Origin of the sequence: Micromonospora sp. R77, assembly GCF_022747945.1 — a bacterium.
Classification (GTDB): Bacteria; Actinomycetota; Actinomycetes; order Mycobacteriales; family Micromonosporaceae; genus Micromonospora.
Genome location: NZ_JALDST010000001.1, coordinates 6,671,698 through 7,068,500 on the forward strand (window position 1 = coordinate 6,671,698; position 396,803 = coordinate 7,068,500).

The 396,803-nt window shown below is 73.8% G+C and carries 317 protein-coding genes, 1 tRNA gene, 3 rRNA genes and 15 pseudogenes (1 of these 336 running past the window's edge); 134 read left to right on the forward strand and 202 right to left on the reverse strand.

Features of this window, described 5'->3' with window-relative positions; all coding sequences use genetic code 11:
- The 8 genes and pseudogenes from MRQ36_RS30950 to alr all read right to left on the reverse strand — a co-directional run.
- Nucleotides 1-7,745, reverse strand: the 5' portion of a protein-coding gene (locus tag MRQ36_RS30950; protein ID WP_308194949.1) for a non-ribosomal peptide synthetase. Its footprint begins 2,407 nt before the window's first position; the window shows 7,745 of its 10,152 coding nt (coding positions 1-7,745); its start codon is at nt 7,743-7,745; the stop codon falls past the left edge of the window.
- A gap of 115 nt (nt 7,746-7,860) precedes the next feature.
- Nucleotides 7,861-8,682: pseudogene (locus tag MRQ36_RS34825) on the reverse strand (condensation domain-containing protein); the annotation flags it as partial.
- Nucleotides 8,683-8,708: 26 nt separating this feature from the next.
- A pseudogene (locus MRQ36_RS34830) lies at nt 8,709-9,623 on the reverse strand (AMP-binding protein); the annotation flags it as partial.
- The gene (locus MRQ36_RS30965) at nt 9,506-11,533 is read right to left on the reverse strand and encodes a condensation domain-containing protein (protein WP_242800261.1); all 2,028 of its coding nucleotides are present in this window, start codon (nt 11,531-11,533) and stop codon (nt 9,506-9,508) included. The gene MRQ36_RS30965 and the pseudogene MRQ36_RS34830, both read right to left, overlap by 118 nt.
- Before the next feature lie 44 nt (nt 11,534-11,577).
- Nucleotides 11,578-14,802: an amino acid adenylation domain-containing protein gene (locus MRQ36_RS30970; protein ID WP_242800262.1), complete on the reverse strand. Its 3,225-nt coding sequence runs from the start codon at nt 14,800-14,802 to the stop codon at nt 11,578-11,580.
- Nucleotides 14,802-15,875: an acyltransferase domain-containing protein gene (locus MRQ36_RS30975; RefSeq protein ID WP_242800263.1), complete on the reverse strand. Its 1,074-nt coding sequence runs from the start codon at nt 15,873-15,875 to the stop codon at nt 14,802-14,804. Before MRQ36_RS30975 ends, MRQ36_RS30970 begins: the two co-directional genes overlap by 1 nt.
- A gap of 196 nt (nt 15,876-16,071) precedes the next feature.
- Nucleotides 16,072-16,839 carry a tryptophan 2,3-dioxygenase family protein gene (locus MRQ36_RS30980; protein WP_242800264.1) on the reverse strand — a complete coding sequence of 256 codons (768 nt, stop codon included), beginning with the start codon at nt 16,837-16,839 and terminating at the stop codon, nt 16,072-16,074.
- Nucleotides 16,836-17,950: pseudogene (alr, locus tag MRQ36_RS30985) on the reverse strand (alanine racemase). Before alr ends, MRQ36_RS30980 begins: the two are co-directional and overlap by 4 nt.
- A gap of 315 nt (nt 17,951-18,265) precedes the next feature.
- On the opposite strand from alr, the gene MRQ36_RS30990 reads away from it, so the two are divergent.
- From MRQ36_RS30990 to MRQ36_RS31005, 4 genes are read left to right on the forward strand one after another with little or no spacing between them, the layout of a single operon-like run.
- A complete protein-coding gene (locus MRQ36_RS30990) occupies nt 18,266-18,514 on the forward strand; it encodes an acyl carrier protein (RefSeq protein ID WP_242800265.1) in 249 nt (82 codons plus the stop codon).
- Nucleotides 18,511-19,158 (forward strand): ferritin-like domain-containing protein, encoded by a 648-nt coding sequence (locus MRQ36_RS30995; RefSeq protein WP_242800266.1) that lies wholly within the window; start codon nt 18,511-18,513, stop codon nt 19,156-19,158. Before MRQ36_RS30990 ends, MRQ36_RS30995 begins: the two co-directional genes overlap by 4 nt.
- Nucleotides 19,155-19,577, forward strand: coding sequence for a hypothetical protein (locus MRQ36_RS31000; RefSeq protein ID WP_242800267.1), 423 nt, complete (start codon nt 19,155-19,157; stop codon nt 19,575-19,577). The genes MRQ36_RS30995 and MRQ36_RS31000 overlap by 4 nt, the downstream gene beginning before the upstream one ends.
- Nucleotides 19,529-20,767, forward strand: a complete 1,239-nt coding sequence (locus tag MRQ36_RS31005; protein WP_242800268.1) for an AMP-binding protein — start codon at nt 19,529-19,531, stop codon at nt 20,765-20,767. The genes MRQ36_RS31000 and MRQ36_RS31005 overlap by 49 nt, the downstream gene beginning before the upstream one ends.
- Nucleotides 20,768-20,810: 43 nt before the next feature.
- Here MRQ36_RS31005 and MRQ36_RS31010 read toward each other — a convergent pair whose 3' ends face one another.
- The 3 genes from MRQ36_RS31010 to MRQ36_RS33700 are packed head-to-tail and all read right to left on the reverse strand — an operon-like array spanning nt 20,811 to nt 23,661.
- The gene (locus MRQ36_RS31010) at nt 20,811-21,995 is read right to left on the reverse strand and encodes an acyl-CoA dehydrogenase family protein (protein ID WP_242800269.1); all 1,185 of its coding nucleotides are present in this window, start codon (nt 21,993-21,995) and stop codon (nt 20,811-20,813) included.
- The gene (locus MRQ36_RS31015) at nt 21,992-22,891 is read right to left on the reverse strand and encodes a branched-chain amino acid transaminase (protein WP_242800270.1); all 900 of its coding nucleotides are present in this window, start codon (nt 22,889-22,891) and stop codon (nt 21,992-21,994) included. Before MRQ36_RS31015 ends, MRQ36_RS31010 begins: the two co-directional genes overlap by 4 nt.
- On the reverse strand, nt 22,891-23,661 hold the full coding sequence (locus MRQ36_RS33700) for a response regulator transcription factor (protein ID WP_278187639.1): 771 nt from the start codon (nt 23,659-23,661) through the stop codon (nt 22,891-22,893). The genes MRQ36_RS31015 and MRQ36_RS33700 overlap by 1 nt, the downstream gene beginning before the upstream one ends.
- A gap of 639 nt (nt 23,662-24,300) precedes the next feature.
- On the opposite strand from MRQ36_RS33700, the gene MRQ36_RS31025 reads away from it, so the two are divergent.
- The gene (locus MRQ36_RS31025; RefSeq protein ID WP_242800271.1) at nt 24,301-25,254 is read left to right on the forward strand and encodes an alpha/beta fold hydrolase; all 954 of its coding nucleotides are present in this window, start codon (nt 24,301-24,303) and stop codon (nt 25,252-25,254) included.
- A gap of 429 nt (nt 25,255-25,683) precedes the next feature.
- On the opposite strand, the gene MRQ36_RS31030 is transcribed toward MRQ36_RS31025, so the two are convergent.
- Nucleotides 25,684-26,673, reverse strand: a complete 990-nt coding sequence (locus MRQ36_RS31030; protein ID WP_242800272.1) for a beta-ketoacyl-ACP synthase 3 — start codon at nt 26,671-26,673, stop codon at nt 25,684-25,686.
- 326 nt (nt 26,674-26,999) lie between these two features.
- On the opposite strand from MRQ36_RS31030, the gene kynU (MRQ36_RS31035) reads away from it, so the two are divergent.
- Complete coding sequence (kynU, locus tag MRQ36_RS31035) at nt 27,000-28,265, forward strand: kynureninase (RefSeq protein ID WP_242800273.1); 1,266 nt, start codon at nt 27,000-27,002, stop codon at nt 28,263-28,265.
- 26 nt (nt 28,266-28,291) lie between these two features.
- Here kynU (MRQ36_RS31035) and MRQ36_RS31040 read toward each other — a convergent pair whose 3' ends face one another.
- Nucleotides 28,292-28,660: a DUF1304 domain-containing protein gene (locus tag MRQ36_RS31040; protein WP_242800274.1), complete on the reverse strand. Its 369-nt coding sequence runs from the start codon at nt 28,658-28,660 to the stop codon at nt 28,292-28,294.
- A 168-nt stretch (nt 28,661-28,828) separates the two neighbouring features.
- Nucleotides 28,829-29,167: a rhodanese-like domain-containing protein gene (locus MRQ36_RS31045; protein WP_242800275.1), complete on the reverse strand. Its 339-nt coding sequence runs from the start codon at nt 29,165-29,167 to the stop codon at nt 28,829-28,831.
- 34 nt (nt 29,168-29,201) lie between these two features.
- Between MRQ36_RS31045 and MRQ36_RS31050 the strand changes: the two genes are divergently transcribed.
- The 3 genes from MRQ36_RS31050 (at nt 29,202) to MRQ36_RS31060 (ending at nt 31,808) form a co-directional block, all read left to right on the forward strand.
- Nucleotides 29,202-29,849, forward strand: a complete 648-nt coding sequence (locus tag MRQ36_RS31050; RefSeq protein WP_242800276.1) for a TetR family transcriptional regulator — start codon at nt 29,202-29,204, stop codon at nt 29,847-29,849.
- A gap of 50 nt (nt 29,850-29,899) precedes the next feature.
- Nucleotides 29,900-30,493 (forward strand): TetR/AcrR family transcriptional regulator, encoded by a 594-nt coding sequence (locus MRQ36_RS31055; RefSeq protein ID WP_242800277.1) that lies wholly within the window; start codon nt 29,900-29,902, stop codon nt 30,491-30,493.
- 109 nt (nt 30,494-30,602) lie between these two features.
- Nucleotides 30,603-31,808: an SRPBCC family protein gene (locus MRQ36_RS31060; protein WP_242800278.1), complete on the forward strand. Its 1,206-nt coding sequence runs from the start codon at nt 30,603-30,605 to the stop codon at nt 31,806-31,808.
- Nucleotides 31,809-31,851: 43 nt separating this feature from the next.
- Here MRQ36_RS31060 and MRQ36_RS31065 read toward each other — a convergent pair whose 3' ends face one another.
- Together MRQ36_RS31065 and MRQ36_RS31070 are read right to left on the reverse strand one after the other, a co-directional pair.
- Entirely contained in the window at nt 31,852-32,139 is a 288-nt protein-coding gene (locus tag MRQ36_RS31065) for a DUF2277 domain-containing protein (RefSeq protein WP_242800279.1), read from the reverse strand.
- A gap of 80 nt (nt 32,140-32,219) precedes the next feature.
- Nucleotides 32,220-33,119 carry a LysR family transcriptional regulator gene (locus MRQ36_RS31070; protein ID WP_242800280.1) on the reverse strand — a complete coding sequence of 300 codons (900 nt, stop codon included), beginning with the start codon at nt 33,117-33,119 and terminating at the stop codon, nt 32,220-32,222.
- Nucleotides 33,120-33,229: 110 nt separating this feature from the next.
- Between MRQ36_RS31070 and MRQ36_RS31075 the strand changes: the two genes are divergently transcribed.
- The 5 genes from MRQ36_RS31075 to MRQ36_RS31095 all read left to right on the forward strand — a co-directional run bounded on the left by MRQ36_RS31075 (nt 33,230) and on the right by MRQ36_RS31095 (nt 36,680).
- Nucleotides 33,230-34,279: a trans-acting enoyl reductase family protein gene (locus MRQ36_RS31075; protein WP_242800281.1), complete on the forward strand. Its 1,050-nt coding sequence runs from the start codon at nt 33,230-33,232 to the stop codon at nt 34,277-34,279.
- Nucleotides 34,276-34,731, forward strand: a complete 456-nt coding sequence (locus MRQ36_RS31080) for an SRPBCC family protein (protein WP_242800282.1) — start codon at nt 34,276-34,278, stop codon at nt 34,729-34,731. Before MRQ36_RS31075 ends, MRQ36_RS31080 begins: the two co-directional genes overlap by 4 nt.
- Nucleotides 34,732-34,896: 165 nt before the next feature.
- A complete protein-coding gene (locus tag MRQ36_RS31085) occupies nt 34,897-35,211 on the forward strand; it encodes a hypothetical protein (protein ID WP_242800283.1) in 315 nt (104 codons plus the stop codon).
- On the forward strand, nt 35,208-36,065 hold the full coding sequence (locus MRQ36_RS31090) for an SDR family oxidoreductase (protein WP_242800284.1): 858 nt from the start codon (nt 35,208-35,210) through the stop codon (nt 36,063-36,065). Before MRQ36_RS31085 ends, MRQ36_RS31090 begins: the two co-directional genes overlap by 4 nt.
- 36 nt (nt 36,066-36,101) lie before the next feature.
- A complete protein-coding gene (locus tag MRQ36_RS31095) occupies nt 36,102-36,680 on the forward strand; it encodes a TetR/AcrR family transcriptional regulator (protein WP_242800285.1) in 579 nt (192 codons plus the stop codon).
- Nucleotides 36,681-36,774: 94 nt separating this feature from the next.
- Here the strand turns inward: MRQ36_RS31095 and MRQ36_RS31100 are convergent, their stop codons facing one another.
- From MRQ36_RS31100 to MRQ36_RS31115, 4 genes are all read right to left on the reverse strand, one after another.
- Nucleotides 36,775-37,710 (reverse strand): TerC family protein, encoded by a 936-nt coding sequence (locus tag MRQ36_RS31100; RefSeq protein WP_242800286.1) that lies wholly within the window; start codon nt 37,708-37,710, stop codon nt 36,775-36,777.
- A 219-nt stretch (nt 37,711-37,929) separates the two neighbouring features.
- Nucleotides 37,930-38,889 carry a hypothetical protein gene (locus MRQ36_RS31105; RefSeq protein WP_242800287.1) on the reverse strand — a complete coding sequence of 320 codons (960 nt, stop codon included), beginning with the start codon at nt 38,887-38,889 and terminating at the stop codon, nt 37,930-37,932.
- A 733-nt stretch (nt 38,890-39,622) separates the two neighbouring features.
- Nucleotides 39,623-40,888, reverse strand: a complete 1,266-nt coding sequence (locus MRQ36_RS31110; protein ID WP_242800288.1) for a hypothetical protein — start codon at nt 40,886-40,888, stop codon at nt 39,623-39,625.
- 252 nt (nt 40,889-41,140) lie between these two features.
- Nucleotides 41,141-41,743, reverse strand: a complete 603-nt coding sequence (locus MRQ36_RS31115) for a TetR/AcrR family transcriptional regulator (protein WP_242800289.1) — start codon at nt 41,741-41,743, stop codon at nt 41,141-41,143.
- Nucleotides 41,744-41,831: 88 nt separating this feature from the next.
- On the opposite strand from MRQ36_RS31115, the gene MRQ36_RS31120 reads away from it, so the two are divergent.
- Nucleotides 41,832-42,617 carry an acetoacetate decarboxylase family protein gene (locus tag MRQ36_RS31120; RefSeq protein WP_242800290.1) on the forward strand — a complete coding sequence of 262 codons (786 nt, stop codon included), beginning with the start codon at nt 41,832-41,834 and terminating at the stop codon, nt 42,615-42,617.
- 79 nt (nt 42,618-42,696) lie between these two features.
- Entirely contained in the window at nt 42,697-43,524 is an 828-nt protein-coding gene (locus MRQ36_RS31125) for an alpha/beta fold hydrolase (protein WP_242800291.1), read from the forward strand.
- On the opposite strand, the gene MRQ36_RS31130 is transcribed toward MRQ36_RS31125, so the two are convergent.
- Together MRQ36_RS31130 and MRQ36_RS31135 are read right to left on the reverse strand one after the other, a co-directional pair.
- Entirely contained in the window at nt 43,484-44,305 is an 822-nt protein-coding gene (locus MRQ36_RS31130) for an SDR family oxidoreductase (protein ID WP_242800292.1), read from the reverse strand. The genes MRQ36_RS31125 and MRQ36_RS31130 overlap by 41 nt on opposite strands.
- A 96-nt stretch (nt 44,306-44,401) precedes the next feature.
- Nucleotides 44,402-45,682, reverse strand: coding sequence for a LysR family transcriptional regulator (locus tag MRQ36_RS31135; RefSeq protein WP_242800293.1), 1,281 nt, complete (start codon nt 45,680-45,682; stop codon nt 44,402-44,404).
- Between the two features lie 196 nt (nt 45,683-45,878).
- Between MRQ36_RS31135 and MRQ36_RS31140 the strand changes: the two genes are divergently transcribed.
- From MRQ36_RS31140 to MRQ36_RS31205, 14 genes are all read left to right on the forward strand, one after another.
- Nucleotides 45,879-47,054: a sensor histidine kinase gene (locus MRQ36_RS31140; protein WP_242800294.1), complete on the forward strand. Its 1,176-nt coding sequence runs from the start codon at nt 45,879-45,881 to the stop codon at nt 47,052-47,054.
- The gene (locus tag MRQ36_RS31145; RefSeq protein ID WP_242800295.1) at nt 47,051-47,680 is read left to right on the forward strand and encodes a response regulator transcription factor; all 630 of its coding nucleotides are present in this window, start codon (nt 47,051-47,053) and stop codon (nt 47,678-47,680) included. Before MRQ36_RS31140 ends, MRQ36_RS31145 begins: the two co-directional genes overlap by 4 nt.
- Before the next feature lie 333 nt (nt 47,681-48,013).
- Nucleotides 48,014-49,336 (forward strand): aspartate aminotransferase family protein, encoded by a 1,323-nt coding sequence (locus MRQ36_RS31150; RefSeq protein ID WP_242801495.1) that lies wholly within the window; start codon nt 48,014-48,016, stop codon nt 49,334-49,336.
- Nucleotides 49,330-50,376: an NAD-dependent epimerase/dehydratase family protein gene (locus tag MRQ36_RS31155; protein WP_374250987.1), complete on the forward strand. Its 1,047-nt coding sequence runs from the start codon at nt 49,330-49,332 to the stop codon at nt 50,374-50,376. Before MRQ36_RS31150 ends, MRQ36_RS31155 begins: the two co-directional genes overlap by 7 nt.
- 13 nt (nt 50,377-50,389) lie before the next feature.
- Complete coding sequence (locus tag MRQ36_RS31160; protein WP_242800296.1) at nt 50,390-51,328, forward strand: UbiA prenyltransferase family protein; 939 nt, start codon at nt 50,390-50,392, stop codon at nt 51,326-51,328.
- 31 nt (nt 51,329-51,359) lie between these two features.
- On the forward strand, nt 51,360-52,391 hold the full coding sequence (locus tag MRQ36_RS31165) for a glycosyltransferase family 2 protein (RefSeq protein ID WP_242800297.1): 1,032 nt from the start codon (nt 51,360-51,362) through the stop codon (nt 52,389-52,391).
- Entirely contained in the window at nt 52,388-53,521 is a 1,134-nt protein-coding gene (locus MRQ36_RS31170; protein WP_242800298.1) for an endonuclease/exonuclease/phosphatase family protein, read from the forward strand. The genes MRQ36_RS31165 and MRQ36_RS31170 overlap by 4 nt, the downstream gene beginning before the upstream one ends.
- Complete coding sequence (locus MRQ36_RS31175; protein WP_242800299.1) at nt 53,518-54,540, forward strand: glycosyltransferase family 2 protein; 1,023 nt, start codon at nt 53,518-53,520, stop codon at nt 54,538-54,540. The genes MRQ36_RS31170 and MRQ36_RS31175 overlap by 4 nt, the downstream gene beginning before the upstream one ends.
- A 4-nt stretch (nt 54,541-54,544) precedes the next feature.
- The gene (locus MRQ36_RS31180) at nt 54,545-55,564 is read left to right on the forward strand and encodes a glycosyltransferase family 2 protein (RefSeq protein ID WP_242800300.1); all 1,020 of its coding nucleotides are present in this window, start codon (nt 54,545-54,547) and stop codon (nt 55,562-55,564) included.
- A complete protein-coding gene (locus MRQ36_RS34220) occupies nt 55,561-56,667 on the forward strand; it encodes an endonuclease/exonuclease/phosphatase family protein (RefSeq protein ID WP_242800301.1) in 1,107 nt (368 codons plus the stop codon). Before MRQ36_RS31180 ends, MRQ36_RS34220 begins: the two co-directional genes overlap by 4 nt.
- Before the next feature lie 142 nt (nt 56,668-56,809).
- Nucleotides 56,810-56,983 carry a hypothetical protein gene (locus MRQ36_RS31190; RefSeq protein WP_242800302.1) on the forward strand — a complete coding sequence of 58 codons (174 nt, stop codon included), beginning with the start codon at nt 56,810-56,812 and terminating at the stop codon, nt 56,981-56,983.
- Nucleotides 56,984-57,055: 72 nt separating this feature from the next.
- Nucleotides 57,056-57,724 (forward strand): hypothetical protein, encoded by a 669-nt coding sequence (locus MRQ36_RS31195; RefSeq protein WP_242800303.1) that lies wholly within the window; start codon nt 57,056-57,058, stop codon nt 57,722-57,724.
- Nucleotides 57,721-58,743, forward strand: a complete 1,023-nt coding sequence (locus MRQ36_RS31200) for a class I SAM-dependent methyltransferase (protein ID WP_242800304.1) — start codon at nt 57,721-57,723, stop codon at nt 58,741-58,743. The genes MRQ36_RS31195 and MRQ36_RS31200 overlap by 4 nt, the downstream gene beginning before the upstream one ends.
- Nucleotides 58,744-58,876: 133 nt before the next feature.
- Complete coding sequence (locus MRQ36_RS31205) at nt 58,877-59,320, forward strand: ATP-binding protein (protein ID WP_242800305.1); 444 nt, start codon at nt 58,877-58,879, stop codon at nt 59,318-59,320.
- Between the two features lie 90 nt (nt 59,321-59,410).
- On the opposite strand, the gene MRQ36_RS31210 is transcribed toward MRQ36_RS31205, so the two are convergent.
- The 6 genes from MRQ36_RS31210 to MRQ36_RS31235 form a co-directional block, all read right to left on the reverse strand.
- Entirely contained in the window at nt 59,411-60,709 is a 1,299-nt protein-coding gene (locus tag MRQ36_RS31210) for an MFS transporter (protein ID WP_242800306.1), read from the reverse strand.
- An 81-nt stretch (nt 60,710-60,790) separates the two neighbouring features.
- On the reverse strand, nt 60,791-61,006 hold the full coding sequence (locus MRQ36_RS31215) for a phosphopantetheine-binding protein (RefSeq protein ID WP_242800307.1): 216 nt from the start codon (nt 61,004-61,006) through the stop codon (nt 60,791-60,793).
- A 78-nt stretch (nt 61,007-61,084) separates the two neighbouring features.
- The gene (locus MRQ36_RS31220; RefSeq protein ID WP_242800308.1) at nt 61,085-61,963 is read right to left on the reverse strand and encodes an aminoglycoside phosphotransferase family protein; all 879 of its coding nucleotides are present in this window, start codon (nt 61,961-61,963) and stop codon (nt 61,085-61,087) included.
- 111 nt (nt 61,964-62,074) lie between these two features.
- Complete coding sequence (locus MRQ36_RS31225; protein ID WP_242800309.1) at nt 62,075-63,001, reverse strand: hypothetical protein; 927 nt, start codon at nt 62,999-63,001, stop codon at nt 62,075-62,077.
- 109 nt (nt 63,002-63,110) lie between these two features.
- Nucleotides 63,111-64,769, reverse strand: a complete 1,659-nt coding sequence (locus MRQ36_RS31230) for a class I adenylate-forming enzyme family protein (protein ID WP_242800310.1) — start codon at nt 64,767-64,769, stop codon at nt 63,111-63,113.
- A complete protein-coding gene (locus MRQ36_RS31235) occupies nt 64,760-65,446 on the reverse strand; it encodes an HAD family hydrolase (protein WP_242800311.1) in 687 nt (228 codons plus the stop codon). Before MRQ36_RS31235 ends, MRQ36_RS31230 begins: the two co-directional genes overlap by 10 nt.
- 289 nt (nt 65,447-65,735) lie before the next feature.
- Between MRQ36_RS31235 and MRQ36_RS31240 the strand changes: the two genes are divergently transcribed.
- The gene (locus tag MRQ36_RS31240; RefSeq protein ID WP_242800312.1) at nt 65,736-68,885 is read left to right on the forward strand and encodes an amino acid adenylation domain-containing protein; all 3,150 of its coding nucleotides are present in this window, start codon (nt 65,736-65,738) and stop codon (nt 68,883-68,885) included.
- A gap of 48 nt (nt 68,886-68,933) precedes the next feature.
- Here MRQ36_RS31240 and MRQ36_RS31245 read toward each other — a convergent pair whose 3' ends face one another.
- Genes MRQ36_RS31245 through MRQ36_RS31255 form a run of 3 tightly spaced genes read right to left on the reverse strand, consistent with a single transcriptional unit; the run spans nt 68,934 to nt 72,543 of the window.
- On the reverse strand, nt 68,934-69,308 hold the full coding sequence (locus tag MRQ36_RS31245; protein ID WP_242800313.1) for a nuclear transport factor 2 family protein: 375 nt from the start codon (nt 69,306-69,308) through the stop codon (nt 68,934-68,936).
- A gap of 56 nt (nt 69,309-69,364) precedes the next feature.
- Entirely contained in the window at nt 69,365-70,603 is a 1,239-nt protein-coding gene (locus MRQ36_RS31250) for a cytochrome P450 (RefSeq protein ID WP_242800314.1), read from the reverse strand.
- Entirely contained in the window at nt 70,600-72,543 is a 1,944-nt protein-coding gene (locus tag MRQ36_RS31255) for an amino acid adenylation domain-containing protein (protein WP_242800315.1), read from the reverse strand. The genes MRQ36_RS31250 and MRQ36_RS31255 overlap by 4 nt, the downstream gene beginning before the upstream one ends.
- Nucleotides 72,544-73,112: 569 nt before the next feature.
- Between MRQ36_RS31255 and MRQ36_RS31260 the strand changes: the two genes are divergently transcribed.
- The 4 genes from MRQ36_RS31260 (at nt 73,113) to MRQ36_RS31275 (ending at nt 78,734) form a co-directional block, all read left to right on the forward strand.
- Nucleotides 73,113-74,450, forward strand: coding sequence for a condensation domain-containing protein (locus tag MRQ36_RS31260; protein WP_242800316.1), 1,338 nt, complete (start codon nt 73,113-73,115; stop codon nt 74,448-74,450).
- Nucleotides 74,451-74,554: 104 nt separating this feature from the next.
- A complete protein-coding gene (locus MRQ36_RS31265; RefSeq protein ID WP_242800317.1) occupies nt 74,555-76,153 on the forward strand; it encodes a condensation domain-containing protein in 1,599 nt (532 codons plus the stop codon).
- Entirely contained in the window at nt 76,150-77,706 is a 1,557-nt protein-coding gene (locus MRQ36_RS31270; protein WP_242800318.1) for an amino acid adenylation domain-containing protein, read from the forward strand. Before MRQ36_RS31265 ends, MRQ36_RS31270 begins: the two co-directional genes overlap by 4 nt.
- Nucleotides 77,703-78,734 carry a MupA/Atu3671 family FMN-dependent luciferase-like monooxygenase gene (locus MRQ36_RS31275; RefSeq protein ID WP_242800319.1) on the forward strand — a complete coding sequence of 344 codons (1,032 nt, stop codon included), beginning with the start codon at nt 77,703-77,705 and terminating at the stop codon, nt 78,732-78,734. The genes MRQ36_RS31270 and MRQ36_RS31275 overlap by 4 nt, the downstream gene beginning before the upstream one ends.
- Nucleotides 78,735-78,749: 15 nt before the next feature.
- Here the strand turns inward: MRQ36_RS31275 and MRQ36_RS31280 are convergent, their stop codons facing one another.
- From MRQ36_RS31280 to MRQ36_RS31315, 8 genes are all read right to left on the reverse strand, one after another.
- Complete coding sequence (locus tag MRQ36_RS31280; protein ID WP_242800320.1) at nt 78,750-80,024, reverse strand: condensation domain-containing protein; 1,275 nt, start codon at nt 80,022-80,024, stop codon at nt 78,750-78,752.
- Nucleotides 80,021-81,805 (reverse strand): hypothetical protein, encoded by a 1,785-nt coding sequence (locus MRQ36_RS31285; protein ID WP_242800321.1) that lies wholly within the window; start codon nt 81,803-81,805, stop codon nt 80,021-80,023. Before MRQ36_RS31285 ends, MRQ36_RS31280 begins: the two co-directional genes overlap by 4 nt.
- Complete coding sequence (locus tag MRQ36_RS31290) at nt 81,802-82,917, reverse strand: Gfo/Idh/MocA family protein (RefSeq protein WP_242800322.1); 1,116 nt, start codon at nt 82,915-82,917, stop codon at nt 81,802-81,804. The genes MRQ36_RS31285 and MRQ36_RS31290 overlap by 4 nt, the downstream gene beginning before the upstream one ends.
- A complete protein-coding gene (locus MRQ36_RS31295; protein ID WP_242800323.1) occupies nt 82,910-83,902 on the reverse strand; it encodes an Ldh family oxidoreductase in 993 nt (330 codons plus the stop codon). Before MRQ36_RS31295 ends, MRQ36_RS31290 begins: the two co-directional genes overlap by 8 nt.
- Before the next feature lie 5 nt (nt 83,903-83,907).
- Nucleotides 83,908-85,239, reverse strand: a complete 1,332-nt coding sequence (locus MRQ36_RS31300; protein WP_242800324.1) for a DegT/DnrJ/EryC1/StrS aminotransferase family protein — start codon at nt 85,237-85,239, stop codon at nt 83,908-83,910.
- 188 nt (nt 85,240-85,427) lie between these two features.
- Entirely contained in the window at nt 85,428-85,742 is a 315-nt protein-coding gene (locus tag MRQ36_RS31305; RefSeq protein ID WP_242800325.1) for a hypothetical protein, read from the reverse strand.
- 94 nt (nt 85,743-85,836) lie between these two features.
- Nucleotides 85,837-87,831, reverse strand: a complete 1,995-nt coding sequence (locus MRQ36_RS31310) for a carbamoyltransferase C-terminal domain-containing protein (RefSeq protein WP_242800326.1) — start codon at nt 87,829-87,831, stop codon at nt 85,837-85,839.
- 9 nt (nt 87,832-87,840) lie between these two features.
- Nucleotides 87,841-88,995: a glycosyltransferase family 2 protein gene (locus MRQ36_RS31315; protein WP_242800327.1), complete on the reverse strand. Its 1,155-nt coding sequence runs from the start codon at nt 88,993-88,995 to the stop codon at nt 87,841-87,843.
- 515 nt (nt 88,996-89,510) lie between these two features.
- On the opposite strand from MRQ36_RS31315, the gene MRQ36_RS31320 reads away from it, so the two are divergent.
- Together MRQ36_RS31320 and MRQ36_RS34835 are read left to right on the forward strand one after the other, a co-directional pair.
- A complete protein-coding gene (locus MRQ36_RS31320; RefSeq protein ID WP_242800328.1) occupies nt 89,511-91,238 on the forward strand; it encodes a carbamoyltransferase C-terminal domain-containing protein in 1,728 nt (575 codons plus the stop codon).
- A 127-nt stretch (nt 91,239-91,365) separates the two neighbouring features.
- Nucleotides 91,366-92,307: an HAD family hydrolase gene (locus tag MRQ36_RS34835; RefSeq protein ID WP_374251220.1), complete on the forward strand. Its 942-nt coding sequence runs from the start codon at nt 91,366-91,368 to the stop codon at nt 92,305-92,307.
- Here MRQ36_RS34835 and MRQ36_RS31330 read toward each other — a convergent pair.
- Nucleotides 92,233-92,793 carry a hypothetical protein gene (locus MRQ36_RS31330; RefSeq protein ID WP_242800330.1) on the reverse strand — a complete coding sequence of 187 codons (561 nt, stop codon included), beginning with the start codon at nt 92,791-92,793 and terminating at the stop codon, nt 92,233-92,235. The genes MRQ36_RS34835 and MRQ36_RS31330 overlap by 75 nt on opposite strands.
- Nucleotides 92,794-93,100: 307 nt before the next feature.
- On the opposite strand from MRQ36_RS31330, the gene MRQ36_RS31335 reads away from it, so the two are divergent.
- Nucleotides 93,101-94,330 carry a CdaR family transcriptional regulator gene (locus tag MRQ36_RS31335; protein ID WP_242800331.1) on the forward strand — a complete coding sequence of 410 codons (1,230 nt, stop codon included), beginning with the start codon at nt 93,101-93,103 and terminating at the stop codon, nt 94,328-94,330.
- 4 nt (nt 94,331-94,334) lie between these two features.
- On the opposite strand, the gene MRQ36_RS31340 is transcribed toward MRQ36_RS31335, so the two are convergent.
- Nucleotides 94,335-94,565, reverse strand: coding sequence for a potassium transporter TrkA (locus tag MRQ36_RS31340; protein WP_242800332.1), 231 nt, complete (start codon nt 94,563-94,565; stop codon nt 94,335-94,337).
- A gap of 67 nt (nt 94,566-94,632) precedes the next feature.
- Complete coding sequence (locus MRQ36_RS31345; protein ID WP_242800333.1) at nt 94,633-94,839, reverse strand: hypothetical protein; 207 nt, start codon at nt 94,837-94,839, stop codon at nt 94,633-94,635.
- A 455-nt stretch (nt 94,840-95,294) separates the two neighbouring features.
- Here MRQ36_RS31345 and MRQ36_RS31350 point away from each other — a divergent pair, with 455 nt between their 5' ends.
- Nucleotides 95,295-95,954, forward strand: coding sequence for a cell shape-determining protein MreB (locus MRQ36_RS31350; RefSeq protein ID WP_242800334.1), 660 nt, complete (start codon nt 95,295-95,297; stop codon nt 95,952-95,954).
- 187 nt (nt 95,955-96,141) lie between these two features.
- Nucleotides 96,142-96,456, forward strand: a complete 315-nt coding sequence (locus tag MRQ36_RS31355; protein ID WP_242800335.1) for a TraR/DksA family transcriptional regulator — start codon at nt 96,142-96,144, stop codon at nt 96,454-96,456.
- 51 nt (nt 96,457-96,507) lie between these two features.
- Here MRQ36_RS31355 and MRQ36_RS31360 read toward each other — a convergent pair whose 3' ends face one another.
- The 13 genes and pseudogenes from MRQ36_RS31360 to MRQ36_RS31415 form a co-directional block, all read right to left on the reverse strand.
- Nucleotides 96,508-97,440, reverse strand: a complete 933-nt coding sequence (locus MRQ36_RS31360; protein ID WP_242800336.1) for a LysR family transcriptional regulator — start codon at nt 97,438-97,440, stop codon at nt 96,508-96,510.
- Between the two features lie 42 nt (nt 97,441-97,482).
- On the reverse strand, nt 97,483-98,502 hold the full coding sequence (locus MRQ36_RS31365; RefSeq protein ID WP_242800337.1) for a putative sulfate exporter family transporter: 1,020 nt from the start codon (nt 98,500-98,502) through the stop codon (nt 97,483-97,485).
- A gap of 158 nt (nt 98,503-98,660) precedes the next feature.
- On the reverse strand, nt 98,661-100,055 hold the full coding sequence (locus MRQ36_RS31370) for a hypothetical protein (protein WP_374251002.1): 1,395 nt from the start codon (nt 100,053-100,055) through the stop codon (nt 98,661-98,663).
- A gap of 472 nt (nt 100,056-100,527) precedes the next feature.
- On the reverse strand, nt 100,528-101,370 hold the full coding sequence (locus tag MRQ36_RS31375; RefSeq protein WP_242801500.1) for a VWA domain-containing protein: 843 nt from the start codon (nt 101,368-101,370) through the stop codon (nt 100,528-100,530).
- Nucleotides 101,364-102,062 carry a DUF5682 family protein gene (locus tag MRQ36_RS34840; RefSeq protein ID WP_374251222.1) on the reverse strand — a complete coding sequence of 233 codons (699 nt, stop codon included), beginning with the start codon at nt 102,060-102,062 and terminating at the stop codon, nt 101,364-101,366. Before MRQ36_RS34840 ends, MRQ36_RS31375 begins: the two co-directional genes overlap by 7 nt.
- A 38-nt stretch (nt 102,063-102,100) precedes the next feature.
- A pseudogene (locus MRQ36_RS34845) lies at nt 102,101-102,463 on the reverse strand (DUF5682 family protein); the annotation flags it as partial.
- Between the two features lie 133 nt (nt 102,464-102,596).
- Nucleotides 102,597-103,256, reverse strand: a pseudogene (locus tag MRQ36_RS33710) (DUF5682 family protein); the annotation flags it as partial.
- Between the two features lie 149 nt (nt 103,257-103,405).
- Nucleotides 103,406-104,189, reverse strand: a pseudogene (locus MRQ36_RS34850) (DUF5682 family protein); the annotation flags it as partial.
- The gene (locus tag MRQ36_RS31395) at nt 104,150-105,337 is read right to left on the reverse strand and encodes an AAA family ATPase (RefSeq protein ID WP_242800339.1); all 1,188 of its coding nucleotides are present in this window, start codon (nt 105,335-105,337) and stop codon (nt 104,150-104,152) included. The pseudogene MRQ36_RS34850 and the gene MRQ36_RS31395, both read right to left, overlap by 40 nt.
- Before the next feature lie 2,065 nt (nt 105,338-107,402).
- Nucleotides 107,403-110,408: a hypothetical protein gene (locus MRQ36_RS31400; RefSeq protein ID WP_242800340.1), complete on the reverse strand. Its 3,006-nt coding sequence runs from the start codon at nt 110,406-110,408 to the stop codon at nt 107,403-107,405.
- Nucleotides 110,409-110,413: 5 nt separating this feature from the next.
- A complete protein-coding gene (locus tag MRQ36_RS31405) occupies nt 110,414-111,271 on the reverse strand; it encodes a DUF4132 domain-containing protein (RefSeq protein ID WP_242800341.1) in 858 nt (285 codons plus the stop codon).
- 284 nt (nt 111,272-111,555) lie between these two features.
- Nucleotides 111,556-112,638 (reverse strand): esterase family protein, encoded by a 1,083-nt coding sequence (locus tag MRQ36_RS31410; protein ID WP_242800342.1) that lies wholly within the window; start codon nt 112,636-112,638, stop codon nt 111,556-111,558.
- Nucleotides 112,628-113,617 (reverse strand): hypothetical protein, encoded by a 990-nt coding sequence (locus MRQ36_RS31415; RefSeq protein ID WP_242800343.1) that lies wholly within the window; start codon nt 113,615-113,617, stop codon nt 112,628-112,630. The genes MRQ36_RS31410 and MRQ36_RS31415 overlap by 11 nt, the downstream gene beginning before the upstream one ends.
- Before the next feature lie 157 nt (nt 113,618-113,774).
- On the opposite strand from MRQ36_RS31415, the gene MRQ36_RS31420 reads away from it, so the two are divergent.
- Together MRQ36_RS31420 and rox are read left to right on the forward strand one after the other, a co-directional pair.
- Nucleotides 113,775-114,107 (forward strand): hypothetical protein, encoded by a 333-nt coding sequence (locus MRQ36_RS31420; RefSeq protein WP_242800344.1) that lies wholly within the window; start codon nt 113,775-113,777, stop codon nt 114,105-114,107.
- A 276-nt stretch (nt 114,108-114,383) separates the two neighbouring features.
- Nucleotides 114,384-115,799, forward strand: coding sequence for a rifampin monooxygenase (gene rox, locus MRQ36_RS31425; RefSeq protein WP_374251224.1), 1,416 nt, complete (start codon nt 114,384-114,386; stop codon nt 115,797-115,799).
- 121 nt (nt 115,800-115,920) lie between these two features.
- On the opposite strand, the gene MRQ36_RS31430 is transcribed toward rox, so the two are convergent.
- On the reverse strand, nt 115,921-118,521 hold the full coding sequence (locus tag MRQ36_RS31430; protein ID WP_242800345.1) for a cellulase family glycosylhydrolase: 2,601 nt from the start codon (nt 118,519-118,521) through the stop codon (nt 115,921-115,923).
- Between the two features lie 309 nt (nt 118,522-118,830).
- Between MRQ36_RS31430 and MRQ36_RS31435 the strand changes: the two genes are divergently transcribed.
- Nucleotides 118,831-120,351 carry a hypothetical protein gene (locus tag MRQ36_RS31435; protein WP_242800346.1) on the forward strand — a complete coding sequence of 507 codons (1,521 nt, stop codon included), beginning with the start codon at nt 118,831-118,833 and terminating at the stop codon, nt 120,349-120,351.
- Here MRQ36_RS31435 and MRQ36_RS31440 read toward each other — a convergent pair.
- Both MRQ36_RS31440 and MRQ36_RS31445 read right to left on the reverse strand, forming a co-directional pair.
- Complete coding sequence (locus MRQ36_RS31440) at nt 120,323-120,802, reverse strand: DUF6069 family protein (RefSeq protein WP_242800347.1); 480 nt, start codon at nt 120,800-120,802, stop codon at nt 120,323-120,325. The two genes, MRQ36_RS31435 and MRQ36_RS31440, sit on opposite strands and share 29 nt — an antisense overlap.
- Nucleotides 120,803-120,914: 112 nt before the next feature.
- Complete coding sequence (locus tag MRQ36_RS31445; RefSeq protein WP_242800348.1) at nt 120,915-121,913, reverse strand: RNA polymerase subunit sigma-70; 999 nt, start codon at nt 121,911-121,913, stop codon at nt 120,915-120,917.
- A gap of 198 nt (nt 121,914-122,111) precedes the next feature.
- Between MRQ36_RS31445 and MRQ36_RS31450 the strand changes: the two genes are divergently transcribed.
- The gene (locus MRQ36_RS31450; RefSeq protein ID WP_242800349.1) at nt 122,112-122,516 is read left to right on the forward strand and encodes an MmcQ/YjbR family DNA-binding protein; all 405 of its coding nucleotides are present in this window, start codon (nt 122,112-122,114) and stop codon (nt 122,514-122,516) included.
- 28 nt (nt 122,517-122,544) lie between these two features.
- On the opposite strand, the gene MRQ36_RS31455 is transcribed toward MRQ36_RS31450, so the two are convergent.
- Nucleotides 122,545-123,024, reverse strand: a complete 480-nt coding sequence (locus MRQ36_RS31455) for a cupin domain-containing protein (RefSeq protein WP_242800350.1) — start codon at nt 123,022-123,024, stop codon at nt 122,545-122,547.
- 31 nt (nt 123,025-123,055) lie between these two features.
- Nucleotides 123,056-123,634 carry a dihydrofolate reductase family protein gene (locus MRQ36_RS31460; RefSeq protein WP_242800351.1) on the reverse strand — a complete coding sequence of 193 codons (579 nt, stop codon included), beginning with the start codon at nt 123,632-123,634 and terminating at the stop codon, nt 123,056-123,058.
- Between the two features lie 161 nt (nt 123,635-123,795).
- On the opposite strand from MRQ36_RS31460, the gene MRQ36_RS31465 reads away from it, so the two are divergent.
- A complete protein-coding gene (locus MRQ36_RS31465) occupies nt 123,796-125,730 on the forward strand; it encodes a LuxR C-terminal-related transcriptional regulator (protein WP_242800352.1) in 1,935 nt (644 codons plus the stop codon).
- On the forward strand, nt 125,652-126,569 hold the full coding sequence (locus MRQ36_RS31470; RefSeq protein WP_242800353.1) for a hypothetical protein: 918 nt from the start codon (nt 125,652-125,654) through the stop codon (nt 126,567-126,569). Before MRQ36_RS31465 ends, MRQ36_RS31470 begins: the two co-directional genes overlap by 79 nt.
- 54 nt (nt 126,570-126,623) lie before the next feature.
- Here MRQ36_RS31470 and MRQ36_RS31475 read toward each other — a convergent pair whose 3' ends face one another.
- Complete coding sequence (locus MRQ36_RS31475; RefSeq protein WP_242800354.1) at nt 126,624-127,064, reverse strand: OsmC family protein; 441 nt, start codon at nt 127,062-127,064, stop codon at nt 126,624-126,626.
- 90 nt (nt 127,065-127,154) lie between these two features.
- On the opposite strand from MRQ36_RS31475, the gene MRQ36_RS31480 reads away from it, so the two are divergent.
- Nucleotides 127,155-127,694 carry a GNAT family N-acetyltransferase gene (locus tag MRQ36_RS31480; RefSeq protein ID WP_242800355.1) on the forward strand — a complete coding sequence of 180 codons (540 nt, stop codon included), beginning with the start codon at nt 127,155-127,157 and terminating at the stop codon, nt 127,692-127,694.
- 55 nt (nt 127,695-127,749) lie between these two features.
- On the opposite strand, the gene MRQ36_RS31485 is transcribed toward MRQ36_RS31480, so the two are convergent.
- From MRQ36_RS31485 to MRQ36_RS31495, 3 genes are read right to left on the reverse strand one after another with little or no spacing between them, the layout of a single operon-like run.
- The gene (locus MRQ36_RS31485; protein WP_242800356.1) at nt 127,750-128,955 is read right to left on the reverse strand and encodes an MFS transporter; all 1,206 of its coding nucleotides are present in this window, start codon (nt 128,953-128,955) and stop codon (nt 127,750-127,752) included.
- A 29-nt stretch (nt 128,956-128,984) separates the two neighbouring features.
- Nucleotides 128,985-129,806, reverse strand: a complete 822-nt coding sequence (locus MRQ36_RS31490) for an alpha/beta fold hydrolase (RefSeq protein WP_242800357.1) — start codon at nt 129,804-129,806, stop codon at nt 128,985-128,987.
- Nucleotides 129,803-132,967, reverse strand: a complete 3,165-nt coding sequence (locus MRQ36_RS31495) for an amino acid adenylation domain-containing protein (protein WP_242800358.1) — start codon at nt 132,965-132,967, stop codon at nt 129,803-129,805. Before MRQ36_RS31495 ends, MRQ36_RS31490 begins: the two co-directional genes overlap by 4 nt.
- Before the next feature lie 101 nt (nt 132,968-133,068).
- Between MRQ36_RS31495 and MRQ36_RS31500 the strand changes: the two genes are divergently transcribed.
- Nucleotides 133,069-134,088 carry a methyltransferase gene (locus MRQ36_RS31500; protein ID WP_242800359.1) on the forward strand — a complete coding sequence of 340 codons (1,020 nt, stop codon included), beginning with the start codon at nt 133,069-133,071 and terminating at the stop codon, nt 134,086-134,088.
- On the opposite strand, the gene MRQ36_RS34230 is transcribed toward MRQ36_RS31500, so the two are convergent.
- Nucleotides 134,060-135,322, reverse strand: a complete 1,263-nt coding sequence (locus MRQ36_RS34230) for a cytochrome P450 (protein ID WP_242800360.1) — start codon at nt 135,320-135,322, stop codon at nt 134,060-134,062. The two genes, MRQ36_RS31500 and MRQ36_RS34230, sit on opposite strands and share 29 nt — an antisense overlap.
- A gap of 362 nt (nt 135,323-135,684) precedes the next feature.
- Between MRQ36_RS34230 and MRQ36_RS31510 the strand changes: the two genes are divergently transcribed.
- Nucleotides 135,685-136,566 carry a phenylalanine 4-monooxygenase gene (locus MRQ36_RS31510; RefSeq protein WP_242800361.1) on the forward strand — a complete coding sequence of 294 codons (882 nt, stop codon included), beginning with the start codon at nt 135,685-135,687 and terminating at the stop codon, nt 136,564-136,566.
- Nucleotides 136,567-136,639: 73 nt separating this feature from the next.
- Here MRQ36_RS31510 and MRQ36_RS31515 read toward each other — a convergent pair whose 3' ends face one another.
- Genes MRQ36_RS31515 through MRQ36_RS31550 form a run of 8 tightly spaced genes read right to left on the reverse strand, consistent with a single transcriptional unit; the run spans nt 136,640 to nt 147,192 of the window.
- Complete coding sequence (locus MRQ36_RS31515) at nt 136,640-137,602, reverse strand: amidohydrolase family protein (RefSeq protein ID WP_242800362.1); 963 nt, start codon at nt 137,600-137,602, stop codon at nt 136,640-136,642.
- Nucleotides 137,599-137,850: a hypothetical protein gene (locus MRQ36_RS31520; RefSeq protein WP_242800363.1), complete on the reverse strand. Its 252-nt coding sequence runs from the start codon at nt 137,848-137,850 to the stop codon at nt 137,599-137,601. Before MRQ36_RS31520 ends, MRQ36_RS31515 begins: the two co-directional genes overlap by 4 nt.
- Nucleotides 137,783-138,790, reverse strand: coding sequence for an amidohydrolase family protein (locus tag MRQ36_RS31525; RefSeq protein ID WP_242800365.1), 1,008 nt, complete (start codon nt 138,788-138,790; stop codon nt 137,783-137,785). The genes MRQ36_RS31520 and MRQ36_RS31525 overlap by 68 nt, the downstream gene beginning before the upstream one ends.
- A complete protein-coding gene (locus MRQ36_RS31530) occupies nt 138,787-140,229 on the reverse strand; it encodes an AMP-binding protein (protein WP_242800367.1) in 1,443 nt (480 codons plus the stop codon). Before MRQ36_RS31530 ends, MRQ36_RS31525 begins: the two co-directional genes overlap by 4 nt.
- On the reverse strand, nt 140,226-141,923 hold the full coding sequence (locus tag MRQ36_RS31535; protein WP_242800369.1) for an aspartate aminotransferase family protein: 1,698 nt from the start codon (nt 141,921-141,923) through the stop codon (nt 140,226-140,228). Before MRQ36_RS31535 ends, MRQ36_RS31530 begins: the two co-directional genes overlap by 4 nt.
- Nucleotides 141,924-141,942: 19 nt before the next feature.
- Nucleotides 141,943-142,581 carry a GNAT family N-acetyltransferase gene (locus tag MRQ36_RS31540; RefSeq protein ID WP_242800371.1) on the reverse strand — a complete coding sequence of 213 codons (639 nt, stop codon included), beginning with the start codon at nt 142,579-142,581 and terminating at the stop codon, nt 141,943-141,945.
- On the reverse strand, nt 142,581-143,531 hold the full coding sequence (locus tag MRQ36_RS31545) for a fatty acid desaturase (RefSeq protein WP_242800373.1): 951 nt from the start codon (nt 143,529-143,531) through the stop codon (nt 142,581-142,583). The genes MRQ36_RS31540 and MRQ36_RS31545 overlap by 1 nt, the downstream gene beginning before the upstream one ends.
- The gene (locus tag MRQ36_RS31550; RefSeq protein WP_242800375.1) at nt 143,515-147,192 is read right to left on the reverse strand and encodes an amino acid adenylation domain-containing protein; all 3,678 of its coding nucleotides are present in this window, start codon (nt 147,190-147,192) and stop codon (nt 143,515-143,517) included. The genes MRQ36_RS31545 and MRQ36_RS31550 overlap by 17 nt, the downstream gene beginning before the upstream one ends.
- A gap of 246 nt (nt 147,193-147,438) precedes the next feature.
- On the opposite strand from MRQ36_RS31550, the gene MRQ36_RS31555 reads away from it, so the two are divergent.
- Nucleotides 147,439-148,509 (forward strand): hypothetical protein, encoded by a 1,071-nt coding sequence (locus MRQ36_RS31555; protein WP_242800377.1) that lies wholly within the window; start codon nt 147,439-147,441, stop codon nt 148,507-148,509.
- 20 nt (nt 148,510-148,529) lie between these two features.
- On the opposite strand, the gene MRQ36_RS31560 is transcribed toward MRQ36_RS31555, so the two are convergent.
- The 10 genes and pseudogenes from MRQ36_RS31560 to MRQ36_RS31600 form a co-directional block, all read right to left on the reverse strand.
- The gene (locus MRQ36_RS31560) at nt 148,530-148,889 is read right to left on the reverse strand and encodes an ROK family protein (protein ID WP_242800379.1); all 360 of its coding nucleotides are present in this window, start codon (nt 148,887-148,889) and stop codon (nt 148,530-148,532) included.
- 85 nt (nt 148,890-148,974) lie between these two features.
- On the reverse strand, nt 148,975-149,454 hold the full coding sequence (locus MRQ36_RS31565) for an ROK family protein (protein WP_242800381.1): 480 nt from the start codon (nt 149,452-149,454) through the stop codon (nt 148,975-148,977).
- Nucleotides 149,455-149,494: 40 nt separating this feature from the next.
- A complete protein-coding gene (locus MRQ36_RS31570) occupies nt 149,495-150,952 on the reverse strand; it encodes an argininosuccinate lyase (protein ID WP_242800383.1) in 1,458 nt (485 codons plus the stop codon).
- A 56-nt stretch (nt 150,953-151,008) separates the two neighbouring features.
- Nucleotides 151,009-151,962, reverse strand: coding sequence for an amidohydrolase family protein (locus MRQ36_RS31575; RefSeq protein WP_242800385.1), 954 nt, complete (start codon nt 151,960-151,962; stop codon nt 151,009-151,011).
- A complete protein-coding gene (locus tag MRQ36_RS31580; protein ID WP_308194993.1) occupies nt 151,959-152,531 on the reverse strand; it encodes a creatininase family protein in 573 nt (190 codons plus the stop codon). The genes MRQ36_RS31575 and MRQ36_RS31580 overlap by 4 nt, the downstream gene beginning before the upstream one ends.
- 211 nt (nt 152,532-152,742) lie before the next feature.
- Nucleotides 152,743-152,883: pseudogene (locus MRQ36_RS34235) on the reverse strand (creatininase family protein); the annotation flags it as partial.
- Nucleotides 152,871-154,664 (reverse strand): iron ABC transporter permease, encoded by a 1,794-nt coding sequence (locus tag MRQ36_RS31585; RefSeq protein WP_242800387.1) that lies wholly within the window; start codon nt 154,662-154,664, stop codon nt 152,871-152,873. The gene MRQ36_RS31585 and the pseudogene MRQ36_RS34235, both read right to left, overlap by 13 nt.
- Complete coding sequence (locus MRQ36_RS31590) at nt 154,661-155,734, reverse strand: ABC transporter ATP-binding protein (RefSeq protein ID WP_242800389.1); 1,074 nt, start codon at nt 155,732-155,734, stop codon at nt 154,661-154,663. Before MRQ36_RS31590 ends, MRQ36_RS31585 begins: the two co-directional genes overlap by 4 nt.
- A gap of 92 nt (nt 155,735-155,826) precedes the next feature.
- Nucleotides 155,827-156,873, reverse strand: coding sequence for an extracellular solute-binding protein (locus tag MRQ36_RS31595; protein WP_242800391.1), 1,047 nt, complete (start codon nt 156,871-156,873; stop codon nt 155,827-155,829).
- Nucleotides 156,874-156,921: 48 nt separating this feature from the next.
- A complete protein-coding gene (locus MRQ36_RS31600) occupies nt 156,922-158,085 on the reverse strand; it encodes an ROK family protein (RefSeq protein ID WP_242800393.1) in 1,164 nt (387 codons plus the stop codon).
- A 399-nt stretch (nt 158,086-158,484) separates the two neighbouring features.
- Between MRQ36_RS31600 and MRQ36_RS31605 the strand changes: the two genes are divergently transcribed.
- The 12 genes and pseudogenes from MRQ36_RS31605 to MRQ36_RS31655 all read left to right on the forward strand — a co-directional run bounded on the left by MRQ36_RS31605 (nt 158,485) and on the right by MRQ36_RS31655 (nt 171,898).
- The gene (locus tag MRQ36_RS31605; RefSeq protein WP_242800395.1) at nt 158,485-161,172 is read left to right on the forward strand and encodes a sugar-binding protein; all 2,688 of its coding nucleotides are present in this window, start codon (nt 158,485-158,487) and stop codon (nt 161,170-161,172) included.
- A gap of 118 nt (nt 161,173-161,290) precedes the next feature.
- Nucleotides 161,291-161,413 carry a hypothetical protein gene (locus tag MRQ36_RS33725; protein ID WP_278187644.1) on the forward strand — a complete coding sequence of 41 codons (123 nt, stop codon included), beginning with the start codon at nt 161,291-161,293 and terminating at the stop codon, nt 161,411-161,413.
- A gap of 27 nt (nt 161,414-161,440) precedes the next feature.
- A complete protein-coding gene (locus MRQ36_RS31610; RefSeq protein ID WP_242800397.1) occupies nt 161,441-161,704 on the forward strand; it encodes a hypothetical protein in 264 nt (87 codons plus the stop codon).
- A 378-nt stretch (nt 161,705-162,082) separates the two neighbouring features.
- Entirely contained in the window at nt 162,083-163,129 is a 1,047-nt protein-coding gene (locus MRQ36_RS31615) for a LacI family DNA-binding transcriptional regulator (protein WP_242800399.1), read from the forward strand.
- 39 nt (nt 163,130-163,168) lie between these two features.
- Nucleotides 163,169-164,764 (forward strand): FAD-dependent oxidoreductase, encoded by a 1,596-nt coding sequence (locus MRQ36_RS31620; protein ID WP_242800402.1) that lies wholly within the window; start codon nt 163,169-163,171, stop codon nt 164,762-164,764.
- A gap of 22 nt (nt 164,765-164,786) precedes the next feature.
- Nucleotides 164,787-166,067 (forward strand): ABC transporter substrate-binding protein, encoded by a 1,281-nt coding sequence (locus MRQ36_RS31625; protein WP_242800404.1) that lies wholly within the window; start codon nt 164,787-164,789, stop codon nt 166,065-166,067.
- Nucleotides 166,068-166,078: 11 nt separating this feature from the next.
- A complete protein-coding gene (locus MRQ36_RS31630; RefSeq protein WP_242800406.1) occupies nt 166,079-167,026 on the forward strand; it encodes a carbohydrate ABC transporter permease in 948 nt (315 codons plus the stop codon).
- Nucleotides 167,016-167,858, forward strand: coding sequence for a carbohydrate ABC transporter permease (locus MRQ36_RS31635; RefSeq protein WP_242800408.1), 843 nt, complete (start codon nt 167,016-167,018; stop codon nt 167,856-167,858). Before MRQ36_RS31630 ends, MRQ36_RS31635 begins: the two co-directional genes overlap by 11 nt.
- 121 nt (nt 167,859-167,979) lie before the next feature.
- Nucleotides 167,980-168,770: pseudogene (locus MRQ36_RS31640) on the forward strand (ROK family protein).
- Nucleotides 168,767-169,465, forward strand: coding sequence for an N-acetylmannosamine-6-phosphate 2-epimerase (locus MRQ36_RS31645; RefSeq protein ID WP_242800410.1), 699 nt, complete (start codon nt 168,767-168,769; stop codon nt 169,463-169,465). The pseudogene MRQ36_RS31640 and the gene MRQ36_RS31645 overlap by 4 nt, the downstream one beginning before the upstream one ends.
- 88 nt (nt 169,466-169,553) lie before the next feature.
- Nucleotides 169,554-169,682 (forward strand) — tRNA-OTHER (locus MRQ36_RS31650).
- Between the two features lie 56 nt (nt 169,683-169,738).
- The gene (locus MRQ36_RS31655; protein ID WP_242800412.1) at nt 169,739-171,898 is read left to right on the forward strand and encodes a hypothetical protein; all 2,160 of its coding nucleotides are present in this window, start codon (nt 169,739-169,741) and stop codon (nt 171,896-171,898) included.
- Nucleotides 171,899-172,059: 161 nt separating this feature from the next.
- Here MRQ36_RS31655 and MRQ36_RS31660 read toward each other — a convergent pair whose 3' ends face one another.
- Nucleotides 172,060-174,279: a molybdopterin oxidoreductase family protein gene (locus MRQ36_RS31660; protein WP_242800414.1), complete on the reverse strand. Its 2,220-nt coding sequence runs from the start codon at nt 174,277-174,279 to the stop codon at nt 172,060-172,062.
- 138 nt (nt 174,280-174,417) lie between these two features.
- On the reverse strand, nt 174,418-175,431 hold the full coding sequence (locus MRQ36_RS31665) for a GGDEF domain-containing protein (protein WP_242800416.1): 1,014 nt from the start codon (nt 175,429-175,431) through the stop codon (nt 174,418-174,420).
- 390 nt (nt 175,432-175,821) lie between these two features.
- Between MRQ36_RS31665 and MRQ36_RS31670 the strand changes: the two genes are divergently transcribed.
- The 3 genes from MRQ36_RS31670 to MRQ36_RS31680 all read left to right on the forward strand — a co-directional run bounded on the left by MRQ36_RS31670 (nt 175,822) and on the right by MRQ36_RS31680 (nt 179,198).
- On the forward strand, nt 175,822-177,006 hold the full coding sequence (locus MRQ36_RS31670) for an RNA ligase RtcB family protein (RefSeq protein WP_242800419.1): 1,185 nt from the start codon (nt 175,822-175,824) through the stop codon (nt 177,004-177,006).
- Nucleotides 177,003-177,632, forward strand: coding sequence for a peptide chain release factor H (gene prfH, locus MRQ36_RS31675; protein WP_242800421.1), 630 nt, complete (start codon nt 177,003-177,005; stop codon nt 177,630-177,632). Before MRQ36_RS31670 ends, prfH begins: the two co-directional genes overlap by 4 nt.
- 153 nt (nt 177,633-177,785) lie before the next feature.
- On the forward strand, nt 177,786-179,198 hold the full coding sequence (locus tag MRQ36_RS31680) for an acyl-CoA synthetase (RefSeq protein ID WP_242800423.1): 1,413 nt from the start codon (nt 177,786-177,788) through the stop codon (nt 179,196-179,198).
- Nucleotides 179,199-179,226: 28 nt separating this feature from the next.
- Here the strand turns inward: MRQ36_RS31680 and MRQ36_RS31685 are convergent, their stop codons facing one another.
- From MRQ36_RS31685 to MRQ36_RS31700, 4 genes are all read right to left on the reverse strand, one after another.
- Entirely contained in the window at nt 179,227-181,014 is a 1,788-nt protein-coding gene (locus MRQ36_RS31685; RefSeq protein ID WP_242800425.1) for an extracellular solute-binding protein, read from the reverse strand.
- Nucleotides 181,015-181,314: 300 nt separating this feature from the next.
- Entirely contained in the window at nt 181,315-182,286 is a 972-nt protein-coding gene (locus MRQ36_RS31690) for a serine/threonine-protein kinase (RefSeq protein ID WP_242800428.1), read from the reverse strand.
- Between the two features lie 117 nt (nt 182,287-182,403).
- Nucleotides 182,404-183,288 carry a peptidylprolyl isomerase gene (locus MRQ36_RS31695; RefSeq protein ID WP_242800430.1) on the reverse strand — a complete coding sequence of 295 codons (885 nt, stop codon included), beginning with the start codon at nt 183,286-183,288 and terminating at the stop codon, nt 182,404-182,406.
- 113 nt (nt 183,289-183,401) lie between these two features.
- Entirely contained in the window at nt 183,402-184,019 is a 618-nt protein-coding gene (locus tag MRQ36_RS31700) for a class I SAM-dependent methyltransferase (RefSeq protein WP_242800432.1), read from the reverse strand.
- A 115-nt stretch (nt 184,020-184,134) separates the two neighbouring features.
- Here MRQ36_RS31700 and MRQ36_RS31705 point away from each other — a divergent pair, with 115 nt between their 5' ends.
- A complete protein-coding gene (locus MRQ36_RS31705; RefSeq protein WP_242800434.1) occupies nt 184,135-185,532 on the forward strand; it encodes an FAD-binding oxidoreductase in 1,398 nt (465 codons plus the stop codon).
- Here the strand turns inward: MRQ36_RS31705 and MRQ36_RS31710 are convergent.
- The 4 genes from MRQ36_RS31710 to MRQ36_RS31725 form a co-directional block, all read right to left on the reverse strand.
- Nucleotides 185,529-186,581, reverse strand: a complete 1,053-nt coding sequence (locus MRQ36_RS31710) for a histidinol-phosphate transaminase (RefSeq protein ID WP_242800436.1) — start codon at nt 186,579-186,581, stop codon at nt 185,529-185,531. The genes MRQ36_RS31705 and MRQ36_RS31710 overlap by 4 nt on opposite strands.
- Nucleotides 186,578-187,864, reverse strand: coding sequence for an ATP-grasp domain-containing protein (locus tag MRQ36_RS31715; protein WP_242800438.1), 1,287 nt, complete (start codon nt 187,862-187,864; stop codon nt 186,578-186,580). The genes MRQ36_RS31710 and MRQ36_RS31715 overlap by 4 nt, the downstream gene beginning before the upstream one ends.
- Complete coding sequence (locus tag MRQ36_RS31720) at nt 187,861-188,754, reverse strand: TauD/TfdA family dioxygenase (RefSeq protein WP_242800440.1); 894 nt, start codon at nt 188,752-188,754, stop codon at nt 187,861-187,863. Before MRQ36_RS31720 ends, MRQ36_RS31715 begins: the two co-directional genes overlap by 4 nt.
- A gap of 256 nt (nt 188,755-189,010) precedes the next feature.
- Complete coding sequence (locus MRQ36_RS31725; protein WP_242801506.1) at nt 189,011-189,880, reverse strand: LysR family transcriptional regulator; 870 nt, start codon at nt 189,878-189,880, stop codon at nt 189,011-189,013.
- Nucleotides 189,881-190,052: 172 nt separating this feature from the next.
- On the opposite strand from MRQ36_RS31725, the gene MRQ36_RS31730 reads away from it, so the two are divergent.
- From MRQ36_RS31730 to MRQ36_RS31745, 4 genes are read left to right on the forward strand one after another with little or no spacing between them, the layout of a single operon-like run.
- Nucleotides 190,053-191,303, forward strand: coding sequence for an ATP-grasp domain-containing protein (locus MRQ36_RS31730; protein WP_242800442.1), 1,251 nt, complete (start codon nt 190,053-190,055; stop codon nt 191,301-191,303).
- Nucleotides 191,300-192,547 (forward strand): MFS transporter, encoded by a 1,248-nt coding sequence (locus MRQ36_RS31735; protein ID WP_242800444.1) that lies wholly within the window; start codon nt 191,300-191,302, stop codon nt 192,545-192,547. Before MRQ36_RS31730 ends, MRQ36_RS31735 begins: the two co-directional genes overlap by 4 nt.
- Nucleotides 192,544-193,707 carry an aminotransferase class V-fold PLP-dependent enzyme gene (locus MRQ36_RS31740; protein WP_242800446.1) on the forward strand — a complete coding sequence of 388 codons (1,164 nt, stop codon included), beginning with the start codon at nt 192,544-192,546 and terminating at the stop codon, nt 193,705-193,707. The genes MRQ36_RS31735 and MRQ36_RS31740 overlap by 4 nt, the downstream gene beginning before the upstream one ends.
- Nucleotides 193,708-193,735: 28 nt before the next feature.
- Nucleotides 193,736-194,014 carry a helix-turn-helix transcriptional regulator gene (locus MRQ36_RS31745; RefSeq protein WP_242800448.1) on the forward strand — a complete coding sequence of 93 codons (279 nt, stop codon included), beginning with the start codon at nt 193,736-193,738 and terminating at the stop codon, nt 194,012-194,014.
- A 13-nt stretch (nt 194,015-194,027) separates the two neighbouring features.
- Here the strand turns inward: MRQ36_RS31745 and MRQ36_RS31750 are convergent, their stop codons facing one another.
- From MRQ36_RS31750 to MRQ36_RS31780, 7 genes are read right to left on the reverse strand one after another with little or no spacing between them, the layout of a single operon-like run.
- Nucleotides 194,028-194,213: a ferredoxin gene (locus MRQ36_RS31750; RefSeq protein ID WP_242800450.1), complete on the reverse strand. Its 186-nt coding sequence runs from the start codon at nt 194,211-194,213 to the stop codon at nt 194,028-194,030.
- 41 nt (nt 194,214-194,254) lie between these two features.
- Entirely contained in the window at nt 194,255-195,484 is a 1,230-nt protein-coding gene (locus tag MRQ36_RS31755) for a cytochrome P450 (protein WP_242800452.1), read from the reverse strand.
- The gene (locus tag MRQ36_RS31760) at nt 195,481-201,558 is read right to left on the reverse strand and encodes a non-ribosomal peptide synthetase (protein ID WP_242800455.1); all 6,078 of its coding nucleotides are present in this window, start codon (nt 201,556-201,558) and stop codon (nt 195,481-195,483) included. Before MRQ36_RS31760 ends, MRQ36_RS31755 begins: the two co-directional genes overlap by 4 nt.
- Before the next feature lie 11 nt (nt 201,559-201,569).
- Complete coding sequence (locus MRQ36_RS31765) at nt 201,570-201,992, reverse strand: nuclear transport factor 2 family protein (protein WP_242800457.1); 423 nt, start codon at nt 201,990-201,992, stop codon at nt 201,570-201,572.
- Nucleotides 201,985-204,162, reverse strand: coding sequence for an aminotransferase class III-fold pyridoxal phosphate-dependent enzyme (locus tag MRQ36_RS31770; RefSeq protein WP_242800459.1), 2,178 nt, complete (start codon nt 204,160-204,162; stop codon nt 201,985-201,987). Before MRQ36_RS31770 ends, MRQ36_RS31765 begins: the two co-directional genes overlap by 8 nt.
- Nucleotides 204,163-204,197: 35 nt before the next feature.
- Entirely contained in the window at nt 204,198-205,205 is a 1,008-nt protein-coding gene (locus MRQ36_RS31775; protein ID WP_242800461.1) for a proline dehydrogenase family protein, read from the reverse strand.
- The gene (locus tag MRQ36_RS31780) at nt 205,202-206,302 is read right to left on the reverse strand and encodes a fatty acid desaturase family protein (protein WP_242800463.1); all 1,101 of its coding nucleotides are present in this window, start codon (nt 206,300-206,302) and stop codon (nt 205,202-205,204) included. Before MRQ36_RS31780 ends, MRQ36_RS31775 begins: the two co-directional genes overlap by 4 nt.
- Nucleotides 206,303-206,845: 543 nt before the next feature.
- Between MRQ36_RS31780 and MRQ36_RS31785 the strand changes: the two genes are divergently transcribed.
- Nucleotides 206,846-207,679 (forward strand): PIG-L family deacetylase, encoded by an 834-nt coding sequence (locus MRQ36_RS31785; protein ID WP_242800465.1) that lies wholly within the window; start codon nt 206,846-206,848, stop codon nt 207,677-207,679.
- Nucleotides 207,680-207,795: 116 nt separating this feature from the next.
- A complete protein-coding gene (locus tag MRQ36_RS31790) occupies nt 207,796-209,256 on the forward strand; it encodes an SDR family oxidoreductase (protein ID WP_242800468.1) in 1,461 nt (486 codons plus the stop codon).
- A 132-nt stretch (nt 209,257-209,388) separates the two neighbouring features.
- Here MRQ36_RS31790 and MRQ36_RS31795 read toward each other — a convergent pair whose 3' ends face one another.
- Nucleotides 209,389-209,604, reverse strand: coding sequence for a hypothetical protein (locus MRQ36_RS31795; protein WP_242800470.1), 216 nt, complete (start codon nt 209,602-209,604; stop codon nt 209,389-209,391).
- A gap of 201 nt (nt 209,605-209,805) precedes the next feature.
- On the opposite strand from MRQ36_RS31795, the gene MRQ36_RS31800 reads away from it, so the two are divergent.
- From MRQ36_RS31800 to MRQ36_RS31820, 5 genes are all read left to right on the forward strand, one after another.
- On the forward strand, nt 209,806-210,735 hold the full coding sequence (locus MRQ36_RS31800) for a hypothetical protein (RefSeq protein WP_242800472.1): 930 nt from the start codon (nt 209,806-209,808) through the stop codon (nt 210,733-210,735).
- Nucleotides 210,732-211,187, forward strand: a complete 456-nt coding sequence (locus tag MRQ36_RS31805; protein WP_242800474.1) for an ABA4-like family protein — start codon at nt 210,732-210,734, stop codon at nt 211,185-211,187. Before MRQ36_RS31800 ends, MRQ36_RS31805 begins: the two co-directional genes overlap by 4 nt.
- 5 nt (nt 211,188-211,192) lie before the next feature.
- Complete coding sequence (locus MRQ36_RS31810) at nt 211,193-212,551, forward strand: sensor histidine kinase (protein WP_242800476.1); 1,359 nt, start codon at nt 211,193-211,195, stop codon at nt 212,549-212,551.
- Complete coding sequence (locus MRQ36_RS31815) at nt 212,457-213,083, forward strand: response regulator transcription factor (protein WP_242800478.1); 627 nt, start codon at nt 212,457-212,459, stop codon at nt 213,081-213,083. The genes MRQ36_RS31810 and MRQ36_RS31815 overlap by 95 nt, the downstream gene beginning before the upstream one ends.
- Before the next feature lie 292 nt (nt 213,084-213,375).
- Nucleotides 213,376-214,875: a SulP family inorganic anion transporter gene (locus MRQ36_RS31820; RefSeq protein WP_242800480.1), complete on the forward strand. Its 1,500-nt coding sequence runs from the start codon at nt 213,376-213,378 to the stop codon at nt 214,873-214,875.
- 39 nt (nt 214,876-214,914) lie between these two features.
- On the opposite strand, the gene MRQ36_RS31825 is transcribed toward MRQ36_RS31820, so the two are convergent.
- The 8 genes and pseudogenes from MRQ36_RS31825 to MRQ36_RS31860 form a co-directional block, all read right to left on the reverse strand.
- Complete coding sequence (locus MRQ36_RS31825) at nt 214,915-216,018, reverse strand: glycoside hydrolase family 26 protein (protein WP_242801510.1); 1,104 nt, start codon at nt 216,016-216,018, stop codon at nt 214,915-214,917.
- A 17-nt stretch (nt 216,019-216,035) separates the two neighbouring features.
- A complete protein-coding gene (locus MRQ36_RS31830; protein ID WP_242800482.1) occupies nt 216,036-217,973 on the reverse strand; it encodes a glycosyltransferase family 2 protein in 1,938 nt (645 codons plus the stop codon).
- 67 nt (nt 217,974-218,040) lie between these two features.
- Entirely contained in the window at nt 218,041-219,564 is a 1,524-nt protein-coding gene (locus MRQ36_RS31835; protein ID WP_242800484.1) for a glycosyltransferase family 39 protein, read from the reverse strand.
- A 257-nt stretch (nt 219,565-219,821) separates the two neighbouring features.
- Entirely contained in the window at nt 219,822-220,430 is a 609-nt protein-coding gene (locus MRQ36_RS31840; RefSeq protein WP_242800486.1) for a response regulator transcription factor, read from the reverse strand.
- A 1,507-nt stretch (nt 220,431-221,937) separates the two neighbouring features.
- Nucleotides 221,938-222,693 carry a YwiC-like family protein gene (locus tag MRQ36_RS31845; protein WP_242800488.1) on the reverse strand — a complete coding sequence of 252 codons (756 nt, stop codon included), beginning with the start codon at nt 222,691-222,693 and terminating at the stop codon, nt 221,938-221,940.
- A gap of 4 nt (nt 222,694-222,697) precedes the next feature.
- The gene (locus tag MRQ36_RS31850; protein ID WP_242800490.1) at nt 222,698-223,342 is read right to left on the reverse strand and encodes a multicopper oxidase domain-containing protein; all 645 of its coding nucleotides are present in this window, start codon (nt 223,340-223,342) and stop codon (nt 222,698-222,700) included.
- Nucleotides 223,279-223,746, reverse strand: coding sequence for a hypothetical protein (locus MRQ36_RS31855; protein ID WP_242800492.1), 468 nt, complete (start codon nt 223,744-223,746; stop codon nt 223,279-223,281). The genes MRQ36_RS31850 and MRQ36_RS31855 overlap by 64 nt, the downstream gene beginning before the upstream one ends.
- A pseudogene (locus MRQ36_RS31860) lies at nt 223,743-224,488 on the reverse strand (helix-turn-helix transcriptional regulator). Before MRQ36_RS31860 ends, MRQ36_RS31855 begins: the two are co-directional and overlap by 4 nt.
- 201 nt (nt 224,489-224,689) lie before the next feature.
- Between MRQ36_RS31860 and MRQ36_RS34240 the strand changes: the two are divergent.
- Together MRQ36_RS34240 and MRQ36_RS31870 are read left to right on the forward strand one after the other, a co-directional pair.
- Nucleotides 224,690-225,076: a DUF2249 domain-containing protein gene (locus MRQ36_RS34240; protein ID WP_242800494.1), complete on the forward strand. Its 387-nt coding sequence runs from the start codon at nt 224,690-224,692 to the stop codon at nt 225,074-225,076.
- A 103-nt stretch (nt 225,077-225,179) separates the two neighbouring features.
- The gene (locus MRQ36_RS31870; RefSeq protein WP_242800496.1) at nt 225,180-225,620 is read left to right on the forward strand and encodes a hemerythrin domain-containing protein; all 441 of its coding nucleotides are present in this window, start codon (nt 225,180-225,182) and stop codon (nt 225,618-225,620) included.
- Between the two features lie 46 nt (nt 225,621-225,666).
- Here the strand turns inward: MRQ36_RS31870 and heR are convergent, their stop codons facing one another.
- Nucleotides 225,667-226,431, reverse strand: a complete 765-nt coding sequence (gene heR, locus MRQ36_RS31875) for a heliorhodopsin HeR (RefSeq protein ID WP_242800498.1) — start codon at nt 226,429-226,431, stop codon at nt 225,667-225,669.
- A gap of 127 nt (nt 226,432-226,558) precedes the next feature.
- A complete protein-coding gene (locus MRQ36_RS31880; RefSeq protein WP_242800500.1) occupies nt 226,559-228,046 on the reverse strand; it encodes an NADP-dependent isocitrate dehydrogenase in 1,488 nt (495 codons plus the stop codon).
- A 325-nt stretch (nt 228,047-228,371) separates the two neighbouring features.
- Between MRQ36_RS31880 and MRQ36_RS31885 the strand changes: the two genes are divergently transcribed.
- The 6 genes from MRQ36_RS31885 (at nt 228,372) to MRQ36_RS31910 (ending at nt 237,078) form a co-directional block, all read left to right on the forward strand.
- Nucleotides 228,372-232,037: a nitrate reductase subunit alpha gene (locus MRQ36_RS31885; RefSeq protein WP_242800502.1), complete on the forward strand. Its 3,666-nt coding sequence runs from the start codon at nt 228,372-228,374 to the stop codon at nt 232,035-232,037.
- The gene (narH, locus tag MRQ36_RS31890; protein WP_242800504.1) at nt 232,037-233,734 is read left to right on the forward strand and encodes a nitrate reductase subunit beta; all 1,698 of its coding nucleotides are present in this window, start codon (nt 232,037-232,039) and stop codon (nt 233,732-233,734) included. The genes MRQ36_RS31885 and narH overlap by 1 nt, the downstream gene beginning before the upstream one ends.
- Nucleotides 233,731-234,351, forward strand: a complete 621-nt coding sequence (narJ, locus tag MRQ36_RS31895; RefSeq protein WP_242800506.1) for a nitrate reductase molybdenum cofactor assembly chaperone — start codon at nt 233,731-233,733, stop codon at nt 234,349-234,351. The genes narH and narJ overlap by 4 nt, the downstream gene beginning before the upstream one ends.
- 55 nt (nt 234,352-234,406) lie before the next feature.
- Nucleotides 234,407-235,168, forward strand: coding sequence for a respiratory nitrate reductase subunit gamma (gene narI, locus MRQ36_RS31900; RefSeq protein ID WP_242800508.1), 762 nt, complete (start codon nt 234,407-234,409; stop codon nt 235,166-235,168).
- A 168-nt stretch (nt 235,169-235,336) separates the two neighbouring features.
- Complete coding sequence (locus MRQ36_RS31905) at nt 235,337-235,663, forward strand: hypothetical protein (protein ID WP_242800511.1); 327 nt, start codon at nt 235,337-235,339, stop codon at nt 235,661-235,663.
- A gap of 155 nt (nt 235,664-235,818) precedes the next feature.
- Nucleotides 235,819-237,078 (forward strand): nitrate/nitrite transporter, encoded by a 1,260-nt coding sequence (locus tag MRQ36_RS31910; protein ID WP_242800513.1) that lies wholly within the window; start codon nt 235,819-235,821, stop codon nt 237,076-237,078.
- Between the two features lie 215 nt (nt 237,079-237,293).
- Here MRQ36_RS31910 and rrf read toward each other — a convergent pair.
- The 3 genes from rrf to MRQ36_RS31925 all read right to left on the reverse strand — a co-directional run bounded on the left by rrf (nt 237,294) and on the right by MRQ36_RS31925 (nt 242,505).
- Nucleotides 237,294-237,410, reverse strand: a 5S ribosomal RNA gene (rrf, locus tag MRQ36_RS31915).
- Between the two features lie 84 nt (nt 237,411-237,494).
- A 23S ribosomal RNA gene (locus tag MRQ36_RS31920) occupies nt 237,495-240,605 on the reverse strand.
- A 385-nt stretch (nt 240,606-240,990) separates the two neighbouring features.
- Nucleotides 240,991-242,505 (reverse strand): 16S ribosomal RNA (locus MRQ36_RS31925).
- Together the 16S, 23S and 5S rRNA genes form the textbook arrangement of a ribosomal RNA operon.
- A gap of 725 nt (nt 242,506-243,230) precedes the next feature.
- Here MRQ36_RS31925 and MRQ36_RS31930 point away from each other — a divergent pair.
- From MRQ36_RS31930 to MRQ36_RS31965, 8 genes are all read left to right on the forward strand, one after another.
- Entirely contained in the window at nt 243,231-244,115 is an 885-nt protein-coding gene (locus tag MRQ36_RS31930; RefSeq protein WP_242800515.1) for a hypothetical protein, read from the forward strand.
- A 98-nt stretch (nt 244,116-244,213) separates the two neighbouring features.
- Nucleotides 244,214-245,146 (forward strand): STM4015 family protein, encoded by a 933-nt coding sequence (locus MRQ36_RS31935; RefSeq protein WP_242800517.1) that lies wholly within the window; start codon nt 244,214-244,216, stop codon nt 245,144-245,146.
- A gap of 303 nt (nt 245,147-245,449) precedes the next feature.
- Nucleotides 245,450-246,262 (forward strand): STM4014 family protein, encoded by an 813-nt coding sequence (locus MRQ36_RS31940; RefSeq protein ID WP_242800519.1) that lies wholly within the window; start codon nt 245,450-245,452, stop codon nt 246,260-246,262.
- Complete coding sequence (locus tag MRQ36_RS31945; RefSeq protein WP_242800521.1) at nt 246,250-247,053, forward strand: STM4013/SEN3800 family hydrolase; 804 nt, start codon at nt 246,250-246,252, stop codon at nt 247,051-247,053. The genes MRQ36_RS31940 and MRQ36_RS31945 overlap by 13 nt, the downstream gene beginning before the upstream one ends.
- Nucleotides 247,047-248,372 (forward strand): STM4012 family radical SAM protein, encoded by a 1,326-nt coding sequence (locus MRQ36_RS31950; protein WP_242800523.1) that lies wholly within the window; start codon nt 247,047-247,049, stop codon nt 248,370-248,372. Before MRQ36_RS31945 ends, MRQ36_RS31950 begins: the two co-directional genes overlap by 7 nt.
- Nucleotides 248,369-249,247 carry an STM4011 family radical SAM protein gene (locus MRQ36_RS31955; protein WP_242800525.1) on the forward strand — a complete coding sequence of 293 codons (879 nt, stop codon included), beginning with the start codon at nt 248,369-248,371 and terminating at the stop codon, nt 249,245-249,247. The genes MRQ36_RS31950 and MRQ36_RS31955 overlap by 4 nt, the downstream gene beginning before the upstream one ends.
- 68 nt (nt 249,248-249,315) lie before the next feature.
- The gene (locus MRQ36_RS31960; RefSeq protein WP_242800527.1) at nt 249,316-249,765 is read left to right on the forward strand and encodes a CBS domain-containing protein; all 450 of its coding nucleotides are present in this window, start codon (nt 249,316-249,318) and stop codon (nt 249,763-249,765) included.
- Complete coding sequence (locus tag MRQ36_RS31965; RefSeq protein WP_242800529.1) at nt 249,762-251,060, forward strand: SLC13 family permease; 1,299 nt, start codon at nt 249,762-249,764, stop codon at nt 251,058-251,060. The genes MRQ36_RS31960 and MRQ36_RS31965 overlap by 4 nt, the downstream gene beginning before the upstream one ends.
- Here the strand turns inward: MRQ36_RS31965 and MRQ36_RS31970 are convergent.
- Nucleotides 251,042-252,355 (reverse strand): sodium:proton antiporter, encoded by a 1,314-nt coding sequence (locus tag MRQ36_RS31970; RefSeq protein ID WP_242800531.1) that lies wholly within the window; start codon nt 252,353-252,355, stop codon nt 251,042-251,044. The two genes, MRQ36_RS31965 and MRQ36_RS31970, sit on opposite strands and share 19 nt — an antisense overlap.
- Before the next feature lie 224 nt (nt 252,356-252,579).
- On the opposite strand from MRQ36_RS31970, the gene MRQ36_RS31975 reads away from it, so the two are divergent.
- Complete coding sequence (locus MRQ36_RS31975; RefSeq protein ID WP_242800533.1) at nt 252,580-253,518, forward strand: S9 family peptidase; 939 nt, start codon at nt 252,580-252,582, stop codon at nt 253,516-253,518.
- Here MRQ36_RS31975 and MRQ36_RS31980 read toward each other — a convergent pair.
- The 28 genes and pseudogenes from MRQ36_RS31980 to MRQ36_RS32115 all read right to left on the reverse strand — a co-directional run bounded on the left by MRQ36_RS31980 (nt 253,491) and on the right by MRQ36_RS32115 (nt 300,021).
- Complete coding sequence (locus tag MRQ36_RS31980) at nt 253,491-254,567, reverse strand: PIN domain-containing protein (RefSeq protein WP_242800535.1); 1,077 nt, start codon at nt 254,565-254,567, stop codon at nt 253,491-253,493. The genes MRQ36_RS31975 and MRQ36_RS31980 overlap by 28 nt on opposite strands.
- Nucleotides 254,568-254,572: 5 nt before the next feature.
- On the reverse strand, nt 254,573-256,360 hold the full coding sequence (gene acpA, locus MRQ36_RS31985; RefSeq protein ID WP_242800537.1) for an acid phosphatase: 1,788 nt from the start codon (nt 256,358-256,360) through the stop codon (nt 254,573-254,575).
- Between the two features lie 87 nt (nt 256,361-256,447).
- Nucleotides 256,448-257,134 carry a DedA family protein gene (locus MRQ36_RS31990; RefSeq protein ID WP_242800539.1) on the reverse strand — a complete coding sequence of 229 codons (687 nt, stop codon included), beginning with the start codon at nt 257,132-257,134 and terminating at the stop codon, nt 256,448-256,450.
- 203 nt (nt 257,135-257,337) lie between these two features.
- Complete coding sequence (locus MRQ36_RS31995; protein ID WP_242800541.1) at nt 257,338-258,771, reverse strand: MFS transporter; 1,434 nt, start codon at nt 258,769-258,771, stop codon at nt 257,338-257,340.
- 82 nt (nt 258,772-258,853) lie between these two features.
- Complete coding sequence (locus MRQ36_RS32000) at nt 258,854-259,141, reverse strand: hypothetical protein (protein WP_242800544.1); 288 nt, start codon at nt 259,139-259,141, stop codon at nt 258,854-258,856.
- A gap of 105 nt (nt 259,142-259,246) precedes the next feature.
- Nucleotides 259,247-259,723, reverse strand: a complete 477-nt coding sequence (locus MRQ36_RS32005) for a 4'-phosphopantetheinyl transferase superfamily protein (RefSeq protein ID WP_242800546.1) — start codon at nt 259,721-259,723, stop codon at nt 259,247-259,249.
- A 430-nt stretch (nt 259,724-260,153) separates the two neighbouring features.
- Entirely contained in the window at nt 260,154-261,308 is a 1,155-nt protein-coding gene (locus MRQ36_RS32010; RefSeq protein WP_242800548.1) for an acyl-CoA dehydrogenase family protein, read from the reverse strand.
- Nucleotides 261,305-261,535 (reverse strand): hypothetical protein, encoded by a 231-nt coding sequence (locus MRQ36_RS32015; RefSeq protein WP_242800550.1) that lies wholly within the window; start codon nt 261,533-261,535, stop codon nt 261,305-261,307. The genes MRQ36_RS32010 and MRQ36_RS32015 overlap by 4 nt, the downstream gene beginning before the upstream one ends.
- A gap of 418 nt (nt 261,536-261,953) precedes the next feature.
- Nucleotides 261,954-262,910, reverse strand: a complete 957-nt coding sequence (locus tag MRQ36_RS32020) for a hypothetical protein (RefSeq protein ID WP_242800552.1) — start codon at nt 262,908-262,910, stop codon at nt 261,954-261,956.
- 2 nt (nt 262,911-262,912) lie between these two features.
- Complete coding sequence (locus tag MRQ36_RS32025) at nt 262,913-263,179, reverse strand: acyl carrier protein (protein WP_242800554.1); 267 nt, start codon at nt 263,177-263,179, stop codon at nt 262,913-262,915.
- Between the two features lie 44 nt (nt 263,180-263,223).
- Entirely contained in the window at nt 263,224-264,492 is a 1,269-nt protein-coding gene (locus MRQ36_RS32030) for an alanine racemase (RefSeq protein ID WP_242800556.1), read from the reverse strand.
- A complete protein-coding gene (locus MRQ36_RS32035; RefSeq protein WP_242800558.1) occupies nt 264,485-265,861 on the reverse strand; it encodes an ATP-grasp domain-containing protein in 1,377 nt (458 codons plus the stop codon). The genes MRQ36_RS32030 and MRQ36_RS32035 overlap by 8 nt, the downstream gene beginning before the upstream one ends.
- 41 nt (nt 265,862-265,902) lie before the next feature.
- Nucleotides 265,903-266,832 (reverse strand): 3-oxoacyl-[acyl-carrier-protein] synthase III C-terminal domain-containing protein, encoded by a 930-nt coding sequence (locus MRQ36_RS32040; protein WP_242800560.1) that lies wholly within the window; start codon nt 266,830-266,832, stop codon nt 265,903-265,905.
- Nucleotides 266,829-267,296 (reverse strand): alpha-hydroxy-acid oxidizing protein, encoded by a 468-nt coding sequence (locus tag MRQ36_RS34245; protein ID WP_242801512.1) that lies wholly within the window; start codon nt 267,294-267,296, stop codon nt 266,829-266,831. Before MRQ36_RS34245 ends, MRQ36_RS32040 begins: the two co-directional genes overlap by 4 nt.
- Nucleotides 267,215-267,925, reverse strand: a pseudogene (locus MRQ36_RS34250) (glutamate synthase-related protein); the annotation flags it as partial. The gene MRQ36_RS34245 and the pseudogene MRQ36_RS34250, both read right to left, overlap by 82 nt.
- 185 nt (nt 267,926-268,110) lie before the next feature.
- Nucleotides 268,111-269,127: an asparagine synthetase A gene (locus tag MRQ36_RS32055; RefSeq protein ID WP_242800562.1), complete on the reverse strand. Its 1,017-nt coding sequence runs from the start codon at nt 269,125-269,127 to the stop codon at nt 268,111-268,113.
- 14 nt (nt 269,128-269,141) lie between these two features.
- Nucleotides 269,142-270,395 (reverse strand): methylaspartate mutase, encoded by a 1,254-nt coding sequence (locus MRQ36_RS32060; protein ID WP_242800564.1) that lies wholly within the window; start codon nt 270,393-270,395, stop codon nt 269,142-269,144.
- Nucleotides 270,392-270,808: a cobalamin B12-binding domain-containing protein gene (locus tag MRQ36_RS32065; RefSeq protein WP_242800566.1), complete on the reverse strand. Its 417-nt coding sequence runs from the start codon at nt 270,806-270,808 to the stop codon at nt 270,392-270,394. The genes MRQ36_RS32060 and MRQ36_RS32065 overlap by 4 nt, the downstream gene beginning before the upstream one ends.
- Nucleotides 270,809-271,058: 250 nt before the next feature.
- A complete protein-coding gene (locus MRQ36_RS32070) occupies nt 271,059-271,265 on the reverse strand; it encodes an MbtH family protein (RefSeq protein ID WP_242800568.1) in 207 nt (68 codons plus the stop codon).
- Between the two features lie 36 nt (nt 271,266-271,301).
- Nucleotides 271,302-281,624: a non-ribosomal peptide synthetase gene (locus tag MRQ36_RS32075; RefSeq protein ID WP_242800570.1), complete on the reverse strand. Its 10,323-nt coding sequence runs from the start codon at nt 281,622-281,624 to the stop codon at nt 271,302-271,304.
- 140 nt (nt 281,625-281,764) lie between these two features.
- Nucleotides 281,765-286,630: a condensation domain-containing protein gene (locus tag MRQ36_RS32080; protein WP_242800572.1), complete on the reverse strand. Its 4,866-nt coding sequence runs from the start codon at nt 286,628-286,630 to the stop codon at nt 281,765-281,767.
- Between the two features lie 127 nt (nt 286,631-286,757).
- Nucleotides 286,758-288,563 carry a non-ribosomal peptide synthetase gene (locus MRQ36_RS32085; RefSeq protein ID WP_242800574.1) on the reverse strand — a complete coding sequence of 602 codons (1,806 nt, stop codon included), beginning with the start codon at nt 288,561-288,563 and terminating at the stop codon, nt 286,758-286,760.
- Between the two features lie 7 nt (nt 288,564-288,570).
- Nucleotides 288,571-289,605 (reverse strand): TauD/TfdA family dioxygenase, encoded by a 1,035-nt coding sequence (locus tag MRQ36_RS32090; protein ID WP_242800576.1) that lies wholly within the window; start codon nt 289,603-289,605, stop codon nt 288,571-288,573.
- Nucleotides 289,606-289,633: 28 nt separating this feature from the next.
- On the reverse strand, nt 289,634-290,437 hold the full coding sequence (locus MRQ36_RS32095; protein WP_242800578.1) for a thioesterase II family protein: 804 nt from the start codon (nt 290,435-290,437) through the stop codon (nt 289,634-289,636).
- A gap of 171 nt (nt 290,438-290,608) precedes the next feature.
- Complete coding sequence (locus MRQ36_RS32100) at nt 290,609-297,049, reverse strand: non-ribosomal peptide synthetase (protein WP_242800580.1); 6,441 nt, start codon at nt 297,047-297,049, stop codon at nt 290,609-290,611.
- A gap of 136 nt (nt 297,050-297,185) precedes the next feature.
- A complete protein-coding gene (locus MRQ36_RS32105; RefSeq protein ID WP_242800582.1) occupies nt 297,186-297,440 on the reverse strand; it encodes an acyl carrier protein in 255 nt (84 codons plus the stop codon).
- An 87-nt stretch (nt 297,441-297,527) separates the two neighbouring features.
- Nucleotides 297,528-298,565, reverse strand: coding sequence for a beta-ketoacyl-ACP synthase III (locus MRQ36_RS32110; protein ID WP_242800584.1), 1,038 nt, complete (start codon nt 298,563-298,565; stop codon nt 297,528-297,530).
- Between the two features lie 145 nt (nt 298,566-298,710).
- Nucleotides 298,711-300,021, reverse strand: coding sequence for a helix-turn-helix domain-containing protein (locus MRQ36_RS32115; protein WP_242800586.1), 1,311 nt, complete (start codon nt 300,019-300,021; stop codon nt 298,711-298,713).
- Between the two features lie 340 nt (nt 300,022-300,361).
- Here MRQ36_RS32115 and MRQ36_RS32120 point away from each other — a divergent pair, with 340 nt between their 5' ends.
- Nucleotides 300,362-300,538 carry a hypothetical protein gene (locus tag MRQ36_RS32120; protein WP_242800588.1) on the forward strand — a complete coding sequence of 59 codons (177 nt, stop codon included), beginning with the start codon at nt 300,362-300,364 and terminating at the stop codon, nt 300,536-300,538.
- Between the two features lie 10 nt (nt 300,539-300,548).
- Here the strand turns inward: MRQ36_RS32120 and MRQ36_RS32125 are convergent, their stop codons facing one another.
- On the reverse strand, nt 300,549-303,572 hold the full coding sequence (locus MRQ36_RS32125; RefSeq protein WP_242800590.1) for a BTAD domain-containing putative transcriptional regulator: 3,024 nt from the start codon (nt 303,570-303,572) through the stop codon (nt 300,549-300,551).
- A gap of 320 nt (nt 303,573-303,892) precedes the next feature.
- Here MRQ36_RS32125 and MRQ36_RS32130 point away from each other — a divergent pair, with 320 nt between their 5' ends.
- Both MRQ36_RS32130 and MRQ36_RS32135 read left to right on the forward strand, forming a co-directional pair.
- Entirely contained in the window at nt 303,893-304,279 is a 387-nt protein-coding gene (locus MRQ36_RS32130) for a nuclear transport factor 2 family protein (protein ID WP_242800592.1), read from the forward strand.
- Between the two features lie 240 nt (nt 304,280-304,519).
- On the forward strand, nt 304,520-306,616 hold the full coding sequence (locus MRQ36_RS32135; protein ID WP_242800594.1) for a cellulose binding domain-containing protein: 2,097 nt from the start codon (nt 304,520-304,522) through the stop codon (nt 306,614-306,616).
- A gap of 40 nt (nt 306,617-306,656) precedes the next feature.
- Here MRQ36_RS32135 and MRQ36_RS32140 read toward each other — a convergent pair whose 3' ends face one another.
- On the reverse strand, nt 306,657-307,730 hold the full coding sequence (locus MRQ36_RS32140; RefSeq protein WP_242800596.1) for a DUF4037 domain-containing protein: 1,074 nt from the start codon (nt 307,728-307,730) through the stop codon (nt 306,657-306,659).
- 84 nt (nt 307,731-307,814) lie between these two features.
- Here MRQ36_RS32140 and MRQ36_RS32145 point away from each other — a divergent pair, with 84 nt between their 5' ends.
- Both MRQ36_RS32145 and MRQ36_RS32150 read left to right on the forward strand, forming a co-directional pair.
- Nucleotides 307,815-308,036, forward strand: coding sequence for a hypothetical protein (locus tag MRQ36_RS32145; RefSeq protein WP_242800598.1), 222 nt, complete (start codon nt 307,815-307,817; stop codon nt 308,034-308,036).
- A gap of 53 nt (nt 308,037-308,089) precedes the next feature.
- On the forward strand, nt 308,090-309,010 hold the full coding sequence (locus tag MRQ36_RS32150; protein WP_308194956.1) for a 5'-3' exonuclease: 921 nt from the start codon (nt 308,090-308,092) through the stop codon (nt 309,008-309,010).
- 108 nt (nt 309,011-309,118) lie between these two features.
- Here the strand turns inward: MRQ36_RS32150 and MRQ36_RS32155 are convergent, their stop codons facing one another.
- Both MRQ36_RS32155 and MRQ36_RS32160 read right to left on the reverse strand, forming a co-directional pair.
- Nucleotides 309,119-310,003, reverse strand: coding sequence for an MHYT domain-containing protein (locus MRQ36_RS32155; protein ID WP_242800600.1), 885 nt, complete (start codon nt 310,001-310,003; stop codon nt 309,119-309,121).
- Between the two features lie 165 nt (nt 310,004-310,168).
- Complete coding sequence (locus MRQ36_RS32160; RefSeq protein WP_242800602.1) at nt 310,169-312,967, reverse strand: RNA helicase; 2,799 nt, start codon at nt 312,965-312,967, stop codon at nt 310,169-310,171.
- Between the two features lie 85 nt (nt 312,968-313,052).
- Between MRQ36_RS32160 and MRQ36_RS32165 the strand changes: the two genes are divergently transcribed.
- The 3 genes from MRQ36_RS32165 to MRQ36_RS32175 all read left to right on the forward strand — a co-directional run bounded on the left by MRQ36_RS32165 (nt 313,053) and on the right by MRQ36_RS32175 (nt 315,747).
- A complete protein-coding gene (locus MRQ36_RS32165) occupies nt 313,053-313,817 on the forward strand; it encodes an HAD family hydrolase (RefSeq protein ID WP_242800604.1) in 765 nt (254 codons plus the stop codon).
- A gap of 79 nt (nt 313,818-313,896) precedes the next feature.
- Nucleotides 313,897-314,613, forward strand: coding sequence for a TetR/AcrR family transcriptional regulator (locus MRQ36_RS32170; RefSeq protein WP_242800606.1), 717 nt, complete (start codon nt 313,897-313,899; stop codon nt 314,611-314,613).
- Between the two features lie 150 nt (nt 314,614-314,763).
- Nucleotides 314,764-315,747 (forward strand): DMT family transporter, encoded by a 984-nt coding sequence (locus MRQ36_RS32175; RefSeq protein ID WP_242800608.1) that lies wholly within the window; start codon nt 314,764-314,766, stop codon nt 315,745-315,747.
- Here MRQ36_RS32175 and MRQ36_RS32180 read toward each other — a convergent pair.
- Nucleotides 315,710-316,630 carry a diacylglycerol kinase family protein gene (locus tag MRQ36_RS32180; RefSeq protein WP_374251039.1) on the reverse strand — a complete coding sequence of 307 codons (921 nt, stop codon included), beginning with the start codon at nt 316,628-316,630 and terminating at the stop codon, nt 315,710-315,712. The two genes, MRQ36_RS32175 and MRQ36_RS32180, sit on opposite strands and share 38 nt — an antisense overlap.
- Before the next feature lie 138 nt (nt 316,631-316,768).
- Here MRQ36_RS32180 and kynU (MRQ36_RS32185) point away from each other — a divergent pair, with 138 nt between their 5' ends.
- Complete coding sequence (gene kynU, locus MRQ36_RS32185; protein ID WP_242800609.1) at nt 316,769-318,031, forward strand: kynureninase; 1,263 nt, start codon at nt 316,769-316,771, stop codon at nt 318,029-318,031.
- Between the two features lie 55 nt (nt 318,032-318,086).
- Here kynU (MRQ36_RS32185) and MRQ36_RS32190 read toward each other — a convergent pair whose 3' ends face one another.
- The 5 genes from MRQ36_RS32190 to MRQ36_RS32210 form a co-directional block, all read right to left on the reverse strand.
- Nucleotides 318,087-318,731 carry a fasciclin domain-containing protein gene (locus MRQ36_RS32190; RefSeq protein WP_242800611.1) on the reverse strand — a complete coding sequence of 215 codons (645 nt, stop codon included), beginning with the start codon at nt 318,729-318,731 and terminating at the stop codon, nt 318,087-318,089.
- A gap of 145 nt (nt 318,732-318,876) precedes the next feature.
- Nucleotides 318,877-319,920: a zinc-dependent alcohol dehydrogenase family protein gene (locus MRQ36_RS32195; protein WP_242800613.1), complete on the reverse strand. Its 1,044-nt coding sequence runs from the start codon at nt 319,918-319,920 to the stop codon at nt 318,877-318,879.
- A gap of 169 nt (nt 319,921-320,089) precedes the next feature.
- The gene (locus MRQ36_RS32200) at nt 320,090-320,779 is read right to left on the reverse strand and encodes a cupredoxin domain-containing protein (protein ID WP_242800615.1); all 690 of its coding nucleotides are present in this window, start codon (nt 320,777-320,779) and stop codon (nt 320,090-320,092) included.
- 74 nt (nt 320,780-320,853) lie between these two features.
- Entirely contained in the window at nt 320,854-321,267 is a 414-nt protein-coding gene (locus MRQ36_RS32205) for a hypothetical protein (protein ID WP_242800618.1), read from the reverse strand.
- Between the two features lie 603 nt (nt 321,268-321,870).
- Complete coding sequence (locus MRQ36_RS32210; RefSeq protein ID WP_242800620.1) at nt 321,871-323,100, reverse strand: S1 family peptidase; 1,230 nt, start codon at nt 323,098-323,100, stop codon at nt 321,871-321,873.
- A gap of 243 nt (nt 323,101-323,343) precedes the next feature.
- On the opposite strand from MRQ36_RS32210, the gene MRQ36_RS32215 reads away from it, so the two are divergent.
- From MRQ36_RS32215 to MRQ36_RS32225, 3 genes are read left to right on the forward strand one after another with little or no spacing between them, the layout of a single operon-like run.
- On the forward strand, nt 323,344-323,913 hold the full coding sequence (locus MRQ36_RS32215; RefSeq protein WP_242800622.1) for a hypothetical protein: 570 nt from the start codon (nt 323,344-323,346) through the stop codon (nt 323,911-323,913).
- The gene (locus tag MRQ36_RS32220; RefSeq protein WP_242800624.1) at nt 323,910-325,136 is read left to right on the forward strand and encodes a sensor histidine kinase; all 1,227 of its coding nucleotides are present in this window, start codon (nt 323,910-323,912) and stop codon (nt 325,134-325,136) included. Before MRQ36_RS32215 ends, MRQ36_RS32220 begins: the two co-directional genes overlap by 4 nt.
- On the forward strand, nt 325,133-325,801 hold the full coding sequence (locus tag MRQ36_RS32225) for a response regulator transcription factor (RefSeq protein WP_242800626.1): 669 nt from the start codon (nt 325,133-325,135) through the stop codon (nt 325,799-325,801). Before MRQ36_RS32220 ends, MRQ36_RS32225 begins: the two co-directional genes overlap by 4 nt.
- Nucleotides 325,802-325,878: 77 nt before the next feature.
- Here MRQ36_RS32225 and tatC read toward each other — a convergent pair whose 3' ends face one another.
- From tatC to MRQ36_RS32250, 5 genes are all read right to left on the reverse strand, one after another.
- Nucleotides 325,879-326,832: a twin-arginine translocase subunit TatC gene (tatC, locus tag MRQ36_RS32230; RefSeq protein WP_242800628.1), complete on the reverse strand. Its 954-nt coding sequence runs from the start codon at nt 326,830-326,832 to the stop codon at nt 325,879-325,881.
- An 18-nt stretch (nt 326,833-326,850) separates the two neighbouring features.
- Nucleotides 326,851-327,180 carry a Sec-independent protein translocase subunit TatA gene (gene tatA / locus MRQ36_RS32235; RefSeq protein WP_242800630.1) on the reverse strand — a complete coding sequence of 110 codons (330 nt, stop codon included), beginning with the start codon at nt 327,178-327,180 and terminating at the stop codon, nt 326,851-326,853.
- A 216-nt stretch (nt 327,181-327,396) separates the two neighbouring features.
- The gene (locus MRQ36_RS32240) at nt 327,397-327,645 is read right to left on the reverse strand and encodes a hypothetical protein (protein WP_242800632.1); all 249 of its coding nucleotides are present in this window, start codon (nt 327,643-327,645) and stop codon (nt 327,397-327,399) included.
- A gap of 10 nt (nt 327,646-327,655) precedes the next feature.
- Nucleotides 327,656-328,663, reverse strand: a complete 1,008-nt coding sequence (locus tag MRQ36_RS32245; RefSeq protein ID WP_242800634.1) for a YafY family protein — start codon at nt 328,661-328,663, stop codon at nt 327,656-327,658.
- The gene (locus MRQ36_RS32250) at nt 328,660-329,658 is read right to left on the reverse strand and encodes a YafY family protein (protein ID WP_242800636.1); all 999 of its coding nucleotides are present in this window, start codon (nt 329,656-329,658) and stop codon (nt 328,660-328,662) included. The genes MRQ36_RS32245 and MRQ36_RS32250 overlap by 4 nt, the downstream gene beginning before the upstream one ends.
- Nucleotides 329,659-329,806: 148 nt before the next feature.
- Here MRQ36_RS32250 and MRQ36_RS32255 point away from each other — a divergent pair, with 148 nt between their 5' ends.
- Nucleotides 329,807-330,808, forward strand: coding sequence for a cation diffusion facilitator family transporter (locus MRQ36_RS32255; protein WP_242800639.1), 1,002 nt, complete (start codon nt 329,807-329,809; stop codon nt 330,806-330,808).
- Between the two features lie 43 nt (nt 330,809-330,851).
- Nucleotides 330,852-331,937, forward strand: coding sequence for a DUF3866 family protein (locus MRQ36_RS32260; protein ID WP_242800641.1), 1,086 nt, complete (start codon nt 330,852-330,854; stop codon nt 331,935-331,937).
- A gap of 75 nt (nt 331,938-332,012) precedes the next feature.
- On the opposite strand, the pseudogene MRQ36_RS32265 reads toward MRQ36_RS32260, so the two are convergent.
- The 6 genes and pseudogenes from MRQ36_RS32265 to pafA all read right to left on the reverse strand — a co-directional run bounded on the left by MRQ36_RS32265 (nt 332,013) and on the right by pafA (nt 337,705).
- Nucleotides 332,013-332,915, reverse strand: a pseudogene (locus MRQ36_RS32265) (IS982 family transposase).
- Between the two features lie 170 nt (nt 332,916-333,085).
- Nucleotides 333,086-333,835, reverse strand: coding sequence for a DinB family protein (locus tag MRQ36_RS32270; protein WP_242800645.1), 750 nt, complete (start codon nt 333,833-333,835; stop codon nt 333,086-333,088).
- A gap of 287 nt (nt 333,836-334,122) precedes the next feature.
- Nucleotides 334,123-335,232, reverse strand: a complete 1,110-nt coding sequence (locus MRQ36_RS32275; RefSeq protein ID WP_242800647.1) for a winged helix DNA-binding domain-containing protein — start codon at nt 335,230-335,232, stop codon at nt 334,123-334,125.
- Between the two features lie 92 nt (nt 335,233-335,324).
- Nucleotides 335,325-335,873, reverse strand: coding sequence for a carboxymuconolactone decarboxylase family protein (locus tag MRQ36_RS32280; RefSeq protein ID WP_242800649.1), 549 nt, complete (start codon nt 335,871-335,873; stop codon nt 335,325-335,327).
- A gap of 200 nt (nt 335,874-336,073) precedes the next feature.
- On the reverse strand, nt 336,074-336,286 hold the full coding sequence (locus tag MRQ36_RS32285) for a hypothetical protein (protein ID WP_242800651.1): 213 nt from the start codon (nt 336,284-336,286) through the stop codon (nt 336,074-336,076).
- Nucleotides 336,287-336,346: 60 nt separating this feature from the next.
- A complete protein-coding gene (pafA, locus tag MRQ36_RS32290; protein ID WP_242800653.1) occupies nt 336,347-337,705 on the reverse strand; it encodes a Pup--protein ligase in 1,359 nt (452 codons plus the stop codon).
- A 122-nt stretch (nt 337,706-337,827) separates the two neighbouring features.
- Between pafA and rfbB the strand changes: the two genes are divergently transcribed.
- A complete protein-coding gene (rfbB, locus tag MRQ36_RS32295) occupies nt 337,828-338,805 on the forward strand; it encodes a dTDP-glucose 4,6-dehydratase (protein ID WP_242800655.1) in 978 nt (325 codons plus the stop codon).
- 17 nt (nt 338,806-338,822) lie between these two features.
- Here the strand turns inward: rfbB and prcA are convergent, their stop codons facing one another.
- The 6 genes from prcA to arc all read right to left on the reverse strand — a co-directional run bounded on the left by prcA (nt 338,823) and on the right by arc (nt 344,950).
- Nucleotides 338,823-339,662 (reverse strand): proteasome subunit alpha, encoded by an 840-nt coding sequence (prcA, locus tag MRQ36_RS32300; protein ID WP_242800657.1) that lies wholly within the window; start codon nt 339,660-339,662, stop codon nt 338,823-338,825.
- A gap of 58 nt (nt 339,663-339,720) precedes the next feature.
- On the reverse strand, nt 339,721-340,560 hold the full coding sequence (gene prcB / locus MRQ36_RS32305) for a proteasome subunit beta (protein WP_242800659.1): 840 nt from the start codon (nt 340,558-340,560) through the stop codon (nt 339,721-339,723).
- The gene (locus MRQ36_RS32310) at nt 340,479-341,147 is read right to left on the reverse strand and encodes an endonuclease VII domain-containing protein (RefSeq protein ID WP_242800661.1); all 669 of its coding nucleotides are present in this window, start codon (nt 341,145-341,147) and stop codon (nt 340,479-340,481) included. Before MRQ36_RS32310 ends, prcB begins: the two co-directional genes overlap by 82 nt.
- A gap of 5 nt (nt 341,148-341,152) precedes the next feature.
- Entirely contained in the window at nt 341,153-341,365 is a 213-nt protein-coding gene (locus MRQ36_RS32315) for a ubiquitin-like protein Pup (protein ID WP_089014758.1), read from the reverse strand.
- 108 nt (nt 341,366-341,473) lie between these two features.
- A complete protein-coding gene (gene dop / locus MRQ36_RS32320; RefSeq protein WP_374251048.1) occupies nt 341,474-342,991 on the reverse strand; it encodes a depupylase/deamidase Dop in 1,518 nt (505 codons plus the stop codon).
- 177 nt (nt 342,992-343,168) lie between these two features.
- Nucleotides 343,169-344,950 (reverse strand): proteasome ATPase, encoded by a 1,782-nt coding sequence (gene arc, locus MRQ36_RS32325; RefSeq protein ID WP_242800663.1) that lies wholly within the window; start codon nt 344,948-344,950, stop codon nt 343,169-343,171.
- A 178-nt stretch (nt 344,951-345,128) separates the two neighbouring features.
- Here arc and MRQ36_RS32330 point away from each other — a divergent pair, with 178 nt between their 5' ends.
- The gene (locus MRQ36_RS32330) at nt 345,129-345,422 is read left to right on the forward strand and encodes a ferredoxin (RefSeq protein ID WP_242800665.1); all 294 of its coding nucleotides are present in this window, start codon (nt 345,129-345,131) and stop codon (nt 345,420-345,422) included.
- Nucleotides 345,423-345,479: 57 nt separating this feature from the next.
- On the opposite strand, the gene MRQ36_RS32335 is transcribed toward MRQ36_RS32330, so the two are convergent.
- From MRQ36_RS32335 to MRQ36_RS32345, 3 genes are read right to left on the reverse strand one after another with little or no spacing between them, the layout of a single operon-like run.
- Entirely contained in the window at nt 345,480-346,052 is a 573-nt protein-coding gene (locus tag MRQ36_RS32335; protein WP_242800667.1) for a hypothetical protein, read from the reverse strand.
- Nucleotides 346,053-346,071: 19 nt separating this feature from the next.
- Nucleotides 346,072-347,127, reverse strand: a complete 1,056-nt coding sequence (locus MRQ36_RS32340; protein WP_242800669.1) for a tRNA (adenine-N1)-methyltransferase — start codon at nt 347,125-347,127, stop codon at nt 346,072-346,074.
- On the reverse strand, nt 347,124-348,215 hold the full coding sequence (locus MRQ36_RS32345; RefSeq protein ID WP_374251227.1) for a site-2 protease family protein: 1,092 nt from the start codon (nt 348,213-348,215) through the stop codon (nt 347,124-347,126). The genes MRQ36_RS32340 and MRQ36_RS32345 overlap by 4 nt, the downstream gene beginning before the upstream one ends.
- A gap of 144 nt (nt 348,216-348,359) precedes the next feature.
- Here MRQ36_RS32345 and MRQ36_RS32350 point away from each other — a divergent pair, with 144 nt between their 5' ends.
- The 5 genes from MRQ36_RS32350 (at nt 348,360) to MRQ36_RS32370 (ending at nt 354,918) form a co-directional block, all read left to right on the forward strand.
- On the forward strand, nt 348,360-349,271 hold the full coding sequence (locus tag MRQ36_RS32350; protein WP_242800671.1) for a PD-(D/E)XK nuclease family protein: 912 nt from the start codon (nt 348,360-348,362) through the stop codon (nt 349,269-349,271).
- A gap of 76 nt (nt 349,272-349,347) precedes the next feature.
- Complete coding sequence (locus tag MRQ36_RS32355) at nt 349,348-350,541, forward strand: sensor histidine kinase (RefSeq protein WP_242800673.1); 1,194 nt, start codon at nt 349,348-349,350, stop codon at nt 350,539-350,541.
- Nucleotides 350,542-350,611: 70 nt separating this feature from the next.
- On the forward strand, nt 350,612-351,298 hold the full coding sequence (locus tag MRQ36_RS32360) for a response regulator transcription factor (RefSeq protein ID WP_242800675.1): 687 nt from the start codon (nt 350,612-350,614) through the stop codon (nt 351,296-351,298).
- Nucleotides 351,299-351,601: 303 nt separating this feature from the next.
- Nucleotides 351,602-352,369 carry an ABC transporter ATP-binding protein gene (locus tag MRQ36_RS32365; RefSeq protein WP_242800677.1) on the forward strand — a complete coding sequence of 256 codons (768 nt, stop codon included), beginning with the start codon at nt 351,602-351,604 and terminating at the stop codon, nt 352,367-352,369.
- Nucleotides 352,369-354,918, forward strand: coding sequence for an ABC transporter permease (locus MRQ36_RS32370; protein WP_242800679.1), 2,550 nt, complete (start codon nt 352,369-352,371; stop codon nt 354,916-354,918). Before MRQ36_RS32365 ends, MRQ36_RS32370 begins: the two co-directional genes overlap by 1 nt.
- A 33-nt stretch (nt 354,919-354,951) precedes the next feature.
- Here the strand turns inward: MRQ36_RS32370 and MRQ36_RS32375 are convergent, their stop codons facing one another.
- Complete coding sequence (locus MRQ36_RS32375; protein WP_242800681.1) at nt 354,952-355,605, reverse strand: HAD family phosphatase; 654 nt, start codon at nt 355,603-355,605, stop codon at nt 354,952-354,954.
- Nucleotides 355,606-355,729: 124 nt separating this feature from the next.
- Nucleotides 355,730-356,482: a neutral zinc metallopeptidase gene (locus tag MRQ36_RS32380; RefSeq protein WP_242800683.1), complete on the reverse strand. Its 753-nt coding sequence runs from the start codon at nt 356,480-356,482 to the stop codon at nt 355,730-355,732.
- Nucleotides 356,483-356,628: 146 nt separating this feature from the next.
- Between MRQ36_RS32380 and MRQ36_RS32385 the strand changes: the two genes are divergently transcribed.
- Entirely contained in the window at nt 356,629-357,051 is a 423-nt protein-coding gene (locus tag MRQ36_RS32385; RefSeq protein WP_242800685.1) for a hypothetical protein, read from the forward strand.
- A gap of 9 nt (nt 357,052-357,060) precedes the next feature.
- On the opposite strand, the gene MRQ36_RS32390 is transcribed toward MRQ36_RS32385, so the two are convergent.
- A complete protein-coding gene (locus MRQ36_RS32390) occupies nt 357,061-357,273 on the reverse strand; it encodes a hypothetical protein (protein WP_242800687.1) in 213 nt (70 codons plus the stop codon).
- A 46-nt stretch (nt 357,274-357,319) separates the two neighbouring features.
- The gene (locus MRQ36_RS32395) at nt 357,320-357,694 is read right to left on the reverse strand and encodes a hypothetical protein (protein ID WP_242800689.1); all 375 of its coding nucleotides are present in this window, start codon (nt 357,692-357,694) and stop codon (nt 357,320-357,322) included.
- 130 nt (nt 357,695-357,824) lie between these two features.
- Between MRQ36_RS32395 and MRQ36_RS32400 the strand changes: the two genes are divergently transcribed.
- Nucleotides 357,825-358,556: a hypothetical protein gene (locus MRQ36_RS32400; RefSeq protein WP_242800691.1), complete on the forward strand. Its 732-nt coding sequence runs from the start codon at nt 357,825-357,827 to the stop codon at nt 358,554-358,556.
- A 72-nt stretch (nt 358,557-358,628) separates the two neighbouring features.
- Here the strand turns inward: MRQ36_RS32400 and metH are convergent, their stop codons facing one another.
- Nucleotides 358,629-362,144, reverse strand: a complete 3,516-nt coding sequence (gene metH, locus MRQ36_RS32405; RefSeq protein WP_242800693.1) for a methionine synthase — start codon at nt 362,142-362,144, stop codon at nt 358,629-358,631.
- Nucleotides 362,145-362,404: 260 nt separating this feature from the next.
- On the opposite strand from metH, the gene MRQ36_RS32410 reads away from it, so the two are divergent.
- Entirely contained in the window at nt 362,405-363,274 is an 870-nt protein-coding gene (locus MRQ36_RS32410) for a PAC2 family protein (RefSeq protein WP_242800695.1), read from the forward strand.
- Nucleotides 363,275-363,345: 71 nt separating this feature from the next.
- Here the strand turns inward: MRQ36_RS32410 and MRQ36_RS32415 are convergent, their stop codons facing one another.
- Nucleotides 363,346-363,981, reverse strand: coding sequence for an FMN-dependent NADH-azoreductase (locus MRQ36_RS32415; RefSeq protein ID WP_242800697.1), 636 nt, complete (start codon nt 363,979-363,981; stop codon nt 363,346-363,348).
- Between the two features lie 93 nt (nt 363,982-364,074).
- On the opposite strand from MRQ36_RS32415, the gene MRQ36_RS32420 reads away from it, so the two are divergent.
- Together MRQ36_RS32420 and MRQ36_RS32425 are read left to right on the forward strand one after the other, a co-directional pair.
- Nucleotides 364,075-364,455 carry a helix-turn-helix domain-containing protein gene (locus MRQ36_RS32420; protein ID WP_242800699.1) on the forward strand — a complete coding sequence of 127 codons (381 nt, stop codon included), beginning with the start codon at nt 364,075-364,077 and terminating at the stop codon, nt 364,453-364,455.
- A 98-nt stretch (nt 364,456-364,553) separates the two neighbouring features.
- A complete protein-coding gene (locus MRQ36_RS32425) occupies nt 364,554-365,345 on the forward strand; it encodes a GntR family transcriptional regulator (protein WP_242800701.1) in 792 nt (263 codons plus the stop codon).
- Between the two features lie 30 nt (nt 365,346-365,375).
- On the opposite strand, the gene mshC is transcribed toward MRQ36_RS32425, so the two are convergent.
- From mshC to MRQ36_RS32445, 4 genes are all read right to left on the reverse strand, one after another.
- Entirely contained in the window at nt 365,376-366,614 is a 1,239-nt protein-coding gene (gene mshC / locus MRQ36_RS32430; protein ID WP_242800703.1) for a cysteine--1-D-myo-inosityl 2-amino-2-deoxy-alpha-D-glucopyranoside ligase, read from the reverse strand.
- A 66-nt stretch (nt 366,615-366,680) separates the two neighbouring features.
- Nucleotides 366,681-367,499 (reverse strand): SCO1664 family protein, encoded by an 819-nt coding sequence (locus tag MRQ36_RS32435; RefSeq protein WP_242800705.1) that lies wholly within the window; start codon nt 367,497-367,499, stop codon nt 366,681-366,683.
- Nucleotides 367,496-368,086: a DUF3090 domain-containing protein gene (locus MRQ36_RS32440; RefSeq protein ID WP_242800707.1), complete on the reverse strand. Its 591-nt coding sequence runs from the start codon at nt 368,084-368,086 to the stop codon at nt 367,496-367,498. The genes MRQ36_RS32435 and MRQ36_RS32440 overlap by 4 nt, the downstream gene beginning before the upstream one ends.
- 109 nt (nt 368,087-368,195) lie before the next feature.
- Nucleotides 368,196-368,909, reverse strand: a complete 714-nt coding sequence (locus MRQ36_RS32445) for a histidine phosphatase family protein (protein WP_242800709.1) — start codon at nt 368,907-368,909, stop codon at nt 368,196-368,198.
- A gap of 603 nt (nt 368,910-369,512) precedes the next feature.
- Between MRQ36_RS32445 and MRQ36_RS32450 the strand changes: the two genes are divergently transcribed.
- Entirely contained in the window at nt 369,513-370,100 is a 588-nt protein-coding gene (locus MRQ36_RS32450) for a hypothetical protein (RefSeq protein ID WP_242800711.1), read from the forward strand.
- 124 nt (nt 370,101-370,224) lie between these two features.
- Here the strand turns inward: MRQ36_RS32450 and MRQ36_RS32455 are convergent, their stop codons facing one another.
- A complete protein-coding gene (locus tag MRQ36_RS32455) occupies nt 370,225-371,061 on the reverse strand; it encodes an undecaprenyl-diphosphate phosphatase (protein ID WP_242800713.1) in 837 nt (278 codons plus the stop codon).
- Complete coding sequence (locus tag MRQ36_RS32460; RefSeq protein WP_242800715.1) at nt 371,058-372,110, reverse strand: LLM class F420-dependent oxidoreductase; 1,053 nt, start codon at nt 372,108-372,110, stop codon at nt 371,058-371,060. Before MRQ36_RS32460 ends, MRQ36_RS32455 begins: the two co-directional genes overlap by 4 nt.
- 158 nt (nt 372,111-372,268) lie before the next feature.
- Here MRQ36_RS32460 and MRQ36_RS32465 point away from each other — a divergent pair, with 158 nt between their 5' ends.
- Both MRQ36_RS32465 and MRQ36_RS32470 read left to right on the forward strand, forming a co-directional pair.
- Nucleotides 372,269-373,240, forward strand: coding sequence for an aldo/keto reductase (locus tag MRQ36_RS32465; protein ID WP_242800717.1), 972 nt, complete (start codon nt 372,269-372,271; stop codon nt 373,238-373,240).
- A 138-nt stretch (nt 373,241-373,378) separates the two neighbouring features.
- Nucleotides 373,379-373,570, forward strand: coding sequence for a DUF5703 family protein (locus tag MRQ36_RS32470; RefSeq protein ID WP_212836622.1), 192 nt, complete (start codon nt 373,379-373,381; stop codon nt 373,568-373,570).
- An 82-nt stretch (nt 373,571-373,652) separates the two neighbouring features.
- Here the strand turns inward: MRQ36_RS32470 and MRQ36_RS32475 are convergent, their stop codons facing one another.
- A complete protein-coding gene (locus tag MRQ36_RS32475; RefSeq protein ID WP_242800719.1) occupies nt 373,653-374,309 on the reverse strand; it encodes a hypothetical protein in 657 nt (218 codons plus the stop codon).
- A 60-nt stretch (nt 374,310-374,369) separates the two neighbouring features.
- Nucleotides 374,370-375,698 carry a M20/M25/M40 family metallo-hydrolase gene (locus MRQ36_RS32480; RefSeq protein WP_242800721.1) on the reverse strand — a complete coding sequence of 443 codons (1,329 nt, stop codon included), beginning with the start codon at nt 375,696-375,698 and terminating at the stop codon, nt 374,370-374,372.
- A 184-nt stretch (nt 375,699-375,882) separates the two neighbouring features.
- Between MRQ36_RS32480 and MRQ36_RS32485 the strand changes: the two genes are divergently transcribed.
- From MRQ36_RS32485 to MRQ36_RS32495, 3 genes are all read left to right on the forward strand, one after another.
- Nucleotides 375,883-376,500 carry a hemerythrin domain-containing protein gene (locus MRQ36_RS32485; RefSeq protein WP_242800723.1) on the forward strand — a complete coding sequence of 206 codons (618 nt, stop codon included), beginning with the start codon at nt 375,883-375,885 and terminating at the stop codon, nt 376,498-376,500.
- Between the two features lie 107 nt (nt 376,501-376,607).
- On the forward strand, nt 376,608-377,603 hold the full coding sequence (locus MRQ36_RS32490) for a LysR family transcriptional regulator (protein ID WP_242800725.1): 996 nt from the start codon (nt 376,608-376,610) through the stop codon (nt 377,601-377,603).
- A 19-nt stretch (nt 377,604-377,622) separates the two neighbouring features.
- The gene (locus MRQ36_RS32495) at nt 377,623-377,859 is read left to right on the forward strand and encodes a hypothetical protein (RefSeq protein ID WP_242800728.1); all 237 of its coding nucleotides are present in this window, start codon (nt 377,623-377,625) and stop codon (nt 377,857-377,859) included.
- Between the two features lie 51 nt (nt 377,860-377,910).
- Here MRQ36_RS32495 and MRQ36_RS32500 read toward each other — a convergent pair whose 3' ends face one another.
- From MRQ36_RS32500 to MRQ36_RS32510, 3 genes are read right to left on the reverse strand one after another with little or no spacing between them, the layout of a single operon-like run.
- A complete protein-coding gene (locus MRQ36_RS32500; RefSeq protein WP_242800730.1) occupies nt 377,911-378,261 on the reverse strand; it encodes a DUF3140 domain-containing protein in 351 nt (116 codons plus the stop codon).
- Nucleotides 378,261-378,428: a hypothetical protein gene (locus MRQ36_RS32505; RefSeq protein WP_242800732.1), complete on the reverse strand. Its 168-nt coding sequence runs from the start codon at nt 378,426-378,428 to the stop codon at nt 378,261-378,263. The genes MRQ36_RS32500 and MRQ36_RS32505 overlap by 1 nt, the downstream gene beginning before the upstream one ends.
- Before the next feature lie 13 nt (nt 378,429-378,441).
- Nucleotides 378,442-380,997 (reverse strand): ATP-dependent Clp protease ATP-binding subunit, encoded by a 2,556-nt coding sequence (locus tag MRQ36_RS32510; protein WP_242800734.1) that lies wholly within the window; start codon nt 380,995-380,997, stop codon nt 378,442-378,444.
- Between the two features lie 121 nt (nt 380,998-381,118).
- Here MRQ36_RS32510 and MRQ36_RS32515 point away from each other — a divergent pair, with 121 nt between their 5' ends.
- The 6 genes and pseudogenes from MRQ36_RS32515 to MRQ36_RS32535 all read left to right on the forward strand — a co-directional run bounded on the left by MRQ36_RS32515 (nt 381,119) and on the right by MRQ36_RS32535 (nt 386,190).
- Nucleotides 381,119-381,517, forward strand: a complete 399-nt coding sequence (locus tag MRQ36_RS32515; RefSeq protein ID WP_242800736.1) for a hypothetical protein — start codon at nt 381,119-381,121, stop codon at nt 381,515-381,517.
- A 223-nt stretch (nt 381,518-381,740) separates the two neighbouring features.
- The gene (locus MRQ36_RS32520; RefSeq protein ID WP_007076395.1) at nt 381,741-382,001 is read left to right on the forward strand and encodes a hypothetical protein; all 261 of its coding nucleotides are present in this window, start codon (nt 381,741-381,743) and stop codon (nt 381,999-382,001) included.
- Between the two features lie 9 nt (nt 382,002-382,010).
- On the forward strand, nt 382,011-382,409 hold the full coding sequence (locus MRQ36_RS34855; RefSeq protein ID WP_374251061.1) for a hypothetical protein: 399 nt from the start codon (nt 382,011-382,013) through the stop codon (nt 382,407-382,409).
- A gap of 68 nt (nt 382,410-382,477) precedes the next feature.
- Complete coding sequence (locus MRQ36_RS34860) at nt 382,478-382,753, forward strand: hypothetical protein (protein WP_374251062.1); 276 nt, start codon at nt 382,478-382,480, stop codon at nt 382,751-382,753.
- 165 nt (nt 382,754-382,918) lie between these two features.
- Nucleotides 382,919-385,531, forward strand: a pseudogene (locus MRQ36_RS32530) (FtsK/SpoIIIE domain-containing protein); the annotation flags it as partial.
- Nucleotides 385,528-386,190 (forward strand): annotated as a pseudogene (locus tag MRQ36_RS32535) (hypothetical protein). The pseudogenes MRQ36_RS32530 and MRQ36_RS32535, both read left to right, overlap by 4 nt.
- Nucleotides 386,191-386,233: 43 nt before the next feature.
- Here the strand turns inward: MRQ36_RS32535 and MRQ36_RS32540 are convergent.
- The 3 genes and pseudogenes from MRQ36_RS32540 to MRQ36_RS32550 all read right to left on the reverse strand — a co-directional run.
- Nucleotides 386,234-387,481, reverse strand: a pseudogene (locus MRQ36_RS32540) (cupin domain-containing protein); the annotation flags it as partial.
- Nucleotides 387,482-387,499: 18 nt separating this feature from the next.
- A pseudogene (locus tag MRQ36_RS32545) lies at nt 387,500-387,790 on the reverse strand (hypothetical protein).
- Between the two features lie 140 nt (nt 387,791-387,930).
- Nucleotides 387,931-389,403 carry an endo-1,4-beta-xylanase gene (locus tag MRQ36_RS32550; protein WP_242800738.1) on the reverse strand — a complete coding sequence of 491 codons (1,473 nt, stop codon included), beginning with the start codon at nt 389,401-389,403 and terminating at the stop codon, nt 387,931-387,933.
- A 132-nt stretch (nt 389,404-389,535) separates the two neighbouring features.
- Between MRQ36_RS32550 and MRQ36_RS32555 the strand changes: the two genes are divergently transcribed.
- On the forward strand, nt 389,536-390,366 hold the full coding sequence (locus MRQ36_RS32555; RefSeq protein ID WP_242800740.1) for a DUF72 domain-containing protein: 831 nt from the start codon (nt 389,536-389,538) through the stop codon (nt 390,364-390,366).
- Here MRQ36_RS32555 and MRQ36_RS32560 read toward each other — a convergent pair.
- The 9 genes from MRQ36_RS32560 to MRQ36_RS32600 form a co-directional block, all read right to left on the reverse strand.
- Entirely contained in the window at nt 390,323-390,751 is a 429-nt protein-coding gene (locus tag MRQ36_RS32560) for a DUF2267 domain-containing protein (RefSeq protein ID WP_242800742.1), read from the reverse strand. The two genes, MRQ36_RS32555 and MRQ36_RS32560, sit on opposite strands and share 44 nt — an antisense overlap.
- 295 nt (nt 390,752-391,046) lie before the next feature.
- Nucleotides 391,047-391,919: a DUF72 domain-containing protein gene (locus MRQ36_RS32565; protein ID WP_242800744.1), complete on the reverse strand. Its 873-nt coding sequence runs from the start codon at nt 391,917-391,919 to the stop codon at nt 391,047-391,049.
- A gap of 45 nt (nt 391,920-391,964) precedes the next feature.
- Entirely contained in the window at nt 391,965-392,363 is a 399-nt protein-coding gene (locus MRQ36_RS32570) for a TraR/DksA C4-type zinc finger protein (protein WP_242800746.1), read from the reverse strand.
- A gap of 262 nt (nt 392,364-392,625) precedes the next feature.
- On the reverse strand, nt 392,626-393,255 hold the full coding sequence (locus MRQ36_RS32575) for a uridine kinase (RefSeq protein ID WP_242800748.1): 630 nt from the start codon (nt 393,253-393,255) through the stop codon (nt 392,626-392,628).
- A 68-nt stretch (nt 393,256-393,323) separates the two neighbouring features.
- On the reverse strand, nt 393,324-393,932 hold the full coding sequence (locus MRQ36_RS32580; protein WP_242800750.1) for a winged helix-turn-helix domain-containing protein: 609 nt from the start codon (nt 393,930-393,932) through the stop codon (nt 393,324-393,326).
- Nucleotides 393,933-394,224: 292 nt separating this feature from the next.
- The gene (locus tag MRQ36_RS32585; RefSeq protein WP_242800752.1) at nt 394,225-394,809 is read right to left on the reverse strand and encodes a winged helix-turn-helix domain-containing protein; all 585 of its coding nucleotides are present in this window, start codon (nt 394,807-394,809) and stop codon (nt 394,225-394,227) included.
- Nucleotides 394,810-394,864: 55 nt separating this feature from the next.
- Nucleotides 394,865-395,344 carry a rhodanese-like domain-containing protein gene (locus MRQ36_RS32590; RefSeq protein WP_242800754.1) on the reverse strand — a complete coding sequence of 160 codons (480 nt, stop codon included), beginning with the start codon at nt 395,342-395,344 and terminating at the stop codon, nt 394,865-394,867.
- A gap of 44 nt (nt 395,345-395,388) precedes the next feature.
- On the reverse strand, nt 395,389-395,841 hold the full coding sequence (locus MRQ36_RS32595; RefSeq protein WP_242800756.1) for a cysteine dioxygenase family protein: 453 nt from the start codon (nt 395,839-395,841) through the stop codon (nt 395,389-395,391).
- A gap of 119 nt (nt 395,842-395,960) precedes the next feature.
- A complete protein-coding gene (locus MRQ36_RS32600) occupies nt 395,961-396,338 on the reverse strand; it encodes a signal peptidase I (RefSeq protein WP_242800758.1) in 378 nt (125 codons plus the stop codon).
- A gap of 58 nt (nt 396,339-396,396) precedes the next feature.
- Between MRQ36_RS32600 and MRQ36_RS32605 the strand changes: the two genes are divergently transcribed.
- Nucleotides 396,397-396,789, forward strand: a complete 393-nt coding sequence (locus tag MRQ36_RS32605; protein ID WP_242800760.1) for an ankyrin repeat domain-containing protein — start codon at nt 396,397-396,399, stop codon at nt 396,787-396,789.
- The last annotated feature ends 14 nt before the right edge of the window (nt 396,790-396,803 follow it).

Genomic DNA, 396,803 nt, shown 5'->3' on the forward strand with positions numbered 1-396,803 from the left:
AGCACCATCTCGAAGACGGAGACGTCGAAGCTGAACGGGGCGAACTGGAGCACCCGGCTGCCGGGGTGCAGGCCGGCCAGGTCGCGGGTGAGCCAGAGGTTCGTCACCGACCGGTGGGTGACCGCGACACCCTTCGGGGTGCCGGTGGAGCCGGAGGTGTAGATGACGTACGCCAGATCGTCGGGGCCGCTGCGGCGCGGCAGATCGTCGTCGGGCAGCTCGCCCAGGTCCGGGGCGTCCACCGGGACGACCGTGGCGTCGGTGCCGGCGGCCCGGTCGGCGAGCGCGGTCGGGGTGAGCAGCAGGCGGGCCCCCGAGTCGGAGATCATGAAGGCCACCCGGTCGGCGGGCAGGCCCGGGTCGACCGGCAGGTAGGCGCCGCCGGCCTTGAGCACGGCGAGGACCGCGACGACCATCTCCACGGACCGTTCGGCGAGCACCCCGACCAGGTGGTCCGCGCCGACGCCGGCGGCGACGAGCCGGTGGGCCAGACGGTTGGCCCGGGCGTTCAGCTGGGCGTACGTGACGGTCTCGTCGCCGAAGAGCACCGCCGGCCGGTCCGGCCCGGCGGCGACCTGGCGGGCGAACAGTTCCGGCCAGGTGGCGTCGGGCAGTTCCCGGGTCGGGCCGTGCGCCCACTCCGCCAGCTGTGCGGCCTCCTCGGCGGGCAGGTCCGACAGCGCGGTGACCGGGCGGTCCGGGTCGTCGGCGAACTCGGTGAGCAGCATGGTCAGGTGGGCCAGCATCCGGTCCACGGTGGCCGGGCTGAACAGGTCGGCGTCGTACTCGGCGAGCAGCCGCCAGCCGCCGTCGTCGGCGGGGACCACCGTGACGGTGAGGTCGGTCTTGGCGGTGCCCGGGTCGAACGGCAGCGGCTCGGCGCGTACCCCGGCGAACTCCCGGTCCGCGGCGTCGACCCGCTCGACCAGGGCGAACCCGGCCTGGGCGACGGGGGTGCGGGACAGGTCCCGGGTCAGGCCCAGCCGCTCGACCAGCACGTCGAACGGCACGTCGGCGTGGGCGTACGCGCCGAGGCAGGTCTCGCGGACCCGGCCGATCAGCTCCCCGATGCCGGGGTCACCGGTCAGGTCGGCGCGCAGCACGAGGGTGTTGGCGAGGAACCCGACGAGCCCGTCGAGTTCCGGCCGGTCCCGCCCGGCGACGGGGACGGCGATCCCGAAGTCGGTCTGGCCGGCATAGCGGGCGAGCATCAGCTGGTAGCCGGCGAGCGCCACCATGAACCCCGTGGCGTCGTGCCGCCGCGCCACCTCGGTCAGCCGGTCCACCACCGGGGCCGGCAGCGTGGCCTGCCGCTGGCCGCCCCGGTGGCCGCGGGTGGCCGGCCGGGTCCGGTCGGTGGGCAGCTCCAGCACGGGCAGCCCGGCCAGGCGTTCGGTCCACCAGGTCAGCTCCTCGTCGTGGTCGCCGCGGGCCAGCCGGTCGTGCTGCCAGGCCGCCACGTCGGCGTACCCGAGCGCCGGCGGCGGCAGGTCGGGGTCGGTGCCGGCGACCCTCGCCCGGTACGCGGCGACCAGGTCCCGGACGACGACCTGGGTGGAGGCCTGGTCGCCGACGGCGTGGTGCACGGCGAGCAGCAGGTGGTGCTCGTCGTCGGCGACCCGGGCCAGGGTGGCCCGGACCAGCGGCGCCGTGGCGAGGTCGAAGCCGGCGGTGAGCCGGTCCCGGGTGAGGGCGGCCAGGGCTGCCGGGTCGGGGACGTCGACGCGCTCCAGCGGCACGGTCAGGTCGGGGTGGATCCGTTGGACGGGTTCCCCGTCGAGCACGTCGAGGCTGGTGCGCAGCGCCTCGTGCCGGGCCACCACGTCGGCGAACGCCGCCTCCAGCGCCGCCGGGTCGAGCGGACCGGTCAGCCGGACCGCGCTGCCGATGACGTACGCGGCGGCGCTGGCCGGGTCGAGCTGGTGCAGCAGCCAGAGCCGGCGCTGCGCCGGGGCGGCCGGCAGCGGTCCGGTGCGGGCCACGGTCGGGATCGGGGCGTCGGCGGTGCCGCGCAGTCCGCGCAGCCGGTCGGCGAGACCGGCCACGGTGGGGTGGTCGAAGAGGTCGCGGACGCCGGTGTCGACGCCGAGCGCGGCCCGGGTGCGGCTCATCGCCCGGGTGGCCAGCAGGGAGTGCCCGCCGAGGTCGAAGAAGTTGTCGTGCACGCCGACGGTGTCGACGTCGAGGACCTGCCGCCAGAGGTCGGCGAGGGTGGCCTCCAGCTCGTCGCGGGGGGCGACGTGGCCGGTGTCGTCGGTGCCGCGTCGGGGTCGGGGCAGGGCCCGCACGTCGAGCTTGCCGTTGGCGGTGCGGGGCAGCGCGTCGAGCCGGGTGAGGGTGGCCGGCACGAGGTATTCCGGCAGCAGCCGGCGGGCGTGGGCGCGCAGGTCGGCGGGGCTGGGGTCGGTGCCGGGGCGGGGCACCAGGTAGCCGGCGAGTTCGGTGTCGTCGGCGCGGCCGGGCCGGGCCACCACCACCGCGTCGGCGACGTCCGGGTGTTCGCGCAGCACCGCCTCCACCTCGCCCGGTTCGACCCGGAAGCCGCGGATCTTCACCTGGGCGTCGGTGCGGCCGAGGAAGTCCAGGGTGCCGTCGGGCAGCCAGCGGGCCAGGTCCCCGGTCCGGTAGAGCGGTCCGTCGGCGTACGGGCCGGTGACGAAGCGGTCGGCGGTCAGCTCGGGTCGGCCGGCATAGCCGAGGGAGACCCCGGGGCCGCCGATGGTCACCTCGCCGGGGGCGCCCAGCGGCACCGGTCGCCGGTCCGCGTCGAGCAGCACGATCCGCAGGTCGGGCAGGGGCCGGCCGATCCGGTTGCGGCCGGGCTCGGCGAGTTCCGCGGCCCGGACCCGGTGGAACGTGGCGTGCACGGTGGTCTCCGTGGTGCCGTACATGTTGACCAGCTCGGGTCGGGCGTCGCCGTAGCGGTCGAGCCAGCCGGCCAGGGCGCGCACGTCGAGCGCCTCTCCCGCGAAGATCACGTAACGCAGCGCGTCGAGGCGGTCGGGTGCGCCGGCATCGGCGGCGGCGAGTTGGCGGAACGCCGTCGGGGTCTGGCTGAGCACGGTGACCCGGTGCCGGGCCAGCAGCGCCCGCAGTTCGGCCGGTTCCCGGCCGGCCAGGTAGGGCACGACGACCACCCGGGCGCCGGTCAGCCAGGCGCCCCACAGCTCGAAGACCGACACGTCGAAGGCGACCGAGTGGAACAGGCTCCACACGTCGTCGGGGCCGAACCGGAAGCGGGTCGCCGCGCCGGTGACGAGGCGGACCACGTTGCGGTGGGTCACCATGACGCCCTTGGGGCGGCCGGTGGAGCCGGAGGTGTAGATCAGGTAGGCCACGTCGTCCGGTTCGGCGGTCGCGTCGGGCAACGGGTCCGCCGGGTCGCCGGCCGGGGGCAGCACCGGGCCGGTGAAGCCGGGCAGCGGCCGGTCGGCCACCAGCGCCCGTACCGCCGCGTCGGCGAGGACGTAGGCCATCCGGTCGGTCGGCCAGCCGGGGTCGAGCGGCACGTAGGCCGCTCCGGCCGCGAGCACGCCGAGCACCGCGACCGGCAGGTCGAGGGTCCGGTCGAGGTGGATGCCCACCCGGTCGCCCCGGGTCACCCCGGCGGCGCGCAGCCGAGCGGCCAGGCCGTTGGCCCGGGCCAGCAGGTCGGCGTACGTGAGGTGCGCGTCGCCGCACTCCACGGCCACCGCGTCGGGGGTACGTCCCGCCTGGTCCCGGAACCGGGCGACGAGCCCGGGGTGGTCCGGTTGCGGGGTCTGCCGGACCCACTCGTCCAGCAGCAGCCGCTCCTCGTCGGCGGTGAGCGGGGCGAGGTCGCCGATCCGACGGTCCGGGTCACCGGCCAGCTCGCCCAGGAGCAGCCGGAACTGGGCGGCCATCCGGTCCACGGTGGCCGGGTCGAACAGTTCGGTGTCGTACTCGATGCGCAGCCGCAGGTCGCCGCGGTCCGGGTCGGGCACCAGCATGATCGACAGGTCGAACTGGGTGGTGCCGACGCGCAGGTCGACCGGGGTGACGTCGACCGGACCCATGGACCGGGTCGCGGCCGGGGTGTTCTGCACCGCGAAGAGGACGGTGAACAGCGGGGTCTGGGCGCGGTCGCGGACCGGGCGCAGCTCGTCGACGAGCCGGTCGAACGGCACGTCGGCGTGGGCGTACGCGTCGAGGCAGGTGGCGCGCACCCGGTCCAGCAGCTCCCCGACGGTCGGTTCGCCGGTCAGGTCGGCGCGCAGCACCAGGTTGTTGACGAAGAACCCGACCAGCGGCTCCAGTTCGGTGCGCGGCCGGCCGGCGACCGGCGAGCCGACCGCGAAGTCCCGCTGGCCGCTGTAGCGGGCCAGCATCAGCTGGCAGGCGGCGAGCCCGACCATGAACACGGTGGCGGACCGGCGGCGGCCGGCCTCGGTGACCCGGGTGACCAGCTCGGCGGGGACGGTGTCCCAGCGCAGGTCGCCGCGCCAGGCGCGGACCGCCGGGCGGGGCCGGTCGGTGGGCAGTTCCAGGGCGGGCAGGTCGACCAGCCGGTCCCGCCAGTGCGCGAGCTGCGCCGCCGCGTGCGGGCCGGCGCTCCACTGCCGCTGCCAGGCGGCGTAGTCGCCGTACTGCACCGGCAGGGCGGGCAGCGCGGCACCGTCGGCGGTGTACGCGGCGACCAGGTCCCGGGCCAGCGCCTGCACCGACCAGCGGTCACAGACGGCGTGGTGCACGGCCAGGTGCAGGACGTGCCGGTCGGCGGCGAGGCGGATCAGGGTGGCCCGCAGCAGCGGCGCGGTCCGCAGGTCGATCGGGTTGCCGGAGAGCGCGGCCAGGGTGTCGTCGAGCTCGGCCGGGTCGGTCAGCTCCACCCGCGCCAGCGGCACGTCCACGGTGGGGGCGACCACCTGCACCGGCTCCCCGTCGACCTCGTGGAACGAGGTGCGCAGCGTCTCGTGCCGGGCGGCGACGGCGTGCAGGGCGGCGTGCAGGGCGTCCGGGTCCAGCGGCCCGTCCAGCCGGACCGCACTGTCCACCGTGTACGCGTCCGCCCCGTCCGGGGTGAGCTGGGCGAGGAACCACAGTCGACGCTGCCCGGAGGAGGCCGGCAGCACGTACCGGCCGGCCAGCTCGCCGCCGACCTGCGGCATCCGGAACTGCGCCGCGATCGGCGGCAGCGCCACAGTCGGGTCGACACCGGCCGGCGCACCGGTGGCCGGGTCGGCGGGGCGGGCGTCGGTGCCGGAGGGTCGGGGCAGGGCGGCGGCGAGGCCGGCGACGGTGGGGTCGGCGAAGACGGCCCGCACGGGCAGGTCGACGTCGAGGGCGTCGCGGATCCGGGCGACCACCCGGGTGGCGAGCAGGGAGTGCCCGCCGAGGGCGAAGAAGTCGTCGTCCCGGCCCACCCGGTCCAGCCCGAGCACGGCGGCGAAGATCCCGGCCAGGGTCTCCTCGACGTCCCCGCGCGGGGCGTCGTACGCGCCGACGTCCGGCCGCAGCCCGTCCGGCGCGGGCAGCTTCGCCCGGTCCACCTTGTTGCGGTTGGCGGTCAGCGGCAGCGCGTCGAGCAGCGTCAACGCCGACGGCACCATGTAGTCGGGCAGCCGCTCCCGGCAGGCGGCGTGCAGGGCCGCGACGAGCGCGGGCCGGTCGGTGTCGGGGCGATGCAGGTCGGCGTAGCCGACGAGCCGCTGGTCGCCGGGGGTGTCCTCGCGGACCACCACCACCGCGTCGCGGACCTGGTCGTGGGCGCGCAGGATCGACTCGATCTCGCCCAGCTCGATCCGGTGGCCGCGCAGCTTCACCTGGAAGTCGATCCGGCCGAGGAACTCCAGCCGACCGTCGGCGCGCCAGCGCACCAGGTCACCGGTGCGGTACACCCGGGAGCCGGGCGCCTCGGGGTGGGCCACGAAGCGTTGCGCGGTCAGCTCGTCGCGCCGCCAGTAGCCGGCCGCGACGCCGGCGCCGCCGATCCACAGCTCCCCCGGTACGCCCACCGGCACCCGCCGGCCCGCGTCGTCGACCACCAGCAGCTCGGTGTTCGCCACCGGCCCGCCCAGCGGCAGTGGGTCCTCACCACCGGTCACCCGGTGGGCCGTCGACCAGACGGTGGTCTCGGTCGGCCCGTACAGGTGCCAGACGCGGGCGCCGGCGTCGTGCAGCCAGTGCGCCAGGTCGGCGGGGACCTTCTCCGCGCCGGCCAGGGCGGTGAACCCGGCCGGGGGTCGCCAGCCGGCCTGCTGGAGCAGCCGCCAGGTGGTCGGCGTGCCCTGGAGGTAGCTGACCGCGCTGCGGCGCAGCCGGTCGGCGAGCCGCTCGCCGTCCACGACGCCTGCGTGCGGGATCATCTCGATCCGCGCGCCGACCAGCAGCGGCAGGTACATGTCCAGGACCGGCATGTCGCAGGAGACGGTGTTGGCCGCGCCGACCACGTCGGCGGCGTCCATCCCGGGCCTCTCGGCCATGCTGAGCAGGAAGTTCACCACCGGCCGGTGCGGCAGCGCGACACCCTTGGGGCGGCCGGTGGAGCCAGAGGTGTAGATCAGGTACGCCAGGTCGTCCGGCTCCGGCCCGTCCGGCACCGGGTCGGTGGGGTGGGCGTCGAGCGCCGGTCGGTCGGCGTCCAGCCGCACCACGGTCACCGTCGCCTGCAGGTCGGGCAGCAGGTCGACCAGGCCGGCCTGGGTGAGCACCACGGATGCGCCGGAGTCGGCGAGGATGAACGCCACCCGTTCGGCGGGGAAGTCGACGTCCACCGGCACGTACGCGGCCCCGGCGCGGAGCGCGCCGAGGAGGGCGACCAGCACGTCGCAGCCGCGCTCGGCGAAGAGCGCCACCCGGTCGCCCCGGGTCACCCCGAGCGCCCGCAGGTGGTGGGCGAGTTGGTGGGCGCGGGCGTCCAGCTCGGCGTAGGTCAGCGTGGTGTTCTCGTCGGCGACCGCGACCCGGTCGGCGAACTCGGCGAACCGGGCGGTGACGTACCGGTCGAGGCTGGTCGACGGCACGGGCGGCCGGACGCCGGTGCCCCAGGCGGTGAGCCGGGCCCGTTCCCGGGCCGGCAGGGCGGGCAGCTCGGCCAGCCGCCGGTCCGGGCCGGCGGCGAGGGCGTCGAGGACCAGCCGGTAGTGGTCGAGCAGCCGGTCCACGGTGGCCGCGTCGAACAGGTCGGTGTTGTGCTCGGCGACCACCCGCTGGGCGGTGGTGTCCGGGCCGGCGGGGAAGACGGTGAAGGTGAGGTCGTACTTGGCGGCGGTCTCCGGGGCGCGCAGCGCGGTGGCGGTGACCGTGCCGAGGCGCAGCGACGGCGCGGGCAGCGGGGCGGCGATGAACATCACCTGGAACAGCGGCGAGTGCGCGAGGTCGCGCTCGGGGCGCAGCCGCTGCACCAGCCGCTCGAACGGCACGTCGGCGTTGGCGTAGGCGTCCAGGCAGGTGTCGCGGACCCGGTCGAGCAGCTCGCCGACGGTGGGGTCGCCGGTGAGGTCGGTGCGCAGCACCAGGTTGTTGGTGAAGTAGCCGACCAGCGGCTCCAGCTCGGGGCGGTACCGGCCGGAGATCGGCGAGCCGACCGGCACGTCGAGGGTGCGCGCGTAGCGGGACAGGGTGAGCGCGTAGCCGGCCAGCAGCGCCATGAACAGGGTGCCGCCCCGCCCGGCGGCCAGCGCGGTCAGGCCGGCGACCAGCTCGGCGGGGAGTTCGGCGGTGCGGGTGGCGCCCCGGTAGGTCTGCACCGCCGGGCGGGGCCGGTCGGTGGGCAGGTCCAGCACCGGCAGGTCGGCGAGCGCCGGGGGCGCCAGTGGTCGAGCTGCCGCTGCTCGGTTGGCCGCCGGCCCAGCGCTGCTGGGCGACGGCGTAGTCGCCGTACTGCACTGGCAGGTCGGGCAGCTCCGGCCGCGTCCTGGCCGCCAGCGCGGTGTACGCGGCCGACAGCTCCCCGGTCAGCGCCTCCACGGCGAGCCGGTCGCCGACGGCGTGGTGCAGGGTGACCAGCAGGGCCGCGTCGTCGTCGCCGAGGCTGGCCAGGACGATCCGCAGCAGCGGCGGGACGGCCAGGTCGAACGGCCGGCGGGCGGCGTCGTCGAGCAGCTCGGCCAGGGCGGCGTCCCGGTCGGCGGCCCCGGTCAGGTCCACCTCGGACAGCGGGCTGGGCACCTCGGGGTGGATCACCTGCACGGGTTCGCCGTCCACGGCGGCGAAGCCGGTACGCAGCGTCTCGTGCCGGCGGACCACCAGGTCGACGGCGGCACGCAGCGCGTCGTGGTCGAGCCGGCCGTGCAGCCGCAGCCCGCCGTACAGGTGGTAGGCGGCGGCGGTGTCCGGCTCGAACTGGGCGAGGAACCAGACACGGCGCTGCTGGAACGAGGCGGGCAGCCGGACCAGCCCGTCGGCGTCCGGTCGACGCTCGACGGGGGTGAGGTCCCCGGCGGCGGGCGGTGCGCCGAGACCGAGGACGGCGGCGAGCCGGGCCACGGTGGGCTGCGCGAAGACCGCCCGGACCGGCACCTCGACGCCCAGCTCGGCGGCGATCCGGCCGACCAGGGCGGTGGCGAGCAGGGAGTGCCCGCCGAGGGCGAAGAAGTCGTCGTCCCGGCCGACCCGGTCCAGCCGGAGCAGGTCGGCGAAGATGCCGGCGAGGCGTTCCTCCGCGTCGCCCCGCGGCGGGTCGTACGCGCCGGCCCGGCGGGCCGGGTCGGGGGCGGGCAGGCCTGCCGGTCGACCTTGCCGTTAGCGGTGAGCGGCAGGGCGGGCAGCGCCACGAACACCGCCGGCACCAGATACCCGGGGAGCCGCTCGACGCAGGCGTCCCGCAGCGCGTCGGCGGCGGCGCCCCCGACGTGGTACGCCACCAGCCGCTGGTCGCCGGGGACGTCCTCGCGGACCACCACCACCGCGTCGTCGACGCCGTCGTGGGCCCGCAGCACCGACTCGATCTCGCCCAGCTCGATCCGGTGCCCGCGCAGCTTCACCCAGTCGCGCCGGCCGAGGAACTCCAGCCGGCCGTCGGCGCGCCAGCGCACCAGGTCACCGGTGCGGTACACCCGCGCGTCCGGGCGCTCCGGATGCGGCACGAAGCGCTGCGCGGTCAGCTCGTCGCGCCGCCAGTAGCCGGCCGCCACCCCCGCGCCGCCGATCCACAGCTCCCCCGGCACGCCGACCGGCACCCGCCGGCCCGCGTCGTCGACCACCAGCAGCTCGGTGTTCGCCACCGGCCCGCCCAACGGCACCGGGTCCTCGTCCCCCGTCACCCGGTACGCCGTCGACCAGACCGTCGTCTCCGTCGGCCCGTACAGGTTCCACACCGGCGCGCCGGTGGCGGCCAGGGCCTGGGCCAGGTCGGCGGGGAACGCCTCCCCGCCGCACCACACCGCCACGTCGGGGTCGGGACGCCAGCCGGCGGCGAGCAGCAGCCGCCAGGTGGTCGGGGTGGCCTGCACCACGGTCGCGCCCACCTCGGCCAGGTGGGCGGCGAGCCGGGACCCGTCGGCGGCGACCGGCCGGGGCACCACGTCCACCCGGCCGCCCACGGTCAACGGCCCGAACAGCTCCAGGGCGGCGATGTCGAAGGAGAGGGTGGTGACGGCGGCCAGCACGGTGTCCGGGCCGAGGCCGGGCCGCTCGACGAGGGTGGCGAGCAGGTTGCCCAGGGCGCGGTGCGGCACCGCGATCGCGCTCTTCGGCACGCCGGTCGACCCGGAGGTGTGCACGTACGCCAGGCCGGGGACCGCCGGCCACTCCGGCTGCCTTCGGGTAGGTCACCGTCGACGCGCAGCACCGGCAGCCCCCGGGCAGGGCGTCGACGGTGCCGGCGTCGGCGAGCACCAGCGCGGCCTCGCCGTCGGCGAGCACGAACGCACGGCCTGGCCGGCAGCGCCACGTCCACCGGCAGGTACGCCGCGCCGCAGCCGAGCACGCCGAGCAGGGCGGCGGGCAGGTCGACGTCGCGGTCCACGGCGACGCCGACGAGCTGCCCGGGGCGTACCCCGGCGGTGTGCAGGGCGGTGGCGATCCGCTGGGCCCGGGCGACCAGGTCGGCGTACCCCAGTCGGCCGGAACGCCCGGTGACCGCGACCCGGCCGGGGTGGGCGGCGGCGCGCGCGGCGACCAGGGCCGGCAGGGTGTCGGCCGGCACCTCCCGGGTGGGGCCGCTCCCCCACTCCACCAGCCGCGCCCGGTCGGCGTCGGTGAGCAGCGGCAGGTCGGACAGCGCCCGGTCGGGGTCGGCGACCGCCGCGTCGAGCACCAGCCGCAGGTGGGTCAGGAGCCGCCGGGCGGTGGCCGGGTCGAACAGGGCGGTGTTGTGCTCGACGGTGACGGTGAGCCCGCCGTCGGCGCGGGGCACGCAGGTGACGAAGAGGTCGAACTTGGCGGTGCCCGGGTCGATGCGGAACAGCTCGGCGGTGATGCCGGTGGCGGTCAGCGCGGGCAGCGGCACGTTGCCGAAGACGAACATCACCTGGAACAGCGGGCTGCGGGCCAGGTCCCGGTCGGGGCGCAGCCGCTCCACCACCCGCTCGAACGGCACGTCGGCGTGGGCGTACGCGTCGAGGCAGGTGCCGCGGACCCGGTCGAGCAGGTCGGCGAAGCGGGGGTCGCCGTCGGCGTCGACGCGCAGCACCAGGTTGTTGACGAAGAAGCCGACCAGGTGTTCCAGCTCCGGGGCGCGTCGCCCGGCGACCGGCGTGCCGATGGCCAGGTCGGCCTGGCGGGTGTGCCGGGCCAGCACGGCGGCGAAACCGGTCAGCACCGTCATGAAGAGGGTGGCCTGGTGCGCGCGGCCGAGCCGGTCCAGCCCGGCGACCAGCTCGGCGGGGAGCACGGTGTCGACGGTGCCGCCGGCGAAGGTCTGGGTGGCCGGTCGGGGCCGGTCGGTGGGCAGCTCCAGCGGCGGCAGCCCGGCCAGCCGCTGCTCCCAGTACCGCAGCTGACCGGCCTCCTCGTCGCCGCCGACCCACTCCCGCTGCCAGGCGGCGAAGTCGCCGTACTGCACGGGCAGCTCGGGCAGCTCCGGTTCCGTCCCGGCCACCGCGGCGTCGTAGCAGGCCAGCAGCTCCCGGACGAAGACCGCGCCGGACCACTGGTCGTAGACGGCGTGGTGGAAGGCGACGACCAGGACGTGGTCGCCTTCGCCGAGGCGGTACAGCACCACCCGGAACAGCGGCGGCCGGGTCAGGTCGAACGGCTGTCGCAGCAGCTCCCGCAGCTCGTCGGCGAGGGCGGCGTGCACCGTCGGGGTGTCCGCGCCGGCGGGCACCCGGCCGGCGGCGTCGACCTGCTCCACCGGCACGGCCAGGTCGGTGGCGACGGCCTGCACCGGCTCGCCGTCGACCAGGACCAGGCCGGTGCGCAGCGTCTCGTGCCGGGCCACCATGGCCGCGACCGCGGTGGTCAGCGCGGCCACGTCCAGCTCACCGGTGATCCGCAGGGCGCCGTGCTCGGTGTACGACGCGGCGCTGCCCGGTTCGAGCAGGTCGAGGAACCAGAGCCGGCGCTGCCCGTACGACGTGGGCAGCAGGTACGCCTCCCGGGTGGAGACCGGGTTGTCATCGACACTCACGCGGACACTCCTCGCTGTGGTGACACGGACGGTGCGGGGCCGGGTCAGACCCGCTGGGCCCGGCGCGGCTGGCGGGCGATCACCGGCACGGCGGCGGCCGGGCGCCGGGTCAGCTCGTCGATCGCGGTGGCCAGCCGCTCCAGCACGGGGTGGTCGAAGATCGCCCGGACCGGCACCTCGACGCCGAGCACGCCACGCAGCCGGAACGCCACCCGGGTGGCGAGCAGGGAGTGCCCGCCGAGGGCGAAGAAGTCGTCGTGCACGCCGGCCTTCTCCACCCCGAGCATCTCCCGCCACGCGGCGGCGACCGCCTCCTCGGTGGGGGTGCGCGGGGCGACGTACTCCCGGTCCAGGTCGGGGCGGGCGCCGTCGAAGTCGGGCAGCGCGGCCCGGTCGGTCTTGCCGTTCGGGGTGAGCGGGAACCGGTCCAGGGTGACCAGGTGGGCGGGGACCATGTATTCGGGCAGCACCGCGCGCAGGGCGGCGGTCACGTCGGCGTCGGCCACCGTCGCCCCGTCGGCCGGGACGAGGTACGCCACCAGCCGGGTGTCCCCGGCGATCGTGCGGGGCAGCACCACCGCGTCGGCGATGTCCGGCCGGTCGCGCAGCGCGGCCTCGATCTCGCCGGGCTCGACCCGGAAGCCGCGGATCTTGACCTGGTGGTCGGCGCGGCCGAGGAACTCCAGTTCCCCGTCGTCGGTCCACCGGGCCAGGTCGCCGGAGCGGTACATCCGCTGGTCGCCCTCGCCGGCGTAGAGGTCGGGCACGAACCGCGCGGCGGTCAGCTCGGGCAGGTTCCGGTAGCCGAGGGTGACGCCGGCGCCGGCCACCCAGATCTCCCCGCGCACCCCGGGCGGCACCGGCATGCCGCGCTCGTCGAGCAGATAGATCCGCAGGTCGGGCAGGGGACGTCCGATGTTGCTGCGGACCGGGCCGGTGAGGTCGGCACGGGTGATCCGCCGGTAGGTGGAGTGCACCGTGGTCTCGGTGATGCCGTACATGTTGACCAGGTGGGGCTGCTCGTCGCCGTACCGGTCGACCCAGGGCGCGAGCGCCGGGATGTCCAGGTACTCGCCGGCGAAGATCACGTACCGCAGCGGTAGCCGGGGCGCGTCGTCGGCCAGCGCCGGGGCCATGAACTGGCGGAACGCCGACGGGGTCTGGCTGAACACGGTGACCCGCTCGGCGTCGAGCAGGCGCAGCAGGGCCTCCGGGTCGCGGATGGTGTCGTGCGGGACGACCACCAGCCGGGCGCCGGTGCCGAACGCGCCCCACATCTCGAACACCGACACGTCGAAGGCGTACGAGTGGACCATGCTCCACGCGTCGTCGGCGGTGAACTCCATCCGGGTGCCCGCCCCGGCGACCAGCCGGGCCACGTTGGCGTGGCTGACCAGCACCCCCTTGGGGTGACCGGTGGAGCCGGAGGTGTAGATCAGGTAGGCGACGTCGTCCGGGGCGGGGCCGTCGTCCGGTGGGGTGGCCGGCCGGGCGGCGATCGCCTCGGCGTCGGTGTCGAGGTTCACCACGGTGCCGGCGAAGTCCGGGACGGAGTCGGCCACCGCGTCGTGGGTGACCAGGGCGGCGACGTCGGCGTCGGCGAGGATCCAGCGCATCCGCTCGACCGGGTGTCCCAGGTCCAACGGCACGTACGCGGCCCCGGCGGTGAGCACGCCGAGCACCCCGATGACGGTGTCCAGGGAGCGTTGCAGGCAGAGCCCGACCCGGTCGCCGGGGCGCACCCCGGACCCGCGCAGGTGGTGGGCGAGCCGGTTGGCCCGCGCGGCCAGGTCGGCGTAGCTGAGCCGGGCACCCTCGCAGACCACCGCGACGGCGTCCGGGGTGGCGGCGGCGGAGCGGGCGAACAGCTCCGGCAGGGCGGCCACCGGTTGCGGCTCGGTACGGTTCCAGTCCAGCAGGACCTGCCGCCACTGGTCGGTGGGCATGATGTCCACGTCGCCCAGCCGCAGCTCGGGGTAGCGCGTCAGGTTGGTCAGGGTGGTGGAGAACTGGTCGACCAGCCGGCGGACGGCGGCCTCGGTGAACCGGGTCTGGTCGTAGACCATCCGGGGCACCGGCATCGCCTCACCCGGCATGACGATCATGGTGATCGGGAAGTGCGGGCGACCGTCGTAGGTGGACTCCAGCAGCTCCACCTCGTGCAGGGCCATGTCCGGCACCGGCACGTTCTCGAAGGCCAGGTCGACCTCGAACAGCGGCCGGTTGCCGGGCAGGTCGGCCAGGGCGCGCAGGTCGGTCAGGGAGATGTCGGCGTGGTCGCGGGCCCGGGCCATGTCGTTCTGCAGCTCGCGCAGCCACCCGATCAGGTCGGCGTCGTCGCGGACCCGACCGCGGACCGGCATGGTGGCCAGCATCGGCCCCATGATGCGTTCGCTGCCGGTGAGCGTCGGCGGGCGCTGGGTGCCGGTGGAGCCGACCAGGACGTCCGCCCGGCCCAGGTGGCGGCTCAGCACGATCATCCAGGCGCCCTGCATCAGGGTGTTCAGGGTCAGCCCGTGTTCCCGGCCGAACGCGGTCAGCGGCGGCAGCAGTTCCAGCAGTTCCGGGGTGGGCAGCACCGCGTGGGTGGGCTCGCCGTCGGGCAGCGGCCCGACCGGGGCGGGGCCCAGTTCCAGGGTGTCCGGGGCGGAGTAGCCGGCCAGGTGCTCGCGCCAGAACGCCTCGGTGGTGGTCCGGTCCTGCCGGGCCCACCAGGACAGGTACGACCGGTACGGCCGGGCCGGCGGCAGGTCCGCCGCCGTCCCGGTGGCGAACGCGTTGTACAGGGCGGTCAGCTCGGCGAAGGCCAGCCCGAACGACCAGCCGTCCATCAGCAGGTGGGAGAAGCTCCAGAAGAACTCCCACTCGTCGTCGGCGAAGCGGATCAGCCTGGCCCGCATCAGTGGCGCGTCGGCGTAGTCGAAGCCGGTCATCCGGTCGTCGTGGGCGAACCGGGCGTACCGCTCGGCCTGCCCGGCCGGGTCGGCGTCCCGCCAGTCCAGCACCTCGATCGGGAACTCCACGTCCCGGTGCACCACCTGGAGGGCCTTGTCGACGCCCTCCCAGTGGAAGCTGGTGCGCAGCACCGCGTGCCGGTCCACGATGGCCTGCCACGCCGCCCGGTACGCGGCCACGTCCAGCGCCCCGCGCATCCGCATGGTGACCTGTTCCAGATAGATGCCACTGCCGGGCGAGTACAGGTTGTGGAAGAGCAGCCCTTCCTGGATGGGGGACAGCTCGTAGACGTCCTCGATGCCCTCGTGCTCCATCAGCGTCTCCTCCCGGGCCGGGGCACGCCGGCTTCCGTCTGGTCGGGCAGGTGGGGTGAGTCCCGGCGGGCGGCCAGCAGCGCCCGGACCGCGCGGACGGGATCGGGGTGGGACGGCGGCCGACCCTCCGCGTCGGTGGGCAGCACGGCCCGCGCCGGCAGGTCGGGGTTGCTCTGGCGGAGCAGGCCGGTGAGCGTGCCGCCGGGGCCCACCTCCACCAGCCGGTCCCCGGCGCGGAGTTGGCCGGCGGCGTCGGCGAAGCGCACCGGGTGCAGCGGCTGGCGCAGCCAGTGCTCCCGGTCGACGGCCTCGTCGGCGCTGACCGGACGACCGCTGACGCTGCTCAGCCAGCGGATCCGTGGGGTTCGGGGCGCCACCCCGACCAGCGCCCCCGCCACCGGAGCGAGCCGGGACGGCACGTCGTCGGGATGCCCGGCGACCGGCGTCGGCGGCCGGTGGCAGGTGACGTAGAGCTGGGCGAGGTCGCGTTCCCAGCGCCGCAGCTCCGGCTCGGGGCCGGCCACGACACAGGACTCCGGGGTGTCGACCGCGACCAGCCGCACCCCGGGGGGCAGCTGCCGGGTCACCTCGGCGGGCGGCAGCCCGACGCTCATCGTGGCGGTCGGCGGCAGGTCGGCGGCGAGCCGGCCGTACCCGACCGCCAGCCGCAGCGCGTCCGCCGGGTCGAGGACCCCGGCCGCGCAGGCAGCGGTGACCTCGCCGACGCCGTACCCGAGGACCGTGTCGGGGGCCAGTCCCGCGTCGGTGAGCAGCCGGGTCAGGGCGTGCTCCAGGACGAACAGCGCCGGGTCGGCGGCGTCGGGTGGCACCGGGCCGCCGGGCGGCCCGAACAGCACCGCGTGCACCCGGCCGGCCAGCGCACCGTCCAGGGCGGCGAGCGTCGTGTCGATCCCGGCCCGGACCACCGGTGCGGCGTACGCGCCACGGCCCATGCCGGTGGCGGCGGCGGCCCGTCCGGGGAAGAGGAACACCAGTCGGTCGGGCCGGTAGGACGACGGGGCGGCGGTGGGTGCCCCGCCCACCGTGGTGGTGGTCGGCGACGTCTCGGTCATCGGGTCCCCTCTCCGCCGTACGCGGCGCCGGTCGCTCCGGCGGACGGCGTCGGTCGCCGGGACGCCGCCCGTCGATCACGTTGCCGCCCGGTTCCCCGCCGGGCCGCCCTCGGACGGAGACTCCGCCCGGGCACGGTCCGGCGGGGTCGGCCGGCGGTGCCCGAACGGCTACCCGGCCGACCGGTCGGCCCGCCGGTCACAGCTGGCTCCGCCACTGCCACAGCTCCGGGAAGAACCGCTCGTCCCGCCGGGACCGCAGGTACGCCACCCCGGCGGAGCCACCCGTGCCCGCCTTGTGCCCGATCAGCCGCTCGACCGCCACCGCGTGCCGGGCCCGCCACATCGCCCACGCCTCGTCGTGGTCGAGCAGCGTCTCGGCGACCGCCAGCAGCGCGCTGTCCGGCCGGCCGCTGCGCAGCAGCCGTACCGGATCGGTCACGCCGTGCCGGTGCAGCAGCAGCCGGAAGGTCTCGGCGAGGCTCGGTTCCCGCAGCCGCCGGTCGAGCCGGGCCGCGGCGGCGCTGCCCGGCGGCGCGACCACCGCGTGGCCCCGGCCGCGCAGGCCGGAGAGGTACTCGATCTCCCGGTAGCGCACCGACTGGAAGCCGCTGGCGGTGCCGAGGTGCGGGCGGAGGCCGGCGAACCCGGCCGGGCTGATCGTGGTCAGGGTGTCCAGCTGGGTGACGAGCAGCCGGTCCACCGCCACCACCCGGCGCAACCGGTGCAGGGCGTCGGGCAGGGCGTCGGTGTGCAGCGCGGTCCGGGCGGCCACCAGCTCGTGCACGATGAGCTCGAACCACACCTCGAACGCCTGGTGCACGAGGACGAAGAACCGTCCGTCGGGGTGGTCCGGCACCTGTTCGGTGGCCGCCAGCAACGCGTCGAGGTGCAGGAAGGTGGCATAGTCGGCGGGCGCCGGCGTGACCACCGCCGACTCCGCGCGCGGGTCCTGGTGGATGGTCATCGCAGGTCGCCTCCTCGGTAGACCCGGCGCACCCGGGGACCGACCCGGGTGAGCAGTTCGTTGGGGATGGTGCCGGCGGCCGCCGCCCACTCGGCCAGGGTCGGCTCGCCCGAGGTGCCCGGCCCGAACAGGACGACCGGGTCACCGGCCAGAACCGGGGCGTCGGGCACGTCCAGCACGAACTGGTCCATGCAGACCCGCCCGCTGATCCGCCGTCGGCGCCCGGCGAGCAGCACCTCGGCGCGGTTGCCGGCGGCCCGGGGCACCCCGTCGGCGTATCCGGCGGCGACCAGGGCCAGGGTGGTCGGGCCGGGGGTGACGTACTCGTGGCCGTAGGAGACCGGGGTGCCCCCGGGGACCTGGCGGGCCAGCACGACGGGCGCCCGCAGGGTCATCGCCGGTACCAGGGTCACCGGCGGTGGCACCGGCAACGGGTTGATGCCGTAGATCGCGATGCCGGGCCGGATCAGGTCGTACGTGGCGGCCGGCACGGCCAGCGCGCCGGCCGAGTTCGCCAGGTGCCGCAGCCGGGGGACGACGCCGTGCGCCGCCGCCACCTCCAGCGCCTCGTCGAAGAGCGCCAGCTGCCGGGCGGTGGACGGGTGGCCCGGCTGGTCGGCGTTGGCCAGGTGGCTCCACACCCCCACCACGTCCAACTCCTCCCCCGCCGTCTTCCCGGCGGCGAGCACCAGGGTCGCCCGCGCCGGGGTGCGGCTGGCCTGCGCGCAGCCGGTGTCCACCTTGAGGTGCACCCGGGCCGGCCGGCCGACCCGCGGGCCGCGGCGAGCAGGTCGTCGAGGGTGCCGGGGTCGGAGACGGAGAGGTCGACGCCGGCCCGCACGGCCGCGTCCAGCTCCTCGCCGGGGCGGGGCAGCCAGCACAGCACGGGGGCGGTGATGCCGGCAGCGCGCAGCGCCATCGCCTCCGGCAGGTACGCCACCCCGAGCCAGGTGGCCCCCGCGTCGAGGGCGGCCCGGGCGACGGGGACCAGGCCGTGGCCGTACCCGTCGGCCTTGACCACCGCCATCACCTCGACCCGGCGCAGCCGGCGCAGGACGGAGACGTTGTGCGCGACGGCCGCCAGATCGATCTCCGCTTCGCACCCGACCATGCGGCGAGTCTGTCGACCGGTCCGGGACGACGCAGTGCCTGATCGGGCCGTCCGAGGTGGGGGCCCGCGTGACCGGCGACGCAGGGCGGCGGGTCGGCCCGCGGTGGTCGGCACACCGGAGGTGCCGGCACGATCCGGTACCCCGACCGGGCCCGGTCGGGTACTCCGACCGCGACGGTCGACCGGTGGCGGCGAAGAGGGTCCCTCTTCCGGGGGTCCGGGCTCGCGGCGGCGGGCCTAGCGTCCGGGATGCGGCCCGCCGTCCGAGGTGGGCCGGCCGACGGATCCGCTCGTGGCAACCGGTGGGAGCGTGTGATGGACGAACAACAGGCGATGGAGCTGGTCACCCGGCTGGTGGCCCGGGGCCGTGGGGTGGACCCCCGCGCGCTGGAACCGGGCACCAATCTGGTGGACGACCTGGGATTCGATTCCCTGGACGCCTCCGAACTGCTCGCCGCCCTGCACAGCGAGACCGGCACCCAGCTGCCGCTGTCCGACCTGTCCGAGCTGCGCACGATCGGTGACATCGGTCGCGCGCTGAGCACCGAGGAGGTCGCCCGGTGATCGGCGTCAGCGGCCGGCACATCGACCCCGAGGACCCGGTCTGGATCCTCAACCAGTACCGGGCGGCGGAGGTGCACGGCGCGGGGGCCATCATGCGGATGGCCCGGTTGGCCGACACCGCCCAGCTGCGCAGCGATCTCTCCCGGCACCTGCGGGACGAGGCGGTGCACGCCTGGCTGTGGACCCGGGCCATCGAGGACTTCGGCGGCGAGGTGGCGGAGGTGGCGCAGCCGTACCAGGCGCGGCTGTCGGCGCACTTCGGCATCCCGAAGTCGCTCACCGACATGCTGGCGCTGACCCTGGTGTCGGAGAAGCGCGGCCTGGCCGAGTACGAGCTGCACGTCGACCAGACGGACCTGCCGCACGCGGTGCGCCGCCCGTTGCGGGCGATCATCCGCGACGAGGCCTGGCACGTGTCCTACATCGAGGACGCGCTGCGGGAGCGGGCCCGGGCGGACCGGCGGGTGGACGACGTCATCGCGCGCGCCGAGCGGGCGGACGTGCTGGCCGTGGCCGAACTGGAGACCGAGGCGGCGGGCAGCGACCGGCGGAGGCGCCGGCTCGGTGCCGGCGCGGCCCGCACCGGCCGGTGTCCGCGGCCGGCTGACCCTGCACAGCCCCGACGACGATTGGCGACCCCGTGACCCAGCTCGATCTTCCCCACCCTGCCGCCGTCACCTGCTCCGAGCACTACGCCACCGCGCCGGGCCTGTCGTCGAGGAGATCGTCCGGCCGTGGCCGGGTCGTCGGCGGTCACCTCGTGGCCGGCGACGGCACCCGCGACACGGCCGGCTACGACGTGCTGGCCCGGCGGATCGCCACCGGCGCGCACCGGTTGCGGGCCGTCGGCCTGCGCCCCGGTGACCCGGTGGCGGTGACCCTGGCCAACGACCTGCCGACGGTGACCGCCGCGCTGGCGGTCTGGCCGCCGGCGGCACCCTCGTCTCGCTGCCGCCGCCCCCGCGTCGGGGCCGGGAGGAGCACGCGCAGCGCTTCGGCCCGGTGCTCGACGCGATGGACTGCCGGTTGCACCTCACCGAGACGGTCGACACGCCGGCCCTGACCGGCCGGGCGCGGGCGGTGCCGATCGCCGCGCTGCAGGGCGAGGAGCGGGTCCCCGACCCGGAGCCGGCCGTGCCGCGCACCGCCCTGGTGCAGTTCACCTCGGGCAGCCTCGGCTCCCCCAAGGGCGTGGCGGTACGCGGCGACATCTTCGCCGGGCACCTCAAGATGATCAGTCGGTGCTTCGACCTGGATCCGTCCCGCGACACCGTGGCGACCTGGCTGCCGCTCTACCACGACCTCGGGTTCGTCTGCTTCTTCGGCTCGGCGCTCTATGCCCGGACCACCCAGACGCACGCCGATCCGAGGTCGTTCGTGCTGGACCCGTCCCGCTGGCTGACCATGCTGGCGCAGGAACGGGCCACGGTCAGCGGCGCACCGAACTTCGGCTTCCGGCTGGCCGCCCGGGTGCCGTACCCCGAAGGGCTGGACCTGTCGGCGATGCGCGCCTGCCTCAACGCCGCCGAGCGGGTGATCTGGCCGGACCTGCTCGACTTCCACCGGGTGGCCGGGCCGCTCGGCTTCCGGTGGGAGGCGCTCATGCCGGCGTACGGGTTGGCCGAGGGCACCGTGGGGGTGTCCTGCACCCCGCTCGACCGGGGCCCGGTGCTCGGGCCGGACGGGCACGTCTCCCTCGGCCCACCGCTGCCCGGCAACCGGTACGCCGTCGCGTCCGGCGAGACGCCGGGAAGCCTGGTGCTCGACTCCGACTGGCTCTTCGAGGGCTACTGGACCGCCGACGGCTTCCGGCCGCGCGGGCCGGGCGCGTTCGACACCGACGACGCGGCCTTCGTCCACGACGGAGAGTTGTACGTGATTGGCCGGCGGGCCGACGTGGCGTCCGTCTCCGGGCACAACGTCTTCGCCGAGGACGTCGAGGCGGTGGCCCTGAGCACCGCCGGGCCGGCCCTGCTGGGCTGCGCGGCGTTCAAGCACCGCGGCGACGCCGGCGAACGGTTCGGGCTGGTGCTGGAGGTGTCGCCGCGGGCCCGCGCGCTCGCGCCGGAGCTGGCCCGGGCGGCGCGGCGGGCGGTGACCGAGGCGCTCGGCACCCGACCGGATCCGGTCCTGGTGGTGCAGCAGGGGGCGATTCCCCGGACCACCTCGGGCAAGCCTCGCCGGCCGGTGCTGCGCGACGCGGTCCTCGGCGGTGAGCTGCCACCGCGCCGCGTCCTCACCGCGCTGGCCTGAAGGCGCGGGGTGGGGCACGCCGGCGCGGGCCCCACCCCGGATCTCACGGGTGGGGCAGGTCCGCGTCGAGCAGCCGGTCCAGTTCGGCGTCGTACCGGGGGTCGGCCCGGGTCAGCCGACCGGCGACCAGCTCGGTCAGCACCTCGTCGGCGCCGCCGCCGATCCGCGCCAGGCGCACGTCCCGCCACCAGCCCTCGAGCGGGAAGTTCGTGGTGTAGCCCCGCGCGCCGAAGACCTGGAGGCAGTCGTCGGTGACCTGCTCCACGGTGTCGCAGACGACCAGCTTCAGCGCGGCGACCTCGTGCGCGAAGCCCTCCCCCGCGGTGGCCCGGGCGACGGTGTCGCGCAGCGCCGACGCGGCCACCCCGAGACGTGCGTGGGCGAGCGCCAGCCGGTGCCGGACGGCCTGCTTGTCCAGCAGCGGGCCGTCGCCGATCACCCGCCGCCGGGCGTACGCGGCGGCCAGGCCGAGCGCCTGCCGGCCGGCGGTGAGCAGCTGGGCGCAGATGGACAGTCGCTCGAACTGGAGCAGCCGGCTGGCGTAGGCCAGGCCCATGCCGGGTGCGCCGAGCAGCGCCTCGGGGCCGAGCAGGGTGTCCATGCCGACCTCGCCGACGTCGCAGGAGCGCAGGCCGGCGGTGCCGAAGAAGCCCTCGACCCGGACGCCGGGGGCGTCCAGCGGGACGAGGAAGAGGGCCAGGTCGCGGGGGCCGCTGCCGGCCACCCGGGCCACCGCGAGCAGGTGGGTGGCGCCGCCCAGGTTGGACACGTACCGCTTGCGGCCGACCAGCCGCCAGCCGCGCGGGTGCGGGGTGGCGGTGCTGCGCAGACCCGCCAGGTCGGATCCGCCCTGCGGTTCGGTGGCCCCGAAGCAGCCGACGGCCCGCCCGTCGAGCGCGTCGTCGAGCAGCGCCCGCTGCGCGGCATCGGCGGCGAGCCACTGCAGCGCGCCGATGAAGACCTCGCTGTGCCCCATCGCGGCCAGGGCGAGGCCGCTGTCGAACTCGCTGAGTTCCTCCGCCATGGCGACCAGCCGGGGCAGGCCGCCGGCGGCGCCGGGGGCCCACCGGTCGCGGAAGACCCCGTGGTCGGCCAGGGTGGTGAGCACGTCGCGGGGCAGGTGCCCGTCGGTCGTCCAGCCACGCCGCCGGTCCGGGTCGATGCCGGCGATCGCCGCCCGCACCCGGGCCCGGTGGTCCGGTTCGACCACAGCCGCCAGGGGGGTCATCCCACCAGCTCCCGCCAGGCGGCGTGCGCCGTGTTCCGACCGCTGGTGAGATCGGCGTACGCGGTGGCGAGCTGCTGGGTCAGCGGGCCGACCTTGCCGCCCCCGACGGGCCGGCGGTCCACGCCGAGCACAGGAACGATGCCGGCCGCGGTGCCGGTGAGGAAGCACTCGTCGGCGTGGTAGAGGTCGGTGCGGACCAGCACGTCGGCGCGGGCCGGCAGGCCGGCCTCCCGGGCCAGGGTGAGCACGGTGTCGCGGACCACCCCCTCCAGGGCGCCCGAGGCCAGGTGCGGGGTACGCAGCTCGCCGTCGCGGACGACGAAGAGGTTGTGCGCCCAGCCGTCGGTGACCTGTCCCTCGGTGTTGAGCATGATCGCCTCGTCGTAGCCGCTGGTGAGCGCCTCCATCTGGGCGAGGTAGGAGTTGAGGTACTGGCCGGTGGCCTTGGCCGCGGGCGGCAGCACCTGGGAGGGCATCCGCTGGAAGCTGGCGACCTTGGCCTGCACCCCGTCCTGCTTGGCGCCGCCGGCGAGCGGCCCGTCGGCGGAGGCCAGCACCGCCACCTGGTACGGGGCGGTGAGCGGGCTCTCCCCCGCGCCGAGGAACACGATCGGTCGCAGGTACGCCTCGGTCAGCCCGTTGGCGCGCACCACGGCCCGGCACGCCTCCGCGAGATCCTCCACGGTGTAGGGCAGTTTCACCAGGTAGGTGGCCGCGGAGCGGGCCAGCCGCCGCAGGTGGTCGGTGAGCCGGAAGATCGCCGGCCCCTGCGGGGTGCCGTGGCAGCGGACGCCCTCGAAGAAACCGATCCCGTAGTGCAGGCCGTGGGCGCTGACGTGCACCCGCGCGTCGTCCCAGTCGACCAGCGACCCGTCCAGCCACACTGTGCCGGTCATCATGCTCTCCCTCCCTTGCCCCACTGCTGGTGCTCCGGCACGGACGTGATGCGACGACGCAGGTTGACCACGGCGGGATCGGGTGGGGCCGTCCGCTCCTCGGTCAGCAGGCCGTGGTTGAGGGCGACCGTCACCGCCACCGTCCGGTTGGGACAGTTCAGCTTGGCCAGGACGTTGCCGACGTGCCGCTTCGCGCCGTGCTCGGAGATGCCGAGCCGCCGGGCGATCTGCTTGTTGCTGAGCCCTTCGGCCAGCAGCTTAAGGGCCTGCCGCTCCCGGGGCGTGAGCATGAACGGCGGGTCCGAGCGGGGCTTGCCAGCGGTGCGCAGCTCGTCGAGAATGCGCCGCGCGAGCGAGCCCGGGATGGGCATCTCGCCGTGGCGCAGCTTGTGCAGGCTGTCCGCCAGGATCGTCCGGGTCAGCCCGGGTTCGAGCAGGAACCCGTCCACCGAGAGGGCGGCGACCTCCGGCAACAGCGCGTCCTCCGCCTGACGCAGCAGGAACAGCGACGACGTGCCGCCGCGGGCCGCGGCGGCGAGCAGCGCGTCGGCGCCGCCCGGCGGACCGTCCGCCGAGATGATCAGGATCTGGTACGCCCCGCTCTCCAGCAGCCGCGCGGTGACGTGTGGATCGTCTCCGGGCTGGACGGCGGTGACCATCGGCAGGTCGCCGAGCATCTGGCTGAGCCCGCATCGGGTCAGCTCGTTGTCGATCGCCACCAGGACCGCCAGTCCGGCGGACTGTGGTGGCGCCTCGCTCACCTCGTGCATGCTTCTCCTCCCCCGGCCCCGTGGGGCCTCTCGCGCACCGGGGCGTGCGGCGGCCCCGGCCGGTTACGGCCGTGGCAGCTCGACGCCCTCCGAGAGCGGACATGATCGTCCGGGTCGACCGGACGGCCCACTGGAGATATCCGTCCGGGTCGATCATTTCTGCGAATGTTAACGGTCCTGAGCCGTCCGCACCACAAAAGGAGAATGACTAAGACGAGTTGGGCGATCGACCACCGGATGCGGGTGGCGTCTTGCACGACGCCCTTTGCCCGGTAACCTCGCCGTTGAACCACGCGTCGTGTCAGCGAATTCGACCACAGGGCAGGCCGTAATGACCGTTGTGCGTATAGGCGGCGCATTAGCGTCCGTCATCGTGGGCATCGCCGTGGGATGGTCGGTGCTGTACGGGACAGCCCGCTTCACCGCCCGCCCGGCCGTCTTCCTCGCCGCCGGCCTGCTCGGCTACGCGGTCGTGACGGTGTGCGCCGGCTGGCTGCTGACCCGGCACCTGCGCCCCGAGCCGGCCGCCGGGCGAGGTGGTCGAGGTGGTAGCCGTCGCGGCCGCCTGGTGCTCGTGCCCGCCGCGTGGGCGGCGCTCAACCGGCACGCCGCGGGTCACCCCCGCCGGCCGGCACCCAGTTGTTTTCCGCCACGGCGTCCGGCTCGCTGCGGGTGCCGGGCCGGGGCGGCACCCCGGGGGATCCGGTGGTCTTCCTGCACGGCGGGCCCGGGGTGGCGGACATGGACCACGACGCGCCGATCCTGGGCCGGCTGGCCGCCACCGGCCGCGACGTCTGGCTCTACGACCAGGTCGGGGCCGGCCGCTCCAGCCGCCTGGCCGACCCCACCGGCTACTCGCTGGAGCGCGACGTGGCCGACCTGGAGCAGGTCCGGTTGCGGATCGGTACGCCCCGGATGGCGCTGGTCGGTCACTCCTATGGCGCCACCGTGGCCGCCACCTATCTGGCCCGGCATCCCGAGCACGTCTCGCGGGTGGTCTTCTCCTCACCGGGACGCCTGGTGCCCGAGGTGGGCGACGTGAGCGGGACCGGCATGGTGGGGCGGCTGGACCGGCGCCACCAGCTCGGCGTGGTGGGCACCGCGTTGCGACCCCGGGCGATGCTGACCTACAGCCTGATCAAGGCCAACCCGCGGGCGGCCCACGCGCTGTCCGGCGACGACGAGATGGACAGCCGGTTCGCCACGATGTACCGGCAGTCCGCACCCGGCCTGGTGTGCCCCGGCAACCCCGTACCGGCCGCGCCGGAACGGCCCGGCTTCTATGCCAACCAGGTGCCGCTGAACAGCACCCGCCCGGCCGCCGACATCCGTTCCGCGCTGGCCCGCCTGCGGGTGCCGGCGCTGATCGTCAAGGGCGGCTGCGACTACCTGCCCTGGTCGATCGCGGCCGACTACCGGCGCAGCGTCCCGGGCAGTGGCCTGGTCTACTTCGACGACTGCGGTCACCAGACCTACGCCGAGCGCCCGGAACGGTTCCTGGCGGTGGTCGGCGCGTTCCTGACCGACGCGGCCCCGCCGTGGCCGACCTGGTCGGGGCTGACGCCGCCGCCGACCTACCGGGGAGCCGTCTGACGGGGCGCCGCACGATCTCCCGTGCGGCAGGTCGAACCCGTCCGACCTGCCGTCTTTTCTAACGTTGCAAATTGTGCGACAATGGGTCGCCGGCATCTGCTCGCCGACCACCCACGTGCAGCTTTGCCCACCACAGTCTGGAACCATTCCATTCGACCGGGAGGGCGAGCTCCCGTTCTTTACCAACTGTTAATCAACGCTCTGTCATAAGGGCTGGCCGGACGAGCGGGAGCCGATGCAACCGGTGCCGAATATTGACGATGCAACTATTCGACCGGCTGTCGGCCCCACCTTTCCGCGTGCCCGGTGAACCGCCGGTGCCGGTGTCGGCCGGGTGCCGGCTCGCACCGGGGTCGGTCGATGGCGGTGTCGGCCGACGTCGGTCGGTGCCGCTGTCGTCCGGCCGGCGGCTGCGGCCCGCGCCGCCGCTCAGGGCAGCCGGACCACCTGGCCGGCGTAGAGCAGACCCGCACCGAACCCGAGCAGCAGCGCCGGGCCACCGCCGGCCTCCGGGGCCCGGCTCACCAGCCGGTCCAACGCCAACGGCACCGACGCGGCCGCGGTGTTGCCCAACTCCGTCACGTCCCGCGCGACCAGCACGTCCGGGGGCAGCCCGAGCGCCTGCACCAGGGCGTCGGTGATCCGCTCGTTGGCCTGGTGCGGGACGAAGGCGACCAGGTCGGCGACGTCCACCCGGGCCGCCGCCAGCGCGGCGAGTGCCACCTCGCGCATCCGGGTCACCGCCCAGCGGAACACCGTCGGCCCCTGCATCCGCAGGTAGGGATAGCCCGCGTCGGGATCGTCGCGCAACCGCCCCCAGCCGTGGGGCTGCGCGATGGCGTCGCCGTGGTCGCTGTCGGAGCCCCAGACCACCGGAGCGATGCCGGGGATGTCCGAGGGTGACACCACCACCGCCCCGGCGCCGTCACCGAAGAGGAACGCCGACGTACGGTCGTGCCGGTCGACGATGTCGCTCATCCGCTCCACCCCCACCACCAGCACGTGCTCGGCGGAGCCGGCGGCCACCAGGTCCCGGGCCAGGCCGAGCGCGTAACAGAAACCGGCACAGCCGGCGTTGACGTCGAACCCGGCCGCCTGCTGGGCGCCGCCGCCGAGCAGGTGGGCGATCCGGGTGGCCAACGCCGGTGCCTGCCGCAGGTGGCTCATCGTGGTGGCGATGACGCAGTCGACCCGCTCCACCGGGATGCCCGCCGCCGCGAGGGCCTTGGTGCCCGCGGCGTGCCCCATCACCGCCAGGCTCTCCTGCGGCCCGGCGAAGCGGCGGCGGCGGATGCCCGACCGGCGGACGATCCACTCGTCGGTCGAGTCGATCCCGGCGCAGACCTCCTCGTTGTCGACGATCCGTTCGGGGAGGTAACCACCGGTCCCCGCGATCGAGGCGTGTCGCACCGGACGCATCGGCACCTCCATGGCCCTCCTCCCGGCCGTCGACGCGGAGCCCGGTCGACGCCCGCCCGCCAGCCTGACGCCGGCCCCGGTCGGCCGCGATCTCCCGCCGGTGCGGCCCGACCGAGCCGGCGACCCGCCGGTCGGCCCGACCGGGCACCTCCGCCGCGCGTCCGCCCGGTCCGGCGGCGTCGGGCGTCGCGCGCCGCGCACACTGCCCACCGCCGGGTCGGGCCGCCGGCCGCGACCACGGGCCAGGCGGTGCCCGGTCGGGGAACGACCGGTCACCGGCGCCGCGCCCGCCGCTCGGGTAGACCGGAACCCGAAGGAGGCGGCCGATGAGTGACGACCACCCGCGGTACGTGGCGAAGGAGCTGGACGCCGACGATCCGCTGGCGCACCTGCGGGACCGCTTCGTGATCGCCGACGACGATCTCATCTACCTGGACGGCAACTCGCTGGGGCGGCTGCCGGCGGCCACCCCCGCACATCTCGACCGGCTCGTCCGGCGCGGCTGGGGCGAGCAGCTGGTCCGGTCCTGGCCGACCTGGATCGACTGGGGCCGCCGTCTCGGCGACCGGCTCGCCCGGCACGCGCTGGGCGCCCGCCCCGGCGAGGTGGTGGTCTCCGACTCCACCTCGGTGAACCTCTACAAGCTGGCCGCCGCCGCGCTGGACGCCGCCCCGGCGGGCCGCCGCACGATCCTCGTCGACGCCGAGGACTTCCCCACCGACCGGTACGTCGTGCAGGGCCTGGCCGCCGCACGCGGGTTGACCGTCCGGGCCCTGCCGTCGGACCTCGACGACGGACTCCACCTCGACCAGTTGCGCGACGCCCTCGATCACACCGTGGCGCTGGTGCTCCTGTCGGCGGTCTCCTACCGTTCGGGGGCGTTGCTGGACATGGGCGCGGTCAACGCCGCGGCCCGGGAGTGCGGCGCGGTGGTGCTGTGGGACCTGTCGCACGCGGCCGGGGCGGTGCCGGTGGAGCTGACCGGCACCGGCAGCGAACTGGCCGTCGGCTGCACCTACAAGTACCTCAACGCCGGTCCCGGTGCGCCCGCGTTCCTCTATGTCCGGCAGGAGATGCAGGGCCGGCTCCGCCAGCCCATCCAGGGCTGGTTCGGCCAGCGCGACCAGTTCCTCATGTCGGCGGCGTACGACCCCGCGCCGGGGCTCGACCGGTTCCTGGTGGGCACCCCGCCGATCCTGTCGCTCGCCGCGCTCGACCCGGCCCTGGACGTGCTCGCCGAGGCCGGCGTGGACCGGGTCCGGCGCAAGGGGGTACGCCTGGGCGAGCTGCTCGTCGAGTTGGCCGACGCCTGGCTGACCCCGTACGGATTCCGGCTCGCCTGCCCCCGCGACCCACGGCGGCGCGGCAGCCACGTCACCCTGCACCACCCGGAGGCGCTGCGCATCTCGCGCGCGCTCGCCACGGAGGGCCGGGTGGTCGGCGACTACCGCACCCCGGACCGGCTCCGGCTCGGCCCGGCGCCGCTGTACACCCGGTTCGTCGACGTGTGGGACGCCATGGACCGGCTGCGCGACATCGCGGCCCGCCGCGCGTGGGAACGGATGCCCGGCGAACCCTCGCGGGTCACCTGACACCCGCGACGCGGTGGCTCCGCTCGTCAGATCAGGGTCGCCACCAGCGCCACCAGCGGCGGGACACCCTGGACCAGCGCCGCGCGGGCCATCCGGCGGTCGGTCGCGATCAGCACCAGCGCCGCGCCCACCATGCTGCCGCAGGTGAGCACCACCAGCGCCCGCCCGCCGTCGGAACGGACGCCCAGCAGGAGCCCGGCGAAGAGCCCCACCGCCAGGAAGAGGTTGTAGAAGCCCTGGTTGAAGGCCCACCGGCGGACCCGCTCGACGTCCTCGGCGGCGACCCGGAAGCGCCGGTGCACCGCGGGCCGGGAGAAGAGCACGCTCTCCATGACGAAGAACAACACGTGCAGGATACCGGCGAGGACGGCGGCGGCCTGGGCGACCCGGATCACGGGCGGCTCCCTTCGCGCAGAGCGTTCGGCCGGTCGTCCCGTACGCGGTCGGCCGGTACCAGGGTTTCCGGGCGATCCTATCGACGCGCCGACGACCGGCGGGCGTCGCGCCGACCCGGGCCGGCGGCGTGGGGGGAGGTCGCGGGCGGGACCTCCCCACACGCCGGCTCAGCGGGTGAGCGCGCCGGACTCGGTGGGCAGGCCGGCGGCCACCCAGTCCTCGATCCCCTCGACGTACTTGCGGACGTCGGTGTAGCCGAGGGCAGTGAGCCGGTCGGCGACCCGGCCACTGTTCGGGCAGGCCGGGTTGGAGCAGTAGGTGACGATGGGTGCGGTGCGGTCCGGCAGCAGCTCACCGGCCCGCTCGGCCACCTCGGCCTCGACCAGCGGGACGGCGCCGGGCAGGTGCTGCCGGGCGTAGTACTCGCCGCCGAGCGCGTCGACGACGGTGACGGTCCCGGCGGCGATGGCGGTCCGCAACTCGTCGCGGCCGATGCGAGCGGTCATGACAACCTCCAGATAAGTGGACTACAGTCCGGATATGCCCGTGAACGATAGCGGACCGCAGTCCGCTTATGCCACTCCCCCGGTCGAACTCGTCCAGTTGCGTACGACACCCCCGCGCGAGCGGGCGGACGCCGCCCGCAACCGGGCCGCCGTGCTGGACGCCGCGGCGGCCCTCTTCCGCGAGCACGGCGTCGAGGCCGTCTCGATGGAGGCGGTGGCCGCCGCGGCCGGGGTGGGCAAGGGCACCCTGTTCCGGCGCTTCGGGGACAGGTCGGGGCTGGCCACGGCCCTGCTGGACAGCCAGGAACGGGCGCTGCAGGAGGCGATCCTGTTCGGGCCCGCGCCGCTCGGACCGGGCCCGGCCCGGGGGCCGTCGCCGTCGGCACGGGACCGGCTGACCGCCTTCGTCGAGGCGTACCTGGACTACCTCCTCGACCACCTGGACCTGGTCCGGGTCTCGGAGACCGCCGCGCCCGGCGCCCGCTACCGGATCGGGGCGTACCGGTTCTGGCACCGGCACGTGAGCCTGCTCCTCGCGGGTCGCGCCGATCCGGCGGCGGACGCGCACGCCCTGCTCGCCACGCTCGCGGCCGAGCACGTGCGGGCGGTCCTCGACGACATCGGGGCGGACCGGCTGCGGTCGGCGACGCTGCGGCTGGCCAATGCGCTGACCACCGGGTAGCCGGGCGGCGGCCCGTCGGGCAGCGCGGCGGCCTGCGTTACCGTGACCGGATGACCACTCGAGCGACCCAGGCGCGCGGGCTGGAGACGCGGCAGCGGGTGCTCGAGGCAGCGCTGGCGGAGTTCGCCCGGCACGGCGTGGACGGCGCGCGGATCAACCGGATCGCGGCGCAGGCGCGGGCGAGCAAGGAACGGATCTACGCCTGGTTCGGTGACAAGGACGCTCTGTTCGACACCGTGATGCAGGTGGGGCTCGAGGAACTGTCCCGGGTCGTGCCGATCACCACCGACCTGGTGGACTACACGGTCCGCCTGCACGACACCTTCGCCACCCGACCGGACCTGCAACGCATCGCGGCGTGGGCGTGGCTGCACGACCGGGAGCGGACCGAGGGGGTGTCGGCACAACGGGTGGCCGGCTACCGCCGCAAGGTCGAGGTGGTCCGGGAGGCCCAACGGGCCGGACTGGCCGACCCGGACTGGCCGCCGCACCATCTGCTGGCGGCGCTGATCGCCCTGGCCACGTCCTGGCTGACGGCCCCCGTCGAGCTGCGCCAGGTGGCCGGCGACCGACCGGACGCGGACGAGATCACCCGGGATCAGGTACGCCGCGCGGCGCAGCGGTTGGTCCGCCCCGCCTGCTGACCCTCACGACACCGGCACTCCAAACCGAACCAGCAGGTTTGATATCGATGTGGCCGGGTGCTATACCTGAACCGAACCGTGTGGTTCGATTAAGGGGAGGGCACTGCACATGCCTGCTGTGTTGATGGTCCTGTCGGCGGCCGACCACTGGACGCTGCGCGACGGCACCCGGCATCCCACCGGCTACTGGGCCGAGGAGGTCGCCGAACCGCACCGGCTCTTCCGTGCGGCCGGTTGGCGGGTCACCGTGGCCACCCCGGGCGGGGTGCCCCCGACGGTCGACCGGCTCAGTCTCCGGTTCCCGGCCGGAGCTCCCTGGCGGCTCCGCCGCTACCGCCGCTACCTCGCCGCCCACGCCGAGGAGTTCGGCAACCCCCGGGACCTGTCCGAGCTGGACCCCACCGACTACGACGCGGTCTTCTACCCCGGCGGGCACGGCCCGATGGAGGACCTCGCCGTCGACCCCGTCTCCGGTGCCCTGCTGACGCGGGCGCTGCACGCCGGCACCCCGCTGGCCCTGCTGTGTCACGCCCCGGCGGCGACCCTGGCCGCGACCGACGCCGACGGGAGCTGGCCGTTCGCCGGCTATACCATGACCGGCCTGTCGAACCGGGAGGAACTGCTCAACCGGTTCGCCCGCAAGGCGCCCTGGCTGCTGGAGGACCGGCTGGTAGCGCGGGGCGCACGCTACGTCCGGGGCCGGGTCCCGCTGCGCCCCTTCGTGACCGTGGACCGCACCCTCTACACCGGGCAGAACCCCGCCTCGTCCGGGCGCCTCACGCGCCGGCTGATCGCCGACCGGAGCGCCGCCCCGGCCCTCGCCGTCCGGGTGAGCCGCACGGTCCCGGCCTCGCCCGAGCGGGTCTACGCCCTGCTCAGCGACATCACCCGGATGGGCGAGTGGAGCCCGGAGACGTACGCGGCGCGGTGGCGGGAGCCGGGCCGGCGGTTCACCGGCAGCAACCGCATCGGTCGGTTCTACCGGTGGCGGATGACGGCGACGGTCACCGAGGCGGTCCCGGGCCGCGTCTTCGCGTTCACCACCGCCTGGCCGTCCTCGTCGTCCTGGCGCTACGCGCTCGAACCGGTCGACGGCGGCACCCGGATCACCGAGTCGATGACCCGGACCGCGCCGCAGCTGCCCCTGGTCCGCGCGATCCAACGGGTGGTGGGCGTGCGGGACCGCGCCGCGCACCTGCGCGCCGGCATGGCCACCACCCTCGAACGGCTGGACGCGGCGCTGCGGCGGGCGGACGTCGACCGGTCCGGGACCGCACCGGCGGACTCCGACGGGGGCCGCCGGACGACGTCGTGAACCGGGCGGCCTGACCCACCGCGCCGGCGGCCCGAGGCCGGCGTCAGCCAGCGGTCGCGGGGCGCGGGCCGTACCGTTCGGCCGCGCGGGCCCTGGCCTTCGCGGCCTCCACCTCGCGGTCCCGGGCGGGTGCCTTCGTCACCAGGCTGTCCAGCAGGGTCCGGGTGGCCGCGGTGACGGCGCGGACCGCCTCGTCGAACGCCTCCTCGTTGGCCGTGGAGGGCCGGGTCGTGCCGCTGACCTTGCGCACGTACTGGACGGCGGCGGCCTCGATCTCGTCGTCGGTGGCCGGCGGCTCGAAGTTGTGGAGTACGCGGATGTTCCTGCACATGCCTCCACCATGCCAGGCCGGTCCGACAGCGCAAGGAGGCCGGCGGTGTCGGGCGGGAACGGCCGGCCGCGCCGGCGGGCTCAGACCACCGCCCGAGCGGCGCGCCGCAGGGCCGCGTCCACCACGGCGGGCAGGTCGGGTCGCCAGGCCAGCGCCAGCGTCGCCGCCGGCGCGTCACGCAGCGGGACGAAGGCGACGCCCGGCGCGGTCGCGGTGCGGGCGAGCAGGGCCGGCACCGGACAGCAGCCGCTGCCCGCGGCGACCGCCCGCAGCAGCGCGCCGACGTCGACGGCCGGCTCCCCCGCGCCGATCCTCGGCTCGGGCAGCAGCCGCCACGTGCGCAGGAAGAGCGGGTCGACGCCGTCCGGCAGCGGCACCTGGGGCTCCCCGGCCAACTCGGCCACGGCCAGGTCCGGCCGCCGGGCGAGCGGATGGTCGGCCGGCAGGGCGACCAGCCGCGGCCAGCGTCGGACGGGCTCCAGGTGCAGGCCGGCGGTGGCGGCCGGGGTGTAGGGCGGCCAGAGGTAGCCGGCCTGGGCCCGGCCCTCCCGGACGGCGGACACGTGCTCGAGGAAGGACACCCCGGTGAGGCTGACCCGCAGCGCGGGCAGTTCCCGGCCGAGCGCCGTCACGGCACCCGCCTTCAGCTCGTCGACCCCGGCGGCGAGCGTGGTGATCACCAGTCGGTGCAGATCGTCGGGGTGCGCCGCCCGCCGCGTCTCGCGGACCGCCTCCTCGGCCAGGGTCAGCAGGGTGCGGGCGTGCCGGAGGAACTCCTTCCCGGCGGGGGTGAGCGCCACCTGCCGGCGACGCCGGGAGAACAGCTCCGCACCGATCTCGGTCTCCAGGGCGCGGATGCGGGCGGACAGCGACGGCTGGGCCAGGCCGAGTTCCTCCGCCGCCACGGTGAAGTTCATCCGCTCGGCCGCGGCGACGAACGCGGTCACCCGGTCCAGGTCCACCACCGTGACTGTAGCCACCCCGACCGCCGCCGTCACCCCCGCCGCGACGTGCGCGGATAGGGCGCACCTATCGGTGGGTAGGTGCCATCTCTTGGACACCCGGGCGGTGCCGGGTGGAAGGTCGCGGGGTGAACTCCCTCGTCATCTACGGTGCCACCGGCTACGTCGGTCGGCTCGTCGCACAGCTCGCCGTCCGGCGCGGGCTCCGCCCCGTGCTGGCCGGTCGGGACCTCCGCCGGTTGGCCGCTCTGCGGATCGACGCTCCGGTGCGCGCCGCCTCGCTGGCCGACCCGGCCGCGTTGGACCGCCTCCTCGTCGACGCGAGCGTGCTGCTGAACGCGGCCGGACCGTTCGCCGAGACCCAACGCCCGCTGCTGGACGCCTGCCTCCGTACCGGCACCCACTATCTGGACCTCTCCGGTGAGGCGGCCGAGTTCCTCGACGTGCGGGGGCGGGACGACGAACTGGTCCGGGCCGGCGTCATGGCGATGCCCGGCGTCGGGTTCGGGGTCGTACCGACCGACGCGGTGGCCGTGCACCTCGCCGGCCGGCTGCCCTTGGCGCGGCGCCTGGAGCTGTCGTTCGTCACCTCGGGGCAGGTGTCCCGGGGCACGCTCGGCACTCTCCTGGCCGGCCTCGGCGAGCCCGGGGTGCAGCGCCGGGACGGCCGGCTGGTGCCCGTCCGGGCCGGCGCGGCGCAGCGCGGGATCCCCGCCGACGGCCGGACGGTACGGGTCGTCACGAACCCGTGGCGGGCCGACGTGGTCTCCGCCGGGCAGTCCACCGGCATTCCCGACGTGTCGACGTTCTTCGCCGTGCCGGCCCCGCTGCGGCTGGCGCTGCGGGTCGCCCCCGCCGCACCGTGGCTGCTCACCTCGCCGGCCGGTCGGCGGCTGCGGGCTGCCCTGCTGCGCCGGATACCGGAGGGACCGACCCCCGCCCAGCTCGACGCCGGCCGGAGCCTGGTGCACGGGCTCGCCACCGACGACGCCGGCACGGTGGTCGAGGCGGTGCTGACCGGGCCGGACCCGTACCGGTACAGCGCGTACACCGCGGTCGAACTGCTCGCGCGGACCGCGGCCGGGACGGTGCGCCCCGGCTACCGTACGCCGGCCCAGGTGCACGGACCGGACGTGGCGCTGACCACGCCGGGCACGGTCCTGCGGGACCTGCGGTGACCGCGCCGGGGTGGCCGCGCGGCCTCGAACCGGAGCGGACGCCCGTGCACGTCCGCAACGAGGCGTGGGTGCCGCTCCCGCCCGAGGCGGTCTGGGCGCGCCTGGTCGACGCGGTCGCCTGGCCATCCTGGTACGCCAACGCGCACCGGGTCGTCGTGGTCGACGCGGCGGCACTCGGTCCCGGCGTCCGCTTCCGGTGGACGACGCTGCACGTGCGGGTCTCCTGTGTGGTGGACCGGTGGGAGCCGGGGCGGCTGCTCGGCTGGACGGGCCGGGCCCTCGGTTCGTCGGGGCACCACCGGTGGGTGCTCACCCCGCTGGACGGCGGCACCCGGGTGGTCACGGAGGAGACCCAGGCCGGACCCGTGCCCCGGCTGGCCGGCCGGTGGCTGACCCGGTCGCTGCTGCGGTGGCACCAACGCTGGCTCGACGGCATCGCGCCGTCGCGCTGATCGCCGACCGTCGACCCCCGAGCGGGAGATTCACCGACGTCGCGGGCTTTCCGCTACGGCACCGTAGCGTTACGGTACAGGCATGGCATCTTCCCCACGACCGGCCGTGCAGCAGCGGGTCCGGCCGCCCAAGGCCCCGCACCGGGTCGTCAACCGCGTCATGCGGTGGCTGCTCGCCACGCCCTCCCGGGCGCACCCGGTCGGTCGGCACCTGCTGCTGCACGTGACCGGCGGCGCACCGGCCGCGAGCTGGTCTTCCCGGTCGCCTACCGGGACAACGGCGACGGGCGGCTGCTGGTGCTGACGAACTCGCCCTGGCGGGTCGACCTGCGCGACCGGCCGGACGTCACGGTGACCCTGGCGGGCCGGCGCCGGCCCGCCCAGGCGCAGCTCGTGGAGGAACCGGAACGCGTCGCCGAGGCGGCCCGCCGGGACGCCCTCGCGCTGGTGCACCGCACCGTCACGGAAACCGTCCGATGACCGCCCCGGTGCTGGTGACCGGCGCGACCGGGAACGTCGGCGGGGCGGTCGCCCGGTCCCTGGCCGCAACCGGCGTGGCCGTCCGGGTCGCCGGCCCGGACCCGGCCGCCATGAGGCTCCGGTTCCCGGACGTCCCCGGCGTACGGCTGGATTTCGCCGACCCCGGCACGTTCGAGTCGGCCCTGGCGGGCGCCGGTGGGTTGTTCCTGCTCCGACCGCCGCAGATCGCCCGGGTCGGGCCCACCCTGAACGCGCTCGTCGACGCCGCTGCCCGGCACGGGGTCGGGCACGTGGTCTTCTCCTCCGTCACCGGCGCGGACACCAACGTCGTGGTGCCGCACCACCGGGTGGAGACCCACCTGCGCGCCTCCGGCCTGCCGTACACGATCCTGCGCCCGGGTTTCTTCGCCCAGAACCTGGCCGACGCCTACCGGCGGGACATCCGCGAGGAGAACCGGATCTATCTGCCCGCCGGCTCCGGACGGGCCGCCTTCGTCGACACCCGCGACCTGGGGGACGTGGCGGCGACCGTCTTCGCCGACCCCGCCGCGCACGCCGGTGCCGGCTACCCCCTGACCGGCGCCGAGGCGCTCGACTTCGACGAGGTGGCGGCGGTGCTCACCGAGGAACTCGGCCGGCCGATCCGCTACCACCCGGCCACCGTCGGCGGCTATCTGCGCCACCTGCGCCGGCGCGATGCTCCCCTGGTCCAGGCCCTGGTGCAGACGGTGCTGCACACCGGCCTGCGGCGCGGGCAGGCGGAACGGGTGGATCCCACCCTGCCGCGCCTGCTCGGACGGGCCCCCCGCACCCTGCGGCAGTATGTGCACGAGCACCGGGAGCTGTGGCGGTAGGCGTCACCCCCGGGCCGGGACGGAGCGGGGTGACGGATGGACCGGACGACGGATCCGCGGGTGCGCCGCTCCCGCGCCCTGGTCATCACGACGACGCTCGCCCTGCTCGCCGAGCGGGGCGTGGCCGGCACCACGATCGAGGCCGTCGCGGAACGGTCCGGGGTGGCCAAGACGACGATCTACCGGCACTGGGAGGGGCAGGGGGCGCTGGTTCTCGACGCGTTCGACAGCGTGCGGCGACCCCCCGTCGACCCCGACACCGGAACGCTCCGGGGTGACCTGCTCGACCTGGTCACCGGCCTCGCCGCGGCGTTGTCCGAGGGGCCGGCGGCGGGACTGATGTTCGCGCTGATCGACGCCGCCGAGCGCGACCCGCAGCTCGCCGCCCTGCACCGCCGCGAGGCCGACGCCCGGCACGCCGTCATCCTGCGCGCCGTCGAGCGCGGTATCGGCCGGGGTGAGCTGCCCGCCGACACCGACCCCGCCGAGGTGCTCGACGAGCTGGCCGGCCCGCTCTTCTACCGCCGCGCGGTCTCCGGCGCGGCGGTGGACCGGGGCTTCGCCGAGCGGATCGTGGCCCGGGTGCTCGCCGCCCACGCGGTCCGGGCCGGGTAGCCGGTGGGTGGCGGGGTGGGCACAGCGGTTCGTCCGGTGGCGACGCCCGTCCCGCCGGACCGACCGCGTACGCAGCCGGTCCGGCGGGGACCGGTCAGGACTCGACCGGCGGCGCGGTCCGACGGGTGGCGACCAGGCTCCAGCCGATGGAGACGGCGAGGGTGACGACGATGACGCCCAGGGTGAGCGGGATCGGCAGCTTCCCGACCGGCGTCTCGGAGAGGATGAGCTTGACTCCGGCGAAGGCGAGCAGGAACGCCAGGCCGTAGTGCAGGTGCACGAAGCGCCGCAGCAGTCCGGCCAGGCAGAAATAGAGGCTGCGCAGACCGAGTACGGCGAAGGCGTTCGCGGTCCAGACGACGAACGTGCTGGTGGTGATCGCGAGGATCGCGGCGACCGAGTCGATGGCGAAGATCAGATCGGTGGCCTCCACGGCGATCAGGACGACGAAGAGCAGGGTGGCGACGCGCCGGCCGTCGACCCGGGTGAAGAACCGGTCGCCGTGGTAGCGGGCGTCGGTGGGCACGATCCGGCGGACGAGCCGGACGACGAGGTTGCGGTCGGGGTGCATCTCGGCGTCGTGCCGGAAGGCCATCTTCCAGCCGGTCCAGATGAGGAAGACGCCGAACACGTAGGCGGTCCAGAAGAACGTCTCCAGCAGTCCCGCGCCGACGAAGATGAACACCAGCCGGAACAGCAGGGCGCCGATGACACCCCAGAACAGGACCTTGTGCTGGACGGCGGCCGGGACCGCGAAGTAGGTGAACACCAGGGCGAAGACGAAGACGTTGTCGATCGACAGCGCCTTCTCGATGAGGTATCCGGCGTAGTAGGCGCCGGCCGCGTCCTCGCCCTGCCACAGCCAGAGCACGACGCCGAAGGCGAGGCCGGCGGCGATCCACACCGCCGACCAGAGCGCGGCCTCGCGGAAGCCGATGACGTGGTTGTCGCGGTGCAGGAACAGGTCGACCGCCAGCATGACGGCGATCACCACCGTCAGCGCCACCCAGGCCCACCAGGGTACGGACATGACCGGATCACTCCCTCCGACCGGGCCGACGGCAGATGTCGGCGTACGGGCCGAAGGTCTCCCCGAGCCGCCGCGAACGGCGGCCCGCGCGGCCGGGACCCGGTGGGTCCGTACTGACGGCGGCGCGTCCGGTGGCGGGTACTCCCCCTCGAACTACGAAAGATTATTCGTGATACAGACTTCCCTTGTCAAGGGCCGTCGACAGCGGATCGTCCCCGCTCAGCGCAGGCCCCGCCAGGCCGCCAGGTAGCCGCCGCCGGTACCGAACGACGGCCCTGGACCGTCCCAGAAGCCGACCTTGTCGACCTGGGCGGCCACCGCCGCGATCCCGCCGGCGGCAGCGACCCCACGGACGGTGCCGGCGCCGCCGTCGGTGAAGACCACCCAGCTGAGCCGCCGCCGCAGGTCCGGCGAGAGCACCAGCACCCACGCGTCCCCACCGGCGTACGGGGCGAGCCGCCGGCCACCGAGGGTGACCTGCGACCGACCGGCGATCTGGTACGCCGACACCCCGCCGGCGTAGATCCGGCCGGCCTCGTCGGCGGTGACGGCGAGCGGCTTGATCGTGTTGCCGCGGTCACCCTTGCTGTCGATCCGGCTGATCACCACCTGTCCGGCCAGCTGCCGACCCGAAGCGGGATCGAACCGGGCCAGGTAGGTGGAGTGGGCGCTGCCGGTGTTGCTGGCCCGGGTGAACTCGTCGGTCGCCTCGTTCGGCGCCGGCCGGGTCGGGTCGGCCGCCGATCGGGCGAAGATGCTGTTGCCCCCGGCCGTCTCCCCCGCGAGGTACAGCCGCCCGTCCCGGCCCAGCGCGACCCGGTCGGCCCGGCTGTCCGCGCAGAGGTCACCCAGCCGGTCCGCCGGCTGGTCGTACGCGCGCCAGCGCAGCTCGCCCCGTCGGTCGTAGGCGTGGACGTAGGCGATCTGCACCGGGCTGCACCGGCCGCCGCCGGTCTGCCGGAAACCGCTGACGAACACCAGACCGCTGCGGTCGTCCACCGCCACGTCGCTGACCGTCCGGCCGGCCGGGCGGATCCGGGCCAGGGTGGCGCCGGTCAGGTCGTACACCGTGACGGTGGAACCGGTGACGGCCGCGACGGTCCCTGCGGCGCCGACCGCGACGCGGCTCGCCGCGCCGCCGCGCCGCCAGCGGGGACGTTGCGCGGCCGGGTCGAGCACGACGACGCCCCGGTCGGTGGCGACGGCGATCTCCCGCCGCCCCGGCGCACCTCCAGGTCGTCCACGGTGCCGGCGATCCGACTGGTCCGCAGCAGGCGCCGGCCCGTGCCGTCGAACACCAGGACCGCGCCCGCCCCTCCCCCACCGATCGTGGTGACCGGCCCGCCCGGCGCGCCGGTGATCCGGCCCCCGACGACGATCTCGCAGCGCGGCGTCACGTCCACCGCGGTCGCCGACCCACCGGCGGCGCCGAGGTACGCGCCGGCGGTCGGATCCAGTCGACCGGCGGAGCGCGGTGCGGGCGCCGGCTGCGGACAGGTGGGCGGGGCCGCGCCGAAACCCGTCGTCGCGCGGGACGGCGCCGGCGCGGGTCCGGGCGCGTCCGGCCGGCCGGCCGGGGTCGCCGGTGGTGGGTGCCGTGGCGAGAGTGTCGGCCCGGGGCGCGGTGCCGTGCGTGCCGCACCCGGCCAGGACGAGTGCCGCAGTGGCGGCGGCCACCGTCGGCCGGTGGAGACGAGCAAGCGGGCGCACGGCAGGTCCTCCAGGTGGTCGCTGCACCAGCCACCCGTCGCGGCCGGAGCGGCGGCGCCCAGACTAGCAACGCCCGGCGGGCCGACCGTCGAGCTCCCTAGACCGTCCACAGGGGATCGCGCCACCGTTCGTCACCGCCGCCGCGGGGTACGCCACGGTGGGTGCCGGCCGGTCGGCCAACACCCACCCCGTGACCGGTCGGTCAGGCGGTCATCACCAGGTAGTTCTCCAGCACCCCGATGCTCGGGCCGCCGAGCACCTGGGACACCGAGAACGTCGCCGAGCCGTAGGCCGGGACGGAGATGACGCACTCCTTGGTCTTCGCCGGCGTGCCCGCCGGCATGTCCACACTGGTCCAGGCCGCGGCCGCGCCGTTGACGCTGCACCGGTGCGCGAAGCGCACGTTGCCCCCCGTGTCGCCCTGGCGCAGCACGTAACGCACGGTGTGCGCCACGCCGGTGTTGTTGGTGATCCGCCCGGTGTTGGTCTCCACCACCCCCCAGTTGGCCAGGTTGCCGGTGGTGCCGTCGCTGTTGCGCGGGTCGAGCTCGAACGGGTTGATCTCGGTGAGGGCGAAGCTGCTCGACGACAGCGGCATCCAGACCGAGAGCATGTCGTTGCCGATGGCGGCCGGCTTGCGGGACGGGGTGGCGTTGGTGGTCCACCGGTCGCGGGTGACCCCGCCGTAGCTGACCGGGAAGTTCTGGTTCAACGGAGTCGTGGCGTCGATGGTGTAGTTGATGTTCTGCGCGACCACCTCGTTGGCGTGCCGGTTGACGTCGTACGGCACCGTCACCCGCCCGTCGTAGACCTTGCGGTCGTTGTGCAGGCCGTCGCCGTTGTCGGCGCCCCGGTACGGCAGTGCGGCGGCGGCCGACGCCGTCGGCAGGGCGCTGAAGACGCCCACCTTGACGAAGACCGCGCCGCCGACGCAGGAACTCACCACCCGGGTGGTGTTCAGGTCGATCGCGCCGGTGAAGAAGGCGTTCGCCGGGGCGGTCGCGGTGAACAGCCACGCGCTGGTGTTGCGCGGCAGCGACTTCGCGGTCTCCGCGCCGTTGCCGTTGAGCATGGTCGCCAGCGGCGCGGCGGCGCCGACGCCGGCACCCGGGTAGGTGCCGTACCCCTTGCGGTCGACCTTGAAGGTGAGGTCGCAGCCGGAGGTGTTCTGCAACAGGATGCCGTAGACGAAGGGGGTCCCGCTGTAGTTGCCGTGCTCGAAGAAGACCCGGTGGGCGCCGGGGTCGAGCGAACCCCGGTAGATCAGGTCCCGGTCGGCGTCCTCGCCGTAGAGCAGGCGTTCCGGGGCGTTGAGGAAGGTCAGGGTGCGGACGCCCTCGACGGCGGTGTACCCGACCGCCGCCGGCGCGGGTGCCGCCATCGCCGGCGCGGCGGTGCCGGCCAGCCCCGCGGCCAGCACGCCGGCCGCGGCGAGCAGCCCGACGCACACGCGATTGCGCAGAAACATGGAGGTCCTCTCGGATCGTGCGTCCGGACGCGATGCGGTGCGTACCCGGACGCGGTCGGTCGTCCCGGCCGCGCCCCGAGGCGGAGGCGGGTGTCGGGCGACGCTCAGTCACCCCCAGCCTCGCGCGCGCCGGGAGGGGCCGCCAGAGCCGTTCTCGGCACGCCCCGCCGGTCGCGTCACGATCGCTTTACGGTGCCGACCCGGCGGTGCGTCCGCCGCCCCGGACCCGCCCGGCGCCGATAGCCGGACCGGTCACGGGGCCGTCCCGGGGCTGCGGTGCCGGGGAGCGCCGGCACCGCCGTCGCGCAGGACGAGGTCGAGCAGGCTCTCGACGAGCTGCGCGTCGAGCGGGCCGCCACTGATCACCCGGCGGTAGACGATCGTGCCGGCCCAGACGTCCTGGACCAGGTCGGTGTCCACGTCGGAGGGGAGGTCGCCCCGATCGGCGGCGCGGTGCAGGGCGGCGGCGACGAACTCCCGCTTGCGGCGCAGGAAGCGTCCGCGCAGGTGCTCCAGGAGGGTGGGATCGGTGGCGCAGTCGGAGGCGAGCGCGGGCAGCGCGAGGTCGAAGGCGTGGCCGGTGTAGTTGTCCATCGTCATCTGCACCGCCCGGCGCAGTTCCTGGCGGGTGTCGCCCACGTCGGCGATCTCCTCGGCCTCGAAGACCGCGGCCAGCGCGTCGACCGCCAGCTCCTCCTTGCCGCTCCACCAGCGGTAGATGGTCGCCTTGCCCACCTTCGCCCGGGCGGCCACCGCCTCCACGGTGAGCCCGCGGTAGCCGATCTCCGACAGCACGTCCCTGGTGGCGGCGAGGATGGCCGTGGCGGCGCGCGGACCGCGCGGTGTGGCAGACATAACTGAAACGATACGTCTCGTTGCGCTCGGGCCGCCAGTCCCGTTAGCGTCGGAGCGAGACGATACGTATCGTTCCGAAGGAGGACGTATGCCCAAGGGATACAGCCTGCCGCTGTCCCCCCGTGGTACCGCCGGCCTGGTCGAGCCGCCCCCGTGGCACTACGCCGGCGACCTGCTCGCCGTCGAGTTCTGGACCGACCCGACCGAGGCTGCCGCGACCCTGCCGCCGGCGCTGACCATCGACCCGGAAACCGCCGGACGCGGCCTCGCCCTCTTCATCGACTGGCAGTACGCGGGGCGGCACGTCGACCAGTTGCAGCCCGCGCGCAGCCAGTACCGGGAGTTCATGGTCCTGCTCGACGCCCGGCACGGGCAGCGGGCCGTGGCCTGGTGCCCGTACATCTATGTGGACAACGACGCCGCGCTGGCCCGGGGATGGATCCAGGGGTTCCCCAAGAAGATGGCCGACGTGCACCAGACGCGGGTCTTCGCCGCGCCCGGGCCCGCGGCGCCGCGCCTCTCCCCCGGTGGCCGGTTCGCCGCCGACGCCAGCGTGGCCGGACATCACCTGGCCCGCGCCGAGGTGACCCTGCGGACGCCGGTGACCGAACCGGAGCGCCTCCTGGCGCGTCCGACGGTCAACCGGCGCTACTTCCCGCAGCTCGCGGCGGGCCGGCACGACGTCCCGGCCGTCGACGAGCTGGTGCTGGCCGTCTTCGACGACCTGCACCTCGTGGACGCCTGGGCCGGCGAGGGGCAGCTGGACTTCTTCACCGTGCCGCACGAGGAACTGGCCGCCCTCGCCCCGGTCCGGACCGGCCTGGGCCTGCGCGCCTCGCTGAGCTACACGGTCAACGACCTGATTACGCTGTGATCGGTGACGGCCCGGCGGACGGGGAGGGGCGGACGACCCGTCCGCGTCCGCCGGCGCACGTCACCGATGGGAGGAGAGCATGACCGACGTCGGATGGCGGCCGTTCGCGACTCCGCTGCACTATCTCGGGCTGCCCGGCAGCGTCGCGCCGCCGATCTGGCGGGAGGGGCGCATCCGGGCCGAGCTGGCCGCCCTGCGGTCGCGCCGTCCCGCGCCGCCGGTGCCACCGGAGCCGGGCGCCCCGGTGCTGGTCGTGCCCGGCTTCGCCGCCGGGGACGACCGGGTGGCGTTGCTGCGCGACTGGCTGCGCGAGGGGGGCTGGGACGTCCGACCGACCGGGATCACCGACGGTCGCCGCTGCTCCAGCCGGGACCTCGCGATCGTCGAGGAGACGCTGGTGCGCGTACACGCCGAGACCGGACGGCCGGTCACCCTGGTCGGGCACAGCCGGGGCGGCCTGTTCGCCAAGGTCCTCGCCGTGCGACACCCGGACCGGGTACGGGCCCTGGTGACCCTCGGGGCCCCGCTGACCGACCCGTTCGGGATACACCTGGCCGTCCGCCTGTTGACCCTGTGGATGGCGACGATGACGCGGCTCGGCCACCGGGACTGGGTCCGCAACTGCCCCTTCGGCGACTGCTGCCGCCAGGTCCACGACGACCTCCTGGCCCCGACGCCCGCCCAGGTGCCGTTCACCTCGATCGCCAGTCGCAGCGACGGCATCGTGTCCTGGCAGGCCTCCCAGGACCCCGACGCCCACTGCGTCACCGTGGACAGCTCCCACGGTGGACTGGTCGCCCACCCGGGGGTCTGGGCCGCGATCGCCGCCGCGCTGACGCACCCGCCACGCCGGTCCGGACCGGGAGTCAGCGGGGAACGAGGAAACCGCCCATCACCCGCCCCATGATCCTGGTGCGCAGCTGGCGGGGCAACGGGGCCAGCGACCAGTTCAGGGTCTTGGACAGGGCACCGGGACTGACGGTCATCCGCCGCCCGAGGGCGTTCAGGGTCGCCCGGGCCACCTCGATCGGTTCGGCGGCGGTGGTGAAGCGCATCCCGGCCCGGTCACCGAAGCCCGAACTGACCGGCCCGGGGGTGCTCGTGACCACGTCGACCCCGCTGTCGCGCAGCTCGACGTGCAGCGCCTCGCCGAACGCCTGCACGTACGCCTTGGTGGCCGCGTAGTGCGCCGCCTGCGGTGTGCCCTGCCGCCCCACCACGGAAGCCAGCAGCACGATTCCGCCGGAACCCCGGCGCGTCATCCGGACCGCCGCCGCGTGGGTCAGCGCCAGCACGGCCCGGCAGTTCACGTCGAGCATCGACTGCTCTCCCGCCAGGTCCGCGTCCACGAACCGTCCGCTGGTCCCGAAGCCGGCCGCCGCGACCAGCAGACCGAGGTCCACCTCCGCGCCGGCCTGCTCGACCGCGTGCACCCCCTCCGGGGTCGCCAGGTCCGCGGCGACCGTCCGGGTCTGCACGACGTAGCGCTGCCGGAGATCGGCGGTGACCGCGGCGAGCTCCTCGTCGCGGCGCCCGACGGCGAGCACGTGGACGCCGGCCGAGGCGATGACGGCGGCCATCGCCCGGCCGATGCCGGACGAAGCCCCGGTGACCAGCGCCCACGGTCCGTAGCGGTCCCGGAAGGTCGACGGGTGGCGCACGGCCGGCTCCACTGTCCGCAATTCCATGGACACCACTCTATCGATCTCGACATCCTGTGGATGTCGACATCGTGCTCGGCCACCGCCGCTTCGACGAACCGATCGAGGGGGTGGGAAGTCGGTTCACGCTCCGGCGACGGGTCGGTCGAGGCGGCGGCGGATGTCCGACGTGGCGTGCCGGCTGAGCCAGGCGGTCAGGGCGGGCTCACGCTCCCGCCACAGCCGCAGGTTCAGGTCGAGCATCAGCCCGCCCAGCCACCCGGCGTCGGCGTCGGTCAGCACCCGGGCGTTCCACATCAGGACCAGTCGGCCGAGGGGTGCGTCCGACGGACGCACCACCACGTAGTCGTCGCCGGGCGTCAGCCCACCGACCACCCAACTGACCGCCTGGCCCACGCCCACCAGCGCCCGGATCGTCGCGGGGTCGCCGCAGACGTGCCGGGTCTGCGGCACGAAGCCGTACCGGCGGCAGAGCCCCAGCTCGTGGTCGCGGACCACCGGGTCCGGGTCCACCACCCACTCCTCGCCGGCCAGGTCGGCCATCCGCAACCCGGCCCGCCGGGCCGCCCAGTGCCCGGCGCCCGCGGCCACCGCGTACGGGGCGACGAGCAGCGAGCGCATCCGGACCGGCCCCCGCCCCCGGGGCGTCGCCGGCCCCGTGGACCAGCCGTAGAAGAGGTCCAGTTCGTCGGCGTGCACCCGCCGCACGGCCGTCGGCAGCGGCACCTGCTCCCACTGCCACGCGGCGGCGGGTACCGCCGCCCGCAGCCGGGTGATCACCTGCTGCGGGGAGATCAGCCCGAAGGCCAGTCTCAGCCGCTCGGGCAGGTGCGGCCGCGGACGCGGTGGCGACGTGCCGGGCCGCCGGATCGCGGCCGCCCGGGCCAGGGCGGCGTCGACCTGGTCGGCGCCGGCGAGCAGGACGTGCCCGGCGGGGGTCACCGTGGCGACGCGGGCGCGAGGCACCAGCAGGGCGACGCCGACCACCCGGTGGAGCCGGGCGAGCCGGCGGTACACCGCGGGCCGGGCCAGCCGCAGCTCCCGGGCGGCGGCGGTGACGCCGCCGTGCTCGTGGACCGCGCGCAGCACCGCCAGGTCCGACCAGGTCACCCGGTCGGGGGTGGCCGGCGGGAGCGCCGGGTCGCCGGCCACGGCCCGGGCCCGGCGTACGGCGGCACGCCAGCCGGCCTCGGCCCGGGCGGCGGCGTCCGCCACGATCCGCCCGGCGTCGGTGGGCTCGCAGCGGCGCGGGGTGCGGACGAGCAGCGGCGTACCGAGCTGGCGTTCCAGGCGCGCGATCCGCCGGGACAGGGCCGGCCGGGTCCGGTCGAGCGCCGCTGCCGCCGCCGTGACCGAGCCGTGCCGCACCGCCGCCCGCACCGCGCGCAGATCCTGCCACTCCATGAAACCGAGTTAACACCTTCGATGTACGCGACGACCGCGCGAACCGGGTACGCCGTCTGCGGGCCCCGAGGGGCGTGGCGTCAAGTGGCGGAACCGGTCTCTCGCCTCACCACCCGGTCGGTCCGGTCCGCCGAATGGCTCCAGCCGCCCGTCTCAGTGATGACCATCGCTGGAAGCGACTGCCAGAATGATCAGCGTGTCATTGCTCGGTCACTCTGCGGCCACCACCGATGCCACGGGAGAGGGCCGGGCCAACCGGTTCATGGTGGTCCTGCTGGGCCTGCACCGGCTGACCTGCCTGGCGCCGGCGGTCGTCGCCTGCGCCTACGGCGCGTACCGGAACACCTGGGCCAACCTCGGGCTGCTCGCGACGGTGATCGCCTGGAACCTGGCGTTGTTCCGGGCCACCCGGCGGCGAGGGTGGTTCCCGGCGGCGCTGGTGCACGTCGACGTCCTGCTGGCCGGGCTGGTCCTGGTCGTGGTGACGGCGAACCTGACGACCGACGGCACCACCCCGAACTGGGGCAACCTGGTGATGCAGGCCAGCGGGTCACTGGTGGGAGCGGCACTGACCCGGCCGTGGTCGGTGGCGGTCGGGCTGCTCGCGCTGGCCCTCGCCCAGTCGGCCGTGATCATCGGCCACGGCCCCGGGACCGGCCTGCCGGCACCGGCGCTGGTGCACGCCGTCAACGGCGTGGCCTGCTTCGCCCTCGTCGCCGCCTTCGCCGTGCGCTACCTGCGCCGGGTCGGGCGCAACCTCGACCGGACCAACGCGCACCGGCTGGCCGCCGAGGCCGAGGCCGCCGCCGACCATGCCCGCTACGTCACCCGGCTCGCCCACCACCGGGCGCTGCACGACACGGTCCTCACCACCCTGACGGTGATCGCCCGTGGCGCCGTGGATCCCGGGCAGCCGGACCTGCGCCGCCGGTGCGCCCGGGACGCCGAGGTGATCCGCGGACTGCTCGCCGACGGGTGCGACCCGGCGTTCGGCACCGTCGGCGAGGCGCTGCGGGAGGTGGTCGGCGAGGTGTCCCTGCTGGGGCTGCGGATCCGTTACCAGGGAACGACCGTCCCGCCGGGCGTACCGCCGCAGGTGGTGCAGGCGCTGCGGGCGGCGGCCCGGGAGGCGCTGAACAACGTCGTGAAGCACGCCGGGGTCGAGGACGCCTGGCTCACCGTCACGAGCGAGGGCCGGGGGCTGCGGGTGACGATCGTGGACCGTGGCCGCGGTTTCGACCTGGGAGCGGTACCACCGGGTTTCGGCTTCCGGCACTCCATCGTCGACCGGGTGACCGAGGTGGGTGGGCGGGCCCGGGTCTCCAGCGAGCCGGGAGCCGGCACCTGTGTAGAGCTGACGTGGGCCGGGTGATCCGGGTCGCGGCGGTCGACGACGACCGGATGCTCCTGGAGGGCCTGGCTGCGTGGCTGTCCGGCGTCGGCGACGTCCGACTGGTACGGGCGGCGTCCACCGTGGAGCGGCTGCTGCGAGACCTGACCGAGCCGGTCGACGTGGTGCTGCTGGACCTGGTGCTGCGCGACGGCAGCGACGCGGCGGAGAACGTCCGGCGGCTGGCGGCGCAGGGGCGTCGGGTGCTGGTGGTCAGCGTCTGGGCCCACCCGGACCAGGTGGTGGCCACCTTCGCCGCCGGGTGCAGCGGTTACATGACCAAGGACCACGACCTGCCGGCGCTGGCCGCCGCGATCCGTGAGGTGGCGGCCGGCCGGCCGGTCTTCTCCTCCGAGCTGGCGTTCGCCTGCCTGGGGGACACCCGGGCGACGCGTCCCCGGTTGTCCCCACGGGAGCGTGGCGTGCTGCTCGCGTACGCCTCCGGGATGACGCTCAACGCCACCGCGCGGCACCTCGGCATCAAGCCGGAGACCGCCCGCACCTACCTCGACCGGGTCAAGGCCAAGTACCACGATCTCGGCCGACCCAGCCGCACGAAGCTCGACCTCGCCGAGCGGGTCCGCGAGGACCGGCTGCAGGCCGGCTGAGCCGTCACCGCACCGTCCCGGCGCAGGTCCACCCTGCCCCGGGGTCGTGCTGTCCCCCGGACGGGGGGCAGGCGGGCGGCCCGATCGTCCCCCGAACATCCGGCGTGACGCCATCGACACGCATCGTTAGCTTGAGATCGCGCAGCGTCGTTGTCACGTCCCTCCCCCACGGACGGCCGACTTCTCCTCGACGCTGCCGCTCCCCCACCGGTCGTCTCCAGGAAGGGCCAGGGCATGCCGCAACTGATCGGTATCGACGAGGCGGAACAGCTCACCACCAGACAGGTGCACCAGCTGTACCGCGACCACGTCAGTCGGAGTCAGGTCTCGCTGATGACGACCTTCGGGTTCGGCCGCGAACTGGTGGACCGCGCCGAGGGCGTCTGGATCCAGCTGCGCGACGGGCGCCGGGTGCTGGACTTCTCCGGCGGCGTCGGCGTGCTCAACCACGGGCACAACCACCCGCGGATCCTGGCCGCGCGGCGGCGGTACGCCGAGGCGCACCGGATGGAGGTGCACAAGGCGTTCTTCTCGCCGTACCTGGCGGCACTGAGCCACAACGTGGCCGCGCTGCTGCCCGGGGACCTGTCCGTGTCGTACTTCCCGAACTCGGGGGCCGAGGCGAACGAGGGGGCGGTGAAGATGGCGTACAAGTACCACGGCGGGCGGCGGAACACGGTGCTGCGCGCCGACATCAGCTTCCACGGCAAGACCCTCGGCGCGGGCAGCCTCACCGGCTCGTCGGAGAACGCGTTCCGCTTTCCCGGCCTGCCCGGCATCGTGGTGTACCCGTACGGCGACCTCGCCGCCGTACGGGCGGCCGTGGACGCCGCGCGGACCGGGGACGGCGACTGCGACGTGTACGCCATCCTGGTCGAGCCGTTCAGCGCCTCGACGATGCGGCGGTGGAGCGAGGACGACCTGCTGGCCCTGCAACGGCTCTGCCGCGAGCGGGACATCGTGCTGATCTTCGACGAGGTCTACACCGGTTGGGGCAAGACCGGCAGCCTGTTCTACTTCACCCGGCACGAGGGCCTGCTGCCGGACATCCTCACCTACTCCAAGTCGCTCGGCGGCGGCAAGGCGTCCATCGCCGGCTACACCGCCCGCGAACCGGTCTTCCGGCGCGCGTACGACCGGCTGACCGACGTCATCCTGCACAGCACCACCTACTACGGCTTCGGCGAGGAGACCGCCACCGCGCTGGAGGCCGTCGCGGTGGTGGTCGACGACGACTACCCGGCCCGGGCCCGTGCCCTGGCGGCGGTGCTGCAGCCCGGCCTGGACCGGCTGGCCAAGACGTACCCCGAGGTGATCGCCCGGGTCGACGGGGCCGGCGCGCTCTGGGGGGTGTTCCTCGGCGGCGGGCCGGGCCTGCTCGACCTGGCCGGCAAGCTGATGCCCGGCTTCACCCACGACCCGCAGTTCCGCACCAAGCTCATCACCCTGTCGGTGATCGCCCACCTGTTCCGCGAGCACGGCATCATGACCTACTACAGCCCCAACGGGGACAACCCGCTGATGGTCGCCCCGAGCCTGGTGGCCACCGCCGACGACGTCGATCACTTCCTGACCGCGCTGGACGCCACCCTGTCGCGGGGCCTGCCCCGGCTGCTGGCGGCCTTCGCCCGGGAGCGGGTGACGTCCCGGTGGTGACCAGCGGCCACGTCGTGGTGACCGGCGCCAGCGGCATGCTCGGCTCGCACCTGGTGCGCCGGCTGCTCGCCGAGGGACACCGGGTGCACGGCGTCGACCTGCTGCCCGCCGCGCAGGTCCACCCGTGCCTGGTGCACAGTCAGGGCGACGTCCGCGACGCCGCGCTGCTGGCCCGGGTGCTCGCCGACGCCTCCGCCGTGGTGCACTGCGCGGCGGCGCTGCCCAGCTATCCGGCCGAGATGATCCGGTCGATCATCGTGGACGGCACCCACGCGGTCCTCGGCGCGGCCCGCCGGGTGCAGGTGCCCCGGGTCGTGCACATCTCCTCCACCGCCGTGTACGGCCTGCCCCGGCTCGTGCCGACCCCCGAGGACCATCCCCGTGAGCCGGTCGACGCGTACACCCGCGCGAAGGTCGAGGCGGAGCTGCTGGTGGAGCGGTTCCGCGCGGACGGCATGTGCGTACCGGTGCTGCGCCCCAAGACCTTCCTCGGGCCGGGCCGGATGGGCCTGTTCGCGATGCTCTTCGAGTGGGCCGAGGAGGGCCGCAACTTCCCGGTGCTCGGGCGCGGTGACGTCCGGGTGCAGATGTTCGCCGTGGAGGACCTGGTCGACGCGGTGCTGACCGTGCTCGCCGCCCCGGACGACGTGGCCGGGGACACCTACAACCTGGGCGCGGCCGAGTTCGGCACGCTCCGCGAGGACTTCCAGGCGGTGCTCGACGCCGCCGGGCACGGCCGGCGGGTGGTCGGCCTGCCCGCCGGGCCGGCGCTCGCGGCCCTGCGCGCGCTGGAACGCAGCGGACTCTCCCCGGTGTACGGACGGCTGCTGCACAAGCTGCGGGCCGACTCGTACGTCAGCATCGACAAGGCACGGGAGCGGCTGGGCTTCACGCCCCGGCTCGCCAACCGGGACGCCATCCTCGGCACCTACGCGTGGTGGCGGGCGAACCGGGACGCCGGCGCGTCGACCGGGGCCGGGCGGACCAGCCGGGAACCCTGGCGGCAGGGTGCCCTCTCCCTCGCGAAGATCTTCTTCTAGGGCGGGCGGACCGATGCCCCTCCTCGACTCCGCCCCCGCCGCCGTCGCGGCCGTGTCACCGCCGCCGGCCCGCCGGGCCCGCCTGGTGGTGGACCTGGTCCGCCTGCTGCGCCCCACCCACTGGATCAAGAGCCTGCTGGTCGTCCCGCTGCCGCTGCTCGACCCGCTCTCCTGGCACCCGGCCGGACTGGCCCGGCTGGGCTGGTCCGTCGTCGCCTTCGTGCTCGCCGCGTCGGCCGTGTACGTCGGCAACGACGTGGCCGACCGGCACCGGGACGGCCACCACCCGGTGAAGCGGCACCGTCCGGTGGCCTCCGGCCGGGTGCCGGTGCCGCTGGCGTACGCCTGCTGTCTGGTGCTGCTGCTCCTGCTCGGCCTGCTGCTGGCCGCCGGTCTGGTCGGGCCGACCTGGCCGGTGCTGGCGTACCTGGCGCTGAACGTCTGGTACAGCCGGGGCCTCAAGCACGTCCCGCTGGTCGAGGCCGGTGTGGTCGCCACCGGGTTCGTGCTCCGCGCGGTGCAGGGTCACCTGGCCGTCGGGGCCGACGTGTCCGCGTGGCTGCTGATCACCGTCTTCGCCGGCTGTCTGGTGCTGATCGTCGGCAAGCGCCGCCAGGAGCTGCTGGACGGCGGGGTCGCCCACCGGCCGGCGCTGCGCGGCTGGTCGGTCGAGCTGGCCGGGCACCTGCTCCAGCTCACCGGCGTGCTGGCGGTCACCGCCGGACTGGTCTGGGTGCGTACGGAGGCCCCGTTCGACCCGTACGGGGAGGCGGCGATGCTGCTGTCCACCCCGTTCGTTCTCTACCTGATGTCCCGCTACCTCCAGCTGGCCCTGGTCCGGCGGGCCGCCGGCGATCCCGTCCGGCTGCTGCTGCGCGACCGCGCGGTGGTCGTCGCCGCCGTGCTGTGGGCGACCGCCCTCGGCGCCCTGTACGCCGCCACCCTGTCCTGACGCCGCACCGGCGCCCGCCCGAAGGAGAGCAATGCCCGCGCACACCCCGACGGTCTCCGTCGTCGTGCCCAACTACAACCACGCGAACTCGCTGCCGTTGACCCTGCCGGCGCTGCTCGCCCAGACCCATCCCGCCACCGAGATCGTCTTCGTGGACGACCGGAGCACCGACGACTCGGTGGCCGTGGCCGAGGCGCTCGGCGTACCGGTGGTGTCCACCCCCCGCAACGGCGGCCCGGCGCTGGCCCGCAACGTCGGCGCCGCCCGGGCCCGCGGCGAGATCCTGCTCTTCGTCGACTCCGACGTGGAACTGCCCCCGGACACGGTGGAGCGGGCGGTACGGCTGCTGGCCGACGACCCGGCGGCCGGCGCGGTCTGCGGCACCCTCGACGAAGTGCCGCTGGTCCGCGACAGCCTGGTGCAGGAGTGCCGGTGCCTGCAGGCGCACTGGTGGCGGATCAGTTCGCTCGGCGACGTCAGCTTCCTGTTCACCGCGATCTGCGCCATGCCGGCCCGGGTGTTCGCCGAGATCGGCCCGTTCCACGAGGGACTGCGGCAGACCGAGGAGGTCGAGTACGGCGAGCGGCTCGCCGGCCGGTACCCGATCCGGCTCACCGACGCCATCCACGGTCGGCACCGGGACGACGACCGGCTCTGGCCGATGCTGCGCAAGGTGTTCCACCGCAGTCGACTGCGGATGCCGCTCTACGCGCACCGCCGTCGCGCCGCGCAGGGCTTCGAGACCGCGGCCCGGATGTGGGCCGCCGTCGCGGCGCTGCTCGGCACGGTGGCGCTGCCGCTGCCGCTGCTGGTCGGGCCGGCGGGAGCGCTGGCGTCGCTGGCGGCGGTCGCGGCGTTCCTCGCCTGTGACGTCGGCATGTACCGGTTCGTGGCGCGGCGGCGCGGCCCGGGACTGCTGGTCGCGTTCGTCGGGGTGCAGTGGCTGATCAACCTGGCGATCGCCGCCGGGGCGGGTGCCGGGGCGGTGCAGTGGCTCTGCTCCCGCTCCTTCCGCGACCTCTACGCCGGCGGCCCGCGCCCGGCCGACCGGGTGCCGGCATGACCGTGCTCGCCGACCCGACCGACCCGCGGGCGACGCCGGCCGGTGCGCCGCGCCGGTGGTGCCGGGCCACCCGGCTGGTGTACGCGGCGGCGCTGGGCTGGCTGCTCCTCACCGCCGCGCACCGGGCGTTGACCGGGCGCTGGTGGTTCTGGCTGCTGCCGGACCTGGTACCGCCGGCCGCGTACCTGCTGGTGCCGGTGGCGCTGGCGGCGGCCGTGGCGGCGGCGCGGACGCTGCGCCGGCCGCTGCCCGGTCGGCCGGCGGTGACGGTGCTGGCCGCGGCGGCCACCGCGCTCGTGCTCGGCCTGCCCGACGCCGGCCTCAACCGGTACGCCTTCGCGTCCCGTCCCGCCCCGCCGCCGGGGGCGCTCACGGTGGTCGCCTGGAACACCGGCTACTGGGACCAGGACGACGATCCGGAGGCGTTCCTGCGGTTCCTGGTCGCCCTGCGGGCCGACGTCTACCTGCTGCAGGAGCACCTCTACTGGGACGCCGCCGCCGGGCTGGCCGGCGCCCGGCCCGTCCCCGACCCGGACCGGCTGCGCCGCGCGTTCCCCGGCTGGACCGTGGTGGCCCGGGGTGAGCTGCTCACCCTGTCCCGCTTCCCGGTGGTCGGGCAGCCGGCGATCGGTCCCGACGTCGCGGCCGGCCCGGACACCGACTTCGGGCGGGTCTTCACCACCGCCAAGGTGCTCCGCACCGACCTGCGGGTGGGTGCCCGGGTGCTGTCGGCGTACAACGTGCACCTGCCGGTGCAGGTGAACCTGGCGCCGGCGCGTTTCCTGGCGTTCGTGCGGGAGCGCGACGCGGCCCGCCGGGCGCAGCTGGCCGGGCTGGGCGCGGACGTCGCCGCCAACCCGAACCCGGTGCTGGTGGCCGGGGACTTCAACACCACGCCCGCCATGGGCGACCTGCGCGGGCTGCGCGACCGGCTGCGCGACGCGGCGGACGCCGGATCGGACGGGTACCCGACGAGCTGGCCGGCCGGTCGGCTGCCCGCGGCCTGGCGGCTGGACTGGACGCTGACCTCGCCCGCCGTGCGGGCGCACCGGTACGCGCTGGGCGATCCGCACGGGCTCTCCGACCACCGCACCCAGACCACGCTGATCTCACTGCCGGAGGCGTCATGAGCCAGCTACCGACCGTCTCGGTGGTGATCCCGGTGTACAACGCCGCGAAGACACTGCGCCGCTGTCTGGAATCGGTGGCGGCGCAGACCCACCCGCCGGTGGAGGTGCTGGTCGTCGACGACGGCAGCACCGACGGGTCGCGGGCGGTGGCGGCCTCGGCCGGGGTACGGGTGCTGGCCCAGCCGGTCAACGGCGGGGTGTCCGCCGCCCGCAACGCCGGGGTGGCGGCCAGCACCGGCGAGGTGGTCTTCTTCGTCGACTCCGACGTCGCGCTGGCGCCGGACGCGATCGGCAACGCCCTGGCGGTGCTGGCCGACGATCCGCGGTGCGGCTGCGTCTACGGCGTCTACGCCCCGACGCCGCTGATCGACGACGGCCCCGTCGAGCGGTACCGGGTGCTGCACCTGCACTCCGCGCTGACCCGGGCCGTCGGACCGGTCGACACCGCCGTGTTCGCGCTCGCCGCCGTCCCCCGGGCGGTGCTGCGGGAACTCGGCCCGTTCGACGAGAACCTGCGCAGCGCCGAGGACGACGAGTACAGCGAGCGGCTGCTGACCGGCTACCGGATCCGGCTCACCGACACCGTCGTCGGCTGGCACGACGAGGCGGACCGGCTGCTGCCCCTGCTCGGTGAGCAGTACCGTCGGGCCCAGCTGCTGCCCTGGTCGCTGCGCAACCGCTACCGCCGCCGGGGCCTGGCGCTGAACCCCACCGTCGGGGTACTCGCCGCCGGGCTGACCGTGCTCACCCTGCCGGCCGCGTTCCTCGGCCCGTACGGGCCGGCGGTGCCGGCGGCCTGCCTGGCCCTCTTCACCGCCGCCGACCCACCACTGGTGGCGTTGCTGCGCCGGTCCGGCGGGACCGGGTTCTGCGTCCAGGCCCTCGGCGTGCACCTGCTGGTCAACGTCGCGCTGATCACCGGTGCCGTGGTGGGGCTGGTCCGGGCCACGTTGGACCCGTCGTTCGGGCCGTCGTCGCGTACCGCCGCCCGTCCCCTCGACTCGACGAAAGGAAGGTGAGGTGGTGGCCGTCTCCGCCCCCCTCGTCTCGGTCATCGTGCCCAACTACAACTACGCCCGTACCCTGCGACTCTGTCTGGCGGCCCTGGCCCGGCAGACCCACCGGCCGGTCGAGGTGATCGTGGTCGACGACCACAGCACCGACGACTCGGTGGCGGTCGCGCGGTCCTTCCCCGGCGTGCGGCTGCTGCGTACGCCGGTCAACAGCGGACCCTCGGTGGCGCGCAACGTCGGCGCGGAGGCCGCCACCGGCGAGGTCCTGATGTTCGTCGACTCGGACGTGGCGCTGGCGCCGGACGCGGTCGCCACCGCGGTCGCGATCCTGCGCGCCGAGCCGGGCGTCGGCGCGGTCTGCGGGAACTACGACACGGTCCCGCTGATCGACGGCACCTTCACCAAGGACTACCGCAACCTGTACCGGCACTGGTACTTCCACGTCGCCGAGGGGAGCATCACCGGTTTCCTGTCCACCGCGATCCTGGCCGTGCCGGCCCGGATCTGGGCCGAGGTGGGCCCGTTCAACCCGCGACTGACCCAGAGCGAGGGCGCCGACGTCAGCGAACGCCTCACCGCCCGGTACGAGGTACGGATGACCAGCCGGGTGATCGGCCGGCACGACGACGACGCGACGCTGCGGATCGCGCTGGGCAAGGTGTTCACCCGCACGCGGGTGCACATCCCGTTCTTCCTGCACCGGCGCCGGGTGGTGGGGGTGGTCACCTCCACCGAGTCGGGCACCGGGCTGGCGTCCTGGCTGGCCGCCGCCACCGTGCCGCTGCCCCTGCTGGCCGGTCCGGGGTGGGCCGCCGTACCGCTGCTGCTGCTGGCGCTGTGGCTGCTGCGCGACGCCCGGATGTACCGCTACGTGCGCGCGGCGCGCGGCCTGCGCTACACGGTCGCCTTCGCCGCCCTGCACCTGGTGGTGAGCCTCACCATCGGGGTGGGGGTGGCGGTGGGCCTCGTCCAGTGGCTGCTCTCGCGCCGGTTCCGCCGCCTCTACGAGGAGCCGGCGGTGGCCGCGTGACCGCCGTGCAGGCCCCCGTCGACCCGGCCCCGGTGCACAGCCGGCCGGGCCCGGCCGGCCGCCGGGTACGGGTCCGCGTCGGGCGGACGGTGACCGCGCTCGCCGGGGCGTGGCTGGCGTTCGTGGTGGCGCACCGGCTGCTCAGTGGCCGCTGGTGGCTGTGGCTGGCGCCGGAGCTGGTCCCGCCGGTCGCGTTCGTCGGCGTGCCGGTCCTGCTGCTGGTGCTGGGCCTGCTCGCCCGCGGGTTCCGCGCCCGGGTGGCGCTGCTCGCGGTGGCCGGGCTGCTGCTCGGCGGGGACCTGGCGGGGCTCAACCCGGCGGTGCTGACCACCCCGCCGCCCGCCCCACCGGACGCGCTGCACCTCGTCTCGTGGAACACCACGGTGTGGAACGCCACCGACGACCCGGACGTCTTCTACCGCTCGCTGACCGGCCGGCACGCCGACATCTACCTGCTCCAGGAGTACAAGCCGGACGACGACCCGGCGCGACGCGACGCCGACCTGGCCCGGCTGCGCCGCGAGTTCCCCGGCTACCAGGTGGTGCTGCGCGGCGAACTGGTCACCGTGACCCGGTTCCCGGTGGTCGGGGTGGTCGCGTTGCCGGCCGATCCACCGGCCGGTTCCGACTGGCGCACCGACTACTGGGAGGTGAAGTCGCTCCGTACCGACCTGCTCGTGCGGGGCCGGACCGTGTCGGTCTACAACACGCACATCCTGGTGCCGCTGGACCTGAGCAGTCCGCTGCGCGAGCTGTTCTACCGGCGTCGGCACGAGTTCTTCCAGCGCCGGGAGACGCAGTACCGGGCGCTCGCCGCGGACCTCGACCGCAACCCGAACCCGGTGCTGGTCGCCGGTGACCTCAACACCAGCCCCGCCATGGCCGACCTGCGCCGGCTCACCGACCGGCTCACCGACGCCGGGCGGGCCAGCGGGTCGGCGTACCCGACGTCGTGGACGATCGCCGGGCGGCGCTGGTGGCGGCTGGACTGGACGTTCGTCTCCCCCGACTGGACGGTGCACCGCTACCGGCTGCGGGACGCCGGGGACATGTCCGACCACCGGATGCAGGACGTCCGGCTCTCGCTCGGTGGTGCCCGGTGAACCGGGCCCGGGTCCTCGGGGCGGTGCGGGTGGTCGGCTACGCCGCGGTGCTGGCCTTCCTCGGCTGGCAGGTGTGGCGGGTGCGGCACGGCATGGCTGACAGCCTGCGGGCCGTCGGCTGGGCGCCGCCCTCGCCGCCGGGGTGCTCGCGGCGGTCGGCGGGGTGCCCGGCTTCGTCGGCTGGCGGGTGCTGCTGGCCGGGCTGGGCACCCGGCTGTCGCTGCGCGACGCCACCCGGGTCTACTTCCTCGCCGGCCTGACCCGCTACCTGCCCGGCGGGGTGTGGCCCACGGTGGCGCACGCCGCCATGGCCTGACCGCTGCGCCAGCCGCCGGCCCGGCTCGCCGCCGCGTTCCTGGCCAGCCAGGGCCTCGCCGCCGTCTCGGGTGTGCTGGTCGGCGTCCTGGCGCTGCCCTGGCTGGTCGCGCGGAGTCCCTGGTGGTGGCTGCTGCTGCCGGCCGGCCTGGCCGCCGCGGCGCCGGTGCTCGCCCCGGGCCTGCTCGCCCGGCTGCTCGGGGCCGCGGCCCGGCTACTGCGCCGCGGCGACGCCGGACCGTTGCTGCCCGGCCGTCCGACGCTGCTGAGGGCGACCGGGCTGATGGTGCTCGGCTGGCTGATCAGCGGGCTGCACGTCACCGTGCTCGCCGTCGCCCTCGGGGCCGATACCGGTGCGGCGCTGCCGCTGGGCGTCGGCGGCTTCGCCCTCTCCGTGGTCGCCGGCCTCTGCGCCGTGGTGCTGCCGACCGGGTTGGGCGTCCGCGAGGTGGCGCTCGCGCTCACCGTGGCCGCCCTGGTCGGCGGCCCCGACCTGGTGACCCTCGTCGCGTTGAGCCGGGTGCTGCTCACCGTCGGCGACATCGGCTCCACCGCCGTCGTGCTCGCCCTGCTCGCGGCCACCGGCCGCCGCCCGACCGGCCCTGGAGAACCGCCCGATCCCGCCGACCCGCCCGATCCCGCCGACCCGCTGTCCCGGCCGACTCCCGCCGGCCCGGCCGGTGCCGCCGGCCCGCTACCCCGCCCGACTTCCACCGACCACCTCGAAGGAGCGCCCTCATGACCGCCACCGACCTGCCCTCCGACCGGCTGCCGGCCCCGCCCCGGGTCACCGGCGGCGGGCTGCGCGGCGCGACCCGCCGGCTGCGCAGCGCGTTGAGCACCGCCTCCGGCGTCGAGGTGCTCTCCACCCTGCCGTTCCTCGCCGGACCCCTGGCCCGCCTCGAGCGCCGACCGCTGCTGCACGGACTGGTGCTGTCCGCGTTCGGGCTGCGCCGGCCGCTCTTCGTGGACTTCCCGGTCCGGCCCGAGCCGCGCTTCGGCTACGGCCGCCCCGACCACCCCGCCCTCACCGCCCTGCTCGACCGGCGACGGGAGGCGTACGTCGACACCCTGCGGCGGTTCCTCACGCACGCCGACCGGCTCGCCGCCGTACCGCTGCGCGGGGACCTCGACTCCGGCTCGCCGTACTGGGTCAACGGCTGGCTGCCGCCGCTGGACGCGCTGGCCCTCTACGGCTTCCTGGCCGAACGGAACCCGAGGCGCTACGTCGAGATCGGCTCGGGCAACTCGACCAAGTTCGCCCGCCGGGCGGTACGGGACCACGGCCTGCGGACCCGGATCACCTCGATCGACCCGGCACCCCGGGCGAGCGTCGACGTGCTCTGCGACGAGGTGGTCCGCAGCCCGCTGGAGCGTACCGACCTGAGCGTCTTCGACACCCTCGAAGCGGGCGACGTGCTCTTCTTCGACGGCTCGCACCGCAGCTTCATGGGCTCCGACGTGACGGTCTTCTTCTTCGAGGTGCTGCCGCGGCTGCGTCCCGGGGTGCTGGTGCAGGTGCACGACATCATGCTGCCCCGCGACTATCCGCCGCAGTGGCGGCACCGGCACTACAACGAGCAGTACCTGCTGGCCGCGTTCCTGCTCGCCGCGCCGGAGCGCTGGCGGATCGAACTGCCGAACGCGTTCGTGGCCGGCGACCCGGAACTGCGGGAGGTGGCGGCCCCGCTGTGGCACCGGCTCGGGCTGACCGAACAGTTCCTGCCCGCGTCGTTCTGGCTGCGCGTCGGCGCCGACTGAACGGACCGACCGGCTGGTCGACACGCCGGGCACACCCTTGCGGTACGGCAAGTTTTGCCTGCTCCGGACGAGGGTAGGGGTCGCGTCAGTCAGGACGACTGACATCGAACGACGGGGCCGAGCTGTGGACGAGATGACCGCGTACCTGGATCTTCCGGTCGGATCCGGTGCTCTCGCTGCCGCCCGCCGGGTGGTCGAGTCGACCCTGGTGGGGTGGGGGTTCGCGGACCGCCAGGACGTGGGTGACGCGGTGCTGGTCACCAACGAGCTGGTGGCCAACGCCGTGCGGCACGGCGGCGGCTGCCTGAGCCTGCACCTGCACAGCCGCAGCGACGAGGTCACCATCTGCGCGGTGGACGGCTCGGCCGTCGTACCGCGTCACCGTGACCCCGACGGTGACGGCGGCCGGGGCCTGAGGATCATCGAGGCCGTCTGCCGGGCGTGGGGGGTCGAGGACCTGGGCGAGGGCGGCAAACGGGTCTGGGTTCGTCTCGCCCGGTCGGAGGTCCGGCGGGGCGGCTCCGTCGCAGCCGTACCGGGACGGGGACGGGCCCTGCAGGCCCAGGAAGCCGGCTGACGGGGGCGACGAGGACGGGGGGCGGGTCGCTGTCGGCGGGCGGTCCGGGCTGCCGGGCTCGACAGCCCGGACCGCGGGCCGACGACCCGGTCAGTCGCCGCGAACGGTGCCACCGCTCGCGGTCGCGCCCGCCGTGGCAGGCTCGGTGGCGACCTGGTGCTCGGGCCATCCGAAGAGTTCCCCGTCGGGGCCCTGCCGCAGCTGACGGATCTTCGGCACCATCAGGATCATGACCACTCCCAGCACGATGACGCCGAGCGCGATCTCCAGGGTGGTGGAGCGGCCGATATGGTCGGACAGCGGCCCGACCAGGGCGTAGCCCAAGGGTGCGATGGTGAAGGAGACGAGCCAGTCGTAGGAACTGACCCGGGAGAGCACCTCCTCCGGGATGAGTCGCTGCACCACCGTCGTCCAGACGTTGTTGACGAAGGCGACACCCGCGGCACCCATCAGCGCGGCCACGATCGTGAGGACCACCGGGGCCGGTCCGATCAGCGAGGCGATACCCAGGCCGGTGAGCAGCAACGCGAGGTGTCCGACGACCAGCGGCCGGCGCGGCCGCAGGCGCAGCGCCACCGCTCCACCGAGCAGCGCACCCACCGCCATGGCGGCAGCGACCGCGCCCCAGCTCGACGCCCCTCCCGCTTCCTTCGCGACGATGATCGGGCCGAGGACCCAGAACGCGACCGAGCCGAGGTTCCACACCGCGTGGCCGCACAGCGCCACCCAGTACCAGGTTCTCGAGGCCATCTGCCGCCAACCGATCACCAGGTCGGTGAGGAAGGTGTTGCGTTCGGTGCGGACGATCGGCGGCAGGGAGAGGCGGCTCAACGCCAGGGCACTGATGCCGTAGCTGAGCGCGTCGACCAGGTACACCCAGCCGACGGAGGTGGTGGCGATGGCGAGACCGGTCAACGCCGGCCCGAGGATCTCGGCGCCACTGCGGGACATGTCCATGAGCGCGTTGGCCTGCTGCAGCCGAGGCTTGCTGATCGTCTGCGGGACCAGGCCGGTGAACGCCGGCTTCGAGACCGCCGACGCGGCGCCGGCACACACCGACGCCACCATCAGGATCGCCACGCTGCCGCGGCCGGTGAGCAGGATCAGGCCGAGGCCGGCCTGGACGGCCAGCATGAACAGATCGCTGCCGACCATGAGCAGCCGGCGCGACATCCGGTCCGCCAGCGCGCCGCCGAAGATCAACAGCAGCACCCGGACGATGGTGGAGATGGCGAGGATCGCACCGAGATCGGTGGCCGAGCCGCCAACGGACAGCACGGCGAAGACGAGCGCGACGCCGATCGTCGCGTCGCCGACCGCCGAACTTGTGACGCCGATCCACATCAGCCGGAACGGACGCTCGACCAGAGCGCCGAAGGATTCCTTCATTCTCGAGTCGTTTCCCTCGTCTCGTCGGACCCGGCGGCCCGTCCTCGTCGGAATGAGCCGGCCGGTCGAAGGCCTCGCGCGCTATGCCGGCAGCAGGGGCCGCACGGTGGCGATGATCCGTTCGATGCTCCCGAAGTTCGCCGAATCCAACAGGTCGTCCGGGATGGCGACACCCAACTGGTCCTCGAGGGTGACGATCAGGCTCACCATCTCGATGGACGTCATGCCCTGCTCCTGAAGGTCCGCCTTGTCGTCGAACGGTTCCTTCGCCATGACATCGGTGATCGCGGCGATCACCGCGGATCGGACGTCCCGTTCTTCCACGATGTTCCTCTCTCCAGATCGGATCTCACACGAGGACCGGCGGCCCGCCGGTCACAGGGATTCGAACATCGACCTGGCGATGTCCCACGAGATCTCCGCCAGGTCGGCGTATCCGTTCTCCTGGAACCACAGCGCATCGTCCACGCTGCGTACCAGGCACCACTTGTACGTGGTGGCGAGGTCGAGGACTGCCACCTCGGCGAACCGTTCCATCCGTCGCTCGACGGTGGCGTTCGTCGCGTCACCGCCACGGATCTCGCTCCAGCGGTTGCGCAGCAGCGGCACCACCTCGTACGCCGGATCGCCGCTCTGCGGCTTCGGGTCGATGGCGGCCCAGCCGTCCTCGCCACGGCCGAGGATGTTGGCGTAGTGGAAGTCGCCGTGCAGCAGCGACGGCTCGGCGGGCGGGACCGAGAGTTCCTTGCACAGCTGCACGGCGGACGTCAGCAGCGCCTCGTCGCACGGTCTGCCGAGTCGCTCCCAGTCCTCGAGGAACTCCCCGCTCCAGCGGGCGGCGGTGTCACTGGTGCTCCGCAGGCCGGCGACGGCCGGGACCCGCAGGTCCTTCAGGATCGCGGCGGCGATGTCGAGCGCCTGCTCGATCGGTACGTCGTGCAGGGTCCGCTGCTCGTCCAGCCGCTCCAGCAGCATGGCGCCGGACGCCTCGTCCGAGCGCAGCACGGAGACCGCACCGCGGCCGGCCCAGGTCTGCAGCGCCAACGACTCCGCGCGGGTCTCGTCGTCGATCCAGCCCACCTTGAGCGCGCCACGCCCGCCGTTCGCCGTCCGCACCCGCAGGACGACGGCGCACATCCCGTAGAGCGGCGGCCCGTCCTGGTGGAGCTCCCACTTCTCGAGCAGCCCGGCGACCGTCGCTGGGAGCTGGTCGATCCACGTCCGGCCGGGCTCTCCTTCCCGCTCGACGATCATCTTGCGAAAGTCTTCGGAGACCTGTAGCAACTCGCTTCTCCCGACTGGACGGTGCCTGTTCGATGTGCTGGTACACGGTACGTCTCTTCACGGGCGCCGCGGCCCGTCCGCTCACGCCGGACCGGTGCCGGCCACCTCGAGCAACAGGAGGGAGCAGGAGTGGGGACTGGTCGCGACCACGAGCACGATGTCGCCGACCGCCGTCTCCGGTTCCTCGAGCAGCAGGCCCACGGTGTGCAGGGCGTCGGCGGAGAAGCAGTGCCCCACGTCCTTCGCCGCCGGCCGGTACAGCGCGGTCTGCCGGCCGCCCACCGCGGCCCGGAACATCTGGGCGACGTTCAGCCCCACATTGCTCGTGACCACCTTGGCGCACTGCTCCCGGTGCAGACCGGCCGCGTCGAAGACCTGGTCACTGAGCGCCCGCAGCGCGGTCACGTGGTGACGGGCGCGCATCAGGGGTGGCGCTCCGGCCGGCGGTGAGACAGGCAGCGCCGCCATGGCGCGCAGCCGTACGGCGGGGCCGGTGCTGTCCCACGACACCAGACAGGACGCGGCACCGTCACTCATCACGGTCCGCGCGTCCTGGTTCAGTCGAGTTCCCCGGGTGACCTGGTCGGCGGTGACGACCAGGACGCCGGCACGGCGGTCATCGGCCCGGAGGCGGGCCTCCGCAGCGGAGACAGCCAGGTAGAGGTTGTCGCACTCACGCCCGCCCACCACCCACCCGTCGACGTCGTCGAGACCGGAGCCGGCGAGGAGCGTCCGCAGCGCCTTCGACGGGTTCCTGGCGGTGAACGTGTCCGACGTGTAGACGGCGGCGGTGACCGGGAGCCGCTCCCCCGCGTACCCGAGGGTCTGTTTCACGCAGCGCGCCGCCATGGCGAGGAGGTCCTCCTCGGCCTGCCGGTAGTGGCGCAGGTCGGCCCGCTGCAGGGCCTCGGCCTCGGCGCGGACGTCGGGGTCCGACGTGTCGCCGATCGCCTGCCGGTCGCCGAGGGCGACGGCGAAGCCGGACAGGTACGGCAGTTGCTCAGGCATCAGGGCGTTTCCCAGGATCGTGCGCCGAGGGCGGTTGCGGGCGACATGTCGGATGGGGCGGGGACGGCGGGAGGCGCCGTCGTCCACCTCGGCCGGTGGCAGGTGGCGGTCACACGGGCGCGGTCTCGGCTTGTCGTTCCCGGGCGACGTCCAGCAGGTCCGCGAACGACGGCGCGGAGAGCACGTCGAACGTGTCGAGCAGGACGCCGAACTTCCACTCCAGATCCACGCACAACAGGATGATGTTGAGTGACGACGCGCCGGAGTCGTCGACCGAATCGGTGAGCGAGAGATCCGCGCCGAGCGACGCGCGGACCGTCGCCAGGAAGGCGTCCTCGGTGACCGGGGCCACCGGCTGCGGTGAGTCCGTGACCAGCCTCGCGACGTCGGAGCGGGACACCTTGCCCGTGCCGTTGAGCGGAATCCGCTCGGTGAAGCCGACCCGGCAGGGACGATCGGCGCCCCGGAAGCGACGGGCCACCTCGTCCCGGATCCGCCCGGTGTCGGTGCCGGCCGTCGGAACGATCAGAGCGGCGACCGCGGAGCCGAGAACGGGATGCGCGACCGCGGCCGTCGCCGCCTCCCCGACCCCGGGGATCTCCCGCAGGGCCGCCTCGATGTCCGGTAGCGACACCTTCTCGCCGCCGACATTGACCACTTCCGAGCTGCGGCACCGGAACCACAACCGCCCCTGGTCGTCGTACTCGCCGATGTCGCCCATCGGCACCCAGACGCCGGCGGAGCGCCGCGGCGCCTGGCCCGGCAGGGCGATCAGGCGACGGGTACGGCCACCGGCCGGCCGCAGGTGGATCTCACCAGGCCGGCCCGGCTGCTCGATCACCGAGCCGTCCTCGTCGACGAGACGGACCTCGCTGCCGAAGCACGCCGGCCCCAGTTCGCCCGCCCAGCCCGTCGACTCGTAGTCGTCCACGCGGCAGATCAGGGCGGCCCGCCCGGACTCGGTGCTGGAGTAGTCGGCGTGGATCTGGGCCTTCGGGAAGATCGCGCGGAGCTTGGCGATCTCCGGCACGCCGATCGCCGCCGACCCCAGGCCGATGCGGGTGACGGACGCCGCCGCCTCGGGCGTGCCCGATCCGTCGAGCAGCCTGACCATGGAGGGGACGAGCTTGAGATAGGTGGGCCGGTACTCCTCGACCGCGTTCCAGAAGCTCTCGCCCGTGACACCGTTGAGGGTCACCACCTGCCGCCCGTCCAGCAACGGCGCCGTCAGGTTGCCCAGGGCGTCGCCGGTGTAAAGCGGGGAGAGGTTGACCATGACCTGGTCGGACCAGCGCTCCGGCAGGTCACGGAAGAGGTCGGACAGCGGGATCGCCACCGCCTTCGGCATTCCCTCGGTGCCCGAGGTGAGCACGATGGCGGCGTCACGGTGCTCGTCCGGCCCGACGTACGGGTCGGGGGTACGGTCCACGGAACGCCGCCAGGCCCACCCGGAACCACCCAGGGCACCGACGAGCCCGAGCCCCTCGGAGACGACCGAGTGGGCCGATCGATCCGCCGGCAGCAGGACCGGCACCGCGTCGACCAGCCACACGGCGAGGAGGGCCACCGCCGCGTCGGCGGCCTCGGGCCGGGCGAAGGCGAGCCCCACCCGGGCCCCCGGCGACAGGGTGTCGGAGAGATCGGCGGCGAGGGCCTCGGCCCGCTGCCACCACTCGCCGTAGGACAACGCGCACCCGCCCGCCACCCGGTGGGCGATCCGGGAGGGGCGCTCCAGCGCACGCCGCTGGAGCGCTTGCGTCAGCTGCATCTGCCCACCTTCTCGGGAAGCGGAGTTGACGATGATCCGGCACCGGCTGCGCGGTCGAGGACCGCCCCCCACGGGTCCGGCTCGGTGAGCACGTCGACGGTGTCCCAGCCGAGCTGTCCGGCGGCCGTCAGATCGATCTCGACGCTGTCACCGACCATGACGATCCTGTCCCAGACGCCGGTCGCCGCCCGCCGGAAGAAGGCCGGGTCGGGCTTCTTACCGACGCCCTCACTGGACAGGTGCAGCTCGTCGAAGGGCTCGAACAGGTCGAGGTCCCGCAGGAGGTGCGTCATCTGCTCGCGGGTGAGAATGCAGTTCGACAGCAGGCGCAGCGTGTGCCCCTCGGCACGCAGGCGGGCCAGCAGCCCGGCCACCCCGGGCGCGGCGGTGTACCGGCCGTCGGCGTTCCCGGCCGCCGTCCACAGCGCGGCGAGAGCCTCCGACAGCGACGGTGCATCGGCTCCCCGGCACAGCGTGCGTCGCAGCACGTCCTCCGTGGCGAGGTTCATCGCGCCGTCTCCCAGACAGCTCGTGATCATGGGATAGATCGCGCGTTGGGCGCGGGCCACCGGGATCCCCAGGTGCCGGGCGAACAGACCGGCCCAGTGCTCTGCGCGGGGGGCGTCGGGCGCCGAGACCACCACGGTGTCGAAACAGTCGAAGACGACCAGCGCCATCAGGCCGCTCCCGACATCACGAACACGGCGACCGATCCGTCGCGCGACCAGCACCAGCGGCCAGGAAAATGGCGTGCGTCACTATGGACATCCGAACGTCGCCGTTGACCGGTATCCACACGCACATATCCAATTCCCCCGTCGTTCCGGGCCATCTTGCCGAACCGGGCAGAAGAGGTCAAGCTCCGGTCGACATTGACGACAGCGACCGGCCGGCGCAATTGCCGGCCGCCCCGTTGACCTGTCGCTCAGGACCATGACGTGGACAGCGCTGTGAGAGGCTGCCCGCATGCGCATCGATCCCTACTCGACCCAGGACGAGCGATGGACGTCCGGCAGCTCCGGTGGGCCGGTCGGCACGGAGGAGGACGGCGCCGGGCGGGGCGACCCGTACGTCCACGGTGACCGGTTGGAAGTCGTCGTGGCCCACCACGCCCGCCGCCGCCCGGACGCGGTGGCGGTGCAGCAGGACGGCCGCTCGACGACCTACGGGGAGCTGGTCCGGCTGGCCGAGCGGATCGCCGCCGGGCTGCGGGGGGACGGCGTCGGCGAGGGCGACCACGTGCCGGTCCTGATGGAGCGCAGCCCGGAGTTCGTGGCCGTCCTGCTCGGCGTGCTGCGGGCCGGGGCCAGCTACATCGCGCTCGACCCCGGTTGGCCGGCGGAACGCAGGCGGAGCGTCATCGCGCGCAGCCGGGCCCGGGCGGTGGTCGACGGGACGCAGCTGGCCCGCTGGCGGGACACCGCCCACGACCCGCTCCCTGCGCCCGAGGCCGACGGCCGCGCCCCGGCCTGCGTCTTCTACACCTCCGGCTCGACCGGTCAACCCAAGGGCGCGCTCTCCCCGCACCGCGGCACGATCCGCACGCTGGTGAACCACCCCTCGATCCCGCTGGACCAGGACAGCGTGTTCCTCCAGGCGGCGCCCCTGCCCTGGGACGGCCTGTCGCTGGAGTTGTGGGCCCCGCTGCTCAACGGCGGGCGGTGCGTCCTGCTCTCCCGTGAGCGGTCGGTGCTCGACGTCGACGCCTGGGAGTCGGCCCTCGACCTCGGCGTCAACAGCATGTGGCTCACCAGTTCGCTGTTCAACCTGTTCGCCGACGAGCGCCCCGCCCTGTTCCGGCGGCTGCGGCTGCTGCTGGTCGGCGGCGAGCGGGTGTCGCCGGCCCACGTCCGCCGGGTCCTCGCGGCAGCACCCGGGCTGCACGTCGTCAACGGGTACGGCCCGGCCGAGAACACCATCTTCACCACCACCCACGTGATCCGGCCCGAGGACGTGGCCGAGGGTGCCGACGAGGTACCGATCGGCCGGCCCGTACCGCGCACCTCGGTGCTCCTGCTCGACGAGGACGGCGCCGAGGTGTCGCCCGGCACCACCGGCGAACTCGCGGTCGGCGGGGACGGGCTCGCGCTCGGCTACCTGGACGACCCGCAGGAGACGGCCCGACGGTTCTTCGAACGGCACGGCCGGTCGTGGTACCGCACCGGCGACCTCGCCGTCGTCGACGACGAGGGGAACCTGCGCTTCCGCGGCCGGGCCGACCGTCAGATCAAGGTCCGTGGCGTACGGATCGAGCCCGGCGAGGTCGAGTCGGTCCTCGAACGCCATCCGGCCGTCGCCTCGGCACACGTCCTGCGGGTGCCCGGCGACGGCGCCCGGGACGCGCGGCTGGGCTGCCTCTACACGTCCTCGGACGGCCACCCGATCGACGCGGCCGAGCTGACCCGCTTCCTGCGGGAACAGCTGATCCAGGCGATGCGGCCGGCGCTCGTGACGCACGTGGCGCGGCTGCCGCTGAACGCCAACGGCAAGGTCGACCACGCCGCCGCGGTGCAGCTGCTCGACCCCGGGCCGGCGGCCCGCCCGCCCGCCCCGGAAGGCCCCCGGTCCCCGCTGGCCCGGCTGCTCGGCCAGGAGCTGGGCCGGCCGGACCTGACCGACGAGGACGACCTCCTGGCGGCGGGGATGACCTCCCTGGACGCCATCCGGCTCGCCGCCCGGATCGGCGCGGAGACCGGCCGCCGGGTCACCCTGGCCGACGTCTACCGGTCCCGCACCCTCGGCCGGCTGGCCGGGGCGACGGCGACGGCGACGGCGACGGCAACGGCAACGGCAACGGCGGAGCCCACGCCACCCACCGGGGCGATCGAGGCGTCCACCCATCCGGACCTCAGCCCGCTGAACCACGCCCAGCAACGGTTCTGGCTGGCCGAACTCACCAGCCCCGGCCTCGCCGACAACACGCTCGTGCTCGCGTACGAGCTGGTCGGGCCGCTGCGGGCGGGGCCGCTGCGGGACGCGCTGCGCGACGTGCAGCGCGGCAACCCCGTGCTGCGGACCGTCTACCCCGAGGTGGACGACCTGCCCGTGCAGCGGGTGCTCGGCGAGCGCGAGGTGGAGCTGGTCCTCGAGGAGTCGACCGTCGAGGCGGACGGCACCGACCCGCAGGTGCTCGCGGAGCGCGTCACCGCGGACTGGTGGGACGACCCGTTCGAGCTGGACAGCCGGCCGCCCGTCCGGGCCCGGCTGTGCCGCCTGGCCGACGACCGCCACCTGCTGTGCCTGCACATCCACCACATCGCGTTCGACGGCTGGTCGGAGCTGTCCTTCGTCCGGCAGCTGGCGCGGCACTACCGGACCCGGGCCAGCGGCGGCGGAGCGGTCGACGAGCCCGTCCGCGACCATCGGGATCAGGTCCGCTGGGAACAGCTGAACCTGCCGCGGTGGCGCGCGGAGCTGCTCCCCTTCTGGCGCGAGCAGCTGCGGGACCTGCCGGAGCCGTTCCTGGCCGCGCCGCCGGCCGGGATCGCCGAGGCGGGCCGCCGGGATCTCGTCCACCCGGTGGACGCGGCGACGGTGGCCCGGCTCGGTGCGGTCGCCGGGCGTCTCGGCGTACCCCTGGCCGGCACCCTGACCGCCGCGGTGGCCCGCGCCCTGGCGTCGGTCTTCGACGTCGACGACCTCTGTCTCGGCACGGTGTCGAGCGGCCGGACCGAGGCCGGTCTCGACGACCTCATCGGCTACCTGGTCAACCCGCTCGCGCTGCCCCTGCGGGACGTCCGACGCGCGGCACCCGGCGAGCTGCTCACCCGGGTCGGGGGCCAGCTCGTCGCCGCCCTCGACCACGGCCACCTGCCCTTCGACGAGCTGGTCCGCGTCCTCGGCGCCCGGCGCGGCCGGCATCCCTGGTTCCAGGCGTGGTCGGTGCTGCAGACGCCGCCACCGCAGGCGCGGCTCGACGCCGCCGTCACCCTCACGCCGATCCGGGTACGCCCCCCGCGCACGTCCATCGAGCTGATGGTCGAGGCGTTCCCCCAACCCGACGAGGGCTGGACGGTGGTGCAGCTCGGCCGGGTCGACGGCGTCACCGACGCGCAGGCGGCAGCCGTGTTCGACGAGTTCGGACGGTTCTGCGCCGCGCTGACCGGGGCGTCCTGACGCCGCCACCGCCGGCCGGCCCGACCGGCCGGCGGTGGCCCGGACGGTTCAGACCAGCGGCGCGAAGAAGAAGGTGTCCCGGCGGGCGAAGGAGTCGTCGTCGGCGAACCGGAAGAAGTCCGCGAAGCGGAGCTCGACCTGGCGGCCGTCGCGCAGCTCGCCCCGGAAGTCGCCGTGCACGGCCACGCCCTCGGCCGCGCTGATCAGCACCGCGATCGCGTGGTGGCCGCTGGCGATCACGCGGTCCTGACGGTAGAAGCGCTCGATGGTGTCCTTGCCGACCAGCGGCGGATATCCCGGGCGGTGGTACTCCGCGTCGGTGGCGAAGAGGTCGACCAGGTCCGCCACCGCTCGCCGGTCCACCAGCTCGTAGTAGCGGCGTACCCGGCTCTCCCGCGAACCGGCCCCCGTGCTGCCTTCCATGTCCGCTCCTCCCTGTTGTCGCGACCGGCCGGCGCCGTGGCCTGCCGGCGCCGCCGTCAGCCGGCGGCCCGGTGGCCGCCGCGCACCTCGACCGGCATGCGGGTCGTGCCGAGGATGAAGTTGGACCGCAACCGGGTGGACGGCGCGGTGGGCGCCAGCCGGATCCGGTGGCGGGCCACGTGGCCGAAGACCGCGTCCAGTTCCGTACGGCCGAGCACCGCCCCGATGCAGCGGTGGACGCCGTGTCCGAAGGTCAGGTGCCGGTTCGGCGTCCGGTCGGTGTCGAAGGTGTCCGGTGCGGCGAACTGCGCCGCGTCCCGGTTGGCCGACACGTTCCAGAGCGTCACCACGTCGCCCGGCTCGATGACCTGATCGCGGACCCGTACCTGGCGGGTGGCGATGCGCTGCACGTACGCGTTGGTGGACGCCCAGCGCAGCACCTCGTCGATGAGCGGCTCGGTAACCTCCCGCCGGTCGAGGAGCCGGTCGTACTGGTCCGGGTGCGCCATCAGCGCCTCCATCCCCACACAGGCGCTGTAGGAGGAGGTCTCGTTGCCGCCGACGGCCACGTTCATGCAGTTGTAGAGCACGTCCTCGTCCGGTAGCGGACGGCCGTTGATCCGTGCGCGCAGCAGGATGCTGACCATGTCCTCGCCGTCACCGCCCCGCCGGTCGTCCACGAGGTCCTCGAAGAAGTCGAAGATCTGGCCCTGGATCGAGGCCAGGTGGGTGCGCTCGTCACCACCCCGGGCGCCGAGCAGCGGATCCCGGAAACCGATCATCCGGCGGGTGAGTCGCACCAGCCGGAGGGCGTCGTCGTGCCCGACGTCCAGCATCGCCATCAGCGCGCCGGCGGGCAGTTCCATGGCGATGTCCTCGGCGAAGTCGCCGCCGCCGTCGTCGATCATCCGGTCGAAGGCCGCCACGAGCAGGGTGTCGATCTGCGCCCTGACCCGCTCCACCACGGGCGGCGCGAACAGGGCGTGCATCTGCTGGCGGAGCAGCCGGTGCCGGGGCGGGTCGCTGGCCACCAGCATCCGGCCGGTGGCGGTGTCCACCTCGTTGCGGAAGGAGCCGCCCAGCATCGCCCCGCCCGCCGAGCTGAAGGCGGCATGGTCGGCATAGGCCGCGGCGACCTCGTCGTAGCGGGTCAGCGCCCAGAACCCGCCGTTGTCGAGCGGGTTCCAGTGCAGGTCGTCCTGGTCCCGCAGCCGGGCGAGGAGCTGATGGTGCTCACCGCGGACGAAGCGGTCGACGTCGGTGAGGTCCACCTCCGTGGTGGTCCGACCGGTCATGCCGAGACCTGCCGCTGCGAGTCCAGCAGGCGGGCCAGGTCGCGCAGCCGGCTGTTGCTGAGCAGGTCACCGAAGTCGAGATCGACGCCCAGGTCCCGCCGGATCCGCCGCTGCGCCCGGAACGCCAGCAGCGAGTGCCCGCCGAGCTCGAAGAAGTCGTCGTCGGCGCTGATCCGCTCCGCGCCCAGCAGCGCGCCCCAGACCTGGGCGACGTACCGCTCCGAGTCGGTCGCCGGCGGCACGTGGTTCTCCTCCCGCTTGCGGTGCTCGTCCAACATGGTGGCGAGCTGCTCCCGGTCGCGCTTGCCGTGGTCGGTGGCGGGCAGGTGGTCGACCAGGAGGATCACCCGGGGCACCATGTGGTCGGGCAGCGACTCGGCCAGGTGTGCGCGCAACTGGGCGGGCGCCACGGTCTCCAGCGCGACGACGAACGCGGCGAGATGCCGCTCGTCGCCCTCGCCGCCGGCCAGCACGGCGGCCTCGGCCACCTGCGGGTGCCGGGCGATGGCGCGCTCCACCTCGCCCGTCTCGACCCGGTAGCCGCGGATCTTCACCTGGTCGTCCGCCCGGCCGCGGAACTCCAGCAGGCCGTCCGGTCGGCGGACGGCCAGGTCGCCGGTGGCGTACAGCCGGGCGCCGGGCGGCCCGTCCGGATCGGGCCGGAACCGGTCCACGGTCAGGTCGGGGCTGCCCAGGTAGCCGCGGGCCACGCCGACCCCGCCGATGTGCAGCTCACCCACCTCGCCGACCGGCGCCTCGGTCAGGTCGGGACGGCGGACGGTCACCCGGCAGCCGGCCAGCGCCGAGCCGATCGGCACCCCGTCCCGGACGGCGTCCTCGTCGGCGATCTCGTACCCGGTGCAGGCGGTGGTGGCCTCGGTCGGGCCGTACAGGTTGACGAAGACGCCGTCGAACTCACCGGCCAGCACGTCGAGGCAGGTCTGCCGGGACAGCACGTCACCGCCGGTGTAGAGCAGCCGGAGCGAGCCGAAGGTGTCCCGGTCCTCCCGGACCAGATGGTTGAGCCCCATCGTCGGCACCAGCGCCGCGCTGATCCGGCGTCGCCGCAGCTCCCGGCGGACGTCCGTGCCGAGCATGTCGCTGAGCATGGGCAGCACCACCAGTTCCGCGCCGGCGGCGAGGGTGGCCCACAGCTCGAAATGGAAGGCGTCGAAGGCCAACGGTGACAGGTGCGCCGTCCGGTCCTCGGCGGTGAGGCCCGCGAAGACCGGGTTCTCGGCGAACGCGACCAGCCCGGCGTGCTCCAGCACGACCGCCTTCGGGATGCCGGAGGAGCCCGAGGTGAACAGCAGGCAGGCGGCGCTGTCGGGCGCCGGGCCCGCCGGCACCGGACCGGGGTCACCGGCCGCGTCCGCGCTGTGCCACTCGACGACCCGGGTCTTCTCCGCGACGTCGGTGAACCGGTCGGCCCGACCGGGTCCGGTGAGGATCACGGTGGCACCGGACTCACGGATCATCAGGGCCTGGCGCGCGGCCGGCAGGTGCTCGTCGATCGCCACGTAGGCCCCGCCGGCACGGAGGACGCCGAGGATGCCGACCACCACGTCGACGCCGCGGCCGAGGCAGAGCGCCACCCGGTCCTCGGCGGCCAACCCGACCTCACCGAGCCGGCCGGCGAGGTGCGCCGACCGCCGGTCGAGTTCGGCGTACGTGACGATGTCGTCACCCTGCGACACGGCGGGCCGGTCGGCGTGACGGCGGACCGTCTCGTCGAACATGGCGACGAGGGTCCGGCCGGTCGCTCCGCTGGGCTTCAGCTGCCCACCTTCGGCAGCCACCCAGTCGAGGCACTCCGCCCGCGATCCGTGCTGACCGAGGCCGCGCCAGCCGTTCGGCGGCGTGCCATCGGCCGGCCAGATGCCCAATTGACCGGCGTCATTCACCACCGCCTGGTACCGGGGGGAGTCCTGGTTGCTCATTCGTGGCCTTTCCCTTGGCAGCCTCGAAACCGTGGCCGGTCGGACGTAGTCGGGCGCGGTCGCGGTCGAGCCGAACCCACGGGAATGGACGGGGCGCACATACCAGGAGAGGTCGTCATCCTTGGCGAGCCGTGCGGAGGAGGCCCTCGTCCTGAGCGGCCCGCCTACCTGGCGCTGAGGATCCCGACGGTACGCGCCAACCGTGAATCGTCCCCGTGATCTCGGCTTTCGTGATCGAGGGGCGGCGCCCCGCCACCGTCTCCGGTGGCGCCGCGAGGCGGCGCATCCCACTCTCACCACGTCAGTCCGGTTTTGCGATAGACAGTACTCAGAGATCGACAAGTACGTCAACAGTGGTCGTTACGTGCCCCGGGGACCACAAGAGACCGTACCGGCGAGTCAACGCGCGCCGGTCTAACCTGGGTACCCTGTTGCGCACGGCCAACAGAAGAGGAGCTCTACTGTGGAAATGACCACCTGGCCGCCGGGGTACGCGATGTATTTCCGCCAGCATCCTACTCCGCTCGGGCGGGCCGCCTCTGCCGTCACCGCACCGTGGAGCGACGACTGTGCCGGCTGAGCTGAACGGTGCCGTCCGGTCCGCGTTGACCTTCGGCCAGCTGTCCGTGCTCCGGGCCCTCGAGCAGTTGCCCCGCGACAGCTGGTGGGAGACCTACCTGGTCTGGTCGACGGAGCTGCCGGCCGAGGTCACCCTGTCGGCCGTCACCGACGCCGCCCGGCACGTACAGCGGCGGCACGAGTCACTCCGTACGCTCTTCGTCGACGACGGGGACGGCCTGGTCGCGCTCACCCTGCCGGAGGGGGATCCCCCGGTCGAGGCGATCGAGCTGCCCGGCGCGACCGCGGACGAGGCCGCCGCGGCGGCGCAGCATGCCTGCCGCCCCGGTTTCGTCTGGGACCGGCAGTTCGGGTGGCGCACCTACCTGGTCACCGACGCGGGACGGGCCACCCACCTGGCGGTCGTGGTCGATCACATCGTCGCGGACGGTTACGGTCTGCAACGGGTGGTGGAGGAGATCCGTGCCCTCCTGGGCTGCGGTGACGAGACCGGCGCCCAGTGGCTGGCGGACGAGCCGAGCCAGCCGCGTGAGCTGGCACAGGCCCAGCACTCGGACGCGTGGCGGCCCCGGCGGACCGGTGCCCACCGCTACTGGGACCGGCTCCTGACGGAGCTGCCGCCCACCGTCTTCCCCTGGCCGCCCGCCCCCCAGGACACCGGACGGATCGAGGCCACCCTGGTCTCGCCGCGTGCCCGGGCCGCGCTCGGGCTGGCCGCGCACCGGCTCAAGGTGTCCACCCAGTCCGTGGTGCTCGCCCTCACCGGGATCGCCGTGGCCGCCACCCAGGGCCAGGACGACGTGGTGCTGACCCTGCAGGCGAGCAACCGGTTCGACCGGCGCTGGCGGCACATCGTCTCGTCGATGAACCAGGCGGCGCCCCTGGCCATCTCCACCGCCACGACGGCCGACACCTTCGACGACTTCGCGCCGCAGGTCCAGTGGGCCAGCCTCAACGCCTACCGGCACGGCAGCTACCACTTCGACGAGATGGTGCAGAAGGTCCGCCAGGCCCGCGGGGTGGACCTGGAGTTCGACTTCTACTTCAACTTCATGGCGCACGAGGTCATGCCGACCGACGAGCCGCTCCGCGCCGACTTCCCGGATCCCGTGGTACGCGTCGACCGGGCGTTGCGGCAGGCCGGGCAGCGCATCGACCTGAAGATCCAGCCCGGCGACGAGATGCCCTTCACCCTGCGGGTCGACCCCACGCTGATCCCCGCGCACCGGCTCGAACACCTCATGTACTGGTTCGACGACGAGCTGATGCGGCTCGCCGGCGGCGGGGCGTTCCGGGTGAAGGACAGCCGGGAGCGCGCGGCGGGATGACCGGCCCGCCCGGGGAGGCAGGCTTCCCGGGCCGGAGGCGACCGGTGCGGTCCGGTCCGTGCCACGGACGGTCGACGACGAGCAGGATGGGGAAGAGCTTTCTCATGGCGCAACTTGGCAACGACAGCAGCGACCTGGTCGAGCTGCTGGCACGAACCTGGCGGGACGTCCTCAGGCGCGACGACATCGACGAGGGCGCCAACTTCTTCGAGCTGGGCGGTGACAGCCTCCAACTGGTCCGGGTCGTCACCATGGCCAGGGCGGCCGGGGTCCGGATACCGCCGGCGGTGTTCCGTCGTCACCCCACCATCCGCGAGCTCGCCCGGGCGCTGGCCGAGGGGACGCCGGCCGGCCCGGCACGCCCCGTGCCCGTGTCGGGGCCGATCCCCCTCCTGCCCAGCCAGGTCCGCTTCTTCGACTGGCGTATCGAGGACCCGGACGCGTACTCGACGACGCTGGTGGCCCGGGTGTCCGCCAGCGTGGACCCGGTCCTGCTCGGGCGCGCCCTGTACGCCCTCGCCGAGCGGCACGAGGCGCTGCGGACCGTCTTTCCCACCGGCCCGCAGGGGCGGCACGTGGTGCTGCAGGACGCGTCGGCCGCCACCCGCTACAAGATGGTCAGTGCCCACGGCCTCGCCGAGGACGCCGTCGACAAGCTGGTGGCGGACGTCGTGGACGGTCTCCGCGCCGCGATCGACATCTCCGCGGGGCCGCTCTGGCACGCCACGCACCTGGACCACGGTGAGCTCGGTGGGACGCTCTGCCTCGTCGTGCACCACCTGGTGGCCGACGCCCCGTCGCTCGGCGTCCTCGTCGAGGACCTCCAGGAGCTGTACGGGACCCTCCAGGTCGGCGGTGCCGGCCCGACGCCCGGGGAACCGGTCGTGGCGAACCACGCCCGGAAGTTCCGGGAGCTGGCCGCCGGCCGGGTGGACGAGGAGACGGTCGCCTACTGGGCCGGCCGGCCCTGGCACCGGTTCGGGCGACTGCCGAGGAGCACGACGGCGACGGCGGCGGACCTGAGCCGCGCCGTGACGCTGCACCGGACACTGCCCGGTCCGGTCACCGACAGCCTGGTGCGGTCCCTGGCCGCCACCGGGACGAGCACCGAGGAGGCCCTGGTCTCGGCGCTGGCGACCACGCTGCGGGAGGTCACCGGCAGCGACGTGGTCGCGCTGACGGTCACCCGTAACGGCCGGGAGCCGGTGGGCGACGACTACGACCTGAGCCGCGAGGTGGGCTATCTGGTGCTGTCCGCCCCCTGCCTGCTCGAGTTCCCCGACTCCCCCGCTCAGCCGGCCCCGCTGGCCGAACAGATCCAGCGGCAACGCGACCTGGCCCGGGAGTGGAACGCGCTGCGTCACCTCGGCGACGACCGCGCCCGCTGGGCGGACCTGCCCGCCCCCGAGGTGCACCTGGTCTATCTCGGCGTCCGGGCGGACCGGTGGCAGCCGCCGTTCGAGGCACTCTGGTCCCGGCAGAACGAGCCCCGGGTCGGCGAGCTGCCGCACCCGGTCAGCGTCTACGCCGAGATCGTCGACGGCGAACTGTGCCTGAGTTGGATCTATGGCACCGACCTGCTGGCGGAGCAGACGGTGCGGGAGCTGGCCGACGGCACCCAGCGGCGGTTGACCGGGCAGGGCGCGGACGCGCCGAGCGGCCCGGCGCGTACCGACCGGGACGCCCGGACGGTGTCCTCGTGACCGACGGCGGGCTGACGCTGTACGACCTGTTCGCCCGCACCGCGCTCCGTCACCCCGACGCGATCGCGCTGGAGGTCGACGGGGCCGCCCACTCCTACCGGGACCTCGCCCGGCTGGTCGACCGCTGCGCCGGCCGACTCACGGCGACCCTGGACCGGGTGCCGTCGCGCATCGGACTGCTGGCCAGCCGCAGCGTCGAGGCGTACGTCGGCTATCTGGCGGTCCTGCGCCTCGGGGCGGCGGTCGTGCCGCTCAACCCGTTGTACCCGCCGGCCCGCAACGCCGCGATCGCCACCGGCGCCGGGCTGGACCTGGTGCTCACCGACGGCGTGGTCGCCGAGGAGACCGGACAGGCACTCGGCGCGGTGACCGTCCGCCAGATCGGGGCGGACGACAACTGCGCCACCGCGCCCGGCGCGGCCGGTACCGGACCGGACGACGTGGCCTACGTGCTGTTCACCTCCGGCTCCACCGGCCGACCCAAGGGCGTGCCGATCCGGCACCGCAACGTCGTGCCGTTCGTGCTGCACAACGTCACGCGCTACGACGTCGGGCCGGGCGCCCGGCTGTCGCAGACCTTCGAACTGACCTTCGACCTGTCGGTGTTCGACCTCTTCGTGACCTGGGCGGGCGGCGGCACGCTGGTGGTGCCGGACAAGCTCGAGCTGCTCGCGCCCGTCGACTACGTCAACGACCGGCAGCTCACCCACTGGTTCTCCGTGCCGTCGGTCGTCTCGTACGCGGCCGAGCTGGACTCGCTGCCGCCGGGGAGCATGCCCGGACTGCGGTTCAGCCTGTTCTGCGGTGAGCAGCTCACCCGGGCGCAGTGCGCGATGTGGGCGGGCGCGGCGGTGAACAGCACGGTGGAGAACCTGTACGGACCCACCGAGCTGACCATCGCCTGCGCCGCGTACCGGGTGCCGCAGGCCGCCGGCCAGCCGCGCACCTCCAACGGCACGGTGCCGATCGGCGAGCCGTACCCGTACCTGGAGTCGGTCCTCGTCGCCGACGGGCTGGTCCACGAGACCGAGGGCGAGCTGTGTGTGCGCGGCCCCCAGCGGTTCGCCGGTTACCTGTGCCCCGACGACAACCGGGACCGTTTCCTTCTCGTCGTGGACGGACGGACGCGGCCCGTGGCGGCCGGTGCGGCCGAGGTGCCCTCGGACGCCTGGTACCGCACGGGTGACCTGGTCCGCTACGAGGACGGGCGGGCCGTCCACCTCGGCCGGCTCGACGACCAGGTCAAGGTTCGCGGACATCGGGTCGAGCTGGGCGAGATCGTGGCGGCCGTCCGGAACCATCCGGGGGTACGGGACTGCGTCGTGGTGGCGAGGCCGGATCCGCTGCTCGGCACCGAACTGGTCGCCGCCCACACCGGGGAACCAATCGACGAGGCGGAACTCTGCGCCGTGGTGCGCCGGACGCTGCCGCCGTACATGACGCCGGCGCGCTTCGTCCACCTGGAGCGTTTTCCGCTCAATGCGAACGGCAAGATCGAACGGGCCGCGGTCCTGGCGATGGTGGACCGCGACCGGGACAGGAGCACAGGATGAAGTTCAGCCTCTTCTACTTCGCTGACGCGGTGCCGGACCGCCCGGGCGGTCTGTACGACCTCCTGCTCACCGGGGCCCGGTTCGCCGACGAGCACGACTTCGAGGCGGTCTGGACGCCGGAGCGGCACTTCCACCCGTTCGGCGGCCCGTACCCCAATCCCTCCGTCACCAGCGCGGCGGTCGCCGCGGTGACGTCCCGGGTCGGGGTCCGCGCCGGCAGCGTGGTCGCGCCGCTGCACGATCCGCTGCGGATCGCGGAGGAGTGGTCCGTGGTGGACAACCTGTCCCACGGGCGGGCGGGACTGGCGTTCGCCTCGGGCTGGAACCCGGTCGACTTCGCCTTCCGCCCGGACGCCTACCCCGACCGGGCCGCGGTGCTGCTCGACACGCTGGCGAAGGTGCGGGAGCTGTGGTCCAGGAAGCCGGTGACGGTGCGGGACGGCAAGGGCGAGTCGCAGGAGGTCGTCCTGCACCCGCGCCCGGTTCAGCACGACCTTCCGGTCTGGATCACCAGCGCCGGCAACGTCCGGACCTTCGAGTCCGCCGGGCGGCTCGGTGCCGGGGTGCTGACCCACCTGGTCAGTCAGGACGCCGATCAGCTGGCGGTGAAGATCGCGGCCTACCGGCAGGCAGCCGAGAGCGCCGCCGGCCGCGGCAGCGTCGTGGTCATGCTGCACACGCTGATCGGGACCGACCGGGACCAGGTGCGCGAGGTGGTCCGGCAGCCGATGCTCGAATATCTCCGCAGCTCACTGGACCTGGTCTCGCGCACCGCCCAGGCCGATCCCCGGCTGGCTCCGGAAGAGGTGGAGCAGACCGTCACCGAGCTGCTGGACGACGCGTTCGAACGCTACTTCGCCGACGGCGGCCTGTTCGGGACGGTGGAGGACGGGCGGCGTCGGGTGGCGCAACTGCGCGCAATCGGCGTGGACGAGGTGGCCTGCCTGATCGACTTCGGCCTGCCGGACCAGGTCGTCCTCGACGGTCTGGTCCACCTCGACGCGCTGCGGCGGGCCTGCGCGCAGTAGCGTCACCGCGCCCGCTCACTCCGTCGCCAGGTGCTCCACCCGCGTGACCATCCGGTCGGCCAGGCGCCGGGCGAACCCGTCCGGCACCTGGTCGGGTCGGTGGTGCACGGTGAGGTGCGGTCCGTCCGTGCCGTGCTCCCACACCTCGACGAAGAGTTCCGTCGGCAGCGCCAGCGGGGCGGGCCGGAACGCCGTGCTGCGCGTCCCGGTCAGGTCCAGGGGCGCCGGGGCCATGTTCTGCAGGGCGAAGACCGTCTGGAACAGCGGTGGTCGTTCGTCCCGGGGTGGGTTCGCGAGCCGGACGATCTCGTTCAGCGGGATCTCGCGGGCGGCGAAGGAACGGCGCACCGTCTCCGACACGCGCCGCAGGTCGCCCTCGTCGGTGTCCCCGGTGGCCAACCGCACCCGGAGGCAGAGCACGTCGATCAGACAACCCACCGCGCGGTCCAGGACGTCGTCGCCGCGCAGGGCGACCGGCGTGCCGACACCGAAGTCGTGCTGGCCGCAGAGGTCCGCCAGGGTCCGGACGTACGCGGTGAGGAGCACGACGTACGGGGTGACGAGGTGCTGACGCGCGTACCGGCGCACCCCGGCCAGGGCCCGGGGGGAGAGTCGGACGTCGAGCAGTCGCGGGGCTTCGCCGGTGGACGTGGGGCCGTCGCCGTAGCTCAGCTGCGGCACTCCGGCCATGTCGGTCCGCCACCACTGCCGGTGCCGGTCCAGGCGTACCGGATCGGCGGGCAGGTCCCGCTCCGCCGCCACCTCGGCCAGGGTCGGCGCGGGTTCGTCGGGCGGCTCCCGGCCGGCGACGAAGGCGTTGTAGGCGGCGCTCAACTCGACCGTCAGGATCGCCTCCGACCAGCCGTCGAGCGCGATGTGGTGTCCGGCCAGACCGAGCAGGTGCACGTCGTCCCCGCCGACCGGTACGTGCACCAGTCGCCAGACCCGTCCCGCCTCCAGGTCGAACGGCTCGCCCAGCGCCCGCCGGAGCAGGTCCTCGGCCTCCGCCGGAGACGTCGCCGGCAGCCGGGTCACCCCGGGCGGGGCGAGGTCGAGCGGTTCCGCCGTCGGTGGGTCGTCCAGCCGGTACGCGGCGCGCAGCGACTCGTGACGCCGGTGCACGTGCCCGACCGCGCGCTCCAGGGCGGACCGGTCGACGGGCCCTTCGACGCGCCACCCGATCATGCAGTGTTCGCCCGGGTCGTCCGGGTCGAGCAGCTGCTGCCCCAGCAGGTCCGTCTGCACCGGGCTCAGCGGCACCGGCCCGGTCCCGGACGGACGACCCGTCACCGTCGTTCCTCCCGCGGTCGGTCCCCCGGCGTCCGCCCGCCGTCGCCGGACAGTTGCCGCAGCCGCAGGTGGCTCAGGAAGCAGGCGAGCACCCAGGTCTTCGGGGGAACGGAGAAGCTGAGACGCAGGAGCGTCGAGTCGGCCGCCAACGACGCGACCGTCATCGCCTCCTCCGGGATGGTGCGTACGCCGCTGAAGAAGTTGAGCACGGCGAACACGTCGAAGGCACAGCGCAGGTCCAGGGCCCGGGCGAGCGGGGAACGCAGCAGCGGCGTGCAGTCGGCCATGACGAAGAACCCGCCCTCCGGTTCCCGCGGCACGGTGAACCACCGGCGCAGGCCCTCCCGGCGGAACTCGTCGGCGGCCTCCCGCAGCTCGTCGGCCGGCGCTCCGGGCAGGTCGAGCAGGTCCGCCAGCACCTCGTCGGTCAGCTGCGTGACCCGCTTGGCGACGACGCCGCCGTCGTCGCCACCGCGCAGCACGGCGAGCGCCAGTTCGCACCGGTCCGCATAGCTGTCCGGGGCGTCCGCCGAGTTGTGCGTGAGGTACTGGTCGACGTCCTCGGCGAGCAGCATGTCCCGCAGCGCCAGCTGGTAGAAGGTGGGCATCCAGCCGGCGGAGTTCTCGACCAGGCGGCCGAGCTGGTATCCGTCGCCGGTGTCGGTCACCAGCAGCCCGACGCGGCAGTTCGCCAGCCCGAACGGCTTGCTCAGGCCCAGCAGCTGGTAGGAGGGCACCCCGGTGCGGAAGAACGAGCCGAGCTCCCGCAACGGCGCCCGTACCGAGTGGTAGGCCAGGTCCTCCACGGGCGCCACACCGCGGTCGCCCAGCACCGCGGCCAGCTCCGTGACCTGCTGCTGCGCGTACCGGTCACCGCCCTGGGCCGGGTTGACGTGCAGCCAGGCCGCCACCCGAGGCACGGTGGGCAGCCGGCCGATCGCCGACACCGCCGTCCACGTCAGGCCCAACTCGGCGAGGTGGGGCTCCAGCACGGCGACGAACTCCTCGTCGCAGCGCCGGGGCAGCCCGGGCCAGCTGCGGACCCGGGCGACCGCGCGGGCGGCCGACTCGGTCCAGGCCCGGTCCGGGGGGATGCCGAGGTGCCGCACGGCGTCGGTCAGGAACGACACGACCCGGTGCTCCACGGTCCGGGCCCAGTCGGCCCGCAGCTCGTCGTGGATGGCGTCGACGGCGGTCGCCACCGACGGGGCCGAGCAGCGGTATCCCTCGTCGGGGCGCAGCAGCCGGGTCTGGCCGCCGGCGCGCTCGGCGTGCGGCAGGAAGAACCCGTAGAACGGGTGCGCGCCGAGCACGACGTCGTTGGTGCGGCGGACGAGGTGTCGGCAGAGCAGGTCGTACAGGTGCACGGTGCCGGCGCCGGCAACCACCTCTACCTTCTGCTCGGCGGTCAGCACGCCGGACCGGCACAGGAAGGTGTGGACCGCGTCCCGCAGGTCGTCGCGGGCGAACCCGCCGTGATAGCTGCGCAGGTTCTCCGGGTCGCCGACCTGGGCCAGCATGCTGGTCATGAACGACGCCGGCGGATGCCAGCAGGGGTTGCCGGTGTCCAGGTTGTCGTCGGCCGGGAGCAGCTGCTGCGCCTCCCGCCCGGGGTCCCACACGCCGGTCGCGCCGAACACCGTGAACATCTGGTCGCACAGGAACTGGAACCGGTCGGCGTCGCCGCGCGGCGCCGCGGCGAGCCGCCGGAACTCCGCCAGCAGGGTACGGAAGCGGGTCACGTCGGCGGCCGACGGCGCACCCAGGATCGTCGTGGTCACCGGGTCGCTCCCTCGGGCAGGTACCGGGTCGCCGGCGTCACCGTCCGGGCGCCGGCCGTGGTCAGGTGCAGGGTCAGCTCCAGCACGTGCACCGACAGCGGTGTGCCCAGCCGTGGCGCTGCCGTGTCGTCGAGGCAGGCCGCCAGCTCGGCGACCCCCGCGGCGAAGTCGATGTAGTGGGTGTCGTCGTAGGGCGGCGGCGGGAAGTCGTACCCGAGTCGCTCCGCCGGTCCCAGGTAGCCGATCCGGCCCGGGTCGCCGAGCGGCTCCTCACGCCGGTAGGTGATCTCGGAGTCCACCCGCATCACGTCCGCCACGTCGAGGACACCGCCGTCGCCGACGATCCGCAGCGCGTAGTCGCGGGGGGCGAGGCCACCGCAGTTGAGCCGGGTGATCACGCCGCTGTCGTGGGTCAGGCTCCACAGTGCCAGGTTCGCGCCGAACCGCGGCCCGATGGAACTCGGGTACGGCGTCGGCGGCGTCAGGGTGGTCGTCACGCCGGTCATCTCCGTCACCCCGCCGAACAGGGAGATCAGCCAGGTGAGCTGGTAGCCGGCGTGCTCCAGGATCGGACCGGCGGCGAACTCGTCCCGCGCCGGCCACGGCTGCCCGGACGGGCTGATCCACCGCTCGTACTCCATCTTGTGCACGGGGCCGTCCTCCAGGTTCGCGTACACGACGAGCGGCCGACCGACGACGCCGTCGCGCAGCGCGTCGCGGACCGCGCCGTGGCAGGGACCCAGTGCGGTGCTCGGCGCCGACGACAGCAGCAGGCCGTTGGCCCGGGCCGTCTCCTGCAGCTCCAGCGCCTCGGCCAGCGTCTGCCCGAGCGGCTTCTCGCTGAAGACGTGCCGGCCGCGACGCAGCGCCTCCCGGGTCACCGGGTAGTGGCTCTCGATGGACGTGAGGTTGACGACGATCGCGTCCTGGTCCAGCGCCTCGGCCAGGCTCGACAGCCGCGGGACGCCGTGGAACCGGCAGAACGTCTCGGCCCGCTCCGGGTCCACGTCGTAGGCACCGAGGACCGTGAGGTGGGGATAGCGCCGCAGGCATGCCACGTAGAAGTCCGCGGCGTAGCCGCATCCGACCAGGACCACTGCTCTGTCAGTCACCGCGTCGTGCCTCCTGCCGAGCTTGGTCGATCTCCCGCAGTACCGCCGCCGGCACCGGCACCCCGTCCTCACGGGCGCGCCGTCGGGCGTCGTCGTGGTCCGCCCCCGGCACCCGGACGCCGGTGCCGCTGTCCCGCACCAGGCTCAGCGCCGCCGCGAGGTCGGTCGGGAACTGCGCCGACGACGGTCGGACCACCATCAGCAGCGAGCCGGCGAGGCGACCGTCGCGGTCGTGGCCACCGGCGAGGGCGCCGAGCGCGGCGACCATCAGGCCGAGCGCGTACCCCTTGTGCTCCGCCGCCGGGGTGATCGCCCCGCCCGCGTAGAACGCGGCGGGGCTGCACGAGGGCCGGCCCTCCGCGTCGACGACCGTGGGGCCGCCGAGGTCGCTGCCGGTCACCCGGGCGAGGCGTACCTGTCCCATGGTGGTGGCGGCGGTGGAGAGGTCGACGACGAGCGGGGCTCCACCGGTGGGCGCCGCGAACGCGATCGGGTTGGTGCCCAGCATCCGTTGCCGGCCGTTGAACGCCGCCACCAGCGCGTCGCCGGGGTCACCGAGCGAGCCGGTCACCAGGAGGGCCGCCATGCCCTGCCGGGCGGCCCGCTCGACGTACGCGCCGAGCCGTCCGGTGCTGGGCAGGTTGCGGATCAGCGCCAGGGCGGCGCCGTCGCGGCGGGCCTGCACCACCGCCCGGTCCACCAGCCTCGGCAGGAACCAGTGCGGCAGCGCGCCCCGGCCGTCCACCCGCAGCTGACCGTCGACCGGCTCGACGAGCGCCTCGGCCGTCGGGTCCAGCCGGCCGCCCCGGACGTCGCGCAGCAGGGAGGGCAGCTGCAGCACGCCGTGGCTGGCGTGGCCGGTCGCCTCGGCGTCGACGAGGTGGTCGGCCACGGCCTCCGCGACCTCGCCCCGCACCCCGACCTCCGCCAGGGTGTCCAGGCACAACGCGCGCAGGTCCCGGACGCTGATCCGGATCCTCTCCACCGGCCCTAACCGTTCCCGCGCTCGTCCACCACCACCGCGTCGTCGCCGGGGTCGTCGGCCAGCAGCGCCCGGTGGTTCTCGGCCACCTTGGCGAACAGGTCGGCGTAGCGGCTGATCCGGGCCTCGTCGAGGTGCTTGAACGGCGGGACGCCGAAGGCGCGCATGCCCTCCGTCACCGGCAGGCTGCCCCGCGGCTGGCGGACGTCGCGGTCGCTGTGCTGGATCCGGGTCGGGCGGCCGGTGCCGTAGACGTCCGCCTCGTTGAGCAGCGGGTGCAGGTGCAGCGGTTCCCGGATGATGTTCCGGGTGAAGGAGGGGTAGCCCTCGGCGCGGACCGCCCGCATGAAGCCGTGCGCGGACAGGCCGGACAGGGCGGTCGGGTCGTAGATGCCGTGCGGCTGGTACCACGCCCCCATGGTCCGGTCGTCGCCGGCGGGCGGGCGGTGGGCGATGATGCCGGGAACGCCCGCCAACCGGTCCCAGAAGTACGTCATGGCGGCGTCCACCTCGGCCATCCGCTCGTCGAGGTGGCGCAGCTGCTGCCGGGCCAGAGCGGCGCTGACCGGGTGCATGCGCGAGGTCACCCCGCCCAGCGGCAGACCCTTGAAGCGCAGCAGCTCCGGGTCCTTGACGTAGTCCTCGTGGAACCGGAAGTTCTGCCCCCAGGCCATGACCCGGTCGTACATCGCCCGGTTGTCGGTGACGACGATGCCGCCCTCACCGACGGCGATGGGCTTGCCGGAGAAGGAGAAGGCGGCGATGTCACCCAGGACGCCGGTACGCCGCCCCCGGTAGAGCGAGCCGTGCGCGTGCGACGCGTCCTCGATGATCGTGACGCCGTGCCGGTCACCGATCTCGCGGAACCGCGTCATGTCCGCCGGGTAGCCGAGCATGTGGACGACGACGATCGCCCTGGTCCGGTCGGTGATCCGGCGTTCCACGTCGTCCGGGTCGAGGTTCATCGTGGTCGGCTGCACGTCACCGAAGACGACCGTCGCGCCCAGGTTGAAGGCGGGCAGCACGGTCGCCCAGTACGTCGAACTCGGCGCGATGACCTCGTCACCGGGGCGCACGCCGGCGGCGTACAGCGCGGCCAGGACGGCGGCCGTGCCGTTGACCTGGGCGACGGCGTACTCCGCGCCGCAGTACTCGGCGAACTCGGCCTCCAGGGCCGCGACGTTGCCGGAGCCCTCGAAGTTGTGCCGCCGGAGCACGTCGAGGACGGCGGCCTCGTCGTCGGGGCCGATGACGGGCCACCGGAACAACGAGTCGTCCGGGTCGTGCCGGATGGCGGGACTGCCGCCGAACAGGGCGAGGGTACGGGAGGGGGCGGCCATCTGGTCTCCTCGGAGAAGGGAACGACGGTGGGCGGATGCGCGGGTCCGGCGTCCGTGCGGTCGCGGCGTACGGGTGTCGGGCACCCGGGAGCACCGGCGTCAGGGGCGGGACGGGTCGATCGTGCCGGTGCTGCCCGGCGGGTGGCGGTTGACGGACCGGGGGTCGGGCGCGGGACACCCGCCGGTGTTCATGGGTCGGTGCTCCCCCGGGTGAGCGGGTTCGACGCGCGGTGGTCGTCCGCGGCTCGGCGGCCGAGCTGCCCGGTCTGCTCGCGCCGCAGGTCGTTCACCGCGGCCAGCGCGAAGCGGCCGAGTTGGCCGCGGCCCGGGTGGCGCAGCGCGCGCTCCAGCTCGGCCGCGTCGGCGTGCTCACCGCTGCCCGCGCTGGCCAGGCAGGCGTCCGCCTCCCGGGCCGCGTCGCCGGCATCGGCGGCGGCGCTGCGCCAGTACGCCGCCAGTCGGGCTCCCGCGTCGTGGTCGGGGTGCTCGTCGGTGTGCCGCAAGACGTTCACTCCTCAGGACTGAGTGCCACGGTGGACAGGTGGGCGGTGTACGTCCGGCCGCCCACGCAACCTCGATCGTCTCGGTCCGGACCCGTCAGGGCGCCAGGTCGACGAGCCGGCACTCCCACAGGTGCAGCAACTCGTCGACGAGCCGAGTGTTCTCGCCCTCGGTGCCGGACACGCCGAGGTCGGCGAGGGATCGGCGGCCGGGGCCGCCGTCGACCAGCAGGTCCCACAGCATCGGGGACACCTCGACGGCGCGGGCGCCGGCGTAGTGGAAGGTCACCACGGTCCGCATCGCGGGGTGGTGCCCCGGACGGAAGACCCGGCGCAGCTCCGCGCTGGGATGCAGGGACGGGACGCTGTGCAGGATCGCCTCGGCGAGATCGGCCCGGCGTCGCACGACGTACCCCGGCAGCACGAGGGCGTCGAGGGCCGTGGTGGCCAGGCAACGGATCGCGTCGTCGGCGGTCTGCACGATCGGCTCGGCGAAGTTGTTGAAGGAGGTGTTGAGGACGACCGGGACCCCGGTGCGCTCGTGGAAGCCCCGGATCAGCCGCCAGAACGTGGGGTTGTGCTGGCTGTCCACGGTCTGCACCCGGGCGCTGCCGTCCACGTGCACGACAGCCGGGAGCCGGTCCCGCCACTCCTTGCGCACCTGGACGACGTAGGACATGAAGTCGAGCGGTGCCCGGGTGTGACCGATCTCGAACACCTCCTCGAGGTGTTCGCGGAGCACGGCCGGCGCGAACGGCCGGAACTCCTCCCGCTTCTTCACCACCGCGTTCACCCGGTCCCGGTTCTCAGCGAGCCGCGGGTCGGCGAGGATGCTGCGGTGTCCCAGGGCGCGCGGACCGAACTCGGACCGGCCCCACGCCCAGCCGATCACCCGGCCGTCGTCGATGAGCTCGGCGGCCACCTCCGCCTCGCTGCCGGACTCGACCGGCTCCCATTCGACGAACGGCTCCCACCGGCGTACCGAGGCGGAGACGGTGTCCCGGGAGCCCACGTCCGGGCCGAGGAAGACGTGCCGGAGCCGCTTGCTGTCGAAGACCCCGGCGGCGGACTGCAGCGACTGGGCGGCGCCGAGTGCCGCGCCGGCGTCGTGGGACGCGGGGTGGACGAAGACCTCGTCGAAGGTGCCGGAGGCGAGCAGTCGGCCGTTGGCGGAGGAGTTGTGCGCCACCCCGCCGGACAGGCAGACCCGCCGCTCCCCCGTCTCGTCCCGCCAGTGCCGCAGCAGGTGCATCACCACCCGCTCCAGGGTCTGCTGCAGCGCGGCGGCCAGGTTCGCGTCCTCGGCGCGGGTCGGCTCGCCCCGGCGACGAGGCCGGTAACCGCGGCGCAGGAAGTGTTCCAGCAGGGCGTCGCCGGCGACCTGGAACTCCCCGTCCGGCAGCAGCTGCACGTGACGGTCGAAGTCGGCCCGGTACACGTCGGGATCGCCGTAGGGGGCCAGGCCCATGACCTTGTACTCGTCGAACCGGCGGAACCCGAGCAGCGGCAGCGTAGCGAGGTAGAAGTGGCCGAGCGAGCGGGAGACCTCGTACGTCTTCAGCAGGTCCAGCTTCCCGCCGGCGCTGCCCTGGAACACCGAGATGCTCTCCGACTCGCCGTTGCCGTCCATCACCACGGCGAGCCCGCTGTCGAAGCCGGAATCGGCGAAGGTGCCGAAGGCGTGCGAGACGTGGTGCGGCACGAAGGTGATCGCCTCCTGGGGGAGGTCGATCCCGAGGCTCTCCTGCAGCCGTGCCGTGACCAGCTCGCGGGCGGACCGGATCTGCTCGTCCGGGTGCTCGAGGTACTGGTAGCCCAGTTCGAGGTCGGTGTATTCCTCACCGAAGAAGAACGCGACGCTGTCGATGTCCGCGGCGCGGAGGCCACCGAGGTCGAGGCAGGCCCGCGCGGCGTGGTGCGGGAACTTGTTGGTGTGCTTGATCCGGTTGAGGCGCTCCTCCTCCACCGCAGCGACGACCTTGCCGTCGACGACGAGCGCCGCCGCCGCGTCGTGGTAGAACCAGTCCGGCAGGGCCGGCAGGAACTCGCCGCCGAGGTCGGAGAAGCTTCCGGTGATGCCCAGTGTGATCACGCTTGTCTCCTACTCGTGGGGGTCGGCATCGCCGGGGGCGGTGAGGGGCGGCGGTGCCGCGGGGAGCGGCGGATCGGTCGTACGCCGGCTGAAGCCCTCCGCGTCGACGTAGGTGAACCGTCGCAGTGCCAGGCCGGGGCGGCCACGCCGGAGCGCCCCCACGACCACGCCCAGAGTGAAGGTGGCGTCGAGGCAGCGGGCGGCCAGCCGCTGCGGCAGTTCGGCCGCGGGCACCGAGCCGGTCGTGCTGGCTCCGTACATCGAGCCGCCCCGCCGGCTGAGCCTGGCCGCCGCGTAGCCGAGCGTGCCGACGGCCAGCGCGGCCCGCGTGCGCCTGCCGCTCACCGCGAAGGCGGCGCCGAGCAGTACCGCGCCGGCCAGCTGGGTGGGCTGGTGCGCCCGCGCCCGGTGCGGGTGCAGGTCGACCAGGGCCGCGTCGGCGGCACCGTAGTGGAACAGGCTGCGGGCGATCGCGCGCAGTCCCCGGATGTGGGCCCGCCGGTGGTACACCACGGCGGTCGGGTTGGTGGCGATGTCGAATCCCGCCTCCGTCAGCCGGACGCCGAAGTCGACGTCCTCGCCGCCGACGGGTGCCGGCCGCATGGTGCGGAAGCCGCCGACCTTCTCGAACGCTTCCCGCCGCACGACCAGGTTGGACGTGGTTCCCCACAGCACCCGGTCGTAGCGCTCGGGCCAGTCGTAGCACTGGTTGTACATGCGGGAGTGGCGCACGACCGTCCAGGGATGGACATCGCCCCGGTCGGCCATCCGGGTCGGGCCGATGGCGGCACCGACCTGCGCCGGCGCGGCCGTCATGAAGTCGAGGTGGGCACGGATCGTCTCGGCCGTGAGCAGGCAGTCCGAGTCGACGAACAGCAGCAGGCCCCCGGCGGCCTCGCCGCCACCGATGTTCCGCTTGCTCGCGGCGTCCTGCGGCCCGCGCAGGTAGCGGCAGCCCCGCACCGAATCGCAGACCTCTTCGAGGGCGGTCGCCTCGTGCCCCTGAGAACTGTCGACCACGAGAAGCTCGACGGTACCCGAGGAGAACTCGTCGCGCGCCCCCTGGACCAGTTCCTGAACCAGCCTTCCCCGCCCCGAGTGAGTGGGGACGATGACGGAGAGCCGTGGGCTGATTATTGCCGAATTGGCGTCGTCGCCGTCCATCGCACGTGGTCCCTCCTGGAGCGTTCCTCAGATGGCGGAACAGTGATGACGGGTTTCGGGCAGGACTTACGGGGACGCACATCGACCCAGCCAGTTCCCAGAAGCGCCGAATTGCCATCCACCCGGTCGATGACATGCGCGCGAGAGCCCCCCGTTGCCGTGGGACCGTATCAAGATCAGTCAATCGTCGCAAGCGGTGCCCGCCCCCTGGCAGGCGAATCCCCAGGTCTTCCGGCAGACCGGGTGCCGGATCGACCACGCGTCATGGCGGTCGATCGGAGCGTGGGGTACGGTCGGCTGCGTACGGCCCACCAGCAGCACCACAAGGCGCTGCGGGCAACGCGTTGCCTGTCACCGACCGATGCGGACACTCCATCACGGACCGTTAGGTGGGCGGCACGGCGGCGCTCGGCGGCACCGTCCTCCACCACGACAGCACGGGGGGTGGCACGGCGCCACACCCGGTGGTAAATATTGGCGCCACACGTGGAGTGTGCTTCGAAGAGGGACGCAGAATGACCACGTACATCCTTGGTACAGGTCTGTCACACGACGGGTCGTCCTGCCTGATGAAGGACGGCGTCATCGTAGCCGGCATCGAGAAAGAACGGCTCACCAGGCAGAAGCACGACGGCTTCAACGACGACCTGACATTGCAATACTGCCTCGACTCGGCCGGTATTTCCTGGTCAGACGTGGACCTGGTGGTCGAGAACAACACCGTCAATCCCTATGACCAGTCCGACGAAGAGCGTCGCGGCGACCGCATCATTCCCGCCAGCGTGCCCCGGGTCAACATCTCGCACCACCTGGCGCACGCCTACAGCGTGGCGGGGATGAGCCCGCTGCCCCGGATGGCCGTCGTCGTGCTGGACGGTCGCGGCAGCTCGCTGGACAACTGCATCGACGCGCCGGACAGTGTGCTGCCGCCCGAGATCGCCGCGGTCGCCCCGGCCGAGCGCAGCGGGTTCTGGGAGAAGGAGAGCCTGTACCTGTTCGACGGCAAGCTGGTCGAGCCGGTGTTCAAGGACTTCTCGCCGCTGCGCAGCACCGTCGCGCCGGTCCGCCACCCGATGATGCCGCGGTCGCTGGCGCACGGCATCGGCGCCGTCTACGGTGCCGTCTCGCGGTACGTCTTCGGCAAGAGCTTCACCGAGGGCAAGCTGATGGGGCTGGCCCCCTACGGCCGCCCGGGACACTTCGACTTCCCCATCTTCGACCTGGCCGAGGGGCGGGTGTTCGCCCGCTACGACTGGTACTCCCGGTTCCCCGCCGAGCTGGCCGGGGACGGGCTGAACCTGCGGGAGAACTTCCAGTACTACGCCGACCTGGCCCACCACGTGCAGAGCGAGGCCGAGCGGGCGATCCTGCACCTGTTCGGCGAGTACCACCGCATGTCGGGCGAGCCGGCGGCCGGCTACGCCGGTGGTGTCGCGCTCAACGCCGTCTGCAACGGCAAGATCGTGGCGAAGACGCCGTTCGAGGAGCTGTACATCCAGCCGGCGGCGGGCGACAACGGCATCGCGCTGGGGTGCGCGTACTACGGCTGGTTGCAGACCCTCGGCCAGCCGCCGGTGCGGCACGACGGGTCCACGGCCTTCGCCCGCCCGTTCACCGAGCAGGAGGTACGGGCGGCGCTCGCCGAGTTCGCGGACCGGTGTGTGGTCGAGGGGCCCTTCCCGGTGGAGGAGCGCAGCCGGCGGGCCGCGGCGATGATCGCCGACGGTGAGGTGCTCGGGTGGTTCCAGGGCCCGTCCGAGTTCGGGCCCCGGGCACTCGGCCACCGCAGCATCCTCGCCGATCCGCGCCGCGAGCACCTGCGCGACCACATCAACGCGAACGTCAAGTTCCGCGAGGACTTCCGCCCGTTCGCCCCCGCCACCCTGGCGGCGGAGGCCGACAAGTACTTCGAGGGCGTGACGGACAGCCCGTACATGATCTCTGTCTCCCAGGTGCCCGAGCACCTGCGCAAGGCGCTGCCCGCCGTGACGCACCGCGACGGCTCCGCGCGGTTGCAGACCGTCACGCCGACCAGCAACCCGGCGTTCTGGGCCCTGCTGACCCACCTGAAGTCCCTGACCGGCCTGCCGATCTGCCTGAACACGTCGCTGAACCGGCGTGGGATGCCGATCGTCGAGACGCCCGCCCAGGCGCTCTCGCTGCTCTGCGAGACCGCGCTCGACGCGATGGTCCTGGAGGGATTCATCGTCCGACGGGTCGGCGCGCCCGGGACGCCCAGCTGATGACGGTCGGGCCGGTGGCGGCGGGCCCGGGCGCCGGCCCGCCATGAGTGGGACCGGGACCCGATTCGCGCTCCTCGACCTGGACGGCACGCTGCTGCGTCCCGGCTGCCCGCTGCAGCGGCTGCACATGTCGGCCATGGCCGAGGCGATCGCCACCGTGACCGGCCGGCGTCGGCAGTTCGAATACCACGACCACGACCTGCGGTACGCCGGGCGGAGTCTGGCCGGCTTCACCGACGCCGGCACCATCCGGCTCGCCCTGTCGGTGGACGGGGTGCCGGACAGCGAACTGCCACGACACCTGCCGGCAGTGGTGGCGGAGATGACGGATCGGCTGCTGCACGTCCGGGCCGACGCCGGGTCGTCCGCCGGGCCGAATCTCCTGCCGGGGGTGCGGTCGATGCTGGAGCGCCTGCACGGGGCGGGCTGGCGGCTCGGCATGAGCACGGGGAACGCCGCGACGGTCGCCCGCTGGAAGATGCGTCGCGTCGGCCTGGACGACATGCTGCACCACGGCGGCTTCGGGGACAGCGCCGTCGACCGGCGTGACGTGGCCGTGCGCGGCGTCGCGGCGGTCGCGGGCGGCGCCGATCGCCGGCACGGCGTCCTGGTCGGGGACACCGTCGGAGACGTGCTCGCCGCCCGGCGGCGGGGCTCCGTGCCTGGCGGTCGCCACCGGGAACGCCACCGCCGCGCAGCTCGCCACCGCGGGCGCGGACGAGGTGGTCGCGGGGCTGGACGATCCGGGCCTGCCGGCGATCATGTCGCGGTTGGCCACCGCCGGTCCGGCCGCACCGGTACGACCCGGCCGGGCACCGCAGGCCCGCTAGCATCCGACGCCGCGCCCTCGCCCAGCACACGCCGCGCCGGGGCCGGCCGCGCTCCGCAATGTCGACAATGCTCCTTGACACCGCCAACTTCTCAGCGGTGCGCGCCTGCGGTACGCCGAGACCGCTGTCGCGCAACCGGGTGGTCCGCACGTGCGGCGGGTTCGTCAGCCAGTCCGGCCGGGCCGCCAGGGGCGGGCGGAGGTCGCCGACGCTGCGGACCGGCACCGACCGGTTGGTGACCCGGTCCTGCACGGTGCCCACCACCTGCGTCGGGGCGAGCGGGTCGGCGCGGAACGTCTCAGGACGCGCCGGACGCCCCAGATCAGCATCGTCAGCGGCGCCTCGGGCGGGATGATCTCGATGCTGCCGAGCCGGGCCAGCAGACTGTTCGCCACGACGGTGGCACTGCGCGGATAGAGCAGCAGCTCCAGCGACGACAGCTGGGGATAGATGCCGAGGCCGGTCGCCGGCGGGTCCCCGGTCGCCAACTGGTCGCCCGCGTCGATCTCCACGGCGAGGCTGATCTCCTCCACCGGTGCGCCGGAGAGCCGGAGCGCCTCCGTCCGGGAGCCGCCGGCTTCCGCGCCTGCCGACCGGGCCCGCAGCCGCCGGGTCATCTCGTCCGGGTTGTACTGGAACACCACGACGCTGGCCAGGGGGTTCGCCGGCGCCATGCCGACCAGGGCGCCCCGTGCCGTACGCGGTGACCGGGTCAGCCCCGTCATCCGTCCTCACCCCGCATCAGCGCCACCGCCCCTGCTCTCGACCCTGCGGCTGCCCGGCCGGTGGCCCGTCGCTCGGGTGACGGGCCACCGATCCGTTCCACGCCAGTCTCGGCGAGGGTGCGGGGCGGTGGGTCCGCGTCGGCAGACCCGAAAGCTGACGCGACAAAGTGCCCGGAGCCGGCCGGGTCGCCCGTTCCGGTCTGTTGAGGGGACGCGATTCCGCGCCGAGCCGGGCACCGCCCGCGACGTTCTACGCTGGCAGGACACGTCAGTGGTCCGGCGCTGACCTCGACACCTGTGGGCAGTGATGAGTGACGACGCCGGCGCGGGCGGGCCGGACACGGGCCGCGCCGAGAACGAGTGGCTGCTCGACGTGGCGCGCGGGGCCAGCGCCGACGCCGGCGGGGCACCGGTCCACCTGCTCGGCGAATACCTGCGGCTGCTGGCCGACGCGGCGGTGACCGGACGACGCCCGGCGCGCAGCGAACTCGACGCGGTGGAGGTCCTCGGCCGGCGGGCCGCCGAGCAGGGGGTGTCCGCGGGGCGAGCGGTCCGGCTCTACCTCTCCGCGGCCCGCCGGCTGTGGCAGCAGTTGCCGCAGCTGGTCCGCTCCACCGACAGCGAAGTGGTACGCGCGGCCGCCGACGCGGTGCTGCACGTCGTCGACACGGCCGTGGCGACGCTCGCGGAGGGGTACGCGGCGGCGCGTCGGGAGCTCGTCCGCCGCGAGGAGGGGCTGCGCCGGGAACTGGTCGACGACCTGCTGCGCGGTGACTCGGACCTGGGTGGACTGGTGGAACGCGCGGAGCCGTTCGGTCTCGACCTGACCCGGGTGCACCAGGTGGCGCTCGCGGCGCCCGGCCGCCGACTGCCGGACACCGCCGCGGCGATCAGCGCGCTGGAACGCGTCATCTTCGACCGGCTCGGCGACCGGGACGTCCTGGTGGCCACCAAGGAGGGTCTGCTGGTGGTGATCGCGCCGGCGGACGTGGTGCCGCCCGCCGGCGCTGCGGGCGCCGCCGCCCCGGCGGGCAGCCTGGGCCAACTGGTGCACGCCGAGCTGGACCGGTTGGCGCGGGGCCGGCCCTGGCAGGTGGCGGTCGGCCGTCCCCATCCCGGCCTGTACGGCATCGCCCGTTCCTACGAGGAGGCACGCGAGGCACTGACCACGGCGCGGCGGCTGCGCACCGACACCCCGGTCATCGACGCTCACCACCTGCTGATCTACCGGGTGCTGCTGCGGGACCAGGCCGCCATGGTCGATCTCGTGCAGGCGGTGCTGACGCCGCTGCGCGGCGCGCGGGGCGGCGCCGAGCCGTTGCTGGCCACGCTGGAGGCGTACTTCGCGTGCGGCGAGGTCGCCACCGAGGCGGCCCGCCGCCTGCACGTGTCGGTCCGGACGGTCACCTACCGGCTGGACCGGGTACGCGCCCTGAGCGGCTACGACCCCGCAGATCCGCAGGACCGGTTCACCCTGCACGCCGCCGTGCTCGGCGCGCGGGCACTGGACTGGCCACGGCAGCCGCCACCCCTGTGACCGGTCAGGCGGCCCTGGCGACCAGCTCCGGGAAGCCGAGCAGGGCGGCCAGGGCGGTCGCCTCGACGCGGGTCAGGGTGAGGCTGACCATCCGGTCCGGATCGTCCGCGTCGTCGAGGACGACGTCCCGGCGGCCACCCGCCTGATACTCCACGATGCCGATCCGGCGCCCCTGGGCGGTGGTGAAGACGTGTCGGGTGCCGATTCCGGGCAGGGTCGTACGTTCGATGTCCAACGGTGCGAGCTCCAAGCGAGGCGGCTGCCTATCCGTAGCGGGTCGGACCCGGCAGCGCGGTGGGCGGTCAGGCGCGGAAGGCGGGCACGCGGGGCGGCGCCCGATCGGCCGACCACGCGGGAACGCAGCTGCCCACCTCGCCGGTCAGCCGGACCACGATGCACATCCCCACATCGCTGCCGGCCCGGACCGTGGCCGCGACCACCGCCAGCACGATCAGCGTCGACAGGGCGGGGTGCCGCTGGACGCCGGACGAGTGCCACGGGTGACGCATGCGGGTCACCATAGCCGTCCGCCCGACGGCGGCCCGGCGCCGCGACCCGGAGCCGGCCCACCGGGGACACCCACTCGTCGCGCCCGTCCGAGCCGCCGCTTCCTGTCCGGCCGCCGGCAATCAGGAGCCCGGTTGTTGTCCGGCGGGACGCCATGTCAGCGGGCGACCCACGGATCAAGCTGGAAGGGCGACCCTTACCCGGACAGTGCAGAGGCGGTGACGATGCGTACGTCGGCAGTTTCGCCGTCCCGGCGCACCGATCACCCGCCGTCGCCTCGGCCGGCTTCGGTACGCGGTCCGATGAGCCCGCCCGGCGCAGGCCGCCGGTGACCGCACCGCTCGCGGTCACCGGGCCCGGCACCCGGATCTGACGGCTCGCCCCTCTCGCAGTTCCCGCCCTCCCCGCCGCCGGCGGTGGTGGCGCATCTTCGTGTCCGTTGTCGGAAGAGGTCGACATGCCCGTTCCCGTCCCACCCGCCCCCGCCCCGGCGCGCACCGGCCTGCGCGTCGGCCGCTCCCACTCCACCCGTCCCCCGGCCGGCCTCGGCCCGGAGGTCATCGCCGTGGACGTCGGCAGCGCGCAGCTGCGGCTCTGGCTCGGGCCGGGCGGCGTGCTGAGTGTCCCGGTCAACGACGGGCTGCGTACCCCGGTGGTGCAGCGGGGCCGCGTCGTCGACGGTCCCGCCTGCGTCACGCAGTTGCGGCGGCTGATCAGCGACCGGCGCGCCCGGCTGCCCGTGGGGGCCCTGGCCGTGGCCTGCCGTCCGGTGCTCGCCGGCCGCGCCGACCAGGAGACGCTGCGGCAGGTGCTCACCGCCGTGCTCGCCCCGTCGCGGCTGCTGTTCGTCGACTCCGTACGCGCGAGTGCCATCGGGGCGGGCGCCTCGGCCGGCACCCTGCTCCTCGCCGACCTCGGCGCGCAGCTCAGCGAGGTGGCCCTGCTGGCGGACGGGCGACTGCTCGCCGCCCGGCGCGCCGAGGTCGGCACCCGCGACCTGCACCGGACGGTGACCACCGAGATGCTCGCCGAGAGCGTCGTCCGGCTGGTCCGGGACCTGCGGCAGGAACCCGCGCTGCGGCCCCGGTCGCCGCCGCCCTGGGTCGCGGTCTGGTAGTCGTCGGGGACGGCGCGACCCGGCCCGACCTGACCGCCCGGCTGGTCGCCGCGCTGGGTGCGACGGTGCACCGCGCCGCGTCACCGCACACCGCGTCGCTGACCGGGGCCAGCCTGGCCGCCAAGGCGGCCGTCCGGCACCGCAGCGGCACCCCCCTGACAACTGTCGACGAAGGAACGGAACGGTCATGACCCACACCCTGCACCAGCCCGACGAGACGCTGCGTGAGCTGCTCGAGAACCAGCTCCGGGAGCACACCGACAAGCTCACCGAGCTGACCGGGCACGCCCGCCGACGCGACCGTGGCGGACACGACCCGGACACCCTGGGCCGGCTGATCGACACCGCCCGGCAGACCGTCGCCGACACCACCACGGCGCTGCGCCGGATGGCCGACGGCAGCTACGGCCGCTGTGAACGCTGCGACGGCGAGATCCCGGCCGCCCGCCTGGAGATCCTGCCCGCGGCCCGCTACTGCGTGCCCTGTCAGCAACGACGCTGACGCGGTCGCGGCGGCAGCCGGCCCGGGGCGACCTCGGGCCGGCTGGCCGGGTCAGCCCGGCGGGCGCCCGGCGGCAGCGGCAGCGGCGACCGCCATCAGTTCCGCCGCGAGGACGGTCGGGGTACGGCCGAGCCAGAGGGCGTGCAGCGGGCGGGTCAGGGCGAGGCCCTCGACCCGGAGTTCCACCAGTTCTCCGGCGGCGATGGCGGGCGCTGCGGCGCGGGCGCTGATCACCCCGATGCCCCCACCGGCGCGGACCGTGGCGAGGATCGTGGCGGTCGAACCGAGGCTGATGGCGTGGGGCAGCGACGGCGCGAAGCCGAGGGCACGCGCGATCGCGTTCAGGAACGTGTCCCGGGTGCCGGACCCCGGCTCGCGCAGCAGCAGCGGCTGGTCGGCGAGGTCGGTGGGGCGCAGCGCGCGCCAAGCGTGCGCGGCGAGCGGATAGCCGGCGGCGACGACCAGGGCGAGCCGGTCGTCCCCCACCACCCGGGCGGTCAGGTCGGCGGGGATGTCGGGCGACTCGACGAACCCGAGGTCCGCCGCGCCGGAGCGAACCGCCCCGACAACGCCGTGGCTGTTCGTGACGTCGGCCGAGATGTCCAGGTCGGGATGGGCGCGGCGCAGGCTCAGCAGCCAGGCCGGCAGCAGGTACTCGGCCACGGTGAGGCTGGCCGAGATGCGCAGCCGGGCCTGCCGGTCGGCGCGCAGCGCCAGCACTCCGTCGGCGAGGGTCTGCGCGGCGTCGATGACGGTGCGCGACCAGGCGACGACGGTCTCGCCGGCGGGGGTGAGCAGGCTGCCGCGACGCGACCGCACCAGCAGCGGCACGCCCAGCCGGCGCTCCAGCTTCGCCAGCCGGGCGCTGGCGGTGGGCTGGGTGATCCCGTGCGCCTGCGCCGCGCGGCCCACGCTGCCCGTCTCGGCGACGGACAACAGCAGGTCGAGCGCCGGCAGATCGCTGATCCAGGGCGGCAGTGGCATCGGGCGCAGTCTGTCACAGGCGGGTCGGCGGACCGCCCGCCGTCACCGGGTCAGCAGGTGTTGCAGACCCAGGCTGGTCGTGCCGACCACCACCCAGAGGACCAGGCCGAGCAGCAGCGGCCGGGCGCCGGCGCGGCGGAGGGCGGGCACGTCGGTGCCGAGGCCGACGGCGGCGAGGGCGACCGCGACGAGCAGCAGCGCCACCTGCTGCAGCGCGGCCTGGGCGGTGGCGGGGATCAGTCCACCGGTGTTCAGGGCGGCCACGACGAGGAAGGCCACCAGGAACCAGGGCACGAGGGAGGCCGCGAGCCGGGCCCGCGACGTCGCCGGCAGGTCCGCGCGGCGACGGGTCAAGGCGGTGAGGACGAGGACGACCGGGATGATCATCAGGGTACGGGCGAGCTTGACGACGACGGCGTACCCGACGGTGTCCTGGTCGTAGGCGCCCGCGGCGGCCACCACCGAACTGGTGTCGTTGACGGCGGTCCCGGCGAAGAGCCCGAACTCCTGCGGGCTCAACCCCAGGGCGTGCCCGAGCGGCGGGAAGGCCAGCACGGCCGCCACGTTGAACAGGAAGATCGTCGAGATCGCGTACGCCACGTCGTGGCTCCTGGCCCGGATCGCCGGTGTGGTGGCCGCGATGGCGGAGACGCCGCAGATGGCGGTGCCGACCCCGATCAGCGTGCGCAGGTCCCGGGTAACGCCGAGCCGCCGCCCCACCCACCAGGCCGCCAGCAGGCAGACGCCGAGCGTGCCCAGCATCACCGGCAGCGAGTCCGCGCCCACCGACAGCACCTCGCCGAGCGAGAGCCGGGCGCCCAGCAGCACGACGGACACCTGCAGCAGCACTCCCCTGGCCAGACCCAACCCCGGCTCCAGTGCCGCGGACCGGCGCCGGGCCAGCGGGCTGAGCAGCAGGCCGGCGACGACGGCGAAGACGGGCGCGCCGACCACCGGCACCAGCGTGCCGGCCACCGTCGCGGCCAGCCCCAGCGCCACCGCCGCGCCGAGCCCGGTGGCCCGGGCGGGGGCGCGGCGGGGCACCTCGGGAAGAACGATCACCGTTCCAGGCTTCGCGCCCGCGGCGCCGCCCGGTAGGGGACATTCCCGGATCCCGGTCATAGTCGACGTCTATGACCGGGGTCCGTCGCCGGCCGGGTCCCGTCGCCCCGCACACCGGCCGGGTCAGCCGACGGGCGGGGCGGTCCAGGACGAGCGGATCAGCTCCCGTTCGGCGGCGACCAGGTGCGCGGTCGCCGCCAGCCACGCCCAGGCGTACCGGTCCGGGTCGGGATCGGCGCGCCGGCGAACACGTCCCGGCCGTGCCGGTCGGACTCGGCGGCGAGCCCGGCGGCCAGCGCGGCGGCCGTGGTGAAGCCGGCACGGCGGAGCGGACCGGCCAGCCCGGCGCCCTCGCCGCGGGCCGCCTCGGCGACGGCCCGACGGCCACCGGCGACGGCCAGCTCGACCAGCCGGCGGACCCGCCACAGCGGGGACTCCGCGACCGCGTCCGGGCCGACGGCGAGGACCGGCGCCATGGTCTCCGCCGGGTCGCGCGGCGGGAGGTGACCGCCCTGCAGCTCGTCGTAGCCGAGGTCCGCCCGACCGTGCCAGGAGTCCGGCAGCCGCAGCGTCGTCGCGGCGCCGGGCACCGGGCCGACCGCGAGCGGGTGCAGGGTGCTGGCCCGGTCCGGATCCAGCCGGCCCACCACCCGCACCCGCAGGCCGGTCCGGGAGGCGAGTCGCCGCAGGTTGGCCACGTGGGCCAGCATCGGGTGGGGGTCGACCGGCGCCAGCCGGATCAGCGGGCCGCCCGCCAGCGGCGACCGGTCCGGGCCGGCACCGGGGGCCAGCTCGACGGCCAGCACCTGGTCACCGACGGCACCGACCACCATCAGGTCACCGCCGACCAGCGCGGTCCCGGCGCGGTCCGGGTCCGCCGGATCGTGGGCGGCGAGTTGAGCCGTCACCACCTCGGCGAGCGGGCGGCTGAACAGACCGGCCAGCGGCCCGGTGGACCAGTCGGTGCCGGTGAGCGGGGTGGCGCGTACCCCCTTGCCGGCGCCGAGCCGACCCTCCGGGGAGACGGTGCTGCCGGTGATCCGCAGGCCGCCGCGCGCCAGTACCGCGTGGTTGACCGCGACCGGGCCCATCTCGGTGACCGCCCGGGCGCAGTCCCGGGCCCGCTCCGGGCCGCCCGGTCGCACGTCGCCGAAGGAGAGCCGGCGCCCGTCGGCGGCGACCAGGTGGGTGACCACCCCCGCGTACCCGGTCGCGCTGATCACCGGTTCCCGGCAGATGCCGTGCACCTCCAGCGTGCCGTCCGGTTGGTAGGCCCGGCGCAGCACGCCGACCAGCGCCGGGTCGGGATCACCGGCGGCCAGCCGACCGGTCACGTACAGCAGGTCGTGCAGCACCTCGACCAGCTCGGCCAGCCGGTGGCCGGCCTGGCGGCCCCGATGGGCACGCAGGCCGCGTACCGTGCGCAGCGCGGCGCTCTCGGCGCGGGGCAGACCGGCCAACCGGGCGTGGTGGGCAGCCCGCAGCAGTTCGGCCTGGGCACCGCGCCGGCGGCCGGCACGCCGGCGGCGAGCACCGCCGTGGCGGCCTGCCACAGGACGCGGGCGGCGGCCGCTGCGCCTTCGTCGGCGCCGCGCTCCCGGCCGGTGCCGTCGGCGGCGGCCGTCTCCGCGGTACGCCCCTTCCGGGCGGCCTGGCCGGCGCGCTCCGGCGTCGGCCGGGTGCTGGCCGCCGGGGCGGGATGGGTGGTCGGGTCGGCCACCGGGCAGGCGACCAGGACCGCGGTCCGGTGCAGACAGCGGGGCTGCAGCAGGCAGCTGCACTGCACCTGGTGCGGGTCGGTGACCGCGCCGGCCGGTCCGGGGGTCAGGGTGACCGTCGCCTCGGGCCCGCAGTCCACGCGGACGCCACCGTCGACCCGGCCGACCGGTACGCGGGCCAGCCGTTCGACGGTGGCGTCCAGCCGCGGGTGCAGCCGGGGCGGCAGGGCCGCCACGGCGGCGGCGGCGATCTCCGGCAGCACCGGCGGCAACCGGTCGGTGTCCGCGGTGACGGTGGTGTGGTCGGTCAACGTGATCCTCCGCGGACACGGTCGCCCACCCAGCGGGCGAGTTCGAGCGGGCTGAGCGCGGCCACCGGCATCCCGGCCGCGACGAGCTGCTCGGCGACCGGCACCGAGTAGCAGGGCACTCCCCTGTCGTTCAGCGCGGCGCAGCCGAGCAGGTGCACGCCGGAGGCGACCAGCGTGCGGACCTCGCCGAGCAGGCCGGCCAGCGGATACCCCTCCTCGAAGTCGCTGACCACCGCGACGATGGTGCGGCTCGGCACGGTCACCAGCGAGCGGGCGTGGGCCAGCCCGGCGGCGATGTGCGTACCGCCGCCGACCCGCACCTCCAGCAGCAGCGACAGCGGGTCGTCGACCCGGTCGGTCAGGTCGACCACCGCGGTGGAGAAGGCGAGGAAGTGGGTGGCGAGGGTGGGCACGCCGGCCAGGACCGCGGCGGTCAACGCCGACCACACCACCGACGCCTCCATCGAGCCGGACACGTCGACCACCAGCACCAGCCGCCAGTCGGCCTCGGTGCGGGTCCGGGTGCTGAAGACCGGGCGTTCCGGCACCACCACCGTCCGGCCGTCGTCGAGGCGCCGGGTGTGCGCCAGGTTCGCCCGGAGCGTACGGGCGAGGTCGATCCGACCACCGGGACGGCGGGACGGACGCGGGTTGGCCAGCCCGGTCAGCGCCGGCCGCAGCTGGGTGGCCAACTGCCTGGTCAGCTCCTCGACCAGCCGCCGCACCAGCGGCCGCAGCTTCGTCAGCTGCGCCTCGGGCAGGCCACCGGCCAGCGACAGCATCGAGGTCAGCAGCTCCATCGAGGGGCGTACCGCGGCCGGGTCGAGTTCGCTCAGCACGTCGCTGCGGCCGTTCTCGACCGCCCGGGCGATGACCTCCTCGCGGACGCTGGTGCCGAAGAGCGCCTCGAGTTCGTCGGCCCATTCGCGGGCGGTCGGGAAGGAGGCCTCCTGGCCGCCGCCACCGGCCGCCTGACCGAGGTCGGTGGCGCCCTCGCCCCGGCCCGCCCCGTACAGCTCGTCCAGGGCGCGGGCGTAGCGGCGGGCGTCGGCGGGCAGCTGGTCGGGTTGCCGGCCGAGCAGCAGTCGCCACCGGTCGGTGGGCGTGAGCCGGCCGGTCGCGGTGTCCGGTCCGGGTGCGGCGCCGGCCGGGGCGTCGGCGGAGTCGGCCGGCGGGTCGGGCACGGGATGCCCCGGGTGACCAGGGCGGACCGGCCGGCCGCGTCGGCGGCGGCCCAGCGGGCCAGCAGGTCCGGCGGGGCGGACAGGGCCAGATCCAGCCGGTCGCCGAGCCGGTCGGTGACCGTGTGCAGCATCCGGTCCCGGGCCGCCGGGGTGAGCACGTCGAACCCGCCCCGCAGCGCCGGCAGCCGGTCCAGGAAGTCGGCGTCGGTGAGCCGTTCGATCCGCTCCAGCAGCGGGTCCAGCGCGGCCGGGGCGGACTGCGGCAGCGGGTGCGCCGCGGTGAGCAGACCACCGAGGAGCCGGTGCAGCTGCCGCCGGGTGTCCGGCCCGACGCCGCGTCGACCCAGCCGGCCACCCGGGTGCCCAGGGTCGCCAGGTCGGTCAGGTCGAGCAGGACCTGGGCGGCCAGGGCGGCACCCTGCAGCAGCGGCGAGCCGACCCGGGTCAGGTGGTCGAGCGCCTCGTCCAGGCGCAGGCCGATCCGGTCCTCCCCGGCGCGTACCGCGAGGTCGACCAGCGCGGCGGCGTCGGCCGGGGCGTCGCTGCCGGCCAGGCCGGGCAGGCCGCGGACCGCCGCGTCCAGCAGGACGACGGCCAGCTCGGCCGCCCGGGCCCGGCTGTCCACGGTGGTGCCGGGCAGGTGTTCCCGGCGCAGCGCCGCCAACAGGTCGAGTGCGGCCAGCAGTTCGGGCAGGGTGCCGGTGCCGGGCAGCACCGAGGTGGCCCGCCCGAGCCGGTCGTCGACCAACTCGGGCAGGTCGCACCGGGCGGCGTCCCGCAGACCGGCGAGCAGCTGCCCGGCGGTGGGGCCGCCGTCGGCCTCCCCGGCGGAACCGCTCCCGCAGCGTGCCGGCCGCCGCCAGCGCCGCGGTCACCCCGCGTACGCCCACCAGGTCCAGCCGGGCCGCCACGGACGGGGTCCAGGCCAGCTGCCAACGGGTGGTCAGGGCGGCGCCGTCACCGGTGCCGGAGACCGCGATCGGCTCCCCGTAGCCGACGCCGCAGACCTGGAGGCGTTGCAGCAGGACCTCCCGCCGGCCGTCCAGTTCGGTGCGCAGCGGGTCCAGCCGGACCTCGCGGGACTTCGGGCTGTCCGGGTGGGGCAGCCGCAGTGCGGCGAGTTCCGCCTCGACGGCGGGGCCGAGTCCGGACCGTGGTGTGCCGGGGGCGGTACGACCGCGTTCGGCACCGACCAGCACGCCCTCCAACGCGGCGGCCAGCGCCCGGCCACGGCCGAACAGTTCACCCTGGCCGAGCACGCTGGTCACCGCTTCGAGCACCTCGCCCCGGCCGGGGGCGGGCAGGTTCCGCAGCCGGGCCAGGTCGTCCGCCAGCCGTACCGTCTCGGCGGCCTCACCGGTGCCCGCGGTGTGCCCCGCCGCACGGAGCGCGCGGCACAGGTCGGTGACCGCTCGGGCGGCGGCGGCCCGGATCCGCTCCGGGTCGCCGGCGGCGGTGAAGACGGACTGCTGCCAGCGGGGATCGCGGATCCCGGCCGGATAGCCGGACCGGGAGTCGAGCAGGTCGAACGCGTACGGCACCAGCGAGGTGACCGCCGTGCCGGCGACGGTGGCGGTCGCCGCGGACCGGACCGCGCCGGTCGGGGCGGCGACGTCGACGGGCCGGGCCGGGCGTCGTCGGCCCCGGTGGACGGGGCGGCGAGCAGGGCCGGGGCGTGGAAGGCACCGACGACGGCGGCGACCCGCCGGCCGTCGGCTCCCGCCTCGGTCAGCACCTGCCGCATGTGCCGCTCGCGGGCCAGGTCGCGGGCCGGCACCCCGTCACCTGCGGCGCTGTCGGTACGCATCGCCCAGCCCACGCCCAGGGCGGCCCGGCGGACCGCCTCGGGCGGGCAGCCCGGGGCACGTACCTCGACCACCCGGTCCCACAGGTCGTCGCCGTCCCGGCCGGTGCCGCTGGCGCTGAGCGCGCCCGCGTAGGACCGGCGCGGGCCCGGCACCGGCCCACCGGGGTCCGGGTCGGCGGCCGGTTCGGGGTCCGTGCTCCCGGCGGTCCAGCCCGGGTCGGCCAGCGGCAAGGTCGCAGCAGCGCACCTCGACGCCGCGCTGCCGGGCCCAGCGGATCGCGGCCAGCTCCGGGGAGAAGTCGGCGAACGGGTAGAAACCCATCGGCCCGTCCGTGCCGTGGCTACCGACCAGGGCCAGCGGGGCCCGGGCGGCCGGGTCGGACAGGTACGGCAGCCAGTGCTGGAAGTCGGCCGGCAGTTCGACGCAGACCACCTCGGCCCCGGCGGCGTCCAGCAGCGCCGGCACCACCGCCGCGAGGGCCGGGCTGTGGTGCCGCACCCCGATCAGGTACGGCCGGACCGACCCGGCGAGCGCGTCGACCACGGCCCGCGGGTCGGCGGACGGGCCGGCCGTCACCGGGGCACCGGTCGGCGGGGCGGCACCGGTCGGCGGGCTGGTGAGAGTGGTCACCGCAGGTTCTCCCGCAGGTCCCAGAGCCGGCGCCACATCGCCGAGCCGTTCTCGGCGCGGCGGCGCACCGGGCCGTCCCAGTAGCCGAGCAGCCGCGCGTGGTCGTTCTGGTCGTCCTTGCGGACCACCCCGAGCAGGTGCCCGGGCACCAGGTCGAGCGGGTCCCCGTCGGGCAGGTACGCGGCGGCCAGCCCGAGCGACACGGCCACCTGCACCGCCTCGGCGGTCGACATCACCGTGCCGGGCCGCTCCACGTCCCAGCCTTCGCCGGACCGGCCCGCCCGCAGGTCACGGAACACGGTGACCAGGGCGTCGAGCACCGCGTCGTCCACGGTGTACGCCGCACCGGCGCGCTGCACGGCGGCGGTGGCCTGCCGGCGCACCAGGTCGGTCTCGGTGTCGGCGTCGGAGATCGGGTGGACGGTCTCGAAGTTGAAGCGGCGCTTGAGGGCCGAGGACATCTCCGACACGCCCCGGTCCCGGAGGTTGGCGGTGGCGATCACGGTGAACCCGGGCATCGCGCGGATCAGGCCGTCCTCGCTACCGGCCAGCTCCGGTACGTTCATCCGCCGGTCGGACAGCAGGGACACCAGCGCGTCCTGCACCTCGGGCAGGCAGCGGGTGACCTCCTCGATCCGGACCACCCGGCCGGTCCGCATCGCGGTCAGCACCGGCGAGTCGACCAGGGCCTGCGGGGTGGGGCCCTGGGCGAGCAGCAGGGCATAGTTCCAGCCGTACCGGAAGGCGTCCTCGGTGGTGCCGGCGGTGCCCTGCACGGTCAGCGCGCTGGTGCCGCAGACCGCCGCGGCCAGCAGTTCGGAGAGCATGGACTTGGCCGTGCCGGGCTCGCCGACCAGGAGCAGGCCGCGCTCACCGGCCAGGGTGACCACGCATCGCTCGACGAGGCTCCGCTCGCCGACGAACTTCGCCGGGATGGTCATGCTGGCCGGCAGTTCGCTGCCGTCCGGGCCGGTACGCCGGTCGGCGGGCAGCGACAACGCCGCGCCGTCGCTGCCCTGGACGAAGGTGACCACGGCGCGCGGGGTCAGCGCCCAGCCCGGCGGCCGGGCCCCGTCGTCGTACGCGGCCAGGAAGGCCAGTTCGTCGGCGTAACGCTGTTCGGCGGAGAGGACCTGGGCGGTCTCCGACGCCACGGCGGGGGGAACGTGTTCCGTCACGGTCACGCGGTGTTCCTCGATCTCTCGCTGGATGGGGTTGTTCGGGGGCAGGGTCGTTCAACGCGGTCAGGGTCAGCGGCGGGTGGCCAGGGTGTCGAAGTGTGGCCGGTCCCCGGCCCGGAGGCGCTGCCAGGCCCGCCGGTACAGGTCGGCGGCCGGTTCGAACGGCACGGTCACGTCGAGGCCGGCCGTGCCGTCGGGGGCGAGGTCGAACAGGTCGACCTTCCAGGCCTCGATCGGCGCCTGTCCGCCGCCGCGTTCCAGCCACGGTCCGGGCAGGAACAGCGACCGGCCGGACCGGGACCGGCTGGCCTGCACGACCAGGTCGGTGTCGGCCAGTTCGGCGCGGGCCGCCTTGAGCCGGGCCGGCCGCCAGCCGGTCCAGGTGGCGGTGTTGCGTTCGGTCGGGTCCGGCATGGCCAGCAGCATGAGGTACACCGCCGCCGCGTCGGCGCCCACGCCGTGTGCCGCGGCGGCCTCGGCGACCAGGTCGGGCACCGACCGGGTCGGGTCCTGCGGCCACCACGTCCCGTCCGCCGCCCGCGCGCCGCCGGCCGGTTCGCCGGGGTCGTCCAGCAGCGCCGCGAAGCGCGGGTCGCGGACCAGCCGCAACGCCACCTCCGTCGGGTACGGCTTGGCCGCGTCCGCCCGCAGCGCCGGCAGGTACGGGTCCGTCGCGTCCGCGTCGAGCAGGTCCGGCCGCAACGCGGGCGACGGTTGGCTGTCGTACGTGCCGAGCACGATCGCGCCGTACCGTTCCCAGCCGGGCCCGGTCTCCGACGGGCTGCCGGCCAGCTGACGGAAGTCGGGCAGCGACACGTACCGGTCGAGGTCGAGCAGCAGGTCGGGGTTGGCCAGCCGGTCCCGGAGCACGGCCAGCGCGGCCGGCAGCGCGGCCCGGCAGGGGTCGCCGGCCGGCGTGTGGTGGGCGACCCAGGCGGCCAGGGTGACCGTGGAGCGCAGCACCTCACCGGTGAAGCCGGCGGTCCGGGCGTCGACCGGCCGGGCCCGGTCGCCGCTGATCCGGAAGACCAGGTCGGTGCTCAGCTCGGCCGAGCGGGCCGGGTCGAGCAGCGCCGGCAACGCCTTCGCCGGCCCCCAGCCGGTACGGACCACCCGCACCGCCTCGGCGAGCAGCTGTTCGGGAACCGCCACCCGGCGGCCCAGGGCGGCGGTCCAGACGGCCGCGGCGGCGGTGACGTCCGGGCCGTCGGTCCACAGCCGGGCCGGGTCCTGCGGCAGCAGCGCCGACAGCACGGCCCGCCGGAGCTTCGGGCCGGCGTCGGTCAGCATCGCGAAGGCCAGCCTGACCTCGCCGGCCTGCTTCACCCCGAGCGCCTTGCGCAGGTCGGCGGGCACGGTGGTCGCGGTGTCCGCGTACGGCAGGCCGGCCAGCACCAGCTTCGCAGCGGTGGCGGTGAGGCCGGTCAGCTCGGCGAACCGTTCGGCCGCCTCGGGCCGCCACGGCAGCGGGCCGCGGGTGGCCCACTCGGTGCGGAAGCCGGCCAGCCAGCCGTCCGGACGTCCGTCGCCGGCCGGCGTCGAGGACTTCACCGTGTACGGCTCGGGCACGGCGAAGCCGCCGGTCGGGTCGTGGTGCAGCGCGTCGAGGAGGTAGCCGGTGGTGGTGCCGGCGCAGGCGAGGACGGCGATGAACGCCCCGTCGGGCAGCGGCAGGATGCCCGGCCCTGGGTGCCGACGGGTGCCGTCGGGGTTGGTCAGGTCGTCGTGCCGCAGGTGCAGGGTGCAGCGGTGCCACCGGGCCGATCCGGCCGGCCCGGTCAGGTCGAGCCGGTCCAGCTCGGTCAGCAGGGCGCGCAGCGTCTCCCGCTGCTCGTCCGGCGTGACGGCCGTGACGGCCCGGTACGCAATCGCCGGGACGTCGCCCAGCAGCGGCCACCACTCCACCGCGTGCGGCAGCGACGGCCCGTCGAGGTGCAGCCGTACCGCGGGACCGGTGGGGGTGGCCCGCTGGGTCGCGAACGCCTGGAACTGGGCGAAGGCACGGGCCGGGGCGCCGGTGCTGCAGTAGCTCGGGCCACGCAGTCCGTCCAGCGCCCGGTGCAGCTGCTCATCGGTGGGTCCGGCCACGGTGACCGTCGGCGTCGCCGCCGGGGCGGACAACGACCTGCTGACCTGCTCGGTCACCGCGTCCAGGTCGGTCTGCACCCGGGCGGCCAGCCGCAGCGCCCCGACCACCCCGGCCAGCACGGCGTCGTGGCTGATCGCCGGCACCATCGACCGGACCAGCTCGACCAGCGCGTCGGGAGCGTCCTCGGCGACGCGGGAGGTCCCGGGGCGGCGAGCGCCGGTCGGAGACGCCGGCCCGGCGACCGAGAGGCCCGTTCCGCCCTGCGCGGCCGGCCGGGAACCGGCCGCCGTCCGTTGCCGCCCGCGCCGCCACCTCGGCGAGGGCGGCGCGGCGCTCGTCAACGGCGACCTTGAGCAGCGCGGCCGTGACCTCCCGGTCCATCCGGCGCAGGGCGGCGGAACCGGCCGGGTCCCGGGGCTGCAGGTAGCCGAGGAAGCGGAGTCCGGGCAGCGGGATCGCGTCGCGGGTGTAACTGCGGCTGGACGGCGGTCCGGCGGCGGCCGACGCCACCCCGTCCGGGTCGAGCAGCACGAGACCCTTGAGGACCGCCCGTGGCCGGTCGTCGCCGGGCAGCACCAGCGCCGCGACCGGTTCCTGCCCCGGTGCCACGGTGACGGTACGACCGGCCAGGTCCTGGCCGCGTACCGAGCCGTCGGGGAGGGTGAACACCCGCCAGCCGAGCAGGCCGTCCACCGGCACGGCGGCCGGGGCGGCCCGGTCGGACAGGGCCGGCCGCAGCCAGCTGGCCGATTCCTGGAGCCGGCTGCCCGGCACCGGGAGGTCGGCCAGGAACCGGGGCAGGCTGCGCCGTCCGTGGGTGTCGTGGACCGGGTCGTACTCGCGCCAGCCGTGCTCGCCGTCGTCGTCGCCGTGCCGGTAGACCCAGTGGGAGGTGCCGTCGGTGATGACCGGCAGCTCGGGCGGGAGGACGGTGTCGCCGACGTGCAGCACGCCGCCGCCGGTGGTCCGTCCGCCGCCGGGCAACGACAGGGTGAGCTGGTTCGCCCGCGGCCGGCTGCGGTCGCTGCGGCCGTGCACGGGCTGCGGGTCGTCGGGCGACCGGTGCCAGTAACCGCACAGGTTGTAACCGCGCGCCTTGGAGTGCCAGCACACCAGCAGTTGGCCGTCGACGTAGTGGTAGCCGGGCTCGCCCCACGCGTCGCCGGCCGGGATGCGCAGGTCGTGGCGGAGCACGATGCCCTCGGCGCCGAGCACCCGCACCGTGGTCGGCCCGCCCAGGATCACGTACGGCCAGGATTCCTGCCGGGTCACCTCGACCCGGTGGTCGCCGCCGGTGACCTCCTGCCAGGCCAGCTCCCAGTCCGGCCAGCCCAGCTCCTCGATGAGCCCGCCGCGCAGGCTGCGGGTGGCCCGCTCGACGAGATCGACGCCGAGGGCCTCGCCGAGGCCACTGCCCATCTGGTCGCCGCCTCCCCGCAGGTCGTCGGAGACCAGGTGCAGCGCCTCGGCCGGGAGCCGGCCCAGCCAGTCCACCGACTCCGCCAGGTACGGCAGTCCGGCGGCGAACCGCTCGCGGATCCGGGCCCGCAGCCAGTCGGTCAGCAGTGGCCGGATGCCCGGCGTGGCGGCCATCCGGCGCAGGGCGTGCTGCTGGCCGTCGAGCTGGTCGAGGCCCCGGCGCAGGGCGTCGGTGAACCGGTCGTCGCCGGCCAGGGCGCGCAGCTCGCGTTCGCCCTGGGCCTCCACCCAGCGGGCCAGGTCCAGGGTGCCGCGCTCGGCCGGCGGGGTGACCGGCAACTGGAGGGCGAGCAGCTGGTCGAGCAGGTCGAGGTCGCCGTGGTGGTCGAGCGTCTCGCCGCTGTCGGCCAGTTCGGCGCGCAGCCGGTCGGCCATCCGCTCGACGAGTGGATGCAGCTGCGGCACCCGACCGGGCCGGTGGCCGGAGTTGGCCCGGCTCACGAAGCGACGCAGCCAGCCGGTGGAGCCGTCCTGCGGGCGGGCGGTCTCCGGCACGTCCGGGTCGGACAGGCCGGCGAGCGCGCCGGTCCCGGTCAACAGGGTCAGCCAGCCGACCAGGTTGTCCCGGTCGGTGGGCATCAGGTCGAGCAGGCTGCCGCGAACCGCCGGATCGCGGTCGGCCAGCGCGGTCAGTGCCGGCAGGTGCGCCTTCCACCAGCCGGCCGGTGCGTCGGCGGCCACCGGCAGCCGGAGCAGCTCCGTCAGGTAGGGCGCAAGGTGGTCGGTCCCGCCCGCCACCTTGGTGGCGGCCCGGGCCAGCCGGTTCACCGCGGTGGCGGACTGGGTGGACGGCACCACGCCGGCGGCTGCGGCCCGCAGCGCCAGCCGGCAGAACCGGTCCAACGCCTCGTCGGCCGGCAACTGGGCGGACAGTTCCTTGGCGTAGCCGGCCAGCGCGGTCGCCGACACCACCTTGGCCGACGCGAACTCGACGTAGACCTCGTCCAGCCGGTCCAGGTCGATCGGCAGGCCGTGCTGCGCCTCCGCCTTGCGCGCCTTGTTGAACAGCTGCGTGGCGTAGGTGTCCTGCCCGGCGGCCAGGAACACCCGCGCCGCCTGCTCGAAGAAGGTCGGCAGGAAGTGCGGCAGCGTACGGGCGAGCCGGTCGGCGATGCTCTGGTACCCGTCCAGGGCGGCCTTCGGCCGCGACCGCACCTGCTTGGCCAGCTTCTGCAACTCGGCCACCAGCGCCAACGCGTGCCGGCCGTCCGCCGGGTGGTGCACCAGCACCCATTCGGGGAAGGCCAGCGGGCGGCGCGGGCCGAGCCCGACGACGGCCGGCTCGGCAGCCGGTGCCAGGCCGAGGAACCCGACGGCGGCGTCCTCGCCCTCGCCGAGGGCGGCGTCGACCAGGCGGACCACGGGCCGGTCGTCGAGGGCCGGGTGCCGGTAGGTGCGGGCGGTCAGCGGCACCGCCCGGTCGCCGGCCCCGGCGGTGTCGGCGGGCAGCACCGCACCGGCGGCCAGCAGGCTCTCGGCCGAGTCAACGGCCGATGTGCTCGTCATCCCGGTCATGCCTTGTTCCCCGTTCCGGTCGCGGCGCCGGACAGGGCCGTCGCCATCCGCATTCCTTCCGACCACGCCACCGGTCCGACCTGGACCAGTCGCAGCGTGGGTCCGTCCACGACGGACCAGGAGAGAGCGCCCAGGGTCGCCTCGGAGTCCCAGTAGCCCTCGTCGAACCAGATGGCCGCCTCGATCGTGCGGCCGTCCTCCCAGACCCGGCAGGTGACCCGGGAGCCGGAGACCCGGAAGCCGAGCGTGGCGGCCCGGGCGGCCAACCGGCTGGGCACGGCGGTGCCCCGGAAGTCGGTGACCGTGGTCTCCCGGTCCCTCAGGTCGGCGGGCCGGCCCCAGGTGCCCCGGTGCAGCTGCTCGACCCGCTGGGTGATCTCCAGCTGCTCGGCGAACTCGCGCAGGTCGGCCAGGTGCGGCAGGCGGACCGGGTGGGGCAGTGTGGCGCTGGCCGGGGAGAGCCGGACGGTTTCTCCGTCGAGGTTGACCACGCGCAGGTCACCGGTCTCGGTGACGTCCCGCAGGAAGCCCGGCTCGGCCGGGTCGTCCCCGCACACCACGAGGTCGCGCAGCGCGTCCTGCCAGGCCGGGTCCGGCCAGACCCGGGTCAGCAGCCCGGTCGGCACCGGCAGCGAGGAGACGACCCAGGTGTTGACCCGGTTGAGGCATTCCTGGGCGTGCCGGTCCAGCCACTGGGCGAGCTGGCGCAGCCGGTCGACCTCGGGTGCGTCCCGGAGCACCTTTGGCAGGGTCTTGAGGGGCCGTCCGGTGGCCCGGGGGCCGGCGGACCGGGCGGCCACCTTCCCGTCCACGAGACTGATCTCGTACGACTCCCCCACCGCTAGCCAACCCATCAGGAATACCCTCCGCAGTGGGAATCACCCAGATTTCATGACGAATCGTCCATGATCGACGACGCACGGCACGCTAACAGTAGTGACCGACACGACAGGGACCCGTCGGCCGGGGCGACCGAGCGGACAGCCGGGGCGACGGCCGGCGCAGCCGCGATTCCTGCAGCTCCGGCCGGTTCGAGATGGCCCTGACCAGCCACGCGCGCGGCGACGGGACACCAAGGGTGACTTAGGTCACGTCAACGCCCTCGTCCACTGTGGATGGCACCGACGCCGGCGCGGCGCTAGCGCGGTGGCAACGGATGCACCGGCACGGCGACAGCCCGGGCACCGGTCGTCGTGGGCGCCGCCAACCAGCTCGACAGCCAGTCGAACGCCGAGGGCTCCAACGCCCGCCACGTCTGCATGTTGTGCCCGCCGACCGGCAGGAAGGCCGTGGTGAGGCTGATCGGCGCGTGGGCCAGGGCCGCCAGCGCCGTCTCGTCCCGCATCGCGTGCAGATCCGTCCGCGCGCAGGACAGATAGAGGGCCACCGCCGGCAGCGACAGGTGGCGCAGCCGCCAGAGATCGTCGTTGGTGGTGGTCTCGCTGCCGTCCCCGACGCGGATGCCGGGATCGGCGTACCCGGAGAGGCTGGCGCCCGCGGCGTAGGTGCCGGGATGGCGCAGCAACAGGTTCGCGGCGCAGTAGCCGCCGGCCGAGTAGCCGATCACACCCCAGCCCGCGCGGTCGCCCCGGACGCGCAGCTGCGCACGGGCCGCGGCCGGCACGTCCACGGTCAGGAACGACTCCATCCGGGGGCCGCCGGCCAGGTTCGTGCACTCCGTGTCCACCGCCGGATCGGTGGTCTGCGGAGGGAACAGCACAACGGTGGGCGCCATCCGCCCGGCGCTGATCTCCCCGTCCAGGAATCCGGCCACCCCCAGGCCTCTGATCCAGCTGCCCGGCGAGCCGGGGAAGCCGTCGAACGCCTCGACGACGGGGAAGCGCAGGTCGGGGGCGGCATCGTAGGCGGCGGGAAGGTAGGCGAGCACCGGGAGGGACACCCCGCTGGCCGCCCCGGTGACCCTGATGGTGACGAAGCGTCCCGGGGCCCGGTCCTGCGCCGACCGTGGATCGGCGGGCACGGCCTGGCGCCCCTGCGACGAGCCGAGCAGATCCGACCACGACGGGTACGTCTCGGCCTGACGGTTCGCCGCGACCAGGACCGTCGAGGCCAGCGTCAGCAGGCACAGCGCCGTCGTCGCCACCCGCACCGCCGTACGCCCCCGACGACGGCCACGGTCCCACAATGCGGCGGCCAGCACCGGCGCCAGCACGGTCAGGCCGGCGAGCGCGCCCAGGAGCGGGAGACTGTCAGGACCCATGTCGTACCCCGACCACGGGACGCGGCCGACGGGTCGGGTGGGTGTGACCGGCCGAGTGGTGCCGCCCGGGCCGAGGAACGGCCGACGGCGTGAGCACCGGCGCGGGTGCCGCGAGCGGGGCGGGAAGCTGCCCCTGCACCCACCGCAGGGCCGCCACGAGCCCGGTCTGCGATCGGTCGGGCCCCGCCGCGGCGCCCCGGGCGGGGAGACCGACCTGTACCGCCAGCACACCGGCGGGGAACGGAGCGGCCGGCGGCGGGGCACCCGGCGGTACGACCACGGGCTCGCTCGTACCGGCGGCGACCGCCAACACCGGGAAGCGACCGACGTCGCGGGCGACGACGTCTCGCGCGACGTGTCGCATGCCGGCGGACGCGACGAGCCCCCACCGGTGCCCGGTGACCCGGAGGTCCCGCTCCAGGTCCAGCGGCAACCCCAGCGCCAGGGTGGCCGGATCCATGCCCTGCGGCACACGTACCGCCACCACGACCGCCGCCGGAGCGGTCTGCCGGGCGGCGGCGAGCACCTGCGCATCGCTCCACCCGTCCGCCGACGACAGCACCAGGACTGCGGGATACCGCCAGGCGGGTCGCCGCAGGTAGTCCACCGGCGTCACCACCGCCGCGCCGGCTCCTGGCCACGCCGCCAGGGACCGCGCCGGCCACGGCACCAGCACGGCCTGGTCCGAGCCCCGCGCCAACCGCCTGATCGTCGCGTCCAACCGGCCCGGCGTCGTCTTCCAGCGTTGCGTTGCGGGGTCGTGCTGCGCCAACGCCGCCCAGGTCGGATAGAACCCCTCCACCCGGTTCACGACCAGCGCACCCGCCGTGACGAGCAGCAGTTCGGCCAGCACCACCACGCCCGCGCGAACCGCCACCCCGGGCCGCGGCCGGCGCCGCCACACCCACACCCCGCCGGCCACGGCACCGACCGCCAGGACGCCGGCGGCGACGAGGAGGCGAAGGTCGGTCACGTTCATCCTGTGCCTCCGTCTCGATCGCCGGTACGGTCACCGGTAGGTCTGCATTTCGTACTCTCCGCTCCGACGCTGGACGTTGTCTGAGAATCCGCAGAGACCGCAGGGAAAGCAGCGGGCCGGGTCACCCGGCACCCGGTCACCGGCCTACCCTCGCGGCGTGGCGAGGGCACGCAGACGGAGAATTCGCGTCGACGGCGTCGACTACCGCTGGACGGTCCGCCGGATCGACGCCGGCCACGTCCTCTGCCGGATCTGGGGCGTCCGGCCCGGGCGGAGCTGCCCGTTGGAGGTCCGGGTGGCCTTCGACGACCCGTGGCTCAACTACGGGCCGATCATCACCGCACCGCCGGAACAGGTGGCCGACAGGTTCGCCCTGGCACCGGTCACGCCGCAGCTGGTGGCCGAGCTGATCCGGGCGGCGCTCACCTCGGATCGCGGTCGTGACCACCTGGTCGAAAAGGATTCGACGGGGGTGACGCCGGACTTGTAGCTTGCGGTGGATCGTGACATTGCCCGAGGAGGTGGGACCCATGAACGCGGTATCGATGTGGGTGCTCCCCCTTGCCGTCACGGTCGGGCGACTGACGTAGGTGTCGCCGGGAGCGTCCGACCGACGAGGCACTCCCGAAGGGCAACACCTGTGCACTCTCTGCGTCCCACCGCCGGGTCATCGGCCGACGCCGTCCGGCCCGACTCCACCATCGGCGATGTCCCCGGACTCCCGTCGCCGGCACCCGGCGGGGATCCCGCGCCCCTCGTCTTCGACGTGATCATCGCCGGGTGCGGGCCGACCGGCGCCATGCTGGCCGCCGAACTGCGGCTGCACGACGTACGGGTACTCGTCCTGGAGAGGGAGACCGAGCTCCCGTCGTACGTCCGCATCGTCGGTCTGCACATCCGCAGCATCGAGCTGATGGCGATGCGCGGGCTGCTGGAGCGGATCCGCGCCCGCGGCAGGGAGCGTCCGGCCGGCGGCTTCTTCGCCGCCGTCAACAAACCCGCGCCCCGGGGCCTGGACTCCGCGCACGCCTATCTGCTGGGCATCCCGCAGCCGGTCATCGTCCAACTGCTCGAAGAGCATGCGCTCGACCTGGGCGCGCAGGTCCGGCACGGTGCTGCGGTGACCGGTCTCGCCCAGGACGGGGACGGGGTGACCGTCGAGCTGGCCGACGGGGAGAAGCTGCGTACGCGCTATCTGGTCGGCTGTGACGGCGGGCGCAGCACGGTGCGCAAACTGCTCGGCGTCGGATTTCCCGGCGAGCCCTCGCGGAACGAGACGCTGATGGGCGAGATGGAGGTGGGGGTGCCGCCGGAGGAGGTCGCCGCCCGGGTGGCCGAGATCCGGGAGAGCGAGCCGCGGTTCGTCCTCGGGCCCGCAGGCGTCGGGGTCCATCGGGTCGTGGTGCCCGTCGAGGGGGTCGGCGATCGCACCCGGCCGCCCACGCTCGAGGACTTCAGGCAACGGTTGCGCACGATCGCCGGCACCGATTTCGGCGTGCACTCCCCGCGCTGGTTGTCCCGCTTCGGTGATGCCACCCGGCTGGCCGACCGCTACCGGGTCGGGCGGGTGCTGCTGGCCGGCGATGCGGCACACATCCATCCGCCCATCGGCGGGCAGGGCCTCAACCTGGGCATCCAGGACGCGGTCAACCTCGGCTGGAAACTGGCCGCACAGATCCGCGGTTGGGCGCCGGCCACCCTGCTGGACACCTACCAGGCCGAACGTCGCCCGGTCGCCGAGGACGTGCTGGACAACACCCGCGCCCAGCTGGAACTGCTGTCCCCCGGACCGGGCCCGCAGGCGGTACGCCGGCTGCTCACCGAGCTGATGGACCTGGACGAGGTGAACCGCCGTCTGGTCGAGAAGATCACGGCGATCGGCGTCCGCTACGACTTCGGCGCCGGCCCCGACCTGGTCGGCCGCCGCCTGCGCGACGTCGACGTGCGGCAGGGCCGCCTCTACGACCTGCTGCATCGCGGCCGTGGCCTGCTGCTGGACCGCACCGGACGGCTGACCGTCGGCGGCTGGTCGGAACGGGTCGACCACCTCCCGGATCCCACTGCGGCACTGGACGTTCCGGGTGTCCTGCTCCGCCCCGACGGCCACGTCGCCTGGGTCGGCGACGACCAGCAGGACCTGGACGCCCACCTGGCCCGCTGGTTCGGCCGGCCCGCCCACTGATCTCTCCCCCGGGCGGGGCAGGGAGCCGGTCCGCCCGCATCCCGGCCGGGCAGCGCCCGCCGGCGGGGTCGGGCGCCGGGTCGGACACCGCGTTGGCGGCTGCCGACCCGGCGCCCGCACCTCACGAGGCGTACGCGCTGATGGAGTCGAGCTGGAGGGTTGCCGCGCCGGCCGCGCCGCCCGGGTAGAGCGACAGCTGCGTGACCGCGCCCAGGTCGAGCGGGCCGGGGGTGGCCCACGGCGGCGGGGCGAAGGTGTCGAACGGCAGCTCGACGACCCGCGCTCCGGTGCCGCTGAACGTCAGCGTCCGCTCCCAGAAGAACCCGTTGGCGACGAACTGGACGGTCAGTTGCTGCCCGTCGCCGCCCGGCCGGACCCACATCCGCAGCCCGGTGGTGCCCCGCCAGTCCTGCGGGGTCGGCAGGTTGTGGATGACGCCCGCGTATCCGCTGGTACCGGGCGTCCAGCCGAGCAGCATGCTGTGCCCGCTGCCCTCACCGGCCGGGGCGAGGGTCGCCGTTATCGGGTCGCCACCGGTGTTGCGGGGGTAGGCGGCGGCCAGCGCCGCGTCCGACGGGTAGGTGTCGAAGTCGTCGACGACCACGCCGGGCAGGTCGGCGCGGGTGGTGAACGACGCGTCCGCCGTGGTGGCGCCGTACCCGTTGGTGGCGGTGATCCGCACGTGCAGGGTGCTCCCGGCGGGCCAGGCCGTGGTGGGGGTGAAACCGGGGGTACGCAGACCGGAGACCGCGACCAGCGGCGCGCTGAGGTCGGCGTGCACGGAGACGGTCAGCGAGTAGTACGCGGCCCCCGGCGCGGCGGACCAGTCGAGCGCCGCCAGCCGGCTCACCCCGGTGGCGTCGGGCGCCGGTTCGGTCAGCCCGAACGGTCCCGGCGCGCCGGTCGTCACCGCGTCCGACCGGCTGGACAGCGCGACCGAGGTGACCGCGAACCGGGCGTCCCGCCGCCACACCACCCGTACCCCGTCCACCTGGCGCAGTCCGGCGACGGAGAGCGTGTAGCGGTGGTCGCCGACCCGGTCGATCCGGGGCCGCACGGGACGCCAGCCGGTCGTGCCGTCGGCGGACACCTCGACCACCGCACCGGGCCGACCGGTGGAGGCGAGGGTGATCGTGGCGGCGGTGAGGCCCTTGCGCCGATAGCGCAGCTCCCCCGTCACGCCCCGGGCGGGCGCGATCAGGACGCCCTCACCGGCCGGTGCGCGGCGCAGCGAGTCGCTGTGACCGGCGCTGACGAACCAGTCCTCCAGCGGGTCGACCACCCGGTCGCTGGTCGGGTCGGTGGTCACCGGCGCGGAGACGGCTACCGCGGCCCCGGTGGCGTCGACGGCCACCACCCGGTAGGAGACGGTGCCGGCGGGGGTGGTCAGGTCGAACCAGGGAGCGTCGGCGGCGGTCAACGGCTCGGCGCCGCTGACGGTGGCCCAGCTGCCGCCCGGGGCCCGCCGCTGCACGAGGTAGCCGGCCGCACCCGCCGTACCCCGCCAGCGCAGGGTGTTGATGCCGTACTCGGCGTCGATGGCGGTCAGCAGCGGTCGGTCACCGGTCACCGCCGGCGCGGGCCGGCCGGACATCCGGAAGGCGTTGCGGGTCAGGGCCGCCACCGCCTGCCGCATCGCCGGCGTGTCACCCGGATAGTGGACGGTGAAGCCGTCACCGTGCGGCACGAAGCCGTGGTGGTCGTGGTGCGGGAAGAGCGACCAGAACAGCGCGCCGGTGACGTTCGGGTCGGCCGCCACCTGGTCCAGCAGGTCGTCGGTGGCCTGGCCGGAGCCGTACTCGCCGGCGATGAAGACCTTGCCCGCCGCCGTGGCCGCCGCGGCGTCCGCCGCGATGCCCGCGGCGGTGGGCGGGTAGTAGTGCGAGTCGCTGATGTCGACGTACGGGGAGGCCAGGACGGCGGGGTCGACCCCGTGCTGGTTGCCGGCCGCGACGAGCTGCCGAGGGGCGAGACCCTTGACGTAGCCGGCGGTGTCGTCGACCCAGTCGCCGGTCATCCCGTTGAGTTCGTTGCCCAGCTCCCACGCCATGATCGTCGGGTCGTCCGTGTAGGCCGTCCCGGTGTAGCGGTTCACGTGGGTGAGCAGCGTCCGGACGTACTGCTTGAAGGCCGCGCGGGCGGTGGGGTCGGTGTAGAACAGGGCGCCGTCGTTGTCGGTGCTCAGGCCGAGCCAGCGCAGGAAGTCGTACCGGCCGCCGTGGTAGTACTGCCAGTTGTCGGTGAGCGGGATGATCAGCCGGAGTCCCTGCCGGCGGGCCTCGGCGATCGCGTAGTCGATGCGGTCGAAGGCCGCCGGGTCGAACCGGCCGAGGTCGGGCTCCAGCGACCGGGGGTCGCCGGTGGACACGCCGAGGGTGTGGGCACGCACCACCGTGGCGCCCATCCGCTTCGCCGTGGTCAGCCCGTCCCGGATCCGGAAGTACGTGGGGTGGTCCACGGCCGGCGGGTCGGTCGGGTCGACGCCGCCGACGTTCTCGTCCAGGCCCAGCCAGTACGCGTTGGGTCCGGCGAACCGGAACTGTCGCCCGGCGAGGCTCAGCCGGGTGCCGTCGCGGACCACGAACGCCGCCTCGCCGCGTGCGGACGGCGTGCCGGCCGGCTGCTGCCGGTCGGCGGCGCCTGCCGGTACGGCGGACGGGACGGTTGTCGCCAGTACCGCGAGGACCGCGAGGAGCGCGGTCCGGCGGATGCGCAGTGTCATTGTCAACCTCCGCAGCTGTGCCGCCGGGGCCGGCGGCGCCGGAACGGCGACGCATCGATGCCCGGCCGCCGTCCCGGATCACTGAACCGGTTAAGAAACCGGCCGTCAAGCGCGGGAAACGGCGCGTTATTCGAACGTTATCGATCCGGAAACGGGCCGCTGGTTCGGCCGGCGCAGCGCCGGCCGCGGCGACACGCAAACTGAATCGGTTAACATCCCTGGCCGACAACCGGCCCGCCTGCCCGCGCTGTCCGGCCCGCCGCTGCGGGGCCTCCCGGGGCCGACGAGGACGCCCGTAGGATCTGCGGGGTGGACGAGTTGCCTGCCGCTCACGGCTTGTCGACCGAGTGGGCGCGGCTGTCCGTCAGCTACTGCCAGTACGACGTGTTCGCGGTGCCGGGCGCGTCCGGCATGGATGTCTACACCCTCGGCGACGACCTGCTGCACATCCGTGGCCCCAGCCAGCTCACCGGCCTCTGCGGCATCCACACCGGCCCGATCGAGGCACGCGTCCGCGTCCTGCCCGGGCCGCCGGCGCAGGTCGACGCCGACTGGGACGCGATCAGTGAGGCGACCCTCTGGTGTCCCGGCGGACGGCTGTCGGTGTCCGGCCTGATGGGCGGCAGCGCGCCGGCGCTCACCGACGTCGCCGTCCCGCGCGGGCTGATCCGGGTGCGGGTGCACGCCCGCGACCGTCTGCACGAGACCGTACGCACCGACGACGACCCGCCCGAGCAGCACGAGCTGCACGTCTGGGCGGTGTCCGAGGAGATGCCGTGGCGCACCGTGCTGGCCGACCCCGGAGCCCGCGGCTGGCAGCCGAAACCGGCGAAGGCCGCCGAGTGGGCGATGCTGTCACTGGTGCCGCGCCCGTCCCACGGTTCGCGGCTGCTGTCCGACCCCTCCGAGGACGAGGCCGACCTGTCCCGGGTGACGGTGGTCCGGCACCGGCCGGCGCCGGTCGAGGTGTCGGTGGGCGTGCTGCCCGCCGGCGACCTCGCGGTCCGGCTCGAACGGATCGACGCCGGGACCGTCCGCTGGTCGTGGGCCGCCGCCGACGAGCCGATCTTCCCGGAACCGCCGGCCACGCTGCCGGACGACCAGCCGAGCACCGTCCGGCTGACCGTCGGGGCGGACGGCTGCACGCTGCGGCACGAGGGCGTGCTGGGCCGGCACGCCTTCGCCCTCGGCGTGCTCTGGGACCAACTGCTCGACGCGCCGGGGTCGTATCCGTGGCTGGAGACGGTGCGCCGGCAGGCCGCGGAGGCGACCGCGCTGGCCGAGCAGGTCCGCCGCCGGCAGGCCGAGCACGAGGCCGAGCAGTGGGGAGGTGCCCCGCCGTCGGACCGGGTCCGCGGGCTCCTCGGCCAGGCACGGTCCCTGGCCCGGACGGACCGCCCGTTGCTCGACCGGATCGAGGCGCTGCCCGCCGCCCGCCAGCGCGGGACCGCCTGCTGGGCGGCCCGCCGCGCGATGCGGGTGGCCGGCCTGGAGCGGATCGGGTGGATCGCGGACGCGCTCACCGACGCCGAGGCCGGCCGACCCCTGTCCCCTTCCTTCACCGAGCAGGGCGGCACCGCCGCGTACCAGCGGCTCCGGTCCGATCCCGAGGTGCCGCACACCACCGTCCCGCTCCGCAGGGACCGGCCGGCGTCCGGCGCATCCACCGTCACCCGGATTCACCAGCAGAGCGCCGCACTCCCCGCCCTGCTCGCCCTGGCGGACGACGATCCGCTCGCCGCCGCGATCGACGCCGTTTACCACGCGGCGATCGCCTACGGCGACGACCGCGACAGCTTCCTCACCGACGCCCGGGCCGCCCTGCGCTGAGCGCCCGGGTGCGCAGGCTGCGTGCCAGGATCGGGATCATCACCGCCGCGGGGACGAGGTGCAGCCCGAGCAGGGCGGTGACGGTGGCGGTGTCCGCCCCGGTCAGCAGGGGCGGGACCAACGAGATCGCGGTCAACGCCACCGCCGTCCACACGAACCGGTCGGCGGGGCGAGCGCTCCACCGAAGGAGCGCGCCGGCGATGACGACGCCCACGACCGCGAAGAAGCCGGTCACCACCGCGAACCCGGGCAACGGGATCGGTTCGCCACCATCGGGGATCTCGAAGGCGACGCCGGCGGCCCGGGCCACCGCCGCGGCGAGGGTGGTGGCCGCCATCGCCACGAGCGTGGCGCCGAGGCCGATGCCGACGAGCCCACGGAGTCCGTGGCTGCGGCTGGTCCGGCCCGGCGCCGGGCCGGCGACCACCCCGGTGTCGTTCCTGCTGTCCATGTCGGTCCTCCGTCGTTCGTCGCCGGTGGTACGAGGTGCCGGGTGGCGACGCCGGACGCGTCGCGCCACCGCGCCGCGTACCCCGCGGGCGGCGTGGGCGTACGCACCGGGCCTACCGCGTGCCGTCCGCCGGCAGGCGCTCCGGCAGCCCGAGTCGCGCGAACTGGTCGTCGTGGAAGATGACGATCTCGCTGATCGCCCCGCCGGTGACGCGCAGGACGTCGATCGTCAGCGGCAGGTACGCGCCGTCGCGCTCCCGCCAGTGATAGAAGGCGACAGCGGGTTGCCGGTTCACGGCGGTGGGGACGGCCCGCAGACCCGTCAGGCTCTCGAAACCGTCGTCGACCCAGTTCTTCACCACTGCGTCGCGGCCGACGTGCAGGCCCGGCGTGGGCGGCATCGAGAAGCGGACATCGTCCCGCAGCAACGCGGCGAGCCCTGCGACGTCCGTGGCCACGCTGGCGTCGGTGAAGCGGCGTACCAGCTCGCGGGTGCCGGCGTCCCCCTCGCCGCCGGTCCAGTCCTGCCGCTCGGCGGGCAGGTGCTCCCGCATGCCGGCGCGCGCCCGCTGCAGCGCGCTGTTCACCGAGTTGACGGAGTCGCCGAGCAGCTCCGCGACGTCCTTCGCCGGCCAGCCGAGCACGTCCCGCAGGATCAGCACCGCCCGCGGGCGCGGCGCGAGGTGCTGGACCGCGACCAGGTACGCCAGCTCGATCGTCTCCCGCGCGACGGCGACGGTTTCCGGCGCGTCGGCGTCGCCCGCGGGCAGCTCGTCGAGCAGCCGGTCCGGGTAGGGCTGCAACCACCGCACCTCGCCGCCGGTCGCCGGCTCCGGGCGGCACCTGGCGAGCAGGTCCAGGCAGGCGTTCGTGGCGATCCGGTACAGCCAGGCCCGGAACGTCGACCGCCCCGCGCAGGTCTCCCGCCGCCGCCAGGCCCGCAGGAACGTCTCCTGCACGGTGTCCTCGGCGTCCTCGAACGACCCGAGCATCCGGTAGCAGTGCACGTGCAGCTCCCGTCGGTGCTGCTGCGCCAGCCCCGAGAACGCCGGTTCGTCGAGCCGGTCCGGACTGCTCACGCCCCGCTCCTTTCGCCGCGTGTCCGCACTCATCCGGTCATCCTTGTCTCTCGTGGTGTCCCGTCACCCGGTATGACGGGTGCGGGCACGAGAACTCATCACCCGGGCAGCAGGGGATCGTCGCCCTGGGCCGGGTGACGCGTTGCGGGCCGGCGATCGGATCGCCCTCGGGGTCACCGGAACAGCGCGGCGGGGACGACACCGCCGTCCACCGTGTGCTTACCTTCTGACATGCCGCACCCCATCATGTTCGACGAGGCGGACCCGCTCCTGGGCCGGCTGCGGGCGCTCGCCCTGGCCTTCCCCGACGCGGCCGAGAAGATCTCGCACGGGCGTCCCACCTTCTTCACCACCAAGGTCTTCGCCTACTACGGCGGATCCTTGAAGGTCGACGGGGTCTACCGGCCGCACGACCACTCGGTGCTCGTGCTGGTCGACCCCGACGAGCGTACGGCGCTGCTGGCGGAGGAGCGCTGCTATGTGCCGGCCTACCTCGGTGTCGCCGGGTGGGTCGGCGTGGACCTGACCGGTGACACCGACTGGGACGAGATCGAGGAGCTGCTCGACGCCAGCTACCGCCGTACGGCCGGGCCACGCAGGGTTGCCCGGCTCGACTCCCGGGACGCCGGAGGATGACACCGGCCGGGCACGGCGTGTCGTCCGCTCAACACCAGTAGGTGTCGTGGCGGAGGAAGAACGCGGTCCGTTCCTCCTCGCTCAGCGCCGCCAGGTCGCGCAGACCCTCGAAGTACCCCTCCCGAGGAGCGCCCGGCGCGAAGTGCAGCAGCATCGACGCCGGCCGGCCGGACTCGTTGCGGAACGCGTGCACCCCGCCCTCGGGCACGTGGACGAAGTCACCCGGTCCGGTGTCGATCCAGCTCTGGCCGTCGTAGATCCGGATCGTGCCACGCAGGACGTAGAACGACTCGGAGATGCTGCGGTGGAAGTGCGGCCCCGGACCGCTGGGCGCCGGGCCCATGTCCCAGCGGTAGAGGCCGAACTGACCGTTCGTGGTGGCGCCGGTGGCCAGGTAGTGCGCCCCGCCGCCGTCGGCGTGGCGCAGGTCGGGCGCGGTGTCGGCCCTGCGGCAGGTCGCGCTGGTCTCCCCCGTGGCTCCGAGGTGACGCGGCGGCGGGTACGTCATCTGCTGCGCTCCTTCATCGCGACTCGACCGGCTACCGTCCCGCCGGCTGGTAGCGCAGGATGACGACGCCGGAGCTGAGCACAGTCTGCCCGGCCAGGCGCAGGTCCGCCGCGCCGTCGGGCCGGAACAGCAGGTCACCGTCTTCCACCCGCCCCTGGCCCACCAGGATCGGGTGCACCCAGAACCGCAGCTCGTCGACCAGGTCGTGCGCGAGCAGGGTGCGGGCGAGCCGGCCGAAGCCGTACATGAGGATGTCCTTGCCGGGCCGGCGCTTGAGCTCCGTGACCTCCTTGACCACGTCCCCGGCGACGATGGTGGAGTTCTGCCAGTCGGCCCGCTCCAGCGTCGTCGAGACGACGTACTTCGGCAGGCTGTTCATCCGGTCGGCGAAGCCGGCCTCATCGCGGGGCATGCTCGGCCACGCCTGGGCGAACCCCTCGTAGGTCTCCCGCCCGAGCAGCAGGGCGTCGCTGTCGAACAACTGCTCCAGGGCGTACCGCTGCCCCTCCTCGGTCGTGTGGGAGAGCATCCACAGGTGCGGGTTCGCGATGACCCCGTCGAGGGAGACGTAGGTCGAGGCGACCACCCTGCGGTTCGCGCTGTCGTTCATGCTGGTCCTCCCGCTCGTGCCGGCCGGGCCTGGTTGCCGGCCTGCTGTCTGCACGGACACCAGCCTGCGCGCCGGAGGGGGCGACGGACATCCGTGGCGACACGGATCGGGGTACGGAAAGCCGGCACGTACCTCGGGTGCGGGTCCGGGACAATGGTGGCGTGCCCGGTACGACCACCGAACGACCGTCCAGGCGCGAGGCCGAGGTCCTCGCCCTGCTGCGGCTGCGCCTGTCGAACGCGGAGATCGCCGAGCGGCTGTTCATCTCGGTACGCACCGTGGAGAGCCACGTGTCGTCGTTGCTGCGCAAGTTCGGGGTCGCCGACCGGTTCGACCTCACCGCCGCCGAACTGCCGTCCGACGCCCCCGCCCCGGCCCGGTTGGCCGGACTGCCCGACCCACGCACGGCCTTCGTGGGACGCGAACGCGAACGCGACCGGGTGCTCGCCGCACTGCGCCAGCACCGGCTGGTGACCCTGCTGGGTCCCGGCGGGGTCGGCAAGACCAGGCTGGCGGTCGCGGTGGGCACCGCAGCGGCGCCGGCGTTCCCGCACGGCGGGGCATTCATCGACCTCGTACCGGTCCGGGAAGACTTCGTGGCCCAGGCCGTGGCGACCGTGCTCGGGGTCACCGAACAGGTCCAGCAGCCGCTGCTGGCCGCGATCACGGATCGCCTCGGCCGGGGCCGCCGCCTGCTGGTGCTGGACAACTGCGAGCACCTGCTCGACCCGGTGGCCAGTCTCGTGGAGCGGATCCTGTCGGCCTGTCCGGAGGTGACCGTGCTGGTGACCAGCCGCGAGCGGCTCGCCGTACCGGGGGAACAGGTCGTGCCGGTGGCGCCGCTGCCGCTCGGGACGGACGCGGTCACCCTGTTCCTCGACCGGGCCCGGGCGGCCGAGGTCGGCTTCGACCCGGATCCGGCGGTCGTCGTCGAACTCTGCACCCGCCTCGACGGGATGCCGTTGGCGATCGAATTGGCCGCCGCCCGCAGCGCGTCACTGGGCCCCGCGGGCCTGCTGGCCGCACTGGACGACGTGCTGCGCCTGCTGGCAGGTGGGCGCGGGCCCGACCGGCGGCACCGGTCCCTGCGGGCGGTGATCGGCTGGAGCCACGACCTGCTGGACGACGAGGAGCGCCGGCTGTTCCGACGCCTGGCGGTCTTCTCCGGCAGCTTCGACCTGGCCGCCGCGGTGGCGGTCGGTCAGGTCGGGCCGGAGACGGTGGCGGTCGGTCAGGTCGGGCCCGGCGCGGTCGCCGACCTGCTCGGCCGGCTGACGGACAAGAGCCTCCTCGTCCAGCAGCACGGAGTGACCAGCCGCTGGCGCCTGCTGGACACCGTCCGGGCATTCGCCACCGAGCAGTTCGTCGCGGCCGGGGAGGAACCGCTGCTGCGCGAGCGGCACCTCCGCTGGGCCGCCGGGACGGCGGCGGACCTGTGGCGGCGCCGGGCCGAGGACGGCCGGGACGACTTCCCCGCCGTCGCCGACGACCTGCGGGCGGCGTTGACGTACTGCCCGCCGGGGCCGAACCCGCTCGCTCATCAGCTGGCCCGCGCGCTCGGGCACCTCGCGTACGCGCACCGGTTCCTGCTCGAGGCCGCCGACCATTTCGCCCGCGCCGCCGCGCATGCCCCCACCCCGGGCACCGCCGTGCCGGACCTGCGCCACGCAGCCGACTGCCTCGTCATCGCCACCAACCGCAGCCCGCAGCCATTCCGGCACCTGCTGGCCGCCGCGGACCGGGCCGGCGCGGCCGGTGACGGTGACGCCCGGGCGATCACGCTGGCCCGGGCCGTGGAGCTGGCCAACCGGTTCCCCTCGGAGCCGGCCGCCGAGATACCTCAGCAGCGGCTGCGGGACCTGCTCGACCAGGCCACCTCCGCCGGGTCGGTCAACCGGCCCACGGTGGCCGCCGCCCTGACGCTCGGGAACGCATGGGCTGGCGGCGGTAAGTGGCGCGAGCCGGATCCCCGGCTCGCCGCCGACGCGCTCGCGGCCGCCCGGCCGCCGGCGACCCGGTGCTGGTCAGCGCAAGCCTGGAGGCGGTCGGCACGGCGGCGGAGAAGGCGGGCCGGCTACGCGAGGCGCACCGGGTGAGCGGCGAACGCATCGCCCTGCTGCCGGCGCTGTCCCGCGACGACCCGCGCGCCGCGGTGGAGATCGTCGACGCGGTGCACATGGCGGCGTCCTGCGCGATCGCCGCCGGCGACCTGCCGGCGGCCCGGGTCGCCGCCGACCGCGTGCGCCACGACGACCTGATCAGCAACCATCCGTACGCCTCGGCGAGCAAGCTCGTCCCGGTCCTCGCCCTGACCGGGCGGCTCACCGAGGCCGTCGGGCACGCCGGGACCATGTGGGCCGGGTGGCAGCGGGCCGGTGCGTCGCCCGCGCCCTGGCTGTCGCTGGCCGCCCTGACCGCCGCGCTCGCGCACGGCCTGCTCGGCGACGACGACGGCTTCCACCGGTGGCGGGACCGCGCGCTGGAGGTGACCGGTCGACCCGGCACCGAACAGGTGCCGCACCTTCTTCCGGTCCGCACCTTCGTGGACGCGCGGGTCGCCCTGCACACGCTGCGGCTGGACGGTGCTGCGGCGCTGGTGCAGCGCGCGTTCGACGACCACCCACACCACCGGTATGCGCCGTACGCCCGCGCCGCCGCGGCCGAACTCGCCGTCGTCGCCGGCCTGCCGGACGCCGCCGACCGGCTTGCCGCAGCGGGGCCGACCGGTGCCGAGAACGACTGGGCCGCGGCCTGCCTCAGCCGGGCCGCCGGGCGGCTGTACGGCGACGAGGACGCATTGGTCGCCTCCGTGCGGGCCTGGGAACGCATCGACGCGCGGTTCGAGCACGCCTGCACCCTGCTGTTGCTCCCGGAGCGGACGGCCGAGGGGCGGGCGACCCTGGCCGAGCTGACCGGGCCGCCGGCTGCGGGCTAGCTACGCCGACGGCCCTGGCCCCTCCCGGACGGCGGACCGCCAGCCGCCTGGTCATCAACCGGGGGAGCCGGTCGCCGTCACGATCGAGACGGGAGTGCCGAGTTCGACGGTACGGGAGACGGTGCAGAGCCGGTCGTGCGACTGCTGCAACGACCGGGGCAGCGCCTCCCGCGCCCGGTCGCCGTCCGCCCCCGCCGGGAAGGTCACGGTGAACTCGACCCGGATGTTCTGCATCCGGTTCCCGCCGGCCTCGTCCCGGATCTTGTCGCCGGTGACCTCGACGGCGAACCCGGTCGGCTCGGCACGGCGACTGGTGATGTGGTCCACGTCGATCGCCGTACATCCGCCGATGGCCGCCAGCAGTAGTTCCACCGGCGTGAAACTGTCGTCCCCACCCGCACCCATCGACATCGACCCGCCGCGCCCGTTCCGCACGACGTACTGCCCCACGCTGGTGCGCTCGATCTCGACCGAGCGGACGGTGTCCTCACTCATGACAGCCAACCTACTCAGGCGGGACGGGACGCTCCCGGGCGGGCGGGAATCCGGTCGATGATCGCCGTACCGGCTGTTAGCGTCACGGCGGTGTTCACCACCGACCGGGTCCGGCTGCGCCCGCCCACCCCCGACGACGCGTCCCACCTGTTCCGCCTGCACGGTGACCCCGAGCTGCACCTGATCACCGGCGGCGACCCGTTCGTGCCCCGCCACGTCGACCAGGTGCGGGCCCGGCTGGAGAAACAGGTAGCCGAGCCGCCGGACGGCGGGACCGCGGTGTCGCTGCTGGCCGAGTCCGTGGCCGACGGCACGTTCCTGGGCAGCAGCGTGCTGTGGGGCATCAACGCGTTCAACCGGTACGCCCACCTCGGCGTCACGCTGCTTCCCGAGGCCCGCGGCCAGGGTTACGGGACCGAGGTGGTCCGGCTGCTCTGCCGGTACGGCTTCCGCAACCGCAACCTGCGCCGGCTGGAGCTGGAGACGCTGGCCAGCAACACCGCCATGCGGCGGACCGCGCAGAAGTGCGGCTTCGTTCACGAGGGCACCCAGCGGGAGCGCGAGTACGACGGCGACGGCTTCGCCGACCTGGTGATCTACGGCCTGCTGCGGCGGGACTGGACACCGTGACCGGCGGTCCCCGGGGGCGGACGCCCGCCCCCGGGGACAGTGGGACCATCGCGGCTCAGTCGGCCAACACGGCCGCCTCGGGCACCTTCTCGTCGCTCGGCTGCCGCTCGGCCGCCGGCAGCAGCAACTCCAGCAGGAGGATCAGCACCGAGGCGACGGTCAGCGCACCACCGATCAGGAACCCGGCGCGCGCGTCGAACGGCCCCAGCAGCACACCACCGACCAGGGCACCGAGGGCCACCCCGATGTTGAACGCGGCGGAGTTCGCCGCGAACCCGATCTCGGTGCGACCCGGTGCCACCCGCAGGATCTGCGCCTGCGTCGCCATGAAGACCGGCGCGGCGGAGCCGCCCAGCACGGCCAGCAGGATCACGACCGCGACCTGGTTACGGGCCAGCAGGCCGAGGCCGAGCAGCGCGACCGCCTGCACGCCGACGGTCAGGAACAACGATCCCCGGGGCATCCGGTCCAGCAGTGACCCGACCCCCACCACGCCCGCCGTGCCCGCCGCGCCGAAGACGAAGAGCATCACCCCGACGGTGTGCTCGGCGAATCCGGAGAGGTCGGTGAGGAAGTCGGTGATGTAGGTGAAGCCGGCGAACATGCCGGTGACCGAGAGGGCGGTGGTGGCGATGACGATGGCGAACCGGCGACCGTCCGGGTGGGAGCCGAAGGCGCCGTGGCTCTCCTCCGGCCGGGTGGTCGGCAGGAGCGTCGCCACGACCACGAGGGACACCAGGGCGAGCACGCTGAGCACGAAGAACGGCACCTGCCAGCGGCTGTGCTGGCCGAGCCAGGTGCCGGCGGGAACGCCCAGCACCGTGGCCAGCGACCCGCAGACCGACATCACCGCGATGACCCGGCCCCGGCGCTCCGGGGAGAACAGCCCCACCGCCGTCGGGCCGAGGACCGCCCAGAACAGCGCCTGGGCGATCGCGGTGGTGACCCGGGCGCCGAAGAGGATTGGATAGGAGCGGACCAGCACCGAGGCGAGCGTGCTGACCACCAGCACGGCGAGCAGTCCACTCAGGACGTGCCGGCGCGGCATGCGCCGGGTCGCGTACGCCAGGGGCAGGGAGAGCAGCGCGACGGTGAGGCCGTAACCGGTGACGAGGAAACCCGCGGACGGCAGGGACACGTCGAGGTCCGCCGAGATGAGACTGAGCAGACCGATCGGCAAGTTCTCGGTGGTGTTGAAGACGAATGCCGACAGGGCCAGGGCAGCCAGGACGGTGACCCGGCTCCAGAGCGTTGACCGCATGCGGAGGGAGCTCCTCTCGTGGAATCGATTCACGCGCTCGTCACCTGTCGTCCGCCGTCCAGCACCCGTCGGACCAGCGCACCCATCGCGGTCAGAGCGTCACCACGCCAGATCGTATAGTGATCACCGGTGATCGCGTAGTCGTGCAGGCCGGCGGCGAGTTCCCGCCAGCGGCCGACGTCCGTCGATGACTCCGTCGCCCGGATCAGCGTCACCGGCCCCGGATAGCCGCCGACCGGCCGCCAGGAGCCGAGGAGGCGCAGGTGGGCGGCGAAGGGCCGGTAGCGGTCGTGCAGGAATTCGGCGTCGCACTCGGCCGGCAGCACTCCGGCCCGGACGACGGCGGCGAAGACGTCGTCGGGTCCGGCGTCCTCGGGTGCCCGGGCGAGGGCCGCCCGGATCGGCCCGCGGGGCAGGCCGCCCAGCTCGGCGAGGTCCCGCACCAGCAGCCGCGCCGCCGTCCCCGGCGGCGGCACGGCGAGCGGGCCGGGTGCCGGCGGGTCGACCAGGATCAGCCCACCGACGGGCACCCCGGCGTCGGCCAGCCGCCTCGCCAGGTCGTACGCGACGACGGCCCCCATCGACCAGCCCAGCAGCGCCACCGGGCGGCCCGCCCGGTGGTGGTGCAGCGCGGCCAGGTACCGCGCCGAGTGGGCCGGCACCGAGTCGAGCGGTTCCTCGTCGTTGTGGAAGCCCGGCGCCTCCAAGGCGTAGACGGGCTGCTCGGGGTCCAGCAGCGGCACCAGGGCCCGATAGCCGTACGGCGATCCGGAGATCGGCGGCGCGCAGAACAGCGGCACCCGGCTGCCGTCCGGCCGCAACGGCAGTACCGGGTCGAAGCTGTCGATCACGACCGGCCCCCGTCCGTGGACGCGGCGAGGCCGTCGATGTGCGCGGCGATCGCCCGGACGGTCGATGTCCCGTAGAGCTGACGCAGGTTGAGCTTGACGCCGAACTCGCGGGTGACGCGGCTGATGACGCGCATCGCCTGGAGCGACGAACCACCGAGTTCGAACAGGTTGCCGTCCGCGCCCACCTCGCTCCGGCCCAGCACGTCGGCGAAGATCCGGACCAGGGTCACCTCGGTCGGGGTGGCCGCGGCGACGGTCCCCGCGTCGGCGTCGGCGTCGTCGGCCGGGTCCGGCAGGGCGGCCCGGTCCACCTTGGCCGAGGCGGTCATCGGCAGCTCGTCGAGGAACACCCAGGCGGTGGGGATCATCGGCGGCGGCAGGATCCCGGCGAGGAACTCCCGCAACCCGGCGGGGGTGGGCCGCGCCGTCCCCTCGGGCACGAGGTAGCCGACCAGCCGCTGACCGACGTGCGGGTCGGCGCGGACGGCCACCACGGCCAGCCGGATCCCGGGATGGGTGAGCAGGGCCGACTCGATCTCGCCCGGTTCGATCCGGATGCCGTGCAGCTTCACCTGCTGATCGGTGCGGCCGAGGTACTCCAGCTCCCCGTCGGCGTTCCACCGGACGAGGTCTCCGCTGCGGTAGATCCGGCCGCCGGGCCGGAACGGGTCGGCGGCGAACCGTTCCGCCGTGAGCTCCGGCCGGTCGAGGTAGCCGCGGGCCAGGCCGGCGCCACCGATGAGCAGTTCCCCGGGTACGCCACGCGGCACGAGCCGGTCGGCCGGGTTGACCACGTACAGTCGGCGGCCCGGATGCGGCCGCCCGATCGGCGGTGGTGTCCGTGACGGCTGCGACCCGCAGTCGTGATCGGTGCAGGCGACGGCGACCTCGGTCGGACCGTAGACGTTGAGCAGCCGGCGGCCGGGGCGGATCCAGGCGTTCGCCAGCTCCGCCGACAGGGCCTCACCGATGCTGACGACCCGACTCAGCGCGGGGTAGGGGTCGGTCTCCAACAGACCCAGCACGGTCGGGGTCAGCGCGACGCAGGTGACGTTCTCGCGCCGGATCAGCGCCGCCACCTCCGTCGGCGACTCGGCCTGCTCCGGTGCCACCAGCACGAGGGTGGCCCCGGCGAGCAGGCTGGCGAAGATCTCCCCCAGGGAGACGTCGAAGGTGAGTGCCGCGAACTGCAGGACCCGGTCACCGGGGCGCAGGCCGAGCAGGTCGATGTAGTGCGCGGCGTACAGGCCCATCGCACCGTGCTCGACCTGGACGCCCTTGGGGCCACCGGTGGACCCGGAGGTGTAGATCAGGTAGGCGAGCGAGTCGGGACCGACCGGGTCGGCCTCCGCAGTCTCCCCGCCGGCATCCTCGTCGGCCGGCTCGTCGAGCAGCAGCACCGCCCCACCGGCCGGCTCGGGCAGCCGGTCGGCGAACGCCCGGCGGGTGATCACGACTCGGGCGCCGGCGTCCCGGACGAGACGCGCCGTCCGCTCGGCGGGGTTGCGCGGGTCGAGCGGGGCGATCGCCCCGCCCGCCGCCAGCACCCCCAGCATGGCGGGCAGGACGTCGAGGTCACGGTCCAGGACGAGCGCCACCACGTCCTGCCGGCGTACGCCCCGGGCGCGCAACCGGCGGGCCAGCCGCTCGGCCTGCGCCCACAGCTCGCCGTAGCTCAGCTGCCGGTCCCGGCAGATCGCCGCGACGGCGTCCGGGGCGGCCGCGGCGGTCGCCGCGATACCGGCGTGCAGCGGCCGGGTCGGGACGACGGCCGGGCCGCCGTCGCCCAACCGGAGCAGCGCCTGCTGCTCGGCCCCGGTCAGCAGCGACAGTCGTGACAGCGGGGTGGACAGTTCACCGGGCAGCGCCCGCAGAACCCGCTCCACGTGGTCGGCCAGGGCCTCGGCCCGCCACTGGTCGAACAGGTCGGTCGCGTACTCGACGTGCATCCCCAGCGTGTCCCCGGCGAGGGTGAAGTCCACCGACAGGTCGAACTGGGCGCGGCCGGAGGGGGGCACGAGTCGCGCGGCGTCGACGCCCGGCAGGTCGAGACCGTCCCCGGTGGTGCCGTCGCCGAGCAGTTGGGTGGCGACCTGGAAGAGCGGGTTGCGGGACGGGTCGCGCAGCGGGCGCACCCGCTCGACGACCTTCTCGAACGGCACCTCCTCGTGGTCGTACAGGGAGAAGCTGGCGTCGGTGACCCGGGTCAGCAGTTCGCCGAGGGTGGGGTCGCCGGTGAGGTCCAGGCGCAGCACCACCATGTTCACGAAGAGGCCGACCACGTCCTCCAGCTCCGGGTCGGCCCGACCGAGCATGGGTACGCCGAGCGGGACGTCCTCCCGCCGGGAGTGGGCGTGCAGCACCGCGGCCAGCCCGGTGGTCAGCACCATGAACAGCGAGGCGTTGGCCTCGCCGGCCACCTTCCGCAGCCCGGCGAGCAGCTCGCCGTCGAGCCGGCGGACCACCGTACCGCCGCGCTGGCTGGGCACCGGCGGCCGGGGCCGGTCGGCCGGCAGGTCCAGGGTGGGCAGTCCACGCAGCGTCTCCTCCCAGTGGCGGAGCCCCTGCGCCAGGGCGTCGTCGGTCAGCCGCTCGGCGTGCGCGCGCACGTAGCCGGCGAAGTCCGAGCGCGGCGCGGGCAGCCGTGGCACCTCACCCGCGACGAGGGCACGGTAGGCCGCGGAGAGGTCCCGCTGGATGATCCCGGTCGACCAGCCGTCGGTGACCACGTGATGGAAGCCGAGCACCAGGATGTGGTCGGCCTCGTCGACCCGGATCAGCCGGAACCGGTACAGCGGGCCGACGTGCAGGTCGAAGAGCGCGGTGACCTCCGTGTGCAGCGCGGCGGCGATCGCCTCGTCGCGGTCACCGGAGGCGACGGCGGGCAGGTCGACCACGTCGAGGTCGGCCTCCTCCGGGGGTGGGCCGATCACCTGGTACGGCACGCCGTCGCTGACGGCGAAGCGGGTCCGCAGCCCGTCGTGCCGGGCCAGCAGCACGGTCAACGCGCCGCGCAGTGCGCGGGCGTCCACCGGGCCGCGGAGCCGGTAGATCAGTGGACTGTTGTAGGTGGACTCACCCGGACTGAGCTGGTCGATGATCCACAGTTGCCGCTGCGCGGGGGTGAGCGGCAGCCGTACCTCGTGGCGGGGCGTCGTCATGGCGGTCCTCCGTCGGTATGTTGAGAAGCGCCGATGTCGCGGGGTGCTCGGGCGCTGTCGGACCCCCGGCGTCGGGGCGTCGTGATCGGGAAGGCGGGGCAATGGTGCGGGAACCAGTCGCGGAGATCGCTGGGCTGTTCGACGTGTACCAGAGCGGGGTGGTCTTCCACTGCCTCTGCGCGGTCACCCGGCTCGGCGTGCCCGACCGGCTCGGCGAGGATCCCCGGCCGGTGAGCGAGGTCGCGGCGGCGGTGGACGCCGACGTCGACGCGCTCCGGCGGGTGCTGCGGCTGCTGGCCGGGCACCAGCTGGTCGAGTTCGACCCCGGCACCGACCGGGTGAGCCTCACCGGACGCGGGATGCTGCTGCGCCGGGACCATCCGCTGTCGCTCGCCGCGACCTTCGCCACGCTGGGCGTCTCCGATGTGGCGCACCGGACGGCGGACGCGCTGCGTACCGGGCGGGCGGCCGCTCCGGTGGCGCTCGGGACGGACTTCTGGTCCTTCCTCGCCGCCCGACCGGACCGGCAGGCGGTCTTCAGCCGGGCGATGGCCGAGCAGGCGCGGCTGCTCTCCCTGCCCTGCGTCGACCTCGTCGACTGGCCCGCCGAGGGGGTGGTCGTGGATCTCGGCGGCGGTACGGGCGCGCTGCTGGCCGCGGTGCTGGACACCGCGCCCGGGCTGCGCGGCGTGCTGGTGGACCAGCCGCAGGTGCTCGACCGGTCCCGTGCCGCCGTCGCCGAGCGGGGCCTCGCCGACCGGTGCGAGGTCCGGGCCGGCGACCTGTTCGACCCGGCTCCCGTCGGTGACGTGTACGTGCTGTCGCGGGTGCTGCACGACTGGGACGACGAGGCCGTGGTGCGGATCCTGTCCGCCGCGGCGGCCGACGCCCCGGCCGGCGCGCGCCTGGTCGTCTTCGAGGACGTGCTGCCCGAGGACGGGTCGGCCTCGGCGGCGCAGGCCTGGGCGGACATCGCGATGATGCTGTTGTACGAGGGTGCCCGCGAACGCACCGCCGAGCAGTACCGCACGCTGCTGGACCGTGCCGGCTGGCAGTTGACCGAGACGGTGCCGGGACCGCCGGGGATGCACGTCATCGACGCGGTCCGGCGGCCGGGCTGACGGCGTCGACCACCGGGTCGAGGACCACGTCCAGCCGTTGCAGGCCGTTGAGGAAGTTGGACGCCAGCCGGTCCGGCTCCGCCACCTCGTGGAACTGCGCGACCTGACCGAGCAGGGCCGCCAGCACGCAGCGCAGCTCCAGCCGGGCCAGCGCGGCGCCCACGCAGTAGTGCGGCCCACCGCCGAACCCGAGGTGCTGGTTGGGCCGCCGGTCGACGAGGAACCGGTCCGGCTCCGGGAAGACCTCCTCGTCCCGGTTGCAGGACGGCAGCCAGACGACGACCCGGTCACCCTCGGCGATGTGCGCGTCGCCGAGCCTGGTCGGCCTGGTCGCGGTACGCATGGCGTGCCCCGGCGGCGAGGTGTAGCGGAGGATCTCCTCGACCGCGCTGTCCAGCAGTGCCGGGTCCGCGCGCAGCCGTCGCCACTGCTCGGGGTGACGCGCGAAGGCGAGCACGGCACCGGAGATGGCGTGCGGGGTGGTCTCCAGGCCACCGTTGAGCAGGCCGACGCAGTTGAGCACGACCTCGTCGTCGGTCAGTGGACGACCGCCGTGCACGGAGTTCGCCAGTGTGGACACGACGTCGTCGCCCGGGTCGGCGCGTCGCTGCTCCAGCAGCTCGAAGAAGTAGTCGAAGACGCCGGCGTGGGCGGCGGCCCGCTCCGCCGCCGCGGCAGGTGAGGTGTCGGCGTCGTCGAAGCCGGCGGCGGTCAGCGCGGCCAGCTCGTCCCGGTCCTGCGCCGGCACGCCCATCATGGTGAACAGCACCCAGGACGGCACGAGGAGCGCCAGCTCCGCGACGATGTCGACCGGCCCGTCCCGGGCCACCAGGTCCCGCAGCCGGCGCTCGACGGTGTCGCGCAGGCCCGGGGCCAGGCCGGCGAGCTGCCGGCCGGCGAACCACCGGGCGTGGGCGGGGCGCAGCCGCTGGTGGTCCACCCCGTCCGAGACGACCAGCATCCGACCGCTGGCGGCCGCCACCGCCGCGGGGCGCGCGCCCAGGCGCATCCCGCGGGTCGAGGTGAAGGTCTCCGGCTCCCGCAGCACCTCCCGGCCCGGGCGGTACGCGGTGACCGACCAGAAGCCCTCACCCTCCGGGTCGGTCCAGGCGACCGGGTGCCTCCGGCGGGCCTCCCGGGTGACCTCCAGGAACCGGTCCCCGGTGAAGAAGTGCGGGTCCGCCAGGTTCACCTCCGACCCGCCCGCGGTGAACAGTGGAGTGCGATCGGTCACAATTCCCTCCGAGTTTCCGCCATTCAGGTAATGCAATTATCGCCGTTCCCCCGCGATGCCGGGAACGGCTTTTTCTCGCATTCTTCCACCCACAGCCACTAGCAATTCCACAGAGACCTCCTACAATTGATTCATCGGGCACCTGACAATCCGATAGGCGACGGGTGAGCGGCAGTCACGCGCAACGTCGCCCGTGGCACGGCAACGCCACGCCGACCGTCGCGACACGACGACGACCGCCGCACCGGCGCATCCGGCAGCAGCCCCGGCCCGGTCCGCCGGCCACGAGCCGGCCGAGGGCGCGACACGCGGGACCGGCCCGGCCCGGACGCACGATCGACAAGTGGGAGAGGGAAGCCACCATGTTCGAAGAAGCCACCGTCTACTCGCCCGTGATCCGGCAGGAGAACGGGACGGTCTCGGTGATATTCGCCCGTGAACACCCCGGCTCCGAGGACGCCGACTACCAGCGTCACCGCGCCCGGATCGCGGAACTGGCCCTGACGTACCGGACCGGCGACCCGGTGCCGGAGGTGGACTACACCGCCGAGGAGGTCGCCCTCTGGCGGCAGGTCGTCGCCGACCTGCAGGAGAAGCACCGCCGGTACGCCGCACCGGAGTTCCTCGACGGGTCGCGGCGGCTCGACCTGCCGACGGACCGGCTGCCGCAACTGCGGGAGGTCTCCGGCCGGCTGCGCACACTGACCGGGTTCCACTTCACGCCGGCGGCCGGCATCGTGGGGCTGCGCGAGTTCTACGGCTCGCTGGCCGAGGGGCGGTTCCAGGCCACCCAGTACATCCGGCACTGCTCGATGCCGTACTTCTCGCCGGAGCCGGACATGATGCACGAGGTCGTCGGGCACGGGAACGCCCTGGCCAACGACCGCCTGGCCACGCTGTACCGCCGGGTCGGTCGGACCGCGTGCCGCGCGGGCAGCCGGGCGGCGCTCGAGGTGCTGTCGCAGGTCTTCTGGTTCACCCTGGAGTACGGCCTGGTGCTGGTGGACGGCGAGCCCAAGGCGTACGGCGCCAGCCTGCTCTCCTCGGTCGGCGAGCTGGAGCAGTTCCGCAGCTCGGCGGAGATTCGACCGCTGGACGTGGCCGCGATCGTCGAGCAGAGCTACACGGTGCAGAACTTCCAGCCGGTGCTCTTCTGCGCCGAGTCGTTCGGTCACCTGGAGGCGTTCTACGACGAGTTCCTGCCCGCCGTGGAGGCCGGCGAGCCGGCGCTGACCGGCTCCTGAGCAACGGGCGCGGCCCCGCCGGCCGGCCGGTGTGCGACACCGGGCCGGTCGGCCGGGCCGGTCGCCCGCCGCGTCACCCATGCCGTCGCTCCGCAGGCGGCCGGTCGGCGCGGTCGACGCTGGCCGGGGAGAGCACCCGCAGCAGATTCTCCCGCAGGACGAGGTCGCGGTCCCGGCGGGAGACCCCGGCGAACACCTCGTCGCCGTCGCGTACCTCGCCGACCAGCCGCTGGAGGCCACCGCTGAGCTGGTTGAGCGGCCAGTCCGTACCAAAAATGATCTTGTGGTTGACGCCGAGCCGGAACAGCCGGTTCAGGTGGGCCGGCCAGCCCCCCGCCACCGGGGAGCCGGCGAACCCACCGGTGTCGACGAAGACGTTGGGCCGGTACGCCGCCAGGTACGCGCTGACCTCGACGTCGGTGACGCCACCGTGCCCCAGCACGAAGGGCACCTCCGGGAAGTCCCGGGCGGCCCGGTCCACCAGGATGGCCTCGCTGGTGGTGAAGGTCAGCGACTGCGCGGTCGGCCCGGTGTGCACGAAGACCGGCAGCGAGCGGCTCCGACACACCTCGTAGTAGGGGTAGAGCGATCGGTCCGAGGGCGAGTAGCCGCACGGTGGATAGAGCTTCAGCCCGTCGAACGCGTACCGGTCCACGAGGTCGGCGAACTCGCTCGCGCCCGCCTCGCCCCGGCGCGGGTCGGCACCCAGGTAGACCCAGAACCGGCCCGGATGGCGCAGCCGGATCTCGTGGTGCCGGCGGGCCATCGCGGCGAGGTCGGGCTGACCCGGCATGACGAACCCGAAGTCGGGCACCATCAGCACCGAACGCGCCACCCCGGCGGCGTCCATCTCGGCCACCAGCCGGTCGGCGTCGTGGTCGCGGTGCTGGGCACGGTAGCTCTCGTGCAGCCGGTCCAGCGGAGGGCCGGCCGCCACCACGTCCAACCGGCGGCGCATGCCGCAGGCGACGTCGCCGAGGAAGGCGTCGGGGATGAAGTCCGTCGAGGCGACGTGGCAGTGACCGTCGTAGATCACCGCTTCAGCACGTGCTCGACCGTCTGCCGGATCGTCGCCGAGCGACCCCCGGTGAATCCCATCAGGTCGAACCGGCGGCCGGTGCGGTCCTCCAGGAACGACAGGTAGGCCACCATGCCCATCGAGTCCAGCAGGCCGGTGGCGAGCAGCGGGGTGTCCGCGGTCACCGCGACCCCGGTCTCACCGTCGCTCCAGTTCTCGATCCACTCGATCAGCTCCTGGTGCAGTTTCTCGGTGTCGACTTCCATCGGAACCTCCCGTGGCGGTGGCGGTGGGCGCCTCACCGAACAGGCGAAGGGCGTTGCCGCTCATGATCAGTTGACGGTCCCGGCGCGAGACGCCGGCGAGGACCGCGCCCCCGGTGAACTCCTCGACCACCGTGGAGAGCGAGGCGGACATCCGGAACGCGGGCCAGCACGTGCCGAAGAGGATCTTGTGATTGACCCCCCGACGGAACAGCCGGTTGAGGTGCGCCGCCCACCCGTCGGCGCTGAGCATCGACGGGAACTGGCTGATGTCCAGGTGGACGTTCGGCCGGTGCGCGCACAGGTACACCGCCTCGTCGACGTGCGTCACGCCGCCGTGGCCGAGGACGAAGTTGACCGCCGGGAAGTCCCGGGCCGCGTCGTCGACCAGCAGGGGCAGCCCGCGGGTGAAATCGAGCGGGCCCCAGCCCGGCCCGGTGTGAGTGAGCACCGGCAGGCCCCGGGCGGCGCACACCTCGAAGTACGGATAGAGCCGCCGGTCGCTCGGGGAGTAGCCGGTGAGCGGATAGAGCTTGAGGCCGGCGAAGCCGTACTCGGTCACGCAGCGCTCGAAGAGCGCCACCCCCTCGGTGCCGGCCCGGGGGTCGACCCCCCACCACACCCGGAAGCGGCCGGGATGCCGGGAGCAGACCCGGTGGTGCAGCCGGGCCAGCTCCTCCGGGGCGACCGCGTGCGGGCTCGCCCACGAGTAGTCGGCGGCCACCAGCACCGCCTGGTCGATCCCCGCCCCGTCGAGCTCGCCGACCAGCCGGTCCCCGTCATGGTCCTGGTAACCGGCCAGCAACTGGTCCAGCAGCGCGCCGTAGCGGCCGGTGACACCGTAGGCGGCGAGTCGGGCCGCGGCGTTGGCCGCCTGCGCCTCGAGGAAGTCACGCGGGGTGGCCCGGTCGCTGGCCAGCGTGACATGGCTGTCGACGATCATGCGATCGCCACGGCCGCGCCGCGCCGCTCGGCGTAGTGGGCGGCAGCGGCCGTCCGGCTCAGCTTCAGGTTCGCGGTGAGGAAGGCCGGATCGCTGCGCAGCGGCCTCGCGCTGAACAGCACCGAGGTGAGGCGGAACTGGTCGTCCACCCGCTCGTTGACCTTGCCGATCCCCTCGACGATCCCGCTGCGCTGGGTGTCGCCGTCGTCCGTCGGCGTGACGATCGCGGCGAGACCGTGCGAGTTCGGGGTGGGCACCACGATGAGGTCCGCAACGCCGGGGACGTCGACGAAGTGCGCCTCCACCTCGCCCGGATGCAGCTTGCGGCCACTGGCCAGGGCGATGACGTCCTTCTTGCGACCGCGCAGGGTCAGGTAGCCGTCGGCGTCCAGGCGGCCGTAGTCGCCCGTGACGATGGTGCCGTCCGGCCGGAACGTCTCCTCCGCCGTCTCGCGGGGCACCCCGAAGTAGCCGAGGCTGAGCGGTGCCGGCCGGTGGATCAGCAGTTCCCCGTCCGGCAGCAGGGTCACCGCGTCGGGGTCGATCAGCTTGCCGACGGTGCCCGGGCGGTTCTCCGCCAGGGTGTTCCAGCCGATCATCCCGCTCTCGGTCATCCCGTACGCCTCCAGCAGCGGCACGCCCTGGGCGGCGTAGGCGTCGAGCGTCTCCCGCCGGATCGGTGCCATGCCGGTGATCGCGAAGCGCAGTCGACCGCCGAGGAACTCGCCCAGTGGCGTTCCCCCGCCGGAGGTGGCGGCGAGTTGCCGTGCGGCGTCGTAGAAGATCGGTGGTCCGATCAGGAACGTGGGGTGCTCGGCCCGGAGCGCGGCGAAGACCCGCTGGTAGGGCGCGAGCACCAGGTCGGCGCCCGTCCACAGGCAGCAGTAGACCGACAGGCGCTGCTGGTAGTTGGCCAGGGGCAGGAAGATCAGGTGCCGGTCCCGCGGGGAGATGTGGAAACTGTCGATGAACCGGCCGATGACGTACTCGGTCCCCTTGCGGCTGATCCGCAGGCCCTTCAGGGCGCCGCTGGTGCCCGAGGAGTAGACGAGGCTGTGCAGGTCGGGGTCCACCTCCGGGGCCGGCCGGGCGGGGTCACCGGGGTGCGTCGTGTCCTCCAGCACCAGCAGCGCGAGCCCGTGCCGCCGGGTGAACGCCGGTACGTCCTCGATCGGGAAGTCGTCCGGGAACGCCTGGATCACCGCACCGACGAGCAGCGCGCCGAGGTCCCAGCTCACCCAGTCGATGCTGTTGGCCGCGCGCAGCCCCACCACGTCACCCGGCCGGACGCCGGCGGCCCGCAACTGCTCCGCCCGCCGTCCGGCGTGCTCCGCCAGCTCGGCGTGGCTGATCTCCCGGCGGTCGCCGGCGGCGTCGATCTCGACGACCACCGCCCCGGTGTTCTGCCGGTAGCGCTCGATCAGGCTGGTCAGCTTCACGATCGTCCCCTCGCGTCGATGGCGCCGGCCGGCTGGCGCAGGCGCGCCAGCAGGAGGTCCAGGCGGTCGTCCAGGACCCGGCCGAGGTGGCCGCCCAGCATCGGCTCGTACGGGCCGGTGCCGGCGTCCCACTCGAGCCGGACGGTGAGCGTGCTCCCCCCGGCCCCGTCGGACCGCCAGCGGACCGACCGCTCCAACCGGTGCCACAGCCAGTCGGGCTCGGCGCGGAGCACGACACCGTCCGGTCCCACCTCCACCTGTTCGGTCCAGCGGGCCGGCCGGAACCCGACCATCCCCGCGAAGTCGGGCTCGACGGTGGCCCCGGCGGTCGCCTCCGGATCGGCGGCGAACGGGTCGAGCAGGTGCGGCCGGGCCCGCAGCAGCGTGGCGAGTTCGTCCGGGCTCAGCGCGACGCCCACGGTCCGCTTCATCGGGGAGAGCCGGACCGGCACCGGCCCGGCCGCGCCGTCCAGGGTGTCCAGCACCTCGTCGAGCACGGTCAGCCCGGCGAGCAGGTCGTCGGTGGAGATCACCATGGGCGGCTGCACCCGCAGCACCCGGTTGTTGTAGAGCGAGTACGTCGAGGTGACCCGGCGGTGCAGCAACTCACCGAGCACCATCCCGCCCAGTGACTCGTCGTGGAACTCCAGGCCGTGCATCATGCCGAGGCCGCGGTGGGCGGAGAGCAGCCGCGGATGGCGGGCCACCAGCGCGGCCAGCCGTTCCTCGATCAGTGCGCCCTTGGCGACCACGGACTCGACGAAGCCGTCCGCGGTGGCGATCTCCAGCACCTCCAGGCCCACCCGGCAGGCCAGCGGGTTGCCGCCGAGGCTGGAGCCGAACGTGGACGGTTGGTCGCGCAACGACTCCCAGACCCGGGCGGTGCCCAGCACGGCGGAGATCGGCACGATGCCGCCGCCGAACGCCTTCCCGATGCACATCAGGTCCGGGCTCACGCCGAAGAGTCGGTGCGCGAAGAGGGCACCGCACCGGCCGAAGGCGGTCTGCATCTCGTCGAGGATGAGCAGCGCGCCGCGCTCGTCGCAGAGCCGCCGCACCTCGGCGAGGTAGCCCTCGGGCGGCGGCACCACCCCGGCCTCCGCCTGCACCGGCTCCAGCAGCACCGCCGCCGTGTCGGCGCCGACCGCCCGGTCGAGGGCGTCCAGGTCACCGAACGGCACCTGCTGGAAGCCGGGCATGAACGGGCGGAACACCGCGGCGTGCTCCGGGCGACCGGACGCGCTGAGGGTGGCGAACGTCTTGCCGTGGAAGCAGTCGACGGCGGTGACGAAGCCGGGGCGTCCGGTCGCCGCCCGGGCCAGCTTCAGCGCGTTGTCGATGCTCTCGCCCCCGCCGTTGGCCAGGTAGGCGTACGGCAGTCGCCCCTCGGTGAGCTCGGCGAGGCGGGCGGTCAGCCGGATCTGCCCCTCCTCGAACATGATCTTCGTGCTGTTGAGCCGACCGCTGGCCAGCTGCTCCTCGACGGCCCGGACCAGACGCGGGTGCGAGTAGCCGAACGACTGGTTCCCGTACTGGTCGAACAGGGCCAGCAGCCGCCCGCCCTCCTCGTCGGCGACGAAGCTCTCCGTACCCTCGCCCTGGACGCCGCAGCCCATGACGAACGACATCGTGGCGTAGGTCGGATGGTTGTGCGCCGCCTTGGCCTCGGCGAGTCGCTGTCGGTGTGATCGCACGGTCCCCCTCTGGGCGGTGTCAGGCCGCGGCGGTGGCCGCGTAGCCGTCGTAGTCGGCGAAGAAGTACTGCAGGACGCGGTTGTCCCGGTTCTCGGGCGCACGGCACCGCCGGGCGGCGGCCTCGACGTCGAGGACCCCCACGACGCTCAGTGGCGCGTTGTGGAACCGTTCGTCCGGGTACGGCTCCCCCACCGCGACGAACCCGACCTGCAGGTAGAACGGGCGCAGCCCACCGGTGTCGTCGGCGAAGAAGTCACCGAGCACGTGGGTGGCGCGGTGCCGGGCGACGCTGTGCACCAGCGCCGCCCGCATCAGGGCCATGCCGACCGACTGCTGCCGGATCCGCGGCAGCGTCATCAGGTGGCCGAACTCCACCAGCCGGTTGCCGGGCCTGCGCAGGAAGGCGAGGTCCACGACGTCGTCGCACGGCAGGCCGATCTCGCCGTCGGGCACCACCTTGATGGTGCCGACCGCTTCCGTCCCGTCCTCGGCGAGCAGGTACGTGGCGTGCCCGTCGAACCGGTCGAAGGTGGCCGCCGTGTCCGCCACGTCCACCAGCCGGGACTGGTCCTGCACATACACCGCCTCCCGCAGCCGTCGCACCGCGTCCCGGTCCGCCGGGGAGGTCGCCACCCGGAAGCACGTCACCTCGGCCATCAGCCCCGCACCAGCTTTCGGAAGAAGTCCAGGTATCCGGAGTGGAAGTGCTTCAGCCGGGGCCGCACCTCGGCGTGCAGCGCCGGCAGTCGTTCGATCGGCAGGTTGGGCATGAGGTGGTGCTCGACGTGGAAGTTGTTGCCGTTGGTGAACCACGTCATCAGGCGGTTCGACCGGATGGTGCGGGTGTTGGCGAAGGCGTCCCGGCTGAGGGTCTCGCAGCGGAAGTGCTCCGGCAGCTCGATGAGCGCGTGCACCGGCCCGGCGACCAGCAGCAGCGGGAGCAGCCACAGCCACAGCACGACCGGCTCGCGCAGCACGACGGAGAGCACCGTCAACGCCAGCAGCGCCCCCAGGATGACGTGGTAGTCGCGGCGGATGCCCCGGGAGGTGTGCGCCGACTCGCCGGGGTAGTCCCGGCGCGCCACGGCGCGGGCGGCGCCGACCAGGAACTGCGGGTAGAAGTGGAGCATCGTGAACCGGACCACCCAGTCCAGCCCGACCCGCCAGCGGGACCGCGCGCCGTCCGCGCCGTACTGGTTGCCGTAGTCGAAGAACTCCCGGTTCTGCGGGGTCCCCAGGTCCCGGTGGTGCCGCAGGTGGGTCGCCCGGTAGGCGGCGAACGAGATCAGCATGGGGACGCCGAGCACGATGCCGGCGGTCCGGTTGGCCCGCCGGTTGCGGAACCCGAGACTGTGCAGCGTCTGGTGCTGCAACTCGGCGGCGTGGGCGAACATGCAGCCCAGCAGGACCACCCCGGCCACCCGGCTCCAGGGCGCCGGATGCAGGGCGAGCGCCGCTCCGCCGGCGGTCAGCGCCGCCCAGAGCGCCAGCTTCGCGGCGAAGGTGCGGTTGCTGATCCTGGTACGCAGGTGCCCGAACTCGCCCCGCACCGCAGTCCGGCCGCCGGGGCCGGGACGTCGGGGCTGTCGGTCATCGATGGTTTTCATCTGCTCGCCACTCTCTGCCGCTGACCGCTCCCACCCTCGGGGCGTCCGCGGCGGTCGCGGTCAGGTCGTCCAGAACGGATTGCAGGATCGCCCCGAGGCGGGCCACCGGCTCCGGGTCGAAGACGTCGGCCGAGGCGGAGCCGAGCTCCGGCCCGGTCACGACGACGGTGTCGTCGTCGTACGCCGGTTCGCCCAGGTCCTTCTCCGGCACCAGCACCACCCTCCCGGCCGGTGCGCCGGCGGCCGAGAGCGCGGCGGCGAGCCGGCGGGCGAGACCGGCCCCGTCGCCCACCCCGACCAGGTGGTACGGGCCGGGCAGACCGCTCGCGCGGATCCGCTCGACGTGCGCGCCGACCTCGTCGTCGGTCACCGGCAGCGGCGTGGCCAGGCCGTAGAGCGGGCGGTCCGGCAGGTGCGGCGCGAGGCGCAGGTGGATCCAGGGATCGGTGCCGGGCGCCGCGACACAGAACAGCGGCTCCGCACCACCGGCCGGGCGCAGCGGCACCAGCGGACCCCGGCCCCAGTCCGCCCCGACCACGGCGGCGATCTCGTCGGCCACCGCCGTGACGGTCAGGTTCGCGAACAGCGCCCGGACGTCGAGTTTCACCCCGAACCGGCGGCGCAGCCGGCCGACGAGCCGGGTCGCCGACAGCGAGTGGCCGCCCAGTTCGAAGAAGCTGTCCTGCGGGGCCACCGTGGGGATCTGGAGCACCTCACCGAAGGCGAGCGCGACCGCCTCCTGCACCGGACCGGACGGTGACCGGCGGGTCGGCATGCTCTCGCCGCGCAGGTCCGGCAGGGCCCGCCGGTCCAGCTTGCCGCTGCGGGTCAGCGGCAGGTCGTCGAGGACGCCCAGCAGCTGGGGTACGAGGTGGGACGGCAGCTGCGTGCCCAGCGCCCGGCGCAGCTCACGCGGGTCCACCCGGGCACCGGGGGCGGGCACCACGTAGCCGAGCAGCCGGCGGTCGCCGGTCGGGTCCTCGTGGACGGTGGCGGCCGCCCGGGCCACCCCGGGCAACCGGACCAGGGCCGCCTCCACCTCACCGAGTTCGATCCGGAACCCGTTGACCTTCGTCTGGCCGTCGTCACGGCCGACGAAGAGCAGCTGGCCGTCGGCGTTCCACCGCACCAGGTCCCCGCTGCGGTACATCCGGGCACCGGGCCCGGCGAAGGGATCGGGCAGGAACCGCCGGCCGGTCAGCTCCGGCTGGTTCAGGTAGCCCAGCGCGACGCCGGCACCGCCGATGTACAACTCCCCCACCGCGCCGGTCGGGACCGGCCGCAACCGCTCGTCGAGCACGTGGACGTGCAGGTTCCGCAGCGGCGTACCGATCGGTGGGGCGGTGGCGTCCGCCGGGGTGAGCGGCGGACTCATCGCGGTGGAGATGGTGCCCTCGGTCGGGCCGTACCCGTTGATCAGCCGGCAGACCGGGGCGAAGCGCTCCACCACGGTGGGCGCCGCCGCCTCCCCGACGATGGAGACCGTCGCGCCGGGGGGCAGCTCCGCCGGGCTCAGCTGCGCGAGGACCGACGGCACCAGCACCAGGTCGTTCACCCGGCGTTCGTGCAGCAGCTCGGCGAGGCCGGGGCCCGGGACGAGTTGGTCCTGGGGTACGCCCACCAGCGTGCCGCCCAGGAAGATCGACTGGGTCATCTCCCCGACGAAGGCGTCGAAGCTCGGTGAGGCGAACTGGAGGGTCCGGCGGCCCGGCCCCGGCCCGAGCCGGTCGACCATCGCCTGGGTCACGTTCACCACGCCGCGGTGGGCCACCATCACCGCCTTCGGGGTGCCGGTGGAACCCGACGTGTAGATCAGGTAGGCGGGCGACGCGGGGACGAGCGGCGCGCGTCGGTCGGCGTCGGTGAGCCGCCCCGGCGACACCGCGGCCAGCGCCGCCCCGGTCTCCGGGTCGTCCAGCACCAGCCGCTCGGCGGTTCCCGCCGGGACGTCCGCGGTCTCCGTCCGCAGCAGCAGCACGACCGGTGCCGCGTCGGCCACCATCAACGCGATCCGCGCCGCGGGCGCCGTGGTGTCCAGCGAGAGGAAGGCCGCACCGGTCTTGAGCACCGCGAGCGCCGAGACGATGAGGTCCGGGCAGCGGGGCAGGGCGAGACCGACCGTCCGCCCCGGCCCGGCGCCCCGGGCGACCAGCAGCCGGGCCAACCGGTTCGCGCGTTCCTCCAGCGCCCGGTACGTCCATACGGAGTCCCCGTAGTCCAGCGCGGGCGCGTCCGGGGTCCGGTCTGCCCACTCCTCCACCATCTGGTGCACGCCGATGTCGGGGATGTCGCGGCTCGGACCGGTGCCGAGCGTCCGCAGGTGGCGCAGTTCCGCCTCGTCCACCAGCGGCAGGTCCACCAGCGGGGTCCCCGGGTCCGCGTTCGCGGCCCCGTCGAGGAAGAAGATCAGCCGCCGCAGGTGGGCCTCGAGTTCGCCGGTCGAGTAACCGCCCGCGTCGACGTCGAGGATCAGCTCGACGGCACCGCCGGGACGGTGGAAAAAGATGGCGGAGAAATCCTCGATGTCGGGTGTCGACAGCGTCCGGAGTTCGGCCCGCAGGCCGGCGAAGTCCAGTGCCGTCTCCGAGCCCATCACGTTCACGATCGGCCCCCACAGGGCCCGTCCCGTACCGGTCAGGCCCAGGTCGGCGATCATGCCGGTGGTGGGGTAACGGCTGTGCAGCAGGGCTTCGCGCAGGTCCAGGGCCACCGAGGCGAGGAACTCCCCGAGCGTCGCCCCCGCGGTGGGGCGCAGCCGCAGCGGCATCCCGTTCGTGGTCATGCCGGGCGCGGCCTGCTCGGCGCGACTGAGCCGGGCGGTGACCGGCATCCCGACCACCACGTCGTCGGCACCGGTCAGCCGGGCCACGTACGCGGTCACCAGCCCGACGGCCAGGTCGGACCAGCCGACGCCGAGGCGGGCCGCGGCGGTCCGCAGCCGGGCCAGCAGGTCGGCGGAGAGGTCCGCGCGCCGCCGCAGGACCCGGCCGGAGCGGGCGTACCGGCGGCCGGCGAGCCGGACCGGCTCCGGCAGGTCCCGCAGGCGGTCGGCCCAGAAGAGCCGGTCCTGTTCGTGCCGGGGGCCGGCGCGGTAGGCGGCGTCCGCGTCGACGAGGACCCGGTAGGGCGGGAACGGCCGGCCCACCTCGGCCGGCGCGGTGGCGGGCGACGAGGCGAAGGCGGTGTAGAGCTCGGCGGTACGGCGGTGCAGCCGGGCCAGGCTCCAGCCGTCGACCACCAGGTGGTGGACCCGGCGGTAGAGCACGTGGTGCCGGGGCCCGAGGCGCAGCAGCGCGGTCGTGCACAACGCGGGGCCGAAGACGTCGACCGGGGCGTCGGTGTCCGCCGCCATCCAGTCCGCCGCGGCCCGCTGCGGATCCGCCTCCGCGCTGACGTCCACGAAGCGCAGCGGGGTGCTGGCCGCCGGGTCCACGTACTGCACGGGCCCGTCCGGGGTGGCCCGGAAGCGCAGTCGCAACGCCTCCGCCTCCTGCTCGACCTGACGGTGCGCGGCGGCCAGGGCGGTGCGGTCCAGCGGGCCGAACAGGTCGATGCGGTCGCTGATAATGCTCGACGCGTGGCCGGAGCTGAGCGCGTCGGCCAACCACACCCCCGACTGGGCGGGCAGCAGCGGCCACCGGCCCGGCTCGATCGTGGACACGTTGTGGCCTCCCCGTGGCGTGCGGTCCGGTCCGACAGACTGACCAAGCAATTAGCACGCAGGGAAGGGCGCCCACCAACGAGCATTTACCCGCGCTATTGACGTACCTGCAAATGCGCCCCTGGATTTGCCCCTCGTCGACGCCGCGAAGTGTGATTGTGCGAGTTAATAAGTTGTTGTTAAGTTCCACAAGCGCCGATGTCTGGCTATGCTTCGCGGCGGTGGCATCTGACGGGGAGGGGTGCCGTGCCCGATGAGTGCGTGCCGGAAAGTTTCGTCAAGGAGTTCCGTCTCCTGGAGCCGTATCTGGACGAGCGTCAGCGTCGGCTGGTGCTGGCCGCCCGGGCCGTCTCGCTCGGTCAGGGTGGTGCCCGCCGGATCGCCCGGGCGGTCGGCGTGCACCCGCACACCGTCGTCAAGGGCATCGAGGAGCTCGAGGGCCCGGAACAGGTCCACGGCAACCTGCGCCGGCCGGGCGGCGGGCGCAAGAAGATCACCGAGAGCAACCCGGACGTGCTGCCGGCCCTGCTCGACCTCCTGGAACCTGGTCGCGCCACCGCACCGCACCTGCAGTGGACGACCTCGTCCACCCGCGCGCTCGCCGCTGCCCTGAAGCGACGCGGCCACCGCATCTCCGCCTGGTCGGTGTCGAACCTGTTGCGGCAGAGCGGCTTCCGCCTCTTTCCCGGCTCCCGTCCGGCCACCCACCACCGACGGCTCGACCGGCGGGAGCAGTACGGGCGGGTGAACGACCAGGTGGGACGGTGGCTGGCGGCCGGGCAGCCGGTGGTCACGGTCAGCGTCCGGCCGGACGACCCGGCCGCCCGGCCCGCCGACCCGGTCCCGGTCGACCCGGGCCGGCACCGCCGGTCCGACCCGGCGCGTGGTCACGGGGCGGCCGACCCGGTCGCCGACGAGCCGGACCGCACCGCCGAGGACGCCCGGTTGACGCTGGCCGCAGGCACGATCCGCACCTGGTGGGACCGGCAGTCGACATGGTGCAGTCAGCTCCTGGTGGTGGTCGACAGCACGGTGTGGACGGCGGGGAGCCGCTCCGTGCGCCGCGCCATGACCCGGCTCGCGGACGAGACCGGCGCGCTCATCTCCGTCTGCTATCTGCCGCCGTTGACCATGCGCTGGACGCGGATCCACGAGTTCGTCCGCTCCAGCATGGTCATGCAGCGGCCCGGCCGGGCGCCCGACAACCACCAGGTCGAGCTCGGCGTCCTCGCCGACGCCGGTACCGGGGGCCAGCACGCCGCCCCGGTCCTGGACGGACCGCCGGCGTGGAACTACACGGTCGGCTCGGCCGCGTGAGCCGACCGTGACCGCGCCGGTCAGTGGGCCGTCGGGACCGCCTCGCGGGCGAGGATGACCGCTCCGAGCAGCGCGGCGTCATCGGCGAACCGGGACAGCACCACCTCGGGCGGGTAGGGCAGGACCGCCGCCATCCGCTCCCCCAGCAGGCCGCGGATCAGCGCGTTGCCGGCCACCCCACCGACCAGCACCACCCGCTGCGGGTCCAGCAGCAGGCAGCAGGTGACCAGGTGCCGGGCCAGTTCGTCCGCCCGGGCGGTCAGCGCGTCGCGGGCCGGCCCGGGCCGTTCGGCCGCGGCGGCCAGGCCGGGGCACCGCCCGGCACCGAGCGAGTCGGCGAGCCGGTCCAGCGCCCGGCCGGAGAAGTCCAGCTCCAGCATCCTGCCCGGCCACGGCCGCCGGCCACGGCGTACCCGATCTCGCCGGCCGCCCCGTGGTGACCGGCGAGCACCGACCCACGGACCGTCACCGCCGCGGCCACGCCGGTGCCCAGGCCACCACCAGGCCGGGGTCGGCGTCGCGGAGCGCGCCGAGCCGCAGCTCGGCCAGGGCGGCGGCGTTCAGGTCGTTGTCGACCGCGACCACCGGCACCGCCATCCGGTCCCGGACGGCGTCGGCGAGGCGCAACCCGTCCCAGCCCGGCACGTTCGGGGCCAGGTCGATGCCGTCGGCGCGGACCACGCCGGGCGAGGCGATCCCGGCCGCGCCGACCGGCGCGCCGATCTCCCCCACCAGCTTCGCGGCCAGGTCCAGGGCGCGCTCCAGGGCCTGCGGCGCACCCCGTTCGGCGTACGTCGGCACCCGCTCGCGGGCCAGCAGCCGGCCCTGTCCGTCGGCCACCCCGACCGCCATCTTGGTGCCCCCGAAGTCGATGCCGAGCAGCACACCCGCGTCGCCGGAGGGCACCGCGGACCGGGCGGCCCGACCGGCCAGTCGCACGCTCACCGGACCACCTCGACGCCGCCGGACGTCACGTTCCACCCGCTCATCGGGCCGCCCCCTGCGCGGCGACCGCGTCCAGGGCCTCGTCGGCGGCGGTCAACCGGGCGCGGACGGCGGCCAGTCGAGCGGCGACGGTGTCGAACGTGCCGCGCAGCACCGCGACCTGCGCGCGCACCGCGTCGGCACCGGGACCGTCGACCTGGGCCCGGTCGAGCACCAGCTCGGGGCGGACGGCGGCGGCGATCAGGTCGGCGACGGCCGCGTCGTCGAGCCCATCGGCGATCCCCTCTGCCGCCTCCCGGACGCGCTGCGCGGTCCAGCTGCCCGGCGCGCCACCGCGGACCAGCCGGCCGACCACCGAGTGGGCGGCCCGGAACGGCACCCCGTGCCGGGTCAGCGCGTCGGCCGCGGCGGTGGTGGTGGCGCCGGAGGCGACGATCTCCTCGGCCGACGGCGGCTCCAGCGGCTCGATCTCGGCGAGGAAGCCGCCGAGCAGGGCGAAGAACCGGTCGGTGCGGTCGTTGCTGTCCCAGAGCCGTACCTGCACGTCGGTGGTGGCGTTGTTGGAGTCCTCCCACCAGGCGGCGCCGACGTTGTTGAGCACCGAGACGGCATCCGCGGCGGTCGCGCCGGCCATCGACACCAGGTGCTCCAGCACCACCGGGTTGCGCTTCTGCGGCATGATGCTGCTGCCCTGGGTGAAGTCGCCCGGTGTGGTCACCCAGCGCCAGCTCAGCCAGTCCATCAGGGTGCGGGCCAGCCGGGCGCCGGTCGCCAGGGCCTGGGCGTTGAGGGTGCCCACCCGGACCAGGTGGTCGGCGCCGGCCACCGCCTCGTACGAGTTGGTGACCAGGCCGTCGAAGCCGAGCAGCTCGGCCACCCGGGCGGGGGCGATGTCCAGGTCGGTGCCGGCGAACGCGCAGGAGCCCAGCGGCGACGTGTTGAGCTGGTCGATCAGCTCGGCGTAGGCGACGGCCTCGCCGGCGAGCGCCTCGGCGTAGCCGGCGAGGGCGTGCCCGATGGTGGTGGGCTGCGCGGGCCGGCGGTGGGTGTAGCCGGTGATCACCACGTCGGCGTACCGGTGTGCGGAGTCCAGGGTGGTCGCACCGGCGGCGAGCACCCGGTCGAGGACCCCGAGGAGCTGGTCGCGCAGCAGCATCCGGAACACCCCGGCGTCGAGGTCGTTGCGGCTGCGGGCCATCTGCACGTCCAGCTCGGAGGTGGGGATGCCGCACGCCTGCGCCAGCCGCTTCTCCATCAGGTAGTAGGTGTCCTCGACCGTGCCGTCGAACTCGGGCGCACCGCCGGTGTCGGCGCGTAGTTCGGCCAGCCCGCGCAGCAGCCGGGCGCCCCGCTCGGCGGGGACCAGCCCCTGCTCGGTCAGCATCACCACGTGGGCCTGGCTGGCGCGCACCATGGCCGGGAAGAGGCGCCCGACGTGGTGGTCGTAGGTCGGCTTCAGGTGGTGCCGCTGGTAGGTGGTCAGCGCGGGTGTGCTCATGACGGTCTCTACTTCCTTCCGTACCGGGCCTGGCGTGGCGCCCGGAGGTCAGCCGGTCAGTCGTGCAGGCCGAGCAGGCGCTCGGCGTTCCCGGCGAAGATCGCGCGCAGGTGCTCGTCGGGCAGTCCCAGCTCGCGACAGATCCGCAGCTGGTCGTCCAGGTAGCGGGTGACGTAGCCGCGCGGGAACCACGAGGAGTCGCTGCCGAACACGATCCGGTGCGGACCGATGGTCTCGTAGCAGCGGCGGAACAGCTCCTCCAGCGTCAGCTTGTAGGGCATCCAGCGCACCCACTGGTTGGACCCGGAGGTGTCGACGTGGATGTTCGGGCAGCCCCAGGCGGCGAAGAGCAGGTCCTGCACGTGCTGGACGCCGAAGTGCGGCACCACCACGGCCAGCTCGGGGAAGCGGCGGGCCATCCGGGCCAGCTCGTCCGGGCCGCCGTACCGGCCGTGGGAGAGGCCGCCAGCGCTGCCGTAGTGACCGATGTGGATCAGCACGGGCACGCCGAGACGCTGCGCGGTGCCCCAGAGCGGGTCGAGGTCCTCGTCGTCCAGCGGACCGCGCAGCAGCGGGGCGAAGAGCTTCAGCCCGCGCAGACCCCGCTCGACCACCGCGCGTTCCAGCTCGGCGGCGGCGTCCGGGCCGTACGGGTCGTGGTGGGCGAAGCCGAGCAGCAGGTCGGGGTGGCGGTCCACCACGTCGGCAACCGCGTCGTTGCCGCCGCCGGTGACGAAGACGGCCCGGCGTACGCCGACCGACCGCAGCTCTGCGGCCCACCGGTCCGCCTCGTCCTGCCAGCGCGGGGCGGGCGGCTCCGGGTCGGGGAAGCCCCACGCCTGCCGCCACTGCCGGGCGTACGGGGCGGAGGCGGCGGCCCGGACGGCCCGCTCGTGCTCGCCGCCGGGGTGCATGCCGGCGGCGTGCTCGCAGCCCCGGACGGTCTCGTCCGCGCCGATCCGGAAGTGCAGGTGGAAGTCGACGACGTCCAGTCCACGGTCGACGGTCACGGCGCCTCCTCGGGCTCGGGTCCGCCCGCCGGAGCGTCGGTGGGCAGCGGGGCGTCGGTGGGCGGGGCGGACAGCGGGGCGGCGACCCAGGCGGCGACGACCTCCCGCAGCCGGGTTCCGGCGAGCTCGCGGACCTGCCGCCCGATCCGCTCGTCGGCGAGCGAGATGTGCCCCGACCAGCCCTGCCACGGATCGGGCCGGGACTCCACCAGCACGTACGGGTGGGTCACCGGCAGCTTCGGCCGGGGCGGCAGGTCGTCGACCGCGCCGAGGCGGACCGCGTCGGGAGCGAACCCGAGCACCCCGGAGGTCTCGTACGCGCCGCCGTGTCCGCGCGCCGGCAGCGGCCCGTACAGCTCGGTGGTCTCGGCCGGGGTGACCAGCTGGAACCAGTTGACCAGCAGCAGGCTCGCGGTGCGCCGCCCGGAGACCCACTCCATCGCGGCCCGGACCGTCGACATGTTGGCGTCGTGTCCGTTGACGATCAGCAGTCGGGGGAACCCGGCCGCGACGATCCCCTCGATCACGTCGGCGAGGTAGCCGACCGCGATCTCCGGCCGGACGGCCACCGTGCCGGGCCACGGTCGGGTCTGGCGGGGCAGGCCGCGTACGGCACGGCGGGGAAGAGCACCCCGCGCGGACCCGCCGCCGCTCCCCGCGCGCCACCCGGCGTCGCGGCGTCGCCGGCGGTCGCGGCGTCGCCGGACGGGGCGCGGCGGTGACCGCGCTCTCGGCGGCGAAGCCCTCGGCGAGGATCAGGTCGGTGCCGAGCGGCAGGTGCGGGCCGTGCCACTCGACCGCGCCGACCGGCAGCACCGCGAAGTCCGCCGCCGCGGCGACGGCCGCCAGCTCGCCGCCGGGGATCCGGGCGGCGGGGACCAGCCCGCCGCCCGTCGGCCAGGCCGCGCTCACGCCGTCCACCGGGCCGCCTCCCGGGACGACCGCCGGCCGCCTTCGAGCTGGCCGGAGACCACCATCACCACGAAGATCAGGACCACTTGGAGCATGCCGTACGCGGCGGCGGTGCCGACCTCGAACGAGTACATCCGGTTGTTGATCTCGACGGAGATCGGGGCGGTCTGCGAGGTGTAGATGAGCACCGAGGCGACGAACTCGCCGACACCGTGCACGAAGGCGAGCAGCGCGCCGGCCAGCACACCGGGCAGCATCAGCCGCAGGGTGACGGTGCGGAACGCCCGCCACCAGGACGCGCCCAGGTTGCGCGCGGCCTCCTCCAGCGACGGGTCGATCTGCGCCAGGGTGGCCGAGCTGGACCGGAACACCAGCGGCAGGAACCGCACGAAGTACGCCAGCGGCAGGATCCAGAAGGTGCCGATCAGCACCTGTCCGAAGCTGAACGCGTTGCCGGTGCTGAACGCCGAGATGAGGTTGATCGCCACCACCGTGCCGGGCAGCGCCCAGGCCAGCATCACCGCCACGTCCAGCAGGCCCCGGCCGCGGAAGTCCAGCCGGCGCACCGCGTACGCGATGAGCACACCGACCACGACGCAGCCGACCGTCGCGATCAGGCTCATCTGCAGCGAGTTGAGGATCGGCTGGAACGCCGACGGCTCCGAGAAGATCGTGACGAAGTTCTGCGTGGTGTACGCCGACGGAACGACCTCGGTGGTCCAGGAGCCGTCCTGCGAGAAGGCGACCAGGGCGATGGTCGCCACCGGCGCGAGCAGCACCACGGTGGCCACGATCGAGGCGGCCAGGGCCAGCCACTTGCCCAGCGGATTGGTGATCTCGCGGCGGTGCGCGGCGACGCCCTTGGACTGGGAGCGGTAGCTGCGCCGACCCTCGTACCAGCGCATGCCGAGCAGGAACAGCACCGAGACCACCCCGAGCACGGAGGCGTACGTGGAGGCCATCGGCAGGTCGCCGTTGGTGCGGTTGATGTAGATCTGCATGGTCATCGTCTGGTCCACCCCGAACAGCAGCGGGGCGGTGTACGACGCCAGCGAGGTCATGAACACCAGCAGCGAGGCGGAGACCAGCGCCGGGGTGAGCATCGGCAGCAGCACGGTGCGCCACACCCGTACCCTCCCGGCGCCCAGGTTGTAGGCCGCCTCCTCCACCGACGGGTCCATCCCGGCCAGCGCGGCCGACGCGGACAGGTAGAAGTACGGGTACATGGTGAAGGTGTGCACCACCAGCACCCCGGCGATGCCGCTGAACGGCAGCACCGGGTTCTCGGCGCCGAACAGCTGCTGCAGGCCGCGCGGCAGGATGCCGGTCTCGCTGTAGAGCAACTGGAACGAGATCGCCCCGATCAGCGGCGGCAGCGCCGCCGGCACCAGGATGATCGCCTCGATCAGCTTGCGGCCGGGGAACGAGAAGCGCTTGAGCAGGAAGGCCATCGCCACGCCGACGACGCCGCAGAGCAGCACGCTGGCCGCGGAGATGATCAGCGAGGTGACCAGCGAGGACCGGGCGACCCCACCGCTGGTGACGAAGCTGCCGTAGTTCTCCACCCCGTTCACGCCGACGCTCTCGGCGAAGGTGGCGAACATCGGCTGCACCACGTACCCGAAGAGGATCAGCGCGAGCGGCAGGACCAGGACGTACGGGAACCAGCGTGAGCCGGTGCCGCCGGCGAACCGGTCGGCGAGCCGGCGGCGGGGGCCGCGCGGCGGCGTCGGCTCCTGGGTGACCGGGGCGACGGTGGCCGGGCTGGGGGTGGCGGGGATGGTGCTCACGGGCGCACCACCCACATCCGCTCCCGGTTCAGCCGCAGGCCGACCTGGTCGCCGACGGTGATCCCGGCCGGCACGTCGATCGCGGCGACCTGCACCGGCTCGCCGGCCACGTCGACCACGAGGTTGGTGGCCATGCCGGTGAACTCCACCTCGGTGACCCGGCCGGAGAGCGCACCCGCCTCGGTCGCCGTGGTCAGTCCGATGTGTTCGGGCCGGACGGAGACCAGCGCGGTGTCGCCCTGGCGCAGGCCGTGGTCGGCCGGGGCGGGCGCGGTGACCTCGCCGCCGCCGGGCACGCCCACCGTCACGCTCCGCCCGTCGGCCGTGACGACCGGCAGGCCGAGCACGTTGCTGCGGCCGATGAAGCGGGCCACGAAGCTGGTCGCCGGCCGGTGGTAGATCTCCTGCGGGGCGCCGATCTGCTGCACCCGGCCGGACTGCATGACCGCGATCCGGTCCGACATGGCCATCGCCTCGGCCTGGTCGTGGGTGACGTAGAGGGAGGTGGTGCCCGCCTCGCGCTGGATCCGGCGGATCTCCACCCGGGTCTCCTCGCGCAGTTTGGCGTCGAGGTTCGACAGCGGCTCGTCGAGCAGCAGGGTGCGGGGTCGGATCACCAGTGCCCGGGCCAGGGCGACGCGCTGCTGCTGGCCGCCGGAGAGCTCGTCGATGCGCCGCTCACCGTAGCCGGCGAGGTGCACCTGGCCGAGCGCCTCCTCGATCCGCCGCCGCGACTCGGCCCGCCCGACCTTGCGGATCTTCAGACCGTACGCGACGTTCTGCGCGACGCTCAGGTGCGGGAAGAGCGCGTAGTTCTGGAACACCATGCCGGTGTCGCGCTTGTTCGGCGGCCGGCGGGTGACGTCCTCCGCACCGAACCGGATCCGGCCGGAGGTGGGGAAGTAGAACCCGGCCACCATGCGCAGGGTGGTGGTCTTGCCGCAGCCACTGGGACCGAGCAGCGTGAAGAACTCGCCGGCGGCGATGGTGATGTCGACGTCGTCCACGGCCGCGGTGTCGCCGCCGCGCGCGAAGCGCTTGCTCACCGACTCCAAGCTGACATCGATCATGAGGTCCTCTCCTTCGTGCGGTACCGGACCTGGACGGTCGTGGGGTGGGGACGTCGGGGGCGAGACGGGCCCGCCCCCGGACGCCCGGGCGGTCAGCCCTTGTTCTTGATCTGGCTGTTCCAGTGGTTGATCCACTCGGTCTCGTTCTTGCCGATCACGTCCCAGTTGACGTCCAGCGGCTTGAGGTCGAGCTGGGCCAGCCACTCCGGCTTCTCGGCGATGTCCACGGCCGGGATCTGGTAGTAGTCCTTGGCCAGGTCGGCGCGGAGCTTGTCGTCGAAGAGGAACTCCATGAACTTCTGCGCGCCGGTGGTGCTGCCACCCTTGACCGCGGCGATGCCGTCGACCAGCACCGGGGCGCCGGAGGCGGGCATCACGTAGCCGAACGGCATCTTCGACTGGTTGGCCTGCAGCAGGATGTCCTGCAGGTTCCAGGCGCTGAGCACGCCCTGCTGGCGGGAGAGCTTCAGGTAGAGGTCGGCCGGGTTGGCCGCGTACGCGCCGGTGTTGGCGTCGAGCTTCTTGAGCCAGTCGTAGCCGGGCTGCGGGTTGCTGCCGTCCGGGGACTGCCGCACGATCATCGACGCGTAGATCGACCGCATGGTGCCGGACGCCGCCACGTCCCGGATGACGACCTTGTCCTTCCACTCCGGCTTCAGCAGGTCGTCCCAGTCCTTCGGGGCCTGCTCCGGGGTGAGCGCCTTGTTGTTGTACATGATGACCTCGGGGAGCAGGATCTCCCCGAACCAGCGGCCCTCGGCGTCCTTGTAGCGGGCGTCCATCTTGCCGGCGAACGCCGGCTGCCAGGAGGCCAGCAGGTCCTCCGACGCGCCCGCGGAGAGCCCCTGCTGGGTGCCGCCCCACCAGACGTCGGCCTGCGGGTTGGCCTTCTCCGCCCGGACCCGCTCCAGGATCTCCTGCGCGCCCAGGTTGAGGATCTCGACCTTGCCCTTGTACTCCGGGTACTTGGCGGTGAACTGGTCGACGACGTAGGTGGAGACCTTCTTGTCGCGGGCCGTGTAGATGGTCAGCTTCTCGGCGCTCGCGCCGCCGGCCGCGTCGTCACCGCCGCCGCCGCAGGCGGTGCCGGCGGCGAGCACGGTGGCGAGCGCACCGGCGAGGAGAAGTCGACGTCTCATGGGGTACCTCCGAGGGGTGTGGGGGGAACTGCGGTGCGAGGGATGTGGTCAGGGGATGGGCGGCAGGACGGGCATGCCGGCGGCGGCCGCGGAGAGGGCGTAGCTGACCGCCCCGTGCAGCACCGCCCGGTCGCCGAGCACCGCCCGGCGTACCTCGGTGGCGCTCGGCGCGGCGGCGGTGACCAGCGCCTGGAGCCGGCCCACGGCGGCGTCGTCGAGGTGGGCGGCGGCGCCGCTGAGCAGCACCCGCCCGGGGTCGACGACGCAGACGCAGGAGACGATCAGCCGCGACCAGGCGGCGAGCACGTCGTCCAGGTAGGCGGCGGCCCGGTCGTCCTCGGCGGCCAGCGCCACCAGGTCGGCCACGGGTGCGGCCGGCCGCCGACCGGGGGCCAGGGCCACCATCCGTTCGGCGATGGCGTTCTCCGACCAGCGGGCCTCGAACGGCCCGATGCCGTCGTGGCCGCGGTCGCTCGGGTCCAGCGGCAGGAAACCGACCTCACCGGCGGCCCCGCCGGCGCCCCGGCGGACCCGCCCATCCAGCACCAGGCCGGCGCCGATGCCGTCGGCCACGTGCAGCAGCAGCAGGTCCGCGACGTCGCTGCCCGCTCCGGCGGCGTGCTCGCCGGCCGCCATCAGGTTCACGTCGTTGTCCACCACCACCGGCACCCCCAGCCGCTGCTGCACCGACTCCCCCACCGGCCGGCCCTCGACCAGGCCGACCGAGGGGGCCAGGCGCACCGCGCCGCCGGTGGAGACGCCGGGCGCGGCGATGGCCACCCCGCGCAGCGCCGGCAGCCCGTCCCCGGCGAGTTCGGGCACCGAGCGGCAGATGGTGTCGACGATGTCGCCGGTGAGCCGGACCGCGCGGTGGGCGACGACGGCGCCGTCGCTGTCGGCGATCTCGCAGCTGATCCGGGACGGTTCCAGCGAGACGGCGGCCACCAGTTCGGCCCGGGGATTGAACTCCAGCATCGCCCGCGGCCGGCCGGTACGGGAGGTGCCGGGGCCACGCTCGATGAGGTAGCCCTCGGCGATCAGCTCGCGCACGAGCGGGGTGAGCGTGGCGGGGCTCAGGCCGGTGAGCTCGGTCAGCTCGGCGCGGGAGAGCACCCGCACCTGGCGGGCGGTGGAGATCACGGACAACCGCTTGATCTCCTTCGACCGCTCCCGGCTTACGGGGCTCGTTGGTGGCGTCACCACGTCAGTCACCTTTCCTTCCTACGGCGAACGAAGTATCTAGTCAAGTAACAAAACCGTCTCGACGCCCGGCGATCCCCACCGTCAACAGGCGAAATGCGCACTCCCGAGCGCTGGATGGCGGACCTCGCGCCCCCCGACAGGGTCGCCGTGGCGACAACTTATTTTCTTTCGCAAACAAAGAAAGGTCTTCCAAAGCATTGACGGGTCGCGGGGCCGGTCCCTAGCGTCACCGGGCGAAGGCCTTCCAGTGTGTACGGACGTCCGTGCCGCTGCGCACCCGGTGACGCCGGTACTCCCCTGGACCCGGCGTCCCCGCTCCTCACCGTCCGATCGCGACCCCACGTCGACGCCCCCGCGTCCGACGTCGCCGGCCGCCGCCCGGACCTCGCGCCATGCGAAAGGATCTGCATGCGTCTCAAGGCGTTCCTGCTACCCACCGCTCTCGCCCTCGCCCTGACCGGGACACCGGCCACGGCACTCGCCGCCCCCACCGACGCCCGGTCGACCGACGCCGTCGACCTGGACGTCCTCTTCGTCAGCGCGCACCCCGACGACGAGGCCGGGAGCCTCGCCACGCTCGGCCAGTGGAAGCAGCGGTACGGCACCAAGGCCGGCGTCGTCACCATCACCCGCGGCGAGGGCGGCGGCAACGCCGTCGGCCTGGAGGAGGGACCGCCGCTCGGCATCATCCGGGAGCGCGAGGAGCGCACCGCGATCGGTCGCGCCGGGGTGGAGAACCTGTACAACCTCGACCACGTCGACTTCTGGTACACCGCGTCCGCGCCCCTGTCCGAGCAGATCTGGGGACACGACGAGACCCTGGCCCAGATCGTCCGGGTGATCCGGCAGACCAGGCCCGAGATCGTCATGACGATGAACCCGTCGCCCACCCCCGGCAACCACGGCAACCACCAGCAGGCCGCGCGGTTCGCCGCCGAGGCGTTCCACGCCGCCGCCGACCCGAAGGCCTTCCCCGAGCAGCTCAGCAAGGAGGGCCTCAGCCCGTTCCGGGCGGCGAAGTTCCTGCGTACCGGCGGCACCGGCAGCTCGTCGGCCGGACCGCAGTGCGCCTCCAGCTTCGTGCCGGCCGTCCCCACCGACCAGGTGTTCGGCGTCTGGGAGGGCACCCCCGCCGCCGACGGCCGGACCTGGGCCGAGATCGAGGTCGAGGCCCGCCGGGAGTACGTCACCCAGGGCTGGGCGAACACCGCCGCCGCCCCCACCGACCCGGCGAAGATCCGCTGCGACTTCTACACCCTGGTCGACAGCCGCGTCCCGTACGACCCGGCGGACACCTCCCCGGAGGCGATCCTGCGCGGCTCCGCGCTGCCCCCGGCGGCCGGTGGGCTGCCGCGCGGCACCGAGCTCTACCTGACCGCCGACCGCTTCGACCTCGCCCCCGGGCAGAGCGTCGAGGTCACCGCCCACGTGCGGGCACCCCGCGACCGGGCACTCACCGCACCCCGGGTCTCCCTGCGCCTGCCCCAGGGCTGGACCGCGACCGGCTCCGGAGCGCTGCGCGGCGCCGTACCGGCCGGCAAGGAGCGCACCGTGACCTTCACGGTGACCGTTCCCGCCGGCACCGAGACCAACGTCCAGCACCTGCTCGGCGCGTCCCTGACCACCGGCCAGGGCGCGGGTCGCACGGACCGCGCGGTCCGGGTGGTCGCCGACGTGCGCGGCACCCTGGAGCCGCTGCCCGAGGTCGGGCTGTTCCGCAGCTGGGCCGGGGACAGCGGCTACCCGCAGCTGGACACCCTGATCGATCCGGTGCTGACCATCGGCTCCGGCAAGAGCCGGAGCGTCCGGATCGACCTGCGCAACAACGGCGCGACCGCGCAGCACGGCACGGTCACCCTCGGCCTGCCCGCCGGCTTCACCGCCGACGCCGCGAGCAAGAGCTACGCGGACCTGGCGCCGGGTGCGACCGGCGCGGTGACCTTCACCGTCACCAACAGCGACGCCACGCTGCCGACCGCCAACGAGGGCGGGGACTACGGGCTCACGATCACCACCACCAGCGCCGCCGGCAGCACCGTGGAGACCGGGGCGCTGGAGATCGTGCCGACCAGTGAGGTGCCGCGCGCCGGGCAGGACCACGCCGTCGACGGGGTCGCCGCCCCCGGCGAGTACCCCGGCGAGGAACTGGACCTCTCCCGCATCTGGGAGGGACAGGCCACCACCGCTCAGGACGCCTCGGCCACCGGGCGGATCGCCTGGACCGACGACGCGCTCGTCGTCTTCGTGCAGGTCACCGATGACGTCCTGGGCAAGAAGGTGGTGCCGCAGGACTGCAAGCGGCAGCGCCGCACCGACAGCGTGGAGATCATCGTCGACCCCAAGGGGAACTCGTCGGACACCTCCACCGTGTTCAAGGCGGGCATCTTCCCGGTCACCGACGACCCCGCCAACGGCGACCCCCCGTGCTGGCAGCGCGACGCCGACAACCGGCAGGGACCGGGCGCCACGACCGCACCGGGGATGACCGTGGTCAGCAAGGTCACCGCGCCGTACACCGGCTACACCATCGAGGCGCGGATCCCGTTCGCGGTGCTGCCCGACGCGATCGACCCGGCCCGGATGGGCTTCAACGTGCTGGTGTACGACTCGGACACCCAGGACCTCAGCTCCCAGTCCCGGCTGGGCTGGTCCACCTTCACCGGAGTCCGGGCCGACCCGTACCGGTACGGCCTGGTGACCCTGCCCGGCCTCACGCCGGCCGCCCGGCAGCCCAGCGCCCCGGTGTTCCCGGACACCGCCGCGCGCAGCGTGCACAGCCCGCAGACCATCGCGCAGTCGGCGGTGGACGGGGTGGCTCCGGCCGCCGTGGCCCGGCTCCCCGAGCGGGCGCTGCGGATCACCGGCCAGCGGCAGGTCGCCGGCGGGGTGTCGGTGACCGTACGGGCCGACCGCGCCGGCACGGCGTACCTGCACACCTTCGACGGCGACCGGTCGCTGGGTGAACGCACGGTGCAGTTGCGCGCCGGCCAGCAGGTGACCGTCGTGGTGCCGGTGACCGGCGGCACGCCCACCTCCGTCCTGGCCGCCTTCGAGGCCGGGGACGGCGCACTCGCCCGCCAGGTCCCGCTGACCTGACCGGCACCGGACCGGCCCCTGACATCCGAGCGGTGTCAGGGGCCGGTCCCGTCGGCCGACCCGGCGGCCACCGGCATCGGCCGGTCGGCACCGCCGCCCACGCGGGTAGGGTCGCCCGGTGAACGCGTACGAGATCGCGGCCGCACTGCCCACCGTCGACCGGCTGCGGCAGCGCGGCAGGGCCCTGGCCGTGCTGGACCGCATCGTCGACGGTCCGGAGCCCTGCTACGGCTACACCTAAAGGTGGGGCGCCGCCGAGGCGGCGCTGATGAGCAACGGCAGCGGCGACGAGTGGGCCGCCGTGTGCACCGCCGACGGCGCGTTCATCCGGGTCTTCGACCACGAGTCGGCGATGTCGCCGTACCGCGATCCCGACGGCGAGCTGTGGCCGGGCCTGCTCGACGGCCTCCCCGTGGTCCTGCGTCCCTGGGTGCGGAAACCCGCGTTCTGCGACGAGACCGGCCAGTTCGTCGCCACCGCCGTGCTGTGGCGGCTGACCGGCGACGACCGCTGGTACGCCGGAGTCGGCTGACCCCGGCCCGGATCGCGGCATCGCCGCGCGGCCCCGACGTGGTAGCTGCCCGTCGCGCCGGAACCGGATGAGTAGCTCTCGGTAGTGAGGCAGGTGCGATCCACCGCCGAGGCCAGCGGGCGGCGGCGAACTAATACGTATTAGCGGAGATCGTTCCCCACTGTCGCGCGCCGCCACGGCTGCTGTCAAGAGCCGGCCGCGCATCCCGCTCCGGTCGACCCGCCGCGCCGGGCCCCGATCGAGCTAATACGCATTACTCCAGGGAGTCCGCGTCCGAGAAAGCTTCGTCCGAGGTCTTGACAGCAGACCGGTCCAGCGGCCAGGCTCCATCCCGACGCCGAGCGCTAATACGCATTAGCCGCCCCGGAAGGACCCGACATGACCCCTCCCCCCAAACGAGTTACCCAGCGTGACATCGCGCGGATGGCCGGTGTCAGCCAGGCGACGGTGTCGCTGGTGCTCAACAACCGCACCGACGCCGACGTCCGGATCGCCCCGGAGACCCGGGACCGGGTGCTGCGGGTCATCGCCGAGACCGGGTACGCCGCCGACCCGGCCGCCCGCCGCCTCGCCTCGCGGTTCAACCGGATCATCGGCGTCTTCACGTACGAGCCCGCCTTCCCCAGCGGCAGCCGGGACTTCTTCCACCCCTTCCTGCTCGGCATCGAGGAGTACGCCGAGCGGGTCGGCTGCGACCTGCTGCTGTTCACCAGCGCACCGGTGGTCGACGGGCGGCGGCGCATCTTCCACCAGGACAACCGGCTGCGGCTGGCCGACGGGTGCATCCTGCTCGGCCGGGAGATCGACGGCGCGGAGCTGGACCGGCTCAACCGCGACGGGTTCCCCTACGTCGCCGTCGGACGCCGCGACGATGCCGGCGGTCCGGTGCCCTACGTCGGTGCCGACTACGCCGCGGCGGTGGCCCGGCTCGTCGAGCGCGCGTTGCGCAGCGGCCACCGGCGGCTGACGTACGTGAGCATGGGCATGACCGCCGAATCCTCGCGGGACCGGCGTCGTGGCTTCGACCTCGCGGCGGCCGGCGCGCAGAGCGCCCGCAAGGTCACCGCCGCGGCCGGGGCAGCCGACGCCACCATCGACGACCTGCTCGCCGACGGCAGCACGGTCGCCTTCGTGGAGGACTTCGCCACCGCGGTCGCGCTGGAGTCGGTCGCCCGCCGGCGCGGCCTCACCGTGCCCGGTGACCTGTCGATCGTCACCCTCGGGGACCCCACGTCCCCGGTCCCCACCGACATCGCCTTCACCGGGTTCCACATCCCGCGCGAGGAGATGGGCCGGCAGGCCGTCGAGGTCTTGACCGGCGTCATCGACGGCAGCGCGGCCGGACTCCAGCAGCGGCTGCTGCCCTGCGAACTCGTCGAGGGCGCCACCCTCGGGACCTGCGAACCGGCGGTCGACCGGCACTGACCGGCCGGCCGCGCAACTGGAAGGAAGCAAGTGGTACTCATGCGTACGGACGTCCTCGTCGTCGGGGGCGGACTGGGCGGAGTCGCCGCGGCGCTCGCCGCGGCCCGGGCCGGCCGGTCCGTCATCCTCACCGAGGAGTTCGACTGGCTCGGCGGGCAGCTCACCAGCCAGGCGGTCCCCCCGGACGAGCACTCCTGGATCGAACAGTTCGGCGCCACCGCGAGCTACCGGGAGCTGCGCGCCGGCATCCGCGACTACTACCGCCGCCACTACCCGCTGACCGAGCGGTCCCGGGCCTGGACCGACCTCAACCCGGGCGCCGGTTGGGTGAGCCGGCTCTGTCACGAGCCCAGGGTGGCCGTCGCCGTCCTCGAGCAGATGCTCGCGCCGTACCGGGGATCGGGGCGGCTGACGGTGCTGCAGCCGTACCGACCGGTCGCGGCGGAGACCGACGGGGACCGGGTCACCGGGGTCACCCTCGCCCACCGGGACCGGGACGACCGGATCGAGGTGGTGGCACCGTACGTCCTAGACGCCACCGAGACCGGTGAGCTGCTGCCGCTGACCGGCACCGAGTACGTCACCGGGTTCGAGTCGCAGGCCGAGACCGGCGAGCCGAGCGCGCCGGCGCAGGCGCAGCCGATGAACATGCAGGCGGTCTCGGTCTGCTTCGCCCTGGACCACGTCGACGGCGACCACACCATCGACCGCCCCGCCGGATACGACTTCTGGCGCGACTACAAGCCCGACTTCTGGGGTGACCGGCTGCTGTCCTGGCGGTCGCCGCACCCGCGCACGCTGGAGACGGTCGAGCGCAGCTTCACGCCGAACCCCGACGACGACCCGCTCGGCGTCAACGCCGACCAACGGCTCGACCCGGGTGACGGGAACCTGTGGACGTTCCGGCGGATCGCCGCCCGGCGCAACTTCGTCGACGGGGCGTACGGCAGCGACATCACGCTGGTCAACTGGCCGATGATCGACTACTTCGAGGGCCCGGTCATCGACGTGCCCAACGCCTCCTGGCACCTGGCCAAGGCCCGTGAGCTGTCGTACTCGGTGCTGTACTGGCTGCAGACGGAGGCGCCCCGCCCCGACGGCGGCACCGGCTTTCCCGGGCTGCGGCTGCGCGGCGACGTGACCGGCAGCCGGGACGGCCTGGCACAGGCGCCCTACATCCGGGAATCCCGCCGCATCCGCGCCGAGTACACCGTGGTGGAGCAGGACCTCTCCCTCGCGGTACGGGGCGAGCACGGCGCGGTGAGCTATCCCGACTCCGTCGGCGTGGGGATGTACCGGATCGACCTGCACCCGTCGACCGGCGGCGACAACTACATCGACGTGGGCTCCTGCCCGTTCGAGATCCCGCTCGGTGCGCTGATCCCGCAGCGGATGGAGAACCTGCTGCCGGCCGGCAAGAACATCGGCACCACGCACGTCACCAACGGCAGCTACCGGCTGCACCCCGTCGAGTGGAACGTCGGCGAGGTCGCCGGCCTGTTGGCCGACTTCTGCCTGGCGCGGGGCGAGTCCCCGCGCGCGGTCCGCGGCACCCCCCGGCTGCTGGCCGAATTCACCGAGCGCATCTCGTCCGTCGGCGTGGAACGCCGCTGGCCGCAGATCGCCGGCTACTGAAACCCCCGGTGAGGAGAAGATAGTGAAGTCACGAAAGGGTCTGGCTGTCGTCGCCGCGGCGCTGTCCGGCGTCCTCGCCCTGTCCGCCTGTGGTGGCGGCGAGGCGAAGGAGCAGGGCCCGGCCAGTCTGCGGATGACCGTCTGGTCGGCCAACGAGGCACACCTGAAACTGTTCAACGAGATCGCCGACGAATACCGCAAGAGCCACCCGGACGTCGCCGAGATCAAGTTCGATCCGCTGCCGTTCGAGAACTACACCACCACTCTCACCACGCAGATCGCCGGCGGGAACGCGCCCGACCTCGCGTGGATCTTCGAGAACTCGGCCCCCGACTTCGTCGCCTCGCGCGCGCTGCTGCCGCTGGACGACACGCTCGGCAAGGCCGACGGCTACCGGTACGACGACCTCTCCCCCGCCACCCTCAAGCTCTGGCAGAACGACGGCAAGCTGTACGCGTACCCCTTCTCCACCTCGCCGTTCGGGGTCTTCGTCAACACGGACCTGGTCAGGAAGGCCGGGCAGAAGACCCCGGCGGAGCTGATCGCAGCCGGGCAGTGGACCTGGGAGAACGCCCTGGCCACCGCCGGGGCGACCGCGGCCAGGTCGGGCAAGGCCGGCCTGGTGATCCGCGACTTCGACTACAAGGGTTGGGACAACCTGTCCACCTTCTGGACCGGTTGGGGTGCGCGGGCGTGGAGCGAGGACGGCCGGACCTGCGGCTTCGCCAGCCCCGAGATGGTCGACGCGATGACCACCCTGCACCAGGGCATCTTCACCGGTAAGGCACTGCCCGGCCCGGGCACGAGCGCCGACTTCTTCGCCGGTGACGCCGCCATGACCGTCACCCAGATCTCCCGCGCCTCGCTGCTGAAGGACGACGGCTTCGGCTGGGACCTGGTCCCCCTGCCGGCCGGCCCCAAGGGCCCGTACGCGGTGGTCGGCCAGGCCGGCATCGGGGTGATGAAGAAGAGCGCGCACGCCGAGCAGGCGGCCGACTTCCTGGCCTTCTTCACCAACCCCACCAACTCGGCGAAGCTCGCCCAGTTCTTCCCGCCGCCCCGGCGGTCGCAGTTGACCGCCGAGACCCTGGCCAAGACGAACCCGAAGCTCAAGCCGGAGCAGTTGCAGAAGGTCGTCATCGACGGCATCACCAACGGTGTGGTCAAGCCCAGCCACGCCGGCCAGGCCGAGCTGAGCCAGCAGGTGCGCGCCGGTCTCGACCCGCTGTGGCAGCCGAACGCGGACGTCAAGGCGGTGCTCGACGGCGTCTGCGCCAAGATCCAGCCACTGCTGGCGAAGTAGGGCCGACGATCATGACCCAGACGGACACCAGGGTGGGCCCGGCCGCTGCCGGGCCCGCCCCGGGCCGGGCCCGGCCGTTCTGGACCAGCCGCCGCCGGGACCAGCTCACCGGTTACCTGTTCATCGCCCCGCAACTACTCGGCAGCCTGGTCTTCGTGATCCTGCCGCTGGTCCTGGTGGTCTGGTACAGCCTGCACGAGTGGAACGTGCTCGCCGGGACCTTCGACTTCGTCGGTGCCGACAACTACGCGGCGCTCGCCGACGATCCGAACCTCGGCGGGGTGCTGCGGGCCACCGGGCTGTTCTCCGTCGGCCTGGTGGTGCTCAACCTCGGCCTGGCGCTGCTGCTGGCCGTCCTGCTCAATCAGAAGCTGCGCGGCACGATCCTGTTCCGTACCCTCTTCTTCTCGCCCGTGGTGGTCTCCCTGGTGGCCTGGACCATCGTCTGGGGCTTCCTGCTGCAGAAGAACGGCGGGGTCAACGGCCTGCTCGACACGGTCGGCGTGACCGGGCCGAACTGGCTGCGCGGCGAGGGCACGGCGATGCTGTCGGTGGTCGTCGTCCAGGTGTTCAAGAACGTCGGCCTGAACATGGTGCTGTTCCTGGCCGCCCTCCAGGGCGTGCCGGCGGACCTGTACGAGGCCGCGGAGGTGGACGGGGCAAGCCGGCTGCGCCAGTTCTGGCGGATCACCGTGCCGTTGATCAGCCCGACGATCCTGCTCACCTCGATCATCACGGTGGTCGGTTCGCTGCAGGTCTTCGCGCAGATCGCGGTGCTGACCCAGGGCGGTCCCGGCACCTCGACCACGGTCCTCGTCTACTACCTCTACCAGCAGGCCTTCCAGTTCCATCACTTCGGCTACGGCGCCACGCTGTCGATCCTGCTCTTCGGCATCGTGCTCGTGCTCACCGTGCTGCAGTGGCAGATGCGCAAGAGGTGGGTCTTCCATGAATCGTGACCTGTCCCGCCGCACCAAGTTGGTGCTCTACGGGGTGCTGCTGGTCCTGGCGGTCCCGTTCGTCTTCCCGACCTGGTGGATGGTCACCTCGTCGCTGCGACCGGTGGCGGACATCTTCGCCTTCCCGCCCCGGCTACTGCCGACCGACCCGCGGCTCGACGCCTACCGGCGGGTCTTCGAGTTGCAGCCCTTCGGACAGCAGTACCTCAACAGTCTCTACATCGCACTGCTGGTCACGGTCGGTACGCTCGCCGTGGCGGCGCTCGCCGGGTACGCGTTCGCGCGGATCCGGTTCCGGGGCCAGAACGTGCTCTTCCTCGTCGTCCTCGCGGGCCTGCTCATTCCCAGCGAGGTGACGATCGTGCCGCTGTTCCAGATGTTCTTCAGGCTGGGACTGATCGACACCCACTGGCCGCTGATCCTGGTGCCGGTCTTCGGGGCGCCGAGCGTGCTGGCGACGTTCATCATGCGGCAGTTCTTCATCAGCCTCCCCGGCGAGTTGGAGGAGGCGGCCCGGGTCGACGGGTTGGGGCGCTTCGCCACCTTCTGGCGGATCGCGCTGCCGCTGTCCCGGCCCGCGCTCGGGGCGGTGGCCATCTTCACCTTCCTGCACAGCTGGAACCTCTATCTGGAACCGATCGTGTTCCTCTCCTCGCCGGAGAAGTTCACCCTGCCGCAGGCGCTCACCCAGTTCGTCGACGCGTACGGCGGTCCCATGTGGGACGTCCAGCTCGCGGCGGCGTCGATGACCGCGCTGCCGGTCCTGGTGGTCTTCGTCATCGCCCAGAAACAGTTCGTCGAGGGCCTCGCGCACACCGGCCTGAAGGGATGACGGGACCGGTGGTCGGGGTCGACATCGGCGGCACCAAGACGGCCGCCGCGCTGGTCGACCCCGACGGGCGGGTGCGGACCCGGCGCGAGGTCCCCACCCCGCCCGGTCCGGGCCCGCGGCGGTGCTGGACGCCGCCGCGGGCCTGGCCGCGGAGCTGCTCGGCGACGCCGGCCCGGGGCCGGTCGGGGTCGGCACCGCTGGCACGGTCGACCCGGCCACCGGGACCATCCGGTACGCGACCGACAGCCTGCCCGGATGGGCCGGCACCCCGGTCGCCGACGCGTTGACCGCGCGGCTGGGCCGTCCCGTGCGGGTCACCAACGACGTGCACGCCGCGGCGCTCGGCGAGAGCTGGGCCGGCGCCGGGCAGGGCCGGGCCCACCTGCTGCTGGTGGCCGTCGGCACCGGGCTGGGCGGGGCGGTCGTCCGCGACGGCCGCGTCGAGGCCGGCGCCGGGGCGCGGCGGGCCAGCTCGGGCACCTGCCGGCCCCCGGCACCGAGCGACTGCGGTGCGGGTGCGGCCGGTACGGGCACCTGGAGGCGATCGCCTCCGGCACCGGGCTGGCCGCCGCGTACGCCGACGTGACCGGCACCCGGGTCACCGGGCGGACCGTGGCGGACCGCGCGGCGGCCGGTGACCCGACCGCCCGGCAGGTGATCGACCGGGCCGGCGCGGTCCTCGGCGCGGCCCTGGCCGGGCTGGTCGCCGTGCTCGACCCGGAGGCCGTCCTGGTCGCCGGCGGGGCGGCCGGCGTGCTGCTGGCCGCCGCCTCGGCCGCCTATCACGCAGAGCTGCCCGGCGGCTGGGCCGGGGTGCCGCTGCGGCCCGCCGCGCTCGGCGCAAACGCCGTGCTGGTCGGCGCCGCCCGCTTCGCCACGACGACGATCGACGACGGAGGAACCGGAGAATGAACGTCCTCGACGAGCTGGCCGGCGGCCTGGTGGTGTCCTGCCAGCCGCTGCCCGACGAACCCGACGACCCGATGCGTGACACCTACGTCCAGGCCCGGGTCGCGGCCGCGGTGGTCCGTGGCGGCGCGGTGGCGGTGCGGGTCAACGGCCCGGACGACGTGCGGGCCGTACGCGCCGCCGTCGACGTACCGGTGATCGGGCTCCACAAGTACGGCACCGGGGACGTCTTCATCACCCCCACCGCCGGGCACGCGCTGGATGTGGCAGCGGCCGGGGCGCAGGTCGTCGCGGTCGACGCCACCGACCGGCCCCGCCCGGACGGGCGTACGTTCGCCGACACCGTCCGGGCGATCCGCGAGCAGACCGACGCGCTGGTCCTCGCCGACGTCTCCACCACCGCCGAGGGCGTCGCCGCCGTCGAGGCCGGCGCCGACGCCGTCGCCACCACGCTGTCCGGCTACACCCCGGCCAGCCCACCGACCGACGGGCCCGACCTCGGGCTCGTCGCGCGCCTCGCCGCACTCCTGCCCGTGCCGGTGCTGGCGGAAGGCCGGTACCGGAGCACGGAACAGATCGGCCGGGCCTTCACGGCCGGCGCCCACGCGGTGGTGATGGGCAACGCCGTCACCTCACCACTGTGGATCACCCGCCGGCTCGTCCCGGCCACCCCCCGCGCGGCGCGCACCCGGCAGTGAAGGCGGCACCGGGACGCCACTCACCCGGTTCACCGTCGCTGGAAACCGGATGGCCGACGCGGCCCGGTCGGTGCGATGATCGACATCCGGGTCGCTAGCTCAACTGGCTAGAGCATTCGACTGAGTAGCGCGTCCGCTCTCCACCCCGGTGGTCATGGGGGCGCTTCCTTCTCCTAGTTGGATCGAAAGGTTCGGGGTTCGAGTCCCCGGCGACCCACCGCGCCGCGGCTGCAGGCCGGCACCGGCCGCAGTCGAGGTGGATCGGAGGACCACGTGCTCGAGAAGCTGATCATCCAGAGGACCCTGCGCGTGCCGGCGGGCACCGGCGCGGCCGGGGACGGCACCCGGGTGGCCCGGCAACTGGATGCGGCGCTGCTCGATGTCGGGTTCTCCGCGTCGCGGGCCCTGCTGGAGCACATCGGCACGCTGGCCCCCGCGCCGGCGATGGACCTCGCCGCCACGGTCGTCTCGGCGGTACGCGAACTGGTCGGCGACCACGTCCGGCACAATGCCTATTTCATCGGATTCCCGGACCAGGTGCCGGACACCGTCGAGTTCTGGGCCGACCGGCTCCGGGCGGCCGTACTCAGCGGTGGCGGCACGACGACCGACGCGCAGCTGCGGGACGCCGTCGCGTCGGGTGGGGTGAACCTGCTCGACCTGCCGGGCTACGGGACCTACCAGCACAGCTGGGCCGACCTGCTGGCCGCGCACGACGCCCTGATCACCACGGCCGGTGACCGGGTGACCCTGCTGCACCTCGGCGACACCCCCGAGGTGGAGGCGGCGCGCCTCTATCTGGCCCTGGCCGGCAGCGCCACCCCGCTCGGTGAGGCGGACCTGGCGGTCCTCAGCGAGCTCGCCGTCGCCTGTCTGGACGACACGCAGCCGACCGGCATCCCGGTACGGGAGAACCGCGCGGTGCTCAACGGCATCCGGCTGGTCCTCGGGCGGCCGCTCGTCGCCGTGGACACGACGACCGACGTCCTGCGCGTCGCCTGCCAGGCCTCCGGTGGGGACGTCTCACTCCTGACACCCACGAGGTTCCGGGCCTTCCGGCGCCCGGAGCGGCGGGTGCTGCTGGCCGCGCTGGACGACGTCGTCGGCGGGAACCGCGGCAAGCTCGGCGACGTCGCGCGTTACGCGGAGCGGTGGAAGCGACTCGGGGAGCGGCTGCACCCGCACGAGTACGGTCAGTGGCCGCACGCCCGGGAGGTGTTCGCGGTCGCGCGCGGCGAGCGCCGGGTACCCACCCTCGCCGGACGCGCCGAGGCGGCGATCCGCGCCGGTGCCGTCGGCCCGGCCGCGTCGGTGCTGTCGGCCGCGCCGGGCCTGCTCCTGCGCTCCGCGGACCGGCTTCTGCGCACGGCGTCGGCGCCGGAGCGAGCCGCTGTGGTCGACGCGGTCGCCGCGGCCCTGGGCTCGGCGTCGGGCCGGGTGCTTCTCTCCCTGCGGGAGCATGTCGACAACCGGCTGGCACCCGCGTCCGCGCGGATGTACGTCGGCCGTTCGCGGCGCGCGTGGGTCGGCCCGGACCGGCGCCCGCCCCTGCCCGCCGAGCTGGTGGCCGAACTGTCGTCGCTGCTCGACGCCGAGATCGGCGCGCGGCTGCCGGAGCCGCAGCGACCGTTGGTGGTGGACCCGGCGGTGCTCGACGTCGCGCTGCCGCTGTCCGGCAAGGCGGCCGAAGGTGGATTCGCGGTGCTGCCGAGGGGCTCGCGGGCGTCGGTGTCCGGTGAGGTGCTGCGCTTCTTCACGTACTGGCGTCAGCGCGACCGTCGCACCGACTACGACCTGTCGGTGCTGCTGCTCGACGACGAGTTCCACAGTGCGGGCCAGGTGTCCTGGACGAACTACCGCCACGACGGCGTGGTGCACTCGGGCGACATCACCGACGCGAGACACGGTGCGACCGAGTTCATCGACGTGCCCTTGACGGTACGCGGGCACTACGTCGTACCACAGGTGTACATCTATGCGGGCGAGTCGTTCGACGACGTCGCCGAGTCGATGTTCGGCTACCAGACCCGGACGCCGGAGCAGCGCGGTGCGCCGTTCGACGCGCGGACCGTGCGGGCGCGTTCGCACCTGCGAGGCCAGGGCCGGGTGGCGCTGCCGATGGTGTTCGCCAAGGGCGAGCAAGGCTGGCAGGCCGTGTGGCTGCACCTCTACCTGCGGGGCAGGCCGTCGTTCAACCGGGTGGAGGACAACCGGTCCACCACTGCCGACCGGGTGCGGGCACTGGTGCAGCGGCGCTACCTCACCATGTCCTACCTGGTCGACCGGTGGCGCGCCCGGGCCGACGTGGTGATGTGGGACGGCCGCCTGCCGGACGAGCCGGTCACGTTCATCGGCATCGACGCGCCCGAGGGTCTGCCGGAAGGATCAGTCACGTATACATTGGACCGGCTCAGCGAGCTGATCCCTGAGTAGTCGGCGAGAGCCGAGGCCATGTGGGCGCTTCCTGCTATTCCGTTCGATTCGGTACCTCCGCGGACGCGGAGGATCTGGTGTTCAGCGCCCGCGCTCTCCTCGGCCCTCGCCGGTGAGCCATCGGGCTCGTGCGGCCACCTCCTGACGACGGGCCCGCCGGTTCAGGCGGGTTCCACGCGGACCGGGATGCCGTTGAGCACGGTGTTGCCGGAGAGCGGGTCGACCGCCGTGGAGTCGGCGAGCACGTTGCTGTTGACGCCGGGATGTGCCCGGGCCACGGACTGCCGGGTGCCCGGCACGTCGTGGCCCCACCCGTGCGGCAGGCTGACCACGCCGGGCATGGTGTCGGCGGTCGGTTCGACGGCCACCACGAGTGACCCGACCCGCGAGGAGACCCGCGCGGCGTCCCCGGTGGACAGCCCGAGCTTCGCCGCGTCCTCGGGGTGGATCTGCAGGGTGCAGCGGTCCCGCCCCTTCACCAACGCCGGCACGTTGTGCATCCAGCTGTTGTTCGAACGCAGGTGCCGGCGGCCGACGAGGACGAAGCCCTCCGGCGGCGCGTCCCGGGCGTCGCGGAGCCGGGCCACGTCGGCGGCGATCGGCGGCGGGCAGAGCTCGACGGTGCCGCTCGGCGTCCGCAGCACCTCCGGCAGGCGGGACCGCAGCGGCCCGAGGTCGATGCCGTGGGGGTGGTCGAGGAGCCGGGTCAGGCAGAGGCCGTCCGGTCGCCGCCCGAACAGGTCGCCGTACGGGCCGCGGCGCAGCCGCGCGTCGAGGAGGCGTTCGGCGGGCCGCTCCCCCACGACCAGCGCCCGCAGCTCGGCCGCCGGCCGGTCCAGCTCCTCCGCCGCCTCGGCGAGCACCTGGCCGAGCAGCTGCTCGTGCAGGCCCTGCGGGTCGGCGTCGGTGCCCTGCCCGGCGGCGATCAGGGTGAGCCGGGCGAGGATGTCGCACTCGTCGAGGCTGTCGGGCTCCAGGGGAAGCGCGGGCGGCGAATAGCTGGCCACGTTCCGCACCGCCAGGGTGAGGAACGCGAAGTCGTAATGTCCGGCCCGGGCCGGGTCGGGCGGCGGGAGCACCACGTCGGCGTGCCGGGTGGTCTCGTTCAGGTAGGGGTCGACGCTGACCATGAAGTCGAGCGAGGCGAGCGCCCGGTCCAGCCGTTCGCTGTTCGCGGTGGAGAGCACCGGGTTGCCGGCGACCGTGACCAGCGCCCGGACCTGACCCGGTCCCGGCGTGGTGATCTCGTCGGCCAGCGTGGCGACCGGCAGCTCACCCTTCACCTCCGGCAGGCCCCGCACCCGGCTGGTCCAGCGTCCGGTGCGGAACCCCTTGCCCGGACCGGCGGCGCGGGTGCGCTGGTGGGCGGCGAGCGGGAACATCGCCCCGCCCGGCCGGTCCAGATTGCCGGTCAGCACGTTGACCACGTCGACCAGCCAGCTCGTCAGGGTGCCGAAGGCGACCGTGCTGGTGCCGAGGCGCCCGTACACGGCGGCGGTGGGGGCGGCGACCAGCTCGCGGGCGAGACGGCGGATGCGCGGCGCGGGCACCGCGCACCGGTCGGCGACCCGCTCCGGGGCGAACGCCGAGGCCAGCTCCCGCACCTCGTCGACGCCGGTGACGTGCGCCGCCAGCGGGCCGAGCCGCACCAGGTCCTCGGCGAAGAGGGTGTGCACGACGGCGAAGAGCAGCAGCGCGTCGGTGCCGGGCCGGATCGGCAGGTGCTCGTCCGCGGCGGCGGCGGTCCGGGTGCGCCGGGGGTCGACCACCAGGAACCGGCCGCCGCGCGCCTGCAACGCCCGGAGCCGGCCGGGGAAGTCGGGGGCGGTGCAGAGGCTGCCGTTGGACTCCCAGGGGTTCGCGCCGAGCAGCACCAGCAGGTCGGTGCGGTCCAGGTCGGGCACCGGGATGGCGTTCGGGTCGCCGTAGAGGTAGCCCGAGGAGACGTGCTTGGGCATCTGGTCGACGGTGCTGGCGGAGAAGACGTTGCGGGTGCCGAGCGCCCGGACCAGCGGGCCCACGTAGAGGCCGCCGGCCATCGTGTGCACGTTCGGGTTGCCCAGGTAGACGGCGACCGCGTCCCGACCGCCGGCACGGGCGGCGCCCAGTCCCGCCTCGACGGCGGCGAAGGCTTCGGCCCAGCCGACCTCGCGCAGCGTGCCGTCGACCCGCAGCAGCGGCCGGCGCAGCCGGTCCGGATCGTCGAGCAGCTGCGGGAACGCCGCACCCTTCGGGCAGACGAAGCCGTGGCTGAACACGTGCTCCCGGTCGCCGCGGGCGTGGGTCACCCGGTCGTCGGTGATGGTCAGGGTCAGGCCGCAGGTGGCCTCGCAGAGCGGACAGGTGCGGTACGCGGTGCGCGTCGCGGACGTCTCCGGCATCGATGGCCCCTTCCCGTCGGGAAACCGACTGGTCGGTATGGTGGCACGTCGACGCCGCACTGTCACCCCCGCACCGGATCGGCACCGCGCGCACGGACGGCGGTCGCACCGCCCGGCCGCCGCGTCGTCGGCGTACCGTCAGAAGGGGTCCGGGCGGCCGGTCGTGACGGCGTGCCCGACGCACGACGAGGCTCCGCCGGCGCGACGGCGCTCCTGCTTGACCCGGTAGAGGCGCTGGTCCGCGACCCGCAGCAGCGCCTCCAGGGTGACCCCGTCGTGCGGGGCGGTGGCCCAGCCGATGCTCACCCCGGTCAGCTCCCGGACCGTTTCGTCGATGCGGAGCGCGATGCTCCGCGCGGTGGGTTCCGGGGCGTCCACCAGCACGACCACGAACTCGTCGCCGCCGATCCGCGCGACGGCGTCGTCGGCGCGCAGCACCTCCCGCACCGCCGCCACCGTCCGTTGCAGCAACGCGTCGCCGGCCGCGTGGCCGAGGCGGTCGTTGACCAGCTTGAAGTCGTCCAGGTCCAGGCAGAGCAGGGAGAGCTCGGGCGGGCGGCAACCCCGGAACAACGGTCCGGCGAAGTCCGCGAGGCCGCGCCGGTTCAGGGCCCCGGTCAACGGGTCCAGCGACGCGAGGGAGCGCAACTGCGTACGCTGCCGCGCCACGATCCGCGCCTGGGCGGCGCAGACGGAGGTGAGCAGGAGAATGCCGCCGACGTAGAGGAAGACGTGACCGGGTCGCGGCGGCTGCCCGGCGGCGGCGACGGCGAGGTAGGAACCGAGGATGAGCGCCTCGAACGCGATCATCAGCCGCAGCGGCGGCGTGTAGCTGGCGACGAACACGGCCGTGCTCACGAACCCTAGGCTGGCCGGCGAGGCGGCGCCGCCGTCCCAGTACGCGCCCAACGCCACCACGACGAGCGTGACCAGCAGGATCGAGAACGAGACGCGGTATCCGACGGCCTTCGTGGTGACCGTCCGCGCCGCCCACAGCCCCAGGATGCCGGCCGCCATCCCGCAGCCGAAGGCGGTGAGCATGAGGCTCCGGTGCGGTTCGCCGAGCGTGACGAGGCAGTAGACGATGGCGAGCGCGTGGGAGACGACGTGCAGCGCCGCGCTGAGCGCCATCCGCCGCCGACGCTCACTCATCCCATGACCCACCGCCACGACGGCTCCCTGACGACAGCTTCAGGCGACGGAGAGACGCCGGTGGTCCGACGGCAGTCGGCTCGGTGCCCGAGACCGTCCTGACCAGGCGTCTTCACATCCCGCCATTCAAGGTGTGGGTTAGCTCACAGTCAAGACCTGCGCCGCCACAACTGTCCGACCAGGACAGAATTCCACCGAAGGTGCCGGCAAAACTCACGTACGGTGACTGAGTCGTGCGGATGCGGCCCGAAAACGGCTTGCCGCGGGCGGTGGGCCCGGCGAGAGTGGGGTCATGACGCTCTGACGGACACCAGCCCGATCTCCGAAGGCTCCCGGCGCCGACCCGCGCCGTCGCGCCGTCCGTCCCCGCTGCCCGATGAGAGAGCGTCCTTGTCTGCACGTCACTTCCGGCCGGAGTCCCTGCCGCAGTCCGACCCGGCCACCGTCACCGTCTTCGCCTCCCCCACGAGCTGGATCGAGTCCGACGCCGTCGACCAGTGCCACCGGGTGGCCGCCCTCGACGGCATGATCCACGTCGCCGGCATGCCGGACCTGCACCCCGGCAAGGGGGCACCGATCGGAGCCGCCATGGCGTCGACCGTGCTGTACCCGTTCCTGGTGGGCTCCGACATCGGGTGCGGCATCGCCGTGTTCCCGATCAACCTCAGGCCGGCCGTACCGGAGCGGCTCGCCGCGCGGTTCCCCGATCTCGACCGCGCGCTGGACCCCGAGCGGGACGCCGACGACCCGGCCTGGTCCGTCGTGGACGGCGAGGTTCCCGCCGGTCACCTCGACGGCCTGGGTACGGTCGGCCGCGGAAACCACTTCGCCGAGCTGGCGCGGATCGGGACGGTTCTCGACCCGGACCACGCGGACCGTCTCGGGCTCACCGCCGATCACCTCGTGCTCATCGTCCACAGCGGTTCCCGGGGACTGGGGGAACGGATCCTGCGGGAGCACACCGAGCGCCACGGCGCCGGCGCCGCCCCCGATCCCACGGCCTACCTGGCCAGGCACGACGCCGCCGTACGCTGGGGATCGCTCAACCGGCGGCTGATGGCCGCCCGGATCGCCCACGCGCTGGGCGCCGAACCGACCGCGCCGATCGTCGACCAGTGCCACAACCTGGTCGAGGTCCGCGACGGGGTCTACCTGCACCGCAAGGGCGCGGCACCGGGTGACGGCCGCGACGTGCTGGTCGCCGGCACACGGGGTACCCCCTCGTACCTGGTCGCCGGCCACGCCGGTCCGGGCGCCAACCACTCGGTCGCGCACGGCGCGGGGCGGAAGATGTCCCGCGCGGACGCACTGCGCCGGGGCCGGGCCAAGCACACCGTCGAGGAGCTGCGTCGTACGCCGGTGGGGTCGGTGGTGGTGTGCGGTGACCGGCAACTGCTCTTCGAGGAGGCCCCGACGGCCTACAAGCGCATCGAGCAGGTGATCGCCGACCTCGTCGACCACGGCCTGGCCACCCCCGTGGCCACCACGGTCCCCCTGGTCACCTACAAGACGGCCGACCCGGGGCCGGCGCCTCGACGGGACCGCCGGGAGCGACGTGGACGAGGCCGGTCATGATCGTCCACCTGCTCGTGTCGGCAGGGCGTGGCCCGCGCGAGTGCGCCTGGGCGCTGGCCCGGATCCTGCCCCGTCTGGAGGCCGACGCCGCCCGGCAGCAGCTGACCACCCAGCGGGTGGAGACCGTTCCCGGCGACCGGCCCGGCACCCACCGATCGGTCCTGCTCCGGATCTCCGGAGCAGGATCCGGGGCGTTCGCCGAGTCGTGGAGCGGGACATTGTGCTGGCAGGCCCCGAGCCCCTACCGGACCGGAGCCGGCCGGAAGAACTGGTACGTCACCGCCCGGCCGTGCCAGGTCGACACCCTGCGGACCACGTTCCGGGAGACGGATGTGGACATCGTCGCCTGCCGCACCGGGGGGCCCGGCGGTCAACACCGGAACAAGGCCAGCACGGCGGTACGGGCGACCCACCGGCCCTCGGGAACCGTCGTCGTGGTCGACACGGAACGGCAGTTCGGCCTCAATCGCCGGATCGCCCTCGACCTGCTGCGACAGCGTCTCGACGAGGGCGACGAGGTGGCCGGGCGGGCGGTGACGGCCGCCCGCCGGCGCCTGCACGACGAGCTCGTACGCGGCGACCCGGTCCGGGTGTTCACGCCGGCGCCGCGAAGCAGCACACGCTGACCGGACGCGCCGGACCGGTTCGGGGAAGCACACCCGCGCGTCGTCGACGCTCGCTTGTAGGCTCGGCGGTCCGGGTCCACTGCGGTCAGTCGCATCCAGGCCGTCGTCGTCGGGCGGGCAGGACGTGGGACCTCACGACGAGGGAGCGAAGAGATGCTGTTGCCGGCCCTGTCCGGGACGTTCGGGGATGACGCGGACGCGATCCGGGTCGGGGACCAGCGCTCCTCCCGGGAGGCGGTGTGGTCCGCCGCCACCGCCCTCGCCGACCGGATCGCCGGCAGTGACGCGGTGGCCGTCTGGGCGACCGCGAGCATGGAGACCGTGGTCGCCGTCGTGGCCGGCCTGCTCGCGGGCGTTCCGGTGGTGCCGGTGGCCCCGGACTCCGGTGCGGGCGAACGCGACCACCTGCTGCGCGACTCCGCCGCCGCGCTGCTGCTCGCGCCCGGCGAGGCGGTGGGCAGCGGAACGCTGGCGGACGTACCGACGCCGGTCGCCGCGGTCGACCTGGCTGCGCGGGCGGGCCGCGGGCGACCCGAGCCGGCACCGGAGAACACCGCGCTGATCCTCTACACCTCCGGCACCACCGGTGCGCCGAAGGGAGCGCCGATCTCCCGCCGGGCGATCGCCGCCGACCTCGACGCGCTCGCGGACGCCTGGTCGTGGACGCCGGAGGATGTGCTGGTGCACGGCCTTCCGCTGTTCCACGTGCACGGTCTGGTGCTGGGGGTGCTGGGCGCGCTCCGGGTCGGTTCCCGGCTGGTCCACACCGGTCGGCCCCGGCCGGAGGCGTACGCCGCCGCGGGCGGCAGCCTCTACTTCGGCGTACCGACCGTCTGGTCGAGGGTCTGCGCCGACCCGGCCTCGGCCCGGGCCCTCGCCCCGGCGCGGCTGCTGGTGTCGGGCAGCGCACCACTGCCGTTGCCCGTCTTCGGTCGGCTCACCGAACTCACCGGCCAGGCGCCCATCGAGCGGTACGGGATGACGGAGACGCTGATCACGGTCAGTGGCCGGGCCGACGGTGAGCGTCGCCCGGGTTTCGTCGGCACCCCGCTGGCCGGGGTGGAGACCAGGCTGGTCGGCGAGGACGGCACCGAGCTGGACCGGGACGGCGAGTCCCCCGGCGAGCTCCAGGTGCGGGGGCCGATGGTGTTCGGCGGCTACCTGAACCGGCCGGCGGCGGACGCGGAGTCGTTCACCCCGGACGGATGGTTCCGTACCGGCGACATCGCCACCGTCGACGCCGACGGGTGGCACCGGATCATGGGCCGCGCGTCGATCGACATGATCAAGAGTGGCGGGTACCGGATCGGCGCCGGTGAGGTCGAGAACGCGCTGCTCGCCCACCCCGGGGTCCGGGAGGCCGCGGTGATCGGCGTACCCCACCCCGACCTGGGACAGCAGGTCGTCGCGTACGTGGTCGCGGACGCCGCGACCGAGGCGCAGCTGATCGAGTTCGCGGCCGGTCGGATCGCCGCGCACAAGCGCCCCCGACGGGTGCACCTGGTCGAGGAGCTGCCCCGCAACGCGATGGGCAAGGTGCAGAAGAAGCTGCTGGCCGGCGGGTGAGCAGTGCCGCCCCGTACGGCGGCGTGGCTCAGAAGCTGCTGACCAGCTTCACGAACGCCTCGTCGACCATCGCGGGATCGGTGGCGTCGAACGCCTTCCCCGACGACGCCTTGGCGATCCGGTCCAGGGTGGCGAAGTCCGAGTCCCGGTCGAAGGCGATGCAGAACACCTTCACCGGCCGCTGCGGGTCCAGGGTCACCTCGGCGAGCAACCTGGCCAGGTCGTTGTCCCGGCTGTACTCGTTCCGGCCGTCGGTCAGCACCACGACGGCGTTGATCCGCTGCGGGTCGTACCGGTCGAGCAGCTCCCGGTGGGCGGCCCGGACCGTCGCGTAGAGCGCGGTGCTCCCCTCGACGTGCAGGCCGGCGATCTTGCTGGTGATCCGCTTCTGGTCGAACTCGCCGAGCCGGACCTCCTCGCGGTAGGGGCTCTTCGGCCGCTGCGGGGTCTCCGACGAGAACGACCAGAGCCCGACCCGGTCCTCCGCGTTGAGCAGCGCGAGCCCCTTGCCCGCCGCCGCGGCGGCGACCTGGAAGCGGGTACGGTTGCCGACCGCCGCCTGCATCGAACCCGAGGTGTCGAGGGCGATCAGGATGTTGGCCTTCTTGCGCAGCGTGCGCCAGCCGTCGAGCATCGCCTCGACGACCTGCGGGTCCGGTGGCTCGAAGTAGCTCAGCCCACCGCTGGGCTCGGCGCCGACGCTGGCGAGGAGCTCCGGCGAGGCCCGGCGCTCGTGGTCGCGGAAGCCGAGGCGGGCGAAGCTCTTTTGCTGGGCGTCCGCGGTGAGGAAGGCCAGGAAGTCGGCCGCTGCCGCCCGCTGCCGCTCGTCGGCGGAGGGCAGCACCACATACGGGTGGTCGAGGTTGAACGTCCCCTCCTTGGGGTGGACGGCGACCAGCGGGACGTGCGGGCGGCGACCCCGCTCCTGGCCGTCCCCGCGCGGGCTCAGTCCGCCGGTGTTGTAGAGGTCGACGAGCTCCTCCTGCAGGACGATGGCGCTCATGTCGTCCGGCTTGCCGCCACCGCCGGCCAGGTCGGCCTCGGCGAGGTTGCGCAGCAGGTCCACCGAGTCGTCGCTGTAGTGCGACACGTTGGCCTCGATCCGGCGGACGAACCGGGTGACCGCGGGGTCGGCCAGGTCGGCCCGGGTCAGGTCGCTGGAGCGCTGCACCGCGGCGTAGTAGGTGGCGATGGTCGCCGCCAGGCCGGAGGTGGACATGTTCGGGTTGTCCTTGCCGAAGGTGAACCGGCCCCACTCCGGCTTGCCGAAGCTCGCCCACCCGTCCCGTCCGGAGAGGCCCAGGATCTCTCCCCAGCCCAGCGGTCCACGCCGGCGCAGCAGCTCGGCCCGGGGTTGCGGCATCGCGATCACCAGCGGACTGTTGGCGATCGACGGGTAGCGGTCCGGGGTCTGTGGCGCCCGGCCGGCGGCCTGGTCGAGCAGGCGGAGCTGACCGGTCCACAGGCTCGACGTCGGCAACCAGACCTGCGGCTGCGGCAACCCGGTGCGGCTCCAGCCGGTGGCCAGCGCCTCGGTGGCCTTGCCCGAGGTCAACGCGCTGACGTGCACCCGGGCGCAGCTGCCCGCGACGGAGCGGCCGCTGCGGTCGTACCGCTCGGCCAGCTCGACCAGCAGGGCGGCCTTCTCCGTCGAGGAGTTGACCTCGAGGTCGATGGTGCACCCCGCACGGGTCCGGCCGGCGTCCGCGTCGCGCTGCCGGACGAACCCGAACGCCCCGGCGATGACCAGCAGCCCGGCGGAGACGGCAGCGGTGTACGGCAACCACTGCCGGGTACGCGGCGAGCGTCGGGTCATCGGGGCGTCCTCCTCGGCGGTCGACTGACGGCAGTCAACCTATCGGTCGGGCGCCACTCGGCGACGCCGGGCGCACCGCGCGCTCAGGCGCGTTCGGACGGCCCGCCGACGGCGGTGGCGACCAGCAGCCGGACCAGGTAGACGACCACGAAGGTGACGGCGCCGGTGGCGGCGGCCGGTCCCGCCGCGCTGGAGGCCACGTAGCCGGCGGCGGCCCCGACGGAGCCGAGGAAGAGCGCGACCGAGATGCCCCCGGCGTCGAGGGTCTCGTCGCGCAGGCGCCGCGCCCAGCCGTCCGGCTCACCGGTCGGCTCCGCAGGCGGCCCCTGCGTCGCCGGCGCCAGGCGATACCTGGGCCGGCAGCGCAGCGGTCCGGCTCGGTGCGGCGAGGGTCAGCGCCGGTGCGGCAGGCCGGGGCAGCGGGTGGTTCGGTGTGGGCGCGCCGGCGGTCTCGTCACCGACCGCGAGCACGGTGTCGGGGCGCAGCGGGCCGGTGACCCGGTCGTCCTGCCGGAGCAGCCGTACCAGCACCTGCTCGGCCTCCGGCCGGTCCGCCGGCTCCTTGGCCAGGCACTGCCGGATCAGGGCGTCCAGACCCGGGGGAAGCGCGGGCAGGTCGGGCGGTTCGTGGAGCACCCGGTGCATCACCGCGAAGAGCGAGTCGTTGCCGAACGGCGGCCGGCCGCCGGCGGCGAAGGCGATCGTGGCGGCCCACGCGAACACGTCGCAGGGTGGACCGACGCCGTCGTTGCGGAACCGCTCGGGCGCCATGTACGCGGTGGTCCCCATGACCTGGCTGGACGCGGTCTCGGTGATGCCCAGGGCGCGAGCGATGCCGAAGTCGATCACCCGCGGCCCGTCCTGGCCCAGCACCACGTTGTCCGGCTTCAGGTCGCAGTGCACCACGTCGGAGCGGTGGATCGCGGCGAGCGCGGTGGCGGTGCCGACCGCGAGCCGGTGCAGCGCGTTGCCGACGACCGGGCCGTGCTCGCGGACGTGCCGGTGCAGGGTGGGCCCCGGGATGAACTCGCTGACCACGTAGGGCCGCTCCCCGTCCACCTCGGCGAAGAGCACCTGGGCGGTGCAGAACGGCGCGACCCGGCGGGCCGCGGCGATCTCCTTCATGAACTGCGAGCGCGCCCGGGGATCGCTCAGGTCGATGTTGATCATCTTGACGGCGACCCGGTCGCCCGTGTCGTCCTCGCCGAGATAGACGACCCCCTGCCCACCCGCACCCAGCCGGCCGAGCAGCCGGTACGGGCCGGCCGTCACCGGATCGTGCGTCCACAGTGGTGCCAAACCTGGCACAGGCACGCCGGCCTGTCCTGACATGCCGACTCCATCAGGTCGTGTCCCGGCCACCCGGCGGGCCGGACACCGGCCATCGTGTCATGCTCCCGCCGCCGCATCGAGGACCAGGCGAGCACTCCCCGACGCAGCCGGTCGGCGGATCCGCACCCCGGCGTCCGGCCGGCGGACCGCACCCGGCGGGACGGCGACCCGCCCCGCCGGGTGGGGCTCCAGCGGCCCGGTGGCCCGGCAGATCTCCACCGGCAGAGCCGGCACGCCGTCGACCGGGGCCGGGTCGTCCGGCGTGGCGGCGATCCCGCCGGCCGCGATCCGGTCCAGGGTGGCCAGCCCGGCCTCGTCGATCGTGCCGAACACGGTGTAGTTGGGGCGCAGTGCCGAGTCCGACTGGACCAGGAAGAACTGGCTGCCGTTGGTGTCCGGGCCGGCGTTCGCCATCGCCAGGGTGCCGCGGGCGTAGAGCCGGCGCACCCCGGTCGGGTCGGTGGGCGCGGGCGGCAGGTCGGTGGGGAGTTCGTCGGCGTACCGGTAGCCCGGACCGCCCTCGCCGGTTCCGGACGGGTCGCCGCACTGCAGCACCTTCAACGTGGGGTACGCGGTGAGCCGGTGGCACGGCGTCCGGTCGTAGAACCTGTGCCGGGCCAGGTGCAGGAAGCTCTGCACCGTGCACGGGGCCTGTTCCCGGTCGAGGGTCAGCCCGATCGGGCCCTGGCTCGTCCGCAGCGTGACCCGGACGGTGCCGTGGTCGGGCGTCCGCCGGGAGTCCGGCGGCAGCGGCACCGGCCGGGCCGCGGGCTCGTCCGGCGTCGGCGTGTACGCGCACGGCCCCGGGTGGGCTCCGGCGCGGCAGCCGGCGCGGCGGTCGCGGCAGCCACCGACGGCGACCAGCGCGGCGGAGACCACCGCCACGCCCGCGAGGCGGTACGCCAGCGGCGCGACGGCGTGCGGTCGGGTTTCGCTCGACACGTGGGTCCTCCCTGGACTTGTGGTACCAGAAAGACCGGAGTCTATGGACCCGGTGCCGCGATGTCGATGACCGTCACCGGGCGGACCGGCGGGGCGTACCGCCGCCGGAGCCGTCAGGCGGGTCTGCGGGCGGCGAGACGCTCGATCACCCCCCGGGCGAAGCGCTCCTGCCGCTCGACGCGCAACCCCACCGCCTCCACCTGGTGCAGGGGACGCCGGCGGAAATGCTCCCCCGCCGTCGGCACGCTGACCAGCTCGATGAGGCGCTGGAGCGCGCGTACCGGGCGGGTGGCGCCGACGACGTGGTCGACCAGGAGCAGCAGGCCGCCGGGGCGCAGCACCCGGGCCATCTCTGCGACGGCCCGTCGCTCGTCCGGGATCGCGCAGAGCGAGAGGGTGCACACGACGGTGTCGAAGGTGCCGTCGGGGAAGTCCAGCCGGTGTGCAGTGCCCAGCCGCAGGTCGACCTCCCGGCCCAGGTCGGCGGCCCGCCGCCGGGCGATCGCCAGCATGTTCGGGCTCAGCTCCACGCCGGTGAGCCGGACGTCGCGGGGATAGTGGGGCAGGTTCCGTCCGGTGCCGATGGCGACCTCCAGGGTGTCGCCGTGCGCTTGCTCGCCCACCCACTGCCGGCTGTCCCGGAGGAACCGCCGCTCGAGGACGCTCATCTGCCGGTCGTAGCCGGCGGCGTGCCGGTCCCACACCCGGCGCTGCTTCTCGTCGGCGCTCATGACAGCGAAGATATGCCAGCCGCACCACCGCTGACCGGCCGATCCGTGGGCGTCGGGCGGCCGGGGCGGCGCGCGGCGGGGTCGCGAACCGTCCCGGTCGTACTAGAGTGACCCGATGGCAGCGAAGATCGTGGATGTTCTCCGGGCCGAGCTCGGCGACGCCGCCGTGCTGACCGACCCGGCGGGCACCCGGCCGTACGCCCGGGACATGATGCCCCTGGCCCCCTCGGGCACACCGGTGGCGGTCGTGTTCCCGCGCACCGTCGCCCAGGTGCAGACCTGTGTCCGGCGGTGCGCCGAGGCGGGGGTGCCGATCGTGCCCCGGGGGGCGGGCAGCGGGCTGACCGGCGCCGCGAACGCCGTCGACGGGTGCGTCGTGCTGGTCACCACGAAACTCGACGAGATCGTCGAGGTCGACCCGGACAACCGGCTGGCCGTGGTGCAGGCGGGCGTGGTCAACAAGGACCTGCGGACCGCCGCCGCCGCGCACGGGCTGTTCTATCCCCCCGACCCGTCGAGCTTCGAGTGGTGCACGATCGGCGGCAACCTGGCCACCAACGCGGGCGGGCTGTGCTGCGTGAAGTACGGGGTGACCGCCGACCACGTGCTCGGCGTGCAGGTCGTGCTCGCCGACGGTGAGCTGCTGCGCACCGGCCGCCGCACCGTGAAGGGGGTGGCCGGCTACGACCTCACCCGGCTCTTCGTCGGCAGCGAGGGCACCCTCGGCATCATCACCGAGGCGACGGTGACGCTGCGCCCGCTGCCGCAGGCGCCCGGCACGCTGGTCGCCGCCTTCGACTCCACCCAGGCGGCCGGCGAGGCGGTCATCGGCGTGGTCAAGGCCGGCGTGGTCCCGTCCCTGATGGAGATCATGGACGCCATCTCGATCCGGGCCGTGGAGGCGTACCTGCGGTGCGCGGTCGGCACCCCCGGCTGCCAGGCGTTGCTGCTCTGCCAGTCCGACTCCGGCGGCGCCCCCGCCGAGCGGGAACTGGCGGCCATCGCACGGATCTGCGCGGACGCCGGTGCCACGGCCACCCAGACGACCGTCGACCCGGCCGAGGGCAACCTGCTCCTGCAGGCCCGCCGGGTGTCGCTGACGGCCCTCGAACAGCAGGGGCACTGTCTCACCGAGGACGTGGCCGTGCCGCGTACCCGGATCGCCGACCTGATCAGCGGCTGCGCCCGGATCGGCGCGGAGGTCGCGCTGCCGGTGGCGGTCGTCGGACACGCCGCCGACGGCAACATGCACCCCACCATCCTGTTCGACCCGTCGGTGCCCGGCGAGTCCGACCGGGCCCGACACGCGTTCGACCGGATCCTGGAACTCGGCCTGGCGCTCGGCGGCACCATCACCGGAGAGCACGGCGTGGGGCGGATCAAGCGCGAATGGCTGGCGCGCGAGGTCGGCCCGGTCGGCGTACGGGTGCACCACCGGGTCAAGCAGGCCTTCGACCCGGACGGGCTGTTCAACCCCGGTGCGATGCTGCTGCCGAGGCCGTCGGCGGACTAGGGTGCGAAGCCCTCGGTGGCCCGCAGGAAGGCGTCGTTCTCCGCCGGCGCGCCGATGGTGACCCGGGCGCCGTCGCCCGGGAACACCCGCAGGAGCACGTTGCGCGCCGCGCAGTGCTCGCCGAACGCCACCGCCCGGGCCCCCAACGGCAGCCACAGGAAGTTCGCCTGGGACGGCACGGGTGAGTGGCCCCGGCGCAGCAGGGCCGCCGCAACCCGGTCCCGCTCCCCCACCGTCGCCCGGCACCGGCGGCGCAGCTCGTCCTCGACGTCCAACGCCGCCAGCGCCGCCGCCTCGGCCAGCCGACTGACCGCGAAGGGTACGCCGACCGCGCGGACCGCCGCCGCCACCTCGGGCGCCGCCACGCAGTAGCCGATCCGCACCCCGGCCAGCCGGTACGCCTTGGAGAACGTCCGCAGCACCGCCACGTTGTCCCGGGTCGCCGCGAGGTCCAGCCCGTCCGGCACGTCCGGGTCGGTGACGAATTCCCGGTACGCCTCGTCGAGGACGACCAGGACGTCGCCCGGCACCTCGGCCAGGAACTCCCGCAGCGCGGCCCGGGTGACGGTGGTGCCGGTCGGGTTGTTCGGGTTGCAGACGAAGACGGCGCGGGTCGCCGGGGTGATCGCCCGGAGCATGGCGGGCAGGTCGTGGCGCTGCCCGCCGTCCAGCGGGACCGCGACCGGCACGGCCCCGACGATCCGGGCCATCACCGGGTACGCCTCGAACGACCGCCACGGGTGGACCACCTCGGCACCCGGACCGCAGACCACCTGGAGCAGCTGCTGGCACAGGCTCACCGAGCCGCACCCGACCGCGACGCGCGCCGGGTCCACGTCCAGCCCCCGGGACAGCCGTCCGACCAGCTCCCCGGAGGTCCAGTCCGGGTACCGGTGCAGCGTGGCGGCTGCCCTGGTCACCGCGGCGACGACCGGGTCGGGTGGCGCGGCCGGGGACTCGTTGCTGTTGAGCAGGACCGCGCCGGGCGGCTGCCGCGGGATGACGTACGGCGGCAGCGCGGCCAGCTCGGCGCGGACGGCGACGCTCACCGCGACCCCACCGGTCGGGCCGGGTCGGCGAGCCGGTACACCCGGTCGGAGAGCGCGACGACCCGCCGGTGGTCGGCGAGCACCTCGGCCAGGCTGTCGCCGGCGAAGTGGACGCGCAGGGTGCTGGTGATCAGGTCGACGGTGGGCCGGATCGGGTCCCCCGGACCGAGCCGGGGGGTGACCAGGCGGACCGTCGGCAGCGCCGCGATCGTCGCCACGACGTCCTCGTCGACGGCCTCCACCCGGCCGGACACGCTGGTCGCGGCATTGTGCACCAGGGCCGCGCGAAGCGGGCGGTAGACGGTGCCGCCGTACCGCCGGACGAAGTCGTCGGGCCGGGCGTAGGCGAGCGCGGTGAGGTCGGCCTGGTTGGCGCCGAGGCACAGGTCGTGGAAGCCCGGGTCCATGTTGCCGTTGAGCCGGGCGCCGATCTCCACCAGGGCGGGCCCCTGCGCGGTCAGCATCACCTCGGCGTGCGCGGCACCGTGCCGGATGTCCAGCGCGGCGAGCACCCGGTCCACGTACGCGATCAACTCCGGCACCGGCGCCTCGTCCGGGTCCACCAGGATGTCCTTGTCGTAGAGCCGCCGGCCGCCGCGCAGCGGCTTGTCGTAGCGCCAGACCCCGCAGACGTGTCGGGCCCCGTCCCGCAGCACCACGTCCACGACGTACTCGGTGCCGTCGAGATAGGACTGCATCAGCACCTCGGTGTTGGGCTCCGCGAAGAGGTCGGTGGTGCCGAGGATCCGGTCGGCGGCGGCCCGGACCTCCGCGGCGGTCCGGCAGACGGTGACGCCGTCGCTCGACGCCGACCGCAGCGGTTTCACCACGTACGGGAAGCAGCCGTCGGCGGTGGCCGACGCGGCGAGCGCGGGGCCGTCGGTGGCCTTCCACTGCCGGGCGCAGTGCAGGCCGGCCGCCCGCACGGTCTCGATCATCCGGAACTTGTCGCGGCGGGCGGCGGAGTGCCGGGTGCCGTTGCCGGGCAGCCGGAGCCGCTCGGCGAGCTCGTCGGCGAGCGGCACGCCGGTCTCCTGCCCGGCCACCACCCCGGCGACGCCGCGCTCGGCGAGCCGCGCGACGGTGCGCCGGGTCCCGTCGTGCACCAGGGTCCCGACGTACGGGCGCAGGTCGGGAACGGGCACGCAGGCCAGCCACGCCGGGGTGCTGCGGACGTGCAGGACGGCCGCGCCGGCCCGGTCGAACGCCGGGGGCAGGAACCGTCCCGCGGAATATCCGTCCACGACGGCGAAGAGCCCGGTGCCGGGCGACGGAACGCTCACGAGGCGGGTCCGCCGGAGCGGGCGGCACCGGCGGCAGGGACACGCCGGGGTCCGTCGGCGCCGACGGCGATGCTGACCCGGTGCACGGTGCGCGGCACCCCCGGCGCCACCTCGGTGGCGACGTGGTAGGTCGTCGCGGTCCGCCAGATCAGCAGGTCGGCGGGGGTCCACCGGTGGACGTACACGTGCTCGGGGTCCTGCACGAGCGCGTCGACGAGGTCGAAGAAGGCGGCGTTCTGGTTGGCGTCCAACCCGACGACGCAGTCCATGTACTCGCGGGAGGCGTACAGGTAGCGGCGACCGGTGTCCGGATCGACCTGCACCACCGGGTGTTCCACCGCCGGGTACTGCGCCGCGACGAGGGCCTTCATCTCGGCGATGGAGAGCCCGACGTGCTCCGGACCGATGCGCTGCTGCCGGGTGAGGGTGTGCCGGCCGATCCGGCCCTCGAGCAGGTCCTTCCACTCGTCGGGCAGCCGGTCGTAGACGTCGAAGGCGCTGGCGAAGTGGGTGTGCCCGCTGGTCGCGGGGACCCGCACGCCGTGCAGCATGGTGTACGGGGCGGGCTGCTGGGTGAACGACGAGTCCTGGTGCCAGAAGTTGCCGACCCGGGGGATGCCGACCGGCCGGTTCCGTCGGGTCTCGTTGGAGGAGACGAGGATCTGCGGGAAGTCCGGGTGCCGGAACTCGGCCAGCACGAAGGGCACCGGCTCGCCGAGCCGCGAGGCCAGCGCGAGCTGCTGCTCCGGGGTGAGGTCGAGGCCCCGGACGACGACCAGGTCGTGCCGGTGCAGGGCGACGACGAGTTCGTCGAACACGGCGTCGTCCCGGAGGTCCGGAAATGCCACGTCGGTGAATTCGACACCGATGAACGGCGTCAACTGTCTCATCTGCATTGCTGGCTCCGATGGTCGACGGGCGGCTTCACGGGCCCGATGTGACGCGGCAGCGCGACTGCGGTTCGACGACAACGGACATTGTCTGCGACGAATGCGGAACTGCTGTCCGGCGGTGGCCCGTCATGCCGGCCGGTGGTCCGACGAAGGAAGCTTTGCCCACACCCGGTGGACCTGTCAACGGCGCGTCCGATCCACGTCGGAGCGACCTCGGGTGGTACCGCGAACGAGGCCGGGGCCGCCGGCCCGGTCAGCGCAGCGGCAGGTTCATGGCCCGGATGTCGGCGACGATGTCGGCGACCACGGGCCGGTCGATCGGCCTGCGCCAGGCCAGCGCCGCGGTGCAGTACAGGTCCCCCGTCAACGGCACGATCACCACGCCCATGCGCGCGTAGTGCTGCTCGGTGCTGACCGAGAACAACGCGACGCCCGCGCCGGCGGCCACCAGTTCCAGGGTCTCCTCCACCGAGCCGGAGTCCACCGTGCCGAGCGGGACCACCCCGATGGCGCGGGGATGCCGGAAGGCGCTCCACGCCGGGTCGGGCGAGCGCGGGACCACCCAGTGCCGGTCGCCGAGTTCGTCCGGGCGCACCTCGTCCCGCCCGGCGAGCGGGTCGGCCACCGGCAGGGCCACCGCACGCCGGTCCGTGGTCACCACCACCTGGTCCACGTCGTCGCTGGTCAGCGGGGGCCAGACGATGGCGAGGTCGCTCCGGCCCGAAGCGAGCCCGCAGCTGGGGTCGTCGAAGTCGAACCGGCGCAGCTGCACCGGGCGGCCCAGGCGCTGCTGCGCCATCCGGACGATCTGCCCGGTCACCGACGAGGCGGCCTCGCCCATGAAGCCGAGGTGGAGCACGTCGGGTTCCGCGGGCGTCAGCGCCTCCGCCAGGTCGTCGGCGGCGCGTACGAGCCGTTCGGCCAGGCCCAGCACCCGCTGCCCCTGCTCGGTCAGGGAGACGCCGCCCAGTTCGCGGGCGAAGAGTTTCGTCCCGGCGTGCGTCTCCAGCCGGGCGACGGCTCCGCTCACGGTCGGCTGGCTCACGTCCAGCAGCCGCGCCGCCTCCCCGAAGGAACCCGCCCGCGCGACCGCCACGAAGGCGCGTACGGACTGCAACGTCATGACCACGGTGCGACGATAGCCGAAGGTTGACCCCATAGCGAGTTGCTATGAGCAGCCGACGTGCGGGCTGTGGAATATTCACGGCGGCGGTCTCACTTCGAACCGTGCACAAGGTAAGCCTGTCCGGCCGCGTTTCGGAACGCCGCCGGCAGCAAGTTGAGGGGATTCCTCGATGACACGTCCCACGGGTGTGCTGGTGGATGCCTACAGCACCGGCAATTACCTTCCTGCGGCATTTCAGCGTCGTGGTGTCGACGTCATTCACCTGCAGAGCACCCCGGAGCTCATGCCCAGCATGCTGCCCCCCGCCCGGGACAGTTACCGCGACTTCCTCGTCTTCGACAACGAGACGACGGCGGTGAAGGAACTGGAGAAGGTCGCGCCGCTGTTCGTGCTCGCGGGCCAGGAGCCGGGCGTGCCGCTCGCCGACCGCCTCAGCGAACTGCTCGGCCTGCGCAGCAACGGATCGGCGCTGTCGACCGCCCGCCGCGACAAGCACGAGATGATCGAGGTGGTCCGGGCCGCCGGGCTGGCCGCCGCCGCCCAGACGCTCACCGACGACGTGGAGACGGCCCTCGCCTGGGCGAACGCCGGCGGTCACTGGCCGTGCGTGGCCAAGCCCCTCTCCTCCGCCTCCACCGACGGCGTCTTCGTCTGCCGCGACGAGGCCGACCTGCGCCGGGCGTTCCCCGCGATCATCGGGTCGAAGGACATCTTCGACATCACCAACCAGCAGGTGCTGGTGCAGAGCTACCTCGAAGGCACCGAATACATCGTCGACACGGTGAGCGCGGACGGCCACGCGTACGTCTGCGGGGTCTGGCGCTACGACAAGCAGCTGCTGCCCAACGGCAAGCCCATCTACAACCGGGACGTGCTGATGGACGCCGACGACCCGGTGTGCGGGCCGCTGATCGCCTACACCAAGCAGGTGCTCGACGCGCTGGGCGTCCGGAACGGGCCGGCGCACTCCGAGGTGATCGTGGGCCCGAACGGGCCGACGGTCGTGGAGGTCGGCGCCCGGCTCAACGGCAACATGCACCCCGGCTTCCACGACATCTGCCTCGGCACCAACCAGGCGGACCTGATCGCGCTGGCCTACACCGACACCGACCGCTTCCTGGCCGAGTACGGCGACCGGGTCTACCAGCGGCGTCAGCCTGCCCTGGTGTTCAACACGCCCACCGAGCGCTCCGGCCGGATCGTCGCGATCGACGAGGACGCGGTACGCCGGATCCGGGAGCTGCCGTCGGTGGTGGAGCTGACCGTCAAGCGCGCGCCGGGGCAGGTCATCGTCCCCACGAAGGACCTGCTGACCAGCCCGCTGCGCGTCTTCATGACCGCGACCGACGAGGCGTCCCTCGAACGTGACTACCGTGCTGTCGACGACATCCGGGAGTCCGTGTACGTACTCGACGCATGAGGCCGACGCTCCGGGAGAACCTGGCGACGCTCCGGCCCATCCGCGGTCTGCTGGTCTCCATCGCGGTGGCCCGCAGCTCGGTGATGCTGTTCCCGTTCTACGGCGCCTACCTGGCGGTGACCCGCGAAGGGCTGCGCCCGGCGGCCATCGGCCTGGTGATCGGTGCCTTCGGTGTCGGCGCCCTGCTGGCCGACGTGACCGTCAGCCAGTTGACCCGACGGATGCCGGAGCGCCGGGTCGCCGTGCTCGGCATGCTCGGCGTCGCGCTCTGCGTCCTCGTGGTGGCCGTGGTGCCGGGCCTGTGGCCGTTGGTCGCGGCGACGGCCGCCTGGGGTTTCTGCTACGAGCTGATCAACCCGGTGTCGTACACGATGGTGGCGAACACCATGCCGGACAGCCAGCGGCGGTTCGCCTTCGCCGCGGTGCGGCTGGCGGTCAACGTGGGCATGGGCATCGGACCGGTGATCGCGGGCCTGCTGTTCAAGGTGTCGCCGGGCCTGCTCGTCTGGGGCACCGCGGTCGGCTACCTGGTGGCGGCCGGGGTGCTGGCCCGGTCCCGGCTCACCGACGACCGGCGGGAGGCGACCGCCCCGGCGGCCGCCGACCCCGCCGGGGACGGGCCGGCCGCCGACCGGAGCGGCAGCGAGCTGCGCTTCTGGTCGTTCTTCGCGTCGATCATGCCGATCCATCTCGCCTATGCGCTGCCGCCCACCGTGGTCAGCGCGTACGTCATCCAGAAGCTGCACGGCCCGCCGGTGTGGGTGAGCGCGATCTTCGCGACGAATGCGTTGATGGTCATCACCTGCGAGATCAGCCTCAACCACCTGATGAACCACTGGCGGCGCCGCACCACCCTGCTGACCGGGTACGCGTGCGCCATCATCGGCTTCGGCCTGATGGGACTCGGCGCGAACCCGTGGCTGCTGTTGCTGGGCACCGCCTGGTGGACCCTCGGCGAGATGATCGTCTTCCCGGCCATGATGGACCACGTCAGTGCCGTCTCGCCGCCGGCGCTCAAGGCCCGCAACATCGGCTTCTACGCCGCCGGCGTGAACATCGGGGTGCTGGTCGCGCCGATGATGTTCCTCCCGCTGATCGCGGTCGTCGACGCCCGGGTCGCCTGGGCCGTGGTGGCCGGCGTCGTCGGACTCGGCATGATAGCGGTAGCCGCACTGAGCACCGTCCGGTACTTGTGGACCAGTGACGGTGCGGCGCCCGCCGCCGTCGCGGAGGTGAGTCGATGAGAGCCGTCCCGTCGCCGGCACGCGCGGAAGCCGTGCACTTCAACTACGCCGGAGCCGGTGTGCCGTCACCCGAGGTCCTCGACCGGATGCGGCACTACCTGGAACTCGAGACGTCGCTCGGCCCGTACGAGGCCGAGGCGGCACACGGCGAGGCCGTGGTGGCGGCGACCCGCGCCGCTCTCGCCGGCCTGCTCGGCGCCGAACCGTCCGGCGTCGCGCTCTTCGACAACGCGACCCGCGCCTGGACGACCCTGGTGGGGAACCTCCCGCTGCGCGCCGGCGACGAGGTCTGGGTCTCCGCGTACGACTACGTCGGCAACCTGTTCCACCTCGCCGAGCTGCGCCGACGGCTCGGCCTGCGGATCGTGGTCATGCCGTGCACGCCCCGCGGCGACGTCGACCTCGACTGGATCGCGGCGCACCTCACCGACGACGTGGCCCTCGTGTCGGTGTCCCACCTGCCGTCCTGCTGCGGCGTGGTGGTGGACGTGGCGGCGATCGGCGCGCTGCTGCGGGGTTCGCGCGCGCTGTTCGTGGTGGACGGCTGCCAGGCCGTCGGCAACGTCGAGGTGGACGTCACCGCCATCGGCGCCGACATCTACACCGGCGCCGGCCGCAAGTTCCTCCGCGGGCCCCGCGGCACCGGCTTCGCCCACGTCTCGGACCGCTACCTGGCCCTCGCCGCACCGGCCGTGCTGGACGTGCACGCCATGACCGTCTCACCGGCGCTCGACGCGAAGCCCCTCGTCGAGGACGCGACGAGCCTCGAACTCGCCGAGCGGAACATCGCGGTCTGGGCGGGGCTGGGGGTGGCCGTGGCGGAGGACCAGGCCCGCGACGCAACTGAGCGACGACAGACCGCCGAGCTCTTCGCCGACCTGGAACGCCAGGTCTGTGCCCTGCCCGGCCTCCGCCGGCTCGGCGAGGCCAGCCGGCGCTCGGGGACCGTCTCGGTCTGCAGCGACCGGCGGCCGGTCACCGAGCTCTATGCCCGACTGCGGGAGCGGGGCATCCGGACCTGGGTGGGCCACGGCGCGCACACGCCGCTGTTCGCTCCCGGACAGGGGGCCGACGAGTTCCTCCGGATCTCCATGGGCCGGGGCACCACCACGGCCGAGGTGGACCTACTGGTCCACGCCCTCACCGACCTGACCGAATGACGTGGCACATGAATCCCGGGGGACTTCCATGGTGCTGACCGAATACGCAGGGACCGCCGGAGCCGTCTTCCGCGACGCGGTGACCCGGACCCACCTGTTGACCGAGCGGGAGCTGGACGTGTTCTGCTCCCTGGGATGTGGGATGGCGAACGCGGAGATCGCCCGCCACCTCTCCATCACCGAACGCACCGTCAAGCATCACGTCACCGAGATCATGACGAAGTTGGGCGTGGACTCCCGGCTCAAGGTCGGCATCGTCGCCTGCATCGCGATGCTCAGCGCCGAACCGGCGGACGAGCGGAAGTAGGCCGCCGCGCCCGTCAGTCGTCCGTCAGCCCGATGGCCTCCACCGGGCACACGGCGCGCGCCTCCCGGGCCAGCGGCACCAGCTCGGGCGGGACGTCCTCGTCGATCGCGGTGGCGATGCCGTCCTCCGGGTCCTGGTCGAAGACCTCGGGGGCCGTCAACACACAGAGACCCGCGCCGACACACGCTCCGCTGTCCACCGTCACTCGCACCTTGCCCGACCTCCCTGGTCCCACGCCGGTCACCACGTCACCGGCAGCTCGTGGACGCCGTACACGGCCATGTCCGACTTGAACCGGACGTACGCCAGCGGGACCGCCAGCCGCAGCCCGGGGATCCGGCGGGCGACACCGGCATAGACCGACTCGAGTTCGACCCGGGCCAGCGCCTGCCCGATGCACTGGTGGTTGCCGTACCCGAAGGCGAGATGGTGGCGGGCCGGCGCGGTGACGGCGAGGTCGTCGCCCTGGGGGAAGTGCGCGCGGTCCCGGTTGGCCACGTCGATGGCGGCGATGACGCCCTCCCCCGCGCGGACCCGGTGGCCGTTCACGTCGACGTCCGCGACGGCGATCCGTCGGATCCCGCGCTGCACGACCGTCAGGTAGCGCAGCAGCTCGTCCGTCACGGCCGCCGCGGTCGACGGCCGCGGGTCCCGACGCAGGTGGGCGAACTGCTCAGGATGCCGGATCAGGGCCAGGACGCCGAGGGACATCATGTTCGCGGCGGTGTCGTGGCCCGCGGTCAGCACCAGCAACGCCATCGCCGCGAGCACCTCGGGGGTCATGGAACCGGTCCGTACGTGCCGCACGGTCAGCCGGCTGAGGAAGTCGTCCCGCGGCTGCCGGTCCCGCTCGTGGACGAGCGCCAAGAGATAGTCGAAGAGCTCCCGGCGGGCCGCGGTAGCCTCGGCCAGGGGCAGCCCCACCAGGCCCATCGTGGCGGTCCGGGTGCGGAAGAACTCCGCGTCCCGGTGCGGCACCCCGAGCAACTCGCAGATCACCCGCAGCGCGGTCGGCAGCGCCACCGTCGCCACGAAGTCCGCCGGGCGACCCGCCGCGAGCAGGTCGTCGAGATACCCGTCGACCGCGCGGGCGATCTGCGGCCGACGCGACTCACTGCGTCGGACGGTGAACTCCGGCATCAACATCCGCCGGGTGGCGGCGTGCTCGGCACCGTCCATCACCAGCAGGGTCGGGCCGACGTTGACCTCGGCGGCAGCCACCTGGCTGGACAGCGGGAAGCCGGGCCGGGCCTTGTCGGCGCTGAACCCCGGGTCGGAGAGCACCACCCGTACGTCGTCGTAGCGGGTGAAGAGCCACGGCCGGCTGCCGTCCCAGATGGTGACCCGCTGCGGCCCACCGTCGCCCAGCCGGCGGGCGGCCGGTGGCGGATCGAAGGGGCAGCCGCCCCGGCGCATCGGGTAGGTCTGCTCGTCCCGTGGCGCGCCCACCGCGGCGCTGGACTGGGTCATGGTGTTCCTCCCGGCTGGAGATGCCCGCTCCGGTGCAGGTACGACCAGCAGCGTTCGATGAGCTGCGGCCCGAAGGACGGCAGCGTGACGCCCCGGCGGTCCAGGTCCCGGACGGTGGCGGCGGTGTCGAGCCGGACCGCCCCGGGGTCGTCGGTGTCGGCGAGGTGGTGCAGGTACGGCAGCGCCGGCAGTTCGGTGCCGTCGGCCGCCGCCGCGCGTACCCGGTCCACCCAGACCCGCAGCGGCACCGGCTGCGACGTGGTGCCGGACATCCGGTCGTGGACGGCCATGAACGCGCCGATGTCGACGACGTCGGGGTGCTGGAGGTGCTGTACCGGCATCGGTGCGTCGTCCAGCACGCCGCTCACCACCGCGCGCGCGACCACGTCGACCGGCAGCAGTCGGGCCCGGGCCGCCGCACCGGTCGGATGGCAGCCCAACCGGGCGGCGGTGAGCAGCAGCCGGCAGAACATGTCGTCGACGTTCGTGGCACCGTGCGCGGTGTCACCGAAGACCCGACCCAGCCGGTACACCACGACGTCGGCACCCCGGGTGGCGGCACCGGCGACCAGCCGCTCGGCCACCCACTTGCTCGCGGCGTACCCGCGTCCGGGCGAGTGCCGTTCGTCGGCGACGGAGGTCCGTTCGTCGACGTGCCGTCCGTCGCCGTCGGCGAAGACGGCGGTCGTCGACAGGTGGTGCAGGCGCTTCGCGCGCCCGGTGCCGAGCAGCCGGACGAGTTCCGCGGTGCCGCGCACGTTGGCCGGCACCAGCGCCGAGTACGGCGACAGGTGGTGCACCCGGGCCCCGGCGTGCACGATCGCGTCGACCTCGGTGAGCGCCGCCCACCCGGCCGAGGTGACGCCCAGGCCGGGTGCCGCCAGGTCCCCGACGTCCACGGTGATCCGGGAGTCCGTGGCGTCGAGCGGCACCAGGTACCGGTCGGCCACCTCCTGCAACCGTCGCCTGCCGTCGGCGGCGGATGCCGCCCGGACCAGGCACCGCACCTCGCCGCGGGTGTGCGCGAGTAGGTCCGCGAGGACGAACACCCCGACCAGACCGGTGGCGCCGGTGAGCAGCACCGTGCGGGGTGGGGCGGCCGGACCGCGCCGGAAGGTCAGCGGTTCCGCCAGCGGCTCCGCCGTGACCGTCCGGCCGCCCGCCGCGCCGGTCCCGGCCGGTGGGTGCGCGACCCGGCGCAGCAGCGCGCCGACGGTCGGCTCGGCGAGGAAGTCGCGGATGTCGACGGCCACGCCGGTGACCTGCTCGACCCGGGACAGCAGCCGGATCAGGCGCAGCGAGTGTCCACCGGCGGCGAAGAAGTCGTCGCCGAGCGACCGTACCCCGGTGTGCAGCACCTCGCCCCAGACCGCGAGCACCGCACGCCCGGCGCGGGAGGTCACCGGCACCGGCGACGCCGGGGCCCCGTCGTCGGACCGGTGGTCGGCGGCGCGGCGGGCCAGTTCCCGGCGGTCGGTCTTGCCGTTGCCGTTCGTGGGGATCATCGGCACCGTCCGGAACGCCGCCGGCACCATGTAGCGGGGCAGCCGCCGGGTCAGGAAGGCGCGCAGCCGGTCGGGTGGGGCCGACCCGACGACGAACGCCACCAGCTCGGCGTCGTCGCCCGCACCGGAGAGCACCACGGCGGCCTCGGTGACGTCGGGATGCGTGGCGAGCGTCGCCTCGATCTCGCCGGGCTCGATCCGGAAGCCGCGCAGCTTCACCTGGTCGTCGAGGCGACCGAGGAAGTCGAGGCTGCCGTCGGGCAGCCGGCGCACCCGGTCGCCCGTGCGGTACCACCGCCGACCGCCGAGCGCGGGCAGCGCCCGGAACCGCGCCGCCGTCTCCACGGGGTCGTTCCAGTAGCCGACCGCCAGACCGGCGCCGCCGAGCCACAGCTCGCCGGGCACCCCGACGGCGGCGGGCTGACCGAACCGGTCGAGTACGACGGCCGACGTGCCGGGCAGCGGCCGGCCGATCGGCACCCGGGCGCGGTCGTCGTCCGCCACCGCCTCGTGGGTGGTGGCCAGGATCGCCGCCTCCGTCGGGCCGTACCCGTTGATCACGGTGGCGGTGGCACGGAAGTGGCGGGTGTCGGCGACGTCGGCCGGTTCGCCGGCCACCAGCAGGATCCGGACCGTGGGCAGCTCGGGCCGCGCCAACGCGCGCAGGAACGAGGGTACGCAGACCAGGACGGTGACGCCGTTGCGCGCCACGAACCGGGTGAACGCGGCCCGGTCGGTGCGGTGCCCGTCGGCGCAGTAGACCAGGGTGGCGCCGCAGAGCAGCGGCATGAACTGCTCGTACACGGCGACGTCGAAGCCGGGCGAGGTGGTCTGCAGCCACACGTCGTCGGGCCGGAACGGATGCCGTCGCAGGCTGCCCAGCAGGGTGTTGACCACCGCCGCGTGGGCGACGACCACCCCGCGCGGGCAACCGGTGCTGCCCGAGGTGTAGATGACGTACGCGGCCCGGGTGGCGTCGTCCGCGTGCGCGTCGACGGGGTCGACGGCCGGGCCGGCGAACTCCTGCAGCTGGTGGATGTCGGCGACCGGGAACGGGAGCGCCGCGGCGCCGAACAGTCGCTCGCTCAGGCCCTTGCCGGACACCAGCAGGGACACCTGCGCGTCGCCTGTCATCCCCAGCAGCCGGTCGGCCGGGTGCGCCGGGTCCAGCGGCACGTACGCGGCACCGGCCTTCAGCACGCCGAGCAGCGCGACCAGCAGCTCCGGTGACCGGTCCAGGCAGACCGCGACGTGCGCCCCGGGCAGCTGGCCGGCGGCGCGCAGTCCGGCGGCCACCCGGTCGCTGCGCTCGTCGAGCTCCCGGTAGGTCAGCGTCTCCTCGTCGCCCACCACCGCGATCCGGTCCGGCCACCTGGCGGCCCCGGCCCGCACCAGCGCGTGCAACGGACGGGCCGGTACCGCGACCTCGTCCTCCCCGGCCAGCAGTTCGTCCTCGACCGGCGCAGCCTCCTCGACCGGTGGCGCATCCCCGGCCGGTCCGGCGAGCGGGGCCTGCCGGAGCAGCCCGTCCGGGTGGGCGGTCAGCCACCGCAGCACGGTCGACAGCTGGTCGCCGAGCGCGCGGACGGTGTCGGCGCGGAAGAGGTCGGTGCTGAACTCGATCTCGACGGCGATCCGGTCACCGACCTCCCGGAAGGCGAAGGACAGGTCGAACTTGGCCGACCGGCGGGGCGGTGCCGGGACCTCGGTGACCGTGGCGCCGCCCAGCCGCAGGGTGCCGCTGGAGCGCTGCTGGTAGTTGACGACGGTCTGGAACAGCGGCGTGCCGGTGAGCCCGATCTCCCGCGCCACCGGGTGGACCGGTACGCCGTCGTGGCCGTACAGCTCCAGGCAGACCTCGCGGACGTGGCCCAGCAGGTCGGTGACCGTCGCGCCCGGCGCGGGAGCGATGCGGGCGAGGGCCAGGTCGACGAAGTAGCCGATCAGGTGTTCGGTGCCGGGGGTGCCGCGGCCGGCGAGGGGCACCCCGATGGCCAGGTCGTCCCGCTCGGCGTGCCGGGAGAGCACCAGGTGGACGGCGGCGAGCGCCAGCATGAACCGGCTCACCCCGTGCCGGCGGGCGGCACCCGCGACGGCGGCGGTCAGCTCCGCGTCGAGGTGGCGGCGGACCACGTCGCCGTGCCCGCTCGGCACCGCCGGCCTGGGCAGGTCGACGGGGAGTTCGTACGGCCCGGGATAGCCGGCGAACCGGCGGCGCAGCGCCCGGACGACGGCCTGGTGGCGCTCCGCCTGCCGACCGCGCGCGGCGCGGACGTGATCGGCGAACTGGAACTCCAACGCCGGCAGCGGGGCGTCCGGGTCGGCGTAGCGGGCCGCCAGCTCGTCGAAGAAGATCCCGGACGACCAGTCGTCGGCGACCACGTGGTGCAGGTTGACGTCCACCAGCCAGGCATCGTCGGCGAGCCGGAGCAGCTCGATCCGGACGAGTGGCTCCCCCGGCCCGACCCGGCGGCGGGCCGCGGCGTCGATCCGGGCCCGTGCCGTACGCCGGGCCTCCTCGAACGGCAGGTGCTGCAGGTCGGTCGTGATGACCGCCGGCCGGTGGTCGTCGCCGGTGACCTGCCACCACCCGTCGGCGTCGTGCTCCATCACGGTGCGCAGGGCCCGCTGCCGGTCGGCCAGCGTCGTCACGGCCCGCCGCAGGCCGGGCTCGTCGAGCACGCCGTGGACGGCGAAGGTGCGCCCGATGTTGTAGCGCCCCGCAGCGGCCACCCGGTCGTCGAACCAGACGCCCTCCTGACTCGGCGACAACCGCGCCCGGTGGCCCCCGCCGACCGCGACGCCGACCGGTCGCGGGCCGGTCGTCCCCGCCAGCCGCCGTGCCAGCTCCGCCAGGGTGCCGGCCGCGAGGAACTCGGCGAGGGACAGCGACACCCCCAACTCGCGGCGGATCGCGCCGATGATCTCCAGCGCCGCGAGCGAGTCACCGCCGAGCCCGAGGAAGCTGTCGTCGGCCCGGCGCACCGGCCGGCCCAGGGCCCGCTCCCAGATCGCGCCCAGCCGGCGCAGCGCCGAGGGCAGCTGCGCGGAGCCGGCGAGCGGGTCGGATCCGGTGGCGGCGAGTCGCCGCCGGTCGGTCTTGCCGTTGGCGGTACGGGGCAGCGCCTCGACGACGCTCACCGAAGAGGGGACCATGTGCGCGGGCAGCGCCGCCGCGAGCCCGGCTCGGACGCCGGCCTCGGTGACCCGGGCGCCCGCCGCCGGCACGACGAACGCGGTGAGTCGACCGGTCCGGCCGAGCACCACGGCCGCGTCCCGGATCTCCGGCCGGTCGCTGAGGGCGTGCTCGACCTCGCCCAGCTCCACCCGGTAGCCCCGGATCTTGACCTGGTCGTCCGCGCGGCCGAGGTATTCGAGGTTGCCGTCGGCGAGCAGCCGGACCCGGTCGCCGGTGCGGTAGACCCGCTGCCCGGGACATGTCGGGTGCGGCACGAAGCGGGCCGCGGTCTCGGCCGGACGGCCGAGGTAGCCGCGGGCCAGCCCGGGGCCCTGCACGCAGAGCTCCCCCACCTGTCCGGGCGGCACCGGGGCGAGCCGGTCGTCGACCACCAGCGGCGGCCCGCCGTGCAGCGGGGTGCCGATCGGCACCGAGGGCCACCCGGGGTCGTACCGGGTCATCGGGTGCCAGGTGGCGTAGACCGTCGCCTCGGTGGGGCCGTAGCCGTTGACGACCGTGCAGCCGGGAACCGTGTCGAGGATCGTCCGGACCGCCGGCACCGCCGCGCGGTCCCCGCCGGACACGAGCAGCCGGAGCCCGCGCAGGGCGTCGGCGTGCCGGTCCACGACCGACGGCAGCAGCGGCGCGGGCAGCCGGAGGACGGTGACCCGGTGCCGGGCCAGCAGGTCACCGAGCCGGTCCGGGTCCGCGCCGTGGCCGGGGGGCGGCAGGACGAGCGTGGCCCCGTTGAGCAGGGCTCCCCACATCTCGAACACGGACGGGTCCACGGTCAGCGGCGCGAGTTGGAGCAGGACGTCCCGCCGCCGGAGGCCGATCCGCTCGTGCCGCGCCAGCGCGACCACCGAGGCGTGCTCGACCAGCACCGCCTTGGGGCGGCCGGTGCTGCCGGAGGTGTACATGGCGTACGCGAGGGCGGTGCCGCCCGGGTCGGGGAGCCCGGCGGCACGGTCGACGCCGGGCGATCCGCCGTCGACGGCCCGGACGACGACTCCGGGCGGTACGAGCGACCGGATCCGCGCCTCGTCCCGTGCGCGCAGCAGGACGAGCCGTGCCCCGCTGTCGGCCAGCATCGTGGCCAGTCGCGCGTCCGGCAGCCCCGGATCGAGCGGCAGGTACGCCCCGCCGGCGCGCAGGACGCCGAGCAGGGCGGCGACGACGTCGGGGCCCACGGTCGCACAGACCGCGACCAGTTCCTCGGGGGCGATCCGGCCGGCCAGGTCACGGGCGACCCTGTGGGCGGTCGCGGCGAGCTCCCGGTAGGTGAGGCTCCCCTCGCCGTGGCGCAGCGCGACACTCTCCGGCGACGCGCGCAGGACCTGGTCGAACGCGGCCGGGATGCTCAGGGTCGTGCCGGTGTCCCCGGTCGGCATGGCACCCACCCCTAGACGGGGACGCCCTGGCGGGGAGCGGCCCGCAGGGCCTCGACCACGCTGGCGGTGTCGTAGAGGTCCAGGTATCGCACGATGCGACCGTCGTGGACGGTGAAGACGTTCATCCACTGCGCCTCGTAGCGGGCGCCGTTGGCGAGCACCTCGGTGCGGCTGACGCCGAGCACGACCACCTCGTCACCGGCGGCGATGAAGCGGTGGGGGACGCACTCGTGCACCCGGATCAGGCCCCGGACGATCTCGAAGAACCGGTCGAAGCCCGCGGTCCCCCGGTAGACGCCGGCCCACGGCAGGGCGGGCGGCCCGTGGTAGATCCACTCGAAGTCGGGGTCCAGCAGTTCCCTGATGGCGTCCAGGTCGCCCTGGTCGAACAGCGTGAAGAACCGACGGACGACGGTCTCCGGAAGGTCACTCATCGCGGGCTCCCAGCGGTAGGTGTTCGACCGCGCGCCGGGTGCGGCCGCGCCGGCCGGCCAGTCGGTCCCGCAGCAGGAGCAGGCCGACCTGCCAGAGCATCGTGTACGGGCTGGTGCGGGAGAGCTCGACCGCGCGGTCGGCGAAGTACCGGGCCTCGGCCGGGCTCGCGGTCAACGGCAGGAGGAACAGGTCGTAGACGACGAACACCCGGGCGTGGAGGATCCACCACATCATCGTGACCGTGGTCAGCGCGTCACCGTCGCTGCGCAGGAACCGGCGCAGCAGGCGGGGTGGCAGCACCTCGAAGCGTCCCATCAGGCCGGTGACGAAGCGGCGGCCGACGCTGCCCGACCGGTGGCGCATGGCGGCCACCCCGGCGGCCACGGTGGCCGCCGACGCCGCGGTCCGTGCCGGCAGGTCGAGCCGGTCGACCTGCGCGACGGCGTGCAGCGCGAGGTGCGCCGCGAAGCGGTGGAGGTGGCGGGTCCGCAGGTCGTCCACCAGCTCCGGTGCCGTCCGCCGGGCCTGCTGGTGGACCGCCTCGCTGACCAGGGTGGCGCCGGTCGGGAAGCAGCCGTAGCTCAACGCCTTGGACAGTGCCACGAGGTCCACCTGCGGCAACCGGCCCTGGAAGGCGAAGCGCGGGCCGCTGCGGTGGAACGAGGTCAGCACCTCGTCCACCCCGACGAGGAAGCCACGGGCGGCCCGTTCCCGGGCGACGACGGCGAGCAGTTCGTCGGGGATCGGCCCGTACGCGTCGGAGCTGCCGTGCACGATCTCGATCCAGACCAGACCCACCTCGCCGGTCGCCAGTTCCGCCCGCAGTTCGGTGACGGCGTCCGGGCCGAAGGGGTCGAGGTAGCGCACGTCGGGGTAGAGCGGCCCGAACGGCGCCCGGGTGCCCTCCGCCGCCGTGGCCAGCAGCGACACCAGGGTCTTGCCACCGTAGTTGTGCCGGAAGACGACGATCCGGGGGTTGCGGGGCCGGGCCAGCACGGCGAGGGTGACGGCGTTCTCCACGGCCGAGGCGCCGCTGACGGCGGGGAAGCACCGGGCCAGCCCGGTCTCGGCGGCCAGCACCTCCTCCAGCCGTGCCGGGTAGTCGACCTCGTCGTCGTGTCGCTCCAGCACGTCGGTGACCAGGTCGTCCGGGTTGTGGCCGTGCACGCCCAGGCCCGCGCCGCAGAGCCCGTCCAGCACCTCGACGCGGCGACCGGAGCCGAGCTGCACGGTCAGCCGCGAACCGGCGGCGCGGACGACGTGCAGCGCGCCGTGGGTGCGACGGTGCAGCTCGACCGTTGCCGGGTTGAGGTGTGCGGCGTAGGCGTCCAGCGTCCGCTCCCGATCCCGGGCGATGTCGTCGGCCGCCCGGCGGACCGGGGACCCGTCCGGCCATCTGCGGTGCAGGACGGCGCGGACCTTGCGCATCGCCAGTGAGTTGCCGCCGTAGGTGTTGGAGTGCACGAACGCGGTACGACCCGACCACGGCGCGAACAGGTCGGGTCGGCCGACGAACGCCCCGAACGGCACCTCGTGGTCCGTCACCGACCCACCGACGAGCACCAGGTCCGGCCGGACCGCCTCGGCCAGCGGCGAGCGTGGACGGGTGAAGTCGAAGGTGCCGAGGTCGAGGGCGATCGGGATGCCCCGCCGCCGGCACTCGTCGGCGAGGCGGCCGGCGTGGACCGGGTCGAGGGTGTCGTCGCGGAGGATGACCCCGCAGTGCTCACCCTCGGCGAGGAGGCGCGCCAGTTCCGGCGCCGTGGCGACGACCGGGACGCCGGGCACGAGGGCCCGGTCCGGTCCGGCACCGAGCGGGTCGAGCCGACGGCCGAGCGCCGGGTCCGGGTCCAGGACGGCGACCCGCCCGCCGTGTCGGTCCACCTGGTCGAGCGCCCGGTGCCGGAACAGCTTGACGGCACCGTGCAGCGCTTCGAGGAGCGAGTTGGCGAAGAACGCCCGGTGCCGCCGGGTCGGGTCGCCGTGGGTGAGCTCACCGACGGCCGCGCTGAGCAGGTGACCCACCTGGGCCGCCTCGGTGCTGACGAACCACGACGGCATGACGAAGATCGGGTATTTCTCGCGGACCAGGTCCGTGAGGATCTGCCGGGTCTCCGGGCCGATCTCCGCGGCCCGAGCGGTGGTGCCCTGGTGCAGCGGGGCAGACACGCGCCCCCTCCCCTCGTCGATGCCGCCGTCGCTGGTCAGCGGTAGTCGCGGGCGAACTCGATCCGCCCCGGGTCGGCCAGGTCGGCCAGGGCGGTGAGCACGTTCGGCGGGTACTCCGCGAGGCGGTGCAGGAAGTGCAGCCACCAGTTCTCGCCGTACACGGCGGCGACCCGGACGGGGATGCCCTGGTCACGCAGGCCGCGCAGCAGGTCGGGGCGGACGCCGTGCAGCATCTCGACCTCCTCGACCCGCTTGAGCAGCCCGCTGCGGCCGGCGAGGTCGTGGATGACGGGGTCCTGCGACGCGCAGGTGACCCGGCCCTGCAGGTCGAGCAGTCGTTCGAGCAGCGTGACGTACCGCTCGTCCAGCTCCGGTCCGCGGGGCAGCGCGACCTCCGGGGACTCCCGGTACACGCCCTTGACCAGGCGGATCTTCGCCCCGACACCGGCCAGCGACTCGATGTCCTCGGCGGTCCGGTGCAGGTGCGCCTGCAGGGTCAGGCCGACGTTGTCGTAGTTCGCGGCGAGACGCCGGAACACGTCGAGGATCCCGTCCACGAAGCCGGAGTTCTCCATGCTGATGATGATGTCGATGCCCTTGCCGGCGGCCGCCTCCAGCAGGACGGCGGTGTTGTCGTACGCCAGCTGACGCGACTGGAGCGACCCCATGCTGGACAGGTCGAAGCCGAGTTGCAGCGGCCGGCGCAGCACCCGGTCGGACTCGGTGATGAGCGCCTGGTACTCGGCGACGATGGCCGCGATCTCCGCGACGTCGCGAACCTCCTCGCCGACCACCTCCACGCCGATGCCGTAGCCGGCGTCGGCCAGGATCGGCAGCCGTTCCAGCAGACCGGCGCGGTCCCGCGCGACGATGTACCGGCTGGCGGCCGGCCAGAGCGTGTCGCGCAGCAGGGCGCTCTCCGCGAACGCGGTGCGGTACGGCAGGCCGGCTGCCAGCCCCTTCAGGGCGGCGGTGGCCGAACGTCGCTCGCGGTCGTCGACCTGCGGTTCGCGTCCCTCGGTGTACGTCTGCCTGTCGGTCATCGACCCGCCCCCACCAGTTCGTGCTGCTCGTCGGCCAGGTGTTTCATCGCCAGCACCTCGGCGAAGGTGGTCGAGGCGCTCGCCGGGTCGCCGCCCTCGCGCCGCCACTTGCGGTACTTCGAGGCGTAGCTGATCAGGGTCTCCTTGCCCCGGTCACCGGGCTTGCGGGTGAGGATCCCGGCCCACATGCTGTCCCAGCCCGCGTAGGCCTCGTCCCGGAGCAGGACCCGGTGCGCCTTCTTCATGTTCCAGAACGGCACGCCGGTGTTGAGGTGGTGCACCAGGTGGTAGTGGTCGTGGTGCCGCCCGAACAGGAAGTTCTCGATGGCCCAGCCCTTGCGGTTGCGGGTCATCAGGACCTGCTTGTCCTCGCTCTCGGGCAGCGGGTAGTGCTCGGCGAGCTCGGTCAGCCAGCCGATGGCGATGGCGGTCGTGAACAGCGGCACGAACCAGAAGGCCAGCAGGTACGGTGCCCAGCCGAACGCCAGCGCCACCCCGACGATGACCACCCACTGGGCGAGGATGGCGAAGCGCTCCGTCCGCAGCGAGACCGGCATGGAGACCTTCGCCTGCGGCGCCTTGCAGAAGACCCGGTCGTCGATGATGTATTTGATGTACCGCACCGTGCGGAAGCCGAGGGCGCTGAGCAGGATGTTCTTGCCGAAGAACACCAGATCGGATTCCTTGTGGTCGTAGAGACCGCAGTCCACGTGGAAGGAATAGTCGGGATCCTTCTCCGGGTCCCCCAGGTAACGGTGATGGTAGCCGACGTGGGTGTTCCGGTAGGGGTTGAACAGGTGCAGGATGAGATAGCCCGAGAAGACGGTGCCGAGCAACAGGTTCAGTTTCTGGTTACGCGCCAGGATCTTGTGCGAGGAGTCGTGCAGCAGATTGGCGAAGGCCCGCTGGGTGGAGCCGATCAGGATTGCCGAGATCGGATAGAACCACCACGAGACACCGAGGCAGAGATAGACGGAGAAGGCGATCACCGCGTAGTCCAGCAGGACGCCGAGCGGCCCGTGGAAGTTGTCCAGCTTGCACAGTTGCCGCAGCTCCCTGCGGACGTCCGGAGCAATGTTCGAGAAATCGAAGCTCACGTGACCGGACAGGCCGGACGGACGGGAGGAATCGACCTGCATTACCAACCCTCGATTCGTTTGTGCACGACAAAGGAAGCCGTTCGGGACCTTCACGTCATCCGAACCGGCCGCGCTCAGGTGGGAATTCCATCGGCGACAAGTCCACGGGCGCCGGTCATGCACGACGGCATCCCGTGGAATTTCCATTGCGCTTCACCAGCATGACCGGCGGATTAGGGGCCCGGTACTGTACTAAAGTGCAACTACCAAGAGAAATGAGTCGAGCACAGGCGGTCACCAGCGGTTGAGCTGGACCTTCCGCCGCTAAATGTGACCCACATCACTACGCTAGGCCCGTATCCATTGGGCGGCTGGGGCGGACCGGTGGCCCGGAAGGAGCGGACTTGACCGGATTCGGCACCAGCGCCGCGTACTGCGACGACGGACTGGTCCCCGGCGGGGCGGTCGCCCCGCCGATCGTGCGGTGGTGCAGGCAGCACGTACGGCGGCACGGCCGTCCGGGAGAACCACGCTGTCGTCCGGACCTCGTAGGGTGTCGGCATGGCTGAGCGACCCCTGACCCTGATGGCGGTACACGCCCACCCCGACGACGAGGCGACGAGCACCGGCGGGGTGCTGGCCCGTTATGCGGCGGAGGGATTCACCACCGTGCTGGTGACCTGCACCGACGGGCGCTGCGGCGACGGCCCCGGCGGGGTCAAGCCCGGCGACCCGGGGCACGATCCGGCCGCCGTGGTGGCGATGCGCCAGGACGAGCTGGAGGCCAGCTGCGCGGCGCTGAAGGTCACCCACCTGGAGACCCTGGGCTACGCCGACTCCGGGATGATGGGCTGGGCGACCAACGAGCTGCCCGGCGCGTTCTGGACCACGCCGGTCGACGAGGCGGCGGACCGGCTGGCGGAGCTGATGCACCGGTACCGTCCGGACGTCGTCGTCACCTACGACGAGAACGGCTTCTACGGCCACCCCGACCACATCCAGGCCCACCGGATCACCATGGCCGCCGTGGCGCGCACCGAGATCCCGGCGAAGGTCTACTGGACCACCGTGCCACGGACGGCGTTCGCGGAGTTCGGCCGGGTCATGCAGGAACTGGGCGTCGAGTGGGCCGACCCGGACGACCCGTCGACGCAGGAGGGGCCGCCGCTCGGCCTGCCCGACGAGGAGATCACCACCTGGGTGGACACCAGCGCCTACGGCGGGCAGAAGTTCGACGCGCTCGCCACCCACGCCAGTCAGACCGAGAACATCTTCTTCCTCCAACTGGGGCGGGAGCGGTTCACCGAGCTGATGGGGATGGAGACCTTCGTCCGGGTCCGCGACACCAGCGGCGCGCCGCTTCCGGAGGACGACCTCTTCGCCGGGCTGCGCTGAGTCCGACGGCACGCGGAGGCGGGATGCGTCGAGGGCCGTCCGGTGCGTACAGTTCCTGGTCGGAATCGGGGTAGCCGGGCAGCTCCGGCGCGGGAAACGGGACGAGACAGCGACGCATGACGGCGGACAACACCACTGACACCGGACAGCACGGCATCGCCCCCGACCGGCTGGAGACCTGTCTGCGCGTCTTCGAGGCACTGGAGGAACTGCCGCCCGACCACCCGGACGTGGTGCGGGTGCAGCGGGCCACCGCCCGGCTCTACAAGGTGATCAAGCAGCGCCGCCGGGAGGAACGGCGGGAGGCCATCGCGGCGGCCGACCGCGCGGTGACCGAGGCCACCGCCACCGGCGCCCCCGGTCGGATCGACGACGAGACCCAGGGCATCCCGCTCGCCTCCCCCACCCCGGGTGCCACCGCCGGCTTCCTGCACAACCCGCGCGGCTGCTATGTCTGCAAGCAGCGCTACCACGAGGTGGACGCCTTCTACCACCAGCTCTGCCCGTCCTGCGCCGCGCTCAACCGGGAGCGCCGCGACGCCCGTACCGACCTGACCGGGCGGCGGGCGCTGCTCACCGGTGGCCGGGCGAAGATCGGCATGTACATCGCGCTGCGGCTGCTGCGCGACGGCGCGCACACCACGGTGACCACGCGGTTCCCGCACGACGCGGTGCGGCGGTTCGCGGCGATGCCGGACAGCGGGGACTGGCTGCACCGCCTGCGGATCGTCGGGATCGACCTGCGCGACCCGGCCCAGGTGGTCGCCCTCGCCGACTCGGTCAGCGCCCAGGGGCCCCTCGACATCCTGATCAACAACGCGGCACAGACCGTCCGTCGCAGCCCCGGGGCGTACGCGCAGCTCGTCGCCGCGGAGGCGGCGGCCCTGCCGGACGGTCCGCTGCCGGAGCTGGTGATGTTCGCCAAGCCGGCCGACGCGGGCCAGCCCGCGGGCAGCCTGACCGCCTCGCCGCTGGCGGCCGCGATCCCGCCGCACGCGCTCACCGCGCTGGCGCTGACCAGCGGCTCCGCCTCCCCGGAGCGGATCGCCGCGGCCACCGCCATCGACGCCGGCGGTCTGGTGCCCGACCTCGACCCGGTCAACAGCTGGGTGCAGCGGGTGCACGAGGTGGAGCCGCTGGAGCTGCTCGAGGTGCAGCTGTGCAACGTGACCGCGCCGTTCGTGCTGGTCAGCCGACTGCGGCCGGCGATGGCCGCGGCAACCGCCCGCCGGAAGTACGTGGTGAACGTCTCGGCCATGGAGGGCCAGTTCGGCCGCGGCTACAAGGGTCCCGGGCACCCGCACACCAACATGGCCAAGGCCGCCCTGAACATGCTGACCCGCACCAGCGCCCAGGAGATGCTGACCGACGGCATCCTGATGACCAGCGTCGACACCGGTTGGATCACCGACGAGCGCCCGCACCCGACGAAGATGCGACTGGCCGACGCCGGCTTCCACGCCCCGCTGGACCTGGTCGACGGCGCGGCCCGGGTGTACGACCCGATCGTCCGCGGCGAGCAGGGTGAGGACCTGTACGGCTGCTTCCTGAAGGACTACGCCCCCTGCGCCTGGTGACGCAGATCACCAGGCAGGCCGCGCCGGTGATCCGGCAGGGCAGCTGCCCCGACGACGAGCGGTATGCCCCAGAGGAATGACTCTGCCTCTGCGGCACACCGCTCGTCGGGGCGTCCAGCGCCCGCCGTGGTGTCAGCTCGGCAGTTCACGCCAGGACGGGTGGTTGCCCCGCCAGGCGCTGGCGAGAATGGCCGCCGAGGCCCGGCTGGGGCACTCCTGCACCCGGGAGCGGCCGGACTCGCCGCCGATCTGCGCCTCGACCGACCAACACCGACCGTCGGTGCGGATGTACACGTCCCGACGCCCACGCCGGGTCGAGTCGCCGTTCCACCAGTGCTGCTCAACCATCAAGTGCTGCTCAACCATCACTTGCCGACGGTATATCAATCCGCTGCCGAGGGGTACGGGCCGGTAGGTGGGACCGGCCCACCGGGTCGGGTCAATCCACTCGCCTCCTCCCCCGGGAGGAGACCGCGCTCCGACCCTCGGCCGCAACCGGGGCCCGCGGTCGGACGCCGACCGGACGGCGGTTCACCAGCATCTACAGGCATGACAACCGCCTCGCACCGGACCGTACGCCGGCACCGCCCGCTGATGGTCCTCGTCCCGGCGACGGCGCTGCTCGCCGTCGTCGCCGCAGTCGGCGTCCTCGTCGATCCGCGGGTCCTCACCGGCGTGCCGATCTGGCTCAAACCGTTCAAGTTCTCCGTGTCCTTCGCGCTCTACGGCGCCACCCTGGCCTGGATGCTCTCGCTGCTGCCGGGGCGCAGCCGGATCGCGGAGTGGGCGGCCACGGTCGTCGTCGCGACGTCGCTGATCGAGATGGTGGTGATCGTCGGTCAGGTGCTGCGCGGCACGACGAGTCACTACAACGAGACGACCCCGTTGAACGCCGCGCTGTGGCAGGTGATGGGCGCGTCGATCATGGTGCTCTTCGTCGCGCACGGCATCATCGGGATCGTGCTGCTGCGCCGACCGCCCGCCGACCGGGTCGCCGCGTACGCGGTCGGGCTGGGGCTCGGCCTGTCCCTGCTGGGCATGCTGGCGGCGGTGCCCATGGTGCTGCCCGGTCAGGCGCCGGGGGTGGCGGGGATCGCCGGGGCGCACAGTGTCGGCGTACCGGACGGTGGGCCCGGGCTGCCGCTGGTCGGCTGGAGCACCACCGGCGGGGACCTGCGGATCGGGCACTTCGTGGGGCTGCACGCCCTGCAGGCGCTGCCGATCGCGGCGATCCTGCTGCGCCGGTTCCTGCCGGCACGGTGGGACGAGTCCACCCGGGTGCGGCTGCTGGTCGTCGCGGGCGGGGCATACGGCGTACTCACCCTGCTGTTGACCTGGCAGGCACTGCGCGGACAGCCGCTGCTGCGTCCGGACGCGGTCACGCTGACCGCCGCGGCCGTCCTGGTGGCCGCGACCGCGACCGCCACCGGCCTGGTCCTGGCGCGCCGCCGCCGTCCCGACGTGGCGCTGGTCGCATGACCGGCACGCTGTTCACGCTGACGTTCGCGGTGGCCGCGCCGTTCTGGGCGCTGATGATCCTGCTGCCGCACTGGTCCGGGACCGCCCGGATCATCTCCTCACCGCTGATCGTGCTCCCGGTCCTGGTGATCTACGCGGTGCTCGTCCTGCCGGCGATCGCCGACGTGCTGCCGGCCGTGGCGTCGCCCAGCCTGGGCGGCATCCGGGACCTGCTCGGCACGGCCGACGGCGCGGCGGCGGCGTGGGCGCACATGATCGCGTTCGACCTGTTCGTCGGCCGGTGGGCGTGGCTGGACAGCCGGGACCGGGGGGTGCCGGCGCTGGTGATGGCTCCGGTGCTGGTGCTGACCATCCTCCTCGGCCCGCTCGGCCTGGCCGGCTACCTCGCCGTCCGGACCGGGTGGCCGGGGTCGGCGGCCGCTGCTGGACCCGAGCCGCAGCGCCTAGGCTGAGCGCCGTGGGCTGGCTGGGGCGACTGTTCGACGCGCGCGACACGTTCGCCCGGCTGCTGCTGCTCGACCTCAGCGGCCTCGGCTACCTGGTCTTCGGCACCCAGGCCGGACGGTCGCCGACGGCCACGCAGTGGCTCCTCGCGGCGGTCGCGTTCACCGTCGCGCTGGCGCTGCACCGCCGGCCGCTGCTGAACCTGGTGGCGCAGACCGCGCTCCTGGCACTGGCGATCGGGGTCCTCGACGACACGACGATCAACCAGGTGGGCGCCAGCTGGGCGCTGCTCGAGGTCACCATGTGGGCGGACCGGCGGCGGACCGTCTGGCTGGCCGCCGGGCTGCTGGCCGCGGTCGACCTGACCGACTCGATCGGCGACCCGTTCCGCCGGTTCCTCTCCGGCGTCTTCGGGCTGGTCGTGGCGGTCGGTGTGCCGCTGCTGCTCGGACTGGTCATCCGGACCACCCGGGAGCTCGGCCGGCAGGCCGCACAGCGGGCGGTGGAGGAGCAGCGGCGGCGCGAGTCGGAGCACCGCGCCGCGCGCGCCGACGAACGCAGCGCCATCGCCCGTGAACTGCACGACGTGGTCGCCCACCACGTGGCGTCGATGGTGCTGCGGGTCGGCGTGGCCCGGCACGTGCTCACGGACCTGGACCCGAGGGTGGAGGAGGTGTTCGACGACGTGCACGGCACGGGGAGCGCCGCCCTGGCCGACCTGCGCCGGCTGGTCGCGGTGCTGCGCGATCCCGAGGGGGTACGCGGTGACGCGGCGCTGACCGCGATCGAGCCGTCGGCGCTGCCGGCGGCGCTGGACACGGCGGTCGACCGGGCCCGCCAGGCCGGTGTCACGGTGGAGGCCGACATCGACCCGGCGGTCGGCTCGCTCGACGCGGTCCGGGGTCTGGCGGTGCTGCGCCTGACCCAGGAGGCGCTGACCAACGTGGCCCGGCATGCCGGCCCGTCCGCGCGGGCCCGCCTCGCGGTGTCCGTGGTGGACGGGGCCGTCCACTGGGAGGTCGCCGACGACGGGCGGGGACGGCTGCCGGCGGCGGTGCCGTCGGGTGGCGGCCACGGCATCATCGGCATGCGCGAACGCGTCGAGGTCCTCGGCGGCCGGTTGGAGGTGGGGCCGTCCGGGACGGGCTGGCGGGTCCGCACGGTCCTCGCCGCCCCGATGTCGGCGTCGGCCTCCGCGCCGCCGGGCCCGGCCCGCTCCCCGCCGGTCCACCCGCGCCCCGCGACCCGTCGGCCGGTACGCCCGCGCCGGAGCCGGCATGATCCGCGTCCTGCTGGTCGACGACCAGCACCTGATCCGCGCGGGGCTGCGCATGCTCTGCGACGCGCAGCCCGACATCGAGGTCGTCGGTGAGGCCGACAACGGCCGCGACGCCATCTCCCTGGCCGCGCGGCTCGTTCCCGACGTCGTCGTCATGGACCTGCGCATGCCCGGCGTCGACGGGATCACCGCGACGAGCCGCATCCTCGCCGACCGTCCCGCCACCCGGGTGCTGGTGCTGACCACGTTCGGCGACGACGACCACCTCTATCCGGCCCTGACCGCCGGCGCCTGTGGCTTCCTGCTCAAGGACGCGCCCCCCGGCGACCTGCTGGACGGCGTCCGCCGGGCCGCCGGCGGCGACAGCCCGTTCAGCCCGGAGGTGCTGCGCCGCCTGGTCCGGCGCGCGGTGCACGCCCGTACCGAGGCGCCGCGGCCGGTCCAGGGGCTGACCGGGCGGGAGCAGGACGTGCTGAACCTGGTCGCCGAGGGACTGTCCAACCTGGAGATCGCCGAACGGCTGCACATCGGCGTCACCACGGTCAAGACCCACATCACCAGCCTGATGGCCAAGACCAACAGCCCCAACCGGGTACGACTGGCCCTGTTCGCCCGCGGCACCTGAGCCGGGAAGCCGCTCCGCGAGCGGGGCAGCCGCCGGCGCGTCGTGACCGGTGGGCCGGCGCTGCGAGGGTAACCCCGGGGCGGTGGAGTGCCGGTGGCGATCACCACGTTCCGTCCTGCCCTCCCCGGACGGAAGGTAGGGTCGCCGAGGCGCCGGTGGCGATGCGTGGGCGACGGCGCCCCGCTGGGCCGGAACCGACCCGGTCGTCGGCCCGAACCGTGCGCAGCTGTCCGGGCCCGATCCCGACCGCGAACCCGTGCGCCCGACCGGCGCTCCGAGTGGAAATGGCTGTATGTCTCCCGTGCTGTCCGCGGTCGTCAGGCCGCGCCTGTCCCGCCCGTCCTGGCTGTCGCCGACGGTGTTCCGTACCGAGGTCCTCGCCGGCCTGGTGGTGGCCCTCGCGTTGATCCCCGAGGCGATCTCCTTCTCGATCCTGGCCGGGGTCGACCCTCGGGTCGGGCTGTTCGCCTCCTTCACGATGGCCGTCACCATCGCGATCTGCGGCGGCCGGCCGGCGATGATCTCCGCCGCGACGGGCGCGATCGCCCTCGTGGTCGCGCCCCTGGCGAAGGAACACGGCCTGGACCACCTGATCGCGGCGGTGATCCTCGGCGGCGCGATCCAGGTCCTGCTGGCCGTGCTCGGGGTGGCGAAGCTGATGCGGTTCATCCCGCGCAGCGTCATGGTCGGCTTCGTCAACGCCCTCGCCATCCTCATCTTCGCCGCGCAGCTCCCGCACCTGCTCGGCGTGCCGTGGCTGGTCTACCCGCTGGTCGCCGTCGGGTTGGCGATCATCGTGGGGCTCCCCCGGCTCACCCGCGCGGTTCCCGCACCGCTGGTCGCGATCGTGGTGCTGACCGTGGTGACCGTGGTCGCGGGCGCGGCCGTACCGACCGTCGGCGACCAGGGCGCCCTGCCGGACAGCCTGCCCGTGCCCGGTCTGCCGCACGTCCCGTGGACCGTGCAGACCCTCACCCTGATCGCCCCGTACGCCCTGGGCATCGCGCTCGTCGGGCTGCTCGAGTCGCTGATGACCGCCAAGCTGGTCGACGACATCACCGACACCCCGTCCAGCAAGACCCGGGAGTCCTGGGGACAGGGCGTCGCCAACATCGTCACCGGTTTCTTCGGCGGCATGGGTGGCTGCGCCATGATCGGCCAGACGATGATCAACGTGAAGGCGTCCGGTGCCCGTACCCGGCTGTCGACCTTCCTGGCCGGCGTGTTCCTGCTGGTCCTCGTCGTGGCGCTCGGCGACGTGGTCGCGGTGATCCCGATGGCCGCGCTGGTCGCCGTGATGATCATCGTGGCGGTGTCGACGTTCGACTGGCACTCCGTCGCGCCCGGCACGCTCAAGCGGATGCCGTACGGCGAGACCGTGGTCATGACCGTCACCGTCGGGACCACGCTGGCCACCCACAACCTCGCCGCCGGCGTCGTCGTCGGGGTCCTCACCGCGATGGTGATCTTCGCGCGGCGGGTCGCCCACCTGGTCGAGGTCACCAGCGTCCTCCATCCCGACGGCGGCACCCGCAGCTACTCGGTGCACGGCGAGCTCTTCTTCGCCTCCAGCAACGACCTCGTCGGTCAGTTCGACTACGCGAACGACCCGGACAGGGTGGTCATCGACATGACCCACGCGCACGTCTGGGACGCGTCCTCCGTGGCCGCCCTCGACGCCATCACCACCAGGTACGCCGCCCGCGGCAAGACCGTCGAGATCATCGCGCTGAACCGGCCCAGCGCCCGCATCCACGACAGCCTCGCCGGTCAACTCGGCGTCGGCCACTGACGGCCGCCGCCGGCCGGTGCGGGGGCCGGTGGTCGCGCGTCAGCCGCCGACCTCGGTACGCGGCACCATCCCGGGCGACCAGGGGAACTGGTAGCGCGGGTCGGCGACACCCCGGGCGAAGGCGTCCGCCACCGCCGGGGAGCTCGCGATCCGCCAGTCCAGCTCCTTGTCCACCTCGAACCAGATCAGGCCGATGATGTCCCGGTGGCGGGGCAGTGCCCGGAACATGTCGTCGATCCATCCGGCCTTGCGGCCCTGCGCGTCGCTCGCCCCGGTCTCGGTGATGACCAGCGGCTTCCCGGTGAACGTGCGGATCTCCCGGATGGTCTGGTCGAAGATCTCGTCGAAGGACCGGTACGTCGGGCGGGTCCCCGTGCCGTAGTAGCCCGAGACACCGATCCAGTCGACGTAGCCGTCACCCGGGTAGAGCTCCGCGAGCCCCTGCTTCGAACCGGTCCACCGGGCGTTCGGGCTCCACACCCAGACGACGTTGTCGGTGCCGGCGTCCCGGAACAGGTCGTACACGTGTCGCCAGGCCCGGACGTAGTCGCCCGGCCGGTTGCCGTTGATCCGCTCGCCCCACGGGTACCAACCGCCGTTCATCTCGTGGGCGAACCGGATGGCCACCGGATAGCCGAGGGACCCGATCCCCCTGGCCCAGGAGAGCAGATAGCTGTCGAAGTCCCCGCGCGCGATCTTGGCCAGCTGGTAGCGGGGCTGGTTCGACCGCAGCCGGTCGATCGTGGGGACCGCCATCTTCTCCCGGCGGGCCGTCTGGTCCAGCTGGGGGTCCCACGGTTCCCAACCCAACATGGGCAGCATGCCGCGGTCGCGGATCCGGTCGAAGAGGGTGCGGTCGAAGGTGTCGGTCGCCCAGCCGGAGCCGAAGAGCATGACCTGCGGCTGGTGCCGCGCCGCAGCGGTGAAGGCGTCCACCGCCGTGAAGTCGTACGGGCCCTGGTCGGTCATGACGCCGACGAACGTCTTCCCGGCCGGCGGGAACGGCTCCCGCTCGGCGGTGGGCGACGGGCTCGGCGCGGCCGTGGCCACCCGGTCGGACGCCGTCCGCTCCCGCCCCCAGGACGTGGTCCGGGGCGCGACGACGAAGGCGTAGGTGAGCAGCAGCGCCCCGACCAGCGCCATGGTCACCCGCGGGACGCTCAGCCTCGCCACGGCACACCCCGCTGGGCCGTCACCCGGGACCTCGGTGGCCGGCGGGTCGCGCGCGCGGCGCGCAGAGCCGGCTCCGCCCGGGCGGCGTGGCGGCCGTCCGCCTGGTCGCCCCCGGCGTGCCGGGCGCGACCCGCCGAGAGCCGCGAGGCGAGGGCGATCAGCGGTGGACCGAGACCGGTCAGCAGGGTCAGCACCGGCCACGCCCGGAGCAGGGCGAGGTCGTTGTGCTGCAGGAAGCTCGCGCCCAGCAGGCCCACGGCGAAGGCCGCCCAGCAGAAGTGCAGGCGGAAGGTGCCCAGCGACTCGGTGGTCCGCAGCTTGCCCTTGGCCGTCACCACGAAGCCGAGCTTGCGTCGCAGCACCGCGCCGACGCCGGCGGCCACGTAGACGGGGCCGGCGAAGAGCGCCAGCGCCATGCCGACCAGCCCGATCTCCTCCCGCTCGTGCGGGGCGATGTTGAACCGGCGCAGCCAGAGCCAGAGCAGGAACCAGGCGCCGATGCTCGCTCCCCACAGCACCGCCCAGACGGTGACGTCGAGCCGGGCGGAACTCACCCCGGTGAGCAGGTACATGGCCGTGGCGGCGTTGCCCAGCAGCAGGCTGACCGCCACGCTCGGGTAGTAGAACTGGAGCAGTCGGTAGTGCCAGCGCCGTCGGGTGGGCAGGTCACGCGGCGCCCGCAGGTCGGGGCGGACCAGGATCTCGCAGATGCCGGCCGCCCAGCGCTTCTGCTGGTTGAAGTAGTCCGCCCACGAGGTGGGGCCCTCCCCGATGGCCACCACGTCCGGTGTGTAGACGCCCTTCCACCGGTTGCCCGTCTCGGGGTTGGCGGCGGCGTGGATCCGGATGCTGGTCAGGTGGTCCTCGATGATCGAGTCCTGGTAGCCGCCGATGGTCCGCCACGCGCTCGGCCGGTAGAGGTGCCCGGTGCCGGTGAGCAGCGGCGCGTCCAGGCCGTTCCCGCCGCGCGCGATGAGCCCGTTGTAGAGGTACTGCTGCACCGACGCGCCGTGGGCGACCACGTTCTCGTGCATGTTGCCGTAGACCTGCGGGGTCACCACGAAGGCCACGTCCGGGTCGCGGAAATAGCCGAGCGTCCGTTCGAGGAAGTTCGGCAGCGGCACGTGGTCCGGGTCGACGTTGGCGACCACGTCGTAGTGGTGCTCGTGCTCCGCCCGCCAGGCGTTGTGGTTGCCGGACTTGGTGCGGGCGCGGAACTCGCCGGCGGGCTGGTTGTACTCCGGTCGACCCTTGCGGCTGAAGTGCCGCACCCCGAGTCGGGCCGCCATCGCCCGTACCGCCGGGTCGTCGCCCTCGTCGAGGATCCAGACGTCGACCCGGCCGCAGTAGACGATCTGCGTCATCCTCCGCAGGGTCCGCTCGACCACGTCGAGCGGCTCCTTGCTGGGCACGATGGTGGTCAGCAGGGCCACCCGCAGCCCGACCGGTGGGTCGACCGGGACCGGGTCCCGGGCGTGGAAGGCGAACACCCAGACCACCACGTTCTGCGCGAGCCGGATCAGCTCCACACCGACGACCACGCAGAAGCCGAGCCGGGCCGCCGCCGTCTGCCAGCCGCCGAACCCGACCACCCCCGACCCGGGTACGTGCCCGGGCAGCAGCAGCCACCCGATGAGCAGCAGTCCGGCCGCGCTGTTGACCAGGACGAGCAGCGACAGCATGAGCCGCGCGGCGGGTGAGAGCACGTGACGGAACTCGACCGCCGCCCGTGGGTGTCGCGGCGCGAGCAGCGGTCCGGCGGTCGCGCCGCACGCCGCGTACGCGAGTCGGGCGGTGATGTTCCGCTGCCGGCGGTCGGGGCCTGGACCGGGCGGGGGTGGTGCCGGGGTGGATGCCGCAGGCCCACCGCCGGACGTGTCCTCCGTGGCGGCCCGGGACGGACGGGTGTCGGCGATGATGCCCACGGTGTCTCCCAAGGCTGTGGCTGATGCTGACAGGTGCGATACCGCTAACGGGGTGTGCGCCGCGGGGTCAGAGTTCGGTACGCTCGTCCACCAGCAGGGCCAGCGTGAATCCGGCCGGCCGCCAGACCTGCGCCACCCGGTACCTGGTCCGCAGCAGCCGTTCCGCCCCGTCACCGAGGGCGTGCACCGGGTCCGGCTGCGTACCGGTCCGGATCACCCACAGCCGCCGTACGCCGACCAGGCAGCGGGCGACGTCCGTGCATCCGGCGGCCGCGCGGCGCCCGTCACCGTGGGGCGACCCGTCGGCCAGGACGTCCGTCGGCCGGTCGCCGGCGGGCAGGTAGTGCGCCACGGCGGTCCGGCCGGTCCACGCGTCGCCCCCGTCGGTCGGGGCGTAGACCACGCCGTCGCCGGGTTGTTGCCGGCGCTCGATGATGTCGGTGAGCTGACGGGTGGCCTGCTGATGTCCGTCGGGCGCCCGCACGGCGACCTGCGCCGGGACGCCGATCAGGGCGATCGCCGCCAGGGCCGCGGCGGACCACGGCACGCGGGTCCGGGACAGGGCGACCGCGCCGAGCGTCGCCCAGGCCGGGAGGGTGCAGAGCAGCCACTGCGGCTGCCAGATCGGTGTCGCCTGCGCGACGAGCAGCAGGACGAACGGCGGCACCACCGCCCAGGTGGTGTAGAGGGCGGTGGAGCGTCGCAGCGGCAGGCTGAACAGCGCCAGCGTGAGCAGCACGGCGCCCAGGGCGGCGGCGCCGAACAGTTCCCGAGGGGTCGCGGCCAGCGCCGTCAGGGTCGGTCGCGAACCTTCCGCGATCGGCGTGCCGTGCTGCGCGGCGAGCCGGAGCAGGGCGGCTGCGGGCAGCGCGGCCACGGACGCGGCGATCAGCCAGCGCGACGCCAGCCGGCGGCGGAAGGCGACCACCAGCCAACCGTGCGCGGCGAGCAGCAGCACCGCGACGACGACGTGGCACAGGCCGAGCACCAGCATCGCCGCGCCGTAGGCGGCGAAGCGCCGGGCCCTCGGTCGTTCCACCGCCGGCACCAGGAGCGAGGTGGCGAGCACCGCCAGGAGCAGGGTCACCGCGTAGGGCTGGGCCTCCTGGGCGTATCTCGTGGAGGTCGGCAGCAGGGCGAAGAGGAGCCCGGCCAGGAGCCCGGTCCGCGGCGTGAACATCCGGACCGCCAGGGCCGCGACGAGCGCCGCCGCGACGGTCATGGCCAGGACGGAAAGCCCGCGCAGGGCGAGGTCGGAGGTGCCGAAGAGCGCCGCCCACCCGCGCACCAACAGGTGGTACGGCCCCACGGTGACGTCGTCCGCGCGGAGCCCTGGCCAGGTGTCCCGCCAGGGTGAGGCGGCGCGCTCCCAGGTGGCCAGTTCCTCCGCCCGCAGTCCGGGCCCACCCGCCCCGAGCACGCCGAGCACGCCCATCAGCAGCGCGGGCAGCAGCCACGGCGTGGGACCCCAGCGCCCGGCTGGGGGCGCCGGACGCGCCGGGTCGGCGCCGGAGTCCTCTCCCCAGGGGTCCTCGACGCGCGTCTCGGCCGACCCGAGCCGGGGCAGCACCAGGGTTTCCGCGTCCATCATCGTGTCTCACGCATCTCCGTGGGTTCCGGCCGTCGAGGCCCAGGACCGCCCGGCTGGTGGTGCACGGGTGCCGGCAGCGCACAGCGCGAGGCGGTCCTGGGTCGCGTACTGGATTGACACGTCGAGCATATGGATGCGAAAACCAACAGAGTGCTCATATGAGACAAAACGTGCAATAAAGGCGGTTCCGGTGCCGGTGGTGCGGTGACCCGACGCGGCGGGTCCCGGCACGGTCGCCGGAACCCACCCACCGACGACTACAACCAGCCCTCCCGCCGCGCGTGCCACACGGCCTCCATCCGGTTGCGCGCCCCGGTCTTGCGCAGGATGGCGGACAGGTGGTTGCGCACCGTGCCGTGCGCCAGGAAGAGCCGGGCGGCGATCTCCTTCACCGGAAGGCCCTCGGCGGCCACCCGCAACACGTCCAGCTCCCTTGCGGTCAGCGGGACCTCCGGAGGGCTCAGCACCGCCATCGCGGCCGCCGGATCGATCGCCCGCTCCCCGGCGGCGAGCGCGCGTATCGCCCGCACCAGGTCCGCGAGGCAGCCGTCCTTGCCGATGAGGCCCCGCGCCCCGGCCGCCAGCGCCGCCTCCACCAACGCCGGACTCCACCGGTGGCTCATCACCAGCACCGCGGTGTCCGGCACCTCCACGCCCAGCTTGGTCACCGTCGCGACCGGATCGGGCAGCTCCGACGCCAACGTCAGCACCACCACCTCCGGCCGGTAGCGCCGGACGGCCGTCACCAGGTCGTCGTCGCCCGCCACGTCGGCGACGACAGTCATGCCCTCCTCACTCGACAGCGCGGCGCAGAGTGCACCACGGAACAGACCCATCTCCTCGGCCACGACAACGTGGATCGCCACGTCTCTCCGATCTCGGGGTACGCGTCACGCCGACCCCGGCCGGGTCCTGCACCCGGTCGGGCCGATCGCAGACGCGAAGACGAACAGGCCCAGGCGCGCGGGCCGCCACGGCGGACGGCACGGGCGCCGCTCGACCGCGCCGGTGGACGAGGGCCCGCGTACGGGCCGGTCACCGGGCGGGTGGAGCGGGCTCAGCCGGGGCGGGCGACCGTCGACGGGAAGCGACCGGGGACGACGAGCGGCCGGGCCCCGTGGGCCGGGCTCCCGCGCACACCGGGACCGCGAGCCGAGCGCGACGGGGAGCCGGGCCGGGCGCAGATCGTGCGGGACCGCGACGACGGCCTGCTCGGCCGGGGGGTAGCGGCCCGGTGGGACGAGGGAACGACCCGGTGCCAGCCGGGCCGGTGCGGCGGGTCCGGCCCGCCCGGCCGACCGCACCGGTCCGAACCCGGTGGCCGACGGCGGCGCTGGTGTCACGGACCCGGTCGCCACGGGCGGCACCAGGCCCGGCTGCGGCGCAGCGGAAGTGCCCGGGGCGGCGGGCACCGGAGCGGCCGGTGGGCCGCTCACCGGAGCCGTCCCCGACCTGGCCGGTGGCGCCGGTGGCGTCGACGGTGGTGACAGTGGTGGCGGCGGACCGGACGGCGGCGCGAGGATCGGACCGGTGACCGCGCCGAGGACGGGTGCCAGCACGGCGTCGGTGACCCGGGTCAGAGCGGTGACGACGGTCCCGACCGGACCGGCGCAGACGGTCCGCACCACCTGCCGCAACGGGGCGACGACGGACGCCACGACGGACGGTCCGGCGGCCGACCCGGGTGCGACCGCCACGTCGGTGAGTGGCCGGGGCAGCCGAGAGGTGGCCCGCGGCCCGGGGTCGTCGGCAGCGGCTCGCCGGTCCGGGCGGCGCGGCCAGCCGGGTCCGACCCGCGCGGGCAGCACACCCGGACGGGCCTCGTCGGTCCCGCCACCGGACGCCTCGGTCCGGGCCGGCGTGCGCACCGGTCGGGTCGGCCTCGTCGGTCGGGAGGTCGCCGGCTCCTCGGGGCGCAGCGCGACGGCCGGGTCGTCGACCGGCGGGACGGCGGAGGCGCTGGACGGGGCGTCCGTCAGCGTCGGCCGGTGGACGGGGGCGGGTGGTCGGCACGGGCACCCAGGGCGACCCGCACGGTCGCACCGACCACCGTGGAGACCAGGGCTGGTCGCCGGCGGTGCCACGGTCGGTCCCGCTCGCGGCGGCCGGTCCGCCGAACAGGGCGGCCGCCAGGAAGCCGGCACCCACGGCGGCGCCGACCAGGAGGACCCGCCGGGCGAGCCGGCCCCGCCCGTCGCCGGGCCGCGACACCGGCCGCCCGGGCATCGCCGAGGGCTCGGGTCGACTGGTGGGACGGCGCACGCGGGGACGGCCTCTCTGGAGCGGAAAACGTCGACCCATGGTAGCGAGGCGATCACCAGCGCGCACCTCGTGGCGGGGACGGCCCGCACCGGTGCCGGCGGGACCGGACGGTCAGCGCGCGACCAGGACCACGGCCAGGACGAGCAGGCTGCAGAGGATCTCGATCACGCCGACCGGCGCGGGTCGCAGCCGCCGGCCCGGGAGCGCCACGGCCCGGGCCAGCAGCAGCAGGAAGACCGGGGCGAGCAGCGGGTCGAGCCACGTCGCCACGGCCAGCGCGACGGCATGGAAGCCGATGGAGAGGCGCAGGTAGCGGGCATCGCCCCGTTCCCGGATCATCGTCTTGACATAGAGGACGGTGCCGGTGAGATAGAGCGCCAGGGCGACGGATGCGGGCACCACCTCGGCGGGCGGCACGTGGGCGACGGTGGCCAGGACGAAGACCAGCAGGCAGCTCTGCGCCACCGAGGCGAGGTCGTTGAGCAGGGCCCGCTCCCGCCGTCGCCAGGCGTACCCGGCGTTCACCGCGAGCAGGACGGCGTAGCCGGGGGCGTACCAGAGCACCGCCGGGCGGGCCGCCAGCACCGTCGCCGCGAGCGGCGCGGTGAGCAGGCCGTAGACCAACAGCTGGTCGGTGTAGCGGCGCGGCCGGCGGCTCTTGACCGCCTGGAAGGCGTAGTAGGAGAACAAGTAGCCGGCCAGCCAGGCGCCGAGCAGCGGCAGGTCCGACCAGCGCCACCCCACCAGGACCACCCCGGCGGTGTACGGCAGCAGCAGCATCGCCCAGGCGCCGTGCTGCGGTGGCAGGAACCGGCGCAGCCGGCGGCGGGCGGGCACCGGTCGAGCGGTGTGGACGGCGGTGGACATGGCCTCACCTCACCTCGAAGGCGCCCCGGGCGCCCCGTTCGGCGTCGACCATGACGTGATCGACGAAGGGGTAGTGGCCCGGCGCGGGGAGGACCAGCTCCACGAAGCCGCCCTCGGCCGGGGCGAGGGGCAGCACCTGGGCGCCGCCGGGATCGGTCGGCCGGCTCAGCCAGCGTCCCTCGGCGTAGACGGTGTCGAACTGGGTGCCGACGACGTGGAAGGAGCCGCTGCGGTCGGGGCCGGCGTCGAGCACCCAGACCCGGACCCGTTCGCCGGCGCGCGCGGGCAGTGGCCGGTGGTCGTACTGGGCGGGGTAGCCGTTGAAGACCACCGCGTCGGGGCGGTTCGCCTGCATCTTGGCGAGGTCGCCGGGCTCACCGTCGGGGCCGGGATAGAACTCGGACTGGACCAGGACGTACTCCCGGTCGACCCGGGGCAGGTCGGGCGGGTCGATGATGACCGCCCCGTACATGCCGTTGCCGATGTGGTGCAGCATCGGCATGGTCGAGCAGTGGTACATCCAGATGCCGGCCCGGGTGGCGGTGAACCGGTAGGTGAGCTGCTGTCCGGGATCGATCGGCCGCATCACCGCGTCCGGGGCGACGGCGCCGGCGTGGAAGTCGATCCCGTGGTCCCGACGGTCGGCCACAGGGCGGTGGCGGTGGCCCCGGCGGTCAGCGTGGCGAGGGCGGCGAGGAACCAGGGTGTGCCGTTGCGGGGCAGGCCGAGGTGGGCGAGTTCGAGCCGTTCCCCGGCGATGGTGGCGACGACGAAGGTGGCCAGCCAGGGCACGATCTCGGGCACGGTGAAGCCGGCGAGCCAGAGCAGGGTGGCGGCGTACCAGCTCGACGCGCCGGTGGCCTGGGCCAGCAGGGCCGGGCCGGGTTGCCGTCGCCACAGCCGCCGGTAGACCAGCAGCAACAGCACCGAGGCGAGCATGAGCAGCAGCCGGCCGGCGAGGCTCGGCCCGGTGAGCACCAGGGCCACTCCCCCGGCGCCGGAGCAGGCGGGGGCGAGCAGGGCCCAGCGGGTGCCGAGCGGCCGGGCGGTCATGTCGACTCGCGCGGCGGCAGGGCCAGCCGCACCACGCAGGCGTCGGGCGCGCCGAAGGGCTCCAGCACGGCGCCGGCCGGTGGGGCGCCGGCGTGGTCGAGCACGCCGCGTACGACGCCGACGTGCAGCGCGCAGATCGCGTCGGGGTTGCGGTGGACCAGCTCCAGGAAGGGGCAGGTGTGCAGGTGGACCTCGGTCCTGCCGTCGGCCGTCTCCTGCCGGCGAGGGCTGAAGCCCAGGCCCCGCAGCACGTCCAGCAGGGTGTCGACCGGCTGCTGGCCGGGGGCGGTGGCCGCCGCGAGGTGGCGACCCCAGTCATGGCCGGCGCGGGTGGCCTCCGGTCGGACGTCGCCGCCGCGGCGGGACAGGTGGTCGAGCAGCGCGGCGGCGAGCGCCGGTACGGCGGGGCCGGCGCCCCGGCCACGGCCGCCCGGTAGCGCCACGCCGGCCGTCCGGGCTGACCGCCGCTGGCCCGCGCCTTGACCAGCAGCCCGGCGTCGACCAGGCGGTCGAGGTGGGTACGGATGGTGGACAGGTGCAGTCCGGTCCGCTCGCCCACCTCGGCGATGGTCATGCCGGCACCGGCGGCGCGCACCAGCTCCAGGATCGACGCCCGGCTGGCGGTGCCGAGCGCCCGGTGGCGGTGCGGGTCGATGGTCTCGCCGATCGGCCCTGTTCTCGGGGTTTCCACGATGATTAACGTTACAACGTCATTCGTCGTCAAAACCCGGGAGGGTTCCATGTCCATCCGGCCGCCGGTGACCGCCCCGAGGCCGAGCTGCTGGTGCGCGGCATGCGCGACGAGCACCGGGCGCTGACCGCCCTGGTCGCCGAGCTGTCGGCGACCGACTGACCGGTACGCCTCGCCGCCGCCGCGCGCGCCCTCACCGCGCTCTTCGCCGTCCACCTCGCCAAGGAGAACGACCTGATCGTCCCGCTGCTGGTGGCCGCCGACGACGTCTCGCTGGCGACCCTGCTGGACGGCATGCACGATCTGCTCGGCTCCTCGGAGACGTCGGGTGGCTGCGGCGGGGGTGGCTGCGGCTGCGGCGGCGACCAGGGTCCGGCCGACGCGCCGGCCGCGATGCTGAGCATCGACCCCCGGCTGGACGTCCGGCTGCTGCCGCACGGCCGGCGCCACGCCCGGGTGCTGGCGGCACTGGACGCGCTGCCCGCCGGCCGGGCGCTGGTGCTGGTCGCCCCGCACGCACCCCGCCCGCTGCCGGCCGAGGTCGAGGCCCGTTACCGGGGCGGGGTGACCACCGAGTGGCTGCGGGACGGGCCGGACGTGTGGCAGATCCGGCTGTCCCGCGAGCCGGTCACGGTGTGAGCAGTCTGCCGAGCGCCGGGACGGTCGGGGCAGGGCCCGCCGTCCCGGCGCACCGGGCCGTTCGGCCCTGCTGACCCGGGTTGCCGGTCCGCAGGATGGGGTCATGTGCAACTACTGCGGCTGCCGGGACTTCCCGCTGATCGGCCGGCTCTCCGCCGAGCACGAGGCGATCGCCGACGCGGCGGGCCGGCTCCACGCGGCGGTACGGTCCGGCGACGCCGACCCGCTGCCGGCGCTCGACGCGCTGCTCGCCCTGCTGATGCCGCACACCACCACCGAGGAGAACGGCCTCTTCCAGGAGCTGCGGGCCGAGGGCAGCCTGGCCGCGGCGGTGGAGAAGCTCTGCGCGGAGCACGACGACATCCACGGCGCGCTGGGGGCCGTCGACCGGGCCGACCCCGACTGGCCCGCGGTGCTGGCCGCCCTCGACCGACTGCACCGGCACATCGACAACGAGGAGCACGGGCTCTTCCCGGCCGCGGTGATCGCACTGCCGATCCCCGCCTGGGACCGGATCACCCCGACGGCCGGGGTGGCCCACTGACCCGGCACGCACGGCGTGGCCGCTGTCGGCGTTCCGGGCGGGCCGGTCAGGTGCGCAGCACGTTGGCGTAGATCAGCCAGGCCAGCGCGGACTTGGCCACCACGCTGAGCACGATGTACCCGACCTCGCCGTAGCGGTAGTCACGCCACCGGCCGCGCCGGGCGTACTGCAGTGCCATGTTGAGTGCGAAGCTCGTGAAGAGGAGGAACTGGACGACGATGATCGCCCACACGAAGCCGGGAATCTCCGGCGGCTGCGCGACGTAGACGACGATCGCCAGCCAGGGGGCCAGGCCGATCAGCGAGCCGAACCAGAACGCGCTCCAGTCGGCCCGTCCCGGCGTCTGCTGGCGCTCCATCAGCAGGCCGAACAGGATCATCGCGGTGTTCGCGGCGAAGATCCCGATCACCGCCGCGAGATCGCGGATCCCGACGAGCAGGCCGATCAGCACGATCATGATCGAGGCGCTGACCGAGTACTCGATCCAGCGGGCATAGTTCCTGCGCCGGTCCAGGTTGCGCTCGTACCAGCGGTGCACGCCGGGGGCGGCGGTGACGAGGTGGTCGAGCGCGGCGAGGAGCAGGAAGACCGCCACCGTCGGTCCGATCGCGACCCGGAAGGCCACCTCCGGGAGCGTGGCGTCCCGCAGCGTCACCGGGTCCGCGGTCAGGTAGGAGGCGGTGACCGGCAGCGACAGGTCGTTGCTCGCCGCCCACATCCAGCCGCCCTCGGCGGCCAGCAGCAGACCGACGAGGACGTTGAAACCGCGCAGCCGCCGGTAGCGGTCGCCGGTGTCCGGATGGTGCGCCATGGGCGCCACCCTAGGTATCCGCACCGGCCCTCCGCCGGGGTTCGGGCACAATCGCCCCGAGGCGGCGGAGGGCGGACCGGTCATGACGACGACGGTCCTCGCCGGTGGGCCCCGGTGGGTGGGATCGTCACTGACCCTGTCCGAGGGAGTAGCCCGGTTCGCCGTCGAAGCGGTAGAGACCCTCGGTCTTGACGAAGTCGAGCCCGGCGCGGTCGAGTCGATCCAGCAGGTCCACCACGTCCCGCCGGTCGGTCGCGCCGGACCGGGACGACTGGAAGCGGGCTCGCCAGTGGTCGGTGCAGAAGGTTTCGGGAAGCCCGTCGGGCCACACCTTCACGCCTCGGTTCGTGATCATCTGCAGCCGTAGCGGGGCGCCCTCGGCCGCCCGCACGAGCGCGGCGGCGAGCGCGTCCGGGTCGCGGTCGGAGTGGTCGAGGAACACGTCGACCCCGTCCATCGTCTTGCGCTGCGCCGGGCGGGTCGCGGCGGTCGGGACGGCGAACTGCTGCTGCCCGGCCGGATAGGCGACCGGGGCCAGGGTCACCGGTCGCCGGCCGAGCCGATCGATGATCGCGTCGGCGAACGCCCGCGTGCCCACCGGGCTGGTGCCCGGGCCGGCGACGTCAGGCGTGACGACACCCGCCTCCAGGGTGGCCAGCCAGGCGTTGTGGACCCGTTCGGCGACCTCGGGCTGGCCGATGTGCACGAGCATCATCACCGCCCCGAGCAGCAGTCCGGAGGGGTTCGCGACGTCCCGACCGGCCAGCGGCGGCGCGGAGCCGTGGATGGCCTCGAACATCGCCGCGTGCTCGCCGATGTTGGCCGAGCCGGCCAGCCCGACCGAGCCGGCGATCTGCGCGGCCACGTCGGAGAGCACGTCGCCGTAGAGGTTGGGGGTGACGATGACGTCGAAGTCCTCCGGGGTGTCGGCCAGTCTCGCCGCCCCGATGTCGACGATCCAGTGCTCGGCGGTGATCTCCGGATAGTCGGCGGCCACCTCGTCGAAGACCCGGTGGAACAGACCGTCGGTGAGCTTCATGATGTTGTCCTTGGTCAGGCAGGTGACCTTGGACCGACCGTGGCGGCGGGCGTAGTCGAACGCGTACCGCACGATCCGTTCACATCCCGGTCGGGAGATCAGTTTCAGACACTGGGTGACCTCGTCGGTCTGGCGGTGCTCGATCCCGGCGTAGAGGTCCTCCTCGTTCTCGCGCACGATCACGACATCCATCTCGGGATGTCCGGTCGGCACGAACGGCGCGTACGTCACGCAGGGACGTACGTTGGCGAACAACCCCAACGACTTGCGGATGGTCACGTTCAGCGACTTGAATCCGCCCCCTTGCGGGGTGGTGACGGGCGCCTTGAGGAACACCCGGGTGCGGCGCAGCGACTCCCAGGCTTCCGGCGCGATGCCGGCGCTGTGGCCACGGGCGTACACCGATTCCCCGATGTGGATCTCCTCCACGGCCAGCCGGGCCCCGGCCGCCTCCAGCACCCGGAGCGTGGCGTCCATGATCTCCGGCCCGATCCCGTCCCCGCGCGCCACCGTCACCGGCACGGCAACCGGCGCGTCCGCCGGCCCGCTGGTCTCCACGAGCTCCGACACGGTCATCGTCGACCCCTCTCACTGCCATCTCGATTCACGAACCACATTACACGAAACACAGATCGCGTCTAGCGAGCCACCTCGTGCCGGGCGCGGCACCGAGGCATCGACCTGCCCGGTCCGGTACGCCCGCGCACCTGGGCCGGCGACCCGGCCCCCGCCGTCGCCGGGAACCGGGAGCAGGCACAACGCCGATGATCTCGGGACCTTCGGCCCGGTTCGGCGGGAAAGCGCCCCGGCACGATGGCCGGGACGCCCTCGCTGCGGTTGCGCTTCCTGGCACATCCCGCCAACGTGGGATTCACGGCGATCTATCGGAGGAATGAGGCGTATGTCGCGAGCGACCGAGGGTGCGGGACGGGCGCTGCTGGCGGTGGGCGGCCTGGTACGCCGGGCCGAGGTGTCCGCCGACGGCCGAACGCTGCACCAGATCGGCGGCCGGGAGGCGGACGCCTTCTACCGGGACCGCTGGTCCTACGACAAGGTGGTCCGCTCCACGCACGGGGTGAACTGCACCGGCTCGTGCTCCTGGAAGGTGTACGTCAAGGACGGCATCATCACCTGGGAGCAGCAGCAGACCGACTACCCGAGCGTCGGACCCGACCGCCCCGAGTACGAGCCGCGCGGCTGCCCCCGGGGTGCCGCCTTCTCCTGGTACACCTACTCCCCCACCCGGGTGCGCTACCCGTACGCCCGTGGGGTGCTGGTGGAGATGTACCGGGAGGCGAAGGCCCGGCTCGGTGACCCGGTGGCCGCCTGGGCGGACATCCAGGGCGACCCGGAGCGCCGCCGCCGCTACCAGAAGGCGCGCGGCAAGGGCGGTCTGGTGCGGATCGGCTGGGACGAGGCGCAGGAGATGATCGCAGCCGCGCACGTGCACACGATCGCCGAGTACGGCCCGGACCGGGTCGCCGGCTTCTCCCCCATCCCGGCGATGTCGATGGTGTCGCACGCCGTCGGCGCCCGCTTCCTGTCCCTGCTCGGCGGCTCGATGCTGTCGTTCTACGACTGGTACGCCGACCTGCCGGTCGCCTCCCCGCAGGTCTTCGGCGACCAGACCGACGTGCCCGAGTCCGGCGACTGGTGGGACGCCTCCTACTTCGTCATGTGGGGTTCCAACGTCCCGGTGACCCGCACCCCCGACGCGCACTGGATGGCCGAGGCCCGCTACCGGGGTCAGAAGGTCGTCGTGGTCAGCCCCGACTACGCCGACAACGTCAAGTTCGCCGACGAGTGGCTGCCCGCGCAGCCCGGCAGCGACGGGGCCCTGGCGATGGCGATGGGGCACGTCGTCCTCAAGGAGTTCTTCGTCGACCGGCGCACCCCACGCTTCGTCGACTACGTCCGCAGGTTCACCGACCTGCCGTTCCTGGTCACCCTCGAACCGGGCGCCGACGGGGCGTACCGGCCGGGGAAGTTCCTCACCGCCGAGGACCTCGGCGAGACGGACCGGGAGGCGGCCTTCCGGACGGTGCTGTGGGACTCGGCGACCGACACGCCCGCCGTGCCGCGCGGCAGCCTCGGGCACCGCTGGGGCGAGCAGCAGGGCCAGTGGAACCTCGACCTGGGCGACCTCGAGCCGGCCCTGACCTGCCTCGGCGCGGGCGACGGGGTCGAGGTGGAGCTGCCCCGGTTCGACACCGACACCCCGCAGGTGCTGCGCCGCGGCGTGCCGACCCGCACGGTGAACGGCCAGCTGGTGACCAGCGTCTTCGACCTGCTGCTGGCCCAGTACGGGGTCGGCCGGGAAGGGCTGCCCGGGCGGTGGCCGACCGACTACGACGACGTCGACGCGCCGTACACGCCCGCGTGGCAGGAGCCGATCACCGGCGTGCCGGCGGCGCAGGTGGCCCGGGTGGCGCGGGAGTTCGCCGACAACGCGGAACGCTCCGGCGGCCGGTCGATGATCCTGCTCGGCGCGGGCACCAACCACTGGTTCCACTCCGACGCCACCTACCGGGCGATTCTGGCGCTGGTGACCCTCACCGGCTGTCAGGGCGTCAACGGCGGCGGCTGGGCGCACTACGTCGGGCAGGAGAAGTGCCGCCCGGCGACCGGCTGGGCGCAGCTCGCCTTCGGCCTGGACTGGGTCCGCCCGCCACGGCAGATGATCGGCACCGCCTTCTGGTACGTGCACACCGACCAGTGGCGCTACGACACCTACTCCGCCGACGCGGTCGCCTCCCCCACCGGCACCGGCGCGTTCGCCGGCAAGCACACCATGGACCTGCTGGCCCAGTCGGCGCGGGCGGGCTGGATGCCGTCGATGCCGACCTTCGACCGCAGCCCTCTCGACCTGGCCGACGAGGCCCTCGCCGCCCGACCCGACGACCCGGCCGGCTGGGTCGCCGAGCGGCTGGGCCGGGGGGAGGTGAAGTTCGCCTGCGCCGACCCGGACGCGCCGGAGAACTGGCCCCGCGTGCTGACCGTGTGGCGGGCCAACCTGCTCGGCTCGTCGGCCAAGGGCAACGAGTACTTCCTGCGCCACCTGCTCGGCACCGACGCGAACCTGCGCGCCGAGGAGGCGCCGCAGGAGCTGCGGCCGAAGGACGTGACCTGGCGGGCGGAGGCCCCGGAGGGCAAGCTCGACCTGCTGCTGAGCCTCGACTTCCGGATGACCTCCACGACGCTCTTCTCCGACATCGTGCTGCCCGCCGCCACCTGGTACGAGAAGCACGACCTGAGCAGCACCGACATGCACCCGTTCGTGCACGCGTTCACCCCGGCGATCAACCCGCCGTGGCAGACCCGGACCGACTTCGACGCGTTCCACGGCATCGCGAAGGCGTTCGCCGCGCTCGCCGGGCCCCGGCTGGGCGTACGCAAGGATCTGGTCGCGGCGCCGCTGCTGCACGACACCCCGGACGCGATGGCGACGCCGCACGGCCGGGTCCGCGACTGGGCGGTCACCGGCGAGACCCCGGTGCCCGGCCGGACCATGCCGAAGCTGGTGGTGGTCGAGCGGGACTACGGCGCGATCGCCGACCAGATGGCCGCGCTCGGACCGCTGATGGACACCCTCGGCACCACCGGCAAGGGCTTCTCGGTCGACGTCCGCCCCGAGGTGGAATACCTGCGGCACTCCAACGGCGAGATCCGTGGCGGCGTCGCCGACGGGCGGCCGTCGCTGGCCCGGGACACGCACGCCTGCGAGGCGATCCTGGCGCTGTCGGGCACCACCAACGGCCGGGTCGCCACCGCCGGCTTCCGGGACGTGGAGAAACGCACCGGGGTACGCCTGGCGGACCTGGCCGCCGAGCACGAGGGCAAGCAGATCACCTTCGCCGACACGCAGTCCCGCCCGGTGCCGGTGATCACCAGCCCGGAGTGGTCGGGCAGCGAGCACGGCGGCCGGCGCTACTCGCCGTTCACCATCAACACCGAGCGGCTCAAGCCTTGGCACACGCTCACCGGCCGCCAGCACTTCTTCCTCGACCACGACTGGATGCACGAGGCCGGCGAGGCGCTGCCGATCTTCCGACCCCCGCTGGACATGCACAAGCTCTTCCACGAGCCGAGACTCGGCCGCAACGGCGAGCTGGAGATCACCGTCCGGTACCTCACCCCGCACTCGAAGTGGTCCATCCACTCGGAATACCAGGACAACCTGATCATGCTCACCCTGTCCCGGGGCGGGCCGACGATGTGGATGAGCGAGGCCGACGCGGCGAAGATCGGCGTCCGCGACAACGAGTGGATCGAGGCGGTCAACCGCAACGGCGTGGTGGTCTGCCGGGCCGTGGTCACCCACAAGATGCCCGAGGGCACGGTCTACATGTACCACGCCCAGGAACGGGTGATCGACGTGCCGAAGTCGGAGACCACCGGCCGGCGCGGCGGCATCCACAACTCGCTGACCCGACTGCTGGTCAAGCCCACTCACCTCATCGGCGGGTACGCGCAGCTCTCCTTTGCCTTCAACTACCTCGGCCCGACCGGCAACCAACGCGACGAGGTCACCGTGATCCGCCGCCGCTCCCAGGAGGTGCAGTACTGATGCGGGTCATGGCACAGATGGCGATGGTGATGAACCTCGACAAGTGCATCGGCTGCCACACCTGCTCGGTGACGTGCAAGCAGGCGTGGACGAACCGCTCGGGCGTCGAGTACGTCTGGTTCAACAACGTGGAGACCCGCCCCGGGCAGGGCTACCCGCGCACCTACGAGAACCAGGAACGCTGGCAGGGCGGCTGGGTGCGGACCCGCTCCGGCAAGCTCAAGCCGCGCTCCGGCGGCCGGGTGAAGAAGCTGTTCAGCGTCTTCGCCAACCCGAAGCTGCCCTCCATGCAGGACTACTACGAGCCGTGGACGTACGACTACGAGCACCTGATCAACGCGCCGGCCGGCGACGACACCCCGGTGGCCCGGCCGAAGTCGCTGCTCACCGGCGAGGACACGAAGATCACCTGGAGCGCCAACTGGGACGACTCCCTCGCCGGCGGCAACGAGATCGCCGCCGGCGACCCGGTGCTGGCGAAGGTCTCCGGCCAGGTGAAGCAGGAGTTCGAGAAGACCTTCATGTTCTTCCTGCCGCGGATCTGCGAGCACTGCCTCAACCCGTCCTGCGCAGCGTCCTGCCCGTCCGGCGCGATCTACAAGCGGGCCGAGGACGGCATCGTCCTGGTCGACCAGGACCGCTGCCGCGGCTGGCGGATGTGCGTGACCGGCTGCCCGTACAAGAAGGTCTACTTCAACCACCGCACCGGCAAGGCCGAGAAGTGCACCTTCTGCTTCCCGCGCATCGAGATCGGCCAGCCCACCATCTGCTCGGAGACCTGCGTGGGCCGGCTGCGCTACCTCGGGCTGATGCTCTACGACGCCGACCGGGTCGCCGAGGCCGCTGCCATGAAGGACGAACACGACCTGTACGACGCGCAGCGCTCGGTCTTCCTCGACCCGCACGACCCGGCCGTGGTCGCCGCCGCCCGCGAGGCGGGCATCCCCGACGACTGGATCGACGCGGCGCAACGCTCCCCCATCTGGGACCTCATCATGAGGTACGAGGTGGCGCTGCCGCTGCACCCGGAGTACCGGACCATGCCGATGGTCTGGTACATCCCGCCGCTGTCGCCGGTGGCCGACGCGCTGCGCGAGACCGGCCACGACGCGGAGGAGGCCGGCAACCTCTTCGGCGCCATCGACGCCCTGCGCATCCCGGTGGACTACCTCGCCGAGCTCTTCACCGCCGGCGACCCGGCACCGGTACGCGGGGTGCTCAACCGGCTCGCCGCGATGCGCGCCTACCAGCGCCGGGTCAACCTGGGCGAGGAGCGCGACGAGTCCATCGCCGCCGCCGTCGGGATGACCGGCGAGCAGATGGACGACATGTACCGCCTGCTCGCCATCGCCAAGTACGAGCAGCGGTACGTCATCCCCGCCGCGCACGCCGAGGACGCGCACCGGCTGGAGAAGATCGCCACCGAGTGCAGCCTGGACTACGAGGGCGGCCCCGGCATGGGCGGCGGCGGCCCGTACGGGCAGGGACCCTTCGGGGAGTCCTCCGGCACGCCCGTGCCGGTGCAGGTGGAGACCTTCCACATGCTGCGCGACCGGCAGACCGCCGAGGGCTTCACCGACCCGGGCGACGAACCACGCCGGGTCAATCTGCTCAACTGGGACGGCAAGGGCACCCCCCGGGGTCTCTTCCCGCCCCGGCGCACCGAATCCGAACACGTCGACGGAGGTAAGCCGTGAGCCAGCCGACCTGGCGGGCGGTGGCCGCCCGCGCGGCGTCCCTGCTGCTGCGCTATCCCGACGAGGAGGTGCTGGCGGCGCTGCCCACCGTCCGCGCCGCCCTCGACGGCCTGCCGGACGCGGTGGCCGACCCGCTGCGCGACCTCGTCGCCCACCGGGAGACCACCGCCGGAGTCGACCTGCGGTCCGCCTACGTGGAGGTCTTCGACTTCCGCCGCCGCTGCTGCCTGCACCTGACCTACTACACCTGCGGCGACACCCGCCGTCGTGGCGAGGCGCTGGTCGACTTCGCCGCCGCGTACAAGTGGGCCGGGCTGGCCGTCGTGGACGGCGAGCTGCCCGACTTCCTGCCCGCGGTGCTCGACCTGGCCGCCGTCGACGACGGCGGGTGGCGGCTGCTGCGGGAGAACCGGGTCGGCCTGGACCTGCTGGCCGAGGCGCTGGGCCGGGAGAAGTCCGTGTACCGGCAGGCGGTGCAGGCGGTCCGCGAGATGCTGCCGCCCGCCCAGCCCGGCGACATCGCCGCCGCCGCCCGGCTGGCCCGCACCGGGCCACCGGTCGAGCAGGTCGGGCTGGAACCGTTCGGGCTGGTGGATACGACTGGAGGCCGTCGGTGAGCGCGAGGAACGCAGCGCAGCGGAGTACCGCAGTCGCGAACGAGAGAGGGCCCCGATGAACATCCTGCTCTGGGTCGTGTACCCGTACCTGGCGATGGCGGTGCTGGTCGGCGGCCTGATCTGGCGCCACCGCTACGACAAGTTCGGCTGGACCACCCGCTCGTCGCAGCTCTACGAGAGCAGCATCCTGCGGTGGGGCAGCCCGCTGTTCCACTTCGGGGTGCTGATGGTCCTGGTCGGACACGTCGGCGGCTTGGTGATCCCGAAGTCCTGGACCGAGGCGGTCGGCGTCACCGAACACACCTACCACCTGACGGCCGTCTTCATCGGCACCGTGGCGGGCCTGTGCACCCTGATCGGGCTGGGCATCCTGATCCTGCGGCGGCGGCTGACCGGGCCGGTCTTCGCCGCCACCACCCGCAACGACAAGGCGATGTACGTGGTCCTCGCCGGGGTGATCGTCCTCGGACTGCTCGCCACCGTACGCGCCAACGTGCTCGGGGACGGCTACGACTACCGGGAGACCGTCTCCCCGTGGTTCCGGTCGCTGTTCTACCTCAGCCCCGACCCGGAGGTGATGGCCGACGTACCGGTGGGCTTCCAGATCCACATCCTGGCCGCCTTCGCGCTCTTCGCCTTCTGGCCGTTCACCCGGCTCGTGCACGCGTTCAGCGCGCCCGTCGGCTACGCCACCCGCCCGTACGTCGTCTATCGCAGCCGGGACGACCGGCCCGGGCTGCGGCCGACCCGCCCCGGCTGGGAAGGGCCGCCCCGGCTGCCCACCGCCCGCGGCGACCGGACCCGCTCGCGCCGATGATGGGGAGGACACCGTGACCATCGCAGCGGACCGCCCCCACCGCGGGCCCTCCGCGCGACCGGCCACGGACTGGGTGGCGGCGCGGACCCTCGCGGCGACCCTGCCGCCCGAGTCGGTGTCGCTCGCGGCGGCGACCGGGCGGACCCTGGCCGCCCCGCCCGCGCGGCGGTGCCCCTGCCCGGCTTCGACAACTCCGCGATGGACGGGTACGCGGTGGCCGCGACGGTCCGTGGCGGGTGGTCGGGCGGGTGCTCGCCGGGCACCCCCGCCCGCTGGCGCAGGCACATCCGCCGGGCCGGGGAATACGCGCGACGCGGCCAGGAACTGGTGCCGGCCGGTGCCCGGGTCACCGCGACGACGGTGGGGCTGGCCGCCAGCGTGGGACTCGACGCCCACCCCGGCTACCTCGGCGCCGCCGCGACCGCCGACGCGTTCGCCGTCGTCCCGCCCGGTTGGCGGCCGGATGACGCGGTGTCGCTCCTCACCGTCCCCTAGCGGTGGCTTCCCGGGCCCGGGGGCCCCACCGATGCGGGACCTACGGCCCTGCCCGGGCCGGATCGGCGGGCCGATTCTCATGACGGTGAAGCGGAATTTTTCCCTCCCCTTCCGGCCGGCCCCGGCCGATCCCCGACGACCAGCGGAGAGCAGCGATGAAGATCGCCCGTGAGACACAGGGCCAGGACACCCGGCGTACGCCAGGTGAGGCGCGCGACGACGGCCCCGGCGCCTCCGCCCCGGGCCGGTCCGGAGCCACGCTCCAACTCGTCCTGGCCACCCTCGGCTTCCTGGTCAACTTCTGGGCCTGGGCCCTGCTGGGTCCGCTCGGCCCGGGCATCAAGGAACGCCTCGACCTGAGCTTCACCGCGCAGTCCCTGCTGGTGGCCGTGCCGGTGGTGGTCGGCTCGCTCGGCCGCATCCCGGTGGGCGCGCTCACCGACCGGTACGGCGCCCGGGTGGTCTTTCCCCTGGTCACCGTCGCCACCATCGTGCCGGTGCTGACCCTGAGCGTGGTCTCCTCCTACGGCGCGCTGATCCTCACCGGCTTCTTCCTCGGCATCGGCGGCACCGCGTTCGCCGTCGGTGTGCCGCTGGTCTCCGGCTGGTACCCGCCGGCCCGCCGCGGCTTCGCCATCGGCGTCTTCGGCATCGGCATGGGCGGCACGGCGATCGCCAACTTCACCACCGTCCGCCTCGCCGACGCCTACGGCACGCGGACGCCGTTCCTGCTGGTCGCCGCGATCCTCGCCGGGTACGCGGTGCTGTCGTTCCTGCTGCTGCGTGACGCTCCCGGCCGGGCCCGCCCGCAGGGCTCGGCGTGGCAGCGGCTCGCCCGGATCGGTCGGCTGACCGTCACCTGGCAGCTCTGCTTCCTGTACGCGGTGGGCTTCGGCGGCTTCGTTGCGTTCAGCGTCTACCTCCCCGCCTACCTGCGCACCGCCTACGACCTCAGCCCGGCCGACGGCGCGTTGCGCACCGCGGGTTTCGTGGTCCTCGCCGTGCTGGCCCGCCCGGTGGGCGGTTGGCTGTCGGACCGGCTGCACCCGGTCCCGGTGCTGGTGTGGTGCTTCGCCGGGGTCGCCGCGTTCGCGGTCGTGCAGGCGTTCGAACCGGCCCTGATGCCGGTGGCGACCATCGCGCTGCTCGGCATGGCGGTGCTGCTCGGCGCGGCCAGCGGCGCGGTGTTCGCCCTGGTCGGCAAGGTCGCCCCGGCCGATCAGGTCGGCGCGGTCACCGGCCTCGTCGGTGCCGCCGGCGGCCTCGGCGGTTTCGTCCCCCCACTCATCATGGGCTGGGTGTACGGCTCGCAGGGCTCCTACGCGATCGGCCTGATGCTCCTGTCCGACGTGGCCCTGGCCGCCGCCGTGTTCACCGCGGTCAAGATGGGCGGCCTGGTACGTCGCCCCTCCTGACGGCGGCGGACGCCACCGTCGGATGACGGCACGACTCGACGGCACAGACCGACAGGCCAGTGCCGTCGAGTGCGGGCGCCGCCCTCCGAAGAACCCGGCACTGAGCCTTCCCCGACGCGGACTGCTGGGAAAAGCGTGGAAATGCGGACTGCTGCGAAAAGGCGTGGAAACGCAGTTGAGGCCACCCCGTAGGGGTGGCCTCAACTGGAATGTTTGTCCGGCGGTGTCCTACTCTCCCACACCCTCCCGAGTGCAGTACCATCGGCGCTGGAGGGCTTAGCTTCCGGGTTCGGAATGTAACCGGGCGTTTCCCCTCCGCCATGACCGCCGTAACTCTATGAACATATCAAAACACACCGGGCTAACTCACGGGTGTTCGCTCGTTCAGAGTTGCACAGTGGACGCGTAGCAGCTTCGTAGTCAAGTCCTCGGCCTATTAGTACCGGTCAACTGAACCCGTTACCGGGCTTACATTTCCGGCCTATCAACCCAGTCGTCTAGCTGGGGGCCTTACCCCACCAAAGTGGGTGGGATACCTCATCTTGAAGCGAGCTTCCCGCTTAGATGCTTTCAGCGGTTATCCCTTCCGAACGTAGCTAACCAGCCGTGCCCCTGGCGGGACAACTGGCACACCAGAGGTTCGTCCGTCCCGGTCCTCTCGTACTAGGGACAGCCCTTCTCAAGTATCCTACGCGCACGGCGGATAGGGACCGAACTGTCTCACGACGTTCTAAACCCAGCTCGCGTACCGCTTTAATGGGCGAACAGCCCAACCCTTGGGACCTGCTACAGCCCCAGGATGCGACGAGCCGACATCGAGGTGCCAAACCATCCCGTCGATATGGACTCTTGGGGAAGATCAGCCTGTTATCCCCGGGGTACCTTTTATCCGTTGAGCGACACCGCTTCCACTCGCAAGTGCCGGATCACTAGTCCCGACTTTCGTCCCTGCTCGACCTGTCAGTCTCACAGTCAAGCTCCCTTGTGTACTTGCACTCAACACCTGATTGCCAACCAGGCTGAGGGAACCTTTGGGCGCCTCCGTTACCCTTTAGGAGGCAACCGCCCCAGTTAAACTACCCACCAGACACTGTCCCTGAACCGGATAACGGTCCGAAGTTAGATACCCAAATCAACCAGAGTGGTATTTCAAGATTGCCTCCACCCATACTGGCGTATGGACTTCACCGGCTCCCACCTATCCTACACAAGCTAATTCGGATACCAATGTCAAGCTATAGTAAAGGTCCCGGGGTCTTTCCGTCCTGCCGCGCGTAACGAGCATCTTTACTCGTAATGCAATTTCGCCGGGCCTGTGGTTGAGACAGTGGGGAAGTCGTTACGCCATTCGTGCAGGTCGGAACTTACCCGACAAGGAATTTCGCTACCTTAGGATGGTTATAGTTACCACCGCCGTTTACTGGCGCTTAAGTTCTCCGCTTCGCTCGTGAGAGCTAACAGGTCCCCTTAACGTTCCAGCACCGGGCAGGCGTCAGTCCATATACATCGAATTACTTCTTCGCATGGACCTGTGTTTTTAGTAAACAGTCGCTTCCCCCTGCTCTCTGCGGCCATACAACGCTCCACCCGCGCGGGGCTTCACGTCTCCGGCCCCCCTTCTCCCTAAGTTACGGGGGCAATTTGCCGAGTTCCTTAACCACAGTTCGCCCGATCGCCTCGGTATTCTCTACCTGACCACCTGTGTCGGTTTGGGGTACGGGCCGCTAAGAACTCGCTAGAGGCTTTTCTCGGCAGCATAGGATCACTGACTTCACCTGAATCGGCTCGGCATCACGTCTCAGCCTACATGCACCGCGGATTTGCCTACGGTACGGCCTACACGCTTACCCCGGCACAACCACCGGCCGGGCTCAGCTACCTTCCTGCGTCACCCCATCGCTTGACTACTACCCGCCAGGTTCCCACGCTCCCCACCTTTGGTCCGAAGACCGCCGGCGGTTCGGGTGGTTAGCACAACGAGGTTCATCAGGGACGCTCTTTCGCGGGTACGGGAATATCAACCCGTTGTCCATCGACTACGCCTCTCGGCCTCGCCTTAGGTCCCGACTCACCCAGGGCGGATTAGCCTGGCCCTGGAACCCTTGGTCATCCGGCGGAAGGGTTTCTCACCCTTCTTTCGCTACTCATGCCTGCATTCTCACTCGTGCCGCGTCCACAACTAGGTCACCCCGTTGCTTCACCCCCGGCACGACGCTCCCCTACCCATCCACACACCTGCACGGCACATCAAGGCGCCGCGAGGTTGAAATGTGAATGCCACAGCTTCGGCGGTGTGCTTGAGCCCCGCTACATTGTCGGCGCGGAACCACTTGACCAGTGAGCTATTACGCACTCTTTAAAGGGTGGCTGCTTCTAAGCCAACCTCCTGGTTGTCTATGCGACCCCACATCCTTTTCCACTTAGCACACGCTTAGGGGCCTTAGCTGGTGATCTGGGCTGTTTCCCTCTCGACTACGAAGCTTATCCCCCGCAGTCTCACTGCCGCGCTCTCACTTACCGGCATTCGGAGTTTGGCTGATTTCGGTAAGCTTGTGGGCCCCCTAGACCATCCAGTGCTCTACCTCCGGCAAGAAACACGCGACGCTGCACCTAAATGCATTTCGGGGAGAACCAGCTATCACGGAGTTTGATTGGCCTTTCACCCCTAACCACAGGTCATCCCCCAACTTTTCAACGTTGGTGGGTTCGGCCCTCCACGCGGTCTTACCCGCGCTTCAGCCTGCCCATGGCTAGATCACTCCGCTTCGGGTCTAGAGCATGCGACTACAGAGCGCCCTATTCAGACTCGCTTTCGCTACGGCTCCCCCACACGGGTTAACCTCGCCACATGCCACTAACTCGCAGGCTCATTCTTCAAAAGGCACGCCGTCACCCCGCAAGGCTCCGACGGATTGTAGGCGAACGGTTTCAGGTACTATTTCACTCCCCTCCCGGGGTACTTTTCACCATTCCCTCACGGTACTCGTCCGCTATCGGTCACCAGGAAGTATTTAGGCTTACCAGGTGGTCCTGGCAGATTCACGGCAGATTTCAGGGGTCCGCCGCTACTCGGGAACACCCACAGAAGATCAGCAACTTTCACGTACCGGACTCTCACCGTCTACGGTCAGCCATTCCAGACTGTTCCGCTAGCCACTGACTTTGTAACTCCTCAAACGAGTGTCAGCTCGTTTCGCAGGGTCCCACAACCCCGACCACGCAACCCCTGACAGGTATCACACGCAGCCGGTTTAGCCTCAATCCGCTTTCGCTCGCCACTACTCACGGAATCACTATTTGTTTTCTCTTCCTACGGGTACTGAGATGTTTCACTTCCCCGCGTTCCCCCCATACACCCTATGTGTTCAGGTGCAGGTGACACCACATGACTGGTGCCGGGTTCCCCCATTCGGACACCCTGGGATCACAGCTTGGTTGACAGCTCCCCCAGGCCTATCGCGGCCTCCCACGTCCTTCATCGGCTCCTGGTGCCAAGGCATCCACCGTTCGCCCTTGACAACTTGACCACAAAGATGCTCGCGTCCACTGTGCAATTCTCAACAAACGACCAACCCACAACCCGACAGTCTCCCACCAGCCCGACGTCACCGCCGGCGGTATGAGAAACCAGGCCATGCCTGGCAGACTCCCGAAACCCACCATCGGGCTCCGCAGCAGTCTCCGAAAGAAACAACCAAAAGTTGTTCTTTCAGGACCCAACAGGGTGCTCTACGCCAGTCACCAGCCGCACCAGGACCAACCCGTTCCCACCACCCCGAAGAGCAGCTGTACTAGGAAGTCCCGGCCGTTGCCGGCGCCTGACTGACCAGTGTCTCCGCCATTCGAGCACCCCACCATCGCATTCGGACGGTGCGGGCTCCATGCCGTCTTTCGACGGATGGTGCTCCTTAGAAAGGAGGTGATCCAGCCGCACCTTCCGGTACGGCTACCTTGTTACGACTTCGTCCCAATCGCCAGCCCCACCTTCGACGGCTCCCTCCACAAGGGTTGGGCCACCGGCTTCGGGTGTTGCCGACTTTCGTGACGTGACGGGCGGTGTGTACAAGGCCCGGGAACGTATTCACCGCAGCGTTGCTGATCTGCGATTACTAGCGACTCCGACTTCACGGGGTCGAGTTGCAGACCCCGATCCGAACTGAGACCGGCTTTTTGGGATTCGCTCCACCTCACGGTATCGCAGCCCATTGTACCGGCCATTGTAGCATGCGTGAAGCCCTGGACATAAGGGGCATGATGACTTGACGTCATCCCCACCTTCCTCCGAGTTGACCCCGGCAGTCTTCGATGAGTCCCCGCCATAACGCGCTGGCAACATCGAACGAGGGTTGCGCTCGTTGCGGGACTTAACCCAACATCTCACGACACGAGCTGACGACAGCCATGCACCACCTGTGACCGCCCCCGAAGGACCCCCCATCTCTGGAGGTTTTGCGGCCATGTCAAACCCAGGTAAGGTTCTTCGCGTTGCATCGAATTAATCCGCATGCTCCGCCGCTTGTGCGGGCCCCCGTCAATTCCTTTGAGTTTTAGCCTTGCGGCCGTACTCCCCAGGCGGGGCGCTTAATGCGTTAGCTGCGGCACAGGGAACCGGAGAGGCCCCCCACACCTAGCGCCCAACGTTTACAGCGTGGACTACCAGGGTATCTAATCCTGTTCGCTCCCCACGCTTTCGCTCCTCAGCGTCAGTATCGGCCCAGAGACCCGCCTTCGCCACCGGTGTTCCTCCTGATATCTGCGCATTTCACCGCTACACCAGGAATTCCAGTCTCCCCTACCGAACTCTAGCCTGCCCGTATCGACTGCAGGCCCGCGGTTGAGCCGCGGGTTTTCACAGTCGACGCGACAAGCCGCCTACGAGCTCTTTACGCCCAATAAATCCGGACAACGCTCGCGCCCTACGTCTTACCGCGGCTGCTGGCACGTAGTTGGCCGGCGCTTCTTCTGCAGGTACCGTCACTTACGCTTCGTCCCTGCTGAAAGAGGTTTACAACCCGAAGGCCGTCATCCCTCACGCGGCGTCGCTGCATCAGGCTTCCGCCCATTGTGCAATATTCCCCACTGCTGCCTCCCGTAGGAGTCTGGGCCGTGTCTCAGTCCCAGTGTGGCCGGTCGCCCTCTCAGGCCGGCTACCCGTCGTCGCCTTGGTAGGCCATCACCCCACCAACAAGCTGATAGGCCGCGAGCCCATCCCAGGCCGAAAAACTTTCCACCAAAAGACATGCGTCCAAAGGTCGTATTCGGTATTAGCCCCCGTTTCCGAGGGTTATCCCAAAGCCTAGGGCAGGTTGCTCACGTGTTACTCACCCGTTCGCCGCTCGAGTACCCCGAAGGGCCTTTCCGCTCGACTTGCATGTGTTAAGCACGCCGCCAGCGTTCGTCCTGAGCCAGGATCAAACTCTCCAACAAAAACTTGTTGAAAAACTGTCCCGACAACAAAAGTGTTGCCAAAGGAATCCCCACCAGCCAGACCAAAGCCTGACCAGTGCGGGGTATAAAACAATTGGCACTGGCTTATCAAGCACCCTGTTGAGTTCTCAAAGAACAACCACACACCGCCGCGAACCCCACACCGTGGAGCCCAACACCCGGGGCATTTCGTCCATCCGCGTCCGCCGCTCTCGCGGCGGGCACTTTTACTACGTTACCCGGAGGTTTCCGCCGAGTCAAACCGCTCTGCAGCGATCCGCACCACTTCCACCCAATTCCAGGCACCACAATTCGACCGGCTCCCGCCGCTCTCCCTCGTGGCTTCCGGCAGGCCGGCCGCCCTGCGGTCTCCCGCGAGCTCGTCCGTTTCCCTGCCGGTCGAAGACCTTACCCGGTCGGTTCCGCTCCGCCAAATCCGCCTCCCGGCAGATCCGTCGGGCCCCGCCCGGACCGCGTCGGTCAGGAGCGAACCCCCGGGCCGACCCGGTGCCACCCCGGTTCCGGTGCTCCAGGACCTTCGTCCTGTTTGCCCCGTTCCGCGCTGGCAGAGAGAAAGTTACGCGTCTGCGGGTTTGATCGTCAAACCGGCAGGCCGCGTCGCGCGTCACACGTGCCGCCCGCGAAGAACGAGCCGCTGCGGCGCGGAACTCCGGCAGCTCGGCCGCGCGGCGAGCCGACCCCGGTCCCCGTGGCAGGCTGCGGCCATGAGCGAGCAGAACAGGCGGTCGGTACGGATCGACCGGTCGGCGGCGTTCCACGTCAACGCGCTGGGTGTCCGGTGCGATCCCTTCCCGCTGACGTTCAGCCTCACCACCGCCGGCGAGCTGCGCACGATCGCGGCCACAGCCGCCGGGGCCACCGAACTGTCCGATGTGCTGGCGGCGCTCGGGCAGGCGTACGCCGTCGTGCTGAACGTGGGCACCAACAGCTTCCTCGACGACGACCTTCAGCAGTGGCCGTTGAGCCGGATCGCCCGCGAGCAGGGGGTGGACGCGGTGGCGTACGACATCCGCTGGGCCGCGTCGCGCTACTGGTCCGACGACCTGCTCGTGCTGCCCTGGGCGGAGCTGGACCGACTGCTCGCCGGCTGGAGCAGCTATGACATCGAGATCCTGGATGCGCCCGGCCCGCTCTCGCCGGGCACGGCGGACGAGGTGGCGCTGGCGGTCAACAGCCAGGACCTGACGACAGCCATGGTGCCGGCGGTCCCCGGCGCGACGCTCTACTACAGCGGTCACGACGACTGCTACGTCCACCTGGAGACGACGGACCCCACCGCCCCGCTGCGGGTGCTGACCCGGCTGCTGGCACTCAAGGCGGGAGCCGTCCTGCTCGCCGAGGACGAGCACGTCGGGACCGTCACGGTGGTCGAGCCACCGGCGGACCTGGTGACGGGCCTGCTGGCCCGCAGCGACCACTGGCTGGGCAGTGTTGCCCGGACCTCCCCCACCGGGGTCACGGTCAGCCTGGCGGTGAGGGACCGCTCATGGCGGCTGGGCGATCCCGTGCCGGAGCTGCTGCCGTACCGGCTGACGTTGGACGTGCCGCGCGGCACCTGGGTCGCCGCGGAGTCCGGGCCGGGGTGCTGAGCTGGGCGGCCGGCAGTGGGTGGACCGGCTCCGGTCACGGTGTCGGTCGGGCCTGTTACCGTCGCGCCGCCGCTGCACCAGTCCGACCGGAGGTAGGCGTGATCAACTCGCACGTGTCGTCGTTCGCCGGGTTGCCGGTGCTGCCGTTCACACCGGGAATGGCCCTGCCCGACGATCCCTCGGCGGTGGCCTGGCGGCTGGAGGTGGAGGACTTCGAGGCCGACCCCGAGGAGTTCGCCGGCCTGGTGGCGGCGCTGCGCGCCGAGGTGCCCGCCGAGGCGGTCCGGGCGCTGGTGATCGGCGAGTGGGGTTCGGCGTACGAGCGGGCGCTGCCGGTGGAGCTGCTGGTCGAGGCGGCGCCGGAGTGGACGGGCCTGCGGGGCGTGTTCCTGGCCGACCTGGTGGCCGAGCAGTGCGAGATCTCCTGGCTCACCCTCCCGGACATCACGCCGCTGCTGGCCGCCTGCCCGACACTGGGGGTGCTGTGGGTGCGCGGCGGCCAGGGCCTGCGACTGGAGCCGGTCCGTCACCCCGGCCTGCGGGAGCTGCGCTTCGAGGCCGGCGGGCTGCCGGCCGCGGTGGTGCGGGCGGTCGGCGAGAGCGACCTGCCCGCCCTGGAGCGGCTGGACCTCTGGCTGGGCACGTCCGAGTACGGCGGTGACGCCGGCGTCGACGACCTGGCGGCGGTCCTCTCCGGGGCCGGCCAGCCGGCGTTGCGGCACCTCGCGCTGGCCAATGCGGAGATCGCCGACGAGGTCGCCGCCGCGGTGGCCGCCGCCCCGGTCGTACCCCGGCTGGCGGTGCTGGACCTGTCGATGGGGACGCTCACCGACGCCGGCGGCGCGGCGCTGCTGGCGGGGCAGCCGCTGACCCACCTGACCCGGCTGGACCTGCATCACCACTACCTGTCCGAGGAGATGGCGGCGAGGCTGGTCGACGCGCTGCCGGGCGTCCGGGTCGACGTGTCCGACCCGCAGGAGGCGGACGAGTACGACGGCAAGCCGTACCGCTACACGGCGGTGGCGGAGTGACATGCGACTGACCGTCGTCGGCAACCCCGCCAACCGGCGGGTCGCCCTGTTCACCCGCGCGGTGCGGGCCGCCGGCCTGCCGCCGCCGGACGTGCTGCCCTGGCTCGACGTGCTGACCGGGGTGGCCGGGCCGCCGTCCGGTGCGGGACCGGTGCGGGTGGACTCGCCCGGAGAGGACCCCGAGGTGGACCGGCTGCTGCGCGGGGCCGCCGCGCCGGCCCGGGACGGGGAGCTGGTCGGCCTGGCCGCCGCGTACACCGGTCTGGTGGACGGCATGGCGCGGCTCGCGGCCGGTGGGCGGCGATGCTCAACGACCCGGCGGACATCGCCGTGCTCTGCGACAAGCGTCGCTGCCACGCGGCGCTGTCGGCGGTCGGGGTGCCGGTGCCGGAGGCGCTGCCGCCGGTGCGGAGCTACGCGCAGCTGCGGGCGGAGATGGCGGCGGCCGGCTGGAGCCGGGTCTTCGTCAAGCCCGCCCACGGCTCGTCGGCCGCCGGGGTGCTGGCGCTCGCGGTCACCCGGTCGCGGGTGCGGGCGGTGACCACGATCGAGACCACGCCCGACGGGATGTTCAACTCGCTGCGGCTGCGGGACTACGCCGACGAGGCCGAGGTGGCCGCTATCGTCGACCGGCTCGCGCCGGACGGGCTGCACGTGGAGCGTTGGTTGCCCAAGGCCGGGCTGGGCGACCGGGTGGTCGACCTGCGGGTGGTGGTGGTCGCCGGGCGACCCACCCACGCGGTGGTGCGGGCGGCCCGGGGCCCGCTGACCAACCTGCACCTGGGCAACGCGCGCGGGGACCTGGCTGCGCTGCGGGCCGCCGCCGGGCCGGAGGCATGGTCGGCGGCCATGGAGACCTGCGTCCGGGCCGCCGCGTGCTTCCCCCGCTCGCTGCACGTCGGCGTCGACCTGATGTTCCTGCTCGGCTGGCGGCGGCACGCGGTGGCCGAGGTGAACGCCTTCGGTGACCTGTTGCCCGGCGTGCTGGCCGACGGCCGGGACACCTACGCCGAGCAGGTGCACGCCCTGACCAGCGGTCGCTGGGACCGGTGGCGGGCGGAGGTGGCGCCGGCGGGCACGTCGGCGGGACGGGTGGCGCTCGCGTGCGGCACCTGATCGGCAGCCACGACCTGCTCCTGGTCACCCTCGACACGCTGCGCCACGACGTGGCCGCCGAGCTGGCCGCGGCGGGTCGTACCCCGACGTTGGCGCGGGTGCTGCCCGGCGGCCGGTGGGAGCGACGGCACTCCCCCGCCAGCTTCACCTACGCCGCCCACCACGCCTTCTTCGCCGGTTTCCTGCCCACGCCGGTGGCGCCGGGTCGGCACGAGCGGCTGTACGCGGCGGCGTTCCCGGGCAGCGAGACGGCCGGCGCGGACACCTGGGTGTTCGACGCGGCGGACCTGCCGACCGCGCTCGCCGAGGTCGGCTACCACACGCTCTGCCTGGGTGGGGTGGGCTTCTTCAACCGGCGCGGCGCACTCGGTTCGGTGCTGCCCGGGCTCTTCGCCGAGGCGTACTGGGAGCCGGGGTTCGGGGTGACCGCACCGGGCTGTGTGGACGCGCAGCTGGACCGGCTGGCCGAGGTGCTGCCCCGGGTGCCGGCGGACCGGGGTCTGTTCACCTTCCTCAACGTCGCCGCACTGCACCAGCCCAACCGGCACTACCTGCCCGGTGCGCGGGACGACGGACCGGCCAGCCACGCCGCCGCCCTGGAATACGTGGACGGTCGGCTCGGGCGGTTGTTCGCCCTGGTCACCGGGCGGGGGCGGCCGGTGTTCACGATCGTCTGCTCGGACCACGGCACGGCGTACGGCGAGGACGGCCACACCGGCCACCGGGTCGGCCACGACGTGGTGTGGACCGTCCCGTACGCCCACTTCACGCTGGAGCCGGGGGAATGGTGACCGGCACCGGAGCGGGCCTCGACGGCTCGCCGTACCAGCAGTACCTGTACGCGTACCCGCACAAGACTTCGTACCGGGCGCTGCGGCCCCGGCCGTTGCTGGCCGACGTGTGGCACGCGGAGCCGCGCGCGGCGCTCTTCCTCTATCTGCACGTGCCGTTCTGCGAGATGCGGTGCGGCTTCTGCAACCTGTTCACCCGGGCCAACGCACCCGAAGAGCAGGTCACCGCCTATCTGCGGCAGCTGCGCCGGCAGGCCGGCCGGGTCGCCGACGCGCTCGGCGCCGACGCCGGGTACGCCCGCGCCGCGTTCGGCGGCGGCACCCCCACCTACCTGACCGCCGACGAGCTGACCGAGCTGTTCGACGTCGCCACCGCGACGGGGGCCCGGCTGCCCGGCGTACCCCTGTCGGTGGAGACGTCGCCGGCCACGGCGACGCCGGACCGGCTCGCGGTGCTGGCCGCGCACGGCACCACCCGGGTGAGCATCGGCGTGCAGAGTTTCCTCGACGCCGAGGCGCGCGCCGCCGGCCGCCCGCAGCGGCGGGCCGAGGTGGAGGCCGCCCTCGCGGCGATCCGGGACGCGCGGATCCCGGTGCTCAACGTGGACCTGATCTACGGCATCGACGGGCAGACGGCCGAGACCTGGCAGGCCAGTCTGGACGCCGCGCTGGCCTGGCGGCCCGAGGAGCTGTACCTGTACCCGCTGTACGTGCGACCGCTGACCGGCCTGGGCCGGCGCGCGCACGGCCGGGCGGACTGGGACACGCAGCGGCTCACCCTCTACCGGCAGGCGGTCGACACGCTGGGCGCGGCGGGCTACCGGCAGGAGTCGATGCGGCAGTTCCGGCGGGCGGACGCGCCGGTACCGGACGGGCCGGACTACTGCTGCCAGGACGACGGCATGGTCGGTCTGGGCTGCGGCGCCCGCTCCTACACCACCGCCCTGCACTACTCGTTCGACTACGCGGTCGGGGTGTCCCAGGTGCGGGCGGTGCTCGACGACTACCTGGCCCGGCCCGCCGACGACTTCCGGCACGCCGAGTTCGGTTTCGCCCTCGACGACGCCGAGCAGCGCCGCCGCTGGCTGTTGAAGTCGCTGCTGCGCGCCGACGGCGTCGACCCGACCGCCTACCGGGCCCGGTTCGGCCGGTCCCCCGTCGAGGACTTCCCGGACCTGCGCCGGCTGGTGGAGCGGGGCTGGGCCGGCGAGGGCGGGCTGCGGCTCACCCCCGACGGGCTGGCCCGGTCCGACGCGATCGGCCCGTGGCTGACCTCCCCCGAGGTCCGGGCGGCGATGAGCGGGTACGTGCCGCGGTGAACCTGGCGATCCTCTACCGCGGCCCGCTGGCGAGCTGCAACTACGACTGCCCGTACTGCCCGTTCGCCAAGCGGCACGATCCGCCGGAGCTGCTGCGCGCGGACCGGGCGGCGCTGTCCCGGTTCACCGACTGGGTGGCCGCCACCACCGACGTACGGCTGTCCGTGTTGTTCACGCCGTGGGGTGAGGGGCTGACCCGCCGCTGGTACCGGGAGGCGATGGTGTCGTTGTCGCACCGGTCGCACGTGGCGCGGGTGGTGATCCAGACCAACCTGGCGACCTCGGTGGAGTGGCTCGCCGACGCCGATCCGCGTACCGCCGCGCTGTGGACCACGTACCACCCCGGCCAGGTCGGTCGGGAGCGCTTCCTGCGCCGCTGCGGACGCCTGTCCGAGCTGGGCGTCCGGTACTCGGTCGGGGTGGTCGGCCTGCCGGAGCACCTGGCCGAGGCGCGGGCGCTGCGGGCCGCTCTGCCCCCGGAGGTGTACCTGTGGGTCAATGCCGCCGAGGGTCGGCGGTACACCCCGGCGGAGGAGGACACCTGGACCGGCCTCGACCCGCTGTTCGGCTACAGCGTCCGACCGCACCTGTCGCTGGGGCAGCCCTGTCACACCGGGGAGACCGCCGTCTCCGTCCTCGGGGACGGCACGGTCCGGCGGTGCCACTTCATCGACACCCCGATCGGCAACCTCTACGACGGGTCGTGGCGGGCCGGCCTGAAGCCGCGCGCCTGCGGCAACGCGGTCTGCGACTGCCACATCGGGTACGTCCACCTGGCCCCGCTGGGCCTGCGCGACGTCTTCGCCGGTGGCGTGCTCGAACGCATTCCCGCGGCCTGGCCCGACCACCGCGGGGCACCCGGACCGCTAGGGTAGGCACCGGTGTGCCGGGAAGTCTGGTCGGCGTGTGACGAGTCGTGTCCCGACCAGCCCCAGGAGTCGACGTGCGAGCCAGCGACCTGGCGGTCCCGTTTCCCACCATCACCGCCGACACCCCCGTACTGGCGGCGGCCCGCCTGCTCGCCGGCCACAACCTGCCCGGCCTGATCGTGCTGGACGGCGACGGCCGTCCGGTCACCGTGCTGCCGGGCACGCAGGTGCTGCGGCTGGTCATCCCCGGCTACTGCCGGGAAAACCCGACGCTCGCGCGGATGATCGACGAGTCCTCGGCCGACGTGTTCCTGCGCGGGGTCGAGGGCCGGACGGTCGCCGACCTGCTACCCCGTGAGCACACCGCACCGCCGGTGGTCGAACCACAGGCCACGGTCCTGGAGGTCGCCGCGGTGATGGCGCAGCGACGCACCCCGCTGGTGGCGGTGGTCGACCGGGGCGGGCCGATGATCGGCGGGATCACCCTGGACGCGCTGCTCGACCGGATGCTGGGCACCGCGTGACCGCCGTCGCCTGGGCCGCGGTCGCCGTCTTCACCGTCGCGTACGTCCTGATCGCGACCGAGAAGATCCACCGGGTCGCCGCCGCGCTGGGCGGGGCGGCGGTGATGTTCCTGATCGGCGCCACCGACACCGCGCACGCGTTCTTCTCGGAAGAGGCGGGCATCGACTGGAACGTCATCTTCCTGCTGGTCGGCATGATGCTCATCGTCGCCGTACTGAAACGCACCGGGGCGTTCGAGTACGTCGCGGTGTGGGCGTCGAAGCGGGCCCGGGGGCGTCCGTTCCGGGTGCTGGTGATCCTCGTGGTGATCACGGCGGTCGCCTCGGCGGCGCTGGACAACGTCACCACCGTCCTGCTCATCGCCCCGGTGACGTTCCTGGTCTGCGAACGCCTCGGCGTGCCGGCGGTGCCGTTCCTGATCGCCGAGGCGATGGCGTCGAACATCGGTGGCACGTCGACCCTGGTCGGCGACCCTCCCAACATCATCATCGGCAGCCGGGGCGGGCTGAGCTACAACGACTTCCTGGTGCACCTGGCGCCGTTCGTGCTGCTGCTGCTGCTCGTGTTCCTCGGCCTGTGCCGGGTGCTGTTCCGGTCGGCGTTCCGCTACGACCCGCAGCGGGCCGCGCAGATCGCCGCGCTGCGCGAGGGCGACGCGATCCGCGACCGGCGGCTGCTGGTGCTCGGCCTGGCCGTGCTCGGGGCGGTCACCGCCGCCTTCGTCCTGCACACCACCCTGCACCTGGAACCGGCGGTGGTCGCGCTGCTCGGCGGCCTGCTGCTGCTGGCCCTGTCCCGCCTCGACGCCGGCGAGATCAGCCGCGACGTGGAGTGGCCCACCCTGGTCTTCTTCGCCGGCCTGTTCGTCATGGTCGGTGCCCTGGTCAACACCGGCGTCGTCGAGCAGCTCTCCCGGGCGGCGATCGACGCCACCGCCGGCCGGCTGCTGCCGGCGACCATGGTGCTGCTCTGGGGCTCCGCCGCGCTGTCCGCGATCGTGGACAACATCCCGTACGTGGCCACGATGAGTCCGGTCGTCGCCGACCTGGTGCACGCCCAGGGCGACACCGACCAGTCCCGGGTGCTCTGGTGGGCGCTCGCCCTCGGCGCCGACCTCGGCGGCAACGCCACCGCCGTCGGCGCCTCCGCCAACGTGGTCGTGCTCGGCCTCGCCGAACGCGCCGGCCAGCGCATCACCTTCTGGCAGTTCACCCGGTACGGCCTGGTGGTCACCCTGGTCACCGTCGGGCTGGCCGTGCCGTACCTGTGGCTGCGCTACTTCGCGCTGGCCTGACCTTGCGGGGCATCGCCGGCCAGGCCGCCGGTCGTGGCGTCGTCATGGTCCGCCGGCCGCTCGGCCCGCGGGCGGGGTACGGTCGCCGGCCGGCCGGCCCGCCTGATCCGGTGCAGCGCGCCGTGCCAGGCCGGTGTCTCGCGGGCGTCGTCGAACGCCCGCGCGACGAGGACGTCGGTCGACGAGTGCGCCAGGATCGAGATGACGATGGTCAACGCCACCAGGTGGAACACCTCGTCCCCGGCGGCGATACCGGACTCCAGCACCAGCAGGCCGTAGACCACCGAGGCGAAGCCCTTCGGCCCGAACCACATCGCGGCGGCCTGCTCCCGCATGCCCAGACCGGAACGCAGGAAGGAGATCCACAGCGCGACCGGGCGGGCCACGACGATCGCCAGCACCGCGAACACCCAGCCGGTCCAGGAGATCTCCCCGAGGAAGGCAGGCGAGATCAGGGCACCGAAGACCAGCAGCGCGGCGAGCTTCAACAGCTCCGCGACGTTCTCCCCCAGGTGCTCGAACGCGGCCCGGGTGCGCGGCCCGAACGTGGCCACGGTGATGCCGGCGGTGAACGCGGCGAGGAACAGGTTGCCGTGGGTGACCTTGCCCAGCGCCAGCACCAGCAGCCCGATCGCCACCCCGTTCAACGGCGCGTACGCCGCCGAGGCGGCGAACCAGCGGGTCCGCGCCAACCCGATCGCCGCCAGCGGCACCAGCACACCGATCAGCAGGCCCACCGCCAGCTCGGTCCCCAGCTCGCCCAGGTGCAGGTCGTCGGAGCCGGCGGCGACCGCCAGCAGCACCACGACGAACGGCAGCGCCAGACCGTCGTTGACGCCGGACTCGACGTTGAGCAGGTGCCGCAGTCGGGCCGGTACCTTGTCGTTGCCGACCAGGGCGGCGGCGAAGACCGGGTCGGTCGGCGCGAGGATCGCCCCGATCAGCAGGGACTCCGGCCAGTCCAGTCCGGCCACGTAGTGGGCCAGCAGGGCGGTGGCCAGCAGGGTCAACGGCAGGCCCCAGCCGAGCGCCCGGCCCGGCAGCCGCCACGCGCTGCGCAGGTCCGCCCAGCCGACCCGCATGCCGTCGGTGAAGAGCACCGCGAAGAGGGCGAGCTCCGCCAGCTGCGCCACGATCGGGGAGCCGGCGCTCAGGTGCAGCACGCCGGTGGTGTCCTCGCCGAGCAGGAACCCGGCCACCAGGAACAGCGCCGCCGTGGAGAGGATCGTCCGGTTGGCCAGCGCCGAGACGAGCACGGCCGCCAGCAGGACGAGGGCGAAGGAGAGCAGCAGCACGGGAACCTCCGGGACGGCACGACGGGGTACGGTGCCGACCAGACTTCCCGGCGCTCCACGGATCCCGGTGAGCATAGCGGTCGACGTTCCGGCCCGCCGCTCGGTCGACCGGTCCACCCGGCCACCACGTCGCCCGGCCCGGAGCCGGCCGGCCGGTCACGGCGCGGGATTCGCCGGGCGGCAGCCGGCCGCGGCACGGGTCCACCGACGGCGACGGTCCGTGCTTGACTCTCCGGATGGAGGTGCAGATCGGCGACCTGGGCCTGCCGGCGACGCTCGACGTGCCGGTGGGTCCGGTGCGCGCAGGCGTGGTGGTGCTGCACGCGGCGGAGGCCGGGCACCGGTCGTACTTCTGCTATGACCATCTGGCCCGGCTGCTGCCCGGCCACGGGATCGCCGTCCTCCGCTACGACCGGCGGCCACGGGTGGACGGCCACGACGTACCCCTGTCGGTGCAGGCGGACGACGCGGCCGCCGCCGTCGGTCTGCTGCGGCGACAGGTCGGTGACGTGCCGGTGGGGCTGTGGGGGGTGAGCCAGGGCGCGTGGGCGGCGGCCCTGACCGCGACCCGCCACGAGATCGCCTTCCTGGTGCTCGTGTCGGGCAGCGGGGTCAGCCCCGCGGCGCAGATGCGGTACGGGACGGCCGAGCAACTGCGCCGGCACGGCTTCGGCGCCGCCGACGTGGCCGAGCTGGACCGGCTGCGCCGGACGGTGGAGCGTTACCTGCGGGGCGAGACCGGCCGGGAGCCGGCGCAGGCGGCGGTCGACGCCGCCGCCGCGCGGGCGTGGTTCCCGCTGGCGTACCTGCCCCGGGAGCTGCCCGCGCAGTCCGGCACCTGGCGCGACATGGACTTCGACCCGGTGCCGGTGTTCGCCCTTGTGAACTGCCCGGTGCTGCTGTTCTTCGGCGAGACGGACGGCTGGGTGCCGATCGAGGAGAGCGTCGCCGCGTGGCGGCGGGCGGCCGGCACCACGGTCGAGGTGACCGTCAGCCGGCTCGCCGGCTGCGACCACCTCCCCACCCGGCACGAGGGCGAGGACCTGGCGAGCATCAGCCCGCAGTACGCGGACACCCTGCTCGACTGGCTCGACCGCCGCCTCCCCCGGTCGGTCGACGGCCCACCCGGCGCCGGTCAGGCGGACGTCGGAGTGAGCAGGTAGTCCTCCGCGTCGGCGCTCCACCGCAGGTCCACCGCGCCGCTGGTGGCGGCGGCCTTGCAGAACTGCAGGAAGCTGCGATAGCCGAGCTTCTTCTCGCTGAAGTCGGGGCGGGCCCGGCGGAGCTGGTTCTTCAGGCCGGACAGGGCCACCGCGTCGCCGTCGGCCGCCAGGTCCGCCACCACCGAGTGCAGCAGCGCGAACGCCACCTCCTGGTCGCCGCGTTCCGGCAGCGACACCTCCGGGTCGCCCTTGGCCGGCCCCTCCGCCAGCTCGACCACGTCCCGCCCGGCGAGGTAGCGCAGCAGTTCGCCGAAGGTGCGGAAGCCGTAGTCGGACTCGGTGAAGGTGGGGTCCTTGCGCAGCAGGGTGCGCTTGAGGCCGGAGGCGGTCACCTCGCCGCTGGAGCTGCCCTGCAGGCCGGCGACGGTCTGCGCCACCAGCACCGCCAGCGTGTCGACGTCGCGGCCGGGCTCCTCGACCACCGGCGGCGTCTCGGGCTCCTGCTCCACCTGCGGGGCGGCGGCGCCGGAGGGTCGGCCGCCACGGCCGCGCCGGGCGGCCGGCGCCGGGATCTCGACGCCCTCGAGCCGGTCGTAGAAGAGGAACTCGTCGCAGGCCGGGGGTAGCAGCGCCGACGTGGAGTTCTCCACCCCGACGCCGATGACCCGCTTGTTGAGCTCGCGCAGCTTGTGCACCAGCGGGGTGAAGTCGCTGTCCCCGGTGCAGATGACGAAGGTGGAGATGTAGTCGCGCTCGAAGGCCAGCTCGATCGCGTCGACGGCCATCTTGATGTCGGCGGCGTTCTTCCGCGAGGCACCCATCCGCTGCGGGATCTCGATCAGCTCGACGTGCGACCGGGTGAGCATCCGGCGATCCTCGTCGAAGTACGACCAGTCGGCGTACGCGCGGCGCACCACCACCCGGCCCCGCTCGGCGAGGGCGTCGGCGACGGGGCGGAAGTCGAACGGCAGACCGCCGTGATGGTCGCGGGCACCCAGCGCCAGGTTCTCGTAGTCGAGGAACAGGGCGATCCGGTCTTCTTGATCCACGCAGGTCAGCGTACGCCGGACCGGCCGCGGGTCGACGGCGGCCACGCGCGCCGACGGCGGGCGACCAGCAGCCCGACCGCGCCCCCGGCGACCAGCAGCACGCCGCCGACCACGACGGCGGTGCTCCGGTGGCCGGGTGGGCCACCGCCGGTCCCGCCGCGCTCGGGGCGCGACCCGGCGAGGCTGGCCGCCGCCGCGTCCCGGCCGGACAGCGGGGCCAGGTGGAACATCCGCTCGATGGTGGCGAGCACCGAGGTGGTGTCGTAGGTGGTGTGGTCCACCGCGAACGGCTCCGGCAGCCCCGGTGAGATCAGCAGCGCCGGGACCCGGGTGCCGGGCCCCCACACGTCACCCTTCGGCGGCGGGACGTGGTCCCACTGCCCGCCGAACTCGTCGTAGGTGACGACGACCAAGGTGTGCGCGGCCTGCCCGCCGCCCTGGATCGCCCGCAGCAGCTCCACCAGGTGGTCGTTGCCGGTGGCCACGGACGCGTAGCCCGGGTGCTCGTTCTCCGCGCCGACCGGCTTGACGAAGCTGACCGGCTTGAGCCGGCCGGCCTTCGCCGCCGCGACGAACTCCACCTCGTCGCGCAGGTGCGCCGCGCGGGCCGGCGTGCCGGGGGCGTAGCGGGCGAAGTAGCTGAACGGCTGGTGGTGGAACTGGAAGGTGACGTCCGGGCAGTTCGGGTACGCCGCGCCCGGCATGGTGCGCGGGTCGGTGCAGCTGGTGCCGTCCGCGCCGTTGGTCCACCCGGCGCCGCCGACCCGGCCGCTCGCGTTGTCCCAGCCGCCGGCGTACCAGGCCCAGTCCACGTTCCTCGCCGACAACCGGTCCCCGATGGTGTCGTAGGTCAGCGCCGGCAGCCGCTGCGCGTCCGGGGTCCCCGGGCGGTACGGCGGGTACCGGGGCTGCACGGTGTTCACCGCGTGGTCGCCGCAGACCGCCACCCGGCAGGACCCGTCCGCCTCGGGCGCCTGCGTCAGCGGCCCGTCGCGCAGCCCGGCCGGGTGCGCCGGGTCGGCCGGCGGGTGGAGCGGATAGTACGCGGGCATGCCGTGGGCGTCGACGATCGAGTTCTTCCCGGCGGCGGTGCGCCGGTCCGTCCACCGGGGGGTGCGGGCGGCCACCAGCCACTGGTGGTTGAGGAACGAGCCGCCGAACGCGGCCTGGAAGAAGCGGTCCGCGATCGTGTAGCGCGGCGCGCCGGCGGAGTGCAGGTAGCGGTAGATCGGCAGGGCCGGAGTGTCGTAGTGCCCCATCACCAGGCCGAGGGCGTCGCTGCCGGTGACGTAGCGGTCCTGCCGGCCGCCGTGGATCTGGTACTGCTCCTGGTAGAACCGGTGCACCAGGTCCTCGGTGCAGCCTCCCGCGGCACCGGTGCCCTTCGGCCAGCCGTTCGGGCGGGCCGGCCGGCCGGGCACCGGGCAGGTGGTGTCGCCGGGCCGGATGTGGTCCTCGATCCGGAACGGCGCGTTCCGGAAGGCACCGCCCGTGCAGTCGGGGCGGACCGGGGGCAGGTTCACGTCGTTCTGCGGCAGGCAGCGCAGCGGCCGGCCGTCGGCGTCGACCTGGACGGTGCGGTCGGGCGGGGCCGCGTCGAGTCCGTCGACGCCCTCCCAGCCGCCGAAGAGGTTGTCGAAGCTGTGGTTCTCCGCGTAGATGACCACGATGTTGGTGATGCCGGCCGGCGCGGCGTCGGCGGCCGCGAGGGCGACGGTCTGTCCGGCGACCGCGGTGACCACCAGCGCGAGACCACCGGCCAGCACCCGGCGCAGGCGGGAGCGGGCGGACACGGATCCTCCGGGGGCCGAGGGGAGCGCGGAGCCGCGGCGGCGGTGCTCGCCCGATGGATCGTACCGAGCGGTGGCCGGCCGCGCGGGTCAGTGGCCGCCCACCGCCTCCGCCGCCTGCCCCGGCCGGTCGGGCGTCCGGTTGCGGCGCCGTCGGGAGCGGAGCAGCTGGATGCCGATCGGCACCACCGAGACCAGCACGATGCCCGGCAGGATGAACTCGATGTTCGACTTGATCACGGCGATCTGCCCGAGGAAGTAGCCGAGCACCGTCACGCCCACGGCCCAGAGCGTCCCACCGAGGAGGTTGTAGATCAGGAACGTCCGGTACCGCATGCGGCTCACCCCGGCGATGACCGGGGTGAACGTCCGCACGATCGGCACGAACCGGGCCAGCACCACCGACCGGGCCCCGTACCGGGCGAAGAAGTCGTTCGCGCGCTGCACGTTCTCCTGCTTGAACAACCGCGAGTTGGGCCGGCGGAACAGGCTCGGACCCACCCGCTTGCCGAAGAGGTAGCCCACCTGGTCCCCGACGATCGCGGCCACGGCGGCCAGCAGGCAGACCAGCCAGAGCGGCTGGTGCAGGTAGCGGCCGTCGGCGACCAGCAGCCCGGCGGTGAACAGCAGCGAGTCACCGGGCAGGAAGAGGCCGATGAGCAGCCCGGACTCGGCGAAGACGATGCCGAGGATGCCGACCAGCCCGAACGTCGAGATCAGCCACTCCGGGTCGAGGAGACCGGGACCGGCGAGCTGCACCGCCAACGGTGTCGACACGAGGAACCTCCGAGGGGGTGGGCCGGGCGAGGGCTGGTGATCGCCGTATACCGCGCTACCCCGCAGCGCGGGACGGAAACCCCCGGGCCGACGCCGGGGGCCGTTCCACGGCGGGGACGCCGTACCCGCGCGGGTGCCGCCGACGTGGCGGGCAGGTGGTGATCGTGCCGGTGGGCCCGGTCGCGCCCCGTTCGGCGCCGCGGTCACCGACCTGCCCTGCGCCGCGCGGGTCCGCGCGGCGCAGGGCGGGTCGGGCTCCTGAACGGCCCGCACCGGCCAGGCTCGGCTCGGCCGGGACCTCGGCGCGGCCGCCAGGCTCGGCCGCAGCCTCCACCCGGCGTTGCCGCCGCCCGGGGCTCCGCCACCGCAGGCGGCTCGGACTCGACGGCAGGCTGCTCCGGCTCGGTGCCGGGCTGCGGCTGGCGCAGCGCCACCAGTGCGGCCAGCGGGGCGGCCAGGGCGACCACCCCGCACACCAGCCAGGTGGCGCGGACGCCGATCCCGGCGGAGAGCGCGCCGAAGGCCACGATGGAGACCGGGGTGGTGCCGATGCTGGCCAGGGTCAGCATGGACATCGCGGTGCCCAGCCGGGCCCGGGGTGACGCCTGCTGGTAGACGGTGACGATGGCGGGGCCGTTCAGGCCGGCCATCAGGCCGACCCCGGCGCCGACCGCGGCGAGCGCGGTCACCGACGGCATCAGCGCCATCGCCAGGATGCCGACGCCGATGCCGACACCGGTGACGACGAGGCGGACCACCAGGGGAATGCGGTGGGCCAGCAGCGCGCCGGTCGCGCCGGCGACGAGCGCGCCGCCGCTGAACGCGACGACCACCACGGCCACCGACCCGACGCCCCAACCCCGGCCGGCGACCAGCAGCGGCAGCGCCACGTCGATCGGCCAGCCGAAGGCCAGGTCGAGCAGGAAGGCGCAGACGAACAGCCAGCGCAGCCGGGAGTACGCGCGCAGCAGCCGCAGCCCGTCACCGGAACGGCGGAGCATGTTCTCCCCGGGGGTGCGGCTGCCGCCGGACATGCCCCGGGTCACCACGAGCACGCCGACCAGGGAGACCGCGCAGGTGACCGCGACGGCGGCCATCGCCTCCCACAGTTCGCCGGTGGCGATCATCCAGGCGCCGATCGGTGAGCCGACGATGGGGGCGACGCGGGTGACCATGGCCGACAGGGAGTTGGCCCGGGCGAGCTGGTCGCCGTCGGCCAGGCGGGGCATCAGGGTGCTGCTGGACGGGCTGGCCAGTCCCAGCAGCACCCCCTCCACCGCGGCGATCAGCACCAGCGGCCAGAACCAGTGCGTGGTGAGGGTGACCGCGGCGCCGGTGGCGAGCAGCAGCACCCGGGCGGAGGTGGTCCGCAGCAGCACGAAGCGGGGACCGAAGATGTCGGTGACGGCACCCGAGAAGATCAGCGTCAGGGCGCGGGGGATGGTGCCGGCGAGCATCAGGGTGGTGATCGCGCCCGCGCCGCCCAGTTGCACCGCGGTCCACCCGAGCGCCACCAGCAGGACGTAGTCCCCGGTCAGCGAGAGTCCCTGGCTGGCGGTCAGGATCATGACCTTGCGCCACTGGATCGCCGCCCGGGTGTCGGCCCGGGTGGCCTCGGCCGTGTCAGCAGTTGTCATCGAGATGCCTCACTGTCGTGGGGAGACCCTGGCCGGGTCCCGGGTGGTGTCGTCTGGTCGGTCAGGTGGTGATCGGTCGCGGTCAGCGCGGCGGGAGCCGTACCGTGCCGCAGCCGCCGCGCAGCGCGTTCTCGACCGCCCGACCGGCGGCGAGCTGCTCGACAGCCGCCGCCGACCCGTCCGGCGCGCCGCCGGCCGGCTCACCTCGACGCAGCCGCCGAGGTCGGCCCGACCGCCGGGCCAGCGCCTCGGGCCCCGCGCAGCGCCGCCGTCGGTCCACCGGAAAGCAGGTCAGCACCGGTACGTCCGACGGGGTGAACCGGACCCGCACCCCGCCGTACGTGCGCTCGGCCTCCTCCCCGGCCCGCACCCCGACCGGTGGCCGAGGTCCGCGCGAGCGTCGGGCGGGCGGGACGGGTCCGCCCGACCCGGCCGGCCGGCTCGCACCGCCGGCCGGTGTGGTGCGGGTTGCGCCTCATCGGCTCCCCCTCGGGTCGCTGGGCGGGACCGGACTGCCCTGCCCCGAACGGTAGGTAGCCGAGGGGCGTTCCCCCGGCGGTTGGCCGGGCAGCCCACCGGCACTTTCGTCGCGTCGGTACGGCCGCCAGTCCCACTCGAACATCCGCAGCTGCCCGGCCCGGTCGCCGGTGGTGGCGAGGGTCGCGACGTAACCGGGCGGTGCGGGCAGGTCGCGCAGCGTCCAGCGCTGCCCGGCGAAGGCCCCGGCCCCCGCCACGGTCCCGGGCACCAGCACCCGCAGCCGCAACCCCTCCAGGAAGCGCCCGCCGCTGGCCTTCACGCACGCCTCCTTGCGGGACAGCAGCCGGTGGTACGCGGCGCTGCGCGCGACCGGGTCGGGTTGTCCGGCGACGGCGGCGGCCTCGTCGTCCGGGAGGAACCGGGTGGCCAGCGCCAGCGCCGGGGTGCCGCCGCGGATCTGCTCCAGGTCCACCCCGACCGGATCGGTCAGGCAGACCGCGAGCAGGGCGTGCCCACCGGACCGGCTGAGGCTCCACGATGCCGCCGGCCACGTCGAAGCGCGGCTTGCCGTTCATTGCGCGCCCAGCGCAGCGCGTACCGGCGGTGCCGAGGTAGCTGCCGAGCACCGTCCGTACGTGCCGTGCGCCACCGACTGTGCCGCCCGCTCGTCGCGCAGGCTGTGGGCCCGGTGACGCTCGTCGGCGTCGAAAGCGCGGCGACCGGACCGGCGGTCTCCGGGTCGACGTCGACCGATCGCCGCGGTCGGCGCCCGAACGGTCGGGTCGGCGGTCGACCCGGCCTGCGGCCAGGGCACCGGATCGGCGAACGGCCCGACCCCGGGCCAGGGACCCGGATCGGCGAACGGCTGCGCCGGGCCGGCTCGGCTGCCGACCCGCGCCGGTTCACGCCGCCCGGGCATCGCCGAGCCGTCCCTGCAGGTAGCCCTGGGCCAGGGTGAGCCGCTGGATGTTGCCGGTGCCCTCCATGAACTCGAAGGCCCGCGCGTCGCGGACCAGTTTGTCCAGCAGCGGGTGCTCCCAGCGGGCACCCGGCCCGAGCAGCCGTACCGCGGTGGTGGTGATCTCCTCGGCGAGCCGGGTGGCCCGGATCTTCGCCGCCGACGCGAGGGTGCCGTCGCCCGGGTCGCGGTCGGCGGACCGGGCGGCGGCGAGCACCAGGGCGCGGGTGCCGACGAGCCGCTGCGCCCAGTCGGCGAGCAGGTGCCGCTCGTCGACCCGGTACCGGCGGCGCTCGGCCACGACGAGGTCGTACGCGGCTTGGGCGACGCCGAGGGCGAAGCAGGACACCACCGGGCGGTAGCGGTTGAAGGTGCGGGTGGCCGCCCACATGCCCTGCCGGGTGGCGGAGCGGTGCCGGCCGAGCACGTCGCCGGCGTCGACCGGCACGTCGGTCATCCGGATCTCGCTCAGTTGCAGCCCGCGCAGGCCGAGGGTGGGCAGCGGCTCGGCGACGAAGCCGGGCCGGTCGGTGTCGACGAGCACCGCCACCACGCCGAGCGGGCCGGCGTTGCGGCGGGCGAAGACGACGCCGATCCGGGCGCGGGCGGCGTTGCCGACGTACCGCTTCATGCCGGTGAGGCGCAGCGTGTCGCCGTCGGGTCGCAGGGTGGTGCCCATGCTGCCCGGGTCGGAGCCGTGCGTCGGCTCGGTCATGCCGAAGAACGTCCAGGTGGGACCGGCGGCGACGGTCGACCAGTAGCGTTCGCGTTGGGCGTCGTCGGCGAGTTCGGCGATGACGAAGCCGGACATCGACGGGCCGGGCAGGGCCAGCACGGCGCCCGCGTCGGCCCGGGCCAGCTCCTCCAGCACCACCACCTGCTCGACGCAGGTGTCCAGCAGGACGGGCCGGCCCTGGACGCGTACCGGGTCCGGGTTGTGCTCGGCGGGCAGGCCGACGAGCTGCCGCCAGGGCAGTGCGCCGTCGAGCACCGTCCGGAACAGACCGGGGTCACGGTCGAGCGCCACGGCGGTGGCGCGCAGCGGTTCGGCGTACGTGCGGGCCAGCGCGCGCAGCTCGGTGAGGAACTCGGTGGTCATGGCGCCTCCAGCTCGGTCGGGGGCGGATAGGTGTCGGCGAGCAGCTCCGAGAGGCGGGCCTCGCCGCCCGGGCCGTCGGCCAGGAACCCGGACGCGCCGAACAGGTGCAGGCAGCCTCGGCCGGCCTCGTCCAGGGCCTGGTGCGCCCGGCGCAGCCCGGTCCCGTCGCTCCCGGTGTCCAGCAGCGCCCGGGCCTCGGCGATCCCGGCGGCCACGTCGGCGACCATCGCCCGCACCATCGGCAGGTTGACCACGCCGACGGCCCGGCCGCGCAGGTGCGCGACGGCCGCGGTGAGCAGCCGCTCGGCGAGGCCGCGCCCGGATCGCAGGCGATCCCCGTCGGTGAGGCCGGCCCGGTGTCCGGGTCGCAGGCCGCCCTGCCGGTGATCCGGCGGCTGCGACCAGCTCGTCGTCGCGACGGATCACGACCAGCTCGGTGCGTCTCCCGTGCGGTGCGGGTCCGCTCGCAAGCCGGTCGCACGCGGGGAGTCCGCCGCCGACCGGCCGGTGAGGCTGTCGCCAGCCCCGACCGGCAGCGCTCGGCGTCCGTGCGGCGAACCGGTCGGTGAGCGCCGTCCACCGGTCCACCTCGGTGACGCAGCGGCGGTCCGCCGGGGTCGACGCGGGCCGGCGCGGCACGGCGAGTCATCGGACCAGCTCCCCAGGGTCCGGCGGCTCTCGTGCCATGGCCCTCGACGCCCGGCGACCCGTGCGGGCGTGGTGGCCGCCGGCAGATCGGGCCGCGGTGGGCCGACCGCGCCCGGCCGTGCGCCGCCGGTCCGGCGGCACCGCGCCGTGAGGGTGACCGCGCACCGGTACGGCAGCACCGGCGGTCGTTGACCAGCAGACCGCCCCGGCGCGTCGGCGCAGCCGACGCCAGGGATGGGTTGCAGACGCAGGGGTGTCCGGCTCGGCCCGCCGCACCGGCTTACCGGTCGGCAGGTCGTCGACGTGCGCGCCGGCGACGAGCAGGTCGGCGTCGACAACGGGCCAGCCGGCCGGGCCGGTCCGGGTCACCGCGAGGGTCGGCGCGTCGACGGTGAGCGTGCCGGACCCGCCGAGCAGCAGCGCCACCGCCACGTCCCGGGTCGGGCGGACCGCGGTGTCGTCCGGGGGCAGCGTGGACTGCTCCATGACCACGATCAGGGCGCGCCGGGCGCCGCCGGTGCGCAGCTGGTGGTGGGCCACCCGCAGGGCGGTGAACGGGCCGGCCACGCCCTGCTCGGAGATGCCCATCATGAGCGGTTCGCCGGGCAGCAGGTCGGCCAGGAGCGCACCGGGGAAGCTCTGGTGCCGGCAGTCCGGGCTGCCGTCGACGGTGATCACCAGGTCGACGTCGGCGAGCGCCGGGCCGAGCTCGTCGACCACGGCGCGGACCATGTCGTGGTAGCTGACCACGGTGCCGCCGGTCAGCCAGGACAGGTCGGTGAACTCGCCGTGCAACGACTCCATGTGGTCGACGAAGGGCTGCAGGTCGGCCGGGCCCGGCGGGGGCGCCGGGTCGGTGAAGGTGAACGGGACGATGCGTTCGAGGGCCGGTCCGGCCGCGTCACCTGGCGCGACCGGACCGGTGGGCTCCCCGAGCCGCCGCAGGACCGGCACGGTCAGCGGCTCTCGGCGATGAAGGCGGCCAGCGAACCGACGGTCTCCAGGTGGGACTGCTCCAGCCCCTCCGGGTCGACCTGCATGTCCAGCGCGTCCTCCAGGGCCATCAGCAGGCCGAGCACGCTGGTGGAGTCCAGGCTCAGGTCGTCGAAGAGCCGGGTCTGCTCGGTGACGTCGGTGAGCTGCTGGCCCAGCACCTCCTCGAGGGCGGAGACGATGGCGGAGACGATCTGCTGGCGGCCGGTGTCGTGGGCGGTGACGGTCATGGGATGGTCCTGCCTCTCGGATGGGTGTTCGGTCGATTGATCGGTCAGCGGAAGTCGTGCAGGATCTGCGCGGCGAGCATGCTGTCGACGTCGTCGCGGGTGCGGATCAGTCGGGCCTGGCCCTCGTGGACCAGCACCTCGGCCGGGTAGCCGTGGCTGAGGAAGTGCACCGGCGAGGCGGTCGGGCCGTACGCGCCGGAGCGCTCCACCCCGACGACGTCGCCGGGGCGCAGGTCGGCGGGGAGCTCGACGCCCTTGCCGATGGTGTCGTTGGGGGTGCAGAGCGGGCCGGTGACGTTCCACTTCGCCGGCTCGGCGGCGCTGTCCCGGTTGAGCAGCCGCATCGGGAAGTTGCGCTTGACGAAGGAGCCGATGCCGACCGCGGCCATGTGGTGGTTGGTGCCACCGTCGGCGACGGCGAACCGCTCGCCCATCGACTCCTTGACGTAGCGGACCTGGACGGCGTAGGTGCCGCTGTGGCCGACCAGGTAGCGGCCCAGCTCCATCACCAGGCGGGTGTCCGGGTGCCGCTCGTGGAAGCCGGCGAAGACCGGGTTGAGCTGGTCGGCCAGCACGGCCACGTCCAGGTCCCGCTCGCCCGGGAAGTACGCCACCCCGAGGCCGCCACCGACGTCCACCACGTCCAGGGTGACGCCGAGGTGGGCGGAGAGCCGCTCGGCCAGCTCCAGGATCCGGGTGGTGTTCTCGACGATCATGTCCTCGGCGAGGAACCGGGTGCCCATGTACGCCTGGAAGCCGCTCAGCCGCACGTGGCGGTGCCGCTCGGCGAGGTCCGGGTTGTCCAGCAGGGTCGCCTCGTCGATGCCGAACTGGCGGGGCTTGCCGCCCATGGTGAGGCCGCTGCCCTTCACCGCGAAGCTCGGGTTGACCCGCAGCACCACCCGGGCGGTGGTGGCCAGCCCCTCGGCCAGCTCGTCGATGAGCGCCAGCTCGCCGAGCGACTCGCAGATGAGGGTGATCTCCTCCTTGAGGCAGGCGGTGATCTCGTAGTGGCTCTTGCCGGGGCCGAGGAACATGATCTGGTCGGCCGGTACGCCGGCGCGCTGCGCGGTGACCAGCTCGGTCAGCGAGGAGACCTCGGCGCGGGCGCCCAGCGAGTGCAGCAGCGCGCAGACGCTGATGTTCGGGTTGGCCTTCAGCGAGTAGAACATCTCCACCGCCGGGTGCAGCCGGTCCCGCAGGCCCCGGTACTGGGCGGCGATCGTGCCGCCGTCGTAGACGTAGAGCGGGGTGCCGAAGCGCTCCACCAGCTCGGTGACCGGAACCCCGCCCACCTCGGTCGACTCAGACATGGACGGTCTCCTTCCGGACGGTCGCCACGATGGCGCGGTCGAGGTCGGCCAGTTCCTGCTCGCCGGTGGCCAGCAGCAGGCCGTAGAGGCGCCCGGCGTACGGGCGGGGGTCGTCGGGCGGGGGCGCGGCGGCGTTGACGGTGGCGAAGTTGTTCACCAGCAGGCCGGTGCCGCGCCCGGCGGTGAAGAGCAGGTCGCCGAGCCGGTCGGCCAGGTCGGCGAAGCTCACCGGGCCGGTGAGGGTCAGGTCGTACTGGCGGGCCAGGGCGACGCTGTCCGGGCCCATGAAGCGCTCCTGGAGCGCGGTCTGGTAGGTCGACATGTTGTTCCGGGCGTTGATCTCCAGCACCGGCAGCAGGCCACCGTCGGTGGTGGTGATGGCGTCCACGCCGACCACGCCGTGGAAGCCGTCGGCGGCGAGCCGCGCGCCGAGCCGGTCGGCGGTGTCGACGAGCTGGGCGGTGTGCGCGGCGGAGATCCGGGCCGGGATCCGGTGTCCCTTGTGCACCCCGTGCTCGGTCAGCGCCTCCTTGACGAAGTCGAACCGGACGGTGCCGTCCCGGCCGACGGTGAAGTGGTAGTTGAGGTCGAGCGCCTTGTCCGCCCACTCCTCGATGACCAGGGCGATCCGCTGGTCGCCGGTCTTCTCGGCCCGGCGGGTGACCATCCGGACGAGCTGGTCGAGCCGGCGCGGGTCGTCGACCACGACGATGCCCTTGCCGGACACCCCGTACGCGTCCTTCACACCGACCCGGCGCCCGGCGGCGACGGAGCGGGCGGCCTCGCCGGCCGCGGCGGCGAACTCGGCGACGGTCTCGCACTCCCAACCGACGGCCTGCGGCAGGCCCAGCTCGGCGGCGACCCGCCGGCTGTAGATCTTGCTGTTGACGGCCTTGACCACCGGCACCGCCGGCAGCGCCGGGGCCAGCCCGGTCAGCTCGCAGAGCCGTTCCTCCACCGTGGACATGCCGTGCGGCAGCAGGTGGGCGCCCTGGGCGGCGAGGACCCGCAACTCGGCCAGCAGCCGGGGCGAGCGCAGCGCGTCGACGCTGACCGTGGCGGCCGGGTCGGCGGAGTCGGTGACCAGGATCCGGGGCAGCGGCACGCCCAGCCCGGCGAGCCAGGCCAGGTAGTCGGGGTCGGGGGCGGACTTCAGCACGACGTGGTCGCCCGCGCCGGCGAGCAGCACGGCGAACTCGTCCATCCGGTTGACGATCGCGGCGGAGGCCCGTCCGCCGATGCTCGGCAGGCCCACCTCGTCCCGGGCCCACTCGTCCTCGACCTCGAAGTTGCCGAGCAGCACGAACGGGGTGGTGGCGTCGCCGGTGCAGGCGCTCTTGACGCCGGCGAGGAAGCTCGGGGGTGACATCAGTTCTTCCTTTCTGGTCGACCCGGTGGGTCGGGGCGGGGTCAGTGACGCAGGACGGCGGCGGAGAACGTCGCGCCGAGCCCGACGGACGCCATCAGGTAGAGGTCGCCCGGGCGCAGCCGCCCGGAGTCGCGGGCGTGCACGTAGTTGATGAACGGGTCGGCGGTGAAGCAGTGCCCGGTGACCGGGACGTTGTCCAGGTGGACCCGCTCCAACGGCACGTCGAGCAGGCGGCAGGTCCACGACCAGGACAACCGGTTGACGTTGTGCGGCAGGATCAACGCCAGGTCGTCGACGCCCACCCCGGCGGCCCGGGTGGCGTCCCGGATCACCTCGGCGAGCACCTCGTTGTGGTCCTTGAGGAACCGTGGGTCCAGCGGGTACGGCGGGAACTGCTCGGCGTACGCGCCGAGGGTGCGGGTGGCGTAGCCGAGCAGCCGGTCCCGGTCGCCGGCGGCGGAGACCAGGCAGGCGGCGGTGGACTCCCCCATCACCGTGCTCTCCGGAATGATCTCCAGGATCGGGTTGAAGACCTTCTCGCCGGTGAGCACCAGCGCCAGGGCGTCCGGGTCGCCGTCCCCGGCGAGGAGCTGCCCGGCCAGGTCCACCGCGAGCAGCCCGGTGGCGCAGGCGTGCTGGGTGAGGGTGAAGGCGACCGCGTTCGGCAGGCCGAGCGCGGCGCAAACGTCCTCGACCGGGGTCTCGCCGGCGCGGGTGGCGGTGGTGACGGTACGGGCCAGGATGACGTACCGGACCCGGTGCTCGTTGCCGCGCAGCGCGGTCAGCGACCCGACGGCCGCGCTCATCAGGTCGCGCAGGTCCCGGTCCGGGGCCCGGCGCACCGACTGCAGCCCGTAGAAGCGGCGGAAGGTCCACAGCAGTCGCGGGTCGGCGTCGACGGCGGCGCAGACGTCACCGACGTCGACGCTCAGGTCGGGCAGGTGGCACCCGACGTCCAGCAGCGCGGTCATGCCCGGCCTCCGATCGGTACGACGGGACGGTCGGCCTCGGCGTCGGTGCCGGGCCACCACAGGTCCTCAGGGGTGAGTGCGTCGGCGGTGTAGCGGCCGAGGGCGCTGACCAGCAGGCGGGCCTCCAGCGCCAGGGCCTCGACCAGCCGGACCAGGCCGGCGTCGGCGTCGGTGTCGACGGCGAGCAGCGCGGCGCGGCCCAGCCCGACGGCGGTGGCGCCGGCCGCCAGGGCCCGGACGGCCCGGCCGCCCTCCCAGATCCGGCCCGAGGCGAGCAGGCAGCCGTCGGGGCGGCCGATCCGGCGCAGGCACTCGCCGAGCGGCAGCCCGACCTGGCCGAGGAACGCCGGGGCGCCCAGCCGGTGCCGGCCTGCGCGCCGTCGACGGTGACCGCGTCGGCGCCGGCCCGCCAGGCGGTGGCTGCGGCGTGGCCGACGTCCCGGCCGGGGTGGAACTTCACCCACACCCGGGCCCGGGGGAAGTTGTTGCGCATGAAGCGGATCTGTTGGCGCAGGATCTCCTCGGTGAAGGTGCCCGGGGTGGCGCAGCGCAGCCACCCGTCGGCCCCGAGCACGTCCCGGACGGCGAACCGGTCGGCGAGCCGCCGGGCGTCGGCGGCGTCGACCACGGTCATCCCGCCGAGGCCGGGCTTGGCGCCCTGGCCGGTCTTCAGCTCGAAGGCCAGCCGGCCGGACTCGACGAGCTCGCGCACCGACGGGTCGCTGTAGACGAGGTTCCACACCTCCGAGTCGGCGTCCTCGGTGCTCTGCTGCACCACCACGCCGCCGAGGCCGGGCGGACAGTGCTCGGCGTACGCCCGCAGGCGGGCCAGGATCGGCGACTCGGCGCCGGCGGCGCGGCGGTAGCCGCCGACCGGCACCAGGTTCTCGCCGATCACCATCGGGATGCCGAGCCGGCCGGCCTGCCGGGAGGCGGCCAGCCCGGCGTCGCCCTGGGCGATCCGGGTCGAACCGAACGCGGAGACGTAGACCGGCAGCGGCGAGCGGAACCCGCCGATGGTGGTGGCCAGTTCCACGTCGTCGTAGGTGGGTTCACGGCCGAGGTCGATCAGCTTCTCCAGCCGCTGCGGCATGAAGATCGGCGGAACCAGGCGGGCGGCGTCCAGGTCGTCGGCGACCCGCGGGTCCACCTCGGGGCCGTCGCCGGCCCCGTAGAGCTGCCGGCCGTAGCCGTCGACCGGGGGGAAGACCGCGGCGGTGCCGTGCCGGGCCCGGTCGCGGACCGCCGCCTCGGGATAGCCGGGGGCGTGCACGCCGGTCACGGGGCCACCACCCCGGGCAGCTTCGGGTACGCGCTGACCTGCCACAACGCGTCCAGGCCGGTGAGGAAGCGGACCAGCCGCTGCACCCCCATGCCGAACCCGGCGCTGGCCGGGATGCCTTCCCGCGCCAGCTTCAGGTACCAGTCGTACTTGGCCGGGTTCTCGCCGCTCTCCCGCATCCGGGTGACGATGGTGGCGTAGTCCGACTCGCGTTCGCTGCCGCTGACCAGCTCCCCGTAGCCGCCGTGCGCGATGAGGTCGAAGTTGCGCAGCACGCCGGGGCGGGCCGGGTCCTCCCGGTCGTAGAAGCCGCGCGAGCCCTTCGGGTAGTCGGTGACGAAGAACGGCCGGTCCGCCTCCCGGGACAGGGTCTCCTCCCCCACCCAGTCGATCTCGGCGTCGGCGCTCTGCGGGTGCCCGCCGCCGCGCAGCCGCTCGACCGCCTCGGCGTGGGTGCAGGTGTCGAACTTGCCGGTGAGCAGCTCGGTGAAGGCCAGCCGGTCGCGGCCCAACTCGTCCAGGACGTCCGGCACGGTGTCCAGGACGTGCCGGACGACGTGGGTGAGCAGCCCAGCGGCGATCTCCATGGCGTCGTCCCGGGTGGCCCCGGCGCACTCCACGTCGATCTGGTGGAACTCCACCAGGTGCCGGCCGGTGCCGGCGGTCTCCGGCGGCTCGACCCGCACGTTCGGGGCGATGTAGAAGAGCTTGCCGAAGCCCCGCAGCGACGCCTGCTTGTAGAGGATCGCGCTGGTCATCAGCTTGTACGGGTGGCCGTAGTAGTCGACGTCGAGGGCCTTGGCGCCCCGGCCGCCGGGGTCGGTCACCGGGCCGATCAGCGGCGGCAGGAGCTCGGTGAAGCCCCGGCCGCGCAGGAACTCCCGCGCCGCGTACAGCGCCTCCTGCTGCACCGCCATGGCGGCCCGGGTCGCCGGAGCGACCAGGTGCTCGCCGAGCGGTCCAGGTCGGGGTCCGGCCCCGGTCACCGCCGGCTGGTGGTCCGTCTGGTGCATCTCGCCTCCCGGTGTCATTGGTCGTACCTGCGCGCGACGGTGTGCAGGGCGGACAGCAGTCGCGTCGAAGTCATCGCCGGCCGGTCGGTCGCCGGTCGGGTGGTGGGGATCGGCATCCGGCCGACCGCCGACCAGCGCAGCCGGCCGGCGTCGTCGATCCAGCTGCGGGACCGGCCGGCGTTGTCCGGGTGCAGGCAGTACGGCACGTCGAGGTAGCCGCGCCGGAACGCCTCGTGCAGCGCCTCGCCCGGCTCGTCGTGCAGCTCCAGCACCGCCTCGACCAGGGCCCGCGCCTCCGCGTACACGCCGGTGTCGGCCGGCTGGCCGGCATACGGCTCGGTGACGCCCGCCGTCGCGGCGGCCGTCTCCAGGGCCCGGACGTTCTCCTCCACGGTGGGGATCCGGTGCGCCTCGGCGACCGTCTTGACGATCAGCCGCTCCGCCCCGGCGCGGACCGCCAGTTCGGCGGAGGCCGCGAGCAGCCGGCGCGCGCCGCGCGGCGACGTCGGGAAGGCGCCCATGTAGGTGTAGAGCACCACGTGCCGGTCCACCGACGCCGGCAGGAACTCCGCGGCCAGCCGGCGCAGCGCGCGGACGGCTTCGAGGTCCTGCCCGGGGTCGGTCTGCTGGGCATAGCTGAGCGAGACGCTGGTGATGCCGTGCCGGGCGAAGAACACGCCCTCCAGCAGGCTGATCGCCACCAGCAGCCCGGGCGGGCAGAGCTGGCCGAGCAGGCAGCCGCCGAAGCTCTCCAGGTGCGCGGTGCCCGGCACCAGGTCGGCCAGCAGCTCGCAGGCGTGCGCCCAGTTGCGCACCGACTCGCGCAGCGGGGTGCGCCCGTACGGCAGGCAGTAGGAGACCGGGCCGCCCTCGGTGGCGTGCAGTCCGGCGGCGGCCAGCGCCCGGATGATCGGCTCCGGCCGGGACGACCCGTGCCGCACCTGCACCGGGAAGGAGTCGTCGTGCACCCCGTCCAGCAGCGCGCGGGTGGTCGCCACCGGGTACGCCACGATCGGGTAGCCGTTGAGCGGGACGCCCTCGGTGAGCGCCCGGTGGGCGGCGTCGTGCGCGCCGACCCGGGTGTAGCTGTCGATGGTGACCGTGCCGACCGTGGTGGCGGCGGCGAACCTGGTGCGTTCCAGCCCGGCGCGCATCCGGCGCAGGTCGCTGAAGCCCATCCGGGGCTGTACGACCAGCCGCCCGGCGGCGGCGGCGTCGGCGACGAACCGGCCGAAGGGGCTCGCCGGCCGCCCGGTCGGCGCGGTCATGCCGTCCGCCCCGCAGCGGCCGACGGGCCGACCGTCAGCGCGGTCAGGAACCGCTCGAAGGCGAGCAGGTCACCGTCGTCGAAGACGGCGTCGAACCCGGCCGCGCGCAGCCGCGCCACCCGGTCGGCGTCGTCGCGCCCGTCCAGTCCGAGCTTGCCGCCGATGACCACCGGCAGGCCGGCCAGGTCGGGCTCGGCGCGCAGCCGGGTGATCGCGGCGAGACCGTCGGCGTAGCCGTGGCCGTTGACGCTGCTGATCACCACCAGGTCGGGGGCGTCGGTGCGGCAGCGCCGCACCAGCAGCTCCTCCGGCACGCACGGGCCGAGGTTCACCACGGTCCGGCCCTGCTCCTCCAGAAAGAGCTGGAGAAATACCAGGTTCCAGGTGTGGGAATCAGAGACGGTACCGGTCAACAGGACTGTGCCTGGGCCTTGCGACAGCGCCATCGAGGCTCTCCGAACAGACAGTGGGGACGCCCGTTCCGGATGCGGTGGGCGCATCCGGCGGTTCCGTTTTGCACAAGGTCGAATCTAGGGGCGTCCGGGGCCGCCGAACGGTAGTTGGAGAGGCAGGAAGGCGGGCAGTCGGCGGGCCGCGGGGCGGCGCTGTCCACACACGACGACGGCCCCCCGCGATGTCGCGGGGGGCCGTCCTGAGCTGGGCTCACGCGTACTGGGCGACCAGGCTCCGGGGGCGGATGTCGGTCCAGGCGCCCTCGATGTGGTCGAGGCACTCCTGCCGGCCGGCGGGGCCGAAAGCGGTCTGCCAGCCGCCCGGCACCGCCGCGAAGACGGGCCACAGGGAGTGCTGTCCCTCGTCGTTGGTCAGGACCAGGAAGGTGCCGTCTGCGTCGTCGAACGGATTCGCCATGTCAATTTCCTCTCTCGATGTTTCCGGACGTGTTCGTCACGCGATCTCGGTCAGCTTCCCGGCGAGGACGCCGCCGATTTCCGCGAGTGGTTCCCTTTCGGTCATCCGCAGATGAGTGGTGTCGATGTCGTGGCATTCCAGCGTGCCGGCGATGTGCTCCTCCCACAGTTTCGGCGAGGTGACGCCGGCGGAGTCGGCCCGACCGGCGGAGAAGAACAGCAGGTCACCGGCGAAGACCGCCGGCCGGTACGCCGCCATGATCTCGGCGTGGTTGACCGCGGCCAGGACCAGCGCGTGCACCTCGTCGGCGGTGAAGCCGGCCAGCACCGGGTCCCGGCGGCGGAGCACCTCGACCACGGCGTGCGGGTCGTACCGGTCGAGGAAGCCGGGCGGCAGGTCGTCGACCTCGCCGTCGTCGTCGCCGACCAGCATCCGCATGGTCTCCCGGTCGTCGCGGGGCCGCGCCGCGTCCTCGGCGGACACCGGGTACGCGTCCATCATGGCCAGCAGCTCCACCTCCTCGCCGGCCCGTTGCAGGGCGACGGCCATGGCGTGTGCCACCACCCCGCCGAAGGACCAGCCGAGCAGCCGGTAGGGCCCCTGCGGCTGCACCCGCCGGATCTCGGTCAGGTACTCCTCGGCCAACTCCTCGACCCCGGTCGCCCGGTAGCCGGGGGTGCTCAGCGCGCGGGTCTGCAGGCCGTACAGCGGCTGGTCGGGGCCGAGGTGCGCGGCGAGACCGGCGTACGACCAGCTCATCCCGGCGCCGGGGTGGACGCAGAACAGCGGCCGGCGGGTGCCCTCGGGATGCAGCGGCAGCAGCACGCCCAGCGCGTCGCCGCCGGTGGGCTCGCCGAGCAGCCCGGCGACGGTCGGGTGCTGGAACAGGTCGCGGACGCCGAGGTCCCGGCCGAGGGTGGTGCGGATCCGGCTGACCAGCCGGGTGGCCAGCAGGGAGTGCCCACCGAGGTCGAAGAAGTTGTCGTCGACGCCCACCGTGTCGACGCCGAGGACCTCGGCGAAGAGGCGGCACAGCTGCTGCTCGTCCGGGGTGCGCGGGGCCCGGCCGGCGGGTCCGGCGTGCGCGGGGGCGGGCAGCGCCCGGCGGTCGAGCTTGCCGTTGACGGTGACCGGCAGCTTGTCGAGCAGCACCACCGCCGAGGGGACCATGTAGCCGGGCAGGGTCCGGGCGGCGTCCGCCCGCAGGGTGGCCTCGTCCACCGTCGCGCCGTCGACCGGCACCACGTACGCGACGAGGCGCTTGTCCCCGGGCCGGTCCTCGCGGACGACCACGGCGACCTGGCCGACGCTCGCGTGGGCGGCGACGGTGGCCTCCACCTCGACCGGTTCGATCCGGAAGCCCCGGATCTTGACCTGCCCGTCGGCCCGGCCGACGAAGCGCAGCTCGCCCCGGCCGGTCCAGGCGACCAGGTCGCCGGTGCGGTACATCCGGCCGCCGGCCGGGTCGAACGGGTCGGCGACGAACCGTTCGGCGGTCAGCGCCGGCCGGCCCAGGTAGCCGCGGGCCACCTGGTCGCCGGCCAGGTAGAGCTCGCCGGTGGCGCCCAGCGGCACCGGGTGCAGCCGCTCGTCGAGCACGTACGCCCGGGTGTTGTCCAGCGGCCGACCCAGGTGGACGCCGGTGAACTCCCGCCGCTGCGTGCCGAAGCGCTGGTAGTGGGAGGCGAAGGTGACCTCGGTGGGCCCGTAGCTGTGCACCAGCACCGTGTCGGGGCAGTGCTCCAGCACCCGCCGTACGGCCGCCGGGGAGGCGACGTCGCCGCCGGTCCACACCTCCTTCAGCCGGGCCAGGGTGTCCAGGCCCTCGTCGGCCATGACGTGGAACAGGCCCATGGTGAAGTAGGCGGCGGTCACGTCGTGGCGGCTGATGGTCCGGGCCAGCTCGCCCAGGTCGGCGCCCTCCCCCTCGGCGATCACCAGTTCCCCGCCGGTGAGCAGCGGCACCCAGATCTCGTAGGTGGAGGAGTCGAAGCCGTAGTTGGAGTGCACCAGCATCCGGCGGTGGTGCTCGGCGTTCCAGCACCGGTCGGCGACGAGTTCCCGCACGTTGCGGTGGGTCACCCCGACGCCCTTGGGCCGGCCGGTGGAGCCGGAGGTGAACATGACGTACATCAGGGACCGGTCGTCCAGCGGCAGGTCCAGGTCGTCGTCGCGGTCGCCGGCCGGCCCGTCGAAGGGTACGACCAGGGTGCCGTGCGCCCGCTCGTCGGGCAACGCCGGGTTGGCCGCCGCGTCGGCGTCGACCAGCAGGACGGTGGCCGCCGAGTCCGCCATCACCGTCCGGACCCGGGCCGGCGGCAGGGTGGTGCCGACCGGGACGTACGCGGCCCCGCACTTGAGCACGGCGAGGCTGGCCACGATCAGGTCGACGCCGCGCCGCATCAGCACCCCGACCGTCGACTGTGGTCGGACGCCGGCCGCGACGAGTCGCCGGGCCAGCGCGTTGGCCCGCCGGTTCAGCTCGGCGTAGCTGAGCCGCCGGTCGCCGAAGGTGACCGCGATCGCCTCCGGGGTGCGCCGGGCCTGCTCCTGGAACGCCTCGTGCACCCCGCCCCGGGTGGCCGGCACGGTCGTGTCGTTGTAGTCGACCAGCAGCCGCCGCCGCTCGTCGGCGCCGAGCAGGTCCACGTCGCCGATCCGCCGCGCCGGGTCGGTGGCGACGGCGGTGAGCAGCCGGGCCAGCCGGTCGGCCAGCAGCGCGGCGGTGCCCGGGTCGAACAGGTCGGCGGCGTACTCCAGCACACCGTCCAGGCCGGCCGGGGCACCGGTGTCGTCCTGCCGTTCGCCGACCGACAGGGTCAGGTCGAACTTGACGGTGCCGAGGTCGAAGGGGATCTCGGTGCCGGCGAACGGCGAACCGGTCGGGTCCACCTCGGCGGTGTTGCGCACCAGCAGCATCACCTGGAACAGCGGGTGGTGGGCGGTCGAGCGGGTCGGGTTGAGCTCCTCGACGAGGCGGTCGAAGGGCAGGTCCTGGTGGTCGTACGCGGCCAGGTCGGCGTCCCGGACCCGGGTGACCAGGTCGGCGAAGGTGGGGTTGCCGGCGACGTCGGTGCGCAGCACCAGGGTGTTGACGAAGAACCCGACCAGGTCGTCCAGGGCCTCGTCGCCGCGACCGGCCACCACAGTGCCGACCGGGATGTCCGGGCCGGCGCCGAGCCGGGACAGCAGCACCGCGAAGGCGGCCTGGAGCACCATGAACAGCGTGGCCCCGGTGGCGCGGGCGACCCGCAGCACCGCGGCGTGGGTCGCCGCGTCGACGGTGAACGGCACCACGTCGCCCCGGTGGCTGGCGACCGCCGGGCGGGGCCGGTCGGCGGGCAGCTCCAGCACCTGCGGCGCGCCGGCCAGGGCGGTCCGCCAGAAGTCGAGCTGCCGGGCCAGCAGGCTGGCCGGGTCGGCGGCGTCGCCGAGCAGCGTGCGCTGCCAGCGGGTGTAGTCGACGTACTGGACGGGCAGCGGCGGCCAGTCCGGCGCCCCGCCCGCCGCCCGCGCCTCGTAGGCGGTCGACAGGTCGCGCAGCAGCGGTCCCATCGACCAGCCGTCCCCGGCGATGTGGTGCACCAGCACCACCAGCGCCTGGCGCTCGCCGGCCGGCCGCAGCAGCCAGGCCCGCAGCGGGACCTCGGTGGCCAGGTCGAACACGTGCCCGGCGGCGGCCTCGATGGCCGGGGCCAGCTCGTCGGCGGGCAGGTCCCGCACGGTCAGCTCGGGCCGGCCGTCGGCGAGGACCACCTGGTACGGCTCGCCGTCGACCGCCCGGTAGACCGTCCGCAGCACCTCGTGCCGCCCGGCCACGTCGGCCAGCGCGGCGGCCAGCACCTCCGGGTCGAGGTCCCGGTCCAGCCGCAGCGCCACCGGGATGTTGTAGACCGCGCTGGGCCCGTCCAGCTCGCCGAGGAACCAGAGCCGGTGCTGCGCGTACGACAGCGGCACCCGGTCGGCCGGCGCGGCCGGCACCAGCGCGGGCCGGACGGTGCCGCCGCCCAGCTCGTCGACCCGGCGGACCAGCCCGGCCGGGGTGGGCGCCTGGAACAGGTCCCGCACGCCGACCTGGGTGCCCTGCACGGCGCGGATCCGGTTGACCAGCTTCGCGGCGAGCAGGGAGTGCCCGCCGAGGGCGAAGAAGTCGTCGTCCACGCCGACCCTCGGCACCCCGAGCACCGCGCCGAACAGGTCGCACATCAGCTGCTCGGCCGGGGTGCGCGGGGCCCGGTACGCGGTGGTCGGGCCGTATTCGGGGGCGGGCAGGGCGGCCCGGTCGACCTTGCCGTTGGCGGTCAGCGGCAGCCGGTCCAGCACCACGAACGCAGCCGGCACCAGGTGTGCGGGCAGCGCCGCGGCCGCATCCTGGCGCAGCTCGGCCACGGCGAGGTCACCTCCCGGGTCGGCCGGCGTCAGGTAGGCCACCAGCCGCTTGTCCCCCGGTCGGTCCTCGCGGACGACGACGGTGACGCCGCCGACGCCGGGCCGGCGGGCGAGCACGGCGGCGACCTCCCCCGGCTCGATCCGGAAGCCGCGGATCTTCACCTGGTCGTCGGCGCGGCCGACGATCTCCACGGTGCCGGCGCGGGTCCACCGGGCCAGGTCACCGGTGCGGTACATCCGGGCGCCGGCGGGGCCGAACGGGTCGGCGACGAACGCGGCGGCGGTCAGCCCGGCCCGGTGCAGGTAGCCGTCGGCCAGGCCGGTGCCGGCGACGTACAGCTCGCCGGTGACGCCGACGGGCACCGGCGACAACCGGTCGTCGAGGACGTAGCAGCGGCGGTTGGCCAGGGGGGCGCCCACCGGGACCGGGGCGGTCCGGGGCGGGCTGTCCACCGGGTGGCAGTTGGTGAAGATCATGCTCTCCACCGGGCCGTACCCGTGCACCAGGCGCAGGTGGGGGAAGCGACGGCGGGCCCGGGCCAGGTGTTCCACCGAGGGGGCCTCGCCGCCGGTGACCACCTGCCGGACGGCGGCGAGGGCGTCGGGGTGCTCGTCGAGCATCAGGTTGAACAGGCCGGCCGACAGCCACAGGGTGGTGACGTCGTGCGCGGCGACCAGCTCGGCGATCCGGGCCGGTTCGGGCCGCTGGCCGGGCTGGAGCACGCAGGTCGCACCGTTCAGCAGCGCCCCCCAGAACTCCAGCGCGAACGCGTCCCAGGAGACCGGCGCCGCCTGCAACCACACCTGGTCCGGTCCGAAGTCGACGAAGTCCTGCCCGGTGACGGTGCCGACGATGGCCCGGTGCGCCGACAGCGCCCCCTTGGGCCGTCCGGTGGAGCCGGAGGTGAACATGACGCAGGCCGGGTCGCCGGGATCGCCGGGCAGGTCGAGGGGGTCGGCGGAGAGCCGGTCCAGGGTGGCGGCGGCCTCGTCGAGCAGCACGGTGCGGTCGGGTCGGGCGGCGCCGAGCCGGTCCACCAGCGTGCGGTCGCTGACCAGCGCGGCCACCGCGGCGTCCGCGGTCAGGTCGGCCAGCCGGGCGTCCGGGAACTCCGGGTCGAGCAGCGCGTACGCGGCACCGGCCCGCAGGGCGGCGAGCAGCGCGACGGCCATGGTGAGGCCGCGTTCCAGCAGTACGCCGACGGTGTCGCCGCGCCGCACGCCGAGGTCGACCAGGTGCCGGGCGAGCCGATTGGCCGCCGCGTCGAGCTGGGCGTACGTCATCCGCCCGGTGCCGTGCACCAGGGCGACCCGGTCCGGGTGGGCGGCGGCCTGTCGGTCGAACGCCTCGGTGACCCGCAGGTCGGGTGCGGGGCGGGTGGTGTCGTTGAAGGTGTGCAGCAGCTCGTGACGCTCGTCGGCGGTGAGCAGGTCGACGTCGCGCACGGGGGTGTCGGGGTGGGCGGTGACGGCGGCGAGCAACCGGGCGAGGGTGGCGGCGAGCCGGGTGACCGTGGGCGGGTCGAAGAGGTCGGTGGCGTACTCGACGGCGCCGGTGATGCCGACGGGGACGCCGTTCGGGTCGTGCTGTTCCTGCACGGCGAGGGTCAGGTCGAACTTCGCCACCCCGGCCCGGAACGACAGCTCCTCGCCGGCCAGCACGGCGTCGGGTGCGGCCTCCCCGCCGGTCGCGTTCTGGAGCACCAGCATGACCTGCACGAGCGGGTGGTGGGCAGTGGATCGGGTCGGATTCAGCTCCTCCACCAGGCGTTCGAAGGGCAGGTCCTGGTGGTCGTACGCGGCCAGGTCGGCGTCCCGCACCCGGGCCACCAGGTCCGCGAAGGTCGGATCGCCGGAGACGTCGGTCCGCAGCACCAGCGTGTTCACGAAGAACCCGACCAGGTCGTCCAGCGCCTCGTCACCGCGACCGGCGATGACCGTCCCGATCGGAATGTCGGTGCCCGCACCCAGGCGGGACAGCAGCGCCGCCAGTGCCGCCTGGAGGACCATGAACACCGTCGCCCCGGTGTCCCGGGCCACCCGCAGCACCGCCTCGTGCGTCCGGGCGTCCAGCGCGAACGGCACCAGGTCGCCCCGGTGGGTGGCCTCGGCGGGGCGGGGACGGTCGGCGGGCAGCTCCAGGACCTGCGGCGCGCCGGCCAGGGCGGTCCGCCAGAAGTCGAGTTGCCGGGCCAGCAGGCTGGCCGGGTCGGTCGGGTCACCGAGCAGGTCCTGCTGCCAGAGCGTGTAGTCGGCGTACTGCACGGGCAGCGGCGCCCAGTCGGGGGCGTGGCCCGCGTCGCGGGAGGCGTACGCGATCGCCAGGTCGCGCAGCAGCGGGCCGGTCGACCAGCCGTCGCCGGCGATGTGGTGCACCAGCACCACCAGCACCTGGCCACCGTCGTCCACCCGCAGCAGCCACACCCGGAACGGGATCTCCATTGCCAGGTCGAAGACGTGCCCGGCCGCCGCGTCGACCGCCCCGGGGAGGTCGTCGGCGGGGACGTCCCGCACGGTCAGCTCGGGGCGTACGCCATCCAGGACCACCTGGCAGGGCTCGCCGTCGACCACCCGGTAGACGGTGCGCAGCACCTCGTGCCGGTCGGCCACGTCGGCGAGCGCCACGGCCAGCACGGCCGGGTCGAGGTGCCGGTCCAGCCGCAGCGCGACGGGGAGGTTGTAGACCGCGCTCGGGCCGCCGAGTTCGTCGAGGAACCACAGCCGGCGCTGCGCGTAGGAGAGCGGCACCCGCTCGGCGGTGGCGGCCGGGGCGAGGGCGGGTCGGGCGGCGGTGGTCAGCTCGCCGATCCGGCGGTCCAGCGTGGCGGGGGTGGGGGCGAGGAAGAGGTCCCGGATGCCGACCTCGGCGCCGAGCACCGAGCGGATCCGGTTGACCAGCCGGACGGCGAGCATGGAGTGCCCGCCGAGGGCGAAGAAGTCGTCGGCGGCGGCCACCGTGGGCAGGCTCAGCACCTCGGCGAAGAGCCCGCGCAGGATCTCGGTCCGGGGCGAGCCGGCGCGCCCGCCGGTCACCGCCACGGCGGTGCCGGTTCGGGTACGGGCGGTCGCGCGCCGGGCGTCGAGGCTCTCCCGTTCGGCATCGCTGAGCACGTCGAGGGCACCGACCGGGGTGGCGGGGTCGGCGGCGACGGCCCGCAGCAGCCGCAGGTAGACCTCCAGCAGCAACCGCGCGGTCGGCTCGTCGAAGAGGTCGGCCGCGTACTGGAGCCAGATCTCGACGTCGCCGCCGTCGGGCGCGGCCACGCAGGAGACGCTGAGGTCGAACTTGGCGGTGTCCAGGCCGGCGGGGGCGATCCGCCCGTCCAGGTCGAAGATCCGCAGCTCGTCCGGCACGGCGGTGTCGACGGTCAGCATCACCTGGAAGAACGGGTGGTGGCCCAGCGACCGGGCCGGGTTGAGCCGCTCCACCACCAGGTCGAACGGCACCTCCTCGTGGGCGTACGCGGCCAGGTCGGCGTCGCGCACCCGCGCCACCAGGTCGGCGAAGGCCGGGTCGTCCGACAGGTCGGTGCGCAGCACGACGGTGTTGACGAAGAAGCCGACCAGGTCGTGCAGCGCCTCGTCGGAGCGGCCGGCGACGGGGGTGCCGATCGGCACGTCCGTCCCGGCACCGAGCCGGGTGAGGGTGGCCGCGAGCGCGGCGTGGAAGAGCATGAACGGGCTGGCCTGTCGCTCCTCGCCGAGCCGGCGCAGCCGGCGGTGGGTGTCGGCGTCGAGCAGCGCCCGGATCGAGGCGCCCCGGTGGCTGGGCTCGGTGGGGCGGGGCCGGTCCAGCGGCAGGTCGAGCACGGCCGGGGTGTCGGCGAGGGTGTCCCGCCACCAGGCGAGCTGCCGGGCGAGCAGGCTGGTCGGGTCGTCGACGTCGCCGAGCAACTCCTGCTGCCAGAGGGTGTAGTCGGCGTACTGGACGGGCAGCGGCTCCCAGTCGGGGGCGGCCCCGCCGAGGCGGGCCTGGTAGGCGGTGGCCAGGTCGCGCAGCAGCGGTGCCATCGACCAGCCGTCGGTGGCGACGTGGTGCAGCAGCAGCACCAGCACCGAGCGGTCCGGACCGGCCACGACCAGGCGGACCCGCAGCGGCGGCTGGGTGGCGATGTCGAAGGTGCCGGCGGCGAAGCCGGCCACCGCCGCGTCGACCTGGTCGGCGGGGCACTCGACCACCGAGAGGCCGTCGCCGGGCGCGGCGAGGACCCGCTGCACGGGTTCGCCGTCGACGGAGGGATAGACGGTGCGCAGCACCTCGTGCCGGTCGGTCACGTCGGCCACGGCGGCGGCCAGCGCCGTCCGGTCCGGCACGCCGGCCAGGTCGAGCACGACCGGGACGTTGTAGGTGGCGGACGGTCCTTCGAGGCGGTTGAGGAACCACAGCCGGCGCTGCGCGTAGGAGAGCGGGACCAGTTCCTCGCCGGGCTCGGGGCGGTAGTCGGGCAGCTCCGGCTCGGGCGTACCGCCGGCCCGGGTCGGGGACATGGTGCGCAGCAACGACCGGTCGATCTTGCCGGTGCTGCTGCGCGGCAGCGCGCGTACCGGGCTGACCACGCCGGGCACGGCCGCGGCGGGGAGCCGTTCCGCCAGGTACGCCCGGACGTCCTCGGCGGTGACCGGGCCGACGACGTACGCGACGAGCCGCTTGACCCCGTCGGCGAGTTCCTGGGCGACGACGGCGGTCTCCCGCACCTCGGGGTGGCCCAGCAGCACCGACTCCACCGCGGCCGGGTCGATCCGGTGCCCGTTGATCTTGACTTCGTCGTCGAACCGGCCGAGGTAGCCGAGCTGCCCGTCGGGACGGACCCGGACCCGGTCGCCGGTGCGGTACGCCGGCGCCCCGTCGAGGGTGGTGAACCGGCGGGCGGTCAGCTCGGCACGACCCAGGTAGCCGTCGGCCAGACCCCCGCCGAGCAGCCACAGCTCGCCGTCGACGAGGGCCGCCCGCACCCCCGGCAGCGGCAGCCCGATCGGCACCTCGCCACCGTCGTGGCGGGACAGGTCGGCGACGGTCGCCACCACCGTGGCCTCGGTCGGCCCGTAGGTGTTGAGCAGCCGGACGGCGTCGCCGACGGCCGACCGCCAGCGGGCCACCCGCTCGGGCAGTGCCGCCTCCCCGCCGATGACCACGGTGCGCAGCGTCGGCGGCAGCGTGACCACCCCGGTGGAAAGCGCGTACGCCAGTTCGTGCCAGTACGCGGTGGGCAGGTCCAGCACGGTGATGCCGTACCGGGCGCAGCCGGCCAGCAGCGCCGGCACGTCCAGCATGTCGTCGCCGCGCAGCACCAGGGTGCCGCCGGCGCAGAGCGTCACGAAGATCTCCTCGACGCTGGCGTCGAAGTGCAGCGGGGCGAACTGGAGCACCCGGTCGTCGGCGCCGACGTCGTAGCGGCGGGTGGCCCCGGCCACGAAGTGGGCCAGCGCCGCCCGGCCGACCAGCACCCCGTTGGGGGTGCCGGTGGAGCCGGAGGTGTAGATGACGTACGCGGTGTCGACCGGCACGGTCGCGGCGCCGAGCACCACCTCGCCCCGGTCGATCACCTCGGCCAGGGTGGGCGGCGCGCCGGCCCCGGCGTCGGCGAGGATCGCCTCGTTGCGGGCGGCTGGCGCCCCCGGGTCCAGCGGCAGGTACGCGGCCCCGGTGCGCAGCACCGCCAGGATCGCCACGATCGCGTCCACGCCCCGGGCCCGGCAGACCGTCACCAGCCGGCCCGGTCCGGCACCCTCGGCGGCCAGCCGGGTGGCCCGTCGCGCGACGGCCGCGTCCAGCTCGGCATAGCTGAGGGTGGTCGGCCCGGCGGTCAGGGCGGGGCGGTCCGGGGCGGCGGCGACCCGGTCGGCGAACGCCGTCGTCACCGGGACGACCGGCCCGGCGAGCGGCTCGCCGTCGAGGATCGCGTCGGGCCGCCGGCCGTCCCGGTCCGACCGGGGGTCGGTCGCTGGCCCGGCGTGGTCGATCGAAGGCATCGAACTTCCTCCTGCAGGGTTCGGGTGGGTACCGGTGCCGTCCCTTGTGGACGGATCTGGTGCCGGGGCGCCGGCCGTCGGCGGTCGGTGGGGGCGGTCGCCGGATGACCTGCCCCGGCGGCGCGCTGACCTCAGGCTAGTCAGCGCGCCGCCGGGGCAGCGGCAGTCGGCGAGGCAGGATGGTCCCGCCCCGCGGCGGTGTTACCGGGCGCCGGCGCGGCGCGGCGGCGCAGCGTGGGCCGGGCGGGCGCGGCGCTCGCGGCACTCGCGGCGAGGCGCTCGGCGAGCGCGGCCACCGACGGGGCCTGGAACACGTCCCGGATGGTGACCTCCACCGACAGGGCGGCGCGGATCCGGTTGACCAGCCGCACGGCGAGCAGCGAGTGCCCGCCGATCCGGAAGAAGTTGTCGTGCGGGTCGACCGGCCGCCCGTCGAGCACCTCGGAGAAGAGTTCCCGCAGCCGGGACTCGCGCGGGTCCCGGGCGGCGGCGGTCGCGTCCGCCGGGGCGGGCAGGGCGGCCCGGTCGAGCCGGCCGTCCGGGGTGAGCGGCAGCGTCGCCAGCACCACGAGGTCCGCCGGCACCAGGTGCTCCGGCAGGGTCTGCGCGGCGTGCCGGCGCAGCTCGGCCACGGCGACCGCCGCGCCGGGGCCGGACCACGTATCCGACCAGCCGCTCGCCGGCGGGCCCGCCCGGGGTGTCGGCGCGGACGACCACCGCGGCCCGCCGGACCGCCGGGTGCGCGGTGAGCGTCGCGGCCACCCGCTGCGGATCCACGGGTACGCCGTGCAGGCGCGGCGGGTCCACCGGACCGTGCACCCGCAGGGTGCCGTCCGGGGCCCAGCTCGCCCGGTCGCCGGTGCGCAGCATCCACCCGCCGGTCGGGTCGCACGGGTCGACGACGAGCCGGGCGGCGGTGCCACCGGGCCGGCCCTCGGCCGGGCCGGTGCCGCACAGGTAGAGCTCGCCGGGGACGCCGGTGGGCACCGGCCGCAGCCGCTCGTCCAGGACGTGGCAGCGGTGACCGTCCCCGGCGACCGGCACGGTCGGGCCGGTGGGCGGCGCGTCGACCGGATGGGTGAGCGCCCACGGCCCCGCCTCCACACCCCGTACGCGTGCACCAGCCGCAGCCCGGGGTGCCGGCGGCGGACCTCGGCGAGGTGGGTGACCGACGGCGGCTCGCCGCCGGTGACCACCTGCCGCAGCCCGGCGAAGACCCCCGGGTGCTCGTCGGCGAGCAGCGCGAGGAACGCGGCCGGCAGGGCCAGGGCGGTGACACCCTGCGCGGCGACGAGGGCGGCCAGCGCGGCGGGGGCCGGCGGGACCCGCTCCGGCAGCACGCAGCGGGCCCCGGTGGTCAGCGCGGCCCAGAACGACGCCACGAAGTCGCCGGTGGACAACGGCGCCCACGCCAGCCACACCTCGTCGGCGCCGGTGTCCGACCCGGCCCGGACGACGGCGTCGACGAGCGCCCGGTGCGGGTGCGGCACCGCCCGTCCGTCGTCGCCGACCAGCACCACGGCCGCGTCGCCGGGGTGGCCCGGCACGGCCGGCGGGTCGGCGGGCCGGTCCCGCCAGTCGTCGGCGTCGACCAGCAGGGTGCGGGGCCGTCCGGCCAGCCGGGTGGCCTGCGCGGTGTCGGTGAGCAGGGCGGCCAGGGTGACGGTGGCGGCGCGGGCGGCCAGCGCCCCGTCGGGCAGCGCCGGGTCGAGCGGCAGGTACGCCGCACCCGCCCGCAGCGCGGCGAGGACGGCCACCGGCAGCGCCGGTCCGGGTGCCAGCAGCACCCCGACCACGTCTCCCCGGCGCACGCCGGACGCGGTCAGGTGCCGGGCCAGGCGGTTCGCGTCGGCGTCCAGTTCGGCGTACGTGATCCGCCGCGACCCGACGGCCACGGCGACGGCGGCCGGGGTGGCGGCGGCGTGGGCGGCGACGAGGTCGGCGAGCCCGACCGCGGGGTACTCCCCGTGGCCGCCGGTGTTCCGCCGGTGCTCGGCGGGAGTGAACAGGTCGAGGTCGCCGACGGGGGTGCCGGGGTCGGCGGTGACGGCCCGCAGCAGCCGGCCGAGCCGGTCGGCGATCAGCTCGGCGCTGGCCCGGTCGAACAGGTCGGTGGCGTACTCCAGCACGCCGCGGATGCCGCGCGGGGTGGTCCCGTCGTGGTCCTCGCGGACGGCCAGGGTCAGGTCGAACTTGGCGGTGCCGGTGTCGAACGGCACGTCCACGCCGGCCAGCGCGGTCCGGGAGGGCTGCGCCGCGCCGGTGTTCTGCAGCACCAGGGTGACCTGGATCAGCGGGTGGTGGGCGGTGGACCGGTTCGGATTCAGCTCCTCCACCAGGCGTTCGAAGGGCAGGTCCTGGTGGTCGTACGCGGCCAGGTCGGTGTCCCGCACCCGCGCCACGAGCTCGGCGAACGTCGGATCACCGGACACGTCGGTCCGCAGCACCAGCGTGTTGACGAAGAACCCGACCAGGTCGTCCAGCGCCTCGTCACCGCGACCGGCGATCACCGTCCCGATCGGAATGTCGGTACCCGCACCCAACCGCGACAACAACGCCGCCAGGGCCGCCTGCAGCACCATGAACACCGTCGCCCCGGTGTCCCGCGCCACCCGCAGCACCGCCTCGTGCGTACGCGCGTCCAACCCGAACGGCACCACGTCGCCCCGGTGGCTGGCGACCGCCGGGCGGGGCCGGTCGACCGGCAGCTCCAGCACCTCGGGGACGCCGTCCAGCGCGGCCCGCCAGTGGGCGAGCTGCCGGCCCAGCGGGCTGTCCGGGTCGTCGGCCGCGCCCAGGGTCTCCCGCTGCCAGAGGGTGTAGTCGGCGTACTGCACCGGCAGCGGCGCCCAGTCGGGGGCGGTCCCGGTGAGCCGGGCCTGGTACGCCACCGCGAGGTCGCGCAGCAGCGGGCCGGTCGACCAGCCGTCGCCGGCGATGTGGTGCACCAGCACCACCAGCACCTGACCGCCGTCGTCCAGCCGCAGCAGCCACAGCCGGAACGGGATCTCCACCGCCAGGTCGAAGACGTGGCCGGTGGCCGCGTCGACCACCCGGGACAGCTCGGCGGCCGGCACGTCCAGGACCGTGACGGTCGGTTCGGCGCGCTCCAGGACGACCTGGAACGGCTCGCCGTCGACGGCCGCGTACACGGTGCGCAGCACCTCGTGCCGGTCGGTCACGTCGCGCGCCGCCGCGGTGAGCGCCGCCGGTTCGAGGGGCCGGTCCAGTCGCAGCACCACCGGGATGTTGTAGATCCGGTCGGCGCCGTCCATCTCGGTGAGGAACCACAGCCGGCGCTGGGCGTACGACAGGGGCACCAGGTCCGGCCGGTGGGCCGGGGTGAGCGGCGCCCGGGCCCCGGTGCCGGTCAGCGCGCCAATGCGGCGGTCCAGCCCGGCGACGGTCGGGTCGAGGAAGAAGTCCCGCAGGCCGACCTCGACGCCGAGCACCGCGCGGACCCGGTTGACCAGTTTCGTGGCGAGCAGCGAGTGGCCGCCGGAGCGGAAGAAGTTGTCGTGCCGGCCGATCCGGTCGGTGCCGAGCGCGGCGGCGAAGAGACCGCAGAGGATCTCCTCCCGCGCACTGAGCGGCCCGTCGGCCTGCGGGGTCGCCGCGTCGACGGTCGGGGCGGTCACCAGCCGGGCGCGGCGCTCGGCCAGGCCGGTGCGCTCGGCGTCGGTGAGCACGTCGAGGGTGCCGACCGGGCTGGCCGGGTCGGCGGCGACGGCCCGCAGCAGGCGCAGGTAGACCTCCAGCAGCAGCCGCGCGGTGGCCTCGTCGAAGAGGTCCGCCGCGTACTGGAACCACACCTCCACCCCGGCGGGCGTCCCGTCGTCGTCGCGGACCTCGGTGCCGAAGACGGTCAGGTCGAACTTGGCGGCCTCCAGGGTGGCGGGTCGGACGGTGGCGGGCAGGTCGCCGAGGCGCAGCCCGGCCGGCGGGGCCGTGTCGACCGTCAGCATCACCTGGAAGAACGGGTGGTGGCCCAGCGACCGGTCCGGGTTGAGCCGCTCCACCACCAGGTCGAACGGCACCTCCTCGTGCGCGTACGCGGCCAGGTCGGCGTCCCGCACCCGCGCCACCAGCTCCGCGAAGGCCGGATCCCCGGAGACGTCGGTCCGCAGCACCACCGTGTTGACGAAGAAGCCCACCAGGTCGTGCAGCGCCTCGTCGGGCCGGCCGGCGACCGGCGCGCCGATCGGCACGTCCGTCCCGGCGCCCAGCCGGGTCAGGGTGGCCGCCAGCCCCGCCTGGAGCACCATGAACATGCTGGCCCGCCGGGTACGGGCCAGGTCGGCGAGGCGCCGGTGGCTGTCGGCGTCCAGCCAGCCGGTGACGGTGCCGCCGCGCCGGGTCGCCTCGGCGGTACGCGGCCGGTCCAGCGGCAGGTCCAGCACCGGCGGCAGGTCGGCGAGGGTCTGCCGCCACCAGGCGAGCTGGGTGCTCAGCAGGCTGTCCGGGTCGGACTCCTCCCCCAGCAGCTCCTGCTGCCAGAGGGTGTAGTCGGCGTACTGCACCGGCAGCGGCTCCCAGTCCGGCGCGGTCCGGGCCACCCGGGCCGCGTACGCCGCGGAGAGGTCACGCAGCAGCGGACCGGTGGACGCGCCGTCGGTGGCGACGTGGTGCAGCAGCAGCACCAGCACCGACCGGTCCGGGCCGGTCACCAGCAGCCGGACCCGCAGCGGCGGCTGCCCGGCGATGTCGAAGGTGCCGGCGGTGAACTCGGCCACCAGCTCGTCGACCTGGTCGGGCCCGCAGTCGCGGACCGACACCTCCACGGCGGTTTCGGTCAGCACGTGCTGGACGGGCTCGCCGTCCACCGACGGGAAGACGGTGCGCAGCACCTCGTGCCGGTGCACCAGGTCGGCGAGGGCCGCGCCCAGCGCCGCCAGGTCCGGCACCCCGGCCAGGGCCAGCACCACCGGCGCGTTGTACGTCGACGAGGGCCCCTCCAGCCGGTTCAGGAACCACAACCGGCGTTGCGCGTACGACAACGGGATCACGGAAACTCCTCCTGCTCGACCACGACTGACCGTCGGTCGGCGCCGTGGAATCCACGAAATCGGTGTCCATAGGGGTCGACGTGCGAGCCGCCGACGGGGCGGCTCGCACGCCGGTGGTACGGGCAGGTCAGGCCGACGCGAGTCGGGCGTCGATGGCCCGGGCCAGGTCCCGCAGCTTCGGGTTCTCGTACACCGTCTTGACGGGCAGGCTCAGCCCCAGCTCGGCGCGGACCCGGGAGACCAGCTTGATCGCCAGCAGCGAGTGGCCGCCCAGCTTGAAGAAGTTGTCGTCGGCGCTGATCGACGGCGCGCCGAGCACCTGCGACCAGACCGTGGCGATCAGCTCCTCGACCCGGCCGGTGGGTCGCTCCCCCACCGGCGTGGCGGCCTGGGGGGCGGCGGTGGGGGCGGGCAGCGCCGCCCGGTCCAGCTTGCCGCTGTTGGTCAGCGGGAACTTCTCCAGCGCGACGAACGCGGCGGGCACCATGTACGCCGGCAGGCTGTCCGCCGCCCGGTCCCGCAGCGTCGCCGGGTCGACCGGCCCGGTGGCCCGGTGGTAGGCGACCAGCATCGGCTCGCCCTGGTCCTCGCGGACCACCACGGCCACCTCGGCCACCGCCGGGTGGCCGGCCAGCACCGCCTCGATCTCGCCCAGTTCGATCCGGTGGCCGCGCACCTTCACCTGGCCGTCGACCCGGCCGAGGAACTCCAGCCGGCCGTCGGGCAGCTGCCGGCAACGGTCACCGGTGCGGTACATCCGCGCCCCGTCGACGGATTCCGGGTCGGCGACGAAGCGTTCCGCGGTCAGGCCGGGGCGGCGACGGTAGCCCCGGGCGACCCGGGAGCCGGCCAGGTAGAGCTCGCCCGGTTCCCCGGCGGCGACCGGGCGCAGGGCGTCGTCGAGCAGTCGCAGGTCGAGTCCGGGCAGGACGGTGCCGATGTGCGGCGGCCGGTCGCCGGTGATCCAGCCGGCGGTGGCGTCCACGACGCACTCGGTGGGGCCGTACACGTTGACCGCGCGGAGCACCCCGGACTCCACCAGGGCGGCGAGCCGGTCCCACAGCGACGGGCTGATCGCCTCGCCGCCGACGAGCAGGGTCAGCGGCCGTCCCTCGGCACCCCGGCTCGACGCGGCGAGGTGTTCCAGCAGCGGCTCGGCGTGCGACGGGGTGATGTCCAGGTCGGTCAGCGCGGCCCGTTCCACCAGCGCGCCGAGCAGTGCCGGGTCGGTGCGGGTCTGCTCGTCCAGCAGCACGACGGTGTCGCCGCGGCAGATCCGTACCCACTGCTGCACGGAGGCGTCGAAGGAGGGCGAGGCGTTCCAGCCGACCGTGCCGGCGTCCGCGCGGACGATGCCGGTGGACTCCAGCTCGGCCAGGAACGCGGCGACCGCGCCCCGGCTGACCTCGACGCCCTTGGGCCGGCCGGTGGAGCCGGAGGTGTAGATGACGTACGCGAGGGTGTCCGGGCCGACCGGCACCGGCCGGTACCCGCCGGCCGGGCGGTCGTCCGGCGCGGCGAGCGCCGCCACCGGCACCTGGGGTACGTCTCCGACCAGCGGCTCGGCCGTCGCGTCGGCGACGACCACCAGGTCGGCGCGGGCGTCGTCGACCAGGTAGCGGCGCCGCTCGGCGGGCAGCCGCGGGTCCACCGGCAGGTACGCCGCCCCGGCGGTCAGCGTGCCGAACATCGCGGCCACCAGGTCGACGCCGCGAGGCAGGCAGAGCGCCACCACGGTCTCCGGCCCGACGCCGTGGCCGGCGAGCCGGCGGGCGATCCGGGCGGCGGAGTCCCGCAGTTCGGCGAAGGTGAGGCGGGTGTCGCCGCTGACCACGGCGATCCGGTCGGCGGGCGCGTCGGCCAGCCGGTCGAGCAGGTCCCGGGCCGCGGCCGGCGGGACGGTGAGGGTGGGGTCGACGAGGACGCTGGTCATGGCCGGCTCACTTCCCGTACGGCGTGGCGGCCGGGGCGGTCTGCGGGGCGCAGTCGGCGAGCGCCACCGGGTCGCCCATCGCCACGAGGATCTTGCGGGCGCCGGTGAACGCCTCCCGACCGTGCGCGCAGGAGATGTTGTCGACCATCAGCAGGTCGCCCTCCTGCCAGGTCTCCCGGACCGTCACCCGGTCGTAGACGGCGTTGATGGCGGCGACCTCGTCGGCCGTCAGCGCCGACCCGTCCCCCACGTACGTGTCGAACGGCAGCCCGTCCTCGCCGTACGTCTCCTGGAGCACCTCGCGCACGTCGGCGTCGAGGGTGTGCCGGTTCCAGAAGGCGTAGTGGTTGAACCAGGACCGCTCGCCGGTGAGCGGGTGGGTGACGATCGCCGAGCGGCGCTGCCGGGTGCGCAGCTCCCCGTCGGGCAGCCACTCGTGGCCGATCACGTTCTCCCGGCAGTACTCCTCGACCCCGGCCGGGTCCTCGGTGCCGAAGCTCTTGTGCCAGGGCAGCCCGGCCAGCTCGGAGAAGTTGCGGACCAGCAGCCAGCCGTACGTCTCGAAGCGCTCGCGCAGGTCGGCGGGGATCTGCCGGAGGGCCTCGCGCATGTCGCCGACGGTGGTGGCGCCGCCGGTCTCCGGCGCGGTGACGCAGCCGAAGAGCAGGGTGCCCGGGAAGTCGAGGGTGTAGCTGTTCTCGTTGTGCAGCCGGATCGGTTGGGCGGCCGGCAGGTCGGTGGAGGAGAAGACCCCCTCGCCGAAGTCGGTACGCGGGGTGGCCTTCTCCCGGTAGCCGGTGCGCTGCGGCATCAGCACGTCCCGGACCCGGGCGAAGTCGGCGGTGTCGGTGACCGGCAGGCCGCGGATCATCAGGCTGCCGGAGCGGAGCAGCTCGGCGCGGATCGCCGCGCGGTGCGCGGTGACCCACGCGACGCCGGCGTCGAGGTCGTCGACCGGCGGGACGACGAGGACCGCCGGCTTGCCCGGCTCGCGGCGCACGTCGAGGTCGGTGGCGGGAACCGCCTGTGCGGTGGGTGACATCAGGATCCTCCTGGAAGGTCGGGGTGGGTCAGGCGAATTCGGGCCGGACGGTGTCGCCGTCGAGGACCCCGGTGACGAGGGACAGGAACTCCTCGAGCTGCTGCTGGAAATAGAAGTGCCCGCCCGGCAGGACGTGGGTGGTGACGGGGCCGGCGGTGACCTCGGCCCAGCGGCCGAGCGCCTCGGCCGGCACCACCGGGTCGACGCTGCCGCCGACGACGGTGACCGGGCAGGTCAGCGGGGCGGCCACGGCCGAGCGGTAGGCGTCGTCGAGGGCGAAGTCGGCGCGGATCGACGGCAGCACCAGTTCCCGCAGCTCCGGCTCGTCGAGGATGCCGTCGTCGGTGCCGCCGCGCGCCTTGATGGCGGCGACCAGCGCGTCGTCGTCGAGCGTGTCCGGATGCACCGGGCTGGGGTTGGCCAGGAACGGCGCGCGGCACGCGGAGACGACCAGGGCGCGCGGCGCGCGGCCGGCGTCGGTGAGGGCGCGGGTGACCTCGTACGCGACCAGCGAGCCCATGCTGTGCCCGAGCACCACCAGGTCGTCGGTGTCGGCGGGCAGGCAGGCCAGGATCGGGTCGACCAGGTCGGCCATCCGCTCGGGCAGCGGCTCGCTGAACCGGGCGCCGCGGCCGGGGTACTGGCCGATGAGCAGGCGCACGCCGTCGGGCAGCAGGGCCCGCCACGGCGCGTACGCGTGGGCGTTGCCGCCGGAGTGCGGCAGCACCAGCAGCGAGGTGCGGTGCGGGGCGGTCGCGTCGCCGCCGGGCAGCACCCAGACGACGTCGTCGGGGGCCGGCATGTCGGGGTCGAGCTGTCGGGCAGAGTCCACGGTGCGCTCCATTCTTCGACGCGCGTCAGGGAAGGGGGAGAAACAGCGGAAATGGGAGTCGACGCTTGATCCGGGCGCACATCCGAAATCCCATTCACCTCGAGGCTAACGACGGTTTCCGGGCCGGAGCGGCAGTACGCGGGGCAGGTTTCCCCGGCACCGCCGCAGCCGTCACGGGCCCGGCTGTCCGCTGGGCAGCGGCGCTCCCGCCTCGGTGCGTCGCCGCAGCACCGGCCGGGTACGAGCCGGTCTGGCGGCCGGTAGCCGGTCGGTGAGGACGGCGATGGTGGGGGCCTGGAAGATGTCGCGGATGGTCAGTTCGACGCCGAGCACGGCGCGGGCCCGGGCGGCCAGGCGGGCGGCGAGCAGGGAGTGCCCGCCGAGGTCGAAGAAATTGTCGTCGATGCTCACCGTCGGCACGCCGAGGATTTCCGCGTAGAGACCGCAGAGCATTTCCTCGCGGGCGTCGCGGGCGGCCCGGCCGGTGCCGGCGGTGGGCGTGAATTCGGGCCGGGGCAGGGCGCGACGGTCGAGTTTGCCGTTGGCGGTCAGCGGCATCCGGTCCAGCACCAGCACGGCGGCGGGGACCATGTGGTCGGGCAGCCGCTCCCGCAGCCATGCCCGCACCTGCGCGCCGTCGATCGCTGGCGGCTCCGCCCGGTCCGGCGCGTCGACCGGGCGACTCGGATCGGTGCCGGCCGTCGGCGGCTCGGTGTGGGGGACGAGGTAGGCGATCAGGCGCAGTGTGCCCGTCGGGTCCGGTGCCGCGACGACGGCCGCCTGGGCGACCCTGTCGTGGCCCAGCAGCACGGTCTCGATCTCGCCGGGTTCGACCCGGAAGCCGCGCACCTTCACCTGACCGTCGACCCGGCCCACGAAGTCCAGCACCCCGTCGGGCGTCCACCGGGCCAGGTCACCGGTCCGGTACAACCGCTCCCCCGGGCCACCGAACGGGTCCGCCACGAACCGCTGCGCCGTCAACCCCGACCGGTTCAGATATCCGTGCGCCAACCCGACTCCGGCCAGGTACACCTCACCGACCACCCCCACCGGCACCGGCCGCAACCGGTCGTCCAGGACGTAGGCCCGCTTGTTGGTCACCGCCCGACCGACGGGCACCGAGACGCCGCTGATGTCGGCCGGCACGTCGAAGGTGGTGGTGAAGCCCATCGACTCCGCCGGGCCGTAACCGTTGGCGACCCGCAGGCCCGGACAGCGCGCCAGGATCCGCGCGACGTGGGCCGCGGATGCGGCCTCCCCGCCGGTGAACGCCACCCGCACCCCGTCGAACGCCTCCGGGTACTCGTCCACCAGCAGGTTGAACAGGCCCGACGACAGCTGGAGCATCGACACCCCGTGCGCGCGGACCAGCTCGGTGATCAGGCCGGGCTCCGGCCGCTGACCGGGCTGGAGCACGCAGGTGCCGCCGAACAGCAGCGCCCCCCAGAACTCCAGGGAGAACGCGTCCCACGACACCGGGGAGCACTGCAGGAACACCTCACCCGGCCCGAACGACGCGTACGACTGGCCGGCCAGCGAACCCACCAGCGCCCGGTGCGACGACACCACGCCCTTCGGCACACCCGTCGAACCCGACGTGAACATCACACAGGCCACGTCACCCGGGTCCACCCGTACCCCGGGGTCGGTGTCGTCGTGGGTGGCGATGAGGTCGGCGTCGGTGTCCACCCGGACCACCGGGCCGGTGGCAGCGGCGGCGACGCGGGGCGCGAGCGCGGCGCGGGTCACCAGGGCGGCGGCGCGTGTCTCGGTCAGCACCCAGCCCAGCCGCTCGTCGGGGAACTCCGGGTCCAGCACCGAATAGCCGGCACCCACCTTCACCGTCGCCAGCAACGTGACCGCGAAGTCGACGCCGCGCTCCAGCAGCACCCCCACCGTGTCGCCACGCCGCACCCCCACCGACCGCAGGTACGCCGCCAACCGGTTCGCCCGGCCGTCCAGCTCGCCGTAGGAGACCGCCACCCCGTCACCGACCAGGGCCACCGCGTCCGGGTCGGCCGCCACCCGCGCGGCGAACAGTCCGGCCAGCGACCCGTCCGGCACGTCGACGGCGGTGGCGTTCCAGTCGCGGACGACGGCGGCGTGTTCGGCGGGGTCGAGCACCTCGACGGTGTCGAGCGGGCGGGTCGGCTCGGCGAGCACCTGGTCCAGCACCCGCAGTAGGGCGGCGACCAGGCGTTCCACGGTGGCCGGGTCGAAGATGGCGGCGCTGTAGAGCAGGGCGCCGCCGATGCCGGCGTCCCCCTCGTCGCGCAGCAGGAACTCCAGGTCGAACTTGGCGCTGCCGGTGTCGACCACGCCGCCCCGGCCGCAGCGCAGACCGGGCAGGCGCAGGTCCGCGTCGGCGGCGCTGTCGAGGGCGAGGCAGACCTGGAACAGCGGGTGCCGGGCCAGCGAGCGGACCGGGTTGAGCGCCTCCAGGAGCAGGTCGAAGGGGAGCTCCTGGTGGGCGAGGGCGTCCAGGTCGGTGGCGCGTACCCGGGCCAGCAGCTCGGCGAAGGACGGGTTGCCGGAGGTGTCGGTCCGCAGCACGAGCGTGTTGACGAAGAACCCGACCAGGTCGTCCAGCGCCGGGTCGGAGCGGCCCGCGACGGGGGTGCCCAGAGGTACGTCGGTGCCGGCGCCGTACCGGGTGAGGGTCAGCGCGAGCGCCGCCTGGAGCACCATGAACGGGGTGCAGCGCTGCTGGCGGGCCAGTTCCCGGATCCGGCGGGTCGACTCGGGGTCGATCCGTACGGTCACCGCGCCGCCGGAGTGGTCGGCTTCCGCCGGCCGGGGCCGGTCCAGCGGCAGGGTGATCTCCTCGGGCAGTCCGGCGAGGGCGTTCCGCCAGTAGTCGAGTTCGGTGGTGTGCACGCTGGCCGGGTCGGCGGGGTCACCGAGCATGTCGCGCTGCCAGAGCGCGTAGTCGGCGTACTGGACGGGAAGCGGCGTCCACTCGGGGGCGTGCCCGGCGCGCCGGGCCGCGTACGCGGTGGCCAGGTCGCCGAAGAGCGGGCGCAGCGACTGTCCGTCGGTGGCGATGTGGTGCAGCAGGATCAGCAGCACATGCTCGTCGTCGGCGAGGTCGACGAGGGTGACCCGGATCGGCGGCGCGGCGGCGAGGTCGAACCCCTCGGTGGCAGCCTCGGCGAGCAGCCGGTCGAGGTCTTCCGGGGTGGCCCGACGGCGGGCCACGGCGACCGGCGCCGGGTCGAGGATGAGCTGGTACGGCTCGCCGTCGACGGCGGTGATGACGGTCCGCAGCACCTCGTGCCGGTCCACCAGGTCGGTCAGCGCCCGTCCGAGGGCGTCGACGTCGAGGTCGCCGGTGAGCCGGACGGCCAGCGGCACGTGGTAGGTGCTGCCCCGCTGCTGGAGCGAGTCGATCAGCCAGAGCCGGCGCTGCGCGTACGACAGGGGGATGCGCTCCCCGCGCGGCCCGGCGGTGACGGCGGGACGCGGCCGGGCGCGGCCGGTGTCGGCCAGGTGGTCGGTGAGGGCGGCGATGGTGGGGGCCTGGAAGATGTCACGGATGGTCAGTTCGACGCCGAGCACGGCGCGGGCCCGGGCGGCCAGGCGGGCGGCGAGCAGGGAGTGCCCGCCGAGGTCGAAGAAGTTGTCGTCGATGCTCACCGTCGGTACGCCCAGCACCTCGGCGTAGAGGCCGCCGAGGATCTCCTCGCGGGCGTCCCGAGGGCCGCGTCCGCCGCCGGTGCCGGTGGTGCCGAAGTCGGGGGCGGGCAGGGCCCGGCGGTCGAGTTTGCCGTTGGCGGTCAGCGGCATCCGGTCCAGCACCAGCACCACGGCGGGGACCATGTGGTCGGGCAGCCGCTCCCGCAGCCACTCGCGCACCTGGGCGCCGTCGACGGTCGGGTCGGCCCCGGCCGCCGGCTCGTCGGTGGGGTGCGGGACGAGGTAGGCGATCAGGCGCAGCGTGCCGGTCGGGTCGGGTGCCGCGGCGACGGCGGCCTGGGCGACCTGCGGGTGGCCCAGCAGCACCGACTCGATCTCGCCGGGCTCGACCCGGAAGCCGCGCACCTTGACCTGACCGTCGACCCGGCCGACGAAGTCGAGGACCCCGTCGGCCGTCCAGCGGGCCAGGTCCCCGGTGCGGTACAGCCGCTGTCCCGGGCCGCCGAACGGGTCGGCGACGAACCGCTGGGCGGTCAGTTCGGGCCGGTTCAGGTAGCCGTGCGCCAGACCCACCCCGGCCAGGTACACCTCGCCCACGACACCGACGGGGACCGGCCGCAGCCGGGCGTCCAGCAGGTACGCCCGCTTGTTCGCCACCGCCCGACCCACCGGGACGCTCCCCGCGCCGAGATCGGCGGGCACGTCGTAGGTGGTGGTGAAGCCCATCGACTCGGCCGGACCGTAGCCGTTGCCGACCCGCAGCTCCGGACAGCGGGCGAGGATCCGCGCCACGTGCGGCGCCGAGGCCGGCTCCCCGCCGGTGAACGCCACCCGCACCCCGTCGAACGCCTCCGGGTACTCGTCCACCAGCAGGTTGAACAGCCCCGACGACAGCTGGAGCATCGACACCCCGTGTTCGGCCACGAGCGCCGCGATCACCGCCGGCTCCGGCCGCTGACCCGGTTGCAGGACGCAGGTGCCGCCGAACAGCAGCGCCCCCCAGAACTCCAGGGAGAACGCGTCCCACGACACCGGCGAACACTGCAGGAACACCTCACCCGGCCCGAACGACGCGTACGACTGGCCGGCCAGCGAACCCACCAGCGCCCGGTGCGACGACAGCACCCCCTTCGGCAGCCCCGTCGAACCCGACGTGAACATCACACACGCCACATCGCCCGGGTCCACCCGTACCCCGGGGTCGGTGTCCGGCTGCGCGGCGATCGCGGCGGCGTCGGTGTCGACGCGGACCACGCGGCGGTCGGCGGCGTCGACGCGGGCGGCCAGGGCGGCGCGGGTGACGACCACGGTCGCATCGGTCTCGGTCAGCACCCAGCCCAGCCGCTCGTCGGGGAACTCCGGGTCCAGCACCGAATAGCCGGCACCCACCTTCACCGTCGCCACCAGTGCGACCGCGAAGTCGATCCCCCGCTCCAGCAGCACCCCCACCATGTCCCCACGCCGCACCCCCACCGACCGCAGGTACGCCGCCAACCGGTTCGCCCGGCCGTCCAGCTCGCCGTAGGAGACCGCCACCCCGTCGCACACCAGGGCCACCGCGTCCGGCTCCGCCGCCACCCGCCCGGCGAACAGCCCCGTCAGCGACCCGTCCGGGACGTCCACGGCGGTGGCGTTCCAGTCGCCGAGCACCCGCTCCCGGTCGGCCGGGGTGAGCAGGTCCAGCTCTCCCACCGGCCGGCCGGCGGCGTGGGTCAGGGCCCCGAGGACCTGGTGGAAGGTGCGCTGGTAGGCGTCGAGGTCCACCGCGTCCCGGTGGGCGGTGTCGACGCTGACGTCGATCCGCAGGCCGCCCTCGGGATGGTGGGTGACGGTGAGGGCCAGATCCTCGACGGTGCCGCCGGTGGAGATGAGGTGGTGCAGGGCCGGCAGGCCGGCGAAGTCGTCGTGCTCGTCGCCGGCGACGAGGTTCACCACCGGGCCGAACTCGCGCCGGCCGTCGGTCGGCCAGTCCAGGTCCCGCCGCAGGTCGGCGGAGTCGTAACGCTGGTGCCACTGGGCGCGCAGGGTCTGCCGGGCCACCCGGGCGGCCAGTTCCCCGCTCGTCTCGGCCGGGTCGATCCGGCAGCGCAGCGGGAGGACGTTCGCCATCATCCCGGGCGCGCCGACCGACCGCGGGTCGAGCCGGCCGGGCACCGGCAGGCTGAGCAGCACGTCGCTGTCGCCGGTCCACACCTGCCGGTGCAGCACGGCGGCGGTGATCAGGGCCTGCTGCCAGGTGACGCCGGCCCGCTCGGCGAAGCGGCGCAGCCGGGCCAGGCCGTCGGCGTCCAGTCGGGACACCTGGCGGGTGACCCGGTTGGCGGCCTTCCCGGCCGAGGCGGGCGGCGGCGGGTACGTGACGTCGGCCATCAGCTTCCGCCAGTACGCGCCGTCCCGCTGCTGGGCGCGGGAGCCCGCGTACCGGGCCTGCTCGTCGAGCATGGCGGTGAACGAGCCGAGCGGTGCCCCGGTGGCCGGGCGACCCGCCACCAGCGCGGAGTAGAGCTCGGCACCCCGGCGGCGGACCACCGTCGAGGTGTAGCCGTCGTGGATGAGGTGGTGCGCCCGGTTGTACCAGAGGAAGTGCTCGGGCCCGAGCCGGAAGATCTCGTGGTGGAACAGCCGGTCGTGTTCGAGGTCCGGCGCGGTGTCCATGTCGGCGCGCATCCGGTCCAGCGCCGCCCCGAGCGGGTCCGGCTCGCCGCTCAGGTCGCACAGTGCGGGCTCGAAGTCCGGCGCCGGCCCGACGTACTGCACCGGGACGCCGTCGACCTCGGCGAACCGCAGCCGCAGCGTCTCGTCCTCGGCGACCAGGGCGCGGACCGTGGCGGCGAGCGCTGCCTCGTCGAGCCGGCCGCGGATCTCCAGGTAGCCGCCCATGTTGTGGACCGGATTGCCCGGGTCGATCCGCTGGGCGTACCAGACACCGAGCTGTGCCGCGTTGAGCGGGCGGGTGTCGGTCGACGGATCGGACATGGTGGACCCCCATCTGTGCACGGAAGGCGGAACGGTGGGACAGCCGTCACCGGCCCACCGCGGCACCCTCAGGGACGCGTGCGCGGTGGGCCGTGGGCGGGACTACGGACAGCGGTGGGGCGGACCGGGCTACGGGTCACTGCTTCCGCTCGATGAGGTCCAGGATGTCCTGGACGCTCTGGACGACGGCCAGCTCGTCGTCCGTGATCTCGATGTCGAAGATCTTCTCGACCTTGACCAGGATGTCGACGAAGGTGAGCGAGTCGATGCCCAGGTCCTGACTGAGCCGGTCCGCCGGACCGATGCGGACCTCCAGGTCCGGCACCTGTTCCAGGACGATCTCGTTGACCTTCTCCAGGGTGTCCAGGGTGTTCAGCACGGTGTCTCCCATCCTCGGGCCCTCGGGTGAGTGGCCTCGCCTTAGGTGATCGGTGGTGCGGGTGGTGCGGCCGGCGCGGTCCCGGCGGGTGGGGCAGGGTCAGCTGGTCGCGGGCAGCGTCAGCTCGGGCCAGGTGAGGGCCGCGGCGGCCCAGGTCGCGCCGCCGCCGAACGCGGCCAGCAGCACCCGGTCGCCGGCGGCGAACGAGCCGGACTCCACCGCGTCGACGAAGGCCAGCGGGATGGACGCGGCGGAGGTGTTGGCCACCTTGTCCACGTTGATCACCGCCTTGTCGGCCGGGATGCCGATGGCCTCGGCGGTGGCGGTGAGGATCCGCCGGTTGGCCTGGTGGGCGACGAGCCAGTCGACGTCGTCGACGCCCCAGCCCATCTGCTCCAGCACCGTCGTCGAGGCGAGGGTCATCCGGTTGATCGCGTGCTTGTAGACCGAGCGGCCGGCCATGGTGAAGTAGCTCTGCGCGGCGTCGGTGCCGACCCCGGCGGAGCGTTGCCGGGAGCCGCCGGCGGGCGTCTTCATGATGTCCAGCAGGTCGCCGTCGCTGCCCAGGACGTGCGCGGTGACGCTGCCCGGCTCGTCGGTGCCGCCGGCCCGTACGACGACCGCGCCGGCGCCGTCACCGAAGATCGGCGCGGTGATCTGGTCGTCGTTGTCCAGGATCGTGGAGATCGCGTCCGCGCCGATCACCAGCCCGGTGCGGTACGCGCCGGAGGCGAGCATGCCGGCGCTGACCGACAGCGCGTAGACGAAACCGGAGCACGCCGCGTTGAGGTCGAAGGCGGCGATGCCCTTGAGGCCCAGCCGGGCGGCGACCGCGGGCGCGGTGGCCGGGAACGGGTGGTCCGGCGTGCAGGTCGCCAGGATCAGGAAGTCGATCTCCGGGTTGCCGCAGGAGTCGAGCGCCCGCCGACCGGCCTCCACGGCCAGGTCGGAGGTGGCCTGCTCCGGTTCCATGACGTACCGCTGCTCGATGCCGGTGCGGTCCCGGATCCAGTCCGTGGTGACGCCGAGCCGCGCGGCGATCTCGTCGTTCTTCACCACCTGGTCCGGCACGTACGCGCCGAGGCCGGCGATGACGGCCGTCCTGGTGTTCCTCGTGTGCTCGACATTCGCCGACAAAGGTCGTCCCTCCTCGTACCGTCGTCCGGCGGTCCGACGGGCTCTCCGCCGGGCCGCTTCCTGCTCGGTGTGCAGTCATTCAACCGGCGGCCGCACCCGCCGAGCGGCAGTTGTTCCGGCACCCGCCCAGCAGTTGCACGGGCGGTCAGACCCGGGTCGTGCACGCGCAGAGCCGGGCCGCCCGCACCAGGTGCAGGATCCGGAACCGGGACTGTCCGGTCGCATAGCTGGACCGGACCAGGCCGTGCAGCACCAGGTCGCGGACCGCCCGCCCGCTGTCGGGCAGGCTGCGGCCGGTCAGCGCCATCACCTCGGCCAGCCCGAACTCCTCGCCCCGGGCGCAGAGCGCGTCGAGCAGGTCCCGCTCGTCGGCGGGCAGGCCGGCCAGCCGACGCTCCAGCGCCTCCCGCAGGCCGCCACCGCCCTCGGCGCCGGCCAGGTGGTGCAGCAGGCCCGCCGGATCGTCGTGCAGGCACCGGTGCAGCGTCGGCAGGTCGTACACGACCAGCCAGGACGCCACCGCGTGCAGCGCCTCCGGCACCCCGTCGAGCCGGCGGCAGATGGCACCGACGAGCTCGGTGTCGGCGGCGGTCGGCCGGAAGTCGGGGCGGACCCGGCGGGCCCGCTCGACGAAGAGCCGCACGGCCGCGGCCTGCGGGTCGACCGGCTCGCCCGGTTCGGGAACGGCCAGCGGGGTGAGCAGGAAGGTGCGCTCGCCGGGCACCCGCAGCGGCTGCGCGGCGGTGACCAGGATCCGCAGCCCGGGGCAGTCGCGCAGCAGCTCGGCGAGCCGGTCGGGGCGGACCGTCCCGGTCAGCCCGTCCAGCACCAGCAGCGGCGGCCGGTCGGCGACCGTCTCCACGAACGCGGCGATGTCGTCCGTTCCGCCGTCGCCGGCGTCGAGCAGCTGGCCGACGCAGCCGCGGACCAGCGCGGCGAGCCGGTCGCCGCCAGTCTGCGGGGCGGCCACCGGGCACCAGAGCACCGGGGTGCGCTCGGCGGTGTGCAGCCGGGTCGCCACCTCCAGGGCGAGCCGGGTTCGCCCGACGCCGTCGATGCCGACGATGGTCAGCAGCCGTTCGCCGCCCCCGGTCAGCTCGTCGAGCACCACGCCGGTCTCGGCCTCGCGGCCGAGCTGCACGTCGACGGCGAACGGCGGGGCCGGCGGGTCGGCCTCGTAGCCGGCCTTGACCGCCCAGCTGGTCCGGCCCTCGTTGGCCGCCGACTCCAGGTCCGCGCGGGCCCGCAGACCGAGCCGCAGGCCGTCGGCGATCAGTCGTACGGTGTCCTGGCGCGGCCGGCGCGCCCGGCCCTGCTCCAGGTCCCGGATGGCCCGGACGCTGACGGTGGAGAAGTCCGCCAGTTCCCGCTGGGTCAGTCCGATCCGCATGCGGTGCTGGCGGACCAGCAGGCCGAACCGCGGCACGTCCTCGCCGCTGCGTACGTCGATGCTCATCGTGCGGTCTCCACTTCTCCGGTGTCACGGCGCGGGGAAATCACCTGCGGCGGCTTGTGACCGCCGCGATTCCCGGCACCGGGATTTCCCTCGTCACCGCTATGCTCCGGACTCCGCTATCCGCCCGGCATCACCGGACCAAGCGGGGAAGAACCGCAGTTCAGCGCGGTCATCGAGCGGCCGGATCGATCGTGGTCGAGGTGCCGGCAGGCGGCGGGCGGCCACCCTATCGGCAGCACCGACAATGGTGATAGCGCCGGGATAACTGCTGGGATAAGGCCGGGATTCCGTCCGTCGTTAGCGTTCAGCCATCACCGGAAACGCCGACAAGGAGTCGACAATGCGCCGCACCGTCGCAGTGAAGATGTTCGCTCTCGCCGCCGCCACCGCCGGCCTCTTCTTCCTCGGCGTCACGGCAGCGCACGCCGACGACCTGCCGGCCCCGGACTCGTCGACCACGGTCACCACGGTCACCAGCCCGACCCCCAGCCCGACCAGCAACAACCCGTGGGACTGACCCCGGCGGCTCAGGAGGCGGACGGACGTCGGGTGGCCAGCTCCTCCGACAGCCGCTCCGCCTCACGCAGTTCGTGCCGCATGCCCCGCGTCCGGAAGCTCTCCGCGGCCTGCTCCAGCAGCGCGCGGGCAGCCGCCGGGTCACCCCGGCGCAGCTGCACCCGGGCCAGGTCGAGCCGGACCACCGCCGCGCCGCCGTGGTCCATGATCTGCTCCCGTACGGCCAGCGCCTGCTCGAAGGCCTCCCGGGCCTGCTCGTAGCGCTCGCTGGCCTCGTGCACCTCACCGAGGTTGCGCAGCAGGTGTCCCTCGCCGATGACGTCGCGGCTGCGGCGGACCATCTCCAGCACGCCGGTCAGCGTCCGTTCGGCCTGGACGTGCTCACCGCGGCGCAGCAGCACCTGACCGGCTCGGCGCAGGGCGTGCGCCTCGCCGTGGGCGTACCCCACCGAGCGAAAGATGGTCAACGCCTCCTCGAGCTGGTCGTGCGCGACGGCGGTGTGCCCCCGCCGCATCCAGATGTACGCGCTCTGGGTCAGCACCGTGGCCCGGCCGACCACGTCCCCGACCCGCTCGAAGTCCCGCGCCGCCTGCTCGTAGAGCAGCAGCGCCCGGTCGTCCTCGCCGATCTGCCGGTCCAGCAGGGCCAGGTCACGGCGGCACAGGGCCAGCCCGTGCGGGTCGCCCAGCTCGTCGAAGATCTCCAGCGCCGCGCCGAGCGCCCGCCGCGCCTCGTCCGGCTGCTGCCGGCTCAGGTGCATGGTGCCCAGGGAGCTGAGCACGGCCGCGGTGCCGCGCCGGTTGTCGGCCGCGCGGGTCGCCTCCAGCGCCCGCCGGTGGGTCCGCTCCCAGTGGTCGAAATAGCCCCGCGCCTCGAAGAGGGTGACCAGCGTGGTGGCCAGGTCCCAGCACAGCTCGTGCAGACCGGCCTGGGCGGCCTGCTCGACGGCGAGGCAGAGGCTGGGATGCTCGCTGTCCAGCCATTCCATCGGCTCGGTGAGCAGGGCGTCCACGTAGGCGGCCGGCGGCTGCCACCGCGCTCCGTCACCGCGCAGCACCGTGTAGTCGCCGCCGTAGATCCGGGCGTGGGCCTGCTCGGCGATCGCCAGCCAGCCGCCGACCATCCGTTCGGTCGCGGCGAGCTGCACGGCGGGGCTGTCGTGCAGGGTGAGCTGCTCGCGGGCGAAGAGCCGGATCACCTCGTGGAACCGGTAGCGGAACTCGCCGGTGCGCTCCACCGCCACCGCGTCCAGCATCTGCACGTCGACCAGCGGCTCGACCAGGTCGGACGGGAACGGGCGGTGGTCGTCGAGCAGCGCACCGGCGATCCAGCCCGGCACGGTCGGCCCCTCGGCGAGGCTGAACAGGCGCAGCAGCCGGCGGTCGGCCCGGTTGAGCCCGTCGTGGGTGAGCGACAGGCTGGCCCGCATGGTCATCTCGCCGTGCGCCAGCTCGTCCAGCCGGTGCCGCTCGTTGGCCAGCCGGTGCACCATCGACGCGAGCGTCCAGTGCGGACGGGCGGCCAGCCGGGCGGCCACGATCCGCAGCGCCAGCGGCAGGCCGCCGACCGTGGCCACCAGGGCGGTGGCCGCCTCCGGTTCCCGGGCGACCCGCTCCGCGCCGATCACCCGGCCCAGCAGCTCCAGCGCCTGCGCCCGGTCCAGCACGTCCAGCTCCACCCGCTGCGCGCCGGGCAGGGCGGTCAGCCGGGACCGGCTGGTGACCACGACCGCGCAGCTGCTGCTGCCGGGCAGCAGCGGGCTGATCTGGCGCTCGTTCGCCGCGTCGTCGAGGACCACCAGCATCCGGCGGGACGCCAGCAGGGTCCGGTACATCTCGGCGCGTTCGTCGGTGCCGTCGGGGATCACCGGGCCGGGGATGCCCAGCGCCCGCAGGAACCGGCCGAGGGCGTCCTTCGCGCTGACCGACTCGGGGCCCGCGCCGCGCAGGTCGCAGTAGAGCTGGCCGTCGGGGAAGCGGCTCCCGCCCAGCCGGTGGGCGACGTGGGTGGCCATCGCGCTCTTGCCGATGCCGGGCTTGCCGGCGATCACCACCAGCCCGAGCGCCCGCTGCCCGTCGCCGCCGAGCAGCGCGGCCTCCACCGTCCGCAGCACCGGCTCGCTGGCCACGAAGTCCGCGGTGTCGGCCGGGAGCTGGTGCGGCTTCTCCTCGCCGTACGCCGGTGCGGGCGCGACGGCCGGCGCCGGCCGGTTGCCCTCCGGGCGGTGCGGCGCCGTGCCGCCGGCGTGCAGCGCCGGGTCACCGGCCAGGATGGCGGCCTCCAGCTGGCGCAGCTCCTCCCCCGGTTCCAGGCCCAGCTCGTCGGCGAGCAGCCGCCGGCCGGCCCGGTAGACCTCCAGCGCCTCGGCCTGCCGGCCGGAGCGGTGCAGCGCCAGCATCAACTGCCCGCGCAGCCGCTCCCGCAGCGGGTGTTCGTGCACCAGCCGGCTGATCTCGCCGACCAGCTGGTGGCTGCGCCCGAGGCTCAGCTCCAGCTCGAGGTAGGTCTCGATCGCGGCCAGCCGGTCCTCGTCCAGCCGCACCCCGCGGGTGCGCAGCGCCTCGCTGGGAATGCCGCTGAGGCACGGGCCGCGCCACAGCGCCACGGCGGCCCGCAGGGTCTCCGCCGCCTCGGCGACCCGCCCCTCCTTGACCAGCACCCGGGCGGCCATCACCTGCCGGTTGAACACCTGCAGGTCCACCGAGTCCTCGTCGGTGCGCAGCAGGTATCCGGGGGCGCGGGACACCACGGACGCCGCGACGCCGGCCGCGGCGAAGCTCTTGCGCAGCCGGGACACGCAGATCTGGATCTGGGTACGGGCGGTGTCCGGTGGCTCCTCGTGCCAGATCAGGTCGAGCAGCCGGTCGGTGTCGACCACCCGGCCCGCCTCCATCAGCAGGCAGGCGAGGATGATCTCCTGCCGTCCCGGCGGGATCCGGACCGGCCCGGTCGCCCCTTCCACCTGCAGGGGGCCAAGGACCCGGAAAACGATTCCGGGCAGCGCGACCGGGCGGGCGAGGGTCAAGTCGGGCATGAGTCTCCAGGGCCGACAGCTATTCAGGAATGACGGTTCTGTAAACAACTTCACTTCATCGGAGGGCCCGCTGTCCAGCCGCGCAAGAACAACTCTTTGAACCGTCCGTAGGTTGCGCGATCCGGTGCCGGGATGGTCAAGTGGAACGTCGCAGCCCGCCCCCGGCACGAACGGGTGACGGTGGCTGCCGTCCGGTCGGTGAATGGCGGACGACGCGCGGGGAAAGCGCCGTGATAGGCCGGAGTTGCCTGGTCGGTCGAGAGTTGTTCGCACAGCCACCCAGTGTGGACAGCGGGGAACCAGGCAGAGGAGATCACCGGATGATCAGCCACCGGGGTTCGCGGACACGCAGCGCAGTCGCCACCGCGGCCGGAGTCGACCACGTCAGACTGTCGTACCACTATCTCGACACCGGTGACATCGACGGGTACGCCTCGCTGCTCGACGAGCACGTGCAGGTACGGCGACCGGACCTGGCGCAGGGCCGGGGCCGGGCAGAGGTGCTCCGGATCCACGCCCAGGTCGCCGGCCCACCGGCCCGGCACCAGATCTTCAAGGTCATCGCCGACGGTGACGGGGTGGCGGTGACCGGCCGCTACACCGGCGCGTCGAGCCGGAGCGACCTGGACTTCGTGGACGTGTTCACGCTGACCGACGAGGGGATGCTGCTCGGCTACCGGCGCTTCTACTTCGTCGCACCCGCCTGAGCGTCGGAAAGCGCTGTCTTGAGGTCGGCGCGAACCGTGTGCGATTCTTGGTCGTCGATGTGACCCGGCGCGCGGGCCGGAGCGTCGTCCACTGGGCAACCGCGGACCGGCACGGTCCACGGAGGACGACGGCACCTCACCAGAGCTGATCCGGCCAGGAGTCCGTCCGTCGCGCCCGTGGGTCACCCCGTCGCCGGCCGGGTGCGGTCTCCGGCGTGAGCACCGAAGGAAGACCCAGCCATGAGGAACCCGAACAGCCCCGGGGGCCCGCCCCGTCCCGCCCGACGTCGGTGGAGCGCGCTCGGGGCGGGCCTGCTGCTCGCCACGGCAGCGCTCGGCGGCCCGCAACCGGCCCACGCCGGGACCACGCCGACCCCGGTGACGGTCACCGTGAACGCCCGCGCGGGGCTGGCCACGGTGCCGGACACCGCACTGGGCGTCAACCACGCCATCTGGGACGCCAACCTGGGCAGCACCGAGACGTCCGACCTGCTGCGGGCGGCCGGCGTCCGGATGCTGCGCTACCCGGGCGGCTCGTACGGCGACATCTACCACTGGAAGGACCACACCGCGCCCGGCGGCTACGTCGCCCCCGGTACCGACTTCGACACCTTCATGGCCGCCGCGAAACGGGTCGGCGCCCAGCCGATGATCATCGCGAACTACGGCACCGGCACGCCCGCCGAGGCCGCCGACTGGGTGCGCTACGCCAACGTCACCAAGGGCTACGGCGCCCGGTACTGGGCGGTCGGCAACGAGAACTACGGCAACGGCCTCTACGGCTCGGGCTGGGAGGCCGACGACCACGCCGACAAGAGCGCCACCCAGTACGCGAAGCTGGTCGTCGCGTACGCCGACGCGATGAAGGCCGTCGACCCGACCGTCAAGGTCGGCGCGGTGCTCACCATGCCGGGCAACTGGCCGGACGGGATGACCGCCGGCAGCGACCCCGGACCGTGGAACTCCACGGTGCTCTCCATCGCCGGCCCGAAGATCGACTTCGTGGACGTGCACTGGTACCCGGGTGGCACCGCCGCCGAGTCACTGGCGCGGACCAGCCACCTCCCCGACGCGGCCTACCTGCTGCGCCAGCAGATCGACCGGTACGCGGGCCCGGACGCCGGACGGATCGGCATCAGCTTCACCGAGCTGAACGTCGGCGCCGGCCAGAACACCCAGCCGGGGGCGCTCTTCCTGGCCGACGCCTACAGCGGGCTGCTGGAGAACGGCGTCTTCACGGTGCAGTGGTGGAACGTGCACAACGGGATCGGCACCGTCTCCGAGGTGGCCGGGCACACCGACTACGGCGACTTCGGGCTGCTCTCCAGTGGCGGCTGCACCGCAGACGGGTCGGTCTGCGAGCCGCCGCTGAACACCCCGTTCGCGCCCTACCACGCGCTGTCCATGATGAACCTCTTCGCCCGCGCCGGTGACCAGCTCGTCCGGGCCGGCACCGACCAGCCGCTGCTGACCGCCCACGCGACCCGCCGCGCCGACGGGGACCTGGCGGTGCTGCTGGTGAACAAGGACCCGGACACGGCCTACCCGGTCACCCTGGACTACGCCGGGTTCACCCCGGCCGACACCGCGCCCACGGTCCACACCCTCACCAACGGCGCCGACGCCATCGCCACCGCCCGGTCGGGGAGCGCCACCAGCCGGACCCTGCCGCCGTACTCCCTGACCACGCTGGTGCTGCGACCGGCCGGCGCAGTCACCGGGCAGCCCGGGGCGCCGGGCCGGCCCACCGCCACCGCCGTCACCGACCGGACCGCGACCATCTCCTGGCCGGCGGCCACCCCCGGCGCCAGCCCGATCGCCAAGTACGAGGTCTACCGGCAGAACGGCGCGGTCAGCGAGCAGCTCGGCGAGACCAGCGGCCTCTCGCTGTCGGTCGGCAACCTCAACCCGGGCAGCCGGTACACGGTCAACGTGCTCGCCCGCGACACCGCCGGCCGGGTGTCCTGGTCGTCGCCACCGCTCAGCCTCACCACCGGCAGCCCGGCCGCCAGCACCTGCGCGGTCCGACTGAGCAAGACCTCGGACTGGGGCAACGGGTTCGTCGCCGGCGTGGACATCGTCAACACCGGGCCGAACCCGATCAACGGCTGGACCCTCGGCTGGAACTGGCCCACCGGCTGGCAGCAGCTGAGCAGCGGCTGGAGCGCCGACTGGTCGCAGGCCGGCACCGCCGTCAAGGCCACCAGCACCGCCGACAACCGGCAGCTCGCCGCCGGTGGGGGTGCCACCAGCATCGGCTTCGTCGGGTCGTACGGCGGTCCGAACGTGCTGCCAGGCGTGTTCACCCTGAACGGCACCGTCTGCACCACCCGGTGAGGCGCCGGGCCGGCCGGTCATGCCGACCGGTCGGCCCGGGTCACTCCGGCAGCAGGGCAGCGGCCACCCGACGGACCCGCTCGGGGTGGGTGAGCACGTCGACGCTGTCGACGTACTGGTCGACCGCCCCGAGCGGCGGCCGGGCCCGCAGCACCGGGTCGGCGATCCCGGCCCGCAGCGCGGTGGCGAACCGACCACCGTCGAGCACCAGGAAGGGACGTTCGTGGAAGGTCCGGGCCGTCGGGTCGACGGCCTCCGCCAGGCCGGTGTCGTTGGTCCAGCCGCCGACCGTCTCCAGGGCCCGGACCAACCCGGCCTGCCGGTCCGCCCAGGCGCCGGGCCCGAGGGCGTCGCCCAGCGCCGCGACCACCGGCCCGGCCGCGGGCAGCCCGGCGAAGACGGTGCCGAGCCATTTGTCGTACGGGGGCCAGCGGCGGTGCAGCAGCAGCCCCAGTCGCAGCACGTCCCGGGCGAGTCCGGCGGCGACCACCCGGCTGCCCAGCTCGTCGCCGACCTCCGCGCAGCGCCCGGCCAGGTGCTCGGACTGCCCGATCCGGGTCCAGCAGGCGGCCAGCACGTGCCGCCAGACGTCGTCCGGATACCAGGCCAGCCGGGCCCGGACGGTGTGCAGCGCCCCGTCCAGGCCGTCGTGGAAGACCGCGCCCCCGGTCAGCTCGGCCAGCCGCTGGGTGGGCGTGGCGAGCCAGTCCGCCACCCCGATCCCGGTACGCGGGTCGAAGCCGAGCCGGTCGCGCAGCCAGCCGCCCAGCTCGGCCACCTGCACCCCGTGCCGCTCCCCGGCCGGGTCGGCGACGCCGAGGCGCACCTCGGGCCCGCCCCGGAACCGGGTCGGCCAGTCGAGGAACCGCGCCGGCAGTTCCGCGTCCAGCAGCACCCGCAGCCCGGCCACCTCGGCCGGGTCGGCGACCAGCAGCAGGGCCCGGGGACCCCAGTCGTGGTCGGTGGAGCGCGCGGTGTCCAGGCCGAGCAGCTCCGAGCCGCCGTCGAGCAGTCCCGCCGCGTACCGCAGGCCGGGCCGGTGCCGGGCCAGCAGCGGCGCCAGCACCTCGTCGTGGAACCGCTGGGCCAGGGTCAACCCGGGGACGAACGTCATTCCCGCAGTCTGCCCGGTCACCCGGCGGATGTGGCGGCACCGGCCGGGCGTCGCCACTAGCCTGGGTACCACGGGGGTGGCGCGATGACGGCAGACGGCGGGGACCGCACGGCGGCACGGCGTCGTCGGCTGCTCTGGGCCGGCATCCTGGCCGTGGTCGGGCTGGTGCTGCTGCTGGTCGGCCTGACGGTGGCCGACGGCGCGCTCGCCGGGATCGAGGTGGTGCTGGCGATCCTGCTGCTGGTGGCGAGCTACGCCGTGCAGCACCTGGCCCGCCGCGAGAGCCTCTACGACGACCGGCGCTGACCCGGCCCGTGCCGGTCCCCCACGGCGTCGTACCGCTGTGCCAGGCTGTCGGCGTGGCACAGCAACCCCCGATCCTGCTGATCGACGCCCCGAGCCTCTACTTCCGGGCCTACTTCGGCATTCCCGAGTCGGCCGCGCGAACAGCGGAGGGTCAGCCGGTCAACGCCGTCCGCGGCTTCCTCGACATGCTCGCCCAGCTCGTCCGCACCCGCCGGCCGGACCGGATGGTCTGCGCGCTCGACCACGACTGGCGACCGGCCTGGCGGGTGGAGCTGCTGCCGTCGTACAAGGCGCACCGGGTCGCGCCGGAGGGCGGCGAGGTGGTTCCCGACACGCTCTCCCCCCAGGTGCCGATGATCCTGGAGGTCCTCGATGCGATCGGCATCACCGCCGTCGGCGCCACCGGCTACGAGGCCGACGACGTGCTCGGCACGCTCTCGGTGACCCAGCCCGGCCCGGTCGAGGTGGTCTCCGGCGACCGCGACCTGTTCCAGCTGATCGACGACAGCCGTGGCGTGCGGCTGCTCTACGTCGGCCGGGGCGTGGCGAAGCTGGACGACTGCGACGACGCCGCCGTACGCGTCCGCTACGGCGTCCCCGCCGACCGGTACGCCGACTTCGCGGCGCTGCGCGGCGACCCGAGCGACGGCCTGCCCGGGGTGCCCGGGGTGGGTGAGAAGACGGCCGCCCGGCTGATCGACCGGTACGGCGGCCTGCCCGGCATCCTCGACGCGCTCGACGACCCGACGTCCGGTTTCGCCCCCGGGCTGCGGGCCAAGCTGGACGCCGCGCGGGACTACCTGGCCGTCGCGCCGAAGGTGGTCCGGGTGGCCACCGACGTGCCTCTGCCGGCGCTGCCCACCGCGCTGCCGACGGCGCCCGCGGACCCGGACCGGCTGCTGGAGCTGGCGGAACGCTGGAACCTCGCCGGCTCGTGCCGGCGGCTGGTCGACGCGCCTGCCGGCGGGGCCTGAGCAGCCGGCGGGGCCGCCGGACCGGTCACGACGGCGGCCTGTTCAAGCGGCGCGCCGCGCGGGCCGACCTGCCGTCCGGGCCGGCCTGCGGCGGTGGGCCCGGCGTCGTCAGCGGGGCGAGGTGTCCCGCCGGGACGCCAACGGCGTGCCCGGCCGGCCGAGGGTGGACCGGCCGCGCAGCCCCACCGGGTCCGGCGTGGGTTCCGCCGTGGCGAGGCTGTGTTCCGGGGCCCGCCGCGCGTCCAGGTACGCCGTGCCCGCCCGGTCGTCGTCGGTGGGCGCGGCCAGCAGCGCGTAGACCAGTCCCACCACACCGAAGACCACCGCGAGCACGATCGGCACCAGCAGCCCGCTGACCTCGGTGCCGGTCAGCTCGCCCGACCGTTCGTGCAGGTGCACCGAGAGCCCGCTCATGCCGGTGAAGTGCATCCCGTTGACGGCGATGCCCATGACGAGCGCGGAGGCGGCGATGGCCAGGCCCCGCCGGACCGTCATGGACAGCCAGAGCGCCACCGTGGCGGCCACCAGCGCGATGAGCACCGACAGCACCACCCGGGTGCGGTCGTAGCCGAGGGTGCCGTCCAGCCGCATGGCGGCCATGCCGGTGTAGTGCATGGCGGCCACACCCGCGCCGGTGAACAGCCCGCCGGCGAGCACCCGCGGCGGCGAGAGCCGGCCGGTGCCGACGATGGCCAGGCCGACGCCGACCGCGGCGACGGCGATGGCCGTGCTGGCCGCGGTGATCGGCACGTCGTAGCGGATCCGGGTGCCCTCGACGGCGAAGCCGAGCATCGCCATGAAGTGCATCGCCCAGATGGCGGTGCCGCCGAGCGCCCACGCGGCGAGCAGTCCCCACCAGGCCCGCTGCCCGCCGGTGCGGGCGGTGCGGATCCGGCCGGCGCAGACCAGGCCGAGGGCCGAGCCGAGCACCGACAGCGCGTAGCTGAGCGCGGGCGTGATCCACCCGTACTCAAAGTGATTGATTTCCGCCATGACGGCCTTCCCCGAGACAGCTACCGACGCGTGACAGGCGCGTCGTAGCCATGATCGGGGAGGCTCTGAGCAGGCACGACGGCACCCCCCAGGAAATCCGGGGGGTGCCGTCGTGGTGACGTTCCGATGCGTCGATTTCGGACGGCCAGTGACCGAAAGTGATGATCAGGCGGTGGCGTGGTAGGCCAGCACGCCCCGGTTCACGGTCCCGATCGCCTGCCGTGCGGTGGCGCGCAGCTCGGCCGACGCGCCACCGGAGTCGGCGAGCTGACCGAGCAGGTCGACGACCTGCCGGGACCAGCGGACGAAGTCGCCGGCCGGCATCTCCCCGTCGATCTGGTGCCCGCTGGCGAGCACCTTGGCGAGGGTCTCGCCCTTGGCCCAGCGATAGATCGGCCAGGCGAAGCCGAGGTCCGGCTCGCGGGTGACGGTGAGCCCCCGGGCGGCCTCGTCCGCCTCGATCTCCCCCCAGAGCTTGAGCGTCTCCTCGACCGCGTCGGCGACCGGGCCGCGCGGCAGCGAGGCCCGCTCGTCGACGTCCCGGCGGGCCTCGAAGACCACCACGGAGACGGCGGCGGCGAGTTCGGCCGGGGACAGCCCGTCCCAGACCCCCCGGCGCAGGCACTCGGCGACCAGCAAATCCGCCTCGGTCCAGATCCGGCCGAGCATCCGGCCGGCGTCGGTGACCTCGCCGTCGGTGGAGAGATAGCCGCGGGCGGTGAGCAGCGCGACGATCCGGTCGAAGGTGCGCGCCAGCGAGCCGGTCCGGCCGGCCACCCGCTGGCGCAGCTCGTCGGTGTCCCGCTCCAGGCGGCGCCGGCGCTCCGCCCAGCGGGCGTGCTCCTCCCGCTCGCCGCAGCCGTGGCAGGGGTGCGGCGCAGCTCGGAGCGGAGCTGGGAGCCGGTGGTCCTCGCCGACCGCCTGCCGGGACCGGCCGCCGCGCCGCCCGCCGTGCCGGTCCAGCCCGGTGCCGCTGACCTCGGCGGCCAGGTCCCGCCGGGCCGCCGGGGAGCGGTGGTTGAAGTGCTTGGGCACCCGGATCCGGGCCAGCACCTCGGCCGGGGTGGTGAAGTCGCCGGGGCTGACCCGGCCGGCCCAGCGGTCCTGGGTGAGCACCAGCGGGCGGGGCTCACCGAAGCCGCCGGTGGCCGGGTCGAGGACCACCGCCAGCCCGGCCCGCCGCCCCGACGGCACCCGGATCACGTCGCCGACCCGCAGCCGTTCCAGCGCGGCCACCGCGGCGGCCTTGCGCTGGGTCTGCCCCTGTCGAGCGATGGCGCGCTCGCGGTCGGCGATCGCCACCCGCAGCGCGAAGTACTCGTCGAAGTCGCCCTGGTGGCAGGCGGCCTCCGCGCCGTACGCCTCCATCGTCTCGGTGTTGCGCTGCACCTGGCGGGCCAGGCCGACCACCGACCGGTCCGCCTGGAACTGCGCGAACGAGGACTCCAGCAGCGCCCGGGCCGGCTCCGCGCCGACCGTGCCGACCAGGTTGACCGCCATGTTGTACGACGGCCGGAAGCTGGACCGCAGCGGATAGGTGCGGGTCGAGGCGAGGCCCGCCACGTGCCGGGGATCGGTCTCCGGGGACCAGACCACCACGGCGTGTCCCTCGACGTCGATGCCGCGCCGGCCGGCCCGCCCGGTGAGCTGGGTGTATTCGCCCGGGGTGAGGTCGACGTGCGCCTCACCGTTGAACTTCACCAGGCGTTCCAGGACCACGCAGCGGGCCGGCATGTTGATGCCGAGCGCCAACGTCTCGGTGGCGAAGACCGCCTTGACCAGGCCACGGACGAAGAGTTCCTCGACGACCTCCTTGAACGCCGGGAGCATGCCGGCGTGGTGGGCGGCGAGGCCACGTTCCAGCCCGTCGAGCCACTCCCAGTAGCCGAGCACGGTGAGGTCCTCGCCGGGGATGGTGGTGATCTTCGATTCGACCACCTCCCGGATCTCGGCCCGCTCCTCGGCGGAGGTGAGCCGCAGCCCGGCGGCGAGGCACTGCTGCACGGCCGCCTGGCAGCCGGCGCGGCTGAAGACGAAGAGGATCGCCGGCAGCAGGTTCTCCCGGTCCAGCCGCTCGACGATGTCGGGACGCAGCGGCCCGCGCCACCGGGGGCCGCGCCGCCCGGCACCCGGGCCGGCACTGCGCCCCTCCCCCAGCTCCAGCCGGCGCACCGTGTCCCGGGTGTAGCGCAGCAGCTCCGGGTGGACGTCGTGCTTGCGGGCGGCGTCGGCGTCGTGGAACAGGTCGAACATCCGCTTGCCGACCAGCATGTGCTGCCAGAGCGGCACCGGCCGGTGCTCGCTGACCACCACCGCGGTCTCGCCGCGCACGGTGACCAGCCAGTCGGCGAACTCCTCGGCGTTGGAGACGGTCGCCGAGAGGGAGACCAGGGTGACCGAGGCGGGCAGGTGGATGATCACCTCTTCCCAGACCCCGCCCCGGAACCGGTCGGCGAGGTAGTGCACCTCGTCCATCACCACGTAGGCCAGGCCCTGCAGGGTGCTGGAGCCGGCGTAGAGCATGTTGCGCAGCACCTCGGTGGTCATCACCACCACGGGCGCGTCGCCGTTGATCGCGTTGTCGCCGGTGAGGAGGCCGACCTGGTCGCGGCCGTAGCGGTCCACCAGGTCGTGGTACTTCTGGTTGGACAGCGCCTTGATCGGCGTGGTGTAGAAGCACTTGCGCCGGGTCGTCGGCCCGGGCGGGCCGTCGGCCGCCGCCGACTGCTCCGGCGTGCCGCGCAGGGCCAGGTGTACGGCGAACTCGCCGACCACCGTCTTGCCGGCGCCGGTCGGGGCGCAGACCAGCACGCCGCTGCCGCGCTCCAGGGACTGGCACGCCTCCCGCTGGAAGTCGTCCAGGTCGAACCCGAGGTCGCGGGCGAATTCGTCCAGGGCCGGGAAGGCGGAGGCCTGCGCGGCCCGGCGGCGCGCCGCGGCGTACCGCTCGGCGGGGCTCGACATGCCTCAAGATTAATCGCTGGCACCGACGACCACCGGGCAAGGCCGTCCGGCAGGAGGGTCGGAGGGGGTCGGTAGGGTGCACGACGTGCCGGACCATGCCGAACCGCCCCACGCCTCGAGCGGCGCCGACGACGCCGTCCGCCCGAGCCCGTCCCGTCGGCCCGTGGAGGCGGTGCTCTTCGACTTCCACGGCACCCTCGCGCAGGTGGAGGAGCCCCGCGAGTGGGTGCTCCGGGCCGCCGCGGCGTGCGGGGTGGAACTCGACCGGGTGAAGGCCACCGCGCTGGCCGACCGGCTGCTCACCGCCGGGCGCGCGGGCGGCCCGCTGCCGGCCCGGGTGCCGCCCCGGCTGGCCGAGCTCTGGGCCGACCGGGATCTCTACGAGCACGCCCACCGGGCGGCCTACACGGGCCTGGCCGAGACGGTGGACACCGGCATCGACGGGTTCGCCGACGCCCTCTACGACCGGTTGCTGGTCCCGGACGGCTGGGTGCCGTACCCGGACACCGAGGCGGTGCTGAAGGGGCTGCGCCAGGGCGGGGTGAAGGTGGCGGTGGTCAGCAACATCGGCTTCGACATCCGGCCGCTCTTCGCCGCCTGGGGGCTGGCCGACCTGGTCGACGCCTACGCGCTGTCGTACGAGGTGGGGCGCTGCAAGCCCGACCCGGGGATCTTCCTGCGGGCCTGCGGCCTGCTCGGCGTCGACCCGGAGCACACCCTGATGGTGGGCGACACACCGGCGGACGCGGGAGCGGCGGCGGCCGGCTGCGCGGTGCTGGTGCTGCCGGCCGCCGACCCGGGCCGGGCCAGCGGGCTCGGTGCGGTGCTGGACCTGGCGCTCCCGTCCTGAGCGGCGGTTCCCGGCGCTAACACCGGACTGCTAGCGGTGCGCGTAGCGGCGCTAACCAGCGCGGTTTATCGTCTTTCCCATGATCGAGACGTCGCCCCGGGACCGGATCGTCCGCGCCGCCGCCGCGCTGCTCGCCGAGGGTGGCCGGGACGCGGTCACCACCCGGGCGGTGAGCCGGGCCGCCGGGGTGCAGGCGCCGACCCTCTACCGGCAGTTCGGCGACCTGCGGGGGTTGCTCGACGCGGCGGCCAGTTTCCGCTTCGCCACCTATCTGCACGCCCAGGCCGCCCGGGAGGCCGCCGCCGACCCGGTCGACGACCTGCGGCGCGGCTGGGACACCCTGGTCGAGTTCGGTGTCGCCCAGCCCGCCTGCCACACCCTGATGTACGGCGACCCGCGCCCCGGCGAACGCCCCACCGCCGCCCGGGTGGCCGCCGACATCCTCCGTCAGCTCGTGCACCGGGTGGCCGAGGCGGGCCGGCTGCGGGTCGACGTGGACCGGGCGGCGGAGATGGTGCACGCGGCGAACTGCGGCGTCACCCTCACCCTGCTCGCGGGCGGCGACCCGGCCCTGTCCACCGCCGTCCGGGAGGCCGTGCTCACCGCCGTCTGCGCCGACAGTCCCGCCGCCCGCGCCCTGCGCCCGCCCGACCGCCCGGTACGCCACGCGGTGGCGTTGCGCGCCGCGCTGCCCGAGGTGGCCGCCGACCTGACGCCCGCCGAACGCGCCCTGCTCGCCGAGTGGCTGGACCGCCTGATCGGCGCCCGCCCCACCCGCGCCGCCGGGGCGGCCTGAACCACCCGGCGGCGCCCTCGCCGCGGGGTGCCCGGTCGGCGACGCCGTCGCCGGCCGGGTGCCCGGTCGACCCGGCCGGCGACGGGGAGTTCCGCCGTCGCCCGCCACCGCCGGTGCGGCGCGTGCCGGGTCACGGCTAGCGTCAGGGCCATGACCAGCACCGCACCGTACCCCTCACGCACTCCCCGCCGCTCCGGCGGCCGGCTGGGGGCGGTCGGTCTGGTGCTGGGCGGGGCGCTGTCGGTGCACTTCGGCTCGGCGGTCGCCGCGCTGCTCTTCCCCCGGGTCGGGGTGGCCGGCACGGTGACCCTGCGGCTGGCCCTCGGCGCGGCGCTGATGCTGCTGGCGTGCCGGCCCCGACTGCGCGGGCACGATCGGGCCGCCTGGCTGTCGGTCGTCGCGTTCGGGCTGGCCCTGGCCGGCATGAACTCGGTCTTCTACCAGGCCATCGACCGGATCCCGCTCGGCCCGGCGGTGACCCTGGAGGTGCTCGGACCGCTCACCCTGTCGGTGCTGACCGCGCACCGCTGGACCGCCTGGTGCTGGGCCGGCCTGGCGCTGGCCGGGGTGGCCCTGCTCGGCCAGGGCGGCTTCGACCGGCTGAGCCCGGTCGGCGCCGGTTTCGCGCTGGCCGCCGGGGCGCTGTGGGCGGCGTACATCGTCTGCTCGGCGCGGGTCGGCGGCCGGTTTCCCCGGGCGGACGGCCTGGCCCTCGCGCTCGCCGTGGCGGCCGTGGTCACGCTGCCGTTCGGCCTGCTCGACGGTGGGGCGCGGCTGTGGCACCCGGGCACCCTGGCGCTCGGTGCCGGGCTGGCGCTGCTCGCGTCGGTGCTGCCGTACACCCTGGAGCTGCTGGCCCTGCGCCGGCTGCCGACCTCGACCTTCGCGGTGCTGATGAGCCTCGGTCCGGCGCTCGCCACCCTGGCCGGCTGGCTGGTGCTGGAGCAGGACCTGCGGCCGGTGGAGCTGCTGGCGATCGGCCTGGTGGTCGTCGCCAGCGTCGGCGCCGTCCGGGCCGCCGCGCCCCGGACGCAGGAGCGCGGCGACGGGACCGGCGAGCCGGCCGGCCCGGTGGCCGAAGGGCCGGACGGGCAGCTCAGCGCAGCAGCCGTACCGCCTGCGGCTCGGCGGTGATCCGCACCGGCAGGTCCAGCGCCCGCTCCCCGTCGGCGTAGGTGGTGATGCCGTCGGCCGACAGCTCCACGGTCCGGGCCCGGTAGCTGCGCACCAGCGGATGCGTGACGTGGGTGCCCCGGTAGATCTGCGGCTTCACCCGCATCAGGGTGCGCCGGTCGAACCGGCCACCGACCACCACGTCCAACAGGCCGTCGGTGGGGTCGGCGTCGGGACAGATCCGCATCCCGCCGCCATAGCTGGCGCAGTTGCCCACCGCCACCAGCACCGCGTCGACCTCGTGCTCCTCGCCGTCGAGACGCAGCCGGTAACGGCGCGGGCGCAGCCGGGCCAGCTCCACCAGGATCGCCAGGTCGTAGCGGCGCGGGCCGCGCGGCCGACGCATCCGGTTGGCGCGCTCGTTGACGATCGCGTCGAAGCCGGCCGCCAGCACCGCCCCGTACCACCGGTCGGGGCCACCGTCGGCGCCGGACAGCCGGGCCAGGTCCACCGGGCGGTGGCGGCCCGCACGCAGCGCGGCGACGATCACCTCGACGGCCGCCACCGGGTCGGACGGGAAGCCGGTGTCGACGGCGAAGTCGTTGCCGGTGCCGGCGGGCACCAGGCCGAACGGCACGTGGGTCCCGGCCACCGCCTGCAACGCGCGGTGGATCGTGCCGTCGCCGCCCACCGCGACCAGCGCGCCCGCGCCGTCGGCGACCGCGGCGTGGCAGGCCGCCTCCGCCTCGTCGGGGGTACGGGCCTCCAGCAGCCGCACCGGCCGGCCCGCCTCGCCCAGCCGGGCCAGCAGCTCGGGCAGCAGTCCCCGGTGCCGCCCCCGCCCGGCGGTCGGGTTGGCGAGCACGGCGACGGGGCCGGTCGGGGCATGATCGTGCGCGGTCACGGCGAGCACCGTACGGGACACCCCGGGCCGCCCACCAGGGGAGATCGTCGGGTCCGCCCGACCGGCGCGCGATCGCAGCCGCCTAGGCTGTCCCCGGCCGTCCCGACCCGGCCCCTGACCAGGTGAACGGAGTAGCAGGTGCCCGACGAGATCCCCCGCTCCCGGTGCAAGGAGCTGGACGCCGCCGACCCACTCGCCGGGCTGCGCGACCGGTTCGTCATCGCCGACGACGACCTCGTCTACCTGGACGGCAACTCGCTGGGCCGGCTGCCGGCGGCCACCCCGGAGCACCTGGCCCGGCTGGTCCGCTCCGGCTGGGGTGAGCAGCTCGTACGCGGCTGGCCGACCTGGATCGAGTGGTCCCGGCGGATCGGCGACCGGCTCGCCGCGCACGCCCTCGGTGCCCGCCCCGGTGAGGTGGCGGTTTCCGACTCCACCTCGGTGAACCTCTACAAGCTCGCCGTCGCCGCCCTGGACGCCGCCGGGGACCGGCGGACCGTGCTGGTCGACGGGGGCGACTTCCCCACCGACCGGTACATCCTCCAGGGGCTGGCGCAGGCCCGGGGACTCACCCTGCGGGTGCTCCCGAGCGACCTCGACCAGGGGCTCGACCCGGCGGTCCTGCGGGCCGCGCTCGACGACGACGTGGCGTTGGTGGTGCTTTCCGCCGTCTCCTACCGGTCCGGGGCGCTGCTGGACCTGGCGGCCGTCAACGACGCCGCCCGGCGGGTCGGCGCGTACGTGCTGTGGGACCTGTCGCACGCCGCCGGGTCGGTGCCGGTGGAGCTGACCGCCACCGGCGCGGACCTCGCCGTCGGCTGCACCTACAAGTACCTCAACGGCGGCCCCGGCGCGCCGGCCTTCCTCTACGTACGCCGGGAACTGCAGTCCCGGCTGCGCCAGCCGATCCAGGGCTGGTTCGGCCAGCGGGACCAGTTCCGGATGGGCGCCGACTACGATCCCGCGCCCGACCTCGACCGGTTCCAGGTCGGTACGCCCCCGGTCCTCGGCATGGCCGCCCTCGACCCGGCGCTGGACGTCCTCGCCGAAGCCGGCATCCAGCGGGTCCGCGAGAAAGGCGTCCAGCTCACCGAACTGCTGGTGACGCTCGCCGACGCGTGGCTGGCCGAGTACGGCTTCACCGTCGCCTCGCCCCGCGACCCGGCCCGCCGGGGCAGCCACGTCTCGCTGCACCACCCGGAGGCGCTGCGGATCAGCCGCGCGCTGGCCGAGCAGGGGCGGGTGGTCGGCGACTACCGCACCCCGGACCGGCTGCGCCTCGGGCCGGCCCCGCTCTACACCCGCTTCGTCGACGTCTGGGACGCCATGGACCGGCTGCGGGACATCGCCGAGCGGCGCTCCTACGAGCGGCTGCCGCGCGAGGCGCCCCGGGTCACCTGAGCCCTGCGGAAACGCGGACGGCACCCGGGAGGTCCCGGGTGCCGTCCGAGCGGGGTCAGGGCAGGTCGATCGGGCGGAGCACCCGGTCGACGGCGTGCGCGATCTGCTTGTTGCCCTTGTTGATGTCGAAGACCACCACGCGGGCGTTGCGGTCGCTGGTGTCGGCGTCGACCAGGCGGACCTGCCGGCCGTACCAGCAGTGCTTGACGTCGACCTCGACGGTGGCGCCGAGGGCGGTGGTCAGGTCCGCCCCGTCGGCCTTCAGCGCCGCCTTCCGGTCGATCGTGGCGCCCGGCACCACGTGGTAGAGCAGCACGTTCTCCACCGTGTCGATGCCGAGGCCGGCGACGGCGGTGAAGGCCGCCTGCTCGGTGGGGAGCGTACGGGCGTGGGTGATGTCGCGGACCAGCTCCCGGAACGCGCCGTCGGTGGGGACGAATGCGGTGAGCGCGACCGAACCGTCGGTGAGGACCTTCACCGGGGAGTTCGGCTTGGCCTCCAGCACGGCCAGCACGGCGGCGGTGAGCACGTCGAAGTCCCGGGAGTTGCGGTCGAAGCCGCCGGTGTCCTTCGTCAGCACCGCGGCCAGCGACCGGGTGCCGGTGCCGGAGGCCTGGGCCGGTACGGCGACGGCGGCGGTGGCGACCGCCGTGGCCATGGCACCCACGGCCAGCCGGGCGGCGAGGCGGGAGATCTTCATCGGTGGACCTTTCGTCTGGACGAGGCGATCCGTGACTGTCGTCACGACCATTGCTTCGCCCGGACCCCGCCGGCTGGATGCGTCCTGAGTGAACTTTTCCGGACCGGCGGGCCGGACCGTCCCGTCCGGACGGCCCGGCCACCGGTCAGAAGGTGATGCGGACCTTCAGGGCGGTGCGCTCGTCCATCGCCCGGTAGCCGTCCGGCACCTGGTCCAGGCCCACGCTGCGGTCGAAGACCGGCGACGGGTCGATGGTGCCGGCGAGGACGTCGGCCAGCAGTTCCGGGATGTACGCGCGAGCCGGTGCGACGCCACCGCCGACGGCGACGTTGCGGTTGAACATCTGACCGATGTCGACACCCGCGCTGCCACCGTGCGGCACCCCGACGTAGCCGACCGCGCCGCCGTCACGGGCGATGGAGATCGCCGTACGCATCGACTCCTCGGTGCCGACGGCCTCCAGCACGGCGTGCGCGCCGTGCCCGCCGGTCAGCTCCCGCACCGCCGCGATCGCCGCCTCGCCGCGCTCGGCCACCACGTCGGTGGCGCCGAAGGAGCGGGCGATCTCGGTACGGGCGGTGTGCCGGCCCAGCGCGATGATCTGCTCGGCACCGAGCCGCTTCGCGGCGAGCACCCCGCAGAGGCCCACCGCGCCGTCACCGACCACGGCGACGGTGGCGCCGGGACGGACCCGGGCGGCCCGGGCGGCGTGATGACCGGTGGACAGCACGTCGGAGAGCGCCAGCAGGGCGGTCAGCAACCGCTCGTCGCCGGCCGCCTCGGCGGGCAGCCGCACCAGCGTGCCGTCGGCGTACGGGACGCGGACGGCCTCGCCCTGACCGCCGTCGGAGCCGGGCTCGCCCCAGAACCCGCCGTGCGGGCAGGAGGTCTGCAGTCCCTCCCGGCAGAAGTCGCAGACCCCGTCGGACCAGACGAACGGCGCCACCACCAGGTCGCCCACCGCGACCGAACCGACCTCCGCGCCGACCGCCTCGACCACGCCGAGGAACTCGTGGCCGATCCGCTGGCCGGGCTGCCGCTTCGCCACCCCCCGGTACGCCCACAGGTCGCTGCCGCAGATGCAGGCGAGCAGCACCCGGACGACGGCGTCGGTGGGGGTCCGGACGGCGGCGTCCGGCACCTCCTCGACCCGGATGTCGTTCGGGCCGTGGATCACGGTGGCGCGCATGCGGTCTCCTCCGAGGTGGTGACGTCGAGCTGATCGGGTGCCCCGGCGAACGCTAGACCCCGGGGTCGCCGCCGGTCACCCGCCGCGCCGCCGACGTGGTCCGCCTCACCGGCTCCAGCATGGGCCCCTCCTGCCGCGGCGGCGTGGCGAAGGGGCCCGTGCTCACCCCTCAGGCGACGCGGAGCGGCTTGACGACGTCGGCGGTGCCGTCGCCCTCGATCTTCAGGGTCCAGGCGCCGGCGGTCTTCAGCGGCACGATCTTCTCGGCGGTGGCGTTCGGCTTGGCCTCGATCTCGGCGACGACCTTGCCGGACGGGTCGACGATCTCCAGCGAACGGGTCGCCGCCGCCTTGTTCTCCAGCTTGAACTCGATCTTGTCGCCGGGCTCGGCGATCAGGCCGTCCGCACCGGTCACGCCGGTCGCGGTGACCGCCACCTCGACCTCCCGGTCGTACGCGGCCTCCGGCTCCTCGGCGGCGGCCGAGCCGCCGGAGACGGTGATCCGGGTCCGGATGCCGTCGCCGGTCTGCCCGGGCTTGCAGGCCACCTCGTACGTGCCGTTGGCGAGGCTCGCGGTCACGTTCCGGGTCAGCCCGGGTGCCACGTTCTCCACCTCGGCGATCACCTGGGTGTACGCGTCGCCCTGCCGGCCGTAGACGTACACCTCGGTGGTCTGCTTGCCCTTGTTGGTGACCGCGAAGGTCGCCTCGCCGGGCGTGAAGCTGGTCTTGGCGACCGCGCAACTGCTGTCGGTGGCGGTGACCGCCACCGCCTCGGCCTTGGCGGAGTCGTCACCGCAGGCGGTGAGGGCAGCCGCGGCGCAGAGGGCGACGGCGACGACAGCGGTACGGCGGCTCATGGGCTCTCCGGTTGAGGGGCGTGGGTGTGGGCGTCGACGGGACGCCCGTCGACGCCCAGAGAATAAGGTAAGCCTTACCTGCCGTCGGCGGCGGGTGGCTCCCGGAATCGGTGCGCCGGCCCGGTCGTCGTGCTCGGGTCGCGGGCGGGGAGGATGGCGGGATGCGTCTGGTGTCCCTGCTGCCCTCCGCCACGGAGATCGTCTACGCCCTCGGCCTCGGCGACGAGCTGGTCGGCGTCACCTTCGAGTGCCAGGTGCCGCCCGCCGACCGGGCCGGCCCGACCGTCGTCGTCGGCGGGCGGGACACCCGGGGGATGAGCCCCGGCGAGATCGACGCGTACGTCAAGGGGCAGCTCGCCGCCGGCGCGGACCTTTACACGCTGCACGCCGGCGCGCTCGCGGGCCTCGACCCGGACCTCATCCTGACCCAGGACCTGTGCCGGGTCTGCGCGCTCCCCGCCGACCGGGTCGACGACGCGGTGACCCACCTGGGCTGCCGCGCCGAGGTGCTGTCGCTGGATCCGTACACCCTGGAGGAGGTCCTGGGCACGATCCTCGCGGTCGGCGCGGCGGCCGGCGTGCCGGCGCGGCGGCGGCCCTGGTGGACGGGCTGCGGGCCGGCTGGCCGCGGTGTCGACGGCGGTCGCCGGCCGGCCCCGCGCCCGGGTCGCGGTGGTGGAGTGGGTGGACCCACCGTTCGGCGGCGGCCATTGGATCCCCGACCTGGTCGGGACCGCCGGCGGCGAACCGGTGGCCGGCCACCCGGCGCCCGGTCGGCGCCGACCACCTGGGACGCGCTGCGGGCCACCGCGCCGCAGGTCGTGCTGGTCGCTCCACGCGGCTTCGGGCTCGACGGGGCGGCGGAGCAGGCCGCCACGGTGGTCCCGCACTTCCCCGGCGCGCAGGTGTGGGCCGTCGACGCGGACGCGCTGATCGTGCGGGCCGGTCCCCGGCTGGTCGACGGCGTCGAGGCGATCGCGGCGGTCCTGCACCCGGACGCCGTGCCCGCCGCACCGCACGGCGCGTCCGCCGGGTGGCCTGAGGGCCGCCCGGCGGACGCCAGGCGCGGGCCGGCCGGCCCGCGCCGGGTGTCACGAGGTGAGGATGCTCGACTCGGTGGCCAGCAGCACGAAGCCGATGTCGACGAAGGCGACCTGGTTGAAGCAGCCGCTGCCGAACTGGCCGCAGCCCACCGGGGCCAGCCCACCCACGATCAGTCCGGCGGCCCGGGTCTGGCTGAACCCACCGGTCAGCGTGAAGACCGGCCCTCCGCTGTCGCCCGAACCCGCGGCGGCCCGCCCGTCGATCTGGGTGCCCAGGGCGCCGCTGCTGACGAACGACCCACCGGAGAGGAAGAAGAGCGCGTTGATCCGGGTGGTCACGATGTTGCAGTGCACCCCGCTGAAGGCGCCCGAGGTGCAGACGAACTGGCCGGGGAAGTTGCCGACCGCGCCCACCACCGGCTTGGAGAACTCCCCCACCCCGACGCCACCGTCATAGATCCGGTTGCCCGACCGGGTGGGCACGTAGAGCGAGTCCGACAGCCGGCGGGCCGGCGCCGGCTCGGCCCGGCCGATCAGCTCACCCGTCGGGTCGGTGACCGCCACGCCGCCGCCGGGCGCGCAGTGCTCGGCGGTGAGGACGCCCCGGCTGGTCTCCCACCACAGGGTGCGGCGCACGACCGCGAAGCCGGTGCTGCACGACCCCGACGGGGTACGCAGCGCCGCCCCGCCCCACCAGGGTGGGCTGTCGTTCTGCCGGCTCGTCTGCTGGACCTGCTCGCTGCGCACCACGGTGGCCGGCACCCCGAAGTCCCATCCCGTGGTGTCGACGTCCTTCGCCACCCCGACCAGCAGGCCGCTGCCGTCCACCGCCGGGCTGACGTCGACCATGCCGGGGAACTCCTTCCACCGGTCCGGCAGCGCCTCGGTCACATCGACCAGCTCCCGTTGGGTGTACGCGGACCCGCCCAGCTCCACCCGGATCCCGCCGTCGACCGCCCGGTTGATCTCCTCCTTCACCTCGGGCGGCACGTCGCCCTTCCACCACAGGTCGACCGCCCGGTCGGCGACCCGCAGCCGGATCCCGCCGAGCCCCTTGCCGTCCGGGTCGAGTGCGGTGATCCGGGTGGCGAGGTCCACCAGCGGCTCCTGCGCCGCCATCACCTCGGCGGCGGTGTTCGAGCCGTCCTCAGGGTTGTCACTGGTCCATTGCGGCTTGTCGGCCGCGCCGGCCGGGACCGGCTGCACGGCGAGCAGACCGGTGAGCGCCACCAGGGCCACGCCGGCCGCCGCCAGCCGGCGGGTGAGCAGGGATGTCATCGGATCCTCCGGAGACAGAACGGCGGGACGCCAGGTCCCGTACCGCCGCGACGGCGGTGACCCCAGAGTCGGGTAGTCCCGGGCTGCGGTCGTCCACCCGGGAGCCGACCCCGAAGGTCCACCCCGGGGCGTACGTGGCGGTCCGGATCCGCCGTCCGGAGGACCCGGACAGCCGGTTACCTGACTGTCGGGCCGATCGATGGCGGCTAGCCTGCGGGCACCGTCACTTGCCGGAGGCGAACCATGTGCATCGAGACCGCGATCCGCGCCGACATCCGCGTGTCCATTCAGGACCGCGCCGCGCCGGACCGCGCCGCCGGCCACGTCGCCGCGGGGGTGCTGGTGGACGGGGACCTGGTGCTCGTGCCCGATCCGCCGGAGCGGCTCTTCGACCCCGCGCTCGACCTGGAGATGCTGATCTTCCCGGCCGACCTGGCGGAACGGCTGCCGGTCGAGACGCCGCCGGTGTGGAAGTGGGGCCGGTTCGCGGTCGCCGACCGGACGCCCCTCGCGGCCACCGCGAAGCTCGGCCGGACGTCGGTCTACAGCGCCCAGATCGGACGCGCCGACGCGTCCGCGCTCGCCGCCGCGATCGAGGCGAACGACGGCGGCTGCTGGGCGGCACTCACGGAGCAGCGGATCATCACCGCGGAGCTCTGGGCGATCGAGCCCGACCTGCTCACCCGGGCCGGGGAGCTGGAACGGGCCCAGCGGGAGCCCCGCCGCGTCAACCACCGGTTCGAGTCCGTGGGCGCGTTGACCGACGGGCTCTGCATCCTGTTCTGCTTCTGCGAGCCGCACGGCCCGCGATGAGCACCGTGACCGCGCCGACCCAGGCCCGGCCCGGCCGCCCGGCCCGCGCCGACGTGCTCGTCGCGGCGGCGGTCTGGCTGCTCGACCTCGCCCTCTTCTCCACCGCCGGCACCGACCTCGCGCACGCCGGCGCCGCCTCGTCGGGGCTGCTGCTCCTGCTCGGGTACGCCCTGCTCGGGCCGGTGGCCCTGCTGTGGCGCCGGACCGCGCCCGCACCCGTCTTCGCCCTGGTCTGGGTGCACGCGGTCGTCGGTGCCACCCTCGTGGCGGGCTACCAGCCGGTGCTGGGCGCGCTCGCCGCGCTCTACGCGGTCGGGGCGTACGCGCCGGCCCGGTGGTCCTGGCTGATCGCGCCGGCCCTCGCCCCGTACCTGGTGATCGCCGCGAACGAGGCGTGGCTCGCCGGGCAGACCGACCCCGGCCGGCGGACCGCCGTCTTCGTCGGCCTGGCCCCGACGTACGCCGTCGTCGTCACCGGGGTCTGGGCGGTGGGCCGGTGGGCGGGGACCAGCCGGCGGCGGCTCGCCACGGCGGAACGCCGCCGGGCGGAGGCGGCGGCCCGGGCGGTCGCCGCCGAACGGGCCCGCGTCTCCCGGGAGCTGCACGACATCGTGGCGCACTCGGTCACGGTGATGGTGCTCCAGGCCGGTGGGGCCGGGCGGGTGCTGCCGACCGATCCGTCCCGGGCCGCCGAGGCACTGGACCACATCGTGCGGGCCGGCCAGCAGGCCGTCGAGGAGCTGCGCCGGATGCTCACCGCGCTGGGTCCCGACGCCGCCGAGTCGGCCGACGCCACGTCCACCCACCCCGGTGCCGCCGACGTCGCCGACCTGGTGGACCGGATGCGCGCCGGTGGCCTGCGCGTCACGCTGACCGTCTCCGGTACGCCCCGCCCGGTGGACCCGAGCGTCGGGCTGGCCGCGTACCGGACGGTGCAGGAGGCGCTCACCAACGTCTCCCGCCACGCCGGTGGCGCGGCCCGGGCAACGGTGCTGCTGCGCTGGGGCGACGACCTGACCGTCGAGGTCCGGGACGCCGGCCCGGAGGGCGCCGCCCCGGAGCCGGCCGCCGCCCTCTCCACCGGGCACGGCCTGCTCGGCCTGCGGGAACGGCTCACCGTCGTCGGAGGCGAGCTGACCGCCACTCCCCTGCCCGACGGCGGCTTCCAGGTGGTCGCCCGGCTGCCCCTGGCCACGCCGGTGCCGGTGGGGGCGACCCCGTGATCCGGGTCGTGCTCGCCGACGACCAGCCGCTGGTCCGCTCCGGCATCGCCATGCTGCTCGCCGCCGAACCGGACATCGCGGTGGTCGGCGAGTGCGCCGACGGCGCCGCCGCCGTCGACCTGGCCCGCACGCTCCGCCCCGACGTGCTGCTGATGGACGTGCGGATGCCCGGCACCGACGGGGTGGCCGCCACCGGGGCGATCACCGCCGACGACAGTGGACCCGGTCCCGTCGTCCGGGTGCTGATCCTGACCACCTACCACGTCGACGACGCGGTCCGGGCCGCGCTGCGGGCCGGCGCCTCCGGGTTCGTCCTCAAGGACGCCGCCCCCGCCGAGCTGACCATGGCGGTCCGCGCGGTGGCCGCGGGCGAGGCGTGGCTCGACCCGGCGGTCGCCCGGTCACTGCTGACCGACTTCGCCGCCCTCGGCGCGCCCGCCGGGCCGGGCGACGCCGACCTGGCCCGGCTCACCGACCGCGAACGCGAGGTGCTGGTGCAGGTGGCGCACGGACTGTCGAACACCGAGATCGCCCGGCGGCTGCACATCGGCGAGGCGACCGTGAAGACCCACCTGGGCCGGGTGCTGACGAAACTCGGCCTGCGCGACCGGGCGCAGGCAGTCGCCGCCGCCTACCGGACCGGGCTCATGCCGCCCCTGCCGTGAACCGACCGGTCCCCAACCGGCAGGAAACGGAAAACGCCGCCCCGGGAGGGGCGGCGTTTCCGTTCTCGGACGACCGGTCAGGTCATGTCGTCGTAGCGGCGCTCGATCGGCGCGGGCGCGGCGACCGGCTCCGGCACCCCGATCGGCGCCACCGTCTCCACCCGCGCACCGGCCTCGACCGGCTCGGGGGTCAGGTCCAGCGGCGACACCTCGTCGTCACTGAGGTCCGAATAGACCTCCCGGCCCCGGCCCCGCCGCCGGTCGTTGAGGAACGCCACCCCGACCGCGACGAAATAGAGCAGCGAGAGCGCGGCGGCCAGCAGCGTCATGCCGAACGGACCCGGGTCGGGCGTGGCGATGGCGGCGAACGCGAACGAAATGAAGATCACCGCGCGCCACCAGCTCAGCAGTCGACGGGCGCTGGCCACCCCGGTGAAGTTCAGCATGAGCAGGATCAGCGGGAACTCGAACGCCACCCCGAAGAGCAGGATCATGTTGGTGACGAAGGAGATGTACCGCGTCACCTCCAACTGGGTGGACAGCCCGGTGACCCCGGACTCCATCAGGAACGCCAAGCCCTTGTCCACCACCAGGAAGGCGAGGACCGCACCCGCGGCGAACAGGGGCGCGGCGATCGAGACGAAGACGTACGCCCACTTGCGCTCGTGCCGGTGCAGGCCCGGGGCGATGAACGCCCAGAGCTGGTAGAGCCAGACCGGGGCACCGATGATCAGGCCGATCCAGAGGGCCAGCTTCAGCTTCAGGATGAACCCGTCCGCCGGGGAGAGCTGGAGGAACTGCTGGCACCGGCCGAACGCGTCGGTGGCCTCGGGCAGCCGGCAGTACGGCTGCTTGAGCAGGTTGAAGGCCGGCTGGGCCAGCCAGAACCCGGCGAACAGCCCCACCATGATCGCCAGGGAGGCGCGGAACAGGCGGGTACGCAGCTCACGGATGTGCTCCATGAGCGTCATCGAGCCGTCGGCGGCCCGCTCGAACGTGCTCGGGCCGCGCTTCTTCAGCGCGAAGGCCACGGTGCGGGGCCCTTCGCGTCAGTTCTCGCGGACGCGCTGCACCGGGTCCACCGGCGGGGCGACCGGCTGCTGCGGCTGGGCGTACTGCTGCTGCTGCGGCGGCTGCTGCGGCGCGTAACCCTGCTGCGGCTGCTGACCGGCGTACGGCGGGAGCGGCTGGTAGCCGGCCTGCGCGTCGGCCTTCTCGGCCAGGTCACGGTCGTCGTCGTGCAGGCTCTTCGTCTCGGCCTTGATGATCCGCAGCGAGCGGCCCAGCGAGCGGGCCGCGTCGGGGAGCCGCTTCGCGCCGAACAGCAGGATCAGCACGACCACGAGTACGGCGATGTGCCACGGCTTGAGGGCACCCATGGGAAGCTCCAGTCGCTCTGTGTCGGTGAGGGGGTGGTCGCAGCCCATCGTACGTGCGCCCGGAGCTGTTGCCACCCCGCCGGGCCTGCTCGTGCGGGCCGGCCGGTGAAGTCTCGACCAACCCCGAGTGTCCCGTCAACCGTCTGCCGCCGCGCGTTCGTGCGCGTAACGGCCACCGAACGCGCAGCTACCGCGCGTCGGACCGATCGGGATCGATCAACCGCCCCGCTTGGCCTTGATCAACGCGACCCGCTGCTGGGTGGTGGCGGCCTGCGCCTGCAACGCCTCGGCCCGCTCCTGGAGCGCCTCGGCGGTGGACCGCAACGCCTCCGCCTCGGCCTGACGGCGCTGCAACGCCACCGCCGCCCGGCGCAGCCGGGGCAACCGCGCCAGCACCGGCCGGACCGCCAGGCCCAGCACGACGAGCGCGAACAGCACCACCGCGACCACGATCCACGTCACCACGGCGGTGAGCCTACCGGGCGCCCGCCGGCAGCGCCGGATCGGCGGGGGCCACCGGCCTCGCGTACGCCTCCAGGGCGGCGACGGCCTGGGCACGCACCTGCTCGGCCAGCTCGGCCGGGGCCACCACGGTGACGTCCGGCCCGAGTCCCAGCACGAACCGGCGCGCCCAGCCAAGGTCGGTCACCCGCAGCGACACCAGCCACTGCTCACCGTCGGCCTCGACCCGCTCGCACGGGTAGTACTCGGTGATCCACCGCTCGCCCCGACCGATCCGCAGCGTGATCAGCGGCAGCTCCGCCGACGGGCGGAACACGCCGTCGGAGAGGTCGTGCGGGCGGGCCTGCGGCGGCACCACCGCCGGCTCGTCCAGCTCGGTGACCGCGTCGATCCGGTCGGCCCGGAACAGCCGCATCCCCTCCGCGCGGCGGCACCAGGCCTCCACGTACGCCCGGCCGCCGACCATCAGCATCCGCAGCGGGTCGATGGTCCGCTCGGTCGTCTCGTCCCGGGCGGCCGTGTAGTAGGTGATCCGCAGCGCCCGGCCGCGCTCCACCGCCGCGCGCAGCTCCCGCACCCGCGCGCTGTCCCCGGGCAGGCGCACCGCCACCGGCGCGCCCACCAGGTCACCGGCCGCGTCCTCGATCTTGGCGAGGGCCCGCTCGACGGCCTCCCGGTTCGCCACCCCGGGCGTCTCGGCGAGCATCCGCAGCGCCACCACCAGCGCCAACGCCTCGTCCGGGGTGAGCCGAAGCGGCCGGTCGATGCCCGCGTCGTAGGTGATGGTCACCCGGTCGCCGTCGAAGGCCATGTCGATCAGGTCACCGGGGCCGTAGCCGGGCAGCCCGCACACCCAGAGCAGCTCCAGGTCCTCGCGCAGCTGCCGCTCGGTCACCCCTAGGTCACCGGCCGCCTCGGCGATCTCGATGCCGGGCCGGGCCAGCAGGTAGGGCACCAGGTTGAGCAGCCGGGCCAGCCGGTCCGCGGACGCGCGACCGCCCCGGGCCGCCGGGCGGGTCACCGGGCACCCCCGGCCACCGCGAGCTCGTCGTGCCGCGCGGCGATCTCCTTCAACCGTTGGATCACCGCGTCGCGCACCTCCGGCGGCTCCACCACCCGCACGTCCGGGCCGTACCCGACGAGCTGACCGGCCAGGTAGTCGGCGTCGGCGTAGGGCAGGACGAGATGGTCGCCGTCCGGACCCGGGCTGGTCTCCACCGCCCAGCGGCGCAGTCCGGCGGCCCGCCCCGGGGCGACCAGCACGGTGGCCCGCCCGGTCCGCTCCACCGGCCCCGACCAGCGGGCGACGTGGCTGATCAGGTCGACCCCGGCCGGTGGCTCGTACGACCCCGGCCGGCCGGTCACCCGGACCGCGCCGACCACCCGCGACAGCCGGAAGCACCGGGTCGCCGCCCGGTCCAGGTCGTGACCGACCACGTACCACCGGCCGCGCCAGCAGACCACGCCCCACGGCTGGAGCCGGCGGCGGGTCGGCGCGTCACGGTCCGGCACACGGTAGTCGAAGTTGACCTCGCGCCGGTCCCGGGCGGCGGCGGTCAGCGGGGCGAACGCCGGGTCGACCGTCACCATCGGCTCCAGCCCCAGGGTGGCCTGCGGGTCCACGTCGACCCCGGCGGCGCGCAGCTTGGCCAGCCCGGAGGAGGCCGCCGCGGCCAGGCCGGCGTGCTGCCAGAGCCGGGCGGCGATGCCCACGGCGGCGGCCTCGTCCGGTTCGAGGGGGATGTCGGGCAGGGCGTACTCCCGGTGGGCGATCCGGTAGCCCGGCTCGGCGTCGAAGACGCTGGCCGTCCCGGTCTCCAGCGGCACCCCGAGCTCGCGCAGCTCGGCCTTGTCCCGTTCGAACTTGCGCTGGAACGCCTCGTGGTCCTTCGCGTCGTCCGGGTCGTGTTCGTAGCCGGGCACGGTCGCGGCGATCTGCGCGGCGGTCAGGAACCGTCGCGTGGACAGCAGGCAGATCACCAGGTTGACCAGGCGTTCGGTGCGGGTCCGCGACACGGGTGAACGCTAGCAGCCCGCGCGGCGTGGGCGTGCACCCGCGCCGCGCGACGCGCGTGACATCCGCGCCGGAGCGAGCCGCGCCACATCGGTACGACCGGCGCCCGCTCGCCGCGCGGCCAGCCGATCCCGGCCATATGGTGAGCGCATGTCGGAAGCGGAAGTCAAGACCGAGAGCGTCGGTACCGTCGTCGTGGCCGGCGCGGCGAACCTCGCCATCGCGGTCGCCAAACTGGTCGCCGGGCTCATCTCCGGCTCCGCGGCGATGCTCTCCGAGGCCGCCCACTCCGTCGCCGACACCACCACCGAGGTGCTGCTCTATCTCGCGCTGCGGCGCGGCGCCAAGCCCGCCGACACCCGACACCCCTTCGGGTACGGGAAGGAGAGCTACGTCTGGGCGTTCCTCGCCGCGCTGTTCACCTTCGTGGCCGGGGCGGGCTTCGCCATCACCCACGGCGTCACCACGATCCTCGTGCACGAGCACAGCGGCGACTACCTGATCTCGTACATCGTGCTGGCGATCTCCTTCGCGATCGAGTCGATCTCGCTGGCCCGGGCGGTCAAGCAGGTCCGCGGCGAGTCCCGCCGCTGGCGGACCACCCCGCGCCGGTTCCTGCGGCTCACCGCCGACACCGCCGTCAAGGCGGTCTTCCTGGAGGACAGCGCCGCGCTGACCGGCCTGCTCATCGCCGGCGTCGGCCTCGGCCTGTCTCAGCTCACCGGCGACGAGCTCTACGACGGCATCGCCTCCATCCTGATCGGCGTGCTGCTGCTGGTGGTCGCGGTGATCCTGGCCAAGAGCAACATCTCGCTGCTGGTCGGCCGGGCCGTCCCCGAACGCCTGCACCGGGAGATCGAGCACGAGCTGGCCGCGCTGCCGACCGTGGACCGGATCGACACCCTGCTGACCATGCAGCTCGGCCCCGACGACATCCTGGTCGCCGCCAAGGTCGACTTCCTGGACGACGCGACCGGCGCCGACATCGAGGCCGCCGCCGACGAGGCCGAACGCCGGCTCACCGGGCGCTACCCCGAGATCGGGTACGTCTTCCTCGACCCCACCCGGTCGATGCCCGGCACCGACGGCCGGGCCCGACGCACCCAGGACGAGGACGACCGGCCGGTGGACCAGGAGGCCCGCCAGGCCTGACCCGGGCACCACCGCCGGCACGGACGCCGATAGCGTGCCCCGCATGGTGCGATGGCGATCCGGAACGGTCACGGCGGTACGGCGACGGTGGGCCGGCGCGACAGAACTCGACGTCGACCTGCCCGACGGCGCCCGGCTGCGCGCGCTGGCCTACCCCGCCCTGGTCGGTGACCCGGAGCCCGGCGACCGGGTGCTGCTCAACGCCGGCGCCCTGTTGATGGGCCTCGGCACCGGCGGCTACGCCCTGGTCGTCGCGCTCCCCGACCGGCTACCGCCGGACCCGCCGCAGGCCGCCGACACCCGCGACGCCGGCCACCTGGTCAAGGCCCGCTACACGCCGCTGCAACCCATCCTGCTCGGCGTCGACGAGGAGGCCTCCCCGCACCACGAACTGCTGGCCGCCGCCGAGAGCCTGGACGGCATGCCGGTGGTCACCGCCGACCTGCACTCGGCCCTGCCGGCCGTGCTCGCCGGCATCCACGCCGACGCCCCCGACGCCCGGGTGGCCTATCTGCTCACTGACGGCGGGGCGCTGCCGGCCTGGTTCTCCCGCACCCTGGCCGGGCTCGCCGACCGGCTCGCCGGCACGGTCAGCGTCGGCCAGGCCTTCGGCGGTGACCTGGAGGCCAGCACCCTGCACAGCGGGCTGCTGGCCGCCCGGCACGTGCTGCACGCCGACATCGCGGTGGTCGCCCAGGGGCCCGGCAACCTCGGCACCGGCACCCGGTGGGGATTCTCCGGAGTGGCCGTCGGAGAGGCGATCAACGCCGTCGCCACGCTGGGCGGGCAGCCGGTCGGCTCGCTGCGGATCTCCGACGCCGACCCCCGCCCCCGGCACCGCGGCGTCTCCCACCACAGCCTCACCGCGTACGGCCGGGTGGCCCTCGCCCCGGCCGACCTCGTCGTGCCCGACGGCCTGGCGTCGGGGCTCGCCGCCGACGTGGCCGCCGCGCTCGCCCCGCTGGCCGAGCGGCACCGCGTCGTCGCGGTGCCCACCGACGGCCTCGACGCGGCGCTACGGGCCAGCCCGGTGGGCCTGTCCACGATGGGCCGCGGCCTCGACGCCGACCACGCCTACTTCCTGGCGGCCGCCGCCGCCGGCCGGTACGCCGCCACCCTCGCCGGCTGACCCCCGCTCCACCTCGCCGACCCGGCAGAGTCCGGACTTCGCCTAGATCGTTGACCGGTAATTCTGGGCAGGTCATCAATGGTCGTAGGCGATCAAGGAGCGTTTGACGGGTGCGTCGATGGTCCAGTTGTGCCAGATCGCGGCGTTGAGGGCGAGCAGGCGTTGCAGGACACGGGTCCATAGGCCGGTCGGTACCCGCCCGCCGTGTTGTTCCAGGCCGAGTTGGTTCTTCAACGTCCAGATGATCGGTTCGATGCGTTGGCGTAGCCAGTTCGGGAAGGGTCTGGGAGTTTTCTCGTCCTTGCGGGCCGGGCGGATCAGTTGCAGGCCCAGGTCGGTGAACAGTTGCTCGCTGCCCTGGCCGGACAAGCCCTTGTCGGTGACCACGGTGGTGCCCGGGGCGGGCTGGTTAGCGGGCTGGCGGGTCAGGATCTGGCGGGTCGCTTCGCGTTCGCCGAACAGTTTGGGGTTGGCCAGGGCGAACCCGGTGACGGTGCCGTCGGCGGTGGTGATCAGCAACAGTTTGACCCCCCAGTACCAGCGGCTGTGCGCCGACTCGTAGCCGTAGCCGGCCCAGCCGAACAGATCCGAGCGTTGGCTGGTGGTGCGTGACTGCCCGCAGGGGATCGGGGTGGCGTCCATCAGGCGCAGCGGTTCAGCGGATGTATCGGTGTGTTCGGCCAGCCACCGCAGCGCGGCCTCCATCAGCGTGGCGGCCTGCTTGAGACGCTGGTTTTACTCGCTTTGCGCCAGCAGCCGGGGGAACAGGTGGCCCACCCGGGCTGGCGCTGCCCGCAGCCAGTGCCGTTCATCGTTGTACCGCAGCAGGACCTGCGCGACCGCCAGGCAGACCAGTTCGGCGTCGGTGACCTGAGGTCAGCGGCCCGGTCCCGATCGGCGCGGCTGGTGGGCGGGGATGATGTGATCGACCAGTTCCACGTACAGTGCGATGAGAAGGGTGTCCAGGTCGGCGATCATGTAGGCCTCACGGTCGACTGTGTGGGAACGTCGATCCTGGACAGCCTTCATCCGTCTTTCACGCAACCACCGCGACGTGTCACACCTACCACATCAACACCACCGGTGAATTCTGCGTTTGGCCTATCAAACGAGTACGCGGACGGTGTAGTAGTGGACCTCCCGGAGCGTCACGCATACTCCTGTTCCAGGATGGCCAGGTCGCGGTCGGCGAACTGCACGTGCGCCCACTGGTCGCTGAAGATGACTTGCAGGCACTTGACCGCCGTACGTTCGGCGGGCGGCGGGCAGCCGATCGCGGTGTTCGGCCCCCGCACGCGGTCCAGCTCCTCCTGCGTGACCTGCGCCAGATATGCGCGCAGATCGGCGATCCGCTCGGCGCGCACGGCGAGGATTTCGGCGAGGGTGGGCGCGGCCGACTCGTCGATGCCGAACTCGGTGCCGTTGGTGGTGAACGATGCGGGTACGCCGATCGGATGGAACGGGTTCGGGCGAAGGGCCGCCGCGTGGCCATACCAGGCGTCCACGACAAAGATCGTGTGGCGCAGGGTTTGGGCGAGCGACCATTCGTCGTTTACTGATCTGTGGACGGCTTCCTCTGGCAGCACGCTTGCGCGTCGCAGCGTCGCTTGCCACAGCTCCTCGATGACATCCACCGCATCGCGCATCGTCTCGGGTGTGGTCGGCTGCAGTCGAAGCCGTTCGGGGTGCAGGCGATCCAGCTCGGCCTCGATCAATGGCATGACCTCCACGCCGTTGACGCGCAGGCCGTCGATCGCCCCGTCGATGTCGGCGTCCAACAGCAGCACGCCACGCATCCGGGCGCCGCTGAGATCCACCTCGCGGAAGGTTGCGCTGGCCATTGACAGGTCGATGAACTCCGCGCCCTCGTAGTCGGGCTGCTGCACGAATCGCGTCATCGGCACATCGTAGGGGCCCGGTAGGACAAGACCACCAAATCAAGATCCCAGCATTGGGCTGCCCGGAGGTTTCCGGACAGGGGTTCCATTCGGGACCATTGACCGGGAGCGGAGGAGATAGTAGTGGCACAGTGAAGAGGAGAAATACCGGTCAACGATCTAGGTCCGGAGTCAGGCTCTCGTCCACCTCCACGACCTGGCGGGGTCCGGTCCACCTCGGCGACCTGGTGGGGTCCGGAGGGTGGGGCTACCGCCATGTCGCGGGTTCGGCGTCGGTCCCGGGCCGGTCAGGCCGCCGTGGGGGCGTCGACCCGCACCGCCCGGTCCGGCTGATCCGGGCAGGCGAAGGCCGCCAGCCGCTCCGCCTCCGTCAGCAGCACCTCCTCGACGACCGTGTCGAGCCGGCGGAACGGCCGCACCACCAGCGTCGCCGTCTCGCCCTGCCGGTCGATCGTCCAGGTGCCGGCCACGAACCCGTCCATCAGCACGGTGGCGGCCACGGCCGGGGTGATCACCCGCCGGCGCTCCTCGGCACCCAGCACCCGGGTGCGGTCCGCGTACGCGAGCAGGAGGTTGTCGTACTCCGGCAGCAGTCTGGGCGGGACCGGCGTGTCCGGGTCGGGCCGCTCCGCGTCGGGCAGGTCGAACAGCTCGCGCCCCTGCTCGTCCCGGAACACCCGCAGCTCGCCCCGGAGCGGTTCGACCACCTCGGCCAACCGGGTCAGCCCCGACCAGGCCTGCACGTCCCGTACGCTCGCCGGCCCGAACGCGGCCAGACAGCGGCGGACCAGCACGGCGGGATCCGCCGGGGTCAGCGGCCCCAGCCACTCCTCGGCCAGCGCGCACGGGCCGTCGACCCGGCCACCCCAGGTGCCCGCCGGCGGCAGGTGCACCAGGGGCAGCAGGTACTGCACCGAGTGCAGCAGGGCGCTGCGGTCCCGGTCCGGCCAGCGCCGCGCCAGCAGCTCCCGCAGCCTGGTCCGGCTCAGCGGCTCCCCGGCCAGCAGCGTGCCGGCGTACGCCACCAGCTCGGCCGGGTCGACACCCTCGGTGGCCCGGCCCATGAACTGCCGCTGCAGCCGCACCATCAGCGGTTGCAGCAGCGGGCGCAGCCAGCGGTAGTCGTCCGCCGCGGTCAGGTGCAGGGTGCCCCGCACAGTCGTCGCCCGCACCACCTCCCGCCGCAGCAGCAGCCCCGTCAGGTCGTCGCGGCGGAAACCGTGCTGCCGCGACCACAACCCCAGGTAGGGCGCGGTCGGCACCTGGCCCTGCAGGCCGACCAGCCGGCGCAGCACGTCAAGGGCCGACCGGTCCGTCCGATCGAGCAGGAACTGGCGGGCCAGGGTGGCCCGGTTCACCGCCCGACGCGACAGCACCGGCGCTGCGGTCCTCGCCACCGGGCCCCCTCCCGACGACGGCCGGCACACCCGACCGGCCCGTACGGCAGGAGGCTAACCCGGACCCCCGACAGGACCCCGGAGCCGTCCGCTCAGCTGGCGCCGTAGCCGCGCGCGACGATCTGCTCGGCGGAGCGGGCGTACACCTCGGGGTCCTGCGGGGCCCAGGTGCCCAGCCCGTCGACGTAGCGGTTGAACATGCAGAACGCGGCGGCGATCAGCACCGTGTCGTGGATCTCCAGGTCGGTCGCGCCCGCCGACCGGGCCGCGTCCACCAGCTCGGCGGTGACCTCCCGGCCGCTGCGCTGCACCGCCGCGGCGATCCGCAGCAGGGCGCGCAGCTTGTCGCTCACCGGCGCGCTCGACAGGTCCCCGCGGACCTGCTCCACCAAGGTCATCCCGGTCGGCAACTGGGCGGCGGCGAACGCCGAGTGCGACGAACAGCAGAACGTGCACTCGTTCAGCCCGGAGACGTACGCGGCGATGAGTTCCCGCTCGCCGGGCGTCAGCGTGGGGTGCGGGGCCCGCAGCAGCACCTCGGCGAGCTGACCGAGCGGCTTCGCGGTCTCCGGACGGTACGTCAGCGGCCCGTTGATCCCGGGGTGCGTCTTCTCGTCGATACCGAGGTCGATGTGCGCCACGTTCCCCACTCCGCTGGTGCCGGCCACCGGTCACCGGCGACGTCGAATCCGATCGATGACCAGACCTTGTCAGCGGCACCGCGCACGAGGCAACTCCGATCGTGCGCACCTGCCCGGCTGCCCGCCGCCCGACAGCCGGGTCCGGCGCGTGCCGACGGCGCGGGCCGGAACGCCCGATCGGGGCGCAGCTCGCCGCGACGTCAGCCGACGAGGAAGATCAGCGCCAGCCAGGCACCCACGATGAGGATCAGCGCCGCCGCCAGCACCCAGGTCGGCACCGTGTACTCGCCCCGGCGGTTCCGCTCGACCTCGGCGCGGATCTTCTCCCGCCGGCGGTCGATCCAGTTGAGCTTCTCGGTGCCGGTCGACTTCTCGGCACCGCGACCGCGGTCAGAGGGTTCGGAAGTGTTCATCGCGACGCCAGCGTACCGGTGCCGGGGCGGCCGGTGCCCACAGCACCGGCCGCCGCACCGTCACATGCTCGCGATGAGCCGCTCCACCCGCTCGTCGTACGCCCGGAACGGGTCCTTGCACAGCACCGTGCGCTGCGCCTGGTCGTTCAGCTTCAGGTGCACCCAGTCGACGGTGAAGTCCCGCCGCTTCTCCTGCGCGTGCCGGATGAACTCGCCGCGCAGCCGCGCCCGGGTCGTCTGCGGCGGCGTCTCCTTCGCCTCGAAGATCTCCGGGTCGGTCGCCACCCGGTCCACCTCACCGCGCCGCTCCAGCAGCCCGTACAGGCCACGCCCGCGCCGCAGGTCGTGGTACGCCAGGTCCATCTGCGCCACCCGCGGATGCGACAACGGCAGGTCGTGCCTGCGCTGGTACCGCTCGATCAACCGCAGCTTCGTCACCCAGTCGATCTCCCGGGCCACCGGGTCCAGGTCACCCGTCTCCACCGCCCGCAGCACCCGGCCCCAGAGCTCCACCACCCGCTTCGCGGTCTGGTCGCCGCCCCGCCGCTCCACGAACTCGGTCGCCTTGGCCAGGTATTCCTGCTGGATCTCCAGCGCGCTGACCTCCTTGCCCGAGGTCAGCCGCACCTTCCGCCGGCCGGTGATGTCGTGCGACACCTCCCGGATGGCCCGGATCGGGTTCTCCAGCGTCAGGTCCCGCAGCACCACCCCGGCCTCGATCATCCGCAGCACGATGTCGGCCGTGCCGACCTTCAGCAGCGTGGTGACCTCGTTCATGTTCGAGTCGCCGACGATCACGTGCAGCCGGCGGTACCGCTCGGCGTCCGCGTGCGGCTCGTCCCGGGTGTTGATGATCGGGCGGCTCCGGGTGGTCGCCGACGACACCCCCTCCCAGATGTGCTCGGCCCGCTGCGACAGGCAGTAGACCGCGCCCCGCGGGGTCTGCAGCACCTTGCCCGCCCCGCAGATCAGCTGCCGGGTCACCAGGAACGGGATCAGCACATCCGCGAGCCGGCCGAACTCGCCGTGCCGGGACACCAGGTAGTTCTCGTGGCAGCCGTACGAGTTGCCGGCCGAGTCGGTGTTGTTCTTGAACAGGTAGATCTCACCGGCGATGCCCTCGTCGTGCAGCCGCTTCTCCGCGTCGACCAGCAGACCCTCCAGGATCCGCTCGCCGGCCCGGTCGTGGGCCACCAGGTCGGTGACCGAGTCACACTCGGGGGTCGCGTACTCGGGGTGCGAGCCCACGTCCAGATAGAGGCGGGCACCGTTGCGCAGGAACACGTTGCTCGACCGGCCCCACGACACCACCCGCCGGAACAGGTACCGCGCGACCTCGTCGGGGGAAAGCCGGCGCTGCCCGCGGTAGGTGCAGGTGACGCCGTACTCGGTCTCGAGGCCGAAGATTCGCCGCTCCATGATGTGACATTAGCCGCCCGAGGCCCCGGATGGGCAGCGTCTCATCGGCGTACGTCACCCGGTACCGCCCCGCACCACCCGTCCCGCCGCCACGGCGGCCGGCGAGCCGGTACAGTCCAGCCGTGCGGATCCTGGTCACCGGCGGTGCCGGCTTCATCGGCTCGGCGTACGTCAGGCGGCTGCTCACCGGCGCGGAACCCGACCTCGACGTCGACGCGGTCACCGTGCTGGACGCGTTCACCTACGCCGGCACCGAGGGCAGCCTGGACCCCGTCCGCGCCGACCCCCGGCTGCGCGTCGTCCGCGGCGACATCCGCGACGCGCCGCTGGTCGACGCCACCGTCGCCGGCCACGACGTCGTCGTCCATCTCGCCGCCGAGTCCCACGTGGACCGCTCCATCACCGGCGCCGCCGCCTTCGTCGGCACCAACGTGCTCGGCACCCAGACCCTGCTGGACGCCGCCCGGCGGCACGGCACCCGCCGCTTCGTGCACGTCTCCACCGACGAGGTCTACGGTTCCATCGGCACCGGCTCCTGGACCGAGCACGCGCCGCTGGACCCCAGCTCGCCCTACTCGGCGTCGAAGGCCGGCGCGGACCTGCTGGTCCTCGCCCAGCACCGCACCCACGGCCTCCACGTCGTGGTCACCCGGGGCGCGAACACCTACGGGCCCTGGCAGTACCCGGAGAAGATCGTGCCGCTCTTCGTCACCAACCTGCTCGACGGGCACGACGTGCCGCTCTACGGCGACGGCGGGAACGTCCGGGACTGGCTGCACGTCGACGACCACTGCCACGGCATCGCGCTGGCCCAGACCCGGGGCCGCCCCGGCGGCGTCTACCACCTGGGTGGCGGCACCGAACTGACCAACCGGGAACTCACCGGGCGGCTGCTGGCCGCCTGCGGGGCCGGCTGGGACCGGGTCCGGCCGGTCGCCGACCGCAAGGGCCACGACCGGCGCTACTCGCTCGACACCGGCACCAGCCGGCGGGAACTCGGCTGGTCCCCCACCGTCGACCTCGACCGGGGGCTGGCCGACACCGTCGACTGGTACCGCACCCACCGCGCCTGGTGGGAGCCCCTCACGCCGCGCCGCTGAAGGGCTCCCCCTTCGGCTTACGCCTCCGGCTGCTCCGTCTCGGTCTGCTGACCCTCCAGGTCGGCGGAGGCGGCCGACGTGGTCGGCTTGTGCGCCTCCTCCGTCGGCACGGTCGGGGTCTTCGCCCGCCCTGCAGCCGGCGCCGTGTCGGCGTCGGCCTCACCGTCCAGCAGCGCGGTCAGCGCCGCCCCGGTGATCCGGCGGAACGTGCGCCCCACCCGACGCCGGTCGAGGACCGCCACCTCCAGCTGGTGGGCGGCGATCGTCCGGGGCGAACCACCCTCCCCGCCGACACTGCCCAGCGCCTTCACCGCCGCCCGGACCGCCTCACCGATCGACATGTCCGGCCGGTGCTCCGCCTTGAGCACCCCGGAGATCGCCTCGGCCTGGCCGCCCATCGCCATCCGGCCCGGCTCGTCGTTCACCGAGCCGTCGTACGTCAGCCGGTAGAGCGCGTCGTCCTCCGGCGTGCCACCGACCTCCGCCACGCAGATCTCCACCTCGAACGGCTTCGACTGCTCGGTGAAGATGGCACCCAGCGTCTGCGCGTACGCGTTCGCCAGCGCCAGCCCGGTCACGTCGCGGCGGTCGTAGCTCAGGCCGTTCAGGTCGGCCATCCGCACGCCGGCCCGGCGCAGGTTCTCGAACTCGTTGTACCGGCCCACCGCGGCGAAGCCGATCCGGTCGTAGATCTCACTGACCTTGTGCAGGGTGCTGGAGAGGTTCTCCGCGACGAAGAGCACCCCACCGGCATAGCTGAGGACCACGGCGCTGCGGCCCCGGGCGATGCCCTTGCGGGCCAGCTCGGAGCGGTCGCGCATGATCTGCTCGGGCGAGGCGTAGAACTGCATGGCCACGGCGGCGGTTCTCCTTCAAGCTGTGCGGGCGACTGCTGAGTGTGGTGCGGGAGCGGGATCAGCCGCCCGGGTTCTCCATCCGGCGGGACACGACGCCCTCGGCGACCTCCGCCGTCTCGGCGTCGGTGAGCCGGTGCGTGCCGTCGGCCGTCGCGGTCATCACCACCGGGTAGATCCGCCGGGTCAGGTCCGGGCCGCCGGTCGCCGTGTCGTCGTCGGCCGCGTCGTAGAGCGCCTCGACCGCGAGCCGGACCGCCTCGTCGATGGACAGACCGGTCCGGAACCGCTTCTTCAGCGCCGACTTGGCGAACAGCGAACCCGAGCCGATCGCGTCGTAGCCGGTCTCCTCGTAGGGGCCGCCGGTGACGTCGAAGCTGAAGATCCGACCGGCCCGCGCCGGGTCGCTCGCGGCCAGGTCGAAACCGGCGAAGAGCGGGATCACCGCGAGGCCCTGCATCGCCGCGCCCAGGTTGCCGCGGATCATCGAGGCCAGCCGGTTCGCCTTGCCGTCGAGGGAGAGCATCGCGCCCTCGATCTTCTCGTAGTGCTCCAGCTCCACCTGGAACAGTCGCATCAGCTCGATGCCGATGCCGGCGGTGCCCGCGATGCCGACCAGCGAGTACGCGTCGGCGGGGTGCACCTTCTCGATGTCGCGCTGCGCGATCAGGTTGCCCATCGTGGCCCGCCGGTCGCCGGCCATCACCACGCCACCGGCGGCCGAGATGGCCACGATGGTGGTCGCGTGCGGCGCCAGGTCGGCGGCCATGCCGGGGGGCAGCGGCCGTCGGCCCGGCAGCATCTCGGGGGCCACCTTGCTCAGGAACGCTGTGAAGGAGGACGTCCCCGCGTTGGTGAACACATCTGGTAGACGCCCGGATGGATCAAAACCCGCTGCCACGTGGTTCCTCTCAGGTACGTGATCGCCCTGGCCAGCCTCGCGGGACTGTCACGGAACTGGCCAAGACCACCGTTGCAGTTGAAGCAGAGTATCCCGCGCACCCACCCGGTGCGATGATCGTGGTCCAGATGTTGCGGATCTTCACCGCCGCAGATCGCACACACGCCGCCCTGCTCGGCGAGGAGCTCCTGGAACTCCTTCTCCCCCACCCCGTAGCGCCGGCGCAGGTGGTACTCGCGTGTGCCGCCGTAGAGCCGCTGCGCTGTCTCCTTACCGCGTGCGTTGTGGCAGGGCTTGCAGTAAGTGTGCCGTCCGCTGGCCTTCCTGGTCCGGGGAAAGTCCTCGAGTGGCTTCATCTGGTCGCAGTCCGGGCACCACTTCAGACCCTGCGGAACAGGCGCAAGCGGCTTCTTCTGCGCCGCGATCCCGCGCTTGCGGCGGCTCGCCTCGGAGCGGGCCGCCGCGCAGTTCTTGCAGTAGTAGGCGAGTCCGTCCGCCCGTCGTCGGTTGCGATGGAACTCGGTGACGGGCAGTACGCGCTCACATTGCGGGCATAATTTGTCCGACCCGCCGAGCGAATCGGACATTACCCCTATTCCCCGCCTTTCTGGACATAGCCCCTCACGAATTCTTCGGCGTTCTCCTCGAGGACGGAGTCGATCTCGTCGAGGAGGTCGTCGACGTCCTCGGTGATCTCCGCGTGCCGCTCGGCAACCTCGGGGTTGGCCTGCGCGGTGACGTCCTCGATCTCCTCGCCCTGGGTCGACTTGCCGGACTGGGTCTGGCCGCCTTCTTGCGTCGCCATCTCGGTGCCTCCTCCACGATCGCCTGCGATGAACTTACCTCGCGGGAGCGACGAAAAGCCCGTCGCGCGCCGGGTTCCGGCGCGCGACGGGCCCGCGTACGTGAGGGGTCAGCCCCCGGTCAGGGTCTCCAGCAGGTCCTTGGCGCTGACGCACCGGTCGAAGAGGGCGCCGACGTGCGCGCGGGTGCCCCGCTCCGGCTCCATCATCGGCACCCGGACCAGCGACTCCCGGCCCACGTCGAAGATGACCGAGTCCCAGCTCGCGGCGACCACCTCGGAGGCGTACTGGGCCAGGCAGCGGCCCCGGAAGTAGGCGCGGGTGTCCTCCGGCGGCTGGGTCATCGCGGTGCGGGTCTGCTCGTCGGTCAGCAGGGTCTTCATCGAGCCGCGCGACACCAGCCGGTGGTAGAGGCCCTTCTCCGGCCGGACGTCGGAGTACTGCAGGTCGACCAGCTGGAGCTTGTGCGATCCCCAGCCGAGCTTCTCCCGCTCCCGGTAGCCCTCCAGCAGCCGCAGCTTGGCCACCCAGTCCAGCTCGTCGGCGCAGAGGAACGCGTCGCGGCCGAGCCGGTCCAGCACGCTCTCCCAGCGGTCCAGGACGTCGGCGGTCTGCGCGTCGACGTCGTTGCCGTAGCGGTCGTCCACGAAGGACCGGACCCGCTCCAGGTAGGCCCACTGGACGTCCAGGGCGGTCAGCCGCCGGCCGTCGCGCAGCCGCATCCGGTGCTTGAGCCCCGGGTCGTGGCTGACCGCACGCAGCTCGCTGACCGGGTCGGCGATGCCCAGGTCGGCGCCGAGCGCCTTCTCCTCGATCATGGTGAGGATCAGCGCGGTGGTGCCGACCTTCAGGTACGTCGAGATCTCCGACAGGTTCGCGTCGCCGATGATGACGTGCAGCCGGCGGTACTTGTCGGCGTCGGCGTGCGGCTCGTCGCGGGTGTTGATGATGGGCCGCTTGAGGGTGGTCTCCAGCCCCACCTCGACCTCGAAGAAGTCGGCGCGCTGGGAGATCTGGAAGCCGCTCTGCCCGCCGTCCTGGCCGATGCCGACCCGGCCGGCGCCGCAGACGATCTGCCGGGTGACGAAGAACGGCGTCAGGTACGCCACGATGTCGGCGAACGGCGTCTGCCGCCGCATCAGGTAGTTCTCGTGGGCGCCGTAGCTGGCGCCCTTGTTGTCGGTGTTGTTCTTGTAGAGGTGGATCGGCTGGGTGCCGGGGATCGTGGCGGCCCGCCGGGCCGCCTCGGCCATCACCCGCTCCCCCGCCTTGTCCCACCGCACGATGTCGAGCGGGTTGGTCACCTCGGGCGTGGAGTATTCCGGGTGCGCGTGGTCGACGTAGAGCCGGGCACCGTTGGTGAGTATGACGTTGGCCAGCCCCAAGTCCTCGTCGGCGAGCGCCTCGGCCGGGTCGTACGCCGCACCGGAGTAGGTGAAGCCGCGGGCGTCGCGCAGCGGCGACTCCTCCTCGTAGTCCCAGCGGGCGCGTCCGCCCCGGTTGAGTTCGGGCCGCGCCCCGTAGGCGTTGACCACCTGGGAGGAGGTGACCATCGGGTTGGCTCCGGCCTGGCCGGGCACGGAGATGCCGTACTCGACCTCGGTGCCCATGATCCGTCGTACGCTCACACCGCCACCTTCGATCCGCTCGCCCCTGCCGTCGAGACTAGTCTGCGCCGGGCCGTCCGGTGCCCGCCCAGGGCCTCGGCCGGGCGTCTTTCTGCCCGGGTCGCTGTTCTGCCGTGCGTTCCCCGCACGGCGAAGGCGGCGGCCCACCCGGGGGTGGCCCGCCGCCTTCGTCGTGGATCAGAGGTACTGACCGGTGTTGCTGGCGGTCTCTATCGACCGGCCGGCCTCCGTGCCCTTGCCGCCGGAGACGAGCGTACGGATGTAGACGATCCGCTCGCCCTTCTTGCCGGAGATGCGGGCCCAGTCGTCGGGGTTGGTCGTGTTGGGCAGGTCCTCGTTCTCCCGGAACTCGTCGACGCAGGCGTCGAGGAGGTGCTGGAGCCGGAGCCCCTTGCGCCCGGAGGTGAGGAACTCCTTGATGGCCATCTTCTTGCCCCGGTCGACGATGTTCTGGATCATCGCGCCGGAGTTGAAGTCCTTGAAGTAGAGGACTTCCTTGTCGCCGTTGGCGTAGGTGACCTCGAGGAAGCGGTTCTCCTCGGTCTCCGAGTACATCCGGAGCACCACCGCGTCGATCATGGCCGCGACGGTGGCCTGGGGGTCACCGCCGTGCTCGGCCAGGTCGTCCGCGTGCAGCGGCAGCCCGGACAGGACGTACTTGGAGAAGATGTCCTTGGCCGCCTCGGCGTCCGGTCGCTCGATCTTGATCTTCACGTCGAGTCGGCCGGGGCGCAGGATCGCCGGGTCGATCATGTCTTCCCGGTTGGAGGCGCCGATGACGATGACGTTCTCCAAGCCCTCCACACCGTCGATCTCGCTGAGCAGCTGCGGGACGATGGTGTTCTCCACGTCGGAGGAGACACCGGAGCCACGGGTCCGGAAGATCGAGTCCATCTCGTCGAAGAACACGATCACCGGCGTGCCCTCGCCGGCCTTCTCCCGCGCCCGCTGGAAGATCAGCCGGATGTGCCGCTCGGTCTCGCCGACGTACTTGTTGAGCAGCTCCGGGCCCTTGATGTTGAGGAAGAAGCTGGTGTGCCGCTCCTTGCCCTCCCGCTCGGCGATCTTCTTCGCCAGCGAGTTGGCCACCGCCTTGGCGATCAGCGTCTTGCCACAGCCCGGCGGGCCGTAGAGCAGGATGCCCTTCGGCGGCCGGAGCTGGTGCTCGCGGAACAGGTCGGCGTGCAGGAAGGGCAGTTCCACCGCGTCGCGGATCTGCTCGATCTGCGAGTGGAGGCCACCGATGTCGGTGTAGTCGACGTCGGGCACCTCCTCCAGGACCAGCTCCTCGACCTCGCTCTTCGGGATCCGCTCGTACGCGTACGCCGAGCGGGGCTCGATCATGAGCGAGTCACCGGCCCGGATCGGCGAACCGATCAGGGTCTCGGCCAGGTGCACGATCCGCTCCTCGTCGGAGTGCGAGACCACCAGGGCCCGGTCACCCGGGACGCCGTCGGGACCCGCGAGGATCTCCTTGAGCATCACGACCTCACCGACCCGCTCGAAGCCGAACGCGTCGACGATGTTGAGTGCGTCGTTGAGCAGGACCTCCTGGCCGCGTTGCAGCTCGTCGACCTCCAGCGAGGGCGAGACGGCGACGCGGAGCTTGCGCCCGCCGGTGAACACGTCCACCGTGCCGTCGTCGTGCTTCGCCAGGAAGACGCCGTAACCGCTCGGCGGTTGCGCGAGGCGGTCGATCTCCTCCTTGAGCGTCACGATCTGCGCGCGAGCCTCCTTGAGGGTGCTCACGAGCCGTTCGTTGTTCTCGGTCAGCCGCGCCAACTGCGCCTGGGTGGCCGCCAGCCGCTCTTCGAGCTGCCGGACGTGTCGGGGGCTTTCGGTCAACTTGCGCCGCACCAGAGCGAGTTCCTCTTGAAGGAACGCGACCTGCGTGGAGAGATCGTGGGCCTCCTTCTCCCACCGTGCGGCGCGCGAGTCCGCGTCGTCGCTGCGTGCCACGTCCCACCTCCCCGGGGGGCTTGAACGTTCTGAGCTAACACTAGCCGCTATGAGCCCGATTCGGTCCCATGCAACGCGCTCGTCACCGAAGCTTGATCGCGAACACCTGGTCGACGGGCCGGTACGGCGGTTCGGGTACCGTCGGAGTGTGGGACGGGAGAACATGGGGGGTGCACCGGTGGCGGAGGTCGCGACGGACCAGCTTCAGGTCTGGGTGGATCAGGATCTCTGCACGGGCGACGGGCTCTGCGTCCAGTACGCGCCGGAGGTCTTCGAGTTCGACGTCGACGGCCTGGCGTACGTCAAGGGCGCCGACGGCGAGCTGCGGCTGGCCCCGGGCAGCCGGGTCGACGTGCCGGAACACCTGCGCCTCGAGGTGATCGACTCGGCGAAGGAGTGCCCGGGCGAGTGCATCCACGTGGTGCGCGGCGACGGCGTCGAGGTGGCCGGCCCGGAGGCCGAGGAGGACTGACCCGCCCGCCTGCCGGCCCGGACGGGGCCGGCAGGCGACCGGTTGGTGCGGTCGGGCTCAGAGCACCGGGCGGCCGACCACCGAGGCGACCAGCCGGGCGAACTCCTCCAGGCGGGCGATCTGACCGGCCCCGCCGTCGTCGATGGTCTTGCCGAAGCGCAGCGCGTCGTGCCGTGGCGCGCCGGCGATCTCGTCGCCGGGCGGCGCCTCGTCCAGCGACGTGAGCAGCAGATAGACGTCGATGCTGTCGACCCGGATCTCGCCGGTGTCGGCACGGGTGAGCCGCCGGCGGCAGCCCACCTCGGTGACCGTGGAGACCGGCACCACCCGCAGCGACGAGGTCATCGACCCGGGCGGGCCCTCCCCCGGGGGGACGTCCTCGCCGTGCCAGAGCACCAGGCGGCTGCCGTCGCAGACGACGACCTCCTGCCACACCCCGTTGACCTCGTTGACGAAGCGTTCCAGGGTGAAACCGAGCACCGAGGCGCCGCGCAGCACCCCACCGAGCGCCTCCAGGGCCACGTCGGGGTCGCGCAGGTAGGCCCGCGCGGCGGACTCGAGGTCGGTGTAGGGCGACCAGTCCGGGAAGACCGCCGGCAGGTCACCGTTGCCGAACCCGGGTCGGCTCATGCCACCGCCTCCGTTCGCGTCACGGCTGGTCCCGCTCCGGTGCCGGACCGGTCGGCTCCGCACCGGCCGCCCGGTCGGCCGCCGCCTGCCGGGCCGCCGCGGCCTCGCGCAGCGCCTGCTTGCGCTCGGCGTACGCCTCGGCGCCCTTGCTGGGCTTGCGCCGGCGCGGTGGGGCGGTGACGCCGGGGGCGAGCTTGCGGGCGGAGACCAGGAACGCGGTGTGCGCGATCATCCGGTGGTCGGGGCGGACGGCCAGGCCCTCGGCGTGCCAGTCGCGCACCAGCGACTCCCAGGCCCGCGGCTCGGTCCAGCCGCCGCGCTCGCGCAGCGCCTCGACCAGCTCGGAGAGCTGGGGGGTGGTGGCCACGTAGCCGATGAAGACGCCGCCGGGGACGAGGGCCCGCTCGACCATGTCCAGGGTCTCCCACGGGGTGAGCATGTCCAGGATGATCCGGTCGAAGCCGGTCTCCTGGCACTGCGCGACGTCGCCGACGTGCAGGTTCCAGGCGGGGTGCGGGCCGTTGAAGAAGGCCTCGACGTTGCGCTTGGCGATCTGGGCGAAGTCGTCGCGCACCTCGAACGAGTGCAGCTCACCCTCGGTGCCGACGGCGCGCAGCAGCGAGCAGGAGAGCGCACCGGAGCCGGCGCCGGCCTCCAAAACCTTCGCGCCGGGGAAGATGTCGCCCATCGCGACGATCTGCGCCGAGTCCTTCGGGTAGATCACCTGGGCGCCGCGCGGCATGGAGAGCACGTAGTCCGACAGCAGCGGCCGCAGCGCCAGGAACGCGGTGCCGCCCCCGCTGGTGGTCACCACGCTGCCGTCGGGCAGGCCGATCAGCGTGTCGTGGGCCAGGATGCCGCGGTGGGTGTGGAACTCCTTGCCCGGCTCCAGCGTCACGGTGTGCATCCGCCCCTTGGGGTCGGTCAGCTGCACCCGGTCACCGGGGCGGAACGGCCCCCTGCGATGACTCAAGTTCGGCGCGTCTGACGCCGCGCCGCGACCTTGAGCCATCGGCACGGGCGTCGTCGCCGGGACGGCGGGGTCGGCCGGGACGGCGGAGGGATGTGCGGTCACGTGTTCATCTTCCGTTCGGGTTCTAGGAGCCGGGCGAGGTCCGCGATGTGCAGCACGCCGACGACATCTTCGCCTGCGGTCACGACGTACTGTGCGCCCGGGTGGGTCCGCACGGCCTCCAGCACCCGTTCGCCGTCCGCGCCGACCGGCAGGGCGGGCAGCGTGTCCAGGCCGTGGGCGACCTCGTCCACCGCGAGCCACGGCCGCCGTTCCGGGGGTACGGCGTCGGCCCGGGCCTCCTCGACCAGGGCGACCGGCCGGCCGGCGGTGTCGACCACGGCGAGTGTCGCCACCGGGGTGGGGCCCTCGGCGCGCCGGCGCTGCGCCTCGGCCAGCGGCGTGCCACTGGAGACGGGGAACACCGGGCGGGCCAGCCGGGCCAGGTCGACCAGGGGCAGCCGGCGGCTGATCCGGGCCATCCGGATGGACTGGCCGGCACCCCGCCAGAGGGTCAGCGCGACGAGCAGCAGCAGCGGCAGGGCCAGCGGCGCGAGCGCCCGCTGCAGGGTCGACGCCACCACCAGGGCCACGGTGCCGACGGCCACGGCGCGGCCGACCCAGCCGGCCACCTCGGTGCCCCGGTGCCGGTCGCGGGTGAGCGCCCAGACGGCGGCGCGCAGCGCCCGGCCGCCGTCCAGCGGCAACCCGGGCAGGCTGTTGAAGACGGCCACCACCACGTTGCTCGCGGCGAGCTGGAAGGCGAGCTGGTGGACGAGGGTGCCGTCGGGCAGCGCCAGGGTGGCCGCGACGCCGACCGCGCCGAGCACCGCCGACACGGCCGGTCCGGCGAGGGAGACCAGCAGGTCGACCTTGGGGCTCGGGGCGTCCCGGTCCATCTCGGTGTAGCCGCCGAGCAGTTCCAGGGTGATCCCGCGCACACCGATGCCGTACCGGCGGGCGGTCAGGGCGTGCCCCAGTTCGTGCAGCAGCACGGAGCCGAGCAGGGAGACGACGAAGCCGAGGCCGACCAGATAGCCGCCGAGCTGACCGAGGTCGAGCTGCCGGCGGGCCAGGGCCGCGTACGCGACGGTCACCACCAGGGTGAGCAGCAGCATCGAGGCGTCCAGGTGCAGCGGCACCCCGAACACCCGCCCGACGGTGAGGCCGCGGCGGCGTCCGGACCGGCGCGCGGGGCGGGTCGGCTGCTGCACCGCACCGATGGTACGCGGCGAGGATCATGTGCCGGTGCGGCGACGGCGCGGCTGTCACACCGGTGCCCTAACCTTCCGGGCATGACGGCGGAACCGGTGATCGACGCGCAGGACACCCTCGCTCCGGCGGTGCCGCCCACGGTGCGGGCGTCGCTGTCGCCGTCGCGGGCGGCGGACTTCAAGACCTGTCCCCTGCTCTACCGGTTCCGCAGCATCGACCGGCTGCCCGAGCGGCCCACCGTCGAGCAGGCCCGGGGCACCCTGGTGCACGCGGTGCTGGAGCGGTTGTTCGACCTGCCGGCGGCGGCCCGCACCCCGGAGTCGGCGGGCGACCTGGTGACCCCGCAGTGGGACCGGCTGGTCACCGAGCAGCCGGAGCTGGCCGGGCTCTTCGCCGAGGGCGACGACGCCGGGGCCGCCGAGTTCCTCCGCTCGGCCACCGCCCTGCTGGAGGGCTACTTCGCGGTGGAGGACCCGCGCCGGCTGGAGCCGGCCGAGCGGGAGGCGTTGATCTCCGCGGTGGTCGACGACGAGCTGCTGATCCGGGGCTACCTGGACCGGCTCGACGTCGCCCCGGACGGGGCGCTGCGGGTGGTCGACTACAAGACCGGCGGGGCACCCCGGGAGGCGTTCGAGGCGCGGGCGCTGTTCCAGCTGAAGTTCTACGCCCTGGTGCTGTGGCGGACCCGGGGCGTGGTGCCGCGGGTGCTGCGCCTGCTCTACCTCAAGGACGCCGAGGTGTGCGACTACACCCCCGACGCCGAGGAGCTGCTGCGCTTCGAGCGGACGGTGGTGGCGCTGTGGCAGGCGATCGAGCAGGCCACCCGGCGGCAGGATTTCCGGCCCCGGCCGAGCCGGCTCTGTGACTGGTGCAGTCACCAGGCGCTCTGCCCGACCTTCGGCGGCACCCCGCCGCCGTTCCCGGTGACCGCGCCCGCCGACCCGCTGCGCGACTCCCGGTCGCAGCCGGCCACCCCCGGCGCCGACGAGTGACCCTCCTCCTCGCGGAGGACGCCGGGTTCGGCATCGGCGACGAGGGATCCACGGCCGGGGCAGATAGCGTTTCGGCATGACCGACCGGCTGAGGGCGTGGATACGGCACCGGCCGTTGGCCGCCGACGGGCTGCTCGCCGCCGCGCTGGTGCTGGTGGAGGTCCTGTTCGTCCTGCTCACCCCCCGGGAGTTCTGGCCCCGGCAGCTGCCGGCCGCGCTGGGCTGGAGCGTGCTCGCCGCCACGCCGGTGGCGCTGCGTCGGGTCGCCCCGTGGCCGGCGGTGGGCGCGGCGGTGGCCACCCTGGCGGTGCCGGTGCTGCTCGGGCACGCCCCGACCACGCAGAGCATGACGTTCGTGGTGCTGACGTACACGATGGCGGTGCACCGGTCGGCGCGACCGGCCGCGCTGGCCACCGTGCTGCTCTGGGTGCCGGTGGCGATCGCGAACGCGGTGGCGCCGCTGGAGGGCCCGCTGGAGATCGGCACCGCCTATCTGGTCCTCAACAACGCGCTCACCGCCTCGGTGGCGTACGCGGTGGGCCGGGCGGTGCACGCCCGCCGCCTGTCGACCCGGGTGCTGCGCGAGCGGGCCCGGGTGGCGGAACGCACCCAGCGGGCCCTCGCGGAGCAGGCGGTGGCCGACGAGCGCCGGCGCATCGCCCGGGAGCTGCACGACGTGGTGGCGCATCATGTCAGCGTCATGGGGGTGCTCGCCACCGGAGCCCGGCGGGTGCTGCGCCGGGACCCGGACGCCGCGGACGGGGCGATCGCCAGCATCGAGGACACCAGCCGGGCCACCCTGCGGGAGCTGCGCCGGCTGCTGGACGTGCTGCGTACCGAGGCGGAGCCGGCCGCCGACCTGGCGCCGCAGCCGGACCTGGCCGGCATCGAGGCGCTGGTGGAGCAGGTCCGCGAGGCGGGGCTGCCGGTCGCTCTGCAGGTCGACGGCGTTCCCGGCCCGATGGAGCAGGGGGTGGCGCTGACCGTCTACCGGATCGTGCAGGAGGCGCTGACCAACGCGCTCAAGCACGCCGGGACGGCGACTGCGGCGGTGCGGCTGGGATTCGTCGACGGCTGCGTGACGGTCCAGGTCGAGGACACGGGACGGGGGCCCGGCCCGGCACCCGACCGGGTCGGGCACGGTCTGGTCGGCATGCGGGAACGGGTGGCGCTCTACGGTGGAACCCTGCGGACCGGTCCTCGGCCGGGCGGCGGCTTCCGGGTGTCCGCCCGGATCCCGCTGGAACCGCTCGGCGCGGTGCCGGCGTGAGCACCCGCGCACACCGGCGGGCCGGGGCGCCGGCGGGACAGGCACGACGATCGGCACGACGGGGGATGCGATGACCGAGGGCACGGCACCGAAGCGGCCGGTGCGGATCCTGCTCGCCGACGACCAGCCGCTGCTGCGGACCGGCTTCCGGATGGTGTTGGGCATCGAGGACGACCTGGACATCGTGGCGGAGGCCGGCGACGGCGCGGAGGCGGTCGAGCTGTCCCGCCGGCTGCTGCCGGACGTGGTGCTGATGGACATCCGGATGCCGCGGATGGACGGGGTGGCCGCGACCCAGGCGATCGTCGACGCCCGCCTGCCGGTGCGGGTGCTGATCCTGACCACCTTCGACCTGGACGAGTACGTGGTGGGCGCGCTGCGGGCCGGGGCGAGCGGCTTCCTGGCCAAGGACGTCCCGGCGGAGGACCTGGTCACCGCGATCCGGACCGTCGCCGCCGGCGAGGCGGTGGTCGCGCCGCGCATCCTCAAGCGCCTGCTGGACCGGTTCGCCGACGTGCTGCCCGATCCTTCGGCGGGGCCGCCGAAGGCGCTCGGCACGCTCACCGAACGGGAACGGGAGGTGCTGGTGCAGGTCGCCCGGGGTTTGTCCAACGCCGAGATCGCGCGGGCACTGTCGGTCAGCGAGACGACGATCAAGACGCACGTGGGGCACGTGCTGACCAAGCTGGGGCTGCGGGACCGGGTCCAGGCGGTCGTGCTGGCGTACGAGACGGGCCTGGTTCGGCCGGGCGGCTGAGCACCGTCCGGGCTGTTGCCGTCGTCACCTACCGTGACCGGCGACGGCGCGGCGCGGTTGACCATGACGCGACGTCAGGTCCTAGCGTCGGCGGCACAGCCGTGCCGGGCACCGGAATCCGGTCGTCCGGCGGCCGTCTCGGGGGTGACCCTGAGTCGACGTCGGGGGCGACCCGCAGGGAGATCTCCGGCCCGGCTACGCCCGGGGTCGGACGGATTCCCGGCCGGCGGCACCGAGGATGGGAACTGCCGCACCGACCACGGGGGCGGTGCGGATCACCAACGGACAGAAGAGGTAGATGACGTGACGGCGACGGTAGGCCAGCAGGCGCAGGCCGCGGCCCGGGCCAGCGACGTGTGGAAGGTGTACGGCAGCGGCGAGGCCCAGGTGGCCGCGCTGCGCGGGGTGAGCGCGGAGTTCGAACGCGGCCGATTCACCGCGATCATGGGGCCGTCCGGCTCCGGCAAGTCGACGCTGATGCACTGCCTGGCCGGCCTCGACTCGGTCACCAAGGGCACCGTGGCGATCGGCGACACCACCGTGACGGGGCTCGGCGACGCCGGGCTGACGAAGCTGCGCCGCGACAAGGTGGGCTTCATCTTCCAGCAGTTCAACCTGCTGCCGACGCTGACCGCGGAGGAGAACATCCTGCTGCCCCTGTCGATCGCCGGCCGCAGGCCCGACCGGGCCTGGTACGACACGGTGATCGACACGGTGGGCCTGCGGGACCGGCTCGGGCACCGCCCGGCGCAGCTCTCCGGCGGCCAGCAACAGCGGGTCGCCTGCGCCCGGGCGCTGGTCTCCCGCCCCGAGGTGATCTTCGCCGACGAGCCGACCGGCAACCTGGACTCCCGCTCCGGCGCGGAGGTGCTGAACTTCCTGCGCAACTCGGTCCGTGAGCACGGCCAGACCATCGTGATGGTGACCCACGACCCGACCGCCGCCGCGTACGCCGACCGGGTGGTCTTCCTCGCCGACGGGCAGATCGTCTCCGAGCTGATCGAGCCGACCGCCGACACGGTGCTGGACACCATGAAGAAGCTGGACACCCCGGCCGAGGTGAGCAACTGATGTTCCGCGCGACGTTGAAGAGCCTGCTGGCCCGGAAGGTCCGGCTGCTCCTCTCCGGCCTGGCCGTGGTGCTGGGCGTCATGTTCGTCTCCGGCGCGTTCGTGCTCACCGACACCCTCGGCCGCTCCTTCGACGCGGTCTTCGCCGACGCGTACCAGGGCATCGACGTGAACGTGGCCGCGAAGCCGAAGGTGGCGGCGGGCGGGACCGAGGGCGAGCAGGCGCCCGCTCCCGTCCCGGCCGCGACGCTGGAGAAGGTCCGCGCGGTCGCCGGGGTGGCCGAGGCGACGGGGGTGGTCGCCACCGACGGCGCCCGGCTGATCGGCAGCGACGGCAAGGTGGTCACCTCGTTCGGTCCGCCGCAGCTGGGCGAGAACTGGCTGGGCGAGAGCGACCTGTTGAAGCTGCGGGAGGGCCGGGAGCCGCGCGCCGACGACGAGATCGTGGTCAACGCCGCGCTGGCGAAGGCGGCCAAGGTGAAGGTGGGTGACCGGGTCGGCGTGCTGACCCTGGCGCCGAAGAAGGAGTTCACCCTGGTGGGTGTCTTCGGCTACAGCGGCGACCGGGACTCCGTCGGTGGCGTCAACGAGGTCGCCTTCACCACCCCGGTGGCGCAGCAGCTGATGCTGGGTCAGCGGGACGTGTTCAACAACATCACCGTCAAGGCCGCCGACGGGGTCGCCGACACCACGCTGCGCGACGACGTGGCCGGCGCGCTCGGCGGCGACTACGAGGTCAAGACCGGTAAGCAGGTCTCCGCCGACGCCTCCGCGGGGCTGAAGGAGGGGCTCTCCTTCTTCAACAAGATCCTGCTCGGTTTCGCCGCGGTGGCGCTGCTGGTGGGCACCTTCCTGATCCTCAACACCTTCTCGATCATCGTGGCGCAGCGGACCCGGGAACTGGCCCTGATGCGGGCCATCGGCGCCAGCGGCCGGCAGATCATCGGCTCGGTGGTGCTGGAGGCCGTCCTGGTGGGCCTGATCGCCTCGGTGCTCGGGCTGGCCGCCGGCATCGGCGTGGGCGCGCTGCTGGCGTACGTGTTCGGCAAGGTGGCCGGCGGCCTCGAGCTGTCGTCGCTGGGGGTGCCACCGGCGGCCGTGATCGGCGCCTTCGGTGTCGGCCTGGTGATCACGGTGGTGGCGGCGCTGCTGCCGGCGCTGCGGGCGTCCCGGATCCCGCCGATCGCGGCGATGCAGGACGTGGCCACCCCGGACCGGCCGCTGACCAAGGTCACCGTGGCCGGCGGGATCGTCACCGCGATCGGCGCGGTGCTGCTCTTCCTCGGCCTGGACGGTCACGCCGGCGACAACACCCTGGCCACCATCCTCGCCGGCGTGCTGTTCGCCTTCATCGGGGTGGCGCTGCTGACCCCGCTGATCAGCCGGCCGGTGGTGTCGCTGCTCGGGGCGATCTTCGCCTGGTCGGTGCCGGGCAAGCTGGGCCGGCTGAACTCCGGCCGCAACCCGCGCCGCACCGCCATCACGGCGGCCGCGCTGATGGTCGGCATCGCGCTGGTCACCGGCGTCACGGTGATCCTCGACTCGGCCAAGGGCAGCATCAGCAAGGTCGCCGCCGACACCATCAAGGCCGAGCTGGTGATCTCCGGGGCGCAGAGCGGGCCACGCCCGCCGAGCTTCGACCCGGCGGTGCTGGAGAAGGCGGCGGCGATCCCGGGCGTGCAGATCGTCGACGGCGAGTACGGCGACATGGCCACGGTCAACGGCACCCGGACCTACGTCGCGGCGTCCAGCAACGTCGCCGCGCTGGAGCGGATCTTCGGGGCGAAGGCCACCGCCGGTGACATCAGCCGGCTCGGTCCGGACCAGATGCTGTTCAGCTCCGACACCGCGAAGTCGCGGAACGTGTCGGTCGGCTCGCAGGTGACGGTGCAGCTGTCCCGCGGCGAGGCGAAGACGTACACGGTCAGCGGCATCTACGAAAGCTCCCAGGTGACCAACCCGGTGGTGCTGCCGGCGCAGGCGGCGAAGGACTTCGCCATCCCGCAGCCCATCCAGGGCTTCGTGCAGCTCGCGCCCGGCGCGACGGTCGCCGGCGTGCAGCCGCAGGTGAAGGCGCTGCTGGCCGACAGCCCCGAGGTGTCGGTGGCGGACCGGGACGCGTTCATCAAGCAGCAGACGAGCCAGCTGGACACCCCGCTGCGGATGATTCAGATCCTGCTGGCGCTGGCCATCGTGATCGCCGTGCTCGGCATCATCAACACCCTCGCCCTGTCGGTGCTGGAGCGGACCCGGGAGCTGGGGCTGCTGCGGGCGATCGGGCTGCGCCGGGCGCAGACCATGCGGATGATCACCGTCGAGGCGGTGGTGATCTCGATCTTCGGGGCGTTGCTCGGCGTGACGGTGGGCACCGGCCTCGGTGCCGCCGTGGTCCGGGCGCTCAAGGACGAGGGCATCACCGACCTGGTCCTGCCGTGGGGCCAGATGGGGCTGTTCCTGGGGCTGGCCGCGATCATCGGCGTGATCGCCGCGGTGCTGCCCGCCGTCCGCGCCGCCCGGATCAACGTGCTGAACGCCATCGCCCACGACTGAGGGCCCGTCAGCGCCAGGCGAGCCGCCCTCCGGTCACCGACCGGGGGGCGGCTCGCCGAGCAGGGCGGCCAGCAGTTCCAGGTCCGCCGAGGTCAGGCTCGTCACCTGGTGTACGCCGTCAGCCGGCGGGATCGGCACCTCCAGCGGTACGGCCAGCACCGCCGCGCCGGCGGCGAGCGCGCTGGCCACCCCCGTCGGGGAGTCCTCGATCGCCACGCACCGCCCGATCGGCACGCCCAGCAGCCGGGCGGCGGTCAGGTACGGCTCCGGGTGCGGCTTGGCGGCGTCCACCTCGTCGCCGCAGACCACCGCGTCGAAGCTGTCCCGCCCCAGGGTGTCCAGGGCCACCTCGACCAGCGTCCGCCCGCTGGAGGTGACCAGGGCGGTCGGGATGCCGGCCGCGCGTACCGCCCGCAGCAGCGCCAGCGCGCCGGGACGCCAGCGCAGCCCGCCCCGGAACAGCTCCAGGATGCGGGCGTTGATCCACTCGGCGCTGGCCGCCGGGTCACGCTCCGGCTGGCCGAGGTCGTCGTGCAGGATCCGCATCGACGCGGCCATGCTGGTGCCGACGATCGCCCGGCGGGCCGCGTCGGAGAGGGTTCCGCCGTATTCGGCCGCCAACTCCTCCAGCGCGACGTCCCAGAGCTTCTCGCTGTCGACCAGGGTGCCGTCCATGTCGAAGAGCACGGCGGCGGGATGGGTGCTGCTCAGCGGAGCCTCCTCGGCGTGCGGGCGTACCCGGGGATCCTCTCAGCCCCGCGCGGCCCGGCACCGCCCGTCCCGCCCCGGCGTGACCTGCGGCATCGTCGGGTCAGCCCAGCCCGCAGGCGTCGAGGGACTTCTCGTAGCCCCGGAAGAACGAGTCGGTGCGCTGCTCGGCGGTGCCGTGCGAGCCCTCCGCGAACCACGGCTGGTCCGGGTCGTCGCCGACGGCGAGCAACCCCTCCCGGAACTCGTCGAGGTCCCCGTCGGCCAGCTGAAGGCTCCCGTCGCGGACGGAGTCGCCCAGGTAGGCCCCGGCCATGCAGTCGGCCTGGAGTTCCTGCTGGATGGTGTAGTTGTAGCGGATGCCGAGGCGCACCTGCACGCCGTGGGCGTACTCGTGGCCGAGCAGGTAGAACAGGAACGCGTCACCGATCTGACGGAAAGCCGCCACCGACCAGTTGACGTCGTAGGCGATGAAGTCGCCGTCGGAGCAGTAGACGGCGTTGTTGCGGGGCAGTCCCTGCCCACCGCAGGAGACCTCCCCCTGGCGCGTGTAGGACACCACCCGGCGGATCGGCTGGAACCGCTTGCCGGACTCCTGGAACTGGGCGGTCCAGTAGCGCTGGGCGCTGCCGACCGCGTCGTTGAAGTCCTGCTTGAACTCGGCGACGCTGGTCGTGCCGTCGGCCCGGGTGGTCTTCGCGCCCGGCGCCGCGGGCTGACGGGTCTGCTGCGGCCGGGGCTGCTCGGGCTGACCCTGGCTGCTGACCCCGCCCACCATGCAGCCACCGGCCACCACCAGCGCCACCAGCAGGCCGGCGAGCAGCCCCGGCTGCCGGCGTCGCGCGTTCTCCCCCACGGTGCCTCCCCGGCCTCGCTCCTGACGGCACCCTTACCCCGTCCACAGACGGGTGATGCCATCCGTGAGCACGCGCCACCGCCGGTGATCGTTCAACCGTCCCGCCCTCGACCGGCCGGTGGACCGCGCCCGGTACAGTGCGCCGCGTGCCTCATGATCCCGCGTACGGCAGCATCGTCCACTGGCGACGCAGCTGGTGGAACGGCGCCCGGTGCGAGCCGATCCTGCTGACCCTGCACGAGGGGCGGCTGCGGGCCACCGATCGGGCCGGCCACGAACTGTTCGCCGTTCCGCCCGGCCAGGTCGCCGGCCGGCTGTCCCGCTTCGGCACGCTTCTGCTCGACGTCGGCGGACAGACCTTCCACCTCGTCGGACGCGGCGGTGCGCAGGCCCCCTCGCCCACCGCCGAGCAGCAGCGGGCGTACGCCGACTTCCGGGCGCGGCACCCGGAGCCGGCGCCGACCGACCGGCCGGGCCTGGTCGACCAGTTGGTCAACGGTGCGGCGGCCTGGCGGATGCGCCGCTGGCGGGACGCGCTGCGCGCGGCCGGCGCCGGCGTCGCCCGCTGAACCGCCCGGTCACCCGCCACCACCCAGGTGGGGGCGACGGATGCCGTCGCTCTCCGGATGCTGCCACTGCGCCGTGTCCCGGTGCCGGGCGGCGCGAGCGTCCCGGACGGCGGCCCGGTCCTCGTCGGGGCCGATCCGCCGCCGGTCCCGGTACGCCAGGTGGCCGAACACCGCCGCGAACACGACGGCCAGCACCGCCAGCACCATCAGCATCGTCGTCATGCCCCGACGGTAGGACCGGCGCGCACCCCTGGACACCGCCAGGGTGTCAGCGCAGCCGGCGCCGCCACTCGTGGGTGGGGTGCACCAGCCCCAACGCGTCGTCCAGCCACCGCCGCTGCGCCGCCGAGAGCAGCGGTAGGACGCCGTCGAAGTCGGCCCGGTCCTTCTCCCGGGCCGCCTTGGCCTTGAACAGCAGCACCACCTCCGGCCGCAGGTACGGAATGCCCTGCGGGGTGTGCCGGATGAGTTCCGCGTAGGGCAGGCGCAGGTAATACCAGAGGGCGGTCATCACGTAGCCGAACAGGAACCCGCCGAGCGCCCCCACCGCGCCGGCCGCCGACGCGACCAGTGCACCGGCACGACCGGTGGCGCGTGGCCCGTGCCCCTGATGCTTCAACGGCCCGCCCGCCGTCCGGGACACGACCCCCTCCCGGCCGCCGTCGGCACCGGACGGCCGCGCCGGGCACGGTTCGGGCACGATCCGCCGTACGGGACAGCGCCGCCCCGCCCCGACCGGGAGCCTGACGGGAAGCGACGTTCAGGGGGTACGCATGCAACGGAACACCGAGGCAATCGGGCCGGAGTCGACTCTCGACGCCCTCCGCCGTGCCGCCGGGACGCGACGCCGGAAATACCTGCTCGCCGGCACCCTGCTGCTGGGTCTGACAGCCGCGGTGGCGCTGGGCGCGGCAGGGCCGCCCGGTGACCGTACCCTCGCCTCCTTGGCCGACCTGGTGCAGAGCCTGATGTCGGTCGCCGTGCCGCTCATCGGCATCCTGCTGGTCCACGACCTGCGCCGCGCACCCCGGACGACCAGGCTCGCCCCCACGCTGCTGGCGGGGATCCTGCTGGCCGCCGCCGTTGGCGTCTTCGGCACCCTCGCCTGTGTCGGCGCGCTCGCGCTCGCCCCGTCGGGCACCGCCCCGGACCCGTGGCGGCACGCCGGCACCATCGCGCTGGGCGGCGTACTGGTGCAGGTCGTCGCCATGCTGGTCGGCACCGGGCTGGGTCTGCTGCTGCGGTCGACCGTTCTGGCGTTCCTCGCCACCATCGTGCTGCCGCTGGGCTGCTGGGCCGTGCTCGGTGCGGTCGACGTGCTGCGGCCCGCCCAGGCTTTCACCCCGTACGCCTCGGTCCGCAACCTGCTCTCCGGTCGGATGGACGCGGCGGCCTGGGCGCAGTGGCTCGCCGTCCTGCTGATCTGGGGCGTCGGCCTGAACGCCCTCGGCGCGGCCCGCTGGAAGCGGTCGGCCCCGGAGAGCGCGACAGCCCGGCGGCGATGACCGGAGCGGGCATGATCATCCGACTCAGAGCCGTTCCGGAGGCTCCAGCTCAGGTCGGAGCGGCCGCGACGGTCACTTGGCGTTGAAGTAGCTGGCCTCCGGGTGGTGGACCACGATCGCGTCGGTGGCCTGCTCCGGCTCCAGCTGGAACTCCTCCGACAACCGCACCCCGATCCGCTCCGCCCCCAGCAGCTCCACGATCTTCGCCCGGTCCTCCAGGTCGGGGCAGGCCGGATAGCCGAACGCGTACCGGCAGCCGCGGTAGTCGGTACGCAGCAGGCCCGCCAGGTCCGCCGGGTCGTCGTCGGCGACCGTACGACCACCCGGCAGCACCAGCTCCGACCGGATCCGGCGGTGCCAGTACTCGGCGAGGGCCTCGGTGAGCTGCACGGACAGGCCGTGCACCTCCAGGTAGTCCCGGTAGGAGTTGGCGGCGAACATCTTCGCCGTGTACTCGCTGATCGGCTGCCCGACGGTGACCAGCTGCAACGCCACCACGTCCAGCTCGTCGCCCTTCGGCCGGAAGAAGTCGGCCAGGCACAGCCGCCGCTCCTGCCGCTGCCGGGGGAAGGAGAACCGGGCCCGCTCGGTGTTGCCGCTCTCGTCGAGCACCACCAGGTCGTTGCCCTCCGCGTACGCGGGGAAGTAGCCGTAGACCACGGCCGCCTCCAGGACCTGGTCGGCGATCAGCCGGTCCAGCCAGTAGCGCAGCCGGGGCCGCCCCTCGGTCTCCACCAGCTCCTCGTACGACGGGCCCTCACCACCGCGGGAACCGCGCAGCCCCCACTGGCCGAGGAAGGTGGCCCGCTCGTCGAGCAGTGCCGCGTAGTCGGCCAGCGGCACCCCCTTGACCACCCGGGTGCCGAGGAACGGCGGGGTGGGCACCGCCACGTCGGCGGCCACGTCGGAGCGGACCGACGCGTCGTCCAGCTCGGGCAGCGCCTCGCTGACCATCGCCCGCTGCCGCTCCCGTCGGGCACGCCGGGCCGCCAGCGCGGCCTCCCGCTCGGGGTCGATCACCGGCGCCCCACCCCGCTTGGCCGTCATCACCCGGTCCATCAGGGACAGTCCCTCGAACGCGTCGCGGGCGTAGTGCACCTGGCCGGGGAACATCGACCGCAGGTCGTCCTCGACGTACGCCCGGGTGAGCGCCGCCCCGCCGAGCAGGACCGGCCAGCGCTCCGCGACGCCGCGCGACGCCATCTCGGCCAGGTTGTCCTTCATGATGACCGTGCTCTTGACCAGCAGCCCGGACATGCCGATCGCGTCGGCCTTGTGCTCCTCGGCGGCGTCGAGGATGGCGTTGATCGGCTGCTTGATGCCGATGTTGACGACCTCGTAGCCGTTGTTGGACAGGATGATGTCGACCAGGTTCTTGCCGATGTCGTGCACGTCGCCCTTGACCGTGGCGAGCACGATCCGGCCCTTGCCGCCGTCCTCGGCGGTCTCCATGTGCGGCTCCAGATAGGCCACCGCGGTCTTCATCACCTCGGCCGACTGGAGCACGAACGGCAGCTGCATCTGCCCGGAGCCGAACAGCTCGCCGACCACCTTCATCCCGTCCAGCAGGATGTCGTTGATGATGGAGAGCGGGGCCCGGCCACCGGCCATCGCCGCGTCCAGGTCCGCCTCCAGGCCGTTGCGCTCGCCGTCGATGATGCGGCGCTTGAGCCGCTCGTCCAGCGGCAGCGCGGCCAGCTCCTCCGCCCGGGTGGCCCGCGCCGAAGCGGCGTCCACCCCCTCGAAGGCCTCGATGAACCGCTGCACCGGGTCGTAGCCCTCGCGGCGCCGGTCGTAGACCAGGTCGAGGGCCAGCTCACGCTGCGCGTCCGGGATCTTCGACATCGGCAGGATCTTGCTGGCGTGCACGATCGCCGAGGTCAGCCCGGCCTGCACGCACTCGTGCAGGAACACCGAGTTGAGCACCTGCCGGGCGGCCGGGTTCAGGCCGAACGAGATGTTGGAGATGCCGAGGGTGAAGTTGACCCCCGGGTAACGGGCCGCGATCTCCCGGATCGCTTCGATCGTCTCGATGCCGTCCCGACGGGTCTCCTCCTGGCCGGTGGCGATCGGGAAGGTCAGCGCGTCGATCAGGATGTCCGACCGGTCCATCCCCCACCGGCCGGTCAGGTCGTCGATCAGCCGGGCGGCGACGCGTACCTTCCAGTCCCTGGTGCGGGCCTGGCCCTCCTCGTCGATGAGCAGGGCGACCACGGCGGCGCCGTGCTCCTTGACCACCGGCATGATCCGGGCGTAGCGGGACTGCGGGCCGTCGCCGTCCTCGAAGTTGACCGAGTTGACCACGCAACGCCCGCCGAGCATCTCCAGCCCGGCCTCGATGACCGGCGGCTCCGTCGAGTCGAGCATGATCGGCAGGGTGGAGGCGGTGGCGAACCGGCCGGCCAGCTCGCGCATGTCCTGGGTGCCGTCCCGGCCGACGTAGTCGACGCAGAGGTCCAGCAGGTGCGAGCCGTCCCGGGCCTGGCTGCGGGCGATCTCCACGCAGGCCTGCCAGTCGGCGGCGAGCATCGCCTCGCGGAACGCCTTGGAGCCGTTGGCGTTGGTCCGCTCCCCCACCATCAGCACCGAGGCGTCCTGGGCGAAGGGCACCGGGTGGTAGATCGAGGAGACGCCGGCCTCGTGCTGCGGCGCACGGGCGACCGGGGTGGCGCCGTGCAGCCGCTCGGCCAGCACCCGGATGTGCTCCGGGGTGGTGCCGCAGCAGCCGCCCACCAGGGAGACGCCGTAGTCGGCGACGAACCGCTCCAGCGCGTCGGCCAGTTCCACCGGGGTCAGCGGGAAGTACGCCCCGTCGGCGGTGAGTACCGGCAGGCCCGCGTTCGGCATCACCGACAGCGGCACCCGGGAGTGCTGGGACAGGTAGCGCAGGTGCTCGCCCATCTCCGCCGGCCCGGTGGAGCAGTTCAGCCCGACCAGGTCCACCCCGAGCGGCTCGATCGCGGCCAGCGCCGCACCGATCTCGCTGCCCAGCAGCATGGTGCCGGTGGTCTCCATGGCGACCTGGCAGATGATCGGCACCACCCGACCCAGCTCGGCCATCGCCCGCTTCGACCCGACCACGGCGGCCTTGACCTGGAGCAGGTCCTGCGAGGTCTCGATGATCAGCGCGTCGGCCCCGCCGGCGATCAGGCCGGCGGCGTTCTCCCGGTACGCGTCCCGCAGGCTCGCGTACGCGGCGTGCCCGAGGGTGGGCAGTTTGGTGCCCGGCCCGATCGAGCCGAGCACGAACCGGGGACGCTGCGGTGTGCTGTGCGCGTCGGCCGCCTCCCGGGCGATCCGGGCACCGGCCTCGGCCAGCTCCCGGATCCGGTGCGCGATGCCGTACTCGCCGAGGTTGGGCAGGTTGGTGCCGAAGGTGTTGGTCTCGACGCAGTCCGCCCCCGCGGCGAGGTACGCCTCGTGCACGCCGCGCACCACGTCCGGGCGGCTCACGTTGAGGATCTCGCTGCAGCCCTCCAGCCCCTCGTAGTCGTCGAGGGAGAGGTCGGCCGCGTGCAGCATGGTGCCCATGGCCCCGTCTGCGATGAGGATCCGGTCGGCCAGCACATCCAGCAACGAAGTCCGCACAGAGCCAGGTTAGTGCGATCACCCGAGTGCTGGTTACCGCACGTTCGGCTTCCCACATACTGTCAGCCGGATCACCGTGTCCGGTTCGTCTGCTTCGGCCGACGGGTCGGGCCGGTGACCGGCGCGGCCGACGGGCCGCCCGCCGCCCCGGCACGTAGGCTGACAGACGTGAAGGACATCAGGGACGCCACCGTGCACGGCGGGCGGACGACCGGGCACCGTCCCGGGGCCGCCCCCGACGAGCAGGGTGAGGTGACGGCGTGACCGAGTTCGACGGGCTGCCGGTGCTGCGGTCCCCGGTGGCCATCGCGGCCTTCGAGGGCTGGAACGACGCCGCGGACGCCTCCACCGCCGCCGTGGAGCACCTGGAGCAGGTCTGGCAGGCCCGCCAGGTGACCGAGCTGGACCCGGAGGACTTCTACGACTTCCAGGTGAGCCGGCCCACGATCACCATGGCCGAGGGCGAGACCCGCCGGGTCGAGTGGCCCACCACCCGGTTCATGGTGGCCAGCCCGGAGGGCACCGAACGGGACGTGGTGCTGATCCGGGGCATCGAACCGAGCATGCGCTGGCGGACCTTCTGCGAGCAGGTGCTGGAGATCTGCCACAGCCTGGAGGTCGAACGCGTGGTGCTGCTCGGCGCGCTGCTGGCCGACGTGCCGTACACCCGGCCGCTGCCGATCAGCGGCAGCGCGTCGGACGCGGAGGCCGCGCAGCGCTACCAGCTCACCCCCACCCGCTACGACGGCCCCACCGGCATCGTCGGGGTGCTGCACGACGCCTGCACCCGCGCCGAGGTCGACGCGGTGTCGTTCTGGGTGCACGTGCCGCACTACGCCAACAACCCGCCCTGCCCGAAGGCGACCCTGGCGCTGCTGCACCGGGTCGAGGAGGTGCTCGACCTGCCGGTGCCGATGGCCGACCTGGCGGAGGAGGCGGCCGAGTGGGAGCAGCGGGTCCGCAGCGCCGCCGAGCAGGACGCCGAGCTGGGCGAGTACGTCCGCGAGCTGGAGGAGCGGGTCGGCGACGCGGGGATCACCCCGTTGACCGGTGACGAGATCGCCCAGGAGTTCGAAAAGTACCTGCGCCGCCGGGGCGGTTCGGCCGGCCCCACCGCCGGCTCCTGGTGACCGCGTACCGCTGCCGGTGACCCCGGCCGGCGCCGGCGGGACGAGCACCGCCGGCGCCGCTGCGGCACGACTCAGGCGGCGACCGGGACGAGACCGTCGACCGTGGCGGTGAGCTGCTCCTCGTGGCCGTGGCCGCCGAAGAGCAGTCCGGTGCCGTCGACGAAGCGCACGTCGGTGATGCCGAGGAAGCCGAGGAACTGCCGGATGAACGCCGAGGCGTGATCGGCCTCGGAGCCGAGCCGCACGCCGTTGCTGGTGAGCACGACGTAGGCGGTCCGTACCCGGGTGACGAGCCCGGTCGGGCCCTCCGGCGAGTAGCTGAAGGTCACGCCGGCCCGCGCCACCTGGTCGAAGTACGCCTTGAGCGTGGCCGGCACCGAGAAGTTGTAGATCGGCGCGCCGATGACCAGGTAGTCCGCCGCGAGGAGTTCGGCGACCAGGTGGTCGGAGGTGGAGAGCGCCTGCGCCTGGCCGGGGTGGCGGTCCGCCGGCGGGGTGAAGCTGGCCGCGATGGTGGTCTCGGTGAGGAAGGGCACGCCCTGGGCGACGTCCCGGTCGACCACCGTGGCGTCCGGGTGCTGCCGGGTGAGTGCGTCGGTGAGCCGACCGGTGAGCCGGCGGCTGAGGGAGTCGCCGTACCGGCCGCTGCTGTCGACCCGCAGGATCCGGATCGGTGCGGGGTCGTGGTGGAAGCCGTTGACAGACACGGACAGGTCCTTTCGACAGTCGCCGGCGGCCGACCCGCAGGCACTTACCAAACGTAAGTACTTACGAAAGGTAAGTCAAGGTATGCTGTCCAGGTGACTTCCGACGTCACTCCCGACGCGGCCGGCTACTGCCCCTATGTCCAGCACGCCATGGAGATGCTGGGACGACGCTGGACCGCGTCCGTGCTCCGTGTGCTGCTGGCCCGACCGGGCCTGCGCTTCGGCCAGATCCGCTGCGCCGTGCCGGGTCTCTCCGACCGGCTGCTCACCGAACGCCTCGCCGAACTGGAGCGTGAAGGCGTGATCAGCCGCACCGACGACGGCAGCGGCCACGCCACCTACCGCCCGACCGCGAAGGGCGAGGCGCTGCGCCCGCTCTTCGACGAACTCCAGAACTGGACGAGCCGGTGGCGGATCGGCGACCTGGGCGACCGGCCCGGACGCCTCGACAGCTGTCGGCGTACCGCCCCCTGAGATCCCGCACCCTCACCTCGGCAGGCCGGCGTGTCGGTCTTCCGCGCGACACACCCCGTAGGGCATCCTAGGAACCTAGCTGTCATGAGGAGGCGGGCATGCAGATCAACCCGGGCGCGGCCGAGTTCCCGCACCGGCAGATCGCCGCGCAGCTCAAGGCCCAGGTCCGCCGCGGCGACTGGGCACCCGGCGAGCGACTGCCGTCCATCCCGGCCATCGCCGAGATGTTCGGCGTCGCGAAACAGACCGTCCAGCGCGCCGTCGACCAGCTGCGGGTCGAGGGCATCCTGATCACCAAACCCGGCTCCGGTACGTACGTCCGCGGCACCCGGCGGCGGCTCAACCGCCTCGCCCGGGGCCGGTACGGCGGCTTCCGCGGCTACCACACCGACCTGGCCGCCCGGTACAAGCAGCAGCTCGTCTCCGTCGGCCGCTCCCCCGCCCCGCCCGAGGTCGCCGACGCGTTCGGCGTGTCCGACGGCACCGACCTGCTCTGCCGTCGGCACCTGGTCCGCACCGACGACTCCCCGGTCGAGGTGGGCGCGTCCTGGTTCCTCCCCGCCGACACCGCCGGCACCTCGCTGGAACGTGCCGAGGCGTTCGGCCGCCCCCTCTACCAGGAGGCCGAGGAGGCCACCGGCCGCCGGTACGTCACCGCGACCGACACCATCAGCGCGCGGCAGCCCAGCCGGGAGGAGGCGGAGCTGCTCCAGATCCGCCCCGACACGCCGGTGCTGCACCTGCTGCACGTCGCGTACGACGCGCACCGCAAGCCGATCGAGGTCGCCCAGGCCACCTGGCCCGGCCCGATGACCACCCTCACCGAGGAGTACCGGATCCCGGCGCCCGCCCCGGAACCGGAGCCGGATCCCGGCCTGGTGCTGGGCTGAGCCGGGATCCGCCCGCCCGGCCCGGCGTCGTCAGAGCCGGATGCCGAGCAGGGCGTCGACGGTGTCGGCGAAGAGCTTCGGGGCGTCCGCGTCGTCGGCCACGCCGGCGAGGGTCCGCTCGGCCCAGGCGTCCGCCACGGCCAGCGCACCCGCCGTGTCCAGGTCGTCGGCGAGGCGCTCACGTACGCCGGCCAGCAGCTCCGCCCCGGCGGGGCCGGCCGGCGCGGCGGCGGCCCGGCGCCAGCGGGCCAGCCGCTCCTGCCCCTCGGCGAGCAGCTCGTCGGTCCACGAGCGGTCGCTGCGGTAGTGCCCGCTCATCAGCGCCAGCCGGACCGCCATCGGGTCCACCCGGTCGGCGCGCAGCCGGGAGACGAAGACCAGGTTGCCCTGGGACTTCGACATCTTCTCGCCGTTCAGGCCGATCATGCCGGCGTGCACGTAGTGGTCGGCGAACGGCACGGCGCCGGTGAGCCGCTCCGCGTGCGCGGCGGAGCACTCGTGGTGCGGGAAGAGCAGGTCGTTGCCGCCGCCCTGCACCGAGATCCGCTCACCGAGCAGGTTCAGCGCGATCACCGTGCACTCGATGTGCCAGCCGGGGCGCCCCGGGCCCAGGTCGCCACCCGGCCAGGACGGCTCGCCCTCCCGGGCGCCGCGCCACAGCAGCGGGTCGAGCGGGTCACGCTTGCCGGCCCGGTCCGGGTCACCGCCCCGCTCCGGGAAGATCTCCAACATCTGCTCACGCGACAGGTTGGACTCGTAGCCGAACCGGGGCGCGGCGCTGACGTCGAAGTAGACGTCACCCGTGCCGTCGTCGAGGCGGTACGCGGCCCCCTCCTTGAGCAGCACGAGGACCTTCTCGGCGATGTCCGGGATGGACTCCACCGCGCCGACGTAGTGCGCGGGCGGGATGATCCGCAGCGCCTCCATGTCCTCCCGGAACAGCGCCGTCTCCCGCATCGCCAGGACCTTCCAGTCCTCGCCGTCGCGGGCCGCGCGCTCCAGCAGCGGGTCGTCGATGTCGGTGACGTTCTGCACGTACCGCACGGTCAGGCCGGCGTCCCGCCACATCCGCTGCACCAGATCAAAGGTGATCATGGTGGCGGCGTGACCGAGGTGGGTGGCGTCGTACGGGGTGATCCCGCAGACGTACATCGAGGCGGCGCCGTCGGGCCGGCTGGGATGCGGGCCGCGACGCGCCGAGTCGTACAGGTTCAGTGTGGTGCCGTCGCCCGGCAGCCGGGGCACCTCGTGTCCCACCCAAGACTCCATGAACGCCAGCCTAACGATCCGTCAGGCCACCGGGAGCAACCCCTCGGGTGATCAACACGACAGCGCTCACATGGGTGGCCAGGGCATCGCCGGCCAGTCCTCCGGCGGTTGCGGGAACCGGCCGGTCCGGCGCAGCCGGTCGACCCGGTCGGCCAGCGCGACGACCTCGCCGATCGTCAGGTGGTCGGCCAACTCCTCGCCGAGGGCGCCGGTGACCTGACCGGCCAGCGCGTCGAGCATCTCCACGGCGTCCGGCGGCAACTCCCGGCCGGCCCACCCCCAGAGCACGGTGCGCAGTTTCTGCTCGACGTGGAAGCACACACCGTGGTCCACGCCGTAGATCCGGTCGTCCGGGCCGACCAGCACGTGGCCGCCCTTGCGGTCGGCGTTGTTGAGCACCGCGTCGAGGACGGCCAACCGGGCCAACCGCGGATCGTCGGCGTGCGCCAGGGCGTAGGCCGTGCCGTCGTCGTCCCGGGCCGCGGCGACCGGGAACCAGCGCGGCGGCAGCGCGTCCGCCGGCACGAACCCGACCAGCGGCTCCGCCTCCTCCGGCTCGTCGATCCAGAGCTGGCACGAGCCGGGACCGAACGGGCCGTCCCGCAGCACCGTCGGCGGCACCAGGTCCCAGCCGGAGGCGCGGGAGACCAGGTACGCGGCGACCTCCCGGCCGGCGAGCGTGCCGTCCGGGAAGTCCCACAGCGGCCGCTCGCCGCGTACCGGCTTGTAGACGCACCGGGCGGTCACCCCGTCGAGGGTGAGGACGGCGCGCAGGGTGGTGTTGGAGGCGTCGACCAGCCGCCCCTCCAGGTCGAGCTCACCCTCGGTGAGCAGCCGCAGCGCGTCGGCACCATCCTGGCGGGGTCGGAGGTCGGACGACGTCACCGGTGGTAACCGTTGTGCCGCGGGCAGAGGTGTCCGGCGGGATCCAGCGGCTGGCCGCAGAGCGGGCACGGCGGACGACCCGCGTTGACCACCCGACGGGCCCGTTCGATGAACTCGCGGGTGGCCTCCGGGGTCAGCCGCACCCGGAGCCGGTCGAGGTCCTCGTCCGGCTCCTCCGGCTCCTCGCCCTCGTCGCCGTCCTCCTCGTCATCGGGCCCGCCGAGCTCGACCTCGACCTCGGTCTCGCCCACGGCGATCGCCTCGATCACCACGGTGGCGGTGTCCACGTCGAAGGCCAGGCCCAGGGTCCCGACCCGGAACTCCTCGTCGACCGGGGTGTCCAGCGGGTCGTTGTCGCCAACCACCGGCGCCGCCTCCGGCAGGTCCACGCCGAACCGGCGCTGCGCCTCGGAGAGCAGTTCCTCCAGCTTCTCGGCGAGCAGGGAGACCTGGACCTTCTCCAGCGCGACACTGACCAGCCGGCCACCGCCCCGCGCCTGCAGGAAGAACGTGCGCTCCCCCGGCGGGCCGACGGTCCCGGCGACGAACCGCTCCGGCGGCTCGAAGGCGTGCACCTGGTGGGTCATACGTACGACCCTATCCGGCGGGTGGAACGGTCGCGCACCGCACCGACACCGGTTCCGCCGAAGGCGAAACACCGGCGCCCGCCGCAGCGCCCGCGCCGGGCGGCACCGCTCACCGGGCCGCCCCCGCGCCCCCGCCCACCGCCGCGTCCGAGTCGGCCGGCCGGGCCGCCCGCCGGCGCCGCTTGCGCGGCGGCGGCACCAGCCCGGCCAGGTCCCCGCCGGTGTCGTTGAGCCGGACCAGGAACGGCCGCATCGGTGTGTAGCGGATCACCGTCACCGACGCCGGGTCGGCCACGATCCGCTGGAAGAGATCCAGGTGTACGCCGAGCGCGTCCGCCACGATGGCCTTGATCACATCGCCGTGACTGCACGCCAACCAGACCGCCTCCGGCCCGTGCTCGGCGGTGATCCGCGCGTCCCAGGCCCGCACCGCGGCCACCGCCCGCGCCGACATCGCCGCCATCGACTCCCCGTCGGGGAAGACCGCCGCGCTGGGGTGCTGCTGGACCACCGGCCAGAGCGGCTCCTTGGCGAGCTTCTTCAGCGGCTGCCCCTCCCAGCTGCCGTACCCGCACTCGATCAGCCCCTCCTCGACCACCGGCTCGGCCTGCGGCAGGGCCAGTTCCAGGGTCTGCCGGCAGCGGATCAACGGGCTGGTGAGCACCGCGGCCAGCGGCAGCCCCCGCAGCCGCTCGCCGACCGCACCGGCCTGGGCGCGACCGGTGTCGTCCAGCTCGACCGGCTGGCGTCCGGCCAGGCCGCCGTCGGCGTTCGCGGTGGTCCGGCCGTGTCGCAGAAGCAGAAGGGTCGCCACGCTGACCACCCTAGGGCCTGGGGGTCCGGGCGGGGTGGCCGGTCGCGGCCGTGCCGCCGCCGCGCCCGGTCCCACTCCTCGGGTACGGGCAGCCCCACGCCCCACGCTCCACGCAGCGCCGCGCGGTGTCGGGGGTGCCGGGTGGGGATCGGGCGGTGCCGCGGACGAGTTGGGCGGCTGGGTCCGGTTCATGTCGCCGCGGCGGCGTCACCCGGGGTGCACGGTGGTTTTCGCTGCTGGGCCATTTCAGGCGGGGTGTCCGATTGACCCGTGGCCTCGCAGCGGCCCACCTGTCGCCGGCTGGTGGGGTGTCCGGTTCGGGGTGTGACCGGGGGCATCGTCAGGCCGGAATCCTGGCGCGGGCGGGGTCGTTACAGTCCCCGTACGACCGAGTACCACCGCCGAACCCCGGCCTGGTGGACGGGCCCGGCCCCGGAATGCGGGTGGCCGGCCGGTCGTTACACATGGTCCCGGCGCCGCGAAGAGGCCCCCGCCCCGCGAGCCCGCCGGCCGAAGACTTTCCCCTTGTGCGTGTTGGGCGCCTGACGGTGCTCGCGTCCGTCCGCGTCCCCCTGCGGATGGTGCGCCGACCCCCGAATGGAGCTACCTCTCATGAACACGATGCTGCGGAAGAGCGTGCTGGGTATTGCTGGTCTGGCTTTCACCGGTGGTGTGTTCGCCGGTCCGATCGCCGCTCACGCCGACACTCCGGTGACGGCCGGTAAGCCGGTCGCGGTGGTGCAGGCTGACAAGCCGGACACGTCGAAGCTGGTCCCGCATGGTGTGCAGGGCAGCCAGTCGAAGATCGACCTGAACGGCGAGCAGGTGTCGAACGCCAAGGCGATCATCGCCGCCACGAAGAAGGCCGGCCTGCCGGAGCGGGCCGCGGTCATCTCGATCGCCACGAGCCTGCAGGAGTCGAAGCTGGAGAACCTCGGCCACCTCGGCGACGCCAACGACCACGACTCGCTGGGCCTGTTCCAGCAGCGCCCGAGCTCGGGTTGGGGCACCCCGGAGCAGATCACCGACCCCGAGCACTCCACCCTCGCGTTCCTCAAGGGCCTCAAGCAGGTCGACGGGTGGCAGGACATGCCCCTGACCGACGCCGCCCAGACCGTGCAGGTGTCCGCCTACCCGGACGCGTACGCCCAGTGGGAGCAGCAGGCCGCCGACCTGGTCGCCCAGCACTGGAACAGCTGACCCAACGAGCAAACCGCCGCTGGCCGGCACCCCGAACATCCGGGGTGCCGGCCAACGGCATGCGCACTGTGAGAAGGGTTCCCTTCTAGACAGCAGGCGTTAACAAGGGGCCCCTCCTTACACCTCAGGTGGCGCTGATCGTGCCGGTGAGGAGTAGACAGAGGACCAGGGTGCCCAGCGCCACGCGGTACAGCACGAAGAGGTACAGGGTGTGGTGGGCGACGTACCGCAGCAGCCAGGCGATGGCCGCGTACCCGATCGCGAAGGCGATCAGGGTGGCGACGACCATCTGCGCGACGGTCGGTGCCGCCGTGCCCGGCTCGGCCGGCTGGAAGACGTCGCCGAGGCTGAACACGCCGGACAGCACCACGGCGGGGATCGCCAGCAGGAACGAGTACCGGGCCGCCGTCTCCCGGGTGAGGTTGAGCAGCAGGCCGAAGGTCAGTGTGCCGCCGGACCGGGAGACACCGGGGATCAGCGCCATGGCCTGGGCGAAGCCCATGATGATGCCGTCGCGCATCCGGAAGTTCTCCAGCGTCCGGGTCTGCCGCCCCCAGTACTCGGCGAAGGCCAGCACCAGGGCGAAGAAGATCAGCGTGAAGGAGATCAGGTAGAGGTTACGCGCCCCCTCGCGGATGGTGTCCTTGAACAGCAGACCGAGCACGCCGATCGGGATGGTGCCGACGATGACGTACCAGCCCATCCGGTAGTCGAGGCTGCTGCGGACCGAGCGGTCCCGCAGCCCGAGGAACCAGGTACGGACGATGCGCCAGATGTCCTTGAAGAAGTAGATGAGCACCGCGGCCTCGGTGCCCAACTGGGTGACGGCGGTGAACGACGCGCCCGCGTCCCGGCCGAAGAAGATGGCCGAGGTGATCCGCAGGTGACCCGACGACGAGACGGGCAGGAACTCCGTGAGCCCCTGGACGATGCCCAGGACGATGGCCTCGACCCAGGTCACTCGCCGACTCCGGACAGGTCGAGCGCCTCGGCCACGGTACGCAGGGTCTGCACACCGCTGTCCCGGTCCGCCACGAAGAGGGTCACCGACAGGGTGGTGACGCCGGCGGCGGCGTACTCCCGCATCCGCTCGGCGATCCGCTCCTTCGGTCCGAGTAGCGAGGTGCGGTCGATGAACTCCATCGGCACCGCGGCGGCGGCGTCGCGCTGCCGCTTGGCCAGGTAGAGGTCCTGCACCTCGCGGGCGGCGTCGCCGTAGCCCATCCGGGTGGCGAGCTGGTTGTAGAAGTTCTGCTGCCGGCTGCCCATGCCGCCGACGTAGAGGGCGGCGTACCAGCGGACCAGCTCGGCGCACATGGCGATGTCGTCGCCGACCACGACCGGGACCGACGGCACCACGTCGAAGCCGGCCAGTTCCTTGCCGGCCTTCGCCCGGCCGGCGGACACGGACGCGAGCTGCTCGTCGGCGAACTCGGGGGCGTAGAAGACGGCGAGCCAGCCGTCGGCGATCTCGCCGGCGAGTTCCAGGTTCTTGGGGCCCACGGCGGCGAGGTAGATCGGGATGTGCTCGCGCGGCGGATGGAAGCCGAGCCGCAGCGCCTTGCCCGGCCCGTCGGGCAGCGGCAGGGTGTAGTGCTCACCGTCGTACGCGACCTCCTTGCGGGCGATCGCCAGCTTGACGATGTCGACGTACTCCCGGGTGCGGGCCAGCGGCTTCGCGAACCGGACCCCGTGCCAGCCCTCGGAGACCTGCGGGCCGGAGACGCCGAGACCGAGCCGGAACCGGCCGCCGGAGAGGGCGTCGATGGTGGCCGCGGTCATCGCGGTCATCGCCGGGGTGCGGGCGGGGATCTGCATCACGGCACTGCCCACGTCGATCCGCTCGGTCTGGCCCGCCATCCAGGCCAGCATGCTGGGCGAGTCGGAGCCGTAGGCCTCCGCCGCCCACACCACCGAGTAGCCGAGCCGATCCGCCTCCTGGGCGAGCGCCAGGTGGTCGGCGGGCGTGCTCCACGCCGTCTGGTATCCGAGGCTGAGCCCGAGTCGCACTGGTCCTCCCACTGTCCGCACCACAGGTCGCACCAGGCTACGCAATGCGGGTGGGGCGGCGGACCACCGGCTCACCTCGAACGCGTCACAGCTGACGGGCAGGAAGTTGACTGCGGGCGAGGATATCCGTGACGCCGCGATCGAAATAAGGTTCACCCATGCAACAGCGACCGCTCGGCCGAAGCGGGCTGGCGGTTTCGCGGCTCGCGCTCGGCACCATGACGTGGGGCCGGGACACCGACGCCGATGACGCGGCCGCCCAGCTGAAGAGCTACCTCGACGCGGGCGGCAACCTCGTCGACACCGCCGACGTGTACGCCGACGGCGACGCGGAGTCGGTGATCGGCTCGCTGCTGGGCGGCCTCGTCCCCCGCGACGAGTTGCTGATCGCCACCAAGGCGGGGCTGCGGCCGGGCAGCGGGCGGCGGCGGGACGGCTCGCGGGGGCACCTGCTGCGCACCCTGGACGCCTCGCTGCGGCGCCTCGGCACCGACCACGTCGACCTGTGGCAGGTGCACGGGTATGACCCGGACACCCCGCTGGAGGAGACCCTCTCCGCGCTGGACCACGCGGTGACCAGCGGGCGGGCCCGCTACGTGGGGGTGTCGAACTTCGCCGGCTGGCAGACCGCCCGGGCCGCGGCCTGGCAGGCGGCCTGGCCGGGCCGGGCCCCGGTGGTGGCCGCCCAGGTGGAGTACTCGCTGCTGGAGCGGGGCGTCGAGCGGGAGGTGCTGCCCGCCTGCGAGGCGCTGGGGCTGGGTGTGCTGCCCTGGTCGCCGCTGGGCCGGGGGGTGCTCACCGGGAAGTACCGGCACGGCAGGCCGGCGGACTCGCGGGCCGCGTCGCCGCACTTCGAGCGGTTCGTCGCGACGTATCTGGAGCCGCGCTGCTCGAGCATCGTGGAGGCGGTGGCCACGGCGGCGGGCGGGCTGGGCGTGTCGCCGCTGGAGGTGGCGCTGGCCTGGATCCGGGACCGGCCGGGGGTGACCGCCCCGATCCTGGGGGCCCGCACGGTCGGGCAGCTCCTCGGCGCGCTGCAGGTGGAGCGGATGACCCTGCCGGAGGAGATCGTCACCGCGCTGGACGACGTCTCGGCGGTGCCGGTGGGCTACCCGGAACGGGACGGCTGAGACCGGGCGGCACGGGAGGGCGGCGACCGGCGGGAACCCGACGGGACCGCCCGGAAGGGGCGCGACGACCGGCGGGAGGCGACCCGGATCACCGTCGGGGGGTGGCGAAGCACGGCCTGGCTGGGCAGCATGGATCGTATGGACTACGAATACGCGCCGTTGCGGTTGCCCTCGAATGTCGACCGGCTCACCGCCGCGGCGCAGCTGGCGATCCAGGCGGAGTTCTCCGGCTGGGAGTTGGCCCGGGTGCGGCTGTACCGCGACGGCACGCGGCAGGTCATGCTGCGCCGCCGCCTGGTGAACCAGCCGCAGCCGGGTCTGTCGTACTGAGCGCGGCGCGAGCCGTACCCGGGTGGACGCCGACGCCCCCGGGGCCCGGACCGCAACGGTCGGGCCCCGGGGGCGTCACGGCCTAGTGGGCGTGGTCGTGGTCGTGCTCGGAGTCCAGCTCCAGGAACGGGTGCTCGTCGAGCCGGCCCACCAGCCGGTCGTCGGCGGCCGGCTGGAACGGGCCCACCGGGTCGTCGTCGTCGAACGACTCCAGGTCGACCGGGGTGCCGACCTCGCTGACCATGACCACCCCGTCGAGCGGCTCCAGCTCCGGCACGTCCAGCGCGCTCAGCGAGCCGTCGCCGCTCTGCAGCAGCTCCAGCACGGCCTCGCCGACCCCCTCGACGGGGGCCGGCTCGTCCTCCTCCGGGGTGCCCTCGCGGCGGGCCGCCTCGGCCACCCGCAGCAGGGCGGCCACGCTCGGTACCCGGTAGTCGCGGCGCTGGCGCACCGAGATGACCCGCGGGTGCGGGTCGGTCGCCTCGACGCCCTCACCGCCGAAGCGCTCGTCGGCCTCGTCCGGGTCGATCGACTCGACGTCCCACGGGGTCACCTCGCCGAAGGCGTCGAGCAGCTGCTCGTCGTAGGCGAACGAGGCGTTGTTCAGGGCGACGTACGCCTGCCAGACGTTGTCGTCGTCGATCCGGCCCTGGGCGGCGCGAACGGCGGCCAGGTGGGCACGGGCCGCGTCGATCACCCGCTCGAGGGCGGCGTCCAGCTCACCGTGCTGGTCGGTCATGTGAGGCAGTCCCTTCGCGATGGGGGAGGATCCGCGCCGGCGGTGACGCCGTGGACACGGTTAGCAACTGCGGAGAAACCGGTCGAGAACCCGCACGCCGAACTGTAGCCCGTCCACCGGGACGCGCTCGTCGATGCCATGGAACAGGCCGGAGAAATTGAGGTCGGCGGGCAGCCGCAGCGGGGCGAAGCCGAAGCAGCGGATGCCGAGCTGGGAGAAGGCCTTGGCGTCCGTGCCGCCGGAGAGCATGTAGGGAACCGGACGGGCGCCCGGGTCCTCGGCGCGCAGCGCCGCCGACATCGCCTCGACCAGATCGCCGTCGAAGGTGGTCTCCAGGGCCGGCTGGCGATGGATGTACTCGATGTCGATGTCCGGGCCGACCAGCTCGCGCAACTGCGCCTCCAGCAGCTCGGACTGGCCGGGCAGGCTGCGGCAGTCGATGGTGGCGGTGGCCCGGCCGGGGATCACGTTGTCCTTGTAGCCGGCGGCCAGCCGGGTCGGGTTGGCGGTGCTCCGGATCGTCGCGCCGATGATGTTGGCGATCGGACCGAGCTCGGCGATGGCGGCCTCCGGGTCGTCCGGGTCCACGTCCACCCCGAGCACCTCGGAGACCTCCTCGAGGAAGGCCCGGACGGTGTCGGTCACGGTGACCGGGAAGCGGTGCCGGCCGATCCGGGCCACCGCCTCGGCGAGCGCGGTGACGGCGTTGTCGTCGTGGATGAACGACCCGTGCCCGGGCCGGCCCTTGGCGTGCAGCCGCAGCCAGTCGATGCCCTTCTCGGCGGTCTCGATCAGATAGAGCCGAGACGACTCGTTGACCGAGTAGGAGAAGCCGCCCACCTCGCCGATCGCCTCGGTGCAGCCGTCGAAGAGGTCCCGGTGCCGCTGGGCCAGGAAGTGGGCGCCGTAGTCGCTGCCGGCCTCCTCGTCGGCGGTGAAGGCGAGCACCACGTCCCGCTGCGGACGGACGCCGGCGCGCTGCCAGCCGCGTACCACGGCGAGCACCATGGCGTCGAAGTCCTTCATGTCGATCGCGCCGCGGCCCCACAGGTAGCCGTCACGGATCTCGCCGGAGAACGGGTGCACCGTCCACTCGTCGGGGTCGGCGGGGACCACGTCGAGGTGGCCGTGCACCAGCAGCGCGTCCCGACCGGGGTCGGTGCCGGGGATCCGGGCGACCAGGTTCGCCCGGCCGGGCGCCGATTCGTGCAGTTGGGCGTCGATGCCGACCTCGGCCAGCTTCTCCGCGACGTACTCCGCGGCGCGCCGTTCGCCGACGCTGGTGTCGTTGTCCCCGGTGTTGGTGGTGTCGATCCGCAGCAGGTCGCGGCAGAGGTCGACGACCTCGTCGGTCGGGTCCGGTCGGGCGGAAGCGGCGTCGCTCGTCATGGGCCCTTCATACCAGCCGGGGGCGGCCGGCGGTGCGCCCCGTCCGGCTGGTTGCGGTACGGCCGACCGCCGGCCGGTGTCCGGCCGAGTTTCGCGCGACGGGCGTCCGGGTACCGCCGCTGCGTCCCCGCACCGCCCGCCGGTCCGCCGGGTTCCGCCGGCCACTCGAGTCGAGGAGGGCACCATGACGGTCCCCCTGCCCCCGCTGCCGCCCGCCGCCGACGACACCTACCGTCCCGGTGGCCGCAGCCTGGCCGACATCGTGGGCCGGGAGCACCGGCAGTTGGGCGAACTGGCCGACCAGGTCACCGACCCGGGCCTGCCGGCGCCGCGCCGCCGGGAGGTGCTGGACGTGCTGACCGCCGCGGTGTCCCGGCACCTGTCCGCGGAGGAGCAGTACCTCTTCCCCGCCGTCCGGGCCGCCGTGCCGGCCAGCGCCGAGCTGGTGGACCGGGAGATCGAGGCGGACGCCGCGCTGCTCACCGCCCTGAAGGGACTGTCCGGGCCGGACGACCCGGCGCTGGCCGAGGTGGCCGAGCGGGTCCGGCGGCACGTCAGCCGGCTCGCCGCGCTGGTCACCCCGCTGCGCGAGGTGGCCACCGACGCGGAGCTGATCCGGCTGGGCAACCGGTGGCAGATCGCCGAGGAGGCCGCACCGACCCGTCCGCACCCGGGCACCCCGGCCACCCCGCCCTGGAACAAGATCGTGGAGCCGGCGGTGGGTGTGGTCGACAAGCTGCGGGACGCGGTGACCGGCCGCCGGACCCAGTTGAGCGACCTGGAGCCCCGACCGAAGGCCTGAGCCGGACACGCATCGGGCAGAGCCGATGCACCGGTCGGACAGGCATCGGGGAAGGCCGATCCCGTCCGGGCCTTCCGCCGACCGCTGCGTGGCCCTACGGTCACCCTATGAATCTGGAGCTGCGACACCTGCGGGTGGTCTGCGCGATCGCGGAGACGGGGAGCGTGACCAAGGCGGCCTCGACGCTCGGCCTGGCCCAGCCGGCCCTGACCGCTCAGCTCCAGCGGATCGAGCGGACCCTGGGCGGACCGCTGTTCGAACGGGACCGCCGGGGCGCACGGCCCACCGCGCTGGGGGAACTGGTGCTGGCCCGGGCCCGGGTGCTGCTGCCGGCGATGAAGGGCCTGCAGGACGAGGCGGCCCGGCTGGCCGGCGCCGACGACGCGCTGGGCCGCTACCGGTTCGGCGGGGTGAACAGCCCCATCCTCGGCCGGCTGGTGCACCGGCTCGCCGCCGAGCAGCCGCAGGCGCAGATCACCACGTACGCCTCCTGGTCGGTCGACGAGCTGTCGCAGCTGGTGGCGGGTGGCCGGCTCGACTTCGCGCTCACCGGGGTGTGCGGGGACTCCAGCCCGTCGGCGGAGTTCGGGTTGAGCTGGCGGGAGGTGGCGGTGGACCCGGTCCTGGTGCTGCTGCCGCAGACCCACCCGATGGCCGACCGGGACGAGGTGCGGCTGGTGGACCTGCGCCGCGAGCAGTGGGTGGCGGCGCCGGGCGACGGCTGCTTCGGCGACTGCTTTGCCGCCGCCTGCGCCCGCGCCGGCTTCACCCCGCGCAAGGTGTACGAGACGGACGTCCGCGGCTGCATGGACCTGGTCGACGCCGGTGCGGCGGTGGCCCTGTGCCAGGCCACCTTCCGCCCGGTCAGCGGGCTGGTCACCCGGCGGCTGGCCGGTACGCCGCTGCGCTGGCGGCTGCTGCTCGGCTGGCACCCGGACGCACCGGCCGCCCGGGTCGCCGAGACGGTGCTGGAGACGGCGCTGGCCGCGTACACCGATTCGCTGGCCCCGCACCCCGACTACCTGGCCTGGCTGCTGCGGCACCCGGGGTTCGGCGCCCAGCCGTGGGGGTCCGGGCCTGGCGGCGGGGTGCGAACCGCCTGACGGCGGGTATCTGTCCCCCATGACCGATCCCCGAACCGCCGTCGACCAGCGGGAGCTGCTGCGCCGGGCGGCCGCCGCGCACACCGCCGCCGCCCGGGACGTCGAGGCGTTCCTGCGCCGGCTGCCGGAGGTGCCCGACCCGGCCGACATCACCGAGTACGCCACCCTGCTCAGCCGGGAGGAGCGCACCCTCACCGACCGGCAGGCCGCCGCCGACGCCGCCGGCCTCCAACTGCCCAGCCTGGAATCCGAGTAGCGCGCACGGCTACGGCACCCGGGGCGGACACCCCGGGTGCCGTCCGCGTGGTCAGCGCTCGACGAGGACGTCGTGGCCGAGGTCGAGCAGGGAGTGCCGCCACTCGTCGTCGGCGTTGCCCCGCTGCGGCTTCGACTCCACCAGGGACTGGATGCGGTCGACGGCCTCCCGCATCACCTCGATGTCCTCCGGGGTCAGGTCCACCTTCCGCTTGCTCAGCACGTGCAGGATCTGCCGCCCCGGCTCGGGCAGGTTCAGGTCCGGGTCCGGGCCGAACGCCTCCTCGCCCGACCCCCGGGTGAGCAGCCACTGCCGCAGCTGCTCGGAGGGGACGTTCACCTGGGCGTGGAAGTCGTCCCAGATCACCTCGACCTCGGGATCCAGCCGCTTCTCGCGTACCATCACGCCTCCTGTTCGGCCGGCGGCCCGGACGGCGTCGGGTCGCCCTCGTCGGTCTGCTGCTTGAGCCCCTCCGGCGGCACCTTGACCCGGGACGGGTTCGCCGTCGGCGGCGCGACGATCGGTTCGCTGCGCTCGGTGTCCTCCCGGGTCTCCTCCGGTTCGGTCATCTCGGCCTCCCGTTCATCGCGGGTGGGACGTGGTGGCCGCGGTGTGGTCGCGGTCACCGGCGCCCACGTCGAAGGCGAGCTGTCCGTCCCGCGCGTCGACGGTGACCTGCTGGCCGGGTGAGAGCCGGTCCTCCAGCAGCATCCGGGACAGCCGGTTGTCGACCTCCCGCTGGATCACCCGGCGCAGCGGCCGGGCCCCGAACTCCGGCTGGTAGCCGTGCTCGGCGAGCCAGTCGACGCCGGCGGCGGTGAACTCCACCCGGATGTCCTGGGCGTGCAGCCGGCGCCGGGTCTCCTCCAGCAGCAGCCCGGTGATCTGGCGCAGCTGCTCGGCCTCCAGCCGGCGGAAGATGATCGTCTCGTCGATCCGGTTGAGGAACTCGGGCCGGAAGGTCTCCTGGAGCCGGCGGGTCAGCCGCTCGCGCAGCTCGTCGGTCTCCCGCTCGGTGCCGGGCTCGCCCGCGCCGAAGCCCACCGCGCGCTGGGTGCCGGTGATCAGCTCCGCGCCCAGGTTGCTCGTCATGATCAGTACGGTGTTCCGGAAGTTGACCGTCCGGCCCTGGCTGTCGGTGAGCCGCCCCTCGTCGAGCACCTGGAGCAGGATGTTGAACACGTCCGGGTGCGCCTTCTCGATCTCGTCCAGCAGCACCACCGCGTACGGGCGGCGGCGGACCGCCTCGGTGAGCTGGCCGGCCTCCTCGTAGCCGACGTAGCCGGGCGGGGCACCGACGAGCCGGCTGACGGTGTGCCGCTCCTGGAACTCGCTCATGTCGACCCGCACCATCCGGTCGGACTCGCCGAAGAGCGCCTCCGCCAGGGCCCGGGCCAGCTCGGTCTTGCCGACGCCGGTCGGGCCGAGGAAGAGGAAGCTGCCCATCGGCCGGTCCGGGTCGGCCAGCCCGGTACGCGAACGGCGCACCGCCTCGGCGACCGCGCTGACCGCGTCCTCCTGACCGACCACCTTCTCGTGCAGGTGTCCCTCCAGCCGCAGCAGCCGGTCCCGTTCCTCCTCGGTGAGCTGACTGATCGGGATGCCGGTGGCCCGGGAGACCACCTCGGCGATCTCCTGCGGGCCGACCGCGGGCACCTGGGAGGTGTCGGGACCCTCGCCCTGGGCCCGCCGGATCTGCTCCTCCAGTTCGCCGAGCCGGTCGCGCAGCGCGGAGGCCCGCTCGTACTGCTCGTCGGCGACGGCCTGTTCCTTGTCCCGGCGTACGTCGTCGAGCTGCTGTTCCAGCTCCCGCACGTCCGAGGCCGGGGTCCGGGTGCGCAGCCGGACCCGGGCGCCGGCCTGGTCGATCAGGTCGATGGCCTTGTCGGGCAGGAACCGGTCGGTGACGTACCGGTCGGCGAGTTCCACCGCGGCGACGAGCGCCTCGTCGGTGAAGCGGACCTGGTGGTGCGCCTCGTACCGGTCGCGCAGGCCGCGCAGGATGGTGACGGTGTCCTCGACGGTCGGTTCGGGCACCAGCACCGGCTGGAAGCGGCGGGCCAGCGCGGCGTCCTTCTCGATGCTGCGCCGGTACTCGTCCAGCGTGGTCGCCCCGATCACCCGCAGCTCGCCGCGGGCCAGCGCCGGCTTGAGCATGTTGGACGCGTCCATGCCGCCCTCGCTGCCGGCGCCGCCCGCGCCGACCAGGGTGTGGATCTCGTCCAGGAAGATGATCAGCTCCTCCCGGTGCGCCCGGATCTCGTCGATCACCTTCTTCAGCCGTTCCTCGAAGTCGCCGCGGTAACGGGTGCCGGCGACCAGGCCGGCCAGGTCGAGCTGGATCACCCGCTTGCCGAGCAGGGTCTGCGGCACGTCGCCGTCGCAGATCCGCTCGGCCAGCCCCTCCACGATGGCGGTCTTGCCGACGCCCGCCTCCCCGATCAGCACCGGGTTGTTCTTGGTCCGCCGGGACAGGATCTCCACGGCCTGCTCGATCTCGTCGGCCCGGCCGATGACGGGGTCGATCTGGTCGTTGCGGGCCAGGTCGGTGAGGTCCTGGCCGTACTGGTCGAGGGTGGGGGTGCCGCGGTCCGGTCTGGGACCGGCCATCGGGCCCCGCTCGGCGCTGGCCGCCTGGAGCGACTCCGGCTGGATCCGGCCGGCGGCGAGCATCCGGCCGGCCGGCGACTCCGGGTTGAGCGGCAGCGCCATCAGGATGTGCTCGGGGCCGATGTAGTTCGCCCCCATCGCCCGGGACAGCTGGTGGGCGTCGAGCAGGGCCCGCTTGGCCGCCGGGGTGAGCGACAGGTTGGGCGGCACCTCACCCCGGGGCGCCCCGTCGCCGCGCCCGCCGAGGGCGTTGAGCAGGGTGTCCGGGTCGGCGCCGGCGCGGCGTACCAGGTCGCGCAGCTGCTCGCGTTGCAGCGCCGCCCAGAGCAGGTGGTCGGTGTCCAGGTCGTTGCTGTGTTTCTGGGCAGCCCGGCGGGCCGCGTCGGCCAGCATCTCCCGGGCGTCGGCGGTCATCAGCCGGGTGATGTCGACCCGGTGCGCCGGCCGCCGTCCCCCCTCGCCCCGGCCGAAGTAGCGGGCCAGGAATTCGTCCCACGGGTCCGAGCCGAAGTCACCGGGTCCCATCATCTCTGTCCTCCGCAGTCGGGCGCGGCACGGTCGCCGGGGCGACACCGCGGGCGCGGCACGGTCGGCGGTGGCTACCCGGCGGTCGGCGCGACAAACTCCCCGGGGTGGCAGGCTGGGGGCCATGGAGAGCCGACCGCTGCTGATCGTCGACGGCGCCAACGTGGTGGGGTCCCGCCCGGACGGCTGGTGGCGGGACCGGGCGGGCGCCGCGGCCCGGCTGCGGGACGCCCTGCTGCCGGTCGCCGAGCGCGGGGTGCCGCCGGAGCTGGACCCGCCGGTGGAGGTGGTCCTGGTGCTGGAGGGGGCGGCGCGGGGAGTGCCGGGCGTGCCCGGGGTGCGGGTGGTCGCCGCGCCCGGTTCGGGCGACGACACGATGGTCGAGCTGGTCGCGGCGGCGCCGGAGCGCCGCCGGCTGGTGGTCACCGCCGACCGTGAGTTGCGGGCCCGGGTGGGCGCGCTCGGCGCCGAGGTGTACGGCCCCCGCTGGCTGCGCCCGGAGCCCGGCGGCCGGGGTTCCTGACCGGGTGGCGGACGGGTCGGGTGTCCGCACAGCGGGACGGGTGGCTGACTCGCCGACGGGACCGGTTGGTGCGTCGACGGGACTGTCGCGGTTCCGGCCGGCGGGTCTTCGCGCACGTCAACGACGGAATCGGACACCGGGGCAGGAACACCGCGAGGGCGGATGTTCGCTCACCCGGTGGGATGCGTTGTAATGGAGATCTCCCCGCCCCCAGGAGGTCCCCGTGGCGAGCGTCGCCGAGCTGAAGGCAGCCATCGATGTCGCCCTCCAGCAGATAGGTGACGGGCAGACAGCCGTGCAGGCGGCCGGCGAGAAGCTGGCCGAGGCGCAGCAGACCCTGGCCGGCGCATTGGAGGGCAGCGGCCACGAGACGGTCGAGGCGGCCCAGGCCTCGCTGACCCAGGCCAGCCAGGAGCTGGAGGAGTGTCTGGCCGCGACACTGGTCGCGGTCGAGCAGGCGCAGCTCTACGTCTCGACGCTGTAGGCGCAGGCCGTGTCCATCGTCGAGGACATCGGGGCGCAGGTCCGCGCCGCCGCCGAGGAGCTGCCGCTCGCCCCGCTCGCGCTGGCGCTGGAGAAGTTCGGCCAGGCCGCCGAGCGGCTGCGCTGGGTGCGGCAGGAGTCGGCGAACCCGATGGGCGTGCCGGAGCTCTCCGCCGCCACCGAGCACGCCGAGACCGCCGGCTACGCGCTGCGGGTCGCCCAGGAACAGCTCGCCGGCTACCTCGCGGCGATCGGGCTGGCCGCCGACGGGGCGCCTGCGCCGAAGCCGGAGCAGCGCCGGCCGAGCACGACGCGCCGCGACGCCGCGCCCGTACCGGGGGAGTGCCGCCGGAGCAGGAGGCCGACCCGACGGTGCGGCGCTGGTGGGCGGTGCGGGTGGCGGAGCTGACCGGTGGCCGGGGAGCCGGCGGACGAGCCGGACGAGCGGGTCCCGGATGCGCGGGACCTGCTGCACGGGTGGTCGGCGGGGTGCGCTCCGGCGACCGGGACCGGCTGCACCGGGAGCTGCGCCGGGCGCACGCGGACGTCGACGCAGGGCTGGCCGCGATCATGCCGCTGCTGCGTGAGCTGGCCGGGGAACTGCTCGGGCATCACCCGCGCCGACGACCTGGGCCGGCTGCGCCCGGGAGGTGGACGGCGGTGCAGGACCTGCTGCCGGGTCTGCCGCCGCCGGTGCTGGACAGCCTGCTGACCCAGGTGTGCAGGTGCCGCCGCCGCGCCGCGCACCGGTGACCAGGGCAACCGCACGCGGCCGACGCGGCGGTCGGCGCCGAAGTGCCCGACAGGTGTACTGCTGGCCCGGCTGGGGCTGGGACCTGCCGCCGGAGACCGCGAACAGGACACCGGCCGGGAGGAGCCATGCCTGACGTACGCCGCAGCTCGTGACCCGGGTCCGGGATGCTCTCCGAGGCGCTGGGCGCCCTGGAACCGGCTGGCCACGGCCAGCGCCGAGCTGGCGGCCGGCGAGGAACGGCTCGCCCGGGTGCGGCGCGCCGCGGCCGCCATGCCCCGAGCGGGTGGTGCCGCCGGACGCCGGCCTGGCCGAGATCGACGCCCGGCACACCGCGCGGATCGCGGGCTGGCCCGGCGAACGCGGTGGCAGCGGAACAGGGCGCCCGGCGCGGCGTCGGCGTGGTCACGGTGGCGGCCCACGCCCGCCGGGCGGGCCGGCATGGCGCGGTGCAGGTGAGCACGGTCGAGATCGCCGGCGCGGAACCGGTGCCCGCGCTGGTGCCGCTGCTGGACGCCGGGCACGTCCACCTGGCCGGCGGGGACACCGACGGCATCGCCGCGGTGGTGCCGGCGCTGCTGCTGCGCTCGGTCGGCCGCGCCGACCCCGGGTCGGTCCGCCTCTTCGGGTACGACCCGGAGCACCTCGGCGGCGGCCTGGCCGGGTTCGCCCCGCTCGGCACCGCCGGGCTGCTCACCTTCGTCGGCCCGGGTGGGCTGGGCCGGCTGCTGGACGACCTGGTCGAGCAGATCCGCCGGATCAACGAGACGGTGCTGGCCGGCGAGCACGGCTCGCTGGGGCTGGCCGCGGCGACGGGCCGGCGGCCCGAGCCGTGGCGGGTGGCGGTGCTGCTCGGCGGCGACGAGCTGAACCGGCACGAGCGGGGCCAGCTGGACCGGGTGGTCCGCACCGGCGCGGCCTGCGGGGTGCACCTGGTGGTCCGCGGCATCGACCTGCCCGACCACCCGACGGTGACCCGGGTCGTGGTGCAGCCCGACGGCGCGCGGGTGGCCGGGTTGCCGGTCACCCTGGACGACGCGCCCCCGGCCACCCTGGTCACCGAGACCTGTCGGGAGGTGGCGTCGCGGGTCAACGCCGGTCCCCCGCCGGCCCCGTTCACCGACCTGCTGCCGCCGGCCGACCGGTTCTGGCAGGAGGACTCGGCGCACGGCCTGAGCGCCCCGATCGGGGAGGGTCCGCACGGCCGGCCGGTGCTGCTCACCCTCGGCGACTACCCGCCGCACGCGCTGATCGGCGGCCCGTCCGGCACCGGCAAGACGAACCTGATCTTCGCCTGGATCGGCGCGTTGGCGTCCCGCTACTCCCCCGCCGAGCTGGAGTTCTATCTGCTCGACTTCAAGGAGGGGGTGTCCTTCGCCCGGTTCGCGCAGGGCCGGCGGGACCCGAGCTGGCTGCCGCACATGCGGCTGGTCGGCATCAACGTCAACACCGACCGGGAGTTCGGGCTGGCGCTGCTGCGCTTCCTCGCCGAGGAGCTGCGCCGCCGGGCGGACGCCGCGAAGAAGCACGAGGTCACCAAGCTGGCCGAGCTGCGGGCGGTCGACCCGACCGGGCACTGGCCGCGGATCGTCGCGGTGGTCGACGAGTTCCAGGCGCTGCTGGCCGGCCGGGACGTGGTCGCCCGGGAGGCCGCCGACCTGCTGGAGGACCTGGCCCGGCGGGGCCGGTCGCAGGGCATCCACCTGGTGCTCGCCTCGCAGGATGTCCGGGGCATCGAGGCGCTGTGGGGCCGGCCCGCGCTGGTCGCCCAGTTCACTCTGCGGATCGCGCTGCCCAAGGCACTGCGCATCCTCGCCGAACGCAACGACGCGGCGCAGTCCCTGCCCCGGCACCACGCCGTGGTCAACGCCGAGTCCGGGCTGACCGAGGGGAACGAGGTGGCCCGGATCCCGTCCGCCAGCGACTGGGAGAGCTGGAGCGAGTTGCAGCACCGGCTGTGGCGGATGCGACCGGCCGACGCCGCGCCGGCCCGGCTCTTCGACGGCGACGCGATCCCCCGGCTGGCCGACGCCCCGGACTTCCGGGCACTCACCCCGCCCGACGAGGGGGTGCCGCGTAGTCCGGTGGCGTTGCTCGGCGAGATCATCGACGTGCAGGCCCGGTCGGCGGCGCTGCGGCTGCCCCGCGCCCCCGGGCGGAACCTGGCGGTGCTGGGCACCCGGGTCGACGAGGCGTGCGCGGTGCCGGACGCCGCCGCCCGCTCGCTGGCCCGGCAGCACCGCCCCGGCACGGCCCGGTTCTCCATCGCCTGCCTCGACCCGGACGCCGATCCGGCCGCCCGGGAGCTCTACGCCGACCTGGCCGACGACGCCGCCTGGTACGACGAGGACAGCGTCACCGAGCTGATGGCGGAGGTGGGTGACTCGCTGGGTGCGCCGGGCACCCCGAGCACGCCGCACTACCTGCTGCTCTACGCGGTCGACGCGGCCTCGGGTCAACTCGCCGGGCGGGCCGGTCGGCGCAGCGGGCTGGAGCAGCTGCGGCGGATCCTGCACGACGGGCCGGAACGGCGTACGCACGTCCTGGCGTGGTGGCGGGGCGTGGCCCGGATGCGGGTGGACCTGGGCGGGCCGGCCGCCCGCACCGACCAGATCGGGGCCTGGGTGGCGCTGGACGTGCAGGGCGGCGAGCTGGGCTCCTCGCTCTATCCGGGCAGCGGCGGGCCGGACTGGTATCCCCGGCCGTGGCGGGGGCTCTACTTCGACCGGGCGATGCACCGCACCGGACAGGTGATCATCCCTTATGGTCCGTCCCGATGAACGAACCGGTCACGAGTGAGACGTACGCCGCCCAGCTCCGTCGGCTCGCCGAGCTGACCGCCCGGGTGGCCACCCAGCGCGCCGAGGCGCACGACTGGTACGCGCAGCAGTGCGCCGCCGCGGAGCGCGCCGTCGCCGAGGCCACCGCGGAGGTACGCCGCGCCGAGGCGGCCGTGGTCGAGGCGCAGGAGCTGGTCGAGCGCGTCGACGCCGGGGCGGCCACCCTGTGGCAGCAGCTCCGGGCCCGGCTCGGCGGCGGTGGCCAGCAGTTGGGCGACCCGCCGAGGCCAGCCCGGGACGCCGAGGTGATCGGTGCCGCTGCTGCGCGGTGCAGGAGCTGCTGGACCGCACCCGTCAGCCAGGTGAGCTACCCAGTTCGGTCAACCCGCTGCTGGCCGGCTGCCGGATCGGCAGGTCCGTGGTGGCGTACGCCCTCGGCGCGGCGGCCCGGGCAGTCGGCGCGGGCAACGGCAACGACCTGGCCGTCGGCAATACCGGTGCTGGCCCTGGTGGTGGCGCTGGTCAGTCCGCTGCTCGGGTTGGCGCCAGCCCGGCTGCTGGCGGACCGCCGGCACGCGGTGCTGAGGCCGCGCCCGATCATCGTGGTGCTGGTCGCCGGCCTGCTGACCACCATCGCCCTGCTGGTCCTGACCCGCTGAACCGTCGGCCGGCGACCCGGATCGGGTCGCCGGCCGACGGTGCTCAGGCGGGCGTGAGGACGGCTTCGGTGAGCAGCCGGCGGGCCAGGACGAGGCGGTCGGCGTCGTCGTCGAGGCCGGGCAGGTCACCGACCCGGGTCACCTCGCCGGTGAGCACCGCGCGCAGCGCCGGCTCGCAGGTGCCGGGCAGGGTGATGGTGCGGTCGAAGAGCCGCAGCGCGACAGCCCGTCGCCGGTGGAGGCGAGCTGCCAGTGCAGGCCGGCCCGGAGGGCGGCCGGCTGTCGGCGTCGAGGCGGCCAGCGCGCGGCCGCCTGGGCGAGCAGGCGGATGGGGGCCAGGCGGGCGGCGGCCCAGGCCGGTGGCGCAGCCAGGCGGCGACAGCGGCCAGGTCGGCCGCAGCAGCCAGTCGCGCAGCGCCTCGACCGTCGCGGTCAGCTCGGCGTCGATCGCGTCCGGGTCGGCCACGTCGGTGCCGAAGGGCAGCCCGGCGCGCAGCCGGGCGTCCTCGGCGGCGAGGGCGAGCAGCTCCTCGACCAGGGCGTAGCGGGTCAGCGCCCGGATGCCGACGGTGAGGTGCAGCGAGGCGGACTCCTGCGCCTGGGCGCTGTGCAGCCAGCCCCGGGGCAGATAGAGCGCGTCGCCCGGCTCCAGCACCACGTCGAGCGCGGCGGGGCCGTCGGCGGTGGCGGAGACCTCGTCGGCCCGGCCACCCCAGGGCTGCTTCTCCAGCGGGTCGGGCAGCACCGGCGGGTGGATCCGCCAGTGCTTGCGGCCGTCGACCTGGAGCACGAAGACGTCGTGGGTGTCGTAGTGGGTCGCGAAGCCCTGGCTGCCGGCCGGTGTCAGATAGGCGTTGACCTGCAACGGCTGGTGCAGCGCGGTGCCCAGGTCGCGGGCGAAGTCGATCAGGGCGGGCCAGATCCGGTGCAGGCCCTGGAGCACCAGGGTCGCGCCGGCGGCGTACTGCTGGAGGATCCGCTCGTCGAGGACCTGGTCGCCGATCTCGGCGCCGGCACCGCCGCCGCCGGTCCACCGGGCCGCCGGCACCAGCTGGCCGTCCTTCGCCACCCGCAGGAACGGGGTACGCAGACCCCGCCTGCTGAGCAGTTCGTCGGCGTCGGCGGGGCTGAGCAGGTCGGCGAAGCCCTGCGGGTTGGGCAGTTCGGCGGCGCGGGACAGCAGGGGCGCGCGGCCCCAGTGCGCGGCGGCGAACTTGGCCGGCTCGACGCTGATGCGGCGGGCGAGGGCGTCGGCGGCCGGGGACGGAACCGCCGGACAGCCGTGGCCGCCAGCAGGTCGGTACGTCGATCAGCTCGCGCTGCCGTCGGCCGCCGTCCTGCTGGCCCGGGGTCGCGCCACCGTCGGCCGGACCCTCGGCGCCACCGTCGCCACCGTCCTGCTGACCCGGAGTGGGCGCCACCGTCGGCCGGACCCTCGGCGCCACCCGTCCTGCTGACCCGGGGTCGCGCCACCGTCGGCCGGACCCTCGGCGCCACCGTCCGCGCCACCGTCCTGCCGGCCCGCGGTCGCCCCGCCGTCGGCCGGGCCCTCGAGGCCGCCGCCGCTGGTGGTCTGCATGTCGTCGTCGTTGAGTGCCATGGGTGTGCTCCCTCGGGTGTGCCGCCCCGCCGTGCGTCGGGGTTCGTCGTGCAGCGGGTGGTACCCCACGCGCGATCTTCTAACCCACCGTAGACGGCGGGCCCCGGCGACACGGACGGTTCGCCGGGGCCCGACCGTGGTCACCCGTTGCGGCAGGTCACGCCGTTGAGGGTGAAGGCCGACGGGGACGGGTTGGCGCCGGTGTGGGTGCCCTGGAAGCCGAAGCTGACCGTGCCGCCCGCCGGTACGGCGGCGTTCCAGCTCGCGTTGCGGGCGGTCACCTGGGCGCCGGCCTGGGTGACGGTGGCGTTCCACCCGTTGGTCACCTGCTGGCCGGCGGTGAAGGCGAAGCCGACGGTCCAGCCGACGAGCGCGCTGGTGGCGTCGTTGCGGACCCGCACGTCGGCGGTGAAGCCGTTGTTCCAGGAGTTCGGCACGTACGTCACGGTGCAGCCACCGGTCGGCGGCGGCGGGGTGGGCGTGCTCGGGGCCGGGGTGGGCGTGGTCGGCGACGGGGAGGTGTTCGGTGTGCTGGGCGGGGTGGCGACGCCGCCGAGCGCCTCGCTGACCGCCTGGTACGCCGGCTTGGGCGCGTAGTTGTCGTCCCAGATCAGCGCCGCTCCCTGGCCGGGGAAGACGCCCGGGATCCACGAGTACCGGTCGGTGATGCCCCAGGTGGTCACCCCGACGCAGCGGCTCACCGCGAGGCAGGTCGTGACGACCCGCTGGTAGTCGGCGGCCTGCGCGGTCAGGTTGGCCGCGGTGGCCGGGGTGGGCATCCGGATGTCCAGTTCGGTGATCCGCACGTCGACCCCGAGGTCGGCGAAGCGTTGCAGGTTGGCCCGGAAGTCGCCGGGCACCTGCCCGACGATGAGGTGCGACTGGAAGCCGACGCAGTCGATCGGCACGCCCCGGGCCTTGAAGTCCTTGACCAGGTTCCAGATCGCGGTGCTCTTCGCGTTGACGCCCTCGATGCTGTAGTCGTTGATGCAGAGCCTGGCGTCCGGGTCGGCGGCGCGGGCCGCGCGGAACGCCTCCTCGATCCAGCCGTTGCCGATCTTCTGCTGGAAGACGCTGTCCCGGCGGGCGCCGGTGCCGCCGTCGGCGAACGCCTCGTTGACCACGTCCCAGGCGACGACCTTGCCCCGGTAGTGCCCGGCGACCCCGGCGACGTGGTCCTTCAACGCCTGGAGCAGGTCGGCGCCGGAGAGGGCGGAGACCCAGCCGGGCAGCTGGTTGTGCCAGGCCAGGGTGTGGCCGTACACCTTCTTGCCGCCGGTGGCGGCGTAGCCGACCACGGCGTCACCCTGACCGAAGCTGAACTGCCCCCGGTTGGGCTCGGTGGCGTCCCACTTCATCGCGTTCTCCGCGACGACCAGGTTGAACTCGGCGTCCCCGACCTGCTTGTACGCGGTCTCGGAGAGCTTGTTCGGGTCGAGCGCGAAGCCGATGTCGCGGCCCTTGGCCGCGGCGAGGCTCTTGAGGGTGGTGGCGGCGTCGGCGGGCCCGGAGTGGACGACGCCGAGGCCGACGGCGAGGGCGGTGGTGGCCGCGAGCGCGCCGGCCAGCAGACCGGACCGGAGGCGGCCGGTGGTGTGGTGGTGGATGGACATGCGGTCCCTGTCCTTCGTCGGGGTCACCGGAGGTGGTGACGAGACTGTGACATCGACCGATGGGAGCGCTTCCACATGCTGGCAGTCGGGCCCGCGCGCGTCAAGCGTGGTCGCCCGGGGTATCAGACCGGCATGATCCTGGTCGGCACCTCCGGCTGGCAGTACCGGGACTGGCGGGACCGCTTCTACCCGGCGAAGCTGCCGCAGCGACGCTGGCTGGAGCACTTCGCCGAGCGGTTCGCCACGGTGGAGGTGAACAACGCCTTCTACCGGCTGCCCGAGCGGGACACCTTCGTCGCCTGGCGGGACCGCACCCCCGACGACTTCTGCGTGGCGGTGAAGATGAGCCGCTACCTGACCCACATCAAGCGGCTGCGCGAGCCGGCCGAGCCGGTGGCGCGGTTCCTCGACCGGGCCACCGGGCTGGGCGACCGGCTCGGCCCGGTGCTGGTGCAGCTCCCGCCGAACCTGCGGGCCGACCCGGCGGCCCTGGACGCCACGCTGCGGCTCTTCCCCGCCGACGTGCGGGTGGCGGTGGAGCCCCGGCACCCCACGTGGTGGACCGACGACACCCGGCGGGTGCTGGAACGCCGCCGTGCCGCGCTGGTCTGGGCCGACCGGCTGAGCCGGCCGGTGACGCCGCTGTGGCGGACCACCGACTTCGGCTACCTGCGGCTGCACGAGGGCCGGGCCCGGCCGTGGCCACGCTACGGACGGACCGCGCTGGCCTCCTGGGTACGCCGGCTTGCCGACGCCTTCGACGACACCGAGCCGGCGTACGTCTACTTCAACAACGACCCGGGCGGCGCGGCGATCACCGACGCGGTGGCCTTGGCCGACCTGGCCCGGGCCACCGGCCGGCGGGTGACGCGGACACCGCCGGCCCGCCCCCCGACGGGGCGGGCCGGGTCGGCTCCGGTCACGGGATCAGCTGGTTCAGGTCCCGCGGCAGCTGCGACTTGACGTCCTGCCACTCCCCCTGGGTGACGTGCCGGCGCAGGGTGTCCAGCACCACCTGGACCACGCGCTGCGGGCCGCCCTCCACGTCGTACGGGAAGCCCTGCCGGACCTCGTAGAGGAAGTCGTCCCGGTTCAGCTTGACCGGCACGTTCTCCGGCTGCCAACCCTCGAAGTAGATCCCCCGCAGCAGCACCGGCAACTGCTGGGCGAACTCGGCGCTCTCCGGCACCGGCATCCGGTCCCGCAGCAGGTGCAGCACCGTACGCAACGCCGCGTAGGACTGGTTGCGCTGCGCCTTCGGCCAGCCGTACGCCGCCTCGATCTCCTTCAGGATCACGTTGGTCTTGTCCAGCGAGGACTCGAACGCGGAAATCAGCTGCTCAGCCATCTGCCCACCCCCGTGCGTCGGTTTCCCGGCGTCGTTCGTCGGTGCGGGACGGCGGCCCGCTGGGCCCCCGCCAGAGCCGGGTCGGACGGAACCGACCGGGCTGCTCGGCACGCCGGGGAGGGTCGGTCCTGCCGACCACGTGCAGCACCCCGCCGCGGCGCGCATCCGCTACCACCCGCACCGTCATGGCCAACCTCCTCCTCGGGCGGTCGCGTCGGTCGAGGCGACCGCACACACCGTCCATGCTGCGCGCCGGCCGGGTGACCGGCCCTCACCCGCCCCGGGTGATTCGGCATCAGCCGGCGTCGAGCAGGCCGCGCAGGGTCGCGCCGTTGCGCTGGGCGTAGTCGGAGAAGCAGTTGTTCATCAACACGTGGGTCTGCTCGGCCTGACCGGCCAGCTCGCGCAGCTTCGGCGCCCAGTCGCGCAGCTCCCGGTCGGAGTAGTCGTAGCCGAACTTCTCGTGGATGTCCTTGCTGGTCCACTTGTCGCTGTGGCCGTGGAAGCGGACCACCGCGAGGTCCGCGGTGGCCGCCAGCACCGGCGGTACGGACGACCTGTGCCCCTGCGGCATGTCGACGCAGACGTACGCCAGCTCGTGCTCGCGCAGGAAGCCGAGCGTCTCGTCGCGGTTGTCACCGTCGAACCAGGAGGCGTGCCGGAACTCGAAGGCCGGGCGCAGCGGGGCGCAGCGTCGGGCCACCTCCAGCAGGTACTGCTTGTTGTCCCGCCTGATGGTGAACCAGGGCGGGAACTGGAACAGCAGCGCCCCGAGCCGGCCCGCCTCGACCAGCGGGTCCAGTGCCGACAGGAAGCGCGTCCACACCTCCTCGTACGCCTGCGGCGGCAGGTCGTCCGGGTAGACGTTCTTCTTCTCCGTGTCGGGGCGCAGGTCCTTGTAGAGCGCGCCGACCCGGGTCGGGTGCCCGGTCAGCAGGCTGAAGGCCTTGACGTTGAAGGTGAAGCCGGGCGGCGTGCGGTCCACCCACAGCCGCGCCGTCCGCTCGGCAGGCGGCGAGTAGTAGGTGGCGTCCACCTCGACCAGCGGAAACTGCCGGGCGTAGTACGCCAGGCGCTTCTCCGGGGTGTCCGCGGTCTGCGGGTACCACCCGGAGTCCAACAGGGTCCGGTCGGTCCACGAGGCGGTGCCCACCCTGATCTCACCCATGCGGGCAGTCCACCGGGTGCGGGACCGACCGGCGACTCGGGCCGATCAGGCCGCCCGCCGCTCCCGGGTCTGCTTGCAGGCCACGCAGGAGGTGGCGGACGGGAAGATCTCCAGCCGCTCGACCGGGATCGGCGCGGAGCAGCCCTCGCAGAAGCCGTAGGTGCCCTCCTCCAGCCGGGCCAGCGCGTGCTCGAACTGGCTGCGCCGCTCCAGGATGGTCCGCAGCAGGGACTGCGCGGTGTCCCGCTCCGCGGTCTTGGTGCCGCTGTCGGCCTGGTCGTCGCCGGCGGTGTCGCCCACCTCGACCAGCCGCAGCACCTGGCTCTGCAGGACCGCCTGCTCGTACTCGGCGGTCAGCTCGTCGTAACGCGACTGCAGGGACTGCCTGATCTGGTCGGTGTCCGCCTGGGAACGACCCGTGGTCACCGTGTCGTGGACGAGCATCGCTGCCTGCCTTCCTGGGGCCTCACGCCGGTCCGGGGCGACGATGCGCCCCGGACCGTGTCGTCGGGTGGCGCGGGTGAGATCACCCGTGCTCTGTGAGCCGGGCGATTACCCGTCGCTCCTGTGGATCAAACCGGGGATTTCCGCGAGTTTCCACCGCGTTCGTGCGCTCTTGCGCGGCGCTGCCCGTCCCGGGCATCCGACAGCGCGGCGGCGTCCGGTTACGCCCCGGCACGGCGGACTCGTCCCGCTCGGCGGTGGTTCAGTCCCGCTCCACGACGGCCGGGTGGCGGGGGTCGTCGGCCCGTACCACCACGTCGGCGAAGGAGGCCGGGGCGACCTCGTCGGCATAGCGGGTGAAGGCCGGCAGGGTCCAGGCCGACGCTGGGTCGGTCCGCCGGGCCAGCGCGGCCGGGGTGAGCGCCAGATGGACGGCGACGTCGAAGGTGAGCCCGCCACCGAGCAGCATCGCCCCGCTGACCAGGACGACCCCGCCGGCCGGCAGCTCCACGTAGCCGGCGCGGCTGGCCCGGTCGGTGACCGGGTCCCACAGGGACGGCAGCAGCCGGCCGGAGCCGCCCGGCCCCGCCGGGTCCAGCACCTCCCGGCGCAGTCCCGGCTCGTCGGTCCAGCTCTCGTAGTAGGCGTCGGGATTGGTGCGGCCGTGCTCCAGCCGTACCGAGGCGGGACGCAGGAAGTCGGCGGACCGGACGTGCAGCACGGGCCGGCCGGCGGCGCGCAGCGGGTCGACCAGGGCGGCGGCCAGCTCCTCGGGGTGGGCGGCCGGCGGGCCGTCGACAGCGACCCGCAGCCGTCCCGGCACGTCGGTGGTGACCAACCGCTCGGTCAGCTCGGCCACCAGCAGCTCGGGGGTGACGGGACGGACGCGCACCGGTCCATCCTGCCGCGCCGGCCCGGTCGGCGCAGGCGGCGGGGCCGCGCCGACCGGGGCGACGGGGGTCAGCCGGTGCGGTCGATGGTGACCCGGGCGTCGTCGGCGAGGCGGTAACCCACCCCGTAGACCGTGGTGACCAGCGGGACGTCCACGCCGACCTTGCCGCGCAGCCGGCGCACGTGCACGTCCACCGTGCGGACGCCGGCGTGCTCGTAGCCCCAGACGGCGTTGAGCAGCTGCAACCGGGTGAAGACCCGCCGGGGGTGGGCGACCAGGTGCAGCAGCAGGTCGAACTCCAGCCGGGTCAGCGGCAGCGGCTCGCCGTCGCGCAGCACCGACCGGGACGAGGCCAGGATGTGCAGGGCCGGGATGGTCGGCGCGAGCGGCCGGGTCGGGGCCCGGCCCGCCGGCACCACGTCGGGCCGCCGGTCGCCCGGCGCGGGACCACTGGAGACCACGCCCTCCCCGCGTTCCAGCATCTCCCGGGCGGCGTCGAGCAGCCGGCGGGCCGCCGGGGTCAGCGACTCCTCCGCGGCGAGCGGGATGGACAGGGTCACGGTGAGCACGGGTGCGGCCGTGTTCGCGGGGCGACGCTGGCCGCCGGGGGGACGACCGGGGACCGCGGGTTGGGACGTATGCCATCCGGCGCGCGACGAGGCGGGGCTGACCGACATGGTCCTCCTTGGCTGGTCCGGGTGTCTCCCACGGCCCGGGACGCCGCTCCATCGATGCTTCCCGGCGCCTGTGCGAGGGTCAAGGGGCGGCTGCGTTGCATGAATGTGACAATTGACGAACACATCGGAGCCGGATGCTCGCTCTGCGTACGAGGCCAGATGATTACAGCAGAGCCGGTGAGTTGACCCGATACGGGGGTCCCCGCCCGGTTCACCGCGGCCCGCCGAACGGCCGGCCCCGCGCACGCCGCGGCCCCGGGTCGGGAGCGGACCCGGGGCGGCGAGGAGCGGCTCAGTGGTCCGGCTCGACCACCACCCGGGCGGCGTCGGCGAGCCGGTAGCCGACGCCGTACACGGTGGTCAGCAGGGGTGTGTCGGGGCCGAACTTGGCGCGCAGGCGGCGGACGTGCACGTCGACCGTGCGGGCCACCGCGTGCTCGTAGCCCCAGACGTGGGAGAGCAGTTGCGCGCGGGTGAAGACCCGGCGCGGGTGCGCGGCGAGGAAGTGCAGCAGGTCGAACTCGATCCGGGTCAGCGGGACGGCCCGTACCCCCTGGCGGACCTCCCGGGAGGCGGCCAGCACGCGTACCGGTTCGGGGTCCTGTCGATCGGACTCCGCGTCGGCGGCCGAAGGCAGCGGGTCCGTCGCGCGGGGCCATGGGCCCACCGCGCGCGGCGGGGCGGCCGGGTGCTGCGGCACGACCTCGCCGGTCGCGGCGAGGTCGCCGAGCACCTCGACGAGCAGGGCCAGCCCGGGGTGAGGCCGCCGGGACCGAGGTCGAGGGTGATGGTCAGGGTCGGCGCGGTGCGCGGCCGGGGCGCCGCCCGGTCGGGGCGGCCACCGCGGTACGCGCGGGGAGATGGCGACGACGGACATGGGAGCCTCCTGAGCTGTGGCGGTCGCGCCCGCCACGCCGGGATCGGCGTGACGGTCAGCGCGCGGCCGGCGGTGACCGGGGCGCGGCGGACGAGGGACGGTGCGGCGGGGTGGGGCCGAGGGTGGGCAGGCCGGCGACGCGCCAGGCGACGAAGCCGCCGACGACGTCGGTGGCCCGGTGCAGGCCGATCTCCTGGAGCGCGGCGGCGGCCAGCGAGGAGGTGTAGCCCTCCTGGCAGAGGATCACCACCGGCACGTCGTAGTCGACGGCCTGCGGCAGCCGGGCCGGGCAGCGTGGGTCGAAGCGCCACTCCAGGACGTTGCGCTCGATCGCGAGCGCGCCCGGGACCGTCCCGTGCGCGGCCCGCTGGCCGGCCGGGCGGATGTCGACCAGCAGGGCTCCCGCCCGGTACGCGAGGTGGGCCTGCTCCGGGTCGAGCCGGGTCAGCCGGGCGCGGGCGGCGGCGAGCAGCTCGTCGATGCCCCGCGATCCGGGCGGTGGCACCGGACAGCTGTCGGTACGGGTCTCGGTCATCGTCGGTCCTTCCTCGGGTGGTCGGTTCGGGGTGCGGTGGCCGGTCACCAGGCGACGCCGGCCTCGGCGACGTCGGCGACCTGGAGCCGGCCGTCGGCGAGCCGGTAGCGGGTCATCCGGCGCAGTGACGGACGGTAGACGTGCACGCTGACCGCAGGTTGAGTGCCCCGATTGCTGACCGCGTGCACGTGCCGGGGGCCGAATCGACGGCCGACGCCGGCGGCGAGCCGGTGCGGGCGCAGCCGGCCCGCGGTGACCGTCTCCTCGGTGAGGGTGCCGGCGAGGACCAGGAACGCCCCGGCGCAGCCGCCGTGGTCGTGCAGGTCGGTGCCCTGGCCGGGCAGCCAGCTCAGCGCCCAGACCTCGTGGTCGGCGGCGACGGCGAGGCGGGCGTACCACCGTTCCGCGCGGTCGAAGCGGAGCGGGACCGGCCAGCGGACCGGGTCGGCGTGGCGCCGCGCGACGGCGAGCAGGTCGGACTGGTCGGTGCCGGTCATGGGTGGTCGTCCTCCCGGTACGGTGCGGCGCGTGCCCACCGAGCATAGGAGGTAAACCCTATAGGTTTAGTAGGCAATACCGGATGGTGGGACGTGGTGCGCGGCTCCGGTTGCCCGGATCAGCGCAGGACCGGTGGCTCCACCCGGTAGCCGGGCACCGACGGCCAGCGGACCGTCAGCACCACCGACTCCCGCTCGGCGTACCAGGAGTGGTCCACTCCTCGGCCCCACACCACGTAGTCACCCGGGGTGCCGAGCAGCACCGTCCGATCCGGCAGCTCCACCCGGAACCGGCCGCTGATCAGCACCAGCAGGGCCGTCCGCCGCTCCCCGGTGGCCCAGCGCGACCGGGCCTCCCCCGCCGGGTGCACGCCCCACTTGACCTCCACCTCGGCGCTGTGCCGCACGTCGCCCGCCGGCTTGAAGTGCCCGAGCAGCCAGCCGGCGTCGGTCGCCCCGTCCACCCCGGCGTTGCCGACGTACACCGCGTCGTCCATCCCACCTCCCGTGCCGGGTCGGCAAGTTACCAGGCGACGGACCCACTAGCGTGGACGGATGACCGACGACCTCGACGCCGAGACCCTCGCCTTCGCGCACCGCATGTTCGACCTGGCCCGCGCCGGGGCCGCCGAGGAACTGGCCGGGTACGTCGACGCGGGGCTGCCGGTCAACATGACCAACGACAAGGGCGACACACTGCTGATCCTGGCCGCGTACCACGCCCACCCCGAGACCGTGGCGGCGCTGCTGGCCCGGGGCGCCGACCACGCGCGGGTCAACGACCGGGGGCAGACCGCCCTCGCCGCGGCGGTCTTCCGGAAGAACGCCGACGCCGTCCGGGCCCTGCTCGACGCCGGTGCCGACCCCGAGCACGGCAGCCCGTCCGCCGTGGACACCGCCCGCTTCTTCGACCTGCCGGAGATGCTGGCCGCGCTCGCCCGGAGCTGACCGCCGCTCGGAAC

Excerpts from the sequence above, each read along its gene's own strand:
- MRQ36_RS32260 (WP_242800641.1), top strand. The coding sequence starts at position 330,852 with ATGGTGCGATGGCGATCCGGAACGGTCACGGCGGTACGGCGACGGTGG.
- MRQ36_RS31320 (WP_242800328.1), top strand. The coding sequence starts at position 89,511 with ATGACCACGTACATCCTTGGTACAGGTCTGTCACACGACGGGTCGTCC.
- MRQ36_RS31450 (WP_242800349.1), top strand. The coding sequence starts at position 122,112 with ATGCCGCACCCCATCATGTTCGACGAGGCGGACCCGCTCCTGGGCCGG.
- MRQ36_RS31405 (WP_242800341.1), bottom strand. The coding sequence starts at position 111,271 with ATGGGTTGGCTAGCGGTGGGGGAGTCGTACGAGATCAGTCTCGTGGAC.
- MRQ36_RS31100 (WP_242800286.1), bottom strand. The coding sequence starts at position 37,710 with ATGTCCGTACCCTGGTGGGCCTGGGTGGCGCTGACGGTGGTGATCGCC.
- MRQ36_RS32175 (WP_242800608.1), top strand. The coding sequence starts at position 314,764 with ATGACCAGCACCGCACCGTACCCCTCACGCACTCCCCGCCGCTCCGGC.
- MRQ36_RS31570 (WP_242800383.1), bottom strand. The coding sequence starts at position 150,952 with ATGAGCACACCCGCGCTGACCACCTACCAGCGGCACCACCTGAAGCCG.
- MRQ36_RS31200 (WP_242800304.1), top strand. The coding sequence starts at position 57,721 with ATGACCGCCACCGACCTGCCCTCCGACCGGCTGCCGGCCCCGCCCCGG.
- MRQ36_RS31820 (WP_242800480.1), top strand. The coding sequence starts at position 213,376 with ATGTCTCCCGTGCTGTCCGCGGTCGTCAGGCCGCGCCTGTCCCGCCCG.
- MRQ36_RS31205 (WP_242800305.1), top strand. The coding sequence starts at position 58,877 with ATGACCGCGTACCTGGATCTTCCGGTCGGATCCGGTGCTCTCGCTGCC.
- MRQ36_RS31790 (WP_242800468.1), top strand. The coding sequence starts at position 207,796 with ATGACGGCGGACAACACCACTGACACCGGACAGCACGGCATCGCCCCC.
- MRQ36_RS31065 (WP_242800279.1), bottom strand. The coding sequence starts at position 32,139 with ATGTGCAGGAACATCCGCGTACTCCACAACTTCGAGCCGCCGGCCACC.
- MRQ36_RS32105 (WP_242800582.1), bottom strand. The coding sequence starts at position 297,440 with ATGGGAGACACCGTGCTGAACACCCTGGACACCCTGGAGAAGGTCAAC.
- MRQ36_RS31300 (WP_242800324.1), bottom strand. The coding sequence starts at position 85,239 with ATGGCCGCCCCCTCCCGTACCCTCGCCCTGTTCGGCGGCAGTCCCGCC.
- MRQ36_RS32510 (WP_242800734.1), bottom strand. The coding sequence starts at position 380,997 with ATGATGGGACCCGGTGACTTCGGCTCGGACCCGTGGGACGAATTCCTG.
- MRQ36_RS32580 (WP_242800750.1), bottom strand. The coding sequence starts at position 393,932 with ATGTCGGTCAGCCCCGCCTCGTCGCGCGCCGGATGGCATACGTCCCAA.
- MRQ36_RS32025 (WP_242800554.1), bottom strand. The coding sequence starts at position 263,179 with ATGACCGTCACCGCCCACGACACCGGCCGCCAGCAGATCGTCTCCGCC.
- MRQ36_RS31835 (WP_242800484.1), bottom strand. The coding sequence starts at position 219,564 with ATGATGGACGCGGAAACCCTGGTGCTGCCCCGGCTCGGGTCGGCCGAG.
- MRQ36_RS31545 (WP_242800373.1), bottom strand. The coding sequence starts at position 143,531 with ATGAAAACCATCGATGACCGACAGCCCCGACGTCCCGGCCCCGGCGGC.
- MRQ36_RS31440 (WP_242800347.1), bottom strand. The coding sequence starts at position 120,802 with ATGGACAGCAGGAACGACACCGGGGTGGTCGCCGGCCCGGCGCCGGGC.
- MRQ36_RS31355 (WP_242800335.1), top strand. The coding sequence starts at position 96,142 with ATGACCCACACCCTGCACCAGCCCGACGAGACGCTGCGTGAGCTGCTC.
- MRQ36_RS31120 (WP_242800290.1), top strand. The coding sequence starts at position 41,832 with ATGCCCAAGGGATACAGCCTGCCGCTGTCCCCCCGTGGTACCGCCGGC.
- MRQ36_RS31345 (WP_242800333.1), bottom strand. The coding sequence starts at position 94,839 with ATGCGTCACCCGTGGCACTCGTCCGGCGTCCAGCGGCACCCCGCCCTG.
- MRQ36_RS31795 (WP_242800470.1), bottom strand. The coding sequence starts at position 209,604 with ATGGTTGAGCAGCACTGGTGGAACGGCGACTCGACCCGGCGTGGGCGT.
- MRQ36_RS31045 (WP_242800275.1), bottom strand. The coding sequence starts at position 29,167 with ATGACCGCTCGCATCGGCCGCGACGAGTTGCGGACCGCCATCGCCGCC.
- MRQ36_RS32170 (WP_242800606.1), top strand. The coding sequence starts at position 313,897 with ATGATCGAGACGTCGCCCCGGGACCGGATCGTCCGCGCCGCCGCCGCG.
- MRQ36_RS31400 (WP_242800340.1), bottom strand. The coding sequence starts at position 110,408 with ATGACGAGCACATCGGCCGTTGACTCGGCCGAGAGCCTGCTGGCCGCC.
- MRQ36_RS31520 (WP_242800363.1), bottom strand. The coding sequence starts at position 137,850 with ATGGAAGTCGACACCGAGAAACTGCACCAGGAGCTGATCGAGTGGATC.
- MRQ36_RS31775 (WP_242800461.1), bottom strand. The coding sequence starts at position 205,205 with ATGACCGACAGGCAGACGTACACCGAGGGACGCGAACCGCAGGTCGAC.
- MRQ36_RS31815 (WP_242800478.1), top strand. The coding sequence starts at position 212,457 with ATGATCCGCGTCCTGCTGGTCGACGACCAGCACCTGATCCGCGCGGGG.
- MRQ36_RS32485 (WP_242800723.1), top strand. The coding sequence starts at position 375,883 with ATGACGGTCCCCCTGCCCCCGCTGCCGCCCGCCGCCGACGACACCTAC.
- MRQ36_RS31130 (WP_242800292.1), bottom strand. The coding sequence starts at position 44,305 with ATGGAATTGCGGACAGTGGAGCCGGCCGTGCGCCACCCGTCGACCTTC.
- MRQ36_RS31950 (WP_242800523.1), top strand. The coding sequence starts at position 247,047 with ATGGTGACCGGCACCGGAGCGGGCCTCGACGGCTCGCCGTACCAGCAG.
- MRQ36_RS31335 (WP_242800331.1), top strand. The coding sequence starts at position 93,101 with ATGAGTGACGACGCCGGCGCGGGCGGGCCGGACACGGGCCGCGCCGAG.
- MRQ36_RS31350 (WP_242800334.1), top strand. The coding sequence starts at position 95,295 with ATGCCCGTTCCCGTCCCACCCGCCCCCGCCCCGGCGCGCACCGGCCTG.
- MRQ36_RS32315 (WP_089014758.1), bottom strand. The coding sequence starts at position 341,365 with ATGGCGACGCAAGAAGGCGGCCAGACCCAGTCCGGCAAGTCGACCCAG.
- MRQ36_RS32570 (WP_242800746.1), bottom strand. The coding sequence starts at position 392,363 with ATGCTCGTCCACGACACGGTGACCACGGGTCGTTCCCAGGCGGACACC.
- MRQ36_RS31995 (WP_242800541.1), bottom strand. The coding sequence starts at position 258,771 with ATGACAACTGCTGACACGGCCGAGGCCACCCGGGCCGACACCCGGGCG.
- MRQ36_RS31430 (WP_242800345.1), bottom strand. The coding sequence starts at position 118,521 with ATGACACTGCGCATCCGCCGGACCGCGCTCCTCGCGGTCCTCGCGGTA.
- MRQ36_RS31825 (WP_242801510.1), bottom strand. The coding sequence starts at position 216,018 with ATGGCGCTGGTCGGGGCGCTGCTGCTCACCTACGCCTTCGTCGTCGCG.
- MRQ36_RS32070 (WP_242800568.1), bottom strand. The coding sequence starts at position 271,265 with ATGGCGAATCCGTTCGACGACGCAGACGGCACCTTCCTGGTCCTGACC.
- MRQ36_RS31635 (WP_242800408.1), top strand. The coding sequence starts at position 167,016 with ATGAATCGTGACCTGTCCCGCCGCACCAAGTTGGTGCTCTACGGGGTG.
- MRQ36_RS31445 (WP_242800348.1), bottom strand. The coding sequence starts at position 121,913 with ATGAGTGCGGACACGCGGCGAAAGGAGCGGGGCGTGAGCAGTCCGGAC.
- MRQ36_RS32155 (WP_242800600.1), bottom strand. The coding sequence starts at position 310,003 with ATGGCGGAAATCAATCACTTTGAGTACGGGTGGATCACGCCCGCGCTC.
- MRQ36_RS31525 (WP_242800365.1), bottom strand. The coding sequence starts at position 138,790 with ATGATCGTCGACAGCCATGTCACGCTGGCCAGCGACCGGGCCACCCCG.
- MRQ36_RS31645 (WP_242800410.1), top strand. The coding sequence starts at position 168,767 with ATGAACGTCCTCGACGAGCTGGCCGGCGGCCTGGTGGTGTCCTGCCAG.
- MRQ36_RS32355 (WP_242800673.1), top strand. The coding sequence starts at position 349,348 with ATGACCGACCGGCTGAGGGCGTGGATACGGCACCGGCCGTTGGCCGCC.
- MRQ36_RS32585 (WP_242800752.1), bottom strand. The coding sequence starts at position 394,809 with ATGTCCGTCGTCGCCATCTCCCCGCGCGTACCGCGGTGGCCGCCCCGA.
- MRQ36_RS31330 (WP_242800330.1), bottom strand. The coding sequence starts at position 92,793 with ATGACGGGGCTGACCCGGTCACCGCGTACGGCACGGGGCGCCCTGGTC.
- MRQ36_RS32270 (WP_242800645.1), bottom strand. The coding sequence starts at position 333,835 with ATGACGCGATTCGTGCAGCAGCCCGACTACGAGGGCGCGGAGTTCATC.
- MRQ36_RS31765 (WP_242800457.1), bottom strand. The coding sequence starts at position 201,992 with ATGAGTGACCTTCCGGAGACCGTCGTCCGTCGGTTCTTCACGCTGTTC.
- MRQ36_RS31665 (WP_242800416.1), bottom strand. The coding sequence starts at position 175,431 with ATGAGTGAGCGTCGGCGGCGGATGGCGCTCAGCGCGGCGCTGCACGTC.
- MRQ36_RS31725 (WP_242801506.1), bottom strand. The coding sequence starts at position 189,880 with ATGACGTTGCAGTCCGTACGCGCCTTCGTGGCGGTCGCGCGGGCGGGT.
- MRQ36_RS31245 (WP_242800313.1), bottom strand. The coding sequence starts at position 69,308 with ATGGAAGGCAGCACGGGGGCCGGTTCGCGGGAGAGCCGGGTACGCCGC.
- MRQ36_RS32135 (WP_242800594.1), top strand. The coding sequence starts at position 304,520 with ATGAGGAACCCGAACAGCCCCGGGGGCCCGCCCCGTCCCGCCCGACGT.
- MRQ36_RS31135 (WP_242800293.1), bottom strand. The coding sequence starts at position 45,682 with ATGGAGTGGCAGGATCTGCGCGCGGTGCGGGCGGCGGTGCGGCACGGC.
- MRQ36_RS32490 (WP_242800725.1), top strand. The coding sequence starts at position 376,608 with ATGAATCTGGAGCTGCGACACCTGCGGGTGGTCTGCGCGATCGCGGAG.
- MRQ36_RS32515 (WP_242800736.1), top strand. The coding sequence starts at position 381,119 with ATGGAGAGCCGACCGCTGCTGATCGTCGACGGCGCCAACGTGGTGGGG.
- MRQ36_RS33700 (WP_278187639.1), bottom strand. The coding sequence starts at position 23,661 with ATGCACGAGGTGAGCGAGGCGCCACCACAGTCCGCCGGACTGGCGGTC.
- MRQ36_RS32160 (WP_242800602.1), bottom strand. The coding sequence starts at position 312,967 with ATGTCGAGCCCCGCCGAGCGGTACGCCGCGGCGCGCCGCCGGGCCGCG.
- pafA (WP_242800653.1), bottom strand. The coding sequence starts at position 337,705 with ATGGAGCGGCGAATCTTCGGCCTCGAGACCGAGTACGGCGTCACCTGC.
- MRQ36_RS32040 (WP_242800560.1), bottom strand. The coding sequence starts at position 266,832 with ATGACCGCGCTGCTGGACGTCGGGTGCCACCTGCCCGACCTGAGCGTC.
- MRQ36_RS31930 (WP_242800515.1), top strand. The coding sequence starts at position 243,231 with ATGAGCGAGCAGAACAGGCGGTCGGTACGGATCGACCGGTCGGCGGCG.
- MRQ36_RS31090 (WP_242800284.1), top strand. The coding sequence starts at position 35,208 with ATGACCGCCCCGGTGCTGGTGACCGGCGCGACCGGGAACGTCGGCGGG.
- kynU (WP_242800273.1), top strand. The coding sequence starts at position 27,000 with ATGAGTGACGACCACCCGCGGTACGTGGCGAAGGAGCTGGACGCCGAC.
- MRQ36_RS31885 (WP_242800502.1), top strand. The coding sequence starts at position 228,372 with ATGTCGCGAGCGACCGAGGGTGCGGGACGGGCGCTGCTGGCGGTGGGC.
- MRQ36_RS32085 (WP_242800574.1), bottom strand. The coding sequence starts at position 288,563 with ATGACCAGCGTCCTCGTCGACCCCACCCTCACCGTCCCGCCGGCCGCG.
- MRQ36_RS32555 (WP_242800740.1), top strand. The coding sequence starts at position 389,536 with ATGATCCTGGTCGGCACCTCCGGCTGGCAGTACCGGGACTGGCGGGAC.
- MRQ36_RS31685 (WP_242800425.1), bottom strand. The coding sequence starts at position 181,014 with ATGACCCGACGCTCGCCGCGTACCCGGCAGTGGTTGCCGTACACCGCT.
- MRQ36_RS31360 (WP_242800336.1), bottom strand. The coding sequence starts at position 97,440 with ATGCCACTGCCGCCCTGGATCAGCGATCTGCCGGCGCTCGACCTGCTG.
- MRQ36_RS31615 (WP_242800399.1), top strand. The coding sequence starts at position 162,083 with ATGACCCCTCCCCCCAAACGAGTTACCCAGCGTGACATCGCGCGGATG.
- mshC (WP_242800703.1), bottom strand. The coding sequence starts at position 366,614 with ATGGAGTCTTGGGTGGGACACGAGGTGCCCCGGCTGCCGGGCGACGGC.
- MRQ36_RS31475 (WP_242800354.1), bottom strand. The coding sequence starts at position 127,064 with ATGAGTGAGGACACCGTCCGCTCGGTCGAGATCGAGCGCACCAGCGTG.
- prfH (WP_242800421.1), top strand. The coding sequence starts at position 177,003 with ATGATCGTCCACCTGCTCGTGTCGGCAGGGCGTGGCCCGCGCGAGTGC.
- MRQ36_RS31800 (WP_242800472.1), top strand. The coding sequence starts at position 209,806 with ATGACAACCGCCTCGCACCGGACCGTACGCCGGCACCGCCCGCTGATG.
- MRQ36_RS31235 (WP_242800311.1), bottom strand. The coding sequence starts at position 65,446 with ATGGCGCTGGTCGTCTTCGACTGTTTCGACACCGTGGTGGTCTCGGCG.
- MRQ36_RS32310 (WP_242800661.1), bottom strand. The coding sequence starts at position 341,147 with ATGTCCGATTCGCTCGGCGGGTCGGACAAATTATGCCCGCAATGTGAG.
- MRQ36_RS31110 (WP_242800288.1), bottom strand. The coding sequence starts at position 40,888 with ATGTTTCTGCGCAATCGCGTGTGCGTCGGGCTGCTCGCCGCGGCCGGC.
- narH (WP_242800504.1), top strand. The coding sequence starts at position 232,037 with ATGCGGGTCATGGCACAGATGGCGATGGTGATGAACCTCGACAAGTGC.
- MRQ36_RS32495 (WP_242800728.1), top strand. The coding sequence starts at position 377,623 with ATGACCGATCCCCGAACCGCCGTCGACCAGCGGGAGCTGCTGCGCCGG.
- MRQ36_RS31755 (WP_242800452.1), bottom strand. The coding sequence starts at position 195,484 with ATGACCCAGTCCAGCGCCGCGGTGGGCGCGCCACGGGACGAGCAGACC.
- MRQ36_RS32480 (WP_242800721.1), bottom strand. The coding sequence starts at position 375,698 with ATGACGAGCGACGCCGCTTCCGCCCGACCGGACCCGACCGACGAGGTC.
- MRQ36_RS31880 (WP_242800500.1), bottom strand. The coding sequence starts at position 228,046 with ATGACCGTGTCGGAGCTCGTGGAGACCAGCGGGCCGGCGGACGCGCCG.
- MRQ36_RS32335 (WP_242800667.1), bottom strand. The coding sequence starts at position 346,052 with ATGAGCCGACCCGGGTTCGGCAACGGTGACCTGCCGGCGGTCTTCCCG.
- MRQ36_RS31595 (WP_242800391.1), bottom strand. The coding sequence starts at position 156,873 with ATGAGACGTCGACTTCTCCTCGCCGGTGCGCTCGCCACCGTGCTCGCC.
- MRQ36_RS31175 (WP_242800299.1), top strand. The coding sequence starts at position 53,518 with ATGAGCCAGCTACCGACCGTCTCGGTGGTGATCCCGGTGTACAACGCC.
- MRQ36_RS32425 (WP_242800701.1), top strand. The coding sequence starts at position 364,554 with ATGCAGATCAACCCGGGCGCGGCCGAGTTCCCGCACCGGCAGATCGCC.
- MRQ36_RS31010 (WP_242800269.1), bottom strand. The coding sequence starts at position 21,995 with ATGACCCCCCTGGCGGCTGTGGTCGAACCGGACCACCGGGCCCGGGTG.
- MRQ36_RS32140 (WP_242800596.1), bottom strand. The coding sequence starts at position 307,730 with ATGACGTTCGTCCCCGGGTTGACCCTGGCCCAGCGGTTCCACGACGAG.
- MRQ36_RS31510 (WP_242800361.1), top strand. The coding sequence starts at position 135,685 with ATGTTCGAAGAAGCCACCGTCTACTCGCCCGTGATCCGGCAGGAGAAC.
- MRQ36_RS32195 (WP_242800613.1), bottom strand. The coding sequence starts at position 319,920 with ATGCGCGCCACCGTGATCCACGGCCCGAACGACATCCGGGTCGAGGAG.
- MRQ36_RS32560 (WP_242800742.1), bottom strand. The coding sequence starts at position 390,751 with ATGGCTGAGCAGCTGATTTCCGCGTTCGAGTCCTCGCTGGACAAGACC.
- MRQ36_RS32215 (WP_242800622.1), top strand. The coding sequence starts at position 323,344 with ATGTGCATCGAGACCGCGATCCGCGCCGACATCCGCGTGTCCATTCAG.
- MRQ36_RS32600 (WP_242800758.1), bottom strand. The coding sequence starts at position 396,338 with ATGGACGACGCGGTGTACGTCGGCAACGCCGGGGTGGACGGGGCGACC.
- tatA (WP_242800630.1), bottom strand. The coding sequence starts at position 327,180 with ATGGGTGCCCTCAAGCCGTGGCACATCGCCGTACTCGTGGTCGTGCTG.
- MRQ36_RS31730 (WP_242800442.1), top strand. The coding sequence starts at position 190,053 with ATGACACGTCCCACGGGTGTGCTGGTGGATGCCTACAGCACCGGCAAT.
- MRQ36_RS31700 (WP_242800432.1), bottom strand. The coding sequence starts at position 184,019 with ATGAGCGCCGACGAGAAGCAGCGCCGGGTGTGGGACCGGCACGCCGCC.
- MRQ36_RS31845 (WP_242800488.1), bottom strand. The coding sequence starts at position 222,693 with ATGTCCACCGCCGTCCACACCGCTCGACCGGTGCCCGCCCGCCGCCGG.
- MRQ36_RS32285 (WP_242800651.1), bottom strand. The coding sequence starts at position 336,286 with ATGAACACTTCCGAACCCTCTGACCGCGGTCGCGGTGCCGAGAAGTCG.
- MRQ36_RS32390 (WP_242800687.1), bottom strand. The coding sequence starts at position 357,273 with ATGACGACGATGCTGATGGTGCTGGCGGTGCTGGCCGTCGTGTTCGCG.
- MRQ36_RS31660 (WP_242800414.1), bottom strand. The coding sequence starts at position 174,279 with ATGCCGGAGACGTCCGCGACGCGCACCGCGTACCGCACCTGTCCGCTC.
- MRQ36_RS31455 (WP_242800350.1), bottom strand. The coding sequence starts at position 123,024 with ATGACGTACCCGCCGCCGCGTCACCTCGGAGCCACGGGGGAGACCAGC.
- MRQ36_RS31805 (WP_242800474.1), top strand. The coding sequence starts at position 210,732 with ATGACCGGCACGCTGTTCACGCTGACGTTCGCGGTGGCCGCGCCGTTC.
- heR (WP_242800498.1), bottom strand. The coding sequence starts at position 226,431 with ATGGCGCACCATCCGGACACCGGCGACCGCTACCGGCGGCTGCGCGGT.
- MRQ36_RS31495 (WP_242800358.1), bottom strand. The coding sequence starts at position 132,967 with ATGACGACGCCCCGCCACGAGGTACGGCTGCCGCTCACCCCCGCGCAG.
- MRQ36_RS30970 (WP_242800262.1), bottom strand. The coding sequence starts at position 14,802 with ATGGAGCACGAGGGCATCGAGGACGTCTACGAGCTGTCCCCCATCCAG.
- MRQ36_RS31590 (WP_242800389.1), bottom strand. The coding sequence starts at position 155,734 with ATGATCGATGTCAGCTTGGAGTCGGTGAGCAAGCGCTTCGCGCGCGGC.
- MRQ36_RS31745 (WP_242800448.1), top strand. The coding sequence starts at position 193,736 with ATGGTGCTGACCGAATACGCAGGGACCGCCGGAGCCGTCTTCCGCGAC.
- MRQ36_RS34835 (WP_374251220.1), top strand. The coding sequence starts at position 91,366 with ATGTCGGCCATGGCCGAGGCGATCGCCACCGTGACCGGCCGGCGTCGG.
- MRQ36_RS32130 (WP_242800592.1), top strand. The coding sequence starts at position 303,893 with ATGATCAGCCACCGGGGTTCGCGGACACGCAGCGCAGTCGCCACCGCG.
- MRQ36_RS31150 (WP_242801495.1), top strand. The coding sequence starts at position 48,014 with ATGACGACCTTCGGGTTCGGCCGCGAACTGGTGGACCGCGCCGAGGGC.
- MRQ36_RS32120 (WP_242800588.1), top strand. The coding sequence starts at position 300,362 with ATGCGCCGCACCGTCGCAGTGAAGATGTTCGCTCTCGCCGCCGCCACC.
- MRQ36_RS31115 (WP_242800289.1), bottom strand. The coding sequence starts at position 41,743 with ATGTCTGCCACACCGCGCGGTCCGCGCGCCGCCACGGCCATCCTCGCC.
- MRQ36_RS30975 (WP_242800263.1), bottom strand. The coding sequence starts at position 15,875 with ATGACCGAGACGTCGCCGACCACCACCACGGTGGGCGGGGCACCCACC.
- MRQ36_RS31160 (WP_242800296.1), top strand. The coding sequence starts at position 50,390 with ATGCCCCTCCTCGACTCCGCCCCCGCCGCCGTCGCGGCCGTGTCACCG.
- MRQ36_RS32015 (WP_242800550.1), bottom strand. The coding sequence starts at position 261,535 with ATGGTCGCCGACGTGGCCGCCGGGATCGCCGAGGCCCGGGCGCTGCTG.
- MRQ36_RS32255 (WP_242800639.1), top strand. The coding sequence starts at position 329,807 with ATGTCGGAAGCGGAAGTCAAGACCGAGAGCGTCGGTACCGTCGTCGTG.
- MRQ36_RS30990 (WP_242800265.1), top strand. The coding sequence starts at position 18,266 with ATGGACGAACAACAGGCGATGGAGCTGGTCACCCGGCTGGTGGCCCGG.
- MRQ36_RS31170 (WP_242800298.1), top strand. The coding sequence starts at position 52,388 with ATGACCGTGCTCGCCGACCCGACCGACCCGCGGGCGACGCCGGCCGGT.
- MRQ36_RS31605 (WP_242800395.1), top strand. The coding sequence starts at position 158,485 with ATGCGTCTCAAGGCGTTCCTGCTACCCACCGCTCTCGCCCTCGCCCTG.
- MRQ36_RS32475 (WP_242800719.1), bottom strand. The coding sequence starts at position 374,309 with ATGACCGACCAGCACGGTGAGCTGGACGCCGCCCTCGAGCGGGTGATC.
- MRQ36_RS32370 (WP_242800679.1), top strand. The coding sequence starts at position 352,369 with ATGTTCCGCGCGACGTTGAAGAGCCTGCTGGCCCGGAAGGTCCGGCTG.
- MRQ36_RS32400 (WP_242800691.1), top strand. The coding sequence starts at position 357,825 with ATGCAACGGAACACCGAGGCAATCGGGCCGGAGTCGACTCTCGACGCC.
- MRQ36_RS32190 (WP_242800611.1), bottom strand. The coding sequence starts at position 318,731 with ATGAAGATCTCCCGCCTCGCCGCCCGGCTGGCCGTGGGTGCCATGGCC.
- MRQ36_RS31230 (WP_242800310.1), bottom strand. The coding sequence starts at position 64,769 with ATGCAGCTGACGCAAGCGCTCCAGCGGCGTGCGCTGGAGCGCCCCTCC.
- MRQ36_RS31275 (WP_242800319.1), top strand. The coding sequence starts at position 77,703 with ATGAAGTTCAGCCTCTTCTACTTCGCTGACGCGGTGCCGGACCGCCCG.
- MRQ36_RS32500 (WP_242800730.1), bottom strand. The coding sequence starts at position 378,261 with ATGGTACGCGAGAAGCGGCTGGATCCCGAGGTCGAGGTGATCTGGGAC.
- MRQ36_RS32505 (WP_242800732.1), bottom strand. The coding sequence starts at position 378,428 with ATGACCGAACCGGAGGAGACCCGGGAGGACACCGAGCGCAGCGAACCG.
- MRQ36_RS32565 (WP_242800744.1), bottom strand. The coding sequence starts at position 391,919 with ATGGGTGAGATCAGGGTGGGCACCGCCTCGTGGACCGACCGGACCCTG.
- MRQ36_RS32595 (WP_242800756.1), bottom strand. The coding sequence starts at position 395,841 with ATGACCGGCACCGACCAGTCCGACCTGCTCGCCGTCGCGCGGCGCCAC.
- MRQ36_RS32060 (WP_242800564.1), bottom strand. The coding sequence starts at position 270,395 with ATGACCGCGCCGACCGGGCGGCCGGCGAGCCCCTTCGGCCGGTTCGTC.
- MRQ36_RS31785 (WP_242800465.1), top strand. The coding sequence starts at position 206,846 with ATGGCTGAGCGACCCCTGACCCTGATGGCGGTACACGCCCACCCCGAC.
- MRQ36_RS32010 (WP_242800548.1), bottom strand. The coding sequence starts at position 261,308 with ATGACCACCGAGTTCCTCACCGAGCTGCGCGCGCTGGCCCGCACGTAC.
- MRQ36_RS31560 (WP_242800379.1), bottom strand. The coding sequence starts at position 148,889 with ATGCTGGAGCTGGACTTCTCCGGCCGGGCGCTGGACCGGCTCGCCGAC.
- MRQ36_RS32550 (WP_242800738.1), bottom strand. The coding sequence starts at position 389,403 with ATGTCCATCCACCACCACACCACCGGCCGCCTCCGGTCCGGTCTGCTG.
- MRQ36_RS31005 (WP_242800268.1), top strand. The coding sequence starts at position 19,529 with ATGGACTGCCGGTTGCACCTCACCGAGACGGTCGACACGCCGGCCCTG.
- MRQ36_RS32605 (WP_242800760.1), top strand. The coding sequence starts at position 396,397 with ATGACCGACGACCTCGACGCCGAGACCCTCGCCTTCGCGCACCGCATG.
- MRQ36_RS32360 (WP_242800675.1), top strand. The coding sequence starts at position 350,612 with ATGACCGAGGGCACGGCACCGAAGCGGCCGGTGCGGATCCTGCTCGCC.
- MRQ36_RS32220 (WP_242800624.1), top strand. The coding sequence starts at position 323,910 with ATGAGCACCGTGACCGCGCCGACCCAGGCCCGGCCCGGCCGCCCGGCC.
- MRQ36_RS32145 (WP_242800598.1), top strand. The coding sequence starts at position 307,815 with ATGACGGCAGACGGCGGGGACCGCACGGCGGCACGGCGTCGTCGGCTG.
- MRQ36_RS31680 (WP_242800423.1), top strand. The coding sequence starts at position 177,786 with ATGCTGTTGCCGGCCCTGTCCGGGACGTTCGGGGATGACGCGGACGCG.
- MRQ36_RS31415 (WP_242800343.1), bottom strand. The coding sequence starts at position 113,617 with ATGAACGTGACCGACCTTCGCCTCCTCGTCGCCGCCGGCGTCCTGGCG.
- MRQ36_RS31735 (WP_242800444.1), top strand. The coding sequence starts at position 191,300 with ATGAGGCCGACGCTCCGGGAGAACCTGGCGACGCTCCGGCCCATCCGC.
- MRQ36_RS31165 (WP_242800297.1), top strand. The coding sequence starts at position 51,360 with ATGCCCGCGCACACCCCGACGGTCTCCGTCGTCGTGCCCAACTACAAC.
- MRQ36_RS31220 (WP_242800308.1), bottom strand. The coding sequence starts at position 61,963 with ATGATCGTCGAGCGGGAAGGAGAGCCCGGCCGGACGTGGATCGACCAG.
- MRQ36_RS31630 (WP_242800406.1), top strand. The coding sequence starts at position 166,079 with ATGACCCAGACGGACACCAGGGTGGGCCCGGCCGCTGCCGGGCCCGCC.
- MRQ36_RS32210 (WP_242800620.1), bottom strand. The coding sequence starts at position 323,100 with ATGACATCCCTGCTCACCCGCCGGCTGGCGGCGGCCGGCGTGGCCCTG.
- MRQ36_RS31855 (WP_242800492.1), bottom strand. The coding sequence starts at position 223,746 with ATGACCGCCCGGCCGCTCGGCACCCGCTGGGCCCTGCTCGCCCCCGCC.
- MRQ36_RS32055 (WP_242800562.1), bottom strand. The coding sequence starts at position 269,127 with ATGCACCAGACGGACCACCAGCCGGCGGTGACCGGGGCCGGACCCCGA.
- MRQ36_RS32125 (WP_242800590.1), bottom strand. The coding sequence starts at position 303,572 with ATGCCCGACTTGACCCTCGCCCGCCCGGTCGCGCTGCCCGGAATCGTT.
- MRQ36_RS31265 (WP_242800317.1), top strand. The coding sequence starts at position 74,555 with ATGGCGCAACTTGGCAACGACAGCAGCGACCTGGTCGAGCTGCTGGCA.
- MRQ36_RS31610 (WP_242800397.1), top strand. The coding sequence starts at position 161,441 with ATGAGCAACGGCAGCGGCGACGAGTGGGCCGCCGTGTGCACCGCCGAC.
- MRQ36_RS32440 (WP_242800707.1), bottom strand. The coding sequence starts at position 368,086 with ATGACCCACCAGGTGCACGCCTTCGAGCCGCCGGAGCGGTTCGTCGCC.
- MRQ36_RS31060 (WP_242800278.1), top strand. The coding sequence starts at position 30,603 with ATGCCTGCTGTGTTGATGGTCCTGTCGGCGGCCGACCACTGGACGCTG.
- MRQ36_RS31485 (WP_242800356.1), bottom strand. The coding sequence starts at position 128,955 with ATGCGGTCAACGCTCTGGAGCCGGGTCACCGTCCTGGCTGCCCTGGCC.
- MRQ36_RS32470 (WP_212836622.1), top strand. The coding sequence starts at position 373,379 with ATGGACTACGAATACGCGCCGTTGCGGTTGCCCTCGAATGTCGACCGG.
- MRQ36_RS31255 (WP_242800315.1), bottom strand. The coding sequence starts at position 72,543 with ATGAGCAACCAGGACTCCCCCCGGTACCAGGCGGTGGTGAATGACGCC.
- MRQ36_RS31055 (WP_242800277.1), top strand. The coding sequence starts at position 29,900 with ATGACCACTCGAGCGACCCAGGCGCGCGGGCTGGAGACGCGGCAGCGG.
- MRQ36_RS31315 (WP_242800327.1), bottom strand. The coding sequence starts at position 88,995 with ATGGACGGCGACGACGCCAATTCGGCAATAATCAGCCCACGGCTCTCC.
- MRQ36_RS31940 (WP_242800519.1), top strand. The coding sequence starts at position 245,450 with ATGCTCAACGACCCGGCGGACATCGCCGTGCTCTGCGACAAGCGTCGC.
- MRQ36_RS31620 (WP_242800402.1), top strand. The coding sequence starts at position 163,169 with ATGCGTACGGACGTCCTCGTCGTCGGGGGCGGACTGGGCGGAGTCGCC.
- MRQ36_RS31910 (WP_242800513.1), top strand. The coding sequence starts at position 235,819 with ATGAAGATCGCCCGTGAGACACAGGGCCAGGACACCCGGCGTACGCCA.
- MRQ36_RS31740 (WP_242800446.1), top strand. The coding sequence starts at position 192,544 with ATGAGAGCCGTCCCGTCGCCGGCACGCGCGGAAGCCGTGCACTTCAAC.
- MRQ36_RS31705 (WP_242800434.1), top strand. The coding sequence starts at position 184,135 with ATGGCAGCGAAGATCGTGGATGTTCTCCGGGCCGAGCTCGGCGACGCC.
- MRQ36_RS31125 (WP_242800291.1), top strand. The coding sequence starts at position 42,697 with ATGACCGACGTCGGATGGCGGCCGTTCGCGACTCCGCTGCACTATCTC.
- MRQ36_RS32350 (WP_242800671.1), top strand. The coding sequence starts at position 348,360 with ATGACGGCGGAACCGGTGATCGACGCGCAGGACACCCTCGCTCCGGCG.
- MRQ36_RS31210 (WP_242800306.1), bottom strand. The coding sequence starts at position 60,709 with ATGAAGGAATCCTTCGGCGCTCTGGTCGAGCGTCCGTTCCGGCTGATG.
- MRQ36_RS32200 (WP_242800615.1), bottom strand. The coding sequence starts at position 320,779 with ATGAGCCGCCGTACCGCTGTCGTCGCCGTCGCCCTCTGCGCCGCGGCT.
- MRQ36_RS31050 (WP_242800276.1), top strand. The coding sequence starts at position 29,202 with ATGCCCGTGAACGATAGCGGACCGCAGTCCGCTTATGCCACTCCCCCG.
- MRQ36_RS31225 (WP_242800309.1), bottom strand. The coding sequence starts at position 63,001 with ATGCCTGAGCAACTGCCGTACCTGTCCGGCTTCGCCGTCGCCCTCGGC.
- narI (WP_242800508.1), top strand. The coding sequence starts at position 234,407 with ATGAACATCCTGCTCTGGGTCGTGTACCCGTACCTGGCGATGGCGGTG.
- MRQ36_RS32075 (WP_242800570.1), bottom strand. The coding sequence starts at position 281,624 with ATGCCTTCGATCGACCACGCCGGGCCAGCGACCGACCCCCGGTCGGAC.
- MRQ36_RS32030 (WP_242800556.1), bottom strand. The coding sequence starts at position 264,492 with ATGTCTGAGTCGACCGAGGTGGGCGGGGTTCCGGTCACCGAGCTGGTG.
- MRQ36_RS31015 (WP_242800270.1), bottom strand. The coding sequence starts at position 22,891 with ATGACCGGCACAGTGTGGCTGGACGGGTCGCTGGTCGACTGGGACGAC.
- MRQ36_RS32115 (WP_242800586.1), bottom strand. The coding sequence starts at position 300,021 with ATGAGCATCGACGTACGCAGCGGCGAGGACGTGCCGCGGTTCGGCCTG.
- MRQ36_RS31410 (WP_242800342.1), bottom strand. The coding sequence starts at position 112,638 with ATGGGTCCTGACAGTCTCCCGCTCCTGGGCGCGCTCGCCGGCCTGACC.
- MRQ36_RS31240 (WP_242800312.1), top strand. The coding sequence starts at position 65,736 with ATGCGCATCGATCCCTACTCGACCCAGGACGAGCGATGGACGTCCGGC.
- MRQ36_RS32590 (WP_242800754.1), bottom strand. The coding sequence starts at position 395,344 with ATGACCGAGACCCGTACCGACAGCTGTCCGGTGCCACCGCCCGGATCG.
- MRQ36_RS31460 (WP_242800351.1), bottom strand. The coding sequence starts at position 123,634 with ATGAACGACAGCGCGAACCGCAGGGTGGTCGCCTCGACCTACGTCTCC.
- MRQ36_RS31250 (WP_242800314.1), bottom strand. The coding sequence starts at position 70,603 with ATGACCGGTCGGACCACCACGGAGGTGGACCTCACCGACGTCGACCGC.
- MRQ36_RS30980 (WP_242800264.1), bottom strand. The coding sequence starts at position 16,839 with ATGACCATCCACCAGGACCCGCGCGCGGAGTCGGCGGTGGTCACGCCG.
- MRQ36_RS31760 (WP_242800455.1), bottom strand. The coding sequence starts at position 201,558 with ATGCCGACCGGGGACACCGGCACGACCCTGAGCATCCCGGCCGCGTTC.
- MRQ36_RS32450 (WP_242800711.1), top strand. The coding sequence starts at position 369,513 with ATGAACACGATGCTGCGGAAGAGCGTGCTGGGTATTGCTGGTCTGGCT.
- MRQ36_RS31870 (WP_242800496.1), top strand. The coding sequence starts at position 225,180 with ATGTGCAACTACTGCGGCTGCCGGGACTTCCCGCTGATCGGCCGGCTC.
- MRQ36_RS32090 (WP_242800576.1), bottom strand. The coding sequence starts at position 289,605 with ATGTCACCCACCGCACAGGCGGTTCCCGCCACCGACCTCGACGTGCGC.
- MRQ36_RS32035 (WP_242800558.1), bottom strand. The coding sequence starts at position 265,861 with ATGTCACCCCCGAGCTTCCTCGCCGGCGTCAAGAGCGCCTGCACCGGC.
- MRQ36_RS31720 (WP_242800440.1), bottom strand. The coding sequence starts at position 188,754 with ATGAGACAGTTGACGCCGTTCATCGGTGTCGAATTCACCGACGTGGCA.
- MRQ36_RS31095 (WP_242800285.1), top strand. The coding sequence starts at position 36,102 with ATGGACCGGACGACGGATCCGCGGGTGCGCCGCTCCCGCGCCCTGGTC.
- MRQ36_RS32100 (WP_242800580.1), bottom strand. The coding sequence starts at position 297,049 with ATGTCCGATCCGTCGACCGACACCCGCCCGCTCAACGCGGCACAGCTC.
- MRQ36_RS31500 (WP_242800359.1), top strand. The coding sequence starts at position 133,069 with ATGGTGCGGGAACCAGTCGCGGAGATCGCTGGGCTGTTCGACGTGTAC.
- MRQ36_RS31030 (WP_242800272.1), bottom strand. The coding sequence starts at position 26,673 with ATGCGTCCGGTGCGACACGCCTCGATCGCGGGGACCGGTGGTTACCTC.
- MRQ36_RS31540 (WP_242800371.1), bottom strand. The coding sequence starts at position 142,581 with ATGGCCGAGGTGACGTGCTTCCGGGTGGCGACCTCCCCGGCGGACCGG.
- MRQ36_RS32465 (WP_242800717.1), top strand. The coding sequence starts at position 372,269 with ATGCAACAGCGACCGCTCGGCCGAAGCGGGCTGGCGGTTTCGCGGCTC.